This window comes from Micromonospora sp. NPDC049048, assembly GCF_043197615.1.
GTDB lineage: Bacteria > Actinomycetota > Actinomycetes > Mycobacteriales > Micromonosporaceae > Micromonospora.
Map to the genome: position 1 here is coordinate 612,593 of NZ_JBICTM010000002.1, position 379,868 is coordinate 992,460.

Annotated in this window: 373 protein-coding genes, 2 tRNA genes, 8 pseudogenes and 2 riboswitches (1 of these 385 cut by a window edge); of the genes and pseudogenes, 134 read left to right on the forward strand and 249 right to left on the reverse strand. The window is 72.6% G+C overall.

What is annotated here, in order from left to right; all coding sequences use genetic code 11:
- The 14 genes from ACGFIG_RS08230 to ACGFIG_RS08295 all read left to right on the forward strand — a co-directional run.
- Nucleotides 1–229, forward strand: the end of a protein-coding gene (locus ACGFIG_RS08230) for a type III PLP-dependent enzyme (protein WP_393000478.1). The gene continues 1,022 nt to the left of window position 1, outside the view; only the last 229 of its 1,251 coding nucleotides appear in the window; its start codon lies beyond the left edge, outside the window; its stop codon occupies nt 227–229.
- A gap of 7 nt (nt 230–236) precedes the next feature.
- The gene (locus ACGFIG_RS08235; protein ID WP_089002193.1) at nt 237–479 is read left to right on the forward strand and encodes a phosphopantetheine-binding protein; all 243 of its coding nucleotides are present in this window, start codon (nt 237–239) and stop codon (nt 477–479) included.
- Nucleotides 476–1,633, forward strand: a complete 1,158-nt coding sequence (locus ACGFIG_RS08240) for an acyl-CoA dehydrogenase family protein (protein ID WP_393000480.1) — start codon at nt 476–478, stop codon at nt 1,631–1,633. The genes ACGFIG_RS08235 and ACGFIG_RS08240 overlap by 4 nt, the downstream gene beginning before the upstream one ends.
- A complete protein-coding gene (locus ACGFIG_RS08245; protein ID WP_393000482.1) occupies nt 1,626–2,765 on the forward strand; it encodes an acyl-CoA dehydrogenase family protein in 1,140 nt (379 codons plus the stop codon). Before ACGFIG_RS08240 ends, ACGFIG_RS08245 begins: the two co-directional genes overlap by 8 nt.
- Nucleotides 2,759–3,454, forward strand: a complete 696-nt coding sequence (locus tag ACGFIG_RS08250) for a 4'-phosphopantetheinyl transferase family protein (RefSeq protein WP_393000484.1) — start codon at nt 2,759–2,761, stop codon at nt 3,452–3,454. Before ACGFIG_RS08245 ends, ACGFIG_RS08250 begins: the two co-directional genes overlap by 7 nt.
- Nucleotides 3,451–4,392 (forward strand): hypothetical protein, encoded by a 942-nt coding sequence (locus ACGFIG_RS08255; RefSeq protein ID WP_393000486.1) that lies wholly within the window; start codon nt 3,451–3,453, stop codon nt 4,390–4,392. Before ACGFIG_RS08250 ends, ACGFIG_RS08255 begins: the two co-directional genes overlap by 4 nt.
- A 10-nt stretch (nt 4,393–4,402) precedes the next feature.
- Nucleotides 4,403–5,968 (forward strand): amino acid adenylation domain-containing protein, encoded by a 1,566-nt coding sequence (locus ACGFIG_RS08260; protein WP_393000488.1) that lies wholly within the window; start codon nt 4,403–4,405, stop codon nt 5,966–5,968.
- On the forward strand, nt 5,961–8,390 hold the full coding sequence (locus ACGFIG_RS08265) for a condensation domain-containing protein (protein ID WP_393000490.1): 2,430 nt from the start codon (nt 5,961–5,963) through the stop codon (nt 8,388–8,390). The genes ACGFIG_RS08260 and ACGFIG_RS08265 overlap by 8 nt, the downstream gene beginning before the upstream one ends.
- 13 nt (nt 8,391–8,403) lie before the next feature.
- The gene (locus ACGFIG_RS08270; protein WP_393000492.1) at nt 8,404–9,162 is read left to right on the forward strand and encodes a hypothetical protein; all 759 of its coding nucleotides are present in this window, start codon (nt 8,404–8,406) and stop codon (nt 9,160–9,162) included.
- Nucleotides 9,163–9,167: 5 nt separating this feature from the next.
- On the forward strand, nt 9,168–10,394 hold the full coding sequence (locus ACGFIG_RS08275) for an argininosuccinate synthase (RefSeq protein WP_393000494.1): 1,227 nt from the start codon (nt 9,168–9,170) through the stop codon (nt 10,392–10,394).
- Nucleotides 10,391–11,311 (forward strand): methionyl-tRNA formyltransferase, encoded by a 921-nt coding sequence (locus ACGFIG_RS08280; protein ID WP_393000496.1) that lies wholly within the window; start codon nt 10,391–10,393, stop codon nt 11,309–11,311. Before ACGFIG_RS08275 ends, ACGFIG_RS08280 begins: the two co-directional genes overlap by 4 nt.
- A gap of 54 nt (nt 11,312–11,365) precedes the next feature.
- Nucleotides 11,366–11,737 carry a VOC family protein gene (locus ACGFIG_RS08285; RefSeq protein WP_393000498.1) on the forward strand — a complete coding sequence of 124 codons (372 nt, stop codon included), beginning with the start codon at nt 11,366–11,368 and terminating at the stop codon, nt 11,735–11,737.
- A gap of 4 nt (nt 11,738–11,741) precedes the next feature.
- Nucleotides 11,742–12,266, forward strand: a complete 525-nt coding sequence (locus ACGFIG_RS08290) for a flavin reductase family protein (protein WP_393000500.1) — start codon at nt 11,742–11,744, stop codon at nt 12,264–12,266.
- A 1,032-nt stretch (nt 12,267–13,298) separates the two neighbouring features.
- A complete protein-coding gene (locus ACGFIG_RS08295) occupies nt 13,299–13,742 on the forward strand; it encodes a hypothetical protein (RefSeq protein ID WP_393000502.1) in 444 nt (147 codons plus the stop codon).
- 350 nt (nt 13,743–14,092) lie between these two features.
- Here ACGFIG_RS08295 and ACGFIG_RS08300 read toward each other — a convergent pair whose 3' ends face one another.
- Complete coding sequence (locus tag ACGFIG_RS08300) at nt 14,093–14,569, reverse strand: hypothetical protein (protein ID WP_393000504.1); 477 nt, start codon at nt 14,567–14,569, stop codon at nt 14,093–14,095.
- Between the two features lie 285 nt (nt 14,570–14,854).
- On the opposite strand from ACGFIG_RS08300, the gene ACGFIG_RS08305 reads away from it, so the two are divergent.
- Both ACGFIG_RS08305 and ACGFIG_RS08310 read left to right on the forward strand, forming a co-directional pair.
- Complete coding sequence (locus ACGFIG_RS08305; RefSeq protein ID WP_393000506.1) at nt 14,855–15,283, forward strand: hypothetical protein; 429 nt, start codon at nt 14,855–14,857, stop codon at nt 15,281–15,283.
- 38 nt (nt 15,284–15,321) lie between these two features.
- Nucleotides 15,322–15,648 (forward strand): hypothetical protein, encoded by a 327-nt coding sequence (locus tag ACGFIG_RS08310; protein WP_393000508.1) that lies wholly within the window; start codon nt 15,322–15,324, stop codon nt 15,646–15,648.
- Nucleotides 15,649–15,813: 165 nt separating this feature from the next.
- On the opposite strand, the gene ACGFIG_RS08315 is transcribed toward ACGFIG_RS08310, so the two are convergent.
- Nucleotides 15,814–15,886, reverse strand: a tRNA-Arg gene (locus ACGFIG_RS08315).
- Between the two features lie 394 nt (nt 15,887–16,280).
- On the opposite strand from ACGFIG_RS08315, the gene ACGFIG_RS08320 reads away from it, so the two are divergent.
- Nucleotides 16,281–17,786: a helix-turn-helix transcriptional regulator gene (locus tag ACGFIG_RS08320; protein WP_046569661.1), complete on the forward strand. Its 1,506-nt coding sequence runs from the start codon at nt 16,281–16,283 to the stop codon at nt 17,784–17,786.
- Nucleotides 17,783–18,664 (forward strand): PfkB family carbohydrate kinase, encoded by an 882-nt coding sequence (locus tag ACGFIG_RS08325; protein WP_046569663.1) that lies wholly within the window; start codon nt 17,783–17,785, stop codon nt 18,662–18,664. Before ACGFIG_RS08320 ends, ACGFIG_RS08325 begins: the two co-directional genes overlap by 4 nt.
- 1,712 nt (nt 18,665–20,376) lie before the next feature.
- Here ACGFIG_RS08325 and ACGFIG_RS08330 read toward each other — a convergent pair.
- The 7 genes from ACGFIG_RS08330 to ACGFIG_RS08360 form a co-directional block, all read right to left on the reverse strand.
- Nucleotides 20,377–21,288: a thiopeptide-type bacteriocin biosynthesis protein gene (locus ACGFIG_RS08330; RefSeq protein WP_069089169.1), complete on the reverse strand. Its 912-nt coding sequence runs from the start codon at nt 21,286–21,288 to the stop codon at nt 20,377–20,379.
- Nucleotides 21,289–21,301: 13 nt separating this feature from the next.
- Nucleotides 21,302–22,378: a lanthionine synthetase C family protein gene (locus tag ACGFIG_RS08335; protein ID WP_043325490.1), complete on the reverse strand. Its 1,077-nt coding sequence runs from the start codon at nt 22,376–22,378 to the stop codon at nt 21,302–21,304.
- On the reverse strand, nt 22,375–25,116 hold the full coding sequence (locus ACGFIG_RS08340) for a lantibiotic dehydratase (protein ID WP_064448554.1): 2,742 nt from the start codon (nt 25,114–25,116) through the stop codon (nt 22,375–22,377). The genes ACGFIG_RS08335 and ACGFIG_RS08340 overlap by 4 nt, the downstream gene beginning before the upstream one ends.
- A gap of 68 nt (nt 25,117–25,184) precedes the next feature.
- The gene (locus tag ACGFIG_RS08345; protein ID WP_082159628.1) at nt 25,185–25,322 is read right to left on the reverse strand and encodes an FxLD family lanthipeptide; all 138 of its coding nucleotides are present in this window, start codon (nt 25,320–25,322) and stop codon (nt 25,185–25,187) included.
- Nucleotides 25,323–25,345: 23 nt separating this feature from the next.
- Nucleotides 25,346–26,584 (reverse strand): methyltransferase, FxLD system, encoded by a 1,239-nt coding sequence (gene fxlM / locus ACGFIG_RS08350; protein ID WP_043330488.1) that lies wholly within the window; start codon nt 26,582–26,584, stop codon nt 25,346–25,348.
- Between the two features lie 432 nt (nt 26,585–27,016).
- Complete coding sequence (locus ACGFIG_RS08355) at nt 27,017–27,559, reverse strand: flavoprotein (protein ID WP_046569670.1); 543 nt, start codon at nt 27,557–27,559, stop codon at nt 27,017–27,019.
- On the reverse strand, nt 27,556–29,028 hold the full coding sequence (locus ACGFIG_RS08360) for a helix-turn-helix transcriptional regulator (protein WP_051611166.1): 1,473 nt from the start codon (nt 29,026–29,028) through the stop codon (nt 27,556–27,558). The genes ACGFIG_RS08355 and ACGFIG_RS08360 overlap by 4 nt, the downstream gene beginning before the upstream one ends.
- Before the next feature lie 346 nt (nt 29,029–29,374).
- Between ACGFIG_RS08360 and ACGFIG_RS08365 the strand changes: the two genes are divergently transcribed.
- Together ACGFIG_RS08365 and ACGFIG_RS08370 are read left to right on the forward strand one after the other, a co-directional pair.
- Nucleotides 29,375–29,722, forward strand: a complete 348-nt coding sequence (locus tag ACGFIG_RS08365) for a hypothetical protein (RefSeq protein ID WP_091113588.1) — start codon at nt 29,375–29,377, stop codon at nt 29,720–29,722.
- 5 nt (nt 29,723–29,727) lie between these two features.
- The gene (locus ACGFIG_RS08370) at nt 29,728–30,177 is read left to right on the forward strand and encodes a hypothetical protein (RefSeq protein ID WP_124778772.1); all 450 of its coding nucleotides are present in this window, start codon (nt 29,728–29,730) and stop codon (nt 30,175–30,177) included.
- A 422-nt stretch (nt 30,178–30,599) separates the two neighbouring features.
- On the opposite strand, the gene ACGFIG_RS08375 is transcribed toward ACGFIG_RS08370, so the two are convergent.
- Entirely contained in the window at nt 30,600–34,052 is a 3,453-nt protein-coding gene (locus ACGFIG_RS08375; RefSeq protein ID WP_393000510.1) for a M28 family peptidase, read from the reverse strand.
- 287 nt (nt 34,053–34,339) lie between these two features.
- Here ACGFIG_RS08375 and ACGFIG_RS08380 point away from each other — a divergent pair.
- A pseudogene (locus ACGFIG_RS08380) lies at nt 34,340–36,994 on the forward strand (LuxR C-terminal-related transcriptional regulator); the annotation flags it as partial.
- Here the strand turns inward: ACGFIG_RS08380 and ACGFIG_RS08385 are convergent.
- The 5 genes from ACGFIG_RS08385 to ACGFIG_RS08405 all read right to left on the reverse strand — a co-directional run bounded on the left by ACGFIG_RS08385 (nt 36,980) and on the right by ACGFIG_RS08405 (nt 42,431).
- Nucleotides 36,980–37,099: an IS3 family transposase gene (locus tag ACGFIG_RS08385; protein WP_223201434.1), complete on the reverse strand. Its 120-nt coding sequence runs from the start codon at nt 37,097–37,099 to the stop codon at nt 36,980–36,982. The pseudogene ACGFIG_RS08380 and the gene ACGFIG_RS08385 overlap by 15 nt on opposite strands.
- A gap of 993 nt (nt 37,100–38,092) precedes the next feature.
- Nucleotides 38,093–39,508: an alpha/beta hydrolase gene (locus tag ACGFIG_RS08390; protein ID WP_393000512.1), complete on the reverse strand. Its 1,416-nt coding sequence runs from the start codon at nt 39,506–39,508 to the stop codon at nt 38,093–38,095.
- 339 nt (nt 39,509–39,847) lie between these two features.
- Complete coding sequence (locus ACGFIG_RS08395; RefSeq protein ID WP_393000514.1) at nt 39,848–41,050, reverse strand: hypothetical protein; 1,203 nt, start codon at nt 41,048–41,050, stop codon at nt 39,848–39,850.
- Nucleotides 41,051–41,084: 34 nt separating this feature from the next.
- Nucleotides 41,085–41,618, reverse strand: coding sequence for a SigE family RNA polymerase sigma factor (locus tag ACGFIG_RS08400; RefSeq protein WP_393000516.1), 534 nt, complete (start codon nt 41,616–41,618; stop codon nt 41,085–41,087).
- Between the two features lie 294 nt (nt 41,619–41,912).
- A complete protein-coding gene (locus tag ACGFIG_RS08405; protein WP_393000518.1) occupies nt 41,913–42,431 on the reverse strand; it encodes a phosphotransferase in 519 nt (172 codons plus the stop codon).
- A 225-nt stretch (nt 42,432–42,656) separates the two neighbouring features.
- Between ACGFIG_RS08405 and ACGFIG_RS08410 the strand changes: the two genes are divergently transcribed.
- Together ACGFIG_RS08410 and ACGFIG_RS08415 are read left to right on the forward strand one after the other, a co-directional pair.
- On the forward strand, nt 42,657–45,092 hold the full coding sequence (locus ACGFIG_RS08410) for a molybdopterin oxidoreductase family protein (RefSeq protein ID WP_393000520.1): 2,436 nt from the start codon (nt 42,657–42,659) through the stop codon (nt 45,090–45,092).
- A 3-nt stretch (nt 45,093–45,095) separates the two neighbouring features.
- Nucleotides 45,096–45,554 (forward strand): hypothetical protein, encoded by a 459-nt coding sequence (locus ACGFIG_RS08415; RefSeq protein ID WP_393000522.1) that lies wholly within the window; start codon nt 45,096–45,098, stop codon nt 45,552–45,554.
- A 167-nt stretch (nt 45,555–45,721) separates the two neighbouring features.
- On the opposite strand, the gene ACGFIG_RS08420 is transcribed toward ACGFIG_RS08415, so the two are convergent.
- The 8 genes from ACGFIG_RS08420 to ACGFIG_RS08455 all read right to left on the reverse strand — a co-directional run bounded on the left by ACGFIG_RS08420 (nt 45,722) and on the right by ACGFIG_RS08455 (nt 54,829).
- The gene (locus ACGFIG_RS08420; RefSeq protein ID WP_393000524.1) at nt 45,722–45,880 is read right to left on the reverse strand and encodes a hypothetical protein; all 159 of its coding nucleotides are present in this window, start codon (nt 45,878–45,880) and stop codon (nt 45,722–45,724) included.
- A gap of 130 nt (nt 45,881–46,010) precedes the next feature.
- Complete coding sequence (merB, locus tag ACGFIG_RS08425; protein WP_393000526.1) at nt 46,011–46,721, reverse strand: organomercurial lyase; 711 nt, start codon at nt 46,719–46,721, stop codon at nt 46,011–46,013.
- A gap of 187 nt (nt 46,722–46,908) precedes the next feature.
- Nucleotides 46,909–48,141: a trypsin-like serine peptidase gene (locus ACGFIG_RS08430; RefSeq protein WP_393000528.1), complete on the reverse strand. Its 1,233-nt coding sequence runs from the start codon at nt 48,139–48,141 to the stop codon at nt 46,909–46,911.
- A gap of 153 nt (nt 48,142–48,294) precedes the next feature.
- The gene (locus ACGFIG_RS08435) at nt 48,295–50,181 is read right to left on the reverse strand and encodes a prolyl oligopeptidase family serine peptidase (protein WP_393000530.1); all 1,887 of its coding nucleotides are present in this window, start codon (nt 50,179–50,181) and stop codon (nt 48,295–48,297) included.
- Complete coding sequence (locus ACGFIG_RS08440; protein ID WP_393000532.1) at nt 50,171–51,403, reverse strand: MFS transporter; 1,233 nt, start codon at nt 51,401–51,403, stop codon at nt 50,171–50,173. Before ACGFIG_RS08440 ends, ACGFIG_RS08435 begins: the two co-directional genes overlap by 11 nt.
- Entirely contained in the window at nt 51,400–52,554 is a 1,155-nt protein-coding gene (locus ACGFIG_RS08445; protein WP_393000534.1) for a cytochrome P450, read from the reverse strand. The genes ACGFIG_RS08440 and ACGFIG_RS08445 overlap by 4 nt, the downstream gene beginning before the upstream one ends.
- A gap of 3 nt (nt 52,555–52,557) precedes the next feature.
- The gene (locus tag ACGFIG_RS08450) at nt 52,558–53,721 is read right to left on the reverse strand and encodes a cytochrome P450 (RefSeq protein WP_393000536.1); all 1,164 of its coding nucleotides are present in this window, start codon (nt 53,719–53,721) and stop codon (nt 52,558–52,560) included.
- Nucleotides 53,722–53,845: 124 nt separating this feature from the next.
- On the reverse strand, nt 53,846–54,829 hold the full coding sequence (locus ACGFIG_RS08455; RefSeq protein WP_393000538.1) for an aspartyl/asparaginyl beta-hydroxylase domain-containing protein: 984 nt from the start codon (nt 54,827–54,829) through the stop codon (nt 53,846–53,848).
- 504 nt (nt 54,830–55,333) lie between these two features.
- Between ACGFIG_RS08455 and ACGFIG_RS08460 the strand changes: the two genes are divergently transcribed.
- Nucleotides 55,334–56,047, forward strand: coding sequence for a BTAD domain-containing putative transcriptional regulator (locus tag ACGFIG_RS08460; RefSeq protein ID WP_393000540.1), 714 nt, complete (start codon nt 55,334–55,336; stop codon nt 56,045–56,047).
- A gap of 108 nt (nt 56,048–56,155) precedes the next feature.
- Here the strand turns inward: ACGFIG_RS08460 and mnhG are convergent, their stop codons facing one another.
- From mnhG to ACGFIG_RS08490, 6 genes are read right to left on the reverse strand one after another with little or no spacing between them, the layout of a single operon-like run.
- Nucleotides 56,156–56,518 carry a monovalent cation/H(+) antiporter subunit G gene (gene mnhG / locus ACGFIG_RS08465; protein WP_393000542.1) on the reverse strand — a complete coding sequence of 121 codons (363 nt, stop codon included), beginning with the start codon at nt 56,516–56,518 and terminating at the stop codon, nt 56,156–56,158.
- Nucleotides 56,515–56,778 carry a monovalent cation/H+ antiporter complex subunit F gene (locus ACGFIG_RS08470; protein ID WP_393000544.1) on the reverse strand — a complete coding sequence of 88 codons (264 nt, stop codon included), beginning with the start codon at nt 56,776–56,778 and terminating at the stop codon, nt 56,515–56,517. The genes mnhG and ACGFIG_RS08470 overlap by 4 nt, the downstream gene beginning before the upstream one ends.
- Nucleotides 56,775–57,392, reverse strand: coding sequence for a Na+/H+ antiporter subunit E (locus ACGFIG_RS08475; protein WP_393001383.1), 618 nt, complete (start codon nt 57,390–57,392; stop codon nt 56,775–56,777). The genes ACGFIG_RS08470 and ACGFIG_RS08475 overlap by 4 nt, the downstream gene beginning before the upstream one ends.
- An 11-nt stretch (nt 57,393–57,403) precedes the next feature.
- On the reverse strand, nt 57,404–58,981 hold the full coding sequence (locus tag ACGFIG_RS08480) for a Na+/H+ antiporter subunit D (protein WP_393000546.1): 1,578 nt from the start codon (nt 58,979–58,981) through the stop codon (nt 57,404–57,406).
- Nucleotides 58,978–59,454, reverse strand: coding sequence for a Na(+)/H(+) antiporter subunit C (locus tag ACGFIG_RS08485; protein ID WP_393000548.1), 477 nt, complete (start codon nt 59,452–59,454; stop codon nt 58,978–58,980). The genes ACGFIG_RS08480 and ACGFIG_RS08485 overlap by 4 nt, the downstream gene beginning before the upstream one ends.
- The gene (locus ACGFIG_RS08490; protein WP_393000550.1) at nt 59,451–62,288 is read right to left on the reverse strand and encodes a Na+/H+ antiporter subunit A; all 2,838 of its coding nucleotides are present in this window, start codon (nt 62,286–62,288) and stop codon (nt 59,451–59,453) included. The genes ACGFIG_RS08485 and ACGFIG_RS08490 overlap by 4 nt, the downstream gene beginning before the upstream one ends.
- Nucleotides 62,289–62,631: 343 nt before the next feature.
- On the opposite strand from ACGFIG_RS08490, the gene ACGFIG_RS08495 reads away from it, so the two are divergent.
- Nucleotides 62,632–63,585, forward strand: coding sequence for a hypothetical protein (locus ACGFIG_RS08495; RefSeq protein WP_393000552.1), 954 nt, complete (start codon nt 62,632–62,634; stop codon nt 63,583–63,585).
- A gap of 25 nt (nt 63,586–63,610) precedes the next feature.
- Here ACGFIG_RS08495 and ACGFIG_RS08500 read toward each other — a convergent pair whose 3' ends face one another.
- Nucleotides 63,611–65,209 (reverse strand): amidohydrolase, encoded by a 1,599-nt coding sequence (locus ACGFIG_RS08500; protein WP_393000554.1) that lies wholly within the window; start codon nt 65,207–65,209, stop codon nt 63,611–63,613.
- 202 nt (nt 65,210–65,411) lie between these two features.
- On the opposite strand from ACGFIG_RS08500, the gene ACGFIG_RS08505 reads away from it, so the two are divergent.
- Nucleotides 65,412–65,978: a sigma-70 family RNA polymerase sigma factor gene (locus ACGFIG_RS08505; RefSeq protein WP_393000556.1), complete on the forward strand. Its 567-nt coding sequence runs from the start codon at nt 65,412–65,414 to the stop codon at nt 65,976–65,978.
- A gap of 88 nt (nt 65,979–66,066) precedes the next feature.
- Nucleotides 66,067–66,858, forward strand: coding sequence for a zf-HC2 domain-containing protein (locus ACGFIG_RS08510; RefSeq protein ID WP_393000558.1), 792 nt, complete (start codon nt 66,067–66,069; stop codon nt 66,856–66,858).
- A gap of 110 nt (nt 66,859–66,968) precedes the next feature.
- Here ACGFIG_RS08510 and ACGFIG_RS08515 read toward each other — a convergent pair whose 3' ends face one another.
- From ACGFIG_RS08515 to ACGFIG_RS08555, 9 genes are all read right to left on the reverse strand, one after another.
- Nucleotides 66,969–67,718 carry an ABC transporter ATP-binding protein gene (locus tag ACGFIG_RS08515; RefSeq protein ID WP_393000560.1) on the reverse strand — a complete coding sequence of 250 codons (750 nt, stop codon included), beginning with the start codon at nt 67,716–67,718 and terminating at the stop codon, nt 66,969–66,971.
- Nucleotides 67,715–68,725 carry an ABC transporter ATP-binding protein gene (locus tag ACGFIG_RS08520; RefSeq protein ID WP_393000562.1) on the reverse strand — a complete coding sequence of 337 codons (1,011 nt, stop codon included), beginning with the start codon at nt 68,723–68,725 and terminating at the stop codon, nt 67,715–67,717. The genes ACGFIG_RS08515 and ACGFIG_RS08520 overlap by 4 nt, the downstream gene beginning before the upstream one ends.
- Nucleotides 68,722–69,591, reverse strand: coding sequence for an ABC transporter permease (locus tag ACGFIG_RS08525; protein ID WP_393000564.1), 870 nt, complete (start codon nt 69,589–69,591; stop codon nt 68,722–68,724). The genes ACGFIG_RS08520 and ACGFIG_RS08525 overlap by 4 nt, the downstream gene beginning before the upstream one ends.
- The gene (locus ACGFIG_RS08530; protein ID WP_393000566.1) at nt 69,584–70,627 is read right to left on the reverse strand and encodes an ABC transporter permease; all 1,044 of its coding nucleotides are present in this window, start codon (nt 70,625–70,627) and stop codon (nt 69,584–69,586) included. Before ACGFIG_RS08530 ends, ACGFIG_RS08525 begins: the two co-directional genes overlap by 8 nt.
- Complete coding sequence (locus ACGFIG_RS08535) at nt 70,624–72,216, reverse strand: ABC transporter substrate-binding protein (RefSeq protein WP_393000568.1); 1,593 nt, start codon at nt 72,214–72,216, stop codon at nt 70,624–70,626. Before ACGFIG_RS08535 ends, ACGFIG_RS08530 begins: the two co-directional genes overlap by 4 nt.
- A gap of 248 nt (nt 72,217–72,464) precedes the next feature.
- On the reverse strand, nt 72,465–73,223 hold the full coding sequence (locus tag ACGFIG_RS08540) for an SRPBCC domain-containing protein (protein ID WP_393000570.1): 759 nt from the start codon (nt 73,221–73,223) through the stop codon (nt 72,465–72,467).
- 1 nt (nt 73,224) lies between these two features.
- Nucleotides 73,225–73,833, reverse strand: a complete 609-nt coding sequence (locus tag ACGFIG_RS08545; protein WP_393000572.1) for a helix-turn-helix domain-containing protein — start codon at nt 73,831–73,833, stop codon at nt 73,225–73,227.
- A gap of 134 nt (nt 73,834–73,967) precedes the next feature.
- Nucleotides 73,968–76,127 (reverse strand): heavy metal translocating P-type ATPase, encoded by a 2,160-nt coding sequence (locus ACGFIG_RS08550; RefSeq protein ID WP_393000574.1) that lies wholly within the window; start codon nt 76,125–76,127, stop codon nt 73,968–73,970.
- Between the two features lie 150 nt (nt 76,128–76,277).
- Complete coding sequence (locus tag ACGFIG_RS08555; protein ID WP_393000576.1) at nt 76,278–76,685, reverse strand: four-helix bundle copper-binding protein; 408 nt, start codon at nt 76,683–76,685, stop codon at nt 76,278–76,280.
- 196 nt (nt 76,686–76,881) lie between these two features.
- Between ACGFIG_RS08555 and ACGFIG_RS08560 the strand changes: the two genes are divergently transcribed.
- From ACGFIG_RS08560 to ACGFIG_RS08570, 3 genes are all read left to right on the forward strand, one after another.
- Complete coding sequence (locus ACGFIG_RS08560) at nt 76,882–77,349, forward strand: ATP-binding protein (RefSeq protein ID WP_393000578.1); 468 nt, start codon at nt 76,882–76,884, stop codon at nt 77,347–77,349.
- 105 nt (nt 77,350–77,454) lie between these two features.
- Entirely contained in the window at nt 77,455–78,288 is an 834-nt protein-coding gene (locus tag ACGFIG_RS08565; RefSeq protein ID WP_393000580.1) for an MEDS domain-containing protein, read from the forward strand.
- Entirely contained in the window at nt 78,285–79,244 is a 960-nt protein-coding gene (locus ACGFIG_RS08570; protein WP_393000582.1) for an anti-sigma factor RsbA family regulatory protein, read from the forward strand. Before ACGFIG_RS08565 ends, ACGFIG_RS08570 begins: the two co-directional genes overlap by 4 nt.
- Here ACGFIG_RS08570 and ACGFIG_RS08575 read toward each other — a convergent pair.
- Both ACGFIG_RS08575 and ACGFIG_RS08580 read right to left on the reverse strand, forming a co-directional pair.
- Nucleotides 79,204–80,067: a cytochrome c oxidase assembly protein gene (locus tag ACGFIG_RS08575; RefSeq protein WP_393000584.1), complete on the reverse strand. Its 864-nt coding sequence runs from the start codon at nt 80,065–80,067 to the stop codon at nt 79,204–79,206. The two genes, ACGFIG_RS08570 and ACGFIG_RS08575, sit on opposite strands and share 41 nt — an antisense overlap.
- Nucleotides 80,064–80,543: a DUF2243 domain-containing protein gene (locus ACGFIG_RS08580; protein WP_393000586.1), complete on the reverse strand. Its 480-nt coding sequence runs from the start codon at nt 80,541–80,543 to the stop codon at nt 80,064–80,066. Before ACGFIG_RS08580 ends, ACGFIG_RS08575 begins: the two co-directional genes overlap by 4 nt.
- Before the next feature lie 209 nt (nt 80,544–80,752).
- On the opposite strand from ACGFIG_RS08580, the gene ACGFIG_RS08585 reads away from it, so the two are divergent.
- Nucleotides 80,753–81,985, forward strand: a complete 1,233-nt coding sequence (locus ACGFIG_RS08585; protein ID WP_393000588.1) for a DUF2786 domain-containing protein — start codon at nt 80,753–80,755, stop codon at nt 81,983–81,985.
- 97 nt (nt 81,986–82,082) lie between these two features.
- Here ACGFIG_RS08585 and ACGFIG_RS08590 read toward each other — a convergent pair whose 3' ends face one another.
- The 5 genes from ACGFIG_RS08590 to ACGFIG_RS08610 all read right to left on the reverse strand — a co-directional run bounded on the left by ACGFIG_RS08590 (nt 82,083) and on the right by ACGFIG_RS08610 (nt 86,236).
- Entirely contained in the window at nt 82,083–82,247 is a 165-nt protein-coding gene (locus tag ACGFIG_RS08590; protein ID WP_393000590.1) for a hypothetical protein, read from the reverse strand.
- A gap of 174 nt (nt 82,248–82,421) precedes the next feature.
- Complete coding sequence (locus ACGFIG_RS08595) at nt 82,422–82,595, reverse strand: CsbD family protein (RefSeq protein ID WP_393000592.1); 174 nt, start codon at nt 82,593–82,595, stop codon at nt 82,422–82,424.
- Nucleotides 82,596–82,732: 137 nt separating this feature from the next.
- Nucleotides 82,733–84,988 carry a heavy metal translocating P-type ATPase gene (locus tag ACGFIG_RS08600; RefSeq protein ID WP_393000594.1) on the reverse strand — a complete coding sequence of 752 codons (2,256 nt, stop codon included), beginning with the start codon at nt 84,986–84,988 and terminating at the stop codon, nt 82,733–82,735.
- Nucleotides 84,989–84,998: 10 nt separating this feature from the next.
- Nucleotides 84,999–85,997 carry a hypothetical protein gene (locus tag ACGFIG_RS08605; protein ID WP_393000596.1) on the reverse strand — a complete coding sequence of 333 codons (999 nt, stop codon included), beginning with the start codon at nt 85,995–85,997 and terminating at the stop codon, nt 84,999–85,001.
- Nucleotides 85,998–86,026: 29 nt separating this feature from the next.
- The gene (locus ACGFIG_RS08610) at nt 86,027–86,236 is read right to left on the reverse strand and encodes a heavy-metal-associated domain-containing protein (protein WP_393000598.1); all 210 of its coding nucleotides are present in this window, start codon (nt 86,234–86,236) and stop codon (nt 86,027–86,029) included.
- 150 nt (nt 86,237–86,386) lie between these two features.
- Here ACGFIG_RS08610 and ACGFIG_RS08615 point away from each other — a divergent pair, with 150 nt between their 5' ends.
- Complete coding sequence (locus ACGFIG_RS08615; RefSeq protein WP_393000600.1) at nt 86,387–86,689, forward strand: metal-sensitive transcriptional regulator; 303 nt, start codon at nt 86,387–86,389, stop codon at nt 86,687–86,689.
- A gap of 117 nt (nt 86,690–86,806) precedes the next feature.
- Here the strand turns inward: ACGFIG_RS08615 and ACGFIG_RS08620 are convergent, their stop codons facing one another.
- Nucleotides 86,807–87,433, reverse strand: a complete 627-nt coding sequence (locus tag ACGFIG_RS08620; RefSeq protein ID WP_393000602.1) for a DUF305 domain-containing protein — start codon at nt 87,431–87,433, stop codon at nt 86,807–86,809.
- 81 nt (nt 87,434–87,514) lie between these two features.
- Nucleotides 87,515–88,102, reverse strand: a complete 588-nt coding sequence (locus tag ACGFIG_RS08625; RefSeq protein WP_393000604.1) for a hypothetical protein — start codon at nt 88,100–88,102, stop codon at nt 87,515–87,517.
- Between the two features lie 344 nt (nt 88,103–88,446).
- On the opposite strand from ACGFIG_RS08625, the gene ACGFIG_RS08630 reads away from it, so the two are divergent.
- Complete coding sequence (locus tag ACGFIG_RS08630) at nt 88,447–89,790, forward strand: YibE/F family protein (protein ID WP_393000606.1); 1,344 nt, start codon at nt 88,447–88,449, stop codon at nt 89,788–89,790.
- A 166-nt stretch (nt 89,791–89,956) separates the two neighbouring features.
- Nucleotides 89,957–90,088, forward strand: a riboswitch (cyclic di-AMP (ydaO/yuaA leader).
- 3 nt (nt 90,089–90,091) lie between these two features.
- Nucleotides 90,092–91,108 (forward strand): coiled-coil domain-containing protein, encoded by a 1,017-nt coding sequence (locus ACGFIG_RS08635; RefSeq protein WP_393000608.1) that lies wholly within the window; start codon nt 90,092–90,094, stop codon nt 91,106–91,108.
- Nucleotides 91,109–91,184: 76 nt separating this feature from the next.
- Here the strand turns inward: ACGFIG_RS08635 and ACGFIG_RS08640 are convergent, their stop codons facing one another.
- Entirely contained in the window at nt 91,185–91,931 is a 747-nt protein-coding gene (locus ACGFIG_RS08640; RefSeq protein WP_393000610.1) for a carbonic anhydrase, read from the reverse strand.
- Nucleotides 91,932–92,139: 208 nt separating this feature from the next.
- Between ACGFIG_RS08640 and ACGFIG_RS08645 the strand changes: the two genes are divergently transcribed.
- Both ACGFIG_RS08645 and mycP (ACGFIG_RS08650) read left to right on the forward strand, forming a co-directional pair.
- Nucleotides 92,140–92,481, forward strand: coding sequence for a helix-turn-helix transcriptional regulator (locus ACGFIG_RS08645; protein ID WP_393000612.1), 342 nt, complete (start codon nt 92,140–92,142; stop codon nt 92,479–92,481).
- Nucleotides 92,482–92,565: 84 nt separating this feature from the next.
- Complete coding sequence (gene mycP, locus ACGFIG_RS08650; protein WP_393000614.1) at nt 92,566–93,846, forward strand: type VII secretion-associated serine protease mycosin; 1,281 nt, start codon at nt 92,566–92,568, stop codon at nt 93,844–93,846.
- A gap of 52 nt (nt 93,847–93,898) precedes the next feature.
- Here the strand turns inward: mycP (ACGFIG_RS08650) and ACGFIG_RS08655 are convergent, their stop codons facing one another.
- The 10 genes from ACGFIG_RS08655 to eccCa form a co-directional block, all read right to left on the reverse strand.
- Nucleotides 93,899–95,188: a hypothetical protein gene (locus ACGFIG_RS08655; protein ID WP_393000616.1), complete on the reverse strand. Its 1,290-nt coding sequence runs from the start codon at nt 95,186–95,188 to the stop codon at nt 93,899–93,901.
- A gap of 16 nt (nt 95,189–95,204) precedes the next feature.
- The gene (locus ACGFIG_RS08660) at nt 95,205–95,768 is read right to left on the reverse strand and encodes a hypothetical protein (protein WP_393000618.1); all 564 of its coding nucleotides are present in this window, start codon (nt 95,766–95,768) and stop codon (nt 95,205–95,207) included.
- Nucleotides 95,769–95,801: 33 nt separating this feature from the next.
- Nucleotides 95,802–97,373 carry a S8 family serine peptidase gene (locus ACGFIG_RS08665; RefSeq protein WP_393000620.1) on the reverse strand — a complete coding sequence of 524 codons (1,572 nt, stop codon included), beginning with the start codon at nt 97,371–97,373 and terminating at the stop codon, nt 95,802–95,804.
- Nucleotides 97,374–97,455: 82 nt separating this feature from the next.
- Nucleotides 97,456–97,734: a WXG100 family type VII secretion target gene (locus ACGFIG_RS08670; RefSeq protein ID WP_101413905.1), complete on the reverse strand. Its 279-nt coding sequence runs from the start codon at nt 97,732–97,734 to the stop codon at nt 97,456–97,458.
- Between the two features lie 28 nt (nt 97,735–97,762).
- On the reverse strand, nt 97,763–98,071 hold the full coding sequence (locus ACGFIG_RS08675) for a WXG100 family type VII secretion target (RefSeq protein ID WP_101413904.1): 309 nt from the start codon (nt 98,069–98,071) through the stop codon (nt 97,763–97,765).
- A gap of 169 nt (nt 98,072–98,240) precedes the next feature.
- Nucleotides 98,241–98,501, reverse strand: a complete 261-nt coding sequence (locus tag ACGFIG_RS08680) for a hypothetical protein (protein ID WP_393000622.1) — start codon at nt 98,499–98,501, stop codon at nt 98,241–98,243.
- A gap of 27 nt (nt 98,502–98,528) precedes the next feature.
- A complete protein-coding gene (locus ACGFIG_RS08685; RefSeq protein ID WP_393000624.1) occupies nt 98,529–99,254 on the reverse strand; it encodes a hypothetical protein in 726 nt (241 codons plus the stop codon).
- A gap of 31 nt (nt 99,255–99,285) precedes the next feature.
- On the reverse strand, nt 99,286–99,579 hold the full coding sequence (locus tag ACGFIG_RS08690) for a hypothetical protein (RefSeq protein ID WP_393000626.1): 294 nt from the start codon (nt 99,577–99,579) through the stop codon (nt 99,286–99,288).
- A gap of 15 nt (nt 99,580–99,594) precedes the next feature.
- Nucleotides 99,595–100,020, reverse strand: a complete 426-nt coding sequence (locus ACGFIG_RS08695) for a YbaB/EbfC family nucleoid-associated protein (protein WP_393000627.1) — start codon at nt 100,018–100,020, stop codon at nt 99,595–99,597.
- An 85-nt stretch (nt 100,021–100,105) separates the two neighbouring features.
- Nucleotides 100,106–104,068, reverse strand: a complete 3,963-nt coding sequence (gene eccCa / locus ACGFIG_RS08700; RefSeq protein ID WP_393000629.1) for a type VII secretion protein EccCa — start codon at nt 104,066–104,068, stop codon at nt 100,106–100,108.
- 167 nt (nt 104,069–104,235) lie between these two features.
- On the opposite strand from eccCa, the gene eccD reads away from it, so the two are divergent.
- Nucleotides 104,236–105,633 (forward strand): type VII secretion integral membrane protein EccD, encoded by a 1,398-nt coding sequence (gene eccD, locus ACGFIG_RS08705; protein ID WP_393000631.1) that lies wholly within the window; start codon nt 104,236–104,238, stop codon nt 105,631–105,633.
- Nucleotides 105,634–105,655: 22 nt separating this feature from the next.
- Here eccD and ACGFIG_RS08710 read toward each other — a convergent pair whose 3' ends face one another.
- Nucleotides 105,656–106,837, reverse strand: a complete 1,182-nt coding sequence (locus tag ACGFIG_RS08710) for a type VII secretion protein EccE (protein ID WP_393000633.1) — start codon at nt 106,835–106,837, stop codon at nt 105,656–105,658.
- A 150-nt stretch (nt 106,838–106,987) separates the two neighbouring features.
- Between ACGFIG_RS08710 and eccB the strand changes: the two genes are divergently transcribed.
- From eccB to ACGFIG_RS08750, 8 genes are all read left to right on the forward strand, one after another.
- On the forward strand, nt 106,988–108,550 hold the full coding sequence (eccB, locus tag ACGFIG_RS08715; protein ID WP_393000635.1) for a type VII secretion protein EccB: 1,563 nt from the start codon (nt 106,988–106,990) through the stop codon (nt 108,548–108,550).
- Nucleotides 108,551–108,652: 102 nt separating this feature from the next.
- Nucleotides 108,653–109,021, forward strand: a complete 369-nt coding sequence (locus ACGFIG_RS08720) for a hypothetical protein (RefSeq protein ID WP_393000637.1) — start codon at nt 108,653–108,655, stop codon at nt 109,019–109,021.
- The gene (locus tag ACGFIG_RS08725; RefSeq protein ID WP_393000639.1) at nt 109,014–110,249 is read left to right on the forward strand and encodes a WXG100 family type VII secretion target; all 1,236 of its coding nucleotides are present in this window, start codon (nt 109,014–109,016) and stop codon (nt 110,247–110,249) included. Before ACGFIG_RS08720 ends, ACGFIG_RS08725 begins: the two co-directional genes overlap by 8 nt.
- Nucleotides 110,250–110,409: 160 nt before the next feature.
- Nucleotides 110,410–110,772 (forward strand): hypothetical protein, encoded by a 363-nt coding sequence (locus tag ACGFIG_RS08730; protein ID WP_393000641.1) that lies wholly within the window; start codon nt 110,410–110,412, stop codon nt 110,770–110,772.
- Nucleotides 110,773–110,997: 225 nt separating this feature from the next.
- A complete protein-coding gene (locus tag ACGFIG_RS08735; protein WP_393000643.1) occupies nt 110,998–111,810 on the forward strand; it encodes a hypothetical protein in 813 nt (270 codons plus the stop codon).
- A gap of 77 nt (nt 111,811–111,887) precedes the next feature.
- The gene (locus tag ACGFIG_RS08740; RefSeq protein WP_393000645.1) at nt 111,888–112,238 is read left to right on the forward strand and encodes a DUF1232 domain-containing protein; all 351 of its coding nucleotides are present in this window, start codon (nt 111,888–111,890) and stop codon (nt 112,236–112,238) included.
- Between the two features lie 31 nt (nt 112,239–112,269).
- Entirely contained in the window at nt 112,270–112,677 is a 408-nt protein-coding gene (locus ACGFIG_RS08745) for a pyridoxamine 5'-phosphate oxidase family protein (protein ID WP_393000647.1), read from the forward strand.
- A gap of 323 nt (nt 112,678–113,000) precedes the next feature.
- Nucleotides 113,001–113,660, forward strand: a complete 660-nt coding sequence (locus tag ACGFIG_RS08750; protein ID WP_393000649.1) for a C39 family peptidase — start codon at nt 113,001–113,003, stop codon at nt 113,658–113,660.
- A 117-nt stretch (nt 113,661–113,777) separates the two neighbouring features.
- Here the strand turns inward: ACGFIG_RS08750 and ACGFIG_RS08755 are convergent, their stop codons facing one another.
- From ACGFIG_RS08755 to ACGFIG_RS08765, 3 genes are all read right to left on the reverse strand, one after another.
- Nucleotides 113,778–114,014, reverse strand: coding sequence for a ferredoxin (locus ACGFIG_RS08755; protein ID WP_393000651.1), 237 nt, complete (start codon nt 114,012–114,014; stop codon nt 113,778–113,780).
- Nucleotides 114,015–114,019: 5 nt separating this feature from the next.
- Entirely contained in the window at nt 114,020–115,225 is a 1,206-nt protein-coding gene (locus ACGFIG_RS08760; protein WP_393000653.1) for a cytochrome P450, read from the reverse strand.
- Between the two features lie 193 nt (nt 115,226–115,418).
- Nucleotides 115,419–115,601 (reverse strand): antitoxin, encoded by a 183-nt coding sequence (locus ACGFIG_RS08765; protein WP_393000655.1) that lies wholly within the window; start codon nt 115,599–115,601, stop codon nt 115,419–115,421.
- Between the two features lie 309 nt (nt 115,602–115,910).
- Between ACGFIG_RS08765 and ACGFIG_RS08770 the strand changes: the two genes are divergently transcribed.
- Entirely contained in the window at nt 115,911–117,041 is a 1,131-nt protein-coding gene (locus ACGFIG_RS08770) for an AI-2E family transporter (RefSeq protein WP_393000657.1), read from the forward strand.
- Between the two features lie 10 nt (nt 117,042–117,051).
- Here the strand turns inward: ACGFIG_RS08770 and ACGFIG_RS08775 are convergent, their stop codons facing one another.
- Nucleotides 117,052–117,711: a dienelactone hydrolase family protein gene (locus ACGFIG_RS08775; RefSeq protein ID WP_393000659.1), complete on the reverse strand. Its 660-nt coding sequence runs from the start codon at nt 117,709–117,711 to the stop codon at nt 117,052–117,054.
- 195 nt (nt 117,712–117,906) lie between these two features.
- Here ACGFIG_RS08775 and ACGFIG_RS08780 point away from each other — a divergent pair, with 195 nt between their 5' ends.
- Complete coding sequence (locus ACGFIG_RS08780; RefSeq protein WP_393000661.1) at nt 117,907–118,083, forward strand: hypothetical protein; 177 nt, start codon at nt 117,907–117,909, stop codon at nt 118,081–118,083.
- 84 nt (nt 118,084–118,167) lie between these two features.
- Here ACGFIG_RS08780 and ACGFIG_RS08785 read toward each other — a convergent pair whose 3' ends face one another.
- The 9 genes from ACGFIG_RS08785 to ACGFIG_RS08825 all read right to left on the reverse strand — a co-directional run bounded on the left by ACGFIG_RS08785 (nt 118,168) and on the right by ACGFIG_RS08825 (nt 130,521).
- Nucleotides 118,168–120,540, reverse strand: coding sequence for a glycoside hydrolase family 65 protein (locus ACGFIG_RS08785; protein ID WP_393000663.1), 2,373 nt, complete (start codon nt 120,538–120,540; stop codon nt 118,168–118,170).
- Entirely contained in the window at nt 120,537–121,289 is a 753-nt protein-coding gene (locus tag ACGFIG_RS08790) for a beta-phosphoglucomutase family hydrolase (RefSeq protein WP_393000665.1), read from the reverse strand. Before ACGFIG_RS08790 ends, ACGFIG_RS08785 begins: the two co-directional genes overlap by 4 nt.
- A 62-nt stretch (nt 121,290–121,351) precedes the next feature.
- A complete protein-coding gene (locus ACGFIG_RS08795) occupies nt 121,352–121,816 on the reverse strand; it encodes a DUF4442 domain-containing protein (RefSeq protein ID WP_393000667.1) in 465 nt (154 codons plus the stop codon).
- A gap of 45 nt (nt 121,817–121,861) precedes the next feature.
- Entirely contained in the window at nt 121,862–123,160 is a 1,299-nt protein-coding gene (locus ACGFIG_RS08800; protein ID WP_393000669.1) for an ABC transporter ATP-binding protein, read from the reverse strand.
- A 103-nt stretch (nt 123,161–123,263) separates the two neighbouring features.
- Nucleotides 123,264–125,492, reverse strand: coding sequence for a CDP-glycerol glycerophosphotransferase family protein (locus ACGFIG_RS08805; RefSeq protein ID WP_393000671.1), 2,229 nt, complete (start codon nt 125,490–125,492; stop codon nt 123,264–123,266).
- 16 nt (nt 125,493–125,508) lie between these two features.
- Nucleotides 125,509–127,518: a DUF5941 domain-containing protein gene (locus ACGFIG_RS08810; RefSeq protein ID WP_393000673.1), complete on the reverse strand. Its 2,010-nt coding sequence runs from the start codon at nt 127,516–127,518 to the stop codon at nt 125,509–125,511.
- Nucleotides 127,515–128,261, reverse strand: a complete 747-nt coding sequence (locus ACGFIG_RS08815; RefSeq protein ID WP_393000675.1) for an ABC transporter ATP-binding protein — start codon at nt 128,259–128,261, stop codon at nt 127,515–127,517. The genes ACGFIG_RS08810 and ACGFIG_RS08815 overlap by 4 nt, the downstream gene beginning before the upstream one ends.
- A 2-nt stretch (nt 128,262–128,263) precedes the next feature.
- Nucleotides 128,264–129,091 carry an ABC transporter permease gene (locus ACGFIG_RS08820; protein WP_393000677.1) on the reverse strand — a complete coding sequence of 276 codons (828 nt, stop codon included), beginning with the start codon at nt 129,089–129,091 and terminating at the stop codon, nt 128,264–128,266.
- Nucleotides 129,092–129,150: 59 nt separating this feature from the next.
- The gene (locus tag ACGFIG_RS08825; RefSeq protein WP_393000679.1) at nt 129,151–130,521 is read right to left on the reverse strand and encodes an L-serine ammonia-lyase; all 1,371 of its coding nucleotides are present in this window, start codon (nt 130,519–130,521) and stop codon (nt 129,151–129,153) included.
- A gap of 314 nt (nt 130,522–130,835) precedes the next feature.
- Here ACGFIG_RS08825 and ACGFIG_RS08830 point away from each other — a divergent pair, with 314 nt between their 5' ends.
- Nucleotides 130,836–131,042, forward strand: a complete 207-nt coding sequence (locus ACGFIG_RS08830) for a PspC domain-containing protein (RefSeq protein WP_393000681.1) — start codon at nt 130,836–130,838, stop codon at nt 131,040–131,042.
- 91 nt (nt 131,043–131,133) lie between these two features.
- On the opposite strand, the gene ACGFIG_RS08835 is transcribed toward ACGFIG_RS08830, so the two are convergent.
- From ACGFIG_RS08835 to pdxH, 6 genes are all read right to left on the reverse strand, one after another.
- The gene (locus ACGFIG_RS08835; protein ID WP_393000683.1) at nt 131,134–131,901 is read right to left on the reverse strand and encodes a DUF4230 domain-containing protein; all 768 of its coding nucleotides are present in this window, start codon (nt 131,899–131,901) and stop codon (nt 131,134–131,136) included.
- Nucleotides 131,902–132,045: 144 nt separating this feature from the next.
- Nucleotides 132,046–132,351, reverse strand: a complete 306-nt coding sequence (locus ACGFIG_RS08840) for a type II toxin-antitoxin system VapB family antitoxin (protein WP_393000685.1) — start codon at nt 132,349–132,351, stop codon at nt 132,046–132,048.
- A 199-nt stretch (nt 132,352–132,550) separates the two neighbouring features.
- Nucleotides 132,551–133,153, reverse strand: a complete 603-nt coding sequence (locus ACGFIG_RS08845) for a nitroreductase family protein (RefSeq protein ID WP_393000687.1) — start codon at nt 133,151–133,153, stop codon at nt 132,551–132,553.
- Nucleotides 133,154–133,165: 12 nt separating this feature from the next.
- A complete protein-coding gene (locus tag ACGFIG_RS08850; protein WP_393000689.1) occupies nt 133,166–134,095 on the reverse strand; it encodes an aldose 1-epimerase family protein in 930 nt (309 codons plus the stop codon).
- A gap of 53 nt (nt 134,096–134,148) precedes the next feature.
- Entirely contained in the window at nt 134,149–135,456 is a 1,308-nt protein-coding gene (locus ACGFIG_RS08855) for an MFS transporter (protein WP_393000691.1), read from the reverse strand.
- Nucleotides 135,453–136,082, reverse strand: coding sequence for a pyridoxamine 5'-phosphate oxidase (pdxH, locus tag ACGFIG_RS08860; protein ID WP_393001385.1), 630 nt, complete (start codon nt 136,080–136,082; stop codon nt 135,453–135,455). The genes ACGFIG_RS08855 and pdxH overlap by 4 nt, the downstream gene beginning before the upstream one ends.
- Before the next feature lie 290 nt (nt 136,083–136,372).
- On the opposite strand from pdxH, the gene ACGFIG_RS08865 reads away from it, so the two are divergent.
- From ACGFIG_RS08865 to ACGFIG_RS08880, 4 genes are all read left to right on the forward strand, one after another.
- The gene (locus ACGFIG_RS08865; protein WP_089002315.1) at nt 136,373–137,479 is read left to right on the forward strand and encodes a citrate synthase 2; all 1,107 of its coding nucleotides are present in this window, start codon (nt 136,373–136,375) and stop codon (nt 137,477–137,479) included.
- 324 nt (nt 137,480–137,803) lie between these two features.
- Complete coding sequence (gene serC, locus ACGFIG_RS08870; protein ID WP_393000693.1) at nt 137,804–138,931, forward strand: phosphoserine transaminase; 1,128 nt, start codon at nt 137,804–137,806, stop codon at nt 138,929–138,931.
- 187 nt (nt 138,932–139,118) lie between these two features.
- Complete coding sequence (gene sepH, locus ACGFIG_RS08875) at nt 139,119–140,198, forward strand: septation protein SepH (protein ID WP_393000695.1); 1,080 nt, start codon at nt 139,119–139,121, stop codon at nt 140,196–140,198.
- Between the two features lie 75 nt (nt 140,199–140,273).
- A complete protein-coding gene (locus tag ACGFIG_RS08880; protein WP_393000697.1) occupies nt 140,274–141,260 on the forward strand; it encodes an aldo/keto reductase in 987 nt (328 codons plus the stop codon).
- Between the two features lie 13 nt (nt 141,261–141,273).
- Here ACGFIG_RS08880 and thpR read toward each other — a convergent pair whose 3' ends face one another.
- The 5 genes from thpR to ACGFIG_RS08905 form a co-directional block, all read right to left on the reverse strand.
- Entirely contained in the window at nt 141,274–141,852 is a 579-nt protein-coding gene (thpR, locus tag ACGFIG_RS08885) for an RNA 2',3'-cyclic phosphodiesterase (RefSeq protein ID WP_393000699.1), read from the reverse strand.
- A 10-nt stretch (nt 141,853–141,862) separates the two neighbouring features.
- The gene (locus tag ACGFIG_RS08890) at nt 141,863–142,372 is read right to left on the reverse strand and encodes a hypothetical protein (protein WP_393000701.1); all 510 of its coding nucleotides are present in this window, start codon (nt 142,370–142,372) and stop codon (nt 141,863–141,865) included.
- A gap of 102 nt (nt 142,373–142,474) precedes the next feature.
- Complete coding sequence (locus ACGFIG_RS08895; RefSeq protein WP_393000703.1) at nt 142,475–143,758, reverse strand: MFS transporter; 1,284 nt, start codon at nt 143,756–143,758, stop codon at nt 142,475–142,477.
- A gap of 68 nt (nt 143,759–143,826) precedes the next feature.
- Entirely contained in the window at nt 143,827–144,276 is a 450-nt protein-coding gene (locus ACGFIG_RS08900) for a MarR family winged helix-turn-helix transcriptional regulator (RefSeq protein ID WP_393000705.1), read from the reverse strand.
- A 119-nt stretch (nt 144,277–144,395) separates the two neighbouring features.
- Nucleotides 144,396–145,874 carry an NCS2 family permease gene (locus tag ACGFIG_RS08905; protein ID WP_393000707.1) on the reverse strand — a complete coding sequence of 493 codons (1,479 nt, stop codon included), beginning with the start codon at nt 145,872–145,874 and terminating at the stop codon, nt 144,396–144,398.
- A gap of 87 nt (nt 145,875–145,961) precedes the next feature.
- Between ACGFIG_RS08905 and ACGFIG_RS08910 the strand changes: the two genes are divergently transcribed.
- Nucleotides 145,962–146,210: a DUF2530 domain-containing protein gene (locus tag ACGFIG_RS08910; RefSeq protein WP_393000709.1), complete on the forward strand. Its 249-nt coding sequence runs from the start codon at nt 145,962–145,964 to the stop codon at nt 146,208–146,210.
- 48 nt (nt 146,211–146,258) lie between these two features.
- On the opposite strand, the gene ACGFIG_RS08915 is transcribed toward ACGFIG_RS08910, so the two are convergent.
- The gene (locus tag ACGFIG_RS08915) at nt 146,259–147,098 is read right to left on the reverse strand and encodes a DUF3027 domain-containing protein (RefSeq protein WP_393000711.1); all 840 of its coding nucleotides are present in this window, start codon (nt 147,096–147,098) and stop codon (nt 146,259–146,261) included.
- An 87-nt stretch (nt 147,099–147,185) separates the two neighbouring features.
- On the opposite strand from ACGFIG_RS08915, the pseudogene ACGFIG_RS08920 reads away from it, so the two are divergent.
- Nucleotides 147,186–148,646, forward strand: a pseudogene (locus tag ACGFIG_RS08920) (MFS transporter); the annotation flags it as partial.
- A gap of 272 nt (nt 148,647–148,918) precedes the next feature.
- Nucleotides 148,919–149,569 (forward strand): futalosine hydrolase, encoded by a 651-nt coding sequence (locus ACGFIG_RS08925; RefSeq protein WP_393000713.1) that lies wholly within the window; start codon nt 148,919–148,921, stop codon nt 149,567–149,569.
- Nucleotides 149,570–149,639: 70 nt separating this feature from the next.
- On the opposite strand, the gene ACGFIG_RS08930 is transcribed toward ACGFIG_RS08925, so the two are convergent.
- Together ACGFIG_RS08930 and ACGFIG_RS08935 are read right to left on the reverse strand one after the other, a co-directional pair.
- Nucleotides 149,640–150,113 (reverse strand): GNAT family N-acetyltransferase, encoded by a 474-nt coding sequence (locus ACGFIG_RS08930; protein ID WP_393001387.1) that lies wholly within the window; start codon nt 150,111–150,113, stop codon nt 149,640–149,642.
- 345 nt (nt 150,114–150,458) lie between these two features.
- Nucleotides 150,459–150,596: pseudogene (locus ACGFIG_RS08935) on the reverse strand (helix-turn-helix domain-containing protein); the annotation flags it as partial.
- 620 nt (nt 150,597–151,216) lie between these two features.
- On the opposite strand from ACGFIG_RS08935, the gene ACGFIG_RS08940 reads away from it, so the two are divergent.
- Entirely contained in the window at nt 151,217–152,125 is a 909-nt protein-coding gene (locus ACGFIG_RS08940) for a 1,4-dihydroxy-6-naphthoate synthase (RefSeq protein ID WP_393000715.1), read from the forward strand.
- Here the strand turns inward: ACGFIG_RS08940 and ACGFIG_RS08945 are convergent.
- Both ACGFIG_RS08945 and ACGFIG_RS08950 read right to left on the reverse strand, forming a co-directional pair.
- Entirely contained in the window at nt 152,086–152,472 is a 387-nt protein-coding gene (locus tag ACGFIG_RS08945; RefSeq protein WP_393000716.1) for a cold-shock protein, read from the reverse strand. The genes ACGFIG_RS08940 and ACGFIG_RS08945 overlap by 40 nt on opposite strands.
- A 34-nt stretch (nt 152,473–152,506) precedes the next feature.
- Nucleotides 152,507–153,130, reverse strand: a complete 624-nt coding sequence (locus ACGFIG_RS08950) for an HAD family hydrolase (protein WP_393000718.1) — start codon at nt 153,128–153,130, stop codon at nt 152,507–152,509.
- An 83-nt stretch (nt 153,131–153,213) separates the two neighbouring features.
- Here ACGFIG_RS08950 and ACGFIG_RS08955 point away from each other — a divergent pair, with 83 nt between their 5' ends.
- Nucleotides 153,214–155,691: a helicase-associated domain-containing protein gene (locus ACGFIG_RS08955; protein WP_393000720.1), complete on the forward strand. Its 2,478-nt coding sequence runs from the start codon at nt 153,214–153,216 to the stop codon at nt 155,689–155,691.
- A gap of 23 nt (nt 155,692–155,714) precedes the next feature.
- Here ACGFIG_RS08955 and ACGFIG_RS08960 read toward each other — a convergent pair whose 3' ends face one another.
- A complete protein-coding gene (locus tag ACGFIG_RS08960; protein ID WP_393000722.1) occupies nt 155,715–155,963 on the reverse strand; it encodes a hypothetical protein in 249 nt (82 codons plus the stop codon).
- A 121-nt stretch (nt 155,964–156,084) separates the two neighbouring features.
- Nucleotides 156,085–156,981, reverse strand: coding sequence for a L,D-transpeptidase family protein (locus tag ACGFIG_RS08965; RefSeq protein ID WP_393000724.1), 897 nt, complete (start codon nt 156,979–156,981; stop codon nt 156,085–156,087).
- A gap of 173 nt (nt 156,982–157,154) precedes the next feature.
- Here ACGFIG_RS08965 and ACGFIG_RS08970 point away from each other — a divergent pair, with 173 nt between their 5' ends.
- Entirely contained in the window at nt 157,155–158,834 is a 1,680-nt protein-coding gene (locus tag ACGFIG_RS08970) for a DNA repair helicase XPB (protein WP_393000726.1), read from the forward strand.
- Between the two features lie 81 nt (nt 158,835–158,915).
- Here the strand turns inward: ACGFIG_RS08970 and ACGFIG_RS08975 are convergent, their stop codons facing one another.
- The 5 genes from ACGFIG_RS08975 to ACGFIG_RS08995 form a co-directional block, all read right to left on the reverse strand.
- Nucleotides 158,916–159,269, reverse strand: a complete 354-nt coding sequence (locus ACGFIG_RS08975) for a hypothetical protein (RefSeq protein ID WP_393000728.1) — start codon at nt 159,267–159,269, stop codon at nt 158,916–158,918.
- Between the two features lie 95 nt (nt 159,270–159,364).
- Nucleotides 159,365–159,913: a carboxymuconolactone decarboxylase family protein gene (locus tag ACGFIG_RS08980; RefSeq protein WP_393000730.1), complete on the reverse strand. Its 549-nt coding sequence runs from the start codon at nt 159,911–159,913 to the stop codon at nt 159,365–159,367.
- Nucleotides 159,914–159,966: 53 nt separating this feature from the next.
- Nucleotides 159,967–160,521 carry a carboxymuconolactone decarboxylase family protein gene (locus ACGFIG_RS08985; RefSeq protein ID WP_393000732.1) on the reverse strand — a complete coding sequence of 185 codons (555 nt, stop codon included), beginning with the start codon at nt 160,519–160,521 and terminating at the stop codon, nt 159,967–159,969.
- Between the two features lie 67 nt (nt 160,522–160,588).
- A complete protein-coding gene (locus tag ACGFIG_RS08990; RefSeq protein ID WP_393001389.1) occupies nt 160,589–161,137 on the reverse strand; it encodes a carboxymuconolactone decarboxylase family protein in 549 nt (182 codons plus the stop codon).
- Nucleotides 161,138–161,339: 202 nt separating this feature from the next.
- Nucleotides 161,340–161,549, reverse strand: a complete 210-nt coding sequence (locus tag ACGFIG_RS08995) for a GntR family transcriptional regulator (protein ID WP_393000734.1) — start codon at nt 161,547–161,549, stop codon at nt 161,340–161,342.
- A 416-nt stretch (nt 161,550–161,965) separates the two neighbouring features.
- Between ACGFIG_RS08995 and ACGFIG_RS09000 the strand changes: the two genes are divergently transcribed.
- Nucleotides 161,966–162,223, forward strand: coding sequence for a hypothetical protein (locus ACGFIG_RS09000; RefSeq protein ID WP_393000736.1), 258 nt, complete (start codon nt 161,966–161,968; stop codon nt 162,221–162,223).
- 127 nt (nt 162,224–162,350) lie between these two features.
- Here ACGFIG_RS09000 and ACGFIG_RS09005 read toward each other — a convergent pair whose 3' ends face one another.
- From ACGFIG_RS09005 to ligD (ACGFIG_RS09025), 5 genes are all read right to left on the reverse strand, one after another.
- On the reverse strand, nt 162,351–163,310 hold the full coding sequence (locus ACGFIG_RS09005) for a zinc metalloprotease (RefSeq protein ID WP_393000738.1): 960 nt from the start codon (nt 163,308–163,310) through the stop codon (nt 162,351–162,353).
- A gap of 228 nt (nt 163,311–163,538) precedes the next feature.
- Entirely contained in the window at nt 163,539–164,135 is a 597-nt protein-coding gene (locus ACGFIG_RS09010) for a dihydrofolate reductase family protein (protein ID WP_393000740.1), read from the reverse strand.
- Complete coding sequence (locus ACGFIG_RS09015; RefSeq protein WP_393000742.1) at nt 164,136–164,900, reverse strand: TIGR03089 family protein; 765 nt, start codon at nt 164,898–164,900, stop codon at nt 164,136–164,138.
- Nucleotides 164,901–165,041: 141 nt separating this feature from the next.
- Nucleotides 165,042–165,956, reverse strand: a complete 915-nt coding sequence (gene ligD / locus ACGFIG_RS09020; protein WP_393000744.1) for a non-homologous end-joining DNA ligase — start codon at nt 165,954–165,956, stop codon at nt 165,042–165,044.
- Nucleotides 165,946–166,887: a non-homologous end-joining DNA ligase gene (gene ligD, locus ACGFIG_RS09025; RefSeq protein ID WP_393001391.1), complete on the reverse strand. Its 942-nt coding sequence runs from the start codon at nt 166,885–166,887 to the stop codon at nt 165,946–165,948. The genes ligD (ACGFIG_RS09020) and ligD (ACGFIG_RS09025) overlap by 11 nt, the downstream gene beginning before the upstream one ends.
- Nucleotides 166,888–166,973: 86 nt before the next feature.
- Here ligD (ACGFIG_RS09025) and ACGFIG_RS09030 point away from each other — a divergent pair, with 86 nt between their 5' ends.
- From ACGFIG_RS09030 to ACGFIG_RS09065, 8 genes and pseudogenes are all read left to right on the forward strand, one after another.
- On the forward strand, nt 166,974–167,987 hold the full coding sequence (locus ACGFIG_RS09030; protein WP_393000746.1) for a Ku protein: 1,014 nt from the start codon (nt 166,974–166,976) through the stop codon (nt 167,985–167,987).
- 94 nt (nt 167,988–168,081) lie between these two features.
- Nucleotides 168,082–168,474 (forward strand): MerR family transcriptional regulator, encoded by a 393-nt coding sequence (locus ACGFIG_RS09035; protein ID WP_393000748.1) that lies wholly within the window; start codon nt 168,082–168,084, stop codon nt 168,472–168,474.
- On the forward strand, nt 168,444–168,791 hold the full coding sequence (locus tag ACGFIG_RS09040) for a thioredoxin family protein (RefSeq protein WP_393000750.1): 348 nt from the start codon (nt 168,444–168,446) through the stop codon (nt 168,789–168,791). Before ACGFIG_RS09035 ends, ACGFIG_RS09040 begins: the two co-directional genes overlap by 31 nt.
- Nucleotides 168,792–168,873: 82 nt before the next feature.
- Nucleotides 168,874–169,518 (forward strand): DUF4241 domain-containing protein, encoded by a 645-nt coding sequence (locus ACGFIG_RS09045; RefSeq protein ID WP_393000752.1) that lies wholly within the window; start codon nt 168,874–168,876, stop codon nt 169,516–169,518.
- 87 nt (nt 169,519–169,605) lie between these two features.
- Nucleotides 169,606–170,293 (forward strand): annotated as a pseudogene (locus tag ACGFIG_RS09050) (FKBP-type peptidyl-prolyl cis-trans isomerase).
- Nucleotides 170,294–170,530: 237 nt separating this feature from the next.
- Nucleotides 170,531–171,355 (forward strand): hypothetical protein, encoded by an 825-nt coding sequence (locus tag ACGFIG_RS09055; RefSeq protein ID WP_393001393.1) that lies wholly within the window; start codon nt 170,531–170,533, stop codon nt 171,353–171,355.
- Between the two features lie 76 nt (nt 171,356–171,431).
- Nucleotides 171,432–172,121, forward strand: coding sequence for an HAD family hydrolase (locus ACGFIG_RS09060; RefSeq protein WP_393000754.1), 690 nt, complete (start codon nt 171,432–171,434; stop codon nt 172,119–172,121).
- A 153-nt stretch (nt 172,122–172,274) separates the two neighbouring features.
- Nucleotides 172,275–173,291, forward strand: coding sequence for an NADPH:quinone reductase (locus ACGFIG_RS09065; RefSeq protein ID WP_393000756.1), 1,017 nt, complete (start codon nt 172,275–172,277; stop codon nt 173,289–173,291).
- 208 nt (nt 173,292–173,499) lie between these two features.
- On the opposite strand, the gene ACGFIG_RS09070 is transcribed toward ACGFIG_RS09065, so the two are convergent.
- On the reverse strand, nt 173,500–175,134 hold the full coding sequence (locus tag ACGFIG_RS09070; protein WP_393001395.1) for a fatty acid--CoA ligase: 1,635 nt from the start codon (nt 175,132–175,134) through the stop codon (nt 173,500–173,502).
- A gap of 98 nt (nt 175,135–175,232) precedes the next feature.
- On the opposite strand from ACGFIG_RS09070, the gene ACGFIG_RS09075 reads away from it, so the two are divergent.
- A complete protein-coding gene (locus ACGFIG_RS09075; protein ID WP_393000758.1) occupies nt 175,233–175,724 on the forward strand; it encodes an NUDIX domain-containing protein in 492 nt (163 codons plus the stop codon).
- 19 nt (nt 175,725–175,743) lie between these two features.
- Here the strand turns inward: ACGFIG_RS09075 and ACGFIG_RS09080 are convergent, their stop codons facing one another.
- The gene (locus tag ACGFIG_RS09080; RefSeq protein ID WP_393000760.1) at nt 175,744–177,411 is read right to left on the reverse strand and encodes an MDR family MFS transporter; all 1,668 of its coding nucleotides are present in this window, start codon (nt 177,409–177,411) and stop codon (nt 175,744–175,746) included.
- 109 nt (nt 177,412–177,520) lie between these two features.
- On the reverse strand, nt 177,521–178,081 hold the full coding sequence (locus ACGFIG_RS09085; RefSeq protein WP_393000762.1) for a type 1 glutamine amidotransferase domain-containing protein: 561 nt from the start codon (nt 178,079–178,081) through the stop codon (nt 177,521–177,523).
- Between the two features lie 116 nt (nt 178,082–178,197).
- On the opposite strand from ACGFIG_RS09085, the gene rfaE2 reads away from it, so the two are divergent.
- From rfaE2 to ACGFIG_RS09100, 3 genes are read left to right on the forward strand one after another with little or no spacing between them, the layout of a single operon-like run.
- Nucleotides 178,198–179,991, forward strand: coding sequence for a D-glycero-beta-D-manno-heptose 1-phosphate adenylyltransferase (gene rfaE2 / locus ACGFIG_RS09090; RefSeq protein ID WP_393000764.1), 1,794 nt, complete (start codon nt 178,198–178,200; stop codon nt 179,989–179,991).
- The gene (locus ACGFIG_RS09095; protein WP_393000766.1) at nt 179,988–180,866 is read left to right on the forward strand and encodes a glycosyltransferase family 2 protein; all 879 of its coding nucleotides are present in this window, start codon (nt 179,988–179,990) and stop codon (nt 180,864–180,866) included. Before rfaE2 ends, ACGFIG_RS09095 begins: the two co-directional genes overlap by 4 nt.
- Nucleotides 180,867–180,910: 44 nt before the next feature.
- Nucleotides 180,911–181,654 carry a DUF1963 domain-containing protein gene (locus ACGFIG_RS09100; protein WP_393000768.1) on the forward strand — a complete coding sequence of 248 codons (744 nt, stop codon included), beginning with the start codon at nt 180,911–180,913 and terminating at the stop codon, nt 181,652–181,654.
- A gap of 59 nt (nt 181,655–181,713) precedes the next feature.
- On the opposite strand, the gene ACGFIG_RS09105 is transcribed toward ACGFIG_RS09100, so the two are convergent.
- The 3 genes from ACGFIG_RS09105 to ACGFIG_RS09115 form a co-directional block, all read right to left on the reverse strand.
- Nucleotides 181,714–182,835, reverse strand: coding sequence for a glycosyltransferase family 9 protein (locus ACGFIG_RS09105; protein WP_393000770.1), 1,122 nt, complete (start codon nt 182,833–182,835; stop codon nt 181,714–181,716).
- Between the two features lie 8 nt (nt 182,836–182,843).
- Nucleotides 182,844–183,392 carry an Hsp20/alpha crystallin family protein gene (locus ACGFIG_RS09110; protein ID WP_393000772.1) on the reverse strand — a complete coding sequence of 183 codons (549 nt, stop codon included), beginning with the start codon at nt 183,390–183,392 and terminating at the stop codon, nt 182,844–182,846.
- Nucleotides 183,393–183,453: 61 nt separating this feature from the next.
- Nucleotides 183,454–183,960 carry a DUF2231 domain-containing protein gene (locus tag ACGFIG_RS09115; RefSeq protein WP_393000774.1) on the reverse strand — a complete coding sequence of 169 codons (507 nt, stop codon included), beginning with the start codon at nt 183,958–183,960 and terminating at the stop codon, nt 183,454–183,456.
- Nucleotides 183,961–184,105: 145 nt separating this feature from the next.
- Between ACGFIG_RS09115 and ACGFIG_RS09120 the strand changes: the two genes are divergently transcribed.
- The 4 genes and pseudogenes from ACGFIG_RS09120 to ACGFIG_RS09135 form a co-directional block, all read left to right on the forward strand.
- A complete protein-coding gene (locus tag ACGFIG_RS09120; RefSeq protein ID WP_393000776.1) occupies nt 184,106–184,723 on the forward strand; it encodes a pyridoxamine 5'-phosphate oxidase family protein in 618 nt (205 codons plus the stop codon).
- A 226-nt stretch (nt 184,724–184,949) separates the two neighbouring features.
- A complete protein-coding gene (locus ACGFIG_RS09125; protein WP_393000778.1) occupies nt 184,950–185,681 on the forward strand; it encodes a winged helix-turn-helix domain-containing protein in 732 nt (243 codons plus the stop codon).
- A gap of 86 nt (nt 185,682–185,767) precedes the next feature.
- Entirely contained in the window at nt 185,768–186,970 is a 1,203-nt protein-coding gene (locus tag ACGFIG_RS09130; RefSeq protein ID WP_393001397.1) for an MFS transporter, read from the forward strand.
- Between the two features lie 194 nt (nt 186,971–187,164).
- Nucleotides 187,165–187,614 (forward strand): annotated as a pseudogene (locus ACGFIG_RS09135) (SRPBCC family protein); the annotation flags it as partial.
- A gap of 403 nt (nt 187,615–188,017) precedes the next feature.
- Here ACGFIG_RS09135 and ACGFIG_RS09140 read toward each other — a convergent pair.
- Nucleotides 188,018–188,422 carry a VOC family protein gene (locus ACGFIG_RS09140; protein ID WP_393000780.1) on the reverse strand — a complete coding sequence of 135 codons (405 nt, stop codon included), beginning with the start codon at nt 188,420–188,422 and terminating at the stop codon, nt 188,018–188,020.
- A gap of 75 nt (nt 188,423–188,497) precedes the next feature.
- Nucleotides 188,498–189,043 carry a DUF4240 domain-containing protein gene (locus ACGFIG_RS09145; protein ID WP_393000782.1) on the reverse strand — a complete coding sequence of 182 codons (546 nt, stop codon included), beginning with the start codon at nt 189,041–189,043 and terminating at the stop codon, nt 188,498–188,500.
- Nucleotides 189,044–189,150: 107 nt separating this feature from the next.
- On the opposite strand from ACGFIG_RS09145, the gene ACGFIG_RS09150 reads away from it, so the two are divergent.
- Nucleotides 189,151–189,615 carry a hypothetical protein gene (locus ACGFIG_RS09150; protein ID WP_393000784.1) on the forward strand — a complete coding sequence of 155 codons (465 nt, stop codon included), beginning with the start codon at nt 189,151–189,153 and terminating at the stop codon, nt 189,613–189,615.
- Between the two features lie 277 nt (nt 189,616–189,892).
- On the opposite strand, the gene ACGFIG_RS09155 is transcribed toward ACGFIG_RS09150, so the two are convergent.
- The 4 genes from ACGFIG_RS09155 to ACGFIG_RS09170 all read right to left on the reverse strand — a co-directional run bounded on the left by ACGFIG_RS09155 (nt 189,893) and on the right by ACGFIG_RS09170 (nt 191,493).
- Nucleotides 189,893–190,174: a hypothetical protein gene (locus tag ACGFIG_RS09155; RefSeq protein WP_393000786.1), complete on the reverse strand. Its 282-nt coding sequence runs from the start codon at nt 190,172–190,174 to the stop codon at nt 189,893–189,895.
- A gap of 72 nt (nt 190,175–190,246) precedes the next feature.
- On the reverse strand, nt 190,247–190,582 hold the full coding sequence (locus ACGFIG_RS09160; RefSeq protein WP_393000788.1) for a hypothetical protein: 336 nt from the start codon (nt 190,580–190,582) through the stop codon (nt 190,247–190,249).
- Between the two features lie 217 nt (nt 190,583–190,799).
- Nucleotides 190,800–191,207 carry a GntR family transcriptional regulator gene (locus tag ACGFIG_RS09165; RefSeq protein WP_393000790.1) on the reverse strand — a complete coding sequence of 136 codons (408 nt, stop codon included), beginning with the start codon at nt 191,205–191,207 and terminating at the stop codon, nt 190,800–190,802.
- 52 nt (nt 191,208–191,259) lie between these two features.
- Nucleotides 191,260–191,493 carry a winged helix-turn-helix domain-containing protein gene (locus ACGFIG_RS09170; protein WP_393000792.1) on the reverse strand — a complete coding sequence of 78 codons (234 nt, stop codon included), beginning with the start codon at nt 191,491–191,493 and terminating at the stop codon, nt 191,260–191,262.
- A gap of 212 nt (nt 191,494–191,705) precedes the next feature.
- Between ACGFIG_RS09170 and ACGFIG_RS09175 the strand changes: the two genes are divergently transcribed.
- Nucleotides 191,706–191,918: a hypothetical protein gene (locus ACGFIG_RS09175; protein ID WP_393000794.1), complete on the forward strand. Its 213-nt coding sequence runs from the start codon at nt 191,706–191,708 to the stop codon at nt 191,916–191,918.
- Nucleotides 191,915–192,199 (forward strand): hypothetical protein, encoded by a 285-nt coding sequence (locus ACGFIG_RS09180; protein ID WP_393000796.1) that lies wholly within the window; start codon nt 191,915–191,917, stop codon nt 192,197–192,199. The genes ACGFIG_RS09175 and ACGFIG_RS09180 overlap by 4 nt, the downstream gene beginning before the upstream one ends.
- 51 nt (nt 192,200–192,250) lie before the next feature.
- On the opposite strand, the gene ACGFIG_RS09185 is transcribed toward ACGFIG_RS09180, so the two are convergent.
- Complete coding sequence (locus tag ACGFIG_RS09185) at nt 192,251–192,463, reverse strand: helix-turn-helix domain-containing protein (protein ID WP_393000798.1); 213 nt, start codon at nt 192,461–192,463, stop codon at nt 192,251–192,253.
- Between the two features lie 149 nt (nt 192,464–192,612).
- Between ACGFIG_RS09185 and ACGFIG_RS09190 the strand changes: the two genes are divergently transcribed.
- The 9 genes from ACGFIG_RS09190 to ACGFIG_RS09230 all read left to right on the forward strand — a co-directional run bounded on the left by ACGFIG_RS09190 (nt 192,613) and on the right by ACGFIG_RS09230 (nt 199,238).
- Entirely contained in the window at nt 192,613–193,905 is a 1,293-nt protein-coding gene (locus ACGFIG_RS09190; RefSeq protein WP_393000800.1) for a hypothetical protein, read from the forward strand.
- Nucleotides 193,906–193,915: 10 nt separating this feature from the next.
- Nucleotides 193,916–194,122, forward strand: a complete 207-nt coding sequence (locus tag ACGFIG_RS09195; protein WP_393000802.1) for a hypothetical protein — start codon at nt 193,916–193,918, stop codon at nt 194,120–194,122.
- Nucleotides 194,123–194,124: 2 nt separating this feature from the next.
- Complete coding sequence (locus ACGFIG_RS09200; RefSeq protein WP_393000804.1) at nt 194,125–194,367, forward strand: hypothetical protein; 243 nt, start codon at nt 194,125–194,127, stop codon at nt 194,365–194,367.
- Between the two features lie 69 nt (nt 194,368–194,436).
- Nucleotides 194,437–194,616 carry a hypothetical protein gene (locus tag ACGFIG_RS09205; RefSeq protein WP_393000806.1) on the forward strand — a complete coding sequence of 60 codons (180 nt, stop codon included), beginning with the start codon at nt 194,437–194,439 and terminating at the stop codon, nt 194,614–194,616.
- Nucleotides 194,617–194,759: 143 nt separating this feature from the next.
- Nucleotides 194,760–195,089 (forward strand): hypothetical protein, encoded by a 330-nt coding sequence (locus ACGFIG_RS09210; RefSeq protein WP_393000808.1) that lies wholly within the window; start codon nt 194,760–194,762, stop codon nt 195,087–195,089.
- Nucleotides 195,090–195,103: 14 nt separating this feature from the next.
- Complete coding sequence (locus tag ACGFIG_RS09215) at nt 195,104–195,583, forward strand: hypothetical protein (RefSeq protein WP_393000810.1); 480 nt, start codon at nt 195,104–195,106, stop codon at nt 195,581–195,583.
- A gap of 4 nt (nt 195,584–195,587) precedes the next feature.
- Complete coding sequence (locus tag ACGFIG_RS09220; protein WP_393000812.1) at nt 195,588–196,664, forward strand: hypothetical protein; 1,077 nt, start codon at nt 195,588–195,590, stop codon at nt 196,662–196,664.
- 77 nt (nt 196,665–196,741) lie between these two features.
- A complete protein-coding gene (locus ACGFIG_RS09225; protein ID WP_393000814.1) occupies nt 196,742–198,685 on the forward strand; it encodes a hypothetical protein in 1,944 nt (647 codons plus the stop codon).
- Nucleotides 198,686–198,788: 103 nt separating this feature from the next.
- On the forward strand, nt 198,789–199,238 hold the full coding sequence (locus ACGFIG_RS09230) for a hypothetical protein (RefSeq protein WP_393000816.1): 450 nt from the start codon (nt 198,789–198,791) through the stop codon (nt 199,236–199,238).
- A gap of 133 nt (nt 199,239–199,371) precedes the next feature.
- Here ACGFIG_RS09230 and ACGFIG_RS09235 read toward each other — a convergent pair whose 3' ends face one another.
- Genes ACGFIG_RS09235 through ACGFIG_RS09245 form a run of 3 tightly spaced genes read right to left on the reverse strand, consistent with a single transcriptional unit; the run spans nt 199,372 to nt 200,143 of the window.
- Nucleotides 199,372–199,560 (reverse strand): hypothetical protein, encoded by a 189-nt coding sequence (locus ACGFIG_RS09235; protein WP_393001399.1) that lies wholly within the window; start codon nt 199,558–199,560, stop codon nt 199,372–199,374.
- A 56-nt stretch (nt 199,561–199,616) separates the two neighbouring features.
- Nucleotides 199,617–199,913 (reverse strand): holin, encoded by a 297-nt coding sequence (locus tag ACGFIG_RS09240; RefSeq protein ID WP_393000818.1) that lies wholly within the window; start codon nt 199,911–199,913, stop codon nt 199,617–199,619.
- Complete coding sequence (locus tag ACGFIG_RS09245) at nt 199,910–200,143, reverse strand: hypothetical protein (protein ID WP_393000820.1); 234 nt, start codon at nt 200,141–200,143, stop codon at nt 199,910–199,912. Before ACGFIG_RS09245 ends, ACGFIG_RS09240 begins: the two co-directional genes overlap by 4 nt.
- A 27-nt stretch (nt 200,144–200,170) precedes the next feature.
- Here ACGFIG_RS09245 and ACGFIG_RS09250 point away from each other — a divergent pair, with 27 nt between their 5' ends.
- A complete protein-coding gene (locus tag ACGFIG_RS09250) occupies nt 200,171–200,428 on the forward strand; it encodes a hypothetical protein (protein WP_393000822.1) in 258 nt (85 codons plus the stop codon).
- 1 nt (nt 200,429) lies between these two features.
- On the opposite strand, the gene ACGFIG_RS09255 is transcribed toward ACGFIG_RS09250, so the two are convergent.
- The 5 genes from ACGFIG_RS09255 to ACGFIG_RS09275 are packed head-to-tail and all read right to left on the reverse strand — an operon-like array spanning nt 200,430 to nt 202,648.
- Nucleotides 200,430–200,738, reverse strand: a complete 309-nt coding sequence (locus tag ACGFIG_RS09255) for a hypothetical protein (RefSeq protein ID WP_393000824.1) — start codon at nt 200,736–200,738, stop codon at nt 200,430–200,432.
- Nucleotides 200,735–200,935, reverse strand: coding sequence for a hypothetical protein (locus ACGFIG_RS09260; protein WP_393000826.1), 201 nt, complete (start codon nt 200,933–200,935; stop codon nt 200,735–200,737). The genes ACGFIG_RS09255 and ACGFIG_RS09260 overlap by 4 nt, the downstream gene beginning before the upstream one ends.
- Nucleotides 200,919–201,206: a hypothetical protein gene (locus ACGFIG_RS09265; RefSeq protein ID WP_393000828.1), complete on the reverse strand. Its 288-nt coding sequence runs from the start codon at nt 201,204–201,206 to the stop codon at nt 200,919–200,921. The genes ACGFIG_RS09260 and ACGFIG_RS09265 overlap by 17 nt, the downstream gene beginning before the upstream one ends.
- Before the next feature lie 3 nt (nt 201,207–201,209).
- A complete protein-coding gene (locus ACGFIG_RS09270) occupies nt 201,210–201,992 on the reverse strand; it encodes a peptidoglycan-binding protein (protein WP_393000830.1) in 783 nt (260 codons plus the stop codon).
- On the reverse strand, nt 201,992–202,648 hold the full coding sequence (locus tag ACGFIG_RS09275; protein ID WP_393000832.1) for an SGNH/GDSL hydrolase family protein: 657 nt from the start codon (nt 202,646–202,648) through the stop codon (nt 201,992–201,994). Before ACGFIG_RS09275 ends, ACGFIG_RS09270 begins: the two co-directional genes overlap by 1 nt.
- A 125-nt stretch (nt 202,649–202,773) precedes the next feature.
- Between ACGFIG_RS09275 and ACGFIG_RS09280 the strand changes: the two genes are divergently transcribed.
- Entirely contained in the window at nt 202,774–202,932 is a 159-nt protein-coding gene (locus ACGFIG_RS09280; protein WP_393000834.1) for a hypothetical protein, read from the forward strand.
- Between the two features lie 4 nt (nt 202,933–202,936).
- Here the strand turns inward: ACGFIG_RS09280 and ACGFIG_RS09285 are convergent, their stop codons facing one another.
- Genes ACGFIG_RS09285 through ACGFIG_RS09350 form a run of 14 tightly spaced genes read right to left on the reverse strand, consistent with a single transcriptional unit; the run spans nt 202,937 to nt 214,943 of the window.
- Complete coding sequence (locus ACGFIG_RS09285) at nt 202,937–204,577, reverse strand: hypothetical protein (protein WP_393000836.1); 1,641 nt, start codon at nt 204,575–204,577, stop codon at nt 202,937–202,939.
- Nucleotides 204,574–206,424 (reverse strand): hypothetical protein, encoded by a 1,851-nt coding sequence (locus ACGFIG_RS09290; RefSeq protein ID WP_393000838.1) that lies wholly within the window; start codon nt 206,422–206,424, stop codon nt 204,574–204,576. The genes ACGFIG_RS09285 and ACGFIG_RS09290 overlap by 4 nt, the downstream gene beginning before the upstream one ends.
- Nucleotides 206,425–206,427: 3 nt before the next feature.
- The gene (locus ACGFIG_RS09295) at nt 206,428–208,548 is read right to left on the reverse strand and encodes a hypothetical protein (RefSeq protein ID WP_393000840.1); all 2,121 of its coding nucleotides are present in this window, start codon (nt 208,546–208,548) and stop codon (nt 206,428–206,430) included.
- 3 nt (nt 208,549–208,551) lie between these two features.
- Entirely contained in the window at nt 208,552–208,722 is a 171-nt protein-coding gene (locus tag ACGFIG_RS09300; RefSeq protein WP_393000842.1) for a hypothetical protein, read from the reverse strand.
- A complete protein-coding gene (locus ACGFIG_RS09305) occupies nt 208,719–209,075 on the reverse strand; it encodes a hypothetical protein (protein ID WP_393000844.1) in 357 nt (118 codons plus the stop codon). Before ACGFIG_RS09305 ends, ACGFIG_RS09300 begins: the two co-directional genes overlap by 4 nt.
- Before the next feature lie 2 nt (nt 209,076–209,077).
- Nucleotides 209,078–209,590, reverse strand: coding sequence for a hypothetical protein (locus ACGFIG_RS09310; protein ID WP_393000846.1), 513 nt, complete (start codon nt 209,588–209,590; stop codon nt 209,078–209,080).
- Nucleotides 209,590–210,582 carry a phage tail tube protein gene (locus tag ACGFIG_RS09315; protein WP_393000848.1) on the reverse strand — a complete coding sequence of 331 codons (993 nt, stop codon included), beginning with the start codon at nt 210,580–210,582 and terminating at the stop codon, nt 209,590–209,592. Before ACGFIG_RS09315 ends, ACGFIG_RS09310 begins: the two co-directional genes overlap by 1 nt.
- On the reverse strand, nt 210,582–210,782 hold the full coding sequence (locus tag ACGFIG_RS09320; protein WP_393000850.1) for a hypothetical protein: 201 nt from the start codon (nt 210,780–210,782) through the stop codon (nt 210,582–210,584). Before ACGFIG_RS09320 ends, ACGFIG_RS09315 begins: the two co-directional genes overlap by 1 nt.
- 19 nt (nt 210,783–210,801) lie before the next feature.
- Complete coding sequence (locus ACGFIG_RS09325) at nt 210,802–211,269, reverse strand: hypothetical protein (RefSeq protein WP_393000852.1); 468 nt, start codon at nt 211,267–211,269, stop codon at nt 210,802–210,804.
- Entirely contained in the window at nt 211,269–212,117 is an 849-nt protein-coding gene (locus tag ACGFIG_RS09330; protein ID WP_393000854.1) for a hypothetical protein, read from the reverse strand. The genes ACGFIG_RS09325 and ACGFIG_RS09330 overlap by 1 nt, the downstream gene beginning before the upstream one ends.
- A gap of 4 nt (nt 212,118–212,121) precedes the next feature.
- Nucleotides 212,122–212,673 (reverse strand): hypothetical protein, encoded by a 552-nt coding sequence (locus ACGFIG_RS09335; RefSeq protein ID WP_393000855.1) that lies wholly within the window; start codon nt 212,671–212,673, stop codon nt 212,122–212,124.
- Nucleotides 212,673–212,885: a hypothetical protein gene (locus tag ACGFIG_RS09340; RefSeq protein ID WP_393000857.1), complete on the reverse strand. Its 213-nt coding sequence runs from the start codon at nt 212,883–212,885 to the stop codon at nt 212,673–212,675. The genes ACGFIG_RS09335 and ACGFIG_RS09340 overlap by 1 nt, the downstream gene beginning before the upstream one ends.
- 58 nt (nt 212,886–212,943) lie before the next feature.
- Nucleotides 212,944–214,194 (reverse strand): phage major capsid protein, encoded by a 1,251-nt coding sequence (locus ACGFIG_RS09345; protein WP_393000859.1) that lies wholly within the window; start codon nt 214,192–214,194, stop codon nt 212,944–212,946.
- A 2-nt stretch (nt 214,195–214,196) separates the two neighbouring features.
- Nucleotides 214,197–214,943, reverse strand: coding sequence for an HK97 family phage prohead protease (locus tag ACGFIG_RS09350; RefSeq protein WP_393000861.1), 747 nt, complete (start codon nt 214,941–214,943; stop codon nt 214,197–214,199).
- A 70-nt stretch (nt 214,944–215,013) separates the two neighbouring features.
- On the opposite strand from ACGFIG_RS09350, the gene ACGFIG_RS09355 reads away from it, so the two are divergent.
- Nucleotides 215,014–215,568 carry an endonuclease domain-containing protein gene (locus ACGFIG_RS09355; protein WP_393000863.1) on the forward strand — a complete coding sequence of 185 codons (555 nt, stop codon included), beginning with the start codon at nt 215,014–215,016 and terminating at the stop codon, nt 215,566–215,568.
- On the opposite strand, the gene ACGFIG_RS09360 is transcribed toward ACGFIG_RS09355, so the two are convergent.
- The 13 genes from ACGFIG_RS09360 to ACGFIG_RS09420 all read right to left on the reverse strand — a co-directional run bounded on the left by ACGFIG_RS09360 (nt 215,522) and on the right by ACGFIG_RS09420 (nt 224,834).
- Nucleotides 215,522–216,928: a phage portal protein gene (locus ACGFIG_RS09360; protein WP_393000865.1), complete on the reverse strand. Its 1,407-nt coding sequence runs from the start codon at nt 216,926–216,928 to the stop codon at nt 215,522–215,524. The two genes, ACGFIG_RS09355 and ACGFIG_RS09360, sit on opposite strands and share 47 nt — an antisense overlap.
- Nucleotides 216,912–217,187 carry a hypothetical protein gene (locus ACGFIG_RS09365; protein ID WP_393000867.1) on the reverse strand — a complete coding sequence of 92 codons (276 nt, stop codon included), beginning with the start codon at nt 217,185–217,187 and terminating at the stop codon, nt 216,912–216,914. The genes ACGFIG_RS09360 and ACGFIG_RS09365 overlap by 17 nt, the downstream gene beginning before the upstream one ends.
- Before the next feature lie 16 nt (nt 217,188–217,203).
- Complete coding sequence (locus ACGFIG_RS09370; RefSeq protein WP_393000869.1) at nt 217,204–218,754, reverse strand: hypothetical protein; 1,551 nt, start codon at nt 218,752–218,754, stop codon at nt 217,204–217,206.
- Nucleotides 218,693–219,250, reverse strand: a complete 558-nt coding sequence (locus ACGFIG_RS09375; protein ID WP_393000871.1) for a hypothetical protein — start codon at nt 219,248–219,250, stop codon at nt 218,693–218,695. The genes ACGFIG_RS09370 and ACGFIG_RS09375 overlap by 62 nt, the downstream gene beginning before the upstream one ends.
- Nucleotides 219,251–219,847: 597 nt before the next feature.
- Nucleotides 219,848–220,138: a hypothetical protein gene (locus ACGFIG_RS09380; protein WP_393000873.1), complete on the reverse strand. Its 291-nt coding sequence runs from the start codon at nt 220,136–220,138 to the stop codon at nt 219,848–219,850.
- The gene (locus tag ACGFIG_RS09385) at nt 220,135–220,770 is read right to left on the reverse strand and encodes a hypothetical protein (RefSeq protein WP_393000875.1); all 636 of its coding nucleotides are present in this window, start codon (nt 220,768–220,770) and stop codon (nt 220,135–220,137) included. Before ACGFIG_RS09385 ends, ACGFIG_RS09380 begins: the two co-directional genes overlap by 4 nt.
- An 11-nt stretch (nt 220,771–220,781) precedes the next feature.
- Complete coding sequence (locus ACGFIG_RS09390; protein WP_393000877.1) at nt 220,782–221,147, reverse strand: hypothetical protein; 366 nt, start codon at nt 221,145–221,147, stop codon at nt 220,782–220,784.
- 3 nt (nt 221,148–221,150) lie between these two features.
- Complete coding sequence (locus ACGFIG_RS09395; protein ID WP_393000879.1) at nt 221,151–222,278, reverse strand: hypothetical protein; 1,128 nt, start codon at nt 222,276–222,278, stop codon at nt 221,151–221,153.
- Complete coding sequence (locus ACGFIG_RS09400; protein ID WP_393000881.1) at nt 222,268–222,480, reverse strand: hypothetical protein; 213 nt, start codon at nt 222,478–222,480, stop codon at nt 222,268–222,270. The genes ACGFIG_RS09395 and ACGFIG_RS09400 overlap by 11 nt, the downstream gene beginning before the upstream one ends.
- Nucleotides 222,481–222,494: 14 nt before the next feature.
- Complete coding sequence (locus ACGFIG_RS09405; protein WP_393000883.1) at nt 222,495–222,974, reverse strand: hypothetical protein; 480 nt, start codon at nt 222,972–222,974, stop codon at nt 222,495–222,497.
- Nucleotides 222,974–223,180 (reverse strand): hypothetical protein, encoded by a 207-nt coding sequence (locus ACGFIG_RS09410; protein WP_393000885.1) that lies wholly within the window; start codon nt 223,178–223,180, stop codon nt 222,974–222,976. The genes ACGFIG_RS09405 and ACGFIG_RS09410 overlap by 1 nt, the downstream gene beginning before the upstream one ends.
- Complete coding sequence (locus tag ACGFIG_RS09415) at nt 223,177–223,920, reverse strand: ATP-binding protein (RefSeq protein WP_393000886.1); 744 nt, start codon at nt 223,918–223,920, stop codon at nt 223,177–223,179. The genes ACGFIG_RS09410 and ACGFIG_RS09415 overlap by 4 nt, the downstream gene beginning before the upstream one ends.
- Nucleotides 223,917–224,834 carry a hypothetical protein gene (locus tag ACGFIG_RS09420; protein ID WP_393000888.1) on the reverse strand — a complete coding sequence of 306 codons (918 nt, stop codon included), beginning with the start codon at nt 224,832–224,834 and terminating at the stop codon, nt 223,917–223,919. The genes ACGFIG_RS09415 and ACGFIG_RS09420 overlap by 4 nt, the downstream gene beginning before the upstream one ends.
- Before the next feature lie 186 nt (nt 224,835–225,020).
- Here ACGFIG_RS09420 and ACGFIG_RS09425 point away from each other — a divergent pair, with 186 nt between their 5' ends.
- The gene (locus ACGFIG_RS09425; RefSeq protein WP_393000890.1) at nt 225,021–225,203 is read left to right on the forward strand and encodes a hypothetical protein; all 183 of its coding nucleotides are present in this window, start codon (nt 225,021–225,023) and stop codon (nt 225,201–225,203) included.
- Between the two features lie 36 nt (nt 225,204–225,239).
- Here the strand turns inward: ACGFIG_RS09425 and ACGFIG_RS09430 are convergent, their stop codons facing one another.
- The 13 genes and pseudogenes from ACGFIG_RS09430 to ACGFIG_RS09490 form a co-directional block, all read right to left on the reverse strand.
- Nucleotides 225,240–225,596 (reverse strand): hypothetical protein, encoded by a 357-nt coding sequence (locus ACGFIG_RS09430; RefSeq protein WP_393000892.1) that lies wholly within the window; start codon nt 225,594–225,596, stop codon nt 225,240–225,242.
- Nucleotides 225,593–225,790: a hypothetical protein gene (locus ACGFIG_RS09435; RefSeq protein WP_393000894.1), complete on the reverse strand. Its 198-nt coding sequence runs from the start codon at nt 225,788–225,790 to the stop codon at nt 225,593–225,595. Before ACGFIG_RS09435 ends, ACGFIG_RS09430 begins: the two co-directional genes overlap by 4 nt.
- On the reverse strand, nt 225,790–226,113 hold the full coding sequence (locus ACGFIG_RS09440; RefSeq protein WP_393000896.1) for a VRR-NUC domain-containing protein: 324 nt from the start codon (nt 226,111–226,113) through the stop codon (nt 225,790–225,792). Before ACGFIG_RS09440 ends, ACGFIG_RS09435 begins: the two co-directional genes overlap by 1 nt.
- The gene (locus ACGFIG_RS09445; RefSeq protein WP_393000898.1) at nt 226,113–226,913 is read right to left on the reverse strand and encodes a hypothetical protein; all 801 of its coding nucleotides are present in this window, start codon (nt 226,911–226,913) and stop codon (nt 226,113–226,115) included. The genes ACGFIG_RS09440 and ACGFIG_RS09445 overlap by 1 nt, the downstream gene beginning before the upstream one ends.
- Nucleotides 226,913–227,323, reverse strand: a pseudogene (locus ACGFIG_RS09450) (PD-(D/E)XK nuclease-like domain-containing protein); the annotation flags it as partial. The gene ACGFIG_RS09445 and the pseudogene ACGFIG_RS09450, both read right to left, overlap by 1 nt.
- Nucleotides 227,324–227,338: 15 nt before the next feature.
- Nucleotides 227,339–227,743, reverse strand: coding sequence for a hypothetical protein (locus ACGFIG_RS09455; RefSeq protein WP_393000900.1), 405 nt, complete (start codon nt 227,741–227,743; stop codon nt 227,339–227,341).
- Complete coding sequence (locus ACGFIG_RS09460) at nt 227,740–228,081, reverse strand: hypothetical protein (RefSeq protein ID WP_393000902.1); 342 nt, start codon at nt 228,079–228,081, stop codon at nt 227,740–227,742. Before ACGFIG_RS09460 ends, ACGFIG_RS09455 begins: the two co-directional genes overlap by 4 nt.
- Complete coding sequence (locus ACGFIG_RS09465; protein ID WP_393000904.1) at nt 228,078–228,740, reverse strand: hypothetical protein; 663 nt, start codon at nt 228,738–228,740, stop codon at nt 228,078–228,080. Before ACGFIG_RS09465 ends, ACGFIG_RS09460 begins: the two co-directional genes overlap by 4 nt.
- Nucleotides 228,737–229,075: a hypothetical protein gene (locus ACGFIG_RS09470; RefSeq protein ID WP_393000906.1), complete on the reverse strand. Its 339-nt coding sequence runs from the start codon at nt 229,073–229,075 to the stop codon at nt 228,737–228,739. Before ACGFIG_RS09470 ends, ACGFIG_RS09465 begins: the two co-directional genes overlap by 4 nt.
- The gene (locus ACGFIG_RS09475) at nt 229,072–230,640 is read right to left on the reverse strand and encodes a DNA cytosine methyltransferase (RefSeq protein ID WP_393001401.1); all 1,569 of its coding nucleotides are present in this window, start codon (nt 230,638–230,640) and stop codon (nt 229,072–229,074) included. The genes ACGFIG_RS09470 and ACGFIG_RS09475 overlap by 4 nt, the downstream gene beginning before the upstream one ends.
- Nucleotides 230,640–230,981, reverse strand: a complete 342-nt coding sequence (locus ACGFIG_RS09480; protein ID WP_393000908.1) for a hypothetical protein — start codon at nt 230,979–230,981, stop codon at nt 230,640–230,642. Before ACGFIG_RS09480 ends, ACGFIG_RS09475 begins: the two co-directional genes overlap by 1 nt.
- Nucleotides 230,981–231,643 carry a hypothetical protein gene (locus ACGFIG_RS09485; protein ID WP_393000910.1) on the reverse strand — a complete coding sequence of 221 codons (663 nt, stop codon included), beginning with the start codon at nt 231,641–231,643 and terminating at the stop codon, nt 230,981–230,983. Before ACGFIG_RS09485 ends, ACGFIG_RS09480 begins: the two co-directional genes overlap by 1 nt.
- A gap of 67 nt (nt 231,644–231,710) precedes the next feature.
- Complete coding sequence (locus tag ACGFIG_RS09490; protein ID WP_393000912.1) at nt 231,711–231,983, reverse strand: helix-turn-helix domain-containing protein; 273 nt, start codon at nt 231,981–231,983, stop codon at nt 231,711–231,713.
- 99 nt (nt 231,984–232,082) lie between these two features.
- Here ACGFIG_RS09490 and ACGFIG_RS09495 point away from each other — a divergent pair, with 99 nt between their 5' ends.
- Nucleotides 232,083–232,589, forward strand: coding sequence for a helix-turn-helix domain-containing protein (locus ACGFIG_RS09495; RefSeq protein ID WP_393000914.1), 507 nt, complete (start codon nt 232,083–232,085; stop codon nt 232,587–232,589).
- A gap of 7 nt (nt 232,590–232,596) precedes the next feature.
- Nucleotides 232,597–234,081 (forward strand): tyrosine-type recombinase/integrase, encoded by a 1,485-nt coding sequence (locus ACGFIG_RS09500; protein WP_393000916.1) that lies wholly within the window; start codon nt 232,597–232,599, stop codon nt 234,079–234,081.
- A gap of 70 nt (nt 234,082–234,151) precedes the next feature.
- Here the strand turns inward: ACGFIG_RS09500 and ACGFIG_RS09505 are convergent.
- Nucleotides 234,152–234,225 (reverse strand) — tRNA-Thr (locus ACGFIG_RS09505).
- Between the two features lie 4 nt (nt 234,226–234,229).
- On the opposite strand from ACGFIG_RS09505, the gene ACGFIG_RS09510 reads away from it, so the two are divergent.
- Nucleotides 234,230–236,107 carry a metallophosphoesterase family protein gene (locus ACGFIG_RS09510; RefSeq protein WP_393001403.1) on the forward strand — a complete coding sequence of 626 codons (1,878 nt, stop codon included), beginning with the start codon at nt 234,230–234,232 and terminating at the stop codon, nt 236,105–236,107.
- A gap of 43 nt (nt 236,108–236,150) precedes the next feature.
- Here the strand turns inward: ACGFIG_RS09510 and ACGFIG_RS09515 are convergent, their stop codons facing one another.
- Both ACGFIG_RS09515 and ACGFIG_RS09520 read right to left on the reverse strand, forming a co-directional pair.
- Nucleotides 236,151–237,158 carry a hypothetical protein gene (locus tag ACGFIG_RS09515; RefSeq protein WP_393000918.1) on the reverse strand — a complete coding sequence of 336 codons (1,008 nt, stop codon included), beginning with the start codon at nt 237,156–237,158 and terminating at the stop codon, nt 236,151–236,153.
- The gene (locus ACGFIG_RS09520) at nt 237,146–238,126 is read right to left on the reverse strand and encodes a LuxR C-terminal-related transcriptional regulator (RefSeq protein ID WP_393000919.1); all 981 of its coding nucleotides are present in this window, start codon (nt 238,124–238,126) and stop codon (nt 237,146–237,148) included. The genes ACGFIG_RS09515 and ACGFIG_RS09520 overlap by 13 nt, the downstream gene beginning before the upstream one ends.
- A 241-nt stretch (nt 238,127–238,367) precedes the next feature.
- On the opposite strand from ACGFIG_RS09520, the gene ACGFIG_RS09525 reads away from it, so the two are divergent.
- The gene (locus tag ACGFIG_RS09525; protein WP_393000921.1) at nt 238,368–241,130 is read left to right on the forward strand and encodes a S8 family serine peptidase; all 2,763 of its coding nucleotides are present in this window, start codon (nt 238,368–238,370) and stop codon (nt 241,128–241,130) included.
- A gap of 18 nt (nt 241,131–241,148) precedes the next feature.
- Entirely contained in the window at nt 241,149–242,318 is a 1,170-nt protein-coding gene (locus ACGFIG_RS09530) for a hypothetical protein (RefSeq protein ID WP_393000923.1), read from the forward strand.
- 178 nt (nt 242,319–242,496) lie between these two features.
- On the opposite strand, the pseudogene ACGFIG_RS09535 reads toward ACGFIG_RS09530, so the two are convergent.
- The 6 genes and pseudogenes from ACGFIG_RS09535 to tmk form a co-directional block, all read right to left on the reverse strand.
- Nucleotides 242,497–243,138, reverse strand: a pseudogene (locus tag ACGFIG_RS09535) (stage 0 sporulation family protein); the annotation flags it as partial.
- A gap of 112 nt (nt 243,139–243,250) precedes the next feature.
- Nucleotides 243,251–243,937: a hypothetical protein gene (locus ACGFIG_RS09540; protein ID WP_393000925.1), complete on the reverse strand. Its 687-nt coding sequence runs from the start codon at nt 243,935–243,937 to the stop codon at nt 243,251–243,253.
- Complete coding sequence (locus tag ACGFIG_RS09545) at nt 243,937–244,242, reverse strand: hypothetical protein (RefSeq protein WP_393000927.1); 306 nt, start codon at nt 244,240–244,242, stop codon at nt 243,937–243,939. The genes ACGFIG_RS09540 and ACGFIG_RS09545 overlap by 1 nt, the downstream gene beginning before the upstream one ends.
- A gap of 1 nt (nt 244,243) precedes the next feature.
- On the reverse strand, nt 244,244–244,573 hold the full coding sequence (locus tag ACGFIG_RS09550) for a YbaB/EbfC family nucleoid-associated protein (RefSeq protein WP_393000929.1): 330 nt from the start codon (nt 244,571–244,573) through the stop codon (nt 244,244–244,246).
- A 143-nt stretch (nt 244,574–244,716) separates the two neighbouring features.
- Complete coding sequence (locus ACGFIG_RS09555; RefSeq protein ID WP_393000931.1) at nt 244,717–245,991, reverse strand: DNA polymerase III subunit delta'; 1,275 nt, start codon at nt 245,989–245,991, stop codon at nt 244,717–244,719.
- Nucleotides 245,991–248,054 (reverse strand): dTMP kinase, encoded by a 2,064-nt coding sequence (gene tmk / locus ACGFIG_RS09560; RefSeq protein WP_393001405.1) that lies wholly within the window; start codon nt 248,052–248,054, stop codon nt 245,991–245,993. Before tmk ends, ACGFIG_RS09555 begins: the two co-directional genes overlap by 1 nt.
- 334 nt (nt 248,055–248,388) lie before the next feature.
- Here tmk and ACGFIG_RS09565 point away from each other — a divergent pair, with 334 nt between their 5' ends.
- Nucleotides 248,389–249,597: an amino acid deaminase/aldolase gene (locus ACGFIG_RS09565; protein WP_393000933.1), complete on the forward strand. Its 1,209-nt coding sequence runs from the start codon at nt 248,389–248,391 to the stop codon at nt 249,595–249,597.
- A 275-nt stretch (nt 249,598–249,872) separates the two neighbouring features.
- Here the strand turns inward: ACGFIG_RS09565 and ACGFIG_RS09570 are convergent, their stop codons facing one another.
- The gene (locus ACGFIG_RS09570; protein WP_393001407.1) at nt 249,873–250,445 is read right to left on the reverse strand and encodes a TetR/AcrR family transcriptional regulator; all 573 of its coding nucleotides are present in this window, start codon (nt 250,443–250,445) and stop codon (nt 249,873–249,875) included.
- Nucleotides 250,446–250,667: 222 nt separating this feature from the next.
- Between ACGFIG_RS09570 and ACGFIG_RS09575 the strand changes: the two genes are divergently transcribed.
- Entirely contained in the window at nt 250,668–251,984 is a 1,317-nt protein-coding gene (locus ACGFIG_RS09575; RefSeq protein WP_393000935.1) for a D-arabinono-1,4-lactone oxidase, read from the forward strand.
- Between the two features lie 179 nt (nt 251,985–252,163).
- On the opposite strand, the gene ACGFIG_RS09580 is transcribed toward ACGFIG_RS09575, so the two are convergent.
- From ACGFIG_RS09580 to ACGFIG_RS09610, 7 genes are all read right to left on the reverse strand, one after another.
- Nucleotides 252,164–253,126, reverse strand: a complete 963-nt coding sequence (locus tag ACGFIG_RS09580) for a DUF559 domain-containing protein (RefSeq protein WP_393000937.1) — start codon at nt 253,124–253,126, stop codon at nt 252,164–252,166.
- A 147-nt stretch (nt 253,127–253,273) separates the two neighbouring features.
- On the reverse strand, nt 253,274–256,102 hold the full coding sequence (gene topA / locus ACGFIG_RS09585) for a type I DNA topoisomerase (RefSeq protein WP_393000939.1): 2,829 nt from the start codon (nt 256,100–256,102) through the stop codon (nt 253,274–253,276).
- A gap of 477 nt (nt 256,103–256,579) precedes the next feature.
- Complete coding sequence (locus tag ACGFIG_RS09590; protein WP_393000941.1) at nt 256,580–257,290, reverse strand: hypothetical protein; 711 nt, start codon at nt 257,288–257,290, stop codon at nt 256,580–256,582.
- Nucleotides 257,281–257,829 (reverse strand): hypothetical protein, encoded by a 549-nt coding sequence (locus ACGFIG_RS09595; protein WP_393000943.1) that lies wholly within the window; start codon nt 257,827–257,829, stop codon nt 257,281–257,283. Before ACGFIG_RS09595 ends, ACGFIG_RS09590 begins: the two co-directional genes overlap by 10 nt.
- 112 nt (nt 257,830–257,941) lie before the next feature.
- A complete protein-coding gene (locus ACGFIG_RS09600; protein WP_393000945.1) occupies nt 257,942–260,296 on the reverse strand; it encodes a sodium-translocating pyrophosphatase in 2,355 nt (784 codons plus the stop codon).
- Nucleotides 260,297–260,672: 376 nt separating this feature from the next.
- On the reverse strand, nt 260,673–261,107 hold the full coding sequence (locus ACGFIG_RS09605; RefSeq protein ID WP_393000947.1) for an ATP-binding protein: 435 nt from the start codon (nt 261,105–261,107) through the stop codon (nt 260,673–260,675).
- Nucleotides 261,107–261,463: an STAS domain-containing protein gene (locus ACGFIG_RS09610; RefSeq protein ID WP_393000949.1), complete on the reverse strand. Its 357-nt coding sequence runs from the start codon at nt 261,461–261,463 to the stop codon at nt 261,107–261,109. Before ACGFIG_RS09610 ends, ACGFIG_RS09605 begins: the two co-directional genes overlap by 1 nt.
- A gap of 171 nt (nt 261,464–261,634) precedes the next feature.
- Here ACGFIG_RS09610 and ACGFIG_RS09615 point away from each other — a divergent pair, with 171 nt between their 5' ends.
- From ACGFIG_RS09615 to ACGFIG_RS09630, 4 genes are all read left to right on the forward strand, one after another.
- A complete protein-coding gene (locus ACGFIG_RS09615; RefSeq protein ID WP_393001409.1) occupies nt 261,635–264,154 on the forward strand; it encodes a DEAD/DEAH box helicase in 2,520 nt (839 codons plus the stop codon).
- Between the two features lie 90 nt (nt 264,155–264,244).
- Nucleotides 264,245–264,451, forward strand: a complete 207-nt coding sequence (locus ACGFIG_RS09620; protein WP_151453425.1) for a hypothetical protein — start codon at nt 264,245–264,247, stop codon at nt 264,449–264,451.
- Nucleotides 264,452–264,720: 269 nt separating this feature from the next.
- Nucleotides 264,721–265,299 carry a hypothetical protein gene (locus ACGFIG_RS09625; RefSeq protein ID WP_393000951.1) on the forward strand — a complete coding sequence of 193 codons (579 nt, stop codon included), beginning with the start codon at nt 264,721–264,723 and terminating at the stop codon, nt 265,297–265,299.
- An 88-nt stretch (nt 265,300–265,387) separates the two neighbouring features.
- A complete protein-coding gene (locus tag ACGFIG_RS09630; protein WP_393000953.1) occupies nt 265,388–265,942 on the forward strand; it encodes a hypothetical protein in 555 nt (184 codons plus the stop codon).
- A gap of 16 nt (nt 265,943–265,958) precedes the next feature.
- Here the strand turns inward: ACGFIG_RS09630 and ACGFIG_RS09635 are convergent, their stop codons facing one another.
- The 8 genes and pseudogenes from ACGFIG_RS09635 to ssd all read right to left on the reverse strand — a co-directional run bounded on the left by ACGFIG_RS09635 (nt 265,959) and on the right by ssd (nt 272,162).
- A complete protein-coding gene (locus tag ACGFIG_RS09635) occupies nt 265,959–266,414 on the reverse strand; it encodes a hypothetical protein (protein ID WP_393000955.1) in 456 nt (151 codons plus the stop codon).
- 374 nt (nt 266,415–266,788) lie between these two features.
- Nucleotides 266,789–267,187, reverse strand: coding sequence for an Rv3654c family TadE-like protein (locus ACGFIG_RS09640; RefSeq protein WP_393000957.1), 399 nt, complete (start codon nt 267,185–267,187; stop codon nt 266,789–266,791).
- Nucleotides 267,184–267,582, reverse strand: a complete 399-nt coding sequence (locus ACGFIG_RS09645) for a TadE family type IV pilus minor pilin (RefSeq protein ID WP_393000959.1) — start codon at nt 267,580–267,582, stop codon at nt 267,184–267,186. The genes ACGFIG_RS09640 and ACGFIG_RS09645 overlap by 4 nt, the downstream gene beginning before the upstream one ends.
- On the reverse strand, nt 267,579–267,707 hold the full coding sequence (locus ACGFIG_RS09650; RefSeq protein ID WP_208418639.1) for a DUF4244 domain-containing protein: 129 nt from the start codon (nt 267,705–267,707) through the stop codon (nt 267,579–267,581). The genes ACGFIG_RS09645 and ACGFIG_RS09650 overlap by 4 nt, the downstream gene beginning before the upstream one ends.
- Before the next feature lie 63 nt (nt 267,708–267,770).
- Nucleotides 267,771–268,550 (reverse strand): type II secretion system F family protein, encoded by a 780-nt coding sequence (locus ACGFIG_RS09655; RefSeq protein WP_393000961.1) that lies wholly within the window; start codon nt 268,548–268,550, stop codon nt 267,771–267,773.
- A pseudogene (locus tag ACGFIG_RS09660) lies at nt 268,550–268,879 on the reverse strand (hypothetical protein); the annotation flags it as partial. The pseudogene ACGFIG_RS09660 and the gene ACGFIG_RS09655, both read right to left, overlap by 1 nt.
- Before the next feature lie 971 nt (nt 268,880–269,850).
- A complete protein-coding gene (locus ACGFIG_RS09665) occupies nt 269,851–271,062 on the reverse strand; it encodes a TadA family conjugal transfer-associated ATPase (RefSeq protein WP_393000963.1) in 1,212 nt (403 codons plus the stop codon).
- A complete protein-coding gene (gene ssd / locus ACGFIG_RS09670) occupies nt 271,059–272,162 on the reverse strand; it encodes a septum site-determining protein Ssd (protein WP_393000965.1) in 1,104 nt (367 codons plus the stop codon). Before ssd ends, ACGFIG_RS09665 begins: the two co-directional genes overlap by 4 nt.
- Before the next feature lie 215 nt (nt 272,163–272,377).
- Here ssd and ACGFIG_RS09675 point away from each other — a divergent pair, with 215 nt between their 5' ends.
- The 3 genes from ACGFIG_RS09675 to ACGFIG_RS09685 all read left to right on the forward strand — a co-directional run bounded on the left by ACGFIG_RS09675 (nt 272,378) and on the right by ACGFIG_RS09685 (nt 274,805).
- Nucleotides 272,378–272,911 (forward strand): GNAT family N-acetyltransferase, encoded by a 534-nt coding sequence (locus ACGFIG_RS09675; RefSeq protein WP_393000967.1) that lies wholly within the window; start codon nt 272,378–272,380, stop codon nt 272,909–272,911.
- Between the two features lie 111 nt (nt 272,912–273,022).
- Nucleotides 273,023–273,487 carry a hypothetical protein gene (locus tag ACGFIG_RS09680; protein WP_393000969.1) on the forward strand — a complete coding sequence of 155 codons (465 nt, stop codon included), beginning with the start codon at nt 273,023–273,025 and terminating at the stop codon, nt 273,485–273,487.
- 511 nt (nt 273,488–273,998) lie between these two features.
- Nucleotides 273,999–274,805, forward strand: coding sequence for an HAD family hydrolase (locus ACGFIG_RS09685; protein ID WP_393000971.1), 807 nt, complete (start codon nt 273,999–274,001; stop codon nt 274,803–274,805).
- Nucleotides 274,806–274,824: 19 nt separating this feature from the next.
- Here ACGFIG_RS09685 and ACGFIG_RS09690 read toward each other — a convergent pair whose 3' ends face one another.
- Nucleotides 274,825–275,571 carry an oxidoreductase gene (locus tag ACGFIG_RS09690; protein WP_393000973.1) on the reverse strand — a complete coding sequence of 249 codons (747 nt, stop codon included), beginning with the start codon at nt 275,569–275,571 and terminating at the stop codon, nt 274,825–274,827.
- Nucleotides 275,572–275,826: 255 nt separating this feature from the next.
- Between ACGFIG_RS09690 and acs the strand changes: the two genes are divergently transcribed.
- The 4 genes from acs to ACGFIG_RS09710 all read left to right on the forward strand — a co-directional run bounded on the left by acs (nt 275,827) and on the right by ACGFIG_RS09710 (nt 284,883).
- Nucleotides 275,827–277,791: an acetate--CoA ligase gene (acs, locus tag ACGFIG_RS09695; RefSeq protein WP_393000975.1), complete on the forward strand. Its 1,965-nt coding sequence runs from the start codon at nt 275,827–275,829 to the stop codon at nt 277,789–277,791.
- A 267-nt stretch (nt 277,792–278,058) separates the two neighbouring features.
- The gene (locus ACGFIG_RS09700; RefSeq protein WP_393000977.1) at nt 278,059–280,851 is read left to right on the forward strand and encodes an immune inhibitor A domain-containing protein; all 2,793 of its coding nucleotides are present in this window, start codon (nt 278,059–278,061) and stop codon (nt 280,849–280,851) included.
- A 424-nt stretch (nt 280,852–281,275) separates the two neighbouring features.
- On the forward strand, nt 281,276–283,672 hold the full coding sequence (locus tag ACGFIG_RS09705) for an immune inhibitor A domain-containing protein (protein ID WP_393001411.1): 2,397 nt from the start codon (nt 281,276–281,278) through the stop codon (nt 283,670–283,672).
- 278 nt (nt 283,673–283,950) lie between these two features.
- Nucleotides 283,951–284,883, forward strand: coding sequence for an alpha/beta fold hydrolase (locus ACGFIG_RS09710; protein ID WP_393000979.1), 933 nt, complete (start codon nt 283,951–283,953; stop codon nt 284,881–284,883).
- Between the two features lies 1 nt (nt 284,884).
- On the opposite strand, the gene ACGFIG_RS09715 is transcribed toward ACGFIG_RS09710, so the two are convergent.
- Together ACGFIG_RS09715 and ACGFIG_RS09720 are read right to left on the reverse strand one after the other, a co-directional pair.
- On the reverse strand, nt 284,885–285,250 hold the full coding sequence (locus ACGFIG_RS09715; RefSeq protein ID WP_393000981.1) for a hypothetical protein: 366 nt from the start codon (nt 285,248–285,250) through the stop codon (nt 284,885–284,887).
- Nucleotides 285,247–288,210 carry an SseB family protein gene (locus ACGFIG_RS09720; protein WP_393000983.1) on the reverse strand — a complete coding sequence of 988 codons (2,964 nt, stop codon included), beginning with the start codon at nt 288,208–288,210 and terminating at the stop codon, nt 285,247–285,249. The genes ACGFIG_RS09715 and ACGFIG_RS09720 overlap by 4 nt, the downstream gene beginning before the upstream one ends.
- Before the next feature lie 152 nt (nt 288,211–288,362).
- On the opposite strand from ACGFIG_RS09720, the gene mycP (ACGFIG_RS09725) reads away from it, so the two are divergent.
- Complete coding sequence (gene mycP, locus ACGFIG_RS09725) at nt 288,363–289,670, forward strand: type VII secretion-associated serine protease mycosin (protein ID WP_393000985.1); 1,308 nt, start codon at nt 288,363–288,365, stop codon at nt 289,668–289,670.
- Between the two features lie 69 nt (nt 289,671–289,739).
- Here mycP (ACGFIG_RS09725) and ACGFIG_RS09730 read toward each other — a convergent pair whose 3' ends face one another.
- Nucleotides 289,740–290,033 (reverse strand): WXG100 family type VII secretion target, encoded by a 294-nt coding sequence (locus tag ACGFIG_RS09730; RefSeq protein WP_393000987.1) that lies wholly within the window; start codon nt 290,031–290,033, stop codon nt 289,740–289,742.
- A gap of 26 nt (nt 290,034–290,059) precedes the next feature.
- A complete protein-coding gene (locus tag ACGFIG_RS09735; protein ID WP_393000989.1) occupies nt 290,060–290,380 on the reverse strand; it encodes a WXG100 family type VII secretion target in 321 nt (106 codons plus the stop codon).
- 420 nt (nt 290,381–290,800) lie between these two features.
- On the opposite strand from ACGFIG_RS09735, the gene eccE reads away from it, so the two are divergent.
- A complete protein-coding gene (eccE, locus tag ACGFIG_RS09740) occupies nt 290,801–292,594 on the forward strand; it encodes a type VII secretion protein EccE (protein ID WP_393001413.1) in 1,794 nt (597 codons plus the stop codon).
- Between the two features lie 56 nt (nt 292,595–292,650).
- Nucleotides 292,651–293,037, forward strand: a complete 387-nt coding sequence (locus ACGFIG_RS09745; protein ID WP_393000991.1) for a phage holin family protein — start codon at nt 292,651–292,653, stop codon at nt 293,035–293,037.
- Nucleotides 293,038–293,167: 130 nt separating this feature from the next.
- On the opposite strand, the gene ACGFIG_RS09750 is transcribed toward ACGFIG_RS09745, so the two are convergent.
- Complete coding sequence (locus ACGFIG_RS09750) at nt 293,168–294,001, reverse strand: SGNH/GDSL hydrolase family protein (RefSeq protein WP_393000993.1); 834 nt, start codon at nt 293,999–294,001, stop codon at nt 293,168–293,170.
- A gap of 267 nt (nt 294,002–294,268) precedes the next feature.
- Between ACGFIG_RS09750 and ACGFIG_RS09755 the strand changes: the two genes are divergently transcribed.
- The gene (locus ACGFIG_RS09755; RefSeq protein WP_393000995.1) at nt 294,269–294,769 is read left to right on the forward strand and encodes a GNAT family N-acetyltransferase; all 501 of its coding nucleotides are present in this window, start codon (nt 294,269–294,271) and stop codon (nt 294,767–294,769) included.
- Entirely contained in the window at nt 294,766–295,695 is a 930-nt protein-coding gene (gene rarD, locus ACGFIG_RS09760; RefSeq protein WP_393000997.1) for an EamA family transporter RarD, read from the forward strand. Before ACGFIG_RS09755 ends, rarD begins: the two co-directional genes overlap by 4 nt.
- A 16-nt stretch (nt 295,696–295,711) precedes the next feature.
- On the opposite strand, the gene ACGFIG_RS09765 is transcribed toward rarD, so the two are convergent.
- A complete protein-coding gene (locus ACGFIG_RS09765; RefSeq protein WP_393000999.1) occupies nt 295,712–296,407 on the reverse strand; it encodes an anti-sigma factor family protein in 696 nt (231 codons plus the stop codon).
- Nucleotides 296,404–296,919: a sigma-70 family RNA polymerase sigma factor gene (locus ACGFIG_RS09770; RefSeq protein WP_393001415.1), complete on the reverse strand. Its 516-nt coding sequence runs from the start codon at nt 296,917–296,919 to the stop codon at nt 296,404–296,406. Before ACGFIG_RS09770 ends, ACGFIG_RS09765 begins: the two co-directional genes overlap by 4 nt.
- 226 nt (nt 296,920–297,145) lie before the next feature.
- Between ACGFIG_RS09770 and ACGFIG_RS09775 the strand changes: the two genes are divergently transcribed.
- Nucleotides 297,146–299,257, forward strand: a complete 2,112-nt coding sequence (locus ACGFIG_RS09775) for a PhoX family protein (RefSeq protein WP_393001001.1) — start codon at nt 297,146–297,148, stop codon at nt 299,255–299,257.
- Between the two features lie 25 nt (nt 299,258–299,282).
- Here ACGFIG_RS09775 and ACGFIG_RS09780 read toward each other — a convergent pair whose 3' ends face one another.
- Nucleotides 299,283–300,065, reverse strand: coding sequence for an IclR family transcriptional regulator (locus tag ACGFIG_RS09780; RefSeq protein WP_393001003.1), 783 nt, complete (start codon nt 300,063–300,065; stop codon nt 299,283–299,285).
- 154 nt (nt 300,066–300,219) lie between these two features.
- Between ACGFIG_RS09780 and ACGFIG_RS09785 the strand changes: the two genes are divergently transcribed.
- The gene (locus ACGFIG_RS09785; RefSeq protein ID WP_393001005.1) at nt 300,220–301,401 is read left to right on the forward strand and encodes an MFS transporter; all 1,182 of its coding nucleotides are present in this window, start codon (nt 300,220–300,222) and stop codon (nt 301,399–301,401) included.
- A gap of 67 nt (nt 301,402–301,468) precedes the next feature.
- Here the strand turns inward: ACGFIG_RS09785 and ACGFIG_RS09790 are convergent, their stop codons facing one another.
- The 21 genes from ACGFIG_RS09790 to mqnC all read right to left on the reverse strand — a co-directional run bounded on the left by ACGFIG_RS09790 (nt 301,469) and on the right by mqnC (nt 326,294).
- On the reverse strand, nt 301,469–302,554 hold the full coding sequence (locus ACGFIG_RS09790) for a polyprenyl synthetase family protein (protein WP_393001007.1): 1,086 nt from the start codon (nt 302,552–302,554) through the stop codon (nt 301,469–301,471).
- A gap of 90 nt (nt 302,555–302,644) precedes the next feature.
- Nucleotides 302,645–304,198: an NADH-quinone oxidoreductase subunit NuoN gene (nuoN, locus tag ACGFIG_RS09795; RefSeq protein ID WP_393001009.1), complete on the reverse strand. Its 1,554-nt coding sequence runs from the start codon at nt 304,196–304,198 to the stop codon at nt 302,645–302,647.
- Between the two features lie 166 nt (nt 304,199–304,364).
- The gene (locus tag ACGFIG_RS09800) at nt 304,365–305,900 is read right to left on the reverse strand and encodes an NADH-quinone oxidoreductase subunit M (protein ID WP_393001011.1); all 1,536 of its coding nucleotides are present in this window, start codon (nt 305,898–305,900) and stop codon (nt 304,365–304,367) included.
- A 64-nt stretch (nt 305,901–305,964) separates the two neighbouring features.
- Nucleotides 305,965–307,923 (reverse strand): NADH-quinone oxidoreductase subunit L, encoded by a 1,959-nt coding sequence (gene nuoL / locus ACGFIG_RS09805; RefSeq protein ID WP_393001013.1) that lies wholly within the window; start codon nt 307,921–307,923, stop codon nt 305,965–305,967.
- 11 nt (nt 307,924–307,934) lie between these two features.
- Nucleotides 307,935–308,234, reverse strand: coding sequence for an NADH-quinone oxidoreductase subunit NuoK (gene nuoK / locus ACGFIG_RS09810; protein ID WP_132232104.1), 300 nt, complete (start codon nt 308,232–308,234; stop codon nt 307,935–307,937).
- Nucleotides 308,231–309,001 (reverse strand): NADH-quinone oxidoreductase subunit J, encoded by a 771-nt coding sequence (locus ACGFIG_RS09815; protein WP_393001015.1) that lies wholly within the window; start codon nt 308,999–309,001, stop codon nt 308,231–308,233. The genes nuoK and ACGFIG_RS09815 overlap by 4 nt, the downstream gene beginning before the upstream one ends.
- Complete coding sequence (gene nuoI / locus ACGFIG_RS09820) at nt 308,998–309,639, reverse strand: NADH-quinone oxidoreductase subunit NuoI (protein ID WP_393001017.1); 642 nt, start codon at nt 309,637–309,639, stop codon at nt 308,998–309,000. Before nuoI ends, ACGFIG_RS09815 begins: the two co-directional genes overlap by 4 nt.
- Before the next feature lies 1 nt (nt 309,640).
- Complete coding sequence (nuoH, locus tag ACGFIG_RS09825; protein ID WP_393001019.1) at nt 309,641–310,996, reverse strand: NADH-quinone oxidoreductase subunit NuoH; 1,356 nt, start codon at nt 310,994–310,996, stop codon at nt 309,641–309,643.
- Nucleotides 310,993–313,506 carry an NADH-quinone oxidoreductase subunit G gene (locus tag ACGFIG_RS09830; RefSeq protein ID WP_393001021.1) on the reverse strand — a complete coding sequence of 838 codons (2,514 nt, stop codon included), beginning with the start codon at nt 313,504–313,506 and terminating at the stop codon, nt 310,993–310,995. Before ACGFIG_RS09830 ends, nuoH begins: the two co-directional genes overlap by 4 nt.
- 58 nt (nt 313,507–313,564) lie before the next feature.
- Nucleotides 313,565–314,881, reverse strand: coding sequence for an NADH-quinone oxidoreductase subunit NuoF (gene nuoF / locus ACGFIG_RS09835; protein WP_393001023.1), 1,317 nt, complete (start codon nt 314,879–314,881; stop codon nt 313,565–313,567).
- Entirely contained in the window at nt 314,878–316,017 is a 1,140-nt protein-coding gene (gene nuoE / locus ACGFIG_RS09840) for an NADH-quinone oxidoreductase subunit NuoE (RefSeq protein WP_393001025.1), read from the reverse strand. Before nuoE ends, nuoF begins: the two co-directional genes overlap by 4 nt.
- A 109-nt stretch (nt 316,018–316,126) precedes the next feature.
- On the reverse strand, nt 316,127–317,452 hold the full coding sequence (locus tag ACGFIG_RS09845; protein ID WP_393001027.1) for an NADH-quinone oxidoreductase subunit D: 1,326 nt from the start codon (nt 317,450–317,452) through the stop codon (nt 316,127–316,129).
- A gap of 52 nt (nt 317,453–317,504) precedes the next feature.
- Nucleotides 317,505–318,230 (reverse strand): NADH-quinone oxidoreductase subunit C, encoded by a 726-nt coding sequence (locus tag ACGFIG_RS09850; protein ID WP_393001029.1) that lies wholly within the window; start codon nt 318,228–318,230, stop codon nt 317,505–317,507.
- Entirely contained in the window at nt 318,227–318,898 is a 672-nt protein-coding gene (locus ACGFIG_RS09855) for a NuoB/complex I 20 kDa subunit family protein (RefSeq protein WP_393001031.1), read from the reverse strand. Before ACGFIG_RS09855 ends, ACGFIG_RS09850 begins: the two co-directional genes overlap by 4 nt.
- Before the next feature lie 14 nt (nt 318,899–318,912).
- The gene (locus ACGFIG_RS09860) at nt 318,913–319,278 is read right to left on the reverse strand and encodes an NADH-quinone oxidoreductase subunit A (protein ID WP_393001033.1); all 366 of its coding nucleotides are present in this window, start codon (nt 319,276–319,278) and stop codon (nt 318,913–318,915) included.
- Between the two features lie 192 nt (nt 319,279–319,470).
- Complete coding sequence (locus ACGFIG_RS09865; RefSeq protein WP_393001035.1) at nt 319,471–320,748, reverse strand: geranylgeranyl reductase family protein; 1,278 nt, start codon at nt 320,746–320,748, stop codon at nt 319,471–319,473.
- A 149-nt stretch (nt 320,749–320,897) separates the two neighbouring features.
- Nucleotides 320,898–321,125 (reverse strand): hypothetical protein, encoded by a 228-nt coding sequence (locus ACGFIG_RS09870; protein WP_393001037.1) that lies wholly within the window; start codon nt 321,123–321,125, stop codon nt 320,898–320,900.
- 66 nt (nt 321,126–321,191) lie between these two features.
- On the reverse strand, nt 321,192–321,902 hold the full coding sequence (locus tag ACGFIG_RS09875) for a demethylmenaquinone methyltransferase (RefSeq protein ID WP_393001039.1): 711 nt from the start codon (nt 321,900–321,902) through the stop codon (nt 321,192–321,194).
- 192 nt (nt 321,903–322,094) lie between these two features.
- On the reverse strand, nt 322,095–323,333 hold the full coding sequence (locus ACGFIG_RS09880; protein ID WP_393001040.1) for a cell wall anchor protein: 1,239 nt from the start codon (nt 323,331–323,333) through the stop codon (nt 322,095–322,097).
- 217 nt (nt 323,334–323,550) lie between these two features.
- The gene (locus ACGFIG_RS09885; protein WP_393001042.1) at nt 323,551–324,756 is read right to left on the reverse strand and encodes an LPXTG cell wall anchor domain-containing protein; all 1,206 of its coding nucleotides are present in this window, start codon (nt 324,754–324,756) and stop codon (nt 323,551–323,553) included.
- Between the two features lie 347 nt (nt 324,757–325,103).
- The gene (gene mqnC, locus ACGFIG_RS09890; RefSeq protein WP_393001044.1) at nt 325,104–326,294 is read right to left on the reverse strand and encodes a cyclic dehypoxanthinyl futalosine synthase; all 1,191 of its coding nucleotides are present in this window, start codon (nt 326,292–326,294) and stop codon (nt 325,104–325,106) included.
- 191 nt (nt 326,295–326,485) lie between these two features.
- Between mqnC and ACGFIG_RS09895 the strand changes: the two genes are divergently transcribed.
- The gene (locus ACGFIG_RS09895) at nt 326,486–327,250 is read left to right on the forward strand and encodes an N-acetylmuramoyl-L-alanine amidase (RefSeq protein ID WP_393001046.1); all 765 of its coding nucleotides are present in this window, start codon (nt 326,486–326,488) and stop codon (nt 327,248–327,250) included.
- A gap of 90 nt (nt 327,251–327,340) precedes the next feature.
- Here ACGFIG_RS09895 and paaE read toward each other — a convergent pair whose 3' ends face one another.
- The 5 genes from paaE to paaA form a co-directional block, all read right to left on the reverse strand.
- Nucleotides 327,341–328,450, reverse strand: coding sequence for a 1,2-phenylacetyl-CoA epoxidase subunit PaaE (paaE, locus tag ACGFIG_RS09900; RefSeq protein WP_393001048.1), 1,110 nt, complete (start codon nt 328,448–328,450; stop codon nt 327,341–327,343).
- Nucleotides 328,447–328,923, reverse strand: coding sequence for a 1,2-phenylacetyl-CoA epoxidase subunit PaaD (paaD, locus tag ACGFIG_RS09905; RefSeq protein ID WP_393001417.1), 477 nt, complete (start codon nt 328,921–328,923; stop codon nt 328,447–328,449). Before paaD ends, paaE begins: the two co-directional genes overlap by 4 nt.
- On the reverse strand, nt 328,917–329,642 hold the full coding sequence (gene paaC, locus ACGFIG_RS09910; RefSeq protein WP_393001050.1) for a 1,2-phenylacetyl-CoA epoxidase subunit PaaC: 726 nt from the start codon (nt 329,640–329,642) through the stop codon (nt 328,917–328,919). The genes paaD and paaC overlap by 7 nt, the downstream gene beginning before the upstream one ends.
- A gap of 76 nt (nt 329,643–329,718) precedes the next feature.
- Nucleotides 329,719–330,039: a 1,2-phenylacetyl-CoA epoxidase subunit PaaB gene (gene paaB, locus ACGFIG_RS09915; protein WP_393001052.1), complete on the reverse strand. Its 321-nt coding sequence runs from the start codon at nt 330,037–330,039 to the stop codon at nt 329,719–329,721.
- Nucleotides 330,036–331,103, reverse strand: a complete 1,068-nt coding sequence (gene paaA, locus ACGFIG_RS09920; RefSeq protein WP_393001054.1) for a 1,2-phenylacetyl-CoA epoxidase subunit PaaA — start codon at nt 331,101–331,103, stop codon at nt 330,036–330,038. Before paaA ends, paaB begins: the two co-directional genes overlap by 4 nt.
- A gap of 360 nt (nt 331,104–331,463) precedes the next feature.
- Here paaA and ACGFIG_RS09925 point away from each other — a divergent pair, with 360 nt between their 5' ends.
- Both ACGFIG_RS09925 and ACGFIG_RS09930 read left to right on the forward strand, forming a co-directional pair.
- Nucleotides 331,464–332,417, forward strand: coding sequence for a hypothetical protein (locus ACGFIG_RS09925; protein ID WP_393001056.1), 954 nt, complete (start codon nt 331,464–331,466; stop codon nt 332,415–332,417).
- Nucleotides 332,417–333,355, forward strand: a complete 939-nt coding sequence (locus ACGFIG_RS09930) for a hypothetical protein (protein ID WP_393001058.1) — start codon at nt 332,417–332,419, stop codon at nt 333,353–333,355. Before ACGFIG_RS09925 ends, ACGFIG_RS09930 begins: the two co-directional genes overlap by 1 nt.
- Nucleotides 333,356–333,537: 182 nt before the next feature.
- Here ACGFIG_RS09930 and ACGFIG_RS09935 read toward each other — a convergent pair whose 3' ends face one another.
- The 3 genes from ACGFIG_RS09935 to ACGFIG_RS09945 are packed head-to-tail and all read right to left on the reverse strand — an operon-like array spanning nt 333,538 to nt 336,334.
- Nucleotides 333,538–334,389, reverse strand: a complete 852-nt coding sequence (locus ACGFIG_RS09935; protein WP_393001059.1) for a menaquinone biosynthetic enzyme MqnA/MqnD family protein — start codon at nt 334,387–334,389, stop codon at nt 333,538–333,540.
- Between the two features lie 33 nt (nt 334,390–334,422).
- Complete coding sequence (locus ACGFIG_RS09940) at nt 334,423–335,709, reverse strand: MFS transporter (protein ID WP_393001061.1); 1,287 nt, start codon at nt 335,707–335,709, stop codon at nt 334,423–334,425.
- Between the two features lie 40 nt (nt 335,710–335,749).
- Entirely contained in the window at nt 335,750–336,334 is a 585-nt protein-coding gene (locus ACGFIG_RS09945) for an ArsR/SmtB family transcription factor (RefSeq protein WP_393001063.1), read from the reverse strand.
- Nucleotides 336,335–336,624: 290 nt separating this feature from the next.
- On the opposite strand from ACGFIG_RS09945, the gene ACGFIG_RS09950 reads away from it, so the two are divergent.
- Nucleotides 336,625–338,838: a HelD family protein gene (locus ACGFIG_RS09950; RefSeq protein WP_393001065.1), complete on the forward strand. Its 2,214-nt coding sequence runs from the start codon at nt 336,625–336,627 to the stop codon at nt 338,836–338,838.
- Nucleotides 338,839–338,989: 151 nt separating this feature from the next.
- Complete coding sequence (locus ACGFIG_RS09955) at nt 338,990–339,751, forward strand: VOC family protein (RefSeq protein ID WP_393001067.1); 762 nt, start codon at nt 338,990–338,992, stop codon at nt 339,749–339,751.
- A 72-nt stretch (nt 339,752–339,823) separates the two neighbouring features.
- On the opposite strand, the gene ACGFIG_RS09960 is transcribed toward ACGFIG_RS09955, so the two are convergent.
- The 4 genes from ACGFIG_RS09960 to ACGFIG_RS09975 all read right to left on the reverse strand — a co-directional run bounded on the left by ACGFIG_RS09960 (nt 339,824) and on the right by ACGFIG_RS09975 (nt 344,990).
- A complete protein-coding gene (locus tag ACGFIG_RS09960; RefSeq protein WP_393001069.1) occupies nt 339,824–340,699 on the reverse strand; it encodes an ABC transporter ATP-binding protein in 876 nt (291 codons plus the stop codon).
- On the reverse strand, nt 340,696–341,799 hold the full coding sequence (locus ACGFIG_RS09965; protein ID WP_393001071.1) for a FecCD family ABC transporter permease: 1,104 nt from the start codon (nt 341,797–341,799) through the stop codon (nt 340,696–340,698). The genes ACGFIG_RS09960 and ACGFIG_RS09965 overlap by 4 nt, the downstream gene beginning before the upstream one ends.
- A gap of 13 nt (nt 341,800–341,812) precedes the next feature.
- Nucleotides 341,813–342,751 carry an ABC transporter substrate-binding protein gene (locus tag ACGFIG_RS09970; protein WP_393001073.1) on the reverse strand — a complete coding sequence of 313 codons (939 nt, stop codon included), beginning with the start codon at nt 342,749–342,751 and terminating at the stop codon, nt 341,813–341,815.
- A gap of 111 nt (nt 342,752–342,862) precedes the next feature.
- Nucleotides 342,863–342,945, reverse strand: a riboswitch (cobalamin riboswitch).
- Nucleotides 342,946–343,112: 167 nt separating this feature from the next.
- Nucleotides 343,113–344,990, reverse strand: a complete 1,878-nt coding sequence (locus ACGFIG_RS09975) for a M14 family zinc carboxypeptidase (RefSeq protein WP_393001075.1) — start codon at nt 344,988–344,990, stop codon at nt 343,113–343,115.
- Between the two features lie 212 nt (nt 344,991–345,202).
- Between ACGFIG_RS09975 and ACGFIG_RS09980 the strand changes: the two genes are divergently transcribed.
- Nucleotides 345,203–346,561 (forward strand): C39 family peptidase, encoded by a 1,359-nt coding sequence (locus ACGFIG_RS09980; protein ID WP_393001077.1) that lies wholly within the window; start codon nt 345,203–345,205, stop codon nt 346,559–346,561.
- Nucleotides 346,562–346,695: 134 nt separating this feature from the next.
- Here ACGFIG_RS09980 and ACGFIG_RS09985 read toward each other — a convergent pair whose 3' ends face one another.
- From ACGFIG_RS09985 to mqnE, 3 genes are read right to left on the reverse strand one after another with little or no spacing between them, the layout of a single operon-like run.
- Entirely contained in the window at nt 346,696–346,989 is a 294-nt protein-coding gene (locus tag ACGFIG_RS09985; protein ID WP_393001079.1) for a DUF4229 domain-containing protein, read from the reverse strand.
- 43 nt (nt 346,990–347,032) lie between these two features.
- Entirely contained in the window at nt 347,033–347,455 is a 423-nt protein-coding gene (locus ACGFIG_RS09990; RefSeq protein ID WP_393001081.1) for a hypothetical protein, read from the reverse strand.
- 23 nt (nt 347,456–347,478) lie between these two features.
- Nucleotides 347,479–348,648, reverse strand: a complete 1,170-nt coding sequence (gene mqnE, locus ACGFIG_RS09995; protein WP_089002460.1) for an aminofutalosine synthase MqnE — start codon at nt 348,646–348,648, stop codon at nt 347,479–347,481.
- 241 nt (nt 348,649–348,889) lie between these two features.
- Between mqnE and ACGFIG_RS10000 the strand changes: the two genes are divergently transcribed.
- The 4 genes from ACGFIG_RS10000 to ACGFIG_RS10015 all read left to right on the forward strand — a co-directional run bounded on the left by ACGFIG_RS10000 (nt 348,890) and on the right by ACGFIG_RS10015 (nt 354,807).
- Nucleotides 348,890–350,479 carry an NlpC/P60 family protein gene (locus ACGFIG_RS10000; protein ID WP_393001083.1) on the forward strand — a complete coding sequence of 530 codons (1,590 nt, stop codon included), beginning with the start codon at nt 348,890–348,892 and terminating at the stop codon, nt 350,477–350,479.
- 181 nt (nt 350,480–350,660) lie between these two features.
- Entirely contained in the window at nt 350,661–352,160 is a 1,500-nt protein-coding gene (locus ACGFIG_RS10005; RefSeq protein WP_393001085.1) for a hypothetical protein, read from the forward strand.
- A gap of 198 nt (nt 352,161–352,358) precedes the next feature.
- Complete coding sequence (locus tag ACGFIG_RS10010; protein WP_393001087.1) at nt 352,359–354,077, forward strand: DEAD/DEAH box helicase; 1,719 nt, start codon at nt 352,359–352,361, stop codon at nt 354,075–354,077.
- A 109-nt stretch (nt 354,078–354,186) separates the two neighbouring features.
- Entirely contained in the window at nt 354,187–354,807 is a 621-nt protein-coding gene (locus tag ACGFIG_RS10015; protein WP_393001419.1) for a putative glycolipid-binding domain-containing protein, read from the forward strand.
- 39 nt (nt 354,808–354,846) lie between these two features.
- On the opposite strand, the gene ACGFIG_RS10020 is transcribed toward ACGFIG_RS10015, so the two are convergent.
- The 3 genes from ACGFIG_RS10020 to ACGFIG_RS10030 all read right to left on the reverse strand — a co-directional run bounded on the left by ACGFIG_RS10020 (nt 354,847) and on the right by ACGFIG_RS10030 (nt 357,366).
- Nucleotides 354,847–355,938, reverse strand: a complete 1,092-nt coding sequence (locus ACGFIG_RS10020; protein ID WP_393001089.1) for a PLP-dependent cysteine synthase family protein — start codon at nt 355,936–355,938, stop codon at nt 354,847–354,849.
- A gap of 22 nt (nt 355,939–355,960) precedes the next feature.
- A complete protein-coding gene (locus ACGFIG_RS10025) occupies nt 355,961–356,788 on the reverse strand; it encodes an SDR family NAD(P)-dependent oxidoreductase (protein WP_393001091.1) in 828 nt (275 codons plus the stop codon).
- 119 nt (nt 356,789–356,907) lie between these two features.
- Nucleotides 356,908–357,366 carry an Lrp/AsnC family transcriptional regulator gene (locus ACGFIG_RS10030; RefSeq protein WP_393001093.1) on the reverse strand — a complete coding sequence of 153 codons (459 nt, stop codon included), beginning with the start codon at nt 357,364–357,366 and terminating at the stop codon, nt 356,908–356,910.
- A gap of 268 nt (nt 357,367–357,634) precedes the next feature.
- On the opposite strand from ACGFIG_RS10030, the gene ACGFIG_RS10035 reads away from it, so the two are divergent.
- Nucleotides 357,635–357,901, forward strand: coding sequence for a BldC family transcriptional regulator (locus tag ACGFIG_RS10035; RefSeq protein WP_089002465.1), 267 nt, complete (start codon nt 357,635–357,637; stop codon nt 357,899–357,901).
- Nucleotides 357,902–357,967: 66 nt separating this feature from the next.
- On the opposite strand, the gene ACGFIG_RS10040 is transcribed toward ACGFIG_RS10035, so the two are convergent.
- Nucleotides 357,968–358,597 (reverse strand): UbiX family flavin prenyltransferase, encoded by a 630-nt coding sequence (locus ACGFIG_RS10040; RefSeq protein WP_393001095.1) that lies wholly within the window; start codon nt 358,595–358,597, stop codon nt 357,968–357,970.
- Nucleotides 358,598–358,784: 187 nt separating this feature from the next.
- On the opposite strand from ACGFIG_RS10040, the gene ACGFIG_RS10045 reads away from it, so the two are divergent.
- Nucleotides 358,785–359,747 carry a terpene synthase gene (locus ACGFIG_RS10045; protein ID WP_393001097.1) on the forward strand — a complete coding sequence of 321 codons (963 nt, stop codon included), beginning with the start codon at nt 358,785–358,787 and terminating at the stop codon, nt 359,745–359,747.
- A 31-nt stretch (nt 359,748–359,778) separates the two neighbouring features.
- Here ACGFIG_RS10045 and ACGFIG_RS10050 read toward each other — a convergent pair whose 3' ends face one another.
- The 4 genes from ACGFIG_RS10050 to ACGFIG_RS10065 form a co-directional block, all read right to left on the reverse strand.
- Complete coding sequence (locus ACGFIG_RS10050; RefSeq protein WP_393001099.1) at nt 359,779–360,777, reverse strand: hypothetical protein; 999 nt, start codon at nt 360,775–360,777, stop codon at nt 359,779–359,781.
- Nucleotides 360,777–361,130 (reverse strand): GntR family transcriptional regulator, encoded by a 354-nt coding sequence (locus ACGFIG_RS10055; protein WP_393001101.1) that lies wholly within the window; start codon nt 361,128–361,130, stop codon nt 360,777–360,779. Before ACGFIG_RS10055 ends, ACGFIG_RS10050 begins: the two co-directional genes overlap by 1 nt.
- Nucleotides 361,131–361,233: 103 nt before the next feature.
- Entirely contained in the window at nt 361,234–362,145 is a 912-nt protein-coding gene (gene mqnP, locus ACGFIG_RS10060; RefSeq protein ID WP_393001103.1) for a menaquinone biosynthesis prenyltransferase MqnP, read from the reverse strand.
- Nucleotides 362,145–363,605 carry a menaquinone biosynthesis decarboxylase gene (locus tag ACGFIG_RS10065; protein WP_393001105.1) on the reverse strand — a complete coding sequence of 487 codons (1,461 nt, stop codon included), beginning with the start codon at nt 363,603–363,605 and terminating at the stop codon, nt 362,145–362,147. The genes mqnP and ACGFIG_RS10065 overlap by 1 nt, the downstream gene beginning before the upstream one ends.
- Before the next feature lie 249 nt (nt 363,606–363,854).
- Between ACGFIG_RS10065 and ACGFIG_RS10070 the strand changes: the two genes are divergently transcribed.
- Nucleotides 363,855–365,204 carry a hypothetical protein gene (locus tag ACGFIG_RS10070; protein WP_393001107.1) on the forward strand — a complete coding sequence of 450 codons (1,350 nt, stop codon included), beginning with the start codon at nt 363,855–363,857 and terminating at the stop codon, nt 365,202–365,204.
- Between the two features lie 101 nt (nt 365,205–365,305).
- Here the strand turns inward: ACGFIG_RS10070 and ACGFIG_RS10075 are convergent, their stop codons facing one another.
- Entirely contained in the window at nt 365,306–365,878 is a 573-nt protein-coding gene (locus ACGFIG_RS10075) for a carboxymuconolactone decarboxylase family protein (RefSeq protein ID WP_393001109.1), read from the reverse strand.
- Nucleotides 365,879–365,978: 100 nt separating this feature from the next.
- Between ACGFIG_RS10075 and ACGFIG_RS10080 the strand changes: the two genes are divergently transcribed.
- The 4 genes from ACGFIG_RS10080 (at nt 365,979) to ACGFIG_RS10095 (ending at nt 369,894) form a co-directional block, all read left to right on the forward strand.
- Entirely contained in the window at nt 365,979–366,455 is a 477-nt protein-coding gene (locus ACGFIG_RS10080; protein ID WP_393001111.1) for a MarR family winged helix-turn-helix transcriptional regulator, read from the forward strand.
- 74 nt (nt 366,456–366,529) lie between these two features.
- Nucleotides 366,530–367,699 carry an FUSC family protein gene (locus ACGFIG_RS10085; protein WP_393001113.1) on the forward strand — a complete coding sequence of 390 codons (1,170 nt, stop codon included), beginning with the start codon at nt 366,530–366,532 and terminating at the stop codon, nt 367,697–367,699.
- 495 nt (nt 367,700–368,194) lie between these two features.
- Nucleotides 368,195–368,563, forward strand: coding sequence for a hypothetical protein (locus ACGFIG_RS10090; RefSeq protein ID WP_393001115.1), 369 nt, complete (start codon nt 368,195–368,197; stop codon nt 368,561–368,563).
- Nucleotides 368,563–369,894, forward strand: a complete 1,332-nt coding sequence (locus ACGFIG_RS10095) for a hypothetical protein (RefSeq protein WP_393001117.1) — start codon at nt 368,563–368,565, stop codon at nt 369,892–369,894. The genes ACGFIG_RS10090 and ACGFIG_RS10095 overlap by 1 nt, the downstream gene beginning before the upstream one ends.
- Before the next feature lie 175 nt (nt 369,895–370,069).
- On the opposite strand, the gene ccsB is transcribed toward ACGFIG_RS10095, so the two are convergent.
- From ccsB to hemL, 6 genes are all read right to left on the reverse strand, one after another.
- The gene (ccsB, locus tag ACGFIG_RS10100) at nt 370,070–371,044 is read right to left on the reverse strand and encodes a c-type cytochrome biogenesis protein CcsB (RefSeq protein ID WP_393001119.1); all 975 of its coding nucleotides are present in this window, start codon (nt 371,042–371,044) and stop codon (nt 370,070–370,072) included.
- Nucleotides 371,044–372,705: a cytochrome c biogenesis protein ResB gene (locus tag ACGFIG_RS10105; RefSeq protein WP_393001121.1), complete on the reverse strand. Its 1,662-nt coding sequence runs from the start codon at nt 372,703–372,705 to the stop codon at nt 371,044–371,046. Before ACGFIG_RS10105 ends, ccsB begins: the two co-directional genes overlap by 1 nt.
- Complete coding sequence (locus tag ACGFIG_RS10110; protein WP_393001123.1) at nt 372,705–373,553, reverse strand: cytochrome c biogenesis CcdA family protein; 849 nt, start codon at nt 373,551–373,553, stop codon at nt 372,705–372,707. The genes ACGFIG_RS10105 and ACGFIG_RS10110 overlap by 1 nt, the downstream gene beginning before the upstream one ends.
- Nucleotides 373,553–374,128 (reverse strand): TlpA family protein disulfide reductase, encoded by a 576-nt coding sequence (locus ACGFIG_RS10115; protein ID WP_393001125.1) that lies wholly within the window; start codon nt 374,126–374,128, stop codon nt 373,553–373,555. The genes ACGFIG_RS10110 and ACGFIG_RS10115 overlap by 1 nt, the downstream gene beginning before the upstream one ends.
- Nucleotides 374,128–374,775 carry a histidine phosphatase family protein gene (locus ACGFIG_RS10120; RefSeq protein ID WP_393001127.1) on the reverse strand — a complete coding sequence of 216 codons (648 nt, stop codon included), beginning with the start codon at nt 374,773–374,775 and terminating at the stop codon, nt 374,128–374,130. The genes ACGFIG_RS10115 and ACGFIG_RS10120 overlap by 1 nt, the downstream gene beginning before the upstream one ends.
- A 64-nt stretch (nt 374,776–374,839) precedes the next feature.
- On the reverse strand, nt 374,840–376,177 hold the full coding sequence (gene hemL, locus ACGFIG_RS10125) for a glutamate-1-semialdehyde 2,1-aminomutase (protein WP_393001129.1): 1,338 nt from the start codon (nt 376,175–376,177) through the stop codon (nt 374,840–374,842).
- Nucleotides 376,178–376,426: 249 nt separating this feature from the next.
- On the opposite strand from hemL, the gene ACGFIG_RS10130 reads away from it, so the two are divergent.
- A complete protein-coding gene (locus ACGFIG_RS10130) occupies nt 376,427–376,762 on the forward strand; it encodes an STAS domain-containing protein (RefSeq protein WP_393001131.1) in 336 nt (111 codons plus the stop codon).
- A gap of 39 nt (nt 376,763–376,801) precedes the next feature.
- On the opposite strand, the gene ACGFIG_RS10135 is transcribed toward ACGFIG_RS10130, so the two are convergent.
- Entirely contained in the window at nt 376,802–377,356 is a 555-nt protein-coding gene (locus tag ACGFIG_RS10135; protein WP_393001133.1) for a two-component system response regulator, read from the reverse strand.
- Nucleotides 377,353–379,868: ATP-binding protein (locus ACGFIG_RS10140; RefSeq protein WP_393001135.1), on the reverse strand; the 2,516-nt coding region annotated here is incomplete at its 5' end. The genes ACGFIG_RS10140 and ACGFIG_RS10135, both read right to left, overlap by 4 nt.

Genomic DNA, 379,868 nt, shown 5'->3' on the forward strand with positions numbered 1-379,868 from the left:
GCTGTGCACACCGCTGGACACGTGGGCCCGCGCCGCGGCCCTCCCGCCGCTGGTCCCGGGTCAGCTGGTCGCCGTGCCCAACGTGGGCGCGTACGGCCTCTACGCCAGCCTGGTGGCCTTCCTCGCCCATCCCATGCCGGTCGAGGTCACCGTCGCCGGGGGCCGGATCACCGGCGTGACCCGGCTGGAGCTCACCCGGCACACCGTCATCGGCAGCGACAGGGGTTGATCTGACAATGGACGCCGCTTTTCCGGACCTGCTCAAGCCGTTCCTCAAGTACGCGGGAACGCAGCCCATCACCGCCGAGGCCTCGCTCAACGAGTTGGGCCTGGACTCGATGCGCGCGATCGAGCTGCTGTTCACCATCGAGGACACCTACGGGGTGTCCATGCCCGACGAGCTGCTGACCGACAGCACCTTCGCCACGGCGGGCAGCCTCTGGAACACCATCGAGTCGCTGCGGGGACGGGCGGCGTGAGCACCGCGACCGGCCACGAGAGCGCGCTGGCGGAGGTGCTGGCCGCCGCCGCCGCGCACGCGGAGCAGGCCGACGAGACGGCGGAGTTCCCCACGGCGGCGCTGGACGCGATGCGGGCCACCGGCCTGCTCGGCCTGCTGGTGCCGGCGGAGCACGGCGGTGGGGGCGGCGGGCTCGACGACCTGGTCGACGTGACCCTGCGGCTGGCCAGGGTGGACATGTCCGTCGCGTTGATCTTCGCGATGCACTGCCAGCAGGTCGTGGCGGTGGTCCGGCACGCCGACGGCCCGTTCGCCGCGCGGCTCCTGCCGGAACTCGGCAAGGGCGACGTCTACCTCGCCTCGGTGACCACGGAACGCGGCAAGGGCGGGCACCTGCTCAGCTCGGAGTCGGAGGTCCGGCAGGACGCCGGGTTCCTGACCATCGACCGGGACGCCCCCATCGTGACCGGCGGCCAGCACGCCGACGCGTACCTCATCACGACGCTGGCGCCGGACGCCACCTCGCCCAGCCAGGTGTCCCTGGTGTACGCCCGCCGCGACCAGCTCACGCTGGAGGTGCGCGGCGGCTGGCAGCCGCTCGGGATGCGGGCCACCCAGAGCGTGCCGATGCGGCTGACCGGGCGGGTGCCGGCCGACCAGGTCATCGGCGCCCCCGGGCGGTTCCGCGAGATCGTCGCCCCCACCTTCGGCCCGCTGGCGCACATCGGCTGGTCGGCGGCGTGGCTCGGCGCGGCCACCGGCGCGCTGTCACGGATCCTGCACCACATCCGCGACGCCGGCCGGGGCCAGTTCGATCCCTCCTCGGAGCTGCTGCTGACCCGGCTGGCCCGGGTCCGGGGTCGGCTCGACCTGGTCAACGCCCTGCTCCGGCACACCGTCGCCGCCGTGCAGGGCACCCCCGACGTGGCCGACCCGTCGACCCAGCTGCTGGTCAACTCCCTGAAGGTGCACGCCGCCGAGCAGTGCTTCGCCGCCGCCGACGAGATGGTGGAGCTGGTCGGCCTGCGGCACGGCTACCTCAGGTCGTCGCCGCTGTACCTGGAGCGGGTCTTCCGGGACCTCCGCTCCGCCTCGCTGAACTACGCCAACGACCGGCTGCTGCTGGTCAACGGGGCGCTGACGTTGCGGGACCGGCAGGTGCACCTTGCCTGAGCTGCAAACGGCACCGGCGGCGGCCCCCACCGCGCCCGGCCCGTCGGCACCCGGTGCCGACGTGGCCGCGCGTACCGGGGCGGCGCTGCGCGGGCTGGCGACCACCGGGGACGCGCGCGCGGTCTGGCGGGCGCTCGGCGACCACGGCCTGCTGCGCGACGTCGGGCCGGCCGAGCTGCCGGGGCTGCTCGGCACCCTCGACGCGCACTGCCCGGTCGGGGTGGTGCTGTCGGTCTGCGTCCAGGTCGCCAGCGCGCTGCCCGTCCTGCGCGAACAGGTCGACGCGGGGCCGGAGGACGGGCCGGTGCGGGCCGCGTACCACGACGCGGTCGCCGGTCGCGCGACGCTCGCGCTGGCCGCCACGGACCGCGACGGCGCCGGCTCCGACCTGATGGAGCTCGGCACGACGGTACGCCTCGACGACCGGTCGCTGGTGCTCGACGGCGGGAAGCGGTGGATCACCAACGCCCGCACCGCCGCGTACGCGCTCGTGCTGGCCCGGCACCGCCCGCAGCGGCACTTCACCAGCTTCGTGTGGGTGCTGGTGCCCACCGACGCCCCCGGCGTGCGGGTGTCCGCCACCCGGAACACCCCGCTGACCGGCGCCGGCCTGGGCGACCTGCACTTCGACCAGGTACGCCTGGACCGGTCGTACCTGGTCGGCCGCCCCGGCCGGGGCATGGTCAGCTTCGCCCGGCACATCGCCACGGAACGCTTCGCCGGCGGCGTGTGGGCAGCCGCGATGTGTCGACGCGTGCTCGCCGACACCCATCGTCGCCTCGTCGAGCGCCCCCTCGGTGCCGGGCGGGCCTGGGACAACCCGGCGATCCGGGAGCGGTTCGCCCGGTGCGTGGTGGAGGCCTGGCGGATCGAGGCCGCCTGCGACGCCCACCGGGAGAGCAGCGAGCCCCTGGTGACCAGCATGCTGCTGAAGGTCGCGGTGGCGCAGGGCCTGGACGTGGTGCTCGGCGAGTGCGCCGCCCTGCTCGGCGCGGAGGCGTACGCCGAGGGCGGGCTGGCGCAGCTGCGGGCCGCCGCCGGCATGTTCGCCACGGCCGGCGGCGCCACCGGGGCGATGCTCGCCGGGATCGCCGAGCACGTGCCCGACCTGCTCCGGGACCGGTCGTGGTGACGGCACGGCGGCGGGCGGTGCTGGCCTGCCGGGCGCGACCGCGCCGGGTCGCCACGGGCCGCCACGGCGGCATCGTCCGGCTGCGGCTGGGCGCCCGGGTGCGGGTGGCGGTGGCCGAGCAGCGGCTGCTGGCCCACCTTCCGCCGGCCCCGTCCGACCTGGCGGCCGTCGGCGACCTCCCCGCCGGGCCGCGCGCCGAACGGTTGGCCGCGCGGGCGCTGCTGCGCCTGCTGCTCGCCGCCGAGCTGGGCCGGACGGCCGGCGGCACGCCGATCGCCGCCCACGACAACGGCCAGCCCCACCTGCCCGAGTGGCCGGGGGTCGCCGTCAGCCTGTCCCACGACGCCGGCACGGTGGCCGCCGCGCTCGGGCGGGGCGTGCCGGTCGGCGTTGACGTCCAGGTGCCCGTGCCCGCGCCGCCGGCCCTGCTGCGCCGCTGCTGCGCCCCGCCGGTCCGCGCCGCCCTGGACCGGCTGCCCGAACCGGTGCGGGACCGCGAGTTCGCCTGGATCTGGACGGTGCAGGAGGCGTGCGTGAAGGCCACCGGCGCCGGCCTCGCCGGCCGGCCCTGGGCCATTCCGGTGCCGGCGGGACGGCGGACGGGCCGCTGGGCCGACCTGCGGTGGGTCAGCCTGCGCGGGCACAGCCGGGTCCCGGCGAGCGTGGCACACGGGGTGGGTACGCGATGACCGTCCCCGACCCCCGGTTCGCCGGGCTGAGCTGCTACACCAGCAACCTGGCCGGCTACCAGGCCGGCGAGTTCGCCGACACCGTGGAGCGTTTCGCCGACTCCGTACGCGTCGCGGTGCGCACGGACCTGCCGGCGGGCGGGCTCGCCTTCTCCCACCACCGGGTGCCGCTCGACCGGCTGCCGGACGGCACCCGGTTGGCGTGGGCCACCGCCCCGGTCGACGGCGTCGTCGACCGCGTCGACGCGGAACTGCGCCGCCACGGTCGGGTGCTCGTGGTCACCGACAACGCGGCGCTGCCCTGGTCCCCCTCGACCGACGGCACCGCCCACGCGCCGCACTGGTTGCTGGTCGACGACCGGCGCGGCGACGACTGGCACGTGGTCGACGGGTTCAGCGGGCTGCTGCCCGCCGGCGAGCAGGAGCCGTACGCCGGCTGGCTCGCCACCGCCGGCCTGCTCGCCGCGCTGACGCCGCCGCCGTCGTGGCGTCCGGAGCAGGCGCGGCGAAACGCGCTGGCCTTCGGCTTCTGGGTGCCCCCGCCGGCCGGCGCGCAACCGCAGTTGCTGGTCCGTACGGGCGGCGCCGGGGACGAGCCGGAGCTGCCCGGTGACTGGCTGCTCGACGAGGACGCCGCCCTGGAGTTCCTCCGCGACCACGTCGTCGCGCAGCCGGAGGCCGCCGGGGCGCACCTGGACGACCTCTGGGCCGTCGCGCAGCACCGGACGTTCCGGTACCGCCACCTCGGCGACGACGAGGCGGTGCGGGCCTGGTCGGACCTGCCCCGGGCCCTGCGCTTCGCGGTGGAGTCGGCCCGCCGGGGGCGCCCCCGGTCCGCGCTGGTGCGGACCACCTTCGACCACCTGCGGCAGCTGGAACGAGACCGGTCGACCACCCCAGCTCCGGCGGCGGAACGCCCGCACCGGCAGACCTTGTGAAGGATGTGCGATGCAGACCCGTACCCTCTACGACTGGTTCCGTACGTCGGCCCGGCAGTACCCGGACAACGTGGCGATCGAGGTCGCCTCGGACGCACTGACCTACGCCGAGTTGCGGGCCGCGGCCGGGCGGTTGTCGGCCGCCATGCAGCGGGTGCCGGGGCGGCCACCCCGACGGGTCGGGCTGCTCACCTCCCGCAGCCTCATCGGCTACGTCGCCTACCTGGCCGCCCTGCGGCTGGGTGCGACGGTCGTGCCGCTCAACCCCGCCAACCCGGCGGCCCGCAACCTCGCCATCACCGGCGAGGCGGACCTGGACCTCGTCATGGTCGACGACACCTCCGGCGACGGGCTGGCCGAGTTCCGCGCCCAGAGCACCGTCCGGGTCCTCGACCTGACCGGCGAGGGCTGGCGCCGGTTCCTCGCCCCGGACGACGCGACGGAGATCCCGCCGGCCGTGGAGCGGGGCCGCGACGACTTCGCGTACATCATCTTCACCAGCGGGACCACCGGGAAACCCAAGGGCGTGCCGGCGACCCACGCCAACGTCGACTCGTTCCTCACCGAGGTGATCAAGCGGTACCGGTTCCGGCCCGAGTCGCGGGTCTCGCAGACCTTCGAGATGTGCTTCGACGGCTCGATCCTGGCGATGTTCGGCGCGTGGGGCACCGGGGCCACCCTGTGCGTGGCCCAGCGCGGGGACGTGCTGACGCCGGTGCGCTTCATCAACACGAAGCGGCTCACGCACTGGCTGTCCGTGCCGTCGCTGATCTCGTTCGCCAAGCGGCTGCGGGCCCTCGCGCCGGACAGCATGCCGACGCTGCGGCTGAGCTCCTTCGGCGGGGAGCCGCTCACCATCGAACAGGTCAACGACTGGACGGCCGCCGCGCCGAACACCGCGGTGATCAACTGTTACGGCCCCACCGAGACGACGGTCATCGTCACCGCGTACGAGGTGCCCGCCGACCCGGCCGCCCGGATCGAGTCGTCGAACCGCTCGGTGCCGATCGGGGACATCTACCCGCACCTGGACTACGTGCTGCTCGACGAGGACCTGCGCCCGGGCGACGACGGCGAGCTGTGCGTCCGTGGCGAGCAGCGGTTCCCCGGCTACCTGGACCCGGCCGAGAACGCGGGCCGGTTCGTCTCCTTCGACGGCGAGCGGGGCCGTCTCTACGACGGCACCGGGCCGTTGACCGCCGAACACTGGTACCGCACGGGCGACCGGGTCCGCCGCGAGTTCGGCGAGTTGGTGCACCAGGGCCGCATCGACCACCAGGTGAAGGTACGCGGCAACCGCGTCGAACTGGCCGAGATCGAGGCCGCGCTGCGCGCCCACGCGGACGTGGTGGAGGCGGTGGTGCTCACCGTGGCCGGCGACGACGGGGAGCTGGACCTGCACGCCGTCTACACGGGCGCGGCGCTGGCCGACGACGACCTCACCCGGCTGGTGGGGCACCTTCCGCCGTACATGCGGCCACGGGCGTTCCACCACCGGGCGGAGATCCCGCTGACCGAGGTGGACAAGGTCGACCGCAAGCGGTTGACCTCCGAGCTGCTCGCCACCCGTGGCTGAGCCGGGCGCCGGGGCCGTCCCGGAGGCGGTCCCGGCCACCGCGATGCAGGAGGCCCTGTGGTGGGTGCACCAGCGGGCCCGCGACCGGTCCGTCTACCACCTCACCTGGCGGCTCGGGGTGGACGAGCCGCTCGACGAGGCGGCGCTGGCCGTCGCCTGGCAGGCGATGGTCGACCGCCACGAGGCGCTGCGGACCTCGGTGGTGCGGCAGGCGGACGCCGTCACGCTGGTGGTGGCGCCCCGCATCGTCGTCGGCCTGCACCGGCTGGAGGTGGACGACCCGGGGGACGCCGACCCGGGGACCCTGCTGCGGCTCGTCGCCGAGGAGGTGCACGCCGCGCCGGTGGACCCGGCGGCGGCGCCGCTGGCCCGGATCACCCTGGTCCGGGTCGGCGACCGGCACGAGGTGCTGCTGACCGTGCACCACATGGTGCTCGACGGCTGGGCGGTCCAACTGCTCGTCGGCGAGCTGTCGGAGGCGTACGCGGCCGTGCGGGAGGGACGGGAGGTGAGCTTCCCGGCCGACCCGGTGCCGTTCAGGACGTACGCCCGGGAGCAGGCCACGGCCCGCGCGGACGGCCGGTGGGACAAGAGCCTGGCGTACTGGTGCGACGCGCTCGCCGGTGCCGCCTCCGCCGTCCTGGAACCCGACCTGCCGGGCGAGGTGGCCAGCGGCGCACCCGGCGCGATCCTGCGCTACGGCTTCAGCGCCGAGGCGGGCGCCGGGATCGCGGCGCTGGCCAAGGCCACCTTCGCCACCCCGTTCGCGATCATCCTCGGTGCGGCGCAACTCGTGCTCGCCCGGGCCGGCGCCGGGCCGGACGTGGCGGTGGGCGTGGTGACCGCGAACCGGATGACCACCCGCGACCAGGCCCTGCTCGGCTACACCGCGAACCTCTGCGTGGCCCGGGCGAGGGTCGCCGAGACGGACACCGTCGCCGCGGTGGTGGGTGCCGCCCGGGACGGCATGTGGCAGATGCTGACCCACCAGGCGGTGCCGTACCCGGTGGTGTTCGGGGCGCTGCCCGAGCAGACCCGGGCCGCCCTCGGCGACCCCGCGCCGCTGCTGCTGAGCTACCTCGGCCCGATCGGCACCGACCTGCGTCTCGGCCCGGTCCCGGCGACGCTGCTGCCCAGCCCGAACCGGGCCGCCCGGGCCGACGTGGCGATGTCCGTCTGGGAGGCCGACGGCGGCTACCTCGCCGAGATCGAGTACCACACCGGTCGCTACCGGGAGAGCAGCGTGCTGGCCCTGCTGCACGACCTGGACGCGGTGCTGGCCGACGGCGGCGCCGAGCCGCAGCGTACGGTCGGCTCGTTCAACGTCGCCACCCGCGCCCGCACCGGCCGCGCGGCCCCGGCCACCGTGGACCGCGACCCGGCGACCGGCCCGCTGCCCGAGTCGGCGCACTGGCGCCACGTCGTCGCCGCCTGGACCGACGTGCTCGGCGCCCCGCCGGCCGGTTCCGACGCCGACTTCTTCGCCTCCGGCGGCAACTCGTTGAGCGCCCTGCGCCTCGTGGACGCGCTGGCCGCCGACGGGCGACCGGCGGTGGACGTCGTGCGGTGGCTGGGCGAGCCGACCCCCCGCCGGCTGGCCGACCTGCTGGGCGGCGGGTCCGAGCCGGTCTCGGCGGAGTCGACGCTGGTACGCCTGCGGGACGGCTCGGGCCCGCACCTGCACCTGGTGCACGGCGCCGGCGGCAGCCCGCAGGACTACCAGGACCTGCTGGCCGCGCTGCCGGAGCACTGGCGGGTGACGGCCTCCCGCGACAGCGCGCAACTGCCGACGGTGCCGGACCTGGCCCGCCGCTACCAGGCCGACCTGGACGCCGCCGGCCTGGTCCCGGACCTGCTCGGCGGGTGGTCGTTCGGCGGTCAGGTCGCCTACCAGATGGCCGCCGACCAGGTCGGGCGACGACCGGCGCTGGTGCTGCTGGACTCCGCCCCGCCGGTGGGGTACGAGCTGCCGGACGAGGAGGTCCGGCAGCGCTTCGACACCTTCACGGAGAACATCCACCGGGCCCTCGACCTGGAGCCGGACGCCCCGAGGCCCCGGACCACGGGCGGTACGGGGCCGGGCGGCTTCGACGAGCGGCTGGCCGTCGGCGCGCTCGCGGCCTGCCTGGCGGCCGTCCGGCAGCCCGTGCCGACGGCGCTGCTGGCGCACCGGTGGCACAGCTACGAGCGCCACACCCGAGCCGGTGCCGGGTACGTCCACGACGGCCCGGTCGACACTCCCGCGCTGGTCATCGGCGCGGACCTGCTCGACGCGCAGCTCGACCAGTGGGCGGCCCGCGTCGGCGCGGCCACGTCCCACCGGATCGACACCGACCACTTCGGAGTGCTGCATTCCGCCGCCGTGGCGCAGGTAGCGGCGGCCGTCATCGATTTCGCACGCGTCGCGGCGGCGCGAGGTTAACCAAGGAGGATCCGTGTTCGACTCGAGAGTCTTGTACCAGCAACTGCGGGAGCACGTGGAGCGCCAGGTGGCGCCGGACGACATCGCCACGGCCCGCCGCGACTTCTCGTACCTGGGGCACGCGAAGGTCTCCTTCGTCGCCCCCGACAGCGTCAAGAAGGCCGTCGCCGACGAGGTCAACGAGCTGATCGACAAGGCGGGCACGCGACGGGACCTGCGCTTCGCCGAGACCGACTACACGCCGCGCCGGATGCGCAACGTGACGCGGGCCGAGATCGCCGACCTGGGCACCGTGATCAGCGGGATCTACGGGGCGGAGCCGATCCTGCGGGTGCTGTCGGAGGTGGCCGGCGAGCCGGTGCACCCGTGCCCGTACGAGCCGGAGCAGTTCGTCATCACCTGCCTGGAGAAGGACGGCGACACCCACGGCTGGCACTGGGACGACTTCACCTTCGCCCTGGTCTGGGTGGTCGAGTGCCCGCCGGTGGAGCACGGCGGCTTCGTCCAGTGCGTACCCGGCACCACCTGGAACAAGCAGCGCCCGGAGATCAACCGAGCGCTGGTCAGCCGCCCGATCTACTCGATGGAGCTGTTCCCCGGCGACCTGTACCTGATGCGGACCAACACCACGCTGCACCGGGTCGCCCCGGTCCGCCAGGGTCGCCGCAAGATCATCAACATGGGGTACGCCTCCACGTCCGACCTGACCCGCGACCTTACCCACGAAACCATGGACCAGCTGTGGGCCACCGCGCCCGCCGGAGAGGTGTGACCGTCATGTCGTCTCGGAACAACATCGCCCCCCAGCACATCGTGCTCGCCTTCTCCGGCGGGCTCGACACCTCGGTGGCCCTGGTCTGGCTCAAGGAGCGCTACCGCTGCCGGCTGACCGCGTTCATCGCCGACCTGGGCCAGGGTGAGGAGTTGGACACCGCCGCCCGCAAGGCCGAGAAGCTCGGCGCGGACGAGGTGCGGGTGGTCGACCTGCGCGAGGAGTTCGCCCGCGACTACGCCTTCCCGATGTACCGGGCCAACGCCCTCTACGAGGGTCAGTACCTGATGGGCTCCTCCATCGGCCGGCCGCTGATCGCCGCCGCCCAGCTGCGGGTGGCCGAGGAGGTCGGCGCCGACGCCGTGGCGCACGGGGCCACCGGCAAGGGCAACGACCAGATCCGCTTCGAGATGACCTTCGCCGCGCTGCGCCCCGACATCACGGTGATCAGCCCGTGGCGGGAGTGGGACCTGGCGTCCCGCAGCGACCTGCTCGCCTACGCCGGACGGCACGGCATCGAGCTGGACCTGAGCAGTGGCGAGCGCCCGTACTCCATCGACAGCAACCTGCTGCACACCTCGTACGAGGGCGAGGCGCTGGAGGACCCGGCGCAGCCCGCGCCGGAGGGCCTGCTGTTCCGGGTACGCGACCTCGCCGACACCCCGGACGAGCCCGAGACCGTCGAGATCCACTTCCAGGGCGGCAACCCGGTCGGCGTCAACGGGACGCCCCTGTCGGCGAGCGCCGTGCTGGAGGCGCTCGACGAGATCGGCCGCCGGCACGGGATCGGCCGCCTCGACATCGTGGAGAACCGGATCTTCGGCATGAAGACCCGTAACATCTACGAGGCGCCGTCGGGTAGCCTGCTCTGGCACGCGCACCGGGCGGTGGAGTCGCTGGTGCTCGACCCGGAGGTGGCGCAGCTCAAGGAGGAGCTGATGCCGAAGTACACCGCCCTGGTCTACCGGGGCCTGTGGTTCGCCCCCGAGCGGCTGATGTTGCAGACGGCCATCGACTTCAGCCAGCAGAACGTCACCGGCGACGCGATCCTGCGGGTGCACCGGGGCACCGTCCAGGTGATCGGCCGCCGCTCCCCGCACAGCCGCTACGACACCGCGTTCGCCACCTTCGAGGCGGACGACGTGTTCGACCAGCGGGACTCCTCCGGCTGGCTGCGGGTCAACACCGTCCGCTTCCGGGCCGGGCTGGCCAACGGGACGGCGAAGCCGTGAGGATCGTCTTCTTCGGGTACGGCGAGCTGGGCGCCACCGTGCTGCGGGGCATCGCGCCGCAGCACGAGGTGCTCCTCGTGCTGACCCACCGGGCCGAGTTCAGCGGCCTCGGCGAGCCGGACGTGGAGCTGGCCGCCGCCGAGCTGGGACTGCCCGTGCGTTACTCGGCCACCGCCCGCGAACCCGACCTGCACGAGCAGCTACGCGAACTCGCGCCGGAGGTCATCGTCTCCACCAACTGGCGGACCCGGGTGCCGGCGGAGGTGCTGCGGATCCCGGAACGCGGCGCGATCAACACGCACGACGCGCTGCTGCCCGCGTACGCGGGGTTCGGCGCGGTCAACTGGGCGATCCGCAACGGCGAGGAGGAGACCGGCCTCACCGTGCACTACATGGCGGAGGAGCTGGACACGGGACCGGTCATCACCCAGAGCCGCGTGAAGATCGGCCCGCACGACACCGCCGGGCAGATCCTGGACCGGCTCCTCGCCGAGTACGTGCCGGTCACGCTGGAGGCGTTGGACCGGGTCGCCGAGGGGCACCGGGGCGAGCCGCAGCCGCCCGAGGGGGCGTCGTTCTACCACCGGATCGGGGTCGAGGACACCCGGATCGACTGGCGGGACAACGCCACCACGATCTGCAACCTGGTACGCGGCCAGTCGGACCCGTTCGTCAACGCGTGGACGACGCACCGGGGGCTCCGGCTCTGGGTCAAGGCCGCCACCCGGCCGACCCGGGCGCACGGCGGCACACCCGGCCGGATCGTCAAGGCCGACTACGGCGGCGTGGTCGTCGCCAGTGGTGGTCCGGGCGACGGCGACGACCGCGGCGTGGTGCTGCTCCAGGTCCAGACCGAGACCGGCCCACCCGTGCGCGCCCTCGACTACTTCACCACCTTCGGCGAGTACCTTCACTGACACGGTGACCGGGGGCGCCGGTCATCGCGCGACGACGATGACGGGAGAGGTCGGATGATCGGTCGACTGCACTCGGTGGTGCTGGACTGCCCGGACGCCGAGAAGTTGGCGGAGTTCTACGTCGAGCTGACCGGCCTGGAATGGGCCGACAGCGACGGGTACTGGGTGACGTTGAAAGGCTCGGACGGGCATCCCCGCCTCTGCCTCCAGAGCGTCGCCGACTACCAGCCGCCGCAGTGGCCGGATCCGACCTTCCCGCAGCAGGCACACCTCGACGTGGAGGTGGACGACATCCGGGAGGCCGAGCAGGCCGTACTCCGGCTGGGTGCCACCCTGCTGCGCGGCGGCGGGGGCCGCAACCACGGCTTCCGGGTCTACGCCGACCCGGTGGGGCACCCGTTCTGCCTGGTGTGGGGTCAGGACTGACGCCATGACCAACCAGGACCAGGCGGTGGAGTTCCGCCGTACCGCGGGCTCGTTCGCCACCGGCGTCGGCATCGTCAGCAGCGTGCACGACGACATCCCGCTGGCGATGACGGTCAACTCGTTCACCACCGTGTCGCTGCGCCCCACCCTGGTCCTGACCTGCCTGAAGCACCGGAGTCGACTGCTCACCCAGATCCGCGACTCCGGCATCTTCGCGGTCACCGTGCTGGCGGCGGACCAACGGGACGTCGCCCGTTGGTTCGCCGACGCCCGGCGCCCTTCCGGCGCGGCCGCGTTCGCCGGCGTCCGGGTGCACCGCGCACCGGCGACCGGCTGCCTCGTGTTCAGCGAGGGACTGGCCTACTTCGACTGCCGGGTCCGCGACCTCTCCGACCAGGGCGACCACTCGGTGGTCATCGGGGAGGCGGTGTCCTACGGCGCCCTGCACCCGACCAAGGCACCGCTGCTGTACCTGCACGGGTCGTACCGGTCGATCGCGGCGGCGCCCTCCGCGGCCTCCGCCGCGTAGCGGACGGAGACGGCCACCCACCCGGCGGCGTGTCATCACCGGCGCGCCCCGATGGCGTACGCGCGCATCCAGTCCAGCGCCGGCAGCAGGCGGGGCCGCATTGACGACAGCGGCTACCGGCTGACCGTGACGAAGCCGGATCTTGACTGGAACGCCGGGCGCGACCTGGGCTGCGTCGGAACCCCCGCCCGCTCCCGCAGACGCAGGCGGACTCAATCCGTGGATAGCGCGTGGACAGCGACAAACGGTGACTTCGCGCGGCACACTGTCACACAGGGAACCCCCGTCGGTGGGCAGGCATATCAGGAGTTCAGATGGCGTTACGGCTGTCTTCGAGGTGCCCCCGGTCCGGCGTCTTCGCCTGCTGCGTCCGTCCGACGAGGTGAATCCGAGTCTGTGAGCCAGCGGTGGTCGTAGCCAAGATGATCCCAGCGAGAACGCATCCAGCGCTGCTTCCGGGCAGAGGAGGTACGCCACAGGTACCTCAAGTTGTCGCCCAGCAGATGCCGTCGCTCCGGGGCGACACAGCCGGGTAGCCCATGGCAGAGGTCGGCAAGTTCGTTGATCTGTTCACGCCGCTTCAGCAAGGTCTCCAGCGACTCGTCGTCCACGGGAGCCGTGTACGACCGAATCTCCAGGAAGGCCAAGTGCAGGAGCTGCAAGACGGCCTCCTCTGTCACTACGTCCGGTGGCTCGACGGTCGTCACCGGACAAGTCTCTCCCGGCGGCCGACCGGACGGCGTGCGTGCGGTCGTCTTTCGGCAACCCCCAGTTCGGAAGAGCGCGCTCAACCAAGCCCTGAGTCCCGCGACGCCTGCGACCGGGACATCTGCCCCCGTGCCCGCACATGACCGCTGCCCGCCACAGTCACCGGACCATTGAATGGACCATGACGGCCTCGGGAGGATGGCTCACGCCATGCCTGCCCTCTGCTGCCAGAGTTGATCGACGGAATGAGGAGGGGAGACACTAGCCGTGGCCAGGCGCAGGTACCGCAAGTCCCAGCCGGTGGAGCCACCAATCCCGCCCCAGATGCCCCGCACGCTCATGGGCAGGTTCCTACGGGAGAGCATGCTGCGCCACTCGTCGGAGCGTGAACCACTCACGGCAAGGTTCCCAGAGTTCAGCTCGCTCGGCTCCGCCCATGTCATGATCGCCGCCTTCCAAATCGCGGTGGCCCGACTCTTCGAACCCAACCACGGGCTCAAAGACGTCGACCTCCTCATATCTGCCATGCAGCGCGCATTCGGCCCGGAACTGCCTTGGCCGGAGACCGAGGCCCTTATCCGCTTCGAGATGGGTGAGGATGTTGCGATCGGAGGCTTCTCGGTTCGCACCAAGACTTGCGCCATGATCTTGACCCTTGGGGCCTATGCCGACTTCGTGGAGCGGAACGAAGCAGAGGTAGACGGACTCCTCACCGAAGCCGAGCGAAGAGCCTTCGACCACGGGCACCATCCGGAGCTTGCGGAGTAGCAGCGGCTGCGACCAACGTCGTCATGGCCACCCGCACCAGGGCACGGCTGCGCTGTGGGCGCGCGGCTGCCCGGCGGCGTACGGATTACCGCCCCCGGCCCGGAGGCCGGGGGCGGCTTGCCGTGTCGGCGGCTCTCCGCGCGCCTGATCCCGGGTACTCGGTGGCAAGCCGCGAAGCGGCGCGGCAACCGATCGCCCGGCCACGACGGTGGCCGACAACCCCGCGATCGTCACGGCAAGAAGGACCGCCACGCTGATAACCGTCTCGATGCCCGGATGAGGACGACTCGCCCGGTGATCATTGTTCGCTGAGCTCTCAGGGAAGCCCCGACGTACTGACGAAGTGCCGGTTACCGTCCTGTCGTGAGAGAGCGGAACTGCGGCTCGGCCTGACGCCAGATGCTGATGAACTCCAAACGGGCAACGCTCAGCCGCATCCATACGCCCACCGGTGGCGCCCATGGCGGTGACTCACCCCACTCAAGGCGAGGGCGGGTGGTGAAGGTGAACACCACGTCGATCTCGGTCATCTCCACGTACATGTTCAGGTGGTCGAAGGTGTCGCCAAGGTGCAACGGCCCCCGTTCCCGTATGCCAGGCTGCTCCGCCAAGCTGCACAGGCGGCGAAGATCCATGTAGTGCGGGTACCAGGCAGATGTGCTGCCATCCCCGATCGGGACGCCACCCACGTAGAGCTGGAACTCACCGAACCGACCGTCCTCGCTGGTCGGGACGAACTCCACGCGAAACCCATCGCGGGAACCCGCAGCCGGCGCCGGCAGGGCCAAGCCGACATCACCGTCGTTTGCATCCATCTGGGAAACCACCGGGACGATCCTACGGATGGCAACTCCCGATACGTCGTCACCCACGAACGGTCCGGGCGGAACTGTTCGCCGGGGGTGCCGACGACGGACCTGACATGAGGCGCTGCGGATCGCCCGAGGACGGCCGGAGGCCGCCCGGAGGGGGGCCGCAAGCTGGCACTGCGACCGAGTGAGGCGCTGGCGCTGCGCGAGCAGGACTGCCACCTTCCGGCAACGGGGTGGGGCCGGCGGACGCTGGTCGACAACCGGTCCCAGGCGGGCAAGCGCTGGACCGACAGCGGCGAGGTGCACGACCGGCGCGGGTTGAAGCACCGGGCGGCGGCGGAGTCCCGGGTCGTGCCGATCCCGCCGGAGCTGGTGGGCATCCTGCGGCGGCACGTCGACCGGTTCGGCGTCGCCGATGACAGTCGACTGTTCCGCAGCGGCAAGAGCAACGTGGTGGCAGCGTCGACGTACTCGCGGATGTGGAAGGCGGCGCGAGGGCTGGCGCTGGCTCCGGTGCAGGTGGCGTCCCCGCTGGCCGGTCGGCCGTACGACTTGCGGCACGCGGTGGTGTCGCTGTGGCTGAAGTCCGGTGTTCCGGCACCCGACGTCGCCGCCCGCGCCGGCCACTCCGTCGACGTGCTGCTGAAGGTGTACGCCAAGTGCATCGACGGCCAGGAAGCGACGGTGAACCAGCGGATTCAGGCGGCGTTGGGCGGTTTGGGTGAGTAGCCTGCGCTCCCGCATCGCGCTCTGGCTACTCTCGCTCGGTGGCCGAGGACTTCACGATCAAGCTGACCCACGACCAGGCCCTGGTGCTCTCCGACTGGCTTGACAAGGTGATCGGTACTAAGAGGTTCGATGCCATCGTTGACGAGGACATCGCTGTCTGGTCGGCGTTGCACCGCATCAGCGGCACCCTCGATAAGTCGTTCGTGGAGATCTTCATGCCGGACTACACGGCACGCCTGGACGCCGCCCGTACGCGTCTCCTCGCGGACCTCGGGGACCATTTCGTGCAGGGACGGCAGGTGCAACGGGGCGCGGGGCACCACGACAGCGGCTATGAGGGTGCCCGTGGCGAATCCGGATCTTGACCGGAACAACAGGTGCGACCTGGGAAAACCCTCCCAAGATTAGTCCGTGAATAGTCCGTGGACAGCGACAAACGGCGGCTCCGGGCGGCACATCACTGCACAGGTCGACCGATCGACGCGGTGACGTATCCGCTGGTCAGATGGCGTTTTTGCTGATCTTCGAGGTGCCCCCGGCAGGATTCGAACCTGCGACACACGGTTTAGGAAACCGATGCTCTATCCCCTGAGCTACGAGGGCGCGAGTGCCCAGTCTAGCGGCCTGCCGGTTCACCCGGGGTGGCAGGGAGTGGCCCACGTTCACCCACGTCGTCGCCCTGGTCAGGGCCGACCGATGACCACACCCCGAGCACACGGACCCCGGCAGCGACCCGGCCCGTTGACCCGCCGTGGCATCCGGTGGCACCGGTTGCCCCACGGTGGCATCCGCTCTCGAGCACACACCGCGCACATCATCGAAGGTCCGGAGTCGGGTCTCGGGTCGCCCGCCGATAGACGTTGCTCGGCGCGGACAAGGACGTCGGCGCCGGGGTTGTTGAGGCGCTGGCCGGTTCTGGCGGAGATCGGTTACGGTAACGTCGCTTTGCGTCAATGCAGCCGTCGTGTCCGTACGGGGTTGTGAAGGGACGGGCGTCATGATCGATCCGCAGCGGGTAGACGATGCGAAGCGGGCACTGGGTGCAAGGCTTGCCGCCTGGCGCAACGTGCGTGGGCTGACCCAGTTGGCATTGGCGAGGCGGGTGCCGGTTTCCCGGACCACGATCGCGGGCGTCGAGCGCGGGCAGCAATGCCCGGACCGGATCTTCTGGCAGCGCTGTGAAGCGGCCCTAGCCGCTGGTGGAGAGTTGCTGGCCGACTACGACGACTATCGGCGCCTGAAGCAGCAGCTTGATCAGGAGAAAGTCGAAGCGGCACAACGCATGCGGTGGGGCGAAGTCGAGGACCGCTCACTACCGGCTGGCACTCACGGTGTCCCGGTGACGGATCCGGCACGGGAGTCGTTGCGCGACCTCGCCGCCACGGATCTGACGGCCGGTGGTCCGAACGGCCTGACGGCACCACTCGCGCGGGTCGCCGGTGCCGCGGTGGCAGGTGAGACGGACTTTCACGATGGTGACGCGGTTACGCTTGCGGTCATGTCCGATGGGCAGGCGATGTCATTGCGGGTAAGCCGGAGGGCTCTGCTGGAACTGGCCGCTGGCCTCACCGCCGTGCCGGTTGTCACCACCACAGGCGTTTCTCACCCACGGTCCGTCGACCCTGCCGTTGTCGATCACTTCGCGGAGCTTCGCGCGCTCCTCGTACAAGCGGACGACCTGCTGGGTGGCCTCACCATCCTGTCGACCGTCGAACAGCAGATCGCGCTGATCGCCGCCCTGCGTCGGCAGACACGTGGACAGCTTCGTAACCGGCTTCTCAGCACCGAGGCACGGTGGAGCGAGTTCGCGGGTTGGCTCAGCGACGATCTCGGCGACCGGGCCGCGGGCGACCGCTGGCTGGACCGCGCGGGAAGCATGGCGCAGGAAGCCGACGATCAGGAGTTCTGGGCGTACGTCCTGACCCGTAAGGCACAGCGGATGGTGGGAACCGGGGACGAGGACTGTGTCGTCGGGCTGGCCCGTGCCGCTTCCCGCCTGCCCGACACGCCCCCGCTCCTGCACGCCTTCGCCGCCATCCAGCAGGCGCACGGCAGCGCCATCGCGCAGGACGCCTCCGCTTTCCAGGCCGCGGTCGAGCGTGCCCACACACTCGTGGCGACCGCCAGGCCGCCGAGCGGGGGAAGCAGTGCCCTCGGTTCGTTCTGCACCCGGCCGTACCTTGCGGCGCAGGAGGGCGAGGGATGGCTCCGCCTCAACCAACCGCGTCGGGCCATCGACAGCTTCACCAACGCCGTCAACACGTGGCCCGACCGCTACCGACGCGAACGGGGCGTGTACCTCTCCCGCACGGCGCACGCCTACCTGGCGGCTTCGGAACCAGGCCAGGCCGCCACCGTCGCGGCTGAAGCGTTGACCACGGCTACCACGACGGGCTCGGTTCGGGTCCGCCGAAACGTCACCACCCTGGCCCGGCGACTCGAACCCTTCTCCAGCCAGCCGGAAGTGCGACAGCTCCTCGACCAGCTGGCCACCAGCGGATGAGTCACCAACTACCCGATCAGGTCCGTACGCCGCATGTCGCCTTCGTCGGCCGCGCCAACATCGACATCACCGTGCGGATCCCCCAACGGCCCGTCGCTGGCCGGACGACGTTCGCCTCGTCACCCGCGACGACCACACCGGGCGGCAAGAGCCTCAACCAGGCTTTGGCCGCACGACAAGCGGGCGTCCGCGCCAGCCTGATCACCAACGTCGGCGACGACGAATGGGGCGCCTCCCTGAGCCGAGCCCTCACCAACGCGGCCATCGACATGTCCTTCCTTCAAGTCGTGCCATCGGCTCCGACCGGTACCGCGATCATCGAGATCACCCCCGACGGCGAGAACTACATCGTCCTCGCACACTCCACAGAGACTGAGCTCGCCAGCGAGCATGTGCGCAACGCACTTCAGCAGCTACGAGCTCCGATCGTGGTAACCCAGCTCGATCTCCAGCCCGATGCCGTTGACGCCGTCTTCCGGCATCACCACGCAGAGACGCTCATCGGCAACCTCGTGCCACATCCCTCGCTCGGTCTGACCGCCCTGGCCCCACTCGACCTGTTCGTTTCGAACGAGGCCGAAGCGGCAGCGATACTGGGCCGCCACCATGCCAATCCGTCGATCGCAGCGCAGGAACTCCGCAAGCTGGGCCCACGAGCGGTGGTGGTGACCGCTGGCGCTCGCGGCGCCGCCTACAGCGATGCCGACCACACCGCACTCGTCCCCGCATCACACGTCAAGGCCATCAACACCAGCGGGGCCGGTGACGCCTTCCTCGGCACCCTCGCCGCACGACTCGCTCACAACGTGCCGCTACCCCACGCAGTCGCCAAAGGCGTCGCCGCCGCAACAACCTTCGTGCAGCTCGACAGACGCTAGGCGACTAGGTCGGGACGACGGTGACATCGCTGGCCTTCATGGTTGCCAGACGCCCGCACTGATCCGAGTCTCCACAAGATCGCGAGGGACGATCGGTTCGAACTCGAGTGCGTATCCGACAAGGCCTCTGGCAGCGGCATGCCTGGCACACCGACTGCGGTCAGCAGAACGGCCAGCCTCCCAGGGTCCTGCTCGAAGAGGATGTCGCTGAAGGCATCGAGGCTTCCGCTCGGGTTGCGTGACAGAGCAGCTGCGAGAACTCGTAGACGAAGCCGGCAAAGTCGACGAGCGACGCTCCGTCGATTACGAGCACAGGGGTTTACAACGATGCCGCAAGGGGTCTCGCCGGCAAGAGGGCCTCCAAGGCAGGATAATGCAGCGCTGCGCGCGGCCACGACTACAACGGACAGACGGAATGGACTTTCCCCAGCAGCCGTGTCGCCAATGGCCGCCGCCGCGAGATGGTCAGCCCTGCCTACTTTCTATACCCGGCGGTGACTGCTCCTGCTCTACCCTTGGGAAGAATTGGTGCCATTCAAGTCCAACATCTGCCCGAATGCGTTAAGAGCCGAGCGGCTAGTCACATCATTAGCAGGCGCTCGCATTCGCCATTCGGATACTTGATCAGCAGGCTTCGGCCATCGCCGCGCTTTAGGACATCTTGCACTAGATCATATACTTGAATTGCGCGGTTGATGGTGTCCGTTCTGGTATCTCCCGACTTCCGGACGGCACTATCGAGCGCCAACATTGACCTTTGAGTAAAATTGACGGTTACACGGGTTAGCGGCCCGCTGCTCCCACTCGCACCTCCAGACGCAACTGCCGGAGGGGTGATGCCGCCATCGGACTCACGCCGTTTCGGAACGCCGCCATTGCCCGCTTCAACAGACCCCTTCGCTGGCATATATATCCCCTTCTCCCATGCCCGGTACTCTTTATCGCTGCTGACAGTTCCCAGGAAAATTTAAGACACTTCGCGTTACCAATGGGCGCCCGTCAACAGACTCACGGGTTCAGGGCTGCTAGTCAACCGTCCCTCCAAGCTGGAACATCGCACACCATGTGCGACGGGTCTTGCGATGCACGTTGAGACCATGACAATGGGCCTAGGAGTCTCGTCCTACGACCCATGTCGGTCAGTCTTTATGCACAGCGACCGCACCCGATCCAACACGCAGGAAGGAAGTGAAGCTTGTTCGCTTGCACGATTGGGGTTATGCAGTGAACCAGGGGCGTTGCCCGTCCCAGCAGATTGACCAAGAGCTCAACCTGGCCGATCACACTGACCCCATCGAGTCCGAACCGTCGGACAAGGCACGCGTCTGGGCGCATCACCGAACAGAAAGATCAACGGAAGGGAATTTCTTCGCAACCTGGTGGCGATTCGCCATTGAGATAAAGTTTCTGCCTTCGAAGCGAACGGCTCGACACGCCCTAACCCTATCCGGGCTACTGGTAGCCGCAATCGCCGCAGCGGTTACATGGGTTGCCGCTTCGGTGAATGAAATTCCCGACGCCATTTCCGTGCCTACACCGATACTGGTCCCGTTGATCCTTCTAGCAGTTAGGGCAATCGTGACGAAAGGTCGGCGATAACTGGCCCGACTGCACACTTCGGACGCCAAGGCCAGGATCGACCGAAGCGGTTCAACCATCACGCACCAGCACTTTACTTGGGGCCGGACGATGTGTCCGGCCCCGCCAGCGCTTCACGACCATTGGGCACTAGCCCCCTCTGTGAGGAGTCTGCTGTGTCTTGAACTTGCAAGCGCCGCGCGACTGGGCGCATCGACCTCTGTTGGCGGTACCGCAGATGGTGGTACGGGTTCGACCGGGCGTGGCCACTGCTCGCCTGGCGGCACGGGGGCACGGCCGAAGATGGCTTCCGCGGCTGCTTGGGCGAGGACGGCCTGGGTTGTGGCGGGTATCCCGATCCGGTTCCAGTGGAAGATCACGTGCTCTGCGATCACGGCGCGTAGCCCACGGGTGAGTTTTCCTGTGTCGCGTAGGTGGCGGAGGGCTGTGCCGGCGTTCTCGAAGGCGGTCTGCCAGTCGCTGGTGGTGCGGGTGGTGCCGAGTTGCAGGTGACGGACCTTGCCGGTGAAGGCTTCCCAGGTGGCGGGGTCGGCGGCGGGGGGCCAGGTGCGGTGTTCCAGGCGGTGTCGGGCGACTCGCGCCCATACGTCGCCTTGTTCGTTGAGGTCGAGTCCGGTGGCGCGCATGAGTGCCGTGCACAGGATGAGGGAGCGTTCCCGTCGGTCTGCCGGCTGATGGTGAAGGTAGGTGAGGAGGTGGCGGCTGTCGTGGTGGAACAGGGTGTGTGCGGTGTCCATCGCGTCGGGGCCGCCGAAGGCGTGGATCTCGGGTTCGTAGATGTCGCTGGTCCAGGCGCGCGTTCCGGTGAGCAGGTCGTGTACCGGGCCGGGGTCGGTGTCGGGCGTGGTGGGCAGGTAGCGGATGCGCCACGGTCCTTTGCGGATGAACCACCAGGAGGTGATGAGGCCGGCGGTCTCGGCGGCGGGTAGGACGCGGTGGAGGTGGGGTATCGCGTGTTGTTCGCGTTCGTGGCGGCTCTGGCCAGGGTAGGTGATGTTCACCTGTTGCCAGGGGGTCTCCTTCATGGCGGGCCTTTCGTCAGCTGAGTAGGAGGCAGGCGTCCCACGAGGTTGAGGTTGTGGAGGCTGCGGCCAGGGCGTGACCGGCTGTGCCGTCAAGTAGTCCGGTGGGTTCGTCCGCGGCGGGGGTGGCGTGCAGGTGGAGGCGGGTCAGTGGGGCGAGGGGTGTCGGGGTGAGTGCGTCGGCGGCGATGCGCCGGCCGGTGGCGAGGAGGCCGGCGGTGCCGTGGCAGAGGCTGCGGTCGGTGAGACGGCGGATCTGTGCGGGGTCGTTCACGCAGGTGGTGAACGCCGTCTCGGCGAGGAGCTGCCGGGCGGTGTCGTGCAGGGCGAGGGCGGCCAGTTGTTGGGCGCGGGCGATTCCGGGGGTGCCGTAGCACCAGGAGGGGCGTAGTGGGTGTTGTTGTGCGGGTGCGCCGTGGTGCAGGTCGTCGAGGGTGAGGGTCTGCGGCCACCAGATGGTGTCGGCGGTGTGCTGCTGCCAGGTGTCCAGCCATCGGCATATCCGCAGGATCGCCTCGGTGTGTCCGTCGACGGTGATGCCGGCGCGGTGGGTGAGGGCGAGTAGCGCGAGTGGGCCGGTGATGCCGTGGGCGATCCCGTGGTTGGCGTGGCCTCCTGGTGGTGGTGGCTGGTGTCGGTCGGGTCCGTTCGCGCACCACCAGCCGGGGAGGTCGTTGACCGGTTCGGTGAGCCGGACCAGGTAGGTGAGTACCTGGCGGAGCAGGTCGTGGTCGCCGAGGCGGTGCAGGGCGACGCCGAGGCCGGTCAGGCCGCGGATGAGGTCGTACTCGGCGTAGTGGGGCCGCTGGTGGGAGTCGATGCGGCGGTGGGCGGCGTGCAGCCGTCGGCGGGTGACCGTGGCGGTCCCGGTGGCGGCGATCGATCGTGCTCGGGTGAGGCCGGGTTGGTTGGGGGTGGCGAGGACGAAGGCGAGTGCGGGTGCGCCGTAGAAGAGGCTGGCGCCTGCGGCGATGCTGACGCCGTTGGCGGTGGCGGCCCGCAGTGCCGCGTGGGCGGCGGGCCGGTTGCCGGTTTCCAGGTGTAGAAGGGCGACGCCGGCCGCCCCTTCGGCGAGGGACTGTGCTGCGGTCACGGCGTCGCCTGGCGGGTGCGGGCGACGGCGCGGGCCAGGCGGAGGCAGTGCCGTTCGGAGGCGGGGTCGACGCCGATCATGCGGGCGTGGTGCAGGTGCAGAATGTCGGTCAGTACCTGGTCGAGGTCGAGGTTGTCGGCGTGGGCCAGTGTCCGGTAGGTGGCCAGTGCCTTGTCCAGGTCGTCGTCGCGGTAGGGGGTGCGGGCGAGGTCGAGCTGGACGGGTTCGAGTCGGGGGCCGCGGTGGTGGGGGACGTGTTCGGCGAGCCAACGCGGCCCGTCGCCGGTGAAGGCGTCCGCGATGGCGATCATCGTGGCGGCGGTGCTGGCCTGGCGGTCGCCGGTCAGCCGCTGCAGGGTGGCGCGGGAGTCAGCGGCGAAGACCGCTTCGGCGGCGGTGAGGGTGGGGCCGGTGCCGTGGCGGGTCTCGGGCCGGTAGGTGCGCAGGCTGTAGTCGTGCAGGACGCGTTTGTGCTCCAGTTGTTGCGCCCATTCGGCGAGGCATGCGGCGGTGGCAGCGAAGGTGGTGTCCTGGAGTGGGATGCGTAGCCGCAGGTGGGGCTCGGGGTCCGGGTACCGGAGGAACCACCAGCCCGCCGCCGGGAGGTTGCCGGTCCGGTGGGCGAGGTCGGTGAGGATGTCGTCGGCCCGGCCGTACAGGCGGGCCTCCAACCACGGTGACTGGCCGGGCCGATGCTGTTGTGCGGTCACGGCCCGCGCTGGTCGGCTCGGGTGGGTGGCCGGACGGGTGTGCGCGAGGGTGAGGAGGAGTTCGGCGGGTCGGCCGCCGATCCAGCCGGCCGGGCCGGGAGCCTCGGTGAGGGTGGTGCGGGCGTGCCGGTCGACGTGCCGGCGCAGCACTGCCAGGTGGGTGTTGTCGTTCAGGTCCAGACGTACCTGCACGTCGTCGGCGCCGACCAGGACCTCGTCCGGGAGCCGGTGCTGTTCACGGTATCGCTGCCAGGCGTCGCGCCAGTGGGACCATGCCAGGGTGCGGGCGGGGAGCGCGGTCCGGTCGATGGTCCAGCGGGCGGGGTGCACGATGCTGCGTCCGCGTCGCAGGCGTGGCAGGAACGGCAGGCTACGCGCGTGCCCCCAGTCGAATCGGCTGCACGGAGCCGTCCACGCCGTCCAGATCTCGGTCAGGAACCGCATCAGGGGCTGCTGGAGGTCGGGTAGCAGCACGCTGTTGAGCAGCAGCGGCTCGACCGGTCGCCCGGAGGTCCGCGACACCAGCCACAGCCGCTGGCCGTCGCCGGTCACCGCGAGGTCCGCGAGCGTCCACGGCGGGTCCGGGTGGAAGTCGCCGACGGGCAGGACGGGCAGCACCGCAGGTGTCCGGGCGACCGCGGCCAAGCGGGCATCCAGCGGCGGGCCGGACAGTTGCACCGTGTCCGCGCCGGGCAGGGCGGTCGGCAGGTTCCGGTAGACGTGCTGGAACGACGCCAGCTCGGCGGGAGAAAGCAGGTGCAGGAACCGGCCGGCGGCGACCCCGGCGTGGCGGGCTCCGCTGACCACCGTCAACGTGAACGCGCCTCGGTCCAGGTCCTGTGGGGTCGCGGCGGCGAGGGTGAACCGTAGTTCGGTGTGTGGGATCGGCGGCCGGTCGTCATCTCCTCGTAGGCGGCCTGTCAGCTCGTCGTCGAGGATCACCTCCGTACAGTCATTCAGCGCCGACTGCTGGGCGAGCTGCGCGAGGAGCCGGTCGCGGGCGGTGAACACCGCAGGTACACGCCGGGTGGAACCCCGGTATCCGGCGGGAAAGCCCAGAACGTTCAGGACGTCGCGTAACGGCACGGCCGCGCCCGGGCCCCACCGCTGAATGAACGCGCCGTGGTATTCCGCCCATCCCGGCAGGGGCGCTGCCACCGCCACCAGCGTCGACGCGGCACGGGCCGCCTCGTGGAGCACCGCCGGTGGCAGCGTCACCGAGGCGTCGACACGCAGGTCGACCGCGACCCGGTCGCCGGGATCGGGCATCGGGACGTGACGGGCCAGGTGGGAGGCCGGGTCGGTGACAGTCGTCGCCGGCCGCAGCGCCGACAGCAGGACACCCGCCTGGACGAGCGACGCCAACATCCGTTCGGCCGCCCCGGTAGCGGCGGGCAGCGGCCCGGCGACCCGGGCGGCGAGGTCACCGAACATGACCGGGGAACGCGCCGCGCGGATCGCCGCCCGCACCGGCCTGGTCAGACGGATCTCTATGTCCCACCTGCGGTCGCCGTCGCCGCGCAGGCAGGGCAGCACCCACACCTCGCCGCGCTGGTACCCCACCGAGTTCGTCACCACCGCGACGTCGCGCAGCGCCGCCAGGTCCTGCTCGGCGCGCCCGGTGTGCTCGGCGACGAACGTCCCGTCAGGGCGGGTCACCACCTGATGCGCCTCGCCCCACCGAACCGATGCGCGGGCGCCGAACTCGACCGGAGCCACCCCGGCGAAGGTGCCGAACGGTGTCGCCCGGGTGGTCCACCTCAGCAGGTACCGGACCGTCGAGTCGACCATGCGCCCGAACCGGCGGTCGGTGGTCGGCGCACTGGCCACGGTCCGGGTGATCTGTTCGGCCAACTGGGGTGTGGCAGCGGCGACGGCGGTGGCGAATCCCGGCAGCGCCCACACTGCGGCCAGCCACTGCCGCCACTGCTCGGGCTGATCCGTCGTCAGGTCGGGCCACGCGGGCAGGGTCAGACCGCTGGGGTAGGCGGCAACTCTGATCAGCGCCGCACCGGCCGTGGGGAACATGAACGCACCCTCGAAGACGGGGGCCCGGCGCTGGAGACGCCGGGCCCGGGGTGGATCGTCAGGGACGGTTACTTGCTGCCGCCGGAACAGGCGTTCGAGCCCGTGTTGCCCGAGCCGCAGCCGTCGTCGGTGCTGGTGGCGTACCCGCTGGCAGCGGGGCCGGCGTCCACCAGGGTGATGTCCAGGTCGAACTCCTCGAGTTCCATGGTCTCCACTCGCGTGTTCCTTCCTATGCGGAGGTGAAGGTGAGGACGAGGCGACTGTGTCGCTTGTCCAGCACCGTCCCGGCCGGCAGGGCGCCGTCGGGAGTACCTGCGGGTAGGACGTGCAGCACCGGAGAGGGCTCGCCAGCGTCCACCCACGCGCGCATGTGCCCGGCCATCCGTCCCGCCGCCGCGGCGGCGTCGGGCCCGTGAGCGCAGGCGCCGAGGTCGAACGTGTCGTCGGTCCAGCGCAGCGTCGACCGGTAGGAGAACGTCCCCTCGTGCAGGGCGGCGGGCGTACCGAACCGCCAGGCAGGGGCGACGATGCCGGCGTCGACGGCCTCCTGCTGCGCCGAGAGCACCACGAACTGGTCGACCTCATCGGCGAGGCGGGCCGCCAGCCACAGGTCCAGGTCGGCCAGGACGCTACGAGGCGGCAGGCCCACCCCTGCCCATGCCTGCTCCTGCGGCTGCGACAGCAGCCCACCGACCGATTCCGGGTCGACCTGCTGGCCCTCATCCAGCCGCAGGTGGACACCGGCGGCGATGTCGACATACCGCATCTCGTGGGCTCCGGTGCCCCGCATCGCCACGAACCCGCAGAGGCGCTGGCTGTGGCTGACCAGCCGGTCACCGACCCGGCGCAGCGCCCACGACCGGGTCATCCCGAACGTCCGTAGCGGCACCACCAGCACGCCGTCCTCGGCGAGCTGCGCGATCCACGCCGCGGGGATGTCCCACGCCCCGGCCGTCACGATGATCAGGTCGTAGCAGCGCCCCAGGTCGATCGGCTGCTCCGCGTCCGCGCACACCACGCTGACATCGCCGTAACCTGCCACCGCCAGACACGCCACCGCCCGCTCGGTCACCTCCGGGTCGATGTCCACGGTCGTGACCGAACCCGACGGCCCGACCAGCTCGCGCAGCAGCGACGCGTTGTAGCCGCCCGATCCGATCTCCAGCACGTGCCGGCCGTGCAGGCCACCGGTGAGGGCGTCAGCCGCCTGCCCGAGCATCTCCGCGATCAGCCACGGCGCGGACACCGAACTGACGGTCTCATCACCGAGCCGCTTGGTGACGACCGCGGTGTCGCTGCGGTACGCCTCCTCCATCGGGACACCCGGCGTGTACAGCTCGCGGGGAACCACCCGCAGTGCCGCCTCGACCTCGGGCCGCATCGTCAGCCCCTTGGCCGCATGGTCAGCGACCAGCTGGTCGACCATCGCGTCACGGAGGTCGTCGCTGCTCATCGTGTCGACGCTCATGTGCGCGTCACTCTCCTGTTCGTCAGGACCGCCGCCGTTGCGGACGGCCCGCACTTTCCGTTATCCGCCAAGGACGAACACGGCCTCAGACGCCCGAGGACTGTTCCCCTGCTGGGCAGGACGCAGGCCGAACTCACCGGGTGCCCAACCGGCAAGGCGACGCAAGGCGGCCCGGGTTCGATCAAGCCGCAGTCAACGTGAGGTCCGAGCCGTCCCGGCCACCAGCGGTCCCGGATTCCTCGGCAGCGGCGAGAAACTGCGGTACAGGGTCACACGGATCAACTCCCCTCGGGTTGGGCGGTGCCGGGGACCCCTGAGCGGCGGGCGCCGAGCGGTCATGTCCACCACTCAACGCCGGTCTGACCGTGTCGAACACCCTCGACACGGGATTTCGACACGGTCAGACCGGCCCCAGCGCCTCTCGGGGGCCGACTACGACAGGCGGGCGGACAGCCTGTGGAGTTCGTCGAGGATCACGTTCCAGCGGAAGGGCTGATCGTCGTGAGCTGGTCGCAGCGCCTCGGTGGCGGTGAGGCGTACGCCGTGGTCGGCGAGGAGCCGCAGGTGGGCGTCGAACGCGGGGTGGCGGGCGAGGGTGGGTTTGACGTACGGGGAGACGATGATCGGCATGCCTGCGCCGAGAGCTTCGTTGAGGATGCCGAGGGCCAGACTGTCGTTGATGCCGGTGGCCCACTTGTTGATGGTGTTGAACGTCGCCGGAACGACCGCGACGGCATCGGCGCGTGGCAGGACGCTCGGTTCGTCAGGATGCCGCTGCCGGTAGCTGACGGGCCTGCCCGTAACGGCGGCCAGCCGATCGTTGGGAAGCCAGGTGTGCGCGGTTTCGGTCGCGATGACGTACACATCCCAGCCGTCGCGCCGCACCGCCTCGACCAGCTCGACGATGCGGCGGGCCGGTGGCGCGGCACAGACCACCAGGTAGAGCAGACGGGCATTCGCGGATCCGGACGTCACGCGGCGATTCCGGCGCGTTCGGCGAGTGCCCGCAGGCCGGGGGTGACGGCGCGCCGCTCACGGGTGAGCAGGTCGCCGATCAGATGGCGCGTCCGGCCGTGCACGTGCACCGTCTGCGGCGCGATGCGTTCGGCTTCGAGCAGGTGCAGCACGGCTGCGGGATCGTTGCCGGGCGAGCAGGCGTAGGCGGCGGCGAGGTCGAGGTGGACCCGGGCGCGGCGGCTCACCAGGGCCGCCGGCAGCGACGAGGTGTCGAGCTGTTCTCCAAGGTGGATCGCCAGCTGAGGCTGGTCCGTTCGGGCGGCGATGCTGATGCGGTGGATCATCACGTTCGTCGGACCGAACCCGGTCCACAGGTCGTTACGATCGGCGCCGAGCCGCCGGGCCAGGGCGTTCGCGTCGTCGAGGTGCCGCTCGACAGCGGCGGGCTGGGCCTGCCGGGCGGCGATCAGCGCCGCGAGCAGAGTCAACGCCCCGTGGGCCGACAGGACACGCGGACCCGTCGACGCGGAGTCCCTCGTGTCCGTCACACCATCGAGAGCGGCCAGCACCACCTCCTCGGCATCGCCGACGCGGTCCGGCATCGCCAGCAGCGCAGTACCCACCGAGAACGCCGCCGCAGCGACGAGCGCAACATCCTCGGCCTGCTCGGCGGCGACACGAGCGGCACGGTCCGCCGCCACCCAGGCAAGGCTGGGATCGCCGAGTTTCACGGTGAGTTTGGCGGCGGCGAGATTCGCCGCCGCCAGCGACCCGACGGCCAGGGCGCGCTGCGTGCCGGTGCAGGTCCGGGTCAACAGGTTCGCCTGCTCGAACGTGTCGGGCAACGCCCGGACCGCCTCGGCATAGTTGCCACGCTGGTAAAGGCTATGGAGATGGGCCACCCGCTGACGGACCTCCGAAAGCGTGAGAGGCTCGACCGGCTGTTTCGGTGCGGCAGGTGCGAGCAGGTGCCGGCGCAGCTCGGCCAGCAGTCGCGACCTGGCATCGTGGTCGGCTTCCTCGCCACGGCCTGCTACCGCGTTGACGACTGAGACCTGCCCGGTTCGTGTGGTGCGGCCCGCCTCCGGGCGCTCGCCGTGGAACCGGTCCGGCGGGCGTCGATTGTCGCCGACTTCGCCGTACCTTTCGCCTGTGGCCTCGCCGGCTGCCATCACCGCCTCGGGTACCGCTCCCCACCGCGCCCGCTGTGCCGCCTCGGCCTGCTGTGCCTGGAACCGGGACTGGAGGTGTCGGTAGGCGTCGTAGGCGGCGAGTAGCTCGCCCTGGGCGTCCAGCAGGGTGTCGCACTGCAGCCAGAAGATCCGGTCCACGACCTGCCGGCCCCGCTCGACCATTCCCAGGGTGCTGCGCGTCGTGTGCACCTGGCGTGCGAGGGCTTCCTGAATGAGTCCCCTCGACCTACGCAGGGCGGCGAGCTTACGGCCGAGATCGTCCCTGGCCTGTTGAAGATCCTGGCGATCAATCATGGGCTCGCCTTTCCGTTCGCATCGACCTGCGTCGAGCCGACTGTTGCGGCGCCCCGACGCACGGCGATTCGACGTTAGCGGATCGCACGCGACCTGGGCGTGGAGCTGGTGCGAATGGCGTGCCGGCCTGGCAGAGAGGGCGCCTGTGTCGAAAACCGGGAGGAGCGGGGTTGGCACCTCGAACGTCAGCCACGATCACGGCGGAACACACTTCAGCCATCCCCACTCCCGGCCCAACGGGCACGGCAACCTCAGCCTGCCGCCGTCACCGACAGACACCCCGGACACGATGTGCGAGTTCGGTGGGCATCGGCCCTCTTCGACGAGCGCGGAAGAGCGTGCGGTGATGCCCATAAAGGGCGCGCGGCGCCAGCCCTGCCGCAAGGGCTTTCGGCGGTTCAGTAGCCCCACCGGTGCCGGACGCGGGTTTCGCGTACCGGGATTTCGGGGTGGGGACTTCGGGTTCGTCGCCTACGCCGACACCGACACCGCCCAGGACGTCCTGGTCCGCGTTGTCGGTGGCGACACCGACCCGGGAGCCCAGACCGCCCCCCTCGCACGCGCCCGCGAGTTGTGGTGGCTCTCCCGCGCCGTACGGGCCAAGTACACCGCCATCTCCCGCGCCGTGCCGCTGCTGCTCGCCGGGTACGCCGGCGCCGCCACCACCGCAGCCCTGGCGATCTGGGCCCGGTGACCACGATGACCGCGACCACCACCCTCGTCGTGCAGGACCCCGTCGACGCCTACGAACTGTTCGCCCACGCCCGCACCGTGCTCAGGCTGCCCCTGGACGGCCGATGGCACCTGGTCGACCACGGCCGCGTCCACATGCTGCAAACCCTGCCCGGACAGGGCGCACCGGCCCTGGCCAGCGTGCACCTCCCCGTCGACGGCAGCCGGCACCCCGGCGAGCCCCACGCCGGCATCCCCGGCGGCTACGCCCTGCTCGCCTTCACCACCGACGGCGGCGACACCAACAGGACCCAGCGCCGGCACCGCGACCTCGCCGGCCAGGCTAGTGCGTGGCTGACCCACCGACGGCTTCGCTGGACCTGGTCACACGCCGACGGGCCCTTCACGACCAACCACGCCGATCTTGCGACCAGGGGCCAAATAGTTGATCTTTTTGGGGGTCTGCGCGGTCCCTGATCGCTGCCACGGTGGTTGACCGCTGTGAGTCGATCTCCTCTGAGCATCGGCGAGCTGGTCGAGCACTGGACCCTTGTCCCTGCTGAGCTGGACCTGGTTGCGTCCAAGCATGGCGAGATACGGCCGGGTTCGCGCTGTTGCGGAGGTTCTACGACCGGTACGGCCGCTTCCCGCGAGGTTGGGCAGATCTGCGCCCGGAGGCGATGGACTTCGCCTCTCGCCAGGTCAAGGCGGAGCCGGGTTACTTGGCGTTCTACGGAGACCAGGGCCAGCGGATCCATCACACCCCCAATCGGCTAGATCAACCCGACAACGCACCCAGAATCCAATCCACGGATTCAGGCTAAGGTCCGGTCCGGCAGCGGAACAGGGGCGCAGGACCTGCGGCAGGGTGGGGCGAGCGCCCCACCCTGCCGTTGAACTCAGCCGATCTGCAGGGTCACGTCGTCCAGCACGAAGCTGGTCTGCAGGTAGGCGTCCTCGGTGCCGGTGAAGGTCAGCGTGACCGTCTGGCCGGCGTACGCGCCGAGGTTGACGGTGCGCTGCGTGTAGCCCGTGGCAGCGTTCATGTTGGACAGCGACGCCACGGTGGTGCCGTTGGCCTTGATCGTGAACACGTCGTAGGCGAGCGCCCCGTACTCGTTCGTGTCGATGTGCAGCCAGTAGGTCAGTACCGCACTGGTGCAGCCCGACGGGATGGTGACGGTCTGGCTGATGGCCTCGGTCGCGGTGTAGCCGTATCCGCCGAGCCACGCGTACCGGGTGCCGCTGCGCGGCACCTGCCCGATAGAGGTGCCGATCGCGCCGGTGGAGCCGGTCCACGGCGAGGTGCCGCTTTCGAACCCGCCGTTGAGGATCAGCTGGGCGGCGGTGCAGCCGCCCGGTCCGCCGGTCACGGTCAGCGTGTACGTGGTGCTGTGCGACACCGACCCCGTGCCGGTGATGGTGATGGTGTAGGTGCCGCCGGCCACCGACGAGCCGACCGCGATGGTGGCGGTCGACGAGCTGCCGGAGGTGACCGACGACGGGCTGAACGAGACCGTTACGCCCGTGGGGGCGCCGCTGGCGGTCAGGGTCACCGTCTGGGCGCTGCCCGAGGTGGTGGCGGTGCCGACGGTGGTCGTGGTGCTGGACCCCGCGTTCACGGTGCCCGACGAGGGGCTGGCCGAGATCGAGAAGTCGTTGGTCGGCGTCGAGGTGCCGACCGCCCGGTTCCACAGCGTGTAGGCGATGCCGTCGGCAGCCCGGTTCAGCGCGGTGGCGTCGATGTTGCTGAGGGTGTCGCACGAGGAGTGGTAGCAGGAGTCGTAGGACTGACCGGCCGTGCCGCCCCACTTCGACGCCTGGGCCGACGTCTTGGTGGCGCTGGCGCCCATCGCGTAACCGGAGGTCGGGATGCCCGCGTTCTGGAACGAGTAGTCGTCGGAACGGCCCTGGCCCTCGACGTTCTCCTCCGGCTGCAGGCTGAGGGAGTCCCAGTACGCCTTCATCGGCTGCGACGCGGTCGAGGTGATGTTGTTGATGAAGTAGCCGCCGTTCTTCGACGCGATCATGTCGAAGTTGTAGTAGGCCTTGATCGCCGTTCGCTGGGTACTGGTCAGCGAGTTGACGTAGAACTTGGAGCCGTTGAGGCCCTGTTCCTCGTCGGTCCACCAGCCGAAGCGGACCTTGTTCAGCATGGTCGGGTTCTGCGCGGCCAGCGCGAGGGCGACCTCGAGCAGCGCCGCCGAGCCGGAGCCGTTGTCGTTGATGCCCGGACCGACCGAGACGCCGTCCAGGTGGGCGCCGAACATGTAGACGTTGCTCGCGTTACCGCCCGGCCACTCGGCGATCAGGTTCGGGCCTGCACCGCTGGTGCAGCCGGAGGTGCAGGGCTGCTCGGTGACGGTGAAGCCGGCGGCCTGCAGCTTGCCCTTGACGTACGCCACCGACTGCAGGTAGCCCTGGCCGGTCGAGCGGCGGGTGCCGCCGTTGTTGGTGGCGATGGTGCTGAGCTGTGTCAGGTGCGCCTGCACGTTGGCGACGTCGATGTCCGGCGCGGTGCCACCGGGGGTGCCGCCGTTGACCGTGAGCGTGTACTGCGCGGTGTGGGTGATCGAACCGGTGCCGGTCACGGTGATGGTGTACGTGCCCGCAGCCGCACTGGAGGTGGTCGCCACCGTCATCGTGGAGCTGTTGCCCGACGTCACCGACGTCGGGCTGAACGACACGGTGACCCCCGACGGGGCACCCGAGGAGGTCAGCGACACGGTCTGCGCGCTGCCGGAGACGGTCGCGGTGTTGACCGTCGCGGTGACCGAGGAGCCCGCGTTGACGCTGCCCGAGGTGGGGCTGACCGAGACGGAGAAGTCGGTGCTGGAACCGGTGCAGGTCGGGTCGCCGGTCTGGGCCGGGACCGCGACCGCGTTCCACGCGTCCTTGGTCCGGTTGAACAGGACGCACGAGGAGTCCAGGTTCTTCGCGGCGGTCAGGGTCGCGGTGCGGTACTTCTTGTGGGTCATGCCGGAGGTCTTCAGCAGCATGCCGCCGTAGAAGATCTTTCCGGCGGACTGGATGCCCACGCCGGTGACCGACGACGGGCCGCCCGAGCAGATGGGGCTGTTCGGCTTGCCGCCGCCCGGCGCGCTGCCCTCGGCGAGCAGGTAGAACCAGTGGTTGAGCGGACCTGCGGCCGCGTGTACCTCCGTGTTCGGGATCGACGAGGAGTAGCAGTTCGGGTGGCCGCCGACCAGCGAGGGGTTGTACATGTTGCGGATCGGGCCGTCGCCGACGAGGTCGATCTCCTCACCGACCAGGTAGTCGGGTTCGTCGTAGGCGCTGGACTGGTTGGCGTATGCCTCGGTCAGGGCGCCGAAGATGTCGCCGGTGGCTTCGCCGAGGCCGGCTTCGGAGCTGGTGCCGCCGGGGGTGTTCTGGTCCATGCCGTGGCCGAACTCGTGACCCACCACATCCATCGAGGAGATCCAGTTGCCTGCCGAGTTCTTGCCGATCGTGATCGTCGAGCCGTCCCAGTAGGCGTTCTGCTCGTTCAGGCCGACCTTGATCGGCCAGCTGCCGCCGTTGCCGTTGTGCCCGTTGCGGCCCAGCCAGGCCGACAGCATGTCCCATTCCTTCTGCGCCGAGTACACCGCGTCGACGCAGCCGGTCTCCTTGCTTGTGCCCACTCCGTTGCCCCAGCTGTCGTCGGCGCCGGAGAAGACGGTGCTGGTGCTGTAGTCCTGGCAGTTCAGGCCGGTGCGCGTGGTGTCGCGCAGGTAGTACGTGCTGCCCGACTGCGACGTGGTGATCGACAGTGGGCTGGGCCCGTTCCACTTGCCGGTGCCGGAACCGGCCGCGGCGTCCTCCTGCTTGGCCAGCACCTGGCCGTTGCGCGCGTCCACGAAGACATGCAGGTGGCTGGGCGCCGAGGCGGTGCGCCCGGCGACGACGACCTCCCACGCGAGTCGCGCGGTGCTGTCCTTGACGTGCACCACGAGGGTGCGCGACTCGACCTGGTCGACCTTGGTGAGCAGGCCCTTGGCGGTCTGCTCGGCGCGGTCGGCGGCGACCGTCGGCACGACGGAGACGTTGATCTTCGTCTTGGTGGCGGCCGAGATCGCCCGGATGGCGCCCCGGCCGTCGGCGAGTACGGCGGCGTCGCCGCCGACCACCGGCAGGCCCCGGTAGGTGCGCTCGTAGGCAATGGAGAACAGGCCGTCCACCCACGGGATCACCATGCGACGGTCGTACTGCTCGAAGGGGCCTTTCGCCAGCGCGTCGTGACCGCCGTCGGCAGCGCGGTCGGCTGCAGAGATCGCCAGCGACAGCGGGCTCTGCGCAACCGTGGGTGTAGGGGGCGGGGTGGCTGCGGTCGACTGGGTGGCCACCCCGGTCACGGTGCCCAGGGTAAGCGCAACCGCGACAGCGGCCGCCATGGCAGTTCTTCGATACATCGCAATCCTCCCGCCGAGATGGGTTGAGGGGTGTGGCAGCAGGGCCCGTGTTGATGGGATCTCCGGCAACCGGTGACAGCTCGGCTTTGGCGATGACACTAGGAACGGCGGAGGCTGGCCGAAATCAGGGCAACCCCTTGCTCTGGTGCGCGAAGGACCGTCGGGCGCACTATGATCCGGTGCCAGATTCTGCGACGGCAGTGAATGCGCATCAGGGGGCCACCGGCACCATGCTGCCGGTGGTACCGGGCGTCGTGCGCGGCGCCCGTCGGGTGGTGCTGTTCGGTCCGCCCGGGATCGGCAAGACCGCTGCGGCCGGTGTACTCGGGCAGCAGCTGGGCATGCCTGTCCTAAGGCTGGCTCCGAGCCCACAGGACGCCCAGGTCCCCTACACCGGACTGCTCGAACTCGCACTGGCCCTCCAACCGCTGCCGGCCGCGCGGGAACTCGCGACCGGAATCGACAAGGCCGTCGGAGTGCCGGGCTCTGCCGATCCCGCCGGGACCGCTCTACGGCTGCGCCGGTTGACCGCCACCCTGCTGCTGGACACCCCGCCTCTGACACTGGTGGTGGACAACGCCCAGTGGCTGGATACGGCCAGCGCGGCCGTCTTGCGTTGGGCACTGCGCCTGGCTCCCGACCTTCCCGTCATAGCCGCAGAGCGAATCTGGCGCCCGGGGAGCGAAGGCCACTGGTGCGGCGAGGACCCCTGTGCGGTACGCATCCCGGCGCTGACACCCGATCAGGTCGCAACCCTGCTGTCGCCGTACCGGCTAACCCCCTACGAGGTCACGCAGACCCACATCCGCAGCGGAGGGAACCCGGCCCTAGCCCTCGCATTCGCCGGGGCCCGCAGCCGCGCCACCGACCTGCCGGCCGCTCAGGGTCTCGTAGACGACCTGGTCCTGCCGCCGGCCGCCCGCCGACTGGTGAACGAATGGCTGGGCACTGTGTCGGCCGAAGTTCAGGAACTGTTGACGGTCGCCGCACTCGACGACCGGCCCGACCGCGAACTGCTGAGCCGCCTCGCCGGCCCGCCCGCCGACAACCTTCTCGCAGAGGCCGAGGCAGCCGGACTGATCAACATCGGGCCGGCCGACGGGAAGATCCGGTTCGCCGCCTCCGCGATCGGTGCCGAACTCGCGGCCCGACCGCCGGTCGCCACACGCAGGCTCCTGCACGCCCGCCTGGCCGAAGCCAGCCGCGACAGCATCCGCCGCGACCGTCACACCACGCTGGCGGCCGACACCAACGACCCGCAGTCGGCCGACTGCGCCGACCGCGCCGCCGCCCGCGCCCGGCTGCGCGGAGAACCCGCACTAGCGGCCGAGCTCTCCCTGCTCGCCGCCGAACGTACCCCGGAGACCGACGCCGACCTGCTCACCGAACGGGCGCTGACCGCCGTACGCGACGCCGCCCACAACGGCGACCTGCCCCGCGGCCAGGCCGCCGTCCGCCTCGTCCTGCACCACGACAGCAGCCCCGCCAACCGCGTCAACGCCCTCATCTCCCTGATCGACTCAGGCGGACAGCACCTGCACAACGGCGACAAGCTGTTCGCCGACGCACTTCACGAAGCGGCCGGACATCCGGACCTGACCGCGCAGATCCTCATCCGCCAGGCGATCTGGGCCAACGTCAACGGCGATCCCGACCGGGCGTGCGCCCAGGCTGCCCGGGCCGCCAGCCTCGCCCGGAGCGCTGGCGACACCGCCACCACCGCCATGGCCCTCACGATGCAGGCCCGCATCCAACGCATCCTCGGCCGCCCCCAAGCCGAGACCACGCTCGGCCACGCCCTGTCCCTGCCACGCAGCACTCACATCCCCGTCAACGCCAGGCCCGAACAGCTCTCCGCCCGGCACGCCATCTTCGACGACCGTCTGGACGAAGCCCGCAGCGCACTGCTGCCTCTGCTCGTCGAAGCCGAGCGGACCGGAGACGCCGAAGCCACCGTGGATGTCCTGCGCAGCCTCGCCGAAGTCGAGATCCGCGCCGGACGGTGCGGACTGGCCCTCGACTACGCCGGCCGCGCCCTGTCGCTTACCGACAGAGCCGCCTTGGACCCCGCACCAACGTGCTACACCTCCGCCCTGGTCGAGGGCACCGCCTCGTGCACCGACTCCGCCCTCGCTCACGCACGCCGCGGGGCGGACACCTCCCGCCGGGAGGACAACAAAGTCTTCCTCTCCCGAAACCTCTTCGTCCTCGGACATCTTCTCCTGGTCACCGGGCGTCCGAAAGAAGCCCTGGAGGCGCTGGAAGAGGTCCGTACGCTTGAGAAGCGCCAGCAGGTCCGCGACCCGTCCGTCCTGCGCTGGCACGCCGACCTCGCCCAAGCCCTCATCTCCCTCGGCTACCTCGACCAAGCCCGCAAACTGCTGACCGATACCCGTCGCACCGCGACTGATCTAGATAGAAGCTGCGTCCTCCCCGTGCTCGACCGCTCCCAGGCACTCCTGGAAGCCACCCTGGGCAACTACGATGCGGCCGCCGACCTCCTCACCGCAGCAGCCGACCACCTCCGCCACCTGCCCATCGAACACGGTCGAACCCTCCTGGCCCTCAGCCACACCGAACGACGCGGACGCCGACGCGCCAGCGCCCGCACCGCGGCGCAGAGCGCCGCCGACCTCTTCAGCACGCACCAGGCACACCCCTGGATCGAAGCCGCCACCCGCACCCTCCACCAACTGGAGCCCGTCCCCGCGCACAGCAGTACGCTCCCCTGCCTCACCTCCGCCGAACAGCGCTGCGTCGAGCTCGCCGCCAGCGGAGCGACCAACCGCGACATCGCCACCGCCCTCACCATCAGTGTCAAAACAGTCGAAGCAAACCTCACCCGCGTCTACCGGAAGCTCGGCATCCACTCACGCGTCCAACTCGCGCACCTTGCAGCCCTGACGGCAGCGCCGGCAGAAGCCCTGCAGCCCGGCCTGGCGCATCAGCCTGGCAACGCGTTTGCGCCCACTTCCGACTCCGGTGCCCAGGCGTAACTCGGCGTGCGGCGTAAAGGAGCGGGTTGGGCGAGGATCGCACGTGCTTCCCCGGACAGCATCCTCGCTACGTCAAGTCGCAAAATGCCGTGACGAGGATTTAGAATCGAGAAAGTTGACACAAAAAGCAACAGAGGCGGCCGGTTTGCTACTGTAACCGCCAGCAACGGAGCGCAGCAGCTATCCAATGCGACCAACAAACAGAGGTAATGAACGGCTGAATCGCAGGCAGTCGGCCTACCGACATGCATAGATGACGGTCTTAGGAAACCGATGCTCTATCCCCTGAGCTACGAGGGCGCGAGGGCCTAGTCTAGCGACCTGGGGGTTCACCTGGGGTGGCAGGGAGTGGCCTGCGTTCACCCGCGTCACCCGGACCCGTGTTCTCCCAGCCCAGGACCACACCCGGAGCACACAAATCCCGGTATGCGACCGGCGGTCGGCCACGGTGACCCGCGCTGGCACCGGTTCACCCGGGTTGCCATCCGCTGGAGCACACACCGCGCACCATCGAAGATCAACGACGTTCCGTCCGCATGCCCACAGTCGGCGCCGCCACCGGAGACCAGGGAGCGCTCACCCTCGGGGTCGCTCGGACCCGCCGCGAATCTGACCATGATGACCCCCAAGCGTCCGCACATGGCGCCCCTCTGTGTCAAGAGGCTGCGGCGAGGGTTGTTCTAGGCTGGGGTGTTGCGGGTCCGGAAAGTGACTTCTCCGAAGAGCCGGCATGGGGATGTGAGCTGGTCACGCTGGAGTCAGTAGTCGTCTCCCGTTGTCCTCCCGGGCCCGTCGCTGTGGCCGTCGTGGCGTCGTCGATCTGGGATGCGGCCGGTGACCGCTGGGTGCCCCCCAGGGGCAACGTCCGGATCTACGTCGGTACGTCCGTGGCCCACACGCCGCTGCACGCCAACGTCCAGATCCGTTGATTCGACGAACTGGCGCGAGGGCTCCGATGGAGCCGCCACGGGGCGACCGGGATGATGCCTAGAGCGGACGAGAGATCCGGCCGGACAAGCGATTCGTCTGCTCGTCGAGGGTCGGGCGGTCGCCCTCGCCCACCCGCACCGAACCATCCGTTGGAACCTCGGGGATCGGCGTCCCCTCACACTCAGCTCCCCGTTTCGGCAGCCTTCCGTTCAGCAGGTAGTCGTCGATGGCGGCGTCGACGCAGGCGTTGGTGCCGTGGACGACGTGGTAGCCATCGCGGGGAACGCTGAGGAGCCGGTGCCCGAGCAGGTCCGCCATCGCCCGACCGCCCTCGTACGGCGTTTGCGGGTCGAACTCCTCCTGCACGACCAGCCCCGTCGGGTAGCCGCTGCGCCGCAGCTTCACCAGCGGCTCGACACGCTCCACCGAGCCGAAGGTGCACTCACGCGGAGAAACCGCCGAAGCACCCCAGCCGTAGGGAAAGTGCTCGGAGAAGTAGCGCATGTCCGCGTAGTACACCTCGAGGTCGGCGGGCCATTCGGCCTCGCAGTTGACTGCCTCCCAGACGCCGTTGCTGGTCGGCGGCGGGTCGGCCTGGATCTCTTGCTGAAGATCCAACGCCCGGTCCAGGTCACCCGGCACGTCCGAGGGCGTCTCGACCTGCTGACGCAGCCGGCTCGCCGTCGCCGCGAAGAAGTCCCAGTACCCAACCTCGTTGGTGGCCCCGATGAGGCCGTCGAACGCGGTGCCGTCGTACACGGAATAATCCTGCTCGATCGGGTGCTCCTCCAGCTTTGCCCGGGTCCGCTCGATCGTGGCGTGCACCTGCGACCGGGTGGTGCCCAGCCCGTAGGTTTCGTTGCGCTCAGCCACCCACGTCATCCAGGCGTCGGCGGTCCTGCGTTGGGCGATCGCCTGCTGCTTCCACGCCTCCCGCCATATCCATTGCGGGTGGATCGCGGAGTCCAGGACGTTGCGGTTCAGTCGCTTCGGAAAAAGCGTGCCGTAGACGGCCGTCACGTACGTGCCGTAGGACTTCCCCATCAGGTTCAGCTGACGCTCACCCAGGACCGCGCGGACGATGTCGAGATCTCGGGCGTTGTTGGCGGTGGTGAAGTAGGGACGCCGGGCACCGTCCGCGCGCTCGCATTGCTGATCACGCCTGCGGAACTCCTCGGTGTACGCCCGCATCTGCGCGTCGGTGAAGCGGGTCTTGCCGTACAACTGCACGTTCGTGCCCTCGCAGAGCAGAGGCTGCGACCGCCCGACGCCGCGCGGGTTGTAACCGATGATGTCGTACCGCGCCGACAGCGCCTCGTACGCCGGGTCCTCCGACGCGTAGATTCCCTGCCCGCCCGGCCCCCCGGGTACCTCGACCAGTACGCCGAGCCGGCTCGGCTGATCGCTCGCCAGGCGCCGGGAGAGCTCGACGGTCTCCCGGGGACCGTCCGGCCGCCGGTAGTCCAACGGCACCCGCACAGTTGTGCATTCCACCACCGGGGACGCGCTCTCGACACGGGGAAGCGCGGACGCCGAAGCATCCGGTGACCGCCTCGGTGGCACCGGCGGGCGGGGGCAGGGTCCCCACGCAGGACGCTGCGCGTAGAACCCCGCCAGTCCGACCGGCACCGCGTCGGACTTCGGCGTGGTGTTCGCCGCGGCGGGAGGCACCACCGGTACGCACAGAGCCGCTGTTGCCGTGGCAATCAGGCCGGCCTTTGCTCTCCGCCTCATCCCAAACCTTCATTCTTTGCGGTAGGAGCGCTGAAACGGTCCTGCGGAACAGCACCGTCGTGGTGCCGGTGCTGGCCGTCATGGCCGCAGGGCGGTCACGGCCGGAGTCCAGGTCGACTCGTCCTCGACGTCGGCGACCGTGATCCCCTTGGCGATCTTCTCCAGCTCGGCCCGCGGCAACGTGCTACCGCGCCCAGCGGTGCTGACCTCGAGGACGACTGTGCCGTCGGCGCTCCAGATTTGGCAGAAGCTGCCGACCAGCGAGCCGTGGTGTCCGGAGCCGCCGTCCCGCACGCGCCGGTCGGCTACGTCGGAGCACTTCGTCACACCGGGCTCCGGCGTCTGGTCCGCGCTGCTACTGGGGATGACGGAGATGTGGAACCCGTCTTTGATGCCACCCTCGGTCGCGTCGTACGGTGCGGTCAGTCCAGTGGTGGGCACGGCGGACTTGGTGTACGTCGCGCCGCCGTAGTCGCCGGCGCGGGCCGTAGCGATGCCGCCCAGGCCCGCCGTGGTGTGGGTGCCGATCTGCAACGGCACGTAACCGTCCGGCAGGTAGCCCACCGTGAAGGGCACCAGGGCCGGCGTCGGCCTGCTGGGCTTCAGGCCTTCGACCAGGCCGCCCAGCTCCTCGAAGCTCGGCGTGGCCTTGTCGTCGGAGTACGACGTGACAGCCGCCCAGGCGTTGTCGGCGTACTCCCAGGCGAAGAGCTTGTTGCCGCCATCCACCGGACGTTGCGGGTCAAGGCCGACCGGCAGCGTCGCCTGCACGGCCCTGCGCCCGGCCACGGTGACGTTCGTGCCATCCTTGATCTTGGCGGGGTCGAAGGCACCGGGCCGGTAGACGGTTAGGTATGCCCAGAGGGCCGGCTTCCCGTTTTCCCTGTTCCGCAAGAACGCGTCGCCCTGCTCCTCCACCTCCTGGCGGGTCATGGGCTTGTCGTTCGAGGTGTGACGGTCGGAGTAGACCGAGGCGATCTGGTACGCGGTGGACGCGACGATCGGGTCCTGCACATGCAGGGTGCCGGCGTCGTACCCGGTGAAGGTGAAGGTGAACGGCTCGGCGTCGGGCCACTCGGCCCCGGCCGGCTTGGACGCCGCCGCCCCGGCCACGACCGGCGCGGCCGGGGAGCTCTGCTCGGCACCTAGGGTCGGTACCACGAACGCACCAGCGACCACGGCCACGACCAGGCCCGCCGCGCCGGCCGACGCGAAAGCGGCCCGACGGCGGCGCTCAGCCCGCCGCCCTGCCGTGATGATGTCGTCGATGCTGCGGGACATCGGCGGCTCATTGCCCGTTACCGCGTCCACGAGATCATGCAACCGCATGGGTGAACTCCTTTATCGATGGTCCAATGAGATCGGTACGTTCGCCGCCGAGTGACTCGCGCAGCTTCGCCAGGCCACGGGAGACCTGACTCTTGGCCGTGCCCACCGTGCAGTTCAAGACGCTGGCGGTGTCCTCCAGGCTCAGATCCAGGTAGTGCCGGAGCACAACTGCGGCTCGCTGCCGAGGTGGCACCGCGTCAAGCGCCGCCCGCAGGCGCATTCGCTCGTCGGTCGCACCAGCGGGGTCGCGCAGCGCGATGTCCGGCATGGCATCCCCGGCCGACCGCTCGCGTCGCCACGGCCGACGGGTCTCGTCGACCGCGGCCCGGTAGACCATGGTCTTGACGTAGAGATCGGGCCGGTCCAGCTTCCGCCAGCGGGGATAGAGCTTGACCAGAGCGTTGGCCACGGCGTCCTCCGCCGCGTGCCAGTCGCCGCAGGTCACGTACGCCAGCTTGCGCAGTGACGCCATTTCTGACGTCACGAACTCGCGGAATGCTTGCTCGTCTTCGGCTATCAAGTGCACTGCCTCCTCGTGACGGAGGTAGAACGGAACCGCCCACCCGGAAAGTTGCACCACTCGAAGAAGTGGGCGGATCGACAGGATGATCGAGCGGGTTCTACGGTCGCGCCGATGCGCCCTGAAGAGATCGTCGTCGCGGTCGAGCAGGTAGTGGCACCGGCGGCGGTCGGTTCTCAGGTCCGCCAGATCCCGGACGCGGCGGTCCTCACCACGAGGGCGGGCTCGGCCGTGACCAGCCGGTTGTTGGTGACGCTGCGGCGGGTGTTCCACCGCTGCGGCTCAGGCCACCGCCTATTGAGTCAGCTCCGCCAACTCCCTGCTGAGCAGTTCGGCGAGCCGCCCAACCCGTCCGGGGTCCGACGCGGCCGTGATGCCGCGGCTTGGCATCTCCATGGTCATGAGCAGATACAGGTGCAGGCGGTAGAGGCCCAGACGCCGCCGCGCCCCGGCGTCCAGCGGAAACGGCGCCGTCGCCCGGTACGCCTGCACCAGGGGGTCGGCCGGTTCATCCTCGGTGCGGCGGTAGAGCAGTGGTGACACCAGGTCCATCAGCGGATCGCCCCACAGGTACCGCTCGCCGTCGACCAGGCCGCTGAGCCGGGGTGTGCCGTCGGGTCCGTCGACGGCCAGGACGTTGCCGGCCCAACCGTCGAAGTGCAGCAGCGCCGGGCGGGTCACCACGTCCAGTACGGCGCCGTGCCGGGCGACCAGCCCCCGGATCCGCACCGCCGGCACGGGCAGCGGCACGGCCCAGTCCGCCGCGTCGGCGAGCAGATCATCGATCGGTAAACGGGCTTCGATGTAACGCATCGGATTGCAGAGCGGACGGCGGCCAGGGGAAGAACCTCGGACCGGTGCTGTTCGTCCGGTTCGGCGTGCCGACTCCGGGCACGCCCCATGCTGTATGGATGGGTGCAGGTGAGGAGCGGCGATGGCGGACGAGACAGCCTTCCCATGCCGCTGTGGGCGGCACCCGAACCAGTCGAGTTGACCGAGCGGCTGGTGGCACCGACCAGCCGTCGGAAGGAGCGCGTCGTGGTTGACCGGATAGCCGACCCGTGGGGTGAGCGGACCCCGTACGGGCCGGGTCAGGAGTGGCCGGTGCGGGTGGACCGGTTTCTCGACGGTGACCGCACCGAGGCGGACGTGGACCGCTGGGTGCAGTCGGCGTCGGTGCTGCACTCCAACGGCGACGCGCTGGACATCGCGGTCGCCGACGGGCGGATCGTCGGGGTCCGGGGCCGGGCGGTCGACCGGATCAACCGGGGCCGGCTCGACCCGAAGGATCTCTACGGCTGGCAGGCCAACCACAGCCCGGACCGGCTGACCCGACCGCTCGTCCGCGACGGTGACCGCCTGGTCGAGACGGACTGGGACACCGCGATGGGCCGGATCGTGGCCCGGTCGAAGGAGCTGCTGGGCGGACCGGGCGGGTGGGGGCACTTCGGCTTCTACACCACGGGCCAGTTGTTCCTGGAGGAGTACTACACGCTCGGCGTGATCGGCAAGGCCGGGCTGGGCACCCCGCACATGGACGGCAACACCCGGCTGTGCACCGCGACGGCTGCGGCGGCGCTGAAGGCGAGCTTCGGCACCGACGGACAGCCCGGGTCGTACACCGACGTGGATCACTGCGACGCGATCGCGTTGTGGGGTCACAACGTGGCCGAGACGCAGACGGTGCTGTGGATGCGGATGCTGGACCGGCGGCGCGGCCCCAACCCGCCGGCGATGCTCGCCGTCGACCCCCGGGCGACCCCGGTCGCCCGGGAGGCCGACCTGCACCTGGCCGTGCGCAACGGCACCAACATGGCGTTGATGAACGGCCTGCTCCGCGAGGTCATCCGGCGGGGCTGGTACGACCGCGACTACGTCGACGCGCACACCCTGGGCTTCGAGGAGTTGTGCCGGATCGTCGACGGCTATCCGCCGCGCCGGGTCGCCGACATCTGCGACGTGCCGGCGGCCGACGTGGAGCGCGCCGCCGAACTGCTCGGCACCTCGCAGCGGCTTTTGTCGACCGTGTTGCAGGGCTTCTACCAGTCCAACCAGGCCACCGCCGCCGCGTGCGGCGTCAACAACCTGCACCTGGTCCGGGGGATGATCGGCCGCCCGGGCGCCGGGATCTACCAGATGAACGGCCAGCCCACCGCGCAGAACACCCGCGAGACCGGCGCCGACGGCGACCTGCCCGGCCTGCGCAACTGGGAGAACACCGCGCACATCGCCGAGCTGGCCCGGCTCTGGAACGTCGAGGTCGACACCATCCCGCACTGGGCGCCGCCGACGCACGCCATGCAGATCTTCCGGTACGCCGAGCAGGGCTCGATCAAGCTGCTCTGGATCTCCGCCACCAACCCGGCGGTTTCCCTGCCCGAGCTGGCCCGCATCCGGCGCATCCTGGCGAAGCCGGAGCTGTTCGTGGTGGTCCAGGACCTCTTCCTGACCGAGACCGCCGAGCTGGCCGACGTGGTGCTGCCTGGTGCCACGTGGGGGGAGAAGACCGGCACCTTCACCAGCGTCGACCGCACGGTGCACATCTCCGACAAGGCCGTCGACCCACCCGGCGAGGCGAGACCCGACCTGGACATCTTCCTCGACTACGCCCGGCGGATGGACTTCCGCGACAAGGACGGCCAGCCGCTCATCCGGTGGACCGGGCCGGAGGAGGTGTTCGAGGCGTGGAAGGAGTGCAGCCGCGGGCGGCCGTGCGACTACACCGGCATCACCTACGAGAAGCTGCGCGGCGGCTCCGGCATCCAGTGGCCCTGCACCGACGAGCACCCCGACGGCACGGAGCGCCTCTACACCGACGGGCACTTCAACACCGACCCGGACCACTGCGAGACGTACGGCCACGATCTCGCCACCGGCGCGGAGTTCATCGAATCCGAGTACCGCGCGAAGGAGCCGCGCGGGCGGGCGTTCCTGCACGCAGTCGACTACCAGCCCTCCCCCGAGGTGCCCGACGACGAGCATCCGATGCTGCTCACCACCGGCCGTACCGTCTACCAGTTCCACACCCGCACCAAGACCGGCCGCGCCCCGCAGCTCAACCAGGCCGCGCCGGAGGTGTGGGTGGAGTTCAACCCGGACGACGCGGCCCGGCTCGGCATCGCCGAGGGCGACCTGGTCGGTGTCTCGTCCCCGCGCGGCGAAGTCCAGGCCCGCGCCCGGCTCTGCGGCATCCGTCCGGGCGTCGTGTTCGCGCCGTTCCACTACGGCTACTTCGACCAGGATCCGGCCGACCGTACGCCCCGGGCCGCGAACGAGCTGACCGTCACCGCGTGGGACCCGGTCTCCAAGCAGCCCCTCTTCAAGGTCGCCGCCGTCGCGGTGACGAAGCTCGCCGACAGCGGTGGCGTACCCGCACCGGCCCCCACCGTGGGCGGCAGCGCGCCGCCCCCGGATGCCGGCGTCCCGCCGACCGTCGGCGGTCCGGCTGCCCAGGCCACCAGCGGGAGGAAGTGAGCCGTGCACCTCGCCCACTATCTCGGCCTGCTGCACCGCGCCCAGGTCAACCTCGCCGAGGCGTTCCGGCAGGTCGCCGACGCGCACGCGGAGGAACCCGACATCCAGCACCTCTGCCAGCAGCAGGCGAAGCGTTGCGACGCGCACGCCGGACAACTACAGCCGTTCGCTGCCCGCTACTCCGAGGACGCCCCCGCCGAGCCCGACCGGCTGCACTCGCAACTGTTCACCGGCACCCGTACCGGTGGCATCGGTCTGCTCCGCGACCTCCAGGACCTCTACCTGATGGCCGCCGAGTGCGACATCGCCTGGACCGTCGTGGGCCAGGCCGCCTACGGCGCCCGCGACGAGGACCTGCTCGCGGTCGTCCGGCGCTGCGAGGGCGAGACGGCGATCCAGCTCAAGTGGCTGCGCACGCGGATGAAGGCCGCCGCACCCCAGGCGCTCGTCGTCGCCGACTGACCGGGGGCCGACACCCGGCAGGACCGGGCCCGCGTCGATCCGGGTGTGGGACAGGACGTACGGCTCGCGCCGGGCCTGCGAGCGGGCGCGCCGGGACCTGCTGACCACCGTCAGCCGACGACAGCCGGGCGGTGCCGGCGTACTGTGGCCGGCACCGCCCGGGTCCGTCAGCGCTTGGCTTCGTGCTTGGCCATCTGGGGTTGCTCACCCTTGCCGACCTTGCGCAGCGCCTCACGCAGCTGCGCCTCGGTCATCTTGGAGTTGCCCTCGATGCCCGCATCGTGGGCCTGCTGACGCAGGTCGTGCAGGCGTTCCTGATTCCCCATGTCTGCCTCCCTCGGTGGCGCGGGCGGTTTCCCGTACCCGTGTCCCCGTGGGCTTCCCGTTGCCGCTGGGCGCAAACGGCAGTGGCGGAGGGCAGCCCCCGCGATCGGCCACCTTCCCTCCGAAAGGACATCAGTCGGGCAGGCCCCAGAAGGAGCCGCGCAGGCCGACCTGGGCGAAGTAGGCGGTGGCGGCGCTGAGGTCCCGTCGGGTGTAGCCGGGTTCCAGGCGGCCGGTGTACCAGTCGCGGGCCAGATGCCACAGGGTGCCCAGATCCATGACGTAGCCCTGCTCCTGACCGGTCCTGCGCAGCCAACCGTGCACGCAGTCGGTGGAGCAGAACAGGCGCTGGTGGCCGCAGGTGTGCACGACGTCGTCCCAGGCGTGCCGCATGGGAATGAGGAAGTGGGCCATCTGGTCACCGGGCGGGGGTGCGTCGCGGCCGACCGCCCAGGCGTGGGGCGTGTCGCAGTTCGGGCAGCGGGTGGCGACCAGGACGTCGGGCTCGTCCCGCAGCAGGTGGGGCATGGCGAACGAGTCCCAGGCGCAGCCGCCCCACCACAACGTGCGCGTACCCATGACGGAGAAGCCGAGTGGCACGGACGCGAAGGGGTGGGCCATCAGCACCCGGTCGCCGTCGCGCGGGTCGAGGGCCAGGTCGCGCCGCTCGTGCAGGGCTCGCAGCTCCCGGCGTACCCGCTCGGGGGTCAGTCCGGTTCGTGCGGCGAGTTCCGGCAGATCCGGGGCGTTTCCGGTGCGGGCGAACCCGTGATAGACCGCCAGGCGGACCTGCTCCGTCCCGGGCAGGGGCTGCGGTGCCGCCGAGAGGTCGTCGTCGGCCATTCGGCTACTCCTTCACTGCCCGGCTCCTGCGCACGCATTCTGGCGCGATGCGCGTCAGCCGGGCGACCCGAGTGCCGCATGAAGCCTCGCCGGCGAGCGACCCCGGGCTGGCCTGGGCGTCGCGGGACGCCGATGGGCCGCCGGGACGCTCATCGCGCCCGGCGGCCCGTCCTTCGTCAGTCGGTCGTCAGCCGTTGTTGTCGATCAGGCTGGCGATCTGGTTGTAGATGAGGTGGGCCTTCGCGCCCTGGTTCGACGGGCAGCCGCCGAGGTGGTGCAGGGCGATGACCCGGTGGCTGGCGTTCAGCACGGGCGAGCCCGAGTTGCCGCCGGAGGTGTCGCAGCTGTAGCTGATGTTCCAGCTGTTGTAGTTCGCGTTCTTGACGGTGCAGGTGGTGCCGTTCTGGGTGTCCTCGAAGATCGAGAGACGCTTCGGGCTGCCGTCACCGTGGCCGGGGATGTACATCCGGGTGCCGGTGGTGGTGGCGGTCGTCGCCAGGTACAGCGTGCCGAAGCTCTGGATGCTGGTGAAGTTGTTCACCGAGTACAGGGCGTAGTCCAGCTCGCTGGAGCCGCCGCTGCTCACCTTGTAGAGGGTCGCCCCGCTCACCTTGGTGCCGGCGCCGGGGTTCGAGCCGCCGCAGGTGGCGCACTGGTAGTTGAACTGCATCTCGCTGCCGGTGACGGCGGCCTGCGTGGAGAAGCAGTGCTTGTTGGTCAGCATGCGGTTGGTGTTGCCGACCCGCCAGGTGGTGCACATCCCACCGCCGCTGATCAGCAGCCGCGCGACCGCCCGGCCGCGGGCGTACTCGGTGGGGTGGCTGCTCTGGTAGCAGACGACGTCGCGGCGGGCGTCGGTGCTGCAGACGGACTGCGTGGAGAAGTTGTGCTGCGAGATCTCCGCGCGGTCGTAGCCGCGCCAGAACCGGTCGATGGTCGCGACGTTGCCGCGGGAGGCACGGCTGCTGTGCAGCGTCACCACCGCCGTGTCGCCCTCCACCGACATCGCCCAGAAGCCCGGCTGGCCGTCGGTGGTGTAGTCCGAGCCGGTCGCCCGGTTCAGGTAGCGGTCGTACCGGTGGGTCTCCCGGCCGTCGGGGCTCGCCACCGTGACGTAGTCGCCGTGGGCGAGTCGCAGCGAGCTGAAGTGCACCTTGACGTACGACGCGCCGGGGTGCCGGATGATCTGCGTCCGGCCGTCGCTGGCGGAGGAGAGCGAGCTTTCGACGGTACGCAGTTCACCGACGGTGGTGACGCCCTCCGCCTGGAACTGCTCCGACTCGGGCGCCCGCTCGGATTGCGGCGCGAGGGGCGTGACCGCGTACGCCTCGGCGGCCGGTGCGGACAGCAGACTCAGCCCGAGCGTGCAGGCGCCGAGCGCGACCGCAGCCGTTCGAAGGCGGCGCAGGGCAAGTTTCATCGTCGCTCCTCCCGAGGAACCAGCACCCGACGTGCTTTGAGTCTTCACACACGAAGACAACCAAGACATGCAAATACATCGATGCTTTGCGACGAGGGGTGGACGGGTTGCGCCCCAGGTCACGGCGCTGGAGGTCGGCGCCCGGCCCGGCCCCTACCCGGCGGTCCTGACGGGCGGCGGGGACGCGGCCGGGCGCCGCCCCCCTTCGCTGCCCCTCGTACGCCGGTCGGAGGCACGGGCGAGCTGCTCGGCCACGAACTCCAGTGCGGTCCGCTTCTGTGCGATCGACTCGGTCATGACCAGCGAGCCGTGGCCGGCGTCGTACCGGTAGAAGGTCACCTCGCCGCCGCGTGCCTCGATCCGCCGCACGTAGTTCTCCACCTGGCGGATGGGGCACCGTGGATCGTTCTCGCCGGCGATGACCAGCAGCGGGGTGGTGACCGCGTCGACGTACGTGATCGGCGAGGCCCTCCGATACCGGTCCGGCACCTCGTCCGGCGACCCGCCGAAGAGCGAACGGTCGAACGCCTGGAGCGCGGACATCTCGTCCTCGTACGCGGCCACGTAGTCGGCGACCGGCATGGCGCTGACCGCCACCGTCCAGTCGTCGGGATGGCGGCCGACGCCGAGCAGGGTCAGGTATCCGCCCCAGGACCGTCCGGTGAGCACGAGGCTGCCCGGATCCGCCAGGCCCTCGGCCACCGCCCAGTCCCGTACGCACTTGATGTCGGCGAGTTCGGTCAGGCCGGGATCGTCCTCGATGGCGTTCCGCCACTCCAGGCCGTATCCCGTGGATCCGCGGTAGTTGACCTGGATGACCGCGTAGCCCTGATCCACCCAGGCGGCCACCGAGGGGTCGAACGCGTCGTCGTCGTACCCGATGGGACCGCCGTGCACCTCGAACACGCAGGGCAGCGGCCGGCGCGCGCCGTCGGGCAGTGAGATCAGTGCGTGGATCGGACCGCCCGGGCCCGGGATCCAGGCGTCGGTCAGCGGCACCGAGCCCGGCGCCGGCAGGCCCGGCGCGCTCAGCACGACGGCACCCGTGGTGGAGCGGATGGTCAGCGGTGTGGCCGCCGAGGTCCAGGCGAACTCCACGGTGCCGTCCGGGCGCACCTCCGCACCCCGGACGACCCCGGGCGGGGTGTCCAGCCGGGTCAACGTGCCGGGGCCGAGGTCGTACCGGTAGAGCTCGTCGCGGGCGTGGTGGGCGTGGGCCACGAGCAGCGCGGTGCCGTCCGGGTACCACCGGCCGGACACCTCGCCCGGCAGGTCCAACAGGACCTCGCGGACCGTGCCGTCGGCCGCGTCCCAGATCAACAGCTCCCCGCGGTCGCGTCGCTCGTGCCGGACGAGGAGCCGGGTGTCGCCGGTCAGCGGCCCGAAGGACACGCCGGGAAAGCCCTTCTCCGGGCCGCCCCACATGCCACCGAGGCCGAGCCCGGGCCCGTCCCAGAGATCGGCCAGCGTCGTGCCGTCCGACCTGACGACCCGCAGGGCACGGTGCCTGCTGTCCCCGTGCTCGCTGTGCGCGACGGCGATGAGCGCCCCGTCCGCCGACACGTCGGCCACGTGGGTGTCCCGCTCGTGCGCGTAGACCACCGTGGCAGCGCCGTCCGCGCCGACCAGGTGCACCACCGATCCGCCCGCGCCGGCTCCTTCGCCCCCGGTGGTGTGTCCCACCACCGTGGCGTTCCCCGCGAACGCGATCCCGGCCGGGTAGCCCGCCGGAAGGCCGGGGGCGGCGGCGACGTCCGGGCCGCCGTGGAACGCCTGCCGGCGCCAGCTGCCGAACTCGTTGCCGTCCAGATCGTCGAACCACCAGATCCACTCGCCGTCGGCGGACAACTCGGCGTGGCTGGTGCCGTCGGGTCGGTCGGTCACCTGGCGCTGCCCGCCCGTCGTGCGGTCGTACGCGTAGACCTGCCACCGGCCGGTGACGTTCGACCGGAAGATCGCGCGGTCCGGAGCGTGCCGCGCGGACCGGAGCATGGTCAGGTGTGCGGCGAGGTAGCGGCGGGCCCAACGGTCACTGTTCACTGTGCGCCACCTTCGGTACGAGGGCCGGTCCCGACGGCCGTCGCCGGGCAGCGACCGCGACGAACAGGGCGAACGCGATGCCGGCCACCGCCGCCAGGAAGATGACCCGGTTCGGCGCCAGCAGTTCGGCGAACGCTCCGGCGAGCGCGAACCCCACGCCCTGCCAGAACATGAGTCCCGCCGACTGGATGCTGAGTGCCCGCGCCCGCAGTTCCTTGGGCGCGGCGTCGAGGAGCCGGCGGTCCTGCCCGAGGTGGAACCAGGCGAAGGTGCCGGAGATGAACAGCGCCAGGATGGCCAGCCAGACCACCGGCTTCGCGATGAAGATCAACAAAGGTACGAAGAGGCCGAGGACCGCCGGATAGATCAGCCGGACCTGCCAACTGGCGGGGAGCAGGTTGCTGGCGGCGATCTCGCCCAGCAGCATGCCGACCGGGATCGAGGACATCAGCAGGCCGGCGACGAGGGTGCTGGCCTGGAGACTGGCCGCGTACGGCACCGCCAGCGCCTCCGGCACCACGGCCAGCGCCGGCACCGTCCAGCCCAGCAGCAGGATGTCCCGCAGCTCCGGCACCCGCATCACCTGACCGAGCCCGGAGAGGGAGTCGCGCAGCAGCGAGTGCTGGGAGTCGCGGCCCGGCGCTCCCCGTTCCCGCGTACCGAGGCGGAGGATCAGGGCCGAGACGACGAAGCAGCCGGAGTTGACCAGCAGCACCTGCCCCGGGCTCAGCGCCGTCAGCAGCAGGCCGCTGATCGCGTACCCGACCGTCTGCGCGCCCTGGGAGACCACCCGCATCAGGCTGCGACCCGGCACGTACGCGGCGCCGGGCAGCACGTCCGGCATGGTCGCCGCCCGGGCTCCGATGAAGACCGTCTCCACCATGCCGAGTGCGAGCGCGAGTACCAGCAGCGCCGCGATGGGCATGCCGGTCGTCGCCATGATCGCGGCCAGCGCGGCGGAGACCAGATTGCAGCCGACGAGCAATCGGCGGGCCGGAATCCGGTCCACCACCGCCGAGAGGAACGTCCCGCCGATAAGATGGGGCGCCAGGACGATGGTGAAGACGATTCCGGCCAGGAGCGGTGACTGCGTTCGGGTGTAGACGAGCACCGTGAGGGCGAAGTTCGCCATCACGGCGCCCGCCATCGTGGCCGTGTGGGCCGCGAAGACCGCGCGGAACTCGGGAATGCGAAGGGCCGTGCGATATCCGCTGTCAGTCATTCCTTCAACTCCGCGCGCAGGGTGTCCAGTGTGCGCACGGTCGCGAGACGCTTATGTACGCCCGGGCGATCGAGGCACACCATCAACTTCCGGTCAGCGAGGACTGAGAGTACCTCTCGGAGCAGAAGTGCCGCGAGGACCGATCCGGTGCACGCGTGCGCGCCGTAGCCGAATGCCAGGTGGGGATTTGGCCAACGATCAGGCGTTATGCCGTCGGGGTTCGCGAACACATCCGGGTCCCGGTTCGCGGCGGCGAAGAGCATCAATACGCCCTGACCACGCTTGACCGGCGCGCCGAAGAGGTCGGTGTCGGTGACCGCGAGCCGCGTCGTGCCCTGAATGGCGGCCTCGTATCGGAAGAATTCGTGCGCGGTACGCGAGAGATCGCCCGGCCGGGTGCATTCGGCGAGTCGGATCCGGTGCTGCCCCACCGCGTGCAGCGCGTTGCCGAGCGACGCGGGAATCGCGGTGAAGCCATTGACCACCAGCGTACGCATCGAGTTCATGATGATGTGCCGCGGAACGCCCGCGTCGGACGCCTTCCTGACGAGCATCGGAAGGTGCTGGTCGGTTGGCAGGTCGGCGACCCACTCCTCGATCAGCGCGGCCAGCGCGCCCTGCGCCGCGATGCCCGGCTCGCGGGCCGCCGGGTTGAGGCCCGAGTCCATCGCCGCGGTGATCGCGTCGGCGATCGGTGCCACGACGTCGAGGTCGAAGGGTGGCAGTCCGATGGCGCGCGGGATGAACCAGCGGGCGAGCGGTTCGGTGAATTCCTCGATGAGGTTCACCGGGCCCGCCGGCAGGTCGTCGACCATCGCCTCGACCTTGCTCCGCACGTCGATCGAGAGTTCCGGCGTGACCATCTTGTTGATCACGCTGGCCAGCACCGAGTAGATCGCCGTGTGTTCCGGGGGGTCGATGGTGTGCACGTCGAGCCCGACGTCGGCCACGGTCTCGCCGGCCCGCCGGAAGTCGGCGGCGAACCTGACCGGGTCGCTGAGCACCGCCCGGCAGTGCGCGTACGAGGTGAGCACCCAGCTGTCCAGCGCCTCGTTCCACACCGGACGCCCCTGCTCGCGCATGGCGCGGAAGACCGGGTACGGATCGTCGAGCGTCTGGGGGTCGAGCGGCTGGTAGGACGGCGCGGTCATGGGTCAGGACCTCCGGTGGGACGAAATGGCGAGTGGGAGGTGGTCCGGGTATCGCAACGTGGCCCGCGGCGTACGGGCCGGGGTGCCGGCCGGCACCGGCAGGTCCGGCAACTCGACGAGACTGCGCAGGATCGCCCGCATGATGAGCCGGGCGAGGATCGCGCCGGTGCAGGCGTGCGCTCCCCAGCCCATCCCCAGGTGCCGGTTCGGGCTGCGGTCGAGCACGAGCTCGTCCGGCCGGTCGAACTGGGCCGCGTCGCGGTTGGCCGCGGCGAACAACATCAGCACGGTGTCGCCCCGACGCAGCCGGACGCCCGCCAGCTCGGTGTCCACCACCACGGCCCGGCTGGTCCCCTGGACCGGGCCGTCGAACCGCATGAACTCGTCCACCGCGGTGTCGAGGACGGTCGGCTGGCGCAGCGGGGTGACCAGGTCGGGCCGCTCGACCAGGGCGAGGACCGCGTTCACCACCGCACCCACGGTGGTGCTGAACCCGGCCAGGAACATCACCCGGACCGTGTTCCAGACCGCCTGCGCCGACACGCCCGCCTCGGCTGCGCCGGCGAGGACGTCGGCCAGCAGGCCGGTGCCGCCGGCCTCCCGGTGCCAGGAGGCGATCAGTTCGTTGATCTCCGCGCGGGCCGCGACCGCCGGTTCCCGCAGTTCCGGCAGCAGGCCGGCGTCCATGCCACGGTTGAGCGCGTCGACCTGGGCCGTGAAGGTCTCGATCTTGGGTTCGGGTACGCCCAGCAGCCGGCAGATCGCGAAGAGCGCGGCCGGCCGGGCGAGGTCGGCAGTGGCGTCGAACCGGGGCCACTCGGCCACCGTCCGCATGATGTCCCGGCTGGCCTCGTACGTGGCCTCGCCGATGCCGGCCAGGTCCTGGCGACGGAAGACGGTGGTGAAGAGCCGGCGGATCGGGCCGTGCTCCGGCGGGTCCAGCTCCTGCATGCTGAGGACCGCGTCCGGCGCCTCCTCGCCGACCCGGCGCCAGTCGCACGCGAACCGGGCCGGGTCGCTCAACACCGTCCGGCAGTCGTCGTACCCGGGGATCAGCCACGACCGGAGCCGCTCGCTGTACCGGACGCGCCCGGCTCGCCGCAGCTCGGCGTAGCACGGGTACGGGTCGGCGATCATGGCAGGCGAGAGGGGGTCGTAGTCGATCATCCATGCTCCTCACCTCGGTCGGACGGGCGCCGGGCCCACGCCGTAGCGTGGGCCCGGCCTGCGATCTCAGTAGGCGTAGCGCATGATGGTCTCCTTCCTCCCGGGTGTGGTCGGACGACCTCGGTCAGAGGTCGCTCGCAAGGACGCGGAGCTCCCGCACGGCGGGGCCGGTCCTTGTGCGCAGGGCGAGGCACGCCTGGCCGTCGATCCGCTCGACGCGGATGGTCCGTTCGTCGGTCCAACCCGTGAAGCGGAACTCGTCGTTGCCGAGCGGCACCAACGCGATGGTGGGCGCGTCGTCGACGGCGAGCACCAGGCGGCCGTCACGGACGTCGAGCGTCACGTCCCGACGCGGATCTCCGGGGCGCTGGAAGTCGCCGTCCTCCTCGGTCCAGTCCAGGAACGACGCCGGCACGGCGCAGCGCAGCCGGTACGCCGAGAGCGCCGCGTCGCTCAGCTCGACCGGCCACCGGTTGACGAGGGCGGCGTCGAGGAACAGCTCGCGCTCCTGCTCGGGGAAGAGTTCCAGCAGTTGGCGGGAGACGAGCGTGTCGATGACGAGGTGCACGCGCGGCACGTCGTCCTCGTTCTGCACCCGGTGGCTCCGGCTGAAGTCGCCGAACCACAGCGTGCCCGGTTGCCACCGGTGCGCCGTGCCCTCGAGGTGCAGGGTCGCGCCCGGAGTCGTCGTGATGGGAACGTGCAACCGTGCCGTGCCCCAGGGCGGCCCGTACTTGTAGTCGCTGTGCTCCCCGCTGTCCACGCCCGGTCCGAGCGCCATCAGCCGGGCGCTGCGCAACTGCGCGGGAATGCTCTCCAGCACCTGCTTGAGGTACGGCGCGCTCTCCAACCAGGCGGTGCCGGCGAATTCGTGCAGGCCGGGGCCGCCCGGATCGGTCCGCTCGCGGTCACCGCCGACGCTGCGTAGCGACAGCACACGCCAGTCCACCGTGGCCGCCTCGCCGGTGCCTCCGTAGCGGCGCTGGTGCTTCCACTGGTGGTCGGTGAGCCGCGAGAGGTCCGCACGCAGGCTGTCCACGTCGAAGTTCAGGCCGAGCCGGGAAGCGGCCGGCGTCCGTGGTGTCGTGACGATTGCGGTGGTGGTCATGCCCGCTGCGCCTCCTGATCATCGCGCGACACACTCGATCGAATTCGGGTGCGTATAGGGGAAGCAGAATGATCGTTGAAAAATGGCCGCGAATACGTGGCGGAGCACCCATCAATCAGGGCGCCGGCATCGGCGATCCGGCGGGCCGACGAATGGCCCGCAAATGGTACGTCCCGGCGACATTGACAATGGAACGCGTCATCAACTGCGGCTCGCACTGCACAAGAATCGCCCCGTTTCGTGCGTCGATTTCGTCGGAGATGTCGCATGTCGGGCATCTGACCAGCGCTTCTTGCCATGAACCCCGGTCGATCGCCCCCGCGCCTCTCCGCCGCCACACATCACTTCTGTCGTGTATCCACCGTGCCTTGCGAGGCCGAACGAGATGCATATAGATTCTTAACTGTCGATCAAAAAGTTCGACAGGGCGCATGGAACGGGGGCTTCATGCTGTTGCGCTTACTTGGTGTGGTGCAAGTTGACATTGCTGATCAGGAACTGGATGTGGGGCCCGCGCAGCAGCGGCTGCTCCTCGCGGTGCTCGCCTTGAGCGCCAACCGTCCGGTCACGACCGAAACGTTGATCGACGCGGTGTGGGACCGCGCGCCGAACGGCGCCCGTCGCACGCTCCACGTGCTGATCAGCAGGATCCGCCGGCTGCTGGACTCGGTCCCGGCGTGCGACGGCGTCGAGCTGCTCCGCCGCTCGGGCGGTTACGCGTTGCACATCGAGCCGGACCAGGTGGACGTGCACCGCCACAACCGGCTGACCGCGAAGGCCGCCGGGCCGGACCTCGACCACGACGAACGGGCCGCACTGCTACGGGAGGCCCTGCACCTCTGGCGCGGCGAACCCCTGGCCGGCCTGCCCGGCGACTGGGCCGCCCGCACGCGCCAGGAGTGGCGGCAGCGGCACATCGGCGTGGCCGTGGACTGGGCCGGTCACGAGCTCGCCATCGGCCACGCGGCGGAGCTCATCGGCCCGCTGACCGCCCTGACCGGGGAGTATCCGCTGGTCGAGTCGCTGACTGAACAACTGATGAGGGCGCTGTGCGCCGCCGGCCGCAGCGCCGAGGCGTTGCAGTCGTACATCCGTCTGCGCACGAGGCTCGCCGGCGAACTGGGCAGCGACCCGGGTCCGAGGCTCCAGTCGCTCTACCTCGCCACCCTGCGCGGTGAGGTCGACGACAGGTTCGCACTGACCCGCGGTCGGGGCTGACCTGTCGGCGGCGGGCCCTGCGGGGCACGCCGGTCGGCGCGGGTGACGCCAGGACCGCCCCTCCGGTCGCTGACCGGAGGGGCGGTCGCCCGTTCAGGTACGCGCCGGTCAGGACCGGCCGGAGCTGATCCGGTCCAGGTGGGGCGCGAGTTCGTCGGTGATCAGCAGGTCGCGACGGATCTCGTCGTGCGGGTAGCCCGCCCGGCCCACCATGTGCGCCGCGACGGGCGCGGTGGCGAGCTGGAAGGCCCCGACGAGGACGAGGGTGGTGATGTCCACGCCGGTGCGCAGGCGCAGCGCGCAGCCGAGCAGGACGAGCAGCAGGCCGAGCACCTGGGGCTTGGCCGCCGCGTGCATCCGGGCGAGCAGGTCAGGGAAACGCACCAGCGCCGCCCCGGCGGCGACGCAGAGCAGCGCGCCGGCGAGCAGGCAGACCGCGGCGATGACATCGAGGACGGCGTCGAGACTCACTTTTCGGTCTTCCGGGCGGCGAACCGGGCGACGCCGACCGAGCCGACGAAGCCGAGGATGGCGAGGACGACCAGCACGGGCAGCGCCGTGGCGTCCCGGCTGTAGGCGGCCTCGGTGGCGATGGCGGCGACGACGACGGCGAGCAGGACGTCGGTGCCGACGGCCCGGTCGAGGATGGACGGTCCGCGGATGATGCGGACGAGGGTCAGTCCGAGGGCCACGGCGAGCAGCGCGGCGACGGTCACGGCGACGACGGTCATCTGGGTGCCCCTTCCGGGTGGGCCGGCTCCGACGGGCCGGCGAGGTGGGGTTGCGTCACGCGGCGCAGCTCGTCGGGCGAGCCGATGGCGGCGACGATCCGCGCTTCGAGGTCCAGCACGCCCTGCCGGAAGCGCTCGACCTCCTCGCGGCTGCGGACGCCGATGACGTGTACGTAGAGGGTGCCGGTCGTCCGGTCGGCCTCGATGATGAGGCTGCCGGGCACCAGCGACAGCGCCTCCGCGGTGAGCGTGAGGTTGAGGTCGGTGTTGACCCGCAGCGGCACGGCGATGATCGCGCTGAGCGGGGGTTTGCCCGACAACGCCAGCCAGGCGATCTGGGCGGAGGCGACCACGAGGTCGCGCAGGAAACGCACCCAGAACCGGGCGAGCGCCACGGGGCGGATCCGTCCGGCGAAGGTCACCGGCGGCAGCGGGAAGACCGCCAGCAGCAGGACGGAGAGCACCAGCCCGCTGAGCACGTTGGCCCAGGAGAGGGTGCCCCACAGCAGCACCCAGACGATGGTCAGCCCGGTCACGGCGATGATCCGGTTGCGTCGGCGGGCGCTGCGGGTCAGCGGCGGGTTCGTCGGCGCGACGGGCTTCGGCGGGCTCATCGGGTCACTGGTCACGGGGCACCGTCCGGGAACACGGCCTCGACGTACGGGGTCCGGCGCAGCAGGTCGTCGGCGGCGTCGGTGCTGATGTCGAACAGCGGCCCGGCCACCACCGTCAGCGCCAGGCCGAGCACCACCAGCGCGGCGGTCGCCCCGATCATCAGCCGGGGCAGCACGGCGCCCGACGCCTCGGGGTCCGGTGCCCGGCGCGGCTGCTCGGCGCCGCCGGTGCGGGCGGCCCGCACGGCGTCGCCGGCGTCGGGCATGTCCGGGTGCGGGGCGCGCCAGAAGGCCAGGTTCCACACGCGGGCGATGGCGTAGAGGGTGAGCAGGCTGGTGAGCAGCCCGCCGGCGACGAGTGCCCAGGCCAGCGGGCTGCCGTCGGCCACGCCGGCCTGGACGAGGCCGAGCTTGCCGAGGAAGCCGGAGAACGGTGGGATGCCGGCGAGGTTGAGCGCGGGCACGAAGAACAGCACGGCCAGCAGCGGCGACAGTCGGGCCAGCCCGCCGAGCCGGTCCAGGGCGGTGCTTCCGCCACGGCGTTCGACCAGGCCGGCGGCGAGGAACAGCGTGGTCTGGATGGTGATGTGGTGCACCACGTAGAAGATCGCCGCGGACAGCCCGAGGGAGGTGCTCAGGCCCACGCCGAAGAGCATGTAGCCGATGTGGCTGATGAGGGTGAACGACAGTAGTCGTTTGACGTCGGACTGGGCGACCGCGCCGAGGATGCCCACGACCATCGTCAGCACCGCCACCACCAGCAGCAGGTCGGCGGTGCGGCCGCCGGGGAACAGCAGCGTCTCGGTGCGGATGATCGCGTACACGCCGACCTTGGTGAGCAGGCCGGCGAAGACCGCGGTGACCGGGGCCGGTGCGGTGGGGTAGCTGTCCGGCAGCCAGGCCGACAGCGGGAACACGGCCGCCTTGATGCCGAAGGCGAGCAGCAGCATCCCCTGCAGCACCAGCCGGATGTCGTCCGGCAGCGCGTCGAGCCGGTCGACGAGCTGGGCCAGGTTGAGGGTGCCGGTCGCCGCGTAGACCAGACCGATCGCGATCAGGAAGATCAGCGACGACAGCAGGCTGACCACGACGTACGTGGTGCCGGCCCGGATCCGGGTCTCCGTGCTGCCCAGCGTCAGCAGCACGTAGCTGGCGACCAGCAGGATCTCGAAGCCGACGTAGAGGTTGAACAGGTCGCCGGAGAGGAACGCGTTGCACACGCCGGCGGTCAGCACGAGGTAGGTCGGGTGGTAGACCGACAGTGGTGTCTCCTCGTTGCCGTCGGCCGTACCCTGCCCGATCGAGTAGACCAGCACGCAGAGGGTGACGGCGGCGGAGACGACGAGCATCAGCGCGGCGAGCTGGTCGGCGACCAGGACGATGCCCAGCGGCGCGACCCAGCCGCCGACCTCGACGACCAGCGGCCCGTCGAGGGAGGCGCGGAGCAGCAGCGTGGCGGCCACGGCGACGGTGGCGGTGAGGACGGTGAGGCTGACCCAGCGCTGGGCGCGGGGCCGGCCGACGAGCAGCAGCGTCAGGGCCGCGCCGAGCAGCGGCATCACCACCGGCAGGGGTACGAGCCAGGTCATCGGCCCCTCCCCGCGTCCGTGGTCGCGCTCGCCGTGGTGTCGTCGGCGGGCACGGTGACCAGGGCGACGTCGCCGTCGGTGTCGCCGTCGGTGTCGGCGGTGCCCGGTCCCTCGTCCCGGTCGGCCAGTTCCATGATGCGGCGGTCCTCGACGTCGTCCTGCACCTCGTCGTGCCCGTTGAGGTGCCAGCTGCGGTACGCCAGGGCCAGCAGGAACGCGGTCATGCCGAGGGTGATGACGATCGCGGTCAGCACCATCGCCTGGGGCAGCGGGTCGCTCATCTCCCCCTCGGCGGTGGTGCCGACGATCGGCGGCCCGCCGGCCCTGCCGCCGGTGAGCAGCAGGAGGTTGGCGCCGTTGCCGAGCAGGATGACGCCCATCAGCACCCGCGTGAGGCTGCGCTCCAGCAGTAGCGTCACCCCGGTCGCGAAGAGCACGCCCACCACGAGGACGTAGGTCAGGTTCGGGTTCACACCAGCTCCTTCGTCCGGTCGTCGGCCTGTTCGGTCTCGTTCTGGTCGGTCTCCTGCTGGCGGTCCATCTCCGCGCCCAGGCTGCGCAGGATGTCCAGGACCAGGCCGACCACGATGAGGTAGACCCCGACGTCGAAGAAGACCGACGTGACGAAGTGGACGTGGCCGAGGACCGGCAGGTGGATGTCGAGCAGGGCGCTCTGCAGGAACTCCCCGCCCAGCAGCATCGCGGCGACGCCCGTGCCGACCGCGACGAACAGCCCGGCGCCGAGCACCGCGCCGGCGTCGACCGGGGCGGCCCCGTTGAGCTCCGTACGCCCACCGGCCAGGTAGCGCACGGCCAGCGCGAGCCCGGCCACCAGTCCGGCGGCGAAGCCGCCGCCGGGGGCGTTGTGCCCGGAGAAGAGCAGGTAGATCGAGAAGAGCACGATGGCGTGGAACAGCAGCCGGGTGACGACCTGGAGGATGACCGACTGCTGACGGGTGGTGGCGCCGGTGGTCAGCCAGCGTGGCCGCGCCGACTCGGTGCGGCCGGCGCCGGGGATGCCTTTGCGCAGGTCGAGGTCCCGGGAGTGGCGGAAGATGAGGCTGGCCACGCCGGTGGCCGCCACGACCAGGACGGCGATCTCGCCCATGGTGTCCCAGGCCCGGATGTCGACGAGGGTCACGTTGACGATGTTCTTGCCGCCGCCGTAGGAGACGGCCTCGTCGGGGAAGTCGACGGAGATCGGGACGGCCACCCGGGCGCCCGCCGCGACGTACGCCATGCCGGCGGTGACCACGCCCACGGCGACGCCGAGCGCGATGCGACCGCGCCGGCTGGACCGGATGGGTCGCTCGGAGAACTTGGCGGGCAGGTGCCGCAGGACCAGCACGAACATGACGATCGTGACGGTCTCCACCAGGAACTGGGTCAGGGCCAGGTCGGGGGCGCCGTGCAGGATGAACATCAGCGCGGTGCCGTAGCCGGCGACGCCGACGAGGATCATCGCGGCCAGTCGACGCCGGGCGCGGGCGGCGGCCACGGCGGCCACGATCACCACCGCGGCAGCGACGGCCTGCAACGGGGTGTCCCACAGCTGGAACCGCTGCGGCCAGGGAAACCCGGCCAGCAGCGCCCCGCCCGGCAAGGCGACCAACACCACCAGGATGACGCCGAGGTAGAACGGGAGGGATCCGCGCTGGGTGGCACCCGTCAGCTCCACCGCCAGCCGGTCGACCCCGCCGATGAGCCGGTCGTAGACAGCGGCCCCGTCGAAGGGCAGGCGGACCGCCGGGCCCAGCCGGCCCCGGTGCCGCAGGAGGAACAGCCCCACACCGGCGGCGACCGCCAGCGCCGACAGCCCCAGGGCCAGGGTCGGCCCGTGCCATAGCGCCAGGTGGTAGCCCGGCTCGGCGCTCGGGTACAGGTCCGCGTACGGGGCGAGGACCTTGTCGACGGCGGGCGCGAGGAGCCCCACCGCCAGACCGGCGGCGGCGAGCACGACGGCCGGCGCGAGGAAGAGCCGACCGACCGGCTTGGACGGGGTGGCGGGCACGTCGCCTTTGGTGGCGAACGCGCCCCAGACGAAACGCAGCGTGTACGCGACGGTCAGCGCCGAGCCGAGCACCACGCCGGCGAGCACCACCAGGTCGGCGGTGCCGCCGTGCAGGAACGCCTCGACCGCGGCCTCTTTGGCCACGAAGCCCGCCAGCGGCGGGAGGCCGGCCATGGAGGCCGCCGCCAGGCCGGCGACCGCCGCGAGCGCCGGGGCACGCCGCCCCAGGCCGCTGAGTTCGCGCAGGTCGCGGGTGCCGGCGGTGTGGTCGACGATCCCGACGATGAGGAACAGAGTGGACTTGAACAGCGCGTGGGCCAGCACCATCGCCGCGCCGGCCAGCGCGGTGTCGCGGGTGCCGGCGCCGAGGACCACCATCAGCAGGCCGAGCTGGCTGACCGTGCCGTAGGCCAGCAGCAGCTTCAGGTCGGCCTGCCGCAGCGCCGCCCAACCGCCGAGGAACATGGTGATCAACCCGCCGGCGAGCAGGATCGGCCGCCACGGTGTGACCCCGACCACGGCCGGTCCCATCAGCGCGACCAGGAACACACCCGCTTTGACCATCGCCGCGGCGTGCAGGTAGGCGCTGACCGGGGTGGGCGCGGCCATCGCGCCGGGCAGCCAGAAGCTGAAGGGGAAGATCGCCGACTTGCTCAGCGCGCCGAGCAGGATCAGCACCAGGGCCACGGCCAGGTAGCCGCCGCCGGGCAGGTCGGTGGCGATCTGCGACCAGCGGTACGTGCCGGCGTGCTGCCCGAGCATGACGAACCCGGCGAGCATCGCCAGGCCACCCAGGGTGGTCACCAGCAGCGCCTGCATGGCCGCCCGCCGGCTGGCCCGCTTGGTCGGGTCGCTGCCGATCAGCAGGTAGGAGAGGACGGTCGTCAGCTCCCAGAACACGTACAGCAGCAGCAGGTCGTCGGAGACCACCAGGCCGAGCATCGCTCCGGCGAAGGCGACGAAGACCGCCGCGAAGCGACCCAGGCCCGGGTCGTCGGAGCGGAAGTAACGGGCGCTGTAGGCGAGCACCAGCGCCCCGACGCCGCCGACCAGGACCACCATCAGCCAGGCCAGGGTCCCCATCCGCAGGGCGATCTCCAGGCCGAGCTGGGGAACCCAGGTGACCGTCTCGACGACCGGGTCGCCGGAGCGGACCGTCGCGGTCCGGGTCAGCGCCCAGACCAGGGTCGCCGCGGGGGCCAGCGCCACCAGGTAGAGACCTCGTCGGCCCCAGATACGTATCAGTCCCGGGGCGATCACGGCTGCGAGTGCGTGGACCGCCACCAGAACCAGCACATATCCTCCCCAGAGTTCGACAACCGGTTAGCCAACCCTAACCGGTAAGGGGCGGAATCGCCTAGGGGCGATACTGCATCGGCGGCGGGCCGTGCCTGCGTACGGTGCGTCGACCGTCCGGCAGGAGCCCCGCAGCGGCCGTCGTGACGGCCCGGTGCCGGCGACGACGACCTCCTTACCGGCGTGCGGGGCGTACCCGTCGCTCGTGCACCTCTTCCCTAGCACGGTCGCGAGTCGATTGCCCACCTCCGGATAGCCTTGGCGTCCTGTCGAGCAGGGCGGACGCCGCGCCCGCGGGCGCGGCGACGGCGACGGCAGTCGAGGACGACGGATGGGTGGGGCGATGCGGAGTTGGGCACTGGTGTCGACCCGGACGGCCCTCGCCGGGGCGACGGGCAACGCCGTCGTGATGGGCGTGGCCGAGGTGAGCACCCCGCTCGGCTGGGTGCTCCTTCCCGGGCTGCTCGGCGTCTCCGCCCGCCCCCGGGTGGCCGCGCTCGTCTCCGCCTGGGCGGCCGTCCTGCTGGCGACTTCCGTGGTCGTTCCCGTCGTCCCCGGGCACCGCGCCGACCCGTGGGCGCTCGGCGCCTCCGTGGCGAGCCTGGCCGCCGTACCCCTGCTGGCCTGGGTCCGCCGACGCCGGGAGCGGCGTGCGATCGCCCGCGTGCCCGCGCCGCGTGACGTCGCCGTGTTCGCCCTGCCCGCCGGGACGGGACGCGCCGCGCTGGCGGTCTGCCGCTCGCCCGGGGAGGTCGCCGCGGCGGTGCCGGTGCGGCGCGACGGCCTGCGCGTCCTTCTCGGCGTGGCGCACGGCGCCACCCTGGCCCGCCCCGAGCACACCCGGGCGCTGGAGTCGGCCTTCCGCCGCGAGGCCCTGCGGCGCGGGCGGTCGCTGCCGGAGATCGCCGCGACCCTCGACGACCTCGTACGGGGCATCGCCCCGGGTGGCTACCTCGCCGCGACCCTCGTGGCGGTCTCCCCCGACGGGCGGGTCACCCTGCTGCGCCACGGCGGCCCGGACGTCGCCGTGCTCGCCGGAACGGAGGTCCGTCCCGCCGCCCTGCCGGACGCCGGCCCGCTGGGCCTGGCCGAGCGGGCGGGCAGCGCGGCGGGAACGCCGGCGGACGCCCGGCGGTTGGCGGTCACCCCGGCCCTCGACGACGCCCGGTCGCGGCGGCTGGCCGAGGAGGCGCTGCGGTCCCCGCGCGCCGTGGACGCCGTGGTCGCGCTGACCGGGCGGCCCGGCGGCGGTCGCCGGACCGGCCCGGCGCTGGTGCTCGACCTGCCGCCCGCCTGACCGCCGGCGAGGAGCTGTCCGGCCGTCAGCGCTGCCAGCGCACGACCCCGCCGACCACGGTGAGCGCCACCGTGAGGTCGCGCAGGGCCGCCGGCTCGACCCCGTACGGGTCGGTGGGCAGCGCGATGAAGTCCGCGAGCATGCCCGGCGTGAGCCGCCCCTTCAGGTGCTCCTCGTAGGAGGCGTACGCGCCCGCCTCGGTGAAGCAGCGCAGCGCCGTGTCGAGATCGACCCGCTCGTGCGGGTCCACGCCGCCGGGCGGGGTGCCGTCGGGCTGCTGCCGGGTCACCGCGGCGTGGATGCCGAAGAACGGATCCGGGTCCTCCACCGGGGCGTCCGAGCCGAACGCCACCGTCGCGCCGGCGTCCAGCAGGCTCCGCCAGGCGTACGAGGCGAGGTCCCGGCCGGCGAGCATTCTGCTGGTCAGGGGGATGTCGCTGGTGCAGTGGGTGGGCTGCATCGACGCGGTCACGCCCAGCCGGGCGAGCAGCGACACGTCCGCCGGCCGCAGGTGCTGGGTGTGCTCGATCCGGTGCCGCAGCCGCCGTACCGCCGTCGGGTTGGTGCGCGCCGACTCCTGCCAGCGCGCGTACGCCCGCAGCACCATCTCGTTGGCCGCGTCGCCGATGGCGTGCGCCGCGACGGCGATGCCGGCCCCGGCCGCCTTCGCCACCAGCCGCTCGAACTCCTCGGTGGGGGTGACCGCGATGCCGTGGTTGTGCGGCTCGCCGTCGTACGGCTCGGTCATCAGGCAGGTGTGGGAGCCGAGCGCCCCGTCGGTGAAGATCTTCACCGGGCCGGTGCTCAGCCAGCGGTCCCCGTCGCCGGTCGCCCAGCCCCGGTCGATCGCCTCGTCCAACGCGGTCGCCGGGATCGTCTTGTGCACCCGCAGCGGCAGCTCGCCCCGGGCGTACAGGGTCTCGTAGGCGGCCCGGCAGTCCTGCCCGTCGAGGTCGTGGATGCTGGTGAGGCCGACGGAGAGCAGCCGGGGCAGGTGGGTACGCAGCTGCGTGACCAGGTCACCGGCGAGCGAGGAGCGCATGACGTCGTACGCCGCGTCCCCCGCCGCCTCCCGCAGGATGCCGGTCGGCTCACCGCGTTCGTCGCGGACGATCTGCCCGCCGATCGGATCGGGGGTGTCGGCGTCGATGCCGAGTCGCCGGAGGGCGGCGGTGTTGACCCAGGTGGTGTGCCCGTCGATGGTGGGCAGCACGGCGGGCCGGTCCGGGCAGACGCGGTCCAGGTCGGCCCGGGTGGGCTGCACCGGCCGGTCCCACTTGTGGCTGTCCCAGCGCCCCCCGAGGAGCCAGGCGTCGGGCGGCAGGGTGGCCGCGTGCCGGGCGATCCGCGTCAACGCCTCGTCGAGGCTGGTCGTGCCGCGCAGGTCCACCTGCTCCAGGCCGCGTACGTAGAGCGCCGAGTGCAGGTGGCTGTCGATGAGCCCCGGCAGCACGGTCATCCCGCCCAGGTCGACCCGGCGGGCCCCGGCGCCGGCACGGTCGCGGCACTCGTCGAGATCCCCGACGGCGACGATGCGCTCGCCGCGCACCAGCATCGCCTCGGCCTGTGGGCGGGCGGGGTCGAGGGTGTGGATCCGGGCGTTCTCGAAAACCGTGCCGGTCATGGGCTGCCTGCTTCGACGGTCGGGTGGGGGCCGTCCATGCTAGACAGCTCCCGGCCGCCGACGCGGGGGTCCCCCGGGTGTACGGGGGCGAGGGCGGTCCGGCACCCGGCCGCTTGCGGTACGCTACCGGACAGTCACTACTACAACCTGTCGTGGTTGTCGTCGGGCAGCCCCCTCCGACGGCCCGACCCGGAGGTGCCGGATGGCTGACGACGCGCAGCTCACAGCGTGGGCGTTGGCTGCGGGACGGGGTGACCGGAGCGCCGCCGCCTGCTTCGTCCAGGCGACCCAGCAGCAGGTCCGACGCTTCCTCGCCGCGCTGGTCTCGCCCCGGGAGGCGGACGACCTGACCCAGGAGACCTTCCTGCGGGCGGTGAAGTCCCTGCCGTCGTACGCCGGACGCTCCTCGACGCGCACGTGGCTGCTCTCCATCGCCCGCCGGGTCGCGGCGGACCACGTACGCACGCTGACGTCCCGGCCACGGACGGTGCCGGTGCCGGCCGGCTACGACGTCCCCGACCCGGCGCTGAGCGGCTTCGACCGGCAGGTCGTGCTCGAACGCCTCATCGCGGCGTTGCCCAGGGACCGGCGGGAGGCGTTCGTCGCCACCCAGGTGCTCGGCCTCTCCTACGCCGAGGCGGCGCAGGTGTGCGGCTGCCCGGTGGGCACCATCCGCTCCCGGGTGGCGCGGGCCCGGGAGGATCTCGTCGCGGCCGTGCGCAGCCGGCCCGGACCGGACGCCCGCCGAGGCCGCGACGCCACCGGCTGAGCCACCTGACCCGCGCTGACCTGCGGCAGGACGAGGCTCGGGCAAACTGCGCGGGAACCAACCACGCCTGCGGGCCGACTACCGGTACATGGGGTGTGAGCAGTGGCGCGAGGTGCTGTCGGCACAGTTGGACGGGGAGGAGACCCCCGCCGAGCGGACGGCGGTGGCGGGTCACCTGGCCGGCTGCGACGACTGCCGGCGGTGGTACGACCAGGCAGCCGCGCTGACCCGCCGGGCCCGGCTGTCGGTCGCCGTGGCCGGGGACGACCGCACCGACGCCATCCTCGACGCGCTGTCCTCGCGGGCGGGTGAGGCGGGGCGGCGGGGCGGATCGACGCCGGGCCCGCGCCGCCGGCGGGAGCGGGTCGTGCTCACCCTGCGGGCGGTCCTGGGTCTGTTCGGGGCGCTGCAACTCGTGCTGGGCCTGGCGCAGATCGGGCGCGGTACGGCGGACGCGCACGCGCACGCGGCGGCCGGCGGGCTGATGTCCGGGCACCTGTGGCACGAGTCGGCGGCGTGGAACGTCGCGGTGGGCGCAGGCTTCCTCTTCGTCGCGGCGCGACGCACACCGCCGACGGGGCTGGTGCCGATGCTGAGCGCCTTCGTCGGCGTGCTGGCGCTGCTGTCGGTCAACGACCTGCTGGCCGGGTGGGTGGACACCACCCGGCTGGTCAGCCACGGCTTCCTGCTCGCGGGCTACCTCGTCGTCGTCGCCCTGTCCCGCCCGGGGCTGCGCCCCGACGGCCCGGCGGGGCGCAGCCGCCCCGACGAGCCCCGCTGGCACCTGCCCGCCGACGAGCCTCCGGAGTCGCCCGGGCTGCGGCTGCTCCCGCCACCGCATCCCGGCTCCGCGCACGTCTCCGATCGCCGCGCGGCCTGACCGGCACCTCCGGCCCTCCGGATCGCCGTGGGCCTGACCAATCTCCGTACCGTCGCGGTCGCCGTGGGCCTGACCGGGTCTCGGGGGCGTCGCGGTCGGCGGTGGCCGGGTCAGGAGGGCGGCGGGGGCGGCAGGTCGACCACCCGGGTCGCCCAGCGGGCCATCAGCGCCGGGTCGTGGGTGATGAGCAGGACGCCGGCAACGTGTTCCCGCTGGTAGTCGGTGATGACGGCCGCGAGGTGCGCCTGGGTGGAGGCGTCGAGCATGGCGGTGGCCTCGTCGCAGAGCAGGTAGTCGGGCCGGTGCACGAGCGCGCGGGCGAGGCAGGCGCGTTGCAGCTGCCCGTCGCTGACCGCGTGGGGGCGGCGGGCCAGCAGGTCGGGCGTGAGGCCGACGAGGTCGGCCAGCTCCGCCGCCCGGGCCCGCGCCTGCTCCTCGGGGGTGCCGGTGGCACGCAGCGGCTCGGCGATAATGTCGGCGAGGCCCAGCCGGGGGTCGGTGGCGGCGCGGGGGCTCTGGAACAGGATCGCGACACGCGTACGGACGGTGGCCGGCAGCCGGTGCCGCGCTCCCGCCAGCCGCTGCCCGTCGAGGGTGACGTGCCCGGCCTCGGGGGCGTGCAGCAGGGCCAGCACCCGGGCCAGGGTGGACTTGCCGCTGCCCGACGGTCCGCGCAGGCCGACCGTCTCACCGGGGGCGACGCGCAGGTCGACGCCGTCGAGCACGCGCCGGCCGCCGTAGGAGACGGTGACCCCGTGGGCCGCGAGCGCGGTGCTGGTCATCCCGGCGGCGCCGGTCATGCCGGCGGATGCTCCGGCGGTGCTGGTCGTGTCGGCGGGTGCTCCGGCGGTGCTGGTCATGCCGGCGCTCCCAGGGTCAGCGGGTGGTGGCAGGCGACCCGGCCCGGGCCGCCGGGCGGGGGCGCGGGCGGGGTGCGGCAGGCGTCGGTGGCGCGCGCGCAGCGCGGGGCGAAGGCGCAGCCCGGCGGCAGGTCGGTGAGCATCGGCGGGTGGCCGGGGACCGGCCGGAAGGCCCGTTCGGGCAGGGCGTCGAGCAGGCCGGCGGTGTAGGGGTGGGCGGGTGCCGCGAACAATTCGCCGGTCGGCCGCCGTTCCACGATCCGGCTGGCGTACATGACGGCGACCGTGTCGGCGACCCGGCGGGCGGCGGCCAGGTCGTGGGTGATGAGCAGGACGGCGCCACCGGCGTCGCAGCGGCGGCGCAGCAGGTCGAGGGTGTGGTCGACCAGGGGCCGGTCGAGGCCCGTGGTGGGTTCGTCGGCGAGCAGCAGAGGCGGGTCGGGCGCGAGGGCGAGGGCGGTGGCCAGGCGCTGCGCCATGCCGCCGGAGAGCTCGTGGGGATGGCGGTCGAGGTCGGCGGGGTCGAGACCGACGTCGGCGGCGACCCGCTCGGCCGCCGCGGGTGCCTCGCGCCGGGTGTGCCCGTGGGCGCGCAGGGTCTCCTCCAGCAGCCGCCGACCCGTCCGTACGGGGTTCAGCGCGGTGGCGGGGCTCTGCGGCACCAAGCCGACGGCGCGTCCGCGTACGGCGCGGGCGAGGTGGCGCTCGGAGGAACCGATCAGGTCGACCCGTTCCCCGGTGGGCCGGCGCAGGAGGGCCCGGCCCGTGACCGTGGCGTTGCGCGGGAGCAGGCCGAGCAGGGCGTGTGCGAGCACCGACTTGCCGCACCCCGACTCCCCGACGACCGCGAGGAGTTCGCCCGGGTGGACGCTCAGGCGCAGGTCGGTGACGGCCCGCACCACGGCGTCGCGGAGCTGGAAGCGGACGGTCAGCCCGTCGACCTCCAGCAGGCCGGGCGGGGCGTCGGTGGCGGGCGGGGCGGGCGTGGGCTCGCGGGTGGTGGTCACAGGTTCAGCTCCGCTCGTACGCGCGGGTCGAGGCGGTCGCGCCAGCGGCCGGTGAGGGCGGCCAGGGCCAGCGTGACGACGACGAGGAGCAGGCCGGGCACGATGCTGGCCCACCAGGCGCCGGTGAGCAGGGACCGTTGCCCGTCGTTGATCATGTTGCCGATCGAGGCGAGGTGCGGGGGCAGCCCGAGGCCGAGGAAGGACAGCGCGGTCTCGTGCCAGACGGCGTGCGGCACCATCAGCGTGGTGGCCAGCGCCAACCGGGGCAGCACGTGCGGCAGCAGGTGTCGGGTGATCACCCGGGCGCGGCTGGCCCCGCCGGAGATGGCGGCGTCGACGAACGGCCGGGTGCGCAGGCTGAGCAGCTCCGACCGGACGATGCGGGCGGTGGAGAGCCAGTGCGTCAGCCCGATCGACAGGATCACCGCGCCCAGGCTCGGGCGCAGCATCGCGACGATGAAGATGCCCAGCAGCAGGTGCGGCAGCGCCGCGATGGTGTCGACCACCCGCATCAGCACGCGGTCGACCCAGCCGCCGAGGGTGCCGGCCACCGCGCCGACGAGGCCGCCGATCACCACGGCGACGAGCGCGGCCACCACGCCGACGAGCAGCGAGACCCGCAGGCCGTAGAGGCTGCGGTGGGCCACGTCGCGGCCCAGGTCGTCCGTGCCGGCCGGGTGGGCCCAGGAGGGCGCGAGCCGGGTACGGGCCAGGTCCACCGCGCTCTCGTCGAGCGGCCAGAGGACGGGGGCGAGGAGGCAGGCCAGCCCCGCGCCGACGAGCACGGTCCAGGCGACGGCGGCACCGGCCCGGCCCGTACGGGGTCTGGCCCGGCGGAGCCGCGCGGGCAGGGCGAGGTCAGTCATCGAGGCGTACCCGGGGATCGGCGGCGGCGTAGGCGAGGTCGGTGCCGAGGTTCGCGGCCAGCACCACGACGGTGGTGGCCAGGGTCGTGGCGGCCAGCAGCGGGAAGTCGCTGCCCAGCGCGGCCTGTACGGTCACCGCGCCGAGGCCGGGCAGCGAGAACACGGTCTCCACCAGGACGGCGCCGCCGATCAGCTCGGGCAGGTGGGTGCCGACGAGGGTGAGGAACGGCAGCAGCGCGGTACGCAGGGCGTGGCCGAACAGGACGGTGCGTCCGGGCAGGCCCCGGGCCCGGGCGGCGAGGACGTGGTCGTCGCGGAGGCTGTCGGCGACGGCGTCCCGGATGAACAGCACGAACCACGGCAGCTGGGCGACGGCCAGCACACCCACCGGCAGGATCAGGTGCCACACGACGTCGGCGGGGTCGGTGCCGGTGGCGGTGATGTCGGTGAGCCCGCCCGCCGGCAGCCACCCGAGGGTCAGGGCGAACAGGGCGATCGCGGCCAGCCCGATCCAGAACACCGGCATCGACTGCACGGCGTACGCGGTGGCGCGCAGCGCCCGGTCGAACCAGCCGCCACGCCGGTACGCGGCCAGCGTGCCCAGCAGCAGGCTCGCCACGAGGACGAGTGCGAGGGCCGCGCCGACGAGCAGCAGGGTCCAGCCGGCGCGGGCGGCGAGCACGGAGGTGACGGGCTCGTGGCGGCTCGTGGACCAGCCCAGGTCGCCCTGGAGCAGGTTGCCCACCCAGCGCAGGTACTGCACCGGCAGCGGGTCGTCGACGCCCCAGTTGGCCCGGATCTGCGCCAGGTTCTCCTCGCTGGTGGTGAACGCCGCCGCGCCCGCGTACTGCTGGGCGGGGTCGATCGGGGAGGCCGCGCCGAGGGCGAACATGCCGACGCTGGTGGCGGCGAGGATGGGCACGGCCACCAGCAGCCGCTGGCGGACCACCTTGCCGGATCCCGCCAACCGGCGCCGTCGACGCGGGGTGGTGCCCCCCGCCGGGGCCGGCGTGGCTGTCGGGGCGGGTGCCGTCACGACTTCCTCGTCCAGGTGTGGATGTTCCACCAGAGGCTGTTGGCGACGTCGTGCTCGTGCGGCTCCACCCGCGGGGTCACCCCGGCGAGCCCGTCCTTCACCACGTAGGTGTGCTGGAGATAGGTGAGGAAGATCCACGGCAGGTCGGTGGCGAGCTGCTTCTGGAAGGTGGCGTACGCGGCCCGGCGGGTGGCCGGGTCGGCGTTGGCGCGGCCGTCCTGCAACGCCTTGTCCACGACGGGCGAGCGGTACGAGCCGGGGTTGAAGAAGCCCTGGCCGGCGAAGGCGGAACCGAACAGCTTGTAGGAGACGAAGTCCGGGTCGTACGGGGTGCCGTAGCCCATGACCAGCGCGTCGCTCTTCATCCGGGGGGTGATCGCGTCCCAGGTCAGCCCCTCGGGCGTGATCTTGATGCCGACCTTCTTCGCGTCGGCGGTCACGGCGAGGGCGAGTTCCTTGCGGAGGCTGTCCGTGGCCGGGTACATCAGCGAGAACGCGGCCTGCCGGCCGTCGCGGACGCGGATCCCGTCCGGGCCCGGCCTCCAGCCGGCGGCGTCGAGCGCGGCGGTGGCGGCGGCCGGGTCGGCGGCGGGCCTGCCGACGATCGAGGGCTCGGCGAACTCCGACGTCGGCGGGACCGGCCCGAACGCCGGTTCGCCCGCCCCGCCGAGCAGGCCGGTGACCATCGCCGCCCGGTCCACCGCGGCGTTCAGCGCCCGCCGCACCGCGAGGTCGGCGGTGACCGGGTTGCCGGCGGGCAGCATCACGCCCCGGTAGTCGGCGGTGGGCACCCGCTGCACCCGGTAGCCGGCCAGCCCGTCGAAGCCGGTGGCCAGCTTCGGCGCCAGCTCCGCCGCGTCGAACTCCCCCGCCCGCATCCGCTGCGCGCGTACGTTGTCGTCGGCGACGAACGCCACCACCACGCCGCTGTTGGCGGGCCGGCCGCCCCAGTACTTCTCGTTGGCCGCGAGCACGAGCCGGTCGCCCGGCGTCCAGGACGTCACGCGGTACGGGCCGGTGCCCACCGGCCTGCGGTTGAACTCGGCCTTGTTGATGTCCTGCCCGGTCAGTGCCTTGGCCGGCACGATGCCGAGGGCCAGCCGCTGCGGGAACGGCGCGTAGGCGTACCTGAGGGTGAAGACCACGGTCGACGGGTCGGGCGCGGCGACCGAGGCGAGCATGTCCAGGTCGGAGCGGAGCGTGGAGTCGACCTTCGGGTCCAGCACCGCCTGGTAGGTGAAGACCACGTCCTGCGCGGTGAAGGGGGTGCCGTCGTGGAACAGCACGCCCTCGCGCAGCCTGGCGGTGACCGTCCTGCCGTCCACCGACACGGTCGGCAGCTCGCGGGCCAGCGCCGGCACCAGCTCGTTGCGGGCGTCGCGGGCGACCAGGCCGTCGAAGATCAGGGAGGCGCCGTCGACGCCGTAGTTCAGCACCGGGTTCAGCGCGTCGGGCTCCCCGGCCGTCGCCACCACGAGGGTGCCGCCACCCGCGCCCGTCGCGGGGGTCGCCGGCGACGAGCAGCCCGCCAGGGCGAGGACACCGGCGACGGCCACCGCCGTCACGCGCTCGGACACACGCGTACGCATCACTTGCTCCCGGGTCTGCTCGTCGTACCGCCCGGTGTCGTGCCGGGCCGGCGTCCTGGTCTGACCGACCGTGCCCGCGGCGGACCACGGTCACGAACGGGCGGCTGCCCCGGCGGTGCTCTGGATCATCGCGCGCCGGGGCAGCCGACCACTAAACGCCAGCATCCCGTAATTGCCAAAGTGATGCAACAAGCCCCCCGTCGGCATGTCGCCCCGGCCACGCCCCGTACGCGCCGGGGCACCTCCGGTCAGCCGAGGGGCAGGGCGGACAACCACTCCTGCCAGGCCCGCTCGGCCCGGGCCGGGTCCTGCCCAGCGGCGAAGACGTGGTGGGCGAGGACGAGAGCGTCGCCCCGCTCGGCCCCCGAGTGGAGGAACCGGTGGAGCGCGTCGACGGTGCGGACACCGACGTAGGTCGGCAGGCCGGCCAGGTCGACGACACCCTCGACCGGCGGCAGGCCGGCGACGGTGAACCGGACCCGGTCGCCCTCGGCGAGCGGACCCGCGACGCCGAAGGCGTCAGCCACGGCCGCCCACGCCCGGTCCGCGCCGCCGACCCCCGGACGGAACGCCGAGACCGGGGTCGCGGTCCGACCGGGGAAGTGGGCGAGGTACGCGGCCAGCGTCCCGAGGTACATGTCCCAACCGACGCGCAGCGCCTCGTACTCGCTCTCCCAGTTGTCCCCGAGCACGCCGCTCTGGACCAGCCGCAGGGTCGTGCTGCCCTGGTCGCGGCCCTCGATCAGGTATTCCATGGCCATGAACGTGCCGTCCGGGGCCGGTTCGGTGCGGTCGGCGAACCGCTTGCCGGGCTCCCACGCGGTGATCGTCGCCTCCTCGACGTGGCCGGCCATCGTCAGGCGGGTCCGGCCGCCCTCGCCCGGCTCGACCTCGCTGCGGCCCATGAACCACGAGTCGATGCCCGGGCCGGTCGCGATGGCCTCCCACACCTGCTCGGGCGTGGCGGCCAACTCGACGTCCTTGCGCAGCTCGAAGTGGTGCCCCATGTCAATGCTCCTCGGTCTGGTTGCTGTCGTCGGGGTCGGCGCTGGGGTGCAGGGCGACCACCATCCGGTGCTCGCGTCCGCCGGGGGCGCTCTCGTCGTGGTACCTGCCGACCAGGGCGGTGACGGTCGCCGCCAACTCCTCGGCGAAGGCCGCTCGGTCGCGTGCGGAGGCGAACCGGACGGTGCCGTCGACGGCGAACGTCGCCACCCGCTGCTTCGTCCGCTCCGCGCCGGTGATGAGGGCGCCGACGTCCTGCACCAGGCGGGCGGCCAGCGCCAGCAGCCACCGCGCCGACAGCCGGTCCGGCGACTGCCCCGGGTCGGGCCGCACGGCGGCGAGGGCCGCGGGCGAGATCACGTACGACGCCGCCGTCGCCCGCATGACCCGCTCGGTCATGTTGCCCTTGCGGCGCTCCTCCACCAGCTCGACAAGGCCGTGCTGCTCCAGCGCCCGGAGGTGGTAGTTGACCTTCTGCCGGGGCAGGCCGACGCGGGCCGCGAGCGTCGCCGCCGAGGCCGGCTCTGCGAGCGCGGCCAGCAACCGGGCCCGCATCGGGTCCAGGGACGCCTCGGCCGCCGCCGGGTCCTCGATCACTGCGATGTCGAACATGACCACAGCGTCCCACCGACAAATTGTCCTGTCAAGACAACTCGAATTGTCGGTGAAGGGCGCGGTCGACCCGCCGCCTCAGCCCTCGGCGGGGCGCAGGCGTACGCGGCGCAGCAGGTTGAGGTCGAGCCGCCTCAGCCCCCGGCGGGGCGCAGGCGTACGCGGCGCAGCAGTTGGGCGTTCAGGGCCACCACGATCGTCGAGGCGGACATCAGGATCGCGCCGACCGCCGGGCTGAGCGTCACCCCGGCCCAGGCCAGTACGCCTGCGGCCAGCGGGAGGGCGACGACGTTGTAGCCGGCCGCCCAGGCCAGGTTCTGGATCATCTTTCGGTACGAGGCACGGGACAGCCGGATCACGCCGGTGACGCCGCGCGGGTCGGACGAGGCCAGCACCACCCCGGCGGACTCGATCGCCACGTCGGTGCCGGCGCCGATGGCGATGCCCACGTCGGCGCGGGCCAGGGCGGGGGCGTCGTTCACCCCGTCGCCGACCATCGCCACCCGCAGCCCCCGCCGTTGCAGGTCGGCCACGGCGTCGTCCTTGTCGGCGGGCAACACCTCGGCGAAGACCTCGTCGACGCCGGGACGGAAACCGAGGTCGGCGGCGACCGCCTCGGCGACCGGACGGGCGTCCCCGGTGATCATCACGATCTTGCCGACGCCCTGCTCCCGCAGCTCGGCGATCGCCTCCCTGGCCTCGGGGCGGACCTGGTCCTCCAGCGCGAGTGCGCCGAGCACGGTGGCCGCGTCGCCGTCGAGGCGCAGCACGTGCAGCACCGCCGCGCCCCGGCGCGACCAGTCGTCCTGCCGGCCGGCCAGGTCGTCCGGCACCTCGGCGCGCAGCTCGCGGAGCAGGGCGGGGCCCCCGACGGCGTACGCCGTGCCGTCGACCTCGGCGCGGACGCCGCGCCCGGTCAGCGAGCGGAACCCCGTCGCCCGCCGGGCCACGCCACGCTCGGCGCCGGCGGCCACGATGGCCCGGGCCAGCGGATGCTCGCTGTCCGCCTCCACCGCCGCGGCCAGGGCGAGCACCTCGTCCTCGCTGCCGTTCCCCGTGGCCGCCACCCCCGACACCACGTGCTCGCCCCGGGTCAGGGTGCCGGTCTTGTCGAACAGCACCGCGTCGACCGTGCGCATCCGTTCCAGCGCCAACCGGTCCTTGACCAGGATCCCGCCCCTGGCCGCCACCGCTGTCGACAGCGCGATCACCAACGGAATGGCCAGGCCCAGCGCGTGCGGGCAGGCGATCACGAGCACGGTGACCGTACGCACCACGGCCCCGCCGAGGTCGCCGAGCACCGCCCAGGTCACCAGGGTCGCCAGGGCCACCACGGTCGCGACGTAGAACAGCCACGCGGCGAAGCGGTCGGCGAGCACCTGCGCGCGACCGCTGGACTGCTGGGCCTGGGCCACGAGGCGTTGGATGCCGGCCAGCGCGGTGTCCTCGCCGACCGCCTCGACGCGCACCCGGACCGCCGCGTCGGTGGCCACCGTGCCGGCGACCACCCGGTCCCCGACGCCTCGTGGGACCGGTCGCGACTCGCCGGTGACCATGGACTCGTCCAGCTCGGCGCCGCCCTCGGTGATCCGCCCGTCGGCCGGCACCCGCGCGCCGGGGCGGACCAGCACCAGGTCGTCGACCCGCAGGTCCCCCACCGACACCCGCTCGACCCCGCCGTCCGCCGTCACCCGTTCGGCGTCGTCGGGCAGCAGCGCCGCCAGGGCGGACAGCGCGCCCTGCGCCTGGCCGATGGCCTTCATCTCCTGCCAGTGGCCGAGCAGCATGATCGTGACCAGGGCCGCCAGCTCCCACCAGAAGTCCAGGTCGAAGGCGCCGAGCGCGGTCGCCGCCGAGGCGACGTAGGCCACCGTGATGGCCATCGCGATCAGCAGCATCATGCCGGGCGCCCGGTCGCGCACCTCCCGCACCGCGCCGACGAGGAACGGCCAGCCGCCGTAGAGGAAGACGACCGTGCCGAGGACCGGGCCCACCCACGCGACGCCCGGGAACTCCAGCCGGTAGCCGAACCAGTCCATCACCATGTCGCTGGTCAGCACGATCGGCACGGTCAGCGCCAGGCTCAGCCAGAACTTGCGGCGGAACATCTCCGGGTCGTGCCCGGCGTGCTTGTCGTGCCCGCCGTGACCGTCGCCGCCGTGCGCGTGGCCGCCGCCGTGCTCGTCGTGGCCGTCGTCGCCGTGCGCGTGGCCGTCGCCGCCGTGCGCGTGCGGGGCCGGGTCCGTCGTGGTGCGGGGCGGATGGTCGTCGTGGTGGTGCGTCCCGTGGGGCATCTGCGCCTCCTCCCGACCCACCTTACATACCCCCACCGGGTATATGTCACCGATCGGCCCGGGGACATGAGCACGACGGTGCCGGCACCCCCACGCGGGATGCCGGCACCGTCGGCGCGCGGCCGGCCCGTCCGGACCGGCCCGGACGGGTCAGCTCATGGTGGCGAGCAGGTCACGGCAGGCCCGCTCGCACGCGCGGCAGGCGTCGGCGCAGACCCGGCAGTGCTCGTGCATCCCCGCGTGGCCGGCGCACTCGTCCCCGCAGGACTTGCAGGCGGTGGCGCACGCCTCCAGCAGGCTGCGGCTGAGGTTGGCGTCGTAGCCGGTGTGCCGGGACAGCACCCGGGCGGTCGTGGTGCAGACGTCCGCACAGTCCAGGTTCGTCCGTACGCACTTGGTCAGCTCCGCGACCATGTCCTCGCTCAGGCAGGCGTCGGCGCAGGCGGTGCAGGCCTGGGCACAGGTGTTCAGCGCGTCGATGACGGCCGCCAGCTTGGCCCGGTCCAGGTTGATCGACTTCGGGTACGTCTCGAGCATCGGCATCGTGGTGCTTGGCACGGCGTTCTCCTCTCGGTCACCACATGCACTACCCGCGACCGTCGCCTGGCATGCGGTAACCGGCGTGCCGGTCCCGTCCGGCGCCGTACGACCGGTACGCCGCTGCCGTTCGGCAGTGCCCCGGGGCACCCACGACCCGGTGCGCTGACCGATGCGCCCAAGCGTGAGCCGGCCGGAGATCGGGTAGAACGAGACCATGGGCCAGCTGAGCAGTTCCCCACCCCCGCCGCAGGCCGTTGAGCTGCGCCGGTGGACCTTGTCGGAGCCGGCCGACCTGCACGCCCTGCGGGCCTCCCTGCACGAGGAACTGACCGGCGACGTGCTCGGTGAGGGCGAGGCCCTGGCGGAGGTGCCCGAGCTCGTCGCGCTGATCGCGACGGAGCTGGCCACGAACGCCCTGCGTCACGGGATCCCGCCGACCATCGTCCGGCTGCTCGCCACCGACGACCACCTGATCCTCGATGTCGCCGACCACGACCTGAGTTCCCTGCCGGAGTTCGCGGAGGCCGGGCCGGAGGCCGAGCCGGAGGGCGACGGCGGGCGCGGCCTGCAACTGGCCCGCGCCCTCTCCCTCGACGTCGGCTGGTACGCCACGGACACCACCAAGAACATCTGGGCGTCCTTCCCCCGCACCGAACGGCTCAGCGGAACACGGGACGCCTGACCGGGCACCGACCGGGCGGAAAGCCGCCAACGGCATCCACCGGCAGCTCGTGAGCCGGGTGCGCGTTCCGAGGCGGCCTACACTGGTTGCCGTGAGGGACTCAGCATGACCAGCAGCGAACGGCGGACCCCGCCGGGCAGTCATCTCTGCTGGTCGTACGACGACCCGGAGTCCCTCGCCGAGCAGGCGGAACGGCACCTCGCCGCCAGCCTCACCGCCGGCGAACGCTTCTGGTACGTCACGCCGCGCCCCTCGGACCTGGTGGCCGAGCGGCTGCGCGCCCTGCCGAGCTTCACCGAGGCCGTACGCCGGGGCGCCGCCGCCGTGGTCCCCCTGGTCTCGACGTATTCGCCCGACCGCGTGGTCGACCCGGCGACGCAGGTCGCCGCCTACGCGGCAGCCACGGACGAGGCGCTGGCAGCGGGCCACACCGGGCTGCGCGTGGTGGCGGAGGCCACCGAGCTGGTACGCACGCCGGCCCAGTTGGACGTCTTCACCCGCTACGAGCACCTCATCGACCGCTACATGCGCACCCGGCCGTTCAGGGCCACGTGCGCCTACCACCGGCCGAAGCTGGGCGACCGGGCGGTCACCGAGCTGGCCTGCATGCATCCGCGGAGCAACGTCGAGGACCTGCTCTTCCGGTTGTACGCCGTGCCGCCCGTCGACGGGCACGCGGCGCTCGCCGGCGAGCTGGACATGTCGAACCACGAGCTGTTCCGCATGGCCCTGGACCGCGCCGACCTGCGGCCCGTCGACGGTGAACTGGTGCTGTCGGCGGCCGACCTGCGCTTCGTCGACCACCGCGCCCTGGCCCACCTGGCCGAGTACGCGCGGCTCCGCGACGCGACCGCCGTGCTGCGCACGTCCCGTTCCGCCACGGCCCGCCTGGTCGACCTGCTGCGCCTGCCCGCGATCCGGGTGGAGGTCACGCCATGAGGACGGGCGCGGCCGCTCAGCACCACGGCTACTACCACGAGGCCGTCCGCTACGGCTCCGACGACGAGTTGCTCGCGGTGGTGCTGCCGTTCCTGCTCGGCGGCGTCGACGCGGGCGAGCCGACCTTCGTCGCGCTGGGCACACGCACCGGCGGGCTGGTACGCGCGGCGCTGCCGGCCGGCTGTCCGGTCGAGTTCCTGCCCGGCGGCAACCTCTACGCCCGGCCCGCCGCCGCCATCCGCTTCTACCGCGAACTCCTCGCCCAGCAGGTGGCCGCCGGCGCCGGGCAGATCCGGATCATCGGCGAGGTGCCCCCGGCCGACTTCGGCGCGACCTGGGACTGGTGGGCCCGCTACGAGTCGGCGATCAACCACGCGTACGACGACTTTCCGCTGTGGAGCATGTGCGCGTACGACACCCGGACCACACCGCCGGAGGTGCTGGCTGACGTGGCCCGTACGCACCCCCGGTTCGCCACCGCCGACGGGCGGCACGTGCCGAGCCCGACCTGGACGCCGCCGAGGGACTTCCTGCGGCAGGAACTCCCGGTCGTGCCCGACCCGCTCCAGGCGCAGCCGCCGGCCGTCGAGCTGACCGACCCGACGGCGGCCGAGGCGCGCACCGCCGTCTACAAGGCCGACCGGGGCCAGTTGCCGGTCGACGACGTGGAGGATCTGGTCGTCTCGGTCAGCGAGATCGTCACCAACGCGTTGCGTCACGGCAGGCCGCCGGTCCGGCTGCGCGTCTGGTCGGGCGACGACCGCATCGTGGCGACGGTCAGCGACGGCGGCGACGGGCCCAGCGACCCCTTCTGCGGGCTGCTCCCCGCGTCCGGCGACGCGCCGGGTGGGCTCGGGCTGTGGATCACCTACCAGTCGTGCAACCACGTCACCTGGCAACGCGACGCCGACGGCTTCACGCTGCGGCTGACGGCCGGGAACGCGTACGCCGGCTGACCGCGACGGGCTCGCGGCCCGGAGCGGCCGGACGGGCGTCGGCGGAGCGCCCCGGCCGGCGTGGCCGGCCCCGGCGGTACCAGGCAGCGAAGAAGGCGGTGGCGAGCAGCAGTTCGGCGACGTCGCCGCCGTAGTACATGAGCCGGGCCGCCGCGCGCAGCGCCTCGACGTCCCGGTCGGGCAGCCCCGGCGGCAGGGTGGCGGCGTGCGCGTAGAGGTACTTGGCCAGCACGGCGTGCCCGGCCCCCGCGGCGAGCAGCGCGCCGGCCCGCACCGCCGGGCGCGGCCGGCGCGGCGCCGGGTCCGGGCCGGCCACCGACCAGGCGAGCAGGTAGCCGGCGGCGACGTAGTGCACGTGCAGCGCGTGGTGCAGCACCGGGTTCCGCTCGGCCGCCGCGTAGAGCGGCGTGAGCAGCACCAGCGCCAGCCCACCGGTGCTGAGCAGCGCCGCCGTCAGCGGATGGGCGAGCAGGTGCACCGGCCTGGCACGCAGGAACCGGCCCACCCGGCGGCCGACCGGCGGCGGCACGACCCGCAGCAGCAGGGTCACCGGAGCGCCGAGGGCCAGCGCGAGCGGCGCGACCATACCGAGCAGCAGGTGCTGCGCCATGTGCGCGCGGGGGTCGCCGGGACCGGCCGCCAGCGGGCCGAGAGCGACCGCGAGCACCCCGCAGCCGGCCAGCCAGGCCGCCGTCCGTCGGCGACGCCAGCCGCGCCGGTCCCGCGACACGGCGAGCAGGTAGCCGACGGCGAGCGACGCGACCGCCGCGAGCGGCAGCGGGTCCGGCCCGGCGGCGGCACCGGCGTGTGCGAGCGCCGTCACGGCACGTCGCGGCCGTGGCGGGAGCGCACCCGCCAGGTCACCCACACGCCGAGCAGCAACAGCACCACCGCCGCCACGTTCCACACCACGTCGTACGGGAGCAGGTGCACCCCGTAGCGGATCTGGTGCAGCCGCAGCACCTTGTGGTCGACGATGCCGTCGAAGAGCTGGAACGCCCCCGCGCCGAGCAGGAACCCGCCCCAGGCGGCCCGGGGCAGCAGGACGCCCCGGCGGCGCAGGTCGGCGTACCAGAAGAAGCCACCCACCAGGGCGATCAGCTCGGCCGAGTGCAGCAACCCGTCGGAGAGCAGCCCGACAGGGAGGGTGGAGCGGTCGTAGAAGTGGTGCCAGCCGAGGAGCTGGTGGAAGACGATCTCGTCGACGGCCGCCATCACGGCCACGCCGATGACCGCGGCGGCGAGGACAGACCGGCGGAGATCGGGCGCGGGGGAGCCGCTGACCGGCACATCCGCCATCTCGTCACCTCGCATCGCTCGCGTCCTCTTCGCACTACCCGGGGGCGGCCGGAGCATGCGGAAGTCGTCGTGACGGGACGCTCGTGCCGGGCCGTTCCGGTGGCACCGGTCACGACCGGCGGACGGCCGGACGGCCCGCAGGTACCTTCGGCGGGCGGGCGACGATCGTCTCCCGGCGCGGGAAACGCAGACCCCGGGAGGACACGGCCGTGCCGGACGCCGAGGAACTGGTCAGCGACGCGCTCGCGGCGGCGCGCGGCACCGACGTACGCCTGGCGGAGCGGCAGCTGGACCGGCTGATGATCGGGACGGGTGCCGCGGACGGCGCGGCGGCGGTGGACGCCGCGCTCCTGGGCCGCCTGGCTCGGGCTGTCGGGCGCCTGGCGCGGCACGGCTGGCAGCCGGTGGACCTCAGCCGGCTCGCCGCCCGCCGGCTCGACCCTCGGGCGGCGGGGCTGGTCACCGACGCGCTCGCCGCGCACCGCCGTGACCTGGCCGGGCCGGTGCCGCCGTGGTGGGACGACCAGCTGCGCGACCTCGGCGCCCGGGTGTGGTGGGATGCCGACGAGGGCCACCTGACCGCCTGGTCGACCCGCGTCGGGTCCGACCGGTTCACGGCGCTGCGGGCGGCGGTCGACGCGTTGGCCCTGGTCGAGGGGCTCCCGCCGATCGCCGTGCTGCGCCCGCCGCCCGGCGCGCCGTCGACGGGGACCGCGCGTGGCGGCTCGGGGTCCCGGATGCTCGACCGGGTACGGGCGCTGCTGGCCAAGGCGGAGTCGACCACCTACCCGGCCGAGGCGGAGGCGTTGACCGGCAAGGCCCAGGAGTTGATCGCCCGGCACAGCCTCGACCAGGTGCTGCTGGCCGGTGCCGCCGAGCCCGCCGACCGCCCCGGCGGGATCCGTCTCGGCACCGAACCCCCGTACGCGGGCGCGAAGGCACTGCTGGCGCAGGAGGTGGCGGCGGCGAACCGCTGCGAGGCGGTCTGGTCCGACGACCTCGGGTTCACCACCGTGCTGGGCTGGCCGGCCGACCTGGAGGCGGTCGAGCTGCTCTACACCTCGCTGTTGGTGCAGGCCACCGCCGCGATGCTGCGCGGCCGGAGCGAACGGCAGGCCAGGGGTGCCGGCCGGCGCACCCGGGACTACGACGAGTCCTTCCTGAACGCGTTCGCGCTGCGGATCGGCGAGCGGCTGCGGGCCGCCACCGACGCGGCCGACCGGGAGGCGACGGCGCAGGCCGGGCCGGAGCGGCTGCTTCCGGTGCTCGCCACCCGCGCCGAGGCGGTACGCGAACACGTCGACACGCTCTTCCCGGGGGTCACCCGGGGGCGGCTCACCATCCGTGACGCCGAGGGCTGGTCGTCCGGCACCTCGGCTGCCGACCGCGCCGCGCTCGGCACCGGTCCCGCCCCGAAGCGCCAGGTACGCGGCCGGCGCTGAGGCTCCTGAGCTGGAGGCCGGCGGGTCCGGCACCGATGATGACGTGCCTCCCGTCGGTGATCACGCGCCTCCCGTCGGGCGGCTTGCCGTCGCGTGGCTACCGGGACGGGCTCGGGGCGGTGCTCGCCGGGGCCGTCGGGGTCGGCGGGGTCAGGTGCGTCTGGGCGGCCTTCTCCTGCGCGCTCTCCTGGCAGCCCATGGCCAGCACCCCGATGGCCACCGCAGCGGCGGCACGGCGCGCGTACACGACGGATCGGGACACGGAACCTTCCGTTCGGAGTCACGGCCGTCCCTGTCGACGGCCCGGGTTCGACCGGCGCCGGGGCGGCGGCACGTCGTCCTGCCAACGAGCGGTGGGGTTGTCGGGACACGTCGGCCGGTGAGCCTTCCGCCGGGTCGGTGCGAGCCGACCCGGCGGGTTGTCCGCGTACGCGGATCAGCTCTTGAAGGCGTCCTTGATCTTCTCGCCGGCCTGCTTCAGCTTGGCGCTCGCCTGGTCGTTGCGGCCTTCGGCCTCGAGCCGCTCGTTGTCGGTGGCCCGGCCGGCGCCTTCCTTCAGCTTGCCGGCCGCGTCCTCGGCCGTGTTATTGATCTTGTCGTCGAAACCCATCTCAGCCTCCCGATTGGCGGTGCCGGTACGCCCCCGATGTACCCCGTCCGGCCGCCGCCCAACCGTCCCGGTGACTGAGCGTCAGCGATCCACCGGCCGCCCGCCCCCGGGAAGGCGGGCGGCTTGGTGTGGACGGCTCAGGCGACCGGGCGGAAGCCGCGCAGCCGGAGGCTGTTGGCGACCACGAAGACCGAGGAGAAGGCCATCGCCGCGCCGGCGATCATCGGGTTCAGCAGGCCGGCGGCGGCCAGCGGCAGGGCCGCCACGTTGTAGGCGAAGGCCCAGAACAGGTTGCCCTTGATGATGCCGAGGGTGCGCCGGGCGAGCCGGATCGCGTCCACGGCCGCCGTCAGGTCGCCCCGCACCAGGGTCAGGTCGGACGCCTCGATCGCGACGTCCGTGCCGGTGCCCATGGCCAGACCGAGGTCGGCCTGGGCCAGCGCGGCGGCGTCGTTGACCCCGTCACCGACCATCGCCACCGTCCGCCCCTCGCCCTGGAGCCGCCGTACGACGTCGACCTTGTCGGCGGGCAGCACCTCGGCGACGACCTCGTCGATGCCCAGTTCGCCTGCCACCGCGCGGGCGACGGTGGTGTTGTCGCCGGTCAGCAGCACCGGCGTCAGGCCGAGCGCGCGCAGTTGGGCGACCGCCGCCCGACTCGTCGGCCGGACCACGTCGGCCACCGCGAGGACCCCCCGGGCCCGGCCGTCCCAGCCGGCCAGCACCGCCGTGCGTCCCTCGGCCTCCGCCGCGTCCGCCGCCCGTGCCACCTCGTCCGGTACGTCGAGACCGTGCTCGCGCAGCAGCCGGGGTCGGCCGATCAGCACCTCCCGGCCCTCGACCGTCCCGCTCACCCCGAGCCCCTCGGAGTTGACGAAGGCGGTCACCGGCGGCAGCGTGCCCGCCTCGGCCGCCCCGGTGGCGATGGCCCGGGCGATGGGATGCTCGGACGCGGACTCCAGCGCCCCGGCGAGCCGGAGCAGCTCCGCGCGGTCCTCGCCGGCCGCCGGGACCACGTCCACCAGGGTCATCCGACCGGTGGTGACGGTGCCGGTCTTGTCCAGCACGACGGTGTCCACCTGCCTCGTGGACTCCAGCACCTCCGGCCCCTTGATCAGGACGCCGAGCTGCGCGCCCCGACCGGTGCCGACCAGCAGGGCGGTCGGCGTGGCCAGCCCGAGGGCGCACGGGCAGGCGATGATCAGCACCGCCACGGCGGCGGTGAACGCGGCGGTGGTGCCCGACCCGCTGCCGAGCCACCAGCCGAGGGTGCCCACCGCGAGAGCGATCACGATCGGCACGAAGACGCCGGAGACGCGGTCGGCCAACCGTTGCACCGCCGCCTTCCCGCTCTGCGCCTGCTCGACCAGCCGGGCCATCTGGGCCAGTTGGGTGTCGCCGCCGATCCGGGTCGCGGTGACCACCAGCCGGCCGCCCGCGTTGACGGTCGCGCCGACCACGGCCTCGCCCGGCCCGACCTCCACCGGTACGGACTCGCCGGTGAGCATGCTGGCGTCGACCGCCGACGTGCCCTCGTGGACCACGCCGTCCGTGGCGATCTTCTCGCCGGGCCGGACCACGAACCGGTCCCCCACGGCGAGCTGGTCCACCGGGATCCGGGTCTCCGTGCCGCCGCGCAGCACCGCGACGTCCTTGGCGCCCATCTCGAGCAGGGCGCGCAGGGCCGCGCCGGCGGTCCGCTTCGCCCGCGCCTCGAAGTAGCGGCCGGCGAGGATGAAGACGGTCACCCCGGCCGCCGCCTCCAGGTAGATGTTGCCGGCGCCGTCGGTGCGGTCGATGGCGAGGGTGAACGGGTGGGTCATCCCGGGCGTCCCGGCGGTGCCGAGGAAGAGCGCCCAGACCGACCAGCCGAACGCGGCCAGGGTGCCGAGCGAGACGAGGGTGTCCATGGTCGCGGCGCCGTGCCGCAGGTTGATCCAGGCCGCCCGGTGGAAGGGCAGACCGCCGTAGACCACCACCGGGGCGGCCAGGGTCAGCGACAGCCACTGCCAGAAGTCGAACTGCCAGGCGGGCACCATCGCGAGCGCGATCACCGGCACGGTCAGCACGGCCGAGACCCACAGGCGGGTACGCAGGCCGCGCAACTCGTCCACCGGCTCGGCGGCCGGTGCGTCCCCGGCGGACCGGGGCGGGGGCGGCAGGGCGGCGGTGTAGCCGGTCTTCTCCACCGTGGCGATCAGGTCGTCCGGGGTGACCTCGTCGGCGTACCGGACGGTGGCCTTCTCGGTGGCGTAGTTGACGGTGGCGGTCACCCCGTCCATGCGGTTGAGCTTCTTCTCGATCCGGGCGGCGCAGGAGGCGCAGGTCATCCCGCCGATCGCCAGCTCGATCATGTTCGGCGCGTACGGCAGGGGCTTGCTGCTGGTCGTCATCACGGTCCCGTCAGTCGTGCCCGTGACCGGGGACGCCGTGGCTGGCGTCGGCGGTCGGGGAGCTCGTGGCGGCGGGGGTGCCCGCCGCCGGGGCGCTCGTCGCGGCCGGGACACCCGGCGCGGTCGGGCTGCCGGCGACGACGGTGAACTCGGCGGTACGCACGACGCCGGCGTGCTTGAAGTCCAGGTAGAGCCGGTAGGCGCCGGCCGACGGCACCTCGGCGGAGAAGCTCACCTCGGGGCCCGGCCGCGTCCGCCCGTCACCCGGCTCGCCGTTCGGGTGCACGTGCAGGTACGCCAGGTCGCCCTGGCGCAGCGCCACCAGGTGGCCGTACGCGCCCAGGTAGGGCTCCAGGTCGGTGACCGGTGCGCCGTCGCGGCTCACGGTCAGGGTCAGCTCGGCGGTGCGGCCGGGCTGCGGGGCACCCGCGAGCGTGACGGTGTAGCCGTCGACCGTGGTGCTGGTCGCCGGCGCGGGCAGGGGCCGCTCGGTCAGCGCGCCGGGGAGGGTCACGTCGACGCCGAGGGTCAGCGCCTCACCCCCGGTCGGGGTGAAGTCGGCGAACGCCCGCCAGACGCCGGGCCCGGCGAGCGGCGAGTCGACCCGCCAGGTGCCGTCCGGCGCCATCTCCGGGTGCACGTGCCGGAAGCCGGAGAGGTCGCGGCGGGCCACGATCAGGTGCATGCGCTTGTCGTGCGCCACGTCGTACGCGGTCACCGCCCGGCCGTCGGGACCGGTGACCTGGAAGGCGAACTGCCCGCCCGGGGCGTCCACCGGACGCAGGGTGTATCCGCGGTCGGAGACCAACAGCCCGCCGGGCAGGTGCGCCGCCGCGCCGTTGTCGCCCCCGTGCCCGCCTCCGCCGTCGTCGCCGTGCCCCCCGCCGGCCTCGTGCGGGGCCTCGGTGGGCGGCGTCACGGGGTCGGCCACCTGACCGACCCCGTACGTCGCGCCGAACACCACCGCGAGGCCGAGGGCGAAGCCGCTCAGCTTCGTCGCCGTGTTCATGGTGCGCCTCGTCTCCCCCGTGCCCGCCGTCAGGCGCCGACGAGGTCGTAGCCGGCCTCGTCGACGGCGGAGCGCACGGTGTCGGTTTCCAACGGGCCCTCGCTGGTGACGGTGACCCGACCGGCCGCGACGTCGACCTGGACGTCGCTGACGCCCTGGATCGCGCCGACCTCCTTGCTGACCGCGGAGGCGCAGTGCCCGCAGGTCATGCCCTGCACCTGGTACGTGGTGGTGATCATCGGACTCTCCTCTCGACGCCTCCAGCCTATACCCCCAGGGGGTAGTGCGGAGGCGAACCACGCCTACTGCCGATTACCGGTACCCGGTGGGGGTATCCCGGACACGAAGGACCGTACCATACCCCCGAGGGGTACGTTATCCTCGACGTCATGACCACACCGACGCCCACCCCGACCAGGGGATACACCGCCACCAAGGACCAGCTGCTCGCGCGGCTGCGTCGCGTCGAGGGGCAGGTCCGCGGCATCGAGAAGATGGTCGACGACGACCGCTACTGCATCGACGTGCTCACCCAGATCTCCGCCATCCAGGCCGCCCTGGACAAGGTCGCGCTCGGCCTGCTCGACGGGCACGCGCGGCACTGCATGCACGAGGGCGCGGCCGAGGGCCGGGCCGAGGAGATGGCCACCGAGATGATGGCCGCCGTCGGCCGCCTGATGAAGCGCGGCTGAGCCGCCGGCAGCTCCTTCCGCCGTCGGCGCACCGGGTCCGCACGCCGGTCTCCTCCCGGCAGGCTGCGCGCCCGTGGCGCCCCGGCGCCCCCGATGGGAGACGCCGGGGCGAGCGGATCAGAACCGGCCGAGGATCTTCCGCATCGTGTCGATCTCCGCCTGCTGGGTGCTGACGATCTGCTGGGCCAGAGCCTTGGCCTCCGCGTGCACGCCCCGGGCCAGCTCGTCGCGGGCCATCGTGACCGCGCCCTCGTGGTGGGCGATCATCATGGTCAGGAACTGCCGGTCGAACTCCCGGCCGGCGGCGGCCGCCAGCTTCGTCATGTCGGCGTCGGACATCATGCCGGGCATGCCGTGGTCCATGTGCGGCATCTCACCCGGCGTCGGCACCGGCCGTCCCCAGGCCGCCAGCCAGCCGCTCATGGTGGCGATCTCGGGCGCCTGGGCCGCCTTGATCTCGGCGGCGAGCCGCTTGACCTCCGGGTCCGCCGCCCGCGTCGCCGCCAGGTCGGCCATCTCCACCGCCTGCCGGTGGTGCGGAATCATCATCTGGGCGAACATCGCGTCGGCGTCGCCGAACGCCGTCGCGCCGGTGGCGGTGGCCGCCGGCCCGCCGGTGCCGGGGGTGCCGTGTCCCGCGCCCGGGGACGGGTGGTCGTCGCCGCCGCAGGCGGCCAGGGCGAGAGCGGCGGTGACGGCGACGCCGGCCAGGGCGGCACGGCGCGCGAGGGTACGAGTGGTCATGTCTGAGCCTTTCGGTGTCGGAACGTAGGCGGCACGACGAGGACGCGGAACGGCGTGAGCCGCACCCGCGTCGAACGCGTCCTACCTGCGCAGCACCGAGACCGTGGCGAGCCGCAGACCGACCGGCCGGGGTGGTGGGGCCCGGGGCGGCGGGACGCAGCCGACCGGACCGCCCCCCACCGGGCCGACAGCGCGTACGCGGGCCGACAGGAGCGCCGCCAGCAACAGCAGCGAGGCCGCGAACGCGCCCAGCACGGCCAGGCACACTCCCCACCCGGGCAGCTCTCCCCCCGCACCGCCGGACGGCAGGAGCTGTCCTGCCGCGCAGCCACCGGGGCAGTCCACGACGGCCCCGAGGGCCGCTCCTACGGCATGGAGAGCCGCCCCGCCGGCGTGGAGGGCGACGTCCTGCGGGGGCGGCGCGAGCGCACCGTCGGCGTGCGGGACGGGCGCGAGGGCCGCGTGCGGGGCGGGCGCGAGCACCATCTGCTGGACGGGCGCGAGGGCCGCGTGCGGGGCGGGCACGGCGGCGGCGTGCCCCGACGGGGCGGGGGCATGGCCGGTCGGGTGCGAGTCGTGACCGATCGTGTGCATGGCGGCCAGCCCGAGCAGCGTGCCGACGAGCAGCAGGAGCCGCGCGCCCCGCGTCGCCGTCACCGTCGTCCGCACAACCGTCACGCTAGCGCGTCGACCCGCTCCGCACGGGTACCAACCCGCGGCGTCCCCGCATCGATGCCCGACTGAGGTCCGCGTCGCGACACCGCCCGCACGACCTGCGCGCCGGTGCGGGGGTGGCTACCATTCGGCCGGTGGCCATCCGGACTCCGCACCGCCCGCACCGCGTCCCCCGCCGGGCGGTGGCACCGAGCACCCGCCGCCGGGCGGGGGCCGACGACCGGGGTACGTGACCGCACCGCCACGTGGGGATGGTCCCCCGTCCCAGCCGCGTGGCGAGGCTGAACCGACCGGCCCGCCGGCCCGTACCACGCCCTGGATTCGTTGGGAGACACTCGATGGGCGCCGACCACACCCGTCCCGCTCCGTCCGCCCCGCCGGGCGTACGGCGGGTCCTCTTCGCGACCGTGGTGCCCCTCTTCGTCGCCACGTTGATCGCGGCCCTGGTGCTGTGGCCACGGGACACGCCCGATCCCGTGGCCGGCACCGACACGCCCCGCTACCACGGCACCGTCACGCGGGTGGTGACGGAGCCGTGCCCGCCGGCCCTGGAGACCCCGGAGGGAGGCCCGGGGGAGGCACCGGGCCCCTGCGGCACGGTGACCGTACGGGTGGAGGACGGCCCCGACGCCGGCCAGCAGGTGCAGACACCGATTCCGGCCGGGCCCGGCGCACCGACCGTCGCCGTCGACGACGAGATCATCCTGGTCGAGCTCACCGACCCCGCCGACCCCACGGCCAGCGCCTACAACATCGCCGAACACCAGCGCGGAAAGCCGCTGATCTGGCTGGTGGCGCTCTTCGCGGCCGCCATCGTCGCCTTCGGGCGGTGGCGCGGGCTGGCCGCGCTGGCCGGCCTGGCGGCGAGCTTCGCCATCCTGCTGACCTTCGTGCTGCCCGGGATCAGCGCCGGGAGCCCGCCGCTGCTGGTCGCGGTCGTCGGCGCCGCCCTGATCATGTTCGTGGTGCTCTACCTGACCCACGGCGTGACCGCCCAGACCTCGGTGGCCGTACTCGGCACGTTGGGCAGCCTGGTGCTGACCGGCGTCCTCGGCACCATCGCCACCGCCGCGACCCACCTGACCGGGTTCGGTTCCGAGGACGCCACCACGCTGTCGATGTACCAGGCCGACGTCGACCTGCACGGCCTGCTGCTGGCCGGGATCATCATCGGCTCCCTCGGCGTGCTGGACGACGTCACGGTGACCCAGGCCGCCACGGTCACCGAACTGGCGCACGCCAACCCCGGGCTGTCCCGGACGCAGCTTTACCGGGCGGCGACCCGGGTCGGCCGGGCGCACATCGCCTCGACGGTGAACACCATCGTGCTGGCGTACGCCGGCGCCTCGCTGCCGGTGCTGCTCCTGCTGACGGCCGACTCGCGGGCGGTGACCCAGCTGCTCACCAGCGAGTTCCTCGCCCAGGAGATCGTCCGCAGCGCGGTCGCCACCCTGGGTCTGATCGCCGCCGTGCCACTGACCACCGGGCTGGCGGCCCTGGTGACCACGGCCGGCCGTCGCGGCGGGGACACCGCCGACCGCGCCGCGACCGCGCCGACGCCCCGGCCGGCGACCGACCGGTCCGAGGCGCTGGAGGCCCTCGGCGGGCCGCGCGGGGAAACGCCGTCCGCCGCTCCCACCGGATGGTCCGGCCGGGACAGGAGTACGGACACCGCATGGTGAAACTCCGCAGCGTGACCGACCGGGGCGTCCGGCCTGATAAACGCGTCACTGGTCACCGTGTGCCATTACGAAATAACGCATTTAGTCGGCTTAGGGACGTAGATCCCCGGGAGTGCTCTCGGGTAACCTCGCTGCCGGTCACCATTGAAGGCGCGCAGCGGCGCCTGCGGTGCCGCCGCCCAATCGCCGCCAGGCGAGCCGGGGAACCAGGCACGTGGGGTGAATCCGCGACAGCGGTAGGGGCCACTTCCGCCCCGAACCCGTCAGCTAACCCGGTCGGCGGTCGACGGAAGGGAAAACTGTGACGGCACCCCTACGCCGCTGGCTGACGCCTGTGGTGGCCGTACTCGCCGCGCTGGCGGTCCTCGCCGGCCCTGTTCCGGCGGTGGCCGCACCCACCCCGCCCACGCCCTCCGGGCACGGGGACGACGAGCCCAAGCTGCTCGACGACCTGATCGAGGCCCGCAACCGGTCCTACGTCCAGGCCAAGGCGAAGCTGGCGAAGTCGAAGAAGCGCCAGCTCGAACTCGCCCTGGAGGTCGACCGCGCGCAGGCCGAGCTGAACGCGCTGGCCCCGCAGGTCAGCCAGATCGCCGCCCAGTCCTACCGGACGGGGCGGATCGGGGCGGTGTCGATGCTGCTGGACACCGCCAGCCCCGACTCGTTCGTCCAACGCGCCGCCGCGCTCGACGAACTCAACCTGGTCAACTCCAAGAAGCTCGCCGAGGTGAACGCGGTCAAGGACCGCGCCGAGCAGGCGAAGCTGGCGCTCGACGCCGAGGTGCGCGAGCAGCAGCGGCTGACGAACGAGATGGCCCGCGGCAAGAAGGAGGCGGAGAAGGCGCTCGCCCTGGTCGGCGGCAGAGGGCTGACCGGCGGCAAGGTGGTCGCCACCTCGCCGGTGGCGAAGATCGCGCCGGGTCGTACCGCCGACGGCGACTGGAAGCCCCTGTCCTGCACCGAGGACGACCCCACCACCTCCGGCTGCATCACCGCGCGCACGCTGCACATGTACAAGGAGGTCAAGCGGGCCGGCTTCAACCGGTTCGTCGGCTGCTACCGCTCCGGCGGCCCGTACGAGCATCCGAAGGGCCGGGCCTGCGACTGGTCGCTGCAACGCAGTGGCTTCTCCCCCTGGCACAACGACGACACCTACATGTACGGCAACAACCTGACCGCGTTCCTGGTCCGCAACGCCGACCGGCTCGGCATCTACTACGTGATCTGGAACAGGCAGATCTGGTTCCCGGCGACCGGCTGGAAGTCCTACAGCGGCCCGTCGAACCACACGGACCACGTACACGTGTCACTGCTCTAGCAGCGCCCTCGGGCCACGCACAGGGCCGCCCCCGCCGGACGCGGGAGCGGCCCTGTGTCATCGGGTGGGACCGCAGTCAGGCGAGCGCGACGCTGGCCGCCGGCTCCGGCGCGTCGACCGCGAGGGCGGGCACCGCGGCCACCGTCCGCACCTCGCCGGCGGTCAGCCGGTACGACATGCCGACCACCCCGCAGCGGCCGGCGGCCACCTCGGCGGCGAGCACGGCGGAGCGGCCCAGCATGGCCTCGACGGTGTACGCGATGTGGATGTCGACGATCCCGTCGATGTCCTCCACGCCCTCGGCGGCGGCCCGGCGCAGGCTGGGCACCACGGCGTCCACCACCGCGCACAGGTGGCCCGCCGGTGGGGTGCCGGTGGCGTCCGCCGCACGCGCCGCCTGGACGGCCCCGCAGGAGTCGTGCCCGAGCACCACGATCAGCGGCGTGCCCAGGACCGTGACGGCGTACTCCACGCTGCCCAGCACCTCGGGGCCGATGGTGTGCCCGGCGGTGCGGACGACGAAGAGGTCGCCCAGGCCCCGATCGAAGATGATCTCGGCGGCGAGCCGGGAGTCGGAGCAGCCGACGATCACCGCGAAGGGGTGCTGCCCGTCGGCGACCGCGGCGCGGTGCCCGGCGTCCTGGTTCGGGTGACGCGGGGTCCCGGTCACGAACCGCCGGTTGCCGGCGTGCAGCTCGGCGAGCGCCTGCTCGGGGTTCGTGGGGGCCGGCGCGGTGCCGACGTCGAGCGGGGCGCCCGTCGTCGGTGCCGGGAGCGTCAGCTCCGGGCCTGGTCGGGTGCCTGGCGATCCGGGACGGCTCATCCCCACCTCGCTCCTCGCGTGAACAGCCTGGTCACCCGGGCCGACGCTGGACGCGGGCTGCCACCACGGTCACACGCAGCGCAAGGTACGTCAAGGGATGCGTGATATGCATTTCATATGTCGGCGGCTCCCCCTGCGGCGACTCTCGCCCCTCGCGCACCCGCCGGACGCGAGGGTACGGAGCAAAACACGAAGCGGGGGCCATACGATGGCGGACATGGCGACGACAGGGGAGACCGGGAGCACCCGCAACTGGACGTTCCTCACCAACCACGGGCACGTGCTGCTCGCCATCGCCCGCAACCCCACCGCCCGGCTCCGCGACGTCGCCGACGAGGTGGGCGTCACCGAGCGGGCCGCCCAGGCGATCGTCGCCGACCTGGAAGCCGGCGGCTACCTCTACCGCACCCGGGTGGGCCGGCGCAACGAGTACACGCTGAACCCCGCCGGCCGGTTCCGGCACCCCGCCGAAGCGGACCGGCAGGTCGGCGACCTGCTCGCCCTCTTCACCGACGAGCGGGAGCCGGCGGAGGCCACCGAACGCACCTGACGGCGGATCCGCCCGTACGCCGACCGGCCGCTGTCGCCGGAGGCGGCGGCACGGGACTCCGGCCCGCGGCGGTAATCTCACCGCGTGCGCGAGAGTTTCCGACCGGGCGGGACCGGGCCGGCCCGCCGAACCGGGCGCGGTGCCCGCGCGCTCCTGTGTGGAGCGGCAGCGATCCTGCTCGGCACCGTCGTCGTCGCCCCGCCATCCGCCTCGGCGGCGGTCCCCCGCTGCGGGCCCCCCGGCACCGCCGCCCCCGCCGAGACGCCGTGGCCGCTGCGCAGACTCGAACCCTCGTCGGCCTGGCGGATCTCCCGGGGCGCCGGCGTCACGGTCGCGGTCATCGACTCCGGCGTCTCCGCCAGCCATCCCGTGCTGAAGGGCCAGGTCCGGGTGGGGCGGGACTTCAACGGCCTACCGCAGCAGGAGGGCCGCTGCGACCTCGCCGGCCACGGCACCATCGTCGCCGGCATCATCGCCGGCAAGGAGGGCACCGGCACGTCGTTCAGCGGCATCGCGCCGCAGGCCAGGATCCTTCCGGTACGCGTCCTGCCCGACACCAGAACCACCGTCGACGAGGGACTGCCCGGGCAGATCGCCTCGGCGATCCGGTGGTCGGTGCAGAACGGCGCCGACGTGATCAACCTTTCGCTGGTGACCCTGGACCGGAAGGATCTCGCCGACGCCGTCCGCTACGCCCTCGACGAGGGAGTGGTCGTGGTGGCCGCCGCCGGCAACCGGCAGGAGAACCAGCAGGACATGCCCGCGTTCCCGGCCGCCTACCCGGGGGTGATCGCCGTCGCCGGGGTGGACGAGGAGGGCGGCCACGTGGGCAGCTCCGTGAGCGGGGACTACGTCGATCTCGCCGCGCCCGGACTGAACATCCTCGGTCCCGCCCCCGGGGGCGAGGGCTATCTCGCCGAGCCGCAGGGCGGCACCAGCTTCGCCGCCGCGTACGTCTCCGGGGTGGCTGCGCTGGTCCGGGCCGCCCACCCCGACCTCGGCCCGGAGCAGGTCGCCGACCGGCTGATCCGGACGGCCGACAGCCCGCCCGAGGGCAAGAACCCCGAGGTCGGCCACGGGGTGGTGAATCCGTACCGGGCGGTGGCCAGCCTGCTCGGCACCCGTACCGACCCGCCGGCCGGGGCAATGCCCCCGCCGCCCTCCACCGCCGACCCGCTCGCCTGGCAGGGCACCGTCGCGGTCTGGGTCGCGGCCGTCGGCGCCCTCGTCACCGGGCTGCTGCTGTCGGTCAAGCCGATCCTGCTCCGCGGACGACGCCGGGGCTGGCGCCCGGGACGTCGCCCGTCCACCGTCGGCCAGGCCAACCTGCCCGGCGCCACCGGAGCGGACGCCACGACCGGCTGACAGCAGCGAGCGCCGCCCACCGGTGCGGTGGACGGCGCTCGGCGCCTCGGAGTCAGCGCAGGATGCCCGGCGTACCGCCGCCGTCGGCACCCCAGATGTCCTCGTCCTCCTCCAGCCAGGTGTTGCGAGCGGTCTCCTCCTCGCCGTAGCCGGCGCCACCCATGCCGGCCATGCCACCGACGCCCCGCGCGCCGCCCTTGGCGCCCGCACCGGCGGCACCCGCGCGGCCGCCGCCACGGCCGCCGGCACCACCGGCCGCGCCGCCCATCATCGGGGACATGCCACCCGCGCCGAGCCGGCCGCCGCCCCGGCCGCCGTTGCGCCCGGCGCCGGCCGCGCCGCCGCCCATCATCGGACCCATGTTGGGGCTCACCGGCCGGCCCAACGAGCCGCCGCCCGGGATCACGCCACCACCCAGCCCGCCGCCACCGGAGCCGAGGCCTCCGCCGCCGCCGAGCCCGGTGGTGCCGGGCAGGCCGCCACCGCCACCCAGGCCGGAAACGCTCGGGGTGCCGGCACCGGCCAGACCGCTGCCGTAGTTCTCGCCGATGCTGCCGGTGTTCGGCGTGTAGCCCGTGCCCGGCGTGTAGCCGCCGTTGTTCAGGCCGGGGTGGACGGTGGACCCGGTGCCGGGATTCCCCGTCTCGGGAGTGCCGATCCCGGTGACCGGCGGCGGCATCCCGCTGCCCGGCACCCCGCCGGTCTTGGGCATCCCACCCATGCTGGGTACGCCGCCGGTGGGGCCGGCACCAGGGCCGCTGCCGAGGTTCGGGGTCTGCACGTTCGGCGACTGGGTCGTGCCGGGCGTGGTCTGGCCGGGCGTGCCCGAGTCGATGGTCACGTAATCGCCGCTGACCTGGTTGTAGACCTTGGCCGCTTCGTCGGACTTGTCGTTGATCCAGTCGGCGAGCGAGGTGAGCGGGTCGAGCAGGCCCAGGAAATCGGGCTTGACCTTCATCTCGAAGAGGCCCGTGTCGATCACGAGCCGGCCGTTCCGCGCCTCCAGGACGTCGTTGACGCAGCTCGCGGGAATGGGGAAGTCGGCCTGTGCGGCACTCAGCTTGTCGGCGGCGGTCTTCAGCGACTGGACGATGCCGTTGTGCTTCTCGGCGTCGTCGACGACCCGGCCCGTGTCCGTGGCGATCTGCTTGACGTGGGTCTTGAAGGACTCGTAGGCCGGGCCCTTCCACACCTCGCCGAGATCGGTGACGTTCTTCTCCAGGCTCTCCTTGACGGAGTTCAGGTTCTTGAGCAGCTGCTCCCAGCCCAGCGCTGCGCTGGCGACGTCGCCCGGCCTGCCCGCGACGACGATCTGCTGGCACATCTCTTCCCAGCTCGGCATCCTGTCACCCTCCCGTTCAGCCGTTGGATCCGTTGGTGGCGGCCTGGCTGAACGCGCGCTCCATCTCGGCGGCGGACATGGCGTTGGCCTTCTCCGCCGTCTCGTAGTTCTCCTTGACCTCGCGCAGCGCGTTGGCGGCCTGGTAGAGGTCCTCGGCGAGCTTGCGGACAGCCTGCTGCGTGGTGGTGAAGAGGCTGCCGTGCTTGCGGGCCAGGTCGCCCGCCCGGTCGAAGGCGCCGAGCGGGCTCGTCGCCCCGCCGCCCACGCCGTTCATGCCGCTCGCCGCCGCCGTGCCGCCCATCTTGTCCTGGATTTCCACCATCGTGTACGACTGCTTGTTGAGGAACGAGGCGTGCGACTCCAACCACTCGATGGCGCTGTCCAGGCTGGACGCGTCCCACTCCGTGTTGTCGCCCTTCTCGCCCGCCCCCGGCACGAGCCCGGAGGGGGTCTGCGCGCGGTTGACGTTGTCCATCGTGATGCCGCTGATGTGCACGGTGGGCGCCAGCGGGGTGATGGGCATGTATGGGGTGTCCACCCGGATCTCGTCCGGCTGGTCCGTCCTGCGGTCGTCCGTCATCGGTTCCTCCCCGTCGCCGACTGACAATGTGGCTTACTGCTGCTGCCCGCCGGAAGCCGGCGGAGGTGGGGGTGCCGTCGGCGCGGCACCGGGCGGCGGCCAGGCACCGGCCTGCGGTCCCGGCGGCGCGCCGTACGGGTGGGTTCCGCCGGGCGTCGGACCGTACCCGGGCGGGGGTCCCGCCTGGGGCGGTGCGGGCATGCCCGGCGCCCCGCCGGGCGGCGGCGGATATCCGGGCGGGCCGAACTGCGGGTTGCCGTAGGGCGCCCCGCCAGGCTGCGGATGCCCGGGGGGCGGTGGGTAGCCGGGCGGCCCTGCCTGCGGAGCCCCGGCCGACGGGTGACCGGGCGGGGCCGCGTGCGGGTAGCCGGGCGGCGGGGAACCGGGTGGGCCGCCGGGCCGGGCGCCGGCCGCCTTCCGGCGCGACCGGCGCACCAGCACGATCACGAGGATCAGCAGCGCGACGGGCACGAGCAGGCAGAGTGCGCCCTGCACCAGCGCGCCGGCGTCCTTCTTCATGCTGATCGACACGGCCGGCCCGTCGTCCTTCTGCGGCTCCGCCGCGCCCCCGGACGGGTCGGCCCCGTTCGGGGCCCCGGCGAGCAACGGGTGCGCGTCCACCGCGGGCACGGAGCGGGTCAGCGCCGCGACCGGATCGACCGCGCCGAACCCGTACTGGCTGTCGCGGCCGTTCGGGCCCTGGTCACGGGCCGTACGGATCAGCCGGTTCACCACGTTGGCCGCGTCGAGGTCCGGGTACTTCGCGCGGACCAGGGCCGCCACGCCGGACGTGATGGCGGCGGCGTCGCTGGTGCCGCTGCCGATGCCGTACCCGTTGGACGAGACCGAGGTGGACCGGGGAGAGATGATCTCCTCCATCGGCGCGGCGAGCACCGCCTCCCGACCGGTGGCGCTCTGCGCGAAGAACTCGCCGTTCTTCGCCAGCCCGGTCACGGCGACGACGCCGGGGATGTTCGCCGGGCTGGTGACGACGCGGTCGTTCTGCAACTGGTTGCCGGCCGAGGCGATCAGCACGACGTCCTTGTCCAGGGCGTACCGGACGGCGGCGATCTCGTCGGGGGTCGCCGTCGTGCCCGTCCCGACGGACATGTTGATCACGTCGGCGCCGGCGTCGGCCGCCCAGCGGATGCCCGCCGAGAGGTCTGCCGAGTCGAAGGAGTTGCCCATCGCGACGGGCAGGATCTTGGCCTCCGGGGCGATGCCCAGGTGTCGCATCGCGCCACCGCCCCGGGACGCGATGATCCCGGCCATCGCCGAGCCGTGGGCCTTCTTGGTGTCGTCGTCGCGGCGACCGTCGGCCGCCGTGCCGGACGTGACGCCCTTGCCCGGAAGGACCTGGCCGCGCAGGTCCGGCAGGTCGGGGTTGACCCCGGTGTCGATGACCGCGACGGTGACGCCCCTGCCCTTGGTGATCTTGTGGGCCTGCGGGATCTTCAGCGCGTCGAGGTACCACTGGAGGCCACGGACCGTGTCGGCGCTCGCCGGAGCCGGCGCGGCCAGTGGGCCGGAACCGGCACCGACGACCACGGCCAACGCCGCGACGGCCAGCCTGAGCTTCGGCCGTGAAGGACTACCCGCACGCATCATTCTCCCCGGACCTGTCGGCACACAACGCGACGCGGCTCCGGCCCGGTCGAACCGGACCGGAGCCGCGTCGGCGATTGTGTCAGTTCCACGCCTTGGCGTTGCTCATCTCGGTGCTGACGTAGTTCTCGCGGGCGATGCCCACGGCGCCACCGATGTCGTTCAGGATCTTGTTGATGTCCCGGACGGCGGCGTCCCACTGCGCCTGGTGCTGCTCGTAAGCGGCACGGTCCTCACCGTCCCACTGCAGCTTCGACAGCATCGAACGCAGCGTGTCCAGCTTCTCGTCGATGGTCTTCGAGATGGCCATCATCTGCTGGTTGCTGCTCTCGAGGACCGCGTAGTCAACCTTGATGCTCATGAGTTCCTCCCCTGCTCGTCTCGGCGGATCACGGGTTGAGTGCAGAGTGGAACTTGTCCAGCATCTGCTGCTGCTCTTCGTCGTTGACCTGGTGCGTCGTACCCGACTTGTCGAGCAGGTCGGCGATGTTGTCCATCGCCGTCAGCAGCTTGGCCGTGTCCTCGTTCCAGCGCTGCATCAGCGACTGGAAGCCGGTGGACGCCTGCCCCTTCCAGGCGATGGCCAGGTCGTCGACCACATTCCACAGCTTCTTCAGCTCGCCGTCGACATCGCTGCGCGTGGAGCGCACGTCACCCGCGGCGGTATGCAGAGTCGCTGCTTCGACCTCGAACGCCATGCTTCACACCCTTCCGTCTTCTTGTGGCGGCGCAGTCGCCGCGCCCTCCCCCGCCGCAAGGCAATCACCCCACCGACGGACACTCAGCCAAGACCGTAGCGGACGCCTTCCAGTCCCCGCAGCCCTGCCTCAGATGGCGCGCCTACCGCCCAGCGGGGGATCGCGTCCGCTAGGAGGACCGGAAGTAGGAGCGGACGTGCATCACCACGCCGACGACGAACAGAGCGACCAGCATCAACACCAGCGTCCACTGGAGCCCGTCGTCCGCCAGGGTGCCGAGGGCCAGCGCGAACGCGGCCACGCCGCTGAGCAGAACGATCTCCATCAACCGCCGGGCCGCCCGCGAGCGGGTCAGCTGCGCGACCACCCCGAGCACGACGAAGACCGGGATGGTGACCAGTGCGTACACGAACACGCCCGTCTGCCACACGGTGCCACCCACCTTCCGGCCGACCACTCAGGCCGTGTAGAACCCTGAATGCTGCACCCAGTCGATCTTGATGTCCTTGATGTCGGGGTCGGGACCCGACGCGAAACCCGGCTTGGACTCGGTGGTGAACTGGTGCACCTCGGCCCCGCGGAACGAGCTCGTGATGGTGGAGAGCAACGAGCCGATGTCCTGGAAGACGAAGGCGATGATCGCCATGCTCGCGGTCAGGCCCGCCACGCCGATCGCGTTCGCCAGCGGGATGGTCGGCGGGAACGCCTGGAGCGCCACCGCCGCGATCACCGCGATCAGGATCGTCGTCAACACGGCGACCAGCGCGTCGATCACGGAGTTGTAGTGGTCCTGGAGGCCCTGCAACGCGTCCTTGTTGGCGTTGAGCGCCTCGGCGAGGGCCGCGACCTCCATGTTCAGCTGCTGGACGAACTTGTCGAAGGCCTCGCGGTCCTCGAAGTTCCACTCCTCGGCGGACGGCGGCACGCTCTCCATCGCCTTGCCGAACTGGTCACCGCCGAGATAGGCGGCGGCGTCACCCCAGCTCTTGACGGCCTTGGAGATCTCGTCGTTGTCGAAGGACTCGAGGTGGACGATGGCGAGGACGAGGACGCCCGCGCCGACGAGCCAGGCCCAGTTGGCCCGCGCCGCGCCGGCCAGCGTCCGGACCGGTGCGGTCTGCGCCGCGACGCTGTGCGTCCCCACCACCGAGCCCGAGGAATTGGCGATCAGGATCTCCGGCATCAGCGCCTCCCTGCGTCCTGCGCCCGGGAGGTCACTTGACCACCCAGGGCTGGTCCGACTGCTCCCAGTTGCTCGCGGTCTTCTCGAGGTTGTCGGCGGCCTTCTGCAGGTGCTCGATGCCGGTGCGCAGGTTGTCGACGTGCTCGTCGATCACCGCGTTGTGCCGGCCCACCGCGCCGATGCCGAGGATGGTCATGGAGAGGCCGGACAGCTTGACCTCGTCCAACTTCTCCTTCGCGTTGCGCAGGAACGCCTTCGGGCCGTCCTCGGCGGCGAGCTTCTTCGCCGCGCCCCGGATGGCGCCGACGTCGACCACGTTCGTCATGTCCTACCCTCCCGGTCAGCCGCGCAGCCGGCGCAGCGGGTCGTTGATGTCCACTCCGAAGTGCTTGAACCAGTCCTCCGGGGTGACCTTCCCCGCCTCGGCCTGCCGGACCAGCTCCGGGCCGCCGACCATCTCCTCCACCAGCTCGCGCTGCCGCTGCGCGTGCGCGGCGTACGCGTCGTCGATCGCGGCCTGGAGCGACTCGGCCAGGGCGAAGCTGTCCAGTCGCATCGCCCGGGCGCTGATCTCGATGTCGCCGACCTTCATGTCACCGTCGACGGTGACCTGGACCAGGCCGTCCGGGCTCTCCCCGGTGACCCGCAGCTCGGCGCGCTGCCGCTGGAAGTCCGCAAGCCGGCGCTGCTGCTCCTGCGCCTGTTGCAGGAGGCCCTGCAGCCCCGCCGCTCCCGCGCCCCCCGGCGTCCACGATGTGCTCAACACGGTCCTCTCGTCGGCTGCGGCGCTCGTGCCGCAGGTTACCGGATGCCGTCACCCCGGGCGGTCCCGCCGACCGGTGGGAGATGCCTCAGGCCGGCTCCGACCAGGCGGTCTGGATGAGCTGCTGGCCGTCGCGCCGGCGCACCAGCGTGCCCCGGCCGGGCGGCTGCGGGCTCGGCCGCAGCGTGCCGAAGACCGCGCCCTCCTCCCGGTTGCCGGACATCAGCAGGCCGGGCTGGTCCAGCTCGCGCAGGCGTTGCAGGACCGGCTCGTAGAGCGCCCGGGCCACGCCGCCCACCCGCCGGGTGATGATCAGGTGCAGGCCGATGTCGCGGGCCTGGGGCAGCAGCTCGTGCAGGGCGCTGAGCGGGTTGCTGCCGCCCGAGGCGACCAGGTCGTAGTCGTCGACCAGGATGTAGAGGTCCGGTCCCTTCCACCAGCTGCGGTCACGCAGCTGCGCGGTGGTGACGTCCGGGCCGGGCAGCCGGTTGGACAGCGCGCTGCGGATCGAGCCGAGCCCCTGCGCGAACACCTGGTTCGAGGGCGCGTAGTCGAGCAGGTGGTCCCCCTCGACCGCGCCGAGCAGACCGCGCCGGTAGTCGGCGATGACCAGCCGGGCCTGCGCCGGGGTGTAGCGCTCGGTGATGCCCCGCGCGATCAGCCGCAGCAGGTTGGTCTTCCCGCACTCGGCGTCGCCGAAGACCGTCAGGTGCGGCTCGTTGACGAGGTCGAGGTAGACCGGGGCCAGCGCCGACTCGTTCACCCCGATGGGCAGGCCCGGCGCCGACCGGTCGACGACCCGGGCCAGCTCGGTGACGGCCAGCTTGCGGGGCAGCAGCCGCACCTTCGGCGCCGGCTGGCCCTGCCACGCCTCCGCGACGTGCCGGGACAGGGCGACGGACGCCTCGGTCAGGTCGTCGATGTCGCGCCGGCCGTCGATCCGCGAGATCGCGGTCAGGAAGTGCAGCTTGTCGCGGGTGAGACCGCGCCCGGGCGAGCCGGTCGGGACGTTCGCCGCCGCCCGCCGGTCGATCTCCGACTCGTTGGGGTCACCGAGGCGCAGCTCCAGCTTCGTGCCGAGCAGGTCCCGCATGTTGATCCGGATCTCCGCCCACCGCACGGCGGTCAGCACCACGTGCACGCCGAAGCCCAGGCCACGGTTGGCCAGGGTGGTGATGGTCTGCTCCAGCTCCTCGTACTCCTGACGCAGGGTGTTCCAGCCGTCGACGACGAGGAAGACGTCGCCGAACGGGTCGTCGGCGAACTCCCCGGCCGCCCGGCGCCGGCGGTAGCTGGCCACCGAGTCGATGCCGTGCTGGGCGAACCGGTTCTCCCGCTCATCGAGGACGGCCACCACCTCGGCCACCGTACGGCGCACCGCCTCGGTGTCCCGCCGCCCGGCCACGCCGGCCGTGTGCGGCAGCCCGTCCAGGCTGCGCAACGCGCCACCGCCGAAGTCGAGGCAGAAGAACTGCACCTCGCGCGGGGTGTGGGTGAGCGCCAGCGAGGCGAGCATCGAACGCAGCATGGTGCTCTTGCCGCTCAGCGAGGCGCCCACGATCACCACGTTGCCGCCGGCGCCGGCCAGGTCCACGAGCATCGGGTCACGGCGCTGCTCGTACGGCCGGTCCACGATGCCGATCGGCGCGGCCAGCCGCCCGCGACCGCCCCACGAGGCGGTGCAGAGGCCGAACCTCGGGTCGACGCTCAGCGGCGGCAGCAGCTCGCCCAGGCCCGGCGGCTCCGCCAGCGGCGGCAGCCAGACCTGGTGCGCCGGGCGGCCCCGCCCCTTGAGCCGGTCGATCAGCACGTCCAGCATCGCCAGGGCCTTGCCGTCGGCGGGCTGCTCCGGCTCGGGCGCGTCCGGCACCGGCAGGGTCGGGTTCTGCACCGGTACGAAGTCGACCCCGTACCGGACGATGCGGCGCTGCACCAGCGCCCGCGACGACGCGGCGGCCTGCCCCGGGGCCCGGTACGGTCCGGACACGTACGCGGCCCGGAACCGCAGCATCGTGCTGGTGTCGGTCTTCAGGTAGCCGTGCCCGGGGGCGTTGGGCAGCTCGTACGCGTCCGGCACGCCGAGCACGATCCGGCTCTCCACCGCCGAGAAGGTACGCAGACCGATCCGGTACGACAGGTGGGTGTCGAGGCCGCGCAGCTTGCCCTCCTCCAGCCGCTGCGAGGCGAGCAGCAGGTGCACGCCGAGCGACCGGCCCAACCGGCCGATCATCACGAAGAGGTCGATGAAGTCGGGCTTCGCGGCGAGCAGCTCGCTGAACTCGTCACAGATGATGAGCAGGCTCGGCATCGGGTCCAGCGGTTCGCCAGCGGCGCGGGCCTTCTCGTAGTCGTAGCGGGAGACGTAGTTGCCGGCGGCCCGCAGCACCTCCTGGCGGCGGGTCATCTCGCCGGCCAGGGCGTCCTTCATGCGGTCGACCAGCGGCAGCTCGTCGGCCAGGTTGGTGATCACCGCGCTGGTGTGCGGCAGCGCGTCCAGCGAGGCGAACGTGGCGCCGCCCTTGAAGTCGACCAGGACGAAGTTGAGCTCCTCGGAGGAGTGCGTCACCGCCAGCGCGCCGACGATCGTACGCAGCAGCTCGCTCTTGCCGGAGCCGGTCGCGCCGATGATCAGGCCGTGCGGGCCCATGCCCTCGTGCGCGGACTCCTTGAAGTCCAGCTCGACCACGTTGCCGTCCGGCCCGACGCCGAGCGGGATGCGCAGCCGGTCGCGGTGGCTGCGCGGGCGCCAGGTCTGCTGCACGTCGACCGCGGCGGCGTCGCCGACGCCGAGCAGGTCCGGCAGCTCCATGCTCTTGGCCAGCGGCTCCTCCGACGTGGTCTGCTGCTGCGACAGCCGGAACGGGGCGATCTGCCGGGCCAGCCCCTCGGCGGCGGCCTCGGTGAGCCGGTCGGGCCGGCCGAGCCGCGACGAGGAGGTGCCGCGGACCAGTTCGAGGAAGCTGCCGTCGCCCACGTCGAGGCAGAGCAGCCAGCGGCCGGCGTCGCGGGGCACGGTGCCGGAGAGGTCGATCACGGTCGCGCCGAGCAGCCCCGGTCCCATGAGCTGGCAGGCCGCCGAGACCTCGCCGCCGTCGATCACCACGACGAGGTGCGGCGCGGTGGTCAGCGGCTTCGCCTCCGGGGCGAACCGGGGCCGGCCGGCCAGCTCGGCGGCGAGCGCCTCCTCGGCCTCGGCGAGGCTCGCGAAGACCATCCGGCGGGCGCCCGCCGCGTCGGTCCGGGCACTGTGGTGGTTGTGCGGCAGCCACTTCACCCAGTCCCAGGACGGCTGCCGGTCCGGCGCGGCGACGATCGCGACGACCATGTCGTCCGGGGCGTGGAAGGTGGCGAGCTGGCCGAGCGCCGCCCGGGTCAGATCGAGCACCGGCTCCCGGTCGCCGCGCAGCACCACCCGGCTGAACGCCCGCACCGAGAGCGCGGTCGGCAGGTCCGGCACGTTCGAGTGGGCGCGGACGAAGCGACGCAGCGCGATGGCGCTCATCGGCTCCAGGTCCTCGACCGGCTTGGTCTCCGGCGGGACGATCTCCACGGCCAGGCGCTGCGGGCCGGTGGCGATCCGGGTCTCGCCGAAGTCGTCCTCGGTGATCCGCCGCTCCCACAGCCGGCGGGAGGCGGCGATCGACCAGAGCGCGTCGGGTTCCGGGTGCCGCCAGGCCATCGCCGCCCGCTGCTGCTCGGCGGCGCGCCGGGTGCGCTTGCGCATCTGGGCCAGGTAACGCATGTAGTCGCGCCGGTCGGCGTTGAGTTCGGCCTTGTCGTTGTTGCCGTGGCTGAGCGAACCGATCGCCATGCCCAGCATCGAGACACCGAAGAGGCCGCCGGCGATGTAGGTCATCGTGCCGCCGCCCCGGCCGGCGTAGAGGAACGCCATGGCGCCCACGCCGCAGACCATGGGCAGGATCATCAGCAGCTGCCCCATCCCGCGCGGGGTCGGCTCGGGCAGCTCCGGAGGCGACTCCAGCAGCACCTCGCCTCGTGGCAGCGCAGGCCCCGGCTGACGCGGGAGCCGGCGGAACACCACCGTGCTCACGGCTGTCTCCTCCCAGAAGCGGCCCTGATGAAGTTCGGTGAGCGACCGGAGTCGTCGGGTGGGCATCGTACGTGCCCGCCATCGTAGGTAATCTCCCGTGGGCGTCAGGAACCCGTGCGTCGGCACCACCGGCCAGGGGTGATCGTAGAGAGCGCGAGGAGGCCACTGTGGCGACGAAGACGGCGACCGGCGGCCTGAGCCGGATCACCATCGTGGCGCCCCGCACCCGGATGGACCTCGCGCTGCCCTCGGACGTCCCGCTCGCCGACCTGCTGCCCACTCTGCTGCGTTACGCGGGCGAGGACCTGGCCGACGAGGGGGTGCGCCACGGCGGCTGGAGTCTGGCCCGGCTGGGCGGGCAGCCGCTCGACGGCGGCCGTACCGCCGCGCAGCTCGGTGTCCGCGACGGCGAGGTGCTCTACTTCAACCCCCGGTCCGCCACCGCGCCGGAGATCGTCTTCGACGACGTGGTCGACGCCGTGGCCACCGCCACCAACCAGCGACCCGGGGCCTGGCAGGTCGGCACCACCCGGTCCTTCGCGGTGCTCTTCGCCGCCGCGGCGCTCGGCGCCGGCGCGGTGGCGACGCTGTTCACCGGGCCGCCGCACCTGCCGGGCGCGCTGGCCGCGCTGGTCGTCGCGGTCGCCCTGGTGGTCACCGCGGCCGTGTTGTCCCGGGCCGCCGCCGACAGCGCGACCGGGTCGGTGCTGGGGGCCGTCGGTCTGGCGTACGCCGGCGTGGGCGGCCTGCTGCTGCTCGCCGGCGACCGTCCGCTGACCGAGCTGGCCGCCCCGCACGTGCTCCTCGGCGCCACGGCGGTGATGGTCTGCGCGGCGGTGGCCGCCTTGGCCGTCGGCGACCGGCTTCCGCTCTTCTTCGGCGCGGTCGCGGTCAGCGCCGGCACCGGGTTCGGTGCGCTGGTCAGCCTGGTCTTCGACACCGGTGCGCCGGCTGCCGCCGCTGTCGTCGCCGCGGTCGCGTTCGGCGCGGTGCCGGCGCTGCCGATGGCGGCGTACCGGCTGGCGCGGCTGCCGGTGCCGTCCATCCCGACCGGCCCCGACGACCTGAAGAGCGACACCGAGACGGTGGACGGCCGGCAGGTCCTCCAGCTCAGCGAGCGGGCCGACGAGTTCCTGACGGGTCTGCTCTGGACGGTGTCGCTGCTGGTGCTCGGCGCGCAGGTGGTGCTCGCGCTGCACGGCAGCCTGCCGGCGGTGCTGCTCTGCCTGGTGCTGTCGCTGCTGTCGCTGCTGCGGGCCCGTCCGTTCCTGGGCCGCGCCCAGCGCACCCCGGTGCTGTTCGCCGGCAGCGCGGGGCTCGGCCTGACCGCTGCCGCGACGTTCGGCAACGGCTCGACGTCGGTACGCCTCGGCCTGATCCTCGGCGGCCTGGTGCTCGCGGCCGTGGTGAGCCTGATCTACGGGCTCACCGTGGCCGGCAAGCGGATCTCCCCGGTCTGGGGCCGGCTGCTCGACATCGTGGAGATCATGCTGATCATCGCCCTGGTCCCGCTGGCCGTCTGGGTCGTCGGGCTCTACGGCTGGATCGTCAACCTCCGGCCCTGACCCACCCGTCCGGCCCCCGGCCTCAGTCGGTCGGGTGCAGGGTGACGACGGTGGTGGCGGCCGGGGCCGTGGCGTAGACGCCCGGGCCGTGCTGGCCGTCCATCGGGCGGGCCGGGGCGCCCGACCGGCGCGCCACCTCCCGTACCGCCTTGACCAGCGCCTCCACGTGCTCGTCGGGCGCCGCCACCCGGAGCATCGGCGCGGCGAGCCGTCCGCCCGGCAGCACCACGACGGCCAGCGTGTGCGAGGGGGCGGACGTCGACGTCACCGCGTCCACCAGCGGGCCGAACGGCGCGTCGGACCGGGGCCGCAGGACCAGGCAGCGCTGGGTCCAGCCGCCGCCGCGCAGGCCGGTCCAGGTCTCCGCCGGCGGCGTCGGCGCGAGGTCCAGCCCGGCCGCCGAGACCACCGCCGCGCGCAGCTCGTCGCGGCTCAGCGGCCGGTGGGCGAGCCCGGCCGCGGTCAGCGCCTTACCCAGCCGGCCGATCCCGGCGGCCAGCGTGCGGTGTACGCCCGGCATGCCGCCGCCCCGGCTGACGGTCTCCACGCGGGCGTCGCGTACGGAGAGCCGCAGCGCCAGCCAGACCGTCCGGTGGGCCGCGGGCGGCGCCCCCGGCGACGGGTACCAGACCAGGGTGTGTGAGAGCGCCTGGGCGCGGGTGACCGGGCCGGTGAAGTCGGCGAGTACGCGCAGCGCCCGGTCCAGCACCGACGCCTCGACCGATCCGGCGGGCGCCCCGGCGCGCTCCTGCAACGCCACCGCCGCGAACCAGCCCTGCGCGTCCTGCCCGATGCCGAGCCGCGTGCCACGGTCCGTGAGCTCCGTCACAGTCAACTCGGGGGCCAGGGCGGCCAGCCTCGGATCGGTCCCGCCGCCCGCCGCGACGGTGCTCCTGGCCGCCTCCCTGCGCAGCCGCAGCCGCCGGCGCAGCAGCAGGTCCTCGTACCACCAGCGGCCGCCTCGGCGGGTGAAGACCGCGACCACCACCGCCAGCGACAGCACCCCGACGACGGCGGCGAGCCAGACCGGCCCGCCCAGCGCCGCCCAGACGGCCAGGGCGCAGAGCTCCAGCACCACGAGCTGCCCCACGGCAACCGGTCCGATCCGACCACGGTCGCGCCGGTTGGCCGGGACGACCGGCCGCCCGGCGACGTCGGACGGCTGCGGTGCCGGACGACCGGGTGGCGCCTGAACCTGCGTCATCGCTGACAGTCCTCTCTGGACGGCGGAGCGTCCGCCGGACGGGGTCGGGCGCTGGTCCCGGTGACCCGCCGACGGCCCCTTATCGTAGGGAAGCCCGCGACACCGACTCGGACCTGCTCGTCGCGGACCCACCCCCGCCGGAGGTAAGTCATGCGGACCCGCCGCGACCAGGTGCAGGCGTACCGCTTCGTCACCCGCCGGATCGTCTCGGCGCTGCTGTCGGGCGACCCGGAGACCAGCAACCTGCCGATGCGGCGGCTCGGCATGGCGGTCGTCGGCAGCGTCATCGCCGCGGCCGTGGTGCTCGGGGGCGTGGGCGCGTACGGGCAGTTCACCGGCAACACGGCGCCGCTGGAGCCGAACACGCTGGTGATCGAGCGGGAGACCGGGGCGACGTACGTCTTCGTCGACGGGCAGCTGCACCCCACCCTCAACTACGCCTCGGCCCGACTGATCATCAACGAGCCGGCGCCGCAGGTGCGCACGATGTCCCAGGCGTCGATCCGGGAGCGGCCCCGGGGGCGTACGGTCGGCATCGTCGGCGCCCCGGACGCGCTGCCGGACCGCAAGTCCCTGACGGGCCTGCCCTGGTCGGTCTGCGACGTCCCGGACCCGGCCGACCCCCGCCGCTCCGGCACCCGCCTGGTGATCGACCGCTCGTTGCCCGGCGGTACGCCGCTCGGCGACCGGGCCGTGCTGGTGGAGGCCGACGGCCAGCGGCACCTGCTCACCGGTGACCGGCGGTTGCGGGTGACGGGCGGCGACTCCGCGCTCGCCGCGCTGCGGATGGCCAACGCGCCCCGCCTGGCCGTGGGGCAGCAACTGCTCAACGCCGTGCCGGCCGGGCCGGTCATGCGGCAGCCGGCGATCGCCGGCGAGGACGAGGCCAGCAGCCTGACCGAGCGCCCGGCCAAGGTCGGCCAGGTCTTCCGGGCGGCGGGCCAGCACTACGTGCTCACCCGGGAGGGTCTCTCCGCGATCGGCGAGATCAGCGCCCTGCTGCTGCTGCGCGACGGCGGCCAGGTCACCGACATCACCCCGGCCGAGGCCGGCAAGCTGCTGACCGACCAGCGGGCGGAGGCGGAGGGGATGCCGCAGGCCCTGCCCGCGCTGCATCCGGTCACCGCCGGCCGGACGGCGGTCTGCGCGACCTACCGCGCGGGCACCGACGGCGGGCCGCCGACCACCACGCTGGAGGTCTTCGACCGGGTGCCGGCGGAGCTGGCCGCCCCCGGCGCGGTTCCGGTGCGGCAGAGCGCGCGCGACGGCGTGCGTACCGCCGAGGGCGTGCTGCTGCCCGGCGGCAAGGGCGTGCTCGTGCAGTCCATGCCCGGGTCCGGCGAGAGCGGCGCCGCCGCCCGCGGCACCACCGTCCATCTGATCACCGCCCAGGGCGTCCGTTACCCGCTCGGCGTCGGCGCGATGTCGGCACTCGGCTACGAGGGGGTCACCCCGCTGGCCGTACCCGCCTCGCTGCTGGCTCTCGTGCCCACGGGGCCGACCCTCTCGCGGGACAAGGCGCTCGCCCACTTCACGCCTGGTCCCGCGCCGTCGGCCCAGGCCGGGTCGTCGGGCAGCCCCAGGCCGCAGAAGTCCGACGCGTCGGCCACGCCCTCCGCGGGGAGCACGTCGGCCACGCCCTCCGCCGGGCCCACGTCCGGGGCGCCGGCCTCGTCCGGCACGTCGTCCCCCAGCCCCGGGACGGATGGCTGAGGCCGGAGGGATCGACGCCGGTGGCGGGTCGCCCGAGTCGCACCGGTCGACTAACCTGAGCCCTGCCAACGGTTATCGACGATGACGTACGGGGATGCTGCCATGACCGGGCGCACGACAGTCGACCTGCTGTCCCTGGAAGACTTCCACCAGAAGTTGGCCCACCGGCTGACCGAGGCGGAGAAGGCGTTGCGGAAGCTGCGCACCGAGATGCAGTGCCGGCCCCCGGCGCTCGGCTCGTTCGCCGACGCCACCGAGAACTCCCGCCGCTACTCCGAGATCCAGCAGTCCTACGTGGACCAGGTCGACCGGCTGCGTGCCGCGGTGAAAGCGGCGCAGAGCGCCACCGCGACGATCCTGGCCAACTACCGCACCGCCGAGGAGCGCAACGCGGCCAACTCCGCCGACATCGCCGCCGTGCTGAACGGGGTGGACGACGCGCTGAAGCGGAAGGAGGCACCGCGTGTCTGAGTACACCCAGCGCTACGAGCCCGTCAGCCACCAGCAGCTCTACGACGGCGTGATGGCCGGCCAGCCGGGCCAGATCGACGGCGTCGCCGCGCAGTGGACGGCGCTCAAGGGCATTCTCGACGGGCTGTCCCGCGAGCTCAGCGGCGACCTCGACAAGCTCGCCAACACCTGGACTGGCTCGGCCTCGCAGGAGTTCCAGCGGCGGTTGACGCTCGTCACCGACTACGCCGACAAGCTCGGCGAGGGCATGGCGGACGTGAGCCGGAGCCTGACCCTGATGGCCGGTGAGCTGCGCACCGCCCGCCAGCAGGCGGAGAGCCCGGAGGAGACCGACGACCACGACCGGGCGGTCTCCGGCGCGGCCAAGGGCGCCATGTTCGGCGTGCCGGGCATGGTGGTCGGCGGGCTGCTGGGTCACCAGCAGGACAAGGCCGAGCAGGAGAAGGCGCACAAGCGCATGGTCAACGTGGTGGCCGAGTTGGCCGCCGGCTACGACCTCTCCGCCTACGGCCGGCTCGTCCCACCGCCACCGCCGCACCCCGACATCCCGGGCACGACCAACCGCGACCCCTCGACGACCCCGCGCAGCGGCCCTGGCGCCACCACGCCGACGGCCGCGCCGAAGGCGTCCGGCCTCGCCGGGCAGCCGGGCAGCGCGACCGTCGCGACCACCACTGGGCCCGGCTCCGGCCCGGGCGGCGGCTCGGGGACGGTCACCCCCGGCACCGGCGTCGGGCAGCCGGGCAGCGGCACTCCCGGCGGCGTCACGACCGGCACCTCCCTCGCCGGCGCCACGCTGCTGACCGGTGCGACCGGCCCTGTGGGGCTGGGCGGCACCTCGACGGCCTCGGCCGGCGGCGCGGGCCTCCAGTTCGGCGGGCAGGGTGGTCCGGGCGTACTCGGCACCGGAGCCCTCGCCGGGAGCGGCAGTGCGCCGACCGCTTCGATCCGGTCCGCCGGCGGCAGTCCGGTGGCCGACAACCGCTCCGCGACCGGCATGGGCCGGCGCTTCGACAACGGGGCACGACAGGGCGCCGGCGACCGGGCGGCCAGCGGGACGGGACGTCCGGGCGGCGCCCGCGGCGGGGCGAGCCGCCCCGGCGTACTGGGCGGCAGCCCGACGAACGACGACGACACCGACGGCCGGCTGACCTGGCTGACGGAGGACGACATGGTCTGGGGGGACGGCACGGTCGCCGCTCCGCCCGTGCTCGGCACCGACGGCTGACGCACATCCCGCACGACGACGGCCCACCCGGCGGACGCGCCACCGGGTGGGCCGTCGCACGTGTCGACGCCTGATCCACATCGGACATCGTGGTGGCGGTCACCCGCTCACACGCCGTCGCCGCGCTGCGCGATCCGGTCCGGGGCGATAGGTTGGAGCGGTGCCGTCCGTAGCGTCAGTCGACCCGTTCTGGTCGGTCACGCTGCGCTCCCTGCGCGAGCTGACCCGGCTGGCGGTCGCCGCGCTGGTGCTCGCCGTGGGCCTCGGAGGCGCCACCGCCGCACCGACGCCGTCTGCCACCGGCCCGTTCGCCGCCACCGTCGTCACCAGCGCCCAGGCCGCGCAGCCGCTGCCGCGCCGCGAGCCGGTCATCGAGCAGACCACCGACACCGCCGCCCCGGCGGCGATCCATCGCGCCGACGCTCCGACCGGCGCCCCCGCCGTCGCGGACGCCCGCCCGGAGGGTCACGCCCGCGAACCCGGCCGGGGCGTCCCCGCCCGGCGCGGTCCGCCCGGCGTCTGACCCGGCGGCCACCGCTCCGCAGCCGGGACACCGGCCGCGAGGAATTCCGTCGCGCGCCCGGAGGTCCGTCCGCCCCGGCCCCAGCTCCGGTCGCCCCGTCGTCGGCGTCCACCCGCCAGACCACCGCCGCGGTACGCCCCGCACGCGCGCCCGATGCCCACCCCGCCCGTACGCCGGGCACAGATCCCCTGTCGATCCCTCTCGATCGATCGCGAGGTGCTGACCATGCAAGACGTGTACTCCTCCGTCCTCCTCGACGTCCCCCGGGCCGCCGTGATCTGGCTGAGCCTGCTCGGCGTCGTCGCCGTCACCGTGGCCGGCCTGCTGCTGCGGCCCGGCCGACTCCGCTTCGACGCCGGTTCCCGTATCCGGCGCGCCGCGATGCCCAGCGAGCTGGAACTGGCCGAGGAGGCGCGCGAACGTTCCCGCTACGCCGGAGAGATCTCGGTCGCCGCGGAGCGGGCCGCCGCCACCGCCGCCCGGCTGCGGGCCGAGTGGCTGACCGCGCAGGAGGAGGTCGAGGCGGCCTGGCAGGCGTACGAGGCCGCGGAGGCGGACGTCCGCCGGTTGACGGTCGCCGGGGCGATGCCCCTTCCGCGTACCGTCCGGACGCCCGCCGAGTACGCCGAGCGCGAGCGCTTCCTGCACCGGGCCGCCCTCGACGCGTACTGGCGCAAGGAGCTGTCGGTGGAGCAGCTCAGCGACGTCTTCGCGCACCGCGACGGCTGGGACCCGCGGCTGCACCCGGTCGAGCAGGAGCTGGTGCTGCGCCGGGCCGTACGGGACAACATGCTCGCCCGGCAGCGGGCGGCGCGGGAGCGGGAGCAGGACGCATGGCGGGCCGCCGAGACCGCCGCCGAGGCCGCGCGCAGCCTGCGGGACGAGGCGTTCGCCGCGGTCAGCCGCCGCCCCGAGGAGTCGCCGTCGCTGCTGCCGTTGATCGAGGGGGCGACGGAGCAGACCCGGGAGTTCCCGGTGGTCACCGGCCGCGACGTGCCGTCGGTCGCCCGGGGCCGGGCGGCGGTCGTCGCGTACTGACCGGCCGGGACGGGCGGTCGTCGCCCACTGACCGGCTGGGACGGGCGGAACCGGTCCGGTTGGGCTAGCGTGACGGTGTGTCCCGGGAGGCGTGGGTGCTCGTCGGCGTCGTGGCGGTCGCCACGCTGGCCGGCGCGGTGGTGTTGGCCGTCCGCGTGATCCGCACGCGCCGGCTGCTCGGCACGCTCGGGGTGAGCGGCAAGGTCGCCTTCTACGGCGCGCTGGCCTACACCGTCCTGCCGATCGACCTGCTGCCCGACCCCATCTACCTCGACGACATGGCGGTACTGACCGGCGCGCTGCTCTACCTCGGCCGGCTGGTCCGGCAGCGCCGCGCCGCCAACCGGGCGCTGACCGGCGCGCCCGACGCCCCGGCCGCCTCCGGCGTACCGGCCGATCCCGACCGGGCCCACCGCCGCGTGCCGTGACCGGTGCCGCACCGCGAGACAGGGGACCGACATGCCCGGCGACCACCGGTTGGCGCCCCACGACGAGCGGGTGCTCGCGTTCTGCCGGGAACGGCACCTGGCCACGTTGACCACCCTGCGCGCGGACGGCACCCCGCACGTCGTACCGGTGGGGGTCACCTTCGACGCGTCGGCCGGCCTGGCCCGGGTGATCACCGGCGGGGCGTCCCGCAAGGCGCGACACGTCGCCGCCGCCGGGCCCGCAGGCGCCCCGGTGGCCGTCTGCCACGTCGACGGGCGGCGCTGGCTGACCATCGAGGGTCGGGCCGTCGTGCGCGCCGACCGGCCGGCCGTCGCCGAGGCCGAGCGCCGCTACGCCGAGCGCTACCGGACGCCGCGCCCGAATCCGGACCGGGTGGTCATCGAGATCAGCGTGACCCGCCTGCTGGGCAGTCTGTGACCGCCTGACCGGTTCGTCCCATCCAACGGCGGGACGGCGGGTTGGTCCGGAACGCCGGCCCTGAGGCGTCGGTGGGCCTGTGACGCGCGGCATCCGTACGCCGGAATCGTGCTGCCCGTGGCCCCGTTGAACCTCACGTGCGGACGGCACGCCCCGTCCGAGGCCCTCCGGAATGCCCTGCGGAGCAGGGCGGTTGCACCCCCGAGTACGCCCGTGGGCCTGACCGCTCCCGGGCCGTTCGAGTCCCCGAGCCGAGCGCCTTTCCCGGTGCTGTGCGCCTCCGGTCCCCCGGAGGCGTCAACCCCCCGATTGGAGCCCGACCCATGAATTCGATCGTGCAGAAGAGCGGCCTCTCCGTCGCGGGCCTGCTGGTGGCTGGCGGATGCCTGGCGGGTGCGGCGCCCAGCGCCCAGGCGGCACCTGCGGCGGCCGACCCGGTCGGGGCCGTGCACACCGACAAGGGCGGCCGGGTCGACCGGCGCGCCGAGCGCACCGTCCGCGTCGAGTACCAGGCGCAGCCCAACTTCTACTACTGCGGCCCGGCCGCGACCAGGATCGCCCTGTCGGCGCTGGGCAAGACGCTCCCCCAGGACGAGGTCGCGAAGCGGCTGGGCACCACCGAGGCCGGCACCGCCTCGGCCCTGGACACCACCCGCGTGCTCAACGAGCTGACCGGCCACAGGTACCGGACCACCGAGATCCCGCACCCGGTGGCCAAGCCGGAGCAGGTCGACCGGCTGCGCTCCGACGTCGTCACGGCCCTCGACGAGGGCCGGCCGGTGGTGGCCAACATCAAGGGCACGGCCGTCGACACGGTCGGCAACCCGCACTCGTACGAGGGTGGGCACTACCTGACCCTGGTGGGCTACCGGGACGGTGGGGACCTGATCCGGGTCGCCGACCCGGCCGCCGCCGAGGGCGAGTACTGGATGACCCTGGAGAAGGTCGCCAACTGGATCGCCGAGCGCGGCTACTCCTCCTGATCCGACGCGTACGAGGGCCGGTCCCCACCCGGGGGCCGGCCCTCGTGGCTCCTCCTCCCGGGTACGGCGGCGGTGGCACCGTGCGGTGAGGGCACGTCCCCACGACCGCCGCGTCGGTCAGAGCTCCGGCGCGATCCGGCGCAGGCCGTCCGCCTCGGACACGATGACCGCCTCCATCGGGCAGGAATCGGCGGCGTCCACCAGCGCGTCGTCCGGCGCGACCCGCTCCGCCAGGGGGCGGGCCAGGCCGTGCACCAGCACGAAGTGCTCCGGCGCGGTGCCCGCGCAGATCCCGGACCCGATGCACCGGGTCGGGTCCACGTGCACCCGCCACTGCTCGTTCGTCGCACCCATCGCGCTCACCAGCTCACCGGCATGGCGACGAGCCCCCGTACCAGCAGGCCGCTCTTCCAGGTCAGTTCGGGCTCCGGCACCGCCAGCCTCAGCTCGGGCGTGCGGGCGATCAGTGTCTCCAGGATGACCTGGAGTTCCATCCGGGCGAGCTGCGCGCCGATGCAGTGGTGCACCCCGTGCCCGAAGCCGAGGTGGGGGTTGACCTCCCGGGTCAGGTCGAGCTGGTCCGGCTCGGCGAAGACCGCCTCGTCCCGGTTGGCCGACGGGATCGACACCACCACCGGCTCGCCGGCCCGTACCAGCACGCCGCCGAGATCGACGTCCTCCACGGCGTAGCGGGCGAAGGCCGCGGACGCGCCGAGCGGCACGAACCGCATCAGCTCCTCGACGGCGCCGGGCACCAGGTCCGGCCGCGCCCGCAGCCGGGCCCACTCCTCGGGGTGGGTGAGCAGCGCGTACACGAAGTTGGGGATCTGGGTCACGGTCGTCTCGTGCCCTGCCGCGAGCAGCCCGGCGGCCAGCCGCACGACCTCGTCCTCCGCGAGCCGGTCGTCGGCGTCCCGGGCCCGGACCATCGCGCCGAGGAGATCGTCGGTGGGCTGCTCGCGCCGTCGCGCGATCAGCTCGCCCATGTACGCGAACAGGCTGTCGATGTACTCCTGGACCCGCTCCGGGCTGAGCGAGGTGGTCGACACGATCGCCTCGGACCAGGTGTGGAAACGGCCCTGGTCGGCCACGGGTACGCCGAGCAGGTCGCAGATGACCCGGATCGGCAACGGGGTCGCCAGGTGCTCCACCAGGTCGGCCGGCGGACCGGCGGCGAGCATGCCGTCGACCAGTTCGTGGGCCACCCGCCGGGTCCGGGGTCGCAGTTCCTCCACCCGCCGGGCGGTGAACGCCTTCGCCACCAGCCGGCGCAGCCGGGTGTGCTCCGGCGGATCCATCGACAGGATCCCGCCCTCCTGCTGCCGTGGCGAGTTGCGGGGCTCGTCGCGGCCCACGGAGGCGGCCCGGCTGAACCGGGGGTCGCCGAGCACGGTCCGGACGTCGGCGTGCCGGGTGGCGAGCCAGGCCGGCTCGCCGTACGGCATCCGGATCCGGGTGAGCGGTTCGTCTTGGCGCAGCCGGGCGTAGCGCGGGTCGAGGTTGAGCCGGTCGGGATCGCTGAACGGGTAGCGCTGGGGGATGGTCGTCTCGGGGGCCTCGGTCACCGGATGAATTCCTCTCGTCACGGCGCCCCAAGGGGTGGGCGCCGGTCCGGTCGGGGACGACTCCACGTTGAGTCATGTTCCGACTGCGGATAGTAGCGAGAGTGGTCGATCCTTGGCTAGCGGTACGCGTCGACGTTCCACCGGCGACCGCCCGGGCCGCCGACAGCGCGACGCCCCGGGACGGCCCGACGGCTCAGCGGGCCTGGTCGCCCTCGCCGGTACGCGCCTGGGCCATGTCGACGCCCTTGTCGATCTGCTCGTCGTACTTGCCGCCCGTGCGCTTGTCGGCCATGTCGCCGCCCTTCTCCAGGCCCTGGTCGACCTGCTTGTCGTGCTTGTCGGCGAAGTCCTTGGCCTTGTCCATGAAGTCGCTCATCGGTCCTCCTCGAATCCGGGTCCGCTCTCCGCCTTCCCTGAGGTCGGGGACGCAAACGCGAGGGACGGGCGGCCGCAGGGCGATCGCGAAACGGTCGGACGGCACTCCGGCGACCCATCTAGCGTGCAGGAAGCACCCCTCCGGCGCGCCGCGCAGGTGATGGACGCGGACCGGGCGGGTGCCCCGCACCCTCCCGCGGCGGGTACCCCGGCTCCCCTCCGGCGGCGGGTGCCCGCGCCGGAACTCCTTCGCGGGTGTCGGGAGGACGCCGGCCGGGTAACGACTCGCCGGAGATCGAGGAGGGTCGACGTGGTCGCAGACGATGCCGGGCGTACGCCCGAGGAGACGACGGACCGGGGCGCGGGCGGCCGGCAGACGTGGGCCGCGCTTCCCTGGCTGGTCCGCTCGGCCGTCGTGTGGAGCGCCTGCCTGGTGGTGATCGTCGCCGGGCTGTACCTGCTCGGGAAGATCGCGGTGCTGCTCGCGCCGCTGGCCATCGCGCTGGCCGCCACCGTGTTCCTCACCGCGCTGCTCGATCCGGTGCAGCTCGCGCTGCGCCGGCTCCGGCTGCCCGCCGCGCTCGCCGCCCTGCTCACCGTGCTGCTGCTCGTCGGCCTGCTGTTCGGCGTCGGCGCGCTGGTGTGGAGCCTCACGGCGGGCCAGTTCAGCGAGTTGAGCCAGGAGCTGGGGCAGGGCCTGCAACGCACCCGCGAGTTCGTCACCTCGACGCTGCCGGTCACGGACCAACAGCTCGACCGGCTGCTCGGCCAGGCCCGCCGGGAGGTCGAGCAGGGCTCGGTCGACCCGGTCTCCGGCGCCCGGACGGCGGCGGAGGTGCTCGGCTCGGCGCTGCTCGCGCTCGTCCTGCTGTTCTTCCTGCTCAAGGACGGCCGGTCCATGTGGCACTGGACGCTGTCCCGGGCGACCGGGCCGAACCGGGCGGTGACCGCCGAGGCGGGCCGGGTGGGCTGGCGGACGCTGGGCGCGTACAGCCGCGGCACGATGATGATCGCCGCCATCGACGCGATCGGCATCGGCATCGCGCTGGTGCTGCTCCGGGTGCCGTTGGCCTTCCCGCTCGCGCTCATCACCTTCTTCGGCGGCTTCGTTCCGATCATCGGGGCGACCGTCGCCGGCGCCGTGGCGGTGCTGGTCGCCCTCGCGGCGAAGGGGCCCGTGACCGCGCTGCTCGTGCTGGCCGCCGTGATCGCCGTACAGCAGATCGAGGGCAACCTGCTGGAGCCGCTGATCATGAAACGCCAGGTACGCCTGCACCCGGCGGTGATCCTGGTGGCGGTGACCGCCGGCACCCTGATCGCCGGCATCGCCGGGGCCTCCGTCTCGGTGCCGATCACCGCCGTCGTCTGGCGGATCGTCGACACCGTCCAGCGGCACCGACAGCGTCCGGCACCCCCGGCGCCGGCCCCGGCCGGACCCTGAGGGCGGGCGGTCAGCGGGCGGCCGGCAGGTGGGCGGTGAACCAGTCGGCGGCGCAGTGGGCGACCTGTTCCAGGGTGCCGGGCTCCTCGAAGAGGTGGGTCGCCCCCGGGATCACCGTCAGCTCGGCCGTCTCCGGCAACGCCTCCTGCGCCTGCTCGTTGAGCGTGATCACCTGCTCGTCGAGGCCGCCGACCAGCAGCAGCGTGGGCGCGCGTACCTGCCCGAGGGCCGCGCCGGCCAGGTCGGGGCGGCCACCCCGGGAGACCACCGCGCCGACGAGGTCCGGCCGGGCGGCAGCCGCCACCAGGGCCGCGGCGGCCCCGGTGCTGGCCCCGAACAGCCCGATCGGCACCGCGCCGAAGGGACGCTCGGCCGCCAACCAGTCCACGATCGCGGCGAGCCGGTCCGCGAGCAGCGGGATGTCGAAGCGCAGTTCGGCGGTCCGGGCGTCCACCTGATCCTCGGCCGGGGTCAGCAGGTCGACCAGCACCGTGCCGAGGGCGCTGCGGTTGAGCACGTGCGCCACGGCCGTGTTACGCGGACTGTGCCGCGAGCTGCCGCTGCCGTGCGCGAAGAGCACCACGCCGGCCGGCTCCGCCGGGACCAGCAGGTCGGCCGGGAGTTCGGCGTCACGCGCCGGGATCGTCACCGCACTGCCGCGCACGTCCATGTCGCCTCCGTACGTCCTGGGGGTCGCCCTGTTCCGGCCCCGGCGAGGTGCAGGCCGGTGTCGGCTATACCCGTCCCCGGGGACGGCAAGCGGCCCCGGCGCGCCCGGCGTTTGCCGCCGGGGGCCCCGGGTAGGCGGCGGGTGACCGCAGACCGTACCGGCGCAACCGCGCCCCGACGGATCGCGAGGATCGCCATGGCGCAGCAGCGGGAGACCCGGCAGCAGAGCACCGACCGGGACCGGCGGGAACAGGACACCGAACGCGGCCGGGACTGGGCGGACGACGCGGCCCAGGCGCGCACGGCCGACGACCCGCGGGCGATGGCACCCCGCGACGCGGCCGGCCGCCCGTCGCAGGGCAAGCCCATCTGATCCGCACCGCCGGCCGCCCGTCGCGGGTCGGCCGCGCTGACCAGGGTCGCCGGCCCGCCGTGACGCGCGCGGGCCGGCGGCCGGTCACGGCTCGTTCTCGGGCAGGCGCAGCAGGGGGGCCCGGCCGGGGGCCTGCTCCGGGGCCGGCCCCGAGGGCTCCACCGGGGGGATCGGCATCGTCACCGGCTCCCCGCACACCACCCGGACCGTCTCGCCGTGGTGCCGCAGCTCCAGCACGTCGCCCGGGTCGCCGTGGCGCAGCGCGTACGTCGTCTGGTGCTGCCGGACGTCGACCCGCAGCCGCATCCCGCGCCACTGGAGCGAGAACTCCAACCGTTCGAGCCGACTCGACAGCCGGGGCGTGAAGGAGAGGTTGCCGTCGTGGTCGCGCAGCCCTCCGAACCCGGCCACCAGGGCGATCCAGGCGCCGGCGAGCGAGGCCATGTGCACGCCGTCGCGGGTGTTCTCGTTCAGGTCGTGCAGGTCCATGAGCGCGGCCTCGCGCAGGTAGATGTGCGCCAACTCCGGGTGGCCCACCTCGGCCGCCAGCACCGCCTGGGTGCACGCCGACAGCGAGGAGTCGCGCACCGTACGCCGCTCGTAGTAGAGGAAGTTGCGCAGCTTCTGCTCCGGCGTGAACGCGTCACCCCGCCAGTGCATGGCCAGGACCAGGTCCGCCTGCTTGACGACCTGCTTGCGGTACAGGTCGAAGTACGGGTAGTGCAGCAGCAGCGGATACTTCTCCGGCGGCGTACGCGCGAAGTCCCACTCCTGGAGCCGGGTGAAGCCCTCGACCTGCTCGTGGACGTCGATCTCCTCGTCGTACGGGATGTGCATGGAGGCCGCCGCGTCCCGCCAGGCCGCCGCCTCCTCGTCGGTGACGCCCAGGTGGAGCGCCTCGTCCCGGTAGCGCAGCACCGTGTCGGCGGCGATGATCAGGTTCCGCTGCGCCATCAGGTTGGTGTAGATGTTGTCGTTCTTCACCGCCGTGTACTCGTCGGGGCCGGTCACCCCGTCGATGTGGAACTGGCCGTGCCGGTCGTGGTGGCCCAGCGACCGCCACAGCCGGGCGGTCTCCACCAGCAGCTCCAGCCCGATCTCGCGTTCGAGCGCGGTGTCCTCGGTGACCTGCACGTAGCGCCGCAGCGCGTCGGCGACGCCGGCCGCGACGTGGAAGGCGGCGGTGCCCGCCGGCCAGTAACCCGAGGACTCCGCCCCCTCGATCGTGCGCCAGGGGAACGCGGCGCCCTCCAGGTTGAGCGTCCGGGCGCGCTCGTGCGCGGCGGCCAGGGTGGCGTGCCGCCAGTGCAGCGCGTCCCGCACGGCGGCCGGGTGGGTGTACGTGAGCACCGGCAGGACGAACATCTCCGTGTCCCAGAACGCGTGCCCGTCGTACCCCGGACCGGTCAGGCCCTTCGCGGCGATGGGCCGCCGCTCCGCCCGGGAGCCGGCCTGCAGGACGTGGAACATGCCGAACCGGACGGCCTGCTGGATCTCCGGGTCCCCCTCCACCACCACGTCGGCGTTGTCCCAGAACTCGTCGAGGTACTCCCGCTGCTCCCGGCAGAGCCCCTCCCAGCCGTCGAGCCGCGCCCCGGTCAGGGCGGCCTCGACCTGGTCGCGCATCGCCGGCAGCGACCGGCGGCTCGACCAGCCGTAGGCGAGGTACTTGACCACGCGCAGCTTCTCGCCGGGCTGGAGCACGCACCCGATCGAGGTACGCACCCAGTCCTCGTACCCCTCGGACTGGATGGTCTTGCGCGCCGGGGCGTACACCTCGTGTTCCATCGCGGCGGCCACCCGCAGCCCGGAGATCTTGGTCCGGTGGATCAGCAGGCCGCCGTCGGCCGTGGTCAACTCCTCCTCGGCCAGCAACGGCGACTCCAGCACGGCCGCGACCCGAGGGTCCCGGCTCTGGGCGGGCAGCGCCTCGTTCGCCACGAGTTCCGACTGGAGGATGAGCCGCAGCGGCCCGTCGACCGCCTCGACCTCGTAGTTGATCACTGCGACGGCGCGCTGGGTGAACGAGACCAGCCGGGTGGTGCGGACCTTGACCTCGCGGCCGGCCGGGGAGCGCCAGTGCAGCTCCCGGTGCAGGGTGCCGGCGCGCAGGTCGAGGACCCGTTCGTGGGCGAGGAGTTCGCCGTAGCGCACGTCGAGCGGCTCGTCGTCGACCAGCAGCCGGATCAGCTTGCCGTTCGTCACGTTGACGATCGTCTGACCGGACTCGGGGAACCCGAAGCCGGCCTCCGCGTACGGCAACGGGCGCAGCTCGTAGAAGGAGTTGAGGTACGTGCCGGGCAGGCCGTGCGGCTCCCCCTCGTCGAGGTTGCCGCGCAGCCCGACGTGCCCGTTGGAGAGGGCGAAGACCGACTCCGACTGGGCCAGGACGTCCATGTCCAGCCGCGTCTCCCGGACGTGCCACGGTTCGACCGGATAGGCGCGTTCCCGGATCATGCGGGCCGGCCGGTGTCGAGCAGGTCGGCGAGGTCGGTGACCACGACGTCGGCGCCGTGCGCCGACAGCTCGGCGGCCTGGCCGACCCGGTCGACGCCCACCACGTACCCGAATCCGCCGGCCCGCCCGGCGGCGACCCCGGCGAGGGCGTCCTCGAAGACGACGGCGTCGCGCGGGTCGACGCCGAGCAGTTTCGCGCCGGCCAGGAAGGTGTCCGGGGCCGGCTTGCCGCGCAGCCCCTCGGCGCGGGCGACGAGCCCGTCCACCCGGGCCTCCAGCAGGGGTTCCAGCCCGGCGGCGGCCACCACCTCGCGGCCGTTCGCGCTGGCCGTGACGACCGCCCGGCGCAGGCCGGCGGCGGTCGCCGCCTCCAGGTAGGCGACGGATCCGGGGTAGACGTCCACCCCGTCGGTACGCAGCCGCTCCAGCAGCAGCACGTTCTTGCTGTTGCCGACGCCGTTGACGGTGTCGGCGTCCGGCGGGTCGTCGGGCGACCCCTCGGGCAGCACGATGCCCCGGGAGGCGAGGAAGGTGCGCACCCCGTCGGCGCGCGGCCGGCCGTCGACGTAGCGGTTGTAGTCCAGCCCCGGGTCGAAGGGGCGGAACTCCTCGCCGGTGGCGGTGGCGTGGCGGCGCAGGAAGCCGTCGAACGTCTCGGTCCAGGCGGCGTTGTGCACCCGGGCGGTCTGCGTCAGCACACCGTCCAGGTCGAAGAGACAGGCGGTCACGTGAGCAGGCAGGCCCAACACGGTAAGAAATCTATCCAGGCCTCCGGGCCCGCAAACCGCTTTCGGCCTGCTTGCCGCCCGGCTCAGTTCGGACGCAGCGTCCAGACGACGGTCATCTCACCGGTCGGTCTGCCCTCCTCGGTGACGATGTCCACCTGCACCGGGAACTCCGGCCGCTGGCCGGACTCCAGCTCCGCGACCACCTCGGCGACCGGTCGGCGGAGGCGCGCGGTGGCCAGCACCGGGCCCATGGCCGGCTTGCGGTACGCGATCTCGGCCCGCGTCACCAGCGGCACGGCCCGGTCGAGCAGCTCCCCGAACGCCGCCAGCGCCACCGCGCCGGAGGCGGTCTCGGCGAGGGTGAACATGGCCCCGGCGTGCGGGCCCCCGATGTGGTTGTGGTGGGCCGGCGAGTCGGGCAGCCGGACGGTCACCCGTACGCCGCCGTCGGCCTCGGGGGCCACCTCGACGAATTCGATGCCGAGCGTACGGGCGAACGGCACGGCTTCCAGGATGCCGGCCGCCACCTGACGCGAGTCGATGGTCATGCCCCGACATTACTAGCCGGTAACTTTCCCGCCAAGGGCCCCCGGTCAGCGCCAGCCCACGTCGATGCGGTCGCCGCGCTCGTCGAAGAAGTGCAACGCGTCCATCCGTACGGAGACGGCCAGGGGGTGACCGGCGGAGATCCCCGGGTACGGCGCGAGCCGGACCGCGAGCTCGGCGGGGCGCCGGTGGTGCCGACCCGGGTCGTTGAGCACGCTGGTGCGGCCGGTGGCGACCGGGGCGGTCTCCTGCTCGGCGGCGCGCCCGGTCAGCCGCTGCACGACCTGCCCGAAGCGGCGCCGGCTCCCGCGCTGGCCGGTGGACGCCTCGACCCGGGCGCCCATCTCGTCCACCACGATCGCCGTGGCCCCGACGTCGAGGAAGGCGAGCGACTCGTGCCCGTGGTGCTCCAGGTAGCGGATCCGGCCGTGCAGCACGGCGCCCTGGGCGTCCGGCGCGACCGGGGTGAGCGCCTCGGCCCGCATCCCGACCACGATCCGCTCCCCGTGGTAGTGCGCGACCGCCCGGCTGCGGATGTCGTCCCACGGCAGGTAGAGCGCCTGCTCGCCGAGGGTGAGGGTGACGTAGCGGTCGAGGTGGACGTAGACCGAGGCCTCCAGCAGGTTCATCCGCGGGCTGCCGAGGAACGCGGCCACGTAGAGGGTGGCCGGGCGGCCGTACACCTGGGTGGGGGTGCCGACGTCCTGGAGGACGCCCTTGCGCATGATGGCGACCCGGTCGGCCATGGTCAGCGCCTCGGCCTGGTCGTGGGTGACGTAGATGGTGGTGACGCCCAGCTCCCGGGTCAGCCCGGAGATCTCGGCCCGCAGCTCGGCGCGCAGGCCGCTGTCGAGGTTGGACAGCGGCTCGTCCATCAGGAACACGCCGGGGCGGCGCACGATCGCCCGGCCCATCGCGACGCGTTGGCGCTGCCCGCCGGAGAGCTGGCTGGGCTTGCGGCCGAGCACGTCGCCGATGCCGAGCGCACTGGCCACGTCGGTCACCCGCTCGCCACGCGGCTCGGGCTCCAGCCCGGCGAGGCGCAGTGGGAAGGCGATGTTGTCGCCGACGGTCATGTGCGGATAGAGCGCGAAGTCCTGGAAGACCATGGCGATCTTCCGGTCGCGCGGCGGCAGGTCGTTGGCCAGTTCGCCGTCGAGCATCACCGCGCCCGACGTCGGCTCCTCCAGCCCGGCGACCATCCTGAGCACCGTGGACTTGCCGCAGCCCGACGGGCCGAGCAGCACCATGAACTCGCCGTCGTTGACGTCGAGGTTGACGTTGTCCACGGCGAGGGTGCCGTCCCTGAACACCTTTGTGACATCCTTGAGCGCGACGGTGGTCACCGTGCCCTCCCCCCAGCTCGTCGGGCGCACCCCGAATGACTGTGACGAGGATCATCCGGTTCGCACATCGGGTAAACGTGCGATGTTCAGCTTTGTTGCGGCCCTATGACGCCACCCGGCGGGACGACGCGCACCGCTCGACTTCGGCCCGCTCGCCGAGGAAGACGCGCCGGACCACCCGCTCGGCCGCGTGGCCGTCGTCGAGCGCGCAGAACCGGGCCCGGAACCGCTGCCGGGCCTTGCGCGCCGCCGCCGAGTCGAACTCGCCGTCGCGGAACACCTCGAGCAGGTCGGCGAAGGTGGTGGTCACCGCGCCGGGCGGCTGCGCGGTCACGTCGAAGTAGACGCCCCGGGCCAGCTGGTAGGCCTCCCAGTCGGGGGCGTAGACGACGATCGGCCGGTCGAGCACGGCGTAGTCGAACATCGCCGAGGAGTAGTCCGTCACCAGCACGTCCGCCACGAGGTAGAGGTCCTCCACGCACGGGTGGTCGCTCACGTCGCGTACACGGTCGCGGTCGGTCGGGCGGCGGGCGCGGTGGTCCCGGTCGTGGAAGTAGTGGCTGCGCATCAGCAGCCGGCCGGCCGGACCGAGCACGTCGAGCAGCCGCTCCGGGTCGAACGGCGGCCGGTAGCCGGGCAGGTGCTCCCGGTGCGTCGGGGCGTACAGGACGACCTGCTCACCCGGCCCGAGGCCGAACCCGGCGCGCAGCCGGAGCATCTCCTCGCGGGTGGCGGTGACCAGCCGGTCGTTGCGCGGGTAGCCGACCTCCAGGGTGGTGTACGCGGCCGGGTACGCGCGCTCCCACATCTGCGTGGAGAAGCTGTTCGCGCTGACGCTGTAGTCCCACCGGTCCACCCGGCGCAGCAGCCCGGCGAAGTCCATCCCGACCGCGCCGATCGGGTACCGCTGCTGGTCGAGCCCCATCACCTTCACGGGCGTGCCGTGGTGGGTCTGCACGTGCACCGTGCCCGGCCGCTTGCGGACGAAGTCCGGGAAGTTCACGTTGTTGACCAGCCAGCGCGCCCGGGCCAGCGCCCGGTAGTACGCGGGTGTCCCGGCGACGACGTACGCGACGCCCTCGGGCACGGTGTGCGCCCGGTCCCGCCGGACGATCCACACCCCGCGCACCTGCGGCGCCAGCCGCCGGGCCGCCTCGAAGATCGCGGCCGGGTTGTCGGCGTACCCGCGGTACCAGTAGGCCGCGTAGACGGCCAGCGTCGGGTCGACCGGCCGGCGCAGTTCGGCCCGGTAGTACTCGCGCAGCAGCGTGTCCCGGGCCAGCGTCGCCGCGCGCCGGGCCGGGGGCGCGACGCGCCGCTTCGCGCCCCGCGCGGTACGCCGGGCGACGTCGCGCGCCCGGTAGGCGGTCCGCAGCGCGCTGAACGTACGCCAGCGGCCGGCGGCCACCAGCCGGTGCTTGAGCCCCTCGGCACCCGTCGGCGCCGGGTAGCCGCCGGGCGGCAGCCAGCGCGCGTGGTCGGCGGTGATCTGGGCGAAGAAGGCCGGGCGCAGCTCGGGCGCGATCCGCGCCCCGTTGCCGAGCACGGTCAGGTAGTGCCAGATCATCCGCTCGAACAGCGCGGGGCGCAGGTCGTCGACGGCCGGGCCCTCGGCGTCCATCAGCCGGAACACCCGGTGCCACTGGTCGAACACCTCGAAGTGCCGCTCGCCCCTGGTCCTCGTGATCGCCCCGGTGCGGCGCTGCCGGTAGTTGACGCAGACCCGGTCGAGCACGCCGATCCGCTCGGCGGCCATCAGCACGGGGTAGCTGAACGAGACGTCCTCGTACCAGCCGGGGGCGAAGCGCAGACCCGTGTCGAGCAGGAACCGTCGGCGGACCAGCCGGTTCCAGGCGGTGTGCAGCAGCCGTAGCGTCTCGGGCCGCTCCCGCAGCCGGAAGGTCCCCTCGGGCGGCTCCGGGAACACCTCCGCCATGGCGCTGCGGCTGGCGGTGTCGTTCCAGTGCATCCGGACGTGGTCCACCAGGAGCACGTCCGGCCGGGTCTCCCGCAGACGCGCGACGACCTCGGGCAGGCACCCCGGGGCGAGCCAGTCGTCGCCGTCGACGAACCAGACGTACTCGCCGGCGGCCCGGTCCAGCCCGACGTTGCGGGCCGGACCGAGCCCGACGTTCTCCGTCAGCCGGACGGCGTGCACCCGCGGGTCACGGGCCGCGTACTCGGCCAGGATCTCGCCGCTGTCGTCCGGTGAGCAGTCGTCGACCCCGATCACCTCGATGCCGGTGACCGGCTGGTCGAGGATGGAGTCCAGGCATTCGCGCAGGTAGCCCTGCACCCGGTAGGCCGGCACGACGAAACTGATCAGAGTCATCGGCCGGCCCCTGTCGTCAGCCCGGCGAGCGACCTCCCGCCCCGACCAGGCCCACCGACGCCCGCGCGGCGCGGGCGGGCAGGACGACCCAGGCGAGGACGACACTCCCCACGAAAACCACGAGAAGGTACGAACCCAGTGTAGCCATCCCGATACCCGCAAAACCGGCAATCGTCGCCAGGGCCAGCAGCACCGACCGGCCCTCCCAGCCCAGCGTGGCATCGTGCAGCGGCGGAGCGGACTGCCGCTTCTCCAGCCGCGCCGTCAGGTCGTAGTGGTGCAGGGTGAGCACGAAGACGTACCCGAAGATCAGCCACGGCGGCACGTCGCCGACCACCCCGACCGCGATGGCGAACAGGAACTCGCCCGCCCGCAGCGCGGCCGGCACCAGCCAGTCCAGCGGGCCGTCGTGCGTCGCGCCCGCGCCGAGACCGGCGGCCAGCAGCACCAGCAGCGCGACCGGCACGGCCCACCGCAGGCCCGGGGCTCCCGCGCCGTCGCGGCTGACCAGCGCCGCCACCAGCAGCACCGCCGGACCCAGCGCCGCACCGACCGCCAGCGTCAGCGGACCCACCGGCCGCAGCACCGGCAGGAGCCGGGCCAGCGGCCCGTCGTCGCGGTGCAGGGTGGCGTCGACCGTGGCCAGCACCGGTACCCGCATCCAGCGGGCCCGCAGCGTACGCAGCCCACCGGTGTACGCGAAGGCCAGCACCCCCCAGGCCAGCACCGCGTACAGGCTGACCAGCGGGCCGAACAGCGCCACGGTGATCGCGATCAGCGCCCACCGCTCCCCGATCGGGAAGACCACCGTCCGCTTCAGCCAGTACGACACCGAGCCCGTGTCGGCCTGCACCCGGTTCGAGGCCGCGTTCAGCTTGTCGCCGATGCCGCCGCCACCCGTGCCGACCGCCTTCGGCCGCCGGGCCGCCTCGTCGTGCAGCACGCCGTACCAGGTGTCGGTCATGTGCCGGACGGTCTGCAGGGTGATCGCGGCGATCGCCAGCGCCCAGCCGTACCGGAAACCGGCCTGCGTGGCGCCATAGCCGAGGCCCGCGTAGACGACGTACTCCTTCGCCCGGTCGGCCATCGTGTCGAGCCAGCCGCCCCAGGCGCTGAAGTGCCGGGTGTAGCGGGCGAGCTGCCCGTCCACGCAGTCGAGCACGAAGCCGAGGTAGAGCAGCACCGCCCCGGCGACCAACGCCACCCGCCCGCCCGTGCCGAAGAGCACGGCGGCGGCCACCGCGAAGGCCACCGAGATCATGGTGACGGCGGTGGGGCCGAGCCCGAGCTTCGCCGACGCCTTGGTCACGTACGGCGACCAGGTGCTGACGAAGAAGGTGGTGAAGAAGTCGTCGCGCTCCTTCACCGAGAGCTTCAGCTCCGCCCGGTCCTCGTCGACGGCGGCCACGGCCGCCTCCGCGGCGGCCAGCCCCGCCGGGTCGCCCACCCGGTGCGCGACGAGCAGGCGTACCCGCTGGGCGAAGGTCAGCACGCCGAGCCCGGCGAGGCCGGCGAAGAGCCGGTCCACGGCAGGCCCGGCCGGTGGCGGCGCGGCGGCCGACGGCGCGCCGGCGGGCACCACCCCGGCGGCCGCGCGCGCGGCGGCGGCGAGCGACGGCAGGTCGTCGACGCCGACCCGCACCGCGCCGCCGAAGACCCCGGTGGCCTCGCCGCCCAGCACCTCCGGCGAGCCGGCCCCGACCACCTGGCCGCGCTCCTCCCGCACGGCCGTGCGGCCCTCGCCGGGCGGGTCGGTGAGCACCAGCGCGACCGTCGGCCCGACCGGGCTGGTGGCCAGATGCCGCAGGACGGCGGTGTGCGCGACCAGGTCGGCGCCGGTGACGAGTACCGGCTGCGCGGCCGAGTCGACGAGGGCGGCCAGCTCGGCCAGGTCGGCGGCATGGCGCACCTCGGTCGCCCCGGCGCGCCGCAGCTGGTCGGCCAGCCGGTCGGCGAGGGATTCGCCCGAGCGGGTCGGCAGGCTCGCGGCCGGGGCGTCGGCGGCGAGCACGATCGCGAGCGTCACCGCGGAACCGCGGCGTGGTACGCGTGCAGCGCCTCGGCGATCGTGCCGTCGACGCCCAGCCGGCCCCCGTCGAGGTAGAGCCCCCGACGACAGAACCGGGTCAGATCCTTTTCGTTGTGTGACACCAGCACCAGAGTGCGCCCCTCCCCGAGCAGACGGTCGATCGTCGCATAACACTTCCCGCGGAACTCCTCGTCCCCGACCGCGGTCACCTCGTCCATGAGCAGGATCGGGTGCGGCAGGTGCGAGATGATCGCGAAGCCGAGCCGGACCTTCATGCCGGACGAGTAGTGCCGCACCGAGGTGTCGACGGCCCGTTCCACCTGCTCACCGGCGAACGACACGATGTCGTCGAAGTGCCGCCGCAGGTAGGACGCCGGCAGCCCGTGCAGACCACCCACCAGGTAGAGGTTCTCCCGCCCGGTCAGGTCGTTGGAGAACCCCGCGGAGAGCTCCAGCAGCGGCGCGACGTCCCCGCGCACCCGGATCCGGCCCTCGTCGGGGATGAGCACACCGGCGATCAGCCGCAGCAGGGTGCTCTTGCCGGTGCCGTTGCGGCCGACCACTCCGACGGTCTCCCCGGGCCGGACCGAGAACGACACGTCCCGCAGCGGCCAGAACCGGCCGTCGTCCGCGCCGCGCCGGCCCCGGTGGATGAACAGCTCCCGCAGCCGCAACTGCCGCCGCCGGTTGCGGACGAACCGGATGCCGAGCCCCTCCGCCTCGATGATCGCCTCGGACATCCCTACAGTTCCTTGAGCACGGCGGGTTCGAGCCGGCGAAACGACCACCAGCCGGCGGCCAGCACCAGCAGGCTGACGACGACGGTGGTGGCGAGCAGGCGGGCGTCCGGGAACTCGTCGGGGTACCAGACCGCGTGGTGCAGCTGGAAGACGCCCACCAGCGGGTTCAGCTCGTACGCGGCCTTCAGCCAGCCCGGCAGGTCGGAATCCCGTACGAGGCTCAGCGGGTAGATGATCGGGGTGGCGTAGAAGAGCACCCGGATGATCAACCGCATGAAGCGCTCGACGTCGCGCATCAGCACGTTGACCGCCGAGAGCAGCAGCGCCAGCCCGATCAGCAGGACGGCCTGCACCGTCACCGCGAGCGGCAGGGCCAGCAGCGACCAGCCCAGCTCGACCCGCCCGGACGCGGCGTACCCGACGGCGGCGGCGAACAGGATCGGCAGGCCGGCGGCGTACTCGGCGAAGCGGCCCGTGACCCGGCCGATCGGGAAGACCTGCCGGGGCACGTTCATCGTCGTGATCAGCCGGGCCTGCCCCGTGAGCGCGTTCGTCGCCTCGCTCAGCGCCGAGCTGGTCCACATCCAGGCGAAGATCCCGGTGAGCAGGAACAGCGGGTACGAGTCGGCCGCGTCACCGAGGTGGCGGTTGGTGTCGCGGGAGTAGAGGATCCCGAAGACGAACCAGTAGATCGCCCCCATGCCCAGGGGCTCGATCAGCGACCAGAGGTACCCGAGCACGGACTGCTGGTACTTCACGGCGAGGTCGCGCCGGACGAGGATGCGCAGCGAGGTGCGGTGCGCCCACAACGCCGCGACGCCAGAGGTCACCGCCGCCTCCCGCCTGACCGGACGGACGACAGGCTAGCAGCCGGTGAACGAACGCCCCCTCAGCACTCGATCACGTTGACGGCCAGTCCGCCGCGCGCCGTCTCCTTGTATTTCACCTTCATGTCCGCGCCGGTCTCGCGCATGGTCTTGATGACCTTGTCCAGCGAGACGTGGTGCACCCCGTCGCCGCGCAGCGCCAGCCGGGCGGCCGTGATCGCCTTGATGCTAGCCACCGCGTTCCGCTCGATGCAGGGGATCTGCACCAGACCACCGACCGGGTCGCAGGTCAGCCCGAGGTTGTGTTCCATGCCGATCTCGGCGGCGTTCTCCACCTGCTCGGGGCTGCCGCCCAGCGCCTCGGCCAGGCCGGCGGCGGCCATCGAGCAGGCCGAACCCACCTCGCCCTGGCAGCCCACCTCGGCGCCGGAGATCGAGGCGTTCTCCTTGAACAGCACGCCGATCGCGCCCGCCGCCAGCAGGAAACGCACCACCCCCTCCTCGCAGGCACCGGGCACGAACCGCGTGTAGTAGTGCAGCACCGCCGGGATGATCCCGGCCGCCCCGTTGGTCGGCGCCGTGACGACCCGGCCGCCGGCCGCGTTCTCCTCGTTGACGGCGAGGGCGAACAGCGTCACCCAGTCCATCGCCCGCAGCGGGTCGGCGGGATCGGACTCCGTCTCCAGGCTGCGGCGCAGCTCGGCGGCGCGGCGGCGGACCTTCAGCCCGCCGGGCAGCACCCCGGTACGCGAACAGCCCCGCTCGACGCACTCGCGCATCACCCGCCAGATCTCCAGCAGGCCGGCGCGTACCTCGCCCTCGCTGCGCCAGGAGAGCTCGTTGGCGAGCATCACCTCACTGATCGACAGCCCCGTCGACGCGGTCACATCGAGCAGTTGCGCACCGGTGAGGAACGGGTGCCGTACCCGGGTGGTGTCGGGCTTGATCCGGTCCGCCCCGGCCGCCGCCTCGTCGACCACGAACCCGCCGCCGACCGAGTAGTACGTCCGCACCCGCAGCTGGGCGCCCGCGTCGTCGTACGCGACGAAGGTCATCCCGTTGGGGTGGTACGGCAGCGAACGGCGCCGGTGCAGCACCAGGTCGCGGTCCGGATCGAAGTCGATCTCGTGCGCGTCGAGCAGGCTCAGCCGGCGCTCCGCCCGGATCCGGGCGATACGCCCGTCGACCGTGTCGGTGTAGACCGTCTCCGGGGCCTCACCGGCCAGCCCGAGCAGCACGGCCCGGTCGCTGCCGTGGCCGTGCCCGGTGGCCCCGAGCGAGCCGAAGAGTTCCGCCTGCACCCGTGCCGTGCCGGTCAGCACCCCGTCGGCCTTGAGGCCGGCGACGAAGGTCCGGGCGGCCCGCATCGGCCCCACCGTGTGCGAGCTGGACGGCCCGATGCCGACGCTGAAGAGGTCGAAAACGCTGATCATGGCTGCACTTCCTCGCCGTCGTACCTCGTGGGTCTGCGGCACGGTCGTGGCCGGCCCGGTCGGGGCGGCCGTCCGGCACCCGAGGGGTGTGGGTGCCCGACCGGCGAGCCTACCCGCCCAGCTCAGCCCCTGCCCGTCGATGACGACCCCCACCCGCGACCCGACCGGGTCGCCGGGCGTCGCGACCCGGGATCCCGGGTAACCACCTACGGGTACGGAGGCCGCCGATCCTCCTCACGACTGAGGGCACGGTGGCCACCCCTTCCTACCGTTGAGGACAGAGGCGGCGAATGCCGCAGAGTGGGAGTACGACGATGAGTCGCAAACTGGTCCGCCCCCGTCAGGGGCGCATGCTCGCCGGCGTCTGCGCCGGCCTCGCCCAGCGTTTCGGCAGGTCAGCCGGCTTCATCCGGCTGCTGTTCCTGCTGTCGCTGCTGCTGCCCGGCACCCAGGTGGTCGTCTACCTGGTGCTCTGGATCCTGATGCCGAACGAGGACCGTCACGCCGCCGCCCGCTACTGAGCCCGTCGCACCCCGCCGGACGCGGGGTGACCACCCGAGGCGCCCGCCCCGTCGACCGGGGCGGGCGCCGTCGCGTCGATGGGATCCGCCGTCACGGGGCGGTGTAGGTGACCGTGACCTTCTCGTAGCCGAGGGAACGGAGCAGCCCCTCCAGCATCTTGCGGGTGTTCTCCTCGGCCCGCTGGGTCAGGCCGCTGTCGCGGGCGGCCGTGGTGATCCGCTCCTCGGCGAGCTGGTAGACCTGCTGCTGGCGGTTGGGATCGCCCTTCACCAGGTCGCCGACCCGGTTGAGCAGCCCGCGCTCCTCGGCGAAGACGTAGCTCTTCTCCAGGTCCAGGTTGGTCTTGGCCAGCTGCGGCGCCGGCAGCCTGATCTCCACCGACTTGCCGTCGGCCGACTCGACCACCGCGCCCTCGGAGATCTTGGCGAAGTCGACGTAGGCCTCCACGCTGCCCGCCCCCACGAAGAGGGTGCGCTGGTTGAGCAGCCAGTCGGGCACGTTGCGCCGGTCGTTCTGGAGATCGACGACCACCTGGAAGTTGCCCTCGGCCGCGACGTAGCGGCTGAGATCCTGGATCGACTTGAGCAGCGGCGGTTGGCTGCGGTCGGTCTGCTCCTTGGTGAACGGGTTGCGGAACTCCGGCAGCAGGCCGGTCGCCTGCACACCGAGCAGCACCACCACCGCCAGCGCCGCCGCGCCGAGCACCCAGAGCAGGCCGCGCGCGGGCCCACCCGCCGGCGGTGGCGCATCCGGCTCCGCCGGCTCCGTTGTGACAGCCGACCGCTCCTTGAGCGCCTCGCCGGTCGGGTAACCGGGGAACTCCCTGGTGGGTTCGTTGATGTCGCCGTCGCGGGCCATGGCCCTCACCGTCCTTGTCAGACACGTCGTCTGAGGATGACGGTACGGCTCCGGTGCGACAGCCGCTCGCCGAAGCACGCCACCGGGCGCGACCGCCGCGCCAAACCCGCGAATACGCAGGTCAGAGCGGGTCGGACGGCCGGCTCACTCGATCGGGCCGGAGAGGGCCAGCACCCGGGCGTGGATCTGGTTGCGCTGTTGCAGCGCCGCCCGCAGGGCCCGGTGCAGCCCGTCCTCGAGGTAGAGCCCGCCGTTCCACTGCACGACGTGCGGGAAGAGGTCGCCGTAGAAAGTGGAGTCCTCCGCGAGGAGCTTGTCCAACGCGAGCTCGCGCTTGGTGGTGATCAACTGATCCAGGCGCAGCGGCCTCGGCGGAATCTCCGCCCACTGCTTGAGCGTCAGGTTGTGCTCCGGGTAGGGACGCCCGTCCCGGACCGCTCTGAAGATCACGACGGCACGCTCCCCTCCCCCTGGCCGGCCGACCCACGACACCGGGTCGGGTCGCGGCGCGGCACCGCGACCCGCGGCACCGATGACCGTGCCAGCGTAGCGGGCTGCAGCACACCGCGTTCTGCTCCCTGATGTCAGTTTCACTACCCACCGTCCGGTCCGCCACCGGACGAAAGACCCGACCGGGGATTCGGCACCGTCAACTCCACCTTCCCCGGCGGACCACCTCGTCCACCGGGCGGCGTCCCCGGCGCAGCGACGGTGACCGATGGTCGGGCGCACGATAACCCACCGTGACGGCCCCGACGGGCTCGTACTCGCCCGGCACCCCGAACGCCTCCCGGTACGCGTCGAGGCGCTGCGCGGGGATGCCGAAGAAGCACGCCCCCAGCCCCTCGTCGACGGCCGTCAGCAGCATCAGCAGGGCGGCGAAGCCGGTGTCCACGTACCAGTAGGGCACCGGCCAGCGCTCCGTCGAGCGGTCCGCCCAGCCCTTGTCCGGTTCCGCGTACCGCTCCAGGTAGGCCGACCGGTTCGCGTGCGGGACGACGATCAGCGGGGCGCGGCGCATCCCCGCCAGCCACCGCTCCCGGCCGCCGCCGCCCGGGGTGGTCGCCGCCCAGAACCGCTCCCGGTCCTCCGGCGCCTCCAGCACCAGGAAGCCCCAGCCCTGGGCGAAGCCGGCCGACGGCGCGCGGACCGCGTGGTCGAGCAGCCGCTGCACCACGTCGGGCGGGACGGGCCGGTCCGGGTCGTAGTTGCGCACCATCCGGCGCCGCCGGACCACCTCGCTGAACTCCATGCGCTCCCCCGCTCAGGCCCCGGGCCGTACGCCCCAGACACCCCGCCAGGTCGCGCCCGGCTTCAGGGTGATCACGTCCCGGCCCGAGCGGAACGCGTCCGGCGGGCAGGTCATCGGCTCCAGCGCCACGGAACGGCGACGCCGCTCGCCGGGCAGGGCGTCGCCGGTGAACACCTGCCACCAGCCGAACTCCCGGTCCGCCCAGATCCGCACGCCCGAGGCGCCGTCGGGGGCGGCCAGGCTCACCACCGAACCGCCGTCGTCGTCGCGGATCACGTCGCCGAAGCAGAGGTCGAGCCGGGCACCGCCGATCCGGCGGGGGCTGGTCCAGTCGTACTCGGTGCCGGCGACCGGGGTGCCCCCGATCGGCAGCAGCCGCCCGTCCACCTGCAACCGCGTCCGGGCCGGCAGCCGCATCGCCAGGTCGTCCACCGCCACCCCGGGCACCCGCAGGTACGGGTGCACCGCGAAACCGAACGGCGCCGGCTCGCCGCCGAGGTTCGTCGCCTCGTGCTCGGCGCGCAGCCCGTCCGGACCGACGCTCCACCGGGTACGCAGCCGCAGCGGCCACGGGTAGCCCGGCTGCGGGGGCAGCTCGTAGCCGACCGTGACCGCCTCGGGCGACTGCTCCACCAGCTGCCACGGCACCCAGTTGACCAGCCCGTGGATGGCCACGCCCCGCTCCGGCTCGCTGAGCGTGAGCTGCAACGACCGCTCGCCGAAGGTGTAGCGCCCGTCGCGGATCCGGTTCGGCCAGGGGGCCAGCACCTGTCCCGCACAGCCGGGGCAGAGCTCGTCGACGTCGTACCCGTCGAGGTGGTCGGTCCCGTCGTGCCGGTATGTCCGGACCCCACCGCCCACCTCCACGATGACGGCCTCGTGGCCGGCGGCGGAAATGGTCCACTGCGCGCCCGAGGGCGGGCGCTGGTCGGGGGTGTCCATGCGGGGGACCCTAACGGTTCGCGCCCCGTCGTCGCTCGCCCCGACCCGACCGGTCACGCTCGGTCACCGTCCGCCGAGGTCGCCGCCCGGTAGCGCAGCAGCGCCGGGAACGCCACCGCGAGCAGCACCGCGAGCGCCGCCGAGATCAACCCGCCGCTGACCCAGGCGACGCCACCGCCGAGGCCGGCCGCCACCGCACCGGCGCGCAGGTCGCCCAAGCGCGGGCCGCCGGCGATGACCACCGTGTTGACGCCCATGAGCCGCCCACGCATCCGGTCCGGCGCGTAGACCAGCAGCATCGACTGCCGCAGCACCGCGCTGACCAGATCGGCCGCCCCGGCCACCGCGAGCAGCAGCACCATCAGCCAGAGCTGGCCGGCGAGCCCGGCCGCCGCGATGGCCAGCCCCCAGCCGACCACCGCCACCACCAGCACCAGCCCCTGCCGGCGCAGCCGCCCGATCCAGCCGGAGGTCAGCCCGCCGAGCATCGCGCCCGCCGCGATCGCGCTGTAGAGCCAGCCGACCGCCGCGCCGCCGCCGAACCGGGACTCGGCGATCTCCGGGAAGAGCGCCCGGGGCATCGCCAGCACCATGGCGATCAGGTCGATCACGAAGGAGAGCAGCAGCACCGGCGTGGTCGCCAGGTAGCGCAGCCCGTCGACGATGCTGGCCAGCCCGGCCCGCCGCGGGACGGCGTCCGGGGCCGCGTCCGGATCGGGTTCCGGCGGCATGGCCGGCAGCTTCACGGTCGCCCAGACGGCCACCAGGTAGAGCACCGCGTCGGCCGCGTAGGCGATCGGCAGGCCGAGGTCCGTGCCCCACCAGGCGAAGATCAGGCCGGCGGCCAGCGGGCCGAACACCGAGGCCGCCGTGTAGGTGGTGAAGTTCAGCGTGGTCGCCGCCGGCACCAGGTCCGCCGGCACCAGCCTCGGCAGGATCGCGTTGCGGGTGGGCGAGCTGATCGCGAAGGCGACCGACTGCACCGCCACCAGGACGAGCAGCAGCAGCGGGCTGCCGACGCCGAGCACCGCCTGCACCGCCAGGCCCAACGTGGCGACCCAGAGCACCACGGCGGTCGCCAGCAGCACCTTGCGCCGGTCGTACGCGTCGGCCACCGCGCCGCCCCAGAGCCCGAAGACCAGCAGCGGTACGAACGCCGCGATCCCGATCAGGCCGACCCAGAGGGAGTTCTCGGTCAGCGCGTACATCTCCACCGGCACGGCGACCGCCGTGAGCTGGATGCCGAACATCGCGATGCCGTTGCCCAGCCACATCCGCCGGTACGCCGGCACGGCCAGCGGGCGCACGTCGATCGCGAAGCTGCGCAGCCGGCCCGGCCGGGGGCTCTTGAGCTGGGTCACGGCGCCAGCCGCTCGACTGCCCACTCCCCGGCGCCGGTGAGCCGGAACCGCAGCCGGTCGTGCAGTCGGCTGACCCGCCCCTGCCAGAACTCCACCGACTCCGGCCGCACCCGCAGCCCGCCCCAGTGCGGCGGCGCGGGGATCGGCTCGACCTCGGCGAAGCGCTCCGCCGCCGCCCCGTACGCCTCGTCCAGCACGGCCCGGTCGGGGATCACCCGGGACTGGGTGCTGGCCCAGGCGCCGAGCTGGGAGCCGCGCGGCCGGCTGGCGAAGTACGCCTCCGTCTCCGCCCGGTCGACCCGCTCGGCCCGGCCGGCCACGACCACCTGCCGGTGCATCGCGAACCACGGGAAGACGAGGCTCACGTACGGGTTGACGGCCGCCTCGGCGCCCTTGCGGGACTCGTAGTTGGTGAAGAAGACGAAGCCGTCGGGGTCGTACCCCTTCAGCAGCACGGTCCGGGCGCTCGGGCGGCCCGCGGCGTCGGCGGTGCCCACCACCATCGCGTTCGGTTCGGGCAGCCCGGCGGCGACCGCGTCGGCGAACCAGCGGGCGAACTGGCCGTGCCAGTCGGCGGCCAGGTCCGCCTCGGAAAGGCCCAGCTCCGAGGCGTACTCGTTACGCATCGACGCCGGCCGGGCTGTGTCCCCCGTCACGTTCCCCCTCCTCTTCGTCGGTCCGGTCGACCTGCTGCGACGCAGGCCAGAGCGCACCGCACCGCACAGTGTCACCGACGCGATCCGGCCCACCCGAACCGGGGATGTCGTGTGCGGCACAGTCCCGGTGGGTCGCGGATCCGGTTACCCAGCAGGCAAGATGTCACGAACACTTACCTGAGGGTCGCCTAAGGTGTTCGCCCGGCTGGGCCGGGTCCGGAGCCCGGGGCGGGCGCGCCGAGCAGATCCAGGAGAGCGACATGGCCGATTTCAAACCCGGACTCGAGGGCGTCGTGGCTTTCGAGACCGAGATCGCCGAACCCGACCGCGAGGGCGGCGCGCTGCGCTATCGCGGGGTCGACATCGAGGATCTGATCGGCCAGGTCTCCTTCGGCAACGTGTGGGCGCTGCTGGTCGACGGGCGGTTCGGCCCGGGCCTGCCGCCGGCCGAGCCGTTCCCGGTGCCGGTGCACTCCGGCGACATCCGGGTGGACGTGCAGTCCGCGGTCGCGATGCTGGCCCCGTACTGGGGTCTCAACCAGCTGCTCGACATCTCCGACGAGCAGGCCCGCGAGGACCTCGCCCGGGTGTCGGTCACCGCGCTCTCCTTCGTCGCCCAGTCGGCGCGCGGCCTGGGCCTGCCGGCCGTGCCGCAGAAGGAGATCGACAAGGCGTCCACCATCGTCGAGCGCTTCATGAAGCGCTGGCGGGGCGAGCCCGACCCCCGGCACGTGAAGGCCGTCGACGCCTACTTCATCTCGGCCGCCGAGCACGGCCTGAACGCCTCCACCTTCACCGCCCGCATCGTCGCCTCCACCGGCGCGGACGCCGCGGCCTGCATCTCCTCCGGCATCGGCGCCCTCTCCGGCCCGCTGCACGGCGGCGCGCCGTCCCGCGTGCTCAGCATGCTGGAGGCGGTCGAGCGCAGCGGCGACGCCGAGGGCTACGTCAAGGGCGTACTCGACCGGGGCGAGCGGCTGATGGGCTTCGGCCACCGCGTCTACCGCGCCGAGGACCCGCGCGCCCGGGTGCTCCGCCGCACCGCCAAGGAGCTGGGCGCGCCGCGCTTCGAGATCGCCGAGGCGCTGGAGAAGGCCGCCCTGGCCGAGCTCCAGGCCCGCCGCCCGGACCGGGTGCTCGCCACCAACGTCGAGTTCTGGTCGGCCGTGGTGCTGGACTTCGCCGAGGTGCCGGCGCACATGTTCACCTCGATGTTCACCTGCGCCCGGATGGGCGGCTGGAGCGCGCACATCCTGGAGCAGAAGAAGCTCCAGCGGCTGGTCCGCCCGTCGGCGCGCTACGTCGGTCCGGGCACCCGCAAGCCCAGCGACGTCGAGGGTTGGGACGCCATCCCGCACGGCGTCTGAGTTCGTGGAAGGAAGGGCCCCCTCCCGACGCCTCGCGCGCAGGGAGGGGGCCCTTCCGCGCGTTTCGGGGCGGGCGGGTGCGACACCGGTGCGGCGCGCATGACGTCTCCGGCCCCTGGTCGGGGCTGTGGTGGACGCCTCACCACCGGCCGTGGGACCAGCGGTCGAAGCGGCCCGCCCGGGTGGGAGGATGAAGGCCGGCAGTGTCGCCGGACCGGGCCCGGGTCCCGGCCGCGTCGTGCGCCTGAGCGCGCGTCCGCCGTCGATCCGCGCCCACCTGAACACCGGGCCCGCCCTCGCCCATGCGGAAGGATCTCGACAACCGTGGCTGACGCACCGACCATCCGGATTCCCGACGACCTCAAGCCCGCCGACGGGAGGTTCGGCTGCGGGCCGTCCAAGGTCCGTCCGGCGGCGGTCTCCGCCCTCACCGAGGTGGCGACCAGCTACCTGGGCACGTCGCACCGGCAGAAGACCGTCCGTGACCAGGTGGCCCGGCTGCGCCGCGGCATCAGCGACTTCTTCTCCCTCCCCGAGGGCTACGAGGTGGTGCTGGGCAACGGCGGCACCACGGCGTTCTGGGAGGTCGCGACGTTCGGCCTGGTCCGGGACCGGGCCCAGTTCGCCAGCTTCGGCGAGTTCGGCGCGAAGTTCGCCAAGTCCGTCAAGGACGCGCCGTTCCTCGGCGAGCCCACCATCCGCAAGTCGGAGGCCGGCAGCGCGCCGACCCTGACCGCCGAGGCCGGGGTGGACGTCTACGCCACCCCGCACAACGAGACCTCGACCGGCGTCGCGGTGCCGATCAGCCGGGTGGCGGGCGCCGACCCGGGCTCGCTGCTGCTGGTCGACGCCACCTCCGGCGCCGGCGGCCTGGACGTCAACGTCGGCGAGACCGACGTCTACTACTTCGCCCCGCAGAAGTGCTTCGGCTCCGACGGCGGCCTGTGGCTGGCCCTGATGTCCCCGGCCGCGCTGGAGCGGGCCGGCGAGATCAAGGCGTCCGGCCGTTACATCCCCGCGTTCCTCGACCTGGTCACCGCGATCGACAACTCGCGGCTGGAGCAGACCTACAACACCCCGGCGCTGGCCACGATCTTCCTGGCCGCCGAGCAGACCGACTGGATGAACGCCCAGGGCGGCCTGGCGTGGGCGGCCAAGCGCACGGCCGAGAGCGCCGCGATCGTGTACGGCTGGGCGGAGCGCTCCGAGGTGGCGACGCCGTTCGTCACCGACCCGGCGCTGCGCTCCAACGTGGTCGCCACCATCGACTTCGCCGACTCCGTCGACGCCACCGCGATCGCGAAGGCGCTGCGCGCCAACGGGATCGTGGACACCGAGCCGTACCGGAAGCTGGGCCGCAACCAGCTCCGCGTCGCGCTCTTCCCGGCCGTCGAGCCGGCCGACGTCGAGGCCCTGACCGCATCGATCGACTACGTGGTCGAGCGACTCTGAGTCGCCATCACGGTCGGTGGCCGTCGGCCGCGTCGGCGGCCACCGACCGTGATCATCGTCGCAGCTCAGTCACGACATGCGGGTGTCGCATCCCCCACCTGCGGACAGATGCGCGTACGGTGGTGCGAGGACGCCCGGGTGGCCGGCTCGTGGCGTGACGGCCAGCGAAGCGGGACGGAGGCAACGCATGCGCCCAGTACGCTTCGTCGCCCTCTCCGAGGACGGCCAGGCTCTGGTGCTCGCCGACGAGGTCGGGCGCCTGCTCGCCCTGCCCATCGACGAACGGATCGCCGGCGCGTTGCACGCCGAGCCCGGCGCCCCGCCGCTCGCCGTGGCCCCGGCGACCTCCGCCGACCCGGTGCCCTCGCTCTCCCCACGGGACATCCAGGCGAAGATCCGCTCCGGCGAGTCCGCCGAGGACGTCGCCCGGATCGCCGGCGTGCCCGTCGACCGGGTGCTGCGCTACGCCGGCCCGGTGCTCCAGGAGCGGGCCATGCTCGCCCAGCACGCCCGCCGCACCCGGCTCAAGGGCGCGGAGAAGCCCACCCCGCTCGCCGAGGTGGTCAACGGCCGGCTGGCCCAGCACGGGATCGACACCGAGAAGATCTCCTGGGACGCGTGGCGCCGCGACGACGGCACCTGGCGGATCGTGGCGACCTGGCCGTCGGGCAAGGCGACCGCGCAGGCGATCTGGGATCTCGACAAGACCCGGCAGGCGGTCACCCCACACGACGACATGGCGCAATACCTCTGCGCCGAGCGGCCCACCCCGATCCTCGGCCAGGAGCCGGCGCCGGAGCGGGGCGGCCACGCGCTGCCCGGCCCGTCGCGCGGTGAGCCGAGCCGGGGCGGTCACGGCCTGCCGGCAACGGCCGAACCCCGTCCGGGCCGCGACCCGATCCGGGCCGGGCGCGACGCCCTGCTCGCCTCCCTCGACCGTCCGCTCGGCTCGACCTCGGGCCGCGGGCTCGAACCCCGCACCCCGGCCGCCCTGGCCGGGTCGGACACGCCGCGGCAGCGGCCGGTCGGCGGCGGGGCGGCGGCGCTGCTCGGCGGCGGTCAGGGTTCCGCGTTCGACGACGACTCGGACGCGCCCAAGGAGGTGCCGGCCGTGCCGTCGCTGGCGGTGCTCCGGCCCCGACGCACGGGCGCGCCGGCGGCAGCGGCCGGCGAGTCGGCCGACGCCGGCGGCAAGCCGCGCAAGCGCCTGCCGAGCTGGGACGACGTGCTGTTCGGCAGCGGCCCGGCGGCCCGCGAGTCCTCGTGACCGCATGACTCCGGCGACGACCCGTCGCCGGAGTCATGCGAGGCACCCGGAGTCCCGCCGTGGCAGGGTGGCCCCATGGAGTACACGAATCTCGGCCGTACGGGCCTGTCGGTCAGCCGCCTCTGCCTCGGCACGATGAACTTCGGGCCGCAGACCACCGAGCCGGACAGCTTCGCGATCATGGACCGGGCTCTCGAACACGGGATCAACTTCTTCGACACCGCCAACGTCTACGGCTGGCAGACCGGCGAGGGGATCACCGAGCAGATCATCGGACGCTGGTTCGCCCAGGGCGGGGGCCGGCGGGAGAAGGTGGTGCTGGCCACCAAGGTCTACGGCAAGATGGGCGAGTGGCCCAACGAGCAGGGCCTCTCCGCCCGGCACATCGTCCGGGCCTGCGAGGACTCGCTGCGCCGCCTCCAGACCGACACCATCGACCTCTACCAGATGCACCACGTCTCCCGCAGCACGCCGTGGGAGGAGATCTGGCAGGCCATGGAGACCCTGGTCGCCCAGGGCAAGGTGCTCTACGTCGGGTCGTCCAACTTCGCCGGCTGGCACATCTCCGTGGCGCAGGAGGCGGCGGGGAAGCGCCACTTCCTCGGCCTCGTCTCGGAGCAGTGCATCTACAACCTGATGACCCGGCACGTCGAACTCGAGGTGGTGCCCGCCGCGCAGCATCACGGGCTGGGCATCATCCCGTGGTCGCCGCTGCACGGCGGGCTGCTCGCCGGGGTGCTGCGGAAGATGGCCGAGGGCGGGGCGGCACGCGGCGCCAGCGGCCGGTCCGCCGACGCGCTCGCCGAGCACCGGCCGACCATCGAGGCGTACGAGAAGCTCTGCGGCGACCTCGGTCACGACCCGGCGGACGTGGCCCTCGGCTGGCTGCTGTCGCGGCCCGGGGTGACCGCACCGATCATCGGGCCGCGCACCGCCGACCAGCTCGACCGTTCCCTGGGTGCCCTGTCCGTCGCGCTCGACGAGGACACCCTCACCCGCCTCGACGAACTCTTCCCGCCGGTCGGCAACGGGGGCCCGGGCCCGGAGGCCTGGGCCTGGTGACGGGTCAGACGGGTCAGACGGGCCAGGCGGCCAGGCGCTCGTAGGTGGGGCGGGGCCCGGGGTGGCTGCGCATCAGCACCATCTCGGCGGCCGACCACTGGGGGCCCTTGTAGCTGTCGAGGGCCGCCACGTCGGCCGCCACGTCGAGCGGGGACACCCGGTCGCCGGGGCGGGCGATCGTCAGGTGCGGGCGGAACGGCTTCTCGTCGTACGGCAGGCCGGCCTGCCGCAGCCGGGAACGGATCAGTCGGGCCAGCATCAGGACCGGCTCCACCTCACCCCGCAGGTCGACCCAGAGCACGGTGGACCGGTCCTGGCCGAACCGCCCGCCGCCAGCGAGCCGGAGCCGGGGCGCGGCGTGGCGACCGTCGCGCGACCGCTCGCCAGCGAGGCCGAGCGCGCTCTCCACGGCGACCAGCCGGTCCGCCTCCACGTCGCCCAGGAAGGCGAGGGTGATGTGCGCGTCGGCCGGGTCGGCGAGCCGGACGTTGATCCCGGCGGCGGCCGCCGCGCCGACGCGCAGCCGGGCGACCTGGGCGCCGAGGTGCGCGACCACCTCGGGCGGCGGGTAGAGCGCGACGAAGAGCCTCACGCGCCGCCCCTCAGCGGTGACGCTGCTGGTGGCCGGCGCGCGCGGCGGGCAGGGTCAGCCCGGCGGCGTGCAGCAGGCCCTCCACCCGGACCCGTTCCAGCTCCAGGTCGACGCCCACCAGCTCGGCCAGGTGCTCGGTGAGCCCGAGGGCGCGGCAGGCCAGTCGGAGCCGGTCGTCGTACGCCTGGAGGATCATGCCGTGCCAGACGAGCTGGCGGCCGTCGGAGCCGACGCCCTGGCCGCGCAGGCGGCGCAGGTCGGCGGCGAGTTCCTCCAGCGGGCGCCGGTCGGGCCGGTCGAGGCCGGCGAGGTCGATGTCGCGGGTCAGCGCGTCGGCCTCCACGGCCCGGTTCAGCCGGGCGATGGTGCGCCGCTCCCGCCGGCGCTCGCGCCACTCGGCGTAGCCGCAGGCGACCCGGTCGATGACCTCGTCGGCGCAGAAGACCAGGGCGATCACCGCCGGCAGGCTGGCCACGGCGACGAAAGCCAGGATCAGCAGCAGCGCACGACCGGGCTCCACGTATCGACGCTAAGCCTCTTTCCCCCTTACCGCTACCGCTTTCGTGGCATCCACGCCATCCGCCGGGTGGGGCGGGTTCGTCCCACCCGGGCCGCGGGGCGTTCAGCAGTCGGCGGAGGTGACGTAGAAGCGCGGCATCGGCAGGATGCGGAAGCGCAGCCGGGCGCCGGAGCGGCGCAGCTGCCAGGTGAGCGCGACCAGGATGGTGGCCAGCGAGATCAGCCCACCGATCCAGATGCTGGCGCCGGCGCCGTAGGTCTCGGCGACCCAGCCGATGAGCGGCGCCCCGACCGGGTTGGTGCCGAGGAAGACCAGCACCCACAGGGCCATCACCCGGCCGCGGAAGGCGGCGTCCGTGCCGAGCTGGACCCGCTGGTTGGCCGCCTGGGCGAAGAAGACCATGAAGAAGCCCGTCGGCAGCAGCAGCGTGACCACCATCCAGTACGCCGGGGCGAGCCCCACCAGCGTGCCGAAGCTGGCGCAGCCGACCCCCGCGCCGAGCACCAGCCAGACCGACGGGCGGCTGCGCCGCCCGGTGCCGGCGAGCGCCCCGACCAGCGCGCCGACCGCCAGGGCGGTGCTGAACAGCCCGAACGAGGCGGCACCGGTCTGGAACACGGTCTTGGCCAGCGCGGCGAGGGTGAGCTGGAAGTTGAACAGCGACATGCCGATCACCGACATCACCGCCATGGGCAGCAGCAGGTCGGGCCGGCGCCAGACGTAGCGCAGGCCGTCGACGACCTTGGCCGACGCCCGCTCGTCACGCGGCGGCAGCGCCTCCCGGTGCAGCTCGGTGGGGCGCATCCGGATCACGGTGACCAGCGGGGCGATCGAGCTGAGCGCGGTGAACAGGAAGACCGGCCCGACGTCGAAGGCGGCGATGGCCAGGCCGGCGACGGCCGGCCCGACGATCCGGGCGGAGTTGAACACGGCCGCGTTGAGCGAGAGCGCGTTCGGCAGCAGCGGCGTGCCGACCAGCTCGGAGACGAACGCCTGCCGGACGGGGGTCTCCACGGCGTTGGCGACGCCGAGCAGGGCCGCGAACGCGAAGACGTGCCAGAGCTGCACGAGGCCGGTGATCACCAGCAGGGCCATGCCGAGCGCCAGCACGGTCCAGAACGCGTTCGCGGCGAAGAGCAGCATCCGCTTGTCGTAGCGGTCGGCGAGCCGCCCGGAGAGCAGGGTGAGCAGCAGCACCGGGGTGAACTGGAGCGCGGTGACCACGCCGAGGGCGGTGGCGGAGTTGTCGGAGAGCTCGAGGACCAGCCAGTCCTGGGCGATGAACATCATCCAGACGCCGATCAGCTTGATCAGCTGCCCGGATGCGAAGAGCCGGTAGTTGCGGACCTGTAGGGACTGGAACATCGTGCTCAGCTTCGCCTGCACTCTAGGTGCGCCTCCTCGCGGTCGTACGCGTCATCGACGTCGGACGGCGCGGGGGCACGACGCGCGGGTCAGGCGCGGGCGACCTGCTGAAGGATCTCGGCCGCCTGCCGCAGGGTCTCCCGTTCGGCTTCGGTCAGCTCGGCCAGCCGGCGGGCCAGCCACTCGTCGCGGACCCGCTCGAACTGGTCGAGCACCGCCTGTCCGCCCTCGGTCGCCGCCAGGATGACCTGCCGGCCGTCGGTCGGATGGGGGGTGCGGCGCACGAGGCCGCGCTCCTCCAACTTCGCGACGATCCTGGTCATCGTGGGCGGCTGTACCCGTTCCACGTCGGCCAGTTCCCGGGGCGTCAGCGCACCCGCCAGCCGGAGGCTGGTGAGCGCGGAGAGCTGGGTGACCGTGAGGTCGCCGACCGGCCGGGCCTGGCGGACCCGTCGGTTGAGCCTGGTGATCGCATCGCGCAGCTGCGGTGCGAGCTGCGCCGGTGGCACGCGTTTCGCCGTCACCGTCCGCTCCGTCACGATAGTTAGCCTAACTAATTAGCATGGCGAACGACCACTTATATGACCACGCTCACGAGAAGTTCGCCCCGCTCCGGGCCGGTCACCCGAATCGGTCACCGGCCCGGAGCGGAACGTGCTCAGAGCATCATCGACTCGATCGGCCCGCGCAGGAAGTAGAGCACGAAGAGGACGGCCACCCCGTACAGCAGCGGGTGGATCTCCCGGGCCTTGCCCTTGGCGAGCTTCACCACCACGTACGAGATGAGGCCGGCTCCGATGCCGTTGGAGATCGAGTACGTGAAGGGCATCAGCGCGATCGTCAGGAACGCCGGGATGGCGATCTCGTAGTCGGACCAGTCGATCGTCCGCACCGCGGTCATCATCAGGAAGCCGACCACCACCAGCGCGGTCGACGCCGCCTCGAACGGCACCACCACGACCAGCGGCGCCAGGAACATCGCCAGCAGGAACAACCCGCCGGTGACCAGGTTGGCCACGCCCGTACGGGCGCCCTCCGCCACACCGGCGGCGCTCTCGATGTACGACGTGTTGCTCGACGTGCTCGCCGCACCGCCGGCCGCCGCCGCGATCGAGTCGACCAGCAGGATCTCCTTCGCCCGCGGCGGGGTGCCCCGCTCGTCGAGCATGCTCCCCTCCTGGCCGACCGCGACCATCGTGCCCATCGTGTCGAAGAAGTCCGTGATCAGCAGGGTGAAGACGAACATGAGGACCACGAGCCAGCCGGCCCGGCTCCACGAGTCGAACACGTTGAAGTTGCCGAGCAGCGACAGGTCCGGCACGTCGATCCAGGTCTTCGGCAACTCGGGGACGTTGAGCGACCAGCCCTTCGGGTTCGGCTTGCCGTCGACGAACGACGGCCCCACGTTCACCAACGCCTCGACGACGATCGCCAACACGGTGGAGCCGAGGATGCCGATCAGGATCGCGCCCTTGACCCGGCGCACCAGCAGCACGATGGTCAGCAGCAGACCCACCACGAAGACCAGCATCGGCCAGCTGCCGAGGCTGCCGTCGATGCCCAGCCCGACGGGGACCGTGGTGTTCTCGGAGTCGGGCACCCGGCGGACGAAACCGGCGTCGACCAGCCCGATGATGGTCAGGAAGAGGCCGATGCCGACGCCGATCGCCGTCTTCATCTGCGTCGGCACCGAGCGGAACACCGCCGTACGCAGGCCGGTCAGCACCAGCACCGCGATGATCACACCTTCGATCACCACGAGGCCCATCGCGTCCGCCCAGGTCATCTCCGGGGCGATCTCGTACGCGACCAGCGCGTTGACGCCGAGGCCGGCGGCGAGCGCCAGCGGGAACCGGCCGACCACACCCATCAGGATGGTCATCAGGCCGGCGACCAAGGCGGTAGCCGCCGCCAGGGCGGGAATGGGAAGCTTCTGGCCGTCGCCGTCGACGGCACCACCGATGATGAGCGGGTTGAGCACCACGATGTACGCCATCGTGAAGAAGGTCGCCAGGCCACCGCGTACCTCACGGCTCATCGTCGAGCCGCGGGCGGAGATCTCGAAAAATCGGTCAAATCCGTTGCGGGGGTGCGCTGGGTCGGGTGGTGTGCCGTTCTCGGGCGGCGCTACTGCCATCAGTTCCTCGCAGGTGATCTTCCGTTGTCGCGCGCATCGTCGCAGATCACCGGCCACCAGGAAAAGTTGATCGCGTACGCTTGCCGCGTGCCGAAGGAGCAGCCCCCGCGGCCCGAGCCGCTCGACCCGCCGATGGTGCCGTTCGCCCTCGCCGGGATGGCGGCGTGGGCGCTCGCCGGGCTGGTGCTACTGATCTTCTTCCGCGACTGGCTCACCGCACACGGTCACCAGAACTGGCTGTGGACCTGCCTGGCCGGTTTCCTGTGGGGTTTCCCCGGTCTCGCCGTGATGATGCGGCACGACGCCAATCGGCGCCGCCGCCGCGCCGGCCGCTGACCTGCGCCGACACCGAGCCGGCGCGACCTGCCCGCGTCAGGCGCCCGCTCAGGGGTGGCCGTACGGCTCCGCCGGCTCCGATGCCTCGACGGAACCCGGCGCCCGGCTGACCGCCACGGGCTCCACCGCGCTGTCGTCGTAGACCGTCGGCATCTCGTCGACGGGGGTCTCGGCGGCCTCGATCAGGGTCTCCGAGTGGGCGCCGCAGCCGTGGTCGGCGCTGACCACCCGACCGTCGTCAGGGGCGTAGAAGTTGCCACAGGCGCCGAAGGCCTGCCGCAGGGCACCCGCGAGCGGCAGGTAGAAGCCGCAGGTCCCACAGCGGGCGGCGGCGGGGGCGGCGGCCGAGATCGCGGCGGACGGGCCGTGGTCGCCGTCGTACCAGCGCTGGGCGGCCTCGCTGCGCCCCTCCCGGGAGAGCACCCGGGCCCGCCCGAGGCCGAGCTCCCAGGCGGTCTCCTCGACCGCCGGGTCGTCGGAGAGCAGGTAGCCGGGCTGTAGCCGGTCGTCGTCCGCCGGGGTGGGCAGCAGGTCACCGGGGCCCAGGTCGCCCGGCTTGAGCCGTTCCTGCCAGGGCAGCCAGCCGGGGGCGAGCATCGCGTCCGCGCCCGGCAGCAGCACCGTCTCGCAGATGGTGACCTGCCGGCTGCGCGGCACCCGGGTGACGGTGACCGCCCAGCGCCAGCCCCGGTAGCCAGCGAGCCGGCACTCGAAGTAGTGCGTGACGAGTCGGTCGCCCTCCGCCACGGCCTGCAGGTGGTCGCCGATGTCCGAGGGGTCGACCTCGGTGATGGCGTCACGGGCCACCTCGACGGCGGCGGCGCAGACCTGGTCGAGACGAGCGGCACGGGCGGAGGCAGGCCTGGTCACCCAACCATTGTTCCCCATGCGTACGGCAGACCGACAGGCACCCGCCGACGACGTTCTGGGACAGTGGTGCGGCACGGACCGACCGGATGGGCGAGGATGGTGGGCATGCCGCTGTTCTCCCGCTCCGGGCGGTCCGTACTCGGGCGGACCGTCGGCACCGGGATCAAGGCCGTCCGCCTGCTGTTCCGTGGCTCGGTCAGCGGTGGGCGCTGGATGACCCGCCGGGCGGGCCGGGCCCGCGCCCGGGGCGCAGGGGGCGAGGTCGGCATGGTCCGCCTCTTCGACCTGCACGCGCTCTCCTGCGCCGGCGACACGCTGATCGCCATCGGCCTCGCCGGGACGATCTTCTTCAACGTCCCGCTCGGCGAGGCCCGCAGCAAGGTCGCGCTCTACCTCCTGGTGACCATGGTGCCGTTCGCCATGCTCGCCCCGGTGGTGGGCCCGCTGCTCGACCACTTCCGCCACGGCCGTCGGTACGCGCTGGCCACCACCATGCTCGGCCGGGCCTTCCTGGCCTGGCTGATCTCGGACTACATCCACGGCTTCGGCCTCTATCCAGCTGCCTTCGGCGTGCTGGCGCTCTCCCGCGCCTACGGGGTGGCCCGCTCGGCGGCCGTCCCGCGGCTGCTGCCCGAAGGGCTGGGCCTGTCCCAGATCGGGGCCCGGGCCAGCGTCTACGGCACGGTGGCCGGCGCCCTGGTCGCCCCGATCGGGCTGGCCGCCTTCTGGTTCGGGCCGCAGTGGCCGCTCCGGGTCGCCTCGATCATCTTCCTGGTCGGCATGGTGATCTCCCTGCGGCTGCCGCCGAAGGCCGACTCCGAGCCGCCGGAGCGGGTGCCCCGACCGCTGCGGGCGCTCGGCCGGCGCAACGGCGACCGCCCGCTGGGCCGGGGGCGACCGGCCGGCCGACTCGTGATCGCCACCCTGATCGGTGCCGCGACGCTACGCGGGCTGTACGGCTTCCTGCTGCTCTTCCTCGCCTTCGCGATCAAGGCGGGCGACCTGACCACCGTCGTCTTCGGCCGGGACCTGGGCGACGAGGGGGCGCTGGGCCTCGTCGGCGCGGCACTGGCCGTGGGCACGTTCCTCGCCACCGCGATCGGCACCCGGCTGCGCATCCACCGACCCGTCGCGATCCAGTCCAGCGGCATGATCATCGTGGCCGGGGTGGCGGTACTCGCCGCGCTGATGTTCTCGCTGCCGATGGTCGCCCTGCTCTGCCTGGTGGCCGCGCTGATGAGCGGCATCGCCAAGCTCACCGTGGACGCCTCGATCCAGGAGCGCATCCCGGAGCGGCTGCGGGCCAGCTCGTTCGCCCACTCCGAGACGGTGCTGATGCTCGCGTTCGTCGCCGGGGGCGGGCTGGGGCTCGTACCCTTCGACGGCCGCATCGGGATCGCCGTCGCCGCCGGGGCGGGCACGCTGGCCGCCGTGCGGGGCGTGGTGGTGGCGGGCCGTCTGCGCGCCGAGCGCCTGGCCGGTCGCCCGCTCGCCGACGAGGAACTGGCCGACGAGACCGCCGGTGCCGACGACGGCACCGGCGGCGGGGCTGGGCCCGCCAGCGGGGCTGGCACGGACACCACGGCCGGCACAAGCACCACGGCCGGCGCGCGCACCGGGGTTGGCACGGGCAACGGTGCCGGCACACGCACCGAGGCGGAGGCCGCTCCCGAGACCGGGGTGGCGCCCGTCTCGCCCGCCCCGGCGCAGGGCAGTTCGCCGCTGGACGACCCGGCTCTGGCCCCGCCGGGCTACCACATCTACCGACCGTCTTCGGCGGTCGGCGGGCCGGGCGGCGCGGACGACGAGACCCGGCGGGAACCGCAGGGGCCCCTGCCGTGACGGGCCTGCTGGTGGTCACGGCGGTGCCCGCCGAGGCCGAGGCGGTCCGCGCGGGCCTGACGGATCCGTCGACGGCGGTGCTGCCGGTGGGGGTGGGCCCGGCCGTAGCCGCGGCCACCACCGCTCGGCTGCTGGCGCTGGCCGAGGCGGCCGGACGCCCGTACCTCGGTGTGGTCAGCGCGGGCGTGGCGGGCGGCTTCGTCGGCCGGGTGGAGGTCGGCGCGACGGTGCTGGGTTCTGCGGCCGTCGCCGCCGACCTGGGCGCCGAGTCGCCGGCGGGCTTCCTCCCGGTGGACGAGCTGGGCATGCCTCCCGAGTGGCTCGGTGCCGGCACCACGCTGGCCGCCGATCCGGGACTGCTGGCCGCCCTGTGCGCCGCGCTGCCGGCGGCGACGGTGGGCCCGGTGCTGACCGTCAGCACGGTGACCGGCACCGCCGCCGGCACCGATGCCCTACGCCGACGCCACCCCGACGCGGTCGCCGAGGCCATGGAGGGCTACGGCGTGGCCGTCGCCGCCGCCCAGGCCGGTGTCCCGTTCGCGGAGCTGCGTACCGTCTCGAATCCGATCGGCCCCCGCGACCGCGACGCCTGGCGCATGCGCGAGGCGCTGGCCGCCCTCACCTCGGCCGCCGCGGCCCTGACCTGAACCCGCCCGCCTCACCGCCCTGACTGACCCGAGCTGATCCGCCCTCACCGACCTGCCCTGAGCACCTGTCTCACCCGGCCTCTCCCGACGGTCGGTTCGCAGCCGAAGGCCGACGGTCGAGCCGTAGGGCCCACGGTCGGCTCGTCTTGAACTCCCACCCGCAGGCGAGCAGCAGATCGACGTCGGCGGCCTCGGCGATCGCGTGGGCGTTTCGGATGCCCGAGCGGCCCATCTCGTCGGCGAGCATCGCCAGCAACCGGCGCCCGATGCCCAGCCGCCGGCAGCCCTCCGCGACGAGTACGCCGTCGAAGACGATCTCCCGCTCCTCGGCCGGCTCGGCGCCGTCGATCAGGTGCGGGCTGCGCTCGTGGGCCCGAAGCTCACCGACCAGGTCGCCACCCGGCAGTTCGGCGACGAATCGCCACGAGGTCGCGGGCAGGCCGCCGCCCGTCACCCGACGCAGCCGTACCGTCCGCCGGATCTCCTCGGCACGTCGCCGCCGGTCCCGGTAGCGACGATTCCGCTCGTACGTGGCCGGTGGCACTGGTAGCGGCCACCGTGCCGGGGGAAGATTGCACCAGTTCGCCCACCAGGCACCCGGCCAGTCCTTCGGCTCCTTCACCTCCCAGACGTCGAGGTGAGCCGGGTAGCGACGCCCGGCTCCGTCCCGGAGCGCATCGTGCGGCACCTCCGGAAGCAACCGGTCCGCGATTCGGACGGCTCCGACGCGCTCTGCGATTCGGACGGCTCCGGCGGTCGTGACGGCTCCGTCCGCCTCAGCCGTCGCGGCGGTCCCGGCAGGGCGGAGCAGGCCGATTGCCACTTCTCCACCGGCGGCCCGAACGAGCCGCTCCACCGTCCGGAACCGCGGATCCGCCGCGCGGCCCGACTCGATCCGGGCCAGGGTCGCCTGTGGCACCCCTGATCGCTCGGCCAGTTCGCGTTGGCTCAGGTCCGCTCGACGTCGTAGGGCCCGCAGGGTCGCGCCAAGATCGACGGCATCCGTCAGCTCTGCCACGAGAATCATGCTCCCGGCGTGACGTCACGTTCTCAACAGCCTACCCCCGCCTGTGGACAAACCTGTGGACAACGTGGGTACCGGGGGCCGACCGATCCCGCCGGCTCGTCGGCCGACCGGAACAACCCGCTGAAGACGGGGCAGCAACCTGTCGCGACGCTGTCGAGCTGAATCGTCTACGACATCAGGCACCGCTGCCGCCCGGACACCCCACTCGTAAGCGACGGGGGCACGAGTGACGGTGCGACGGGGGCACGAGTGACGGTGCGGCGAGGGCACGAGTGACGGTGGCCCCAGCCTCGCCGTACCGGGGACGCCGGGTCGTGTGCGGTGCCCGGGTCCGTCGCCGAACCTCCGGCGAGGGACACCAACGGATTCGAACGCCTGCACCCCGGACGGCGCCGGAGAGGCCGGAGAGGAAAGCGTCCTCCCGGTGAATCGTTTACGACATCAGCTCGACAGGAGACGTGTGGCAACCTCTGCCTGAAGACAGAACGACGGACGCGGCGTTCCCGTCCGGCAGGCACGCGGGCGGGCAAGCAGGCGGGCAGCAGGGAGGCGGCGGATCCAGGTCACACCGGGACTGGCGCGGTCCGACAGCCCACGCACGGCGGCGATACGGTGAGGGTGTGGCGCTCTCGCTGGCTATCTCGCCCTGCCCCAACGACACGTTCGTCTTCCACGCGCTGGTGCACGGCCTCGTGCCCGGTGCCCCGCCGGTCGACGTCACGTACGCCGATGTGGACGTGACCAACACGGCCGCCGAGCGGGGGGCGTTCGACCTGGTCAAGGTGAGTTACGCGGCGCTGCCGTGGCTCCTGGACGACTACCACCTGCTGCCCTGCGGAGGCGCGCTCGGGCGTGGCTGCGGCCCGCTGGTGCTGACCCGCGGCGACCGGCCCGCCGACTCCGGCCAGCCCGCCAGCATCGCAAGCCAGCCAGACGGCGACCCCGGCCAGCCCGCCGGCTTCGGCCGTCCCGACCTGAGTGGCGCCACGGTGGCGGTGCCGGGTGACCGGACCACGGCGTACCTGCTCTTCCGGTTGTGGGCGGCCGAGCGGCCCCCGGCGCGGATCGAGGTCGTGCCGTTCCACGAGATCATGCCGGGCGTCGCCGCCGGCCGGTACGACGCCGGTCTCGTGATCCACGAGGCCCGGTTCACCTACCCGCGGCACGGCCTGACCGCCCTCGTCGACCTCGGCGAGTGGTGGGAGGCCGACACGGGCCTGCCCATCCCCCTCGGGGCCATCCTGGCCCGGCGCGGCGCGGTCGATCCGCAGGCCGCCGCCGGGTGGATCCGCGAGTCCGTGCGCCAGGCCTGGGCCGATCCGGCCGCCAGCCGGGAGTACGTGCTGGCGCACGCGCAGGAGATGGAGCCCGACGTGGTGGACCGGCACATCGGGCTCTACGTCAACGAGTTCACCGCCGACCTGGGGGACGCGGGGTTCGCCGCCGTACAGGCGTTGCTCGGCCGGGCCGCCGACGCCGGGCTGGTGCCTCAGACCTCCAGCTCGTTGGCGACGGCGTGGACCAGCTGAGCGATCTTCTGCGCCGTCTTGCGGTCCGGGAAGCGACCGCGGCGCAGGTCCGGCTGGACCTTCGCCTCCAGCACCTTGATCATGTCCTCGACGAGGCCGTGCAGTTCCTCGGCCGGCCGGCGGCGCAGCTCCGCCATCGACGGCGGGGCGTCGAGCAGCTTGACCCCCATCGCCTGCGCGCCCCGGCGGCTGTCCACCACGCTGAAGTCGATCCGCTGACCGCCCTTGAGGTCGGTGACACCCGCCGGCAGCGCGCCCTTGGGCAGGAACACGTCGCCACCCTCGTCGCTGGTGACAAAACCGTATCCCTTGGCCGTGTCAAACCACTTCACTCGACCCGTCGGCACCTGAGAACCTCTGCTTCGCTTGAGCTTGAGACGTCTACCTCTCCAAGGCTAGCCGGATCATGCCGTCGAGTGCCGCCGGGAATCCGCTGAGATCGTCCAGCACCACCTCCGCCCCGGCCGCACGCAGCTCGTCGGCGCTGCACGGGCCGGTGGCTACCGCGATGCCGGGGACGCCCGCCGCCCCGGCGGCCGCCATGTCGGCCACGTGGTCGCCGACGTAGTGGGTCGCGCCGTGCCGCCGCAGCGCGGTCGCCTTCTCCTCCGCGAACAGGTCGCCGGCCACCTCGTCGACCGCCATCCCGAGGTGGTCGAGGTGCAGCCGGGCCAGGCGGCCGTGCTTGGCGGTCACCACCAGCACGCGACCTCCGTTTTCGCGTACGGCGTCGAGCGCGGCGACGGCGCCGGGAAGCGGGACCGTGGGCGTGATCGCGTACGCCGGATACAGCTCGCGGTACGTCCGGACGGCCTCGTCGACCTGCTCCGGCGGGAACCAGCGGGCGATCTCGGTACGCAGCGGCGGGCCCAGCCGCGACACGGCGGCCTCCGCGTCCACGTGCACCCCGGTGCGGGCCGTCAACGCCCGGAAGGCGGCGGCGATGCCGGGACGCGAGTCGACCAGGGTCATGTCGAGGTCGAAGCCGACCGTCAGCGCTGCCATGCGGAGAAGGTACCCGCCGGTCCCGGGCCAGCCGAACGTCCGAGGGGCGGGATGACCCCCTGCCGGGCTAGCGTGGAACGACGATGACCACCTCACTCGCCGACCACCTGCGGTCGCTTCCCGACGAGTCGCTCGCCGCCCTCCTCCAGCTGCGGCCGGACCTCGTCGTACCCGTACCGGCCGACGTCTCCGCGCTCGCCACCCGGGCCCAGTCGCGGGTCTCGGTGGCCCGCGCCCTCGACGCGCTGGACGAGTTCACCCTGCTGATGCTGGACGCCGCCCGGCTGACCCGGGACGCGGTCGACCAGAGCACCTCCACCGACGCGGTGCTGGCCATGGCGACCGCCGGCCCGCACCCACCCGCCCCCACCACCGTCCGGGCCGCCGTGAACCGGCTGCGCGCGCTCTTCGTGCTGCACGGCCCCGAGAACGCCCTGCGCGTGGTGGCGAGCGTCGACGAGGTCTCCCCGTACCCGGCGGGGCTGGGTCGACCGGCGGCGGAGCTGAACGCGCGGACGGCGGCGCTCTGCGCGGACCCGGCGAAGCTGCGGCGGACGCTGCTGGCCGCGCCGCCCTCGGCCCGGGCGATCCTCGACCGGCTGGCCGCCGGACCGCCGGTCGGCAGCGTGCCGGCGGGCGCGTTGCGGGCGCCCGCGCTCGGCGCGGAGGACGACCTGCCGCCGGACCCGACCAACGGCGGCGCGCCGACCGGCTCGCCGGTGCGCTGGCTCGTCGACCACCACCTGCTGGTGCCGGTCTCCGGCGGCCGGGCCGGCGTCACGGGCACCGTCGAGCTGCCCCGGGAGGTCGGCCTGCTGCTGCGTCGCGACAGCGGCCCGCTCGGCCCGCTGCGCAGCAGCCCGCCGCCGGTGGCCACCGCGCCGCGCGAGCCGAAGGCCGCCGACTCGGCCGGGGCCGGGCAGACCATGGAGGTGGTACGCCACACGGAGGCGCTGCTGGAGCAGTTGGCGGCCGAACCGGCGCCGGTGCTGCGCTCGGGTGGCCTGGGCGTCCGTGACCTGCGCCGGCTCGCCAAGGCCGTCGGGGTCGACGAGCCGACGGCGGCCCTGCTGCTGGAGTCGGCGTACGCGGGCGGGCTCATCGGCGAGGTCGACCTGCCCGGGGCCACCACGACGCGGCACGGCGCGGATCAGCAGGTGCTGCCCACCGCCGGGTACGAGGTGTGGCGGGCCGGGACGCTCGCGCAGCGCTGGGAGCAGCTCGCCCGCGCGTGGCTGACCATGACCCGGCAGGTCGGGCTGGTCGGGCAGCGCGACGACCGGGACCGGCCCATCACGGTGCTCTCCGCCGAGGCGGAACGGGCCGGCGCGCCGGCCGCCCGACGGGCCGTGCTGGAGGTCCTCGCCGGCCTGGAGCCGGCCACCGGGCCCACCCCCGAGGAGGTGCTGGCCCTGCTCGACTGGCGGGCGCCCCGGCGCAGCCGGGGGCGGGAGGCCGCGCACCGCGAGGTGCTGGCCGAGGCGGCCACGCTGGGCGTGACGGGGCTGGGGGCGCTCACCTCGTACGGGCGGCTGCTGCTCGCCGACGTGACGGCGGCCGACGAGCACGGCGACGACCCGCTCGGGTTGCGTTCCGACGCCGAGAGCGGTGACCCGACCAGCGCCGTACGCGCGCTGGACGCGCTGCTGCCCGCCCCGGTGGACCACTTCCTCGTACAGGCGGACCTGACCGTCGTGGTGCCCGGCCCGCCCGATCCGGCGCTCGCCGGCGAGCTGGAGGTGGTGGCGGAGCACGAGTCGGCCGGCGGGGCGAGCGTGCACCGGGTCACCCCGGCCAGCGTCCGCCGGGCCCTGGACGCCGGCTACTCGGCCGACGACCTGCACTCCCTGTTCCGGCGGCGCTCCCGCACCCCCGTCCCGCAGGGGCTGACGTATCTGGTGGACGACGTCGCGCGCAAGCACGGCGGGCTGCGCGTCGGCTCCGCCGGGGCGTACGTGCGCAGCGACGACGAGGCGCTGCTGACCGAGGTGCTCGCCGACCGGCGGCTGGAGCCGCTGGCGCTGCGCCGGCTGGCGCCGACGGTGCTGGCGACCCCGTACCAGGTGGGCCGGATGCTGCTGGCGCTGCGCGACGCCGGCTACGCGCCGGTGCCGGAGGACGCGAGCGGGTCGGCGGTGCTCGCCCGCCCGAAGACCCGGCGGGCCCCGGCCCGGGTGCCGGTGACGACCAGGACGCTCGACCCGTTGACGACCCCGAAGTTGGCCATGCCCCGCCTGTTGGGGGTGGTGGAGCAGATCCGGCGCGGTGACGCGGCGGCCCGGGCCGCCCGGCGGGCGCCGGCCGTGGTGCGGGGCGGAGTCGGCCGTACGGGTCCCGCTCCGGTGCCCTCGCACAGTGACGCCATCGCGGTGCTCCAGCAGGCGGTCCGGGACCGGGCGCTGGTCTGGGTGGGCTACGTCGACGCGCACGGGGCGACCGCGTCCCGGCTCGTGCGGCCGGTCTCGTTGGGCGCGGGCTACCTGCGCGCCGAGGACGACCGGACGGAGATGCTGCACACCTTCGCCCTGCACCGGATCACGGCGGCGGTACGGGAGGACTGAGCGGCCGGACCGGGCGGGCCGGGTCAGCGCCGACTACGGCGTACGGTCCCGACGACGGAGACGATCAGCAGCAGCGCGAACCCGGCGCCGGCCGACTCGCCGACCGAATCGATGAAGCCCTGTTCGAGCACCAGCCAGCCGAAGAGGAACCAGCCGACGAGCACCACGGCTGCCACCCCGTACGCGACCATCGTGGCGGTGGAGACCTCCTCGACGGGCGACCGGTCGTGCGCGGGACTGTGCTCCGGGACCACTTCACGGTCGACCGTCATCTCCAGCCTCCCCGTCCGGTTCGACGTCTGGCGTCCAGCGTGACACCGTCATGCCGCGAGTGACAGGGGATGAAACCCGGATCGGACGACTTGTGCGTCTTATCGGTGCTGCCGGGGCGGCTCAGGTGCCGGGACGCCGCCCGACCAGCACCACCTTGCTGCCGACCTTGCCCAGCTCCCAGTAGCGCACGGCGTCGGCGCGCAGCAGGTTGACGCAGCCGTGCGAGCCGATCGACTTGTTGTGCAGGTAGGTCGTGGTCTGGTGGAAGCCCATCCCCTGGGTGAAGTGCTGCCAGTACGGCAGCCACACCTCGTACGGGTCGGACCACTCCTTGACGTTGCGATAGTTGATCTTGAACGTGCCGGCCGGGGTGCGGTAGCCGGGCATGCCCGTGCGGGTCACCGTCGGCGGCACGAGCACCTTGCCGTTGCGCATGACCCAGGTGGTCTGCCGGGTCAGGTCGATGCAGAAGGTGGTGCCCGAGCCGGCCCGGCAGCGCGCCGTGTCGGTGGTGGCGAGCCGCTTCGCCACGTCGTACGTCGTGGGCCCGGCGCGGCCGTGGGCGGGGCGGATGTCGTACCGCTTCTGGAACTTCTTGATGGCGGTGCAGTCGGCGGCGGACTGCCGGCCGTCGACGGTCACGCGCCCGAACCCGCCCAGCCGGGCGAGGTACGTCTCCACCTCGCGCTGGTGCTCGCCCTGCGGGCAGCCGGCGGCGACGGACGGCGGGGCGGTGGGTTTCGTCGCGGGCCGCGTCGGCTGCACCGGGGGGCGCGTCGGTGCCGGCGTGACCCGGGTCGGCTTGACCCTGGGCTTCGGCGGCGCCGTGCTGGGCCGCACCCGCTGGTCCGGCCCGGGCGTACCGCTCGCCCCCGTTACCCGTTCCGCAGCCCCGGCCGCGACAGGTCCCCCGCCCCCGCCGCCGCCGGCCTGCGGATCGAACGTGCACGCACCGGCCCCGACCAGGGTGACCACTGCCAGGGCGACCAGCCGGCTGCTGATCCGGACGTGTCTCATGCTGCCTCCTGACAGTTGTTCCCTTTGCTAGACGTTGCGAGTGCCGCTCCGGTTGCTCCAGGTGACCAGATTTTTCTGCCGTCACCCGGGTGCGTGCAAGACTGGTGGGTCGGCCTGGGTGGGTCAGTCGCCTCCCGGACAGCCGGCGACCGAGGCGGAGGAGAGGCACTGGCGTGAGCGGTGGACCCCTGATCGTGCAGTCGGACAAGACCCTGCTGCTGGAGATCGACCACCCCGACGCGCAGGCGTGCCGGATGGCCATCGCGCCCTTCGCCGAGCTGGAGCGCTCCCCGGAGCACGTGCACACCTACCGGCTGACGCCGCTCGGGCTGTGGAACGCGCGGGCCGCCGGCCACGACGCCGAGGGCGTGGTGGACTCACTGATCAAGTACTCCCGCTACCCGGTGCCGCACGCGCTGCTGGTCGACGTGGCCGAGACGATGGACCGGTACGGCCGCCTCCAGCTCGCCAACGACCCGGCGCACGGCCTGGTGCTGCGGGCGCTGGACCGGGTGGTGCTGATCGAGGTCGCCAAGAGCAAGAAGCTCGCCGGGATGCTCGGCGCGAAGCTCGACGACGACACGATCGCGGTGCACCCGTCCGAGCGCGGCCGGCTCAAGCAGGCACTGCTCAAGCTCGGCTGGCCGGCGGAGGACCTGGCCGGCTACGTCGACGGCGAGGCGCACCCCATCGAGCTGGCCGAGGCCGGCAAGGACGGTGGGAAACCCTGGACGTTGCGGTCGTACCAGCGGGAGGCCGTCGAGGCGTTCTGGGCCGGCGGGTCGGGCGTCGTGGTGCTGCCCTGCGGCGCCGGCAAGACGCTGGTCGGGGCGGCGGCGATGGCCGAGGCGAAGGCGACCACCCTCATCCTGGTCACGAACACGGTGGCGGGCCGGCAGTGGAAGCGGGAGCTGATCGCCCGCACGTCGCTGACCGAGGACGAGATCGGCGAGTACTCGGGCGAGCGCAAGGAGATCCGTCCGGTCACCATCGCCACGTACCAGGTGCTCACCTCGCGCAAGAAGGGCGCCTTCACCCACCTGGACCTGTTCGGCGCCCGCGACTGGGGCCTGGTCGTCTACGACGAGGTGCACCTGCTGCCCGCGCCGATCTTCCGCTTCACCGCGGACCTCCAGGCCCGTCGCCGGTTGGGCCTCACGGCCACTCTGGTACGCGAGGACGGCCGCGAGGGCGACGTGTTCAGCCTCATCGGCCCCAAGCGGTACGACGCGCCCTGGAAGGACATCGAGCAGCAGGGCTGGATCGCCCCGGCCCAGTGCACCGAGGTACGCGTCACGCTCACCGACGCGGAACGCATGTCGTACGCGACGGCGGAGGCCGAGGAGCGCTACCGGATGGCGGCCACCGCCCGCACCAAGCTGCCGGTGGTGAAGGCGCTCGTCGACCGGCACCCCGATGAGCAGGTCCTCGTCATCGGCGGCTACATCGACCAACTGCACCAGCTCGGCGAGTACCTCGACGCGCCCATCGTGCAGGGCTCCACCACCAACAAGGAGCGCGAGCGGCTCTTCGACGCGTTCCGCTCCGGCGAGGTGCGGACACTGGTGATCTCGAAGGTCGGCAACTTCTCCATCGACCTGCCCGAGGCGGCGGTGGCGATCCAGGTGTCGGGCACGTTCGGCTCCCGGCAGGAGGAGGCGCAGCGGCTGGGCCGGGTGCTGCGGCCGAAGGCCGACGGCCGCCAGGCGCACTTCTACACCGTCGTCTCCCGCGACACCATCGACACCGAGTACGCGGCCCACCGGCAGCGCTTCCTCGCCGAGCAGGGATACGCGTACACGATCGTCGACGCCGACGACGTCCTCGGCCCGAAGCTGCCCACGGTCGACTGATCTCCGGGGGGCCGATGTCCCTCGCGCTCGCTGTAGAGCTGATGTCGTAAACGACTCAGCCGTAAGTCCCTGCGGCCGGACCTAGTCGTCGTGTACTGGCCGGAGGTGCTCCGTCTGTGGGTCGTAGCAGACAAGTCCGTGCCTGTCGGCCAGCCGGGCGGCCTCGGCCGACAACTTCCCAGCCAGCCCGTACGGCATGGTCAGGTAGATCATCGGGCCGGAGGCGTCGTCACGCAACGACCCCCAACCGGAGGATCTGCCTTCAGTAATGACGGCCCAACGCTCAGCTAGCGCTTCGGCATAGGCAAGGATGATCGGCGTGGGGTCGAACTCCTCACCCTCCATGTACTTCTCGTAGAGCCTTTCGTAGACAACGCCACCCTCCCCGTCGTCTCCGGGCCGCACGCCCTCCCACACCGCCAGGTCGTAACTCATGTCCGGAGTCTGTCAGCAGACTGGCTCATCCCCATCCTCGGCGGCATGGATGGAAGGACGACGGTTCGCCGCCGCCTGACGCAGCAGGATCAGGTTCAGACCGTGTTGCGGTAGCCGGCGCTGATGACCCGTTGGGCCGTCTCGTCGTAGTACTTCGGGTCGCTCGGGGCGAACGTGCCGAGGCCGTCGACGTACCGGTTGACCATGCAGAAGGCCGCCGCGATCAGCACCGTGTCGTGGATCTCCTCGTCGGTGGCGCCCTCGGCGCGGGCCGCCCCGACCAGTTCGGGGGTGACGCTGCGTCCACTGCGCTGCACGGCCCCCGCGATGTGCAGCAGGGCGCGCAGCTTGGCACTGACCGGGGCGTTGTCCAGGTCGGCGCGTACCTGGTCGACCAGGGTCATGCCCTCGTCGAGCAGGGCGGCGGCGAAGGCCGAGTGCGCCGAGCAGCAGTAGGTGCAGTCGTTCAGGCCGGAGACGTACGCGGCGATCAGCTCGCGGTCGGCCGTCGGCAGGCTGAGCGGCCCGCGCAGCAGGGTCTCGGCCAGTTCCAGCATCGGCCTGCCGGTCACCGGCCGGTACTTCAACGGGCCCCGGACCCCGGGAAACTCGTTCTCGTCCACGCCCAGGTCGATGTGTGCCATGACGTCACGCCCCCATTCGGTTGACGGATGAACCCTCGGGTGACCGGTACGGGTCAGCGGTCCAGCACCGGCAGGTAGCCCTGGGTGGCGACCCGTCCGGCCGGCCCGAGATACCACTCCTGGTCCTCGGGTACGGAGGTGCCGAGGCCGTCGACGTACCGGTTGAACATGCAGTACGCCGCCGCGATCAGGACCGCGTCGTGGATCTCCAGGTCGGAGGCGCCCTCGGCACGGGCGGCCTCGACCAGTTCGGGGGTGACCGCACGTCCGCTGACCTGCACGGCACCGGCGATGCGCAGCAGGGCACGCAGTTTCGCAGAGATCGGTGCGCTGTCCAGGTCGACGTGAACCTGGTCGACCAGGACCATCCCCTCGTCGAGTTGCACGGCGGCGAACGCCGAGTGCGCGCCCTGGCAGAACCGGCACTCGTTGCGGCCGGAAACGTACGCGGCGATCAGTTCCCGCTCGCCGGGGGTGAGCGGGTGCGGTCCGCGCAGCAGCGCCTCGTTCAGCGCCAGCAGGGCGCGGCCGGTCTCCGGCCGGTACCGGATCAGGCCGTGGATGCCCAGGTAGACCTGCTCGTCCTGGCCGAGGTCGATATGTGCCATGACCTGATGCTCCGGGTTCTGCTCGTGGGCAGGCGGGTTCGGTCCGGTGGCGCCGGTCGGCTCGTCGTCAGACGACCCTGCGGTAGCCGGCGTTGACGATGCGCTCGGACGCCTGCGCGTACCAGCCGGGGTCGGCCGCCGGTCGGGTGCCGAGGCCGTCGACGTACCGGTTGAACATGCAGAAGGCCGCCGCGATCAGGACCGCGTCGTGGATCTCCAGGTCGGAGGCGCCCTCGGCACGGGCGGCCTCGACCAGTTCGGGGGTGACCGCACGTCCGCTGACCTGCACGGCACCGGCGACGCGCAGCAGGGCACGCAGTTTCGCAGAGATCGGTGCGCTGTCCAGGTCGGCGCGCACCTGGTCGACCAGGGCCATCCCCTCGTCGAGTTGCGCCGCCGCGTACGCCGAGTGCGCCGCGCAGCAGTAGGTGCACTCGTTGCGGCCGGAGACGTACGCGGCTATCAGTTCCCGTTCCCCGGGGGTGAGCGGGTGCGGCCCCCGCAGCAGCACCTCGACCAGCTCGAGCAACGGTTGGCCGGTCTCCGGCCGGAAGCGCAGCGGCCCACGGATGCCCGGGAACTCGGCCTCGTCCACCCCTAGTTCGATGTGTGCGATGGGGTCACTCTCCCGGATCCGAAACGGTCCCTGATCGCGCCTACCAATCGAACCTAGTGAATCACTTGCGGCATCTCAAGAGCGCGCGTTGCGCACTGCTCGATTAACTCCATAAGGGAAAGTCGCCGGGCCGTGGAAGCCTGAGCGGGGAACAGCGGCCGTGGCAAATCCGTTCGAGGCCCGGCTCAGGCGAGCGGCACCGTCAGGGCCGGATGGACTCCGCGACGAAGACGCCGCGCCCCGGGCGGCCGACCAGCACACCCTGCTCCCGCAACCTCGCCACCGCGCGGCTGATTGTCGACTGCGAGACGTCATACTCCGCCGCCAGCGCCCGCCCGGAGGGCAGCTGCGAGCCAGCCGGATATGCCCCATCCTTGATCTTTTTCAGTAGATCGGCCAGCAGCTCGTCCATCGTGGGCGGAATAGGCACGTCGGGCCCCTTGCAGTCGGTTGGCCCGCCCAGTATCGATCAACGTTCGCGGCACAGGCAACGTATGTAGCACGGATGACATAGGTGGGTAGATGACTCGCAGACATGCTTGACATAGGTGACTCGGTGGCAATAGCGTCACTGTCGGTGATGCGGTGCTGCTGCGGTCGGTTGGCGCCTCTCGTACCGGTCTCGCATCGCCGTCGAGACCCCACCCCCGCGCTCCCCCGGCGCGGCCCCTGTCGCCGTACCGTCGATCAGGCTGCGGCGGCAGGGCGGGGCGGTCTCCGTCGCCCGCAACCGGCGGAGTCCGCCCCTCCACTTCAGACGCGAACCACCGAAGGCACGAACGGCGAAGGGCGGTCACCCGTGCGCAACCTGATTCGTCGGCTCAACCGATGACCGAACGCTGGGTGATCCATCTGCCGGTCACCGCGCCCGACCTGCTCCGGGCCCGGATCCTCGCCCGGACCGCCGCCCGCGTGCTGGCCCGGCTCAGCGCCCGTGTCGAGCCCGGCGGGGTCACCGTCTCGGCCGAGGACCAGCAGGGCGTACGACATTGGGTCTTCTGTGACCGGCCACTGCCCGGCGGCGCGCGGTGTGCGCTGCCCACCGACCACCTGTCGCCCTGCGCCCACCGCACCCTCCGCCGCTGACCACCGGCCCTCCGGAATGACCAAGAGGTTTGCGTCCTCCGACATGCTCGTCGGTGACGCAAACCTCTTGATCGACTCGTCTCGACTCGTCTCGCCCCGCCTCGGCGAAGCGGTGTGGTCGGGTGGGTCAGCCGGCGCCGCCGGCCCGGAAGGCGACCCAGGCGTCGCTCATCCGGTCCGCCTGGCCCGGGGTGAACATGTTCATGCAGGAGTCCTGCGTGTAGTCCATGAAGTTGTGGATCGGGTCCAGCCCGGGTGCGGTGCAGGTGTCCGCGCCGACCGGGCAGTTGAACTGCGGCGCCGCCTCGCGCGGGGTGTCCTCGACGAAGTCGCCGGCGGCGGAGCAGCCGTGGGCGAAGGTGTGCTCCAGCATCAGCCAGTGCCCGACCTCGTGCGTCAGCGTGTCACCGAGGGCGTACTTGCCGGCCGTGCCGCCCGGCATCGACTCGTCGAGCATCACCACGCCGTCGATGTAGTCGCGGCCGTTGTTGTAGTCCTTCGGGAAGTACGCCCAGCCGAGCAGGCCGCCGCCGATGTTGGCCGCGTACACGTTGAGGGTCTCGGAGTCGCCGGTGTACAGCGCCTTCTTCATGTCGCGCTCGTTCTTGCCGGGCACGACCGTGTACCAGTCACTGTTCACGGTCCAGGTCGTGTCGACCAGGTCGAACCGGAACGGCGTGTCGGCGGCGTCCGGCGCGGTGCGGCCCGAGAACGAGTCGTTGAGCACCTTCATCTGCGCCGCGATCAGGGTGTTCCACCGGGTCGTCTCGGCCGCGCTGAGGGGGTGGTCGGAGATCATGTGGAAGACCGTCGGCACGGTGACGCTGCCATTGGGCAGGCGCGGGGCGTCCTTGATGACGCCATAGGCCTTCGCCTCGTTCTTGGAGTACAGCTCCGGCTCCTTGGCGGTGGCGCCCTCGGCGAGCCGGGCCGCGCTGTGCCCGTCGGCACCCGGCTCGCACTCGGCCGCGCCCGGGGAGACGGGAACGGGCGCCGCCGACACCGCGCCGTAGGCGCCGCCGGACGCCAGGACCGTCGCGGCGGCGGCCGTGAGGACTGCGAGTCGGAAGATGGGTCTCCTGTGCATCAGTGCACCTTTCAGAGAATGGAGGCGGTGCGGAGTCGACGCGGGGTCGTCTCGACCAGGTCGATGACGTCGTCTTCCCGGTATGAGACCACGTCGATGGCACCGGCAACAGACCTGCGTCAACGGCCGGATCTCCCTGTAACGCCAGGGGGCCGGGGAGCGCTACTAGGAGGCGCTCGGGTGCCCCGCGGCCCCGACTACCTGCCCGCTCTCTTCCTCCGTGGACGGTTACGGGCGGCGGACCCGGTAGTAGAGGTGGGTGACCCGGTCGCCCTCGACGACCGTCGGGTTCGACAGCTCGACAGGGGCGTCGCGGACGTGCTCGAAGAACGGCACACCGTCGCCGAGCAGGACCGGCACCAGGTTGACCCGGATCTCGTCGAGCAGCCCGGCCGCCAGGCACTGGCGGGCGATGCTGCCCCCGTTCACCGCCACCCAGCGGTCGCCGGCCAGCTCCCTGGCCTGCGCGACGGCGGCCTCGACGCCCTCGGTCACGAAGGTGAACGGCGCGTCCGGCCGGGGCCAGCCGTCCGGTACGTGGTGGGTGAGGACCACGACGGGCTTGTCCATGGGGTGGCGGCCGTCCCAGGCGTCCACGAGGTCGAACAGTCGCCGGCCGACGACCAGGGCGCCGGTGTCGTCCAGGGTGTGCCGCAGGTGCCCGGCGCTCGCCGGCGAGGTGCGGAACGTCATCTCCGGCTTGGCGGTCGGAGTGGCGACCTCGCCGTTGCCGTACCACTGGAACAGCTGGTCGAAGCCGCTCTCCCCCGGGCCGGCGATGTAGCCGTCCAGGGACATGCTCGCCTCGGTGTAGATCCCGCCCATCTACAGCACCCGGGTGATCTGCTCGGCGGCGACCCGGGCCTCCAGCCGGGCCTGGTCCAGGTTCGCGCAGAGCACCACCGACGCGCCGACGGCCAGTGGCGCCAGCAGCCAGTAGACCGGTTGTTCGTGCTCGGCGACGTCGACCAGCAGCCGGTCGCCCGCCCGCAGGTCCAGCCGCTCCGCCACGGCCAGCGCGACGCTGCCCCACTCGCGGTAGCTCGTACCGTCGGGGCTGGCCGCGTCCGAGCTGGTCAGCGGGGCGGACGCGGGCAGCGCGCCGGCGTGCCGCTCCACCTCGGCCCGCCATTCCAGGTAGCCCGGGGGCACCTCCCGCGGCGGGTTGGCGCCGAGGGAGAGCACGTAGCGGTGCCGCGCCTCGGGCACGTCCTCCAGCCAGTCGTCCAGCCGCTCGGCGCTGACGAACACGGCGTCGTACGGCTCGTCGGCGCCCGGCTCGATGGCCGGCAGGCCGGCGGTCGCCCGGGGCCGGAACGACACCGCCACCCCGGCCGACCAGGCGCCCAGCAGCACGGCGGCGGTCTGCCAGTGGGCCGGGAGCAGCACCGCCGCCCGGTCGCCGACGCCCAGCCCGCAGCCCTCGCGCAGCAGCCCGGCGGCCCGCGCCGCCCAGCCGCCCAGCTCCGCCGCCGTCAGGTCGACCCGCTCGCCCGTCGCGTCGTCGAGGTAGGTGAGCAGCGGCCGGTCCACCTCCGCCGCCCGGTCACCGGTCACCGGATCCCGGACGAGGGCATCGGTCGTGTTCATGTCGCACTCCTCCGCAGGCTGCGCCCACCCTACTGAACCGGCACCCACCCGACGCCAACAAACCGCCCCGCCACACGCCGCCGGGCAGATCTCGGACAGTTGCCGTCTGGCACGAACGGCCACTGTCCAAGATTCAGCCTGTCACGGGCCGGGCAGAGCCGGGCCGCCGTCCAGGAGCGGGGCCAGCAGGTCGCCCTGCTTCTCCACCCGCTTCAGCACCTCCCCCGCCGTGTACGGCCTGGTCGCCGGACGCTTCCCCGCCGCGCCCGCCTCGACCTCGTCCCAGGTCAGCGGGGTGGACACGGCCGGCACGGACTGCGCCCGCAGCGAGTACGGCGACACGGTCGTCTTGGCGGCGCTGTTCTGGCTCCAGTCGATGAAGACCTTGCCCGGCCGCAGGTTCTTCGCCATCTTCGACACGATCAGCTTCGGGTGCGCCCGCTCCAGCTCCTGCGCTATGCGCTTGGCGTAGTCGGACACGAGATCGGCGTCCTGCGTGCCGGCGATGGGGCAGCAGAGCTGCATGCCCTTCTTGCCCGAGGTCTTCGGATACGCGGAGACGCCGTCGTCGGCGAGCCGGTCGCGCATCAGCAGCGCCACCTGGCAGCACTGGCGCAGCGACGCCGGCGACCCCGGATCGAGGTCGACGACCATCATGTCCGGGTGCTCGCCGATCTTCCACTGCGGCGTGTGCAGTTCCAGCGCGGCGAGGTTGGCCAGCCAGACCAGGGTGGGCAGGTCGTCGGCGACCACGTAGTCGATGGTCTCGCGGCCCTTGCTGGACCCGGGCGCGGGCAGTGTCTCGGTGCGTACCCAGCGGGGGGTGGCGGCCGGAGCGTTCTTCTCGAAGAACGAGCCGCCCGTGACCCCGTTGGGGAAGCGGATCCGGGTGAGCGCCCGGTCGGTGAGGTGCGGCAGGAGCACCGGGGCGATGCGGGTGTAGTAGTCGATCACCTCACCCTTGGTGAACCCGGCGTCGGGGTAGAGCACCTTGTCCAGGTTGGACAGCTCCAACGCGCGTCCCTCGACGTCCACCTTCAACCGCTCACCCGGCATCGTCGACCTCCTCGACGGGTTTGTCCGGCCGCAGCCGGAGCACCCGGGGGAACCGCAGCCGCCCGTCCGGGGTGCGCTGGCCGTACTTCACCTCCACCACGACCCGTGGTGTCACCCAGATCGCGCCCCGGGCGTCCTCGCGCGGCACGTCGCCCCCGAACGGGGACGCGCCGCTGCGCAACGGCTCCAGCTCGTGCAGCAGCGCCCGCTCGATGGCCGCGCCGATGCCGCCGCCCACCCGCCCCCGGTAGGTGAGCCGCCCGTCCGGGCGCGGCACGCCGACCAGCAGGCCGCCGATCTTGCGCGCCCCGGGCCGCCAGCCGCCGACCACGAAGTCGCCCGTGACCTCCAGCTTCACCTTCACCCAGTCCGGGGAGCGGACACCCGGCCGGTAGACCGAGTCGACCCGCTTGGCCATCACGCCCTCCAGGCCGTGCTCGCCGGCCGCCTCGTAGGTGGCCGGGCCGTCGCCGAAGACCGGCGGCACCGCCCACCGGGCGCCGCCGAGCCCGAGGCCCTCCAGGGCCTTCCGCCGTCGGGCGTACGGCCGGCCGGTCAGGTCCTCGCCGTCGAGCCGGAGCAGGTCGAAGATCATGTACGTCACCGGGGCGACCGCCGCCAGCCGGGCGGCCTTCTGCCGGTCGCGCACGTGCATCCGCTCCGCCAGTGCCGTGAACGAGGGCTGGCCGGTCGCGCCGAGCAGCACCACCTCGCCGTCGAGCAGCGCGTCGCCCACCTGCTCGCGCAGGGTGGCCAGCTCGGGGTACGCGGCGGTGATCTCCACGCCGCTGCGGGCGTACAGGTGCTGCCGGCCGCCGGAGATGTCGGCCAGCGCGCGGACACCGTCCCACTTGAACTCGTACGCCCAGCCGGCACCCGCCGGGATCTGCCCGGTCATCGCGAGCATCGGCTTGAGCGGCGCGCCGGGCACCTCCCGACTGTACTTGCGCACGGAAGCGCTCGCGTGGCCTTCGATCATTTGCGATCCTGGGCTTTACCGGCGAGAGGAGCACGGGGATGCGGGCCATCTGGAAGGGAGCCGTCTCGTTCGGCCTCGTCTCGATCGGGGTCAAGCTCTACTCGGCCACCGAGGAGAAGGACATCCGCTTCCACCAGGTGCACCGGGAGGACGGCGGCCGCATCCGCTACAAGCGCACCTGCCAGGTCTGCGGCGAAGAGGTCAGCTACGACGACATCGCCAAGGGCTACGACATCGGCGGCGGCGAGATGGTGATCCTCACCGACGAGGACTTCGCCGAGCTGCCGCTGTCCAGCTCGCGCGCGATCGACGTACTGGAGTTCGTCCCGGCCGAGCAGGTCGACCCGATCCTCTACAACAAGGCGTACTTCCTGGAGCCGGAGGGCACCGCCACCAAGCCGTACGTGCTGCTGCGCGACGCGCTCGCCGACTCGGAGCGGGTGGCGATCGTCAAGGTGGCGCTGCGCCAACGGGAGCAGCTCGCCACGCTGCGGGTCCGCGAGGGCGTACTGCTGCTCAACACCATGCTCTGGCCGGACGAGATCCGCAAACCCGACTTCGGCTTCCTCGACGAGGACCTGAAGGTCCGCCCGCCGGAGCTGGCGATGGCCAGCTCGCTGATCGACTCGATGGCCGGCGAGTTCGAGCCGGACGCCTTCACCGACGACTACCGGGCCGCCCTCCAGGAGGTCATCGACGCCAAGGTGGAGGGCCGCGAGGTGGTCCAGCCGGAGGAGGTCGAGGAGGCCCCGGCCGCCGCCGTCGACCTGATGGCGGCGCTGAAGGCGTCCGTCGAGCGTGCCCGCTCCGCGCGGGGCGAGGCACCGGCCGGCGGCGGTGGGGAACCGACCCCGATCTCGGCGGCCCGCTCGGCGCAGAAGAAGGCCGCCGAGAAGAAGGCGGCGAAGGCCCCGGCCAGGAAGACCGCCGAGAAGAAGGCCGCCCCGAAGAAGACCGCCAAGAAGGCCGCGCCGAAGAAGACCGCCGAGGGCGAGAAGAAGCCCGCCGCGAAGAAGGCCGCGCCGAAGAAGGCGGCCCGCAAGACCGCCTGACCCCTTCCGGTCGTACGCGCCTGCCGCGCGGCCGAGGTTGCCTTGACGCCGGTGGCAAGGTCTAGCGTCGATCGGGTCGGACGAGGGAGGTCGGATGCTGATCGGTGAGCTGGCGGAACGCGCCGGCACGAGCACCCGGGCCCTGCGCTACTACGAGACGCACGGACTTCTCCGGGCGACCCGCTCGGCCAACGGATACCGGGTCTACGACGAGTCGGAGCTGCCGGTCGTACGCGAGATCCGGGCGTTGCTCGCGGTCGGCTTCGGCCTGGACGACATCCGCCCGTTCGTCGCCTGCCTGCGGGCCGGCAACGCCTCCGGTCACGTCTGCCCCGACTCGGTGGCCGTGCTGCGGCGCAAGCTGGCCGAGGTCGACGCCGGCATCGACCGGCTGCACGCGGTCCGCCGGGAGCTGCGCGACCAACTCGCCCACGCCATCACCCACCGGGAGGAAACATGCTCGAGACTGCGCCGGACGGCTCGCTGACCGTCGTCACCGACGACACCTTCGCCACCGTGGTGCTCGCCGCCGACCGGCCGGTGGTGGTCGACTTCTGGGCGGACTGGTGCCCGCCGTGCCGGGCCATCTCCCGCAGCCTCGCCGAGCTCGCCGAGGAGTTCGCCGGGCGGATGCTCGTCGCGACGATCGACACCGACGCGAACCCGGCCGCCACCCGCACGTACTCGGTGCTGTCCCTGCCGACCCTGCTGGTCTTCCGCCACGGGGAGGTGGTCGGCTCGGTCGTCGGGTCCCGCCCGAAGCACCACCTGCGCCAGGCGCTGGCCCGGCAGCTGGAGGGCTGAGCCGCCGACGGCCCGGTGCGGTCTCGCCCGGTGCGGTCCGCCGCGGGTACGCTCCCGCCGGCCCCGCCGCGAGAGGAACCCCATGCCGTACACCCCCGACCTGGACCGGCTGCTGACGCCCGGCGCCCGCTTCGCCGACGAGCACGCCACGTACGTCATGGAGGTCCACCCGCTGGGCGACGTCGTGCTGCCGACGGGGCGGGTGGTCGGCTGCGACCCGGTGGCCTGCCCCGAGGACGAGCCGTTCACGGTCGGGGTGGCCCCCGGCCGCTACCCGGCGCGGGCCTGGGTCGCGGTGGTGCGGGGCGAGGACGCCGAGACGGACCGGCGGGTGGCCGCCCTCGAACTGGTCGTCCACGACGAGCCGGCGGTCCGCTGGGAGATGGCGCTGGTCGGCGACCAGGACGTCGCGGAACTCAAGGCCGACGGTTGGTTCGGCTACGGGGTGGACACCGGCATCGGCACCCTGGCCGACCCGACCGCGCTGGCCGCCCTGGAGGCGTGGGACGAGGACGCGGTGACGGACGTCTTCGTCGCGGACGAGCCGGCCGACGGACCGGTGCCGGGGCACGTCGCCGCGGTGCTGGACGAGTCGACCGGGGCCAACGTGGTGACGGTCTGGTCCGGCTGGGGCGACGGCTGCTACGGCACCTGGATCGGGCGGACCGCCGACGGCCGGGTCACCTCGTACGTGACCGACTTCATGGTGGTGCCGGGGCCGGCGTGACCCGTGCGGTGGGAGCGACGACCGTCGAGGCGGCGCGGTGGGCGGCGGGGCGGGTACCGTGTGCGTCGGCTTTCCCCCGGCACTCCGATGCCGGCCACCACCTTCGCAGCAGGGAGTCGACGCCGTGAGCGAGCGTACGCAGAACCGGTCCCAGAAGTCGGAGCGGCGGCTGGCCGCCCAGTTGGCCGCGCAGAAGGCGGCCGAGGCGAAGCGCCGCCGCCAGGCGTGGGCCGGCGGGCTCGCCGGGGTCGCCGTGGTCGCGGTGCTGATCACCGTCTTCGTGACGATCGGGCGCAACAGCGACGGCGACAAGGACGAGACGGCCGGCACGGCGTCCTCGGGCCCGTCCGCCAGCGCCCCCGCCGCCGATGCGCCCGGCACCCCGAAGCTGCCGGAGGGGGCCGACCCGGCCCTGGGCAGCAAGCCGACGGTCGCCGCCGGCACGGGCGAGCTGAAGAAGCTCACCGTGACCCCGCTGATCAAGGGCACCGGCCCGGCGGTGCAGAAGGGCCAGACGATCACCACGAACTACGTCGGCGTCTTCTTCAAGGACGGCAAGGAGTTCGACTCGTCGTGGAACGCCGGCCAGCCGGCCTCCTTCGCCATCGGCGTCGGCCAGGTCATCCCGGGCTGGGACCAGGGCCTGGTCGGAGTGACCGTCGGCAGCCGCGTGCAGCTCGACATCCCGGCCGAGCTGGCGTACGGCAACGACGCCTCCAGCGGCCGTCCGGCCGGTCCGCTGCGCTTCGTGGTGGACGTGCTCGCGGCGCAGTGACCCGCGAGGCGGGCCGAGTTGGACCCGTGACCGGCCCGTTGCCCGGCGATGGCGGCCCGGTTCGTCCGGGATGTCGCCCGTTGTTGATGTGGTAGCCCACACGGGGCTTCCGGCCCCTCACCAACTCGCAGTAGGTTCAGCGTCACCCCGGGCGGTCGGCCGTCCGGGGTGACGACCGGACCGGACGCGGAGGTGCACGTGACGGCGCTGGACGACGCGGGACGGACCGCCCGGGTGTTGTGGACGCACTACGAGCCCGTCCACGCGGTCACCTACTTCCACCCCCGCGCCCGGGCCGCCTTCGAGGCGGTCGGGCTGCGCGGCTTCTGGCGCGGCTACTTCGCCGGCCGGGCCGCGCCGCTGGGGCCCGCCGAGGCCGCGCCGGTGACCGCGGCGTTCTTCAGCTTCGCCCCGCACACGGTGGCGCGGGCGCTGCCGGCCGTCTGGCGGCTGGTCACCCCGCAGGAGGCCCTGCGGGCCCGGCTCACGGGCGCGGTGCAGGCGCTGGCCGAGCTGACCTACGAGCTGCCGGAGTCGCACCTGGTCGAGGCCGCCGAGCTGCTGGAGGCCGCCGCCGCCGAGGCGGAGCCGGCCGGTCGGGTGCTGGGCGCCGCCAACGCCGCCCTGCCGCGCGGCGAGTACCCGCTGGCCCGACTCTGGCAGGCCGCCACCACGCTGCGCGAGCACCGCGGCGACGGGCACATCGCCGCGCTGGTCGCGGCCGACCTCGACCCGGTGGAGACGCTGGCCTGGCGGGTCGCGGTCGACATCTCCCCGCTGAACCTGCTCGGGCGGGGCTGGTCGGAGGAGCAGTGGGCCGAGGCCCGCACCCGGCTGGCCGAGCGGGGCTGGCTGACGCCGGACGGGGAGCCGACCGAGCTGGGCCGGTCCCGCTTCCAGGCGATCGAGGACGCCACCGACGCCGCTGCCGCCGGCCCGTGGCGGGCGCTCGGTCCGGAGCGCGCGCAGCGGCTGCGGGAGCTGCTCGAACCCATCGCCCGCGCCGCCCACACCGTCATCCCGGAGGGCAACCCGATCGGCCTGCCCGCGCTGCGGACCTGACCGCCGCCCGCCTGTCCGCTTGTCCGACCGCCTGCCGCCGTCTGCCCGGTGCCGCGCGTTGGGGCAGGATGGGTGCGTGGTGGATGCGGTGGTCTTCGACCTGGACGGCGTGATCGTGGACTCCGAGCCGGTGTGGGAGGAGGTCCGGCGGGCGTACGTCGCGGCACACGGCGGGACCTGGCAGCCCGACACGCAGCGCCGGCTGATGGGCATGAGCACCGGCGAGTGGGCCCGCTACCTCAGCGGTGAGCTGGGCGTCGACCGCAGCCCCGAGCAGGTCGCCGCCGAGGTGGTCGAGGAGATGACCCGGCGCTACGCGGAACGCGTACCGCTGATCGACGGGGCCGACGAGGTCGTGCGCCGGCTGGCCGAACGGTGGCCGCTGGGGCTGGCCAGCTCGTCGCCGACCCGGCTGATCGCGGCGGCGCTGGCCGCGACGGGCCTGACCGGGGCGTTCGGCGCCACGCTGTCGACCGAGGAGACCGCGCGGGGCAAGCCGGCGCCGGACGTCTACCTGGCGGTCGCCGAGCGGCTGGGCGTCGACCCGGCCCGCTGCGTCGCCGTGGAGGATTCGTCCAACGGCGTCCGGTCGGCCGCCGCCGCCCGGATGACGGTGGTGGCGGTGCCGCACGGGACGTACCCGCTGGACCCGGACGCCGAGCGGCTCGCGGCCGTGGTGCTCGACGCGATCGGCGACCTCACCCCCCGGACCATCGACGCCGACCTCGGTGATCAGGACGCCGTGGACCCCGAAACCGCCGGTTGACGTCCATGCCGTCCTGATCACCGGGGAACCTCACCCGGCGTCCGCCCGCTACGCGGGCGGACGCGTCGCATGGGGCGGGGCGGCATGAGCGGGGATGCGGCGGGTACCGCACCCGACGGCGCCCGCCGGGGGCCGCCGGGTGAGGAGACGGGGATGAAGGCGATCGTGTACGAGCGCACCGGCGACGCCTCGGTGCTGCAACTGGTCGACCGGCCGGTGCCGGAGCCCGGCCCCGGCGAGGTCCTGGTGCGGATGGCCGTGTCGGGGGTGAACCCGACGGACTGGAAGGCGCGACGGGCGGGGCCGCTGCCGGGCGGCTGGCAGACGCCCGGGCAGGACGGCGCGGGGGTGATCGAAGCGGTCGGCGAGGGGGTCGACCGGGAGCTGATCGGCGAGCGGGTGTGGCTGTGGGAGGCCGCGTGGCAGCGGCCATGGGGCACCGCCGCCGAGTACACGGTGGTGCCGGTCCGGCAGGCGGTGCCCCTCGGCGACGCCTCGTTCGACCTGGGCGCCTGCCTGGGCATCCCCTTCCTCACCGCGCACCGCTGCCTCACCGCCGGCGAGTACACGCCGGACCGGCTGCACGCGGGCGCGCTCAGCGACCACACGGTGCTCGTGCAGGGCGGGGCGGGGGCGGTGGGCAACGCGGCCATCCAGCTCGCCCGGTGGGCGGACGCCTGCGTGGTCGCGACGGTCAGCAGCCCGGAGAAGGCGCAGCTGGCGGCGGCGGCCGGCGCCTCCTTCGTGGTCGACTACCGGCAGCAGGACGTGGTCGAGGAGGTCCGCAAGATCGCGCCCGACGGGGTGCACACCATCGTCGAGGTCTCCGCGGCGCGCAACGCCGCCACCGACGTCCAACTGCTCGGGCGCGGCGGCGCGGTCTGCGTCTACGCCGACGACGGCGGGGACGAGGTGACCCTGCCGATCCGGCCGTTGATGGCGCCGAACGCGCGATTCCAGTTCGTGCTCGTCTACACCGAGCCGAAGGTGGCAAAGGCGCAGGCGGTGGTGGACGTGGCCGCCGCGGCGGCACAGGGCGGGATCCGGGTGGGCGAGGACGCGGGCCTGCCGCTGCACCACCATCCGCTCTCGGCTGCCGCCGCGGCGCACCAGGCGGTGGAGAACTCGGTGGTCGGCAAGGTGCTGATCACCACCAGCGGAAACGAGTGACGGCCGCCCCGAGGGGATAGAAAGCCCTCTGAGCTGGGCAAGTTTCCCCGTAGTGGGCACAGAGACGAACAATCTTCGCAACAATGACGGTGCGGGGTGACCCGCATGGAGCGGGCGGCCCCGGCGCGGTGCGAACGCCGGGGCCGCCCCTGGGGAGGGAGTTCAGGAGTGTTCCCTACCCCAACAGGCGACGATGCGCCTGAGAACGTTACGGGGCGGTCAGCTCCCGGACACTCAGTTCGCCCCCGGCGTACCGGGAACGGACGACCTTCTTGTCGAACTTGCCGACGCTGGTCTTCGGCACCGCGTCGATGACGGCCCAGCGCTCCGGCAACTGCCAGCGGGCCACCGACTCGGCGAGGAACTCGCGCAGCTCCTCGACGGTCGCCGACGCCCCCTCACGGAGCACCACGGTGGCCAGCGGCCGCTCACCCCAGCGCTCGTCGGGCACGCCCACCACACAGGCCTCCAGCACCGCCGGGTGGGCCATCAGGGCGTTCTCCAGCTCGACCGAGGAGATCCACTCGCCGCCGGACTTGATGACGTCCTTGGCGCGGTCGGTGAGCGTGATGTAGCCGTCGGGCGAGAGGGTGCCGACGTCACCGGTACGCAGCCAGCCGTCGCGGAACTTCTCCTCGTCGGGCACGTCGTCGCCGACGTACCGGGCGGTCACCCACGGCCCGCGTACCTCCAGCTCGCCGACCGACGCCCCGTCGGCGGGCAGCGGCTCGCCCACCGGGCCGACGATGCGGGCCTCGACCCCGGCCGGCACCCGGCCCTGCGTGTAGCGGTAGCGCCAGGCCTCCTCCCCCGTCGCGCCGGCCGGCGGCCGGGATACCGAGCCCAGCGGGGACATCTCGGTCATCCCCCAGGCGTGGATGACGTCGATGCCGTGCCGCTCGGCGAACGCGTGCATCAGCGCCGGCGGGCAGGCCGAACCGCCCACGATGACCTCCCGCAGGGAGGAGCTGTCCACGTCGTGGGCGTCCAGGTGGGCCAGCAGGTCGTTCCAGATCGTCGGCACCGCGCCGGCCAGGGTCGGCCGCTCGGCGGCGATCATCTCCGCGATCGGCCCGGCCTGGAGGAACCGGTCCGGCATGATCAGTGACGCCCCGGAGAGGAAGGCCGCGTACGGCAGCCCCCAGGACATCGCGTGGAACATCGGCACGATGGCCAGCTCGCGGTCGACCGGGCCGAGACCGAACCCCTCCGGCATGCAGACCTGGAGCGAGTGCAGGTAGATCGAGCGGTGCGAGTAGGCCACGCCCTTCGGGTTGCCGGTGGTGCCCGAGGTGTAGCAGAGGGCGGCGGCGTCGCGTTCGTCCACCTCCGGCCAGTCGAAGACGTCGGGACGGTCGGCCAGCAGCGCGTCCCAGTGGTGCACGGTGATCCGGTCGCCGGCCGCCGCCGTGAGCGGGGCCGGGTCCCCGCCGCCGACCACCACCACGTGCCGCACCGTCGTCATCTCGCCGATCACCCGGGCCAGCAGCGGGATGAGCGTCGAGTCGACCAGCACCACCCGGTCCTCGGCGTGGTTGGCGATGTAGGCGACCTGGTCCGGAAAGAGCCGGATGTTGAGGGTGTGCAGCACCGCGCCCATGCTGGGCACCGCGAAGTACGCCACCAGGTGCTCGGCGTTGTTCCACATGAAGGTGGCGACCCGCTCGTCGCCGGTGACGCCACACTCGTCGCGCAGCGCGTGGGCCAGCCGGGCCGCCGCCCGCCCGACCTCGGCGTACGTCATCCGGCGCGGGTCGCCGCCCGTCCAGGTGACCACCTCCGCCGTGCCGTGCACGGTGGCCCCGTGTCGCAGGATCCGCGAGACCTGGAGAGGGGCGTCCATCATGGTGCTACGCATGGGTAACAAAATAGTGTCGGCGGTCACAGGTTGGGAACCCTGGAATGCCGACCGAGATCGGAAGAGCCCCGTAAATTGTCCGGGTGAGCATCTCCTGGGCTGATTCGTACGTGGGACAGCTACGCGCGCTCGCCGGTGACCGGACGCTGATGTTCGTGGGCGCCCGCGCCGTGGTCCGCGACAACGCGGGGCGCCTCCTGCTCATCCAGCGCTCCGACAACGGGCAGTGGGCCCTGCCCGCCGGGGCGATGGAGCTGGGCGAGTCGATCGCCGACTGCGCCGTCCGCGAGGTACGCGAGGAGACCGGGCTGCGCGCGCTGCGGGTCAGCGCCTTCGCCCTCTACACCGGCCCGGACCGCACCCACACCAACATGTACGGCCACACGTACCAGATCTTCACGACCGCGTTCCGGGTCGACGAGTGGGACGGCGAACTCGCCCGGATCACCGACGAGACGACCGACGCCGGGTTCTTCCACCGGGCGCAGCTCCCGGCCCCGCTCTCCACGAGCGTCACCGAGACCCTCGCCGACCTGGACGTCTTCGAGCAGACCAACCGGCTGATCCTCAAGTAGGCCCGCCGACCCGGGGCGGTCAGAGCATCGTCTGGCTCTTCGCCTCCATCTCGGCGGCGGCCTCCTCCTTCGACTCCCCGGACAGCGGCTTGCCGCCGGGCGGCGGGCCCTCGCCGCCGAGGCCGTCCGTGCCGCCCGTGGCGCCGCCCGGCCCCGCACCGCGCAGCTTCTCGTTCGGCAGCGCCAGGGTGACCAGCACCGCCACGATCGCGATCAGGCCGGTGGTGAGGAAGACCAGGTGCAGCGACTCCACGAACGCCGCCTGGACGGCGGCGCGTACCGGGGCGGGAAGCGCCAGGATCGTCGCCGGGTCGTTGACCGAGACGTCCGCCCCGCCGCTCGCCGCCACCGCGGCCTGCTGCTCCGGCGGCAGCTGGGCGATCGCCGCCGGCAGCCGGGCGGCGAGTTCCGAGGTGAGCCGCGCCGACAGCACCGCGCCGAGGATGGCGACGCCGAACGAGCCGCCCAGCGACCGGAAGAATGTGGCCGACGAGGTGCCGGCGCCCAGGTCCCGCATCGACACCGCGTTCTGCACGGCCAGGATCAGCGACTGCATGCAGAGCCCCAGCCCGATGCCGATCACGACCATGTAGCCGAAGGCCACCCAGAGGGAGGTGTCCACCTCCAGTCGGGTGAACAGCAGCATGCCGACCAGGAGCACCACCGCGCCGGCCACCGGGAACCACTTGTAGCGCCCGATCCGGCTCATCGCCCGGCCGGTCAGCACCGAGGTGACGATGACGCCGGCCATCATCGGCAGCATCAGCAGGCCGCTGCGGGTCGGCGAGGCGCCCCGGACGATCTGGAGGTAGAGCGGAATGAAGATGATCGAGCCGAACATCACCAGGCCGAGCACGAAGCCGGCCGAGTTGGCCAGCGCGAACGTGGCGCTGCGGAACAGCCGCAGCGGCAGGATCGGCTCGGCCACCCGGGCCTCCTGGAGCACGAAGAGCACGCCGAGCACCGCGCCCGCGACGAAGAGGCCGACGATCACCCCGGAGCCCCAGGCGTACTCGTTGCCGCCCCAGCTCAGCGCGAGCAGCAGGCAGCTCACCCCGGCGACCAGCAGCGCCGCGCCGACCCAGTCGATCGAGTGGTCGCGCCGGGTGAACGGGACCAGCCGCAGCACCCGGGAGCACACGACGATCGCCAGGATCCCCAGCGGCAGGTTGATGTAGAAGATCCACCGCCAGTCGGTCTCGGCGAAGTAACCGCCGACCAGCGGGCCGGCGACCGAGGAGAGGCCGAAGACCGCCCCGAACAGCCCCTGGTAGCGACCGCGTTCCCGGGGCGACACCACGTCCGAGATGATGGTGAACGCGAGCGTCATCAGGCCGCCGGCGCCGAGACCCTGCACCCCCCGGGTGACGATGAGCTGGGTCATGTCCTGCGACAGGCCGGCCAGCAGCGAGCCGAGCAGGAACGTGCTGATGGAGAAGAGGAAGACGGGGCGCCGCCCGTACAGGTCGGCCATCTTGCCGTAGAGCGGCGTCGAGGCCGTGGAGGCGAGCAGGTACGCCGTCACCACCCACGAGTAGTGGTTGATCCCGCCCAGCTCACCGACGATCGTCGGCAGCGCGGTGCCGACGATCGTCTGGTCGAGCGCGGCCAGCAGCATGCCGGTCATCAGGCCGAACATCAGCAGCCGGATCTGCCGCCCGCCGAGCGCCGGGGCTTGCGTCGTCATCCCGCCTCCTTTCCCCGCCCACCTGAGACATGCGCGCGGAAAGGCGTGCACCTCGTCGGTCGGGAGGCCGGCGGCGCTACGGACCACCGGCCCCACGACCGACGACGGGTCAGCGGGACGAGTGCGGGCCTCCGGCGAACTCTTCGACGATCCTCGCACAGAAGGCCGGCAGATCGTCCGGCTTACGGCTGCTGACCAGGCCGCCGTCCGCGACGACCTCCTCGTCGACCCAGTCCGCGCCGGCGTTGGTGAGGTCGGTGCGCAGGCTGGGCCAGGAGGTGATCCGGCGGCCCCGCACCACGTCCGCCTCGACCAGCGTCCACGGCCCGTGGCAGATCACCCCGACCGGCTTGCCGGCGTCGAAGAACGCCCGGACGAAACGCACCGCGTGCGGATCGGTCCGCAGGAAGTCCGGGTTCGCCACCCCGCCGGGCAGCACCAGCGCGTCGTAGCCGCCGGCGTCCGCGTCGGCCGCCGTCACGTCCACGTCGTACGTCTTGGACTGGTCCAGGTGGTTGAAGGACTGGATCGTGCCGGGCTTGAGCGAGACCAGCTCCACCGTGGCGCCGGCCTGCTCCACCGCCTCCCGGGGCTGGACGTACTCGACCTCCTCGACGCCGTCGGCGGCCAGGAACGCGATCCGCTTGCCCTGAAGTGTCGTCGCTGCCATCTCGGTCTCTCTCTCCTCTCCGGGGTACCCTCCGTCCCTTCCCGGGGCCCGGTGCCCGAAACCCCTCCCCGATGGCGGCAGGTTTGGCCAGGGTGCCCCGGGGGACCCGGGACGGCATGGCAGGAGGAGCAGCGGAACAGCGCCGGCTCGCCGCGGTGGTGGAGGGCTGGCTGGGTCGTACCGTCCTGGTCGTCGGTGACGCCATGCTCGACGAGTGGCGCTTCGCCGACTCCGACCGGCTCTGCCGGGAGGCGCCCGCCCCGGTCCTCACGCTGCGCCGGCGGATCTCCGCAGCCGGCGGGGCGGCGAACACGGCCGTCAACGTCGCCGCGCTCGGGGGCCGGGCGGTGCTGGTGGCACCGGTCGGCGCGGACGTGGCCGGCGACGAACTGCACGACTGTCTGGACCGGGCCGGCGTCTGGGACCGTACGGTCGCCCAGCACGGCCGGCCGACGCCGGTGAAGCGGCGCATGCTGGCGGGCAACCAGATCCTGCTGCGGGAGGACTCCGGCGACGCCGACGACGCGCTCGACGACGACGGGGTGACGCGGCTGCTCACCGCGCTGGACTGCGCCACCGAGGAGCTACGCGCCGCCGGTGGCGAGGCGCCCACCCTGGTGGTCTGCGACTACGGCCTGGGCGCGCTGCCCGCCGCCGTCCGCGCCTGGCTGGTGACCAACCGGGAGCGGTACGCCACGGTCGCGCTGGACGCCCACGACCTGGCCGACTGGCGCGGTCTCGCCCCGACCGTGGTGACCCCCAGCTTCGCCGAGGCGACCCGGCTGCTCGCCCGGGCCGGCGGAGCCCGGCCGGCGCCCCACGCCGGGCTGCACCTGGACCACCCCGACGGCGACCGGGCCGACGGACCCTCCGAGCTGACGGTGGGCGTCTCCCCGGGCGGCGCCGGGGCGCACCACGCCGCCCACCGTCCCGGCCCGACGAACCCGACCGGCGAGCCGTCGGCCGGCGAGGGTCGGGTGGCGATGACCGGCGACGGGCTCACCGTGACCGGCACCGGCGTCACCGTGAACGCCACGGCCGGCGAGGGCGTCGACCGGGCCGTGCTCGCCGAGTCCCGCCTCGCCGAGCTGCGCGCGCACACCGGCGCGGACGTGGTGGCGGTGACCCTGGACACCGACGGCGCGGTGGTCGGCGGGGCGGACGGCGAGCCCCGGCGCAGCCACAGCACCCCGGTGCCGGCCAGCCACGCGGTCGGGGCGGGCGACGCGTACCTGGCGGCGATGACGCTGGCGCTCGCCGCGGACGCGCCGCTGCCCACCGCCGCCCAACTGGCCCAGCTCGCCGCCACCATCACCGTCTCGGACACCGGCACCTGCGTGTGCCGCCGCGACGACCTGCTCGTCGCGCTGGACGCACCGGTCGAGCGGGCGGGCCACCGGGCGCTGGTCGACACCGACGGGTTGGCCGCCGTCATCGCGGAGCACCGCCGGGCGGGCCGCTCAGTCGTCTTCACCAACGGCTGCTTCGACGTGCTGCACCGGGGCCACGTGCGCTACCTGGAGCAGGCCCGCGCGCTCGGCGACCTGCTGGTGGTGGCGGTCAACTCCGACGGCAGCGTACGCCGGCTGAAGGGCCCGGACCGGCCGGTGAACCCGGTCGAGGACCGGATCGCCCTGCTCACCGCGCTGGCCTGCGTCGACCATGTGGTGGTCTTCGAGGAGGACTCCCCGACGGAGCTGATCGAGGCGGTCCGCCCCGACGTGTACGTCAAGGGCGGCGACTACCCGCCGGAGATGGTGCCGGAGGCGCCGCTGGTGCGCCGGCTCGGCGGGCAGGTACGCACCCTCGGTTACGTACCGGACCGGTCCACCTCGGCGATCATCGACCGGATCCGGGCGCACGGCCATGAGCCGCAGGAGGACACCTCCCTGACTCCCGAACCGTCGTGAACCGCCCGCTCGACCCCGGCACGGCCGACGGGTTCCGCGCGCGACGCCTGCTCGACGTGCTGATCCCGACCCGCAACCGCCCCGCCGAACTGGCGGTCACCCTCTCCGGGTTGGCCGCCCAGGAGGGCGTACCCGGCTTCGGGGTGCTGGTCAGCGACCAGTCCGACGGCGACGCCGCGTACCGGCACCCGGCGGCGGCCACCATGGTCCGGGCGCTGCGCCACCGGGGGCACCCGGTGCTGCTGACCCGCCGGCTGCCCCGGCGCGGGCTGGCCGAGCACCGGGCTTACCTGCTGGCCGCGTCCGCCGCCCGGTACGTGCTCTGCCTCGACGACGACGTCTGGCTGGAGCCGGGCACGCTGCGCCGGCTGGTCACCGCCATCGGGGAGCTGGGCTGCGGCTTCGTCGGCAACGCGGTGCACGGGCTGTCGTACGCCGAGGACGTCCGGCCGGAGACGCACCGGCACTACGAGGAGTGGGACGGCCCGCCCACCCCGGAGCGGATCCGCCCCGGCACCCCGGAGTGGGAGCGGGCGTCGATCCACTCGGCGGCGAACCTGCTGCACGTCACCCGGAAGCTGGACCTGCCGGCGGGTGCCTGGCGGGCGTACAAGGTGTCCTGGGTCGGCGGCTGCGTGCTCTACGACCGGGCGAAGCTGCTCGACGCCGGTGGCTTCGACTTCTGGCGTCGGGTGGACGAGAAGCACCAGGGCGAGGACGTCGCCGCGCAGCTCGCCGTGCTGGCGCGCTTCGGCGGCGCCGGCGTGCTGCCCAGCGGCGCGTACCACCTGGAGTCGCCGACCACGGTCACCGACCGCGAGGTGGAGGCGTGGGAGGTCGTGCTCGCCGACGAGGACGCGCCTCAGCGGGTGTGAGTGCCGGTCCTCGGTTGTCTCACCCCCTTGCCACAATGCGGTCCGTGAATGAACTGGAAGCGTTCCGCGCCGTTGCCCAGAAGAAGGGAATGCCCGACGACGCCATCGACTGGTGGCTGCGCCTCGCGCGCCCCTGCCTCTATCTGGAGAAGGACGGCAGCGGCCCGGTGGTCGGGCACTTCGGCGGCACGCCCTCGCTGCCCGCCTCGGTGGCCTGGCCGGACGACACCGTCCACCTGGCCTCGATCGACCTCGCCGCGCTCCCCGACGGCGCGCTCGACCTCGACCTGCCCAGCGACGGCACCCTGGTGTTCTTCGTGACGCCGGAAATGCCCACCTACACCGGTCAGGTGATCCACGTGCCGGCCGGCGCGGCGGTCGCCGAGGCGGAGCCGCCCTCCGGCTGGGACCCGTACGACCGTTTCCCCCTGCACGCCACGCCGAACTGGAGCCTGCCCGAGCGCCCTTCCGTCACTCCCGGCTACACCTGGGGCGACCGCGACGACGAGCCCGACTACCGGAGCATCGTGTGGAGCCTCGGCGACGAGCACGACGGCGACGAAGTAATCGTCCTCGGTGGTCACGGGCTGTCGAACACCGGTGGCCTTGGCGTTCCCGTCAACGAGGAGAGGGGAGAGGTGCTGCTGGCCGAGTTCTTCCTGAACGAGGAGAAGGTCGGCGACGACTTCGAGACCGACTACGCCACCGTCTACTACACGATCACCCGCGAGAGTCTGGCTGCCGGCCGCTTCGCGGAGGTCTCCGTGAACGCCGACTTCCACGGCTGACCTGCGGCACAGCCGGTCACCGGTCGTACCAGCCGGGCGACCCGTCTCCGACGGGCCGCTCAGGGTGCTCCGGGCTGCGGGCGGAGCAGTTCCCGGGCCGCCTCCACGACCTCGACCACCGGCACGTCGGTGACGAAGGAGTCCCGGTGGGGGCACTCGCCGTCGCCGGGGCGGTGCGGGTAGATGCCGGGGGTGCAGTCCACCCCGCAGACCGGGCAGAGCACCGTCCACGAGCTGATCGGCCGGTGCCGGCCGCGCAGCAGGTTCGCGACCGTGATCAGGTTGCCGACCCAGTAGATGCCCACGGTGGCGGTACCCACGGCGGCGGCCAGGTGCAGGGGCCCGGTGTCGTTGGAGACCACCAGCTCGCAACCGGCGTAGCAGCCGGCCAGCCCGCCGAGGCTGAGCGTGCCCACCTGTGGCCGCACCGGCACCCCGGCCGCCGCGACCACCCGGTCCACCACGTCCTGTTCGGCGGGGGTGCCGGTGACCAGCACCTCGTACCCGTCGCCGACCAGCTCGCGGGCCACCTCGGCGAAGCGGTCGGCGGGCCAGCGCCGGCGGGTGTCCGTGGCGCCGGGATGCAGCGCCACCCTCGGCCGCCGCGCCGGGCCGAGCACCTCGGCCGCCTCGGCCCGGTCGGCGTCGGTCACGGCCAGCGTCGGGACGATCGTGGTGGCGTCCGCGCCGACCAGGCCCGCCACCTCCAGGTAGCGGATCACCTCGTGCTGGTAGTAGACGTACCGGATCCAGCGGTCCAGCGGCGGCGCGTCCTCGGCGCGCAGCCCGGCGGTGACCCGCGCGCCGAGGGCGGCGACGAACGGATTGGAGTTGGCGCCGCCGCCGTGCAGCTGCAACGCCAGGTCGAAGCGTTCCTGGCGGGCGGCGGCGAGGAAGTCGTCCAGCGCCGGCTCCGGCTCGCCCGGATCGGGGCCACGGATCCCCGGCACGGGCGGCACCACCAGCACGCGGTCCACGGGCCCGGGCCGGTCGCGCCAGAGCTTCGCGTGCCACGGCGCGCCGAGCAGCACGATCTCCGCCTCCGGGTACGCGGCCCGCAACGCCTCCAGCGCCGGCAGGACGAAGATGAAGTCGCCGAGCGCGTTGGCGCGCAGCACGGCGATCCGCTCGACGTCGGGCACGCGCCCGGTCGCCGGGCCGAGCAGGTCCGGGGTGACCACGGGCGGCGTTACGGCCGGTCGGTCTCGTCGAGGGCGATGTCCGGGCGGTGCATCTCCCGGTCCGCGGCCGGGTCGACGACGCTCGGCGTACCCCCGGCGGGGTTGGTGGGGCGGGGACCGGTGCGGCCGACGGTGATGGTGCGCGGCGCGGGCCGGGCGGCCCGGGGCAGTCGCACCCGGAGCAGGCCGTGGTCCATGACCGCGTCGATGGCGTCGGGGTCCACGCGGGACGGCAGGTCGACCCGGTACTCGAAGCCCCGGGTCTCGAAGCCGCCGGGGATGCCGTGGTCGGCGTTGACCTCGGCCTCCGAGCGGGCCCGGACGCAGAGCTCACGGTCGTCCAGCTCGACCGCCACCTCCTCCGGCGCCACCCCGGGCAGCCGCACCACGACCTCCCAGCCGTCGGCGGTCTCGGTCAGCTCGACGTCCGGCGACCCGGTCCGTCCGCCGACCAGCCGGCGCAGCTCCGAACGCAGGGACTGGAGTTCGCCCATCGGATCCCAGCCCTGCTGTCGACCACGCCAGCCCCGCCCGGCCCCGCCGGCCTGTTCGCTCATGACGCCCCTCCGCCGATGACTCGCTCGCTCAAGACGGTCCTCCCGGCCACCGCCCGGCCACTCATCGGGCCTCGCCGATCCGGTGGCTGGCCGCCGGGGGACGCAGTGAGCTGGGCGCGTCCAGCCCCGCGTCCCGGTCCACGCCGACGCCGAGCCGGTCGACCAGTTCGCCGCCCAGCCACGCGCTCACGCCGAGGATGGCCAGCGCGACCACCTCGATGGCGATCAGCGCGCCGCCGGCGGCCCGCGAGTCGGCGTTGAGCCGGACCACCCAGACCGCGGCGAAGAGCAGGATCACCGCCACGTTGGCGGCGGCGTGGGTCAGCGCCACCCGCTTCGCGCGGGTGGCCGACGGGATGGCCAGAAGGTCGAACGTCCCGGCCAACGCGGCCAGCAGGCCGCCGACGAGGCCGACGGTGATGTTCCAGTACGCGACCTCGCCGAGGAAGTCCGGCCCGCCCACGGTGTCCACCAGGTCGAACAGGACTGCGGTGACCAGCAGGGCGACCGGGAACATCACCAGCATCGGGTGGACGGGATGGCCCAGCACCTTGAGTCGGCTCTCCATCAGGCCTCCACTGCTCGGTCTCTCCGGGCGCGCGGTTGAGGCGGTACCCCCGCCTCACGGTGGGAAACCTCGCGCTGGTCACGCTCTCCTAGGCTGGCCGCAGGTGGCGCGCCGCCACCGGGGTCAACGCGTGGAGGAGGATCACGTGACGGTGGAGATCACCTCGCACGACGAGCTGCGCGGGTTGCTGGGGGTGCCGACGCCACGGACGCTCGCCAAGGAGCGGCCCGTCCTGCACCCACGGGACCGGGAGTGGCTCGCCGCGTCGCCGTTCTGCCTGATGGCGACGGCGGGCGCGGACGGCAGCTGCGACGTCTCGCCGAAGGGCGACCCGCCGGGCTTCGCCCGGGTGCTGGACGAGCGGACCATCGCCGTCCCGGAGCGGCCGGGCAACCGGCGCGCCGACGGCTACCGCAACATCCTGGACAATCCGCACGTCGGGTTGATCTTCCTGATCCCCGGGCGCACCGACACCCTGCGGATCAACGGCCGGGCCTGGCTGGTCCGCGACGCTCCCTGGTTCGACGAGATGGTGGTCGAGGGGCATCGCCCGGTCCTCGCCCTGGTGGTGGAGATCGAGCAGATCTTCTACCACTGCGCCAAGGCGTTCCTGCGCTCCCAGCTGTGGCAGCCGGAGAGCTGGGAGCCGGACGTGCTGCCGTCCCGGGCCCGGCTTATCAAGGAGGTCGAGAACCCGGCGGAGAGCCTGGCCGACCTGGAACGCCACTACGGCCCGGGGTACGCGGCCACCATCTACAGCTGACGCCTGCCGGTCGAGCGTGGCCACCCGCCGCAGCGTGGGCAGCCCTCGGAAACCCGCTGCGGCAGCGCCCTGGTGATCAGGACGCCATGGACGCTACCCAGCGCCTTCAACGTCCACGGCGTCCTGATCAACTCTGGCGGACGCGGTGTCGGGCGGTCCTTCCCCGGGGTGGGTGGTGGCGGCCGGGGTGTTGCTAAAGGGTTCTTTATAAAGATAGCTTTAGCGTATGTCGTTACCCGAAGTGAAGCTCTCCGATCCCAAGGCCCTACGGGGCTACGCGCACCCGCTGCGGATGGCGCTGATCGGGCTGCTGCGCCAGCAGGGTCCGATGACCGCGACCCAGGCTGCCGAGCGGCTCGGCGAGAGCGTGCCCAACTGCTCCTTCCACCTGCGGCAGCTCGCCAAGTACGGGCTCGCCGAGCGGGCACCCGGCGCCGACGCCCGCGAGCGGCCCTGGCGGGCCACCGCCCTGAACACCTCCTGGGACGACACCTCGAACGACCCGCAGACCCGGGCGGCCATCGACGAACTGAGCGCCGTCCAGCTCGCCCTCTACGTGCGCAAGGCCGAGGAGTTCCTGGCCCGACGCGCCGAAGAGTCGACGGCCTGGCGGGCGGTCACCGGCTTCGGTGACCAGCAGGTGTACGTCACCGCCGAGGAGATGGCCGCGCTGAGGGCGCGGATCGACGACCTGCTCACCGAGTACGACGACCGGCTCGTCGACCCGACGAAGCGCCCGGCCGGCAGCCGGAAGGTCAGCCTCATCCGCCTGGACGTCCTGGCCGACCCGCCGCCCACCGGTGCCCCCGCCGACGCCCCCAGCCCGACGGCCGGCGCCAACAGCCCGACGGCCGGCGCCAACGCGGTCACCGTTGGCGCCGGCAGCGGCGGTGACGGAGAGCCTCCGGTCAGCGGAGCGGAGGCCCGCGACCCCGGTGAGCGGGAGGGCGACCGGTGAGCGGTCAAGCGACCGACGTTCCGGTCGCCGTCCCGCCCGGCGGTCCCGCCCGGCGCGGGCCGCTGCCCCGGCTGCTGCGCGAGCGGATGTTCCGCCGGTACTGGTCGGCGCAGACCGTCTCGTACTTCGGCGACGAGATCTCCACTCTGGCCCTGCCACTGCTGGCCGTGCTGGTGTTCCAGGCGAGCCCCGCCGAGATGGGCTACCTGACCGCCGCCGCGCTCGCCCCGAACCTGCTCTTCTCACTGCTCGTCGGCGCCTGGGTGGACCGGTACCCGTACAAGCGCCGCCTCATGATCCTCACCGACGTCGGGCGGGCACTGCTGCTCACCGCCGTGCCGGTGGCGTACCTGCTGGACCTGTTGACGATGCCGCAGCTCTACGTGGTGGCATTCGCGGTCGGCACGCTCGCCGTGATCTTCGAGGTCGCACGGGGACCACTCTTCGTCTCCGTCGTCGGGCGTCCCGACTACGTCGAGGCGAACACCCTGATCAACGGCAGCCGGGCGATGTCGCTGGTGGCCGGGCCGAGCATCGGCGGCGTTCTGGTGCAGGTGCTCACCGCCCCGATCGCCCTGGTCGCCGACGCCCTGTCGTACGTCGTGTCCGCGTACTTCCTGGTGCGGATCCGGCCGACGGAGCCGCCGCCCGAACGCGGCGGCGGGCTGGCCCTCGGCGCCGGGCTGGGGTTCATCGCGCGGATGCCGATGATGCGCGCGCTCCTGCTCGGCACCACCACCGTCAACCTGTTCAACTTCATGTTCGTCGCGCTCTTCGTGCTCTACGTGACGCAGGATCTCGGCCTCTCGCCCGGCCTGCTGGGCGCGGTGCTCGGCGCGAGCGCGGTGGGCGGCCTGATCGGCGCGGCGCTGACAGGCCGGCTCGTCCGCCGGTTCGGCGTCGGACCGACGCTGCTGGCCGGATTCGTCCTCTTCCCGGCCCCCATGTTGCTCGTCCCCCTCGCCGGCGGGCCGACACCGCTGGTGGTCGGGATGCTCTTCGCCGCCGAGTTCCTCTCCGCCCTCGGGGTGATGCTGCTCGACATCACGGTCGGCTCGGTGCAGACCGCGCTCACCCCACAGTCGCTGCTGGCCCGGGTGGCCGGGGCCCGCCGCACCGTCAACTACGGCATCCGGCCGATCGGCGCGCTGCTCGGCGGCGCGCTCGGCACCACCCTCGGCGTACGGCCGGCGCTCTGGATCGCGACGGCGGGTGCCCTCGCCGGGGTGCTGTGGGTGCTCTTCTCGCCGGTTCCCCGCCTGCGCGGGCTCCCGGAGCAGGCGGACTGACCGGCTCTTCCGGTCCCGGACGGCAGCCGGTTCCGCTCCGCCCGCCGCCGGCCGATCGCCCGGATCGCCGCTGTCCGAAGTGGCGCCTCGGCAGGTCGGGCGATTGAGCGTCCACGACGGGGGTAGGAGTTCGATTGACGAGGACGGCTCTTGACACCGAACGGAGCGGTTCGACCTGACGAGGAGGATTGCCGATGACCACGAAGGTCGAGAAGTCCATCGAAGTACAGGTTCCGGTCAGCACCGCGTACAACCAGTGGACGCAGTTCGAGGAGTTCCCCCGCTTCATGGGGGGCGTGCGTGAGGTGCGCCAGCTCGACGACAGGCGGATGCACTGGGTCGCCGAGATCGCCGGCGTCCAGCGCGAGTGGGACGCCAAGGTCCTGGAGCAGGTGCCCGACCAGAAGGTGGCCTGGGCGGCCACCGAGGGCGTCACCAACGCCGGCGCGGTCTACTTCCAGCCCGTCGGCCCCGACCGCACCATGGTCCGGCTGCACCTGGAGTACGAGCCCGAGGGCCTGGTCGAGAAGGCCGGCGACAAGCTCAACATCATCGAGCGGCAGGCCGAATCCGACCTGCGCAAGTTCAAGACGTACATCGAGGAGCGCGGCGTCGAGACCGGCGCCTGGCGCGGCAGGGTCGACAGCGGCGTCGGGGTCGGCACCCCGGGCGTCGAGCACGCGGCGGCCACGCGCGGCGACAGCGGCAGCGCCGGGGTGTCCGGTAAGGCCGTGGCGGCGGGCGCCGCCGTGGCCGGGGCGGCAGCGGCCGGAGCCGCCACGGCCGCCAAGCGCCGCTCCGACGCCGACGACCGGCCGACCACCACCGTCACCCCCGACACGGAGTACGTGGTGACCGAGACCGAGGTCGTCCCGGGGCCCGGCAGCGCCGGCTACCCGCACCGCACCCTCTGATCTCTCGTACGCCTGCCCTGTCGACGGACGGTCCGGGTCATCACGACCCGGGCCGTCCGTGTCCTGCTCGGTCGCGGCTCGGTGGCGTCGGCGCGACTCGGCGAGCAGCGCACGCTCGGCGCGGTGGGCGGCGTCAGCGCGATTCGGCGAGCACCGTCCAGAGGTGGCCGTCCGGGTCGGCGAAGGTGCCCGTGTAGCCCCACGGCTGCGGGCCCGGCTCGACGACGACCTGCGCGCCTGCGGCCCGGGCCCGCCCGACCAGCTCGTCGACCTCGGCCGGCGTCGCGGCCGGGAGGCTGACGACGCACTCGCTCTGCCCGCGCCCGGCCACCTCGTGGTCGCCGATCACCCAGCCGAAGCCGCCGGTGGGCACCAGCATGACGCGGAGACCGTCGTTGAGGGCGTACTGCAGGGGCTCGGGAACGCCGTCCTCGGCCGGCTCGCCGACGGCCTCCAGCCCGAGCCCCTCCGAGTAGAAGCGGTACGAGGTCGGACGATCGGCGATCGGCAGGGCGACGACGACGGGCGCGTACTGCATGAGGCTCCTCAGGTTGGCGATCACGGTAGGTGTGCGGGTCGTCGCGGGCCCACACCCGGCAGCGGCGCGCGGGCGTCAGGCGCTCCAGCCGGCCGGATTGGTGCAGGACTCCCGGGAGATGCCCGAGCCGGTCTCCGGCCAGCCGCCGAAGCGCTTGTCGTGCAGGCGGGCGAAGAAGTAACACATGGCCTCGCACTCCCCGTCCGGGACGGCCACTGCGGGATTCGCGCTGACCGCCTCGTAGAACTCGCGCCCGAGAGCGACGACGAAGCCGCGGCAGTAGAGGAAACCGTCGTCGGAGCCGTCGGTCACCTCGTGCACGTCGGCCCGGTCGATGTCGTGCAGCTTGCGCTCGACCACCCGGTCCAGGTCGGTCAGCTCCGCACTGGACAGTTCGGCGGTGAGCTGCCGGAGGCTGTCGAGGAACGGATCGAGCCACGGGTCGAGGGCGTAACGGCCGTCGTCATCGTCGTCGGACTCCGGATCACGGGTCAGCAGCGCCCGGCGCAGCGCGGCAGGCTCGGGGCCGAGCCGCTCCCAGGCGGACTCGACGAGCGCCCAGAAGCGGGCCTCGTCCTCGGCGCTCGGCAGCTTGCCGACGCCACTCGTCAGATCGGTCACGGCGGCAGCGTAACGACCACGGCCGACATCCTCGCCCGTCCGTTCCGGCCGGCCGGGCTGCCCGGCGCCGTCGCGGCCGTACGGGACCCTGGGGCAGACTTGGCCCCGTGCGACCCCAGCCGCTCATCCGCAAGGTGCGTTTCGAGATCCGACCATGGGACGACGGTCCGGACCCGGCACGCGAGTTGTTGCCGTACGTCGACGAGGTGAGCCTGGTGGAGCTGGTTTCGGGCTACGAGCACGCCGCCGGTCACGATGTGCCCGGCCAGTACGCCGGGCTCGTTCTCGACCGCTTCGCCTTCGGCGACCTGACCACCTACCTCAGCGGCCGGCCGGACTCCGCCCACCGGGCCGGGAGCGGCACGATCGCCCTGCTCGGTTGTGACTGCGGCGAGGTCGGCTGCTGGCCGCTGAACGCCCAGGTGGTCGCCGCTGACGACGTGGTGACGTGGCGTGGCTTCGTCCAGCCCTACCGCCCCGGGCGCGACTACGCGGACTTCGGTCCCTTCGTGTTCCGCCGCGACCAGTACGAGCGAGCCGTCCGCGAGGCCGTCACCGCGTCCGCTCGTTGACGAGGGCACCACCGGGGGCGGCGCGGTCGATGTCTGAAAACGGCGAAGCCCAGGTCTCTGACCTGGGCTTCTTCACCGAGCCGCCTGACGGAATCGAACCGTCGACCTACGCATTACGAGTTGATCGGTCTGGCCGCTCAAGGTGCAACATGGCTGATCATGTCGCCACCCTCCCCCTGCCAGGAGCGCTATTGCCAACTATGGCAAATCATGTTCACTTCCGATACTGCAACCTACCGGTGCAACCCTACGGTTAGCGGCCTCGCGGGTTCGAGCCCTACTCGGGCTCGCCGAGTTCGGGATTGAACGCGTCCTGGGCGGCGTCGCCGTATCCCCGGTAGTAGGCGTCGCGGGGTGCGGCGGCCACGGCGGTGGTGACGGCGCGGACGCTGCCGACGGCGACCTGGCGCAGGGTCACGACGATCGCGGCGACGGTGGCGGCACCAGCTATGGCCAGGGCGGTGACGCGCCAGTGGCTGGGTAGCACAGCAATGGCCAGCCACGCGGCGACAGCGATAACGGTCAGGGCGGTGGCGAAGGCGGTGTTGCGGGTGTGCACTGGGTCAGCTCCGTTCGGGCGGTGCGGGGCGTGCCGGCGGCGTGCCCGCGGTGAGAGCGGGCAGGGGGCCGGTCAGGCAGGGCGCGTGTCGACGCCGCCCAGGTGGTCGTCGGGCAGGTGCGCGCGGGGCCGCAGGTGCGCGAGGCGAGACACCGCAGGCGCCGTCCAACCGGTGGACAGGACGCCGTCGAGCACGCTTGTACCGTCGGCGTGACAGGGCGGCTTGACGGTGAGGCCCGCCGGGTCTGCTGCGGGGGCCGGGTATGGCAGCTCGCGGTCGCAGTCACCCGCCGTGTCGGTGGCGGCCGGCGGGGCTGCCGGCACCAGGGTGGGGCCGCCGGGCACTGCTGCGGCGATGACCAGGACGCAGGCCACGATGGTGTGGATGATGGCGCGTGTTGGTGGCACGCGAGCCTCCCCCCGGTGGCTCCGGCTGATCCCACCAACGGGACCAGGAAGGGGATCATACTGGCGCAGTTGAGTAGTTGGCGCATCAGCAGTGAGTAGGCTACCGGCCAGTAGCGGCCGGATTGGCGCAAGTTGATACGCATTCACATTCACATAATGCAAATTGCGGATGGCGGGACCGCCGATGCCACCTACGCCGAGCGGCAGAGATCGGCGATCATGAGGTGGTGAGGTCGACCCGATCGGCCGGGTACCGCCCCCGCTCCCGGCCACCCACGACCACGACGAACAGCGGCACACCCTCCGGCATGTCGTGCTCGGCGCGTTCCTCCGCCGTCGGCATCCTCGACGAGATGCGGGCGCCACGCGGCACCGCCACCGACCGGCGCTCCACCCGGGCGCGCACCCGGATCCCCACACCCCGCTCCACGTCGACCAGGCCCTCAGCGCGCAGCGCCGTGATGGCTGCCTGCACGGTTGCCTTGCCCACCCCGTAGTCGTAGCCGATGCGGGCCTGCGCGGGCAGCAGCGTGCCGGCCGGCCACTCCCCGCCAGCGATGCGGGTACGCAGGTCGGCCGCGAGCTGCCGGTGCAGAGGCACCCCGGAGTGCGGGTCGAGGGTCACGGCCCGGACGCTATGGACGCTCGTCCGGACCACCGGTTTGCCGGTTGACCGGCTAACCGGTGCTCTCTGTTCGCCCGCGGACGTACATGCCGCGGCCCTGCCACGTCTCGATCAGCCCGGACTCCTCGAGCACGCGGATCGCGTACTTCACGGGTGTGGGTGACACCTGGTACTGCTCGCACAGTTCGGCGATCGTGGGCAGACGGTCACCCGGCTTGAGCTGCCCAGTCTCGATCGCGGTGCGGATGTTGCTGATGATCTCCCGGTAGACGGGCGTACGGGGCATGGTCGGCTCCGGTCTCGTTGGCACCCTTGAGCCTGCCACCGTCGGTGACACACTGTGTGTCCTCGGTTGACTTGGTGTACCAAGAGTCCTAGCGTCGAAGCCTGGCCGTCTCGTTGGCACGTGCGGCCTCGCCGGGCGGGGGCTGGCTGGTCCCCCCGTGACCCACCACCTCCCGCCCGGCGCCCATCTCCCCCGTGAGGAGACCTCCGGCGATGGTCGAGCGCTTCACCGACGGCGAGCAGCTCCCGCCCGCGTACCCGGTCGTCGACGGCCGGCCAGCCACCCCGGACGGGGACCGCGTACCACAGCCCTCACCGCCCCCGCTCCCGCTCTCGCCCCGCGAACTCTGGCGCGCCAGGATCGTCGCCGTCCTGGCCGCCGCGGTGGTCGTGGCCGCCATCGTCCTCGGCGAGGTGCTCCGGTGATCCTCCAGCCCGGCATGGTGCTGCACATCGGCGAGGCGTGCTCGGTGCAGTTCGCCGGCACCCGGGCGCTGCGGCTGCGCCTGGTGTCCGTTGGCGACCGGCCGACGTATCCGGGTTGGGTGTGGCTGACGGGCTACGTGCTCGACGCGCGCGGTGAGGCGACGGCGAAGCGGGAGTTGTACGTGCAGCGGGCCGGCCTGCGGGTGGTGTCGGCGCCGCCGGCGGTGGCCCGTCCTCGAGCGCGGCGCCCCGCGCCGGTTCGGGTGCCCGCCGGCCGCTGACGCAGCGAAGCGCCCCCACCCGGGATGGGTGGGGGCGCTGTCGTGTCTGGGTTACTGGCCTTCGGCCCGGCGGCGGAGGAAGTCGTCCACCGCGCTGCGCTTCACCATCCGGTAGCCGCCGCGCTCGGTCCGGTACCACCCGTCGCCCTGGGCGCCGAACTCTCCGGCGTCGATCATCCGCCGCAGTGTGGCGGCGCTGTCGGGGTATCCGGCGGCGCGGAAGGCGTCGGCGACCTGCTGGACGGTGAGCCACTCGGATGCCACGTCTGCCCTCTCTGCCAGTCCTCGCAACCCTGGCGAGTCTCTCGATGATCGCAGACGGGGAGGTGGGTGCGCAGTAGCGGTGGGTGGCGACATGCCGTGAAGGCTATCAACCTTTGCAGGATTATCAACCTTGTGTCATGCTGGCCGGCATGAAGCTGCCCGAGTGGGCCGGCGACCTCGCCGACCTCGCCCAGACGTACGCCCAGCCCGTGCTGTTCGGTGCTGGCGCCTTCGCTGCCGCCCTCGGCCTGCTGCTGATCTGGCGGTTCTTCCGCACCGGCCAGGCCCACACCCGGGTCGGCTCCCTCGCCGTCGTCCTCGCCACCGCCTTCGCCGCCGAGGGCATGTGGGAGGTGGCACGCGGGCCGCTCGGCCTGTCGCCGCTGATGGCCCTCGGCCTGTTCGGCATGTTCGAGGTCGTCATGGTGGCCCAGGGCCTGCTCGCCAAGCACAAGCTGGCCCAGAACCCGCCCGGCGACGTCCGCCGGCACATGAACTTCGTGTGGGCGGTCGCCGCCGGCAGCGGCATCGTGGCCTCCAGCGCGTCCGGCTCGCTGCCCGAGTTCCTGCTGCGCCTGTTCGCTCCGGCCGTCGGCGCCGGGATCTGGTGGATGGGCATCACCGCCGACAAGCCGGCCGGCGCGGTGCAGCCGACGAGCTGGATCTGGACGCCCCGACGCATCGGCATCCGCCTCGGCCTCGTGAAGCCCGGCCAGCAGGACCTGGTGAAGGTCGACCGGGACCAGCGCATCGACGCGATCACGGTCACCGCGCACCGCCTGCACCACGGCTCGAAGCGGCTGTCCGCGCTGCGGAAGGCGAAGCTGCGCCGGCTTGCGCTCCAGGCCGACGACGCGATGGTCGCGGAGGCTCAGCGACGGGTCGCGCGGGTGAACCGCATCGAGAAGCTGACGAGCCCCGACGCGGTGGCCATGGATGAGCCGTCGGACGAAGAGCGGCGGCTCATGGATGAGCTGAAGCTCGTGATGAACCAGGCCACGACGAGGCTCCGCGCGGAGCACGCCCAGGCGTTCGGGTTCCGCCCGTCGACTGAGCCGCTGTGGTCGAACGGTCTGGTGCAGATGCCGGCTCACCTCGCGGCTCGGATCACGCCGCCGGCTGAGCCGGTCCGTGAGTCGCGTTCTGCGCCGCGTCGTGAGCCGGTCCGTGAGTCGGTCACCGACTCACCCGCTGAGCCGGTCACCGACTCACCGAAGACCAGCGCGGCGGCTCACGCCCCGGCTCGCCGAACGGTCAGCGCGACCGTCCGTGAGCCGGCTCAGAAGACCGACGACCGGCGACTCACTCAGGCGTACGCCCGACTCACCAAGCGGCTCGACCGTGAGCCGTCGGGCGCCGAGCTGGCTGAGGCGGCGGGCGTCAGCAAGGCCACCGCGAACCGCTGGAAGAGCAACCGGGCCAAGGCCCAGAAGGAGAGCTGACGTGTTCCGGATGAGCAAGCGCATCCGCAGCGCCCGGTTCCGGCTCCGGGTGCGCCGCGACACCCTGGCGACCGTCACCGCCCGCGACGGCTACGGGTCCGCCGCCTGGCGGCACGCCCACCAGGAAGCCGTCGAGGCGAAGCGGGCGCTGCCCTGGTGGCTGCGCCTCGACATCGACCTGACCGAGCGGGCCGCGAAGACCACGAAGGAGAACTGATCATGGCTGCGCAGTGGTGGTCGTGGGCGCTGACCCTCATCGGACTCACCGGATGGTGGCTCACCGGCCGCCGGCTCTGGCAGGGCTGGGCCGTCAGCCTCGCCGTCCAGGCCCTCTGGCTCGCGTACGCCCTCGTCACCGGCCAGCACGGCTTCATCGTTGCCGCCCTGGCCTACGGGGCGATGGCCACCCACAACCTGCGCCGCTGGCGGCGCACCGACCCGCCCCGAACCGCCACCAAGTAGACCGCGGGGCCCGGCCCCACCTCCTACAGCCGGACCGGGCCCCGCCTCCCAGAGAAGGAGAGACCCATCATGCAGTACGCCGACACCGACATTGACCTGGCCCTCGACGAGCCGTCCACCAGCTCGGGGCGCCGCCACAGCAAGGGCGACACGAGCCTGAGCGGTCTGCTGCTCCCGTACACGGTGATCCTGGCGCTCGCCGGCCTGCTCGCCGGGTTCCTCGGCGCGATCTCGGGAGACCTCCTGTGACCGTCACGCAGCGTGGAACTGCAACCTGCAATGCAGGATCGACGGCCCTGCCCGCTGAGCGCGAAACGGCCCGGAACGGGGCCGAGATCCTGCAACCTGCAATCACCGACGGTGACGGTCGGGCGCGTGACACGGCAGCGTGGATGGCCCAGTTCGGCGCCTACTTCACGCCTCCCCCGCTGCTGACGGAGCGGCGTCCGGCGCTCGACACGATGCGCGTGTACGCCACCCGGGGCCGCTACACGAGCGGCCTGCACGGCGCGGTGCGGGCTCTCGGTCTCGCCTACTACCGGGGCTGGGCCACGCCCAGCCTCGTCGCCGCCCGGACCTGGGAGTGGTTGACGGAGCGGCCGGCCCGGTTCGTGGTCGTCGCCGTCACCGTCAAGCTCCTCACCTTCCTGCCCCCGGTCGCCTGGCTGGTCGACCACCTCATCAAGCCCAGCGTCAACGCGGCGCTGTGGCTGTTCCTGTGAAGGGAGCCACCCTCGTGGCGAAGGGAACGAAGGGCGGCGTACGCGCTGTCCGCTCGAAGGGCGTCAAGGCGCTCGCCTGGGTGTCGCTAGGTGCGGCACTGGTCGGCGGACCGCTGGTCGCCGGCATGTTCATCGGTGACGCGATCGACACCGTACTGTCAGCCATCCCGTGGAACTGGATCCCGCCGGTCATCCTCGGCGTCCTGCTGGTGATGCTCATCCGGGATTTCGTCGTGGACTGGGAGCCCAACCGGCAGGCGATCTGGTCGCTGCTGCTGATGCCGTCGGTGGCGCGCGCCACGTTCGGGAAGCTCGGCGACCGGATCGGCGACTGGACCGGGGCTGCGCTGGACCTGGTGGCCGACCCGCTGCGTGAGTGGCTGGGCACCGGGTCGCCGATCGCGCTGGCCGTGTTCGTCGGCACGACGGCGATCCTGCTGGCGCAGCGGTCCATCAAGAGCAGCGGCAGCACCGCCGCGCCGGCTGGGGCGTGACGCCGTGCTTATCGACCTGGGGCTGATCTGGGTGATCGGCTGGATGCTGAAGACGGCCGTCGAGGACGTTACGCACGCCGTGAAGGGCACCACGAACCCGCGCTATGAGCTGAAGAAGGCGAAGGCGAAGGCGAAGGCGGCTGGCCAGGCACCCCCGCGGCAACCCCGCTACGGCGGCCGGGAGTGGTTCGCGGATCTGCTGTCGGATGGGTTGGAGGCGCAGACGCAGCGGCGTCGGGCGAAGGCCAAGGACAAGGCTCAGCCGGTCGACGACATGGTCGGCGTGGTGTCGGAGCCGGCGGCGCCCGCGCGGACCCGTCGTGGTCTCTGCCCCGTCTGCCTGATCACGGAACTGCCGGCGGAGGGCGGGCCGTGCCCGACCTGCACGTTCTGGAAGGAGGTCGACGAAGCGAATGAGCGCCGCGAGGCCGAGTGGAAGGCGGGGATGCGCCCGACCGGCGACTACGAGAGGCCGCCGTGCGTGCAGTGCCGTGCGGTGGACGCACAGCCTGGCTCGGTGAGATGCCCCGGCTGTGACCGGCGCGCGGAGGCGGAGGCCGACCGGGAGGACGACGAGCTGAACGCCGACGACGTGCTCGACACGCTTGCCGCCGCCGGCGGTGTGCGCCCGGAGTGCTCGTGGCACAACACGCCCATGCGGCAGGTCGACGGGCGCCTGGTGTGCCCGGCCTGCACCGTGCCGCCGCAGCCGGCGGCCACCGACGACCGCCCCGACGCCCGCATCTACCAGTTCCCCAACGTCAAGACCATCGAGAAGGAGATCACCATGTCGAACCCTGAGGCCACCGGCCTGCCCACCGCCATCGCGTTCGCCGAGGCCGCCGCTCAGGCACACGCCAGCTTCTCCACCGCCGGCTCGGAGGGCTACGCCGGGGCGCTGGAGCGGATGGGCTTCGGTGAGGGCATCACCGCTCTCGCTGGGCAGGCGCGCGAGCAGTCGACGATCGCCGCCGACAAGTGGAAGGAACTGGCGGAGGCGATGAACCAGTTCCAGGGCGGCCGAGAGTTCTACGCCAACAACCCGGACGCGCCGGAGAAGGTCGCTCTCGTCAACGAGTGAGCCCGGCTCCCGCCGTGCGGCGCAGGCTTCGGTCTGCGCCGCCGCGGTGGAAGCCGGGACACCCGAGGGAGAACCAGATGAGCATGACCGTCGAGGCGCCCGAGCAGGAGACGCCGATCGTTGAAGGGGGCCTGCGTCCGCAGCTCGCCCCGCACGCCGCTGTCGGCGCCCTGGTGGTGTCCGCCGCCGCCTGCCGCGCCGCCGTGCACCTGGTCGGCGACGAGCAGGTGGTGGCGACGTGGGTGGCGGGTGTGGCGTTCGTGGTGGCGGTGGTCGCGGCGATGCGGGTGCGGCGGCGGGTGTTCGACAAGCGGGCCCGCCGCCGCGCCTTCGCGTTCCTCACGGTGGCGGTGTCGTGGCTGGCGGGGGTGACCGTCGCGGGCTTGTCGCTGGGTGCGGTGGGGCTGCTGATGGCTGTCGGGTATGGGCTGTCGATGCACTGGTGGCGCACCCACCCGGTCGGGCTGATCCAGCCGAAGGTGTCGCGGTCGGAGTACCAGCGGCTGTGGTCGGAGAACGTGGGCTGCTCCGACGGAGCGCTGCCCGGCTCGCGGCTGACCAACCCGGAGCCCATCAAGGCGGGTGTGCGGTTCACCCTGCGGCTGAGGCACGGCAAGCAGCACCTCGGCATGGTCGACGACAAGATGAAGACCGTCCGCGGCGGCCTCAAGCTACAGCAGGACCAGCAGCTCATCGTCGAGCCGCATCCGACCGAGCCCGAGCCGACGGCCCTGGCGACGATCGTGACGAAGTCGCCGGTCAAGCAGACCGTTCTGTGGCCGGGCCCTGAGGCGTTCGACGCCGAGACCGGGCAGGTGCGCCTCGGTCCGTTCGTCGACGGCGAGGGCTGGGCGACGTGGCAGGTGTACACGGAGACCCGCCTGCTCGGCGGCTACCTCCAGGGCGGCACGAACGGCGGGAAGTCCCGCACGATGGAGATGCTGGCGCTGACCATCGCCGCGTCCCGGTCGCATCCGACGGTGATCCTGTACGCCGACGGGCAGGGCGGCGCGTCGTCGCCGCTGCTGATGGAGCACGCCGACGCCAAGGCCCGCACCCCGGAGCAGGCCCTCGCGATGCTGGAGGGCATGTACCTGGTGATGCAGTTGCGCCAGGACGAGAACGCCGTCATGGGGCTGCGGGGGTTCACGCCCACCGACGACCGGCCCGGACTGCTGGGTTTCCTCGACGAGTGCCACAAGCTGCTCGACAAGGTCAGCAACCCGCTGTACTGGGCGCGGACGCAGTTCCTGGTGATGTCCATCGCTTCCGAGGGCGGCAAGGTGGGGGTGGCGCTGGTGCTGGCGTCGCAGCAGTCGACGCTCGACGCGTTCGGTGGCGCCGGCAGCCCGTACCCGGAGAAGATCCGGGCGAACCTGCTGACCGGCAACGGGGCGATGTTCAAGGGCAAGGACGCGAACGCGAAGACGGTGTTCCAGGTCAACGTCGACCCGCGGACGTTCCCCGACATGCCGGGCTATGCGTTCTTGGTGAACCCGCGTCCGGGCGCCCGGTCGGCGCCGTTCCGCAGCTGCTACCTGACGGACGAGATGGCGAAGGAGTGGCCGAACCGCATCGTGTGGCGGTCGCTGGATGTTGGTGCGGCGGCAGCGTGGGGTGACAGCTACCTGCGGCGGGCCGAGCTGGCGGATGAGGCGCTGGAGGCGGCGAAGCGGCGGATCGCTGCCCGCCGGTCGGGGGTGGTGGTGGAGGAGCCGATGGTGCCGGCGCAGCGTCCACCCGCCCCGGCCGAGGAGATCAGCTCGTTCGGTGGGTTGTCGTTCCCGTCGTGGTCGACGATGGTGGCGCAGGCCCAGCAGGAGGCGCAGATGGCGCTGAAGGAGGGACACGAGAAGGTGCTCGCCGCGATCCGGGCCGGGCACGTCAGCCCGAAGGCGATCCAGGACGCCACCAACTACTCGGAGCGGCAGGTCTACAACCTGCTCGCGGACCTGCGGGGAGCAGGGGTGGTGGCGAGGGCGGGTCACGGCGCGTATGAGGTGGTGCCGCAGGCAGCCTGAGCACGACGAAGCGCCCCCGCCGGCCGGAGCCGTGCGGGGGCGCTTTGCGTCGGCTACCCGACGGTGGGGCTCTGCTGTGGACGCACGCCGGTACGGTGCCCGGATGCGCCGAACCCACCTCCCCGCCGCGCTGCTCCTGGTCGCCGTCCTGGCCGGCTGCGGCAGCGACCCCGAGCCGGCCGCCGCCCCGGCTGCAGCCAGCGCGCCGGCTGCCCGCACCGTCACGGGAACCCTCATGCTCGACGACCCAGACGGCTACGCCTGGGGCGCCCAGACCGGCTGCCGCGGCAAGGGCGGCTACAGCGACATCGTCCCCGGTGCGCAGATCGTCGTAACCGACTCGACCGGCGCGACCGTGGGACTCGGGAAGTTGGGCGACGGGATCCTGGAAACCGCCCCGGGCGCTACCGTTCCCGACGGCTGCAAGTTCGTCTTCACCATCGCCGACGTGCCGACGGGCAAGGGCTTCTACGGCGTCAGCATCTCCGAGCGCGGCAAGGTGCAGTACCCGGAGGCCCAGCTGTTCGGGGTGCTCGCGCTGACCCTCGGCTGATCCCTGACACGACGAAACGGCCCCCGCCTCCCCACCAGGGGAGAGCGGGGGCCGCTGCACGTTGGTCGGTCCTGGCCGGGGTACCCGCCGGGCAGCACCGCGCCGACGATCCTACCGGGCGGGTGCGACCGGGTCAGGCCCAGCCGCCGGTCAGGAAGTGCACGGACAGCCAGGCCATGAAGGCGAGCAGGACGACACGTCGGAGCTGCGTCCACCCGGTGCGGGGCCGCTCCGGCTCACCAGGCTTGCGCCGCTGGGTGCCGAACCACGCCCACACGTGCTCGGAGAGCGTGTCGCCCGGCTTCGAGTTGAACAGGGCCATGCCCTCGACGACGAGGAAGTAGCCGGCCCAGCCCAGCCAGAGCCACGTCCAGGCGCTCACCGCAGGGAGGCAACCGGTGCCGGCGTCGGCTCAGCGGGCCGGTCGTTGACCAGCGACGGCGAGCCGGCCGGTCCGGCGGTCTTCCCGGCGACCACCGACGCGGCGACCGAGGTGACGGCCGCGCCGGCGGCGAGCGTCAGGGCGTCCCGCCAGCCGAGCGGGCGGACGTTGACGCCGATCGCGTCACCGACGCCCGGCACGCCGAGGGCGGCGACGAACGTCCACGTCGCGGCGCGGCCGGCGCGCTCGACGGCACCGGCCCAGAACTGGCGGGTGGCGAGGTAAGGCTTCACCGCGCCTCCCGGGCATTGTCGAGGGCGGCCCGGACGAAGCAGTCCTTGGCCTCCAGCAGCTTGCGGAGCCCGGCGGTCAGCTCGGGGCCGTCGGGCAGCGTGCCAATCATCTGCTCCGCCAGGTCGTGGCACGGCTTGCTCACGGCCTGGAGGTGCTGGGGCAGGTGGTCGTACGCGAAGTAGCGGGCGATACCGGTGGTGCCCGGATGCCTGCCATCGAGGTGCTGCACGGTGTACCTCCTGGGTACGGTCGTTGGATGGCCGGTATCCCGCAGGTGCGTGAGTCGGCCTGGCTGTGCGCGCCGGACGACCCGGAGATGCGCCTGGCCCACGTGAGGCTGGAAGAGCGCATGGACGGGTCCGGCTGGGATTTGTATCTCTCCGACCCGGCGTCGGCCCGGTCGCAGCACGTGCGGTGGCCGGACGAGGCCGGGGCGCGCGCCGAGCTGGAGCGGGTGTACGCGGAAGGTCGCGAGCGGGGCGTGTGGCGGGTACGCCGCCACGGCGGGTACTGAGCTACCGGCGGCCGGCACGCTCCCGGTCGTCGTGCTGGGCGCGGTGCAGCAGCACCGAACGCCACACCACCTGGCCCACCAGCCAGGCGAACGCCAGCAGGGTGATCTCGTCTCGGCCCGGATAGTCCGGCCACAGCCGCGCCGTCAGGATCAGCGCGAACAGCAGCCCCAGCGTCGCGGTGAACTGCATCAGGTGCCGACCCGCCGGGGAACGCCACCAGTCCCCGGCCGTGGTCACCTGGTACGCCACCACGAAGTACAGGCAGGCCAGCGCGCCCACCCCTGCCAGCACCGTGCCGGCCATTCTCATCTCGACCCCCGTAGTGCTTCTGTGATCATCGGGCCGAAGTGGTTCTTCCGCCGCAGCTCCCGCAGCTTCCGCGCGATCTCATCCACCGGCTCGTCGTCGGCAACCGCCGCGGCGAGCTCCTCTTGCGCCGCCTCCAGCCGCTCCCGCGCCTCCACGGTCTCCGGCGACGCGGACCTTCGTCTACGTCTCCAGATCATGGCGGCCAGCCTCCCGAGCGAGCGACTGAAGCAGCTGCACGGTCAGGTCCGACTGGGCGAGCAACTTCGTCGTCTGCTCGTCCCGTACCCGCACCTGCTCGTCGCGTACCGTCAGCGTCTGCCGCAGGTTGGCGATCTGGTCGTCCTTGTCCTTGATCCGGTCCTCGTGCACGGACCGGGCGATGAGCCGGCCGGTGAGCACCAGGCCCACGACGAAGAGCAGGACCCCGACTGGCCCGCCAGTGCCGAGCAGCGCCGGAGGAATCTCCACGGGCTACCCCTGCTGCCGGAGTCTCGCCGCCAGCTCGTTGACGACTTGGTCGACGGTGGCGCCTCCGGGTGGGCCCGTCGGCCCCTGGGGGCCCGGCTCACCCTGCGGGCCGGCCTGCCCGGCGAAGCGCTTCGCCAGCGCGATCTGCATCCGCCCGAAGTGGATGCCCCGGTACTCCGTGCCGTCCCCGCCGATGTGCCGCTTGACGGCGTCGGCAGTGGCAGCTCCGTAACCGCCGTCGACCTTCAGGTCGGCGCCCAGCGCATTCAGCGCCGTTTGGAGCGCGACCACGTTCTCCCCGTTGTCGCCTCGCTTGCAGAACATCTGCGCGATCCCTCCCTGTCCGATCTGCCAGTCCCGCGAGTCGTCTGCCGCCGCAGTGCGCACCGTGCTCACGTGGATGTGGGTGTCGTGCGGATCCGACCCCGAGTAGTCGTCCCACTCCCAGCCGCGGCCCGGCCCGGTGATCCGCCCGTTCGAGATCACGTAGGCGATGCGCGGGTCACGGCTGAGCCGCAGCTGCTCGGCCACGGCGTGCGCGTCCAGGCCCAGGGCGGGCGCGTGCGGGAAGTCCCGCGCGCACACCACCGCCGTCTTGCCGAGCGCCTCGTAGAAGTGCGGGTAGTGGTCGGAGGTGGTGCTGTGCGCCGAGTCGGCGATGCTGCCCCACGACACTGCCGGGGTTGCCGGCGGCACAGCCCGCGGGGACGCCGCGCGGATCTGCTCGTTGAGGCGATCCAGCGACCGGACCACCCGCCACGGCTGCCCCTTGCGCCAGGTCGCCATCACAGACCCAGCCGGCGAACGACCTCTTGCCGGAGCAGCTCGTTGCGGGCGTTCATGCCGGTCGTGTTGGTGTGCACCCCGTCGGACAGGTACGCCGGCACCCTGGACGGCTTGGCGCTGAGGTACCTCTCCCAGATGCTCACGGACAGGTTGTCGTGCCGGCCCGCCGCCTCCCACAGGATCCCGTTAACCCAGCCGGAGTTGCGCTGGTCGGCGTACTGGATGTAGTCGGCCTTCAACCAGCGGGCGATGTGCACCTCGACCCACACCACCGGAACCGACGGGCCGACGATCTGCATCACCCGGTCGATCTGCGCGGCCAGGTGCGGCGGGCCCTGCGTCGCCGGCCCGAAGATGTCGTTGGTGCCCGACGCCATCACCAGCACGCGCGGCGGACCGTAGGTGGCCACCCAGTCGGCAAGGACGTCCACCGTCGGCGCCGTCGGCCGCCCCGACCAGCCGTTGGTGGCGGTGACCAGTCCGTGCGAGGCGTGGATGTCGACCGCGAAGTCGTTCCAGCCGGCCACGGTCAGGCTGTCGCCGAGCAACCACACGTCAGCCTCGTCGATCCGCGACGGCGCGGAGATGGCCTTGCTGCCGGCCGTCCAGTCTCCGAGGTCACCCGACCCGTACGCGCCCGGGCCCGTCGCCGGCACGCACCCGCAGTCTGCGCTCGCCGGAACGGCCAGACCGAGTGTCAGGAGCACGACAACCGCAGCCAATGCCTTGCGAACGTGAGGGATCATGGGCGATTCCTGTCTGTCTCGTGGGGGGACTACATATGCGATGGCTACGCCTGCTCGGCGCGGTCCTGCTTTTCGCCGCACTCGCTGGCGGCGTGATCTGGGCGACGGTCGACGACACGCCACCGCCGCCGATCCCGGGGCAGCACGGAGACCCCGGCGACCCGGGCAGCTACCCGCAGCCGGTGGTGTCGTAGCAGGTCAGCGACGTCGGCCGGGCTTGCGTCTCGCCAGTGCCGCCAGGGCGCGGGCCACGGACGGCGCGTACGAGTCGAGGTCGAGCGTCGCCTCAGCCCGAGAGGCGCTGTACGAGGTGGCGGCGATCTGGAACGTGGTCACCCCGTCGCGGGTGCTGGCGTTGAGGCTGTCCGGATACGGCTGGATGCCGCGTACCCGGATGAGCTGGCCGGGGCGGATCTCCCATGGCTGCACCATGCGGCCGGTCACCAGATCCCGTACCGGGCGCCGCACCACCAGCCGACCCGCGTTGACCGCGTAGCGGTGCTCGCTGAGGAACTGGTCGCCGGCCCGGATCGCGTTGGCCTCCGACGACTTCTCCTCGCCGAGGTCGAGGAACGCCGTGCGGCTGAACCCGGCGTCAGCCAGGTCCGGCACCAGGCTGGTCCGCAGCACCGACCGGTTCCGGCCCCGCGCGTCGCGGTAGCGCACCCGCACGGCGTTGTAGACCGTCGCCCCCGACGCCGGCGCATCAAGCCCGTCAAGGGCGTCCGCCTCGTACCGCACGGCGGTCGGCCAGGGCGTCCATTCGAAAGTGAACTTGCCGGTCGAGTTGGACTCCCAGACGTGCCACGTGTACGCCGGCTCGAACTCCAGCAGGTCGGCCAGCACCTGCGCCGGGGTTACGCCGTCGGGGTAGGCCAGCTGGTCGATCTGGTGCGGCGACGGGAAGATCAGCGCCCCGGCGCCGTCGATGGTGTCCGTCATGACCCGGCCCAGCAGGTCCGCCACCACCGTCGAGGCGAGGATCGTCTCGTCGGCGGAGCCGTACCCGGAGACCTTCTTGGTGCCGTCGGCGAGGTAGCGCACCCCGACGACCACGGGCGCGACGAACGCCGCCCAGAAGAAATCGTCGTTGACGGTGAACGCCGTGGCCGTGTTCCACCTGAGCCGGAACAGCGGGGTGGTCTGGCCCGCCGGCCAGTTCGCACCCATCGACCTCGTCGAGGGCCCACCGCCCGAGGTAGACGGCATGTCCGAGCGGTACACCACCCCGTTGCCCATCAGGAACTCGATGATGAAGCTGTTCGGCGAGCTGATGCCGGAGTCCCAGGTGTAGTTGACGACCGCGCACTCCTGACCGGCATCCGCCAGCGCCCAGTACACCGCCGTGACCGACTTGTTGACGGTCAGCTTGGTTCCGCTGGGGATGGTCAGGTAGAGGGTGTCGCGCTGCGTACCGCCGATCTCCTCGCCCCGTTCCACGGTGGCGGTGCGGATCTCCGACGCGGTGTCGTCACGCTTGAGCCACCCGTCGAGCCGCCGGTCGACGTAGATCAGCGGCAGGGTCGTCTCCGACAGATGCGCGGACCCGCCGACCGCCGCGAGCTGGTACACCTCCCCGCGGTCGCCGGCCGCGCGGCCCGGGTCCTGGACGCGGCCCTCCCATACGGTGTCGCCGGTGCGGGAGTCGTAGACGTAGAGGCGGGCGTACTGCCGCACCTCGGCCGGCGTGAAGGCCAGCGGCCGGTGTAGGGCGGTGGTGCACTGCGCGTACCCGCCCGGGCTGGTCGCGCCGAACGTCAGGTCGTCGATCTGGTCGGTGATGTGGATGTCGCGGGCGCTGGTCTTGAGCCGCACCGACAGCGGCACCGGCAGGCTCACGACGTCGCCGGCCGCAGGTAGAGCGGCCAATACGAGCCGGAGAGCACCGTGGTGGCCGTGACGTCGTCCCCGCCGGTTGCGCTGGTCCCGAGGTCGCGGGCGAAGAACACGCGGTTGGTGACGCCTGGCGACACCATGAGCCCACCCCCGGCGATCTCGATAGCCTGCGTCGACATGACCTGCCCGCTGGAGTTACGGGCGTAGGCCTGCGGCGCCGGCCCGCCCTCCAGCCAAAAGTCCGTCACCCCGGTCGCCGTCTCCGGCCACAGCACGTAGCTCGCCCGGTCGTCGGCCGGCCACAGCAGCAGCACGTCCACGTCGAGCGTCCCGGCACCCAGCACCCGGCGCGCGTCGACCGCCAGCGACACACCCTCGGTGGCCAGCTCCACGCCCGACGGGCCCCGGGTCGTCGGGTCGTAGCCGGACGGAACCTGGATCAGGCCCAGGTCCACGTAGTGGATGAGGGTGTTCTGCGGCAACCTGACATTGCTGTTGGAGATCAGGGCGTCGGCACCACCCCACCGCAGCCGCACGTCGATCGAGTCGCCCGCCGTGTTCTGGCGGACGCGCGCGAACACCCTGTACGTACCGCGAGCATCCACGCTCGCGGCGGCCGGGAACTTCGCCGTGGACAGCCGCTGCGTCAGCCCCGGCTGCGTGCTGAACGTGATCCGGGAGAAGTTGTTGCCCGAGCCCGACATCACCGCGCTGTTAGCCTGCGTCGTCGTGTCGGTGCCCTGCGTCATCGCCTCCGCCTGGAGCACCAGCGGCACCGCCGACGGCGTACCGCGCCGCCGCACCGCCAGCCCCGAGCGGCGTCGGCCCGCCCCCGCCACGCCGCTGGCCACGACCAGGTGCAGCGGCGTCGGCATGTCGCCCTTGATGCCGGTCACGTCCATGCACAGGCCGTTGGTTGCGCTGGCCGGGTCGTTGCTGACGACCAGGTGGTGGGCGATCGACACGTCATCGACATACAGCACGTCGGTGCTCGCCGGCGTGCCAGCCATCCGCGCCCGCAGCCGCGCCGACACCGCCCCCGCCGGAGCCACCGCCACCGTCTGGTACTGCGTCCACACGCCGGCCGGCACCGCGACGACCGAGCCCAGCGACGACGAGAGTAGGCTCCCGCCCGCATCCGACCAGTCGATCGTCGTGGACGCGCCCGCCGCCCAGCCCGTCGGCGAGTACATCCACGACGTGGCCACGTACGCCGCACCGGCCACCACCGGGATCGCCTCGGAGCGGGGAGCGGCCGGCGACACACCGCCGACCGGCGTGACCCGCAGCGAGTACGTGCCGGTGCGGGCGAACGTGCTGGACACGGCCACCGCCGCGTTCTGGCCCGTCCACCCACCGACGCTGCCCGACTCGAAGCTGGTGTCGGCGTTCAGCGCGCGGCCGATGGACTCCTCCAGGCCGACCGCGAACGGCTCGGCGAGGATCTCCACGTCCACGATCCGCAGCATCCCGCCGCCCGGCATCGGGGTGTCCCGGACGATCTCCGAGCGCAGCGTCCGGAAGAACACCGGCGCCGCCGTGCCCGGCTGCCACCGCAGCAGGTTGCGCGGCCGGTCCAGCTCCCGCACCAGCTCGTACATCCGGGTGGCCACCGCGTTGACGTTCGCGTCGACCAGCTCCAGACGCAGCCGGATGATCCGGTTCGCGTACGCGGCGGCCGGCACCTGCCCCCCGTCGTAGAGCAGCGACTGCGACTCGGCGCGCCGCAGCTCGGGCGGGGAAAAGTCAGAGCCGTCGTACGGCGCCGACCAGGTGACGTCGTCGTTGAGGTCGAGCCGGACCGTCGGCGACGACGAGATGCTGTCGACGAACTGGATCAGGTCAGGCACGTCTCATCCCATCCGCGAGTAGAGGTCCGCCGTGCGGGCCTGGTCGGTCCGTGCCACCGGCACCGTCTGCAACGCCCGCACGAACGCCCGGTACAGATCGTCCGGGCCGACACCTGCCGGAGCGGCCGGTGCCGCCGACGCGGTCGAGGCCGCCATGGCGCTGCGGGCGATGTCCTGCGACTGGCGAGAGTTCAGCACGTAGCCGTTGTCGGTGAACGTCACCAACTCGCGGCCGTTCTCACCCACCCAGAACGTCTGCCCGCGCGCCACCTGGCCGCCCGACGCCCGACCACCGACACCGTCTCCGATGCCGACGTTGCGGCCCTCCGACCGGGTCGTGACGGTGTTGTTGACGACCGTGACCACGACCCGCTTGGACTTGATCGCGGCGATGCGGCTGGCGACCGTCGATAGGTCGATCGGCGTCTGCCGGACCTTGACGTCCACGTCGGTCTTGCGCTTCTCGGGGATGCCGAAGAGCTGGTCGGCCAGGCGGTTGGCCTCGCCCGCCTCGACGCCCATCGCCTTGGCCGTCTCCAGGAACTTCTTCCGTCCCCGCTCGGTGGCCTGCGCGGCAAGGTCGTGCGACTGGGTGGTGGCGAAGATCTTCTCTGCGGCCGTCTGTGCCGCCGCCGCGATGCCCAGCAGTGCCTCGCGGTTCGCCCGCTGCTTGGGGATCTTCTCGTTGATGCCGTCGCCGTTGCGCTTCGCCGCCTCGGTGGCCCGGTCGATCGACTCCTCCAGGCGAATGTTGGCCTGCTCGGCGGAGATGTTCGCGTTCTGACCCTCGTTCTGGAGCTGGTTGGCGCGCTCCAGGTTGGCGATGAACTCCTCGATCGACTGGGTGGTGTTGCGGTAGCTGCCCGCGTTGTTGCCCAGCGCCGCGTTGACCTCGTCAAGCTTGGACCGGAACGTGCCGCTGGAGTCGGCGGCGGCGATCTCGGCGTCGTTCATGCCGGCCAGCTTCAACGTCGCGAAGTCCGCCGCCGTGGCCGTGCCAGTCACCGCCGCCCGGTACGCCTCCGCCTCCTTCGACCCAGCAGCGAAGCCGTCCGCCGTCAGGTCGAGCTGCCAGCCGAAGTTCTCCATCGCGCCACCGGAGGACACCCAGTCCTCCAGCCAGAACCGGCCCCGGTCGATGGCGGTGTCAACCTCATCCGACCACCGCTTCACCGCCGCAGCGGCGTGCAGCACACCGGTCACGGTGCCGATGAAATTCCTGGTGGCCGTGTTCAGGTCGTCGACGGCGGACGCGCCCGCGTCAGCATCCTCCGCGACCGTCGAGAACGCCTCACCGGCGGCGTCGCCCACCCCGTCGAGAGTGGCGGACAGCGACGCCACCACCGGATCGGCCTTGTCGACAGCATCAGCGATACCCGCCACGAGCCGCTGCGAGCCCGACACCGCACCCGCGACGAGAGGCTCCATCAGCCGCGCCGACCCGAAGATGCGGGTGAGGTCGGCACCCATGTCGGTCCAGCCGGCCCGCACGTCGTCGATCGCGTCGAGCATCTCCGGCACGAACGCCGACGACCGCTTCTCCAGGTCACCGAGCAGGAACGCGCCGAGGTCCGCCCCGGCCGCCTTCACCCGCTGGTCACGGGCGGCAAGGATCGCACCCCCGACCACACCCACACCGGCGGCACCGCCGACCAGGGCGGCACCGATCCCGGCACCCAGGGTGGGGGCCATCGCCGCAGCCAGGGCGGCACCGGCCACCGCACCACCGGACCCGACCGGGATCCGCGCCAGCAGCGGGCCGATACGGGCGCCGAACGACGTGGAGAACTCGACCGCCGACTCCTCGCCGGCCCGATCCATGTCCGGCAGCAGGTCACGTACCCGGGTCAGCTTCCGCAGCTCGGCCTGCTGCTTACGCAGGTCGCCGAACAGTTGCTTGTCGCCGGTGCGGTCGATCTCGGCAGCGAGCTGGCGGACGTTGGCCTCAACCTGCTCGATGTCGGCGGCCAGACCCCGGTACTGGTCACCAGCACCATCGGCCTTGTCGCCGGCGTCTTCGATCTGGTCGCCAGCGCGCTCGGCGGCGTTGCCGACGTCGCGGAACGCCTTCGACCCGCCGACGTCCTTGCCCACGACGTCGAACTGGACCTTCTCCGTGGCCACGACTCACCCCCGCCCGCTGGTCTTCTCGAACGAAATCGGCCCTCGGTTGGCCTCCCACCACAGCAGGTGGTCGCGGATCTGCTCCAGGCTGAGCCGCCGCAGCTCGTGTGGAGGGACGCGGCCCTCGAAGGTGAAGAACGGGCCCACGGCGGCGAGCAGCCCGCCGACGCTCATGCCTCGGAGGAATCCCCCGAGGGGCCAGCCGGGGGGCGCGCGGCGTCCTCCTGCACGAACGTCGCGCGCAGCAGACGCGGCTGGAACTCGCCGTAGCGCGTCGAGCAGCCCGCAGCCCGGGCCGCGAGGAACACCGCCGCCCGGCGGGCGAACATCAGCGGCGACAGCCGCGGCTCCAGGTAGCCCAGCAGCCCGATGAGCGCCAGGTCCATGTCCCGCTCCAGCGCATCCAGGTCGCCGGCCGGCATGTCCTTGAGCGCCTCCAGGTCGAGCACCAGCTCCTCCGGCAGGGGCTCTTCGGCGCCGTACTGCTTGCGGTCCTCGTCGTCGAGGCGCACCCGGATGATCGTCATGCTCACGCTCCTGTGATCTTGTTGAGGACGCGGTCCACGGCCGCCTCGATCTCCCGACGCACCTCGGGCCGGCCCGCCAACATCGGCTTCGTCACGAAGCCGGGCGTCACGGCCTGCGTCACCCACGGGTTGAGCCGCGACGTCGCCCGATGCTTGGCATGGCGCTTCAGGGGTCGGGTACGGCCGAACACCGGGTGCTTCAGCCGGCCGGCCTCCAAGGTGGCGACCTGCCGCGAGTTGCCCTTCGCGCCCTTCGCCGTCACCGTGATCTTCACCGTGACCTGCGACCCGCCGGTACTCGTCGACGTCGTCATGCGCAGCGACGGCACCAACTCGGCCGCGTACCGGTCCGGCAGGTACGCCGGAGCGTCCTGCCGCACCGCTTCCTTCAGCTCCGGCACCGCATCGAGGATGCCCTTGCGCAGCTCCCGGACCAGGTCCTTGCGGTCGGCGGCACCCTGAAGCCGGCGAGCCACCAGGTGGAACCGCTCGGCGCCGTGCACCTGCACCGACATCAGAGCGTCGTGTCCGCCGACACGTACTCGATCGTGACGGGCGCGTGGGTGCCGTCGTGCTGCGCGACGAACGGGAACGACGTGGACACCTCGGCGGGGCCGCTGGCGTTCGGGGTGTCACCGTTGAAGAACACCATCGGCAACCTGACCCGGAACGTCTCGTTGTAGCTCGGCGCGATCTCCGGCCCCACGAACTCCCACACGAGGCTGACCGGGGTGTCCGCGGCGAACCGGTCGGCGAAGTCCGCCTTGTTGAGGAAGTCGGCCTGGATGGTCCCGGAGATGCCGGTCCACCCGTTGAGGACGCCCTGCGAGCGGAGGCCGCCGTTGCCCATGTACGGGCCGCCGTCGTGGCGGGGCCGCTCGATGGTCACGCTCATCGACCGGACGCCGTCTACGGCCGTCTCAGCCCCGTACGTGCCCGCCAGCAGCGTCGCCTGCCCGAAGTGGAACTCGCCCAGGCCCGTCGGGTACGACGGGGCGGCGAGGGTCTGCGCCTCGGACACGTCGCGGGCGGTCACCTGCCAGGTGGCCGCCAGGTTGCCGTTGACCTCGCAGCTGAACTCGGCGCTGGCGATCTGGCAGCCCAGGTACGTGTACGGGCGCACCGTCCCGCCCAGGTCCGGCACACCCGCCTGCATCGTGTAGTGCTTGCCGATCGGGTCGGCCAGGGCGTGCGTCTGGAGGTACGCGGCCGTCGCGCCCTGCTGCACCGGGGCGACAGTGCCGCCCAGCAGGCCGTTGAGCAGCAGCCCCATGCCGCGCGAGTAGACGCCCGTCGACAGCGACCCCGACGCGCCCCGGGTGGTCACGTACCGGCGGGAGCCCGGCTGCACCATCCGGCCGGCCGCCATGCCGCCGCCCTGGTAGGTCTGCTTCTGCTTCGTCAGCGACGCCGTGGCTTCGAGCCACCTCGTCGGGGCGACGTACGTGCCGTAGGTGACCTCGGGCGCCATGCCGAAGCTGGAGCCGAGGCCCGAACCGATCGCCATCAGCCCTGCTCCTCACCGCTCGACGGGGCCGCCCTGTCGAGCTTCTCGACGACCTTCTTGGTCTCCTTGTCCTGGGCGGCCGTCCAGCCGGCCTCCAGGTAGTTCGGCAGGTCCCCGTCGGGCACCTCTACGATCTCGCCCGGGTCGACCTCACGGCCGATCCACGGCACCGTGCGCCGTTCGCCGAATGGCTGCTTCACCCTCGCCACCACAACCTCCTCAGAACCGGTTCTCGCACCGGACCACGAACTTGATCGAGCAGACGCGGCCCTTGCCGGCCTCTTCAGGCGTGGCCGTCTGTTCCATCCGCATCCGGGTCACCAGCGCGTGCCCGGAGTGCAGCGCCCCGCCGAGGGTCCGATCCCGGCGGACCTCGGTCACGAACGCGTTGTAGATGGCGAACGCCTTGTCGCGGGCAACCTTCGCGGCCTCTTCGCCGCCACCGGCGCTCGCGGCGATCTCGCAGGGGATCTCGTAGGTCTCCCGCTCCATCTGCGCGCCGAGCTGGGCGTGCACCACCTCGTTGGGGGTGTCGCCGTCGTCGAACGGGATCACGCCGATGGCCATGGCCGGGTCCGCGCCGGTGACAGGGAAGCCGTCGGACACGGCGTCGCGGGTCAGCCCCGGCAACGCCCTGGCCTTCGTCACGAGGTAGTCAACGGCGGCGGGGATGCTGGACGTTGCCATCACGCCACCAGCGGGGGGCGGCCGTCGGTCTGCAACCGCTGCATGACCGTGTTGGGGATGAAGAACCCGAGGCGGATCTCGCCCGGCTCGCCGCGCTGGCCGTAGTCGTCGCTGCGGCCCTGGTCGAACACCGACCCGTTGCCACCCGTCTGCGGTCGCCAGTTGATCCGGATCAGCTCCTTTGTGCCGTCCAGCACGGCCGCACCGACGGCGGTCCGCCCGACGGTGTACGTGATGACGACGTTGTTGACGCCCCAGGCCCACGCGTCCGGCCAGCCTCCGTAGCCGCGGGTGAGCACCCCGGCCGAGCTGAGCGAGTAGTCGGAGGCGGGCAGCGCGACGCCGTCCTCGACGATGCTGTCCACCGCGAGCACCGGCCGCTGCCGCAGCACCAGCAGCGACTCGCCGCGCCCGGAGTGCGTCTCCACGATCGTGCGGCGGGCTACTGGTCCGACGATCGACTCGACGACTTCGCTGGCGGAGAGGATGAACCCGCGCAGCTCCTCGTCGTGCGTCGTGTTGTCGGGGTCGATGTTGAGGTGGTGCTTCACCTCGCCTAGGCCGACGATGGCCGGCCATGAGGCGTCGGCGACGTTCACCACGTCCGGGTACGCCTGGTCCGGCACGCCGCCGGTGAACACCCAGCGGACCAGGTGCCTGCCGTGCTGGGTGGGCACGTACGCGTGCCGGTAGAGGCCCGCAGACGCCGGCGGGTTCGTCGGCGTCTGCGGGTCCACGGTGCCGTCGGGGCGGGTCACAGTCAGCGTCGCGGTGGTCGCGTTCGCCGGCTGGTCCGCCGCGTCCCGACACGTGGCGCTGAGCGTGATGGTGTCCCCGACGTCGTACATGCGGCTACCTGCCCGCCGGTGCGTCGTCGGCCTTGTCGGCCGGCTTCGTGGCGGCCTTGTCCGCCGGCCGCGGCGCCGCCTTCGTGGCCGACTGGCGGCGGCGACCCTTGGCGGGCTGCTCGTCGCCGGTGCTGGCGGCGAAGTCCCGCACGATCGCCACCGGCGACGTGTGGTCCCGGCCGGGCGGCGGCGGGATCGACCCGGCGTCCACCTGGTCGGCCGCCGCGGCGATCCGGTCGGTGGCCGCGTCGGCTGCCGGCGTGCCGGGCGCGTTCGCGATGACCCGCTGCGCGTCGGCGATCTGCGTGGCCAGCCGGTCGTGCATCAGTCCCGGCACCTCGTGGCCGGCGGCGTCGCCGCCGGCCAGGGCGCGGTAGGCGTCCACCTCGCCGTCGACCACCGGATCGCCGACGCCGTACGCGAGGTACGCGCCGCGCGGGTCGTTTTCCCGCACCAGCTGCCCGTCGGTCGTGCGGTAGATCCGCTGCTCTGCCTTCGTTTCGCCCGCCATCGGCCGGCCCTCCTGCTCCCTGGGTCGCTTGATCTCGAACGTCATCAGGTCTGCGACCCGACAGTCACCCACGTCGCCGTGGTCGAGCCGTTCGTCGCCGTGCAGATGTAGAGCACGCCGGCCGTGGTGTCGATCGCCAGCGACCCGACCACGGCCTGGCCGGCGAAGTTGTTGGCCGCCACCGCGCCGGCCTTCGTGAACACGTTGGCGGGGAGGCCGTTGCCCGGCATCACCTGTCCGCCCGTGAGGATCGGCATGATCCCCCTCCCTTCCCGGGGCCGGCGAGAACCGGTCGGCTCTCGCCGGCGCGCCGAATCAGATGCCGGTGACGGTGCAGACCGCGCCCGGGCGGTAGACGATGAACGCCGCCCGCACGTCGGCGCGGACCGCCTGCTTGCCCTCGACGAAGTACGTGCCGTGGCTGTTGGAGACCTGCACGACGATGCCGCGGCGCATCGACAGCTCGGTGAACGAGGTGTCGAGCGTCAGGCCGGTGTTCTCCGTCTGCGCGTCGGACTGGGCGACCGGCAGACCCCACAGCCGCTCCGGGCCGGCCTCGGACGGGTTGCCCCAGATGTAGACGCCGTCGGCGGTGCGCAGCAGCCGGATGTCCATCCAGTCGTTCGGGTGCATGACGTGCAGGTCGGGGATCGCCCGGCCCGTGACCCGGATCTTCGTCATGGCCTTGTAGAAGGCGTCCGGCGTCGGGTCGGTGCCCTTGGCCTGCGTCTGGATGCCGACGATGTTGTTGAGGCCGCGCAGGTTCGGGGCGGTGCCGTTGCCCACCAGGACCTGCGAGTCCATCCGCTGACGCAGCATGAAACGCAGCCGGTTGTCGACGTAGCCGCGGGCCTGGTCGACGTCCTCCATCTGCTCGTCGGTGATCGGGATGAACGTCGCGATCTTCCGCACCGGGCTGGACATCTCGGTCAGGGCGAGCGCCGACTCGGCGTAGGTGCCCGCCTCGGCGGTCTCGGCCGCGTTGTTGGTGAAGGTCGTCTCCTCCATGTAGACCACCGCGGCCTGGCCGGTGTTGGTGGTCGGGATGAAGTCGAGAACCTGGATCGGCCGGGTCGCGAAGTCGACGATGCGGCCCGTGCGGGTGGTCTCCGGCAGCCAGCCCGCGCTGGTCTGCATCAGCGTCTTCAGGTCGAGGTCGAGGGTGGCCTCGGGCCCGCTCTGGCCCTGCCGGGCGGTGAACGCCTTCGACTTGACGAACAGCTCACCGAACGACGCCGGCAGCTCCGAGACGTCCGCGTTGCCGTGCCGGCGACCCTTCGTGCCGTCCGGCTCCGAGCCGCCCTCCTTGCCGGCGGCGCCGCGCCGGGCGGCGGCCTTGGCGACCTGGCGGTAGCCCTCGACCTCCTTGCCGATCTCGTCGATCTCGGCGTTCTTCGCCTGGATCCACGCGACCTTCGCGGCCGTGTCGCCCTGCACCGACTTGACGAGCTTCATGTCGTAGTCGGGGCCGGCCTCGTCAAGGACGGCGAACAGCTCCTTGTTCTTCGCGTCGAGCTTCTCCTGCGCCTCCTTCAGCGCCGGGAACTCGATCAGGGTGTCGCTCATGGTCATGCTCTCCTCGTGCGCGCGATGGCCCGCAGCAGCTCGCTGGCGGCCTGATCGGCCAGGGCCTGGGAATCGGTGTCGTCCGGGTCGGCGCTCTTCAGCGCCACGTACGCCTCGTGCAGCCGCTTCAGCTCGCCGCCGAGGCGGTCGAGCGCGTCCGCGTTGACCCGGGACAGGGACTTGCCTCGCTCAGCGCGGAGAGCGCCCACTCTGCTTGCGCTGGTGATCGCGCCGTCGACCACGTCCATGGCCGCCAACGCCGTCTGGATCTCGTGCAGCAGCAGTCCGCCGTCGGACTTCGCCGCCAGGGTGCGGGTGCCGACGCCGGCGCCCGCGAGCACCGGCGACACCTCGCCGGCGCCGAGCTGCTCCAGGAACCGCACCTGCTGGCCCTCGAACTCGCCGTAGGACTCCTTCAGCGGGTGCACGCTGTAGGACCACTCCTGCAGCTCGCCCATGGCCTTGACGACGCGGAAGGTGTCCGCGCCGTGCTGGGTGTCCATGAAGAACTGGCCGTCGAGGATCGCCTCGGTGCTCGTCGTGCGGACGGTGCCCTTGCCGACCGGCAGGACGCCCATCCACGACTGGTGGCCGTACGCGCTGATCTTCCACGGCGCGCCGTCCTCGAACGCGCCCGGCAGGGTGACGTCCTTGTCGGAGTCGACCACGTTGAACGTCGAGAAAACCGCCGCGACGGTGCCCTTGTCGGCGTCCTTGATCTCGACCCCGCGCAGTGCCTTGACCTGCATCACCCCTGCCCCCCTTCGGCCATGGGACCATCAATCTTTGAAGTTGCACATGACCGGTACAGTTGCAGTCATGGGTAAAGCTCGCCGTGCCGCCGAATGCCACCCGGATCGCCCGCACTGGGCGCGAGGAAAGTGCTCGCCCTGCTACCAGACCTGGTGGAAGGCGGAGAATCCGGAGCGATTCAAGAACCGCCCCCGTCGGCCGGCGAGCTGCCATCCCGACAAGCCCGTACTAGCGCAAGACCTCTGCGGCACGTGCTATCGCCGGAAGTGGCGGCTTGAGAATCCCGGGGCCGAGTGGGACCGCCAGGCGGTTGCGAGTCGCCGCGCATACGCGTCCCGAACCCCTGAGCAGCGCCGCGAAATCATCCTGGGCCGCTACGGGCTGACTCCCGAGACGTTCGATCAGATGCTCGCCGAGCAGGGCGGCAAGTGTGCCGCCTGCGGGGGTGGCTCCGGCCGGCGCCCCTTCCAGGTCGACCACTGCCATCAGACGGGGCGCGTGCGTGGTCTGCTCTGCGGCAACTGCAACAGCGCGTTGGGCCACGCAAGGGACGATCGCGATCGCCTGCGCGCGCTCATTCAGTACCTGGATCGGGATCAGGCTGCCCACCCGGCCCCGTGATCGGTGGCTGCAATTGGACGCTATACAAACCCGAGTGGCGGCCGACCAGGCGGGCCAGATCGTCGGTGCGCAGGTACTCCACCGCGGCGTCCGGTTCGTAGCCGGCGTCGAGCAGCGACCGCAGCGCCGTGGCGCGGGTCTGCTGGATCTGCGCCACGTCCTTCGCGTCCTCGCGCACGAACGCCGTGTCGCGGGTGTCCGGCCGCAGCTCCGCCGCCGCCGACGGGCGCGGGAACAGCGTCTCCAGGCTGGCCGCCGCCTCACCCCACAGGTGTCGCAGCGTGCCGTCGCCGACGTTGCGCCGCGCCGCCTGGTAGTTGCCGGCGTTCAGCGACGACCCCGACAGGCCCTCGGACAGGCCGACGACCACGGGGTGCACGCCGGCCGCTGCCGCGATGCGGGTTTCCCCGCCGCCCTGGACCGACTTGAAGTCCAATTCCTTCAGGTTGACCCCGCGCATCGTGACGTCCGCGCCGCCGCCGAAGAACAGCGTCTTGTACGCGTTGCGGGGCCCCTCGTGCTGCGCCTTGAACAGGGTGACGAACTCGGCGAACTTCTCCGGCGTTACGTCCTTGTCGAGGCTGACCACCGTGCTCAGCGCGGCGCCGTTCTCGAAGAACTTCGTCTTGTGCTCGGTGGCCGCGAGGTCCGCGCCGATCTCCCTCAGCACCGGCGTCAGCCAGCTCATGCCCCGGAAGCGGGCCTGCGGATCGGGGATCGGCGAGTAGTGGCACACCTCGCCGGGCAGCAGCAGCACCGGCTTGGTCCGGACGTCGACGCCCAGGCCCGACGTCGGCGGCTCGTACAGCAGCCCGACCACCTGGGCGTCGATCGCGTACGGGTCCTCCGAGTGCGAGCCGATCACCAGCGTCACCCAGTCGGGCCGCAGCCGCGTCAGCCGCAGCCCCGGGCCGCGCGCCGCCCGCCCGTACCGACCTTCGTCGTCGCACCAGGTGACGTACGAGTTGCCGGCGTAGGTCGCGTCGACCTCCATCCACGCCAGCAGGTTCGACAGCGTCCCGGTCGGCCACGGTCGCCGCAGCAGCGCCAGATCCTCGCTGTCGTAGAACGGGCCGAGCTGCCCGTCGACGCGGTCGCGCCACAGCATCTGCACGTCGACGAACACTCGCAGCCGGGCGTAGCAGCAGGAGAAGACGACAGCGTTGCCCTTGCCGGCGCTGGCGACGTAGCCCTCGAACTCGTGCTCGATGCGCTCCCGGTCCGGTGCCGACGAACCGATCAGGGCGTTACGCAGCGCCTCCATCCGCCAGAACGGCGGCTGCGACCAGCCCTTCACCTCGTCGGCCCGGCCGGTCATCGCCCGGTGCCGGGCGGACACCCGGTCAAGCGTCGACGCCATCAGCCCGCCTCATCGCCTCGTCAACGCGCTCCTGTCGAGCCTGCCGGGCGTCGTCCCACCCGACCTTCACGGCCGCCGCGCACCAGGTGGCCGCCAACCACAGCGCGGCGAACACCGCGAAGGCCAAGCGACCGACACCGACCAGCACCGCCGCCAGCAGGCCCAGCAACGTGCGCCCGGGCGCCCACTGCCGGGCCTGGGCGGTGATCCGGTCCACCCGCTCGGTCCGAGTCACGTCCGCGTACTCGATCACCGTCACCGGGGCCTCCTTCGTCTCAGGCGAACGCCGCCATCGGAACCCGCCGGGACGGGCGGTGCACCCGCGGCGTCGAGTGGCCGAACAGGGCCAGCGACACCGCCGCCAGCGGCGTCACGTCCACCGCCAGGTCCCGGCGGGCCCACGCCCACGAGCCGCCGACGTCGCGCTTCACCGCCCCGGCCACCGCGTCGGTGAGTTCCTTCTGCCCGACGTGGTGCACGTCCCGCCCGTCCAGGTCGCGGCCGGACACCCCGTCGTAGAGCAGCTGGCAGCCCGTCACCACGTCACCGAGGTTCGCCCGGTGCACCGTCAGGCCCGCCGCCTCCGCCTCGTCAGCGAGGGCCTTGTCGTCGATGACCAGCACCGACGGCGTGTGCGCCTCCAGCTCCTTGAGCCGGGCGACCACCCATCGGGTGCCGGGTCGGTAGTCGAGCACCTCGCCGTCGCCGGCTACCTCGATGTGCCGGCCACCGCCGACCCGGGCCCCGGCCAGGCCGATCGCCGTGTAGGACCGGTCGGGTGGCACGTACACGCCGATCGCGGGCCGCCCCGCCATCTGCGAGGCGACGTCGAGTGCGTCTTCCCACTCCTGCTCGGCGATGACCTGCCACTGCGCGCCGCCGTCACCGACCTGGCGGGGCCAGATCCCGAGCCGCTCCCGGGCGAAGTCCTCCGGCGGCATCGACCGCCGCTCGCGGCGCACATGCTCGACGCTGATCCGGATGCCCAGCGACGGGTTCGCCGCCGCCCACAACAGCAGGTCATCAAGGTCGACACCGTCAAGGAAGTCGAGGTTGCCACCCAGACCCCAGTCCCGATAGCCGAGCGCCGGATCCTGCTCCCACGGCTCGTCGTCGGTACCGCGCGGTGCGGTCGGGTCACCGCGGTGCCGCAGCAGGTACATGACTTCGCCGGTGTCGCCGGTCAGCGGCGGCGAGCTGGTGTAGACCACCTGCGGGTTCGGCCGGGCCGACATGGTCGGCATCAGCGCCGACTGCTGCACGAAGGTGTAGGCGAACGTCTCATCGATGAGGTTGACGTCGCCTGAGAAGCCTCGGCCGCTGCCCTTGGACCGGGCCACGAACTTGATCCGAGCGCCCGTATCGAGACGCTCGATCGACTCCTCACCGTTGGTGTTGATGACCTTGAGCAGGACGCCATCGACGTCGTACAGGTTGTCGTTGACCTTCGTGCCCAGCCGCCCCACCAGCCAGATCACCCGACGGAACGACTCCATCGCCGTCTTGTACTCGTGCGCCGACCACATGATCAGCCGCTCACCGAGCAGCAACAGCCCGGTCAGCGCCCGAGCCTCCAGCAGGCACCCCTTGCCGTTCTGCCGGGACACCCATTCGCAGTACTCGAAGCACGCCCACCGGCCGTCCTCGCGGACCGCCAGCATGGCCGTGATGGAATCCTCCTGCCAGGCATCCATCGGCATGCCGGCGCGGCGCATCAGCTCGACAGCTTCCGGGCCGAACGAGTCGACGGACTCTGGCTGGGTGTCAACCCGCGGGCTGCGCCCGCCGAGCAATCCGAGCGGCGAGATCGACGATGCCACCGCCACCAGCAGCACCTCCCGTACTCCCCGCCGTCGCCGGCTTCGCGCCACCCCGGCCGGCCGGCTTCCCGCTCCCGGCAGCGCGCGATGTCCGCAGCTCCGCCAGGAGCGCCTTCAACGCCACCTGCTGCTGCCGGGCCTCGGCCAGCACGTTGTTGATCTGCACCGCCACAACGGTGCCGTCCTCGTTCATCGACCGGAACCGCATCCAGGAGTCCTCGTCGCCGCGCAGGATCCGGTCGATCGTGTCCAGGCGGTCAGCGGTCCGGCACGCCTCCTCCAGCACCACCCGCTCACCAGGCTTCAGCTCGCCGCCCTCGTCAGCGATCTCCTGCCACAGCCGACTGCCCCGGACGCCCAGCTCCGGCGCCGTCGGCCCATCCGGCGTAACGGCGTTACGCGTAACGGCCGGCGTAACAGGTGACGTGACGTCCCCGCCGCCTCCGCGCTGCTCAGCACGCTTGCGCTCCCGGTACCGCCGCTGCCGCTCCGCGTTCGTCATGCCCACCGGCCGCCTCCAAGATCCAGCCCCGGGGGGAGAAAAGCCTGACGGAAGAGCGTGGGGTCATGCTGCGTCACTCTGCGTCGTCCGGGTGCCCCCCTACCTCCACGCTGCGTCACCATCGACGCGAGTTGACGACGCGTGTCGTTCGAGTTCGCTTCGCGCGTCGGCGTCGTACTCCAAGCTGCTGTCCAGCTCGGCAGTTGCACGCGGCATGGGCCAGGCGGCGGGTGCCACCTCCACCCAGGGCGAGGGGTGGGTAGTGGTCGTAGTGCAGCGTCATGTCTGCGGTCATCGGCTTGTGGCAGAAGGGGCAGGGCAGCTGGCCTACGCGGCGTAGGTGGGCGAGGGCCTTGGCTCTGGCCTGCTGGTGTTCCCAGCCGTAGCCGCGGTCTGTGGTACCACCGGGCTTGGGCATGTGCGCCCCCTTGCTGCTGTCCTCCCGTGGTGGGTGGTGCGGGCAGGCCGGCCACCACAGCGGCCTGCCCGCGTCCCCCGCCCCGTGCGTCCCCGTCCCCGGACGCAGTACAGCCCGGCGGGACCTGAGTGGTCGACCATCCGGGCTGCGGGCTGTTTCTGGGCAGGCTGTGCCACCCATCAGTGTGTGATCATACACGGCCGCTGTCCGGTTGCCCGGGCGCAGCGTGCCGCGTCGATGAGCCGGTAGACGGTGTTGCCGGTGCGGGGTCCGGGGATGTGGCGGCCGGGCAACATGCCGTGGAGCCGGTCGTCCGGGTTGCGGCTGCGGCGGGCCCAGTCGCGTACCCGGGCGGCGGTGATGGTGCGTTCGGGTGTGGTGAGGCGGGCGGCGAGCATGTCGGCGGTGCCGCACTCGTGGCCGTCGGCGTCGCGGGGTAGGGCGGGCGGGGCGAGCAGGGTGGCGTTCATGCTGCCTCCCTCGTGAGGCGGTCGCTGGTCCAGATGTGTGCGGCGCCTTCCAGCCGTACGGGCATGCCGCAGGGGCAGGTGTCGCCGGTGCAGTGGCAGTCGGCGGTGCACACGACGGTGCGGGTGGGGTCGGCGGTGTGGACCTGGAGCATCTGGAGTCGGCAGGCGGGGCAGGGCGGGTTGCCGGGTAGGGGTGCGAGGTCGGGCGGCATGTGGAGGTGCCGGCGGGCGGCTCGGTCGAGGTGGCGCAGGGCTTGGCTGGTGCGGGCGGCGACGTGGGGTCGCATGCCGGGGATGGCCTGTCGGATGCGGGTGGCCGGGTCTTGGCCGGGCGCACCGGGTAGGTGTCCGGCGAGGCGGTCGAGTTCGCGGAGGATGCTGCCGAGGGCTTCGGCGCAGGGGTCGGGGCGGGTGGGTGCCCATGCGCCGAGGGCGTGGTCGGCGGTGGGGTCGCCGTGGCCGCCGAGGGCGTGGCGGCGGCCGAACTGCTGGGAGGGGATGGAGATGTCGCGGCGGCCGGTGTCGCCGGCGAGGGCGTCGGCGACGGCTTCCATGGCGGCGGCTTGGAGGGCGGCCAGCGCCGCCTGGAGGGACCAGGCGGCGGCGACGGCGTGCAGGTGGTGCGGGGTCACGGTGCTCCTCGTCAGGGCTGAGCGGTGGCGAACAGGTCGAGCTGGCCGGCTTCGGCGATCTGGGCGCGGCGGGTCGCCGCAGCGGTCTCGCGGTGGTGGTCGCGGTCGTAGTGCAGGTGGCAGCCCTGGCACATCGGCCGCAGGTTGGCGGGGTCGCAGTTCTCCGGGGTGTGGTCGAGGTGCGCGGTGGTGAGCACGACCTTGCTGCCGGTGCCGTACGCGGGCTCGCCGTGGCGGTTGGGGCAGCGGCCGGCGTGGGTGCCGCGTCCGCACTCGCCTTCGCAGGTGCACTGCCAGCCGGCGGCTTCCTTCATGGCGAGGGAGATGTCGGGCCAGTTGTCGGGGTAGCGGGCGAGGTTTTCGGGGCGGATGGGCACCGCTCAGCCCTCCCGCTTGCCGGGGCAGCGGTCGGCGGGGTGGCCGCCGCGCATCGTCTGCGTCAGCCCGTGCAGGTCGCAGCCGGTGGGCTCGCTGGATCGGACGACGTACCCGCAGGGGGCCTTCGGGCAGGGGCAGGTGGCTTCGTCGCTGCTGGGGCTCCAGGCGCGGCCCCAGTGGTACTCGGGCACGGGGGTCCGCTCGGCCATGGCTGCGGCGGTCGGGTGCAGCCGGGCGTTCATCTCGCCGGTCCACTGCCACGACGGCAGCCAGTCGTAGAGCGGCGCCAGGTCACCCTCCACGACGCGGGCGGCGGCGTCGAGGGTGTGCGCCTGGAGGTCGAGCGGTTCGGCCTTCTCCGGGATGGCCCTGGCGTACTCGCGGCGACCGGCGGCGGCCATCCGCAGAAGGTCTGCGGCAGCCGGCGGCTCCTGCGCGCGATCGGCGTGTTCGGCCCGGTCGCCGTGGCGGTGGACGTCTTCCATCGCCTCGATCAGCGACGGGCCTTCCTGCGCGGGACGCGGGGAACCGAGGCGGGGCGGCGCGGCCCCCTCAGCGCCTCTGTGCGCCTCTGCCGCCCCGTCGTGCGCCTCCGTGCCCCCGCTGGCGCTGTGCGGCGGCTCAGCGGCGTCCTGGGCGGGCGCGTCGATGGTGTCGTGGTCGGTCCAGATCCGCTCGCGCTCTTCGTCGTTGGCCCACAGCCGCGTGAGGGTGCGGTGGGCGGTGCGCAGGGCGGCGCGGGCGTCGTCGCGGTCGGCGGTGACGTTGGCGAGCTGGATGCGCAGGTCGTCGCGTTCGGCCTCCAGGCGCTGGGCGGCGGCCTGGGCGTCGTCGCGTTGGTGTTCGGCGGTGGCGGCGGCCAGGGCCATGGTGCGGATCTGCTCGTCGGGGGTGGGCGGGGTGAGGGCGATGTGGCGGCGGGGTGCGGCGTCTCCGGCGTCGTACGGGGCGGCGGTGGTGCCGTGAATCGGGCATGAGGCGCAAGCGCCGTTGGGCAGCCTGCGGAGGCTGGGCGCAACGCAGAAGGCGCATTCGTCGGCGTGCAGCTGGTCGGCGGTGGGCTCGGGCATGTGTGCCTCCGTGGCGGTGAGGGTGGCGTCGATGGCGCGCAGGATGCGGTCAGCGGTCACGGCGGTGGTCCTCTCCGAAGTGGTCGAGGGCGCAGACCGTCATCGCGGCCAGCTCGTCGTCGCTGGCGTCGAAGAACGCGTCGTAGTCGAGGTGGGTCTTCGGCAGGGGGTGCTCGTCGGGGCCGTGAGTGGCACCGGGCTTGCGGCACCAGTCGCATGGCGAGACGACGGGGCCCCGGTCGGCGGGCTCGGTGGTGGTCATGGCGGTCCTCCGGGTCAGGCGATGTCGGCGGCGGGCAGGTGGACGGTGGTGACGGGCCGGGCGGTGGGGTCGCCGGGCTGGCAGTGGTCGAGCGGGTAGTCGGCGGGCCAGGTGTCGGCGTCGAGGTCGTCGGCCGCGACGTCGGTGGCGCCGAGCTTGGTCAGCGCGGAGCGGATGAGCGGGTCGTCGCCGAGCTGGAGCCAGCCGCGCAGGTTGACGGCGATGGCGCGGATCTCGTCGGCGGTGAGGTCGAGCAGCGGCAGGTGGTGCTCGGCGACCAGGGCGACGTCGAGGCCGAGGGCCCACGCGTACGAGATGAACGTCGGCAGCAGCGGCCGGCGCTTCGCAGTTTCGAGCACCTGGACGTTGCCCTGCTGGTCGCCGAGGTGGGCGGCGAGGTCGCGTTGGGTGAGGCCGAGGACGAGGCGCTGGAGGGCGAGCCGATTGCAGAGCTGGCGGGCTCGGGCGTCGGACTCGGCGGTGATGAGGGCCATCAGGGGTGTCTCCTCGGTGTCGGGGCGGTCAGGCGGTCGTGGGCGGCCCGGCGGCGGGCGGCGGCGAGTAGTTCGTCGGAGCGGGTCAGCGGCTGCTCGTCGTCTGCCGGCTGTTCGCGGCGGGCGAGCACGGCGTCGAGGGCGGCCCGGCAGGCGGCGATGCCGTGCTCGTTGCGGGCCACCTGCGCCGGGTCGAGGCGGGTCACCACTCGCTCATCACGTGGCGCACCGGCGGGCCGTCGAGCACGAGGAGCCCGCCGCCGTCGAGGAGCCGCTCGACGACGGGGTGGCCGTAGCGGGCGGACAGCTCGTCGTAGACGGCGCCGGCCTCACCGGCGGTGTTGGTGGTGACGATGAGCCGGCGCTCGTGTGCGCAGCGGTGGTCGACGATGCGCTGGAGCTGCTCCAGCCACCAGTCGGTGACGCGTTCGCGGCCGAGGTCGTCGATGACGAGCAGGGGGCAGGTGGTGGCGTAGTCGTAGGCGAGCGGCTCGTTGCTGTCGGGCTTGAGGGCGGCGGACAGGTCGGCGGCGGTCCACACCATCACCCACTGGCCCTGGGCGTGGACGTCGTTGCCGATGGCGTACGCGGAGGTGGTTTTGCCGGTGCGGGTGGGGCCGGCGAGGACGAGGGAGCGGGGGCCGCTGGTCCACCACCGGCTGACCTTGCCGCGGGGGTCCTGGTCGGGGCGGAGGGTGTCGTACGACGCGGTGGCGTACCTCGAGGGCCGGCGGCGGGTGTAGACGACGGCCCGGTTGGCGGCCTGGCGGTGGCGGATGGCCTGCATTTCGGCGAGGTCGATGGCGCGCAGCTGCTCTTCGTGGCTGGGGCCGCTGGTGTCGGTCCGGGTGGTGTGGGCGGCGATGCGGGCGGGCCAGTCGCCGATGCGGCGCCCGTCGTGGGTGGTGGCGGTGGCCCGGAGGGCGGCGGACAGGGGCGTGGTCATCGGGTGCCTCCGGTGCTCTGGCTGGCGTAGGTCGCGACGGCTTCGCCGGTGCGGAAGGGGTTCTGGTCGGGCCGGGTGTCGTGGTGCCGGTTCGCGCCGGTGGTGCGGTTGGCGGACCGCGCGGTGTCGCGCTGGGCGGCGAGGCGAAGCTGGTCGTACTTCTCGCGCAGCTTCGGCATCGACAGGACGTTGGACCGCCAGAACGGGTCGTCCTGGCACCAGTCGATGCAGCGGATGATCTGGTCGACGCTGCGGTCGTCGAGGTCGATGAGCCTGCGGGCTGCGTCGCGCCAGGTCTTGCCGATGGCGGGTCGCTTCGACCCGTTGGCCTCGATCCGGTCGGCGAGGTGCTTGCAGATCTGCTCGACGTCGGGCCGGTCGTCGTCGGGCGCCGGAGGCGTCGGACGCTCTTCTTCCCTGTTCCCTGTTCCCTGTTCCCTGTTCCTTTCCTGGCGTGAGTCGTCCGGGAAGGTGCCGTGAGGGTTCAGTGAGTCGTCAGTGAAGTCATCAGTGATGTACGTTTCCGCAGGTGGGGGCGGTCCATCGTGGCTCCGGCCGGGGCTCTGGTCTGCACTGCCGGACTCCGGTGGCGCGGGGAGCTTGCTGCGGGTCGGACGGTTGATCCGCTGGTGCTCACTCCACCCTCGGACGGCCAGGTATGAGCGCTCGCCGACGTTGTAGCGAACGATCAGTGAGGACTCACTGAGCCGCTTAAGGTCCAGTTCGACGTCAGTGGAGAGCCGGTCGTCGAGGGGCCAGACGGCGGCCTTGATGAGTCGGGCGTCGTCGACGCAGCGGCCCTCGTCATCGACGTGCGTCCACAGGCCGATGAACGTCAGCCGGGCCTCGACGGGGAGGCTGGCGACGGTCAGCGAGGTAAAGAACTCGGGCTTGATCGTTCGGATGCGCGCCATCAGGCAGCCGCCCCCCGATCGCGGTTGTGGTGCTGGTGCACGGAGTTGCCGACGCTCACGAGTTCTCCCGCTTTTGGTTCGTACAGACGTTCCGGTGTGGCTACACCCATTAGATCAGGTGTAGCCACACCTATCAACTCAGGTACCATCCCGGGTGTAGCCACCACAACGCACCAGGGAGCCGACATGCCGAACCAGCCGAAGACCCCCATCCAGCGATTCCGCCTCGACGCTGAGCTGTGGAAACGCTTCGGCGAGGTGGCCCGACCGACCCGCTCGGCGGTGCTGGTCGAGTTCGTGCGCTGGTACCTGCGCGAGCGCGGGGCGAAGATGCCGGTGCGGCCTGACGTCACGGTCGACGCCTCCTGATCTGCTGGTGCGGTCGGTGCTGGGCGGCCCGCCCGGTCAGGCCGCCGCCGGTTCGCGGTAGCGGGCAAGGACGGCGCGGACGGTGTTCGGGGACAGGCCGGTCGTGGCGGCGATCTGCCGGGCCGACCAGCGCAGCCCGGCGAGGCGGAGGACGTCGCCCTCCAGGCGGGCCCGGCGGGCGCTCTCGGACTCCTCCAGGGCGGCCAGGGGCACGGCGGGGGCCTCGCACACCAGCCGCCGTTCCGCGACGGTCCACGTCGGGTCGCCGACGATGCGGGCGCCGTCGTTCGCGGCCATCACGTCCAGGGCGGCGGACGCCTCGGCGATGAGGGCGGAGCGGGGCCGGCTGGTGTCGCCGATCTCCCACAGGGCCCGGTAGGTGTAGGCGGTCATCGGTCGTCCTCGTCTCCGATGCGGCGGCGGTGCTCGGCCTGGGCGTCCGGCGCGTCCGGCAGGTCGTGGACCCGGTTGCCGGCCGGCAGCGGACACGCCTGGCACGGGCACCACGGGCACGGCGTCTCACCGCGGTGCCCGGCGTGCTCGGTGGCGTCGAGCACGAACAGGTGGGTGGTGATCGGGCGGGCCATCAGCGGGCCGCCTCGGTCAGCTCGGCGGCGATCCGCCCGGACCGCCAGTCCGACGGCCGCCACACGTCCACGTCGGCACCGGCGCGGCCGAGGTCGTCGATCCATTCCTGCTGTTCGGGCCGCACCCGCCCGGTCTCGGTCTTCAGCTCCCGCAGGAGCAGCCGTCGGCCGACGATGGCCAGGTCGGGCCAGCCGGCGTCGGAGCGGCGCGAGTCGTGGGTGTGGTAGCAGCGCAGGCCGATGCGGGTGGCGAGGTCCCGGACGAGGCTCATCAGTTCGGCCTCGGTCATCACCTCGGCGAACGGGTCCCGGCGGGTCGTCATCAGGCCGCCTCGGCGAGCTGGTGAGAGCGGGCGGACCAGGCGTCGCGTACGTCCTGCCCGCGGTGCCCCTGCTGGTAGCAGAGGGCCTTGATCTCGTCGAGGCGCTGCTGGGTCTGCGCGGCGGCGATCTCGTCGAGCACCTCGGCGGCGGTGAGCGGCTGCTCGACGGCGGCGTCGGTCGGCTCGATGAAGTCGGCGGCGGACACCATCCGGGGCGCGGGCCGGTGCTCGACGGTGACGCCCTGGTCGCGGATCTCCTCGGCGGTGTAGGGCATGCCCATGATCGCGTCGGAGGCGATCCACCGGCACACCTCGGCGGTGGCGCGGGCGACGAGCATCGCGCCGGGCTGCTTCTTCCACTGGTCCTTGACGAGCAGGCCCATGACGCGGGCCCGCTCCAGGTCCCAGGTGGAGGTCTGCCACTCGGTGTCGCCCTTGCGGCGGCCGGACACGACGGCGATGGCGGCGGTGGACTGGTCGATGCGCACCTCGTGGCCGAGGCCCTGGGCGATGGCCCGCAGCGTGATGGCCTTCGGCGCGGGGGTGCCCTGGATGTTGTCGAACGCGCGGAGGCTGGCCATCGGGGACAGTCCGACCTCGGCGCCGGCGAGGATCGCGGCGGCGGCCTCGGCGGGCTTACCCCGGTACGCCTGCGGGACGGCGGAGGTGTTGCAGACGACCTCGGCGAATCGTCCGGCGGCGTCGGCGGCCTGCGCCCACTGGACGAGCTGGGCGGTGGCGGGTTCGGTGCCGGTGGGGATGTCGAGGTGCTGGTCGTTGCGGATCACGAGGTCGCTCATCAGAACTCCTGGTCTCGGAGGGCATACGGGGGCAGCGAGATGGTGGTGATGTCGGACGGGTAGCCGGGCCACTCGCCGGTGGCCTGGCACTCGGCGAACCGGTCGATGGCCTGCCGGTTCAGTTCGTCGCCGCGGGCGATCGACGGCCCGTCGAGCTGCACGACGTGCACCAGGTGCGGGGGTGCCTTTTCGACGAACACGAACAGGAACGCCGGGTCGGGGCAGACGTCGAGGTCGCGGACGGCGTCGAGGTAGAACGCGGCCTGCTGGTGGTAGCCGTAGCGGCGCACGGAGCGGGTGATGTTCTCGGCGTCGGCGGCGTCGCAGGTCTTCAGGTCGACGACCTCGCGGCGGCGCAGCATGTCGAAGCGGGCCCGGCGCCAGATGCCGGTGCGCGGGTCCTGCCAGAACGCTGACGCCTCGGCCTAGCCGGCGGCGGGGTCGAGCAGGGCGGCGGCGAGCCGGTGGCTGCGGACGGCGTCGACCATCGCGTCGACCTGCTCGGCCTGGTGGGCGAGCAGCGGCACCTGGCCGGCGGCGTACGCGGCGTCGCGGGCTTCGCGGGCCGCCTTGGTCTTCCAGTCCTTGGCGTCGACGATGACCGTGACCGAGCCGGCCCCGAGTAGCCGGGTGTGGACGGCCTTGCCGAGGTCGAAGTCCTCGCGCGACGGCGGCGGGTTGCGCCGGTCGTGGTCGTAGTGCGCGGGGGTCTTCGGCGGCAGGAGCTTCCGGGCGCCGGTGGACGAGAGGCTGCCGCCGGGGACGGGATCCCGGTGGTAGTCGGCCTCGTCCATGTCGGGGTAGAGGCCCGGCTCGGTCACGGTGGTCATGCGTGGGTGGTTCCTTCCGTGTCGTCGGTGCGGGTGAGGTCGTCGCGCAGGTCGGCGAGGACGGCGGGCGTGGTCCAGGCGTGGCGCATGTCGAGCAGGCCGGTGGCGTCGGCGGGGCTGGCGGGCACCTTGTCGCTGGTGGCGGTGACGAGCTGCTGCGCGGCGGGGCTGAGCCGGTAGCTGACGGGCACCGGGTCGGCGATGACGTGGCGGGTGTGGCGGGGCTCGTTGCGGTCGGCGCGGTGGCGGCCGATGTAGCGCCCGGCCGGGGCCGGCCCCTGGATGGGGGCCGGCGCGGCGGTGGGCTGCTGGGCGGTGGGGGCGTCGACGGCGGTCACGCGGTCACCGCCTCGGCGGCCTGGGGCAGCTCGATCGGGACGTTCTTCTCGTCGCCGCGCAGCGAAACCGGCATCACAGCGGCGACGAACCAGTCACCGATGTCGACGCGGAACGGCTTGCCCGGCTCGGCCATCAGCCACCGCATCGGATCGCACGGAGCCCAGCGGGCGGCCTTGAGGACCGGCTTCACGACACGCCGACTGATGCCGATGGGTGCCTGGACGCCGGCGGTGTCGTTGGTCGGCAGCTTGGCGAGAATCGGCCCCAGGTCGGGGGCGCCCTTCGCGCCCTCCGGCTCATCGAGGGACAGCGTGACGTAGCCGAACTTCACGGTCAGGCTGGCGTCAGCCTCGGTGATGGCGACGAGGTCAGCGCTGCTGCCCTGGTCCCGCATGAAGCGACTGAGGGCCTTGCGAAGGGCGCGGGCATCACGCCAGTGCAGGAGGCGGGGGCGCGTGAATGCGCCGGTGGCGGGCTGGCGGGCGTGGCCGATGACGTATCGGTTGGTGGCGCTGGCGGTGAGGACGCCTTCGGCGCAGTGGAGCTGGACGGCGCAAACGGACGGCAGGGTGACGTCGCGGCTGGCGAACGGAACCACGGAGCCGAGGGCCTGGGCGAGGCGGCCGGTGGTGATGGTTACGGTCGTGTCGGTGGTCACGGGGTCTCTCCCGGGGTGTCGAAGTCGGCCGGCGAGGCGGCCAGGTGGATGTCGCGGAGGGTGCGGTGGCCCCAGCGGGGCCAGGGCCGCTCGGCGGGCGCGTCGGGGGTGAGTGCGGCGCGGGCGATGGCGTGCTGGGCGGTGAGGCGGGCCAGGTCGGCGCGCAGTCCCCGCTCCTCGCGGCGGGCGGTGCGCGCCTCGGCGATGGCCTCGTCCCGCTCGGCGGTGGTGGCCGCGAGGGCGTCGGCGTACCCGTACGCCAGCAGCGACGCGGTGGCCAGGGCGATCAGCAGCAGGACGACGAGCACGGCCAGGGTGATCAGCAGGGCGGTCATCGGGCGACCGCCTCTCCGCCGAGGGCCTCGACGACGGCGGCGATGAGGTCTCGGGCGGCCGGCGGGGTGACGGCGTTGCCGAGCTGCCGCACCCGCTCCCGCTTGTTGCCGAGCACCCGGTAGTCGGCGCCGAACGCCATGGCGAGCTGGATCTCGTGCGGCTCCAGCATCCGGAACGTGCAGTCGTCGACGGCGATGGACGGGTTGACGACGGCGTCACCCTCGACGGTGGTCTGGGTGGGCAGCGGCCGGTCGACGGTGCGCAGCCGACCGGTGTCGAAGGCGTAGACCAAGTGGTCCCAGCGGATCAGGGACTGCACCGACGAGGCGGTCTGGGTGCGGATCGGCTCGTTGACCGGTGTGGACATCTGCCCCTGGTCGCCGCGGGCGGTCATGTTCCGCATGACGAGGGCGTGGTGGTTGCCGGCGGCGGCGACGGTGGGCACCGGGTGCGAGCCGGCGGGCCGGGCGACCCCGTTGTTGCGCAGCGGCACCACGAGCGCCTCGGTGTCGCGGGTGGTGCGGGTGCGGAACGGCTCGGCGACGGACGCGGCGGCGTCGTTCCAGGTGCCGCCGGCCGGGACCAGCATCGGCGGCACCACCGACCCGAGGTGGTTCCCGGACGCGGTCAGCGTCGGCAGCGGGCCCCCCAGCGGCACCGTCCGCTGCTGGTCGGCGCTGCCCCGGTGGTTGGTCACGAACGGCGCGCCCGCGTACCGGCGCAGACCGGCCTCGATCCGGGCCAGCGTCTTCTCCGCGAGCGGCTTGAGCCGGTCGCCGATGCGCTCGCCGGGCAGCGTCCAGTCGATCGCGGCGGCGGCCGGCAGCACCTGCGGCTCGACGGCCTGACCGCACGCGCCGTGGACGTACACGTACTGCTGCCGGTACCGGCCGACCGTCCGGCCTGGCTTCCACGCCTGCTCGGCCTCCACGATCGCGTCGCAGCGAGGGCACCACGCCCTCGGCCGCTGGAAGCGGGCCAGGTCGGGGGCGCGCTCGCCGCGCCGCCACGCCACCACGTACAGCCGGTCGCGGGACTGCGGCGCCGCCGGGCCGAGAGCCTGGGCGTGCATGCTGTTCAGCGACACGACCTTGAAGCGGTAGCCGAGGGCGGCGAGCTGCTCCCGCCACACCTGCCAGGCCAGCCGGTAGCGGGGCTGGGTGGCGATGTCGACGACGTTCTCGACGACGATCGCCCGGTACCGGTGGTGCTCGGCGAAGCGCAGCACGTCGAACATGAGCAGCCGCGAGCGGGTGGCGGCGTCGTCGGACAGCGGGTCCTCGAACAGCCCTTCCTCGATCGCCGGCTTGGACTTGCTGCCGCCGGCCTGCGACCACTTCGTGCACTCGGGCGACGCCCACAGGATGTCGGTGCGGGGGAAGTACCGCGGGTTTTCCTCGTGGAGGTCGACGGCGGCGTGGTCGGCGTCGGGGTGGTTGGTGTTGTGGGTCTCGACGGCGAGCTTCCAGTGGTTGGCGGCCATGCGGACGCGCACGCCGGGCACCTGGATGGCCCCGGACGAGCTGCCGCCGGCGCCGCAGAACAGGTCGGTGATGGTCAGCATCACGCGGCCCTCCGGTCGAGGTCGACGGCGGTGATGCCGGCCTCCCGCAGCGCCCGCAGGTTGTAGGCGCGGAACACGACGACGGGCGCGCGGCGGATCTGGCGGCGTACCGTCCGGCAGTCGCACCGCTCGCCGGCGAGGACCGTGCCGCAGCACGCCTTGACGGGGACGGTGAGGCGGTGGCGGGTGCCGACGGGGATGACCTCCACGCCGGCCGGCACCGGGACGGTCTCGTCGAGGTCGGCGCGGTCATAGCGCAGGCCCGACGGGTCGACGCAGGGGCCGGTGGGGTTACCGACGGGGAACGGGTCGTCTTGGGTGGGCTGGATCGGCTGCGGCATCACGCACCGCCCTGTGCGGCACGCAGCTCGGCGACCTCGGCGCGGAGCCGCTCCAGCTCCGACTCCTCCCGGTCCGGGACGAAGGTGTAGGGGTGGAACTTCACCGCCCCGAGCTGGAGGCGGGCCGAGTGGTAATAGGTGGTCTGCTCGTCGGGGCCGGCGGTGCCGCCGAACGCGGCGGCGAGCGCGTCGACCACCGGCACCGTCTGCTCGGCGTCCCCCGGGGACACGCTGACGAGGATGTTCAGGTTGACGCTGGCCGGCTTGAGGAGGCCGCTCCCGGCGAGGGTGGCGATCCGGACGGCGGCCCGGTGCAGGTCCTCGGCGAGGGTCTCCCAGTAGTCCGGCTCCGGCCGGCTGATCGTGACCGTGCCGAGCACGAGCTCGTCGTTGCTGTCGAGCACCTCCACGGCCGGCTCGATCGCGGTGATCGACCCGTGCTCGATCACATCGCCGTCGATCGAGACGACGACCGTGCCCGCCTCGACGTCGATCGCAGCGGTGAGCTGCTGCCCGTCGCGGATCACGTCGGCCGCGAGGAACGCTGCGCGCAGGCGGGTCGTGATCCCGCCGGTGGTGGTGCCGGGAAGGAACGTCATCGGATCGACGCCGGCGTTCAGGTCGAAGGCGACCCGGTAGGTGTCCGGTAGGGTCTGGGTCATCTGGACTCCTCGATCAGGGTTGGGTTGTCCGGGTGGAAGCCCCCGTTGCCGCGGGGGCTTCGTTCGTTCAGGCGGCGACCAGCGCTGCGTCGGTGCCCCGCGCGGCGCGGGCCTTCTTGCGCTGGCGCTCGACGTACTCCTCGCAGGACCGGCGGCAGACCATGCGGGTCCCGCCGATCCAGACCGGCTCCAGCTCGCCCTCGGCGATGAGCCGCGCGACGGTCTGTCGGGTGATGCCGCCGAGGAACTCGCCGGCGGCGGGGAGGCGCAGCACGAGCGGTGCGGTCTGGATGACGAGCGTCGGCCCGTTGCCGGTTTCGGCTCTCTCGTTGCCACTCATGGCACTGAAGATAGCAACCATGTTGCGTCATTGCCAACTATGGCAACGCTCATACTTTCGGATACTGTCTGGACACCCGGTCAGCCCTAGGCTGTCGCCATGGCTCTCGTCGATATCCGCCCAATGCCCCTGTCGCAGCCACCATCGGCGGATAGCCGACTATGGCAATCGAGCCGCGTTCGGCACGCCGGAGCCGAAGGCGGCACCTATCGTGACGATGTGCCGCCACGGAGTCAGGACCAGCGCGTCGTCATGTTCGGCGCGTTCGTCAAGCGTGCGCTGACCGAAGCCCGAGAGCGCGGGCTGTCCATCGAGATGGTGGAGGAGCGCACGGGCGTCGGCCGGGCCACCATCTACCGGTGGACCCGAGCGGAGAACCCGAACCCGCAGCGAGAGAAGGTCCTGGCCTTCTGCGAGGGTCTCGGCGTCCCGGTGACGACCGCGTCCCAGATTCTCGGATGGGATGGTTCCCGGCAGCCGACGGCGCCCGAGCCGATCGTCGACCCCGACATCCGTGCCATCATGCGCAAGCTCAACGACCCCAACGTGTCGGCCGCCGAGAAGACCACGATCCGCGCGACGCTGAGGCACCTCGCCAGGGAGTGATGCACCCATGCCCCGACAGCCCAACCGCCGGCCTTCGATCTACCTGGGCAGCGACGGGCTGTACCACTGCTGGGTGACGCTCGGAACGCGACCGGACGGGAAACCGGACCGGAAGCACCGCAAGGCGAAGACCGCCTCGGAAGTCGCCAAGCGCGTCGACGAGCTGCTCGACCGGGCGAAGCGCGGTCACGGCGTGCCGCAGAAGATCGAGACCGTCGAGCAGTGGCTGACGCACTGGCTGGAGCACGTCGTGAAGCCGCGCCGCGCGTACGGCACGTACACGGCGTACCGGGCGCTCATCCACAACTACGTGGTGCCGAACATCGGCGGGTGGCGGCTCGACGGTCACACCCGCCGCTTGGAACCCGAGCACGTCGAGGCGATGTACACCAAGATGGCGGCCACGAAGATCGTGCGGGGCAGCCGCGGCGCCGACCGGGCCCCGACCTTGTCGCCGGGCACGATCCACAAGACCCACCGGATGCTGAGCGCCGCGCTGAAGGCGGCGGTGCGGCGGGGCAAGGCGGCCCGCAACGTGTGCGACCTGATCGAGCCGCCGAGCTACCGGCCCGGGCGGGTCGCCGCGCTGACCCTCGCTGAGACGGAAGCGGTCATCCAGGAGGCCCTCAAGGACGAGATGGCGGCGAGGTGGCTGCTCGGCCTGCTCCTCGGCCCACGGCAGGGGGAGACGCTCGGGATCCGCTGGCCCCGAGTGCACCTGGACCCGCCCGCCGGGGAGGAGCCACACGTCGAGCTGGAGACGCAGCTTCAGCGCAGGGCGTGGCAGCACGGCTGCGACGACCCTGTGGCGTGCACAGAGGGCAAGCACCGCACGGAGCCGTGCCGGCCGCCGTGGGAGCACGGCTGCCGGGACCCCCAGGCGTGCCGACCTAGGCCGCACCTCTGCCCTCGGCGGCGGCCTGGTGCCGCCTGCGCCCGGCACGTCCGGGCGTGCCCGCCGCTGTGCAAGCCGGGTTGCACGGGCCACGCACGGCGCTGCCCGCAGCGGGTGGACGGCGGGCTCCAGGAGGTGGAGCTGAAGACCGAGAAGAGCGTGCGGCCGGCCGTGCTGCCGGCCGTGCTGGTCGAGCTGCTGCGACGCCAGCGGGAGCGGCAGCAGGAGCAGTTTCGGCTCATCGGCCGCGAGTGGACGCCGCAGGAGCTGGTGTTCACGTCGCCATGGGGGAAGCCGATCGACGCCAGTGCCGACCACCGGGCGTGGGAGGAACTGCTGCGCCGCGCGGGTGTCGACGATGCGCGGCTCCACGCGGCCCGGCACGCTGCCGGCACGATGCTCGTGGCGTCCGGCACGGACATCAGCGTGGTGCAGGAGATCCTCGGCCACACCCAGATTTCGACGACCAGGATCTACGTGGACGTGGCGAAGCGGACCCAGCGGGAGGCGGTGGACCGGGCGGTGTCGGCGCTGATGGACGGCAACCTCGCGGCGCTACTGCAACCGAAGGGCGCAACCCCGACCGTCGATAGCTGATCTTCGAAGGGCACGAAAAAGGCCCCGTGACCGGCTGTCTAGCCTGGTCACGGGGCCTTTCGGTTACCCGAGCCGCCTGACGGAATCGAACCGTCGACCTACGCATTACGAGTGCGTCGCTCTAGCCGACTGAGCTAAGGCGGCAACGATCAGCAAGTGTACGGCACGACCCGCCGCGCGGCCGAGCGGGTTCCCCATCCGGACATCGGGGCCCGAACCGTCGCCCGCCGGACAGCGACCGCCGCCCGCCGGGACTACGCTGCGGCGGGTGAACGACGATCGCGCCCCCGACGTGGATCCGCAGGACGGCGCGGCGGAGAGCCCGCACGCGAGCGAGGCGGGCGGCGGACGGGCGGCGCGCCGGCCGGGCGGCACCGATCCCCGGGAGCTGGGCTTCACGCCGCGCAAGCCGGTGCCGTGGCTCGCGCCGTTCCTGCTGGTCAGCACCGGCATCCGTACGCTGCTGGCGATGCTCTTCGGGGCGTACCTGGACAAGCGGGAGCTGCAGAACTCCCTCGATGCGGGCATCGCGCGGCAGGTCGGGCCGGACGGCGGGCTCTGGCTGGACTACGTGGCCGACCTGGGCGACGGCTTCAACGCCACCTACTCGGTTGCCTACCTGATCGCCCAACGGGAGCTGGAAGTCGACGGGCACCGGCTGCCCCGCGCGCAGACCCTGGTGATGGGCGGCGACCAGGTCTACCCGTCGGCGGCGTTCGAGGCCTACGAGGACCGGTGCAAGGGGCCCTATCAGGCCGCGCTGCCGGTCACGCCGCCCGAGCGGCCCACGCTCTTCGCGGTCCCGGGCAACCACGACTGGTACGACGGCCTGACCGCCTTCCTGCGACTCTTCGTCCGGTCCCGGGACCGGCACTTCGGGGGCTGGGAGACGGGCCAGTCCCGCTCGTACTTCGCCGTCGAGCTGCCCGCCGACTGGTGGCTGCTCGGCCTCGACGACCAGTCCGGCTCGTACCTCGACGATCCGCAGCTCACCTACTTCGACCGGGTCGCCGAGCGGCTGGGCCCGCAGAGCCGGGTGATCGTGGCCGTGCCGGCGCCGACGTGGGTCAAGGCCGTCGACCACCCCACGGCGTACGACTCGATCGACTACTTCATCCGTACGATCGTCGCGCCCACCGGGGCCCAGGTGCGGCTGTTGATCTCCGGTGACCTGCACCATTACGCCCGGTACGCCGGCCCGGAGCGGCAGCTGATCACCTGCGGGGGCGGCGGCGCGTACCTCTACCCGACGCACCAGCTCCCGGAGCGGATCGAGGTGCCGCCGCGCGACACCCTCGCCCGGCGGGCCAGCGCCTCCCACCCGTACGAGTTGGCCGGCAGCTACCCGGACGCCGCGCGCTCCCGGCGGTACGCCTGGGGGATCTTCCCCCGCCTGCCGCTGCGCAACCCGGGCTTCACCACCCTGCTGGGCACCCTGCACACGCTGCTGATGCTGGCGATGGCCGGGGTCGCGAGCAACCCGGAGGGCACCGAGCAGCGGCTGTTCAGCGTGCCGCTGATGGCGATGCTGATCGTCACTATGCTCAGCGCGGCGTTCTTCGCCAAGCCGCCCAGCTCGGGCGGGAAGCGGCACGCCCGGCACTGGATCCTCGGCGTGGGCCACGGCCTGGCCCAGATCGGGCTGGCCGCCGCCGGCACCTGGGCGTGGCTGGCGCTGCCCTTCTACGACTGGCCGTGGCCGCTGCCGGCCGCCGCCGCGGCGGTGCTCTACGGGCCGGTGATCGGGCTGGTGGCGAGCCAGTTGGTGGCCGCGTACCTGCTGGTGGCGGGCGCGTTCGGGGTGAACGTCAACGAGCTCTTCGCCGGCCAGGGCATCGAGGACGCGAAGGCGTTCCTGCGGCTGCGCATCGACCCCGACGGCGCCCTGACGATCTATCCGATCGCCGTCGACCGGGTGGCCCGCGACTGGCAGGTCAACCCCGACGAGTCCCCCGAGTCCTCCTGGCTGGTCCCGAGGCAGCCGCTGCGCCCCCGCCTGGCCGAGCCTCCCGTCACCATCACCTGAGGCGCCCCGGTTTCCGCCGCGGCCGGCAGCCGGGGCCGCCGGCTCATCGTCGCTCATCGGGCAGCGACGGCCTGCCGCCACCCGCGGGGCGGGAGGAGAGCTGGCGGAACGCCGCCTGGACGCCGGCCTGGAACCGGGTGCGCGCGCCGAGGTCGCTCATCAGCGTGGCGATCCGCCGTTGCACGGTGCGGTAGCCGACGCCGATCTGGCGGGCGATCGCCTCGTCGGTCAACCCGGACAGCAGCAGCACCACCAACCGCCCGTCGTCGATCTCGGTGCCCCGGTTCCGGCCCTCGCCGCCGCCGCGCTGGGCGGGAAGGTGCAGTGGCACCGCCCGGTTCCAGAGGCTGTCGAACAGCGTGCGCAACGCGTCGAGCAGCGCCGACGGGTGGACGATGATGGCGCTCTCCTGCCCGATGGGACCGGGCTGCATCGGCAGGATCGCCTGCTGGTCGTCGGCCATGTACATCTTCATCGGCAGGTCGGGCAGGACACGAGCCTGCTGCCCGGCGCGGATCAGCTCCTCGATCGTGGGCAGCCCACCGCTCTCCTCCACGGCCGTACGGTCGTAGATGCAGCGGGACTGCACGCCGGCGGCGAGCAGTTCCCGGTCGGTCGCGGCGGTGCTCTGCAGGTGGACGTACGGCGGCTTGTCGAAGCAGCACAGCTCCCGTCGGGCGCTGCGCTGCACCTGGTTGACCGCCTGCTCCATCGCGCGGCGACCCCGCACCACCTCGACGACGTGTGGGTCCACGTCGGCGCGGGCCTCCCGGTACGCCTCCGTGAGCCGCAGGACGTGCTCGTGCGTCCGCTCCAGGGACGCCTCGCGCTCCTGCAGGAGCCCGGCGACGACGTCGGTGGCGGACGCGGTGTACCGGGGCGGGGTTCCGGGCTGGACGCCGACCAGGCCGGCGGCCTCCAGCCGGGCGAGCGCGTCGGCCAGTCGGCCCGGCCCCGACCACATCGCGGCGAGCTCGGCGAGGGTGGTGCCGGGGCGTTCGAGCAGCAAATCGTAGGCCGTCTCCTCGGCGTCGCCGATCAGTTCGTACACAGCTCCTCCCGCTCTTCGGCGGTCAGCCAGCCGCGCTGGACGGCCTGGTAGCCGGCCTGGAACCGGGTCACCGCGTCGAGCCGGGCGAACAGCCGGTTCATGTGCCGGCGGACGGTGCGCGGGTGGCGGCCGAGGTGTTCGGCGACGTCCTGTTCGGTCAGTCCGGCAACCAGCAGCGCGAGGAGGTCACGTTCGAGGTCCGACGGCGCGTCCGGGTCCGACTCGACTCGCTGCCGGACCCCCACGTCCAGCGGCACGGCCCGCTCCCACAGGCTCTCGAAGAGGGCCGACAGTGCCGACAGCAGGACGGAGTCGCGGACCAGCAGACAGGTCTCCAGCGCGAGGTCCGGTCGCAACGGTACGAGGCCGACCTGCCGGTCGCAGAGCATCAACTTCATCGGCACGTCCGCGACCCGGGCCTGCTCACCCGCGGAGACGAAGCGGGCGAGCTGGGCGAGGCGCCCCGGGATGGCCACGCCCTCCCGGTCGTAGATGGTGCGCATCCGTACCTCCCGACGCTCCGCCTCCTCGGAGGGCGATGCGAACGCGTTCAGGTACGGCGGCGCGTCGAAGATCAGCAACTCCCGCTCGGCGCTGCATCTGAGCTCCTGGAAGGCGGCGTGGATGGCGGCGCGGCCGTGCAGCACCTCGACCAATTCCGAGTGTTCGGCGGTGGCGGCTCGCTGGAACCGGTCGGCCATCCGGGTCACCCGCTGGCGCAGCTCGCGCAGGGACTCCCGGCGTTCGGACAGCAGGGAGCCCAGCGCGACGTCGGGTGCCACCGCCGTCCACCGGGGAGGCTGACCGGGCAGCCGGGTGGCCAGGCCCAGCTCGGCCAGGCGCGCGAAGTCGGCGGTCCCGGCGACGTCGGCCGACACCGGGTCCGGGCTGGCGACCAGTGACTCGTAGAGGGCCTGCTGCCCGGGGGACAGGCCAAGGTCGGGGATCGACCGTTGATCATCCCGCATCCGGTCATGCTGCCCCTGCCCGGCGGTGGCGACAAGGGTCGCGCGGTTGCTCGTCTGACCGCGTGATCTGGTCCGTACCCACCGTCACCTGGGCCGGCGAGGGTCCCTTCCGGAGGGTGCCCCATTCACGCCAGTGGCGTGAACCAGGCAGACGGATGGCTTCCGTGACGCCGGAGCCGCTGCGAAGCTCCACGGAACGCATCCGTTCCCCCTGCGTACACCCCTTTGGAGAGGAATATTCATGTCGAGCCTGATCCAACGGCGATCACGGCGTGGCGGGGTCGCCTGCGGCCTCGCCGTCGCGGTGGCCGTCGCCACCATCGGGGTTCCGTCACCGGTGACCGCCGCACCGACGGCCGGCGAACCGGAGCCGACCACGACGACCACCGGCACCGGCGATGGCCTCGAGGCGACCGTCACCCTGATCACCGGCCACCGGGTGCGGTACGCGGAAGGAACGGACGGCCGGAGCAGCGCCACGGTGATCAGTTCGCCGGACGGCCCTGCCGCGGCGGACGGTTTCCGTTCCTACTCGGACCCGACCGGGGTCTACGTAATTCCCCAGTCGGCGCAGGATCTGGTGGCCAGGGGCCTGCTGGACCGGGAACTGTTCGACGTGCGGTACCTGGCCCGCAACGGGTACGGCGACGACGCCGCCCGGACGATGCCGGTGATCGTGAGCTACGGCGCCGGTGCGACGGTCCGGAAGGCCGCCCCGGCGGCGTTGCCCGGCACCACCGTACGGCGTGACCTGCCCAGCGTGGCCGGCGCGGGCCTGGTCGTGGACAAGGCCCGGACGGATGAGTTCTGGACCGCGCTGACCGGTGGCGCCGACCGGGCCGCCGCTGCCCGTGGGCCGGCGGCGGCGACCGCCGCACCGGCGCTGGGCTCGGGAGTCGGCAAGGTGTGGCTGGACCAGAAGGTGCAGGTCGACCTCGCCGAGAGCGTGCCGCTGATCGGTGCGCCGCAGGCGTGGGCCGCAGGGCTCGACGGCACCGGGGTGAAGGTTGCGGTGCTCGACACCGGCATCGACGCCGACCACCCGGACGTGCGGGGCAAGGTCGTCAGCTCGAAGAGCTTCGTGCCGAACGTCGAGTCGGTGGCGGACGGGCACGGCCACGGCACCCACGTCGCGGCCACCATCGCCGGCACGGGCGCCGGCTCGGCCGGGGCGCGCAAGGGCGTCGCCCCCGGCGCGGACCTGCTCGTCGCGAAGGTGCTCGACGACGCCGGCAGCGGCGACATGTCGTGGATCATCGACGCGATGGAGTGGGCCACCACCAGCGGCGCGAAGGTCGTCAGCATGAGCCTCGGTGGCGCGCCGACCGACGGCACCGATCCGGCCAGCCAGGCGGTCAACCGGCTGACCGCCGAGACGGGCACGCTCTTCGTCATCGCCGCGGGCAACTCCGGCCAGGAGAACACCGTCGGCGCCCCGGGTGCCGCGGACGCGGCGCTGACCGTGGGTGCGACCTCGAAGACGGACGAACTCGCCAGCTTCTCCAGCCGTGGCCCCCGGCTCGGTGACCGGGCCATCAAGCCGGACATCTCCGCCCCCGGCGTGGGGATCGTCGCCGCCCGTGCCACCGGCACCTCGATGGGCACCCCGGTCGACAACCTCTACACCTCGGCGAACGGCACCTCGATGGCGACTCCGCACGTGGCGGGCGCCGCCGCCGTGCTGGCCCAGCAGCACCCGGACTGGACCGCCGCCCAGCTCAAGCCGACGCTGATCGGCACCAGCAAGGACAACGGCCACACCGCCTACGAACAGGGCGCCGGCCGGCTGGACCTGGCCCGCGCGGTCCGCCAGCAGGTCACCACCAGCACGGTGAACGTCGACTTCGGCACCGTGTCGCCGAACACCGAGCCCCGCATCGAGCGGCAGGTTGGCTACCACAATCCCACCGACCAGCCGGTCACCCTCACCCTGACCCCGACGCTGCGCAGGGTCGGCGGGGGCGACGTCACCGGCGCCCTCTCCACGCCCGCCTCGGTCACCGTGCCGGCCCGCGGCACCGCGCAGGCCACGCTGACCCTCGACGCCACCGGGCTCGACATCGGCAGCTACACCGGGTCGTTCGTCGCCACCGACGAGGCCACCGGAACCCGGCTGACCCTCGCGGTCGGGCTCATCCGACAGCCGCCGATGCGTCAGGTCACCACCCGGATCCTCAGCCGGCCCGGCGAGCCCCTCGCCATCGGCGCCGCCCCCTGCGATTTCCGCAACCTCCGGGACGACACGAACTACCAGGTCATGATGTCCGTCCCGCTGGGCGGCAAGGACATGCAGGGCACCGGATACGTCCCGGACGGCGAGTACCACGTGAGCTGCTGGGGCGCCTACTGGGGCGACGGGAGGTCGTTCCGGCACCAGGCCTGGATCGAGGACCCGCAATACAAGATCACCGGGAACACCACCATCGAGTACGACCTCGCCCGCGACCTCGTGGAGGTCGAGAAGATCGACACGCCGCTGCCGAGCGAGGCGGTGCACCGGGCCATGGGCAGCAGCTTCTCCACGGCGTCCGGCGCCAACTACGCCAGCATCTGGTACAGCGGTCCGGGGCACGCGTACAGCTGGCGGACCCACGTCGTACCGACCCGGGTCAAGCCGACCATCGGTGACTACTGGACCTGGTTCGAGCAGTTGCTCGCCGCGCCGGAGGCCACCACCACCGTGCACGGCAACGGCCGGGTGAAGGTCAACCCGACGTACCTGACCGACGCCGAGTTCGCGCCCAAGTTCACCACCGACCAGCGGCTCCAGCTCGCCAGCCGGGCGGACCTGCTGGCCGGGCGGGACGTCAGGGGCAAGCTCGTCTTCCTCGACACCCCGGCCGACGTCTGGTACGTCGACGACATCGAGCGGGCCACCGAGGCCGGAGCGGCGGGCGTGCTCCAGTACTTCGCCGGCCGCAACGATCCCGGCTCCTACGAACAGATCCCCCCGTACGACGTCGTCAAGCCCCGGCTGCCGCTGCTGTGGCTCGACGGTGACTAGGGGGCGAAGGTGGCGAAGGTGCTCGCCGGTGCGAAGCGTCCCTTCGTCGACATCGACGCCCAAGTCGTCAGCCCGTACGAGTACAAGCTGCGCCACCACACCGAAGGCCGGATGCCCGCCAAGCCGGTCGGCAGCGTCCGGCACCGGGACCTCGTCCAGGTGCGCAGCGAGCAGCACGCCCAGGTCTCCGCGCCGCAGTACGAGACGAACGCGCACGAGGTCAGCCACACGTACTCTCCCGGGCAGAACTTCAGCGCCAACGCCGCGCACGCCTACAACGTGCCGGTCGCCCGGACCGAGTACTACAACGCGTCCGGTCCGGAGATCCTCTGGGCGCGGTACTTCACCGTGCACAACCCCGCCGACGGGGCCAGCCGAGGCTCCGACCACGTGGGCATGTTCCCCCGGCCGGTCACGAGGACCGAGAAGATCCACCAGCCGCCGGTCGTGCTGGGCACCCTGCCGAGCCACCCGTCCCTGTCCAGCACCTGCATGGGCTGCCGGGACGGGGACACCATCTACGTGCTGGAACGCTCATCGTCAGCGGCGGACCTGACCAGTTCCGTCTCCGGCGCCCGACGGGTGCAGGCGACCCTCGAACGCGACGGCGTCCCCGTCACCCCGAATCCGCCACCCGGCCGGGGGACGAACTTCATGCACTGGACCGTGCCGTCGACGCCGGGCCAGTACACGCTGCGCACCGTCCGCCAGGACAACTTCTCCGGGCAGAACCTGGCGAAGCGGATCGCCACCGACTGGACGTTCCGGTCGACCAGCGCGACCGGCACCGTGCAGGAGCCGGCGTCCTGCTACACCGAGCAGATCCGCATCGGTAGCGGCCGGTGCGACTGGCAGCCGCTGATCCAGCTCGAACACGACTTCGACCTGTCGCTGACCGACACCACGATGGCCGGGCGGGCGTACCGGTTCGAGGTCACCCCGCACGCCGCGCCGAACGCTCCCCGGATCGCCGGGCTGCGTACGTGGGTGTCGTACGACGACGGGGCCACCTGGAAGCAGGCGGTCGTCGTGCCGGGGCTCGGCGGCAGCTACCACGCGTTGGTCGTACACCCGAAGCTGGCCGGGACCAGCGGTGCGGTGTCCGTACGCACCGAGGCGTGGGACCGGTCGGGCAATCGCGTCTTGCAGACCATCGACCGCGCCTACGGTCTCACCGACGTCCGGTAACCGGCAATCCCGTACACCGGTCGCCCTCCGCGTTTCCGGCGCGGAGGGCGACCCTCTTTCCACGTCGGCGCGCCGCGTCCGCCCGTCAGGCGGGGCTGGTCCGGGTGTCGTACGCCCGGCGAGGGCCGCACGAGCCGGCCTTGCTGCACTCCTTCAGGAAGGTGCCGCCACCCGCGTAGAGCGGGTGTTCGTACTTGAGGCAGCACATCAGCCGACCACACGCGCCGGAGATGCGCAGCGGGTTGAGCGGCAGGTCCTGCTCCTTCGCCATCCGGATGGTGACCGGCTCGAAGTCGGTGAGGAAGGTGGCGCAGCAGAGGTCCCGGCCGCAGGAGCCGATGCCGCCCTGCACCCGCGCCGAGTCCCGGGCGGAGAGTTGGCGCAGCTCGACCCGGCAGTGCAGGGTGGCGCCGAGGTCCCGGACCAGCGCCCGGAAGTCCACCCGGTGGGGGGCCGTGAAGTAGATCGTGCTCCGCTCGCCGCCACCCTCGGCGGCGGCGAGGACGTGGTCGATCGCCACCACCTTCATCGGCAGGGCGTGCTCCCGGATCAGCCGCTTCGCCGCGACCTTGGCCTCGGCCTTGCGGCGGCGTACCGCCTCGTCGCGGCGGAGGTCCTCCTCACCGGCCAGGCCGGCCAGCCGGGGAAAGCCGTCGGTCTCCTCCGTGACCCACTGCGCCGCCCAGACGCACTCGGCGACCTCGGGCCCGTCGTCGGTCGGCACCAGCACCTTGTCGCCGACCTGGGGGCGGAACTCGCCCGGGTCCAGGTAGTAGAGGCGCCCGTACCGCTGGAAGCTGACCGCGCAGAGCATGCCCATGCCTCACACCCTACGACGCGGGGACCGGGGCCACCGGGCCGGCAGTCGCCGCCCGACTACGGCACGTGCGCCCGGAGCGGCCGCGCTCGTGGTTGCGGTCACCGAGTGCGCGTCACCAGCCGACGCGGGTGGGGGTGTCGTAGCGGGGGCGTTCGGTCACCGGCGCCCGCCAGCGGGCCTCGGCGAGGCTCGGCGCCCACTGGCGCAGCAGGGTCTCCGCCCCGTCGTACGCGACGCAGAGCACCGCCAGCACCCGCGCGGCGATCTCGGCGGCCTCGGTCCCGCCGGGCCCCGCCGCCCCACGCTGCCCCGCGACCCCCGTCGGCAACGACGTCGCGGCGACCACGGTCACCGCCTCGGCGCAGCGCAGGACGTCGGCCAGCGCCCGGGCGAGGGCGAGCCGGCTGCCCTCCACCCAGTCGGCGAGCGCGTCGGCGTAGCCGGCCGTCGACTCCAGCCGGCCGACCAGGCTGTCCGGCCCCTCGTCGAGGTGGCGCAGCAGCGCCGCCCGCGCCTGCCCGTACGACGACGCGGCCGGGCCGGACCAGAGCACCGGGTCGGTCAGCGCGGCGCAGGCGTCGTCGTAGCCCCGGATCAGGCGGCGCGCGCTGTGCCCGGCGGCAGCCAACGGCGCCGGATGCAGGTCGAGGAAGTTGCGGACCGCCTCGCCGGGGAGCACCTGCATCCGCCGCAGCAGCGGCCACACGCGGTGGCCCTCGGGGGCTCCGGCGGCGAGCAGCGTGTCGACGCGGCGGAGCAGGTCGAGGCCGGGCTCGGCGAGCCGGTCCAGCGCGTCCATCACACCTCCCCGGTCAGCCGGTGGTGCGCGGCGCGGTCGACGTCGGCGTAACGGTCGGCGGCGGCCCGCACCGCCGTCGCGGCGGCGGCCAACCGTTGGGCGGCGGCGTGCGCCTCCCGGGCCCGGTCGCCGGTGGCGGCGGTCCACTGCCGGTGCAGGGCCCGCCCGATCTCGCCGGGCCGGCCGGGAGCGTCGGCGCCGAACGCGACCTGGGCCGGGTCACCGGCGGTGACCGTGCGGGACACGGTGGTCATGGTCTCGCTCGCCGCGTCGAGCCGGGCGGCGAGGGCGCGCAGGCTCTCCATCTCAGGCTCCCGCCAGCGGCCGGTAGGCGGCGAAGGTCTCGTTGTGCAGCTTCTCCCGGGCCCACTGGGCGGCGTCGGCAGCCGCGGTGACCGCCGCCTGCACCGAGCCGGCGACGTCACGGGGGTTGCGGGTGTGCAGCGGGCCGAGGAACCGCACGTCGGTGATCCGCCCGCCGGCGGTGACGATCACCTCCACCAGCCCGTCGGGCGATCGGACGGTCACCTCGACGGTCGACACCGCCTGGTCGAACTCGGCCTGAAGGGACTCGATGCGGCGGTAGCGCCGCACCGCCTCCTCGATCCAGGCCTCGTCGATCTCCCCCCGCGGCATCGGCGGACTCCTCCCGAGCAGGAAATCACTGTGCGTGCCGCCACCGTCACCACGGCACACCGGACCGTACCGCACAGCAATCGCGCGTGTCGATGCCTGTGGACAGCCGGTCCGGCCGGCGGGACCGGAGGTGGTCGGTGCGCTCAGCCCTTCCAGAGCGAGAGCATCATCGCCTCGACGGCGATGCGGGGCTTGACGTTCGCCTCGATGGCCGCGCGGCACTCCAGCACCGCCTCCAGGCGGCGCAGCGCCCCCTCGGCGTCCCACTTCTGCGCGCCCGCCCCGGCCAGCGTGGCGGTGTCGGTGTGCACCGGCGCCACGGGGGCACGCAGCGCCATGGTGAGCGCGTCGCGGTAGAAGCCGGCCAGGTCGACCAGCGCCCGGTCGAGCGCGTCCCGCTGTGCCCGGGTGGCCCGACTCTTCTGCCGCTTCTCCAGGTCCTTCAGCTGCCCGGCGGCGCCCCGGATCGCGCCGGCCGCCCCGCGCCCGGTGCCGCCGGCGCCGAGCGCGGTCTCCAGCGCCGCCCGCTCGGCCGCGTCGGCCTCCGCGACGGACGCCTCGGCCTCCGCCTCCGCCGCCTCGATCAGCGCCGACGCCGCGTCGAACGCGGCACCCACGCCGGTCAGCCGGCGCGGCACCGCGAGGACGGCCTCCCGACGCTTGCGCGCCTCCGGATCGCGGGCCAGCCGGCGGGCCCGGCCCACGTGCCCCTGCGCCGCCGCCGCAGCCCACCGCGCCACGTCGGGCGCGACGCCGTCCCGGCGGACCAGCACCTCGGCCACCGCGTCCGGCGAGGGCTGCCCCAGCGGTACGACCCGACAGCGCGACCGGATGGTCACGGAGATGTCGTCCGGGTGGGTGGACGGGGCGCAGAGCAGGAAGACCGTACGCGGTGGCGGCTCCTCGACGGCCTTGAGCAGCGCGTTGCCGGCGGCCTCGGTGAGCCGGTCCGCGTCCTCGATGATCACCACCTGCCAGCGCCCGCCCGACGGGGTGCTGGCGGCGCGCAGCACCAGCGCCCGCATCTCGTTGACGCCGATGGAGAGCCCCTCCGGCACCACCAGTCGGACGTCGGCGTGCGTGCCCGCCATTGTGGTGTGGCAGCCGGGACACGTGCCGCAGCCGGTGCCGTACGCGCACTGGAGCGCGGCGGCGAAGGCCCGCGCCGCCACCGACCGCCCCGAGCCGGGCGGCCCGGTGAAGATCCAGGCGTGCGTCATCCCCGCCCCCGCGTCGACGGCGGCCGGCGGCGGCGGGCCGTCCGACTCCTCGGCGAGCGCGTCGAACTCGTCCCCGGCGGCGTCGGTCGTGGGCGCGACGGCGGCGGCACGCAGCACGGCGGACGCCGCGGCGGCGGCACGGCGCAGCGTGTCGACCGCCTCGTCCTGCCCGACCAGGTCGGCGAAGACGTCGGGCATCAGGTCCGGTGCTCCATCGGTACCAGCTCCGATTCGGATAACTCCGGCTGCACCGAGGTGTCCGGCCCGTTCGCGGGGCGCGGGTGCACGATGCCGCCCGGGGCGCCGAGCATCTCCTCGACCCGACGGCTGACCTGCCCGGCGATCTCCTCCACCGGGCGGGACGCGTCGAGCACCAGGTAGCGCTTCGGGTCGGCGGCGGCGAGGTCGAGGAAGGCGTAGCGGACCCGCTCGTGGAAGGTGACGGACTCGGCCTCCAGGCGGTCGGCCGCCTCGGCACGGCTGGCCACCCGGGACAGGCCGGTACGCGGGTCGACGTCCAGCAGCACCACCAGGTCGGGCTTGAGCCCCCCGGTGGCCCAGGACGACAGCCAGGAGACCTCGTCGACGGGGAGCGTCCGCCCCGCCCCCTGATACGCCAGCGACGAGTCGACGTACCGGTCGCTGATCACCACCGCGCCCCGCACGAGCGCCGGCCGGACGACGGTGGCCACGTGGTGCGCCCGGTCGGCGGCGTAGAGCAGCGCCTCGGCGCGCGGCGACGGCACGTCGGAGCCGGGCGCGCCGAGCAGCAGCGACCGGATCCGCTCGCCGACGGCGGTGGCGCCCGGCTCACGGGTCACCACCACGTCGCGTCCCTGCCCGCGCAGCCGCTCGGCGAGCGCGGCGAGCTGGGTGGACTTGCCGGCGCCCTCACCGCCCTCGAAGACCACGAAGAGGCCGGCGGAGACGAACGGCTCGGCCGGCATCAGCGGGCGGCCCCGGATCGAGCCCCAGAGGTCGGCCAGGACGGGGACGCCCTTCTTGTCGTCCATCTGCCCGAACGCGCTGATCCCGGCGAAGATGCCGGCGGCCCCGGCGGCGAGCAGCAGCAGTCGGGTGGACGAGATCGACACGCCCAGGTCGGCCAGTTCCAGCCGGCGCGAGCCGCCGACGCCGGCGAGCAGGCTGCTGAGGCCGATCGCGAGGATCAGCACCAGCCGGGTGCCGATCTGCACCACGGCGAAGACCCGGCCGCGCACCTCGTCGGCGATCTCCCCGCCGAGCAGGGTGGTGCCGGAGAGGAACGCCATTCCGGCGCCCGCGCCGACGAGGACCGCGCCGACCATCGCCATGGAGAGGTGGATGGCGAAGGCCAGGGCCATCACCGAGGCGCTGGCCAGCACGATGCTCATGCCGAACCAGCGCCGGCGGGACATCTCCTTGACGATCATCGGGCCGAGCCCGATGCCGAGCGCGAGACCCACGAAGATGGCGCCGAAGAGCAGGTAGAAGGCCGCGTCACCGGCGCCGAGCGAGGTCGCGAAGAACTTGGCGGTGCCGATCACGATGCCGCCGCCGGCGAACGCGCCGAAGATGCCGAGCACCAGGCCGCGGACCAGCGGGGTCTGGCCGATGTAGCGCCAGCCCTCCTTGAACTGGCGCAGCATGCTCTGCTCGGTGCCGTCCCGCTCGCCGCCCTTGCCCTGGCTGATCTCCTTGATGCCGTACGCCACCACCAGCGCGGTGGCCAGCCGGGAGAACGCGTTGAACCAGAGCGCCAGGTCGGCCGGCGCGGCCCAGTTCGGCGTCGAGCCTCCGGTGGCCGCCCGCACGATGCCGTCGAGCGCGGCGAGGACCAGCGCGGCGAGGACCGGCGTGAGGCCGTACGTGGTGATGAGCGTGAGCTGGTTGGCGGCCTCCAGCCGGGCGCGCGGGATCAGGTTGGGGACCGCGGCCTCCTTCGCCGGGATCCACAGCAGCGTGATCGACTCGATCAGGAAGGTGGCGATCGCCGCCCAGGCGACCACCGCGCCGCCGGGGGCGCCGAGCAGCGCGGCGAGCGGGATCGAGGCGAAGAGCAGGAAGCGCAGCACGTCGCAGATGACCATGGTCCAGCGCCGGTCGAACCGGTCGGCCAGTACGCCGGCGACCGGGCCGAGCACCAGCGCCGGCAGCAGCCGGATGGCGATCACGCCACCGAACGCGGCACCCTGGGCGGTGCTCCCCTCGACCTGGGAGGCGGCGAAGACGCTGGTGGCGAGCAGGCCGAACCAGTCGCCGAACGACGCCGCGCCGAGCACGATCCAGAGCCGGCGGAACGGGGTGATCCGCAACACCGAACGGATGGCGGCGTAACCGGAGTGGTCCGGCCCGGGCTTCTCGGTGGCGCTGCCGGGCTTGCTCGAGGACGACGACACGCCGGGCGACTCGCCGTTGAACTGGCTTTCGATGGCCGTACCTCCACGTGCCGGCCCATCGCTGGGCAGTCCCGGTGGAACACTCTAGACCCGGTGGGGACCCACCCCGCCGCGACATTCTCCTGTTCGCCGAGCCTAGGCCGCCGCGGCCACCGCCCGCAGCCCGGACAGACGCGAGGGTATTTCGCATTGACCGTCGGACAGTTAGCGTGCACTCGTGGCCATCGAAAGCGACAAACTTCGTGACCGTCTCGAACGGGCGACCGCCCACCTCGACCCGCCGTACGCCGTCGTCGACCTCACGGCCTTCGACGGCAACGCCGCCGAGCTGGTCGACCGGGCCGACGGCAAGCCGGTCCGGATCGCCAGCAAGTCGGTACGCGCCCGCGACCTGATCAGCCGGGCGCTGGCGCGACCCGGCTGGCGGGGCGTGATGGCCTTCACCCTGCCCGAGGCACTCTGGCTCGTCCGCGCCGGAGTGACCGACGACGCGCTGGTCGCGTACCCCACAGCCGACCGGGGGGCGCTCGCCGCGCTCGCCGCCGACCCGGCGCTCGCCGGTGCCGTCACGCTGATGATCGACGGCACCGACCAGCTCGACCTCATCGACGCCGTGTGCCCGCCCGGGCGCCGTCCCGAGCTGCGGGTCTGCCTAGAGCTGGACGCCTCCTGGCGACCCCTCGGCGGGCGCGTGCACGTCGGGGTGCGCCGCTCGCCGGTGCACAGCGTGCGGGCGGCCGGCGCGCTCGCCGCCACCATCGCGGCGCGCGCCGGCTTCCGGCTGGTCGGGCTGATGGCGTACGAGGCGCAGATCGCCGGCCTCGGCGACGCGCCGCCCGGGCGGGCGGTGCTCGGCTCCGCGATCCGGCTGGCCCAGCGCAGGTCGTACCGCGAGTTGCTGACCCGCCGGAGCGCGGCGGTGGCCGCCGTACGCGAACACGCCGACCTGGAGTTCGTCAACGGCGGCGGCACCGGCAGCGTGGCCGCGACCAGCGCCGACCCCGCGGTCACCGAGGTCACCGCGGGATCGGGCCTGTACGGGCCGACGCTGTTCGACGCGTACCGCGCCTGGCGCCCCACCCCGGCCGCGTCCTTCGCCTGCGCCGTGGTCCGCCGTCCCGGTCCCGACCTCGTCACCGTGCTCGGCGGCGGCTGGATCGCCTCCGGGCCCGCCGAGGACAGCCGGCTGCCCCGACCGTGGCTGCCGGAGGGCCTGAAGCTGGTCGGCACCGAGGGGGCCGGCGAGGTGCAGACCCCGCTGTCCGGCCCGACGGCCGGCACGCTGCGGGTCGGCGACCGGGTCTGGTTCCGGCACGCGAAGGCCGGCGAGCTGTGCGAGCACGTCAACGAGCTGCACCTGGTCGAGGGGGACGCGATCGTGGCCACCGTCCCCACCTACCGGGGCGAGGGCCACGCCTTCCTGTGATCCGGCCGCCAACACGGCACCGCCGACCTGCCGGCGTCGGCCCGCCCCCGGCGTCCGGTTCTGGGTCGGCGTCGGCGTCGGCGTCGGCGTCGGCGTCACCCTCGGCGTCACCCTCGGCCCGGCTGATCGACCATCGGCCATCGGCCCGGCTGATCGACCATCGGCCATCGGCCCGGCTGATCGGCCGTCGCCCGTCAGCCCGGCTGATCGGCCGGGCCGATCGGCCATCGACCTGGCTGATCGGCCTCGGACCCGGCTGGTTGGCCGGCGGCGGGTCAGCCGGGCTGGTTGGCCTCGGCCGGGGTGTCGACCTGGCGGTGCAGGTACTCCCGGATCAGCGCCTTCGCCTCGGCCAGCACCCGGTCGTCGCCCTCGGGCATCCGGCGGAACGCCAACTTGATCAGCGCGTCGGCCGCCTCCACGGCGATCTCCAGGTAGAACCGGAGATCGGGGACGTCGAGCCCGAAACGCTCGGCGAGCACCCGCGCCAACTGGTCCGCGATCACCCCGTTGTTGTCCCGCTGCTCGTCGAGCAGGTGCAGGTCGACCACGTCGCCGAAGTGCAGGGTACGGAAGCCCGGGACGGTACGGTGCATCGTGATGTACTCGTCGATCCCCGCGTCGACCCCGTCCCACCAGTGGGTCAGGTCGTCGGCGGCGAACCGCTCGTCGAGGCGCTGGAGGTAGGACTCCATGGTGCGCAGGGTCAACGCCTGCACGATCGCCCGCTTGTCCGGGAAGAACTGGTAGACCGATCCGATCGCCACCTCGGCACGCTCGGCGAGGAGGGTAGTGGTCAGCCCCTCGTACCCCACCTCGTCGACGAGTTCGGCGCAGGCGTCCAGCATCCGCTGGACCCGTGCGACACTTCGACCCTGCACCGGTACGCGGCGCAGCGGCCCGGCTGTGGCGGCTGGTGTGGACACTCGCCACCCCCCTTCGACGGATGAACATATCTGCACGTCACGGGTTCGTGACTACCGGTACAACGAGCAAACCTCGATTGCGGTATTTACCTGCGACAACGTTGCTGATATGAAGGCAGTTCACATTCATGTCGAGGAGTGCACATGGCCGGTAGCACACCGCCAACCGTGACAGCCTGGTCCAACTGGGCCGGTAACCAACGGGCCACTGCCACTGCCATCCTGCGCCCCACCTCCCTCGCCGACGTCACCGAGGCCGTCCGCGCCGCCGCGACGACCGGGGACCGGATCAGGGCGGTGGGCAGCGGTCACTCCTTCACCGGCGTCGCGGTCACCGACGGACGACGGATGGAACTGACCGACCTCGACACGGGGGTACGCGTCGACGTCGGTCGCCGACTGGTCACCGTACCGGCCGGGATCACCCTGCGCGCGCTCAACGACCTGCTCGCCTCCCACGGCCTCGCCCTACCCAATCTGGGCGACATCGACGCGCAGACGATCGCCGGCGCGATCTCCACCGGCACCCACGGCACCGGCGCCGCGTACGGCTGCCTGTCGACGTTCGTGGAGGCGCTCACCCTCGTCACCGGCACCGGCGAGGTGCTGCGCTGCTCCGCCGACGAACACCCCGACGTCTTCGCCGCCGCCCGGGTGTCGCTGGGCGCGCTCGGCGTCCTCGTCGAGGTGACCCTGCGCTGCGTGGACGCCTTCGTGCTCCGCGCCCACGAGCGGCCGGCGCCACTGGGCGCCGTGCTCGACGAGCTGCCCGCGCTGATCGGGCGGCACGACCACGTCGAGTTCTACTGGTTCCCGTACACCGAGCGCGCCCAGATCAAGGCCAATGACCGGGTGCCCGCCGACGACCTGCCCCTGCCCCGGTGGCGCGGCTGGCTGGACGACGAGTTCCTCTCCAACACGGTCTTCGCCGGGGCCTGCCGCCTCGGCCGCGCCGTGCCGGCGCTCGCCCCCGGCATCAGCGCCGTCTCCGCCCGCGCGCTCACCGAGCGCCGCTACACCGGCCGCTCCGACCGGGTCTTCTGCACCCCGCGCCGGGTCCGCTTCGTGGAGATGGAGTACGCGCTGCCGCGCGACGCCCTGCCCGAGGCGCTCGACGCGCTGCGGCGGATCGTCGACGGGCTGCCGTTCAAGGTGCTCTTCCCGGTCGAGGTGCGCTTCACCGCCGCCGACGACATCTGGCTCTCCCACGGCCACGGACGCGAGTCGGCGTACGTGGCCGTCCACCAGTACGTCGGCATGCCGTACGAGCCGTACTTCAAGGCCTTCGAGCAGGTCGCCGCCAGCCTCGGCGGTCGGCCCCACTGGGGCAAGCTGCACTGGCGCGACGCGGAGTCGCTCTCGGCGGCCTACCCCCGCTGGGCGGACTTCCAGGAGCTGCGCGCCCGCCTGGACCCGCACCACCTCTTCAGCAACCCCCACCTCACCCGAGTCCTCGGCTGACCCCACCCGCCCGCCGCCAGGCTCTGGCTCCGCCGGCTCGATCGGGGAGCCGGGACCGGCGAGCGGCGAGCGGCGAGCGGCGAGCGGCGAGCGGCGAGCGGCGAGCGGCGAGCGGCGAGATATTGGCAGGGAATGGCCCCGCGAGGGGCCGATAGCTTCCAAGATTGCGTTCGGGGGCGTCAACCCGGCCAGCCCGCTCTGCGGAGTGCCGTACGGAGTTGGGCGATGACCTCGCCCGGATGGGTGCGAAGGGCCCAGGCGGGGAAGCGCAGGACGCGGTCCCCTTCGACCCACAGGTCGTTCTGGCGACGCATGTCGGTCCAGGCCGCACGTGGGTCGAGATGCTGCCCGCCGTCGATCTCGACGTGCACCCTCCACTCCTCGAAGTACGCGTCGAGGTAGCGGCGCCGTCCGGTGGCGTCGTACCTGATTCTCTGTCTAGTGGGTTCGGGCAGGCCGGCGCGGCGTGCCAGGCTCAGGAAGTCCAGCTCGGCCAGGGAGTGTGCTCCGCCGGCCGCGTCCGTGGCGACGGTCAGGATCAGTTTCCGGCGACGCAGCCGGGGCATCCGGTCGAGAACGTCGCGCAGATCTTTTTCGCACACGATCCGTTGCTGGAAGCCTGCCGCGACGATCGCCCGGGCCTCCGCGTCGGTACGCGCCCACTGCGCCGCGTCCACGACCGAGCGGGCGGGCATCGTCCGACGTGGCTGCCCGATCGCGAGCACATCTCGCTCCGGCAGATGGGTCGTTCGGTGCGCCACCACTCGCTGCGGCAGCTCTCGCCGCCGGCCGGCCGGTAGCAGGAGATGGATCGCCAGGTCAGAGAAGCCACGCAGACCTCCCGCCTGGGCGGCGGTCAGCCCACCAAGCATCGCGCCTGGCCCGGCGGCCAGCACCGCGATCCATCGAAGCTGTGCGGGACCGATCGGCCCGTTGTGAGCGACGAAGACGCCACGGTGAACGTGTCGCCACCGTCTGCTGGTCACCCGGTGCCGGATCGCCTTGCGGGACAGGTGTCGCAACGCCTGGTCGAGGCTGATCACCTCGTCCTGCCGGAAGAGCAACCAGGTCAACTCGTCGGCGTCGTCGCCTGGCACCGCCCGGCCCAGCGCCGCCAGGGATTGCGTGAAGCGCGGTCTCACGCCCTCCACCCTGCCTACGCGGCACCGCGCCGCGCCGCCCCTGTGGACAACGCAAGAGACCTTGGCAGGCAGTGGCCCTCCAAAGGGCCGGGACCTGCCAAGATCTCTTGTGGCAGTGGCAGCAGGTGCCGGCGAGCCGCCCGGCGGTCAGTCGGCGGTGGTGGTGGCCTTCCGGGGAGCCGCCTTCTTGGCCGGAGCCTTCTTCGCCGTGGTGGCCTTGGCCGTCGTGGACTTCTTCGCGGCCGTCGACTTGGTCGCCGCAGCCGTCTTCTTCGCCGCCGTGGCCTTCTTCGCGGGTGCCTTCTTCGCCGCGGCCTTCTTCTTCGGCGCCGGCCCCTTCGCACGCTTCTCGGCGAGCATCTCGGAGGCCTCCTCGATGCTCAGCGCCTCCGGGGTCTGACCGCGCCGCAGCGACGCGTTCGTCTCGCCGTCGGTGACGTAGGGGCCGAAGCGGCCGTCCTTGATGACGAGCGGCTTCTCGGTCAGCGGGTCGACGCCCATCTCCCGCAGGGGCGGCGCGGCGGCCCTGCGCTGGCGGGTCTTCGGGGCGGCCAGCAGGGCCAGCGCCTCGTCGAGCGTGACGGTGAACATCTTCTCTTCGGAGTCCAACGAGCGGAACTCGTCGCCCTGCTTGACGTACGGGCCGTAGCGGCCGTTGTTGGCGAGGACCTCGGCGCCGTCCGGGGCCACTCCGACCAGCCGGGGCAGGCTGAGCAGCTTCAGCGCCTCGTCGAAGGTCAGCGAGTCCGGCGACTGCGAACGCAGTAGCGACGACTTGCGCTCGCCGCTGGAGACGTACGGGCCGAAGCGGCCCGACTTGAGCAGGATCGGCTCGCCGGTGGCCGGGTCGTCGCCGAGCTTGCGCTCGCCCCCGCCGCCGAGGAACAGCTCGTGCACCTTCTCCGGGGTCAGCTCGTCCGGCGCCAGCCCTTCGGGGATCGGCGCCCGGTCGCCCTGGGCGCCGCCCTCCTCGCCCTCGGCGGCCGGCGCCTGCTGCTCGCCCGGCACCGCCCGCTGGAGGTACGGACCGTAGCGGCCCACCCGTACGACGACCTCGCGGCCCTCGTCGTCGGTGAACAGCGGGATCGAGTTGACGCTGCGCGCGTCGATCTCGTTGAGGTTCTCGGTGACCAGCTTCTTCAGCCCGCCCGAGCGGGCGATGTCCCGGTCACCGGCGCCGTTGGCGCTGCCGAAGTAGAACGCGGTGAGGAAGTCGACGGCGGCGTGGTCCCCGCCGGCGATCTCGTCCAGCTCGTTCTCCATGCTGGCCGTGAAGTCGTAGTCGATCAGGCGCGGGTAGTGCCGTTCCAGCAGGCCGATCACCGCGAACGCCAGGAAGGTCGGGATCATCGCCTGCCCGCGCTTGGTCACGTAGCCGCGGTCCTGGATCGTCTGCATGATCGACGCGTACGTGGACGGACGGCCGATGCCCAGCTCCTCCAGGGCCTTGACCAGCGACGCCTCCGTGTAGCGTGACGGCGGCTGGGTGTGGTGGCCCTGCGCGGCCAGCTCGTCGGCGGTGAGCGGCTGGTCCTTGACCAGGTTGGGCAGGCGACGCTCGGCGTCCTCGGCCTCGGCGTTCTCGTCGTCGCTGGACTCGACGTACGCCCGCAGGAAGCCCGGGTCGGTGATGGTCTTGCCGGTGGCGCCGAAGTCGGCCTCCTCCTGGGCGGAGGAGACGGCCCGGATCCGCACCGAGACGCTGGAGCCGACGGCGTCGGTCATCTGCGAGGCGATGGTGCGCCGCCAGATCAGCTCGTAGAGCTTGAACTCCTCGGCCGACAGCTCCTTGGCCACGTCGCCCGGGGTGCGGAAGTTGTCGCCCGCCGGGCGGATCGCCTCGTGCGCCTCCTGCGCGTTCTTCACCTTGCCGGTGTAGCGGCGCGGCTCCGGCGGCACGCTGCGCTCGCCGTACAGCTCGACGATCTGCCGGCGGGCCGCCGCGATGGCGGTCTCCGACAGGTTCACCGAGTCGGTACGCATGTAGGTGATGTAGCCGTTCTCGTAGAGCCGCTGCGCGGTGCGCATCGTCTGCTGCGACGAGAACCGCAGCTTGCGGGCCGCCTCCTGCTGAAGGGTGGAGGTGATGAACGGCGCGTACGGGCGGCGACGGTAGGGCTTCTCCTCGACCCGGGTGACCGTGAACGGCCGACCCTCCAGGCGGGCCGCGAGGCCCCGGGCGCCGCCGGAGTCGAGGTGCACCACGCCCGCGCCGGCCTTGACCCGGCCGGTGGTCGGCTCGAAGTCCTTGCCGGTGGCGATCCGGTCGCCGTTCAGCGCGACGAGGGTGGCGTTGAAGTTGCGCGGCCCCTCGCCGGCGTCCGTCACGGCCAGGGTGGCGAGGATGTCCCAGTACTCCGCCGTGCGGAAGGCCATCCGCTGCCGCTCGCGCTCCACCACGATCCGGGTCGCCACGGACTGCACCCGGCCCGCCGAGAGCTTCGGCATGACCTTCTTCCACAGCACGGGCGAGACCTCGTAGCCGTAGAGGCGGTCGAGGATGCGCCGGGCCTCCTGGGCGTCGACCAGGTCGCGGTCGATCTCGCGGGGGTTGGCCACCGCAGCCTGGATGGCCGGCTTGGTGATCTCGTGGAAGACCATCCGCTTGACCGGCACCTTGGGCTTGAGCGTCTCCACCAGGTGCCAGGCGATCGCCTCGCCCTCGCGGTCCTCATCCGTGGCCAGGAAGATCTCGTCGACCTCCTTGGCCAGCTTCACCAGCTTGCTGATCTGCTGCCTGCGGTCGGCGGAGACCACGTAGAGGGCGTGGAAGCCGTTGTCGACGTCCACTCCGAGCCGGGCCCACGACTCGCCCTTGTACTTGGCCGGCACGTCGGCGGCGTTGCGCGGGAGGTCCCGGACGTGGCCGAAGCTGGCCTCCACGACGTACCCCGGGCCGAGATAGCCCGAGATCGTCTTGGCCTTCGCCGGTGACTCGACGATGACCAGACGGGTGGTTCCAGCGTTGCTCGGCACGTCTCTCCCCGACCTCACTCCTGCTCGTAGCCACCGGCGCGCGGTTCGGGCCAGTTTCGGCCCGCCGACCCCCGGCGGTCCGGATGTCCAACGTAACGCGCCGCCCGCATTTCGGGTTTCGCGGGCGGCAAACCATGCCGGGCCGGGGCGGCCCTTTTCCGCACCGGCGCCCGGGTGTGCCGGACGGCGCCACCGTACACCGTGCGTGTGGCGTCGGGCGGGACACTGTGACGATGGCGGACCCTCGACCGAGGCACGACCCAGCCGTTTTCCGCAAAATTGCGCACTTGGTGTCCCGCATCGGACAGGCGAGCGGCGGTCGCCGGCTGTCGCGTGGGCCGCGAGGGGGTCCTGATCGACCGTCGCGGCCGGACCACCGGGCCCCGCCGAGGCCGTGGCGGGCGAACAGGCACGGGAGCCAGCAGCGGACCGGCCAGTCCACGGGCGGTCAGCAGCGGGCCGACCAGTTCGCGGTGGTCAGGAGCGGGTCGGCCAGTCGGCGGCCGGGGCGGCGGGCGGCGGGTCGCCGACCAGCTCGGCCAGGCGGGTCAGCGGCCGGCGGCCCGTGATCCGGTACGCGGGTCCGCCCTCGCCGGGCCCGAGCAGCGCCCCGGCGACGCCGACCGCGTCGAGCGCCCCGCCGACCGGCGCCCAGCATTCCTCGTCGGCGACGCCGAGCCGGAGCAGGAAGCCGGACGCCTCGGGGGCCCCCGCCGCGGCGAGCCAGAGCCGCAGCCGCCGCCCGTTGAGGTGAAAGCCGTCGGGCGGTCGCTTGCCGGAGCCGCGCAGCCAGGCCACCGCGAGCGGCTTCAGCGTGCGGGCGTACGAGGTGCGCACCGCGTGCCGCCCGTCGGCGGTCGCCTCCCACGTGGCGGCCACCCCGCGCAGCGCCAGCTCCGCGACGAGCACGTGCACCCGCCAGGCGGCGTCGACCACGACCGAGAGGCGGGCCGTGCCGCCCATCCGGACCACCTCCCCGGGGCCGGCCAGCAGCCCGGCGAGGTCGGCGAGGGACGGGTCCGCCGCCTCCGCGCCGAAGAAGGTCAGCTGCCGGACGGTCTCGTCGGCATCGGCCGGCGGGGCCGGGACGGTACGCCGGGCGACCGGCGCGACCCGGTCCACGGGGGCCGGGAAGAGCACCGGCAGCGCCTCGCCGCCCGACGGTTCACCGGGCCCGCTCAGCGACACTCCGGCACCTCGTCGAAGGCGCGTTTCAACTCCTCGGAGTTGAGCCGGCTGGTGTCGAGCGCGCTGGCGTCGTACTCCTTGTTCAGGGTGTCCACGGCGGCGCGGACGCCGTCGTAGAAGGCGGTGGGCTGGCCGGTGCCCAGCGCGTCGATGGTGTCGCGGGCCCTGCCGTACGCGTCGCGCACCTTCGCCAGGGAGGCCCCGAAGCCGGCGGAGACCTCCGCGCCATGCTCGGCGTCCGGGATGCCGGCCGCCTCGACCTTGCGCCGGGCGGTCTCGCTGGCCCGCTCCGCGCCGTCGAAGAGCCGCACCAGGTTCTCCTTCGCCTGCGCCGGGGTGGTCTGGGCGGTCATCTGCTGGTCGGTGCTGCGGGTCAGCTTGCTGATCTCGGCCCGCCACGGGGTCAGCGCGGAGCAGACGGACGCCGCCCACGCCCGTGGGCTCGGACCGCCGCCGCAGCCGGCCGTCAGGAGTACGAGCGTGGCCAGGACCACCGTGAGCTTTCCGGCGACTGCCGCCCGGCACGTCCACGTACGCATGCGTTGCAGCGTACGGCGTCTGTCGAGTCCGGGCAGCGGACAGGTTTGCCGGTGTCACGAGCGGTCCCCGGCCGACCACGCGGGCCGACCGGGGACCGGGACCTCGGACGGATCAGACGTTGACCGTCTCCGGCCGCTGGCCCGAGTTGCCCGCACCCGAACCGGAGTCGGAGTCGGACATCACCACGCCCTTGCGCTTGCTGAACACGACCGCCGCGACGATGACCAGCGTCGCCACCACGGCGATCCCCACCCGCAGGCCGGTGTTGCGCTCGTCGCCCACGCTCCAGGCCACCACGGCCGGCGCGATCAGCAGCGAGACCAGGTTCATGACCTTGATCAGCGGGTTGATCGCCGGACCGGCGGTGTCCTTGAACGGGTCGCCGACGGTGTCGCCGATGACCGTGGCCGAGTGCGACTCGGAGCCCTTGCCGCCGTACGCGCCGTCCTCGACGAGCTTCTTGGCGTTGTCCCAGGCGCCGCCGGAGTTGGACAGGAAGACCGCCATCAGCGTGCCGGCCCCGATGGCACCGGCCAGGTACGCCGCCAGCGCGCCGGGCCCGAGGCCGAAGCCCACCGCGATCGGCGCGAGGATGGCGAGCAGGCCGGGGGTCATCAGCTCGCGCTGCGCGTCCCGGGTGCAGATGTCGACGACCTTGCCGTACTCGGGGCGCTGGGTGCCGTCCATGATCCCGGGCAGCTCGCGGAACTGCCGGCGTACCTCCATCACGACCGCGCCCGCCGAGCGGGAGACCGCGTTGATGGCCAGGCCGGAGAAGAGGAACACCACCGCCGCACCGATGATCAGGCCGACCAGGTTGCGCGGGTTCGCCACGTTCAGCGAGTTGAGGATCTCTGCGCCGACGTCGCCCACCCCGGCGTCCGAGTACGCGGTGCGCAGCGTGTCGGTGTACGAGCCGAACAGCGCCGTCGCGGCGAGCACCGCCGTGGCGATCGCGATGCCCTTGGTGATCGCCTTGGTGGTGTTGCCGACGGCGTCCAGCTCGGTCAGCGTCCGGGCGCCGTGCTCGTCGATGTCGCCGGACATCTCCGCCACACCCTGGGCGTTGTCGGAGATCGGGCCGAAGGTGTCCATCGCGACGATGACGCCGACCGTGGTGAGCAGGCCGGTGCCGGCCAGCGCCACCGCGAACAGCGACAGCGTGATGGAGCTGCCGCCGAGCAGGAACGCGCCGAACACGCCGGCGCCGATCAGCAGCGCCGAGTAGACCGCCGACTCCAGGCCGACGCTGATGCCGGCGAGGATGACGGTGGCGGGGCCGGTCTGCGAGCTCTTGCCGATGTCCTGCACCGGGCGCCGGTTGGTCTCGGTGAAGTAGCCGGTCAACGCCTGGATCGCCGCCGCCAGCACGATGCCGATGACGACCGCGCCGATGGCGACCGTCCGCGGGTTCTCGCTGACGTCGGTCAGCCCGCCCTCCAACTCGGCGAAGGTCGCCGGCAGGTACGCGTACGTGGCGATCGCCACCAGCACCGCGGAGAGCAGCGCCGAGATGTAGAAGGCCCGGTTGATCGCGGTCAGGCCGTTGCGGTCGGAGGCGCGCAGCCGGGTGATGAAGACGCCGACGATCGCGACGAGCACGCCGATGGTGGAGACGATCAGCGGGAAGACCAGCCCCTGCTCGCCGAAGGCGGCGCGGCCGAGGATCAGCGCGGCGACGAGGGTGACCGCGTACGACTCGAAGAGGTCGGCGGCCATGCCGGCGCAGTCGCCCACGTTGTCGCCCACGTTGTCGGCGATGGTGGCGGCGTTGCGCGGGTCGTCCTCGGGGATGCCCTGCTCGACCTTGCCGACCAGGTCGGCGCCGACGTCGGCGGCCTTGGTGAAGATGCCGCCGCCGACCCGCATGAACATGGCGAGCAGTGCGGCGCCGAAGCCGAAGCCCTCCAGCACGGTCGGCGCGTCGCTGCGGTAGAAGAGCACGACCAGCGCGGCGCCGAAGAGGCCGAGGCCGACGGTGAGGAAGCCGACCACGCCACCCGTACGGAAGGCGATCTTCATGGCGGCCTCCCGGCCGCCCTCGCGCTCCCGGGCGGCGGCGGCGACCCGCAGGTTGGCCCGGGTGGCCAGCCACATGCCGGCGCCGCCGATGAACGCGCTGAACAGTGCTCCCACGACGAAGAAGACGGACCGGCCGATCTTCACTGCCGTCTCGCTGCCGTCTGTTTCGTGCACGGGCAGCAGGAAGAGCAGCACCACGGCGACGACCACGAAGATCGCCAGGGTCCGGAACTGCCGCAGCAGGTAGGCCGAGGCGCCCTCCTGGACCGCGCCGGAGATCTCCTGCATTTTGTTGGTGCCCTTGCCGGCGGCCAGCACGGCCTTCGTCAGCGCGCCGGCGAAGGCGAGCGCCACCAACGCGATGACCGCGGCGATGACGACGTACGTGACGTTGTTTCCGGTGAGGGAGATCCCGCCGCCCTCGGCGGCCAAGGTGTCGGACATCTGTGTCCTCCTGTACCGAACGCTCGCGCCGACCGGTGGAGACGCACCGTCCGGCGCCTGGATGCGAGTCGCAAGCACACGCCATCCACCCCGGCCGGACCAGCGACGAACAACCGTTCCCGCTGGCTGCGGGTTGGATCACTTGCTGACAACCCGCGTACTGTAGCCCTCCGCAGTGTTGGAGGTCACACCGAGGGGGCACCCCGGCCCGATGATCTTCGTCGCTGTGTTATGAGGAAAAATCTGATATAGGAGCCCATCCATGACTGAGAGGCCGCACCCTGCGGGGTGCGGCCTCTCACGGCGTACGACGGGGTTTCGGAAGCGCTTGAAGATCAGCTTGTGTCGCCCTCACCAAGGGCGGTGGAAGATCAGCTCAACGGCCGACGGGCCAGACCATCCGTACCTCGGTGCCGACGCCCTCGTCGACGGGGCGGACCTGAAGGTCCTCGACGAAACCGGCCAGCAGCGCGAAGCCGACGCCGGTCGTGAGGTCGTCCTCGTTGAGCGACTCGTTGGCGAGCTGGTCGGCGTTCAGCGCGGCCAGGCCGAGACCGGCCTCGATCGGCGCGCGGTCGACGACGCGCACGGCGTAGACACCCGTGTCGGACATCTCCACGAGCACGGGGTCGGGCACGCCGTACTGGCGGTGCAGGGCGACCGCGCGGGTGCACGCCTCGCCGATGGCCAGCCGTACCTCGTCGAGCAGCTCCTCGCGGACCCCGGCCCGCCGGGCGACCGCCACCCCGACCAGGCGCGCGGTGCGCACGTGCACCGGGGCCGGCGAGAAGGAGAGCTTGACCGTGGCCATCAGGCGCCTGAGCCGGCCGGGCCGGCGCCGATCGCCGCGTCGACTGTGGGGTGCAGCGGGAAGACCTGGTCGAGCGCGGTGATCCGGAAGATCTTGAGCAGCGGCTCCTTGTCGCAGACCAGCGCGAACGAGCCGCCGGCCGCGCGCAGCCGCTTGAGCGCGCCGACCAGCACGCCCAGCCCGGTGGAGTCGAGGAAGTCCACCCGACCCAGGTCGACCACGACGTGGCGGGCCCCGCCGTCGATCAGCTCGAGGAGCCGCTCCCGCAGCCGGGGGGCGGTGTAGACGTCCACCTCACCGCCGACTTCGAGCACCGTGTGCTCGCCCACGGTGCGGGTCGCCAGCGACAGCTCCATCGGTCCTCCCTCGCAAGAGCCGTAAACTCTCCTGGGCATCTAACCATCCCGCCGGATACCGGCTCTGCTCACCGGCGGAGGCTTCCTCATACCCCGGCCCCCCGTTTTCCATCTCCGAACACCAGTGCGAGAGTGCAGAACGTGACCACCGACGGCTCGAGCTCGGCGCGCCTGTCGCCCCGCCACGACCCGGAGCCGTCCTCCGTCCCCACCGGGCGCACGCCCGCGGACCTGCTGGGCCGGCTGCGCGCCCGCACCGGGGCCGACCCCGTCACCCACGTCGAGCGGGTGCCGGCCCGAGTCGGCGAGCCCGCCGCGTGGCCGGACTGGGCTCCGGAGGAGCTGCGCACGGCGTTCGCCCGACGCGGCGTGGTCGCGCCCTGGCGGCACCAGGCGGAGGCGGCCACCCTGGCGTACGAAGGCCAGCACGTGGTGGTCGCCACCGGCACCGCGTCCGGCAAGTCCCTGGCCTACCAGCTCCCCGCGCTGGCCACCCTGCTCGCCGACCCCCGGGCCACCGTGCTCTACCTGGCGCCGACGAAGGCGCTCGCCGCCGACCAGTTGCGGGCCGTCGCCGCGCTTGAGCTGGAAGGGGTACGCCCCGCCTGCTACGACGGCGACACCCCACGCGCCGAGCGGGAGTGGATCCGGAAGCACTCGCGGTTCGTGCTGACGAACCCGGACATGCTGCACCACGGCATCCTGCCGGGGCACGCCCAGTGGTCCGGCTTCCTGCGCCGGCTCACGTACGTGGTGATCGACGAGTGCCACACCTACCGGGGGGTCTTCGGCTCGCACGTCGCGCACGTGCTGCGCCGGCTGCGGCGGCAGTGCGCCCGGTTCCGGAGCACGCCCGTCTTCGTACTGGCCTCGGCCACCTCAGGTGATCCGGCGACGGCGGCCGGGCGGCTCACCGGGCTGCCCGTCGCCGCCGTCACCGAGGACACCTCGCCGCGCGGCGGGGTGACGTTCGCGCTCTGGGAACCGCCGCTGCTGCCGCCGGACTCCGCCGCCGACCAGCAGGCGGATCTCACCCAGGTCCGCCGCTCGGCGCTGCGGGAGACGGCCGACCTGCTCGCCGACGCGGTCGCCGAGGGCGTACGCACGCTCGCCTTCGTGCGTTCCCGGCGCGGCGCCGAGGTGGTCGCGGCGAACGCCCGCCGATCCCTCGACGAGGCGGTGCCCGGCCTCGGCGACCGGGTGGCCGCCTACCGGGCCGGCTACCTGCGCGAGGAGCGGCGCGAACTGGAACGCGCGTTGCTGCACGGCGACCTGCTCGGCCTGGCCTCGACCAACGCGCTGGAGCTGGGCGTCGACCTGGTCGGCCTCGACGCGGTGCTGATCTGCGGCTACCCGGGCACCCGGGCGTCGCTGTGGCAGCAGGCCGGGCGGGCGGGGCGCTCCGGGCAGGAGGCGCTCGCCGTGCTGGTCGCCCGGGACGACCCGCTCGACACCTATCTCGTGCACCACCCCGAGGCGGTCTTCGGGCGGCCGGTGGAGGCGACCGTGCTCGACCCGGCCAACCCGTACGTGCTGGCTCCGCAGCTCGCCTGCGCGGCGGCCGAGGCGCCGTTGACCCCCGACGACCTGGCTCTCTTCGGCGACGGGGCGAAGGAGGCGGTGGACCAACTGGTGGCGGCGGGGGCGCTGCGGCAGCGACCCACCGGCTGGTACTGGCGGCACCGGGAGCGGCCGGAGGTGGACCTGCGCGGCGAGGGTGGCGCGCCGGTCTGCGTGGTGGAGGCGGCGACCGGGCGGCTGCTCGGCACCGTCGACGGCGGCTCGTCGCACTTCCTGCTCCACCCTGGGGCGGTCTACCTGCACCAGGGCGCCTCGTACGTGGTCGACTCGCTCGACCTGGCCGACGGCTGCGCGCTGGTGCACCCCGAGGAACCGGACTGGTCCACCCACGCCCGCGACGTCACCTCGCTGTCGGTGGTGTCGGTCCGCTCGTACGTGGACGCCGGCCCCGTCGGGCTCTTCCTCGGCGAGGTCGACGTGACCAGCCAGGTCGTGTCGTACCAGCGGCGGCGGATCGCCACCGGCGAGGTCATCGACACCCGTCCCCTGGACCTGCCGGCCCGGGAGCTGCGTACGGTCGCGGTCTGGTTCACCCTGTCGCCACAGTCGCTGACGGCCGCCGGGGTGGAACCCGCCGACGTGCCCGGCGCGCTGCACGCCGCCGAGCACGCCGCGATCGGCCTGCTGCCGCTCACCGCGACCTGCGACCGCTGGGACATCGGCGGGCTCTCCACGGCGGTGCACCCGGACACCGAGGCCCCGACGGTCTTCGTCTACGACGGGCACCCGGGTGGGGCCGGCTTCGCCGAGCGCGCGTACGGGACGGCGGCGACCTGGCTGCGGGCCACCCGCGACGCGATCGCCGAGTGCGGCTGCGAGGCCGGCTGCCCGTCCTGCGTCCAGTCCCCGAAGTGCGGCAACGGCAACAACCCGCTCTGCAAGCCGGACGCCGTCCGGGTGCTGGACGTGGTGCTCACCAACCTGCCCGACGCCGTGCCGGCACCCCGCCAGTCCGACGGCCCTTCCCACTTTCCCATCCCGGGGGAACGCGCCGCTGCGGACGATGCCGCCATCAGCGGTCCCGAGGGCTCGGGCGGCTCCCGCTCCCCGGCGGTGGCGGAACCGCCTGTCGGGGAGGCCCCCGTCCCGAGTCGCGGGAAGCAGGCATAGAACCTCTTCTCCCCGGGCATCAAGGACGTGGGAGCGCTTCCATGCAAGTTCGCGGATCCCCAGCTGCCCTTCCCGCCCGAAGGAGGAGTCGTGGCCGACACCATCGCCGAGACCGTCGACCTGCTCTACACGATCGACCAGGAGAAACTCACCCTCGACCAGCAGATCGCCCTGGGCTCCGCGCTCGCCGGGCTGGCGCAGGCCGAGCGCCTGGAGCAGATCAACGAGCGGCTGCGCAGCATCCACCAGGTCCTCAACGCGTGGGCGCTGAAGGCGACCGTCGACGGCGGGCGCTGAGCCCGGTGCACGCGGACCGCCCGTTGCGGCTGCCGGTGCGTGGCTGACCGGCTTGCGGTGCCGATGCGTGCGACCCTGTTGCGGTGCCGGTGCTTGGCTGACCGGATTGCGAGTGGCGGTGCCTAACTGAGCGGGTTGCGGTGCCGGTGCGTGCCTGACCGGGTTGCGGGTGGCGGAGCCGGGCGGGCTGCGGGTGGGGCCGCGTGACCTGTGGGCGGCAGCGCGGTTGAAGCTGTGCGACACTCCGGCGACCCCTCGAAGGAGAACCCATGCAGCCCGACAACTTGCAGGCCCAGCAGCAGTTCCACATCCGGCAGCGGATCCGGATGATGGTCAACCAGTACGAGGTGCACTCCGTCGCACCGGACGGCTCGGAAGGTGGGCTGCTGGCGTTCGCCCAACAGAAGCGGCTCGCCTTCAAGGAGCAGGTGACGATCTACACCGACGACTCGAAGCAGCAGCCCCTGCTCGGCTTCAAGGCCCGCCAGCGTCTCGACCTCGGCGCCACGTACGACGTGACCGACCACGCCGGCAGCCCGATCGGCCTGTTCCGCAAGGACTTCGCCCAGTCCCTGCTGCGGTCCACCTGGCACGTCGAGCAGCCCGGCCTGCCGCAGGTCACCGGCCAGGAACGCAGCATGCCGGTGGCCCTGCTGCGCCGCTTCGTCGACTCGCTGTCCTGGCTGCCCTACCACTTCGACTTCGTCGCCGGCGGTCAGCCGGTCTTCTCCGTCATCAAGAAGTGGGGCCTGCGCGACCGGTACGTCGTCCAGATCCACCAGCCGCAGGTCGACCGCCGCCTCGTGATCGCGATGGCCATCGCCCTCGACGCACTCCAGGGACGCTGATCCGTCCGGGCCGGGGTGTCGACTCCCGGCACCCCGGCCCGAGCACGACCCGAGCCCGGCATGGCGAGGGGTCATTAGGTTTGTCCGCATGACAGATCCGATGCCCGACACTCGTTCGGCTCGTCAGTTGGTGCGAGCCTCCGACGACGTGATCGACGGCATCACGCAACAGGTGCAGTCACCACCAGGCCTGCCGAACCCGATCCGGAACCCGATCACGACAGCGGTATGGGCCTTCCTTTTCACCTGGCCGCCGACCCTCGTCGTGCTTGTGGCCGCGACAGTCGCCGTGCCTTCGCAGACCAACGACGCTGGCGTCGGTACGGCAGCGATCTGGGCGCTGGACATCGCCCTGCTGATCGCGATCGCGGCGTCGGTCAGCACGATCTGGCAGCGCGACCCCAAGCCCGGCCCGGACGGCACGGCACAGCCAATTCAGCGGGTTCTGCTGCGCGTGGCGGCCCAGGCGCTGCTCACCGGCGCCTGCGGCTGGCTGGTGCTGGCGCTGCACGGGCTCGCCACCGGCCAGATCGTCTCGTTGGTGGTCGCGCTCATTGTCGTGCTGAACCTGCTGCCCGTGATCGCCGCCCGGCTGCTGCGCCGGGGTCGCGGGCGCAGCGGGACGCCGCCCACCCGGGCCTGAAACACTCGCCGCCGCGCTACCCGCCCTCGGCGCCAGCGATCCGGGCCGCCTCTTCGCGCGCCCGGTTCACGATCGTCTCCGCCTCCCGCCGCGCGGTGTCGACGAGTTCCTCGGACTCACGCCGCGCCTCGTTGCGGTGGTCTTCCCCCTGTTTCTCTGCGAGCCTGAGGATCTGTTCCACCCGGTTGCCGAGACCACTGAGCGTGGGCCGCGTCTGATCCTGCCACCGTTGCTCCGCGGCAGCCGCTCTCTCCGCGGCCGTCATGGAAGTGGTCAACCAGGCGTCCCCGTCAGGGTCGACCGTGTTGTCCCCCGTTGGAGCGGATCCCGCTGTGCCGACCAGGGACAGGCCGACACCGAGCACGGCGACCGCGACGCCGGGCCAGGCGGCATCCGCGCCGAGGGACGAGCCGACGGCGACGCCGACACCCAGCCCGAAAAGGATCGCAGCGGTCCTGACCGGCTTTCTCATGGAGCCTCCTCCAGCGGTACGGTCGGAGCTGAGCTTCCTGTTCCCAGGATGGCGAGCGACGTCCACCCCGAACGACATCCCTCCGCACGAGCCAGCGGGTGAGGCAGGGGCCACCCCGAGGCGGGTGGGAGCCAATTTCCGTGCCGTCTGTGCGACCGCCCCTCCGGTTGGCGGGTTGATCACCAACCCCGCTGGTCGTACGAAGATCGCCCGTCGTGCCGTTGCCGCCCCGTTGGCGTCCACAATCAACGGAGATCGCCCGTCGTGCCGTAGCCGCCCCGTTGGCGTCCACAATCAACGAAGCTCGGCTGCCGGGACGGTAAGCCTCCGCTCTGCGCAGCCCGGCGGTCTGGGGCCTGGTGCGCAGCAGGGGTTCAGCCGCGCACCGGGCCGGCACGGGCACTGGCCGTCGCCACCCGCGCCACCCTCGACAGTGGGTTGACGGCAACCTCCACGGTCACCAGGACATCGAGACCGTCGAGCCGACAGGCGAGCAGCCGGCCACCGTTGGCGGCGGCGATGTCGGCCGCCCGCCCGCAGGCGCCCGCCTCGCCCCACAGCCCACGGCCCGCACCGGCCAGCGCGGCGAAATCCGCCGCCACCCGGGCCTGTTGCCGGGCGGCCCGGGCCGCGCCGACGGCGGCACCGAGCGACCCGACCAGGACGAACACCAGCCCCACCGCGAGCAGACAGACGGTCGCCCCACCACGCTCCCCCGCGCTGCCGCCTGAGCCTCGGGCCGACCGGTCTCCGAACCACCGGCGCCCGCTCACCGTCCACCCGCCGGGGCACCCGGGGCAGGTGTGGCAGCTCCCGCGACCCCGGGTTCGAGGGCCGCGACCGCCGTGGCGGTCACGGCGATCCGGGGCAGTCGGGAGCCGAGCGCGCGTACGGGCGCCCGGACGGTGGCGACGACCCGCTGTCCGTCGACGGTGACGGTCACCTCCGCTCCCGGCGGGGCCACACCGCTGGCTGCGGCGTCCCCGTCGGCGCCCCGGGAGGCGGCCAGCGCCGCCTCCCGGGCCGCGTGGAGGCAAGATGCCCTCGTGCCGACGGCGTTGACCGCCGACAGCCCGCCGAGCAGGAGCAGCAGGAGCGCCGGCAGGCCGGCCGCCAGTTCGGCGGTGAAGGAACCCCGGTCGCGGCCGGCCGACCGGCGCCCGTTCACTTCAGTGCCCGGTCGATGACGGCGGTCAACGCGGACTGCACGTTGCCCGAGGTCAGCACCTTCAGCAGGATCCCGGCGAAGGCGACGGCCGCCAGGGTGCCGACGGCGTACTCGGCAGTGTTCATTCCCGCGTCCCCGCGCAGGCGGGCAAGCAGTTTGCGCACGTTCTCGTCCTTTCTCGGAGATGGTCAGAGCACGTCGCCGAGGACGGCGACGATCACCGGCACCAGGCCGGCGAGAATGAAGGCCGGCAGGAAGCAGAGCCCCAGCGGCAGGACGATGAGCACGCCGGCCCGGCGGGCGGCCGCCTCCGCGGCCGTGGACCGGTCGGCGCGGAGGTCGTCGGCGAGTCGGGTCAGCGCGCCGGCCAGCGCGGCTCCGCTGTTCGCGCTGCGCAACACGGCGGCCGTCAGCCGCTCGGCCCCCGGCACCGCCGCGAGCGGAGCCCACGCCTCCTCGGGGCCGCCGCCGAGCCGCAGCAACCGGCCGACCCGGGCGAGCCGGTCGGCGAGCGGTCCGTCCAACGCCCCCGCCACGGCCAGGATCGACCTGTCCACGGGCGCTCCCGCCCTCATCGCCGCCGCCAGTAGATCGGCGGCGAGTGGAAGATCGGCCGCCTCCCGTAGCCGCCGGTTCCGTACGGCCGGAGGCTCGATGCGGCGGAGCAGCCGGTCGAGCAGCAGTGTCGTCGGCACGGCCGCCACCGCCCCGGCCACTCCGCCGACGACGACCACGACCGCCACGCCGCCCAGGCCGGCGGCGACGCGGATGGCGTCCGGTCGCCGGCGGCGGGACACGGCGTCGCCTGCCGCAGCGACCGGTCGGCGGGGCAGGACCGCCGGGTGTACGCCGACGGGCGCCCTGCGCAGGGCACGCAGACGCCGCAGAGGGCGCCGGCCCGACGCGAGCATCACGGCCAGCATGGCCGCCGCCGCCACGAAGCCCACCGCCAGCGCCACCCGGGGCATCAGCTCGCCCGTCCCGGCGCCGCGCCGAGTCGCTCGGCCCAGAACAGTCCCGCGACCTGGAGCGCGATGGCGACGACCGCGCACGCGCCGCCGACGGGGGTGTGCAGCAGCACGGCCACCGGATCGACGCCGATGCCGTAGCCGAGCCCGATACCGCCGAGCGGCAGGACGGCGAGCAGCAGGGCGGTGGCTCGTGCCCCGGCCGCCTGTGCCTCCGCCCCAGCCAGCCCACGATCGGACGCGCGGGCGTCCGCCTCGATCCGCTCCAGCAACTCGGCCAGCGGAGCGCCCGTCTCGTCGGCGAGGCGCACGGCCGCACCGGCCAACCGGTCCAGGCGTCCCACCCCGCCCCGATCGTCGTCCGCCGCCTTGCTCCCCTGGACTTCGCCGCGCTCACCCGAACCCGTCTCCGCTCGCGACTGTGGGACTCCGTCGGTCCCCGCCGCGCCGGAAGTGAGCCGCTCCGCGGCGACCGGTACCGGCAGGCCGGCCCGAAGGTCCGCGGCCAGGCCGCAGAGCTGGTCCAGCCGATGCCGACGGGCCCGGACGGCGTGCTGGCCAGCCTTCCGTCGAAGCAGTGCGCGGACGATCAACGTGCCGTAGGTGCCGACGGCCACCGCCGCGACCGGGCCGGCCAGCAGCAGGCCGGCTCCGGCACCGACCGACGCGGCGAGCAGCAGGGCACGCCTCGGTGACTCCGTCAGCAGCTCCGAGCGGAGCCACCTCGCCCGCAGCCCTGCATCGGGCGGTTCGCTCACCGTCCCGGGTCGACGGAACGGGGCAGCTGTCGGGGCGGGCGTTCCACCGGGCCGTCGGGCGTCCCGCCGCGCAGGTGGTCGGGCTCGGCCGGGGTCTCCGTCACCGGGGCGGACCGATCCCGCTGGTCGCGCCGCGCCGGGGTCGTCTCCGGCAGACCAGGGCCAGGGCGACCGGCCGGCCGCGTTCCACGACGACCACCGATCCCCACCAGCCGGTACGCGTCCGCCGCCGAGACCGCCGCCGGTCGGAGCAACCGAGCCTGCCGGTGGCTGCCGAAGGTGGGCCCTGGGCTCGTCGTACGCATCGCGGCGGGTGTACGCAACGCCTCCGTCGACGCGCACGGCAGGGGTCATCGGGTCGCGATCGGGTGTACGACGCAGTTCGGCGATCCAGTCGACGAGCGGGTCCTCGGCGGCGCGCACGTCTCCCCCGATGCCGGCAACCAGTACGCCCCGCAGGCCCCGACCGCCCCGCACCGCCCCGGCCACCAGCACCGCCGCCGCGAGGGCCGAGAGCAGCGCCACCAGCGCGAACGGGGTGCTCACTTCGGTCCCGCCGATCCGGGCCACGGTTCGGTCAGGACCGGCGGCACCGGCACGGCCCGTTCCCGCAGCAGTGCGGCGAGCGCCGGGGCGGCGAGGTCGAGCCCCCGACCGCGTACCCAGGCGGGGACCGCGGTGACCAGCCGATCGGGGCCCTCCGGCAGCAGCAGGCAGATCGATTCCAGCACCCGGCCCTCGGCGCTCCGGCGTACCTGGAGCAGCACCTGGAGCGCGGCGGACACCTGGGCGTGCAGCGCGGGCCGGGGCAGCCCGCCGAGCATCCCGAGGGCCTCCAGCCGCGCCGGCACGTCCGACGGGGCGTTGGCGTGCAGGGTGCCGGCGCCTCCGTCGTGGCCGGTGTTCAGGGCGGCGAGCAGATCGACCACCTCACCGCCCCGGCACTCGCCGACCACCAGCCGATCGGGCCGCATCCGCAGGGCCTGCCGCACCAGGTCGGTCAGCCCGACCGCGCCGGAGCCCTCCACGTTGGCCGTCCTCGCCTGCAATCCGACGACGTGTGGGTGCCGGGGGTGCAGCTCGGCCGCGTCCTCCACCAGCACGATCCGCTCGGTGCCGGGGACAAGCCCGAGCAGCGTGTTCAGCAAGGTCGTTTTGCCCGAGCCGGTGCCGCCGGTCACCAGGTACGCCAGCCGGGCCGCCACCACGGCGGAGAGCACCGGCGCCACCGGTCGGGGAACCGTCCCCTGGCTCACCAGCTCGTCGAGGGTGAAGGGCCGCTGCCGGAAGGTCCGCAGGGACAGGTAGGGCCCGTCGGTCGCCACCGGCGGCAGCACGGCGTGCAGCCGGGTGCCGTCGGGGAGCCGGGCGTCCGCGTACGGGGAACCGTCGTCGAGCCGTCGGCCGGCGCTGGCGGTGAGCCGCTGCGCGAGTCGGCGTACGTCGTCGACCGTGCCGAGCGGCACCGCCACCTGGTGCAGGCCCCGTCCCCGGTCCACCCAGACCCGCACGCCGTTGACGAGTACGTCGGTGACCTCCGGGTCGGCCAGCAACGGGGCGAGCGGACCGGCTCCCACCAGATCGTCGTGCACCTGGTCGGCCATCCGCAGCACGGCGGTGTCGCCGAGAACGGCGGCGGTCGGCTCCGCCCGTACGGCTGACACGATCGCGGCGGGGGTGACCGGCGCCGCCGCGGCCGCGATGCGCTGGCGCACCCGCGCGGCGAGGGTGTCACCCTCGGACGGCCCGGTCATGCCGCACCCGCCGCCGGGGTGCCGGTCAGCTCGGCGACGATCCGCTGGCAGAGCGCGGCCAGCGGACCCCGACCGTGCGCGGCCGGGGCCTCGCCCCGCTCCAACCCACGGGCCAGCGCGGGTTCCGGGCGCAGCGTGCCGGCCAGCGGCAGCGCTAGTGCCCGGGCCACCTCCGCCGCCCCGAGGCGGCCCGGTGCCGGGCCGCGCACGATCACGGACATCGCGGCGCAGTGCGGTGCGGCGGCCGCCACCACCCGGGCCGCTGCGGCGGTGGCCCGCAGCTCGGCGGGGACCACCACGTAGACCTGGTCCGCCGCCTGCAACGCGGTCACGGCGGCGTCGTCCAACTGCCGGGGCAGGTCCACCACGACGAAGTCCCGGCCCCGGCGCGCGGCGTCGACGGTCGCCGCCATCGCCTGGGCGGGAAGGGCGAGCAGGTCGCCCCGGTCCCAGGAGAGGACCACCAGGTCACCCCGGCTCGGTAGGGCCCGCACCAGCGCCGGCGCGTCGACCCGGCCGTCGGCGCCGGTCAGCGCCGGCCAGCGCAACCCCTCCAGCTGTTCCCAGCCGAGCACCAGGTCGAGGCCGCCGCCGAGCGGGTCGGCGTCGACGAGCAGGGTACGCAGCCGAGCCCGGGCGGCGGTGACGGCGAGCCCGCCCGCCAGGATGCTCGCTCCGGCGCCGCCCCGCCCGCCCAGGACCGCGACGATCTGCGCGCCGCCCCGCTCGACGCCCTCCGGTCCACACTCGGCGAACCGGTCGACCAGCCAGGGCTCGGCGGCCGGCAGCGTCGCCACGTGCTCCGCGCCGATCAGCTCGGCGACCTGCCAGCCGGGATCGAGCTCCCCGGACCGGCCGACCAGCACCATCCGTGGCCGCTGCGGCAACCGCGCCCGCAGGCAGGGCTGAGCCTGGTCGGCGCCGACCAGCACCAGCGGAGCGGGCAACCAGCGGGTGCGGGCCGCCGCCGGGTCGGCGGCGAGTTCCACCTCGACGCCGCCCGCCGCGGCGAGCCGGAGCAGGTCGTCGAGCAGATCACCGTCCGAGGTGACGAGCAGCGGCAGGGGCCGGTGCGGTGGAACGGAGGTACGGGGTGGCATCGCGGCCTCCAGCGGTCGGGCTCGGGGTTGCTGACCCGAGACCCTGCTCCGGAACCGCCCCTCGGCGCCGCCCGATCTCCACAGCCTGTGGATAACCGCAGGCTCTGTGGACAACGCCCGCCGCGCGAGTCGATCTGCTATGGGCTCCGGCGGTCGCGCTCGGCGTCGGCCGCAAATTGGTTTGGATGACCATGCCGGCCCTCCGACAATGGCGCATGAGCATCACCGTCCCGACCGCACAGGCCTGGAACGTGGCCCCGGCCCTCGTCGGCTCCACTGCGGCGACAGACCTGCTGCGGGACTACTACACCGAGGTCAGCAACCGCTACCACCAGCTCCACCTCGGCCGCCCGTCCACGCCTCACGAGATCGAAGAGGGCCTTGCCGCCACGCCGAGCGACGACCTCGCTCCGCCAACCGGACTGCTCCTGCTCGCGCGACACGGCGACGACCCGGCCGGCTGCGTGGGTCTGCGGATACTCGACCCGTACACCGCCGAGTTGACCCGGATGTTCGTGCGCCCCGCGCTGCGGGGCCTGGGCGGCGGTGCGCGGCTGCTGGTCGCGGCGGAGAGATTCGCACGTGACCTGGGCGCGGAACGAATCGTGCTCGACACCCGTCTCGACCTGGTCGAGGCCCGTGCGCTCTACGTGCGGCACGGCTATGTCGAGATCCCGGCATACCACGACGGCACGTACGCGGAAATCTTCTACGAGAGGAGACTGTCGTCCAGCTCGAACAAGAAGTAGAGCAGGCGACCAAGGTGGTCATGGCCTGTGCCTGCCGGAGCCGAGCGCGGCGACCGGATCCGCCCGACGAAGATCAGGACTTCTCGGCCGTTGGTTTGGCAGAGTGATGCCGTGAGTGATGGGCACGGCCTGGACGAACCCGGCACCGACCAGCCCTCCGCGACGACTCTGAGAATCGCAAGGCAGCTGGCACAGGAGTTGGCGGCGGTGGCGACTGTGGAGATCGACGACTGCAAGGGCGGAATATCGGTCAGCGTCACACCGCGCAATCCTCGTGCTCGTGCTTTCGGCTGGGCGGAGTTCTCCGATCAGCTCATCCTTCAGGTCGGCGACTACGGCGGCCGATGGGAACTGGGCGCTGGTCCCGAAGACGTCGCTCTGCTTGAAGACATCACTCGCTCGGTGATCGCCGGCAGAGTTCGGGAGGTGTTCGCTCCGGGTCGCTCGGCCATCTCGGTCCTGCTCGCCGATGGAGCCGTGGAGACCGAGATCGGAGTCGAAGCGCCGGCCGGATGCCTGCCGCTACCCTTCTGGCGGCGTTGGTCCCGCAGCATCCAGTACGCCCCGTACAGGTAGTGGCGCTCCAGCGTCGTGCTGCTCCCCTTCGACAAAGCGGTCGTCAACGACGCTCAATCGTTATACGCACACCCGGACGACTACGCCCATCGGGTCCGGCTAACGTTCGCTGACTCCGCCTGGCACCACGCCGCGCCAGCCGGGGCGAGGCCCATCCACCTGCACAAATAGGCACGCGGGAAAGGGACGACCCCCGTCGGGGGGAGACGGGGGTCGTCGAAGGTTCGGCTCCGGGGGGGTCGAGCCGAACCCGCTCAGCGGTCGCGGGGGGTGCAACCGCCGAGGGTCTGCCTGTTGTACGAGATGTGAACGCTCGTCGCGTCGACAAGTCTGCCTGAGCGAACGTGTATACGTCGAGTGGTGCCGCCCCCACTCCCCGCGAAATAAATTTCGCAGAGTGTGACTCTCGTCACTGTGCGCGAGGGTGGCGGGGGCTCGGCCCGCAGCTCCGAGGGGTCGTTGGGCCCCGGGCACCCGCCGACCATAGACCATCCGGCTAGACTTTCGCGCCGTGGGCCGAAGTGCCGCTTTCTTCGATCTGGACAAGACCGTCATCGCCAAGTCGAGCGCCCTGGCGTTCGGTCGGCCGTTCTACCGGGACGGCCTGATCACCCGGCGTGACGTGGTCAAGTCGGCGTACGCGCAGCTGATGTTCCGGCTGGGCGGCACCGACGAGCAGACCATGGCCAGGACAAGGGACTACCTCGCCGCGCTCTGCAAGGGCTGGCCGGTGGAACAGGTCCGCCAGATCGTCGCGGAGACCCTGCACGAGCTGATCAACCCTTACGTGTACGCCGAGGCCGCCGCCCTGATCGAGGAGCACCAGGCCGCCGGCCGGGACGTCGTCCTCGTCTCCGCCTCCGGCGAGGAGATGGTCCGGCCGATCGGCGTACTGCTCGGGATCACCGATGTCATCGCCACCCGGATGGGCGTGGTGGACGGCCGCTACAGCGGCGAGGTCGAGTTCTACGCGGCCGGCCCGAGCAAGGTCGACGCGGTCGGCGAGCTGGCCGCGGAACGCGGCTACGACCTGGCCGACTCGTACGCCTACTCCGACTCGTACAGCGATCGGCCGCTGCTGGAGTGCGTCGGCCATCCGTCGGTGGTCAACCCGGACCGGCAGCTGCGCAGGCTCGCGATCGAGAACTCCTGGCCGGTGCTGGAGTTCCGGCACCCGATCCCCCTGGGGCGGCGGCTGCGCGAGCGCCCGGCCGTCCCGGTCGCGGCGGCGGCGCTGGGTGTGGGCGTGGGTGTCGCCATCGGCATCGCCTGGTACGGCCGCCACCGCCGCACCCGCACCACCCCCACGCCCGCCTGAGCCCGCCAGCCGGGGACGGTCAGGACGCCGCGAGGATCTCGTCGCCGATGGTGGTGAGCTGGTCGGCGCCGACCTCCACCGCCGCCATGTAGTGGCGCAGCCAGGAGCGCAGGCCGTCCGGGGTGCCGGTGGCGAATGCTCCGGCCGCGCCGACGTACTCGGGCTCGCGCTCGTGGTGACCGACGTCAACGGCGAGCAGGCCGCGCGGGTCGAGCCCGCTGGACAGCAGCACCAGCCGGGCGGCGCCCCGGGCCACCACCCCGGACGGCCCGGCGAAGGGGCGCAGGTTGAGCAGTTCGCCGTGGACGACGGCCGCCAGCACCAGCGGCGAGACCTTCGTGCCGCCGGCGACGAGCCCGGCCAGCCCGTCCAGGCGGGCGGCGACGACCGGGTCGGTCACCGGACGGCCCAGTTCGGCCTCGCCGACGACGTCGCGGGCGGCGAGCACGTGCAGCTTCGCCAGCGCCTGCCGGGGCGCCTTCGGCCAGAGTTCGGTGAGGCCGGGCAGCGCCCCGGCGACCCGCAGCGCGCCCTGGACCACGGGCTCGGTCACCGTTCCGGCGCGTACCGCCTCGCGGTCGCGGGCGTACCCCTCCAGGGCGGCGCTGGCCACCGCGGACCGGAGGCTGACCTCGGCCGCGACCTGGCCACCGTGCCGGCGCAGCGCGCGGTGCCCCAACGCCTGGTCGAACCGCTCGCGGGCCCGCTCGACGGCGGAGGCGATGTCGGCGAGCGCGAGCAGCGGGGCGAGCGGGTCGGCGGTCACCCCGTCACGCTATCGACTGCCCGGCATGCCCCGCCGACGAGCCGACCGAAAGCGACAAGCGCCACCCGCTCCGACGTTGGCAGGGTCGTTCATGCCCTGCCAAGTGGCCCTTCCTTGCGTCCGGATCACCGTCCGGCGCGTCGCGGGGGCCGCTCGGCGCGCGTTGGCGGAACCGGCGGTCGCCCGCGCTGGTCGCCCCGACTAACCTTCTGCCCTAGAGAGACGCAGGTCACCCGATCGACGAGGGAGCACGGCATGAGCGAGGCATTGGCCAATCTGCTGAACGAGACGCGCCAGTTCCCGCCGCCAGCCGAACTCGCCGCGAACGCCAACGTCACCGCCGACGCGTACGACGAGGCCGACGCCGACCGGCTGGCGTTCTGGGAGCGGCAGGCCGGGCGGCTGACCTGGGCGCGGCAGTGGGACCAGGTGCTCGACTGGTCGAAGCCGCCGTTCGCGAAGTGGTTCGTCGGCGGGCAGCTCAACGTGGCGTACAACTGCCTGGACCGGCACGTCGAGGCCGGCCTCGGCGACAAGGTCGCCATCCACTGGGAGGGCGAGCCGGGCGACACCCGCACCATCACGTACGCCGACCTGCACCGGCTCACCTGTCAGGCGGCGAACGCGCTGACCGAGCTGGGCGTCGCCGCCGGCGACCGGGTGGCGATCTACCTGCCGATGGTCCCCGAGGCGGCGGTCGCGATGCTCGCCTGCGCCCGGATCGGCGCCACGCACAGCGTGGTCTTCGGCGGCTTCTCCGCCGACGCGCTGACCAACCGGATCCAGGACGCCAGCGCCAAGGTGGTGATCACCGCCGACGGCGGCTACCGCCGGGGCAAGCCGTCGGCGCTGAAGCCGACCGTGGACGAGGCGGTGGCGAACTGCCCGTCGGTCGAGCACGTGCTGGTGGTGCGCCGCACCGGCGAGGAGGTCGCCTGGTCGGCCAAGGACCGCTGGTGGCACGAGACGGTCGAGACCGCCTCGGCCGAGCACGACGCGCAGCCGTTCGACGCCGAGCACCCGCTGTTCATCCTCTACACCAGCGGCACGACGGCCCGCCCGAAGGGCATCCTGCACACCACCGGCGGCTACCTGACCCAGACGTCGTACACGACGCACGCGGTCTTCGACCTCAAGCCGGAGACCGACGTCTACTGGTGCACCGCCGACATCGGCTGGGTGACGGGGCACTCCTACATCGTCTACGGCCCGCTCTCCAACGGCGCCACCCAGGTCATGTACGAGGGCACCCCGGACACCCCGCACAAGGGCCGGTTCTGGGAGATCGTCGGCAAGTACAAGGTCAGCATCCTCTACACCGCCCCGACGCTCATCCGCACGATGATGAAGTGGGGCGACGACATCCCCGCCGGCTACGACCTGTCCTCGCTGCGGCTGTTGGGCAGCGTGGGCGAGCCGATCAACCCCGAGGCGTGGATGTGGTACCGGCAGCACGTCGGCGGCGGTGAGCTGCCCATCGTGGACACCTGGTGGCAGACCGAGACCGGGGCGATCATGATCTCGCCGCTGCCGGGCGTGACGGCGACCAAGCCCGGCTCCGCGATGACGCCGCTGCCCGGGATCGTCGCCGACGTGGTCGACGACCAGGGCCAGTCGGTGCCGAACGGCGGCGGTGGCTACCTGGTGCTGCGTGAGCCGTGGCCGTCGATGCTGCGCACCATCTGGGGCGACGACAACCGGTTCATCGAGACGTACTGGTCGCGGTTCGACGGGATGTACTTCGCCGGGGACGGGGCGAAGAAGGACGACGCCGGGCACATCTGGCTGCTCGGCCGCGTCGACGACGTGATGCTGGTGTCCGGGCACAACATCTCCACCACGGAGGTGGAGTCCGCGCTGGTCTCCCACCCGTCGGTGGCGGAGGCGGCCGTGGTCGGCGCGACCGACCCGACCACCGGGCAGGCGATCGTCGCGTTCGCCATCCCGCGCGGCACCACGGACACCGCCGGCGAGGCGGGCGAGAAGCTCATCGCCGAGCTGCGCAACCACGTGGCGAAGACGCTCGGCCCGATCGCCAAGCCCCGGCAGATCATGCTGGTGCCGGAGCTGCCGAAGACCCGCTCCGGCAAGATCATGCGCCGGCTGCTGCGCGACGTGGCGGAGAACCGCTCGCTCGGCGACGTCACCACGCTCCAGGACTCGTCCGTGATGGACCTGATCTCGTCCGGTATGAGCGGCGGCAAGTCCGACGAGGACTGACGCAGGCGTACGCCCCGATGGGTGGCGGTCCCTCGCGGACCGTCACCCATCGTCGTTTTCTTACGGGTGTACGACCGGCCGGTCGCGGACTGTCACATCGGTCGGTCGGGTGAGCCGAGAGAAGCTGAACGGACACAGGCTGTTGTCGACCCCTGTCGTTCCCCTGTTTTCTGTTCTACGTTCACGCAGATCGGGTCGCTTCGATGGGCGTCACATCGACAGGGCCCGGTCGACTTCCTCCTCCCCATGCCCGAGAAACGGAGCGGCATGAACAGAAAACCGCAATCCGGGTCGCGTCGACGCCTGCTCGTCGCGCTGCCCGCCCTCGCCCTCGCCGCCGGGTCACTGACCGTGACGGGTGGTTCGGCGGCGGCGGAGCCCGGCCCCGCCCGAGCCACGATCGGCGCGGACGAGTACTACATCAACTACGCCGAGCCGGCCGTCCAGCCGGACAGCAACGGCCGCGAGGTCAAGGGCAAGGGCGGCGTCTACGCCCCGGCGGTCGAGGAGGCACGCGCCTACGACCGCAAGTACGCCCGCGGCAACCCGGTCGCGGCCGAGCAGCTCGCGAAGCACGAGGCCAAGTCGATCATGACGGGCAAGAGCCCCCGGCAGATCAAGAAGGCCCCGGCCACCCAGACCGCCAAGCTGCTCACCCTGCTGGTGGAGTTCAACGACCAGGCCAACGACGACTTCACCGGCGTCATGGTCCCCAGGACGGTCTTCGAGGACCGGACCTGTGTCCCCGGGACCGTGCAGAACGGGCCCCGGCACAACCGGATCCCGAACCCGGCGAACCTGCCGCACGAGGACAACAACTCGATGTGGGTGCCCGACTTCTCGCCCGCCCACTACGACAAGATGCTCTATTCGAAGAAGGGCATCACCGAGCGGGTCCGCAAGGACCTGCGGGGCCCCGACGGCAGGCCGGGCATCGACCTGACCGGCCGCACCATGCACAACATGTACCTGGAGATGTCCAAGGGCGCGTACACGGTCGACGGGCAGGCCAGCCCGTGGATCACCGTCCCGCACTCGGAGGGCTGGTACGCGGCCTCGCGCTGCTTCCAGGACGAGAACGGCAACTGGGTCGCCGGGCGCCAGCAGTCGATGAACGGCCACCCGGACAACCCGCAGGGCGCCGGCCGGCTCGCCACCGACGCGATCGACGCCCTCGCGAGGATGAACCCGAACTTCCCGTGGGCCGACTACGACACCGAGGACCAGGGCGACCGCGACGGTGACGGCAACCTCTTCGAGCCGGACGGCGTGATCGACCACCTGGTGCTGGTGCACGCCGGGCAGGGCAAGTCCCGCGGCGGCGGTGCCGAGGGCACGTACGCCGTGTGGGCGCACTCCTCCTCGATCACCGGCGGCTACACCATCCCCGGCACCAACCTCCAGGTCTCGAACTACATCGTGCAGCCGGAGGACGCCGGCGTCGGAGTCTTCGCCCACGAGTTCGGCCACGACCTGGGCCTTCCGGACCTCTACGACACCTCCGGCAACGCCGACTCGGACGTCGACTTCTGGGACCTGATGGCCTCGGGATCGCACTCCGGCGAGATCTTCCAGGCGCTGCCGACGCACATGGGACTGTGGGACAAGTGGGTGCTCGGCTGGGCCGACCCGCTGACCCTTGCCCCGGGCTCAGACCCGCGTACCGTGCAGCTCGGTCAGACCTCGCGGACCCCGCGCGGCACCCAGGACGGCATCAAGATCGACCTGCCGGACAAGGTGATCACGCTGGCCACGCCGCACAGCGGCGCGAACATGTGGTACACCGGCGCCGACCAGAACTGGGCGGACGTCAAGATCACCCGCCAGATGGCCGTACCGGCGGCGGCCGACGCGAAGTTCTGGATGTGGAACAACTTCGTCATCGAGGCCGACTGGGACTTCGGCTTCGTCGAGCTCTCCACCGACGGCGGCACCACCTGGACCGAGCAGAAGGTCTACGACGCCGCCGGCAACCTGGTCACCACGAACGACGGCTACGCCGACCCGAACGGCCGGATGGTCGACTTCGGCAACAAGAAGTACGGCCTGACCGGTGACACCCACGGCTGGCGGCACGACTACGTCGACCTGTCGGCGTACGCCGGGCAGACCGTGCAGCTCCGGCTCCGCTACGCCACCGACGAGGCGTTCGTGGAGCGGGGCTGGTTCGCCGACGACTTCTCGGTGACCGGCGGCGGCGCCACCACCTGGAGCGACGACGTCGAGAGTGGTGCCAACGGCTGGACCGCCACCGGCGGCACCTTCGTCGACACCAGCGGCCCGGGTTGGCGCACCGCCAGCGGCACCTCGGTGCAGGCGCACTACTACCTGGCCGAGTGGCGCAACTTCGACGGCTTCGACAAGGGTCTGAAGTACACCTACGACACGGTCTACTCGCGCGACGCGTGGAAGGTCGACCGGATCTCGTACAACGCGCCCGGCATGCTCGTCTGGTACCGGGACACCGCGCTCGGGGACGTCAACCACACCACGGCGCAGATGACCGCGCTGCCCAGCTACGGCGCCAAGGGCGGGCTGCTGATCGTCGACTCGCACTTCGACCCGTACCGGCGTACGGGCGAGGCGGCCGTCAAGGACCCGTCGGTGCTGGACAACCTGCCCAGCCGCCCGCAGTCGGCGAACGCGGCGTTCTCGCTCAACTCCACGTACCCCTTCAAGGAGTGCCTGGAGGCGGCGGACGAGCCGTACAGCGAGTACTGCACCAACTTCCGGGCGCAGCCGCCCGTGAAGGGCTTCACCGACGCGAAGGGCTGGTACCCGGGCATCGAGATTCGCGACGGCGCGGCGTACGCCCGGGACAACGACGCCTCCGTGGTCGTCCCGTCGAAGGGCAACGCGCCGTACACCACCCGGGTCACCAACCCGGACGGTACGCCGGCACCCTCCTACTACGGGGTGACGCTGGGCGGCGGCGCCATCGTGCTGGGCACCGGAAACCCGGGTGACCAGGGCGTGTCCTACGGCGTCACCATCACCATCAAGCGCGCCGCGAGGGACAACTCGTACGCCACGGTGCACGTCACCCCCGCCAGGAACTGACCGGGGTCGACCGAGCGGAAGACGGGCGGGGTCCGGCCGGGGAGCACGCTGCTCTCCGGGCGGGCCCCGCCCTGCGTACCCGCGCTCGGGCGGTGGCCACGAAGTGTGTTGGAGCACCAGCGGGACGGGCGGGGATGGTGGCCCGGCACACATTTCCCGCCGGCGATCACGCCTATCGAAAACCGTCTCTTTCCTGCCTAGGGGCGGTCGTCCGCGCAGCTCACCGTGCTGGCGAGGGGCCGGGATGTGACGGTGAAAAGCGTTCCCAACAAAACTTTGCAACAAATCGACGCACGCATCTTCCCACCGGTCACATCAGTGTCTATGTTCACCATTGGTCCCACTAGTGGGATCGGTCTCACCGACCCGTACCCCCGTTGGGTCGGTTCCCTCAAACCGGAGGTACCACGTGCGCAAAGTCGCAGTGGGTCTGCTCGGGCTTTCGCTGACGGCGACAGGACTGGCGTTCGGATCGTCCGCCAGCGCCGCGCCGCAGCCGAAGTTGCCGACGGCCGCTCCGTCGGTCGCCGAGCCAGCCCATGTCGACCACGACCTGCCGAACCCGCTGGAGGAGAAGCGGCGCGCCCTGCGCCAGGAGGGCCTGAGCGACGTCCTCTCGGGCCGCGTCAAGCCGCAGAAGATCAACGGCAGCACGGTCGTCAAGGTCGGCAAGACCCAGGCCGAGGGGGCCAACGCCCGTTCGACCCGGGCCAACGCCGCCGCCCAGACGGAGGACCAGTACGTCGAGCTCTCCCGGGAGAAGACGGACCGGATCTTCGTCATCCTGGCGGAGTTCGGCAACGAGCGTCACCCGAACTACCCGGACCAGGACACGAACCCGAACACCCCGGGTCCGACCCGGTTCGACGGTCCGCTGCACAACGAGATCCCCCAGCCCAACCGGGCGGTGGACAACTCCACGGTGTGGCAGGCCGACTACAACGCGGACTACTTCCGCAAGCTCTACTTCGGCACCAACCCCGGTGACGAGTCGGTCAAGCAGTACTTCGAGGCGCAGTCCTCGGGCCGCTACAGCGTCGACGGAACCGTCACCGACTGGGTGAAGGTCCAGTACAACGAGGCCCGCTACGGCCGCTCCGGCGGCTACCCGTGCGGCTCGAACGTCTGCACCAACACCTGGGCGCTGGTCCGCGACGCCGCGAACCAGTGGGTCGCCGACCAGAAGGCCGCGGGCCGCACCGACGCCCAGATCGCCGCCGACCTGTCGGCGATGGACCAGTGGGACCGGTACGACCACGACTCGGACGGCAACTTCAACGAGCCGGACGGCTACATCGACCACTTCCAGATCGTCCACTCCGGTGGCGACGAGGCCGACGGTGACCCGCACCAGGGCGAGGACGCCATCTGGAGCCACCGCTGGTACGCCTACGCGTCCGACCAGGGCTCGACCGGCCCGGTGGGCAACCCGCTCGGCGGCACCCAGATCGGCAACACCGGCCTCTGGATCGGCGACTACACCATCCAGCCGGAGAACGGTGGCCGGAGCGTCTTCTACCACGAGTACGCCCACGACCTGGGCCTGCCGGACGACTACAACGTCACCAGTGGTGGGGACAACAACAACGAGCACTGGACCCTGATGGCCCAGAGCCGGCTCGGTGCCAAGAACGACGGCGGCATCGGCGACCGGGGCGGCGACCTCGGCGCGTGGAACAAGCTCCAGCTCGGCTGGCTCGACTACGAGGTGGTCGTCGCGGGGCAGAAGCGGACCATGACCCTCGGTCCGCAGGAGTACAACAGCGACGAGGCCCAGGGCGTCGTCGTGGTGCTCCCGAAGCGGGAGTACACGTTCGAGAACGGCAAGCCGTTCGAGGGCACCAAGCAGTTCTTCACCGGCAACCAGGACGACCTGAACAGCACGATGACCCGGACCCTGGACCTCACCGGGAAGTCGTCGGCGTCGCTGTCGATGAAGGGCCGCTACAACATCGAGGAAGACTACGACTACCTGTTCTTCGAGGCGTCGCTGGACGGCGGCCAGTCCTGGGTGACCCTGCCCGGCACGGCCAACGGCCAGCCGCTGAAGGAGATCTCGGCCGGGCGCTACGCGCTCGACGGCAGCACCGACGACCAGTGGGCCGACATCGTCATCCCCCTGGACGTGGCTGCGGGCAAGGTCGCGCAGTTCCGGCTGCGCTACCAGACCGACGGTGGTCTCTCCGCGGGCGGCTTCTACGGTGACGCGATCACCGTGACCGCCGACGGTCAGACCGTCCTCTCCGACGGTGCCGAGACCGGTGCCGCGGGCTGGACGCTCGCCGGTGGCTTCTCGGTCGCCGAGGAGACCTACACCAAGCTGTACGACAACTACTACATCGCGGGCACCCGGCAGTACATCTCGTACGACAAGTACCTGAAGACCGGCCCGTACTTCTTCGGCTACGCGAACACCCGCCCGGACTACGTGGACCACTACGCGTACCAGGAGGGTCTGCTGATCTCCTACTGGAACACCCGCTGGGCGGACAACGACACGTTCGCGCACCCGGGTGAGGGTCGCAACCTGATCATCGACGCGCACCCGCGGCCGATCTACAACCTGACCGGCCAGCCGTGGCGGGCCCGCGTCCAGGTCTACGACGCGCCGTTCAGCCTGAAGAAGGCCGACTCGTTCACGCTGCACCTCAACAGCCAGCCGCAGTACATCCGTGGCCAGGCTGCGGAGCCGCTGTTCGACGACACCAAGCAGTACTGGTACCCGGAGCTGCCGAACCACGGCGTCAAGCTCCCGGCCACCGGCACCAAGATCAAGGTCCTGGAGAAGGACGGCGTCTACACCAAGATCCGCATCTCCTGATCCGCTGATCCCGCACCACCAGCAACACACGATGCCCGGGCAGGTGACCTGCCCGGGCATCGCCCTTTCCACACTCCAGCCGCGTGCGGCCCCGGCACCCGGGAGCCGGAACCCGGGAGCCGGGAGCCGGGAGCCGGGAAGCGTCGCGGGAACCAGCCCTTGTCTGCTGACCGGCCCGCCCCGCCTGAGCGATCCCGGCCGACCCCGCCCGAGCGCTCCCGGCCATCACGCGGGTCGGGGGCGGAGCCGGCCGGCACGGGGGTCCTAGGCTGTCTGTCATGACCGAGCAGCGCGGCGGGCCCGTCGACGAGTCGTGCGTCCTCACCGAGGGGCCGTGGACGCACCGGTTCGTGGGCGCCAACGGCAGCCGCTTCCACGTCGTGGAGGCCGGCGCCGGCCCGATGGTGCTGTTCCTGCACGGCTTCCCGGAGCACTGGTGGGCCTGGCACGAGATGCTGCCGGCGGTCACCGACGCCGGCTTCCGGGCCGTGGCGGTCGACCTGCGCGGCTACGGCGCCAGCGACAAGCCGCCCCGGGGGTACGACGGCTACACCCTGGCCGCCGACGTCGCCGGGCTGATCCGGGCCCTCGGCGAGCGCTCCGCCACCGTGGTGGGCACCGGCGTCGGCGGCATGATCGCGTGGACGGTGGCGTCGTTCCACCCGTCCCTGGTCCGCCGGCTGGTGGTGCTCGGCGCTCCCCACCCGCTCCGGCTCCGGGCCGCCATCTTCGCCGACCCGCGCGGGCAGTTCGCCGCGGCCACGCCCACCCTGAAGTTCCAGCTGCCCCGCTACGAGCACGTGCTGACCCGCGACGACGCCGCGGCCGTCGAGGAGATGCTGCGTCGCTGGGGCGGGCCACGCTGGGTCGGCGGGCCGGGCTTCGAGGCGTACGCGGCGCGGTGCCGGGAGGCCATGCGCATCCCGCAGGCGGCGTTCTGCGCCCTGGAGGGCTACCGCTGGGCGTTCCGCTCGGTGCTCCGGCTGCACGGCTACCGCTTCGTCCGGCTGATGCAGAAGCCACTGGTCACGCCGACCCTGCAACTGCACGGCGCGCTGGACGAGGCCTCCCTGCCGCGTACCGCCCAGGGTTCCGGCCGCTACGTGGTGGCACCCTACGAGTGGCGGCTGCTGGACGGCGTCGGGCACTTCCCGCACGTGGAGGCCACAGACGTGGTGCTGGGCGAGATCCTGCGCTGGGCGAAGTCCTGACTCAGACCCGCTTCTCGCGCAGGTCGGCGACCTCGGTGGCGGGCGCCCAGCCCTGGTAGACGCCGAAGTCGAAGACCTCCAGCCCCATCGCCCGGGCCACCGGCCAGCGCCCGCCGGTGTACTCCACCCGCAGCCAGCCGTCGTGCTCACCGAGGACGATGAACGGCTGCCCCTGCCAGGTGCAGGTGGTACGCACGTACGCCAGGTCGTCGATCTCGCTGGCCGGCAGCACCCGGACGTACCGGCCGGGACGGATCTCCTCGAAGCCCTCGCCCGGCTCCGGCTGGTAGAGCCGGACGTCGTCGCCGTCTGGGCTCGCCTGGTACTCCCGGCCCTGCCAGCGGGCCACGTAGCCGTCGCGCATCACTGCTCACCGACCTGTCGCCACCGCAGCGCGTCCGTGTCGAGGATGGCGACCACCCGCTCGGTGCCGTCCGCGCCGATCCGCCACAGCTGCGCGCCGTGTGGCAGCCGGGCGCTGTCCACCTTGAACTCCGCCACCACGTCGCTGCTCTCGCCCGGCGCGAACCCGTTGCCCCGAAACGGCGGGCGCTCGATGACCCAGCCCTCCATGGCGCGCATGGCGGCCTCGTTCTGCCCCCCGTACGGGATCCGGTAGAGGCTCGGCCGGTGCGCGGGCCAGCGCAGCACGTAGATCTCCCCGGCGTCCCTGTCGAAGGGGGAGTCGGGATAGGCCAGGCCGAGCGCGTCGTGCAGCTGGGCCGGGGTGTTGAGGTGTGCCAGCTCGCCGGCCCGGTGCACGAAGCCGGAGACCCGGTCGTAGCCCCGCTCCAGGTAGTACGCGAGCTGGCTGGGGGCGACCGCCTTCTGCATGACGACCGGGCGCGCCGGGTCGGGCGCGGGCGGGGCGTAGCGGGGGCGGCTGACCGGCTCCTCGGCGGCGGGCGGCTCGGCCTCGGCCCCGGTGTCGTCCCCGAGCCCCACCTCGGCCGCCCAGTTGGCCAGCCCGAGGATCTGCTCCCCGGGCAGCTTCGCCCCGACGGGAGTGCCCGGGTTCACCGCGAACGACCAGGACTCGTCGGGCCAGCGGCGGATCAGCTGGACGAACCGGACCTCGATGGTCTCGACAGGCGCGTCGGTGTGATCAGCCAGCCGCTCCGGCGAGGTGTACACGACGACGTACGGCTCGCCGTCCAGTTCCTCCGTACGCCAGACGAAGCCGGGCTCACCCGGCCGGGCGCCGGGCGCGGAGTCGGGCGCCACCGGCAACAGCACGCGGGCCAGCAGCAGGGTGGACAGGAACGTGTCGGTGCTGCCGGCCCCGGCGGCGTCGAGCATGTTCTCCTCGACCTCGTTGGCCGGCTGGAAGTCGACCGGGGCGGGACCGGGGTCCGGCGTCACGTCACCGGCGACACGGCCCGTCGTCGGCTCGTCGGCGACGGGGGCTCCGGGCGCCTCCCCGACCGCGACCGGCCACGCCGTCCCCGTCCCCGCGGTCGCGCCGACCTCGGTGACACCGGTGGGCGCCGGCGCCACGGGCGCGGCCTCTTCCGGGGCGGCACCGGCACCCGGCACCGGTACGGTCGTCGACGCCTCCCAGGCCGACGAACCGTCGGGGGCCGGCTCCTGGCTGGACCACGCCGGAGCGGCGGGGGCGGACGCGGCACCGGACCACGGGGCGGCGGGCGGCACCGCCTCGGTGGACGCCATCGGAGCGGCGAGCGACGGCGGATCGGCGGACGGCGGTCCGGCGGCGAACGGCGGTGCAGCCGCGGGGGCGGACGGCGGCGGAGCCGCGGCGGCGGGCTCAGGTGTGGCGTCGGCCGGAGCGGCGGACGCGGTCACAGGTTCCCGCCGACGTCGGACGGGCTCGAACAGCGAGACGGTCTCGTCGGCAGCCGCGCCGGGCCCGGCCGCGGGCGGGCTCGTGAGGTCCCGCGACTCGATGATCGTGCCCTCGATGACGATCGGCGTGAACCCGCGCCGGGGGGCGGGCGGTGCGGAGACCGGCTCCGCGTCCGAGGCCGCCGCCGGCTCGGGCCCGACCGGTTCGGGGGTGGGCTGTCGGCGGGGCAGTTTCTGCGTCACGTCCTCGGTCGGCTCCGGGCGCCGCACGCCGTACGCCGGTGGTGGGCCGGTCTCCGGGGCGGGGGCCCGGAGATCCCGGGTGGCCTCCTCGTCGGGTCCGCGCGGCGGCAACACCTGCGTGGCCTCGGCCCCCGGCACCGTGATGGCCTGGGTCGGCTCGGCCCCCGGCACCGTGAAGGCCCGGGTCGCCTCGCCGCCGGGCACCGTGAAGGCCTGCGTCGGCTCAGCACCGGGCACCGTGAAGGCCCGGGTCGGCTCACCGCCGGGTGCCATGAAGGCCTGCGTCGGCTCAGCACCGGTCGGGGCGCTCGGGATCGGGCGGGTGGGGTCCTCCGGCACCGGCTCCGAGAGCGGCCGGCGGCGGGGAAAGGGCTGGCTGCCGGGCGTGAGGCGGGGCGGCGGAGCCGCCCGCTCGCCCGAGCGCAGCGCCTCCTGCCGGGAGGCGGCGGCGCGGCCGGAGGCCGGCTCGAAGAACGACCGGTTCGGCCGCTCGGGCGTCTCCCCGGCCGGGCGGCCGTTGGTCGACGGCGCGTCGGGCGGCGGCAGGCCCCTGGGGCGCTCGGTGAGCGGCGCGGGGCGCGGCGGCGGGGGCCGGTCGGGTGCCGTCGCGGCGTCGAACCGCGCCGGTCCGCCGGCCGTCGGGGCACCACGGCGTGGGTCGAGATGGTCCGCCGGAAAGGTCGGCGGGGCGGGCGGGCGGGCCGGCTCCGCCGGCGCGGCGGGCCAGACCGACGCGGGGACCCGGCCGGTGGTCGGCGCGGCCGTGGGCTCGGGCCGGGGCACACCGGCAATCGACCCGCCCGGCGTGTCGTGGGCCGCCGCCTGGGCCCGCGCCCGCGCGGCCGTCTCCACCCGTTCCAGCCGGGCGCGCGCACCCATGGTGCGGCCGGGCAGCCGGACGTCGCCCCGGGAGAGCTGGGCGACGAACCACGCGGGCAGGTAGCCCTCGATGGGCAGGCCGGGATTCACCGCCAGCCACCACTCGTGGTTGGGCCAACTGTCGGCCAGATCGGCGTACGGGACGCGTCGGACGGTGCCGCCGTTCTCCCCCAGGCAGGCGCGCACGGCCGCCCCGGAGGTGAACGCCAACACGTGCGTACGGCCACCCGTGGTCCAGGTGCCCCAGCCCACCGGCGCCGTCCCCGCGAGCGCCTCGGCGGAGACCGGCAGCAGTAGTTCGGTCCGAGCCAGGACGCGGAAGTAGAGCTGTTGATCGTTGGCGCGCAGCGCGTCCCGCATCGCCGCTTCGGCGTCGGTGGCCGGCTCCCACTCGGTCACGGCCACCCCTCCTCCCGCGCACAGGCCATAGGTATCGCGTACAACCTACAAGGTAGAAACAAGATCACAATCGCTGGCCGGCGGCGGTGCGCCGGGTGCCACAAGAAGCGTTAACATCCCGTTCCGGAGTCGACACGATACGGAGGCGGTCGATGTCCCGGTCCCGCACGCGCCCGTTCTTCGCCGCTCTCACGACGGTGTTGCTGACCACCGTCCCGGCCGCCGATCCGGCCCTTCCCGCAGCCGCCGGCGACCCGTCCGCCCCGACGGTCGCCACCCGCCCGGACGGGCGCAGCGCCGGCCCGGTGCCGGCCGGCCGGTCCGTCGCCGCGCGTGCGGCGCCCGGCTGCGCCGCACCGCCCGCCCCGGTCCGCCCCGTGTCCGCGCGGCCGTGGCCGCAGCAGCGGTACGCCCCGGAGCGGCTGGCACCGCTCGCCACCGGCGCCGGGGTGACGGTGGCGGTGATCGACTCGGGTGTGGACCGCCGGCACCCGCAGCTGGCCGGCCGGGTGCTCGACGGCACCGACCTGCTGGAGCCCGGCGGAGACGGCAGCCGCGACTGCGCCGGGCACGGTACGGGCGTGGCGAGCATCGTCGCCGCCGTCCCCCGCGACGGGGTGGCGTTCCGTGGCCTCGCCCCGAGCGCCCGGATCCTGCCGGTACGGGTCAGCGAGCAGCAGGTGGTCGAGGGGCGCGAGTCGGGGCGTACGGTCAGCGCCGAGGACTTCGCCCGCGCCATCCGCTGGGCCGTCGACCACGACGCCGACGTGCTCAACCTCTCCGTCGTCCTGTACGCGGACGACCCGGCGGTGCGGGCCGCGATCGGCTACGCCGTCGACCGGGACGTCGTCGTGGTGGCCGCCGCCGGGAACCTGCACGAGGCCGGCGATCCCCGGCCCTACCCGGCCGCGTACGACGGGGTGCTCGGGGTGGGCGCGATCGGGGCGGACGGGATGCGGGCCCCGTTCTCCCAGACCGGCTCGTACGTCGACCTGGTGGCCCCCGGCGGCGACGTGCTGATGGCCGCCCCCGGTCAGGGCCACCACCGGGCCGAGGGGACCAGCTACGCGGCGCCCTTCGTGGCGGCCACCGCCGCGCTGCTGCGCCAGTACCGGCCGGAGCTGACCGCGGCGCAGGTGGCGCAGCGGATCGTGGCGACCGCCGATCCGGCCCCGGGCGACGGTCGGGGCGGCGGGTACGGCGCGGGGGTGCTGAACCCGTACCGCGCGGTCACCGAGACCGGGGGCGGGACGCCGCAGCGGGCGCGTCAGGTCACCGCGCTCGCGGACGACCGGGCCGAACCGGCGGTGGTGGCGCAGCGGGCCCGCCGGGAGGCGGCCCGGGACCGGGCGCTGCTCGTGGCGGGGGCCAGCGGCGCGGTGGTGGCCCTGGCGTTGTTGCTGGCGCTCGTCGTGCCGCACGGTGCCCGCCGACGCTGGCGCCCGGCCGGCCCCGCCTGACCCGACCGGTCCCCAACGGCCGGTGGTGGCGCCGACCGGGACACGGTCGACGCCACCATCGGGCGGGACTCACTGGAACAGGCCGACGTTCTTCTTCTCCGTGTCGAGGTAGTCGGTGGCGGAGTCGTCCACCGCGAGCTTGATGTCGCGCAGCATGGCCTGGAGGTCCTGCGAGGCCGAACGCCAGCGGCCCTGCCGCTGTTCGTAGGCCTGGCGGGCCTCACCCGACCAGCTCGTTACGAGCGGGGCGGCGTCCCGCTCGAGCTGCCCGAGCTGCGAGTCGAGCGCGTTCAGCGCCTTCTGGATGTCAGCGCTCGCCTGTTGCAGGGCGGCGAAGTTGACGACCAGTACACCGTGGTCCATCGAATGTCTCCTCCCCCGAGACCGGGTCAGAGCGGCAGCTGGATGCCGCCGCGGTTGGTGGTGGACACGCGGCTGGCGGCCTCGGCGTCCGAGACGTCGTAGTGCTGGCCGGCCGTGCGGATGGCACCGGCGGTCTCCCGCAGCGCCCGCTGCAGCGCCGCCTGGTCCTGTGCCCACTGCTGCTTGACCTGGCTGAACGAGCGCCCGCCGGCACCGCGCCAGGCCTGCTGCAACACCTCCAACTCGGCCATCAGGCTGCTCAGCATGGACTGCAGGGACTGGTCGACCTGCTCGAACTTCGCGGCGGTCTGCTGCATCACCGCTGCCTCTGCCTGGGTCTGGGACACCCGGGACGTCACCTCGTCTCATCGGTCGTGGCTGGCCGTCGGCGCGCCCGCTCACCGGGTGCGCCGCTCGCGCCGCCCGGACGTCGAACACGGCGGGCGCGGGGTCAGCGAAACTCGTCGCTGACGGTAGCGGCACGGTCGCGGTTCTGCTACCCCGTGACGATCCCCTGTGGACGGGCACGGGCCCCGCCCCGACCGGTGGGCACCTTACGATGGGCGGCGTCGATGTCGCGGCGAGTGACCGGTCGAGGAGGCGCGGTGACGGTGACCACCGGCGTGGGCGGGCACCGGTCGACACCGGGCGGCGCTCCGGGCCCGACCGCCCCGGTACCACCGGGCCGACGCGGCGGCCGGGACGACGATGCCGCTCCGGTCCCCGCATCACCGGGCCCGACCGGCTGGCCCGGCCCGGCCGGCACCGTGGCGGGCGGGCCGGCGACTCCGCTCGTCCCGACGGCGCCGTGGATCCCGGCCGCCCGCCGGGGCGGCGCCGGTGTCCGGGCCGGTCAGGTGGTCGCCACGCAGGTGGCGCTGGCCGCCGTGGTCGCGGCCACCGGCCGGGGCCTGCTGGCGACGTTGGCCGCCGTCGCGGTGGCCGCGCTGCTGCTGCCCCTGGCGTGGGTACGGCTGCGGGGGCGGTGGGTCTTCGAGTGGCTGGCCACCGGGCTGGGCTACGCCACGCGCCGCCGCGCCCTGCCGCCCGCCGCCGGTCCGGCGGCCCTGCTGGGCCTGGTCGACCCGGGCGCGGTCGTCCGGCCCGCCGAACTGGCCGGCACGCCGGCCGCCGTGCTGGACGACGCCGCCGGCATGGTGGCCGTGCTGGAGATCGGCGACCCGGCCGACCTGCTCGGCGACGCGCCCCGCGCGCTGCCCGTCCCGGCGACGCTGCTGCCGGCCGCCGCGCCGGACGGCCCCCCGGTCCGGCTCCAGCTCCTGCTGACGGGCTCACCGGCGCCGACCGTCGGCGCGGGTGGCGGCACGGTCGGCACCTCGTACCGGCAGCTCACCGACGGGCGACTCGCCGGCCGGGAACGGGCCGTGCTCGCCGTGCGGGTGCTCCGGGCCGAGGGCTGGACGGCGGAGGAACTGCGCCGGGCGCTCGCCGGAACGGTGCGCCGGATCGTCCGGCGGCTCGGGCCCGTCACCGTCCGGGCGCTCGGCGAGCACGCGACGCTGCGGGTGCTGGCGGAGCTGGCCCACCACGACGACCATCCGGCGCAGGAGTCCTGGCAGGCGGTCCGGGCGGGCGACCTGCTCCAGACGACGTTCCGGCTGCGCCGCTGGCCCGACGGGCGTACCGATGCCGGTCGGCGGCTGGTGCCCCGGCTGCTCGCGCTGCCCGCGACGGCGACCACCGTCTCGCTCGCCGTCGGGCCGTGGGCCGGCGCCGACCCCGCGTCGGCACCGACCGAGCTGACCGTACGACTGGCCGCCGCCACCCCGACGGAGCTCTCGACGGCGGCGCAGGCGCTGCGCCGGCTGGTCTCCGAGGTGGGCGGCGAGGTGCATCGGCTCGACGGGGCGCAGCTCGACGGGTTGGCCGACACGCTGCCGCTCGCGGCGGGCGCGACGGGTCCTGGTCCGGCGCCCGCCGACCTGGAGCTGCCCCTCGGGGAGTCGGGGCTGATGGTCGGCACCAACCGGCACGGCGGCGCGGTGACCGTCCGGCTGTTCCGGCCGGAGAGCACCCGGGTGATGCTGGTCGGCGGAGTACGCGCGGCGCAGCTCACGGTGGTACGCGCCATGGCTCTCGGGGCCCGGGTGGTGGTGCAGACCGCACGGCCACGCGCCTGGGAGCCGTTCGTCCGGGGCGTCGGCACCCCCGGCGGGATGATCCCGGTGGTGCCGCTCGGCCGTCCGGTGGGCGAGCCCGGTTCGCCGCTGCGCCCGCTGCTGGTGGTGGTCGACGCCGGTCCGGCCCCCGCCGAGGCTGAGCCGGGAGCCCCCTGGCGGACCACCCTGCTGGTGCGCGACGAGCTGACCGCCGCCGACGCCGACGCGCTGGGCCGCGCCGACCTGGCGGTGCTGCAACCGCTCGATCCGGCCGAGGCCGTTGTGGCGGGTGGCGCGCTGGGGCTCGGCGGATCGGCGGAGTGGCTGACCCGGATCCGCGACGACATGGTCGCGGTGGTCAACCGGCGGGCGTTGCGCTGGGCGTTGCTCTCCCCCACCCCGATCGAGTCGCAGCTGGTCGGCCGTCCCTCCCGCCGCTGAGCCGGCCGCGATCTCAAGGCTTCCGTGGTTTGTCCGTCCGTGGCACGATCCCGGCCATGGGTTTCCTCAAAGGGCTGTTGATCCGGCTGGGCAGCACGGCGCTGGCCTTCTGGCTGGCCACGTTGCTCATCCCGGGCATCACGCTGGGCACCGCGTCCGCCGGTGAGGCGGTCGTCACGCTGGTCCTCGTCGCGGTGATCTTCGGCGTGGTCAACGCGGTGCTCCAGCCGATCATCAAGACCGTCGGCTGCGGCTTCTACCTGCTGACGCTGGGGTTGATCGCGCTGGTGGTCAACGGGCTGCTGTTCCTGCTCACCAGCTGGATCGCCGACCAGGCCGGGCTGCCCTTCCACGTCGACGGCTTCTGGCCGGAGGCCGTGCTCGGCGCGCTCCTCGTCGGCATCGTCACCTGGATCCTCGGCGCCGCCCTCGACCGCGACTGACCGCCCCGGTGCTGCTTGCCGCCCGCCGGGGCGCTGCCCTGTCCGGAGATCCGGGCAGGCGCCGCGCCCCGGACGAGGACCGCTCGCGCCTCGCCTCCGCCGACGGATGCCGGCGGAGGCGAGAAGCGGGCTACACCTTGGCGCTGGCCTTCTTGGCGGTGGCGGACTGGCCGACCGCCTGGGTGAACACCGGAAGGTAGCCGTTGGCCTGCCCGGTCGCCATGGGGTGGTACGAGTTCGACAGGTTCAGGAAGTCCACGGCGTGGATCCACTTGTTGCCGCTGCAGATCTGGTGCCCCACGAAGATGCCGCGTACGTCGGCGAAGACGAACCCGGCGCGGGCCGCGGCGGCGGCGATCAGGCTGTCGGCCAGGTTGATGCCCTCGTTGACCTTCGCGCGGGCCGCCTCGCCGATCCCGACGCAGACCGTGCCGAGCTGGTAGAAGACCGGGTAACTGAGCACCACGACCTTCGCGTTCGGGGCCTTGCTGCGGATCGCGGCGTACGCGCGGTCGAGCAGGCCGGGGAGGTTCGCCCGGGCCTGCACCTGGGCCGCGTCCACGGCGGCGATGCAGGCACTCGAGCCCTGCAGGGCGCAGGTGCTCATGATGGTGCCGAACCCGGCGTCGTTGCCGCCGATGGTGATGCTGACCAGGGTGGTCTGCGCGCTGAGCGCGGCGATCTGCGAGTTGATCACGTCGGTCGTCTTCGCGCCTCCGCAGGCCACCGACTTGTAGGAGGCCGGCGCGTTGGCTGCCGCCCAGAGGGCGGAGAACGCCTTGGTGCTGCGTTTGCAGCTGCCGCTCTCCGCCGTGTAGCTACCGGCACCGACGCCCGAGGCGTACGAGTCGCCGAGCGCCACGTAGTGGTGACCGGCGGCCTGCGCCGGGTTGGCCAGCCCGAGTACGGCGAGCGTCGCGGAGAGGAGACCTGCGAGCAGGGTCAGCATCCGGGTTCTGGTCATACACCCTCCATCAATGCCGCTACATGACGATAAGTTTCAGTACATCGATGCATGACGTTACTCATTTCATCGAAGTTCCTCTAGATCGAAGTGCGTGCGTCTCCTCGAACGGGACGAGGCCGCCGGTGATGCCGGTTCTGCCAGAGGGCCCGCGCCCCCGCAACGGTGTCCGCTGCCGGAGGACCCGACGGGTCATGTCGCCTGCGCCCGCCGGCCCGCACGGCCACCGTCCGCACGACGGGCCCGCGCACCGCCTAGCATCGCGGCATGTTCACCCTGACCCGTGACGACGGCTACCTGATCTGCACCGACCCGGACCGGATCGACCTGGACGTGGTGCACCGCTGGCTCTCCACGGACGCGTACTGGGCGATCGGGCGGGACCGGGAGACGGTGGCGAGGGCCTTCGCCGGGTCGGTGCCGTTCGGCGTCTACCGCCCGGGTGACGGCCGGCAGGTCGCCGTCGCGCGGGTGGTCACCGACCGGGCCACCTTCGCCTGGCTCTGCGACGTCTACGTCGACCCGGGAGAGCGCGGCCGGGGGCTGGGCACCTGGCTGGCCGGGGCGGTCCGTGACCACCTCGCCGACCTGGGCGTGTACCGGATCCTGCTGGCCACCGCCGACGCCCAGGGCGTGTACGCGAAGGTCGGGTTCGCCCGGATGACCGATCCGGACCGCTGGATGCAGATTGACCAGCGCAATCAGCAGGTGAGCCAGGTCACCGGCGAGGAACCGGGCGGCCATTCGGCCCTTACGGTGGGGGCGTGACGCCACTCCGCCTCGGATACCTCTACGGCTTCGTCGCGTACCTGCTCTGGGGGTTCTTCCCGCTCTACCTGCGGCTGCTGCGCCCGGCGGGGCCGATGGAGGTCCTGGCCCACCGCATCGTCTGGTCGGTGGTGTTCGTCGCCCTGCTGCTGGCGGCGATGCGCAACATCGGTTTCCTGCGGGCGCTGGCGCGCCGGCCCCGGGCGCTGGCCGGCATCGGCATCGCCGCCGCGCTGATCGCGGTGAACTGGGGCACCTACATCTACGGCGTGAACTCCGACCGGGTGGTGGAGACCGCCCTCGGCTACTTCATCAACCCGCTGGTGGTGGTGCTGCTGGGCGTCACCGTGCTGCGCGAGCGGCTGCGCCCCACGCAGTGGCTGGCCCTCGGCATCTGCGCCCTGGCGGTGGCCGTGCTGACCGTCGACTACGGCAGGCTGCCCTACCTGGCACTGGTCCTGGCGTTCAGCTTCGCCGGGTACGGCTTCGTCAAGAAGCGGCTCGGGCTGCCCGCCGCGGAGGGCCTCTTCGTCGAGTCGGCGGCGCTGGCGCTGCCCGCGCTGGCGTACCTGGGGTGGCTCACCGCGAGTGGTGACGGGACCTTCGGGCAGGTGTCGGTCTGGCACAGCGTGCTGCTGGTGCTGGCCGGGGCGGCGACCGCGATCCCGCTGCTGCTCTTCGCCGGTGCGGCGAACCGGCTCCCGCTCACCGGTCTCGGCATGATCCAGTACCTCGCCCCGGTCCTCCAGCTCGGCTGCGGGGTGCTGATCTTCCACGAGCCGATGCCGCCGGCCCGGCTCGCCGGCTTCGCCCTGGTCTGGGTAGCGCTGATCGTCTTCACCATCGACGCCGTGCGGCACTCCCGCCACACCCGCGCCGCCACCCGCCTCGCCCGCCAGACCGAGACGGTCGCCACGACCCCCTGACCGGCCTGCGGTCCGGTCAGGGGACGTCGTAGGCGAGGACGGGGGTGCCGTCGGCGCGGAGCAACTCCAGCCGGACCAGTTCCGCGTCGGTGAACCGGGTCGCGCCGGTGATCCGCACGTCGTCGCCGGGAGCGGCGAGCCACGAGGCGACCTGTTCCGTCGCGCCGCCCGGGCCGTGCGCCACCAGCCGGAAGGCGTACGCCTTGGCGTAGCCGGTCTTCGCGTCGTACCCGCAGCGCATCCTCACCTCGGTGCCCCACTCGGTGCCGCGCAGGGCGATCTCGGCGTGCACCGGCACCGTGCCGGCGACCGGCTGCATGGCGACCATCCGCACCTCGACCGGCAGCGACGGGTCGGCCGCCTCCCGGGGCAGCAGGGCGGCGGCGCCGACGCCGACGACCAGGGCCAGCGCGGCGGCCACGAGCGCGGTGAGGGCGTACCGGCGGCGGGTGGCGGACCGCTCGCGGCGGCGGCGCTCCCGCGCGGCGGCGAGCAGTTCGGGCACCCGGGGGTTCTCCGGTGGCGGCAGGAGGTGCTCCAGCGCGGCCGGGTCGAGCCGGCCGAGCAGCCCGGGCAGGGCGGCGATCTCGGCGACCGCCCGGCGGCAGGCGGCGCAGCCGGCGAGGTGCCGCTCGTAGGCCACCCGTTCGGCGGGGGCCAACGCACCCAGCACGTACGCGCCGTCGTCGTGCGCGAACTCGCACGGGGTCATTCCGTCATCCCCATCTCGGCCAGGACCAACCGCAGTGAGCGCAGGGCGTAGTGGGTGCGGGACTTGACCGTGCCGGGCGGTACGCCCAGCCGGGAGGCCGCCTCCGCCACCGACCTTCCCTGGTAGAAGCATTCGACGAGCACCTCACGGTGGGTGGGGCTGAGCCGGTTCAGGGCCTCGGCGACGGTCCACGCCTCCACCGCGCGTTCCGCCTCGTCCACGGCCACGGCAGGCTCGGGCACCTCGTCGGTGAAGACCTCGCCGACCCGGGCGGAGCGCCGCCGCCAGGCGTCGATGGCCAGGTTGCGGGCGGTGGTGAAGAGCCAGGACCGCACCGAGCCGCGTGTCGGGTCGAGCGACTCCGGATGCCGCCAGGCCCGCAGCAGCGTCTCCTGCACCAGGTCCTCGGCCCGCTGCCGGTCGCCGTTTACCAGCCGCAGGGCGTGCGCGTACAGCGCCTCCGCGTGCTCGTCGTGCAGCGCGCGGAGCAGGTGTGCGTCGTGATCGCTGATGGCGGTCTCCTCGCTGTCGGCGCGAGTCCGGCGGTGGCGTTCGCCCGGACATACGTGCCGCCGGGGCGTTCGGTTCAGCCGCAGCTCACCGGGGGCTTCCCGGCCGAGGTGTTCACGCCCGGTTCACGCCGCCGCCGACGGTGGCTCACCGCGCCCTCCTAGCGTCCGGCGGGTACGCACGCCAGCGGCTGGTTCGGCGTGCACCGACCCCTCAGGAGGCTCTTCCATGAGCGACCGTCCCCGGCTGCTGCCGTTGCTGGGCGCCCCCCGCCACGGCAGCCGCGACCCGATGACCTGTCTCTACCGGTGCGGCAACGCGTGTGACCACCCGGTGCCGAACACCTCCGACAACGCGTACTTCGGCGACGTGGTGAACGCGGCGGTGTCCCGGCGGGGCGTGGTCCGTGCCGGCGCGGTCGGCGCGCTGGTCCTCGGCTTCGGCGGTGCGGTGACCGGTGCGGCCCCCGCCGCGGCGGCCCCCGCCACTCCGGTGGTCCCCGGGGCCGCCGGCTTCGACCGTCCCGCCGGCGGCGTCGGCAACGGCGCGCTGACGTTCAGGCCCGTCCCGCCGAACACCCTGGACAGCCTCGTCGTACCCAACGGGTACGACCACGCGGTCGTCATGCGCTGGGGTGACCCGGTCGTGCCGGGCGCCCCCGAGTTCGACCTGCACGCCCAGACCGCCGCCGCCCAGGCCGGGCAGTTCGGCTACAACAACGACTTCGTCGGGGTGCTGCCGCTGGACGGGCGCCGGCGCGCGCTGCTCGTGGTCAACCACGAGTACACCAACGAGGACCTCATGTTCCCCGGCTTCACCAGCCAGGACGCGCTGACCGTCGAGCAGCTCCGGATCGCGATGGCCGCGCACGGCATGTCCGTCGTGGAACTGGAGCGGGTGGACGGCACCGGGCGGTGGCGGCCGGTCACCAAGGGCCGGCGGCCGTACAACCGTCGGGTGACGGCGCTGGCCACGAAGTTCGAGCTGACCGGGCCCGCCGCCGGCTCGGCGCACCTGCGGACCGCCGCCGACCCGAAGGGCCGTACGGTCGTGGGCACGCTGAACAACTGCGCCGGCGGGGTGACCCCGTGGGGCACGGTGCTCTCCGGCGAGGAGAACTTCAACCAGTACTTCGTGGGCGGCGACGCGGTGGCCGAGGAGGCCAGGCCGAAGCTGGCCCGGTACGGCATCACCACCACGGCCCGGTACCCGGGCGGCAGCCGCCGGTGGGAGCGCGCCGACGAGCGGTTCGACCTGGCGAAGCACCCGAACGAGGCCAACCGGTTCGGCTGGATCGTGGAGATCGACCCGTACGACCCGGAGAGCCGGCCGCGCAAGCACACCGCGCTGGGCAGGTTCAAGCACGAGGGCGCGAACGTCATCGTGGCGAAGAGCGGACACGTGGTCGCGTACATGGGCGACGACGAGCGCTTCGACTACCTCTACAAGTTCGTCTCCGACAAGAAGTTCATGAAGGGCGGCTCCTGGGTCGCCCGCCGGCACAACCTGACCCTGCTGGAGTCGGGCACCCTCTACGTCGCCAGGCTCGACGGGACCAGCGCCGGTGAGATCGACGGTTCCGGCCGGCTCCCGTCCGACGGCGCGTTCGACGGCCGGGGCCGGTGGATCAGGCTGGTCAGCGGCAACCGCTCGTACGTCGACGGCATGACCGCCGCCGACGTGCTCACCTTCACCCGGCTGGCCGGCGACAAGGTCGGGGCGACCAAGATGGACCGCCCGGAGGACGTCGAGCCGAGCCTGCTCACCGGCAAGGTGTACGTGGCGCTGACCAACAACACCGACCGGGGGAAGGCCGGCAGGCCGGCCGCCGACGAGGCCAACCCGCGCGACCTCAACAAGCACGGTCAGGTGCTGGAGCTGGTCGAGGATCGTGGCGACAACGCGGGCGAGACGTTCGCCTGGTCGCTGCCGATCGTCGCCGGTGACCCGGCCGACCCGTCGACCTTCTTCGCCGGCTACGACAAGTCGAAGGTCTCCCCGATCTCCTGCCCGGACAACGTGGCGTTCGACGCCACCGGGAACCTCTGGATCTCCACGGACGGCAACGCGCTGGGCAGCAACGACGGCCTCTTCGCCACGGCCGTCGAGGGGCCGGAGCGGGGCCACCTGAAGCAGTTCCTCACCGTGCCGGTGGGCGCGGAGGCCTGCGGCCCCTTCATCACCGGCGACAACCGCTCGGTCTTCGTGGCGGTGCAGCACCCGGGCGAGCTGAGCGGGGCGTCGGTCGAGAAGCCGGCCTCGAACTGGCCGGACGGCGACTACGCCAAGCCGGGCGTGGTGGTCGCCTGGCGCCTGGACGGTGGCCCGATCGGCAGCTGACCCGTCTCCGGGCGGTCCGTCGGGATCAGTGCTCGGCGACCAGGTTCTCGGCGATCGTCCGGGCCATCGTCAGCAGCTTCGCCCGGACCGCGCGGGCGGAGGTCATCATCTCGCCGGCCGGCAGCGCGCAGGCCAGCACCACCCGACGCTCCATGTCCTTGTCGGGGCTGACCAGCACCGCCGCGCAGGCGACGCCCTGCCGGAACTGCCCCAGCTCCAGCTGCATGCCCCGCCGGTCCCCGGCGGCCAGGTCGACCTCGAACGCCTCGGCGGTCGTCAGGGTCGCGGAGGTGAACGGGCGCATGCCGTAGTCGCGCAGGTAGCGGAGGCGCTGCTCGGCGGTCAGCGTGGCGAGCAGCGCCTTGCCGAGGGCGGTCGCGTGCGCCCCCTCGTCGAACCCGGGCATCAGATCCTCGAGGTACGGCGAGCGCGGCCCCTCGGCCATGGCCGTGACCGCCACCTGGCCGCCCACGAACCGGCCGAGGTAGTGGCTGTAGCCGGTGTCCACGGCCGCCCGGCGCAGGCTCTCCCCGACGGCCGGCGGCCCCCGGAACGCGGTCACCAGCTCGCGGTAGCGGTCGGCCACCTCCAGGCCCACGATGTACGTGCCGTCCTCGCGCCGGATCACGTAGCCCTCGTAGGCGAGGGTGCGGACCAGGTGGTAGGTCGTCGCCACGGTCAGCTCGCAGCGCCGGGCGATCTGCTTGACGGTGAGCCCCTTCGGGGCGCGACCGACCGACTCGAGCACTCGTAGCGCGCGAGACACGCTCCGGATCAGGTCCGAAGGTTCCGCCAAGGGGTCGCGCACAACCACCTCCGCCGCCGGGGACTTACACCATATGAAAAACAGGCCGGGTGCGAAATGCCTGTACGGGTGGAGGATGCCAGATCGTCATCAACGCCGCGTACCTCGACAGGCACGTTCCGTGACGCAAACGCCCCTCGCGTAGGTTTACCGGACCATGACCGACATCGAACTACAGCCGGCCCCGGGCAACACCCCGACCCGACCCGGCCGCGCCGTGGCCGGGGCGGTCGCCGTCACCATCGCCTGCGTCCTGCCGGTCTTCCTGCTGGGCGGCCTCGCCGTGCAGATGAGCGAGGAACTGGATTTCTCCCCGGCCGGCCTGGGCCTGGCCGTGGCGGCGTACTTCGGCGTGGGCGCGCTGGCCTCCGTGCCATCCGGCGTCCTCGCGGAGCGTTACGGGCCCGCCGTGGTGGCCCGCGCCGGCATCCTGCTCTCCGCCGCCTGCCTGCTGGCCGTGGCGGGGGTGGCACATTCGTACCCGGTCCTGCTCGGGCTGCTCGCGCTCGCCGGCACCGCCAACGCTCTCGGCCAGATCTCCAGCAACGCCGCCCTCGCCCGGCACGTGCCGGCCCGCCGGCAGGGACTGTCGTTCGGGGTGAAGCAGGCCGCCATCCCCGCCGCCGCCCTGCTGGCCGGGGCGGCGGTGCCCACCGTGGCGCTCACGGCCGGCTGGCGCTGGGCGTTCGTGGCGGCTGCCGGCGCGGCCCTGGCGACGCTGCCGGCCGTACCCGCACGGGAGCCGCGCCCCACCCGGACGGCCGCGCCCACCCGCGCCGGCCGCGCCACCGCGGCCCTGGTGGTGGTCGGGGCCGCCGCGACCTTCGCCGCCGCCGCCGCGAACGCGCTCGGCACCTTCGTCGTCGACTCCTCGGCCGGCCGGGGGCTGTCACCCGGGCTGGCCGGGCTGACCCTGACCCTGGGCAGCGCGGTCTGCGTGGCCGCCCGGATCACCGTCGGCTGGCTGGCGGACCGACGTGCCACCGGGCACGTCGCCGTCATCGCCGGCATGCTCGTGGTCGGCGCGGCCGGGCTGGGGTTGCTGGCCGCCCCGGGGCCGGTGCCGCTGGTGGCCGGCGTGCTGCTCGGCTTCGGCCTGGGCTGGGCGTGGCCGGGCCTGATGACCTTCGCGGTGGTCCGGCTGCACCCGCAGGCCCCGGCCGCCGCCACCTCGGTCACCCAGACCGGGGTGTACGCGGGCGGCTGCCTCGGCCCGCTCGGCCTCGGTACCGTGGCCGCGCACGCCGGCTACCGGACGATGTGGATCGTGGCCGCCGTCGCGATGCTGCTGGCCGCGGCCCTGATGCTCACCGGCAGCCGGATGCTCGCCCGCCGCTAGCCTGCGGCGTGGGCCCGGCTGCCCACCACGCGCTCCTGGGCCCCGGTCCGCCCGCTCGACCGGCGCGTCAGCTGGTGCGGTCGGCGATGTAGTCGCAGAGGGATTCGAGGGCGCGGCGGGCCGGCCCCTGCGGGAGCGGCGAGAGCTGCTCCCGGGCCTCCTCGGCGTAGCTGCGGACCGTCTCCCGGGCCCGCTTGAGCGCGGGGCTCTCGCGCAGCAGGCCGAGCGCCTCGGCGTGCAGGTCGTCGTCGGTCAGCGGGCCGGTCGCCAGGATCTCCCGCAGCCGCACCGAGGCGGCGTCGGCGTCGTCGGAGGCGAGCGCGTAGAGCACCGGCAGGGTCGGCACGCCCTCGCGCAGGTCGGTGCCGGGCGTCTTGCCCGACTCCACCGACTCCGAGGCGATGTCGAGCAGGTCGTCGGAGAGTTGGAAGGCCACGCCGATGGTCTCGCCGTAGCCGGCCAGCGCCTCGGTGTGCTCCGGGGCGGCACCGCCGAACATGCCGCCGAAGCGGGCCGAGGTGGCGATCAGCGAGCCGGTCTTCCCCGCGATCACGTCGAGGTAGTGGGCCACCGGATCGTCGCCGGGGCGGGGGCCGACCGTCTCGGCGATCTGGCCGTGCACCAGCCGGGCGAAGGTGCGCGCCTGGAGGCGTACGGCCTCGATGCCCAGGTCGGCCGCGATGTCGGCGGCGCGGGCGAAGAGGTAGTCGCCGACGAGGATGGCGACCGAGTTGGTCCACCGGGAGTTGGCGCTCGGCGCCCCCCGGCGCACGGCGGCCTCGTCCATCACGTCGTCGTGGTAGAGCGTCGCCAGGTGGGTGAGCTCCATCACCACCGCGGCCGGTACGACCTGCGCGTTGGCCGGGTCGCCGAACTGCGCGCCCAGCGCCACCAGCAGCGGGCGGAACCGCTTGCCACCGGCCTCCACGAGGTGCCGCGCGGCCTCCGTGACGAACGGGTCGGCGCTCGCCACGCTCGCGCGCAGCTCGGACTCGACGCCGTCCAACAGGCCCAGCACGGACGCCTCGACGCGGGGGTCGGCGAGATAGAGACCGAGCGCGCCGAACTGACTCGTGCTCGCCCTGGTCCGACGGCTGCCGGACCCGGGGGCATCTGAACGCTCGCCAGCCGGATTCACCACGCCATCAACCATGCCACACCCCTCCGACCTGCTCGGGACGGGGGATACGGCGCGGGGGCCGGCACGCCGTGGCGTACCGGCCCCCGCGGGCGTCAGCGTCGGTCATCTGACAAATTCGGCGGCGCCGGTCGCCAGGTCGAGCAGCGGCGCGGGCGCGACACCGAGCACCAGCGTGGCGATCACGCCGATCATCAGCGCGGCCGAGGTCAGCCCGCCCGGGACGGCGACGGTCGGCGTGGACTCACCGGGCTCGGAGAGCCACATCATCACCACGACCCGCAGGTACGGGAAGGCCAGCACCATGCTGGTCAGCACGCCGGCGATCACCAGCCACGCCTGCCCGCCGTCGAGCGCCGGCGCGAAGACCGCGAACTTGCTCGTGAAGCCGCTGGTCAGCGGGATACCGGCGAAGGCCAGCAGGACGAAGGTGAAGATGCCGGCGTAGAACGGCGAGCGCCGTCCCAGCCCGGCCCAGCGGGACAGGTGGGTGGCCTCCCCGTCGGCGTCGCGCACCAGGGTCACCACGGCGAACGCGGCGAGCACCGAGAAGCCGTACGCGACCAGGTAGAACATCGTCCCGGAGATGCCCTCGGCCCCCGGCGCCAGCACGCCGACCAGCAGGTAGCCGGCGTTGGCGATCGAGGAGTACGCCAGCAGCCGCTTGATGTCGGTCTGGGTGACCGCCAGCACCGCGCCGACCAGCATGGTCAGCACCGCCACCACGCCGAGGACCGGAGTGAAGTCCCAGCGGGCCCCGTCGAATGCGACGTGGAACACCCGCAGCAGGGCGCCGAACGCGGCGACCTTCGTGCAGGCGGCCATGAAGCCGGTGATCGGGGTCGGCGCGCCCTGGTAGACGTCCGGCGTCCAGACGTGGAAGGGGGCGGCCGCGGCCTTGAAGAGCAGACCGATGGCGAGCATCGCCATGCCGGCGAAGAGCAGCAGCGGGCTGGCCGGGGAGTCCGCGACGGCGGCGTCGATGGTGGCGAAGTCGACACCCGCCGGCCGGCCCGGGATGCCCGCCGTGAAGCCGTAGATCAGGGCCACACCGAACAGGAAGAAGGCCGAGGCGTACGCGCCCAGCATGAAGTACTTCAGCGCGGCCTCCTGGCTCAGCAGCCGCCGGCGACGGGCCAGCGCGCAGAGCAGGTACAGCGGCAGCGAGAAGACCTCGAGCGCGATGAACATGGTCAGCAGGTCGTTCGCCGCCACGAAGATCAGCATGCCGCCGATCGCGAACGTGGTCAGCGGGTAGACCTCGGTGAGGCCGTTCTTGCCCTCGGCCTGCCGCCGGTCGTCGGTCGACTCGGCGGTGATCGCGGCCTGGGCGACGAAGGCCCCGCCCCGCTCCACCGAGCGCTCACCGATGAGCAGCAGCGCCATCGCGGCGAGGACCAGGATCGCGCCCTGGAGGAAGAGCGTCGGCCCGTCCACGGCGATCGCCCCGCCGATCGTGATCTTCCGCTCGTCGGCCGCCAGCACCACCATGGTCAGCGCGGCGAGCACCGCCAGCAGGGCCAGCGACAGTTGCACCACGTGCCGGAGCCGGCGGGGCACGAACGCCTCGACCAGGACGCCCAGCAGCGCGGCGCCCAACATGATCAGGGTGGGAGCGAGCGCCGCGTAGTCGATCGACGGCAGTTTCAGCTCGGTCACTGCGCAAACCTTTCGTTCGCGACTGCGGGGCTCGCAAGCTCACTCCTCGCGCTCACCGCTGCCGGCCTTTCGTTCACGACTGCGGGGCTCGCAAGCTCACTCCTCGCGCTCACCGCTGCCGGCCTTTCGTTCGCGACTGCGGGGCTCGCAAGCTCACTCCTCGCGCTCACTTGGCCGCCTCCTGGACGGTGCCGCCCGAGGTCGGGGCGGGGTCGGTCCGGCCGACGTCCTGCATGGTCGCCTGCACGGCCGGGTTGATCACGTCGGTGACCGGCTTCGGGTAGAAGCCGAGCAGCACGATCAGCGCGATCAGCGGGGCGACCACGAACTTCTCGCGCAGGTTCAGGTCACGCTTCATGCCGTCGATCTGGGTGAGCGCCGGGTTGAGCGTGCCCTGGGTGGTGCGCTGCACCATCCACAGCACGTACGCGGCAGCCAGGATGATGCCGAGCGTCGCGATCACCGCGACCGGCTTGTTCACCGTGAACGTGCCGATCAGCACCAGGAACTCGGAGACGAACGGCGCGGTGCCGGGCAGCGCGAGCGAGGCCAGACCGGCGAAGAAGAGCACCCCGGCCAGGAGCGGCACCAGCTTGCCGGCGCCGCCGAAGTCGCTGATCAGCGCCGAGCCGCGCCGGGCGATGAGCATGCCCACCACCAGGAAGAGCAGGCCGGTGGCGAGCCCGTGGTTGAGCATGTAGAGCACCGCACCGGTGCCGGCCTGGGTGGTGAAGGCGAAGATGCCCACCCCGATGAAGCCGAAGTGCGCGATCGAGGTGTACGACACCAGCCGCTTCAGGTCGTTCTGGCCGACCGCCAGCAGCGCGGCGTAGATGATGCCGATCACGCCCAGCGCCAGCGCCCACGGGGCGAACCACTTGGCCGCGTCCGGGAACAGCGGCAGGCAGTAGCGCAGGATGCCGAAGGTGCCGACCTTGTCGAGCACGCCGACGAGCAGCGCCGCCGCCCCCGCCGGGGCCGCGCCACCGGCGTCCGGCAGCCAGGTGTGGAAGGGGAAGAACGGCGCCTTGATCGCGAACGCGAGGAAGAAGCCGAGGAACAGCCAGCGCTCCGTGCCGGTGGAGATGTCCACCTGGGACAGCGCCTGCCAGTCGAAGGTCTTCCCGCCGACGACCCAGAGGCCGATGACAGCGGCCAGCATGAACAGACCGCCGACCAGCGAGTAGAGGAAGAACTTCACGGCCGCGTACTGCCGCTGGTGGCCGCCGTAGCTGCCGATGAGGAAGTACATCGGCACCAGCATGACCTCGAAGAACACGTAGAACAGGAAGACGTCGGCGGCGGCGAAGACGCCGATCATCGTGCACTCGAGGACGAGCAGCAGGGCGAAGTAGACCGGCACCGACCGCTTGGACGACTCGGCGTCGTGCCACGACGCCAGGATCACCAGCGGCACCAGCACCGCGATCAGCATCAGCATCACCAGCGCGATGCCGTCCGCCGCGAAGGTGAAGTTGACGCCCCAGTTCGGGATCCACGCGTAGGACTCGCGGAACTGGAAGCGGTCACCGCCGACCTTGAAGGTCACCCACATGACCACCGACAGCGCCAGCACCAGCAGCGACCAGCCGAGCGCCACCTGCTTGGCCAGCTCCGGCCGGCTGCGCGGCAGGAAGGCCACCACCAGGGCACCGACCAGCGGTGCCACGGTGAGCACCGAGAGGAACGGGAAGTCGGACATTATGCGGCCTTACCTCCGTCGTCACTGCGCGGTCCGCCGGTGACGGCCGCCTGGAAGTGGTCGATCACGTCAGCCACCCCGCCTCGACGGCCAGGAACGCCGCCAGGACCAGCAGCGCGCCGGTCAGGATCGAGGTGGCGTACGACCGGACGAAGCCCGTCTGGAGCCGCCGGAGCCGACCCGAGCCGCCGCCGATCCCCGCCGCGAGGCCGTTGACCAGCCCGTCGACGCCCCGGTTGTCGAGGTAGACCAGCGCCCGGGTGAGGAAGATGCCCGGCTTCTCGAAGACGGCCTCGTTGAACGCGTCGGTGTAGAGGTTCTTCCGCGCGGCGGTGACCAGTACCCCGGCCGGCTGCGGCGCGATGGCGGTGCCCTTGCGGAACAGGAACCAGGCGAGCCCGGCGCCGAGCACGGTGACCAGGATCGACAGGATCGTGATCACGGTGTGCGAGAGCACCGCGTGGTGTTCCCCTTCCGCCGCACCGAGTCCGGCCGTGGCGGTGAGCCAGTCCGGCACCGAGGTGGAGAGCAGCCAACCCGCGCCGACCGAGCCGACTGCCAGCAGGATCAACGGGATCGTCATCAGCTTCGGCGACTCGTGCGGGTGCTCGATGTCCTCCGTCCACCGCTTCGGGCCGTGGAACGTGAGCACGAAGAGGCGGGTCATGTAGAACGCGGTCAGCCCGGCGCCGAGCAGCGCGGCCATGCCGAAGAGCCAGGCCGTCCAGTCGTCCCGCTCGAACGCGGCCACGATGATCGGTTCCTTGGAGAAGAAGCCGGACAGCGGGGGGATGCCGATGATGGCGAGCCAACCCGTCATGAAGGTGATCCAGGTGACCTTCATGTACTTCGACAGCCCGCCGAAGCGGCGGATGTCGACCTGGTCGTTCATGCCGTGCATGACGGAGCCGGCGCCGAGGAACATGTTGGCCTTGAAGAAGCCGTGCGCCAGCAGGTGCACGATCGCCAGCGCGTACGCGGCACCGCCCAGGCCCACGCCGAGGAACATGTAGCCGATCTGGCTGACCGTCGACCAGGCCAGCACCCGCTTGATGTCGTCCTTGGCCGCGCCGATGATGCAGCCGATCAGCAGCGTCAGCGCGCCGACGCTCACCACCACGAGCTGGAGGGTCGAGTTGGCCGAGAAGATCGGGTTCGACCGGGCGATCAGGTAGACGCCGGCGGTGACCATCGTCGCGGCGTGGATGAGCGCCGACACGGGGGTCGGGCCCTCCATCGCGTCCGGCAGCCACGCCTGGAGCGGGAACTGGCCGGACTTGCCGGTCGCGCCGAGCAGCAGCAGCAGGCCGAGCACCAGCACCGTGGTCGCGGTCAGCGAGCCGACGCCGTTGAAGACCTCGTCGTACTGGGTGGTGCCGAGGGTGGCGAACATGATGAAGATGCCGATCGCCAGGCCGGCGTCGCCGACCCGGTTCATCAGGAACGCCTTCTTGCCGGCCGTGGCGGCGCTCGGCCGCTCGTACCAGAAGGAGATCAGCAGGTACGACGCCAGACCGACGCCCTCCCAGCCGAAGTAGAGCATCACGTAGTTGTTGCCGAGCACCAGCAGCAGCATGGCCGCGACGAACAGGTTGAAGTAGGCGAAGAACCGCCGACGTCCCGCGTCGTGCGACATGTACTCGACCGCGTAGAGGTGGATCAGGAAGCCCACCCCGGTGATCAGCAGCACGAACACGGCGGCCAGCGGGTCGAACAGCAGACCGAAGTCCACCCGCAGGTCGCCGACCGTGATGAAGTCCCACAGGCTCAGCTCGACCGACTTGTTCTCCAGCCCACGCAGCTGGAAGAAGTAGGTCAGGCCCAGCACGAACGCGGCGCCGATGGCGGCCACCCCGAGCCAGTGCCCCCAGCGGTCCGCCCGCCGGCCGAGCAGCAGCAGGATCGCCGCGCTGACCAGCGGGATCGCCACCAGCAGCCAGACGCTGCCCAGCAGCCCGTCCGCCGTCGCGTAGGCGACGGTGCCCACCGGCTCAGCCGGGGCGTTCGTCAGAATCGTTCCCACCGCAGGACCCCTCAGTACTTCAGCAGGTTGGCGTCGTCGACACTCGCGGAGCGTCGGGTCCGGAAGATCGCCATGATGATCGCCAGCCCGACCACGACCTCGGCCGCCGCCACCACCATCACGAAGAACGCCATGATCTGGCCGTTGAGGTCACCGTTGATCCGGCTGAAGGTGACCAGCGTCAGGTTGGCCGCGTTGAGCATCAGCTCGATGCACATGAAGAGCACGATCGCGTTGCGCCGGATGAGCACACCGACCGCGCCGATGGTGAAGAGCACGGCGGCCAGCACCAGGTAGTAGTCGGGGGTCATTTCTCCGTCCCCTTCAGGGTGGTCTCCCGGTCGGTCAGCTCGCGGACCGGCAGGATGTCCGGGGTGCTCCGCTCGGTCAGCCGGCCGTCCGGCAGGCGGGCCGGGGTGGCCACAGAGGAGGAGGTCGCGAAGACACCCGGTCCCGGCTTCGGGCCCGGGTAGTTGCCCGGGGCGAAGCGCGCCCGCATCGTCGTCGGCTGGTCCATCCTGTCCTCCTTGCGCCGCTCGATGTGGGCCAGGACCATCGCACCGATGGCGGCCGTGATGAGCAGAGCCGAGGTGAGCTCGAAGGCGAAGACGTACTTGGTGAAGAGCAGCCGGGCGATGCCCTGCACGTTGCCCTCGGCGTTGGCCTGCTCCAGGCCGATCGCCGTGGTGCCCTCCAGGGCGCGCCACAGCCCGCTGCCGACCAGGCCGGCGAAGCCGAGCCCGAGCACCACGGCCGCGACCCGCTGGCCCCGTAGCGTCTCGATCAACGAATCGGAGGCGTCGCGGCCGACCAGCATCAGCACGAACAGGAACAGCATCATGATCGCGCCGGTGTAGACGATGATCTGCACCATGCCGATGAACGGCCCGGCCTGGAGGACGTAGAACACGCCCAGGCAGAGCATCGTCAGCACCAGGAACAGGGCCGAGTGCACGGCGTTGCGCGCCGCCACCATCCCGATCGCGCCGATCAGCGCCAGCGGGGCCAGGATGTAGAAGGTCACCTGCTCCCCGCTGGAGACCTCGCCCGCCGCGGCGAGCACCGTCTGCGTGGTCATGCTCCGTCTCCCTTGGCGGCTGCCGCCCGCTGGGCGTGCTGCTCGGCACCCGGGAAGGTCACACCGGGGTGCTCCTCCACCTGGTACCGGCCCGGGTTGTTGGCCGAGTGCTCCGCGCCGGCCGAGGTGCCCGGGTTGGTCAGCGCGCCGACGTAGTAGTCCTTCTCGCTGTCGCCCAGCCGCATCGGGTGCGGCGGCTGCTCCATGCCCGGCAGCAGCGGCGCGAGCAGCTGCTCCTTCGTGAAGATCAGGTCCTGCCGGCTGTCCCGGGCCAGCTCATACTCGTTGCTCATGGTGAGCGAACGGGTCGGGCAGGCCTCGATGCAGAGCCCGCAGAAGATGCAGCGGGCGTAGTTGATCTGGTAGGTGCTGGCGTACCGCTCACCCGGCGAGAAGCGCTGCTCCTCGGTGTTGTCGCCACCCTCGACGTAGATCGCGTCGGCCGGGCAGGCCCAGGCGCACAGCTCGCAGCCGATGCACTTCTCCAGCCCGTCCGGGTGCCGGTTGAGGATGTGCCGCCCGTGGTAGCGCGGCGCCGAGACCGGCGGCTTGAACGGGTAGTCGGTGGTGATGACCTTCTTGAACATGTGCGAGAAGGTGACACCGAAGCCCTTGAACGTTCCGGTGATCGCGCCCACGTCACACCTCCCTGGAGTCCGGGCCGGCGGCGATGTTGGCCGGCTCCCGCTCGGCGACCACACGCCTCGTGCGCGGGCTCGGTGGTACCTGCAGGTCCATCGGGGGCAGCGGGAAGCTGCCGTGCGGCCGGTCGTTGACCTGCTCCTGGACCGTCGGCTTCGGCTGGGGCTTGCGGCTCGGCCAGAACAGCGTGGCAAGCAGCAGGATGCCGGCGGGGATGCCGACGGCGATCAGCTTGCTGCGCGAGTCCCAGTCCTCGATCGAGCGCAGGCCGGCCAGGACCAGGATCCAGACCAGGTTGATCGGGAGCAGGACCTTCCAGCCCAGGCGCATGAACTGGTCGTAGCGCAGCCGGGGCAGCGTGCCGCGCAGCCAGACGAAGACGAACACCAGCATGATGACCTTGCCGAAGAACCACAGCATCGGCCACCAGCCGGAGTTGGCGCCCGCCCAGATGCCGGTGATCGGCCACGGGGCGTGCCAGCCGCCGAGGAAGAGCGTCACGGTGAACGCCGACATCGTCACCATCGCGACGTACTCGCTGAGCATGAAGAGCGCGAACTTCAGCGAGCTGTACTCCGTCTGGAAGCCCGCCACCAGCTCCGACTCGGCCTCGGGCAGGTCGAACGGCGCCCGGTTCGTCTCACCGACGATGGCGATGAAGAACATGATGAAGCTGGGGAGCAGCAGGAGCGCGTACCAGCCGGGGGCCGGAACCTCGAAGCCCCCGATGCTCAGCCGGGTGCCGTCGCCCTGGGCGGCGACGATCCCGCTGGTCGACATGGTGCCGGCGGTCATGAAGACCGCGACGACGCTCAGGCCCATCGTGACCTCGTACGAGACCAGCTGGGCGGCGGAGCGCAGGCCGCCGAGCAGCGGGTACGTGGAGCCGCTGGCCCAGCCGCCGAGCACGATGCCGTACACGGCCAGCGAGGAGAGGGCCAGCACCACCAGCACCGCCACCGGCACGTCGGTGACCTGTAGCGGCGTCCGGTGCCCGAAGATGCTGACCATCGGCCCGAACGGGATCACCGCCAGCGCGGTGACCGCGCAGACCACCGAGATCACCGGGGCGAAGAAGTAGACGACCTTGTCGGCGGTCCGCGGGAGGATGTCCTCCTTGAACGCCAGCTTCAGGCCGTCGGCGAGGGTCTGCAGCAGGCCGAACGGGCCGGCCTGGTTGGGGCCGGGGCGCACCGCCATGCGGCCCACGACCCGGCGCTCGAACCAGACGCCGAGGAGCGTGGCCAGCACGGCGACGACGAACGCGAAGACGATCTTGCCGAGGACCAGCCACCAGGGGTCCCGGCCGAAGTCGGCCAGCGTCGGATCCTGGGCCAGGTAGACCGCGTTCACTGCTGTACACCCCCTGCGTTGAGGAGCGGGCCCGGACGGTCCGCCTCGTCGGCGGCGACCGCGGCGGCGGAGACCCGTACGACCGCTCCGGACGTCGCGCCGAGGCTGCGCCGCACGGTCGAGCCGGGCGAGTTGGTGGGCAGCCAGACGACGCCGTCCGGCATCTCGGTGATCGCCGCCGGCAGGGTCAGCGCCCCCCGGTCGGTGCCCACCGTCACCGCGTCGCCGTCGGCGACGCCGAGCGCCTCCGCGGTGCCCTTGCCCAGCCGGACCACCGGCGGGCGGGCGGTGCCGGCGAGGTGCTCGTCGCCGTCGATGAGGCTGCCCAGGTCGAGCAGCTGGTGCCAGGTGGCGAGCACCGCCTCACCGGCGCCCGGCTCGCGCACCGCGGCCGGCTCGACCGACGGGGCGGCGGGGCGGTCGGTGCGGGTGCGCGGCAGCGCGCCCAGCTCGCGGCGGACGCTGAGCACGTCGCCCGTGCCGAGCTGCACGTCCAGCTGCGCGGCGAGCGCGTCCAGCACGCGGCCGTCGGTCATCGCGGCGGTGTGCAGCACCGCCTCGAAGGTGCGCAGCCGGCCCTCCCAGTCCAGGAAGCTGCCGGCCTTCTCGGCCACCGGGGCGACGGGGAGGACCACGTCGGCCCGGCGGGCCACCGCGCTCATCCGCAGCTCCAGGCTGACCAGGAACGGCACCTCGTCCAGGGCCTTCTCGGCCAGTCGCGGGTCGGCCAGGTCGGCCGGGTCGACCCCGCCCACCACCAGCGCCCCGAGCTGACCGCCGGCGGCGGCGGCGAGGATGCCGTCGGTGTCCCGGCCGGCCTGGCTCGGGATGACGCCGGCGGCGATGTCCCACGCCTCGCCCAGCTCGGCCCGGGCGGCCGGCTCGTTGACCAGGCGGCCCCCGGGAAGCAGGTTGGGCAGGCAGCCCGCGTCGACCGCGCCGCGGTCACCCGCGCGCCGCGGCACCCAGGCCAGCTTCGCGCCGGTACGCCGGGCGACGTCGACCGCCGCGGAGAGGCCACCCGGCACGCTGGCCAGGCGCTCGCCGACGATCAGGATCGCGCCCTCGGTGCCGAGCGCCTCGGCGACCGTCGCGTGCTCGGCGAGCACGCTGGCCTCCTCGCCCGGCACGACCCGGGCCAGCTTGGCGCCGAGCTTCTCCAGGCCGCGCGTGGCGAACGGCGCGATCGCGTACACCGTCAGCTTCTTCTTCAGGTACGCCTTGCGCAGCCGCAGGAAGAGGATCGGGCACTCCTCCTCCGGCTCCAGCCCGACCAGCACCACCGCCGGCGCCTTCTCGACGTCGGCGTAGGTGACGTCGGTGACCCCGGCGACCGAGCTGGCCAGGAAGTCGGTCTCCTCACGGGAGACCGGCCGGGCCCGGAAGTCGATGTCGTTGGTGTTCAGCGCGACCCGGGCGAACTTGGCGTACGCGTAGGCGTCCTCGACGGTCAGCCGGCCGCCGGTGAGCACCGCCGTGCCCCGCCCGCCGTCCCGCGCCGCGCGCAGTCCCTCGGCGGCGACGGCCAGCGCCTCGCTCCACGCCGCCTCACGCAGCTCGCCGGTCTGCGGGTCGCGGACCAGCGGGGTGGTGAGCCGGTCGAAGGCGCGGGTGTACTGGAAGCCCCACCGCCCCTTGTCGCAGTTCCACTCCTCGTTCACCGCCGGGTCGTCGCCGGCCAGCCGGCGCAGCACCTTGCCCCGCCGCCAGTCGGTGCGCTGGGCGCAGCCGGCCGAGCAGTGCTCGCAGACGCTCGGGGTCGAGACCAGGTCGAACGGGCGGGCCCGGAACCGGTACTGGGTGCCGGTCAGCGCGCCGACCGGGCAGATCTGCACCGTGTTGCCGGAGAAGTACGAGTTGAAGGGCACGTCCCCGGCCTCGTCGGAGGCCGAGCCGGCGCAGCCGCCGCCCGCCTCCACGCCGTAGTCCTCGTCCCGGTAGATGTTGATCTCCTCGGCGGACGACCGGCCCATCAGGTCGATGAACTTGTCGCCGGCTATCTCCTCGGAGAACCGGGTGCAGCGCTGGCAGAGCACGCAGCGCTCGCGGTCGAGCAGCACCTGCGTGCTGATCGGCAGCGGCTTCGGGTACTCCCGCTTGTGCTCGTGGAACCGCGAGTCGGTGCGCCCGGTGGACATCGCCTGGTTCTGCAGCGGGCACTCACCGCCCTTGTCGCACATCGGGCAGTCGAGCGGGTGGTTGAGCAGCAGCAGCTCCATGACCCCCTCCTGCGCCTTCTTGGCGACCGGGGAGGTCAGCTGGGTGCGTACCACCATGCCGTCGGCGACGGTCTGGGTGCAGGAGGCGACGGGCTTGCGCTGCCCCTCCACCTCGACCAGGCACTGGCGGCACGCGCCGGCCGGAGCCAGCAGCGGGTGATCGCAGAACCGGGGGATCTCGGTGCCCAGCTGCTCGGCGACCCGGATCAGGAGCGCCCCCTTGGGGGCGGTGACCTCGACACCGTCGATGGTGAGGGTGACGGTCTCGGTCTGCTTCGCTACGTCGGTCACAGTGCTTGCCTTTCGCTCGCGACTGCGGGGCTCGCTCCGCTCACTCCTCGCGCTCCCATCAGTGCGCTCCCACGAGCTGCTTGTCCGACAGCTTCGGCGCGGTACGTCCCTCGATGTAGTCGAGGTAGTCCTGCTTGAAGTACTTCAGCGACGAGGTCACCGAGCTGGTCGCGCCGTCGCCCAGACCGCAGAACGAGCGGCCGAGGATGTTGTCGCAGGTGTCCAGCAGGGTGTCCAGGTCCTCGTGGGTGCCCTGACCGGCGAGGATCCGCCGGTAGACCCGGACCATCCAGTAGTTGCCCTCCCGGCACGGGGTGCACTTGCCGCACGACTCGTGGTGGTAGAACTCCAGCCACCGGTAGGTCGCGTAGACCGGGCAGTCCTGGTCGGAGAAGATCTGGGTGGCCGTGGTGCCGAGGATCGAGCCGGCCGCCGCCACCCCCTCGAAGTCCAGCGGGACGTCCAGGTGCTCGGCGGTGAGCAGCGGCGTCGACGACCCACCCGGCGTCCAGAACCGCAGGTTGTGACCGGGCTGCATGCCACCGGCCAGCTCGATCAGCTCCCGCAGGGTGACGCCCATGCCGCACTCGAACTGGCCCGGGTTGGTGACCCGGCCGGAGAGCGAGTAGATCATCGGGCCGGACGACTTCTCCGTGCCCATGGACTTCCACCAGTCGGCGCCGCCCAGCACGATGTACGGCACGCTGGCGATGGTGCCGACGTTGTTGACCACCGTCGGGCTCGCGTACAGGCCGTGGGTGGCCGGGAACGGCGGGCGCAGCCGGGGCTGGCCCCGGAAGCCCTCCAGCGAGTCCAGCAGCGCGGTCTCCTCGCCGCAGATGTACGCCCCGGCGCCCGAGTGCACCACCAGTTCCAGGTCGAACCCGGAGCCGAGGATGTTCCGGCCGAGGTAGCCCTTGGCGGTCGCCTCCCGCACGGCGTTGCGCAGCCGGCGCGCGGCGTGCACCGCCTCGCCCCGAATGTAGATGTAGGCGCGGTTGGCACGGATCGCGTACGACGCGATGATCACGCCCTCGACGAGGGAGTGCGGGTCGTGCGTCATCAGCGGGAGGTCCTTGCAGGTGCCCGGCTCCCCCTCGTCGGCGTTGACGACGAGGTAGTGCGGCTTGCCGTCGCCCTGCGGGATGAACCCCCACTTGAGACCGGTCGGGAAGCCGGCGCCGCCGCGACCGCGCAGGCCGGAGTCCTTGATCAGCTGGATCAGGTCGTCCGGGTGCGCCTTGAGCGCCTTGCGCAGGGCCGCGTAGCCGTCGAGCTTCTCGTAGGTGCCGATCCCCCAGGCGTCCGGCGACAGCCAGCGCTTGGTGAGTACCGGCGTCAGCTTGGCCAGGGTCTCCGGCCGGGGAGTGGTCACTTCTGGACCCCCGTCTCGCTCGCGACGGCGGAGCCCGCGCCATCGGCGCCCGTCCCCGCCTCGGCTTCCTTGAGGTTGCGCTCCTGCGCCCCGGCCTCGTCGCCAGCGGGCTTGCCGTCGCCGGCCGGCGCGTTGGCCGCCGCGCCGGCGGCCTCCGCCTTCCGCGCGTCGCGGGGGGCCGGCGGGGCGCCGTCCACCGGGACCTTGGTGCCGGGCGCGTCCGGCACGGCGGTCGCCGCGTCGGGCTGCCGGGTCTCGGCGGTACGCACCTCGGGCGACTTGGCGTCCGGCGCCTTCACGTCGCGGGTGGTGCTGCCGGCCGCCTCGGCGGCGGGTGCCGGCTCGCCGGTGCCCGCGTTGCCGGTCGCACCGAGGACGGTCCTGGCCGGCTCCGGGGCCGGCTTCGCGGCCTCGCTCCGGGCCTTCGCCTCGGCGGCGGCCTTGTCGGCCTCGGCCTTGCTGCGGATCGGGGTGTTCGGGTCGAAGCCCGGCACGGAGATGCCGTGCTCCTGTGCCAGCCGCAGCCCGCGCAGGGTGGGCTCTCCCGGCCCGCCCTCGGCGACCGCGCCCTCCCGCTCGTCGGCGAAGCCGGCGAGCTGCAGGGCCATCTCCTTCAGGGTGCAGAGCCGGGCGCCCCGGGTCGGCATCGGCCGGCCGCCGGCGCGCAGCTCGTCGACCACGCCGCGCGCGCTCTGCGGGTCGACGCCGTCGAAGAAGTCGTAGTTGACCGTCATCACCGGGCCGTAGTCGCACGCCGCCAGGCACTCGGCGTGCTCCAGAGTGATCTTCCCGTCGGCGGTGGTCTCGTCGTGCCCCACGCCGAGGTGCTCGGCGAGGGTGTCGTAGACCTCCTGGCCGCCGAGCACGTTGCACATCGTGTTGGTGCAGACGCTCACCAGGTAGTCACCGGTCGGCCGGCGCTTGTACATGGTGTAGAAGGTCGCGACCGCCCCGACCTGGGCCTTGTTCAGGCCCAGCACCTCGGCGCAGAACGCCACGCCCGCCGGGGAGACGTAACCCTCCTCGGCCTGCACGAGGTGCAGCAGCGGCAGCAGCGCCGAGCGGGACCGGTCGGCCGGGTAGCGGGCGACGATCTCCCGTGCCCGTTCGCGGGTCTCGTCAGTGAAAACACTCATCAGCGTCGCCTTCCGTTCGCGACTGGGCACGCCTCTGCCCGCGACTGCGGGGCTCGCTCCGCTCTCTCCTCGCGCGGGCGACTGGGGCTCGCAAGCTCACTCCTCGCGCTCACCTGTCACACCCACCCATGACGGGGTCCAGCGAGGCGCCGCCGGCGATCACGTCGGCGATCAGGCCGCCCTCGGCCATCGCCGGGAGGGCCTGGAGGTTGACGAAGCTCGGCTCCCGGTAGTGCACCCGGTAGGGCCGGGTGCCACCGTCGGAGACGGCGTGCACGCCCAGCTCGCCGCGGGGCGCCTCGATGCCGACGTAGACCTGACCCGGCGGCACCCGGAAGCCCTCGGTGACGAGCTTGAAGTGGTGGATCAGCGACTCCATCGACTGACCCATGATCTTCGCGACGTGCTCCAGCGAGTTGCCCATGCCGTCGACGCCGATGGCGAGCTGCGCCGGCCAGGCGATCTTCTTGTCGGCCACCATGACCGGGCCCGGCTTGAGCCGGTCCAGCGCCTGCTCGACGAGCTTGAGCGACTCGCGCATCTCGGCGAGCCGGACCACGTAGCGGCCCCACACGTCGCCGTCGGTGTGCGTCGGCACGTCGAACTCGTACGTCTCGTAGCCGCAGTACGGCATGGTCTTGCGCAGGTCCCAGGCCAGGCCGGCGGAGCGCAGCACCGGGCCGGTCACGCCGAGCGCGACGCAGCCCGTCACGTCGAGCACGGCGACGTTCTTCGTCCGCTCGAGCCAGATGGGCTGCCCGGAGAGGAGGTTCTCGTACTCCTTGAGCTTCTTCGGCATCAGCTTGAGGAACTCGCGGATCTTGACGATCGCCTCGTCCGGCACGTCCTGGGCCACGCCGCCCGGACGGACGTACGCGTGGTTCATCCGCAGGCCGGTGATGATCTCGAAGATCTCCAGGACGTACTCACGCTCGCGGAAGCCGTAGAGCATCATGTTGATCGCGCCCAGCTCCATGGCCGTGGTGGCCACCCAGACCAGGTGCGACGAGATCCGGTTCAGCTCCATCATCAGGACCCGGATGGTGTTCGCCCGCTCGGTGATCTGGTCGGAGATCCCGAGCAGCTTCTCCACCGCCAGCGCGTACCCGGTCTCGTTGAAGATCGGGGCGAGGTAGTCCATCCGGGTCACGAAGGTGCTGCCCTGGACCCAGTTGCGGTATTCGAGGTTCTTCTCGATGCCGGTGTGCAGGTAGCCGACGACCGAGCGGGCCTCGCGGACCGTCTCGCCCTCCAGCTCCAGGATCAGCCGGAGCACGCCGTGCGTCGACGGGTGCTGCGGACCCATGTTGACGACGATCCGGTCGTCGTTGATCGGGTCGGTCCCCGAGACGACGCTGTCCCAGTCGCCACCGGTGACGGTGAAGACCTTGCCCTCGGTGGTGTCGCGCTCGGTGGCGTAGTTCGACGTGCTCACAGTGCCGGCCCTCCGTTCACGACTGCGGGGCTCGCAAGCTCACTCATCGCGCTCACTGGTAGGACCTCCTCCGGTCCGGCGGCGGGATCTCAGCGCCCTTGTACTCGACGGGGACGCCGCCGAGCGGGTAGTCCTTGCGCTGCGGGTGCCCCTCCCAGTCGTCCGGCATGAGGATCCGGGTCAGGTTGGGGTGGCCGTCGAAGATGATGCCGAACATGTCGTACGCCTCACGCTCCTGCCAGTCCGCCGTCGGGTAGACCGACGTGACGCTCGGCAGGTGCGGGTCCTCGGCGGAGACCGCGGCCTCCAGCCGCACCGTGCGGCGGTAGGTCATCGAGGTGAGCTGGTAGACGACGTGCAGGCGACGGGCGTCGGCGCCGAGGTAGTCCACCCCGGAGACCGAGGAGCAGAGCTCGAAGCGCAGCGCCATGTCGTCCCGCATCACCTGGCAGACCTCGGCGATCCGCTCGGGGCGGATGTGCAGCGTCAGCTCGCCCCGGTCGACCACGACCTTCTCGACGGCGTCGGCGAAGGCCGGGTAGGCCTCCTCCAGCGCGTCGCGGACCTCGTCGAAGTAGCCCCCGTAGGGCCGGGGCGCGTCCTCGATGGTCCGGCGCTGGCGGACGAGGCCGCCGAAGCCGGACACGTCGCCGGAGCCCTGGTTGCCGAACATGCCGCGCCCCGCCGGGCTGGCCGGGGGAAACTCGGCCGGTGCCCCGCTGGTGGCGCCCGCCGGCGTCACCGGCACCGGCACGCCGCCGTCGTTAGGCGCGGTCATTTCACACTCCCGTGCAGGTGGTTCTGGGCCTTCATCCAGTTCTCGATCCGCAGCTGCTCCTCGCGACCCTCACGGACCGCCTTGGTCCACTCGGCCCGCCGGGCCTTGTCGCTGCGGTACGACGACGGCATCGAGCCGTAGGGCACGACCGGGACGTCGCCACGGGCCTGCCGCGCCTCGAGCATCTTGCGGCCGTTCGGGCCGAGCGGCTCGTGCATGATCTTCTCGCGCAGCTTGAGGACCGCGTCGATGAGCATCTCGGGCCGGGGCGGGCAGCCCGGCAGGTACATGTCGACCGGGACGACGTGGTCGACGCCCTGCACGATGGCGTAGTTGTTGAACATGCCGCCGCTGCTGGCGCACACGCCCATCGAGATGACCCAGCGGGGCTCCGCCATCTGGTCGTAGATCTGGCGCAGCACCGGGGCCATCTTCTGGCTCACCCGGCCGGCCACGATCATCAGGTCGGCCTGCCGGGGCGACGCCCGGAAGACCTCCATGCCCCAGCGGCCCATGTCGTAGTGCGGGCCACCGGCGGCCATCATCTCGATCGCGCAGCAGGCCAGGCCGAAGGTGGCCCCCCAGACCGACGTCTTCCGCGACCAGTTGACCAGCTTCTCCACGGAGGTGAGCAGGACACCCGCGGGAAGCTTCTCCTCGATACCCATCTGAGGTTCCTCCCTCAGTCCCAGTCCAGGCCGCCACGCCGCCAGACATAGGCGTACGCGACGAAGACCGCGACGATGAACAGGACCATCTCCACGAAGCCGAAGATCGGCAGGGCGTCGAACGAGACCGCCCAGGGGTAGAGGAAGATGATCTCGATGTCGAAGACGATGAAGAGCATCGCCGTCAGGTAGAACTTGATCGGGAACCGGCTGCCGCCAACCGGCTGCGGGCTGGGCTCGATGCCGCACTCGTACGCCTCGAGCTTGGCCTTGTTGTAGCGCCGGGGACCGGCGAAGCGGGCAGCGGCCACGGAGAACAGCGCGAACGCCGCGGCGAGGGCGAACAGCCCGATGATCGGTGCGTAAGGCGAGAGCGACATCGTTTTCTCCTGCTCGTCCTTCCCTGCCCCTGGTCCTTGTCAAAAATCACACTATTCACGTCCCTGGCGACGGTCGCCGCCGGGGGTCGATCTCCCCTGTCCGCACCTGCGGTCGTCGCAGTCTGTGAACGGGGCCGTCACACAGCGCTGCCTTCTTTCGCGACCGCAGGGGCGCCCAGGCTCGTCCTCGCGCTACACGGCCGGCGCCACTCTCGTCATCGCGTTGATGACGCGGTCCATCGCGTCCCCGTCGCGCGGGTCGGTCAGGTTGGCCAGCAGCTTGAGCACGAAGCGCATGAGCATCGGGTGCGGCATGCCGTGCTTCGTGGCCATCCGCATGATCTCCGGGCGGCCGATGAGCTTCACGAAGATGCCACCGAGGCGGTAGTAGCCACCGAAGCGCACCTTCAGCTCCGCCGGGTACGCCGCCAGGGCACGCTCCCGGTCCGCGCCGGCGGGGCGCGCGAGCGCCTGCACGGCGACCTCCGCGGCCAGCTCACCGGACTCCATCGCGTAGGCGATGCCCTCGCCGTTGAACGGGTTGACCATGCCGCCGGAGTCGCCGACCAGCATCACGCCGCGGGTGTAGTGCGGCACCCGGTTGAACCCCATGGGGAGGGCGGCGCCGAGGATCGGGCCCTCCGCGTTCGCCTCGTCGGTCATGCCCCAGTCGGCCGGCGTGTTGGCCAGCCAGTCGGTGAGCAGCCGACGGTAGTTGGTCTTGCCGAACGCGGACGAGGAGTTGAGTACGCCGAGGCCGACGTTGACCCGGCCGTCCCCCAGCCCGAAGATCCAGCCGTACCCGGGCAGCAGGTTGTCGCCGCTGTCCTTGCTGCGCAGCTCGAGCCAGGACTCCAGGTAGTTGTCGTCGTGCTTGGCGGGCGAGCGGTAGTAGCGCCGGACGGCGACGCCGATCGGCCGGTCCTCGCGCTTGGCCAGCCCGAGGGCGAGCGGGAAGCGGCCGGAGACCCCGTCGGCCGCGACGACCAGCGGCGCGTGGAAGGTGGCGGGCTCCTTGCCCGGGCCGACCTCCGCCTCCACGCCGGTCACCCGGCCGTCCGGGCCCAGCACCGGGCCGGTGACGTTCACGCCGGTACGCAGCTCGGCGCCGGACTCGACGGCGCGCCGGGCGAGCAGGTCGTCGAAGTCGAGCCGGGTGCGCACCAGGCCGTAGTTGGGGAAGCTCGCGAGGTCGGGCCAGTCCAGCTCGAGCCGGACGCCGCCGCCGATCACCCGCAGGCCGCGGTTGTGCAGCCAGCCCGCCTCGGGCGAGGTGTCCACGCCCATCCGGATCAGCTGGCGCACCGCGCGCGGGGTCAGCCCGTCGCCGCAGACCTTCTCCCGGGGGAACTCGGTCTTCTCGAGCAGCAGCACCCGTACGCCGTGCCGAGCCAGGTGGTATGCGGTAGCCGACCCACCGGGACCGGCGCCCACGACGATCACGTCGGCGTCATGTTCCACCGCGGCCATCCCGCGCCTCCTCCCGCATGCTCGTGAAATCCTTCACAAGCCAGACGGTGGGAGTCTATGACCGACGCCATGACCGGCCCGGACCAGGGGTACCTAACTTGCCGGAGAGGCGTCGGCCGAGGTCGGAGGCGGGGTCGTCGGGGCGGGTGTCAGTGGGCGGCGGCCGCCGGGTCCAGGCCGGCGTCGTGCCGGATCGCCTCCGGCAGGTGCTCGCGTAGCGCGCCGCCTGCGGCGCGGTCCAGGGCGGCCAACACCTCGGCCACCACCTCACGGACGTCGGCGGGATCCGCGCCGGCCAACTCCTTGAGCTGGGCGATCAACTCGGCCGCGTCGTCGTCGGTGGTCTCCGCGCCGACCGCCTGCTGTGGTCCCGTCATGGGGCGATCTTACGGAACGAACTGGCACAAAAACGGATATCTGCGAAAAGAGGCAGGCAACCTCGGTCAGTCGCGTACCGCGCGGTGCAGCGCCGCGATCCCGCCGGTCAGGTTGCGCCAGGCCACCCGGCCCCAGCCCGCCGCGCCGATCCGCGCGGCCAGGGCGGGCTGGTCGGGCCACGCCCGGATCGACTCCGCCAGGTAGACGTACGCGTCGGGGTTGCTGGAGACGGCACGCGCCACGCTCGGCAGCGAACGCATCAGGTACGACAGGTAGACCGTGCGGAACGCCGGGTTCACCGGGGTGCTGAACTCGCACACCACCAGCCGGCCGCCCGGCCTGGTGACCCGGGCCAACTCCCGCAGGGCGGCGTCGGTGTCGTTCACGTTGCGCAGCGCGAACGAGATGGTCACCGCGTCGAAGGTGGCGTCGGCGAAGGGCAGCCGCAACGCGTCCCCCGCCAGCAGCGGCACCTGGGGACGGGACCGCTTGCCGACGCGCAGCATCCCGAGGGACAGATCCGCGCCGACCGCGTACGCGCCCGACTGGGCGAGTTCCTCCGTGGAGACGCCGGTGCCGGCGCCCACGTCGAGCACCCGGTCACCCGGCCGCAGATCGAGGGCGGCGCGGGTCGCCCGCCGCCAGAACCGGTCCTGTCCGAAGGAGAGGACGGTGTTGGTCAGGTCGTAGCGAGCCGCCACGCCGTCGAACATCGCGGCGACCTCGTGCGGCTGCTTGTCCAGGTTGGCGCGCTGGCCCTGCGGGGAACGGCTCACCCCTCCACTCTGCCAGCCCGGCCCGCACGGGCGACCGGTGGGTCGACCGCCGGCGCTCGGTTCCGCCAGGGCGACACGCCAGGCCGGCCCGGGCGGCCCGTCGACGGTGAGCACGCCCCGGAGCAGGGGCGACGCCCGGACACGCCGCGGGGGCGGGATGGTCGCCCCATCCCGCCCCCGTGTGGCCGTACGTCAGTCGGTCGACTTCTCGTCGCCGGGCGCCACCAGGACGACCCTGCGCCGCCGGGAGACCAGCAGCAGCGCGCCGCCGGCCAGCAGCACGGCCGCGCCGATGCCGCCGATCAGCCCGGCCTGCACGCCGGTCACCGGCAGCCCGCCGTCACCGCCACCGCCGCCGCTGCCCGGGGTCGTGGTCGGGACCGGCGTGGGTCCACCGGTCGGGGTCGCCGTCGGCGCCACGGTCGGCGTCGGCGTCGGGCTCGGCTGCGCGGACAGGTCGACGAAGGCCTCGAAGATCGTGTGGTTGTCCATCACGTCGGTCTCGGAGAAGGCCTTCCGCTGCGCCTGGCCGGCCACCCGCGACTCCTCCTCGGGCTCGCCCTCGGCGACGTCCAGCCCGTACGCGAAGAGGTCGCCCTCCCGGAGCACCGGCTCGGTGACGTCGTCGCCGACCTTCACCGTGACGTCGGCGGTGTAGTACTGCCCCCGGCGGATGACCGCGCCGGCGTCCTCGCAGAACGCCTGCTCCCTGCCGAGGAACACCTGCCGGACGCAGCTCTCCGGCAGCGTCACGAAGCTGACGCCCGCCGGGAGGGTGATGCCGTAGAAGACGCCGGTCGCGGGCCGGCTGCCGTCGTTGTAGACCGCCCAGTCCAGCGGGACGGTCACGCCCCGGCGCACCGGCTTCAGGTCCGGCTCGTCGGCCACCGCGCCGTTGACCACGACGCCCGCCTGGATGTCCTGCACCCAGGCGGTCAGGTCGTAGCCGGGCTTCGTCACGGTGACCGGCACCTCGACCTCGTCACCGAGGTCGCTGCCCGGCGTGGTGGTGGTGACGCCGACGACCAGCGTGCCGCCGTTGCCCCGGCCGCCGGTGCTGAAGAGCGGGACGCCGAAGTCCTTGCTGGTGCCGGCGGGCAGGTCGCCGAGGGAGCACTGGTAGAGGTGGCTCTCGACGACGCGGCAGCCCTCGGGCACCACGAAACCGACCCGCCTCTTCTTGAGCTCCCGGGTGTCGACCCGGTACGAGACGTCCTGCGCGGTGGCCGTGCCCACATTGGTCACGGTGAACTTGAACGGCTTGCTCCGGGCGGCGTCGACGCCCTTCGCCAGCTGGGTGCTCATCGGCATCAGGGCCAGGTCCGGCCCGTCAGCGGCGTGAGCGGGAACGGCGACGGCGGTCAGGCCACCCGCCGCGAGGAGTGCCACGGCGCCGGCGCGGGCCAGGGCCGAACGATGGAACAGGGTCATCGGTCCCCCGGGGGTTAGGGAATGAGGCGGGTGTTGCGGAACCCGGGCGGACGTTATCGAAGGTCGATGCCGCCCGCCAGCAGGGAGATCGTGTTTCATCCGTCCGGCCGATCCGGTCGGACGGCCCGACGCACAGCGGGGGCGGGATGGTCACCCATCCCGCCCCCGCTGCCGTGCGTTATGTGAACGACCCTCGCGGGTCGATAGAGGACGACCGTCAGGCCGTCGGCTTCTCGTCGCCCGGGGTCACCAGGACGACCCGGCGCCGCCGCGCCATCATGAACATGACCGCGCCCGCGACCAGCACCACGCCGCCGATGCCGCCGATCAGGGTGGTCTGCGCGCCGGTGACCGGCAGGCCGCCGTCGTCGTCACCGCCGCCGCCAGCGCCGCCCTTGGCCGCGACGATCACCGCGTAGCCGTCGGAGTTGTCGGAGGCGTCCACGTCGGTCGCCCGCAGGCCGGTGACGTTCTCCGGCAGGGTGACCGCGGCCGCCCGCATCCGCTTGGCCGGCGAACCGATCGGCTCGACGCTGACCAGGCCGCCCTTGAGTGCGCCCGGCTTCACGTCCGCCGCCACGTCGAACAGGTGGTAGAAGCCGTAGGCCGAGTAGACCTCGTCCTCGCCGTTGGTGTCCTCGTCCTGCGGGATCAGCCCGAAGTCGGCGTAGGTGCAGGTGAAGGTGGACTTGTCGGCCGCGTACTCGCAGCCGGGCTCCACCTCGGTCGGGGTCACGCCCTTGGGCAGCTTGACGCTGATCTTGAGGCCGGCGGCGGCCACGTCACCCTGGTTGCTGATGAAGTAGGTCAGTGCCGACCGGCCGCCCGCGTGCAGGTCGCCGGAGTAGACCGGGTTGCCGTCGACGATCTTCACGGCCTGCTTGACGTCCTCGGCGACGACCGAGAGGTCCGGTCCGCTGGCGTCCGAGAAGTCCAGCGTGGCGGTCTTGGTGTTGTTCGCCGCGTTGGTGTCGTCCTTCGAGATGAGCTTGAAGGTCAGAGGCGCCTTGTAGGTGCCCGTGCCCTCGAACTTGAACAGGACGATCGGCAGGTCGGTGGTCTCGCCCGGGCCCGGCAGGCCCTTCTCCGTGGCGTGACAGACGAACGCCGTCGGCTTCTCCCCGGCGAACTCCACGTCGCAGCCGTCCTCGACGGCCGGCACGGCGGCGACCTTGTCGAAGTCGACCTTGGACACGTCCACCCGCACGGCCAGCTCACCCGGGGTGTTCTTGCCGGTGTTGGTCACCTTGGCGTAGGCGAACTTGCCCTCCGCGCCGGCGGCGACCCGCGTGCCCGCCACGTCGATCGCGAGGTCCGTCTCCGTGCCCGAGGCGTGGGCCGGGCTACCGAGGACGGTCAACGCGCCGGAGGCGAGCAGCGCGCCGGCGCCGATACGCGCCAGCGAACGATTACGGAAGATCATGAAAGAGGTCCCCCCGTTGGGGCAAAGGAAAGGTACGGCCGGGGACGTTAGCGGTAAGCGATCACGCCCGCCACCCCACAGTTTGCGCATCTTGAACAGTGCGGCTAAGAATCACTTAAGGAATGCCCGGATTGATATGTCTTGCTGCCCCGGGCACCCCGGCACCGACTCCGAACGGCAATCTAATCGAGATCAACGGCTCACGGGAATTCACCCGATCGGCCAGCCGCACGGATGAATGAGCGTCACTATTCGTGCACCTGTGATCCACGCAGCGGCCCACGTACGACGGCACCCCACCGCCGGACGACGGTGGGGTGCGGTGCGGATGCCGGCGGAAAGACCGCTCAGCGGGCGTCGACCAGCGGCAGGGACCTGCCGGCGCCGCCGCCCGGCATGGCGATCGAGGAGAAGTGCGAGACCACCCGCTCGTCGGTCGGGTCGTCGGCCGGGGTGCGGTGCACGGCCAGCCGGTTGTAGAGGGTGTCGCGCTGGGCGGGGATCCGGTCGGCCGAGCGGATCATCCCGATCAGCTCGTGCAGGTTGGAGCGGTGCCGCGCGCCGGCCGAGGAGATGACGTTCTCCTCCAGCATGATCGAGCCGAGGTCGTCCACGCCCATGTGCAGGGCGAGCTGCCCGACGTCCTTGCCCGTCGTCAGCCAGGACGCCTGCAGGTGCGGCACCGTCTCGAAGAAGAGCCGGGCCACCGCGACCAGCCGCAGGTATTCCAGGGTGGTGGCCTGCGTACGGCCCTTGAGGTGGTTGTTCTCCGGCTGGTACGTCCAGGGGATGAACGCCCGGAAGCCCTCCGTGCGGTCCTGCACGTCGCGGATCATCCGCAGGTGCTCGATCCGCTCGGCGGCGGTCTCGCCGGTACCCATCATCATGGTGGCGGTCGACTCGACACCCTGCCGGTGCGCCAGCTCCATGACCTCCAGCCAGCGCTCACCCGACTCCTTGAGCGGCGCGATCGCCTTGCGGGGCCGGGTGGGCAGCATCTCCGCGCCGGCGCCGGCGATCGAGTCCAGGCCGGCCGCCTTGATCCGGGCGATGGCGTCGTCAAGGCTGACGCCGGAGACCTTGGCCATGTGCAGGATCTCGCTGGGGCCGATCGAGTGGATGGCCAGCTGCGGGTAGGCCTTCTTGACCGAGGAGAACAGCTCCTCGTAGTACTCCACGCCGTAGTCCGGGTGGTGCCCGCCCTGGAGCATGACCTGGGTGGCGCCCAGCTCGACCGCCTCGCCGCAGCGGCGCAGGATCTCCTCGGTCGGGTGGGTCCAGCCCTCCTTGTGCTTCGGCGCCCGGTAGAACGCGCAGAACTTGCACGCCGTCACGCAGACGTTCGTGTAGTTGATGTTGCGGTCGATCAGGTACGTGACGATGTTGTCCGGGTAGCGCCGTCGGCGTACCGCGTCGGCGGCCTCGCCCAGGGCATGGAAGGGCGCCTCGGTGTAGAGCAGCAGGGCCTCCTCGGGCGTGATCCGCCCGCCGTCCGCGCCGCGCTGCAGGATGTCGTCGATCTCCCGGCTCACACTCACCCCCCGAGCCTACGTCGCCCCGCCCCGGGCCGGCCCCGCCGGACTCCTGTCGACCACGCCACAGGCCCCCGCCGGGCGATGAGAGGATCCGGGGGACTTATCCCCGACGCATCGATCAATTAGCATCCGTGGATGATTTTTCCCACGACGACCCGGACGCCGGGGTGCCTCGCCGACCTGGCGGCGGACTGATGGCGACCATCCCCTGGCTGGCCGACGTGCTCCGCGCCGCCGGTGTCACGGTGGTCGAGCACGGCAACTGGCTCGGCCGGGTGGCCGGCAGCTCGTTCGCCCCCATCGGCGTGCTCTGGCACCACACGGCGGCCACCTCCAGCGCCGGCAACCCGCACCCCGCCCTCAACATCTGCATCAACGGCCGGTCCGACCTGCCCGGCCCCCTCTGCCAGGCCCTGGTCGACTACCACGGCGTCTTCCACGTCATCTCGGGCGGACGGGCCAACCACGCGGGCGTCAGCCGCGGCAGCGGACCCATCCCGGCCGGTGACGGCAACACCCTGATGGTCGGTTGGGAGATCGACTACAACGGGGTCAGCCAGGCCATGACCGGCGCCCAGTACAGCGCCTCCGTGCTCGCCACCGCCGCCGTGCTGCGGCGGCTCGGCCGGGACGCCAGCCACGCCCGGGGCCACCGGGAGACCAGCACCAGCGGCAAGATCGACCCGTCGTTCATCGACCTGGACTCGATGCGCGCCGACGTGGCCCGCCAGCTCACCGGCAACCCACCCCTCGACCTCACGGAGAACGACATGAAGCTGATCCAGTCACCCGGTCGCGGCATCGCCCTCGTCGGCCCCGGCTACTTCCGCCAGCTGCGCAACGACGAGGAGGTGCACGCCGCCGTCGCGCTGGCCGGCAACCCGCTGGTCGGCAACGACCGCCAGTTCGACCTGTGGCGCAGCATCGCCTACGACGGCCAGGTCAAGGCCCCGAGCTGACCACGGCGGTGTGGGGTCGGCGGGGTCGGTGCGGTGCCGGCGCCGACCCCGCCGGCCCGGCTTGCTCCCGCCGCCCGGCGGGCAGACCCGTCAGGCGTCGTAGTCGACCGTCAGCCGGTCGGTGGTCGGGCTGGACTGGCAGGTCAGGACGTAGCCGGCGGCCACCTCGTCCGGCTCCAGCGCGTAGTTGCGGGCCATCGTGACCGCGCCGTCGACCACCTTGGCCCTGCAGGTCGAGCAGACCCCGCCCTTGCAGGCGTAGGGCAGCTCGCCGCGCACCTTCAGCGCCGCGTCCAGCACCCGCTCGTCGCGCCGCATGGTGAAGCTCGACGACCGGCCGTCCAGCAGGATCGTCACCTCGGCGCCGCCCCCCGGCTCGTCGGCGGGGCGCCGTGGCGGGGCCGGGGCCTCGGCGACGTGGAACAGCTCCGTGTGCACCGCCGACTCCGGCACGCCGCGTGCGGCGAGCACCTCCCGGGCGTCCACCACCATGTCGTACGGGCCGCAGAGGAACCACTCGTCGACGGCGTCCCCGGGCACGATGCTGTCCAGCAACCGGCCCAGCCGGTCGGCGTCGATCCGGCCGGAGAGCAGCGGCGACTCGCCCTGCTCCCGGGAGAGCACGTGCACCAGGTGCAGCCGGGTCGGCCAGCGGTCCTTCAGGTCGGCCAGCTCCTCGGCGAACATCACCGTGTTCGCCGTGCGGTTGCCGTACACCAGGGTGAAGGTGCTGGCCGGCTCGACGGCGAGCGCCGTCGCGACGAGCGCGAGCACCGGGGTGATGCCCGAGCCGGCGACCACCGCGCCGTAGTGGCGGGTCCGCTCCGGCGCGAAGGCCGTGGTGAAGTGCCCGAGCGGCGGCAGCACCTCGATCGTGTCGCCGCCGCGCAGCGCGCCGCAGGCGAACGTGGAGAAGGCGCCGCCGGGGATCTCCCGCACGCCGATCCGCAGCCGGCCGTGCCGGGCCAGGTCGTCGGGCGTGGAGCAGATCGAGTACGACCGCCGCACGTCCTCGCCGTCGGCGCCCGGACGCCGGACGGTGAGGTGCTGCCCGGCGGAGAACGCGAACGTCTCCCGCAGTTCCTCGGGCACGGCGAAGGTGACCGCCACGGCGTCGTCGGTGAGCCGGTCGACGGCGGCGACGGGCAGCGGGTGGAAGACCGGCCGGCGACGGACCGGGCGGGTGATCGTGACAGTCACAGCGCCTTCAGGTGGTCGAAGGGTTCACGGCAGGAACGACAGCGCCAGAGCGCCTTGCACGCGGTCGAGCCGAAGCGGCTGACCTGCTCCGTCTCTGGCGAGCCGCAGCGCGGGCAGCGGACGGCGATCGTCAGCGGCACCACGTTGTCGGCCCGTACGGGCGACGGCGGGGCGATGCCGGCGGCGGCGAGCTTGGCCCGGCCGGCCTCGGAGATCCAGTCGGTGCTCCACGCCGGGCTGTAGACGGTGCGCACCTCGGCGTCGGAGCGACCGACGGCAGCCAGCGCCCGCCGGATGTCGGCGCGGATCACGTCCATCGCCGGGCAGCCCGTGTAGGTGGGGGTGATGGTCACCACGACGCGGCCGGTGGCCGGGTCCTCGTCGACCGCCCGCAGGATGCCGAGGTCGTCGATGGTGACGACCCGGATCTCCGGATCCACCACCGCCGCCACGGCCTCCCTCGGATTCACCAGTTGGCTCCGGGGTGGGCGCGGTGCAGGACCTGCATCTCGGCCAGCAGGTAGGACAGGTGCTCGGTGTGTACGCCGTCGCGCCCGCCGGCCGGCGCCCAGCCCGGCTCCGGTCGGGTCAGCGTGGCCTCGTCCAGCACGGCGGCGACCCGGGCGTCGAAGGCGGCCCGCAGGGTGGCCGGGTCGACCGGCGCCGCCGGGGCGGGGGCGAACAGCTCGTGGACGTACGGCCAGACCTCGTCGACCGCCGCCTGCATGCGCCGGTGCGAATCCTCGGTGCCGTCGCCGAGCCGCCGCACCCACGTCGAGGCGTGGTCGAGGTGGTAGGCCGACTCCTTGCGGGCCTTGGCCCCGATCGCGGCCAGCCGCTCGTCGGCGCACCCGGCCAGCGCGGTGTAGAGGGGAAGCTGGTAGGCCGAGAGGAAGAGGAGCTTGGCCATGGTGACCGCGAAGTCGCCGTTGGGCAGCTCCACGAGCAGGCAGTTGCGGAACTCCCGGTCGTCGCGGAGGAACGCCAGCGCGTCCTCGTCCCGGCCGGCGCCCTCCAGCTCGCCCGCGTACGACAGCAGGAGGCGGGCCGCGCCGAGCTGGTCGAGGGCGATGTTGGCCAGGGCGATGTCCTCCTCCATCTCCGGCGCGCGGCTGGTCCACTCGGCCAGCCGCTGCGCCGCGATGAGCGCGTCGTCGCCGAGGGCGAGGGCGAAGTCGAAGGGACCGGTCACGCCGCCACCCCGCTCCGCCCGGCGGTGGCGCGACGCGCCCCGGTGCTGAGCCGAACGGCTCGCTCGTTGCGCTCGCTCACAGGTGGGCCACCCCGTCCGGCACGTCGTAGAAGGTGGGATGGCGGTAGACCTTGTCGGCCGCCGGGTCGAAGAACGCGTCCTTCTCGTCGGGGCTGGACGCGGTGATCGCGCCCGCCGGCACCACCCAGATGGAGACGCCCTCCTGGCGGCGGGTGTAGAGGTCCCGTGCGTTGCGCAGGGCCAGCTCGGCGTCGGGGGCGTGCAGGCTGCCGACGTGGGTGTGCGACAGCCCGCGCCGCGCCCGCACGAAGACCTCCCACAGGGGCGACGCACCGCTCACGCCGCGCTGGTCCGTTCGCTCGCTGCGCTCGCTCACGCCGCCACCTTCTCCTTCTGCTCCACCCGCTTCGCGGCGTACGCCGCGGCGGCCTCGCGCACCCAGGCGCCGTCGTCGTGGGCACGGCGGCGGTGCTCCATCCGCTGCCGGTTGCACGGTCCCTCGCCCTTGATCACCCGCATCAGCTCGTCGTAGTCGGGCTGGGTGAAGTCGTACGACTGCCGCGACTCGTTCCAGCGCAGGTCGGGATCCGGGATCGTCAGACCGAGACTCTCCGCCTGCTGCACGCACATGTCCACGAAGCGCTGGCGCAGCTCGTCGTTGGAGAAGCGCTTGATCTTCCAGGCCATGGACTGCGCCGAGTGGGTGGAGTCGGTGTCCGGCGGGCCGAACATGGCCAGTGACGGGTACCACCAGCGGTCGAGGGCGTCCTGCGCCATCGCCTTCTGCGCGTCGGTGCCGTGCGCCAGCGTGTGCAGGATCTCGTAGCCCTGCCGCTGGTGGAACGACTCCTCCTTGCAGACCCGGATCATCGCCCGCGCGTACGGCCCGTAGGAGCAGCGGCAGAGCGGCACCTGGTTGACGATCGCGGCGCCGTCCACCAGCCAGCCGATGGCGCCCACGTCGGCCCAGGTCAGGGTGGGGTAGTTGAAGATCGAGCTGTACTTCTGCCGGCCGTTGAGCAGCAGCTCGACCAGCTCGTCCCGGCTGATCCCGAGCGTCTCGGCGGCGGCGTACAGGTAGAGGCCGTGGCCGGCCTCGTCCTGGACCTTGGCCAGCAGGATCGCCTTGCGCTTCAGCGAGGGGGCGCGGCTGATCCAGTTGCCCTCCGGCTGCATGCCGATGATCTCGGAGTGCGCGTGCTGCGCGATCTGCCGGATCAACGTCCTGCGGTACGCCTCGGGCATCCAGTCGCGCGGCTCGATCTTCTGGTCGGCGTCGATGACCTCGGCGAAGTACGCCTCGAGGTCCTCACCCGGGCCGGGGGCGCCGCTTCGACGACCGCGTTCGGCGGCCTCCCGCAGGGCCGCCTCCGCCGCCTCGACCTCGCCGAGCAGGCCACCGCCGGGTGCGTCCTCGGCGGAGAAGTCGTTGCCATACATGGCGTCAAGTGTTACAGCTTGCCGCTCGGGGCACCAGAGGGTGTAACAGGTTTCCGGAGACTCTTTCGGGACGGGGCAGCCACTGCCCGTGACCGGGAAAACTATGACTTGAGTCACGAAGGAAAGGTGAATCCCCTCAACAGCCGCGTAACGTCCCGATATCCCGCCTACATGGCAAGTTGCCAGGCGTCGGGTCCTGGCGCCGGGCCGATCCGCACGTAGACTTCCTCCGTCACACCGATCGGCTGCCGACGATCGCCCGCGAACACGCAGGGCGCTTCCCCCCGGCCCTCGGCGAGCCGCCGATCCGTCCGACAACAGCCGGTCCCCCCGGCCCTGACATCTGGAGTTCATCCACTCATGCGATCCCGCGTGACCCTGGTGCTCGCCGTCGTGGCGGTCCTCCTCGGTGGCGGCCTGCTCGTCCCGGCCGCGTACGCCCGACTCGCCGGCGATGACGCGAGCGGCGGAGGCGGCGGCGGGAGCGTCGCGGTGCCCGCGCCGATTGCCCCACCGCCGCCGACCCTCGCCGCCGGCCCGGTGACGGTGGACTTCAAGGGCGAGTTCTTCTCCTGGGCCCTGATGGACCGGGCGACCGGCCAGATCTCCGGGTCGAAGAACATGGCCTCGACCAGCTCGACCGAGTCGATGATCAAGGCCTGGTTCGCGGCGGACTACCTCCGCAGGCTCGATGGCAAGGCGCTGATGGAGGAACGGAAGAAGCAGATCATCGCCGCCATCCGGGACAGCGACGACGACGCCGCCAACGCCCTCTACGCTGCGGTGGGCCGCGCCGCGACGATCACGCGGATGGTCGACATCTGCGAGCTCACCGACACCAAGCCGGGCAACGTGCCGGGTTACGTGGGCTGGTGGAGCTTCACCCGGATGTCGCCGCGCGACGCCGTGCGGCTCGGCGACTGCATCGCCGACGGCACGGCCGCCGGCCCCAAGTGGACCAAGATCCTGCTGAACGAGATGAGCAAGGTCCGGGGCAGCACGGCCGCCAAGGACCAGAAGGCCCGCTCCGGCGGCGGCCGCTGGGGCATCATCGACGGCCTCCCCCAGTCGATCCTCGACCAGGGCCCCGTCGGCATGAAGAACGGCTGGACCCCGCTCAACTACGACGGCAACTGGCACGTCAACTGCCTCGCCGTCAACGACAAGTGGAGCCTCGCGGTGATGCTGCGATACCCCCAGAAGAACGGCCTCGCCTACGGCGCGCAGGTCTGCGCCTCGGTCGCCAGCCAGCTCGTGACCCCCCAGCCGGGCGCCGCCCTCAAGGTGCCACAGCAGCCCGTCGGGAAGCTCTGATGGCGCGACGGCGTCGGGCCGACAGGCCGACCGACGCCTCCCCCGGCAGGCTGATCGTCATCGCGGTGGTCCTCATCGGCCTGGTGCTCGTCTCGCTGCGGCTGCTGCCGGGCTCGCCATTCGAGTCCACCGCCGCCGCCACCTGGGGCACCCCCACCGAGCGCGCCACGACCGCCCCGAGCAACCGCAGCACCCGGCCGTCGCCCTCGCCGTCACCGACCCCCGAGCCGGAGCCGCTGCCGTTCCAGGCGAAGGACCTCGACCTGGACATCGAGGGCTGGTACTCCTGGAGCGTCCTCGACCGCCGCAGCGGCGAGATCATCGGCTCGGACAACATGGACGAGACCAGCACCACCGCGTCGCTGATCAAGGCGTGGATCGTCGCCGACTACCTGCGTCGTGCCGACGAGAAGGGGCAGACCCCGAGCGACGCCAAGCTGGCCGACGCCACGAAGATCATCCGCGACAGCGACAACACCCGGGCCCAGCAGTTCTACAACGCGCTGGGCGGGTCCGCCTCGATCAAGCGGCTGCTCTCGCTGTGCGAGTTGACCGACAGCAGCGTCGCAAGCGACGGCGGTTGGAGCCGGACGAAGCTCTCCCCCCGCGACACGGCCCGGATGGGCGCCTGCATCGCCGACGGCCGCGCCGCCGGACCGGAGTGGACCAAGTGGCTGATCGACGAGATGCGGCTCGTCCGGGGCAGCGGCGACTTCGGCATCCGTAAGGCGTTCCCGGCCGCCGAACGCAAGACCATCGCCATCAAGAACGGCTGGATCGACCGGACCAAGGAGCAGGAGATGCACATCAACTGCCTCGCCATCGGCGACACCTGGACGATGGGCGTGATGGTCCGCTACCCGATCGGCATGGGCTACGAGTACGGCATGGAGAACTGCGAGAAGATCACCGAAGCCCTGCTCCGCCCCACCACCTGACCTAGCCCGACCCGACCCGGCCGGACCCGAGACCGGGCGCCGATGCCCACTCCCGGCCCTATCCCAGACCGGGCGTCGATCATGCAGTTGTGACGCCTCGCACAAGGGACGCTGATGCCCTTACCGCCCGCCACAACTCCATGATCGACGGACCGTGGAGGGGGACGCGCGGGGCAGGCAGGTCAGCCCGTGAAGAAGGCCGGGCCGGCGGCGGGCAGGGACGGGGCGGCGCCGACGGCGGCGGCCCGGCCGGCGAACTCCCGCAGGCCCGCCACCTGACGCTCGCCGAGGGAGAAGTCCAGCGCCCGGAAGTACGTCGCCAGGGTCGCCGCGTCGAACGGCTCCCAGCGCGCGGCAGCCTCAGCCACCTGGTCCAGCTCCGCCAGGCAGAGGTCCCGGGACCGCAGGAACGCCTCGTGCACCTCCTTGACCAGGCCCGGGTGGGCGGCGGCGAAGTCGCGGCGTACCGCCCAGACGGCGAAGACCATCGGCAGGCCCGTCCACTCCCGCCACGCCTGCCCCAGGTCGGTGACCTCCAGCCCGCGCCTCGGCGCCTCGTAGAGGGCGCGCAGCGCCACGTCGCCGATCAGCACCCCGGCGTCGGCCTCCAGCAGCATCTGCGTCAGGTCGGGCGGGCAGCGGAAGTACTCGGGGTTCACGCCGTACCGCTCGCCGAGCAGCAACTGGGCCAGCAGCACACCCGTCCGCGAGGTCGAGCCCAGCGCCACCTTGCCGTGGTCGAGCTCGGCCAGCGGGCGGGTGGAGACGATGTTGACCGACAGCACCGGGCCGTCGCTGCCGACCGCCAGGTCGGGCAGGAGCAGCAGCTCGTCGGCGTGGCGCAGGTACTCCACGTGGGAGATCGGGCCGATGTCCAGGTCGCCGGCGACGAGCGCGGCGCTCAGCCTGTCGGGGGAGTCCTTGTGCAGGTCGACGTCGATCAGGGCGCCGGAGCGCATCAGCCCCCAGTAGATCGGCAGGCAGTTCAGGAACTGGATGTGCCCGACCCGGGGGCGTGCGACGTGCTCAGCCATGCCCCGACCGTATCCCCGCCGGCCGGCACGGGCTCAGCGGGCCGGGGCGGGAGTGGCCAACCCCGCATCCGCCGTGTCGCCGGCCGGCTCCCCGGTGCCGCTTGGAGTGCCGGTCGCCCGGGCGCGTCGGGCGGAGCGGACGACGACCGGCACGAATGCCACCACCGCCACCAGGCCGGCAGCGCCGGCGCCCGCGATGAGGGGACGCGGCGACAGCAGCGCCAGCAGGGCGCCCCCGATCAGGTACCCACCCATCGAGCCGCCCTGCACCGCCGCGCCGTAGAGGGCGTACGCCCGGCCGCGCGACGCCTCCGGCACCCGCCGGGCCGTGAGCAGGTTGGCGAAGACGTTCTCCCCGCCGTTCGCCGCGCCGGCGACCAGCCAGAGCGGGACCAGCAGCGCGGCCTTGGGTACGGCGGCGGCGACCAGCACCGTCAGGCAGATGCCGCCGAGCGTCACCAGCACCCCGTACACCAGGGCGGCGTCGTCGGTGAGCCGGTGGGCAAGGCGGGCGCAGAGCCAGCTGCCGGGCAGCATCCCCGCCATCCAGGCGGCGCCGACCAGCCCGTACGTGGTGGATGAGCCGCCGAGCGTCTCCCGAATGAAGAAGACCTCGATCACGTTGATGCCGCCGACGGCCGTGATGACCGCCGCCGTGCTCGTCACGACGGCCAGCAGCAACGGATCGCGCCGCAGCCGCCACGCCGGGGCCCGGTCCGGCCCCGACGTCGGCGTGGCCACCCGCCGGCCGCCCCGCCGGGTCCGCAGCAGCAGGCCCACGGCCACCAGCGCGAGGTAGCTCGCGGCGTCGATGAGCAGCGGTACGCGGGTGCCGAACTGCCCGACCAGCAGCCCGGCGAGCACCGGGCCGGCGAGCGCGCCCAGGGACGAGGCGGTCTGGTTGATGGCGCTCGCCCGGGGCAGGTCGGCGGCGCGCACCATCGTCGGTAGCAGCGCCGCGAGGCAGGGCTGGGTCACGGCGAGCCCGCAGGCGAGCAGCGCGACGAGCCCGATGATGAGGGCGGGGTGGTCGACGAAGGCGAGCAGGGAGCAGACGGCGACCTGCGCCAGACCGGCGGTGACCAGCAGCGTACGGCTGTCGGCCCGGTCGGCGAGGCGGCCGGTGAGCGGGGCGAGCACCACGAGCGGCAGGGTGGCCGCCAGCAGCAGTCCGGAGACGGCGAGACCGCTGGCGCCGGCCGCCTGGAGGGCGAGCGCGAGGGCGGTGGCGGCGAGGAAGTCCCCGCACATCGAGATGCCGCGCGCGGTGGCGGTCAGCCAGACGTCGGACCAGCGCGACCCGGCAGTTGTGAAGGACATACTTCGAAAATAATCCTTCACAACTGCCCGGATCAACCCCCTACGTCAGCGGCACCGCCCGGTACTGCACCGCCACGCTACGCGCCCCCTCGGGCGGACCAGCCTGGCGGTTCCGCTGCCGGTACGGCTCGAACAGCGCGCTCACCGCCTCGTTCAGCCCGGCCAACTCGTCGGCGGTGAGCAGCAGCATCGTGTCGCTGAACAGCGCGACGTCGTACCACTCGGGCGGCTCGTCACCGGCGCGGCGCAGCCAGTCCCGGACGCGCTCCATGTCCCGGGCCGCGTGCGCCTCCACCAGCGCCTGCTCGGCGGCACGCGCCTCCGGCCCGGCAGCGCGCCCGGCGTCGACCATCAGGCCCCGACCGACCGTGCGCCACAGCCGCTCACGCGCGTCGCCCCGGCTCGGCGCCTGCTCCACCAGGCCCGACTTCGCCAGCGCGCGCAGGTGGTAACTGGTCGCGCTCGGCGACAGCCCCGCGATCTCCGCGCACTCGGTGGCGGTCGCGCCGCCCTCGACCCGGTCCAGATGTTCGATGATCGCGATTCGGGCCGGGTGGGCCAACGCCCGCATCACCTGCGGGTCGTTGATCGTCATCCGTCGCCGCTCGGGACGCGCCTCCGTCATGCGTCCATGATTCCTGGTCGCGCGCCGCTGTCGACCGGCAGCGCAGCAGTCCCAGGCCGGCCCGCTTCTCCGGTCAAGCCGGGCTACGCCAGGAGCACATCGGCGCTTCGCCGCGCCTGACCGGGTTCCCCACCCCGGCGGGCGGTGTCGCGGCCGAAATTCGGTGGACGCGGCGCGCCCGACGCGTAGGCTGTCAGGTCGCTTGACGGCCAGGGTGAGGTGAGCACCGCATCGGACGTCCCGCGCCGGGGGCGGCCCATCCGCCCACCGGACACGCGAGCGACCGGCAGATGACCCCGACGGGATTCCGCGTGACCGACCTCGATCTCGACCTCGACGCCGACCTCGCCGCCGAACGCGAGCACCTCGCCACCTCCCGGGCCGCCCTGGCCCAGATGCGGGAACGTGCCCAGGCACTCTTCTCCACCGGCGACCAGGTGGCCGGCGACGCGTACGCGGCGGAGACGCTCGGGCGCACCCTGGCCCGGCGGGTCGCCGAACTCGCCGACGACCCCACCACGCCGCTCTTCTTCGGACGCCTCGACTTCGGCCCGGCGACCGGCGCCCCGCCCGCCGCCGACCGGCCCCGCGACCCCGGCGACGAACCGGACGGGTGGGACGCGGACCACGCCGGGCGGCGCTACCACGTCGGCCGGCGGCACGTCACCGACGACCGGGGCGAGCCGCTGGTGCTGGACTGGCGGGCACCGGTCTCCCGCTCGTTCTACCGGGCGAGCGCGCGCGACCCGCAGGGCGTGGCGGTACGGCGCCGCTTCGGGTTCAGCAACGGTGCGCTGACCAGCTTCGAGGACGAGCGCCTCGACCGGGGCGAGGAACTCGGCACGACCAGCCGGATCCTGACCGCCGAGATCGAACGGCCGCGCGTCGGGCCGATGCGCGACATCGTCGCCACCATCCAGCCCGAGCAGGACGAGCTGGTCCGGGCCGACCTCGCCGACTCGATCTGCGTGCAGGGTGCCCCGGGCACCGGCAAGACGGCCGTCGGCCTGCACCGGGCCGCGTACCTGCTCTACCTGCACCGGGAGCGGCTGCGCCGGTCCGGCGTGCTGATCGTCGGGCCGAACCGGGCCTTCCTGTCGTACATCGCGGCGGTGCTGCCGGCACTCGGCGAGGTGGAGGTCGAACAGGCCACGGTGGAGGACCTGGTGGCCCGGGTGCCCGTACGGGCCGTCGACGACCCGGCGGTGGCGGCGGTCAAACACGACGCCCGGATGGCCGAGGTGCTGCGCCGGGCGGTCGACGCCCACATCGGCGCGCCGACCGAGCCGATCATGGTCTCGGACGGCTCGTTCCGTTGGCGGATCGGGCTGGACCCGCTGCACCGGGTCGTCGAGGAGACCCGCCGCGAGCGGCTGCCGTACGCGACGGGCCGCGAGCGCGTCCGGGCCCGGGTGGTGGCGCTGCTGCAACGGCAGGCCGAGGCGCGGCGTGCCGAGTCCCCAAGTGACGCCTGGCTGCGCCGGATGGGCAAGGCCACGCCGGTCACCGCCTTCCTCGACGCGGTCTGGCCGGCGCTCACCCCGGAAGGGCTGGTACACGCCCTGCTCAGCGACCCGCAGCGGCTCGCCGCGGCGGCGGACGGGCTGCTCAGCACCGAGGAGCAGGCGCGGCTGCGCGGCCTCGCCCCGGAACTCGTGAGCGACCCGACGGCGCCGGCCGGCACCCCCGACCCGGCCCCCGGCACCACGCGCGCCCCGGCCCGGCGGCCGACCCCGGCCGGCACGAAGCTCGGGCGTACGCCGAAGGCCACGAAGTGGACGGCGGCCGACGCCGTGCTGATCGACGAGGCGGCCGGGCTGATCGAGCGCCCGGGCGGTTTCGGGCACGTCGTCGTCGACGAGGCGCAGGACCTCTCCCCGATGCAGTGCCGGGTGATCGCCCGACGCAGCGAACACGGGTCGATCACCCTCCTCGGGGACCTGGCCCAGGGCACCGCCCCGTGGGCCGCGGCCGACTGGCGGGAGTCCCTGCGCCACCTCGGCAAGCCGGACGCCGTCGTGGTGCCGCTGACGGTCGGCTTCCGGGTGCCGGCCGCCGTGGTCGCGTTCGCCAACCGGCTGCTGCCCGCCCTCGCCGTCGACGTGCCCCCGGCCGAGTCGCTGCGCCGCGACGGCGCGCTGGACGTGCGTACCGTCGACGACCTGACCGCCGCGACGGTGGCCGAGGTGCGCGCGGCGCTGGCGTTCGACGGCTCGGTTGCGGTGATCGCCGCCGACGACGCGGTCGACGGGCTGCGAGCGGCGCTGGACGCGGCCGGGGTCGACACCGCGACCGTCGACGAGCCGGCCGCCGCGGCGCGCGTCACGGTGGTGCCGGCGACCCTGGTCAAGGGCCTGGAGTACGACCACGTCATCGTCGTCGAGCCGGCGGCGATCGTGGCCGCCGAGCCGCGCGGCCTGCACCGGCTCTACGTGGTGCTCACCCGGGCGGTCTCCCGGCTCGCCGTGCTGCACACCCGACCGCTGCCCGCCCCGCTCGGCTGACCGGCGACCTGCCTCGGGGAGGCGGGAGAGCGCGACGGGGTCGACGGTTCAGCTGACGTTTCGTCCGATCCGCCACGTGGCGCGGCGGGTCGGTGCCACGATGCCGGCAGGGGCGTGCCGGCGTGGCCGTCCCCCGCCGAGAGGGGTCGCCGTGAGCACCGTCCCGCCGGGTACGCCCTGCTGGGCCGACCTCGCCACCCCGGGTCTCGCCGAGGCGCGGCGGTTCTACCCCGAACTGTTCGGTTGGACCGGCCGGATCGACCCGGAGCCCGAGGCGGGCGGCTACACGGTCTTCCTGCTCGACGGGCGGGCGGTGGCGGGCGCGGGGCCGCCGGCCATTCCCGAGCAGGTGCCGATCTGGTCGACGTACCTGGCGACCGACGACGCGGACCTGGTGGCCGGCCGGGTCGAGCGGGCCGGTGGGCAGGTCGTGGTGCCTCCGTTCGAGGTCTTCGACCAGGGGCGGATGGCAGTCTTCGCCGATCCCGCCGGGGCGGCGTTCAGCGTCTGGCAGCCGATGGCGATGCCCGGGGCCGAGGTCTTCGACACCCCGGGGGCGCTGACCTGGACCGAACTGGTGACTCCCGATCCGGAGGGCGCGAAGGTCTTCTACGAGCTGGTCTTCGGCTGGCACCCGGACGACCAGCGCATGGGCCCGGTCACCTACACCGGCTGGCGGCTCGGCGCCCGGATCGTGGCCGGCATGGTGCCGCCGCTCGGGGACGGGTTCCCCGCGGACATGCCCGCGTACTGGTCGGTGTACTTCGCCGTGACCGACGCCGACGCGGCCGCCGCCCGCGCGGCCGAACTCGGCGGCACCATCCTGGTCCCGCCCCAGACCACGCCGGCGGGCCGCTTCGCCGCCCTGCGCGACCCCCACGGCGCCCTCTTCAACGTCCTGACCCGCCCCTGACCCCTGTCCACACCCCGTTGATCATGAAGTTGTTGCGGCGACACGCCGGGCAGAGCGACAACAACTTCATGATCAACGAGAAGAGCCCGACCGGTGGGGGCGGGTTGGGACCACCAGGGGGCCGTGGTCGCCGGGGATGACGCGGACCGTGGCGCGGTACCAGGTGGCGAGGAGCTGCTCGGTGAGCACCTCGTGAGGGGTGCCGGCGGCCACCACCCGGCCGTCGGCCAGCAGCACCATGCGGTCGGCGTACTCGCCGGCGATGCTGAGGTCGTGCATGGTCGCCAGCACGGTCAGGCCGTGCTCGCGGCGCAGCCGGTCGACCAGCTCCAGCACCTCCTGCTGGTGGCCGATGTCGAGCGCGCTGATCGGCTCGTCCAGCAGCAGCAGGGTCGCGCCCTGGGCCAGCGCGCGGGCCAGGAAGACCCGCTGCCGCTCGCCGCCGGACAGGGTGGCCAGCTCCCGGTCGTGGAACCCGGCCAGGTCGAGCCCGGCGAGCACCTCGTGCGCGGCGGCCAGGTCGGCGGCGGACTCCCGGCCCAGCGGTGCGATGTAGGGGGTGCGGCCCAGCAGCACGTAGTCGAACACCGACATGCCCGCCGGTACGACCGGGGACTGGGCCACCGTGGCGACCACCCGGGCGCGGTCGCGGCGGCGCAGCGCCTCGCTGGGCGTACCGAAGAGGGAAACCGCGCCCGGCGCGGGCAGCAGGCCGCCGACGGCACGCAGCAGGGTCGACTTCCCGGCGCCGTTCGGGCCGATCACGGTGACCCACTCGCCCGGCGCGACGGTCAGGTCGACGCCGGCCAGGATCGGCGTGCCGTCGAGACGCACGTGCAGGTCGCGCACCTCGACGGCGGGCACGGCACCGCTCTCGGGAGCCCCCGGAGCCGACCCGGCGGCCCGACCGTCCGCCGGCCGCGCCGCCGGTACGCGCCGCGCGCTCATCCGAGCACCCGACGGGAGGTACGCAGCACCAGGACGAAGAACGGGCCGCCGAGCAGCGCGGTGACCACGCCGATCGGGATCTCCGACGGGGCGGCGACGGTACGGGCCACCACGTCGGTCAGCGCCAGGAAGGCACCCCCGAAGAGCAGCGACAGCGGCAGGATCACCCGGTAGCTCGACCCGGCGAGCAGCCGGACGGTGTGCGGCACGATGATCCCGACGAAGCCGATCAGGCCGGACGCGGAGACGGCGGCGGCGGTGCCGAGCGAGGCGGCGACGATGAGCAGGTAGCGGGACCGCTGCGGGTGCAGCCCGAGGCTGACGGCCTCGTCGTCGCCGACGGAGAGCACGTCGAGTTCCCGCCGGTGCAGCAGCACCACGAGGGCGGTGAAGAGGAAGTACGGGAGCACCAGCCGCACGTCGTGCCAGCCGGCGGTGGCGAGCCGCCCGAGCAGCCAGGAGTAGACCTGCTGGATGTTGTCGGAGTTGCGTTGCAGCAGGTAGGTCTGCCCGGCGGAGAGGAACGCCGAGACCGCCACCCCGGCGAGGATCAGCGTGGCGGTGGAACGCCCGCGCCCGCCGGAGGCGCCCAGCAGGTAGGTCATCGCCACCGCGCCGATCGAGCCGACGAACGCGGCCAGCGGGATGGTGAACGGCAGCCCGGTCAGCGCGCCCCCGGCCCCGGCGCCGAGGGTGATCGCGGCGGTGACCGCGAGCCCGGCGCCGGCCGCCACCCCGAGCAGGTACGGGTCGGCCAACGGGTTGCGGAACACCCCCTGGTAGCAGCCGCCGGCCAGGGCCAGCAGCCCACCGACCAGCAGCCCGAGCACCACCCGGGGCAGCCGCAGCTCGGTGACGATGGCGATCTCACGCTCGGTCAGCCCGCTGTCGAGGCGTACGCCGGGAATGAGGTTGAGCAGCTCGGCCGCGACGCTGCCCGGCGGCAGGCTGACCGGGCCGAGGGACACGCCGGCGACCAGCGCGACCAGTACCGCGGCGACGCCGGCGACGAGCCAGCGGGGCCGCAGCCCGGCGGGCCGGGACGCGGGGAGCGTCCCGGCCCGCCGGGCGGGCGGCGCCTTCAGGAGCAGGCGGTTCATGGCCGGACGCGGGTCACGCGGGCACCTTGGCGACCGCGTCGACGACGGTCCGCAGCAGGTCCACGACCCGGGGGCCCCAGCGCGAGGCGATGTCGTCGTCGAGCGCGACGACCTGGTTGTTCTTGACCGCCGTGAGGCCCGCCCAGCCGGCGCGCGCCTTGACCGTCTCCGCGTTCTGCTGGCAGCACCTGGTGTCGGCGAGGAAGACGAAGTCCGGGTCGGCCTTGACGATGACCTCCTGGGAGAGCTGCGGGTAGCCGCCACTCCTGCCGTCGGCGTCCGCCGGGTCGGCGATGTTCTCCAGGCCCGCCAGGGCGTAGAGCGAGCCGATGAAGGTCTTGCTGGTGGCGGTGTACAGCTCCGGGCCCAGCTCGTGGTAGTAGGTCAGCTTCTCGGCGCGCTTGGGCAGGTCGGCGACCAGCTTGGTGATGTCGTCCTTCATCCGCCTGGTCACGTCGCCGGCCTCGTCCGCGTGGCCGGTCAGGGCACCCAGCTCGGTGATCTGCCGGTAGGTGTCGTCGAGCGTCGTCGCCGCGGGGGTCTGGTAGACCGGGATCTTCAGCGTGGTCAGCTGCTCGACGATCTTGTTGCGGTCGTCGGAGAGCACCACCAGGTCGGGGTTCCTCCCGGCGATCGCCTCGGCGTTCGGGGTGAAGCCGGAGAGGTCGGTCTTCGGCGCGTCCGCCGGGAAGTTCGACTGCTCGTCGACGGCGGTCACCTGCTTGCCCGCGCCGATCGCGAAGAGCATCTCGGTGGCCGACGCGGACAGCGACACGATCTTCTCGGGCCGCTTCTCCAGCGTGAGTTTCCCGACGGTGACCGGGTAGGCCGCGCCGGCCGAGCCGGTGCCGGCGGCGGGGGTGTCGGCGGAGTTGTCGGTCGCGCAGGCGCCGAGGGCGAGCGCGGCCGCCGCGAGGGTCGCGGCGAGGAGTCTGGGGGTACGTCTGAGCACGGGTCCTCCTGTCGGTCGAGGAGCATGGTGCTTCGCCGACAGGGACCAGGGGCGCCCGTCCGCGAGGCGCCCTTCCTCGAGAGCGCGTGTCGCGACCACGGACGCAGGCGACCTGGCTCGTCCCCGCCCGGTCCGGCGTTCGGCCGGGACGGCGGGGCATCACAGTTGCGGGACAGCGCCGGTTTCGCACCGGCTTCGCTGCGCGTGGTCGGTAGAACCGTAGCGCACGCCCCGGACACGCCTCGTCGATCCAGGCCGTATCGGCGCTCGCTGATCATCAACGGCGGCGATATGCCCTGGATCGACGTCTGCTGGGAGGGGTGGTGGGGCCCCGCCGGGGGCGGAGCGGGGCCCCACCGAATCAGGAACTGGTGATGGTGACGTTGTCCACAGCCGCCTCGACCAGGCTCGCGCCCGAAGCGTCCACCGCCTCGACGAGGATCCGCACCGACTGCCCGGCGTACGGGGTGAGGTTGGCGTTGGCCACCGCCCAGGCGCCGTTGCGGTTGGTGGCCGCCCCGGCCTGGGTGAACAGGGCCGTGGTGCCGCCGTTGTGCACCACGCTCACCCGGAGGTAGTCGGCCGACGAGGAGTTCGAGCCGTGGGCCAGGTACCAGGCGAGGGAGAGGTTCAGCGTGCCGCTCGCCGGCAGGGTCACCGCCGGCGACCGGGCGCTGGTCACGCCGCCGTCGACGTCGTAGTCACCGGCCGCCGTACCGGCCAGCCGGCCGGTGACGAGGTCGTTCGCGCCGCCGTACGGGGCGAGCTGCTTGGCGCCGCTGGAGGTGGTCGCCTGGGCGGCGCCCCGCTCCCACGCCCCGGAGGTCGCGGTGTCGGTGCCGTTCGGGTTGACGGTCCAGCCGGTGTCCGTCTCGAAGGTGTCCGACCAGACCGTGGTGCCGCCGCCACCGCCGCAGTACTGCGCCTCCTTGCCGATGGCGCGGTACGGGCAGTCGGCGTACTCGCTGAGCAGCAGGACCGCCTCCCGGTTGCGCGAGGTCTGGGCGGGGATCACCTCGTCGGGCGGGTAGAAGCCGCCGCCGCTGGCCGAGCCGGGGTACATCTCGAAGGTGTACGCCCAGATGCCGTGCTGGCCCCACATCCAGTCGATGCTGTCGCCGTCGGTGATGTAGAGGTCGCTGGACTGCTGCGGGGTGTAGCCGTTGGTGTTCGCCATCTGCTGGCCCAGCGTGGCGAAGGTGTTGTACTGGTCGGCGCTCATGCCGGTGGTGGTGTTGTTGTACGTGTAGCCGAACGGCCAGAGCACCAGCTCCGAGTACGTGTGGAAGTCGATGTTCGCCTTGATCTGCTGGACGCCGCCGACCACCCGGCTGTTGACGAAGTTCCGCAGCGCCGCGGTCTCCGGGGCGGAGAACGCCGAGGGGCCCCGGTAGGTCTCCGACGAGGTGGAGCCGGACGAGCCGCCGCAGCAGCCCCACTGGTAGGACCAGTTGCGGTTCAGGTCGGTGCCGACGTACGACGAGCCGCTGTTCGGCTGCCGGTTCTTGCGCCAGGAGCGGTACGAGCCGGTGGCGATGTCGTACTCGCTGCCGTCCGGGTTGACCGTGGGCACGATCCAGATCTCCCGGGTGTTCACGATGTTGGTGACCCGGGAGTCCGTGCCGTAGCTGTCGGTGAAGAGGTTGAGCAGGTAGATCGCCATCTCGACGGTCAGGTGCTCGCGGGCGTGCTGCTGCGAGTTGAACAGGATCTCCGGCTCGTTCTCGTCGGTGGCGACGTTGTCGGAGATCTTCACCGCCATCAGGTCCCGACCCTCGTACGAGGAGCCGATGCTGATCTTCCGGGCGATCGACGGGTGGTCGGCGACCACCTTGTTCACCACGGCGGTCAGCTCCGCGTAGTCGTGGTAGTTGGAGTCAGCCGGCGGGAAGGCGGCCGTGCCGACGTCCCCCTCGGCGTGGCTGTGGCCGTCGGCCGACGGGGCGGAGACCGCCTCCAGCCGGAAACCGAGCCGGGTGATCGCCGCCGCTTCGGCCGGGGTGGCCGAGACGTTCAGCACACCGTGCTCGACGAAGTCGATGGCGGCGCCGGTGCCGGCGACGGCGGTGCGGTCGTCGACGGTACGCGGGCCGAGCACCCGGTAGGACGCCGCCGCGGAGTCGACCCGGTCGGGGGCCGGCCGGGCGGTGGCGGGCGCGGCGGCAACCGTGAGCAGGCCGAACCCGGCTGCTACGGCGACCGCCAGGCGGCGACGGAGGGCGGTGTTGCGGAAGGCCATGGACAACCTCCTCGGGGGGCGGGAGAGATCCCGCTCGGTGGAGGACACTCCACCACCGCTCACATGGTCATATCAACATCCATCGCTGCCCAAGTTGCATGTCATCCTGATCCTCACATCGGCAAGTATTTTCCAACTGTCGGCCTCTGGCGAAAGTTCCCTCCGAGCGGGACACTGACCCGCAACGATCCGTCCGTCCCTGCGGAGGACCCATGGTCAGAACACACTTGCGTACGGCCGCCCTCGCGGCCACAACCGCGCTCACCCTTCTCGGCACCTCGGCACCCGCCGTCGCCACCGAACCCGTCGCCGCCCCGTCGACCAGTCGACAGGTGGTGCACGACGAACAGATCACCTTCCAGGACTGGTCGCGCTACCCCGACTGGCGGCGTGGCACCCACGCCGGTACGCGCGCCGTCCCCGGCCAGCGCCCGGGAGTGACGCTGGCCGGCCCGCTCGGCACCACCAACTACACCGACCCGCACACCGGCGTGACCAGGAGCTGGGAGTACGGCACCTGGACGTCCCCCGTGACCCAGATCGGGTTCGACGCCACCGAGCTGATCGCCTCCTGGAACGCGAACACCCCGGCCGGCACCTGGATCCAGGTCGAGATGCAGGGCACGTACAACACCGGCGTCCAGACCAAGTGGTACGTGATGGGGCGCTGGGCCTCCGGCGACGCCGACATCAAGCGCACCAGCGTCAACCGGCAGGGCGACCCCTGGTCGACCATCTGGACCGACACGTTCAGCATCGACGACGCCTCCGTCGGGGTGCTGCTGCGGGCATACCAGCTGCGGCTCACCCTCTACAAGGCCCCCGGCCAGAGCGCCGCGCCGGTCGTGCACACGGTGGGCGCCATGAGCTCCAACGTGCCGGACCGGTTCACCGTCGAGCCGAGCGCCGGCGGCATCGCCTGGGGCAAGGAACTCGCCGTGCCCCGCTACTCGCAGAACATCCACTCCGGTCACTACCCCGAGTACGACGGCGGCGGCCAGGCCTGGTGCTCCCCCACCTCCACCACGATGGTGATCGAGTACTGGGGCCGTAAGGCGTCCGAGGAGGACACCTCCTGGGTCGACCCGACCTACCCGGACCCGACGGTCAACCACGCCGCCCGGATGGTCTACGACTACCAGTACGACGGCGCCGGCAACTGGCCCTTCAACACCGCGTACGCGGCCAGCTTCCCCGGCCTGGAGGCGCGGGTCACCCGGCTGCACTCGCTGGACGAGGTGGAGCGCTTCATCGCCGCCGGGATCCCGGTCGTGACCAGCCAGTCGTTCCTGGCCAGCGAGCTGGACGGGGCGAACTACGGCACCTCGGGGCACCTGTTCGTGATCGTCGGCTTCACCGCCGAGGGCGACGTGATCGTCAACGACCCGGCCTCGTCGAGCAACGACGTGGTGCGCAACGTCTACAAGCGTGAGCAGTTCGAGCAGATCTGGCTGCGTACCAAGCGGATCAACGCCAGCGGCGGGGTCTCCGGCGGCTCCGGCGGCGTCGTCTACCTGATCAAGCCCACGTTGAAGCCGTGGCCGAACGTGCCCGGCTCCACCAACTGGTGATCGGCTGACCAGGGCCCGGCACGGTCAACGGCGACCGTGCCGGGCCCTTCTTCGTGCCTCTGAGCCCGGCCACCGGCGGGGTGCCGACGTGATCGTCCGCGGCAGTCGTACCGGCGGGTCGGGTTGCCCGGTCGTCAGCGTCCCGCGGAACCGGCCCCGCCCTGCCGCTCGTCGCTGTCGGGCTCGTCCTCGCCGGCCAGGGCGGAGCGGAGCCGTTCCTTCTCGTCGCGACGACGCTCGGCGGCGGCGGCCATCTCCTCGGCCATCTCGTCCCGCCACCCCTTCAGCAGGAAGAACGACAGGGCGGCCGAGAAGGCCAGCGCCACCATCAGCTTGATGAAGATGTTCATCTCGACGAGCCAGAGGGCCGCCAGCACGGCGACGAACAGCCCGATCCGGCCCAGCGTGTACTTGACCGCCGCGCTCACGTTCCGCACTCCGTTCTCCGCCGCCGGGCGCCCGGCGGCAGGTTCAGCCCGTCCGGCGGGCCAGCCAGTGGACGCCGTGGAACCAGACCACCGCGTAGCCGAGGGTGAAGGTCGCCGCCCCCAACCCGCCGGAGACCAGCGGCGGGAGCCCGGCGGCGAGGCCGGCCACCACGAGCCCGGCCACCACCCCCACCACGGCTGCCGCCAGCGCCGACACCACCCGGGCCGCACCGAACTCCCACGCGCGGAAGTCGTCCCAGAAGAGCCAGGCCGGCAGGATGATCGCCAGCCAGCCGTTCGACCGCCCGAACTCGCCGCTGCCGATCAGCGCGAACGCCCAGTCGAACAGCACGACCGCCAGCACGCCGATGACCAGGCCCGCCAGGCTGACCCCGAGCAGGTCGCCCAGGGTGAGGATGCGCCCCTCGGCGTCACGCCGGGGGAACCCGCTCCGCTGCTCGGTCATGGTCTACGAAGGGTACGTGCCACTCAGGCCCAGACCTGCTGCGGCTCGGCGCGCCGCTCGGCCAGGGACGGGGCGGCGTCGTACTCGCGGACCACCTCGTAGCGGGTGTTCCGCTCGACGGGGCGGAAGCCGGCGTCCCAGATCAGGTGCAGCAGGTCGTCCCGGTGCATCGTGTTCGGGGTGCCGTACGAGTCGGCGTCGTGGGTGATCTTGTATTCGACGACCGAGCCGTCCAGGTCGTCGACGCCGAAGTTCAGCGAGAGCTGGGCCACCGACAGCCCGTGCATGACCCAGAAGCACTTCACGTGCGGGACGTTGTCGAAGAGCAGCCGGGAGACCGCGAAGGTCTTCAGCGACTCGGCCGGCGAGGCCATCGTCGTACGGGCCTGGATCCGGTTACGGATCTTGCCGTCCGCCGAGTCGACGAAGTCGTGCTGGTAGCGCAGCGGGATGAAGACCATGAAGCCGCCGGTCTCGTCCTGCAGCTCACGCAGCCGCAGCACGTGGTCCACGCGGTGCCGGGGCTCCTCGATGTGGCCGTAGAGCATGGTCGACGGGGTCTTCATCCCCTTCGTGTGGGCCAGCCGGTGGATCCGCGACCAGTCCTCCCAGTGGCAGGCGTGGTCGACGATGTGCTGGCGGACCTCCCAGTCGAAGATCTCCGCCCCGCCGCCGGTCAGCGACTCCAGGCCGGCGTCCATCAGCTCGTCGAGGATCTCGTCGGCGCTCAGGCCGCTGATCTTCTCGAACCACTGCACCTCGGTCGCCGTGAACGCCTTGAGCTTGACGTTCGGCAGCGCCGCCTTCAGCTCGCGCAGCACCTTGGGGTAGTAGCGCCAGGGCAGGGTCGGGTGCAGGCCGTTGACGATGTGCAGCTCGGTGAGCTGCTCGTCCTCCATCTCCTTGGCCTTGCGGACCGCCTCGTCGATACGCATCGTGTAGGCGTCCTTCTCGCCCGGCTTGCGCTGGAACGAGCAGTACGCGCAGGAGGCGGAGCAGACGTTGGTCAGGTTGAGGTGCCGGTTGACGTTGAACATCACCCGGTCGCCGTTCAGCTCGGTGCGTCGGTGGTGTGCCAGCCGGCCCAGCCACGCGAGGTCGTCGCTGTCGTAGAGGGCGATCCCGTCCTCGCGGGTCAGCCGCTCGCCGGCGTACACCTTCGCTTCGAGCTCACGCTTGAGTCCGGCGTCCATCGAAAAGCCACGTCCCTTCCACCTGCGGTAGGAATCGAGCGTACGTCGGCCCGCCGACGTACCCGCAGCACGGTAGGCCCTCGTGCGCCCGTTCACCGAACTCTCAGGCACCCGTTACCTGCCCACGCATCGACATCGCTGCCTGGGTGCGGTAAGACAGGATGGGACGTTCGCCACACGCTGGTAGCGTCCTCACAGCCGCGCCCACCGGCGCGGCGACGCACGCCGGACGGGGAGCGGAATGGTCGACAGTGGGCGCGGACGGCGGCAGCGACGGCGGAGCCCGGTGATCTCGCCGGTGCTGCGCCCGGCGCTCTGGTCCGCCCTGCTCGGCGCCGTCGCCGCGACCGTCCTCGCCAACCCGGTCCAGGCCGACCCCTCGCTGCCCACCAGCGTCCCCGACACCGGGTCCCGCCCGTCCTACATCGGCCAGCTCCAGCTCCCCGGCGGCACGCCGGTCCCCGGGCTGCCGGGCACGGTCCCCGGGCTGCCGGGCGTGCCGGGCACGGTCCCGGGCCTGCCCACCGGCAACGTCGGCACCGGCCCGCTCGCCGCCCAGATCTACGCCGCCGAGGCCCAGGTCGGGCAGCTCCGCGACCAGCTGCTCTCGCTCCAGCAGAAGCGCACCGAGGCCGAGACGCAGCACGCCACCGCCGAGCGCAACCTCGCCCTCGCCCGGGACGCGGTGGCACGCGCCCAGGAGGGCGCCGACGCCGCCGCGGCGGGCGCCTTCAAGGCCGCCGCCGCCCTCCCGCCCGGCGAGTTCGCCAACGACCTGCACGAGCTGAGCCGGCTCTCCCGGATCATCCGGGGCGAGAAGGCCGAGGGCGGCACCACCGCCGCCGAGGGCGAGGTGTCCCGGGCCCGCACCGGCGAGCAGGCCGCCAGCCAGGCGATGGTCTCGGCGGAGTCCCGCCTCACCGGAGCCAGGGCGGAATACGCCGCCGGCGAGAAGGCCCTGCGCGAGGCCGAGAAGAAGCTGGACAAGCTGAAGCGGGACAACGCCGCCCAGCTCATCGAGATCGAACGCCAGCAGGAGGCCGCCGAGCAGCGCCTCGGTGCCGGCTACCTCGGCAACGAGACCGCCAACGGCCTCGCCGCCCACCCGACGGCCCTGAAGGCCCTCGCGTACGCCCGGGCGCAGCTCGGCGATCCCTACCTGTGGGCCGCCGAGGGCCCGGACCGGTTCGACTGCTCCGGCCTCATCTACGCCGCCTACCGGTCGGCGGGCTACTACGGGCTGCCCCGGGTCTCCCGGGACCAGTACTACGCCACCCGCTCCCGCACCGTGTCCCGCACCGCGCTGCTCCCCGGTGACCTGCTCTTCTTCGCCTCGGGCACCAGTTGGACGACGATCCACCACATGGGCATGTACGTCGGCGGCGGCAAGATGGTCCACGCGCCGACCACCGGCGACGTGGTGAAGATCTCCACCGTGCGCTGGTCCCGCCTCTACGCCGCCACCCGCGTCATCGGGGCGGTGCCCGCGCCGGTCAGCACCCCCTCGCCGACGCCGACGCCGAGCAAGCCGCCCGCGACGAAGCCGCCGGCCAGCCCGAAGCCCACCTCGCCGTCGCCGACCCCGTCCACGTCGCCGTCGACCTCGCCGTCCCCGTCGCCGTCACCGTCGACCTCGCCCACCGGCTCCCCGTCGCCGACGGCCACCGCCACGCCCGACACGTCGAACCCGTCGACCTCGGCGTCGCCGAGCAGTTCGGGCACCTCGTCGCCGAGCGCCCCGACCGACGGTGTGGCGCCGACCACGGCACAGAGCAGTTCCGATCCGGCGGGCAGCACCTCGGCGACCGCCTCGGCGAGCACCGGCAGCTGATCAGGCGCGCGGCCGGCGCGCGAGCCGGCCCGCCGCCGGCCGCGCCGGTCCAGCGATCGGATCAGACCGACACCGCAACGCACTCCGGCTGTGCCGCCTGGCCGGAATGTGGCACGGTGACAGACAGGCACGCCCGGTCCGATAACGCGGACCCGGGCGCGAGCGTGCGCGGAGGGCGAGCATGGCCGAGCAAGAGGTTCCGGCGGAGCCGGTCGACCACGGGTCCACGCCCGACCGGCGTCCCGCCGGGGCACCGCAACCCCTGCCGTCCGTCGGCGCCCCGACCGCCACCACGGCCGACGACGGAGCCACGCCGAGGGCCGGCTCCGCAGGGCCGTCCGAGCCGTCGTCCGAGCCGCCCGCCGAGGACGTACGCCGGGAGCCCGCCCCGGCGGCCCGGGGCCGGGTCTCCGTGGCCACCGCAGCCCCGCCCGGTACGGGCGACACGGCGCAGCCGGCCGGCTCCGGCACCACCTACCGGGCCACGGGCACGGCCGCCCCGGCCGACACCCCGGTACCCGGCCAGCGGGGCACGGCAGCGCGGGCCAGCGCCGCCGTACCCGGGATGCGGCGGATCTCGGCCGACGAGGCCGGGGCCATCCGCTCCCGGACGGGCGAGGCGCGCATCTATCGTGCGGCGCCGGTCAATCCGGAGCCCCCGGAGCCCGCCCGGCCGCCGGAGCCGGCGCAGCCGCCGACCCCGCCGGTCCCGGAGCCCGAGCCGGCGCCGGCTCCCGTGCCGCCGCTGCCGGGCCCGACCCCGCCCTCGCCTGCCCCGCCGGTCCCGACGCCGCCCGTTCCCCACCCGCCCGGCCCGACGCCTCCGGGGCCGGGCCCAAGGCCGCCCGCGCCGGTACCGCCCGTGCCGGGTCCGCCCGCGCCGCCACCCGGGCCGCCGGTGCCCGCCCCGCCGCCCCCACCCGGCCCGGCGCCGGCGCCGCCGTTCCCGCCGCCGCCCCTCACGGCTGCCCGACCGGTACCCGTCGCGAGCGCGCCGCCGTCCCCTGCGCCCGTGTTCCCCACGCCGCCGGCCGCCGCGCCCGCGTTCTCCGCGCCGGCCCCGTCCGGGCCGCCCGTCGGGCCCGCCCCCGCGCCCGCGTTCTCCGCCCCACCGGCCTCCGCGCCTCCGTTCTCCGCGCCGCCCTCGTCCGGGCCGGCCGTCGGGCCCGCCTCCGCGCCGCCCGTGGTGCCCGCTCCCGCGCTGCCGGCCTGGCCGCCGCCGACCAACCCGGGTGACCGCCGGTCCGGCGGTGCCGAACCGGCCACCGCGCCTCGCGAGGCGCACCCGCCGACCGGTCGCGCCGACGGTGGCACCTTCCTCGCCGGTGGCTCCCCCGCCGGCCCGTCCACGCGACGGGCCGAGGGCACCGCCACCGGCCGCTACGACGGCGGGCCCGACCTGGGCACCATCTACGGCGCGGGTGCCGGTGCCGGTACGGAGGGCCCGGGCTTCAGCACCGTCTCGTTGCCGAACAACGCCGTGGAGAACTCCGGCTCGCTGACCGGGCACATCCTGGCGCAGGGCTGGACGGAAACCCCCACCGAGGAGCGGTCCAGCACGACCAGGGTGGTGCTCGTCCTGGCCGCCTCGCTGGGCCTGCTGGTCGCGATCAGCGTGCTGGTGGTGCTGCTCGCCAACGACACCATGGGCGGCTTCGTGGGCGGCGTCCTGAGCATGTGAGCCGCGTACGACGTCGATGGTGAGCCCGCCCACTACCCGTCCGTGGTCGGGTGGCGGGTTCGTCCCGTCGCCGTACACTGGTGAGCATCACTGACCCGGCGCGCGCCCTGCGCGCCCATGGGCGATCTTGCGGGCGATTCGGCGGCGTTCAGCTGCGGCAGGCCATCGCGAAGATGCGCCCCGCTCGAAAGGCATTTCTTGACGACCTCTGCTGAACCCGGCACGTTCACGCCCGCCCTCGACACCGCCGGCGCGCCGACCGCCGCCGAGCGGGACGGCACCGCCCAGGACCCGGCCGCCCCGGTGGGACCCACCGACTTCGCCGCGCTGGGACTGCCCCAGCCGCTGGTCCACGCGCTCGCCCGGCAGGGCATCACCACCCCGTTCGAGATCCAGCGCGCCACCATGCCCGACGCGCTCGCCGGTCGGGACGTACTCGGCCGAGGCCAGACCGGCTCCGGCAAGACCCTGGCCTTCGGCCTGCCCCTGCTCGCCCTGGTGGCGGACCGCAACCGGGCCCGGCCGCTGCGCCCCCGGGCCCTGGTCCTGGTGCCCACCCGGGAACTCGCGATGCAGGTCAACGACGCGCTGATGCCGCTCGGCAAGGCCGTCGGCGTGTTCCTCAAGACCGCCGTCGGCGGCGTGCCGTACGACCGGCAGATCGACGCGCTACGGCGCGGGGTGGAGATCATCGTGGCCACCCCGGGGCGGCTGGGCGACCTGATCGCCCGGGGCGTCTGCCACCTAGACGACGTCGAGATCACCGTCCTCGACGAGGCCGACCAGATGGCCGACATGGGCTTCCTGCCCGAGGTCACCGAGCTGCTGGCGAAGACGCCCGCCGACTCCCAGCGGCTGCTCTTCTCGGCCACTCTGGACAACGACGTCGACGCGCTGGTCAAGCGGTTCATGACCGACCCGGTGACGCACTCCACGGCGCCGTCGACCGCCTCGGTGTCCACCATGGACCACCACATGCTGCTGATCCCGCCGCACGACAAGTTCCCGGTCGCCGCGTCCATCGCGGCCCGGGACGGGCGGACGATGGTCTTCGCCCGTACCCAGCTCGGCGTCGACCGGCTGGTCGAGCAGTTGGCCGCCGTCGGCGTACGGGCGGGCGGGCTGCACGGCGGCAAGACCCAGCGGATGCGTACCCGCACGCTGGCCGAGTTCCGTGAGGGCCGGGTGAACGTCCTGGTCGCCACGGACGTGGCGGCCCGGGGCATCCACGTCGACGGTGTCTCGCTGGTGCTGCACGTCGACCCGCCGAAGGACCCGAAGGACTACCTGCACCGTGCGGGGCGTACCGCCCGGGCCGGCGAGTCGGGCGCGGTGGCCACGCTGGTGCTGCCGAAGCAGCGGCGGACCACGCTCGCCATGCTGGAGAAGGCCGGCGTGGCGCCGGCCGAGACCCGGGTGCGGGCCGGTGACCCGACGCTCGCCGAGCTGACCGGCGCCCGCGAGCCGAGCGGCGTCCCGGTGCGCAACGAGCCGGAGGAGCCGCGCCGGCACGGCGACCGGCCGGGCGGCCCGCGCCGCTACGGCGACCGCGACCCCCGGGGCGAGCGCCGCTACGGCGACCGGCCGCACGGCGAGCGCCGCTACACCGACCGAGCCACCGACGGCCGCGGCTACGGCGACCGGCCGCACGGCGAGCGCCGCTACGCCGACCGGCCCACCGACGGCCGCGGCTACGGCGACCGGCCCCAGGGCGAACGCCGCTACACCGACCGGCCGCAGGGCGAACGCCGCTACGGCGACCGGCCGACCGACGGCCGCGGCTACGGCGACCGGCCCCAGGGCGAACGCCGCTACGGCGACCGGGGCGGCTTCCGTCCCGAGGGCCGGGGACGTGACGAGCGGCCGCGCGACGAGCGGCGAGGCTTCGGCGGGCGCCCGCCGGCGCGTACCCACTGATCGTCAGCGTCATCGACGAACGCCGTCGCGGGGCCCGGGCTCCGCGGCGGCGTTTCCGCATCCGCTGCCGGCGGCGGTCGGGTCGCGTAACGTCCGGCTCATGCCGACCATGCCGAAGTCGCTCTTCTGGACCCGGACGGACACCGCCGGCACGGAGCACGCGCTGTTCGACGACGGCCACGGGCTGACCGCGCGGGGCACCCTGGCGGCCGTCGACCCGATCCCCTACACCTGCCGCTACCAGCTCGTCACCGACCCGCAGTGGGCCAGCTCCCGCGTCGAGGTGGAGGCGGAGGGCACGGGTTGGCTGCGGAGCGTACGCCTGGAACGGGTGCCCGACGGGTGGCGGGTGACCACCGCCGAGCAGGGTGACCTGGACGCGGCGCTGCGGGCGGCCGGCCATCCGGAGGTCGGACTTCCCGGCACGGACGACCCGGACCGGCTGGCCGGGGCGGTGGACGTCGACCTCGGCGGCGCGGTGCTGCTCAACGCGCTGCCGGTGCGCCGGCTCGGGTTGACCCGCGCGGCGGCCGACACGCCGCACCGCGTCGACGTCGCCTGGGTGCTGGTGCCCAGCCTGCTGGTGGTGCCCGCCGAGCAGGTCTACACCCCGCTGGGCCCGGGCCGGGTCCGCTTCACCAGCGACACCTTCACCGCCGACATCGACCTCGACGGCGACGGCTACGTGCTGCGCTACCCGGGGCTGGCCGAGCGCGTCGACCCGCGCTGACGGGCCACGGGCACCTGCCCGCCGGACTAGGCACGGGGCTCAGGTCGGCCAGGCGCCGGTGGTGAGGAAGCGCTCGACGGTCGCCAGGTGCGGGGCCGGGTCGAGCCCGTGGGCGGCCAGCCAGTCGTCGGCGTAGTAGGTGTCGGAGTAGCGGTCGCCGGCGTCGCAGATCAGGGTGACCACCGAGCCGGTGCGCCCCTCGGCGAGCATCTCCGCGATCAGCCCGAAGGCGCCCCACAGGTTCGTGCCGGTCGAGCCGCCCACCCGGCGGCCGAGCACGGCCGATCCGGCGCGCATGGCGGCCATCGAGGCGGCGTCGGGCACCTGGACCATCCGGTCCACCACGGACGGCACGAACGACGCCTCCACGGTCGGCCGGCCGATGCCCTCGATGCGGGAGCCCCGCCCGGTGCGTACCGACCAGTCAGCGGCCTGCCAGGCGGGATAGAACGCGGAGTTCTCCGGGTCGACCACGCACAACTTGGTGGGCAGCCGCTGGTAGCGGGCGTACCGGCCGATGGTGGCGCTGGTGCCGCCCGTGCCGGCGCCCACCACGACCCACGCCGGCACCGGGTGGCGTTCCAGGGCGAGCTGCGCGTAGATCGACTCGGCGATGTTGTTGTTGCCGCGCCAGTCGGTGGCCCGCTCGGCGTAGGTGAACTGGTCCATGAAGTGCCCGCCGGAGTCCTCCGCCAGCCAGCGGGCCTCGACGACCACCTTGGCCGGGTCGTCGACGAGGTGGCAGCGACCGCCCTGGAACTCGATCTGGGCGATCTTCTCCGGCGAGGTGGACGCGGGCATCACGGCGATGAACGGCAGCCCCAGCATCCGCGCGAAGTACGCCTCGGAGACCGCCGTCGAGCCGGAGGACGCCTCCACGATCGTGGTCTCCGGGCCGATCCAGCCGTTGCACAGCCCGTAGAGGAAGAGCGAACGGGCCAGGCGGTGCTTCAGCGAGCCGGTCGGATGCACCGACTCGTCCTTGAGGTAGAGGTCGATCCCCCACGACCGGGGCAGCGGGAACGGCAGCAGGTGGGTGTCGGCGGAGCGGTTGGCGTCCGCCTCGACGGCCGCGATCGCCTCGGTCACCCAGCGCCGGCTGGCCTCGTCGCACCGGTCGATGTGAGTCACTCTCGAAACCTAGCAAGCCGGCTCACTGCGGATCGGCTCCGGTCCGACGGCGCTGGCGGCGCTGACCGGCCCGGCCGGCCGCGAGGATCAGCGGGGCGAGCCGGACGGCGGCGCCGGGCAGCGCGTCGAGGAGCCGGACCTGCGCGCCGCGCCAGCGGGGGACGCTGACCACCGGGCGGGGCCGCCGGGCCAGCCGCGCGGCCCGCCGGGCCACCCGCTCCGGGGTGAGCAGCGTCCCGGTGAAGGAGGCGGCGGCGCCCGGGTCGTCGAGCCGGTCGTGCAGCATCGGCGTCCAGATCCCGTCCGGGCACAGGCACGACACGTGTACGCCCCGGTGCCCGGCCAGCCGCAGGTCGGCGAGGGTGCCGACGCTGAAGGCGATCAGGGCGTGCTTGCTGGCCGCGTAGACGGTCTCGCCGGGCGCGGCCACCAGGCCGGCCAGCGACACGACGTTGAGCACGTGCCCGCGCCCCTGGGCCCGCATGACGGCCAGTGCGGCGAGGGTGCCGTTCATCGCGCCGAGGGCGTTGACCTCGACCACCCGGCGGCGGGTCGCCGCGTCGTGTTCCCAGGAGGGGCCGGTGACGAGGATCCCGGCGTTGTTCACCCAGAGGCCGAGCCCGCCCCGGCCTGCGGCCTCGGCGGCGACGGCGGCGCAGGCGTCGGAGTCGCGTACGTCCAGGGGGCGGGACCAGCCGCCCAGCGGCGCGGCGGCGCTCCGCACCGCCTCGGCGTCGTGGTCGGTGAGGAGCACCGGCCAGCCGTCGGCGTGCAATGCGGCGGCGATGGCCCGGCCGAGACCGCCGGCCGCGCCGGTGACCACGGCCGCTCCGAGGGCTGGCTTCGTCATCGGCGCACGCTATCGCCGCCCGGCGACCGCGCGCCAGGGCCGGACGGGCGCGGATTCCGGCGGCTGCACCCGACGCGGCGCGCGCAGCCCACCGTCGCGCCCGGATGCGCGGTGGCGGGTCAGGTGGCGGGCGGGATCGGGGCCTGCGGCCGGTTCTCCCACTTCGTGGAGAGGGCGATGCCGGTGCGGGTGGAGGCGACGCCGGGGGTGCGGTTCAGCCGCACGATGAGCCGCTCCAGCTCGGCGATGGTGCCGACGCGGGCCTTGAGCATGAACGACTCGACACCGGCCATGAAGTAGCAGGACTCGATCTCGGGCATCTGCCGGAACGCCTCCAGCACGTCGTCGGTGTCGCCGCCGGAGTCCTGGACGATCCCGATGAGCGCGGTGACGGCGTACCCGATCGCCTCGGGCTCCACCTCCGCCCGGTAGGCCCGGATCACGCCGCTGGACTCCAGCTTGCCGACCCGCTCGTGCACGGCCGGCGCGGAGAGGCCGACCTGCCGGGCCAGCTCGGCGTAGGACAGGCGGGCGTTGCCGCGCAGCAGCTCCACGAGGCTCGAGTCGATGGCATCCACGGACTGTGACCCTAGCGGTCCGGGCGTAACGTCGGGCACCTGGTGGGCGTTGAACATGACAGGGTGTAGTCGTTCGCAAACTCACCGTCAAAGGAGCGGTACGCAGGTAATATTTCCTAACTTCCCACTCAGTGCGTTTTTCGCGTTTGGCGGACAGGCCAGGTCGCTGGTGCTGTAATTGCCATACGTCCCTCATGACGGCTCTGGGCTCGCACCGGCCGGGGGCAGTGTGTTCAGCCGGGGGCTTCGTCGACGCGAGGAGGGGGCTGTGGACACTGGAGATCGCCTGCTGACACCGGGTGAAGTTGCCGCGCTGTTTCGGGTTGACCCGAAAACTGTGACGCGCTGGGCGGCGGCCGGCCGGATAGGCAGCATCCGGACTCCAGGCGGGCATCGCCGGTTTCGGGAATCCGAGGTGCGGGCCCTGCTTGAGGGGGAGGGCATGTTGGACGAGGCGGAAGACGTCGGCAAACCGCGCAACGCGGGGCCGGCCGCCTCTACCGGGCCCGGCCCGGCCAACGCCGGCATGTACTGAATGGTGCGGATCGTCACGCGGACCGGACGTGGGCTCCGGTCCGCGTCCCGGTGGGTCGGGCCGGGTTCACTCCCGCGCCGCGCCCAGCTCGCCCGACCAACGGCGGAACAGCGTGTGTGGTATGCCCAGCGCGTCCAGCACCTTGCCGGCCACGAAGTCGACGAGCTGCGGCGCGGAGGCCGCCGCCCCCGCCCCGTAGAAGCCGGGGCTGGCCGGCAGCACCACCGCCCCGGCGTCGTGCAGGGCGATCAGGTGTTCGAGGTGGCTGCGGGTCACCGGCGTCTCCCGGGGCACCACCACCACCGGCCGGCGCTCCTTCAGGTTGACCTCGGCGGCCCGCTGCAACAGGTCCTTGGAGAGCCCGATCGCGATGCCGGCGCAGGCCGCCGTGCTCGCCGGCACCACCACCATCCCGCGTACCCGGTAGGAGCCGCTGCTCGGGCCGGCGGCCAGGTCCCCGGCGGGCCAGTGCCGGACGTCGGCTCCCGCCAGGTCGCGGCCCAGCCAGGCGGCGAGGTCCTCGGCCCAGTGCCCGTCCCGGAACGGGCGACCGGTCTCGTCGAGGACGGTCAGCCGGGCGGCCCGGGAGACGATCAGGTCCACCGGATCGCCGGCGTCGAGCAGCGCCCGCACGACGGCCGCCGCGTACGGCGTGCCGGACGCTCCGGAGACTCCGACCACCCATGGTTCGCGCATGCCCTCCAGCCTGCCTGGTTCCCCCGCGCGCCGCGCCGTCACCCCCGCCTCCGCTGCGGGGTCGGGGTGCCGTCGACGCCCGCACGGCCGCCGGGGCTGCCCGACGGGACGCGTGCTCCTGATCTCTGACATGCTCGGACGCCGGGATCACCGGTGTGCGGCGACGACCGGAGGGGCGGTACGACCGATGACGGCGGCGGCAGCCCGCGCACTACGTGCCACCTGTCCACTCCCCGCCCGCTGCTCGCCGCACACCGAGGCGACACACGAGTGGCTGGCCGGCTGGGTCCGTCGCTTCGGCCTGCCGCTGGACGAGCTCGCCCTGCACCGGCTGGACGCCGGTCGGGTCGCCTGGTACGCCGGCCGGCTCTATCCCGACGCCAGCGCTGCGGACCTACGTACGGTGGCGGCACTCTGGACCTGGTTCTTCCTGCTCGACGACGCCTGCGACGGACCCCACCGCGCCACCGGCGCGCAGGTCGCCGCGTTACGGGCCGAGGTGCTGCGGGTGCTGCGGCACGGCTCCGGCAGCCGCCCGCCCGGGTCGCGGGACCCGCTGCTCCGGATGCTGGCGGACGCCTGGCAGGTGCCGCGGGCCCGGATGCCGCTGCCGTGGCGGCGACGTTTCGCCGACGCCGTCGCCCACCACCTGGCCGGCAACCGGGTGGAGGCGGAGAACAAGACCCGGGGCCACGCTCCCGGCGTCGCCGAGTACGTCACGCTGCGCCGGGCCACCTCGGCGGCGTACGTGTCGTACACGGTGATCGAGTTCGTCACCGGTCACGCGCTGCCGGATGCCGTCTACCACCATCCGGCCCTCGGGGCGCTGGCGGCCACCGGCAACGACCTGCTCTCCTGGTTCAACGACCTGGTGTCCCTGGAGACAGACCGGGCCACCTCGGGCGGGCACAACCTGGTGCTGGCGATCGCCCGGGAGCAGCGGCTGCCGGAGGAGCGGGCCGTGGAGGTGGCGACGGCCCGCTGGCGCGCGACGATGCGCGAGTTCATGGAGTTGCGCGCGGCGGTGCCGTCCTTCGGCCCGGCGCTGGACCCGGCGGTGGCCGCGCACGTGGAGGGGGTGGCCCGCTCGGTGCGTGGCACGATCGACTGGTCGCTGGAGAGCGCCCGGTACGCGGCACCCCGCAGCTGAACGGGACACCGCCGGCTCGCGGCCTGCCCGGTCAGGCGGTGCGCCGTTGCCGGTCCGCGAGGGTGTTGAGCAGCGCGGCGGCGGTGCCGGCGTCGTCGACCGTGACGACGATCGAGCGCCCGCCGGTCCGCTCGACGAGCAGCCCCTCGCCCGCACGCAGGACGATGCCGACCCGGCCGCCGCGGCCCACCCGCCAGCCCCAGCCGCCGAACTCGCCGAGCGGGCGGACCTGGACGACCCCGGCGCGCAGCACCTCGTCGAGGGGCACGTGGGTACGCGGCCAGCCGGCCGACGACCGGACCGACAGGCCGGTCCCGTCAACCCGGACCGTGAAGGCGAACATCGCCACGAAGATTCCGACCAGCAGCGCCGCAACGATCAGCAGGCCCCACGTACCGCTGACGACGGCGAGCGCGACCAGGACGACGATGGCCACGGCGCCCAGCACGATCCCCGGCCCGGCGCCGGTGTGCCCGATCCACACCGCCCGTTCGCCCACCGCCAGGGGGAGGCGGGACGCCTCGGGCGCGACGGGGGCGTCGGCCGGCTGGGGCGGATCACCGGGCAGGAGCAGGCCGACGAGCACGGCCGGCACGAGGGAGCCGACGATCGCCAGGGTGAGCACGCCGCCGATCCCGCCGGCTTCGTGCGCGTCGGCCAGCCCGAGCTGGGCGTGCAGGGTGCCGAGTTGGAGGAGGGCCAGGAAGAGTGCCACCCAGATGGTGGTGGCCGCGCCAATGCGACGGTTCGTCGCCGACTGCCCCCAGAGCGTCGTGACCGCGCCGAAGCCGAGCACCAGGAGGGCGCCGAGGCCGAGGACGACCCAGAGGGAGGCACCGAGGGACATGAAGCCGTCGGGCCTGTCCCGGGCTCCCCAGTGCGTGGCGACCGGGTCGGGCAGGTCCCCGTGCCAGGAGAGGGCCACGGCGGCGGCCACGGCCAGGATCGATAGCCCGGTGATGGTGACCGTCAGGCCGACGCGGCGCATCCGCCGGTGCAGGGCGCGGGGAGGCTCGGTGCCGGTGGTCATCAGAGGAACGCCTCCTTCAGCAGTGTCGCGGTGGCTTCCGGGGAGAAGCGCAGGGCACGTGCCTCGCGCACCACCTCGTCGATGGCGGCCAGCAGCTTGGCGTGGTCGGCTGCGGGTCGGGCGGTGACGATGGCGCCACGGCCGCGCCGCAGCTCGATCAGCCCGTCGGCCCGGAGCAGCTGGTAGGCACGGAGCACCGTGTGCACGTTGAGATCGAGCGAGGCGGCGAGTTCGCGGGCTGCGGGCAGCCGTTCGCCGGGTTGCAGGACGCCCCGCGCCACGGCGAGGCGTACCTGCGTGACGAGCTGGGCGAAGAGCGGTTCGTCCAGCGAGGGGTCGATGCGGAAGAGCATCTCTAAAGGTTACTTGTTCTAGTGTTGATAGAACAAATAGACCGGTGGTACGCGAACGGCGGCGGTGCCGGGCGCACCGCCGCCGTTGCCGTCCCCGCGGCTGCTAGGCGCGCAGCCCGAGCCGCACCACCAGGTCGAGCAGGGCGAAGATGAACAGGGCGATGCCGACGAAGCCGTTGGCGGTGAAGAAGGCCCGGTTGACCTTGCTCAGGTCCGTCGGGCTGACCACCAGGTGCTGGTAGCCGAAGGCGACGGCGGTCAACGCCAGCCCCACCCACCAGAGCCAGCCGAAGCCGACCAGCGCCCCGAACCAGACGAACAGCGCGAACGTCACCACGTGGGCGACGGTGGAGGCGTGCAGCGCGAACCGCAGCCCGTAGCGGGCCGGCACGCTGTGCACGCCGATCTGCCGGTCCACCTCGGCGTCCTGACAGGCGTAGATGAGGTCGAACCCGCCGATCCAGAGGCCGACGGCCACGCCGAGCAGCCAGGCGGGCCAGGAGCCGTCGAGGGTGCCGGTGACGCCCAGCCAGGCGCCGACCGGCCCGACGGCCTGGGCCACGGCCAGGATGGCGTGCGGCCAGTTGGTGAACCGCTTGCCGTACGGGTAGACGACCAGCGGCACCACGGCGAGCGGTGCGAGCACCAGGCAGAGCGGGTTGAGCAGGGCGGCGGCGGCGAGGAAGACCACGAGCGCGACCGCCGCGCCGGTCCAGGCCGTCCGCACGCTGACCGCCCCGGTGACCAGTTCCCGCGAGGCGGTACGCGGGTTCCGCGCGTCGATCCGCCGGTCGAGGATCCGGTTCGCGGCCATCGCGAACGTCCGCGCGCCGACCATCGCCACGGTGATCAGCAGCAGGTCCGCCCAGCGCACCCGCCCGCCGTCGACCTGCATGGCGGTGAGCGCCGACAGGTACGCGAACGGCAGCGCGAACACGGAGTGCTCGATCGCCACCAGCTTGAGGAAGGACTTCACCCGGCCCGGTCGTTGCACCGGTTCGACGGCGGTGGCCATCAGATGCCGTACTCCTTCCAGCGCTTGTCGACCAGCGAGACGACCTCGGGGGCCATCCGCATCTCCTCCGGCCAGCCCCGGGTGTAGCCCTCCTCGGGCAGCTTGCGGGTGGCGTCGACGCCCGCCTTGCCGCCCCAGAACTGCTGGTACGACGCGTGGTCGAGGTGGTCGACCGGGCCCTCGGTGAGCAGCAGGTCGCGGGCGTAGTCGACGTTGCCGAAGGCGCGGAAGGCGACCTCGTTGTAGTCGTGCACGTCGCAGTCCTCGTCGACGATCACGATCAGCTTGGTCAGCGACATCATGTGCGCGCCCCAGATCGCGTTCATCACCTTCTGCGCGTGCTTCGGGTAGCGCTTGCGGATCGACACGATCGCGCAGTTGTGGAAGACCCCGGCGGCCGGCAGGTCGTAGTCGACGATGTCCGGGATCAGGAAGCGCAGCAGCGGCGCGAAGATCCGCTCGGTGGCCTTGCCGAGGCCGTGGTCCTCCTGCGGCGGCTGCGACGTGACGATCGAGTGGTAGACCGGGTCACGCTGCATGGTCATGCACTCGATGTGCATGACCGGGAAGGGCTCCACCGGCGTGTAGAAGCCGGTGTGGTCGCCGAAGGGGCCCTCCGGGAGCCGCTCGCCCGGCTCGATGTAGCCCTCCAGGACGATCTGTGCGTGCGCCGGCACCTGCAACGGGACGGTCAGGCAGTCCACCATCTCGACCCGCTCGCCGCGCAGGTATCCGGCGAACAGGTATTCGTCGATGTCGGCGGGGAGCGGGGCGCTGGCCGCGTACGCGACCGCGGGGTCGGCGCCGATGGCGATCGCCACCGGCAGCCGCTGCCCGAGCCGCTCGGCGACCGCGTGGTGCGCCGTGGAGTTCTTGTGGATCTGCCAGTGCATGCCGATGGTGTTCCGCGAGTGCTGCTGCAACCGGTAGAGCCCCAGGTTGCGCTTGCCGGTCTCCGGGTGCTTCGTGTGGGTCAGCCCGAAGTTGTGGAAGATCCCGCCGTCGCCCGGCCAGACCTGCAGCCCCGGCAGCCGGTTCAGGTCGACGTCGTCGCCCCGGTAGACCACCTGCTGGCAGGGGGCGGTCTTGACCTTCTTCGGCGGCATCGACTTGAGCTGCATGACCTTGCCGAGGCCGCCCATCATCCCGGAGAAGCCCTGCGGCAGCTCCGGCTTGAGCATCTCGCCGATCCGCGCGCCGATCTCGTCGAGGTGCTCCACCCCGAGCGCCATCGCCATCCGCTTCTCGGTGCCGAAGAGGTTGATCGCCACCGGCATCTCGCCCCGGGTCGGCCGTTCGAAGAGCAGCGCCGGGCCGTCCGCGCGGACCGTCCGGGTGACGATCTCGCTGATCTCCAGGGTGGGATCGACCGGGACGCTCACCCGCCGCAGTTCGCCCGCGCGCTCCAGAGCCGCGAGGAAGTCCTTGAGATCGGTGTACGGGAAGCCACGTGCCGCCATGCCTGCCAGTCTCCCGTACCGACCTGGGCGGCGACCACGCCGGGTGGTGTGACACCGGCGATCCACCGGTACGGCGGCGCGGGAACGGGGTCCGACCGCGTTCGACCGGAGGCGGGTGTGCGCCGCCGAAACAGGGCTTCGACGGGTCGGACGGGACAGCCGGTGATCACTAGGATCAGGTCCACCGATCGGGCCGGCGGTGCCGCTCCGCCGCGGTTTCCGGGCCGGCCCGCCCCACGAAGGAGATCGATGGCAGCTGTGCGTATCCCGCGCCGCGGAATGTCGCGCGCCCTGACCGTGCTGACCGTGGTCACGGCGGGCACCGGCGTGGTGGCCGGCCCGGCCGCCGCGCAGACGGACCCCGGTTGGGTCAGCGGATGGTTCAACGACCTCACCATCGGCGCGCCGGGCGCGCCCGGCCGGATGGCGCCGCTGGAGCTGAGCAGCACCGGCGCGACCGCCCCCCGGGTCACCGTCGACCTGTCCGGTCTCGCCGGCGTCGCCACGGCCAGCTTCCCCGACTGGTGCGTCACCGAGGGCGCCTCGGTGACCTGCCCGATGCCGCCGGGGGCGACCCCGGACGAGTACGGCACCGTCAACGGCACGGTGCCGCTGGTGTTCCGCGCCGCGCCCGGCGCCGTCCACGGCGCGACCGGCACGCTGGGCTACACGGTGCGGGCCGACGGGCTGGAGCCGCAGACCCATCAGGCGACCGTCGACGTGCGGTCCGGCCCCGACCTGGTCGGCCTGGTCGACGAGTACGTCTCGGGCGTCGACGTCGGGGATGTCCGCGACGTGCCCGTGTCCGTGGTCAACGCCGGTGACCAGGCGGCCGGGGACCTCCGGGTGACTCTCCGCTTCCCGGTCGGGCTGCAACCTGCCAGCTACCGCAACTGCCGGTACGGCACCGACCCGGTGCTCGCCACGGTGGTGGTCTGCACCGTGCGGGGCACCTTCGCGCCCGGGGTCCGCCACGAGCTGCGGCACGGCTTCACCACCACGGTCGGCCCGGCCGCCCTCGGCGACAAGCGCATCGGCCACTTCGTGGAACCGCTGGCCACCGCGGGACCGCTGCCCGACAACGTACGGCTGACCCGGCGGGAGGCCGACCGCGCGCTCCGGCTGCGCCCGGTCGGCGAGCCGATGGATCCGATCACCGCCGACGGCGCCGGCGGCACCACCTACCTGCGCGCCATCCACGGCGCCTTCGACATCGTCGCCACGGGCGCCACCGTCACCGGCGCCGTCGGTGACACCGTGCGGGTGACCGTGGGGGTCCGCAACGACGGTCCGGGTGTCCCGGACGGCACCGTCTCCGGCGGCAACGCCGGCGGGTTCCTCTTCACCCCGCCCGCCGGGGTGACCGTGCTGGCCGACCCGCCCGGCTGCGTGCCGACCAGCGACGACGAGGGTGGCGCTCCGACGGCGTGGGTCTGCTGGCTGGGGGCGGTGTTCCCCGCTGGGCAGAGCTTCACGGTGCCGTTCGAGCTGCGGATCGACGGGCCGACCGGCGCTCCCGGCGAGGTCCGGTTGTACTACAACTACCCGCGCCTGGACGACGATCCGGCCAACGACTCCGCCCCGGTCACCCTCGGCTGACCGGATCCCGGCCTGCCTCCAGCGGATGGGCCGGCGAGGAGGGCCGGCTGCGGGCGTACCGTGGCCGGCCCTCCCGCCGTCGGCACCCGTCCCGGGCAGGTTCAGCGGTGCGCGCTCGGAGCGCCGGAAGGCTCCCAGGCGTACGCGGCCAGGGGCGCGTCGAGCGGGGCGCCGGTGAGCCGGTTGGCGAAGGTCGAGATGGTGTACGTGCCGACGCCGAGCACCACGTCCAGCGCGTGCCGGGGCTGGTAGCCGGCGGCCAGGAAGGTGGTGATCCCGTCCTCGGGCACCGCGCCCCGGTGGTCGAGCACGGCGACGGTGAATCGCCGCAACGCCTCCAGCCGGTCGTCGGGCAGGGGCGTGCCGGCGCGCAGCGCGCCGACCAGCTCGGGCGTGGCATCGTGCCGGGCGAGGGCGGCGGTGTGCATGGCGACGCAGAGGTGGCACTCGTTGCGGGTGGCGACCGTCATGACGACGACCTCCCGTTCGAGCGGTTCGAGGGCGCACTTCTCGAAGATGCCGTTGCCGGTCAGGAAGCCGGTGAGCAGCTCCGGGGACTCGGCCATCAGGCCGACCGCCGCGGGCAGGTGCCCGAGCCGGCGGCGTACGCCCTCGATGGTCGGCCGGGCGGCGGCGGGGGCGGTGTCGACGGTGTGCGCGGTGAACGTGGGCACGGCAACCTGCTCTCGGAGGCTCGGGGATGGTCGGCGTCGCGCCGGGCGTGACGTAGGATCGTCAACGTGGTTGTCGAAATGGTAAACCGGGTTGTCGAACGTGGCAACGGCTGACCCCGACCGGCCCGGCTTCCTGCTGCCCCTGCTGCTGCTGGCCGGCTTCCGTACGCTCATCGACGACCTGCACGCGGAGCTGGCCCGGCAGGGTCACCCGGAGCTGCGGCCGCTGCACGGCTTCGTCCTCCAGGCCGTCGGCGCCGAGGGCACCACCGCCACGGAGCTGGGCCAGCGACTCGGCGTCTCCAAGCAGGCGGCCGGCAAGACGGTGGACCGGCTCGTCGCCCTCGGCTACCTGGAGCGCGCCGACGACCCGCGCGACGCCCGACGCAAGCTGGTCCGGGCGACCCCGCACGGCCTGGACGGACTGCGCCGCTCGGCGGCCGTCTTCGACCAGCTCCGGCAGCGGTGGGCGGCCACCCTCGGCCCCGACCGGGTCGCCGCGATGGAGGACGACCTGCGGGCGGTCACCCCGGCCAACCCGTTCCGCCTCGACGTGCCCGGCTGGTTCGGCGGCTGACGCCCGGCCGGGGAGCCCACGCCCGCGCGCCTACGCGGCGGCGACGAAGCGATCGGCTCCTCGTTGGACCGGCCATGGGAGAGACACGCGCGTCCCGGTCGGCGAGCTGGCTCCGGAGCGCGTGGAGTCGCCTGCGTGGCGGTTGGCAACTCGTGGCGGAGTTGACGCTGGCGGCGACCGCCTCCTGGTTCGTCGCCAGCCGCCTCCTCGGAGGTCCGCACGGGAGTGACGACAGCGCGGCGTTCTACGCGCCGGCCGCCGCGTTGATCGTCCTGGCCCAGGCCCGGGGCGTACGGCTGCGGCAGGCGATCCGGGTCCTGGCCGGGATCGCCGTCGGGGTGATCCTCGGCGAGGTCGTGATCTGGGCACTCGGCGCCCGTTCCACCGCCGCCATCTTCGTGGTCATCCTGGCCGCCGCCGGGGTGTCGATCGCCGCCGGGGCTCCCGGCGTCGTCCGGAACCAGTTGACGACGTCCGCGCTCTTCCTGGTCGCCGTGGTCCCGCCGAACCACGAGCTGGAGCCGACCCGCCTCTACGACGCGCTGATCGGCGGCTCCATCGCGCTGCTGATCACCCAGGTCGCGGGCGCCCGCTCGCCCCTGGGACCCCTGGACACCGAGGGACGGCGGGCGTTCGCCGAGCTGGCCGGGGTCCTCGCGGACATCCGCCGGGCGGTACGGCGGCACGACGGGGCGGCGGCCGAGGCCGCCCTCGGCCGGGCGCGGCAGATGGACGCGCGTACCGACGCGCTCCGCAAGGCGGTGCTGGTCGCCGACGAGAACCTGCGGCTCGCGATCTGGGCGCGGCACAGTCGTCCACGCGTCGATGCCGCCCGGGCCGCCGTCGACCAGCTCGACTACGCCGTCCGCAACACCCGCACGCTGGCACGCTCGGCAGTGGTGCTCACCCACCTGCCGGACCCGCCGCCGGGGCAGCTCGATCCCGCCCTGGCCGCGCTGGAGCAGTTGACGAGCTGCGCCGCCGCGGTGCTCGCCGCCGTCGTCGCCGGCGAGAGCGATGCGGTCGACCGGCACACCGGCCGGGCGAAGGAGGTCGCCCTCGACACGGTACGGGCGATGTCACCGCTGCTCCGGCACGAGCAGCCGTTGCCGGTCAGCACGATCATCGGCCAGATCCGGATGGTGGTCGTCGACCTGCTGCGTAGCGCCCGGGCGGACGACCCGGACGCGCTGGACGCGATCGACCGGGCACTGGACCTGCCCACCGCCCACCGGGGGCGCTGACCGCCGCCCTCCGCGCGGCGGTTGCCGTTCCGCTCCACGGCCGCTGGGCAGGGCAGCCCACGACCCGCGCGGAGCCGTTCACCCGCGCCCCGTCGCGGGTGTGGCACCCGTCCGGAGCCGGGAGCGGGCGGGCGTCGGGCGGGGCTCGCAGCAGCACGACCGCCCGCCGTCAAGACCCCCGGTCACCGTCGGCCGAACGGGCGAAGCCCGAACGGAGCGCGCCGCACCGCTTCTCGGGCCCGCGCCGGTCGACCCGCCGACGAGCGTCCGGCCCGGGACACCTGAGGCGGTCATCGGCCTTTCGGTCACCCCGTAACACACCATGGCCGAGCGCGGCCAGCACCCTCCATTCAGAATTCCCGGACGTTCAGTCGGCCCGCGTCCGGCCCGGCCGGAAACGTAAATCTTCCGACATTGCACACGCGCAATTGCAGTGGTTCCGTCACCACCATCCGAAACAGCTTCCATCGGAGAAGGACGAGGTGGCGGTCGGCGATGGCCAAATTCGATCAGCGCGACCAGCAGGTGCACGGAGGGCAGTTCAACGCCGACAAGATCGATCTGCGGAACGCCGTTTTCGAACGCGTCCCCGACGCCGCCGGGCAGGCGGAGGTCATCCGTCGCCTGGGGCTTGTCCTGAGCGCCGTGGAGCAGGCCGTCTCCAGCGGCGCCCTCGACCCGCAGACCGGCCTGTCCATCGCCGGCGACCTGCGCGGTGCCGCCCGGAGCCTGGCCGAGGACAACCGCACGGACGCTTCCCGGCGGATGCGCAGGGCCATCGACGTGTTGCAGGCGACGGCCCCGCTCGCGGCGATCGGCGGTGCGCTGGCGACCATCTGGAACACGGTGGGCGGAGGATCCTGATGACCACCTTCGACCAGCAGGAACAACACGTCTTCGGCGACCAGATCAACGCGGACACGGTGCACATCAACCCCTCCGACGGGCCGAAGGAGCTGATGGAGTACGGGCGGCGTGCCGTCGCCGAACGGCTGTATCAGGAAGCGGTCGGCTACTTCGCCGCAGCGATCGCCAAGGGGGCGCGAGGCTCCGCCCCGCACTACTACCTGGCGCTCGCGCTCCTCGGCGGCCGGCGGCCCAGCCGCATGGGCCGCGAGGCGCAGCAGGTGATGGCACGGGTGGAGGAGCAACTGGACAAGGCGCTCCAGGTCGATCCCGACACAGGGCACGCCGCCCTGCTCTGGGCCGCCATCAAGCGTGACCACTACGCCGGTCGCCACGACCCGGGCCCCTCGGTCAGTTACCTGGAATCACTGGCCGGCGAGGTCGATCCGGTGCACGCGGCCGAGATCGCGCCGTTCCTCGACAGCCGCGAGAACCCGCTGTGGAATGACGCGGTCGCGGTGGCGAAGGCGGGCATCAAGGAACGCGAGCCGGATGTGCACCGGTACTTTCTCCGTACGCCTGACTTGCCCGCCACCGCCGGTCCGCAGGCCATCATGGCCGCCGGCGCGGCGATGGTGGCCCTCGCGCTGGTCCTCATGCTGGCGTCGTTGTCGACGTCCGCCTACTTTCCCCTGGGAATACTGGTGGGTGCGGGCGGCGCCGTTCTGGCGGTGAAGGGTTTCCGCCAGTACGACGCCCTCATGTCGAAGTACGACCGCGAGATGGCGGCGGTGACCGGCCCTACGCCCGACGACGAGCAGATGGACAGGTGGCTGCACTTCGACAAGATCGGCATGCTCGATCATGCCCTCCGGTACGTCGATCGCGAACTCGACGACCTGATCTGCGAACCGCAGTTCGTCCTCAGCCCCGCCCTGCGAACCGAAGAGGCGGTGGGAGACGACGGAATCCGAAGATTCTCGCGGTACAAGTTCGTCATCCTGCTGCTCGGGCAGAGTCGAATCTCGGTCTTCTCCTGCGAGTGGGACTTCGTCCGGTGCGTCGTGTCGAAAGCCGACGCCTTCGACTTCCGCTACCGGGACATCACGGCACTGCGGATGCGGCAGTTGCACGAGGCGCCGCAGGGCAGCCGGCTGGTCATCACCGACGACGAGGGCGAGGAGTCGGAGGTGCGGTTCGCCAAGGTCTTCGAGATGATCATCGCCGGATCGGACCGGATCGCGGTGGCCATCGACGTCCAGGAACAGAACGACGACGCCGAGCTGCAACCGACCGGTGCCACCGCCGCCGAGCGGCTCATCCGGCGGCAGTTGGACGACGCGGCCTGACCGCCCCCGCCGCGCCTCATCGGTGTCGAATCCCAGGCGCCGGAGTAGAGCCGATCAGGGTCGACCAGAAGCACGTTCGCCGGACTCGGGCGGACTCGGGCGGCCTCGTCAGGTCCACAGCAGGACGGATGACCACACTTGTAAGAAAGGCGGTTATCCGTCTTGCGGAGTCAGCTCAGTCGAGGCCGCCGTAGGAGTGCAGGCCCTCGAAGAAGATGTTCACGCCGAAGAGGTTCATCATCATCGTGAGGAAGCCGACGATGGCGAGCCAGGTCGCCACGTTCCGCTTCACGCTCGGGGTGGCCCGGGCGTGCAGGTAGCCGGCGTAGATCACCCAGGAGATGAACGACCAGGTCTCCTTCGGGTCCCAGCCCCACGGCCGCCCCCAGGCCGCCTCGGCCCAGATCGCTCCGGCGATCACCGCGAAGGTGAAGACCGGGAACGCGAAGGCGTGCAGCACGAAGGTCAGCCGCTCCAGCGCCGCCGCCGCCGGCAGCCGCTTCGCCAGGGTGTACGGGAAGCTCCGCCGCCCCTGCTCGTAGCCGGCGCGCAGCAGGAACGCCACCGCCGGCACCGCGCCCAGCAGGAAGACGCCAGAGGCGAAGACGATCGTCGAGACGTGGATGACGAACCAGTACGAGTTGAGCGCCGGCACCAGCGGCACGATCGGGGTGTAGAGCACCAGCTCGGCGGTCGCCACCAGCAGCACCATCACCAGCGACAGGAACAGTCCGAGGCGGCGCAGCTGCGGCAGCTTCCAGAGCACCACCAGCCAGGCGGCGACACCGATCCAGGTGCCCGTGAGCACGAACTCGTACATGTTGCCCCAGGGCATCCGGTCGGCGGCGATGCCGCGCGTGACCAGCGCCCCGAGGTGCAGCAGCGCCCCGATCGCGGTGACCGCGACACCGCCCAGGCCCGCCATCCGGGCGCGCCGGGCGGTGCGCTCGGCGGCCGCCGCCCCGGCCTCGTCAGGTGCGTCCGGGATGCCGCCCCCGGCCGCGCCCACGCCCGCACCGACCAGTTCCCGTACGGGTGCCGCGACCCGGGCGCGGGCGTTGCCGAGCGCGTACTCGACGGCGTGACTGATCATCGCCACCAGGTAGGCCAGGATCGCGAACGACACCAGCTGGTCGGAGAGTGCGGACATCATTCGGCTCCTTCTCGCGCTCCGGCCCGGTCGCCGCCGTCGCGGTCGACACCGGCCTCGTCGTCCGGCCGCCCGTCGCCGCCTATCGCGGCCACGAGCTGCGCGAACTCGTCGGCGAACCCCGGATGGTCGGTGCGCGGCAGGCCACCGGCCTCGACCAAACTACTACCGCTCGTCGGAGATCCACTCGTCGGGTCGGCACCGGCCGGCAGCAGCCGGAAGAAGACCCGGCGGCGCCGGCCGAACAGCGAGCCCATCAGGCCGACCAGCAGCACGGCGGAGCTGACCAGCAGCAGCGTGGCGCCGGGGTCGTAGCGGACCGACAGGGTGATGTACGGCACGGTGCCCAGGAACTCGACCTTGGTGCCGTCGTCCAGCTCCCAGGTCTCGCCCTTGCGGAGCAGCTTCGTGCCGACCTCCTTGACCTTGCCTGCGCTCACCTGCCGCTGGTCAAGTTCGTAGACCGAGCCGGGGATGCCGGCGTCCATGCCCAGGTTGCCCCGGTAGGCGACGAGGTTCAGCGCGGGGTTGCGCTCGGTGGGGTACTCGGAGCGGGCGAACGGCGCGGCGGCGGGGGCGGTCGGCAGGTAGAGGCCGGAGAAGGCCATCTGGAGGTCCGGGTCGCGGGTGCCCGTGGCCGGGTCGACGTTGATGTCCGGGAAGGCCGCCAGGCCCTCGCTGGTCAGCCCGACGTCGCCGGTGGTCAGGAAGGGGAAGTTGCTGGTCTGGCTCTTGCCGAACCGGTCGGTGTAGCGGATCACCGGCGCGTAGCCGTGGCCCAGCAGGTAGACGTTCGCGCCGTCGAGGCGCAGCGGGGAGTTGACCGAGAAGTTGGCCTGCCGCCGCTCGCCGCCCGCCTCGTCGACGGTCACCTCGGCGTCGAAGAACTCCGGCTGGCCGGACTCCAGGAACCGGGCGTGGAAGTCGTCGAGTTGGATGCAGAAGCCGGGCAGGTCGGCGCTGCTGACCCGGGGGCCCAGCTTGCTCTCGGCGTACTGCTGCCGGGTGTTGCAGAACGCGTTGTCCTTGCCGGCCACCAGCAGCTTGTTGCCGCTCCAGCCGTACCAGGAGCCGAGCGCGACGCCGACCAGCACGACCACCATCGAGCTGTGGAAGAGCAGGTTGCCGGTCTCCTTCAGGTAGCCCTTCTCGGCGGAGACCTCGTCGCCGCGTACCACCACCCGCCAGCGCCGCCGGCGCAGCGCGTCCGCGATCGCCGCCACGCCACCCTCCGGCGCGGCCAGCACGGCGTGCTGCGGCAGCCGGTCCAGCCGCCTCGGCGCGGCCGGCGGCTTCGACCGCAGCGCCCGCACGTGATCCCGCAGCCGGGGCGTGATGCAGCCGATCAGCGAGGTGAAGAGCAGCAGGTAGATCGCGGAGAACCAGACCGAGCCGAACGCCTCGAAGGCGCCGATCCGGTCCAGCACCGGCGCCAGGTCGGGGTGCGCGGTGAAGTAGTCCCGCACGTCCTCCGGGTTCACCCCGCGCTGCGGCAGCACCGAGCCGGGGATGGCGGCCACCGCGAGCAGGAAGAGCAGCACCAGCGCCGTACGCATGCTGGTGAGCTGCCGCCACGAGTTGCGCAGCAGGGCCACCAGCCGGTTGGGCCGGCGCCGGGGCGCCTCGGCCGGCGGTGCCGGCCGGTCGTCGACGGCGGTCATCAGATACTCACCTCGCCCACCCCGACGATGGTCCGCAGCCAGATCACGAAGTTCGTCCAGCCGCCGGTGACCAGCGCGAGGCCGATCAGGACCAGCAGCGCGCCGCCCAGCCGGGTGACCCAGCGGCTGTTGCGCCGGACCGCCCGGAACACTCCGAGCAGCCGCTCGAAGCCCAGCCCGAAGACGACGAACGGCACCCCGAGCCCCACGCAGTACGCCACGGCCAGCACCACGGCCCGGTCGGTCTGCCCGCCGACGGCGGCCATGCCGATCACCGCACCGAGGGTCGGGCCGACGCAGGGCACCCAACTCAACGCGAAGACCGCGCCGAAGACCGGCGCGCCGAGCAGCCCGGCGGCGGGCAGCCGCTGGATCCGGAACTCCCGCTGCAACCCCGGCAGCAGCCCGACGTAGCTCAGCCCGAGCACGACGATCAGCCCACCGATGACGATCTCCAGCGCCCGCTGGTACTCGAAGAAGACCCGGCCGACGCTGGCGAAGAGGATCGCGGTGGCCGTGAAGACGGCGGTGAAGCCGCCGATGAACAGCAGCGTGCCGGCCAGCACCCGGCCCTTGACGGCGGCCGGCGCCGGCTCGGCCCGCTCCCGTACCGCCAGGCCGCCGCCACTGGTGGTGGGGTCCGAATCCGTTGACGGGGAGCCCTTCCGCGCACCTGGGCGGTGGGTTTCGAGGTCCGCGCCGGCGAGGCCGGTGACGTACGACAGGTAGCCCGGCACCAGCGGAAGTACGCACGGGGAGAGGAAGCTGACCAGCCCCGCGAGCGCCGCCGCGCCGATGGCGAGCAGCAGCGGACCCGACTGGGCGAGTTCGGAGAACGTCTCGCCCATCAGCGGGAACCGTCGGAGGCGGGTTGCTCGGCCGCGATCCGCTCGACGATGGGCTGGAGGCCCTCCTGCTTCACCGCCGCACGGATCACCACGGCGATGCGGCCGTCGCGGTCCAGCACGATGGTGGCCGGAATGGTGTTCGGCGGGATGTCCAGGGCGAGCGCCAGCCGGCTCGGCGGGTCGAAGAGACTCGGGTAGGTGACCTTGAAGCTCTCCTCGAAGGCGAGCGCCTTGTCCCGCTGGTCCTGGATGTTGATGCCCAGGAACTTGACCCCGGAGGCCTTGGTGGCCTGGTAGGTGTTCTCCAGGTCGTCCGCCTCGGCCCGGCACGGCGCGCACCACGAGCCCCAGAAGTTGACCACCACGACCTGACCGCGGTCGCTCGCCACGTCGTGGCTGCCGCCGGTGAGCAGCTCACCGGCGAGCTTCGGGGCGGCCGATCGCTGGTCGGGGGCGCACTCGATGATGCCGTCGGTGTTGTCGCACGCCTCCTCGCCGTCGCGCGACGAGCAGCCGGCCAGCGCCACCGTCGCGACGGCGGCGAGCAGACCCGCGGTCCACCTCCGGGCGTTCATCAGGCCCCCTTGGCTGTCCTGGCTGTCGGCGACATCGCGATCAGGTGGGCGGCCGGCTCGGAGTAGCCGATGCCGACCACCTTCGCGCCGTCGAAGTGGAACGAGGTGAGGCTGGCCAGCCCGCACTGGCGCTTGCGCGGGTCGTGCCAGAGCCGCTTGCGCTCCACGTGCCGGCGCAGCGTCCAGATCGGCAGTTGGTGGGAGACCAGCACGGCCTCGCGCCCCTCGGCGGCCACGCGGGCCGCGTGCAGGGCGGCGAACATCCGCTCCGCGATGGCACGGTACGCCTCGCCCCACGACGGGGTGACCGGATCCCGCAGCACCCACCAGTTGCGCGGGTCGCGGAACGAGCCGTCGCCGGGAGAGACCTTCTTGCCCTCGAACCAGTTGGCGCTCTCGATGAGCCGCTCGTCCACGCCGACCGGCAGCCCGAACTGCGCGGCGATCGGCTCGGCCGTCTGCTGGGCGCGTTCCAGCGGGCTCGCCACCACGTGCACGATCTCCCGCTCGGCCAGCCCCTGCGCGGCGGCCTTGGCCATCTGCACGCCGAGTTCGGAGAGCCGGAAGCCCGGCAGCCGGCCGTAGAGGATGCCGTCCGGGTTGTGCACCTCGCCGTGCCGCAGCACGTGGACCACCGTCTTACTCACCGCTGCACCCCCTTCGTTCGCGACTGCGGGGCTCGCAAACCCGGCTCACTCCTCGCGCTCACCGCTACCCCCCGTGACCTGCCGCCGCCGCAGCCCTGGCCGCCACCGGCAGGGCGGCGGCGATCTGCTCCAGAGCGGCGTCGTCCAGCGCCGCAGACACGAACCACGCCTCGAACGCGCTCGGCGGCAGGTAGACGCCGCTGGCGAGCATCGCGTGGAAGAACGCCTTGAACGCCGGCACCTGCTGGGTGCGGGCGCTGTCGTAGTCGACCACGTCGGCGTCGGTGAAGAAGATCGAGAACATGTTGCCCGCGTACGACAGCCGGTGCGGGACCCCGGCGGCGGCCAGCGCGTCGGTGGCCAGCCGGCTCACGACGGCGGCCGTCTCGTCCAGCTTGCGGTAGAGCGCGTCGTCGGCGAGCCGCAGGGTGGCCAGGCCGGCGGCGCAGGCCAGCGGGTTACCGGAGAGGGTGCCGGCCTGGTAGACCGGGCCGGCGGGGGCCAGTCGCTCCATGATCTCCGCGCGCCCGCCGAACGCCGCGGCCGGCAGGCCACCCCCCATGACCTTGCCGTACGTCCACAGGTCGGCGTCGGAGGGGTCGAGGCCGTGCCAGCCGGCGCGGGAGACCCGGAACCCGGTCATCACCTCGTCGACGATCAGCAGCGCGCCGTGCGCGTGCGCGATCCGGGCGAGCTGTTGGTTGAAGCCGTCGCGCGGGGCGACCACGCCCATGTTGCCGGCGGCGGCCTCGGTGATGATCGCGGCGATGTGCTGGCCCTCGGCGGCGAACGCCTGCTCCACGGCGGCGACGTCGTTGTACGGCAGCACGATCGTGTCACCGGCCGCCGCGCCGGTCACGCCCGGCGAATCGGGCAGGCCGAGGGTGGCCACGCCCGAGCCGGCGGCGGCCAGCAGGCCGTCGGAATGCCCGTGGTAGCAGCCGGAGAACTTGACGATCCGGGGCCGGCCGGTGAACCCGCGCGCCAGCCGGATCGCCGACATGGTGGCCTCGGTGCCGGAGTTGACCAGCCGCACCTGCTCGACCGGGGTGCGGTCGACGATCTCGGCGGCCAGCTCGACCTCGCCCGGCGTCGGGGTGCCGAAGCTGGTGCCCCGGGTCGCGGCCGACCTGATCGCGTCCACCACCTCGGGGTGCGCGTGGCCGAGGATCAGCGGCCCCCAGGAGGAGACCAGGTCGACGTAGCGCCGGTCGTCGGCGTCGTAGAGCCAGGGTCCCTCCCCACGGACCATGAAGCGCGGTGTGCCGCCGACGGCACGGAACGCGCGCACGGGAGAGTTCACCCCGCCGGGCACGATGGCCTTGGCGCGGTCGAACAGGGCCTCGGAGGCCGGCGCGTCGGCCGGGTAACGGCCAGGTCCGGCGGGAAACATATCGGTCACGATGCCGCCATTGTGTCAGCGCCGGGCGGCGAATCGGCAGGCACCCCGCACCGGGGTTACCAGGCTCACCCGGGTCGGCCCTTTACCGCTGTCCCGCGGACGCCCGCCCGCGCGGTGCGGGACAGGCCGTGGCCGCTGTGTCGGGTGCGGAAACACCCGCGCTGCCGGAAGGGGGCGCCGCGCGATCCGTCGCGCTCGGTCGCCACCGCTCGACAGGCCGGGTCGCCCGGATCGCGATAGGCTGACCCGGTGGATCGTGCCGAACTGTCCATCACGCTACACCGGACGGGCGACGAAGCTGTGCTTCGCCTGGCCGGTGAGATCGACATGCTCACGGCCGCCCAGCTGTCGACCGTCGTCAACGAGGTCCTCGCCGATCCGCCACCCCGGATCGTCCTCGACCTCGGCGGGGTCACCTTCTGCGACTCGCAGGGCCTCGGCACCCTCGTCGTGCTCAGCCGCAAGGCCAGCCACGCGCAGAGTCTGCTGGTCCTGACCAACGTCGGCGACTTCCTGCTCCGCGTCCTGGACATCACCGGCCTGCGCAGCGCCCTGATGATCCGCAACGACCAGACGACCGGCTGACCCGCCCCCTTCCGAGCGGGGGCGGGGTGCGGTGGATCGTCAGGGGGTGTTGCCCCAGCGGGCCTGTTCGAGAAGCTCGACGGCGCGATCGCGGGCGTCCGGGTCGTCCAGGCGCAGCATCGCGGTGGCCTCGTCGACCGCGTCTGTCAGCACCCGCAACTGCGTGTCCCGCTCCCGCACCAGATCCGACTGGGCCGCGAGCTGCCGGGTCTTCACCCACAGCTCGACGAAGACCGACACCTTGGCCCGCAGCACCCACGGGTCGAACGGCTTCGTCAGGTAGTCGACCGCGCCGACCGCGTAGCCGCGCAGCGCGAGCTGGGCGTCCCGGTCGGCGGCGGTGAGGAAAATGATCGGCACGTGCCGCGTACGCTCACGCCGCTTGATGTGGCTGGCCGTCTCGAAGCCGTCCATGTCCGGCATCTGGGCGTCCAGCAGGATGACGGCGAAGTCGTCGACCAGCAGCTGCTTCAGGGCCGCCTCGCCGCTCTCGACGGCGACGGACTGCACCGGCAGGCCCTGGAGAATCGCCTCCAGCGCCATCAGGTTCTCCCGGCGGTCGTCCACCAGCAGCGCCTTAGCCATCTGGGTCACGAACTCTCCTCGGTTCGGCTGCCACCGATCCAGGACGACATGAGTTCGATCAACTCGTCCAGGTCGACAGGCTTGGTGATGTAGTCGCTTCCGCCGGCCGCCAGCGCGGACTCGCGGTCGCCGGGCATGGCCTTCGCCGTCAGGAAGACGATCGGCAGGTCGGCGAACCGGTGGTTACGCCGGATCTGGCGAGTCGTCTCGTACCCGTCCTGATCGGGCATCATCGCATCCATCAGGACGATGTCGACCTCCGGATGCTCGGCCAGCAGGCGGACGCCGTCCGCCCCGTTGTCCGAGTACAACACGGTCAGGCCGTGCAGTTCCAACGCACTGGTCAGCGCGAAGACGTTCCGGACGTCGTCGTCGACGATCAGCACGGTGGTTCCCTCCAGCCGCCGGGTGGCCGGCGTGGAGGCCGGCTCGGGCAGCTCCGGCGGCGGCATGAGCAGCGAGGACGGCAGCCCGGCCCGGGCCGGTGACGGCGGCAGCGGCGCGACGACCGCGTCCGGCGCGAGCACGTCCGGCACGAAGAGGGTGAACGTCGAACCCTGACCGGGCGCCGACGCCACCACGATGCTGCCGCCCAGCAGCCGGGCCAGGTCGCGGCTGATCGACAGCCCCAGGCCCGTACCGCCGTAGCGGCGGCTGGTGGTGCCGTCGGCCTGCTGGAACGCCTCGAAGATCAGCGACAGCTTGTCGTCGGAGATGCCGATGCCGGTGTCGACCACGGTGAACGCGATCACCTGCCGCGCGTTGGTCAGGGCCGGCACGTCGAAGACCGTGCTCTCGGGCGCCGGCGCGATCCGCAGCGTCACCGCCCCGTTGTCGGTGAACTTGACCGCGTTGGAGAGCAGGTTGCGCAGGATCTGCTGGAGCCGCTGGGCGTCGGTGACCAGCGCCTCCGGCAGGTTCCTGCTGATCCGTACCTGGAAGTCCAGGCCCTTCTCCTCCGCCTGCGGCGCGAACGCCTGCTCCACGTACCCACGGATGTCGTCGAACCGGACCGGCGTGGGCTCGACGTCCATCCGACCCGCCTCGATCTTGGACAGGTCGAGGATGTCGTCGATCAGCGACAGCAGGTCGGAGCCGGCCCCGTGGATCGTGCGCGCGAACTCGATCTGCTTCGGCGTGAGGTTCTGCTCCGAGTTCTCGGCCAGCAGCCGGGCCAGCAGCAGCAGCGAGTTCAACGGCGTACGCAGCTCGTGGCTCATGTTGGCCAGGAACTCCGACTTGTACGCCGACGCCCTCGTGAGCTGCTGGGCCTTCTCCTCCAGGCCGAGCCGGGCCAGCTCGATCTCCCGGTTCTTCGTCTCGATGTTGCCCTTCTGCTCGGAGAGCAGCTGCGCCTTGTCCTCCAGCTCGGCGTTGGTGCGCTGGAGCTCCGCCGACTGCTCCTGCAACTCGTGAGCGAGCCGCTGCGACTGGGCGAGCAGCTCCTCCGTACGCCGGTTGGCCTGGATGGTGTTGACGGCGATGCCGATGGTGAGCACGAGCCGCTCCAGGAACGACAGGTGCAGCTCGGAGAAGGCCGCCACGCTGGCGAACTCGATGACCCCGAGCAGCTCCCCCTCGAAGAGCACGGGCAGTACGACCAGGTCGGCCGGCGGGGTCTCGGCGAGCCCGGAGCGGAGCATCAGCCGGCCGTCCGGCGCCCCGCCCACCCGGATGGTGCGACGGGACAGGGCGGCCTGGCCGACCAGCCCCTCACCGGGGCCGAAGGTGACCTCGTGCCCCCGGGCGACGTAGCCGTACGAGGCGGTCAACCGCAGCCGCGTCACGCCCTCGGAGGTGTCCGCCAGGAAGAACGCGCCGAGCTGCGCGTCGACCAGCGGGGTCACCTCCATCATGATCATGCGGCAGACCTCGCCCAGGTCGCGTTGCCCCTGGAGCAGACCGCCGATACGGGCCAGGTTGGAGTCGAGCCAGCCCTGCTCGGCGTTCTTCTTCGTCGTCTCCCGGAGGGTGACGATCATCTGGTTGATGTTGTCCTTCAGCTCGGCGACCTCGCCCTGCGCCTTGACCGCGATGCGCTGGGTCAGGTCGCCCCGGGTCACCGAGGTGGACACCTGCGCGATGGCGCGCAGCTGGGTGGTCAGGGTCGAGGCGAGCTGGTTGACGTTCTCGGTGAGGTCGCGCCACGTGCCCGAGACGCCCTTGACCTGGGCCTGACCGCCGAGCTTGCCCTCACTGCCCACCTCGCGCGCGACCCGGGTCACCTCGTCGGCGAACGACGACAGCTGGTCCACCATCGTGTTCACCGTCGACTTCAGCTCCAGGATCTCGCCCTGGGCGTCGACCGTGATCTTCTGCGAGAGGTCGCCCTTCGCCACCGCCGTGGTGACCGAGGCGATGTTGCGCACCTGCGACGTCAGGTTCGACGCCATCGAGTTCACGTTGTCCGTCAGGTCCCGCCACGTACCCGAAACGCCCTTGACCTGCGCCTGGCCACCCAGCTTGCCCTCACTGCCCACCTCGCGGGCCACCCGGGTCACCTCGTCGGCGAACGACGACA

Excerpts from the sequence above, each read along its gene's own strand:
- ACGFIG_RS08235 (WP_089002193.1), top strand. The coding sequence starts at position 237 with ATGGACGCCGCTTTTCCGGACCTGCTCAAGCCGTTCCTCAAGTACGCG.
- ACGFIG_RS08255 (WP_393000486.1), top strand. The coding sequence starts at position 3,451 with ATGACCGTCCCCGACCCCCGGTTCGCCGGGCTGAGCTGCTACACCAGC.
- ACGFIG_RS08260 (WP_393000488.1), top strand. The coding sequence starts at position 4,403 with ATGCAGACCCGTACCCTCTACGACTGGTTCCGTACGTCGGCCCGGCAG.
- ACGFIG_RS08275 (WP_393000494.1), top strand. The coding sequence starts at position 9,168 with ATGTCGTCTCGGAACAACATCGCCCCCCAGCACATCGTGCTCGCCTTC.
- ACGFIG_RS08285 (WP_393000498.1), top strand. The coding sequence starts at position 11,366 with ATGATCGGTCGACTGCACTCGGTGGTGCTGGACTGCCCGGACGCCGAG.
- ACGFIG_RS08290 (WP_393000500.1), top strand. The coding sequence starts at position 11,742 with ATGACCAACCAGGACCAGGCGGTGGAGTTCCGCCGTACCGCGGGCTCG.
- ACGFIG_RS08295 (WP_393000502.1), top strand. The coding sequence starts at position 13,299 with ATGCCCCGCACGCTCATGGGCAGGTTCCTACGGGAGAGCATGCTGCGC.
- ACGFIG_RS08320 (WP_046569661.1), top strand. The coding sequence starts at position 16,281 with ATGATCGATCCGCAGCGGGTAGACGATGCGAAGCGGGCACTGGGTGCA.
- ACGFIG_RS08325 (WP_046569663.1), top strand. The coding sequence starts at position 17,783 with ATGAGTCACCAACTACCCGATCAGGTCCGTACGCCGCATGTCGCCTTC.
- ACGFIG_RS08330 (WP_069089169.1), bottom strand. The coding sequence starts at position 21,288 with ATGAAGGAGACCCCCTGGCAACAGGTGAACATCACCTACCCTGGCCAG.
- ACGFIG_RS08340 (WP_064448554.1), bottom strand. The coding sequence starts at position 25,116 with ATGTTCCCCACGGCCGGTGCGGCGCTGATCAGAGTTGCCGCCTACCCC.
- ACGFIG_RS08345 (WP_082159628.1), bottom strand. The coding sequence starts at position 25,322 with ATGGAACTCGAGGAGTTCGACCTGGACATCACCCTGGTGGACGCCGGC.
- fxlM (WP_043330488.1), bottom strand. The coding sequence starts at position 26,584 with ATGAGCGTCGACACGATGAGCAGCGACGACCTCCGTGACGCGATGGTC.
- ACGFIG_RS08360 (WP_051611166.1), bottom strand. The coding sequence starts at position 29,028 with ATGATTGATCGCCAGGATCTTCAACAGGCCAGGGACGATCTCGGCCGT.
- ACGFIG_RS08365 (WP_091113588.1), top strand. The coding sequence starts at position 29,375 with ATGCCCATAAAGGGCGCGCGGCGCCAGCCCTGCCGCAAGGGCTTTCGG.
- ACGFIG_RS08370 (WP_124778772.1), top strand. The coding sequence starts at position 29,728 with ATGACCGCGACCACCACCCTCGTCGTGCAGGACCCCGTCGACGCCTAC.
- ACGFIG_RS08395 (WP_393000514.1), bottom strand. The coding sequence starts at position 41,050 with ATGTCCCGCAGCATCGACGACATCATCACGGCAGGGCGGCGGGCTGAG.
- ACGFIG_RS08405 (WP_393000518.1), bottom strand. The coding sequence starts at position 42,431 with ATGCGTTACATCGAAGCCCGTTTACCGATCGATGATCTGCTCGCCGAC.
- ACGFIG_RS08420 (WP_393000524.1), bottom strand. The coding sequence starts at position 45,880 with ATGGGGAATCAGGAACGCCTGCACGACCTGCGTCAGCAGGCCCACGAT.
- merB (WP_393000526.1), bottom strand. The coding sequence starts at position 46,721 with ATGGCCGACGACGACCTCTCGGCGGCACCGCAGCCCCTGCCCGGGACG.
- ACGFIG_RS08430 (WP_393000528.1), bottom strand. The coding sequence starts at position 48,141 with ATGAAACTTGCCCTGCGCCGCCTTCGAACGGCTGCGGTCGCGCTCGGC.
- ACGFIG_RS08440 (WP_393000532.1), bottom strand. The coding sequence starts at position 51,403 with ATGACTGACAGCGGATATCGCACGGCCCTTCGCATTCCCGAGTTCCGC.
- ACGFIG_RS08445 (WP_393000534.1), bottom strand. The coding sequence starts at position 52,554 with ATGACCGCGCCGTCCTACCAGCCGCTCGACCCCCAGACGCTCGACGAT.
- ACGFIG_RS08450 (WP_393000536.1), bottom strand. The coding sequence starts at position 53,721 with ATGATCGACTACGACCCCCTCTCGCCTGCCATGATCGCCGACCCGTAC.
- ACGFIG_RS08455 (WP_393000538.1), bottom strand. The coding sequence starts at position 54,829 with ATGACCACCACCGCAATCGTCACGACACCACGGACGCCGGCCGCTTCC.
- ACGFIG_RS08470 (WP_393000544.1), bottom strand. The coding sequence starts at position 56,778 with ATGACCGTCGTCGCCGTGACCGTCGCCGCGCTGCTCGCCGTGGCCCTC.
- ACGFIG_RS08475 (WP_393001383.1), bottom strand. The coding sequence starts at position 57,392 with ATGAGCCCGCCGAAGCCCGTCGCGCCGACGAACCCGCCGCTGACCCGC.
- ACGFIG_RS08480 (WP_393000546.1), bottom strand. The coding sequence starts at position 58,981 with ATGACCTGGCTCGTACCCCTGCCGGTGGTGATGCCGCTGCTCGGCGCG.
- ACGFIG_RS08495 (WP_393000552.1), top strand. The coding sequence starts at position 62,632 with ATGCGGAGTTGGGCACTGGTGTCGACCCGGACGGCCCTCGCCGGGGCG.
- ACGFIG_RS08500 (WP_393000554.1), bottom strand. The coding sequence starts at position 65,209 with ATGACCGGCACGGTTTTCGAGAACGCCCGGATCCACACCCTCGACCCC.
- ACGFIG_RS08505 (WP_393000556.1), top strand. The coding sequence starts at position 65,412 with ATGGCTGACGACGCGCAGCTCACAGCGTGGGCGTTGGCTGCGGGACGG.
- ACGFIG_RS08510 (WP_393000558.1), top strand. The coding sequence starts at position 66,067 with ATGGGGTGTGAGCAGTGGCGCGAGGTGCTGTCGGCACAGTTGGACGGG.
- ACGFIG_RS08515 (WP_393000560.1), bottom strand. The coding sequence starts at position 67,718 with ATGACCAGCACCGCCGGAGCACCCGCCGACACGACCAGCACCGCCGGA.
- ACGFIG_RS08525 (WP_393000564.1), bottom strand. The coding sequence starts at position 69,591 with ATGACTGACCTCGCCCTGCCCGCGCGGCTCCGCCGGGCCAGACCCCGT.
- ACGFIG_RS08535 (WP_393000568.1), bottom strand. The coding sequence starts at position 72,216 with ATGCGTACGCGTGTGTCCGAGCGCGTGACGGCGGTGGCCGTCGCCGGT.
- ACGFIG_RS08540 (WP_393000570.1), bottom strand. The coding sequence starts at position 73,223 with ATGGGGCACCACTTCGAGCTGCGCAAGGACGTCGAGTTGGCCGCCACG.
- ACGFIG_RS08545 (WP_393000572.1), bottom strand. The coding sequence starts at position 73,833 with ATGTTCGACATCGCAGTGATCGAGGACCCGGCGGCGGCCGAGGCGTCC.
- ACGFIG_RS08550 (WP_393000574.1), bottom strand. The coding sequence starts at position 76,127 with ATGCCCCACGGGACGCACCACCACGACGACCATCCGCCCCGCACCACG.
- ACGFIG_RS08560 (WP_393000578.1), top strand. The coding sequence starts at position 76,882 with ATGGGCCAGCTGAGCAGTTCCCCACCCCCGCCGCAGGCCGTTGAGCTG.
- ACGFIG_RS08565 (WP_393000580.1), top strand. The coding sequence starts at position 77,455 with ATGACCAGCAGCGAACGGCGGACCCCGCCGGGCAGTCATCTCTGCTGG.
- ACGFIG_RS08570 (WP_393000582.1), top strand. The coding sequence starts at position 78,285 with ATGAGGACGGGCGCGGCCGCTCAGCACCACGGCTACTACCACGAGGCC.
- ACGFIG_RS08580 (WP_393000586.1), bottom strand. The coding sequence starts at position 80,543 with ATGGCGGATGTGCCGGTCAGCGGCTCCCCCGCGCCCGATCTCCGCCGG.
- ACGFIG_RS08595 (WP_393000592.1), bottom strand. The coding sequence starts at position 82,595 with ATGGGTTTCGACGACAAGATCAATAACACGGCCGAGGACGCGGCCGGC.
- ACGFIG_RS08600 (WP_393000594.1), bottom strand. The coding sequence starts at position 84,988 with ATGACGACCAGCAGCAAGCCCCTGCCGTACGCGCCGAACATGATCGAG.
- ACGFIG_RS08605 (WP_393000596.1), bottom strand. The coding sequence starts at position 85,997 with ATGAACACGGCGACGAAGCTGAGCGGCTTCGCCCTCGGCCTCGCGGTG.
- ACGFIG_RS08610 (WP_393000598.1), bottom strand. The coding sequence starts at position 86,236 with ATGATCACCACCACGTACCAGGTGCAGGGCATGACCTGCGGGCACTGC.
- ACGFIG_RS08615 (WP_393000600.1), top strand. The coding sequence starts at position 86,387 with ATGACCACACCGACGCCCACCCCGACCAGGGGATACACCGCCACCAAG.
- ACGFIG_RS08620 (WP_393000602.1), bottom strand. The coding sequence starts at position 87,433 with ATGACCACTCGTACCCTCGCGCGCCGTGCCGCCCTGGCCGGCGTCGCC.
- ACGFIG_RS08630 (WP_393000606.1), top strand. The coding sequence starts at position 88,447 with ATGGGCGCCGACCACACCCGTCCCGCTCCGTCCGCCCCGCCGGGCGTA.
- ACGFIG_RS08640 (WP_393000610.1), bottom strand. The coding sequence starts at position 91,931 with ATGAGCCGTCCCGGATCGCCAGGCACCCGACCAGGCCCGGAGCTGACG.
- ACGFIG_RS08645 (WP_393000612.1), top strand. The coding sequence starts at position 92,140 with ATGGCGGACATGGCGACGACAGGGGAGACCGGGAGCACCCGCAACTGG.
- ACGFIG_RS08655 (WP_393000616.1), bottom strand. The coding sequence starts at position 95,188 with ATGCCGAGCTGGGAAGAGATGTGCCAGCAGATCGTCGTCGCGGGCAGG.
- ACGFIG_RS08660 (WP_393000618.1), bottom strand. The coding sequence starts at position 95,768 with ATGACGGACGACCGCAGGACGGACCAGCCGGACGAGATCCGGGTGGAC.
- ACGFIG_RS08665 (WP_393000620.1), bottom strand. The coding sequence starts at position 97,373 with ATGCGTGCGGGTAGTCCTTCACGGCCGAAGCTCAGGCTGGCCGTCGCG.
- ACGFIG_RS08670 (WP_101413905.1), bottom strand. The coding sequence starts at position 97,734 with ATGAGCATCAAGGTTGACTACGCGGTCCTCGAGAGCAGCAACCAGCAG.
- ACGFIG_RS08675 (WP_101413904.1), bottom strand. The coding sequence starts at position 98,071 with ATGGCGTTCGAGGTCGAAGCAGCGACTCTGCATACCGCCGCGGGTGAC.
- ACGFIG_RS08685 (WP_393000624.1), bottom strand. The coding sequence starts at position 99,254 with ATGCCGGAGATCCTGATCGCCAATTCCTCGGGCTCGGTGGTGGGGACG.
- ACGFIG_RS08690 (WP_393000626.1), bottom strand. The coding sequence starts at position 99,579 with ATGACGAACGTGGTCGACGTCGGCGCCATCCGGGGCGCGGCGAAGAAG.
- ACGFIG_RS08710 (WP_393000633.1), bottom strand. The coding sequence starts at position 106,837 with ATGACGCAGGTTCAGGCGCCACCCGGTCGTCCGGCACCGCAGCCGTCC.
- eccB (WP_393000635.1), top strand. The coding sequence starts at position 106,988 with ATGCGGACCCGCCGCGACCAGGTGCAGGCGTACCGCTTCGTCACCCGC.
- ACGFIG_RS08720 (WP_393000637.1), top strand. The coding sequence starts at position 108,653 with ATGACCGGGCGCACGACAGTCGACCTGCTGTCCCTGGAAGACTTCCAC.
- ACGFIG_RS08735 (WP_393000643.1), top strand. The coding sequence starts at position 110,998 with ATGCAAGACGTGTACTCCTCCGTCCTCCTCGACGTCCCCCGGGCCGCC.
- ACGFIG_RS08745 (WP_393000647.1), top strand. The coding sequence starts at position 112,270 with ATGCCCGGCGACCACCGGTTGGCGCCCCACGACGAGCGGGTGCTCGCG.
- ACGFIG_RS08750 (WP_393000649.1), top strand. The coding sequence starts at position 113,001 with ATGAATTCGATCGTGCAGAAGAGCGGCCTCTCCGTCGCGGGCCTGCTG.
- ACGFIG_RS08755 (WP_393000651.1), bottom strand. The coding sequence starts at position 114,014 with ATGGGTGCGACGAACGAGCAGTGGCGGGTGCACGTGGACCCGACCCGG.
- ACGFIG_RS08765 (WP_393000655.1), bottom strand. The coding sequence starts at position 115,601 with ATGAGCGACTTCATGGACAAGGCCAAGGACTTCGCCGACAAGCACGAC.
- ACGFIG_RS08775 (WP_393000659.1), bottom strand. The coding sequence starts at position 117,711 with ATGGACGTGCGCGGCAGTGCGGTGACGATCCCGGCGCGTGACGCCGAA.
- ACGFIG_RS08780 (WP_393000661.1), top strand. The coding sequence starts at position 117,907 with ATGGCGCAGCAGCGGGAGACCCGGCAGCAGAGCACCGACCGGGACCGG.
- ACGFIG_RS08785 (WP_393000663.1), bottom strand. The coding sequence starts at position 120,540 with ATGATCCGGGAACGCGCCTATCCGGTCGAACCGTGGCACGTCCGGGAG.
- ACGFIG_RS08795 (WP_393000667.1), bottom strand. The coding sequence starts at position 121,816 with ATGACCATCGACTCGCGTCAGGTGGCGGCCGGCATCCTGGAAGCCGTG.
- ACGFIG_RS08805 (WP_393000671.1), bottom strand. The coding sequence starts at position 125,492 with ATGACTCTGATCAGTTTCGTCGTGCCGGCCTACCGGGTGCAGGGCTAC.
- ACGFIG_RS08815 (WP_393000675.1), bottom strand. The coding sequence starts at position 128,261 with ATGTCCGAGGCGATCATCGAGGCGGAGGGGCTCGGCATCCGGTTCGTC.
- ACGFIG_RS08825 (WP_393000679.1), bottom strand. The coding sequence starts at position 130,521 with ATGATCAGCGTTTTCGACCTCTTCAGCGTCGGCATCGGGCCGTCCAGC.
- ACGFIG_RS08830 (WP_393000681.1), top strand. The coding sequence starts at position 130,836 with ATGAGTCGCAAACTGGTCCGCCCCCGTCAGGGGCGCATGCTCGCCGGC.
- ACGFIG_RS08835 (WP_393000683.1), bottom strand. The coding sequence starts at position 131,901 with ATGGCCCGCGACGGCGACATCAACGAACCCACCAGGGAGTTCCCCGGT.
- ACGFIG_RS08845 (WP_393000687.1), bottom strand. The coding sequence starts at position 133,153 with ATGGAGTTCAGCGAGGTGGTCCGGCGGCGCCGGATGGTGCGCAACTAC.
- ACGFIG_RS08850 (WP_393000689.1), bottom strand. The coding sequence starts at position 134,095 with ATGGACACCCCCGACCAGCGCCCGCCCTCGGGCGCGCAGTGGACCATT.
- pdxH (WP_393001385.1), bottom strand. The coding sequence starts at position 136,082 with ATGCGTAACGAGTACGCCTCGGAGCTGGGCCTTTCCGAGGCGGACCTG.
- ACGFIG_RS08865 (WP_089002315.1), top strand. The coding sequence starts at position 136,373 with ATGGCCGATTTCAAACCCGGACTCGAGGGCGTCGTGGCTTTCGAGACC.
- sepH (WP_393000695.1), top strand. The coding sequence starts at position 139,119 with ATGCGCCCAGTACGCTTCGTCGCCCTCTCCGAGGACGGCCAGGCTCTG.
- ACGFIG_RS08880 (WP_393000697.1), top strand. The coding sequence starts at position 140,274 with ATGGAGTACACGAATCTCGGCCGTACGGGCCTGTCGGTCAGCCGCCTC.
- ACGFIG_RS08905 (WP_393000707.1), bottom strand. The coding sequence starts at position 145,874 with ATGGCAGTAGCGCCGCCCGAGAACGGCACACCACCCGACCCAGCGCAC.
- ACGFIG_RS08915 (WP_393000711.1), bottom strand. The coding sequence starts at position 147,098 with ATGGGGAACAATGGTTGGGTGACCAGGCCTGCCTCCGCCCGTGCCGCT.
- ACGFIG_RS08950 (WP_393000718.1), bottom strand. The coding sequence starts at position 153,130 with ATGGCAGCGCTGACGGTCGGCTTCGACCTCGACATGACCCTGGTCGAC.
- ACGFIG_RS08955 (WP_393000720.1), top strand. The coding sequence starts at position 153,214 with ATGACCACCTCACTCGCCGACCACCTGCGGTCGCTTCCCGACGAGTCG.
- ACGFIG_RS08960 (WP_393000722.1), bottom strand. The coding sequence starts at position 155,963 with ATGACGGTCGACCGTGAAGTGGTCCCGGAGCACAGTCCCGCGCACGAC.
- ACGFIG_RS08965 (WP_393000724.1), bottom strand. The coding sequence starts at position 156,981 with ATGAGACACGTCCGGATCAGCAGCCGGCTGGTCGCCCTGGCAGTGGTC.
- ACGFIG_RS08975 (WP_393000728.1), bottom strand. The coding sequence starts at position 159,269 with ATGAGTTACGACCTGGCGGTGTGGGAGGGCGTGCGGCCCGGAGACGAC.
- ACGFIG_RS08980 (WP_393000730.1), bottom strand. The coding sequence starts at position 159,913 with ATGGCACACATCGACCTGGGCGTGGACGAGAACGAGTTTCCCGGGGTC.
- ACGFIG_RS08985 (WP_393000732.1), bottom strand. The coding sequence starts at position 160,521 with ATGGCACATATCGACCTCGGCCAGGACGAGCAGGTCTACCTGGGCATC.
- ACGFIG_RS08995 (WP_393000734.1), bottom strand. The coding sequence starts at position 161,549 with ATGGACGAGCTGCTGGCCGATCTACTGAAAAAGATCAAGGATGGGGCA.
- ACGFIG_RS09000 (WP_393000736.1), top strand. The coding sequence starts at position 161,966 with ATGACCGAACGCTGGGTGATCCATCTGCCGGTCACCGCGCCCGACCTG.
- ACGFIG_RS09005 (WP_393000738.1), bottom strand. The coding sequence starts at position 163,310 with ATGCACAGGAGACCCATCTTCCGACTCGCAGTCCTCACGGCCGCCGCC.
- ACGFIG_RS09010 (WP_393000740.1), bottom strand. The coding sequence starts at position 164,135 with ATGGGCGGGATCTACACCGAGGCGAGCATGTCCCTGGACGGCTACATC.
- ACGFIG_RS09015 (WP_393000742.1), bottom strand. The coding sequence starts at position 164,900 with ATGAACACGACCGATGCCCTCGTCCGGGATCCGGTGACCGGTGACCGG.
- ligD (WP_393000744.1), bottom strand. The coding sequence starts at position 165,956 with ATGCCGGGTGAGCGGTTGAAGGTGGACGTCGAGGGACGCGCGTTGGAG.
- ACGFIG_RS09030 (WP_393000746.1), top strand. The coding sequence starts at position 166,974 with ATGCGGGCCATCTGGAAGGGAGCCGTCTCGTTCGGCCTCGTCTCGATC.
- ACGFIG_RS09035 (WP_393000748.1), top strand. The coding sequence starts at position 168,082 with ATGCTGATCGGTGAGCTGGCGGAACGCGCCGGCACGAGCACCCGGGCC.
- ACGFIG_RS09040 (WP_393000750.1), top strand. The coding sequence starts at position 168,444 with ATGCTCGAGACTGCGCCGGACGGCTCGCTGACCGTCGTCACCGACGAC.
- ACGFIG_RS09045 (WP_393000752.1), top strand. The coding sequence starts at position 168,874 with ATGCCGTACACCCCCGACCTGGACCGGCTGCTGACGCCCGGCGCCCGC.
- ACGFIG_RS09065 (WP_393000756.1), top strand. The coding sequence starts at position 172,275 with ATGAAGGCGATCGTGTACGAGCGCACCGGCGACGCCTCGGTGCTGCAA.
- ACGFIG_RS09070 (WP_393001395.1), bottom strand. The coding sequence starts at position 175,134 with ATGGACGCCCCTCTCCAGGTCTCGCGGATCCTGCGACACGGGGCCACC.
- ACGFIG_RS09080 (WP_393000760.1), bottom strand. The coding sequence starts at position 177,411 with ATGACGACGCAAGCCCCGGCGCTCGGCGGGCGGCAGATCCGGCTGCTG.
- ACGFIG_RS09085 (WP_393000762.1), bottom strand. The coding sequence starts at position 178,081 with ATGGCAGCGACGACACTTCAGGGCAAGCGGATCGCGTTCCTGGCCGCC.
- rfaE2 (WP_393000764.1), top strand. The coding sequence starts at position 178,198 with ATGGCAGGAGGAGCAGCGGAACAGCGCCGGCTCGCCGCGGTGGTGGAG.
- ACGFIG_RS09110 (WP_393000772.1), bottom strand. The coding sequence starts at position 183,392 with ATGAGCGAACAGGCCGGCGGGGCCGGGCGGGGCTGGCGTGGTCGACAG.
- ACGFIG_RS09115 (WP_393000774.1), bottom strand. The coding sequence starts at position 183,960 with ATGGAGAGCCGACTCAAGGTGCTGGGCCATCCCGTCCACCCGATGCTG.
- ACGFIG_RS09125 (WP_393000778.1), top strand. The coding sequence starts at position 184,950 with ATGTCGTTACCCGAAGTGAAGCTCTCCGATCCCAAGGCCCTACGGGGC.
- ACGFIG_RS09130 (WP_393001397.1), top strand. The coding sequence starts at position 185,768 with ATGTTCCGCCGGTACTGGTCGGCGCAGACCGTCTCGTACTTCGGCGAC.
- ACGFIG_RS09140 (WP_393000780.1), bottom strand. The coding sequence starts at position 188,422 with ATGCAGTACGCGCCCGTCGTCGTCGCCCTGCCGATCGCCGATCGTCCG.
- ACGFIG_RS09170 (WP_393000792.1), bottom strand. The coding sequence starts at position 191,493 with ATGCCCCGTACGCCCGTCTACCGGGAGATCATCAGCAACATCCGCACC.
- ACGFIG_RS09175 (WP_393000794.1), top strand. The coding sequence starts at position 191,706 with ATGGTCGAGCGCTTCACCGACGGCGAGCAGCTCCCGCCCGCGTACCCG.
- ACGFIG_RS09190 (WP_393000800.1), top strand. The coding sequence starts at position 192,613 with ATGAAGCTGCCCGAGTGGGCCGGCGACCTCGCCGACCTCGCCCAGACG.
- ACGFIG_RS09195 (WP_393000802.1), top strand. The coding sequence starts at position 193,916 with ATGAGCAAGCGCATCCGCAGCGCCCGGTTCCGGCTCCGGGTGCGCCGC.
- ACGFIG_RS09200 (WP_393000804.1), top strand. The coding sequence starts at position 194,125 with ATGGCTGCGCAGTGGTGGTCGTGGGCGCTGACCCTCATCGGACTCACC.
- ACGFIG_RS09205 (WP_393000806.1), top strand. The coding sequence starts at position 194,437 with ATGCAGTACGCCGACACCGACATTGACCTGGCCCTCGACGAGCCGTCC.
- ACGFIG_RS09210 (WP_393000808.1), top strand. The coding sequence starts at position 194,760 with ATGGCCCAGTTCGGCGCCTACTTCACGCCTCCCCCGCTGCTGACGGAG.
- ACGFIG_RS09225 (WP_393000814.1), top strand. The coding sequence starts at position 196,742 with ATGAGCATGACCGTCGAGGCGCCCGAGCAGGAGACGCCGATCGTTGAA.
- ACGFIG_RS09230 (WP_393000816.1), top strand. The coding sequence starts at position 198,789 with ATGCGCCGAACCCACCTCCCCGCCGCGCTGCTCCTGGTCGCCGTCCTG.
- ACGFIG_RS09235 (WP_393001399.1), bottom strand. The coding sequence starts at position 199,560 with ATGGCCCTGTTCAACTCGAAGCCGGGCGACACGCTCTCCGAGCACGTG.
- ACGFIG_RS09250 (WP_393000822.1), top strand. The coding sequence starts at position 200,171 with ATGGCCGGTATCCCGCAGGTGCGTGAGTCGGCCTGGCTGTGCGCGCCG.
- ACGFIG_RS09255 (WP_393000824.1), bottom strand. The coding sequence starts at position 200,738 with ATGAGAATGGCCGGCACGGTGCTGGCAGGGGTGGGCGCGCTGGCCTGC.
- ACGFIG_RS09260 (WP_393000826.1), bottom strand. The coding sequence starts at position 200,935 with ATGATCTGGAGACGTAGACGAAGGTCCGCGTCGCCGGAGACCGTGGAG.
- ACGFIG_RS09270 (WP_393000830.1), bottom strand. The coding sequence starts at position 201,992 with ATGGCGACCTGGCGCAAGGGGCAGCCGTGGCGGGTGGTCCGGTCGCTG.
- ACGFIG_RS09280 (WP_393000834.1), top strand. The coding sequence starts at position 202,774 with ATGCGATGGCTACGCCTGCTCGGCGCGGTCCTGCTTTTCGCCGCACTC.
- ACGFIG_RS09300 (WP_393000842.1), bottom strand. The coding sequence starts at position 208,722 with ATGAGCGTCGGCGGGCTGCTCGCCGCCGTGGGCCCGTTCTTCACCTTC.
- ACGFIG_RS09305 (WP_393000844.1), bottom strand. The coding sequence starts at position 209,075 with ATGACGATCATCCGGGTGCGCCTCGACGACGAGGACCGCAAGCAGTAC.
- ACGFIG_RS09310 (WP_393000846.1), bottom strand. The coding sequence starts at position 209,590 with ATGTCGGTGCAGGTGCACGGCGCCGAGCGGTTCCACCTGGTGGCTCGC.
- ACGFIG_RS09315 (WP_393000848.1), bottom strand. The coding sequence starts at position 210,582 with ATGGCGATCGGTTCGGGCCTCGGCTCCAGCTTCGGCATGGCGCCCGAG.
- ACGFIG_RS09325 (WP_393000852.1), bottom strand. The coding sequence starts at position 211,269 with ATGGCAACGTCCAGCATCCCCGCCGCCGTTGACTACCTCGTGACGAAG.
- ACGFIG_RS09330 (WP_393000854.1), bottom strand. The coding sequence starts at position 212,117 with ATGTACGACGTCGGGGACACCATCACGCTCAGCGCCACGTGTCGGGAC.
- ACGFIG_RS09335 (WP_393000855.1), bottom strand. The coding sequence starts at position 212,673 with ATGACGTTCGAGATCAAGCGACCCAGGGAGCAGGAGGGCCGGCCGATG.
- ACGFIG_RS09340 (WP_393000857.1), bottom strand. The coding sequence starts at position 212,885 with ATGCCGATCCTCACGGGCGGACAGGTGATGCCGGGCAACGGCCTCCCC.
- ACGFIG_RS09345 (WP_393000859.1), bottom strand. The coding sequence starts at position 214,194 with ATGAGCGACACCCTGATCGAGTTCCCGGCGCTGAAGGAGGCGCAGGAG.
- ACGFIG_RS09350 (WP_393000861.1), bottom strand. The coding sequence starts at position 214,943 with ATGCAGGTCAAGGCACTGCGCGGGGTCGAGATCAAGGACGCCGACAAG.
- ACGFIG_RS09355 (WP_393000863.1), top strand. The coding sequence starts at position 215,014 with ATGGGTAAAGCTCGCCGTGCCGCCGAATGCCACCCGGATCGCCCGCAC.
- ACGFIG_RS09360 (WP_393000865.1), bottom strand. The coding sequence starts at position 216,928 with ATGGCGTCGACGCTTGACCGGGTGTCCGCCCGGCACCGGGCGATGACC.
- ACGFIG_RS09375 (WP_393000871.1), bottom strand. The coding sequence starts at position 219,250 with ATGACGAACGCGGAGCGGCAGCGGCGGTACCGGGAGCGCAAGCGTGCT.
- ACGFIG_RS09380 (WP_393000873.1), bottom strand. The coding sequence starts at position 220,138 with ATGAACGCCACCCTGCTCGCCCCGCCCGCCCTACCCCGCGACGCCGAC.
- ACGFIG_RS09400 (WP_393000881.1), bottom strand. The coding sequence starts at position 222,480 with ATGACCACCACCGAGCCCGCCGACCGGGGCCCCGTCGTCTCGCCATGC.
- ACGFIG_RS09405 (WP_393000883.1), bottom strand. The coding sequence starts at position 222,974 with ATGGCCCTCATCACCGCCGAGTCCGACGCCCGAGCCCGCCAGCTCTGC.
- ACGFIG_RS09415 (WP_393000886.1), bottom strand. The coding sequence starts at position 223,920 with ATGACCACGCCCCTGTCCGCCGCCCTCCGGGCCACCGCCACCACCCAC.
- ACGFIG_RS09420 (WP_393000888.1), bottom strand. The coding sequence starts at position 224,834 with ATGGCGCGCATCCGAACGATCAAGCCCGAGTTCTTTACCTCGCTGACC.
- ACGFIG_RS09425 (WP_393000890.1), top strand. The coding sequence starts at position 225,021 with ATGCCGAACCAGCCGAAGACCCCCATCCAGCGATTCCGCCTCGACGCT.
- ACGFIG_RS09430 (WP_393000892.1), bottom strand. The coding sequence starts at position 225,596 with ATGACCGCCTACACCTACCGGGCCCTGTGGGAGATCGGCGACACCAGC.
- ACGFIG_RS09435 (WP_393000894.1), bottom strand. The coding sequence starts at position 225,790 with ATGGCCCGCCCGATCACCACCCACCTGTTCGTGCTCGACGCCACCGAG.
- ACGFIG_RS09440 (WP_393000896.1), bottom strand. The coding sequence starts at position 226,113 with ATGACGACCCGCCGGGACCCGTTCGCCGAGGTGATGACCGAGGCCGAA.
- ACGFIG_RS09445 (WP_393000898.1), bottom strand. The coding sequence starts at position 226,913 with ATGAGCGACCTCGTGATCCGCAACGACCAGCACCTCGACATCCCCACC.
- ACGFIG_RS09455 (WP_393000900.1), bottom strand. The coding sequence starts at position 227,743 with ATGACCACCGTGACCGAGCCGGGCCTCTACCCCGACATGGACGAGGCC.
- ACGFIG_RS09470 (WP_393000906.1), bottom strand. The coding sequence starts at position 229,075 with ATGACCGCCCTGCTGATCACCCTGGCCGTGCTCGTCGTCCTGCTGCTG.
- ACGFIG_RS09475 (WP_393001401.1), bottom strand. The coding sequence starts at position 230,640 with ATGCTGACCATCACCGACCTGTTCTGCGGCGCCGGCGGCAGCTCGTCC.
- ACGFIG_RS09480 (WP_393000908.1), bottom strand. The coding sequence starts at position 230,981 with ATGCCGCAGCCGATCCAGCCCACCCAAGACGACCCGTTCCCCGTCGGT.
- ACGFIG_RS09485 (WP_393000910.1), bottom strand. The coding sequence starts at position 231,643 with ATGACCCAGACCCTACCGGACACCTACCGGGTCGCCTTCGACCTGAAC.
- ACGFIG_RS09490 (WP_393000912.1), bottom strand. The coding sequence starts at position 231,983 with ATGAGTGGCAACGAGAGAGCCGAAACCGGCAACGGGCCGACGCTCGTC.
- ACGFIG_RS09495 (WP_393000914.1), top strand. The coding sequence starts at position 232,083 with ATGGCTCTCGTCGATATCCGCCCAATGCCCCTGTCGCAGCCACCATCG.
- ACGFIG_RS09500 (WP_393000916.1), top strand. The coding sequence starts at position 232,597 with ATGCCCCGACAGCCCAACCGCCGGCCTTCGATCTACCTGGGCAGCGAC.
- ACGFIG_RS09520 (WP_393000919.1), bottom strand. The coding sequence starts at position 238,126 with ATGCGGGATGATCAACGGTCGATCCCCGACCTTGGCCTGTCCCCCGGG.
- ACGFIG_RS09525 (WP_393000921.1), top strand. The coding sequence starts at position 238,368 with ATGTCGAGCCTGATCCAACGGCGATCACGGCGTGGCGGGGTCGCCTGC.
- ACGFIG_RS09540 (WP_393000925.1), bottom strand. The coding sequence starts at position 243,937 with ATGGACGCGCTGGACCGGCTCGCCGAGCCCGGCCTCGACCTGCTCCGC.
- ACGFIG_RS09545 (WP_393000927.1), bottom strand. The coding sequence starts at position 244,242 with ATGGAGAGCCTGCGCGCCCTCGCCGCCCGGCTCGACGCGGCGAGCGAG.
- ACGFIG_RS09550 (WP_393000929.1), bottom strand. The coding sequence starts at position 244,573 with ATGCCGCGGGGGGAGATCGACGAGGCCTGGATCGAGGAGGCGGTGCGG.
- ACGFIG_RS09555 (WP_393000931.1), bottom strand. The coding sequence starts at position 245,991 with ATGCCCGACGTCTTCGCCGACCTGGTCGGGCAGGACGAGGCGGTCGAC.
- ACGFIG_RS09570 (WP_393001407.1), bottom strand. The coding sequence starts at position 250,445 with ATGCTGGACGCCTGCGCCGAACTCGTCGACGAGGTGGGGTACGAGGGG.
- ACGFIG_RS09575 (WP_393000935.1), top strand. The coding sequence starts at position 250,668 with ATGGCCGGTAGCACACCGCCAACCGTGACAGCCTGGTCCAACTGGGCC.
- ACGFIG_RS09595 (WP_393000943.1), bottom strand. The coding sequence starts at position 257,829 with ATGCGTACGTGGACGTGCCGGGCGGCAGTCGCCGGAAAGCTCACGGTG.
- ACGFIG_RS09600 (WP_393000945.1), bottom strand. The coding sequence starts at position 260,296 with ATGTCCGACACCTTGGCCGCCGAGGGCGGCGGGATCTCCCTCACCGGA.
- ACGFIG_RS09605 (WP_393000947.1), bottom strand. The coding sequence starts at position 261,107 with ATGGCCACGGTCAAGCTCTCCTTCTCGCCGGCCCCGGTGCACGTGCGC.
- ACGFIG_RS09610 (WP_393000949.1), bottom strand. The coding sequence starts at position 261,463 with ATGGAGCTGTCGCTGGCGACCCGCACCGTGGGCGAGCACACGGTGCTC.
- ACGFIG_RS09625 (WP_393000951.1), top strand. The coding sequence starts at position 264,721 with ATGCAGCCCGACAACTTGCAGGCCCAGCAGCAGTTCCACATCCGGCAG.
- ACGFIG_RS09630 (WP_393000953.1), top strand. The coding sequence starts at position 265,388 with ATGACAGATCCGATGCCCGACACTCGTTCGGCTCGTCAGTTGGTGCGA.
- ACGFIG_RS09635 (WP_393000955.1), bottom strand. The coding sequence starts at position 266,414 with ATGAGAAAGCCGGTCAGGACCGCTGCGATCCTTTTCGGGCTGGGTGTC.
- ACGFIG_RS09650 (WP_208418639.1), bottom strand. The coding sequence starts at position 267,707 with ATGAACACTGCCGAGTACGCCGTCGGCACCCTGGCGGCCGTCGCCTTC.
- ACGFIG_RS09655 (WP_393000961.1), bottom strand. The coding sequence starts at position 268,550 with ATGCCCCGGGTGGCGCTGGCGGTGGGCTTCGTGGCGGCGGCGGCCATG.
- ACGFIG_RS09665 (WP_393000963.1), bottom strand. The coding sequence starts at position 271,062 with ATGACCGGGCCGTCCGAGGGTGACACCCTCGCCGCGCGGGTGCGCCAG.
- ssd (WP_393000965.1), bottom strand. The coding sequence starts at position 272,162 with ATGCCACCCCGTACCTCCGTTCCACCGCACCGGCCCCTGCCGCTGCTC.
- ACGFIG_RS09675 (WP_393000967.1), top strand. The coding sequence starts at position 272,378 with ATGAGCATCACCGTCCCGACCGCACAGGCCTGGAACGTGGCCCCGGCC.
- acs (WP_393000975.1), top strand. The coding sequence starts at position 275,827 with ATGAGCGAGGCATTGGCCAATCTGCTGAACGAGACGCGCCAGTTCCCG.
- ACGFIG_RS09700 (WP_393000977.1), top strand. The coding sequence starts at position 278,059 with ATGAACAGAAAACCGCAATCCGGGTCGCGTCGACGCCTGCTCGTCGCG.
- ACGFIG_RS09710 (WP_393000979.1), top strand. The coding sequence starts at position 283,951 with ATGACCGAGCAGCGCGGCGGGCCCGTCGACGAGTCGTGCGTCCTCACC.
- mycP (WP_393000985.1), top strand. The coding sequence starts at position 288,363 with ATGTCCCGGTCCCGCACGCGCCCGTTCTTCGCCGCTCTCACGACGGTG.
- ACGFIG_RS09730 (WP_393000987.1), bottom strand. The coding sequence starts at position 290,033 with ATGGACCACGGTGTACTGGTCGTCAACTTCGCCGCCCTGCAACAGGCG.
- ACGFIG_RS09745 (WP_393000991.1), top strand. The coding sequence starts at position 292,651 with ATGGGTTTCCTCAAAGGGCTGTTGATCCGGCTGGGCAGCACGGCGCTG.
- ACGFIG_RS09750 (WP_393000993.1), bottom strand. The coding sequence starts at position 294,001 with ATGACCAGAACCCGGATGCTGACCCTGCTCGCAGGTCTCCTCTCCGCG.
- ACGFIG_RS09755 (WP_393000995.1), top strand. The coding sequence starts at position 294,269 with ATGTTCACCCTGACCCGTGACGACGGCTACCTGATCTGCACCGACCCG.
- ACGFIG_RS09765 (WP_393000999.1), bottom strand. The coding sequence starts at position 296,407 with ATGACCCCGTGCGAGTTCGCGCACGACGACGGCGCGTACGTGCTGGGT.
- ACGFIG_RS09775 (WP_393001001.1), top strand. The coding sequence starts at position 297,146 with ATGAGCGACCGTCCCCGGCTGCTGCCGTTGCTGGGCGCCCCCCGCCAC.
- ACGFIG_RS09785 (WP_393001005.1), top strand. The coding sequence starts at position 300,220 with ATGACCGACATCGAACTACAGCCGGCCCCGGGCAACACCCCGACCCGA.
- ACGFIG_RS09790 (WP_393001007.1), bottom strand. The coding sequence starts at position 302,554 with ATGGTTGATGGCGTGGTGAATCCGGCTGGCGAGCGTTCAGATGCCCCC.
- ACGFIG_RS09800 (WP_393001011.1), bottom strand. The coding sequence starts at position 305,900 with ATGTCCGACTTCCCGTTCCTCTCGGTGCTCACCGTGGCACCGCTGGTC.
- nuoK (WP_132232104.1), bottom strand. The coding sequence starts at position 308,234 with ATGACCCCCGACTACTACCTGGTGCTGGCCGCCGTGCTCTTCACCATC.
- ACGFIG_RS09815 (WP_393001015.1), bottom strand. The coding sequence starts at position 309,001 with ATGACCACGCAGACGGTGCTCGCCGCGGCGGGCGAGGTCTCCAGCGGG.
- nuoE (WP_393001025.1), bottom strand. The coding sequence starts at position 316,017 with ATGAGTGTTTTCACTGACGAGACCCGCGAACGGGCACGGGAGATCGTC.
- ACGFIG_RS09850 (WP_393001029.1), bottom strand. The coding sequence starts at position 318,230 with ATGACCGCGCCTAACGACGGCGGCGTGCCGGTGCCGGTGACGCCGGCG.
- ACGFIG_RS09855 (WP_393001031.1), bottom strand. The coding sequence starts at position 318,898 with ATGGGTATCGAGGAGAAGCTTCCCGCGGGTGTCCTGCTCACCTCCGTG.
- ACGFIG_RS09860 (WP_393001033.1), bottom strand. The coding sequence starts at position 319,278 with ATGTCGCTCTCGCCTTACGCACCGATCATCGGGCTGTTCGCCCTCGCC.
- ACGFIG_RS09865 (WP_393001035.1), bottom strand. The coding sequence starts at position 320,748 with ATGGCCGCGGTGGAACATGACGCCGACGTGATCGTCGTGGGCGCCGGT.
- ACGFIG_RS09870 (WP_393001037.1), bottom strand. The coding sequence starts at position 321,125 with ATGACGGGACCACAGCAGGCGGTCGGCGCGGAGACCACCGACGACGAC.
- ACGFIG_RS09880 (WP_393001040.1), bottom strand. The coding sequence starts at position 323,333 with ATGACCCTGTTCCATCGTTCGGCCCTGGCCCGCGCCGGCGCCGTGGCA.
- ACGFIG_RS09885 (WP_393001042.1), bottom strand. The coding sequence starts at position 324,756 with ATGATCTTCCGTAATCGTTCGCTGGCGCGTATCGGCGCCGGCGCGCTG.
- ACGFIG_RS09895 (WP_393001046.1), top strand. The coding sequence starts at position 326,486 with ATGGCGACCATCCCCTGGCTGGCCGACGTGCTCCGCGCCGCCGGTGTC.
- paaA (WP_393001054.1), bottom strand. The coding sequence starts at position 331,103 with ATGTATGGCAACGACTTCTCCGCCGAGGACGCACCCGGCGGTGGCCTG.
- ACGFIG_RS09925 (WP_393001056.1), top strand. The coding sequence starts at position 331,464 with ATGCGATCCCGCGTGACCCTGGTGCTCGCCGTCGTGGCGGTCCTCCTC.
- ACGFIG_RS09930 (WP_393001058.1), top strand. The coding sequence starts at position 332,417 with ATGGCGCGACGGCGTCGGGCCGACAGGCCGACCGACGCCTCCCCCGGC.
- ACGFIG_RS09935 (WP_393001059.1), bottom strand. The coding sequence starts at position 334,389 with ATGGCTGAGCACGTCGCACGCCCCCGGGTCGGGCACATCCAGTTCCTG.
- ACGFIG_RS09940 (WP_393001061.1), bottom strand. The coding sequence starts at position 335,709 with ATGTCCTTCACAACTGCCGGGTCGCGCTGGTCCGACGTCTGGCTGACC.
- ACGFIG_RS09945 (WP_393001063.1), bottom strand. The coding sequence starts at position 336,334 with ATGACGGAGGCGCGTCCCGAGCGGCGACGGATGACGATCAACGACCCG.
- ACGFIG_RS09950 (WP_393001065.1), top strand. The coding sequence starts at position 336,625 with ATGACCCCGACGGGATTCCGCGTGACCGACCTCGATCTCGACCTCGAC.
- ACGFIG_RS09960 (WP_393001069.1), bottom strand. The coding sequence starts at position 340,699 with ATGAGCGCGCGGCGCGTACCGGCGGCGCGGCCGGCGGACGGTCGGGCC.
- ACGFIG_RS09965 (WP_393001071.1), bottom strand. The coding sequence starts at position 341,799 with ATGAACCGCCTGCTCCTGAAGGCGCCGCCCGCCCGGCGGGCCGGGACG.
- ACGFIG_RS09975 (WP_393001075.1), bottom strand. The coding sequence starts at position 344,990 with ATGGCCTTCCGCAACACCGCCCTCCGTCGCCGCCTGGCGGTCGCCGTA.
- ACGFIG_RS09980 (WP_393001077.1), top strand. The coding sequence starts at position 345,203 with ATGGTCAGAACACACTTGCGTACGGCCGCCCTCGCGGCCACAACCGCG.
- ACGFIG_RS09990 (WP_393001081.1), bottom strand. The coding sequence starts at position 347,455 with ATGACCGAGCAGCGGAGCGGGTTCCCCCGGCGTGACGCCGAGGGGCGC.
- mqnE (WP_089002460.1), bottom strand. The coding sequence starts at position 348,648 with ATGGACGCCGGACTCAAGCGTGAGCTCGAAGCGAAGGTGTACGCCGGC.
- ACGFIG_RS10000 (WP_393001083.1), top strand. The coding sequence starts at position 348,890 with ATGGTCGACAGTGGGCGCGGACGGCGGCAGCGACGGCGGAGCCCGGTG.
- ACGFIG_RS10005 (WP_393001085.1), top strand. The coding sequence starts at position 350,661 with ATGGCCGAGCAAGAGGTTCCGGCGGAGCCGGTCGACCACGGGTCCACG.
- ACGFIG_RS10015 (WP_393001419.1), top strand. The coding sequence starts at position 354,187 with ATGCCGAAGTCGCTCTTCTGGACCCGGACGGACACCGCCGGCACGGAG.
- ACGFIG_RS10025 (WP_393001091.1), bottom strand. The coding sequence starts at position 356,788 with ATGACGAAGCCAGCCCTCGGAGCGGCCGTGGTCACCGGCGCGGCCGGC.
- ACGFIG_RS10040 (WP_393001095.1), bottom strand. The coding sequence starts at position 358,597 with ATGCGCGAACCATGGGTGGTCGGAGTCTCCGGAGCGTCCGGCACGCCG.
- ACGFIG_RS10045 (WP_393001097.1), top strand. The coding sequence starts at position 358,785 with ATGACGGCGGCGGCAGCCCGCGCACTACGTGCCACCTGTCCACTCCCC.
- ACGFIG_RS10050 (WP_393001099.1), bottom strand. The coding sequence starts at position 360,777 with ATGACCACCGGCACCGAGCCTCCCCGCGCCCTGCACCGGCGGATGCGC.
- ACGFIG_RS10055 (WP_393001101.1), bottom strand. The coding sequence starts at position 361,130 with ATGCTCTTCCGCATCGACCCCTCGCTGGACGAACCGCTCTTCGCCCAG.
- mqnP (WP_393001103.1), bottom strand. The coding sequence starts at position 362,145 with ATGGCCACCGCCGTCGAACCGGTGCAACGACCGGGCCGGGTGAAGTCC.
- ACGFIG_RS10065 (WP_393001105.1), bottom strand. The coding sequence starts at position 363,605 with ATGGCGGCACGTGGCTTCCCGTACACCGATCTCAAGGACTTCCTCGCG.
- ACGFIG_RS10070 (WP_393001107.1), top strand. The coding sequence starts at position 363,855 with ATGGCAGCTGTGCGTATCCCGCGCCGCGGAATGTCGCGCGCCCTGACC.
- ACGFIG_RS10085 (WP_393001113.1), top strand. The coding sequence starts at position 366,530 with ATGGGAGAGACACGCGCGTCCCGGTCGGCGAGCTGGCTCCGGAGCGCG.
- ACGFIG_RS10090 (WP_393001115.1), top strand. The coding sequence starts at position 368,195 with ATGGCCAAATTCGATCAGCGCGACCAGCAGGTGCACGGAGGGCAGTTC.
- ACGFIG_RS10095 (WP_393001117.1), top strand. The coding sequence starts at position 368,563 with ATGACCACCTTCGACCAGCAGGAACAACACGTCTTCGGCGACCAGATC.
- ccsB (WP_393001119.1), bottom strand. The coding sequence starts at position 371,044 with ATGTCCGCACTCTCCGACCAGCTGGTGTCGTTCGCGATCCTGGCCTAC.
- ACGFIG_RS10105 (WP_393001121.1), bottom strand. The coding sequence starts at position 372,705 with ATGACCGCCGTCGACGACCGGCCGGCACCGCCGGCCGAGGCGCCCCGG.
- ACGFIG_RS10110 (WP_393001123.1), bottom strand. The coding sequence starts at position 373,553 with ATGGGCGAGACGTTCTCCGAACTCGCCCAGTCGGGTCCGCTGCTGCTC.
- ACGFIG_RS10115 (WP_393001125.1), bottom strand. The coding sequence starts at position 374,128 with ATGAACGCCCGGAGGTGGACCGCGGGTCTGCTCGCCGCCGTCGCGACG.